Below are 461,373 nucleotides of genomic sequence, written 5' to 3'. Positions count from 1 at the left end.
CGAACCCGCATCAGTGGCCAGCACCCGCACCGCCTGGCCGGACTCAAGGTCCCGCAGGGCCTGCTTTGCCCGTAGCAACGGCAGCGGACACCGCAACTCGCGTGCATCAACTTCTTTCACCACCTTGACTCCCCTTTCCGGGCACCTCATCACGCATCCACCATCGTGAGGGAGCAATGAACCTGACGCCGCTCGAGCGGTCTGAGAGCGAAGAGGCCGACCAACCCCAACGAGCGGAAAATGGCCTCTGGCGCTCGCCGCCAGCGGAAGGCTACACTGTGCAACACTGATTGACCACCGGAGTCTGAAACGACGTGAAACATGCTGTTACCCTTGTCTTGAGTCTGTTGCTCACCACAAGCCCCGCGGCCAATGCCAACCGGGACCTGCAACTACCCGTGCTCGGGGATACCAGCTCGGCCATCAGTTCTCCCCGGGAAGAGGAGCGCCTGGGGCGCGAAGTATTGAGATTGTATCGCAGTCAGATGCCCACGTCCTCCGACTATCAGGTCATTCAGTACCTGGAAAGTCTGCTGGGCGAGCTCGCCAAGCACAGTGATCTCAGAGACCCCTCCCTGCAATTGGTGGTGATCGAAAACCCCAACATCAATGCCTTTGCCGCTCCCGGCGGTATTATCGGGGTCAATACCGGGCTGTTGAGTTACGCCGAAAACGAGCATCAGCTCGCCTCGGTGCTGGCCCACGAACTCGCCCACCTGAGCCAGCGGCATTACGCCCGTCAAAAACAAAACCAGCAGGAAATGAGTGTTCCCTACTATGCCGCCTTGATTGGCAGCATGATTCTGGCCGCAACGGCAGGATCGGACGCCGGAATCGCCGCCATGATGAGCACCCAGGCCGCCGCGCTGGATGCCCAGTTGCGCTTCAGCCGCCAGTTCGAGCAGGAAGCCGACCGCCTGGGCATGCAGACCATGGTCCGTGCGGGAATGGACCCGGCCGCGGCGGGCGACATTTTTGAGATCATGTTGCGCGCCACCCGATACTCCGAACGGCCACCGGAATTCCTGCTGACCCACCCCGTCACCGAACGCCGAATCGCCGACACCCGCAGTCGCACAATGAACCTGAAGGACCGCGAGTATGAGCAGAGCCTGGAATACCACCTCATGCGCTCGCGGGTTCGAGTGGAACACGCCAGTTCGCCCCAGGTCAGCGCTGAGCGCTTCCGGGATGCCCTCGAGGCGGAACGCGCCCCGGTGGCGGCCCAGCGCTACGGCCTGGCGTTCGCTCAGATAAAGGCCGGCCAATTCGACGCCGCCCAGGCCACCTTGGGCCCCCTGCTGGAGGCGGAGCCGGAACGGCTGACCTATCAGCTACTGCGGGCGGAACTCGACACCGAACGCGGCCAGCACGAGGCGTCGCTGAAGCGCCTGAGCGCCCTGCACCGGCAGCATCCCGATCACTACGCCGCCACCATGCGCTATGCACTGTCATTAATGAAAGCCAATCAGTTCGAGGAAAGCACCGCCGTGTTGCGCCGGTTTTCCCGCCAACGCCCCGATGACCCACAGGTCTGGTACTGGCTGGCGGAGGTGAGCGGCCTGGCGGGCGACATCCTGCAGGTACACGAAGCCCGGGCCGAGTACTTTATTCAGGTGGGCGCCTACAATCAGGCGCTACAGCAGTTGCAGAATGCCCTCAAACGCGCGGATGAAGATAGCACCCATACCCGGATAATACTGAGGGAGCGAATCAAGCAAGTGGAAGAGATGCGAAGAACGGCGGCGCGGCTTTTCTCCTAGCCGCCGGGGCGCCAATCAGGCACCGGACAGCAGCGAGCTGGTGGGCCGTTCCACCCATGACGTCGTCACCAACCACTTCGCCAGTTCGGCGGCCGGCATGGGCCGCCCGATATGGAAGCCCTGAGCCAGGTCACACCCCATTTCCTGCAACCGCAACAACAGAGCTTCCGACTCAACGCCCTCGGCCACCACATTGAGCCCGAGGTTATGAGCGAGGTGAATGGTGGAATTCACGATAATTTCATCCTGCTCGTCGTCCAGCATCTGCCGCACAAAGGAGAAATCGATCTTCAAGGTCTGCACGGGCAATCGCTTGAGATAGGCGAGCGATGAGTAACCGGTGCCGAAATCGTCGATGGAAAGGGACACTCCCAGCTCATGCAACCGCTCCAGGGTGGTCATGGCGCGGCGCGGATCGGTCATAATGGAGCTCTCGGTGATCTCCAGCTCCAGCGCCCAGTGCGGCAACCGGTAACGGCTCAGAAGCGTCTCGACCTGACGGGGCAATGTGTCATCCATCAGGTTGCGCGCCGAGAGGTTCACCGCCACACTCAAAGGCACCCCGGCCTCGTGCCAGCTACAGCAGGCCCGAATACTGTTTTCCAGCACCCACACGGTCATCGGGTGCACAAGATTGGTCGCTTCAGCGATCGGAATAAACTCTCCCGGGGAGATCATCCCCATAGTGGGGTGCTGCCACCGAAGCAACGCTTCCAGGCCATAACAGCGCCGGCTGGCCAATTCGATTTTAGGCTGAAAGTGCAGGCACAGCTGGTCGTCCCGAATCGCACGCCCCAATTCGTTCATCAGGGACAGGCGTTTGGGAGAGTGCGGATCTTTCTCGGCCTCGTACAGCGCCACCCCCATCATTTCCGCCTTGGCACAATACATGGCAATATCGGCGTAGCGCATCAGCGTACTGACATCCCGCGCCTGCTCCGGCGCCAGCGCAATACCGATACTGGCACTGATCTCAATGGCGTAACCTTCCAGGTCAAACTCATTGCGCAGGGCGTCCAACACGCGATGACCAAAGATCAACGCCTGTCGGTGGTGGCGAATGTCCGGGAGGAAAATCGCAAACTCGTCCCCTCCCAGGCGGGCAATCAACCCCGGGAGCTCCGTCAGTTCGCTTTGCAGACGCGGGCCAATCTGACTCAGTAACTTGTCGCCCACCTGGTGGCCAAGGGTGTCGTTGATTTCCTTGAACCGATCCAGGTCGATCAGCAAGAGCGCCGCCTGTCGGTCTCGCGGGTCTTCCAGCCAGGCGCTGACTTCCCGGTACAGACCACTGCGGTTCGGCAATTTGGTCAGCGCGTCATGGGTGGCCTGATGTTCCAGACGCTCTTCGTAACGTTTGCGGGCCGTAATATCACGGCTGGTGCCCCACACCCGTTGCAGAGCGCCATCTTCGACCTCCCCCACACAGGAAATCTGGAAATGGACCTCACGGCCCTGGTGATCCCGACGAACAATTTCGTGATCGATCAGCTCATAATGCTGTGCGACGAACGTGGAGACATCAAAGCGGTAATCTTGTGAGCCGGTCTCCACCAAGCCGCTACCCAGCAGATCTTCCACGGAGGGCGACCCCAGAATTTTCGCCAACACACGGTTGCCTTCGCCCAGCCGCGCCTGATTGACAATGGCCAGTTCCTGCTCCTTCCCCGACAGGTTGACCGGAACCGGAGGCTCCATATCGTACCGCCAGATAGCCTCGGAACTGTTGGCGATGAACGCACGATAGCGGGCTTCACTCTGGGCGAGGGTATGTTCGCGGCGCACGCTCTCGGTGATGTCGTTCATGACCACCAGCACGCCGTTGACATACCCTTGACTGTTTTTGGTGGGGATTTTGTCGACGGAAAACCAACGCTGAGCCCCATCGGCCTGTGCACTTTCAATGGAATCGAGCTGCGCTTTACCGGAGCGAATCACCTGCATCAGTTCACGTTGCCGTTCAGCGGGTGTGTCCCAATGGGGCGCGACCTCCAGAAAACTTTTGCCCTTCATGTCGGGCTGATCAAACCAGGAACGGGTCAGCTCATTAAAGTCCTTGACCAACCCCCAGCGATCGAAATACCACACGGCAGAGCGCATGGAGTCCAACAGCAGTCGCAGCTCCTGCTGCTGACTCTTCAGATGGTGCTCCACCGTCTTCTGACGGGAAATATCGGTCATGATCTGGCCGATACCGTTCATCTTCCCATCCGGTCCCTCAATGGGAAAACGCACGCAGACAAATGTATGAGATTGACCATCCAGACCCGGAATCACCTCCTCGGTTTCCGGCAGGTGTTCATCGGATTGGAGACTTCGCTCCTGGGCACGGAAACGTTCGGCCACGGCGGCGGGAAACAGATCCGCATCGGTCTTGCCGCACAGCTCCTCAGGGTCCCGGTCAAACCACTGGGCAAAACTCTGGTTTACCAGAAGATAACGTCCCTCCGCCGACTTTATGGAGACCAGGTTGTGAGAGTTGTTGATCAGTCTGTACAGCAGCTGGTCCCGATGCTTGAGTTCGCGGTGGGCCGACTGTTCACCACTGAGGTCCTGACACTGAACCAATACCCGGGTGACCTCGCCGTATCGATCCCGCATGGGCAGGAAGCTGACCTTTATGGGTACATGTTGATTAAGGTAGAGCTGGTTGCGATGCAGATTGGCCAGCGGGTAGTCCAGATCAAAGCAATGGATTTCACCACGCTGGAAGACGCGGCGAACCCGCTCGAGATGCTCGGGGTTCTTGCGCAGCGCTTGGTCCCGAAGAACCCGGTAGGCGCCGATGCCCGCCATCATTTGACGAGGAGTGAGGTGAAACAGCTGCTCAAGGGCCTGATTGTGCTCAAGCATCACCCCGTCCGGATCGGTCACGAAACTGGCGATGGGGCTCTCTGAAAAGAGCCGGGACAGGAGACTCTGTACGTATTCCGGCCCCGGGTTGGCAAGCCAGTGCTGAGCACTGATGACCGCTCCCACGAACTGGGGCGCCTCTCCCTCCGGCACCGAAGGGCGCCGACCGATAAAGCGCAACCGGGGCTGACTGGCCAGGCCGGCCAGGCATATTTCACAGGACGCGGGGCCGCTGGACTGTCGTTTTTCGGAGAAGGTTCTCTGAAACAGGTATTGGTCCGCCGGGGGCATGAGCGCGAGCAACTGCTCCTCGGAGTTGACCGGGCCGAGCTCCGGAACCCATTCATAAATGGACCCGGACAGGCCCAGATGGCCAGAACTCAGGTTCAGTCTCCACACTGCAATATCGGACGCATCCAGCGCCGAGCCGAGCAGTTCATAGTCGGAGAGCGAAGCATTGGTTGGTGTGACGCTGGACCGCCCGGTGGTTCCCTGCCTCATCGTTCTAGGAGTCTACTCATTGTTGGACCAAGGATGTCCCCAAGTGTAGACGATAATAGCCGCCAAAAGGTAAAAAAGCGGGTTTGGCGCCCGCTCGTGGACCCGTTGCCAGCCCCTGCTCCCTCAGCGACTTCCCCCCTAGTGACTCACCCTTGGCCACTCAGTAGTGTGGCGGCCTCTCGTCCAACGTATTGCCCACACCGTCGGGGCGCTCCTCCACGGCCTCCCGCAGGTCACGATACTTTCCCGCCAAGGCGTGCATCTGCTGCTCAAGCCGGGCGATCTGTTCGGCCTGACGGGCGATCACATCGTTGAGTTCGGTCAGCGTCTGCTCCTGGAAAGCCAGGCGCGACTGGATGTCTTCCCACTCCCGTTGTTCACTCATGGTGCGTCTCCCAATAGGTCGTAAAGGGCATCAATCAAACGTTGAGGCCGGGGATCAATCAACAGACTCTGGCCCATTCGGCCAGTCACATACCCAAAACCGATACCGTAGTCCGGGTCAGCGAATCCGAGGCAGCCCCCGGCACCGGGATGACCGAAGGCGCCGCGCCCTCGCCCGAACCGACAATCCGCCCGTTTCTGGGAGAGCATAAAGCCATGGCCGAAGCGCAGCGGCAAGCCGAGCACCTGGTCTTCCTCAAAGGTCAGCTCTTCACTGCACCGCGAGAGTGCTGCTTCGCTCAACAGGCTCTGCCCATTGAGCGCGGCACCGCCATTCGCCAGGGCACCGTATAACGTCGCAAGATCCAACGCACTGCTGTGACCATTGGCGGCGGGAATCTCCGCCGTGCGCCAGTCTTCACTGTTGCTCGCGGTCAGCAGGGTCATGGGATTACTGAATGCTTTGTTGGTCACCCCACGCGGATCCGCTTTCATGATTCGTCCGAGGGACTGACTGTCGGCCCCATTGCTGGCCCCACCCAACGGGCGTTTGAGCGGTCGGGACTGAGCCACCCGCACATCCCCGGGCCCGGCGCCAAAACCCAGCGACAGCCCCAGGGGACGGGCAATCCGCTCCCTCACACACTCGGAAAAGCGATCTGCACCGGCAACGCGCCGCACAAGTTCGCCCAAAGCCCACCCGAACAGAAACGGTGAGTAGCCTTGCTTTTCACCGGGTTCCCACCAGGGCTCCGCCGCCTCGACGCGTCGAACCATGGTCTCCCAATCAAAAATGTCTTTCTCCCCAACGCGCTCCTTGAGCGCCGAGAGGCCCGAGCGATGGCACAGCAAATCCCGCACGGTAATCGATGCCTTCCCGGCTGAGCCAAAACCCGGCCAGTAGTCCGCCACCGGGCAATCCAGCGTCAACTTACCCTCATCGACCATTTGCAACACCGCCAGCGCCACGATCCCTTTGCTGGCCGAGAACAGGTTCACCTGGGTGCGCTCTTCCCAGGGCCGTCCAGCCTCGGCCTCGCCCGCCCAGATACTGACGATCGGTGCTCCAGCGCGAAACACCGCCAGAGCCGCCGCCTCTTCCCCGGATTCAGCCATATTCTGCGCGAACGCATCCACCAGCGGCTGCCAACGCTTGCTCCAGTGGCCCTGGATCTCACTCATCGGCCTTCTCCGGCACACTGGCAAAGTAGGCACTGAGCGCCTCGATGGCTTGATCGTCCAGGTTGCGGGCAATGGAGCTCATCATGGGATTTTCCCGCTCGCCGCTGCGAAAGGCGTGTAGCTGCTCCGAAATATACTCTTGAGAGCGTCCGGCCAGCGTGGGATAGGACTCGACTCTGGAGCGCCCTTCCGGTCCGTGACATCCAAAACAACTACGAGCCTGGCGTCGACCGGTAGCGATCAGTTGTTCCTCGGGTGTTAGCGTCTCTTGCGGCGGCGCTTCACGACCGTCGCTGCAGCCGACGGTGATCAGGGAGGCTGTCAGGCCGAGAATGAGGGTTCGGAATACGGTCAGGTGTTTCAACGGCATTCTCCGTTTTTGAAATGTATGGACGTACCTAAAGGTGGGCGATTCTACCATCGAGGCTTGTTATCATGTGGCTTTTGTCCAGGCGGGAGTTGGCTGATGAGTAAAGAGAGCCGTTTGGTGTACTCGACGGAGACCGGGCGCGTCCGGCCACAGGAATCCAAACCGGAGGCGCCCCCCGAGGGTGACGGTATTGTTCGTCTGCATCGCGAGACGAAGGGCCGCGGGGGCAAGGCGGTGACGTTGATTACCGGGGTTCCGCTGGCCGGGGCGGAGTTGAAGACGCTGGCGAAGGATTTGAAGAAACTCTGCGGTGTCGGCGGCGCACTCAAGGATGGTGTGATTACGATTCAGGGGGATCAGCGGGAGAACCTGAAACCGGCGCTTGAGAAAAGGGGCTTCACGGTGAAAATTGCCGGCGGTTAACTGTTCCGTCGTTAAGGGTTAATATCGAGTCCGGCCGACCAGGGGGCATACCACTTGAAGACCCGCCGTAAACCCATCCATGGGGGCTTCTCATCGGCATCCATGCCTCAGAGAGTCTTCAAGTGGTATGCCCCCTGGCCGGCCTCAGTGCCACATTTCAACGTCCGTAGGCCGGATAAGCGCCAAGCGCATCCGGCACACTGGTCCAACTGCCACAAAGAAAGCGGTTGTTCCCGCCCTACACCACCCAAGTTCACGATCTTGCGATGGTAGGTGGCGCTACCGCTTACCTACCCTACGCTTCAAGCTGGTGATTGGCACTGAGGGCCGGAGTGGGGTGCACTGTTCCCGGACCGTGGAGCGGGGGACCCGCGATTCGAGCCCCCATGGATGGGTTTACGGCGTGTCCGGGAACAGTGCACCCCACTCCGGCCCGGACTCGACATTACCCATCAAACGAGCAACCACCAAACCTGGCGCTATTTTTGCAAAGACCGAAGACAAACACCCAAAACGTCAAGTTTCTGTCTTCGAGGACCGCCACCGTGGATACCGCAATCTTCATTGAATTGCTCGACACCTCCCTCAAAGTCGCCCTGGGCGCCATGATCGCCGGCCTGGCGGGCTGGTGGGTCATGCGCCGCAACGCCATTGTAGGCTCGCGCTCCCCCAAGGAAAACCGCCGCCTGAGCCACCTCGAGGACGTCTCCGCCCAAGTCGGGCGGCTCACCCACACCTTCGCCAAATATTCGTCGCTGGCCGCCGAATCCATCCAGTTTGGCGATCGCTGGCCCAAAGAACGCAAAAACGAGCTCGAAAGCATCAGCGCCGACCTCGTCAGCGAATTCAAAGGCCTGGCCGAAGCCGAATCCAAGCTGCTCATGCTGGGCGAGAAAAACCTCGAACGCAGCCTGCGGCTGTACGGCAGCCAAATCGCCCTCTTCCGCAAGCAGGTCTATGTCGGCCGGCCCGATATCAGCCTCGAGCAGGTGGCAGGGCTAAAGCAGGAAGTGAGCCGGGCACGGGAGAAGTTCTACGACCTGCTAAGCCGCAAATACGACCGTCTTCTCGCCAGCGCCTGAGCCCGCCTGGGCTTGGGGCGGCCCAACCAACGCCCATACCCTATTCTCTTATCCCTGCGCCGCAGGCCCGCTCTAAGATCGCCATTTCGATAGCGTCTTGCTATCAGAATCTCCTCCCTTTATAGACCCCATAAAAACTCTTAATTGGTGACTTCCTCTCAAGCACCCTAAGCTGATGCTTAACATCTTCATCAGTAACAAGCACGTATACCCGTGCCCAAGCAACCATTGAACGCAAGGGAGTCAATCATAATGAGCGACCAAAAGAAGCCGACGTTAACCACCACCGCCGGCGCCCCAATCGGGGACAACCAGAATAGCTTGACCGCCGGCCCACGCGGGCCGCTGCTGCTTCAGGATTACCAGCTCATTGAAAAGCTGGCCCACCAGAACCGCGAGCGCATTCCCGAACGGGCCGTTCACGCCAAGGGTTGGGGCGCCTACGGTACACTGACCATCACCAATGACATCAGCAAATACACCAAGGCCAAGCTTTTTTCCGAAGTGGGCAAGAAGACTGACATGCTCGCGCGCTTTTCCACTGTGGCCGGCGAGCAGGGCGCGGCCGACGCTGAGCGCGACGTGCGCGGCTTTGCGCTGAAGTTCTACACCGAAGAAGGCAACTGGGACATGGTGGGCAACAATACCCCCGTGTTTTTTGTGCGGGACCCTTACAAGTTCCCCGATTTCATCCACACCCAGAAGCGGCACCCGAGAACCAACCTGCGCTCGCCGACGGCCATGTGGGACTTCTGGTCACTGTCTCCCGAGTCATTGCACCAGGTCACCATCCTGATGTCCGATCGCGGTCTGCCCACCGATGTGCGTCACATCAACGGCTACGGCAGTCACACCTTCAGTTTCATCAATGATGACAACGAGCGGTTCTGGGTGAAGTTTCACTTCAAAACCATGCAGGGGCACAAGCACTGGACTGACGATGAAGCCGAGAAAGTCGTCGGTAAAACCCGTGAGTCTACCCAGGAAGACCTGTTCAACGCCCTGGAAAATGGGGACTATCCCAAGTGGCGCTTCTGCGTGCAGATCATGCCGGAAAAAGACGCGGAAAAAACGTCTTACAATCCGTTCGACCTGACCAAAGTCTGGCCTCACGCTGACTACCCGCTGATTGAAGTCGGCGTTATGGAATTGAACCGCAACGCGGACAACTACTTCTCGGAAATTGAACAAGCGGCCTTCTCTCCGTCCAACATCGTTCCGGGTATCGGTTTCTCGCCGGACAAGATGCTACAGGCGCGCGTGTTCGCCTACGCCGATGCCCACCGCCACCGCCTCGGTACCCATTACGAAGCGCTGCCGGTGAACGCGCCCAAGTGCCCGGTTCATCACTACCACAAAGATGGACAGATGCGGTTTACGCCCAATAATCCGAACCCGGATGCCTACTACGAGCCCAACTCATTCAGTGGCCCGGTGGAAAAACCCGATGTGGTGGAGCCGCCCCTGAAGATTGATGGCGATGCCGACCGCTACAATCACCGCGAAGGTAACGACGATTATGGCCAGCCGCGTGCGCTGTTCGAGTTGTTCGACGATGCTCAAAAGCAACGTTTGTTCAACAACATCGCCGGTGCCATGGCCGGCGTGCCGGACTTCATCGTCGAGCGCCAGCTGGGTCATTTTGAGAAAGTGCATCCAGACTATGCGGCAGGCGTCCGTGAGGCACTGAAAAACCAGGGCTGATTCCATAAGTTCTGAATCAGAGCGTCACCCACAAAAAAGCCGCTCCCGATAACCGGGAGCGGCTTTTTACGTTCAACGGCGAAGCTTACTTAATTCGCCGCACTGCAGGTCGGGGCGCTAAAGCTGCCCTCGTAATTACCCAGAACACCAAAGGCCGCACTTTGCCCCGGCTGAATCTGGCCATTCCAGCTCAGATTCGTTGCGGTGACCTCGTTACCGCTGGTGGTCAGCTCCGCACTCCAGTGACCGGACAGCTGGGGCGTATTCGCGTAGCTCAGAACAACACTCCAGCCGGACGTGGCTGAACTGCCGTTGTTGCTCACACTCACTTCCAGCTGATAACCACTGCCCCAGTTATTTACCACATTCACGGCGCAGGCAAGCTCCCCCGCAGGAACACTTGACGCGCTACTGGAGCTCACACTGGATGCCGCGCTGGAGACAGAACTGCTCACGGACGAACTCACCGATGAGGACAGGCTGGATGACACCGCGCTGGAAACGGAGGAGGAGACCGCAGAGCTCATGCTGGAGCTCGCACTTGAGCTGACGCTGGAACTCTCCGCCCAACTCACGCTGGAGCCCTGACTGGAGCTGATAGACGACGCCGCGCTGGAGGAACTGACGCCACCGGCCGGGTCGCCGTAGATAATGCCTCGACCGTTGGTTCCCAGATAAAAGCGACCGTAAATGCGTGGATCCCCGGTAATGGCATCCCCAAAATTGCCGTACTGATGCTGATCATCATTGATACGGACCCAGGCGTTACCTTCATCAGTGGAGCGGAAGACGCCGCGCACACCGTCCACCTGCGCAATGATGTACAGCGCCGGATAATCGGCACCCGGTGCCGCCTTACCGAAACCGACATTGTTGGCTTCTTCGACGTTGCTGAGCCGGGTGAAGGTTTCACCGCCATCCGTTGAACGCCAGAGGCCGTAAGCACCATCGGTACTGCCACCGGCAAACCAGAGGTGGCCTTCATAACCCGGAACCGCCTCGAACTTCTGAGTGCCGGTGGTAGGCAGGTTGGCCGCCGAGGTCTGGGAGAAGGTCGCGCCCTGATTGGTGCTGACATAGAGCCGGCCTTCGGACAACGCGTAAAACACACTGGGGTTAACCCGGTCGGACTTCACCAACGCACCGTCCGGAACGCCAGTCGCGGCTGTCCAGGAGCTGCCAAAGGTGGTGGAGTACTGCACGCCGGCCCCTTCGGTACTCCAGACAATCGAGCCGCCGTCTGCGGCAATGGCCACTGTGCCGCCGCCCGTGGCACCGCTGGGCAGTTGCCCCGCCCACCAACTGTCACCGGCCGAGGTTGTGATACCAATGGCCGCTTCGCCATCACCTTCACCGACGCGCACCATGGTGCTGGGGCTCAGTTCGGCAAAGTCGATACTGGTGTTGCCACTGACGGTGGGCGTGGTGAACATACTCTCGGGCACCTGATCCAGGTCGGTGTGTTTGAAACCGCCCACATCAAGCATGGTGGAGAACAGGTGGGCCCCCTCGGGCGGACTGGCCAAGTCGAGAATGGCGGTCTCTTCCAGCCCTTCCACCATGGGGCGAATCACGATGGTGCCGCCATTGTCCCAGGCGGTGAGATTGTCCGTGCCGTAAATCGTGGCACCGGTGCCGTACATCAAACGATCCGAATTGTGGGGATCAATCTCCACGGACTCGTTCATCCAACCCAGCTTGGGCGCGGTCTCGGGTGCAACCGGGTTGTCTATCCCGAAATCCAACCAGGGCACCTCACTGATGTCCATCTCGTATTTCATATTACGCTGGGGATAGGCGCCCCATTCCCAGATGGGGTTCCAGGTTTCCCCGGCGTCGGTTGAGCGATAGAAAATCGCGTCCGGCCACCAGGAAATCTGCGAGGCCACGATCAGCGTCTCGGGGTTCTGACGGTCGAGGGTCAGACCGCTATATCCGAAGTAGGCGTCATCACTAGTGGAGGACACAGGGCTGATGTCGGTCCAGGTCCCACTGGCAATGTCATAGCGCCAGACTTCCCCCAGTGCGCCGTCGTAGGGGCCGCCGGTATCGCTGGTAGCGACATAAAGACGGCCGTTGTCGTGGTCCACCACCGCTTTGTGGGGGATATAGCCGGTGGGAGCGCCGGGAATCGGCTCCCAGGTCTGGCCGCCGTCCAGGCTCTGGTACAGGGACTGCTCCAGATCCGCGACGCCGACGAAGATGCGGTCGCTACCCTGCCCCGGCGTGCCGCTGGCGCGGTCAAAGTCGACCCAGACCACGCCTTGTATCTGGTTCAGGTAGTTGTTCGGGTCATCGGGGTCCTGGGCGTAATCACCCGGATTGGGGAAGGCGGTGACTTCACTCCAGGTCTCACCGTAATCGGTACTGCGCCAGAGGCCGTTACCGCCCTCAGCGCCGAAATAGAGAGTGCTGTTGTCATTGGGGTCGATGGCCAGGCGCTCGCCCATGCCCCGCCCGGGCATGTTGCCACCGATGTGAAACGGCAGCTCGGTGGCTTCCCAGGTCTCCCCCCGGTCGGAGGAGCGCAGAATCGCGCCGTTGTTGGGGTCCCAGCCGTTGGTGTACATGCCCACCGCGGCATAGACGCGGTCAGGATTGACCGGGTCGGTGGCGACACTCAGCACGCCGTTCCAGCCCCAGTTGTCCCACCCGACCCAGTCGAGCAGGGGTTTCCAGGTTTGGGAGTCGGGCTGCCAGCGATAGACGCCACCGATGTCGGTGCGGGCATAGATCAAGCCCGGCTCGGTGCGGTTGAACACGATGCCGGGGACAAAGCCGCCGCCGTCGATACGGACGTTTTGCCAGTCGTAAGGTTCTGAGGGTACTGCCTGAACGCCTGCCGATGCCGCCAGCCAGAGGCCGGCCGCCGCCAGTGAGGCGATACACTGACGAGCGTAGTTTTTATGTGTCATACGTCGCTCCTTAAATACCGCGTTTAGCCATTGTTGTTTTACAGCTTAAGAGGAAAATAACGCCATTTGTCGTTAAATTTAACGTTAGTACTGCCAACGTCGGAGAAAGGGTAACGGAGGATAGCGAGGATTAACGTGATTTGGGGCGCATTACTTGTAAAAGTTTTATTACTAGTAAAAATTGTTGTGAGCAAGGGGTGGGGATATAGCGAGTTGAAATAACGAAGGGTTTGGAGTGAGCATCAAGCCCGGCTCGAGGTAGGGTATGCCGGTTGTAGACCCGCCGTGAACCCGTCCCTGGGGGCTTCTCATCGGCATCCATGCCTCAGAGAGTCTACAACCGGCATACCCTACCCCGAGCCTCAGTGCCAAAAATTACTTTGATAGCCGCGACTCGATTAACTGGGAAAATAAAGTAAGGCCCTTCAATCCAACCCATGCCTCTTGAGGGAGTTGTGGCACTGAGGTTCGGGCAGGTAGAGGCCTTTCAAGACCGTGGAGCGGGGGACCCGCGATTCGAGCCCCCAGGGATGGGTTCACGGCGTGTCTTGAAAGGCCTCTACCTGCCCGGACCGGACCGTTATGCCCTGCCAAAACCAAGTGAAAAACCGGGAAGAGTCAGGGATTCCCGTAACTCATCAGGCGCTCGTAGCGGCGCTCCAGGAGAGAGTCGATCGGCTCATCACTCAAGCGATCCAGCTGTGAACTCAGACGTTCCTTGAGCTTGCCAGCCATCGCATCGATATCGCGGTGGGCACCACCGAGGGGCTCCGGGATGGTCTCATCGACAATACCCAGCTCTTCCAGCACGGTGGAGGTCACACCCATGGCCTCGGCCGCCTGGGGCGCCTTGGCCACGGTTTTCCAGATGATGTTGGCGCAGCCTTCCGGGGAAATCACAAAATAGGTGGAATACTGCAGCATGTTCAGCTGGTCGCCCACGCCGATGGCCAGCGCGCCGCCGGAGGAACCTTCACCGATCACGGTGCAGATGATGGGCGTACGCAGGCGGGACATGACCGCCAGGTTCTGGGCGATGGATTCACTAATACCGCGCTCTTCCGAGTCGATACCGGGATAGGCCCCCGGGGTGTCGATCAGCGTCAGCACGGGCAGCTTGAAGCGTTCGGCCATTTCCATCAGGCGCATGGCCTTGCGGTAGCCTTCCGGCCGGGGCATACCGAAGTTGCGGTACACCTTGTCGTTGACACTGCGACCTTTTTCTTCGCCGATGACCATGACGGGCTTGTCATCAAGGCGGGCAATACCGCCGATAATGGCGTGATCGTCGCCGAAATGGCGATCGCCGTGCAGTTCATCCCAGTCGGTGAACAGGCGTTTGATGTAGTCCGAGGTGTAGGGCCGATGCGGGTGCCGCGCCACCTGGACGACTTGCCAGGCGGTCAGTTGGGCATAGATGCTTTCGGTGAGCTTGGTGCTCTTTTCCCGCAGCTTGGCGATTTCCTCGGTGATGTTGAGGTCGTTATCGCTGCCCACCAGTTGGAGTTCCTCGATTTTACCTTCGAGTTCGGCGATGGGCTGTTCGAATTCTAGATAGTTCAGGTTCATAATCGGCTTTCAGGCTCAGTGTCGTTTTTAAACGGTAAACACTCGTCGAAGGGCGCCTAAGATACGCGAAACGGCCAAATTAGTCGACCTCTATGGCCCTCACCTCATCGTGAATCGTGACCGAACCCCCTACTCCTAGTACTTCGCATTGGAGCGCTGCGGGCAGGCACACCACTGGGAGCAGGTCGAATCTTGTTTTGAGATAGGGCGTAAGGTAGGTCGTCGCCACCTACCAAATTAACGTCCGCGACCAGCAAGGGGGTTGCGAATCGGTTGTGATGAAAATGGTAGGTGGCGCTTCGCTTACCTACCCTACACACGTAATCCAAGTCGGGTTGTAATGTCCCAAAACGTTGGCACTCGCACTGAGGCCCGAGGTGGGGTAGACCGGTTGTAGACTCTCTGAGGCATGGATGCCGATGAGAAGCCCCCATGGATGGGTTCACGGCGGGTCTACAACCGGTATGCCCCATGGCGGGCCGGACTCGACTCAGCCACCAACCTTGCATTTTGTAAGCAGCGGTAATGGAGAGCATCAGGAATAAACCAGATGGACACTGTCAGAACCGTAAGTATCCCGTAGCCTTTGCAAGAGATCATCCTCCGGGCGGACATGCCAAGCTTGCCCTAGACGTAACTGGCCGCGGGCGCCCTGGCGGGTGTAATCAATCACAATCGGACAGCGGCCCTCCCGGTAAGGGTCCAGCAACTCACTCAACTGACGCGAAAAATTCTGCGACAACATCCCCGATTCTACCGCCAGGCACAACTCACGGGCGCGCTCCTGGCGCACATCCGACAACAGCCGCAACTGATCCGCCCGCATCTTCAGGGCGCCACTGTAATCATCGTGACTCACCTGCCCAGTAATCACCAACAGACTGTCCTTCAACAACAGATCCCGCGCCTCGGCAAAGGCATCACTGAACACCGCCACTTCAATGCGCCCGGTGCGATCATCCAGCGTCACAAACGCCATGGAATCGCCCCGCTTGGTTTTCATTACCCGCATCGCGACCACCAGACCCGCCACCGTCTGGTTTTCCTTCTGGGGTTTCAGGTCGGAGATGCGGGAACTGACCAGATGGTTCAGCTCACTCTCGTACTCATCAATCGGGTGGCCGGTCAGGTACAGGCCAAGGGTTTCTTTTTCCCCGTGCAGGCGTTCCTTCATGCTCCAACTGCGCACCTTGTGAAACTCCCCGTAGGCATCCGCTTCCGGGTCGCCGCCGGGAATCACCTCGCCGAACAAATCCACCATGCCCGCGCTCTGGTTGGCCGCCTGTTGCTCCGCAGTTTTGACCGCTTCATTGATGGCCGCGAACATGACCGCGCGATCGTAGTCCAGGTCGATGCCCGGACCCAGGCTGTCGGCCGCGCCGGAGCGGATCAGTGCTTCCAGCGCCCGTTTGTTGACCTTGCGCGGATCGACCCGGGCGCAGAAGTCGAACAGGTCTCTGAAGGGACCGTCTTTACGCGCGGCGATGATGCTCTCCACCGGGCCTTCACCCAGCCCTTTGATCGCACCCAGGCCGTAGATGATGTTATTGTCATCATCGACACTGAACTGGAATTCACCGGTGTTCACATCCGGCGGCAGCAGTTGCAGTTTCATCTGGCGACATTCTTCGATGAAGGTCACCACTTTATCGGTCTTGTCCATGTCCGAGGACATGGTGGCCGCCATGAAGTGCGCCGGGTAATGGGCCTTCAGCCAGGCGGTCTGATAGGACACCAGAGCGTAGGCGGCGGAGTGGGATTTGTTGAAACCGTAACCGGCAAACTTTTCCACCAGGTCAAAAATCTTCATGGCCAGGTCGGGGTCAACGCCCTGCCCTTTCGCGCCTTCTTCAAAGATTTTGCGCTGTTTGGCCATTTCCTCGGGTTTTTTCTTACCCATGGCCCGGCGCAACATGTCGGCGCCGCCGAGGCTGTAGCCGGCCAGCTCCTGGGCGATCTGCATGACCTGTTCCTGATACACGATCACGCCGTAGGTGGGCTTGAGAATGGGCTCCAAACGTTCGTGCTGGTATTGGGCGTCGGGATAGGCCACCTGGGCACGGCCGTGCTTACGGTTGATAAAGTCGTCCACCATCCCGGAGTCCAGCGGACCGGGACGAAACAGTGCTACCAGGGCGATCAATTCTTCCAGACTTTCGGGGATGATCTTTTTGATCAGGTCTTTCATGCCGCGGGATTCGAGCTGGAAAACCGCCGTGGTTTCCGCCCGTTTGAGCATATCGAAAGTGGGTTTGTCATCCAGGGGAATGGCCGTAATATCCAGCGGCTCCTCCCCGGTTTTTGCCCGCTGCCGATCGATCATCGTTTTGGCCCAATCGATGATGGTCAGCGTGCGCAGGCCCAGGAAGTCAAACTTCACCAGCCCCGCATCTTCGACGTCGTTCTTGTCGTACTGAGTTACCAGACCGCCACCGGCGTCATCGCAGTACAGCGGCGCGAAGTCTGTCAATTTGGTGGGGGCAATTACCACGCCACCGGCGTGCTTGCCGACGTTCCGCGCCAGGCCTTCCAGTTGCTTGGCCATTTCCCAGATTTCCTGGGCTTCTTCGTCGTTCTGGAGAAACTCCCGCAGAACGTCTTCCTGCTCCAGGGCGGCTTCAAGCGTCATGCCCGGCGTGGCGGGAATCATTTTCGAGAGTTTGTCGGCAAGGCCGTAAGATTTACCCTGCACCCGCGCCACATCGCGCACCACGGCCTTGGCGGCCATGGTACCGAAGGTGATAATCTGGCTGACCGCATCGCGACCATAGTTGTCGGCCACGTAATTGATAACCTGGTCGCGGTTGTCCATGCAGAAGTCGACGTCGAAGTCGGGCATCGAAACCCGTTCCGGGTTCAGAAAACGTTCGAACAGCAGGTCGTACTGCAGCGGGTCCAGGTCGGTAATTTTCAGTGAGTAGGCCACCAGTGAACCGGCACCGGAGCCCCGCCCCGGCCCGACGGGAATGTCCTGATCCTTGGCCCACTGGATAAAGTCCATCACGATCAGGAAGTAACCGGGAAACCCCATCTGGATAATAATATCCAGCTCGAACTGCAGCCGCTGTTCGTATTCTTTTTTGCGCTCGTCGTAGTCGGTCGCCTGGGGGTCGAGAATTTTATCCAATCGCTCGTACAGACCGTCGTAGGAAATTTTCTCGAAGAACTCGTTTTCGGTCATGCCTTCAGGAATGGGATATTCCGGCAAGTAGTATTTGCCCAGCTCGATATCCAGGCTACAACGTTTGGCGATTTCCACGGAGTTCTGCAAGGCTTCGGGAATATCGCTGAACAGCTCTGCCATTTCCTCGGGTGAGCGCAGGTACTGTTGGTCGCTGTAGCGGCGTTCGCGCCGCGGATCATCCAGCGTGCGGCTTTCACTGATACAGACGCGGGCTTCGTGCGCTTCGAATTCGTCCCGGTTCAGGAAGCGGACGTCATTGGTGGCCACCACGGGACATCCAGCTTCGCCCGCAAGATCAACAGCGGCGTGAAGGTAGTCTTCATCGTTCTCCCGTCCGGTCCGTTGCAGCTCCAGGTAGAACCGGTTGGGGAAGTCGGTCATCCAGCCGTTGAGCGCCTCGCGCGCCTGGCCTTTTCGCCCGCCGATCAGGGCGACGCCGACATCGCCGAATTTACCGCCGGACAGGGCGATCACGCCTTCGGTGAGTTCACTGATCCACTGACGCTGCACGTAGGGCAGCCCGTGGTGCTGGCCTTTTTGCCAGGCGCGGGAGATCAGTTCGATGATGTTTTTGTAGCCTTTGTTGTTCATCGCCAGGAGGGTGATGAGCGTGGGCTTGCCTTCGGGGTCGGCGTTGGCGACCATGAAGTCGCTTCCGGCGATGGGCTTGAGGCCTGCTCCCTGGGCGGCTTTGTAGAATTTGATGAGGCCGTAGAAGTTGGTCTGGTCGGTGACGGCGACGGCGGGCATGCCGAGTTCGGCCACTTTTTTGACCAGGGGTTTGATGCGAACCAAACTGTCCGACAGGGAGTATTCGGTGTGGAGTCTTAAATGTACGAATTGGTTGCTCATAATGTGTGCCGGGTCGTTTGTTGTCGAGCTTTTCTGCGTCGACTAATGCTGCTCAAGATTAGAGTCCGGCGGGAGTCGGGTATACCGTTCGGAGACCCGCCGTAAATACATCCCTGTAGGCTTCTCATCGGCATCCATGCCTCAGAGAGTCTCCGAACGGTATACCCGACTCCCGCCTCAGTGCCAATAGTTCCTTCGGGCGCACACCACACAACGGCAGTGGAGCGCTCGTAGGGTAGGTCGGTCCGACGCATCGGAGGCGTTAGCCGCCACCCACCAATCAAATTTGTGATTGGTATTTTTGGGCGCGACGCTTTGGTAGGTGGCGCTTCGCTTACCAACCCTACTCGCTACATAGTGCGGAGGGGATCGGGGTGAATACCCTTTGGAGACTCTCTGAGGCATGGATGCCGATGAGAAGCCCCCAGGGATGGGTTCACGGCGGGTCTCCAAAGGGTATTCACCCCGATCCCCGGACGTGACACCACTTACATCACTCCTGCTAAGAAAACAGGCTAAAACAGCGTTATCTGCTCAATACGCTCACGCACCGGTGCGTAAGAAGTGCGGTGGATGGGGGTTACCCCCAACTTGTCGAGCGCCGCCAAATGAGTTTTTGTAGGGTAACCCTTATGACCCGCAAAACCATAGCCCGGATACTGCTCATCAAAAGCCACCATCTCCCGATCCCGAGCCACCTTCGCCAGAATCGACGCCGCACTGATCGCCGGGTGACGACTGTCCCCCTTCACCACCGCCTCCGCCGAAAAGTCCCACTTTGGCAAGCGGTTACCATCCACCAGCACATGCTCCGGCACACGGGCCAACCCCTGCACCGCCCTCGTCATCGCCAACAGGCTCGCCTGTAGAATATTCAATTGATCAATTTCCGCCACCGAGGCGCGAGCAATGCACCAGGCCGCTGCCCGGGTCTGGATCTCGTCAAACAGCGCCTCGCGCCGTTTTTCAGTCAATTTTTTGGAGTCGTTCAGCCCCTCGATCGGGCGCTCCGGGTCCAGGATGACCGCCGCCGCAACGACATCCCCCGCCAGAGGGCCTCGGCCGACTTCGTCGACGCCGGCGAGCCAGGGGCCAGTATAGCTCGGCTCAAACGGACCCAGGATCGCTTTCATTGAGCCTTCTTCTCCAGTAGCTGGGCAATCGCCTCCGCCGCGCGGGCGCTGGCGTTGCGCGCCAAGTCTCGATGCATTTCCGTGAAGGTCTGGCGCAGGCTCTCGGTCTGCTCGGGATGGTCAATATAATCCAGTACCGCCGCGCTCAACGCCTTGGGCGTTGCCGCCTTCTGCAGTAGCTCGGGCACCAGCCGCCGGCCTGCCAACAGGTTCGGCAGAGAGACGTGTTCGGTTTTAACCAGCCGGGACAGGATGGCATAGGAGAGCGCGGCCATCTTGTAGGCGACCACCATGGGCGTTTTCAGCAACATGGCTTCCAGCGCCGTGGTCCCTGAGGAAATAAGCGCAACGTCTGCAGCCGCCATTGCTCTCTGGGACTGGCCTTGCACGAGGTGGACCGGCAAGTCCACGTATTCAGACAGCTGGTGATGTATCTGACGATAGCGCGCCGGATTGGCCGCGGGGATCACAAATTGCAGGTTGGGCCGTTGCTCCCGACACAGGCGGGCGGCTTTGAGAAACAGGTCGCCCAACTGTTCGACTTCCCCTTTCCGACTGCCGGGCAGTAGCGCCACCAGCGGGCCGGTATGGGAAATACCGAGGGCTTCCCGGGCAGCATCAGCGTCTACTTCCAGAGGGATTTCATCCGCCAGGTGGTGGCCGACGAACTCCACCGGGACTTGATGCTCGCGATAGAAGTCTGCCTCAAACGGCAGGAGCGTCAGCATCAGGTCCACGCTTCGGGCAATCCCCTTGATCCGCCCTTGGCGCCAGGCCCAGACAGAGGGGCTGACGTAGTGAACCGTGGGAACGCCCGCCTCTTCGCGCAGGTGCCGTTCGATATTGAGCGTAAAGTCCGGGGAGTCGACACCGATGAACACCGAGGGACGCTGCTCGCTAAAGTGCGCTTTCAGAAATTTACGGATCTTCAGCAGTTCCGGCAGCCGCTTGAGCGGGTCGACAAAGCCCATGACCGACAGACGGTCCATGGGGAAATAGGAGTGGAAGCCCTGGGCGAGCATACGCGGGCCGCCAATGCCGGAGAATTCGCAGTCAGGATAGTGCTGGCGAAGCGCGCGCATCAGCGCCGCCCCCAGGATATCACCGGAGGCTTCACCCACAACCATACCGATCTGCATACGGCCCGGCTTATCAGCCGAGGGAGAACTCTCCTGCGTTTGCATAACCATGGCTAGCGAACGATACCGCGGGAGGACCCTCTCACCGACTCCACCAGAGGCTCCAGCGCCTGGCACTCGGTGGCCATCTCGGTCAACTCTTTGAGGGCTTCCTCACGCGTCAATCCGCGCCGGTAAATGACTTTGTAGGCACGGTTGATCATCGAGATATCCTCTTTGGAAAAACCGCGCCGACGCAGCCCTTCGGCATTGATACTTTTGGCCGCCGCCGGGTTACCGTTGGCCATCACGTACGCGGGCAGATCCTTACCCAGAGCAGTACCCATGCCGGTGAAGCTGTGGGCGCCAATGTGACAATACTGATGCACCAGGGTAAAGCCACTCAGAATGGCCCAGTCTCCAATATGAACATGGCCCGCCAATGCGGTGTTGTTGACCAGAATACAGTGATCACCCAGAACGCTGTCGTGGCCGATGTGGACATAGGCCATCAACAGGTTGTGGTTGCCGATAGTGGTTTCACCGCGATCCTGCACGGTACCGCGGTGAATGGTCACGCCTTCGCGAATCACGTTGTGATCGCCAATCACCAGCCAGGTGGGCTCGCCCTGGTATTTCAGGTCCGGCGTGTCTTCACCCACGGTGGAAAACTGATAGATATGATTGTGGCTGCCAATACGGGTAGGGCCCTTGAGGACCACGTGAGACTCGATCACGGTGCCCGGCCCAACCTCGACGCCGGCGCCAATCACAGTCCAGGGGCCGACTTTGACGTCGGGCGCCAGGTGGGCCTCGGGATGAACAATCGCAGTCGGGTGAATCAAGGTCTCGCTCACTCTTTCCGGGGTGTTCTTTCATCAGTCTCCACACCAGCGGCGGAGACCGAAAATGCGGCCGGGGCCGCCCTTACACTTTACGATCAGCGCAAAGAATATTGGCCGAAGCGGCTAGTGCGCCATCCACAGTCGCCTTACATTCAAACTTCCAGATGCCTCGCTTGACCGATACCACGCGGGACTCCAGCGTCAGTCGGTCACCCGGGATCACCTGGCGCTTGAAGCGCACATCATCCACGCCGGCAAACAGGTAAATGGAGCCGTCTTCCGGCTTCTTGTTCATGGTTTTGAAACCGAGAATGCCCGAGGCCTGGGCGAGCGCTTCCAGGATCATGACCCCCGGGAATACCGGGCTCTGGGGAAAATGGCCGTTGAACACTTCCTCGTTCACCGAAATATTCTTGTAAGCGACTATTGACTCGCCTTCAACCAGCTCCACAACGCGATCGACCAATAGGAACGGATAGCGGTGGGGCAAGTATTCACGTATTTCTCGTACATCCATCATAGTCAACGACCCCTGGGTATTCATTATTGGCCGCCGCGCGGGCCGCCCTGTTAAGCTCCAGCGCCGCACGTGCGCCGCCGGTCTCTGTTCGATTGTGTCTTATGGATCGAGTTTTTTCAGGCGTGCAGCCAGCTCATCCAGTTTTTTAAAGCGCACCGCGTTCCGACGCCACTCGCGGGTGGGGGTCAACGGTGTGCCCGAAGAATAGGAGCCGGCCTCGCGAATGGAGTGGGTAACCAGACTCATGGCGGTAACGTGAACGCCATCGGCGATGGTCAGGTGCCCGATGATGCCGACCCCGCCAGCGATGGTGCAATTCTCTCCCAGTGTGGTACTCCCGGCAATACCCACCTGTCCGGCAATCGCGGTATTATTGCCGATTCTGACGTTATGAGCGACCTGCACCTGATTGTCTATTTTGACGCCATCCCCGATCCAGGTGTCGTCGAGAGCTCCCCTATCGATCGTGGTACCGGAACCGACTTCGACATTGTCGCCTAGAACAACACCTCCCAGCTGGTGAATTTTCAGCCAGCCTTCCGAGGTGGGCGCGAAGCCGAATCCGTCCGCACCAACGACCGCACCACTGTGAATCAGACAATTCCGACCAAGCCGTACGTTGTGATAGAGCACAACTCGCGCGGCCAAGCGAGACCCGGCCCCCAACACGCAGCCATCTCCGATGGTCGAGCCCGCGCCCACTTCAACGCCGGGCCCGAGGACGACATCGTCGCCGATCACCACGTTGGGACCTACGGCAACATCGTCCGCCAATTGGCAGCCGCCCCCGACCAAGGCGCTGGGATGAATACCCCGCGGCACCGGCGCCCGCTGATCAAACAGTGCGGTCAAACGGGCGTAAGCCTCATAGGGCTTGTCAGTCAGCAATTTGTTGCCGGAAAAATCGCCCGCCAGGGCGGGAGCGAGAATTACAGCGGAAGCCCGTGTGCGAGCAAGATACTTGCGGTACACGGGGTTGGCGATAAAGCTCACCTGGCCCGGCACTGCACTCTGCAGGGTGGCAAGAGCGACCAGGGCGCACTCCGGGTCGCCATCGTAATCAATGCCCAGATACTGGGCCAATGACGAAAGCGTATGAGTAGCGGTCACGCGCAGGCTTCTCCGGTTATTCGGCGCTGGCGTTCGCTTTGTTCAGCATTTCGGTCACTTTGGCGGTGATGTCATACTCATCAGAAGCATGAAACGCGCTTTGGCTGTTCAGCACCAGACCAATATTCTCCGCCTCGATCAACTGGGCCAGGATTTCCTGGGTTTTCCCGCCCATCTGCTGCATGACCGCCTGCATGACCCGCTGGCGCTCGCCCTGGAGCGTCTGACCGGTACGTTCGTATTCCTGGCGCAACTTCTGAGCTTCTTCCTGCTTCTGCTTCTTCTTTTCTTCTGACCAGGTCATGGCGTTCTTCTGAGCGTCCTCCTGAAAGGCCTGCAGATCCGCCGTCAGGCTTTCGAAGCGAGTGCGCAGGGCTGCATACTCCTCATTCTGCTCCAGGGCCTGGAGCCGCTGTTGAGCCGCGTCGGTGCTCAGTACGGCCGCCTGGAGGTCGAGGACCACGACTTTACCTTCCGCCAGCGCCAGGTTAGAACCCAGCAGTAACATCAAACCCAGGACGATCTTCTTTGCATTAGCCATCATGACGACATCTTCCTCTATATTATCAATGAGTTAGGAAACAAAACGGCCCTGAAACCAGGGCCGCTGAAACCTCACGTGGCGGTTGAAACCGCCGAGGGGTTTTCCCCGAACTGCCAGGGGCTTTCCCAAAACCGTCGGGAGCTTTCCCCTCAAAGGGGGCAATCATACCGCGTTAGAAGGAACCACCCAAAGAAAATTGGAAAAATTCCGGATCGTCGCCCTCATTTTCGGCAATCGGCCGAGACACCGCAAATGTCAGCGGACCAAAGCCGGTAATCCAGGTCAGGCCCAGACCGGCCGAGGCACTGATATGATCCAGATCCGGCTTGTAACAGTTCAACTGCGTCTCGCCACAGGAGGTGCTGAACACGTTACCACCTTCAATGAAGAAGCTGGACTGAAGCATGCGCTGGTCCTTGATAAAGGGCAGCGGGAAAAGAATCTCCGCCCCGGCTTCCACCAGAATATTCCCACCGAAGGCGGAATAACGGCTGTCGCGGTTAGCGGCCTGCTCCGGCGTGTACTGGTAGGTGGTAATCAGCTCGCCGGGTTTACATTTCTGGCTGGTGCCCTCAAACGCGGCAGGGTCCTCACAGAGTACATAGGCGAGGCTGGTCTCGTTGGAGTCCGGACTCACGCCAGCACCATCGCCGTTGGCATCATTCCAGGCCACAATATCGGTATACACTCTTTCCGGGTAGGTGGAACGCGGCCCGAGGCTGTTGCGCTCAAACCCGCGGACGGATCCAAAACCACCCGCGTAGTAGTTCTCGAAGAAGGGCAACTCACCGCTATCGCCATAACCATCGGCGTATCCGAGATGAGTGCGCAACTTCAACGTCAGCGCACGGGTCAACGGCTTGTAAGTCTCAGCACGATAGTCGAGCTTGTAGTATTCCAGATCGCCGCCGGGCATGGCCACTTCCGCAGAGAATACCTGTGATGTGCCACGGGTCGCCAGCATGCCGCGGTTAAGAGTGGACTGCTGATAATTAAAACCGACCAACACGTCCTGGAATTCAGAGCCGTTGGCATCCACGTAGCCCGGCTCGCCCAGCACAGATTCGGTGACGTCCATGGTGGGAATACCTTCCGGCCAATCCTGCCCCGAGGAGATTGACTCCTCAAAGGCCTCTTGAGCCGACTGGGTCACATAGGGCGCGCCCAGCGGAATTTTCGGCTGGCGGATGATCTCCCGGGGAGAGGCACTCGTGGTTTTCACCGTCAAATCCCGGGCTTCGAAGCTGAAACCAATTCTCTCAATTTCCGAAATCGGATAACCGAAGCTGAGCTTGGCACCATAGACATCGGTACTGTAACCGGACACGTTGTAGCTGGCGTAGTCACTCTGCGTGTAGTAAAGACTGATGCCGCGGCTGACGCCATTCGGTGTGAAGTAGGGGTCGTTGTAGCTGAAGTTGTAGGAGGTCCGAAACCGGCTATTACTCAGAGAGAAACCCACCTGCTTGCCCGAACCAAACCAGTTGTTCTGCTGAATGTTGGCCGAGAGCAGCAGACCGGAGTACTCCGCATAACCGATCTGCAGGCCCATGCTGCCCGAGGGCGATTCTTCAACGGTATACTCGACATCCACCTGGTTATCGACGCCGGGAACCTCGTTGGTTTCAACGGTTACTTCTTTAAAGAAGCCCAAGCGGTCGAGACGAACTTTCGAGTGTTCAATCTGGGCCGTCGATGCCGCCCCGCCTTCCATCTGACGCATCTCGCGGCGCAAGACTTCGTCGATGGTTTTGGTATTGCCCTTGAAGTTGATGCGGCGCACATAGGCACGCTGCCCCGGATCGACAAAGAAGGTAACCTTTACCGTCTTCTCCTCGTCGTTCTTCTCGGGGATACCTTCCACTTCCGCGAAGGTATAACCCTCGTTCCCCAGACGCTGGGTAATGTAGTCAGAAGAGTTGGTCATCAGAATCTGGGAAAAGGTATTGCCTTCGCGCAACAGGATCATGCGGCGTACAAGCTCTTCGGGGAGCTTGAGGTCCCCTGCCAGCTCTACTTCACTGACGGTGTAGATATCACCCTCGGTCACGTTGAGGGTGATATAGATCTTGGACTTGTCCGGGCTCAGTGCCACCTGGGTGGAGTCGATAGAGAAACTCAGGTAACCACGGTCCAGGTAAAAGGACTCCAGAGTTTCGATATCCCCCGTAAGTTTTTCCCGGGAATACTTGTCGTCACCCTTGATCCAGGACAGCCAGCCTGAAGACTTGAGCTCAAAGCCTTCGAGCAGTTCCTCATCGCTGAAGGTCTCATTACCCACGATATTGATGCCCTTGATACGGGCCGGTTTACCTTCGTTCACATCCACCGTCACCTTCACCTGGTTCCGGGGCAGGTCTTCCACCTTGATATCCACGGACGCGCCGTAGCGGCCTTGGCCGATATATTCACGCTCGAGCGCCTGGCTTATGCCCTCCAGGGTGGCCCGCTGGAAAATCTGGCCTTCAAACAGATCGTTCTCGCGAAGACTCTCCATCAAGTCCTCGGTTTTGATCACTTTGTTGCCTTCAATGGTAATCTCGTTGATCGCCGGGCGCTCTTCGACCCGAACGACCAGAACGTCGCCGTCACGTCCCATCGCGACGTCGGAAAAATAACCCACCTGAAACAGCTCACGAGTGGCCATGCGAATATCATCGCTGGTGACCTGATCCCCCACCCTCAGTGGGAGCGCGCTGAATACGGTACCGGCGGATACCCTCTGCAGACCTTCGACTCGAATATCGCTGATCTGGAAATTTTGAGCCTGTACCGCCACTGTAAACAACAGCGCGCCCATCAGGCTGATCACTCGCATCCACACTCGCATCATAGAAAAATTCTTTTCAGTTAAGGTCAATCGCATTTCGATGGTGACTGTGCCACTTCGGAGCTCAATATTTCAGCAACGGCCGCGATTCGTTTACAGCCGCATGATGTCGTTGTAAAGCGCAAGAAACATCAACCCTACAACCATGACCAGCCCTACCTGATAGCCGATCTGCTGAATTCGCTCCGAAACGGGACTGCCTTTCACCACTTCGATGAAGTAATACATCAGGTGGCCACCATCCAGTACCGGAATCGGCAGGAGGTTGAAAACGCCCAAGAAAATACTCAGTAGCGCCACAAACCCGACAAAACTCTTCCAGCCGCTCTCAGCGGAATCGCCGGCCACCTTAGCAATGGTGATGGGACCGCTCAAGTTTTTCGTCGAGATTTCCCCAACAATCAGCTTTTTCACGGAGAGCAGCACGAAACCAGCGGTCTCCCAGGTCCGGTCAACACCCGCCACAAACGACTCGACCGGCCCGTATCGATATTCCCGCACCCGGTCTTCCGGCCAGGACTGGGGCTGAAGACCCACACCCACCCGGCCAAACTGCTCACCGGCTTCCTCCACCATCTCAGGCGTCACCGATAGACTCCTTTCGGCGCCATCGCGTTCCACAATCAATTGAATTTCTTCGCCGGGTCGCTCACGCACATAGGCCACCCAAGTGGGCCAGTCCGGCATCGGCTGGCCATCGGCACTCAGCACTCGATCGCCGGTTTGCAGCCCCGCGCGCTCTGCCGGGCTCTCGGGAACCACTTGACCGATGACCGGCTTCAGTGTCGGGCGATCGAGCGTCAAGCCCAGTCCGGACACCGGGTCGGGCTCCTCAACGCCCTTCAGCCAGTCCTCGAGCTGCGCTTCGGACAGGTACTGCAAATCCGACTCCGGGTACTTCACCCGAAAAGAGATGGTGCCGCTTTCGCCCAAACGGCGAAGCAACTGCTGATGAAGCGCTTGCCAAGTGGGTGTGGGCTCACCGTCCACTGCCAGAATTTCCTGACCGGACTCCAGACCTGCCTGTGCCGCTACCGAGCCGGCCTCGACATCACCGACAATAGGAATGGGCTCTCGAGTGCCGGGGACCATCAGCAGCCAGAACAGCAGTATGGCCAGAATAAAATTCGCTACGGGCCCCGCAGCCACAATGGCAATCCGCTGCCAGACATTCTTGCGGTTGAACGCCCGATGCAGCTCCTCCTCGGGTACGTCGCCCTCACGCTCGTCGAGCATTTTCACATAACCGCCCAAGGGAATGGCGGCCAGAGCGTATTCCGTCCCCTGGCGGTCGCGACGGCGCCAGAGGATTTTTCCAAAACCAATGGAGAAACGCAGCACCTTGACCCCGCACCGGCGCGCCACATAGAAGTGACCGAACTCGTGCACGGCCACCAAAACCGCCAGAGCGACCAGAAACCAAATAACCGTCTGAATCAGTGCCACAAACAACCTCTCAGTGGAGTTCGACCAGGGCACTCGCCTGCTGGCGAGCCTCCCGATCCGCGCTTTGGACAGCGTCGAGACTGCCGGGTTCAGTGAACGCCACCCGGCCCATAACCGTTTCAATAATCCGTGGAATGTCGGTAAATCCGATCCGGCGGCGTAAAAAAGCCTCAACCGCGATCTCGTTGGCCGCATTCAGCACGGCAGGCGCCGTCCCCCCTGCCCGCGCCGCATCGGCGGCCAGACGTAAGCAGGGAAAACGGTCGGTATCGGGCGCGGCAAAATCCAGCCTCGCCGTGGCGATCATATCCAGACTGGCCACGCCGGACACCATTCGCTCGGGCCAGGCCAGAGCGTGAGCAATCGGTGTGCGCATATCCGGATTCCCCATTTGCGCCAACACTGAGCCGTCGACGTATTCCACCATGGAGTGAATGACACTCTGCGGATGGACCACGACCTCAATCTGATCCGGCCGGGCATGGAAGAGCCAACAGGCTTCGATCAGCTCCAGACCTTTATTCATCAAAGTGGCCGAGTCAACCGAGATCTTCTGCCCCATGCTCCAGTTCGGATGGGCACAGGCCTGCTCCGGGGTCACCGACGCCAAACGCTCTTCCGGGTAGTCCCGAAATGGGCCACCGGACGCGGTGAGCAGAATTTTGCGCACTCCGCTCCCCGCCAGGCCGCCCCCGAGACAATCGCGCGGATGACCCGGTAAACACTGGAAGATTGCATTGTGTTCGCTGTCGATGGGCAAAAGCGTCGCACCATGCTCCTCCACCGCGCGGGTAAACAGCCCACCGGCCATCACCAACGCTTCTTTATTGGCGAGCAGAATCTTCTTCCCGGCTCGAACCGCGGCCAGGGTCGGCACCAAGCCGGCACCGCCGACGATCGCCGCCATGACCGTGTCCACCTCGGGCGCCGACGCCACCTCACTCAACGCCTCGACCCCGGACAGTACCTGAGTGGCACTGCCGCGCGCCTTCAACCAGAGCGCCAGGGACTCCGCCCCGGGCTCTTCAACGACCACCGCGTAACGCGGGTGATGCAGGAGACAGAGCTCTCCGAGCTTTTGCCACTGGGTGTGCGCCGTCAATGCATACAGGGAATAGCGGTCGGGGTGCTGGGCGAGCACATTCAGAGTGCTATCACCTATGGAGCCGGAGGCGCCGAGGATCGTTACAGACTGCATAGAGGACCTCACCCGACGGGCCAGCCACCGGCCAGCAGGGCCAGGGCAAAAACCGGTGCCGCCGAGGTCAGACTGTCCACCCGATCCAGCACGCCTCCATGGCCCGGCAAGAGCGCGCTGCTGTCCTTGATGCCCCGCTCTCGCTTGACCATGCTCTCTAACAAATCACCCAGTACCGAGACCAGACTGGTGGGCACAATGATCGCCAGCCAAAACAGAAGACCGCCTTTCCAGAACAGGCCAATCAATACGGCCAGCAGAAGGTTCGCTACAACTCCACCCGCGAAGCCTTCCCAGGTTTTCCCGGGGCTCACGCTCGCCGCCAGTTTGCGGCGCCCCCAGCGGCGGCCGGTAAAGTAGCCGCCGATATCGGCACAGGCCACGACCGCCAACAATAGTACCAACAGCCAGGCCCCATTCTCCTGCACTCGCAGGAAAGAAAGGCCAGCCCAGGCCGGGATCAGGACCAGCACTCCCATGAGTGCCCGCATCCACCGGCTATGCCACAGCAACGCGCTGCTCGGATACCCCTGTACCCAAAGAAGTGCCACCGCCCACCAGAGGCAACCGGCCACCAGAATATTGCGAAATGCCAGACGTTGGCTTTCGTCCAGAGCGCCGCCCGCCTCGGGCAACGTGTGAATTTCCAGATAGTAAGCCGCACTCACCATCACAAATCCCGCCAACAGGACGTAAAGCGCCCGCTGCCAGGCACGAGTCCAGCCACTGAGGTTAGCCCACTCCCAGGCACCGATCAGGGTGACAGTGGCGGCAAACGCTGAAAACAGGGGGCCGGGCAGATAAATCAGGGCCAGGAGGAATACGGCGGCCAACACAATCGCCGTAAGCACACGCTGCTTAAGCATGGCGTGCCTCCCCGGAATGGGCGGAGGAGCGCTCCTCACTCTCGCCCGTCGAGACCTGGTCGCCAGTACGACCAAAACGACGCTGGCGACGGTGAAAATCATCAGCCGCCGCTTTGAGCTCATTGGCATCGAAGTCGGGCCACAGAGTCTGACTGAAATACAGCTCGGCGTAGGCACACTGCCAAAGCAGAAAGTTGCTGATCCGCACTTCCCCGCCGGTACGAATCAGAAGATCGGGATCGGGCAAGCCGGCAAGGCTGGTCTGCTCATGCAACAGATGCTCATCAATGTCGGCGCTGTCGAGCATTCCGGCTTGCACCCGTTGGGCCAGCCGCTGAGCAGCCTGGGCAATATCCCAACGGCCACCGTAATCAGCGGCGATCACGAGGGTGGTTTCCCCCTCGCGGGTGCGCTCTTCGGCATCGGTGATGGCTTTCTGCAAGGACGGGGTGAAACGTGACCGGTTACCGACCACTCGCAAGCGCACACCCTTTTTTTGGAGCTCTTTGGACTCCTGCTTCAGGTACCACTGGAATAGCGACATCAGCGCATCCACTTCTTTGCGCGGGCGCTTCCAGTTCTCACTACTGAAGGCGAACAGGGTGAGAACGTCAATCCCCAGGTCCTGGCATGCGGTCATGATATCGCGAATACGCTCGGCACCGACCTTGTGGCCCGAAATGCCGGACATGCCTCGCTGCTTGGCCCAGCGATTGTTGCCGTCCATGATAATAGCGATATGGCGCAGGGAATTGCTGGTCACAAAAAACTCCTGGAACAGTTGCCGCGCAAGGCCAACCAGCGCCGCCAGAGGGGGCGGCGCAGAAGGCTCAGATTTCCATCAAGTCCTCTTCCTTGGCACTAAGAGACTTATCGATCTGAGCGATGTATTTATCGGTTATTTTCTGAATCTCGTCCTGAGCGCGATGTTCATCGTCTTCTGTGATTTCCTTTTCCTTGAGCAGTGCTTTGACCTCGGAGAGCACGTCGCGACGGATACTGCGAATCGATACCCGGGCATGTTCAGCTTCTGATCGAGCCTGCTTGATGTAGTTTTTCCGGGTTTCTTCGGTCAGCGCCGGCATCGGAAGGCGGATGAGGCCACCGTTGGTCGAAGGATTAAGCCCCAGATCAGACTTCATGATGGCTTTTTCGATCTCCGGCACCAGGCTTTTTTCCCAGGGGCTGATGGTGAGCGTGCGAGCGTCTTCCATGCCAATGTTGGCCAGCTGGCTCAACGGGGTCTCAGCGCCGTAATAAGACACGTGTATGCCATCGAGAATACTCGGGTGAGCACGGCCCGTGCGAATTTTGTTGAAGTTGTTACCCAGCGCATCAAGCGCTTTTGCCATGCGGCTTTCCGCATCTTTTTTTAAGTCATTCAACATTGTTTTTGCCCTCTTCGATCAAGGTGCCTTCGCTGCTTCCTACAACAATGTTCAGCAAAGCCCCGGCTTTGTTCATACGAAAAACGCGTACCGGCATATCGTGTTCCCGGCAGAGGCAGATGGCGGTCAGGTCCATGACGCCCAGTTTGCGCTCCAGCACCTCATCATAAGTCAGGCGATCATATTTGGTGGCGCTGGGGTCCTGCATCGGATCGGCGGAGTAAACACCATCCACTTTTGTCGCCTTGAGCACGATGTCCGCTTCCACTTCAATCGCCCGCAAACAGGCGGCCGAATCCGTGGTAAAAAACGGGTTACCGGTTCCGGCGGAAAAAATCACCACTTCGCCCGAGGTCAGGGCACGATTGGCCTGGCGGCTATCGTAGTGCTCAACAATTCCACTCATGGGAATGGCCGACATCACACGCGAGGATATATTGGAGCGCTCCAGGGCATCCCGCATGGCAAGGGCATTCATCACGGTCGCCAGCATACCCATATGGTCGCCGGTCACCCGATTGAGTCCCGCACTGCTGAGCGCGGCACCGCGAAACAGATTGCCCCCGCCGACAACCAGGCCAACCTGAACGCCGATACCGACCAGCTGGCCAATTTCCAACGCCATTTTATCCAGGACCTTGGGATCAATCCCAAAGCCTTCCGAGCCCATCAGCTCTTCGCCGCTGAGCTTCAAAAGAATTCGTTTGTACTTTTTGTCGCGTGCGCTTGGCATACAGGGTTCTCCGCTAGGTGCTCATTGAAAGTCTGGTAATCACCGGGCGAGCTGACTCCAGCCCACCCGGTGCAAGCGCCGCGGAATTTAGCTCTTGGAAGAAGCCTTGACCTGTGCGGCCACTTCATCGGCGAAGTCCACATCTTCTTTCTCGATGCCTTCACCCACTTCAAAGCGTACAAAGCTCTGAATGGCGGCGCCGGCATTGGAGAGCAATTTGCCCACTTTGATTTCCGGGTCCTTGACGAATGGCTGCTCAACCAGGCTGCCCTCTTTCAAGAACTTGTTGATACGACCCATCATCATTTTCTCGACGATTTCGGCGGGCTTGCCTTCCATATCCGGCTGTGCCTTGATGATTTCCTTCTCTTTCGCCACGATCTCTTCCGGCATATCTTCCGGCTTGATGACCTGCGGGTTGACGGCGGCCACATGCATGGCCACATCGCGCGCCAGGTCGGCTTCGCCACCTTCCAGTTGCGTCATCACCGCAATGCGGTTGTTGGAGTGAACATAACCATCGATCACACCGCCTTCAACCACGGCAACACGGCGAACCGAGATATTTTCGCCGATTTTCTGAACCAGCGCTTCGCGCTCACCTTCCAGCTCGCCGTCCATCAGTGCTTTGATGTCGGTCTGCTTGTCGGCAAAGGCTTTGGCCAACACTTTCTCGACAAAAGCCAGGAAACCGGTGTCGCGGGCAACAAAGTCTGTCTCACTGTTCACTTCGATGATGACACCGTAGCTGTTGTCGTCGGACACCTTCAGAGACACCACACCATCGGCGGCGGTACGGCCGGCCTTTTTGGCGGCCTTCAGGCCACTGGCCTTACGCAGGTTTTCAATCGCCACTTCAACGTCGCCATCGGCTTCGTTCAGGGCTTTTTTACATTCCATCATGCCGAGCCCGGTGCGCTCGCGCAGCTCCTTAACCATAGACGCAGAAATCGCTGCCATGTCGCTATCCTCTTCAAATAGGTCTGAATCTTCATTCGAAAAAAGGGGGCCGCCGCTTGGCCTGCCCCCTTTAATTGGTACCGTCCGGCCCTTGCGGTGCCGGTCGGCCGGAACCCGGCTTACTCGGAGGCGGCTTCGCCTTCGGCGGGCACGTACTCGTCTTTGTTCGGCGCGGACTGAGCTTCTTTGGCGCCTTCCAGGCACGCATCGGCCATGGCGGAGACGTAAAGCTTGATCGCGCGAATAGCGTCATCGTTGCCGGGAATGACGTAGTCGATGTCGTCCGGGTTGCTGTTGGTATCAACCACACCGATGATGGGGATACCCAGCTTCTTGGCTTCCTGAACGGCAATGCGCTCGTGGTCCACATCAACGATGAACAGCGCGTCGGGCAGGCCGTTCATGTCTTTGATACCACCGATGGAGCGCTCCAGCTTGTCCATATCGCGAGTGCGAGACAGCGCTTCGCGCTTGGTCAGCTTGTCAAAGGTGCCGTCCTGACTCTGGGCTTCCAGGTCGCGGTAGCGACGAATGGAGGCGCGGATGGTTTTGTAGTTGGTCAGCATACCACCGAGCCAGCGATGGCTGACGTACGGCATGTTAGCGCGGTCGGCCTGCTCTTTGATGGTTTTCTGAGCGGCCCGTTTGGTACCGACGAACAGTACCTTTTTCTTCTGGGCAGCCATTTTTTTGACAATGTCCATCGCCTCAGAGAAGGCAGGGACGGTCTTTTCCAGGTTGATGATATGAATCTTGTTGCGAGCACCGAAGATAAAGCGGTTCATCTTCGGGTTCCAATAGCGGGTCTGGTGGCCAAAGTGGGCACCAGCCTGCAGCATATCGCGCATGCTTACTGTAGGCATTTTGTCATTCCTATCGGGTTGGGCCTCCATACACCCCAACAGCCAACCCGCTCAAGGCGGGCACCCAGGCTGAAGGTGCCGGTGTATGTGTGACGTTCATGGTTTCGTAGTATGTTGCCCAAATGGACAACCTCCTCGACCGACACCTGTGGCATTGGTCGCGGAGCCGCGCTTTATACCATAATCCACGCTACAGGGGAACCCAATCCGCTCCCCCGGCGCTGGGTCCAAGGCCTTGTGTCAGCCCTCGCCGGGCCGCTGGTTGGCAGCAGCGGGGATTGGCCGTATGCTGAGAAATCACCGCCAATCATCGGGAGGGCCGTCATACGTTTGACGAGCAGCTCTGGGGCTCGCGTCGCCTGTTCGCCCAGCTTTATCTTCATAGATTTAAAGGAAGCCTCTGATGCCTACCAGCAACACATTCGGCCCGGAGATAATAGACGATGTCGAAACGCTCGCTGACACTCTGATCGAACGGCTGGAAAAGCGGTTGATCGTGGGGCTGCCACTGGGGCTCGGCAAGGCGAACCACCTGATCAACACCCTCTTTCGGCGCGCCTGTGAAGACTCCAGCATTGATCTGACAATTTTTACCGCACTGACGCTGGAGGCGCCGACCGCCGGCAGCGACTTGCAGCAACGGTTTCTCGGACCGGTTTCCGAGCGGTTGTTCGACGACTACCCGGCACTCGACTACGCCAAGGCCCTGCGCCGTGGAGACCTTCCACCCAACATTACGGTGCGTGACTTCTACTTTCAGGCCGGCACCTGGCTGGGCAGCCCGCTGGCACAGCAGATTTATACATCGATCAACTACACCCAGGCGCTGGATGCCTTGCTGCGCGCCGGCGTCAACCTGATCCTGCAGCTGATCGCTCCCCCTGGCGCCGACAACGCAGGCCGCTACAGCTTGAGCTGCAACCCGGACATCAGCGCCGATTTGCTCGATCGCCGCCGGGCGGGTCAACTCGAGCTGATCAGCGTTGGCCAGATAAACAGCAGACTTCCATTTCTTGGAGGGGAGGCCGACCGGCCAGAGAGCGACTTCGACTACCTGTTAAAAGGCTCCGAGTACGAGTTCCCTTTGTTCAGCCCGCCGCACAAGCCAGTGTCGAATACCGACTACGCCATCGGCCTGCAGGTAGCCAGCCTTGTGCCCGACGGCGGCACACTCCAGATCGGCATCGGCTCCATTGGCGATGCCATTACCCAAGGCTTACTGCTGCGTCAGCAGCGCAATGACGAGTACCGCCAGCTGCTAAAGCCGTTACTAAAAGCTCACGACCCGGCGCAACTGGTGCAATGGGATCGTTTTGAACAAGGTCTCTATGGGGTCACCGAGATGCTGGTAGAGGGCTTTCTCGCACTGATCAAGGCCGACATCATCCGCCGACGCGTCGGAGGCGCCCTGGTGCATAGCGCGTTTTATGTCGGAAGCCCCGTATTCTATCAGTTGCTGGAAGAGCTTCCGCCCGCATCGCGGGCAGGCATCGCGACGATGCCGGTGTCTTTCACCAATGAACTGTACGACAGCACTCCCCTGCGACCCGACGATTCGATGCTGGGACTGGAGGCGGAAAAACGCTCCGCACGTACCGGAGCGCGTTTTATCAACAGTGCCATGATGGTCACTCTCACCGGCGCCGTCATTTCCGACGGCCTGGATGACGGGCGCGTGGTCAGTGGCGTGGGCGGCCAGTACAATTTTGTGGCCCAGGCTTTTGCCCTGCCCGACGCCCGGGCCGTCATCACACTACCCGCCACCCGGACCAAAGCGGGCAAGACCCAATCGAACATCGTCTGGCAATACGACCATACCACCCTGCCTCGCCACCTGCGCGACATCGTCGTGACCGAATACGGAATAGCGGATTTGCGCGATAAAAGCGACGCGGACGTAATTGCCGAGCTGCTAAAAATCGCCGACTCGCGCTTTCAGCCCGAACTGCTGCAGAAGGCGAAAGCTGCGGGCAAACTTCCTCAGAACTACAAGATCCCACCGGCTTGGCGAGACAATACGCCCGGGCGAATCCGCTCGAGCCTCGAGCATAGCGTCCGCGAGAAGCTCCTGCCCGCCTTCCCCCTGGGCAGCGGCCTGACCGAAACGGAGGAGGACCTGGCCCAGGCGCTGTCAAAGCTGGCCCCGCAGGTGGGCAGTTGGCCACGACTGCTGCGCTTGGCGCTCACCGGTCTGCGCCGCCCCGCCTCTGACTCCATGAAGGCCGGGCTCGAGCGTATGGGCCTGAGCCGCCCTCGCAGCGCCAAGGAGCACTTCTACCGCGCCCTGCTGAAGGCTACGCTCAACACCGAGTGAGTGGGGCTGGCGACAGTGGGCAGCCTCAGCAGAAGCCCGCCTCGTCGGGCAAGATCACTGTCAGACCCGGGACAGATCGTTTAGAATGGGGTTTTGTCCCCAGAATTAGCGAGAAGACATGTCTGTCAGCATCAAAAGCCCGGAAGATATCGAGAAAATGCGCATCGCCGGCCGAATGGCGGCGGAAGTGCTGGAAATGATCGAACCCCATGTTCAGCCCGGCGTCACTACCGGCGAGCTGGATCGCCTCTGCCACGAGTACATCGTCAACGAGCAGAAGGCCATTCCCGCCTGCCTGAATTACCGGGGCTTTCCCAAATCGATCTGCACCTCGGTCAACCATGTCGTCTGCCACGGAATTCCCACCGCAAAGAAAGCCCTGAAGAACGGCGACATCCTCAATATCGATGTCACCGTGATCGTCGACGGCTACCACGGGGATACCAGCAAAATGTACTTCGTGGGCAAGCGTCTGCCCCACGCCGAACGCCTGGTGGCAGTGACCCAGGAATGTCTCTATAAAGGCATCGAAATGGTCAAACCGGGGATCAAGCTCGGTGATATCGGCCACGCGATCCAGCAGCATGCTGAAGCCAACCATTACTCGGTGGTGCGCGAGTACTGCGGCCACGGTATCGGCACAGTTTTTCACGAGGAGCCCCAGGTACTGCACTATGGCCGCCCCGACACTGGGCTGGAGCTCAAAGAAGGCATGACCTTTACCATCGAGCCCATGATCAACGCCGGCAAACGCCATACCAAAACCAAACCCGACGGCTGGACGGTAGAAACCAAAGACGGGCGCCTGTCAGCCCAGTGGGAACATACCCTCGCTGTCACCAAAGATGGCGTTGAGGTCTTGACCGCCCGCCAAGAGGAAAGCTTTTAATTATGGATATGGCAGCGGTCCCCTACTTCGAACGGCCCCTGTTCTTTTTTGATCAGAACCGATTCAGACGGGCCCTTGAAGAGAAGCCGATCATCACCGTCTTCAAGGATGCAATCGCCGCTGCCAACCGTCAGTTCGACGCCCGCTTTCGCGAAGGTGAAGACATCCGGGCTCTCATTCACGAACGAGCCCTGTTCGTCGATTGCATGCTCCACTACGCCTGGCATCAGCATCGTTGGCCGTTGGGCATCAGCCTGGAGGCCGTAGGAGGGTATGGCCGCTGCGAACTGCATCCGCACTCGGACATCGACCTGCTACTGCTTACCGGCAACGACAACACCCTGAAACGCTGCCAGAGCCAGATCGAACAGCTTCTGACCTTCCTTTGGGATATCGGCCTGGAAATCGGCCACAGCGTGCGAACCCTGGAAGAATGTGTGGGCTATGCCCGCAACGATATCACCGTCGCCACCAACCTGATGGAATCCCGAACCATCGAAGGCGATGCCTCGCTGCGCATTCAGCTGATGCAGGAGACCGCACCGGACCACCTCTGGCCTGCCGATGACTTTTTCCGGGCCAAGTGGCAGGAACAAATCGATCGCCACCAGAAGTACAACGACACCGAATACAACCTCGAACCCAACATCAAAAACGCCCCCGGCGGGCTGCGCGATATTCAGATGATCAGTTGGGTGGCCAAGCGCTATTTCCAGGTTCGCACCCTGACGCAACTCGAAGGTAAAGGCTTTTTCACAGAAGAGGAGTTCTCGTTGCTGCGAAGCGGTGAAGAGTTTCTCTGGCGGGTCCGCTATGGGCTCCACCTGATTGCCGGACGAGCCGAAGAACGGCTTCTGTTTGACCATCAGCGCGAGCTGGCATCCATGTTCGGGTACCGCGACAACAGTGAAAACCTGGCGGTCGAGCAGTTCATGCACCGCTACTACCGTCTGGTGATGTCTCTTCGAGAATTGAACGACGTGCTTTTACAATTCCTGCACGAGGTGATTCTGCAGCGGGGCAAGAACAAGAACGTCACGGCCCTGAACGAGCGCTTCCAGCTGCGGGATCACTATATCGAGGCGGCCCACATCTATGTGTTCGAGGAGAACCCCTCGGCCCTTCTCGAAATTTTCGTGCTCATGGCCAAGCATCCGGAAATCGAGGGTGTCAGGGCCTCCACCATCCGGCTGCTACGCGAGAGCCGGCACCTGATCGACAATGACTACCGACGCAACCCGAACAATACGCAGCTGTTCCTGGAGCTGTTCAGCCACCCGGCCGGATTGGTAGAACAACTCAAACGCATGTCTCGCTACGGCATCCTGGGCCTGTACCTGCCCGAATTCGGTCAGGTTACCGGCCAGATGCAGCACGACCTTTTCCACATCTATACGGTGGACGCGCACACCCTGAAGGTCATGCAGAACATGTGTGACTTTCTGAAGCCGGGGGCCAAAGAGGACTTCCCCATCGCCGCTCACGTCATGAAGCGACTGCCCAAGCCGGAGCTGCTATACATTGCGGGCCTTTACCACGACATCGCCAAAGGTCGCGGTGGTGACCACTCCACCCTTGGCGCCGTGGATGCTGAAGATTTCTGTGTCCGCCACGGCTTGTCACCCCGGGAAACCCGGCTGGTGTGCTGGCTGGTCGAACAACACTTACTGATGTCCACCGTGGCACAGAAGCAGGACATTTCCGACCCCGACGTAATTCATGACTTCGCCCTGCGAATGGGTGACCAACAGCGCCTCGACTATCTGTACAACCTGACGGTGGCGGACATCAATGGTACCAACAAGGAGCTGTGGAACACCTGGCGCGCCAGTCTGATGCGTCAGCTGTACCTCGAAACCAAGCGCGCCCTGCGCCGGGGTCTGGAAAACAATATCGACAAACACGAGCTGATCGAGGAAACCCAGCAGTCCGCCCTGCGCAAGCTTGAGCGCAAGGGTATCGATGCTGCCACGGCCTGGAATCTATGGGCGGAGATGGGCGAAGAATATTTTATGCGCGAAACGGCGCTGGACATCGCCTGGCACAGCGAGGCGATGATCCAGCACCGCGCTGACACGCCCCTGATTCTGATCAAAAAGACCACCAACCGGGAGCTGGAAGGGGCCACGCAGATTTTTGTGCGCAGCAAGGGACGCAAGAACGTTTTCGCTGCGGTGGCGACGGCGCTGGATCAGTTGAACCTGAACATTCAGGATGCCCGAATCTATAATTCGGACAGTGGCTATACGGTGGATACGTTCTTTGTCCTGAATCAGGATGGTGAGCCACTGGGTGATGACCCGAAGGTGTTGAAGCGCATTCAGGATGCGCTGCTGGATGAGCTACGACTGGTGGATGATTACTCGGAGGTGATCAGCCGCCGGACACCGCGCCGGATGAAGCATTTTACGATGCCAACACGCACGAGTCTGAGCAATGACATGCTCAGCGGTTATACCGTGCTGGAGGTGATCAGTCCGGACCGGCCGGGGCTGCTGGCGTGTATTGGCCGGGTGTTTCTGCAGTTTGATGTGATGCTGCAAAATGCCAAAATTGCGACGCTGGGCGAGCGGGTTGAGGATGTGTTTTTCATTACGGACAACGATGGTGAGCCCTTGAGCGATCCAGAATTGTGTGAGGCGCTCCAACGGGAAATTTGCGAGCAGCTGGATAAGCGCGCGACCAAAACGTCTTCTTCCGTTGTGAACCTTTAAAGCTTGCGATCTGGTGGTCATGTTGTGGTCCGGTAGTTGGAGGGTATACCGTTAAGAGACCCGCCGTGAATACATCCCTGTAGGCTTCTCATCGGCATCCATGCCTCAGAGAGTCTCTTAACGGTATACCCTCCAACTACCTCAGTGCCAGCGAATGTCCGTGTGTATGTAGGTAGGGTGCGGTAAGGCCGAAGGCCGCCACCCACCATCTCATTCCGACTACTATTCGGGTAGAGCGTGTCGGGTGAAGCGTGGCACCGAGGCCGGCGATGGGGCATACCCCTTGGAGACTCTCTGAGGCATGGATGCCGATGAGAAGCCCCCAGGGATGGGTTCACGGCGGGTCTCCAAGGGGTATGCCCCATCGCCGGCCGGACTCAAACGCAACCACCAAAGCAGACCGGACTTTCAGAAACCACAAAACTCAATCAAGAACCAGATAACCAATGAATCCAGACCTGAACCTACTCCACCCCTACCCGTTCGAAAAACTGGCCCAATTGAAAGCCGGCATCGAACCGCCCGCGGGCCTGGCCCATATTGCACTCTCCATCGGAGAGCCCAAACACGAGCCGCCGCAGTTCGTGCTGGAGACTCTGAGCCGAAACCTCAACCGCGTCTCCAACTACCCGGCCACCAAAGGCCTGCCCGAGCTGCGCCAAGCCATCGCGCGATGGGCAACTGAACGCTTTCAATTGGCCGGGAATGAGCTAGACCCGGAAACCCAGGTTCTTCCCGTGAACGGCACCCGGGAGGCGCTGTTCGCGTTTGCGCAAGCGATTGTCGACCGCACCGCAGAGAGGCCTCTGGTAGTCAGCCCCAACCCCTTTTATCAAATATACGAGGGCGCCGCTTTACTGGCAGGCGCCGACATTGCCTTTTTGAACTGCACCGCCGAGAACGGCTACATCCCGAACTTCTCCGAGGTGGACCCGACCATTTGGCGCGACTGCCAGCTGCTGTACCTCTGCTCCCCCGGCAACCCCACCGGCGCCGTACTGACGTTGGAACACTGGCGGGTGCTTCTCGACCTGGCCGATCAATACGACTTCGTCATCGCCTCGGACGAGTGCTACTCGGAGCTCTATTTCGATGAAGCCGAACCGCCCATGGGCCTGCTACAGGCGTGCCGGGCGCTGGGGCGGAGGGATTTCAGCCGCTGTGTGGTCTTTCACAGCCTTTCCAAGCGCTCGAACCTGCCGGGCCTGCGCTCGGGCTTTGTGGCCGGGGATGCGGCGGTGTTGGCAGAGTTTCTGCGTTACCGCACCTACCACGGCTGCGCCATGCCGGTGCCTTCTCAGTTGGCAAGTATCGCGGCCTGGGAGGATGAGGTGCACGTGAGGGCGAACCGGACGTTATATCGGCAGAAGTTTGATGCGGTACTGAAAATCCTGGACGGTTGCCTGGAAGTTGAGAAGCCGGAGGCAGGGTTTTACCTTTGGCCGCGCACGCCAATGGATAGCGAGACCTTTGCCCGCGAACTTTTCGCCCAACAGAACATCACAGTGCTACCGGGCAATTACCTCGCCCGCGCCACTGACGTCGGCAATCCCGGGGAGCATCACGTCCGCATGGCTCTGGTGGCGTCTCTCGAAGAATGTATCGAGGCGGCCAAGCGTATTAGAGTGTTTATGGAACAGTTCTGAAAGTCCAGTGGTAGCTGGATGTCCGGTGATGCTGGTGGGAACACTGATCAAAGACCCGCCGTGAATACATCCCTGTAGGCTTCTCATCGGCATCCATGCCTCAGAGAGTCTTTGATCAGTGTTCCCACCAGCACCACCTCCGTGCCAATAGGTCGTTGTTCAGGACCACAAAGTGATTCGATGGCACGGAGGCGAGCGGAGGAGGGAATACCAGTTGGAGACTCTCTGAGGCATGGATGCCGATGAGAAGCCCCCATGGACGGGTTCACGGCGGGTCTCCAACTGGTATTCCCTCCTCCGCTCGCCGGACTCAACACTGACATAAACCCAAACATCGAAGCTTAAAAGACCTTCAAAGACAAGTACCAACCCATGACCGAACCGAAGAACCTCAAGAAAGCCGAAAGAGTCGAATTCATCCTGAACCGACTCCAGGAACTCTACCCCGAGCCGCCAATACCGCTCGACCACAAAGACCCCTACACCCTACTCGTCGCCGTACTACTATCGGCCCAATGCACCGACGAACGCGTCAACCAGGTTACCCCACACCTGTGGAAACTCGCCGACAACCCACACGACATGGCCAAAGTCCCCGTCGAAGATATTCAAGCCATCATCCGACCCTGCGGCCTCTCACCGCAAAAGGCCAGAGCCATCTCCAAGCTGTCACAGATACTCATTGACGACTACCAGGGCGAAGTCCCCGACGACATCAACGAACTGGAAAAGCTCCCCGGCGTTGGCCATAAAACCGCCAGCGTCGTCATGAGCCAGGCCTTCGGGCAGCCTGCCTTCCCGGTTGACACCCATATCCACCGACTCGCCCAGCGCTGGGGATTGACCAACGGCAAAAACGTCACCCAAACCGAAAAAGACCTCAAACGCCTCTTTCCCAAATCCGCGTGGAACGCCCTGCACCTGCAAATCATCTATTACGGCAGGGAGCACTGTTCCGCACGTCGCTGCGATGGTACCGTATGCGACATCTGCCGCACTTGCTACCCGGCCAGAAAGCGGCCCAAGCAAGTCCGTAAAGCGTGAGAATCCAGCAACCCTCACCATCACCCACAGCGCCAGGACCAAACCGATGATCGCCCTGCTCAAACACCTTCACATAACATTCGCTCTGCTGTCCTTTCTCGGGTTCTTCCTGCGGGGCATCTGGATGATCAAGGGCTCATCACTGCTGAAGCGCAAACCCGTCAAAGTGCTGCCCCACATCAACGACACCCTGCTGCTGGTAAGCGCCATCGCATTGGCGGTCGTGATCGGCTATTCGCCCATGCAGCACGGCTGGCTACTCACCAAGATTGTCGCCCTCTTTGTCTATATTGGCTTGGGGGTTCTGGCTTTTCGCCACCCGAAGCGACCTGTACGCATCGGCGCTTGGGTGACAGCGTTGGTCGTGTTTCTATACATTGTCAGTGTCGCTTTCAGTAAAGACCCACTGGGCTTCTTTTACCCGATCACCTAACGAGCACGTTACCTTGGCCCAAACCACGCCCAACTCGTCGAAAAGGCTGATTCTCTTCGGCATTCTCTTTGTGGTGCTGACCATCGCCGGACTCTACTCGGTCTACGGCCAATTTGCCGGCCGGGAAGTGCGGTTTGACACCCGGCTTGTGCAGCCTTGGGTTCTACTGGCTTTGGCGGCGTTACTCACGGTTTATTACGTTTCTGACGCCTTGCGGCTGGGGTATACCTTGCAGGCTCTGGGACATCGTCTGCCGTTTCGAAAACTCCTGTCACTGGTTTTCATCAATCTGTTTTTCTCCAACATAACGCCCATGGCAACCGGCGGCGGGTTTGCCCAGATCTGGTTCCTCCAACGCGAGGGCATTCCCATCGGGCACGCCACGGCCGCCACAACCATGCGCACGCTGCTGGCCGTTGCGTTTATCTTTTCCCTGACGCCGGTGGCGCTGATTGCCCTGCCCATGTTCAACGGTGACTGGTTACCGGGCAACCTTGCCATAGCGCTGGCGCTGTTCATTGCCGGCTACCTGGGGTTTTTCACCGTAGTGATCTTTCGAACCCGCTGGCTGATTGCACCCTTGAGCCGGTTGCTGCACTGTCTACACCGTTGGCACCTTCTCAGTGACCAGCGCCATCAGCGCTGGCAATACAAGGCGCGCAGAGAAATGCTGCGGTTCGCCCAGGCCTTTGGGGAATATTGGTCCGGGAGTCATCGGGCCGTTTTCCTGTCCGTGTTTTTTACCGCGGTTTTCCTATTGAGCCTGTTCAGCTTTCCCGCCTTGTTGCTGCTCGCGCTCGACTATTCCGTCAACTATCTCACCACCCTTGCGTTGCTCCTCATAACCACCTTCATCATGTACTTTTCCCCCACGCCAGGAGCTTCCGGTATCTCTGAAGGCGTGTTTGGTCACTTCTTTCGTAACCTGGTCAGTGGCCCCCACCTCCTGTTGGTGACCCTCGCCTGGCGATTACTGACCATTTACCTGGGTATGTTGATCGGGTTGATCATTTTCCGTCGAACCCTGGCCCGGGAGTTGTTGACTGAGCGCCCGAAAGGAAACGTGCCATGAGCCGAACGCCTCTACTCAAGTGGCTGTTTTATCTGAACCTGCTGATCATCGCGTTCCTGGTAGGCTATAAACTGTACCTGAACATTTCCAACCCGGAGTTCAGCAGCGTCCACGTCGAGCAACTGAGTGAGCTCCAGCAGCGTATCGACAACCCTGACGAGTATCAGTTTGCCGTTGTTGGCAATATCAACAACTCCGTGGGCGTGTTCGAAAACCGGATTATTCCCACTCTGAACCAATCGGGAGTGGACTTTCTGGTCTCCGCGGGCAATGCCATCAGCAGTGGTGGGGAAGACAAATACCGGGCGCTCTACGGTTCACTCAGCCACTTGGATATTCCCTTCCTCCTGACCTTCGGGGAACAAGAGTACGAAGACTTTGGCAGCTTTCGCTTCTACGAGCACTTTGGACCCTACTTTTACAACTTCAGCCTCGGGCAAAGTCAGTTCATTTTTCTCGACAGCACCGGTAAAACGCCCTGGCGCTGGCAAATAGAATGGTTGAAGGGGCTTTTGAGTGACACCCGACAGGGCCCGGTCTTCCTGTTCATCAATCATCCTCTCAAGAAAATTGAGCACGACCTGCTGTTTGACCGCGAGGACCATTACCTGCCGGATTCCCCTTTTCGGGATGCCTTGTTGACGCTGATAGAGCAGCATAATGTTACGGCGGTGTTTTCGGCCAACCTGCCGGTATTCTCCCGGCAACTCGATGACGACACTCTCTTTATCACCACCGGCGGCGCGGGTGGGCTGGTCCTGAACGACGACACCAGCTTTTACCACTACGTCAAAGTGACGGTAAACGGAGATCAGGTGCAGACCGAACTGGAGCCACTGGAGATTGGCCAACACCCGGCGTGGAGAACCCTGGAGAGCCTGTGGTTCTTCATCTACTCACTGTTCTATGTCGGCTACATCAATTTTATTATTCTGGTCAGCCTGTTTATGGTAGTCGGCATCAAGCTGCACCAGAAGGTTTTCGTCGGGCGGGATTACTACCCGAACTTCGACCTGGACCCCACGCCTTGGGAAAATCAACCGCTGAAAGTGGCGATGTTCACCAACAACTACCTGCCCTTCATCGGCGGAGTGCCCCTGTCCATCGAACGCCTGCGCCGCGGCTTACAAACACTCAAAGACTCGGTACTGATCGTCGCCCCCCGCTACAAAGAACAGGACCCGGAGGAGCAGCAGGTACTCCGGGTTCCCTCGCTCTTCGCCATGGGCGTTCGCGGCGAATTCCGGCTGGCCAACATTTTTCTTCGCCGCATTCGCCGGCGGGTTAAAGACTACCGGCCCGACATCATTCACCTCCACCACCCCATCTGGATGGGCTCGCTCGGCCTTTGGATTGCCCACCGGCTGCACATTCCGGCGGTCTATACCTATCACACCCGGCTGGAACACTACGCACACTTTGTACCACTACCTGGCGCGCTGTTCCGCAACCTGATTTCTCATGCCCTGATCAAGCACTTCGCCAACCGTTGCAGCGGCGTCATCGTGCCCACCAATTCGGCGGAAGACTACCTGCGCATGATCGGGGTCAAGACCTCCATCTTTGTGCAGCCCACCGGGATCGACTACGAGCGCTTTCAGAATCTCGACCCTGCCCGGCTGGAAGAGCGACGCACGCACTTCGCCCTGAGAGGAAAGCGAGTCCTGATCAGCGTTTCCCGGCTCTCCACGGAGAAGAACATCGACTTTTTGCTCGACGCCATGGCTGAACTGAAGGCTCGACAGGTGTCGCCTTTCCACTTGCTGATCATCGGCGATGGCCACGAACGCCACCGCCTCCAGCAGCGCATTGAACAGGAAGGCCTGAATGACTGCGTGACGCTGGTCGGGTCCGTTCCGCCGGATGAAATGCCGCTTTACTACCGTTTGGGAGACCTGTTTGTGTTCGCCTCGAAGTCGGAAACCCAGGGAATGGTCATTCTCGAAGCCATGGCGGCACAGTTGCCGGTCGTGGCGGTTCGCTCCAGCGGTATCGATGACGTCATCATCGAGGGAGAAAATGGCTACAAAACGCCGGAAAACCTGGATGTCTGGTGTCGCCAGGTAGCGACCATACTGGAGGATGAGCAACACCGGAAAACTCTGGCTGAACAGGCGCAGCAGTTTGCCCAGCACCATTCCACCGACGCCTTTGCCCAGAATGTTCACCGTATTTACAGCTGGCTGCTGGCGGCCCACCATCAGGAGGGTGAGTCTAACCAATGGTAGCAATCGATGCTTTTTACACCGAAACCTTCTAAGATTCAGAGAATTAGACCGTTTTCTAATAAAAGGCACCAGGTTGGCGCACGATTGTTGACCCTGTCGTGTAAATAATTTATACGTAGTATCAAGCAGTAAAAAAAATTCATAACAACCCACTGGCGCAGCTATGAAAAAGTTATTACTCCTTATCGGTTTAATGGTCTGCCTCCCGGCGACTGCTTGTGACGAAGACTGCAAGCGGCAAAAAGCAATGGAGGAGCATGACGTCCAATTCCCCAGTTACCTGACGGCAAACTACTGCCAGGATACCAGCGTAACTTTCCTGTTGAGGGCGCGCGAGAGCTTACAGACGTATCGGGATGGTCAGCTCTCAAGCGGGCATAAAGGGGGGATGCGCAACATCAGTAACTTCCTGAAGCAGCGCAAGCAGTGGTTGGTGGAGTGCGATGAGTACCTGGCGCTGACCGGCCAGGGCCGCGTCTTCCGCAACGAAGCCACCACCCAGGCCATAGTCGCGGCTATTGATTCAGCCATCCAGGAGCTCGACCGCCTGGTGGCCAGTGGCGGCGGCATTCATGTCGCAGAATCCCAGGCGGAAATTGCCGGCCAGCGGCTAGACCAGTTGTTTACTGCCGTCGACACCCACCGCACAGATCTGCAACTGCGCGGTCAGTTGGTCATCCGCTAGCTGGGCTTCTTTAAAGACAGCTTCGCTCTGGCCGGGCGGTCCTTGCGCTGCTCGGCAAACAGCTTCGCTCTTTCCTCCGCCTGTTTGGCCCGGCGATTGACCGTCGTCGGGCGCGCAGAGGCAGCCCGCCCGGCCCCAGACCCCGCCGCCGAAGCCAGCGCATTCATCCCCGACCGCAACAGGCGGGCCTGTTCAGCGAAACTCAATTCGGGGGGGTAGTTGGCGGGTGAAACCCCGGTCGGATTGCGGGCATCCCCCTCCACTTCCAGTTGAAAGCCACAGGGATGCTTGGCCCGACCAAGCCCGACATCGACGTCCCAATCATCAAAATTCAAAGGGTCCATGATTTTACGCTCCTGAGGGCCATCCCTCTCATTTCATGACGACTTGGCGGTAGCGCGGCGCTGACGCGCCGGCGGCTCAGCGCCAATATGCACTTCATTGCGCTGGCGGGCCAGTTCAATCTGTTTCTGACGTTCGGCAAAGCGGGCTTTCTGGTCCTGAGTCAGGTTGTGGTAGCACTTGGGACAGCTCACGCCTTTCATATACAGCGCCGAGGCCTTGTCTTCCTCGGTAATCGGGTGACGGCAACCATGACACTGGTCATAAGACCCGGGTTCCAAATTCTGGTTCACCGCTACGCGGTTGTCGAATACAAAACACTCCCCGCGCCACAGGCTTTGCTCCGCGGGCACCTCTTCCAGATATTTGAGAATGCCGCCCTGAAGGTGATACACCTCCTCAAAACCCTGCTCTCTCATATAGGCGGTCGCTTTTTCACAACGGATGCCGCCGGTACAGAACATGGCCACTTTTTTGTGTTTGCCGGGATCGAGGTGCTGGCGGACATAGTCGGGAAACTCTCTGAACGTTTCCGTCTCGGGATCCAACGCCCGCTCAAAGCTGCCGATGGCGTATTCGTAATGGTTTCGGGTATCTACCACCAACACGTCCGGGTCACTGATCAGGCGGTTCCAGTCTTTGGGGGCGACATAGGTCCCCACGGTATGGCGGGGGTCAATTCCATCCACGCCCATGGTCACAATCTCTTTCTTAAGCTTGACCTTCATCCGGTAGAACGGCTGCTCGTCTGCGGGCGATTCCTTGTGCTCAAGGCCTTCCAGGCGCTCGTCAGCTTGCAAATATGCCAACAGACCGTCAATGCCTTCACGTGAGCCGGCGACGGTACCGTTGATGCCCTCGTGAGCGAGCAGCAGGGTGCCCTTGAGCTCCAGCTCAACGCACTTGTCCTTCAGCGGACCACTGATCTCCCGATAATCCGGCAGGGACACAAACTTGTACAGGGCGGCAACAACGACACTCATAAAACGACCGGAACCTCGGCATGACGGGGAAAGCGCGCATTATAAACGCTTAAATTTTGTACAGCCACTATCAATTTGCCTCCCCTTTCCCGCCACCCAGGCAAGCTGGGGAACCGGGCACCGATTGGGGCCCCACCCACTCTTCCGGGCTGTAGGTATGCAACGCCAGGGCATGTACGGGTCCGGCCAACTCCGCAGAAAGGGCGCCATATACGGCCTGGTGGCGCTGCACCTGTCGCTTGCCGGTAAAGGCCCCGCACACCAACACCACCTTGAAGTGGCTTTCGGACCCGGGAGGCACATTGTGCTGATGGCTCTCGTTGTGCACCTCCAGGTGCGAGGGCTCAAAAGTTTCGGTCAACTTGGTCGTTATTGACGCTTCGATCGGTTTCATTACGTTACTCCAAAAAACTGTCGGCATTTTACCCGGGGCGGTCTACACTGTGTTGACCTAGCGCAAAAAAATCAAAACTGGCATCGCAATGCACCATCAACACCGAATTTTTGTCGACCGACGACGGGGGCGAGAACGGCGCCTTGAACGGGACCCCTGCGCCCAGATGCCGTTGGACCTGTACCATCGCAAACGCCGAAAATCCAGGGACAGGCGCGCCACCGGGCGATCGTTGGAGCAGGATTACTATGCCTATTTCGCGGAAAACACCCCCTATTCAAACCACTGAATCCAGAGCGCGCAAGACATCTGAGGTCACCGGGTACACGGGGTAGTGCCTGAAGAAGTCATCCAGGTCGAATTTTTCGAGTACCCGATCGCTGTAGTCCCGGTGCCGCGCTCGCGCGGCATCAAAACCACGGAACTGCAACTGCTGTAGGCATTCCGGGCAAACCCGCCAGGGCCAGGGGTCAGGCGGGGGCAATGCCGTGGCGACCATCACCCGAACATCGGGCGCCGCCCGGCGGACCGCCCGAAGGCTTCGGCAGTCCGCCAGATGGTAACAGGGCGCGGTCCATCCGGAGTCGGCGTCGCTCCCCCTGGCCACCTCAACCACGCTGGTCTCATCGATCCACAGCAACACCCGGCTGTTCTTGTACGCCAGGGTATAGTCGTGCAGGCAGCGCAACTGAGCCCAGCCCAGCCGCAGCCCCAAGGCCAGTTGCTCGCGCTCGGCGGCCGTCAGATGCAACTTGGGGTCGAAGAACTCGAACGCCCCGAGCTGATCCGCCCCCATCACCTCCCGCAACCGGTTGAAGGGCTCGAACTGGAGAAAATCCGGGAGTTTCAAAAGGACTCCTCTTTCAATAACCCCTCAATGCGCGACTCGGCGTCTGTACGCAACCGAAACTCCACCCGGCGCGAGCGCACAGGATCCTCGACGCCATTGTCTACCACCGGTTTGGACGAAGATAAGCCGTTGGCGGTCAAGTGGGCCTTGATCCAGCCTCGCTCGTCGCTCACCTCGGGCAGGGACAACAGATACGCCAGGGTGGTTCGGGTCCGGGCCTGGGACAGCGCCATGTTGCGGATGTAGGCTTCACGTTCCGGAAGCGTGCCCCAGTCACTGGACGTGTGGCCCTCGATTCGCACCTCAAGGATATCCTCCCGGTACTTCGGGGAGGTGATGATGTTCAGATAGCGGGGAAAGAAGTCCTCGAGAATCTCACGAAAAGCGGGCCTGAGGGTGTCCTCTCCCTGCGGGAAAAGCACTTCGGTATCGTAGAAACGCAAGCTCAGGTCCCGGTTAAGCTCCGCCCCCCAGCGCGGCAGGTCTTGTTCGAACTCCTCGTACAAGTCCTCGTAAAGCTGGGTCCGCAGTCGGTCATACAGCACCGCCACATCGCGGATTTTGCGGCTCTCAATCTCCAACTGGACCATGTACACCACGGCGATCAGGAGAAACACCATCATCAAGCCACCCATCAGGTCACTGACAGAGACCCAGTGCTCCTCGTGCTCTACCTCATGGTTGGCCCGGGGTGCGAGCGGATTCTGCTTGTCGGGCGTTTTTGTCATGAGTCTGTTCTTGATGCTTCCGACGCTTGCACAAGCGCGCGCAGGCGGTCGGTCAGAGGCGCATAGTCGTTGACAAATTTCTCGGACAGGGACGTCAGTTGATAACCGAACGTGGTGAGTGCTTTGGTCAGCTCATTTTCCAGAGCCTGGTCGAGCTGCTCGAGTTGTTCACCCGTGCGCTGAACCAGGGTTTCCACCTGCCGGTGCATCCCCTGCTGGGACTGCGACAGGCTGTCGGCCATGTTGCGGTGCACTTCGGCGGAGGTATCCCGCAACGCGCGCGAGGCTTCATCCAGCACCTGGCTGAGTTGTTGCTGATTGCGGGTGACACTCTCGGCCAACTGATCAGTCAGGGCATCCACGCGCCCCTCCAGCGATGGTAGTCCCGCCGCAGCCTTGTCAGCCACCGAGGCCAACTGGGAAAGATACTGATCGAGCCCCTGGGATTGAGCCTGCAAGGCTTCCATCAGCCCCCCCATCGATTCAGAGACCTGGTTGAACACCTCAGAGTGGGTCACCACTTTCTCATAGGCACGGCTGGCTCTATCAAGCAGCTCACCGTTGGATTGCTGGGTCACCAGCAGTTCCTGCAATTCGGTTTTGTAGTTTTGCTGCCAGAGCAGCATGTTGCCCACGGCTTCGTTGAGCTTTTTGAAATTCTCGCCGTACTGGACGTCAATCTGAGCATTGAAATCCGTCAGCACCGTTTCCAGAACCTGGGTCAGCGCCCGGGTATTGGCATCGGTCATGTCGCTCTGGTATTGCTCAAGCGAGCGTTTAAGCCCGGCCATTTCCTCATGTTGTTCCCGACGCAGGCCCTGAACCGCGCTGTGAAGCCCCCCCGCTTCCGGGTCCGAGAGAGAACGGTGGATATCCGATAGCAGGTTTGCCAAGTCATCCACCGTCGCCGCTTCGTAGCTGGACTGACGGCGGTGTTGACGCAGCGTGGTCCCCAGGTGCCGGAACTTGACCAGAAGCGCGCCGAGCAACCCGGCAATGGAAGTCCAGAACGCTGTTCGAAGCCCCCCGATCAGGCCGGGTACACTCGATTGGATGTCAGACGTATCAAACTCCAGCAACCCCATCGCCACCCCGATAAAGGTGCCGAAGATACCGGTACTGGTCAGGATCGTGGGGGCGTGAACCGCGCTCTGGGAGGAGTAACCCGGGCCGATGAAGTAAACCGTCATCAGGGCGATCAGCCCCATCAGCACCAGAGAGAGTGTGGAAAAGTCGTTCAGAAAGTCCATAGGGGCCTGAATCAGAATGCCGTTACGGCGTTATAAACGGCCCCGAGTGTAGCGTATTAAGCGCCGTCTAGCCACGCCAACCCTGCCTCAGCAAAGGCGCCATCACTGGCTTTGGCGGGAATCAAACGTGCCTTGCATCCGGTGCGCGCCGAGTACTCCGCTTCCACAGCAGCCTCTAGCGCCGGCAGATCTTCCTCGCGGGCGAGGGCAATGACGCAACCACCGAAGCCGCCTCCGGTCATGCGAACGCCCGCCTGGCCCCGCGCGGCTCGGGCGAGAATGGAAACCAGAGTATCAATGGCCGGTGTGGTGATATCGAAGTCGTCACGCATCGAGCGATGAGACTCCATCATCACCGTCGCCAGCGTCGCCATATCCCCGTCCCGCAGGGCGTCGGCGGCACGCAGCGTTCGTTCATTCTCACTGAGAACGTGGTGTGCCCTCTGGAACAAGACCGGCTCGAGTTTTCCGTGAGCGGATACCAGCTGCTCCAGGGTCACATCGCGCAGGCTCTCAGCGCCAAAGAAGGCGGCGGCCGACTCGCACTGTTCGCGGCGCAGATTGTATTCACTGTCTACCAGCCCCCGGCTTACGCCGCTTTCCACAATCAGCATCGCCCAGCCGTCAGGAATGGGGACCGAACGGGTCTCCAGGGACCGGCAGTCAATCAGAAGCGCATTGCCGGCCCGCCCTTGGGCACTGACCAGTTGATCCATGATGCCGCAGTTACAGCCAACGAACTGGTTCTCGGCCTGTTGCCCCAACTGGGCGGCCCGCTCCGAAGTAATCGGCTCTTCACTCAAGGCGGTCAACGCCCGAATCAGCGCCATCTCCAACGCGGCGGAGCTGCTCAAGCCTGCACCCGGGGGCACATTGCCATGTATGAGCAGGTCGGCCCCACAAAGCCGGTAGCCATCGGCCAGAAGTGCCTGGACCACACCACGCAGGTAGTCGGACCAGGGGGAGACCGGGTCGTTTTCCATGGGCTGATCCAGGGAGAAGCGGACAGATTGACCCTGAAAATCCAGAGCGGTGGCACAAATCAAACGGTCTTCCCGGGGCGCGGCAGCGACGGCGTTAACGTAATCAATGGCGGCGGGGAGGACAAAGCCGTCATTGTAATCCGTATGTTCACCAATCAGATTGACCCGCCCGGGGGCCCTGGCCAGGATGGACGCCGGGCGCTGATACTGCGCTTCAAATTGCTCTACCAGAATGTGGCTATCGATATCGGGCACTGCTCTGTCTCCGCCGACGGCAACCACCGGATAGCCCACACAGGGCCTGAAGTCGTGTCGAGAACCCACTGCACGACGCCGATCGTCAACCGTATTATTTATCAGATAATTAAACAGAGCCCAATTTACCCGAATCGAAAAGCCGACACAAGATCAAATCGCCAGATGGGGAGAGAACGTCAATGACTCAGCCGCTCCCACAGAAAAGACCCCCAGATAATCCCCAGAAGTATCAGACTGAGTAGAACCAGAGCAGAGCCCATATCTTTGGCGCGCCCGGCCAGCACATGGATTTCATCCCCGGTTCGGTCGATGGCCGCCTCAACCGCGGAGTTGGCCATCTCGGCCATCAGCACCCAGAAGAGGCTGGAGATCAACAAAAGCCGCTCGAGCATTCCCTCCCCCAACCAAAAAGCCAGGGGCATCAGAACCAGGGCCAGGAACACCTCCTGGCGAAAGGCGGCCTCAAACCGCCACGCCGCCGCGAAGCCGCGCATGGAGTAACCGAAGGCGTCTACGATCCGGCTGAGGCCGGTTTTACCGGGTTTGGGCATTGATGTCTCCAGAGGGTCTTCAAAACGCGCTTACGGTAGCGGATTGTCATGAGGATGAGAATGCCGTCTTTCACGCTGTCATATAAGATTCACAACGGAATGATATCAATAGACACGTCGAAGGCTAATGCCAATGTAAGGCGGTGTCCTATGAACAGTCTGTTTGAACGCGTCCATCGGCTCGATACGCTCGCTTTTCTCTGGCTGCACGTCACCAAGCGCTTTCCCTACCGCAAGTCGGTACGGTGGATCTCGCGAACCGGGGACGGCCACCTCTACGTTCTGGCGGCCATCGCCATCGCCCTGATGGAGCCCCAAAGCGGAACGGCTTTCGTGATGGCCGGGGCGATTGCTTATACCCTGGATGTCAGCCTGTACCTGGTGCTCAAAAATGCCATCAAGCGAGACCGGCCGGCGATGAAAATCGACTTCTACGAAGCCTGGATCACGCCGTCGGACCAGTTCAGTTTTCCTTCCGGCCACACGGCAGCGGCCTTTCTGTTCGCCGCATTGATCGCGAGCTTCTACCCGGCCTTCGCCCTACCCTGTTATCTCTGGGCCAGCCTTATCGGTGCCAGCCGCGTACTGCTCGGGGTGCACTACCCGAGCGATATCGCCGCCGGGGCACTGCTCGGTTCTGGCGCAGCCCTGGTCGGGCTCTACCTGGCGCCGCTGTTACGGTCCACTCCAGGAGTTTTATGAAAATTTTGTACGGCGTTCAGGGCACGGGCAACGGTCACACCACCCGCGCCCGGATTATGGCCAAAGCGCTGGCCGAACAAGGCGTAGAAGTGGATTGGGTATTTTCCGGGCGCGCCCCTGAAGACTACTTCGATATGGACATTTTCGGGGATTACCAGTGTTTTCGCGGGCTCACGTTCGTCACCACCCACGGTCGCGTGCGCTACGGGCAGACCCTGCTCAGCAGCCATTTACGCCGACTCTATCGCGACATCCGCTCGCTGGATGTCAGCCAATACGATTTACTCATCAACGATTTTGAGCCGGTCACCGCCTGGGCCGCCCGACGGGCGGGGCTCCCCAGTATCGGTCTGTCACACCAATGTGCTTTTCTTCACCCGATTCCCAAACGTGGGGAGAACCTGTTCGTGCGCTGGTTCATGCGTAACTTTGCGCCGGTGGAGAAAGCCATCGGCTTGCATTGGCATCACTTCAACCAGCCCATTCTACCGCCGTTGATCGAACCATCGAACTACCCCAACGAGTGTCGGACCAACCAGTGTCTGGTGTACCTTCCCTTCGCGCAGCCCGAGGATATCGTGCCGCAACTGCGGGCCTTTCCCAACACTCAGTTTTACGTCTACCAGCAAGTCCCGGAAGCAACGGACGAGGGACACATCCACATTCGTCCCTTTTCCCGCGAAGGGTTTCAGGCCGACCTGCATCGGTGCGAGAGCGTTATCTGCAGTGCCGGATTTGAACTACCGAGCGAAGCGATACAACTGGGGAAGAAACTGTTGGTTCAGCCCGTAGTGGGGCAAATGGAGCAGCAGTCCAATGCCTTTGCGTTGAGCCAACTGGGTTACGGCGCTGTAGCGCAGGTACTGACAGAACAGGCCATCGGGGACTGGCTGGCCATGCCGCGACCACGACCGGTGAACTACCCCGCTGTCGCCCAGGCGCTGGCGCAATGGCTCACCTCCGGCGAAGGGGAAGGTTTCGACACCTTAAGGGACAGACTGTGGCGTGAAGTACCTGAGCCGGAGTCCAGGCTGAACGTGGAAGCCACAGTCAGCGCTGGTTGACGACCGCCCTCACCAGCTGATTTTACCGCGCTTTTGCTTGATGGAGCCACGGTGGGTTTTGCGGTCCATTCGTCGTTGGCGGGCCGCCTTGGACGGGCGGGTCGAGCGACGCTTTTTGGGCTGGTGACTCGCCCTGGCCACCAACTCCGCCAGACGATCGAGCGCATCAGCCCGGTTTTTCTCCCAGGTCCGAAAGCGCTGAGCTTTGATCACTACCACCCCGTCGGTGGTCAGCCGCTGGTCGCTGGTCTGCAACAGGCGCTCTTTGACTTCATCGGGAAGCGAAGAGGCCCGCACATCAAAGCGCAAGTGGGTTGCACTGTTCACCTTATTGACATTCTGGCCACCGGCACCCTGGGCGCGGATGGCCGTCAATTCGATCTCGTGTTCGGGGATAGCGAGGTTGGCGGTTACTGACAGCATGGCACCGCCCTCAGGAAGGAAGCACAGTAACCGGCTGGCGGTCGTCCAGCAATACCGGCTGCAACCGGCGATCATGGCGGGTTTGGTGGGCCCGCCAGCGCACCAACGCACCACCGCCCAGCAAGCCCACCAGGGCACCCAGCGCGCTCAGCCCATCCGAAGCCCACCATTGCTGGGCCAGCCCGGCACCCAGGATCATGGCAAGCAACGGCACCAGGTAAACGAACAGCGAGCCCCGAACGACGACGGTTTCGGGCACCCCGATCTGAATTTCCTCGCCGAGGTGGTAGTCTTCTGAGTTGCGCCCTTCCAGCAGCACCCACAGGTAGCTGGTATGGCCCATCAGACGGGACATCAGGCTCTGACCACAACCTTTTTGCGCCGCACAGCTGCCACAGGTGGACTGCTGAATAGTTTCCACCCACAGACCGTCCTGCTCCACAGCGACAATACGCCCGGTTTCGGTGATCATAGAAAAGCCTCAAATCAATCGGTCAAGCCGCCCCGGTCGTTGCGGGGCTCACTCAGGGAGTCTCGGCAGCTTCGCTCGTCGATCGGCCGTGGTGGCCGATTGGCTGGATGCCTCGGGCCAGCTGTTCCGCAACGCCACCGGGGATTTCGCCCACCACGGTCACCCGGTAATAGGCGTCGCCGGCCTCCAGTTGCCCCATGAAAGCCGAAATGGCCCCGCGCTGAGCCCGCCCCTCCAGGTTCAAGGTTCGGCTGCCCAGCGGTTGTAGGAAAACGGAGAAGCTGGCAAGGCCATCAGTGTACATCAACATGCTGATGTTATCCGATAGCTGTCGCTCCCCGGAGTAGACAAACCCCGGCGGAAGCCAATTCAGAGCCCATCGGGCGGGTTCTTCGCGGGTTCCACCCGCGCAGTTTCCGATATCAGGCTCGGAGGTTTGCGCCTGCAGGGTCCACTGTTCCACGTTCGGGTCCAGGTCGAGTTCCACAAACTGGAAGCGCTCAAGTAGGCGCTGATGTTCATCAAACAGAAGGGATTTAAGTAGCAGACCGGTTTCCTGGTCGAGCCCCAACAGATAACCGTAACGGAGTTGGTCTCTCGGGCGGACTTCGACAATGGTGACGGAGCGCCCGGCGATGCGGTCTTCTCCCCGCACGGTTAGCTGGTAAAAGCGATCCAGCCTCGCCACATCGTCGGCCGACGTATCGGGGTGAAGCAGACGATACCCAGTGGTGTGGCACAGCAGTGGGTCGCCCAGCTGCCTTACCGCCCCCTCGGGCCCATTGAGATATTCCAGACGCTCGTGAACCTTGCCTCCTTCCACCCAGTGCTGCACTCGAAAGCTTTCCATCTCGCTTCGGTGCTCATAGGTAAAAGTGCCTTCGTAGTCCAGCGTCTGGCGGGCTTGCTCCATACGCTGCAACAACGCCAACGGATCGTCATTGCTGGCCCAAGTGTAACTGGAGGCCAGCAGCAACAGTACAACAACAGTGCAACTCGGCCTCAACAAAAATCACTCCTCTGCGTCAGTCGTAACCCGGGCATAGGGCAGCACGCCCTGATTACTGTTACGCACCGCATGGCCACTGTGCGCGCGCATCAACTCGTTGAGGTAGGCCCGAATTTCCTCGGAGGGCACCTGCCCAGAGTCGACGCGGACCGGAACGAATATCACCTCTCTGGAAGGATGGCTGGCCGGCTCATAACCACTCTCCTGACTGACCGTGCGGGCCAGCGGTAAGGAGGGCGGCTGGTACCCGGCCGGCAGGGAAATGGTCTGGCTGCGACCCACATCGTTGTCATCGGCTTGCGGCGCGGAGATATCGGCATCCGCCACCGCCGTTTGTTGGGTGTCACCGGGGTACTGCTGAACACCGATCAATACCGCACCGGCCACCGATGCGGCGACGGCCACCTGGCCGATTTTCTGCCACCAGTGACGCTGCGGGGCCTCCAGCACCGCCTCACTTTCAAGCGCCGCACTGATCCCCTCCGCAAACCCGGATGGAGCCATAGCGCCCAGTTCGCGGCGCATCGCCGCACCCGCCAGTTGATAGCGGCTCCAGCGTGCTTTCAGCTCCTCATCCTCTGCCTTCAGCAGCCGGCGAACCTCCAACTCGGAGGCTTCACCGTCAACCAGCGCCGACAGGGATTCGTAGAGGGAGTGATTGCTTTGTTCAGTCATCGCGCGTGTACCTTCAAGATGCGACTTCAATAATGCCCTCAAGCGCTTGTGCGTCTTTCGGACCTCCGACCTTTCATGGAATCAGACTGGTCTGTTCAGGAAAGGTTCAGCTAAAGACCAAAAAATCTTAACAAACATTTACGACTACGCCATCAGCGGCTGAATACAGCGATCGATGGCCTCCCGAGCCCGGAATATCCTCGACCGGACGGTCCCCACCGGGCAGTCCATGATCGCTGCAATGTCCTCATAGCTGAGACCTTCCATTTCCCGCAGAGTCACGGCAGTGCGTAAATCTTCGGGCAAATCGCGAATCGCCTTGTCCAGCACGGCCTGCAATTGGTCGCGCATGAGGCTGTGCTCCGGGGTGTCGATGTCTTTCAGAGCCTCGCTGCCGGTATAGAACTCGGCCTCGTCCACCTCGACATCGCTGGCCGGTGGACGACGGTTGCGCGCCACCAGGTGATTTTTGGCGGTGTTGATGGCAATCCGGTACAGCCAGGTGTAAAAAGCGCTGTCGCCCCGGAATTTGGCCAGTGCGCGATAGGCTTTGATAAAGGCTTCCTGGGCGACGTCCTGCACTTCCGCCTGATCGCGAATATAGCGTCCGATAATGGCGTAGATCTTATGCTGATACTTCACGACCAGCATGTCAAAGGCACGTTTATCGCCTTTCTGTACCCTTTCGACCAGTTGTTGATCGGTGTCCTGCGCGGAGTGCGCTGTCATCCCAAAACCCCCAAGCGGTCCGGCGCGTGAGCACCGGAGCCAAATCGTTAATCTCTTGTTGTTGGCACTTTACGTGTCGTTAGCGCTTCACATGCTTTACTCTGACTGGCCCCGTAACGCTTCCTCATGGGACGGCGCCGGTGCTCAGTTAGGCCGATTACTGACTAAAAGACTCACCAACTGAGCAAAAGTTCATAAGCGCAAGCGTCAATATTCCTCGATGATCTCTAAGACACTGACTGTGAGCCTTGCTATTATACGGGTTAATTCCGCCCAGCTCTAACCGCGGCGTTGGAAGACAATCCGCAAAACGGCAGACATCTTCCGGGATTGATCTCTCCGGGGCAAGCCGGCGTAACCGCGATCTCCCGTATCACTACAGGTAACGAGTGAATGAGTAAGCACTTCAGCAGCGACGTATTGGTCATTGGCTCCGGCGCGGCCGGGCTCACGCTTGCGCTGCAGCTCGCCCAGCACGGTCGGGTGCACGTTCTGAGCAAAAACGCCGTCAACCAGGGCTCCACCTGGTTTGCCCAGGGCGGTATCGCCGCCGTGCTCGACGATGAGGACTCAGTCGAGGCCCATGTCACCGACACGCTGAACGCCGGCGCCGGCCTGTGTCACGAGGATGCCGTGCGCTTCACCGTAGAGCGTAGCAAAGACGCCATCCGCTGGCTGATCGACCAGGGCGTGAGCTTTACCAAGGAGAGCGACAATGGCGCCTACCACCTGACCCAGGAAGGCGGACACAGCCATCGGCGCATTATTCACAGTGCAGATGCCACCGGCGAAGCCGTACACAGCACCCTGATCGACCGGATACAAGCCGAACCGAACGTCGAGGTCTTCGAGGACCATGTGGCCCTCAACCTGATCACCCAGGCGGATAAGGGCTCCTCCAGGCTGCGCTGCACCGGCGCCTACGCCCTGAGCCGAAAAGACGACCACGTTCATGTGTTTCAGGCTCGCGCCGTGGTGCTTGCCACCGGTGGGGCCAGCAAGGTGTACTTGTACACCAGCAACCCGGACAGCGCCAGCGGAGATGGCATCGCCATGGCCTGGCGCGCCGGTTGCCGGGTGGCCAACATGGAGTTCAATCAGTTCCACCCCACCTGTCTGTACCACCCCCGGGCCAAAACCTTCCTGATTACCGAAGCCCTTCGTGGTGAGGGTGCCTACTTACGGCTGCCCAGCGGCGAACGCTTTATGCCCAAGTTCGACACGCGGGAGGAGCTGGCTCCCCGGGACGTGGTCGCCCGGGCCATTGACCATGAGATGAAGCGCCTGGGGTGCGATTGCCTTTACCTGGACATCAGTCACAAACCGGCGGAATTTATCGCCGAGCATTTCCCCACCGTCAAGGCCCGGTGTCTGGAATTCGGCATCGACATTACCAAAGAGCCCATTCCTGTGGTACCGGCCGCCCATTACACCTGCGGCGGCGTCATGGTCGATCGACACGGTCAGACCGACCTGATGAATCTCTATGCCATTGGCGAGACCTCATTCACGGGCCTGCACGGCGCCAATCGTATGGCGAGCAACTCACTGCTGGAGTGCGTGGTATACGCCCAGTCGGCAGCGAACCATATCCGGGACCGTCTGCGGGAAATCGGCATACCGGAAACCGCGCCCCAGTGGGATGAATCCCGGGTTACCAACTCGGACGAGGACGTGATCATCTCCCACAATTGGGACGAGTTGCGGCGTTTTATGTGGGACTATGTCGGCATCGTGCGCACTCGCAAGCGCCTGGAGCGGGCGACCCATCGAATCAAATTGCTACAGAAGGAAATTGCCGAATACTACAGCAATTACAAAGTCAGCAGTGACCTGATCGAGTTGCGCAACCTCGCCATGGTGGCGGAGCTGATCATCCGCTCGGCCATGGTCCGCAAGGAAAGCCGCGGGCTGCACTTCTCCATGGACTACCCCGAACGCTCGCCCATCGCCAAGGACACGATTCTCGTACCCATGAACTATGCGGACCAGAATGTGATCGTCAATAAAGATTAGCCACGCCCCAAGCGCATCCACAGGCGCAACCGTCGCCGGTCATCACGGCTGGCGCAGTCGGGCAGAACGATCAGCCTGTGGCGCCTGGCGCTAGCCACCTCCCTGAGTCGGAGCACCTGCAACCAGGGCAAGACCACCTGCTCCCCCACTGCCTCAGCCGTTACTGAGCGGCTCCCCCACGACAGCGACCAACTGCCATCTTCTTCACAGGTAACCGCCTCGGGCGATGGGCTTGTCCGGGCGCGATGAAAACGCCAATACTCGGCCACCAGCAACCCCTCAAACGCCATCAGGGCAAACCAGTGAATGGCCGTGGGGCGACTGGAGATCAGCGCGAGCAGGGGTAGCAGACTCAAGGTAAGCAACACCGCACCATGGGCCAGGACCAGCCACCGAGACGGTCGCAATGGGACCCACAGGGTACTCCGTGGAGGGGTTTGATTATTGCGCGTTGATTCCAGTATTGGCTCGGACAATGTCGACAATCCTTTTCAGGTCCGGGTCCTCAGGGGCGTGGCGGTGGAGAAACCAGGCAAACAGATCCTGATCCTCAGCTTCCAGCAGTTTCCAATAGCGTTCTTTATCTTCCGGCTCCAACGTCGGGTAGACGTTTTCCAGAAAGGGCAACAGAATCAGGTCCAACTCCAGCATGCCACGGCGGCTGCCCCAAAATAGGCGGTTCTTTTCCACAAACACCTCCCCCGAAAAAGTCCGGCCAGTATAGCACCCGGCGAGCCCTCGCCTCTATACCGCCTCGAGCGCACGCCGTCCCTACCCCTCTACGGAAAGCTCCACACGATTCCGTCCGCCATCTTTGGCTCGGTAAAGCGCCGTATCGACCCGCCGAAACAGGGCATGATAATCCTCGCCTGACTGACGCACCCCCACCCCGATGCTGATGGTGACCGAATGCTCCGGCAGGGCTTCAAAACGCGTATCGGCAACCCGTTGGCGTAACTTCTCCGCCACCATTTGCGCCACCCCGCCATCGGACTCAGGCAATAGAAGCACAAACTCCTCGCCGCCCCAACGGGCCAGACGGTCACTCTGGCGCACACTGTCGGACAGGACCTCGCCCATTTGCCGCAAAATCCGGTCACCGATGTCGTGTCCGTGGGTGTCGTTGACGGACTTGAAGTGGTCGATATCGATCACCAACAGCGCTATCGTGTTTTCCGGCAGAGCGAAGAACTTTTCAATTTCCCGGGTGATTCCGTGGCGGTTCAGCAACCCGGTCAGTTGGTCGTGCTCAGACAATTCCCGATACTGCTGGCTTTCCTGGCGCAGCTCGCGATTGCGCTCCGCCACTTTCTCCGCGCGCCGTCGCTCAAGAAGCACACGCTGGCGAAGATCGTAGAGCCGATAGCTGCCAAACAGCGTCAGTACGACCACCCATGAAATGATAATGCCTGCGTACCAGCTGTCCCGGGATACCCAGTCCCCTACCAGTTCCGCGCCGTGTAACTGGGCGATATGCTCGCCGCTAGCAGCCGGGTAGGCCAGATCAATTCCAAAAGAGGTTACATGATCAAAACTGGGGCCGCTAATAGCCCGGGGAACGCTGAAGCCAGAGAGCCACCACTCCGCCACATAAAATTCATCGAGCCCGATAGAGAGCCCCTCGGGCAGAAACTCCACCGAAATCTGAGTCTGATTGAACTTGTGGGTTTCTGGGTCATCCCTTTCGGAAAAGCCGGGTTCGCGATTGCGCAGATAGTAGCGTAATGACCGACTGGCACCGGAGTAGCTTAAGTCGAGATTGAGACGATCATACTGACTGAAATCAACCCCCTGGGAATTATCTTCGCCCAGAACAATGTTGAATCCACAGAAGGCTTCGCCATGAGAATCCCTAATCTGACAGCGCCAGCGTAGCGCCTCCATATCCAGCCACTCGACGGAGTTCTTCGGATCGGCATATATGTAGGCATCGGCATCATCATTTACCAGCTGCAAGCGCTTCTCAGGCAGATACGGGTAGCCCAGCATCGCCACCACCGTGAGGACACAACCCACCAATAACCAGAAATAGGGAGACGCCACCACGGCACGGGTCACGCCTCTACGAACTATTTTGCGTCGCACAACAACTTCCACCTGCATCTGACTCAACACATCACCCGGAGCGGAACTCAGGGCGAAACAAACAGCAGTACTATCGGCCCGATCTGAATTAGTGGCCCACGTGTTTTTAAAGTTGCTTTCTTAGAATCACCATCAGCCGCTGTCGATAGACTGTTTCAATACGCTGTTGTACCTGACGCTTAGAGGACACCATCACTTGGAGCGGACGTGTTATCGTTCTATCATTCCGCTCAGCGATTTACGAATAATGGTTTAGTTTTAACACAAACCATGTGAAATTCAACCCGGAGCCCTTCATGTCAAGCAGTGCCCCATGGTTCAAACTCAACGACTGGACCGTCATGGCCGTCACCGGCCCCCAGGCCCTACCCTTTCTTCAGGGGCAGGTCACCTGCGATGTGCGCGACCTTCAGGACGGAAAATCCCGCCTTGGGGCGCATTGTACTCCCAAAGGCCGGATGCAATTCAGTTTCCGCATTCTCGCCCTGGACGAAGAGCACTTTTTACTGCGAGTTCCCACGTCCATGGTGGCCGCCGTCAAGGAGTCCCTGGGTAAATACATCCTATTCTCCAAAGCAGAGCTGACCGAGGAAGCCGGTCGCTATCAACTGCGAGGGCTCTATGGGGACGAGGCCCGCGCCACGCTTAGCGAACACCTGACCGAACCGCCGGACACCCCCGGGGACTGGCGCGCCACCCAAGACGGCTCCGTGATTCTGGCGCTGGGCGAGCAACGCTATGAATGCTGGCTCAGCGCCGAAGCCTCGCCAGGCCTTGAGCAGATTTTAGGCGCCCCGACAACCGGGGATGAATTCTGGCGGCTGCTGGACATCCGCGCGGGTATCGGTGAGGTGCTGCCGCAAACCCGGGAGCAGTTCACGCCACAAGCACTCAACTTCCCCCTGATCGGCGCGGTCAGCTTTCGCAAGGGTTGCTACACCGGCCAGGAAATCGTGGCGCGCCTGCACTACAAAGGCAAGCTCAAATCCCATATGCGCCGATTGCATGCTTCGGGCTCCCCCCCTGAGCAATGTCAGCCGGGCGTGCCCCTTCACCGGGAAGATGGCAAGAAGGCGGGGGAGCTGGTAACGGTGGCATCCGACGAACAAGGCGCTCTGGAATGCCTGGCCGTCTTGGACGACAGTGCGCTGGAGCAGACGCTATCGATTGGGGAGACTTTTTCCGCCCGTGTCGGTACATTGCCCTATACTGTCGAGTAAGCTCACCGGGAGGCTTGCCCCCCGGAAACAACACAATCGCTACCCGATCACAACAACCGAAACAGGAAGCCTCATGAGTCACGTTGTAGAGCGCGTTCGCCAAGAAATTGTGAATGCCATCAAAAACGACCAACTGGTTCTACCCACGCTGCCCGAAGTGGCCCTGAGGGTGCGGGAGGTGGCCGATGACCCCGACGCCGACCTGGACCAACTGGCCAAGGTCATCGGCAATGATGCGGCTCTGAGCGCCCGCATCGTGCGCGTGGCCAACAGCCCTCTGCTGCGTGCCAACCGCCAGATCGAGGACCTGAAAACCGCGTTGATGCGCCTGGGCATGGAATACACCTGCAACCTGGCCACCGGCCTGGCGATGGAGCAGATGTTCCAGGCCACGTCCGACCTGGTCGACCGGCGCCTTCGGGATGTCTGGATGCGCTCGAGCGAGGTGGCGGGTATCTGCCACGTGCTCTGCAAGCATTACACCAAACTGCGCCCGGATCAGGCCACGCTCGCGGGCCTGGTCCACAAGATCGGGGTACTTCCGATCCTGACCTACGCCGAAGACCATCCTTCGCTACTGGTCGACAGCCTGACCCTGGATCGTGTCATTGAGGAGCTACAGGGGCCAATAGGCGATATGATTCTGAAAGCCTGGGAGTTTCCGAAGGAGTTGATTAACGTCCCCAGTCAGCACCTGGAGTTCTCGCGCAAGGCGCCCACCGCCGACTATGCCGACATCGTGACCGTAGCGCTGCTCCAAAGCCATATGGGTGACGACTCCACGCTGGGGGAAATGGACTACGAGGAAGTGACGGCCTTCGAGCGTCTGGGCATGGACCCGGACATGCAGTCCGCAGAAGCCGAGGATCTGAGCGACGAGATGGCCGCCGCCATGATGGCTCTGCAATAGCCGGATTCACGACACCGCCGACTGGCGGGCCGCTGACGCCGGCCCGCTAGCGCCCCTCCCCATACAGCCGCCGCACCTCATCCGCGAGAATCTCCGCCCCACGTTCAATGCGCGCCGGGTCCTGACAATAAGTCACCCGCAAGCACTGGTGTTTGTGCGGCCAGTCATCCTCCAGCCCCGGAAAAAAATGTTCCCCCGGTACCACCAACACCCCACGGCGCTTCAACCGCTCGTACAGTGAGAGGCTGCTGATCGGCAGGTCCTGAAACCATAACCAGAGGAAAAAAGCGCCCTCCGGGCGATGGATCCGTACCGGCAGGCCCTGGAGTTGACGCTGGAATACGGCGAGCGCGGCCTCCATCCGGATTTTGTAAAAAGGCTGGATCACCTGCGGCCCCAACGTCGTCAATTGCCCGCGCACCAGCAACTGCTGCGCCAACGCCGGCCCGAGATTGCCGCAGGCGAGACTCATGACCGTATTGGCGTTGGTAAAGGCGTTAATCACTTCCGGGTTGGCCACGACGATGCCTGTTCTGGCCCCCGGCAGCCCCAGCTTGGAAAGGCTCATCACCAGAATGGTATTCTCATTCCAGAACGGTTGTACCGAACGGTAGGTAATATCGGGGAAAGGCGCCCCGTAAGCCACATCGAGAATGAGCGGGACCTGCGCATCGCGCGCGCGTTCATCCAGGCGTGCCAACTCCTCATCCGAGACAAGATTGCCGGTCGGGTTGGTGGGGCGTGACAGGCACAACGCCCCCACTTCCTGATCCAGTTGCAGACGGTCAAAATCAACGTGGTACTTGAAAAGGCCGTCGGGCAAATTCTCTATCGCCGGGCGGTTGGCACGGAAAAGGCCCGGGGCGAGACCGACATCGGAATACCCCAGGTACTCCGGGACCAGAGGCAATAGCACCCGACGGTTTTCTCCATCCCTACCCTGGCCGGCCAGCAGGTTGAACAGCACAAAGAACGCCGACTGACTGCCGTTGGAGAGCGCCAGGTTGGCGCGGGAAACCGGCCAGCCACAGTGGCGGCGCAACTCCTGCGCCAAGGTGTCGAGGAACTCGGGATCCCCCTGAGGTGGCTGGTAGACGCCGAGCATGGGCCGGCGCACCGCCGGGTCGTTCATCGCCCCCTGCAGGGCATCTTCCAGGGCCGCCTCCACCTCGGGGATGGCCGCCGGATTCCCGCCCCCCATGAAGATCATATCCGGGTTGACCCGCAGCGCATCCCCCAGATCTTCCATGAGGGTCACAATCCCCGCATTACTCGTCATCTTCTCGCCGAACATCGATAACCGCATGAGCCGCTAAACCTCCACCGATGAGCCAGAGGACTTGTCGCTTTTTTCTTTCGCTCCCGGGCTCTCTTCGCTTTCAAACAGCTCGGCGAAGGTCATATCCAACTGCTCATGAGAAAACCGTTCAATGCTTTCCAGCCGGCGGTATAGCACCGGATACCAGGGCAGCTTATCCAGCCCCCGTGAGGGTTCGGGCAACACGCGCGGCAAATCCAGCAGGGCCGCCAGCTCCGATACCCGGCGGTGGTGCAGATCCCGGCAGAGCACGAAATCGTCCTGATTGGTGACCGCGATCCAGTTCTTTTTCTGCAGCGCTTCGCGAATGCGCTGCCACTGATCGGTCGACAGCCCCAACGCCAACAACTCGCTGCTTTCCAGCCCCCGACCGTCCAAACTGCGGCGATAAAAATGCCAGAGCACCACCGTGGCCGCCACCAGGTCCGGATAACCGCGATCGCGCAGGGAGATCTGATAAATACCAATGGTGTGGACCAACACCGCCCCCGAGAGAATAACCAGCCAGGTCAGATTCACCCAAAGCAGGAACAGCGGCACGATGGCAAAGGCGCCGTAGATGGAGCTGAGAGCGGAGTTCGCCACAATCACCCCGAAGACCGCCTTCAGCACTTCGAACACAAACCCCGTCGTGACGCCTCCGATAATGGCATGCTTGAGAGGCACCTTGCAGTTGGGAACCGCCGCGAACAACAAGGTAAAAGTGGCCGAGGTCAACAACCAGGGGGTGAACTCGAATATCCAGGTAATCCAGCCCAGGACCTGATAGCCGTCCATCAGCAGCCGCAGTGACACCAGGTAGGTACTCATGGCCAGGCCAATACCGAGCAGCAGCGGCCCAAGGCTCAGCACCGCCCAGTACAGAAGAAACTTGGAAATGCCCCGGCGCCCTTTCACGATGCCCCAGACGGCGTTGAAGTTCTTTTCGATATTGGCGAGCATGAAGTAGGCAGACGCCACCAGGAAAATGACGCCCACAATGGTCAGCCGGCGCGCCTGCTGGGAGAAGTTCTGTAAATGCCCGAGCAACTCCTGACCGGTTTCGGGTACCATATTGGCGAAGATCAGCGCTTGCACCTCTTCGCCCAGACCCTGAAACGCGGGAATAGCGGAAAACATGGAGTAGGTGACGGTCATCAGTGGCACCAACGCGAACAAGGTTACGTAGGTCAACTGAGCCGCACTCTTCATGCAGTCAGTATCGCGCACCTGGCGTTGCATCATCTGGAGAAACTGCCAGAACAGCCGAGCATAATGGCGCCGGTTTTCCGCTTGAAACAAATCCCGCATAAACGACAATCCTGTGTGTCAGACCCCGACAATATTGAGGCCAATAATGACCACACTGTACCACAACACCCCCTGGGGACAGGCTCCAACCGAGGATGCTCGGCGCCGTTGTGGGTCCTGCGGCGAGGCAAGTATAGTGCACAGTGGCGGCGAGACCCGCCAGGCCGAAACGCTCACCACCGGGACCTGAACGCATGCCCTACATTCTGATTCTCTACTACAGCCGCACGGGCGCCACTCGCGCCATGGCGCAGCAGATCGCCCGCGGGGTAAACCGCGCCGGGGGCTTTGAAGCGCGATTGCGCACCGTCCCCCCGGTTTCCGCCGACACCGAGGCCAGCGCTGCGGCGGTACCCGACAGCGGTGCGCCCTACGTTACCCTGGAAGACCTCAAGCACTGCTCCGGCCTGTTGTTGGGCAGCCCCACCCGGTTCGGCAACATGGCAGCCCCGTTGAAGTATTTCCTCGACAGCACCAGCAGCCTCTGGGTCAACGGTGACCTGATCGACAAACCGGCAGCCGTTTTCACCTCGACCTCCAGCCTGCACGGCGGCCAGGAAGCCACACTGCTGTCAATGATGTTACCGCTGCTGCATCAGGGTATGATTCTGGTCGGCCAGCCTTACAGCGAACCGGCCCTGACCCAGACCCGTACCGGCGGAACCCCGTACGGCGCCTCTCACTGGGCCACCGGCCCCGAACCGGAAGCACTCAGCGATGACGAAATCACGCTGTGCCAGGCCCTCGGCGAACGTCTGGCCCGGTTGGCCGGAGAGATCCAACAAAGAAAAACCAACAACGATTAGAGGAGTTCCTCATGGGAATGGCCCCCCAGGCCCCACGAGACACTGAACAGGCCCGGCACGTCCGCCAAAAACTCTGGCTGGCGCGGACCACGGTTCTGACCTGTTTCAGTGCCCTGCTCATCCTGTTTACGGTACTGACGCTGATTCAGACCGAGCCTCAATGGAAGCTATGGCTGGTACAGGTCATCCCGTTGGCAATCTTTATTCCCGGCCTCTGGCGCGGGCACCATCGCACCTACAGCTGGCTGTGCTTTGTGATTCTGATCTATTTCACCTGGTCCGTGGCCAACACGATTTCACCCCTGTCCTACTGGCGCGACTATCTGGTGGTCACATTGAGCGTGATACTCTTTATCGGCGCCATGATGGCCAGCCGCTGGCGCCAACAATGGTGGCTATGGGAAACAACGGCAAGAGACTCCGGCTCTACAACAACCGACGCCTGAATGCTGAACGACGACTTTGACAACAAGGAATAGCACCGTGCGCTACGACGATACCCCCTACAACGACCACACCGAGCGCCCTCGCAAGCCGGGGCCGATCCGGCGTTTTTTCCGCTTTCTGGGGCGAGCCATCAATTGGCTGAGGGTCACACTCAGCAATCTGATTTTCCTGCTGATCCTGCTGTTCATCGTGTTCGCCCTGACCAGCTCCGAAGAACCCCTGGTTCTGCCGGATTCATTTGCCCTGACGCTTTCACCCAGCGGTTTTCTGGTGGATGAAGAGAGCTACGTCGCCCCCGTGGAAATGTTGATGAACGGCAGCAACGAGTCGTTTGAAACCCCCGTGCGCGACCTGGTCAAAGCCATCGACAGCGGCCGACAGGACCCACGGGTCTCCGCGCTGGTTCTGGAACTGGACGATATGCTCGGCGGGGGCATCAGCAAGCTCGAGGAAATCGGAGCGGCTCTGGGGCGGTTCAAGGAAACCGACAAACCCATCATCGCCACGGGCAGCCTGTATACCCAGGAACAGTACTACCTCGCCAGCTACGCCGATGAAATCTACATTGACCCGATGGGCTCCATCCTCCTCACCGGGTATTCCAACTACCGCACCTACTTCAAGGATGCGATCGACAAACTGGCGATCAACTTCCACGTCTTTCGCGTCGGCCAGTACAAGGATTTCGTCGAGCCCTACATCCGCAACTCCATGTCTCCGGCCTCTCGCGAGCACAACAGCGAGTGGCTCAACCAGCTCTGGGGCGTCTACACCAGCCGCGTGGAAGCGCAGCGACAACTGCCCAGCGGCGCCATTAACGACTACATCAGCCAAATGGACTCACTGCTCAAGGCGGTGGAGGGAGACAGCGCCCAACTGGCCCTGGACTCCAAGCTCGTGGACGGCATCCAGTCCCACCGGGAACGGGAGCAGATGCTGGTGGAGCGCTTCGGCCACAGCCAGCAGGGCGAAGGGTACAACGGCATCGGCTACCAGACGTTTCTCGCCGATACCGATCGCCGGCAAAGCAAAGAAGCCGACGGAAAAGTGGGCCTGATTCTCGCCACCGGCACCATTCAAACCGGCGAGCAGCCCGAGGGCAGCATCGGAAGTGAAACCTTCATCCAACGGCTACAACAGGTGCGGGAGGACCCGTCCATCAAAGCGGTCGTGATTCGTATCGACAGTGGTGGCGGCAGCGCCTACGCCTCAGAGGTGATCCGCAGCGAAATCGAAGCCCTGCGGGCGGAAGGGATGCCGGTACTGGTATCCATGGGGAGCATGGCCGCCTCCGGAGGGTACTGGATGGCCATGGGCGCCGATGAGGTCTGGGCCACGCCCACCACGCTGACCGGCTCCATCGGCGTGTTCGGCGCGATTCCCACCTTCGAGGAAAGTCTGGATAAGATTGGCATCAACGTCGATGGCGTCGGGACCACCCCGCTGGCGGGCGCCATGCGTCTGGACCGCACCCTGACCCCACAAGCGAAAGCCATTGTGCAACAGACCATCAATCACATTTACGACGAGTTCACCAGCATGGTGGCCGAAGCCCGCGGCCTGACGCAGGAGCGCGTCGACCAGTTGGCTCAGGGCCGGGTCTGGACCGGTGCTACCGCACACGAACTGGGGCTGGTCGATCAACTCGGCAGCCTCAAAGAAACCATCGCTGCCGCCGCGAGCCACGCGGAGATGGACGCTTACGAGGTGCGCGTGATTACCCGGCCGCTGTCGCCCTTCGAGCAACTGGCCCGGCAGATCAGCCGGAGCTCGGTCAGCGCCTTTTTGCCGCAAGTGCAACAAAGCCAGTGGCTCTCTCAAGACCTGAAACGGCAACTGGCGCCCCTACTCGAACCTCTGAGGGCATTGAGCGAACTGGACGATCCGCGCGCAGTTTACGCCCGGTGTATGGAATGTCTGGCGCCTTGAATTATTGACGTTTCAGGGGCGTAAGGCCGGGGCGAGTCAATCGCCCCGGACATACCGCTGGCTCAACCGGGTCAGCAACGTCGCCGCCACGCCCACCAGAAGCCATATGGGGTCGAGCAGGACGGCCAGAAAAAGACCGTCGACAATCCCCATACCGGCAATCATCCAGGGAATGACCGGGAAACCGAAACTCTTACCGCGGCTGTTTTCCCAACGGGCCACCACGGTCACCGACAGGGTATAGAGCGTCTGGATGCCACCGGCCAACCAGACCAGGGCCGGCACCTCCCCGATCAGCGCCACTGCGGTCACGGCGTAGACGCCCAGACGGGTCAACGCCATCAGAAAGACCGTGCTCCAGTGCTTTTTGTGCAGCCAGTCATACAGAAAAATAACCACCAGCAACGCCAGCCCCGCCAAAGGCGCGCGGTGATCCGGCGCAAAAAACAGACAAACAAAGCCCGCTGCAAACAGCCCAATCACAATGCTGAACACCTGCCGCGAGGTGACCCGCCCCGAGGGGATGGGCCGATAGGGCTGGTGCTGAGTATCCCAGTCCCGGTCACAATAATCGTTGAGGGCCATCCCGCCGGCATAGAAAAACGACAACGCCAGAAGAATCAGGCCGATGGTATAGGTGCCGCCCACCATCGCACTGACGATCACCGCGGTGGTCAGCACATTCATCCAGACGGTCGGCAGATTGCTGACCCGGCAGAGGGTCAGCAGAGTTTTTACAGAAGGCATGGCGCTCTCTTATTGTGGAAGAAAATCAATCAAACAAATGTTTCAACATCAAACCGCAAACGTCGGTGGCCGGCACGCTTTTCTGTGGAATCAGATCGGGCTCAGTGCTCATCAGCAGCGGCATGGACTCGGGCGAACCGTCGCTGACCCCGTGGGAGCCCTTCACCAGTTCCGGCGCCACCGCAATTACATCCATCACATAGCGGAATCCCAGCTTTTTCTGCGCCACTCGCCTGGCCGCCTTGAGCTTGGGAAACCGAAGCGTCGGATCAAAAAACAACTCGCAGGGGTCGAACCCCGGCTTGCGATGAATTTCAACCTGGTGGGCGTAATCCGGTTGGCGGGCATCGTCTTGCCAGAAATAATAGGTAAACCAGCTGTCGGGCTTGGCCAACAACACCAGCTCGCCACTGCGCTCATGGTCCAGGCCCAGCTCCGCCTGCTCGGTTTTATCCAGCACACGGTCGATGCCTTCGACCCCCTCAAAAACCTGGCGCACTGCCGGAACATTCGCCGCATCGTGAACATAGACGTGAGCAATCTGATGGTCCGCCACGGCAAACGCCCGACAGCTGAAATAATCCAGATACTCACGCCCCAGATCCACTTTCACAGACAGCATACCGGCCTCACGCAGCAACCGGTTGGGATGAATGGCCCGAGACACGTTCTGAATCCCGTACTCGGACAACACCATCACACGACAGCCACGCTTTTCAAAAAAATCGAGCAAGTCCCCCGCCAGGGCATCGATTTCTTCCAGATCCTTGGCGATATCGCCATCGGGCCCCTCTTTCTGGAGCACGTAGTCCATATGGGGCAAGTACACCAGCTGCAGGCTGGGCTGATGGGCTTCCTCAATGTACTTGGCTGCGTCCGCAATCCACTGGCTGGACTTGATATTGGTCATCGGCCCCCAGAAATTGAACAGGGGAAAGTTGCCGAACTTCTCGCTCAGGGTTTCCCGCAATTCCAGTGGGCAGGTATAGCAGTCCGGCTCTTTCCGTCCGTCCGCCAGATACAAGGGACGCGGCGTCAGGGTAAACTCCGCATCGGTGGCCATGGCGTACCACCAGAAGGTATTGCTACAGGTAAAGCTCGGGTCCCGCTCCTTTGCCATGTGCCAGACTTTGGGCCCCTGCACCAGCTTGTTACTCTGCCGCCACAACCAGACTTCGTTCATCTCCCGGAAGTACCAGCCATTGGCGACGATACCGTGATCCTTTGGCGGTTTCCCTGTCGTGTAAGTCGCTTGAGCGGTGCAAGTGACAGCAGGCCTAACCGGCTCAATATCCGTTGCTCTTTCTGACAAACGGTTCAAGTTGGGCGTGTGCTCACCCAGCAAAGCGCGAGTCAGCCCGACAATATTCAACACAACGGTTCTATGCATATTAAAACTCTAAAAATGGGCACAGTAATCGATGGAGAGAGCCGTTGGTCCGACAATTCGACCAAGACTCTCTGAGGCATGGATGCCGATGAGAAGCCCCCATGGATGGGTTCACGGCGGGTCTTGGTCGGATTGTCGGACCAACGGCGTCAACTTCTCAGTGCGTATTCAGTTATCGTCAAGTATCATTTTTACCCAAGACAACTCACGGGCGATACTTTCGCCCACCGAGTCAGCTTTTAAGTGTTCCGGTAAAACACCAAAACTATACGTTTCTACTTCGAGTGGAACATTTGGAGGAAGCAGCGGAAGCAGCCGTTTCAAGAACGGTTGGGTTGTTCCGCAATCACCCAAGTGCTCCAGAAAGATCGGCACATGAAAATGCACCCGACATTCTTCTGGAGCTAATCCGTTAGACAGCGCCGCTTCAAATGCTGGCAAATCACTGAATGCATGCAACCCTCCATCGGAAGTGCGCGCTACGGCTTGATGCAAGTAAACCGGTTCGTTAAAACGTAATAGCCGCCCTACTTCTTCCGTGGTATTCGCCTGCAATGCACTGGAGACCTGAACCTTTGCAATCGGGATTTCCGCTTCCGTCAGCCGCTGCAAGCACGCCTCGGGTTCTTCAAACTCCACCGCCTGGTGGCAGCAATCGAAACACACGCCCAGGTGCGCGTTCTGCTCCAGGGTCAGCCGGGGCCGTAGCCGTTCGAAAAACGCGAGGAGCTCGTCCGTGGTTTCCAGCACACAGGCGGGCTCGGGCTCGATGGCCAAGGTCACGTGGACGCCGGTGCTCTGTTTCAGGTTCGCAAAGTGCGCCAGGACCGATTGGATGTTGTCCAGCACGGCGGGCCAGTCGTTCTCGGAGAAGCCGTCTTTGAACGCCACGGGCACGGTGGAGATGGAAAGGGTTCGGGCATCGGGTTGCAGTTGCACCGCGATGTCCCCGAGGGACTGGGTATAACGCACTCGCTCCGCTTCGCGCCAATCCGGCAGGTAGACGTTTTCTTTCACCCGCTCGTTGTGAAAGGCACCGTAGGGGAAGCCGTTGATGGTCAGCAGGTAGGCGTCATGCTGGTGGCACCACTCCTGGAATTGTGCGACTGCCTTGGCATCGATTTCGGCAGCGGCCTGCCCGGCGATTCGCAACCCCAAAGGGAAGGGGCGCTGGGCCTGGTCGCCCAGGCGCTGTTTGACTTCCAGCGCGTGGGCGTTGAGGTTGTTCATCACGTCCACCCAGCCTTCGCCCGGGTGGATGTTGCTGCAGTAGGTCAGTGGCTGGGTCAGGCCGGCCATTTCGCCTCCAGTAACTGTTGGCGACAATCGTGCATCATGGCGAGGTCGATTTCACCCACCTCTTCCGCGTGCCCGGCTTCAGTGAGCAGAGTGATACAGAGTTTGCCACCGAGGTGCTCGCGAAAGCCCTGCAGGGCCGCGTCGATATCAAGCTTTTCCAGGGCCGGATGGCGGAGCGTAAAGCCGACGCCTTCCAGGGTGTCGCGAATCGCCAGTAAGGTTTCGGTGTCGATCATCCCTTGGGCATGGGAGTACAGGGAGTCCAGGGCGATACCGATCGCCACCGCTTCGCCATGGCGAAGCTCTGAGCCCGACAGCTCCTCCATCCGGTGAGCGCCCCAGTGACCAAAGTCCAGAGGCCGCGCGCTACCCTGCTCGAACGGATCGCCACTGGTGCGGATATGGTTCAGGTGCAGCTCCGCGCAGCGGGCGATCATGTGTTCCATCGCTTCCGGCTCAAACGCCGCCAGCCGCTCGCGGGCCTGATGCAACCAGTGGAAAAACTCGCCATCGCGTATCAGGGCGACCTTCACGGCTTCGGCCATGCCGCAAATGCGGTCTCGATCGGGCAGGCTGCTTAAAAAATCGTAATCATTGATGACGGCAAATGGCGTGGTGAAGGTGCCGAGGTAATTTTTCCGTCCGCGGTAGTTGATCGCGTTTTTCACGCCGATGCCGGCATCGTTTTGCGCGAGCACCGTAGTGGGCATGCGAATCAGGCGAATGCCCCGGTGCGCGGTCGCAGCGGCGTAGCCCATGGCATCGATGACGGCCCCGCCCCCGATCACCAGCGCAAAACTGTGCCGGTCGATGCGGTCGGTCTGGGTGCGCTGGTAAAACTCGTCCACTTCGACCGGCTCGGACTTACAGATTTCTCCCCCGCGGACCATAAGCGGGGGCTCAATCAACTCGATACGCTCACTGTGCGTGTCGGCGTAGGCTTTCAGCCGGTCGATCAGATCCGGATGCCCTTTCAACACCTCATCGTCAATAACCGGAAGGATCCGGTGACAACCTTTGCCCGCCAGAGCCACAATATCGGCCAGCAGCGTATTGTCCGGAGACAGGGTTCCCCGGTCGAAACAGACCGGGAACTCGTGCGTCATGGTAAACGCCTGGTGAATTTGCCACATGAATTGCTACCGCTTTTCTGCAATCAATTGGGAACCGGCTCATCAACGCGGGGCTGTTGGCCACGCAGCACGGTGTTGTCATTGTAGGACTGGCGCTGGTCGATCACCGCCGGTTTCGCCAGCTCCTCTTCGTCGATCTGGCCGGACTGAGCGTAAGCGGCCAGCGCATTGCCCCAGCAGCTCAGTTCAATGGCCTTTTCGTCGATGCCGCGCTCGCGCATCAGGTTGGCGGTTTTGGGCACAGACAAGGGGTCACTGACGCCCCAGTCGGCAGAGCTGTCGACAATAATGCGTTCGGGGCCGTACTTGCGCACCACTTCCACCATGCGCTCGGAACCCATTTTGGTGTTTGGATAGATGGTGAAGGCCGCCCAGGCCCCCGAATTCAGCACATCATCCACGGTCTCTTCGTTGTTGTGGTCGATCACCAGCTTGTTCATGGGCACGCCGGCCTCACGCGCCACGTCAATGGAGCGGATGATGCCGTTTTTCTTGTCCCGGTGGGGTGAGTGAACCATCACCACCATGTCGTGTTCGACGGCGAACTCCAACTGACGCTGGTAGACGTACTCTTCCGCCGGGGTGATTTCGTCGTAGCCGATCTCGCCGATGGCGACCACGCCCTCTTTGAGCGCGAAGTTGGGCAGAATCTCCAACGCTTCGCGCGCGAGCCCCTCGTTATTGGCCTCTTTCGAGTTGATGCCAATGGTGCAGTAGTGAGCGATTCCAAACTGGGAGGCCCGGAAGCGCTCCCACCCCACCAGACTGGCGAAGTAGTCGATAAAACTGCCCACGTTGGTCCGGGGCTGGCCCATCCAGAAGGCGGGTTCAATCACCGCGCGGATGCCCGCGGCGGCCATGTTCTGGTAGTCGTCGGTGGTGCGACTGCTCATGTGGATGTGCGGGTCGAAATACTGCATAGGCACGCCTCTTCTTATACAGGTCGTTATTGAGCGGAGTGATCATCAGCGAACAGAGGGGCGAATTGCGTTTGATCGCTGCGGCCCTCTTTCGCATTTTGCCAGTAGGGTAACACTTCCGGGTCCTGAGGCTCGACGGAAGCCAACCAAGCCTGCTGACCAGCGCGCTCGGCCGCCAATACCATGGCCGCGCGCTCGGTTTCGGAGGCTGAGGGCCAGTGGTCCGTAAGCAACCGTAGCACTCGCGCTTCATCGTGCGGCCCCAGACAGAGCCACAGCCCCAGATGGTAAGCACGACCAGCACTATGGCGCTCCTCGGCCCAATCCAGAGCCATGCGGGTCAGCTCCGGACTCAACCGCTGGTCCAGGCCGGAGACCCGGTACAGCGGGCAATCCAGGAACAGCGCCTTGATCACCAACTGGTTCCAGGCGGTATCGTCAAAGTGGGTCACCGGGTAGGGAGAGTCCAGGGCGATGGCCTCGAACACCGTCTGCATATTGGTACGACAGGCTTCGGTCGCGCGCCAGACAAAGCGCTCACCCTGCGGTAACAGCGGAATACTGCGGTAGAGGGCACAGGTTTCGCCCTCGTCCGCGAAACGGAATTGGGCTTCGAAATCCCGCTCAAAACTGTCGCCCGGTAAATCCGGACGGGCCAGGATGAGATTGACGCGCAGCAGTTCGAGCCGATTCCAGGCCCGGGGGCTCCACCCCGGCAAGGCCCCTTCGGCCGCGGCCAGCTCGGTTTCCGTCAGCCCCAGAGGCTGGCGCTTGGCGTATCGGCTCGCCAGCGCCAGCAGCTTGGCAAAGCCTTGCCCCTCGGCGCCCTCTTGGAGCTCAGATTGCGCTTTATTCCAGAAGATGCGCCCATTATCGCTCAGCCGCTCTTCCATCAATTCTGTCAGTAACTCGCGAACCACTGCCACTTACCTATAAATCATATAATTAGACGCGGGATTATACGCAACCCCCCCGGACGAATCGAGCCGGACGACACTGGCCCGGCCGGGCTCCGGCGGCGTATCACTCTACGGTGAAACCGGGAGTCAGGACAATGATACGCCCACACCCGCGTCGCGCACGAGTGATCTGGACACTTCTTTACGAGTTGAGCCTCGCGCCACTGAGGTTGTATGCCGCCGGTGCCGGCGGCTGAACGCCCCGCTGATATGGCCGAGCGCCTCAGTCCCTGACCGCCTGGGGCTCGTTCCAGACGGGCTCCAGGCGCCCTTCCAGGCAGGCCTGGACATCGTTATCCAGCTCGTTACCGGGTTTGATGCAGTCCTTCAGGGAGCGTTGATAGGCCGGCAATGCGGTGGCGGGCCGAACGCCCCGTCGCTCCGCCTCCCGAAAGGCGCGGCAGGCAGTGTCACGGTAGGACTGGTGAGTATCGGTGGGCTCACGGTTGTAGTAGGCCACCCAGTAGTTGCAGGTTTCCAATAATTTGTTGATAAGCCCGTCATCCGAGTCGGTATCCCGGGGTTTTTCGTAATCCGGACTGCTGTGCAGCGCGGTGCGACCACTGACCGAGGCAAGACCGGGGCCCCCGCCACCTCGACGACAGGCGTGGTACTGGTTGCGATATTCCCGTTGTTTGTCGCGCCAGCGATCCATCTGGCTCGCGCTGCCACCGGCGCGCCGTCGTTGACGAAGCTGTTCCACCTTTTCCTGAAAACGCTCGCAATCATCCGCGGCGATGGCCAACGGGGTCGCCAGAAACGAGGTCAATAGGAAGAGAGTCGCGGTAACCATAAAAAGGACGAGACGATCAAGCATATCCTTGCTCCTGTAGTGATCAATTCCATTGAAGCCCAAGGGTAGCGGCCCTGTGTCGGAATCTCAAGCCACTCTCGCCGCGCGCGTACGGATCCGTCGCTGGACGCCGCACAGTTGCAATTCGGGAGCCATTCGGTAAAAGTATCCGCTCTTCAAATACCGCTGATCAATTTTTAAACACTGATACCGAGTACCCATGGCCCGCAACAAACTGAACAAAGGCTCCTCCGGTCAGAACCGCAAAGCGAGCGACAACTACCTCGAAAAGTTTCGGCAAAAACCCGATGTGATCGAAACCGACACCGGCCTTCTATATCGCGTGGTGGAAGAAGGCGACGGCCTGAGCCCCACCATGGACGACAAAGTCGTGGTAAACCAGCGCATCCAATTGGTCAATGGCAAAGTCATCGCCGACACTTACCAGGATGGCATGCCCGACACCTTCTCCATGAAAGAGGCCATCCCCGGTATTCAGGAGGGGCTGCAGCTGGCAAAGCAAGGCGGTCGTTACGAGTTCGTGGTGCCGCCGGATTTGGCGTGGGGAAAAAAGGGGGTCGGCAATAAAATCGGACCGAATGCGGTGCTGATCTTTGATGTGCGACTGATGGACGTCGTGTTTGAGTGAACACTCGCGCCCCTGCGCTGTTAGATTTTTCGACGCAAAAGACGTGAAGCTGAGTGCCAATATTGTTCTGCAGAAGAGAAGAGGGGCCCCGCCGGAGCGGGAGCCCCTAAAGTACAACTTTTACTGGGTGCGACGGCGCGCGGCACCAAGGCCGAGCAAGCCAAGCCCCATCAGCAGGAGCGAGCCGGGTTCGGGCAGCTTGCCGACGGTGACATTGTCGATGCCCCAGCCGTCATTGACGGTAGAGTTATTGAAAGTCATCTGACCGCCGACGATATTGCGATCGCTGTGAAGCGTCACATACCGCAGGTTGCCGTTGGACAGCTCGAACGGGATGGTAGTGGATGCCATGCCCTCTCCGTCGGCAAAATTCAGCGTTAAGTCAGCCGACACATCGGCCGCATCCGCCAACTGGAAGCCAAAGGAATCAAAGGGACCAGAGCCCGCGAGCGAGCCATCCAGGTCCCACACGACCTCTTCGGCGTCATTGCTGTCCAACCAAAGATCGTCGTCGGCCAGCACACTGCGACCGAACTCACCAGTGGCGTTGCTTTCGATCATCAATTGATCGATATTTTCGTTGCCACTGCGTGGCTGGCCCGGATCGGTCAGGGTAAATGTGCCCACGTCGGTATCGTAGGCGTTGCTGCTGCCTTCCCAGGACTCGTGGGGGCCATCACCCATCACCCGGGTGCCCGCCAAATCGTTGAAATCCTCGATCACAGCTCCGCTTTTGAGTGTGCTTTCATAGTTGGTTCGTGCGGTTGCCGCGTCCTCATGAACGGTAATATTGATCGCGGCAGCCTGCGTGGCAAATGCGGCAGTAAAGCCGCCTATTAAACAAGTTTTCGCGAGAAACTTCATAACGTCATCCTTTGATCAAACTGGGTGAATTGAAAGCTATAACAATGGGCTTTCTCTTCTCGTTAGTCTCGCTTTTCTAAGCCTCACCCACAGGGGTGCAGAGGTCATGCCAGTTAGGTGAGATGCGCTTATGCCGGGCGCTATGGGGAATGAAATTTTGTGCGTCACAGCGATATTGTTAAACGGTTCGACGGCGCAAAAATCCCTTTGAAAACAATGAGTAAGGATTAAAACGCCAGAACGAATATAAGCGAAAATGTTTAAGCTGAATATCACGTTCTCAACACAGGCGTTTCAAGAAATTACCAAGGAAGTAGAAGCTCTACCCCAAGCAAATTGCGGCCAGGTTCTCTAAAATGATTAAAGCGCTGTCGACTTCACCACAGTAAAGAGCCTGTAATATGGAACGCCTTTGGTTTTCGATGACACTGGTATTACTGACGGCCTACTCAAGTGCCGAGCCCACTCAAGACACGTTTCAAAAAGAAGCAGAAGCATTTTGCCAAGTGCACTCTATTGACTACTGGAAAGGAAATGGTCGCCTGGAGCCCTTGAACGAACTGAGCCCTACGGAAAAGCAGAGTCGCCTAAACCGGGAAATTCGCTCTACGATTAACAGCAAAGAAATGGAAAGAGTCATCTATGAGGAGGCGCAAACGCTAAGCGCAGACGAGTTTTACCCCTATCTTCAGCGAGAAGTTCCCAAGCTCACAGGACGGCCGTTTAAGTGCCCGGCGATAAAGGCCTTTTATCTGGCTCGATAAGCGGCCTCAAAAAAATGGGGTCAGCGGCAATATTAGCGGAAGCCCAGCACAGAACGGGAAATATAGCAGGCATAAAAAAGCCCCGCTTCTTTCGAAGCAGGGCTTTCGTATATGGCGCACTCGGGAGGATTCGAACCTCCGACCGCTCGGTTCGTAGCCGAGTACTCTATCCAGCTGAGCTACGAGTGCGTCGTCAACGGGGGCGAATATTAGAGATCTGGAGCGGATTCGTCAAGTGGTTGATTGAAAAAGTTTTTTTGGCGGGTGGGATTGGTTGGATTCTGAACGATAAGTCGCTTTTTTGGGGAGTTTGGTAGAGGGGGAGAGCGTGGGAGGGATATACCGGGGCACGTCCATGTGCCCCGCCCTTCGGGCGCCTGCGTCGGTACTGATCGTTCCCGACGATCAGTCGAACCCAGCGAGGGTTCGGCACCCTCCCTCACCGCCACATACAAAAAAACCCGACACGAAGCCGGGTTTTTTTGTATGTGGCGGTGAGGGAGGGATTCGAACCCTCGAACGGTTGCCCGTTACACACTTTCCAGGCGTGCGCCTTCAGCCACTCGGCCACCTCACCGTAAAATCGAATTGTCTGTTCTTTATTGGCTCCGTGCCATTCTGGTGGAGGCGCCCGCTTGCGTGCGCGTTACCGCCCCTTCGGGCGTTGCCTTCGGCTCAGCCACTCGGCCACCTCACCGTAAAATCAAATTGTCTGCCCCGAGGCAGCACAGGTGCCGTCGCTCAGAGGTGGCGTAATGTACACAAGTAAGGGCGTAAACGCAACGCTATTGGGCCGGCCAGGGGTGAAAAAATGCCTCTGGATTCACGGACTTGGGCTCATGGGGCGGTTTGGCCGGTGTTCCCAGATAGAGGAAACCCACAACCTGTTCCAGTTGGCCCAGCCCAAGGCCCTCGGTGACGACCGGATGGTAGGCCATGGCGCCCGTGCGCCAGAAAGCACCGACGCCCTGAGCGAAAGCAGCGTTGAGCATGTTCTGGACGGCGGCTCCTGCGGACAATAATTGCTCCACATGAGGGATTTTGGGATGCTGGCGGCAGGCGGCGATGGCGACGAGAATCAACGGGGCGCGGTGGGGCTTGGTTTTCAGGGACTGCTGCTCTGCCTGGGAAAGCTCCGGATTGTCGTGCAGGGAGGCCTGAACAAACAACTCGCCCAGGCGATCCAGCCCTTCCCTCTCGATGACCAAAAAGCGCCATGGCTGCATCAAACCGTGGTCTGCCGCCCGAAGCGCCGATCGGTAGATGGCGTCACGCTGCTCCACCGTGGGGCCGGGGGCCGTCAGTTTGGGGGAGGATACGCGTTTGTGCAGTACCGTGATTGAGTCCATAGTTGCCCTTTAATTGCCGGAGTGTGAGCCCCAAATGATAACACGTCTCCTTCCGCGCCAGTGATTGCGATGTTACCCGCCAGTTGGCGTCAATCATGGACTTTTGGTGTAAAAAAACGTCTAATAGGCCCCTCAGGGACTGACTCGAGGCTCCAGGAACGACCTTGACGTTTCAACAATATGGGAGCGCCCTCTCGCCACCACGGCCGTCCGTGCTTTCGGTGGGAAGGCGCCGTGCAGGACAGTACCACCAAGGCTCTCGAGAACAATGACCACAAAGTCCAGCCCTCAAAAACCTGAAGAAGCGCAGACCGACTCGCCCCTTCACCAGTACTACTTTCGCTCGCTGATCTGTTTCGCGGCGGCGGGAACGCTGGCGTCGTATATAGAGTGGGGCGACGTGCAGCCCGTTTACTTGGGCACGATCATTTTCCTGCTGCTTTACACGTACCTCACCTACCATTTCACCCACCGGTTAGAACGCGACAAGCTGACGAAGGTCACCCGCTACCTGTCCTGGTCCGATGCGGCCCTGGTGGGCCTGGTCCTGAGCCTGACGGATTTCAGCTTGCTGCCCCTGACGCTGTTCCTGACCATGATCCAGTTCAACGCCCTACTGACAGGGGGACTGCGACGCTGGGTGGAAGACAACATCGCCTTCGGCATGGGGATTCTGGCCAGCCTGCTGGTGCACAAGCCCCAGTGGGTGTTCAGCAGCAATATCGAAATCAGCGCCGCCAGCCTGATCGGCATCATTACTTACTTCCTGGTTTACGCTCTGTACATGCACCAGCGCATGCGCAAGCTGACCATGAACCAGATCAAGCTCGAAAACGAACAGAAGTGGCACAAGATCCGCTCCTACAAGTTGTCCCGTTACCTGCCCCCGCCGGTGTGGCGCGCGATCAATCAGGGCAAGGATCATATGCTGCAGGCCGAGCGCAAGCGTATTACCGTATTCTTCTCCGACATCAAGAATTTCAGCCAACTGTCCGAGGAAATGGAAGCCGAGGCCCTGACTGAGCTGCTCAATCACTACCTGACCGAGATGTCGAAAATCATCACCCATTTCGGCGGCACCATCGACAAGTTTCTGGGCGACGGCATCATGGTCATGTTCGGAGACAGCAACAGCAAGGGCGTGAAGCAGGACTGCATGAATTGCGTCTCCATGTCGATTGCCATGAAAAAGCGCATGAAATCCCTACAGCAGGAATGGTACAACCAGGGCATCAAGAAGCCGCTGCAGATCCGCATGGGCATCAACACCGGCTATTGCACCGTCGGCACCTTCGGCACCTCCAGCCACCTGGACTATACCGTACTCGGCACCCACGTGAACCTGGCCAGCCGGCTGGAATCGGCCGCCTCCCCGGATGAGATTCTGATCTCCCATGAGACCTGGTCTCTGGTCAAAGAGGCCATCATGTGCCGGGACAAAGGCGAAATTAACGTGAAGGGCTTCAGCCAGCCGGTGAAGGTGTATCAGGTAGCGGACTTCCGAAAAGATCTGGGTCAGAACCAGAGCTACTTTGAGGACCGGGCCGAAGGTTTCTCCATGTATCTGGACCTGGAGAAGGTGCGCAACTACGAGAAGGCCAAGGTCATCAAAGCACTGCAGACCGCGGCCGAGAAGTTGAAAGACAAGGTGATCGTCTAGCGCGCTTCATGTTGGCCCGGCTTACTGCCGGACCAGCCGCTCAAACGCGGGGCCCTCCCCCGCCTGCGAACTGCGATACGGGTTAATATCGAGCCCACCCCGGCGGGTATAGCGCGCGTAAACGCTCAGCCGCTCTGGCTGACACCGCTCACTCAAATCCAGAAACATGCGCTCGACGCAGTGCTCGTGAAAATCCTGATGCTCGCGGAAAGACACTATGTAGCGCAACAACCCTTCCCGGTCGATCCGCGGGCCGCGATAACTCACTTCCACCGTGGCCCAGTCCGGTTGCCCCGTCACCGGGCAGTTGCTTTTGAGCAGATGGCTGTTGAGCGTTTCCTCAACCACGGCTTCCTCCACGAACAAACATTGAGGCGCGGGGTGATAGTGCTCAATCGCGACCGGTAGGTGATCGATGTTCTCTCCTTGCGCCCCATGCACCGGCTGCACCGCCGACTGGATTCGCTCCAGCTCGACTTGAACGGTGCTCCCGGTGGCCTTGCTCAGGTCGGCCACCAGCTGCTCTCGGACTTCATCCGGGCCCGGCATAACGGTCTGGTTGTAGGAGTTCAGGTACAGCTTGAACGACTTGGACTCCACCAGGTTGGGCGAGTCACAGGGAATTCGGAAACGGGCCAGGGCGACTTCGGGCTTGCCCTTCTCATCCAGCCAGGAGACCTCGTAGCCGGTCCACATATCCACCCCGAAGAACGGCAGGGCCTCACCGTCTTTTAAGCCCAGAGCGGCCCTGGTCTCGGCTCGGGCGATTGGGAACAGCAGCCCGGGATCATAATCCGAGGCATAAGCCGTCTCCTGGCCCAGCGGGCCGTGACTGAAACGCGTTCTGTCGGTCATTACACGGCTCTCCCGTTAATCAAGCGCGCAGGCGCTTGCCGTTTTTCAGCAGATGCAGCCCCACCGCAAACAACACGATGACGCAGAGCACCAGCCCTCCGAACGCCAACCCGATATTGACATCGGAGACCCCCAGCATGCCGTAGCGGAAGGCGTTCACCATGTAAAGGATGGGGTTCAACTGAGCCACGCCTTGCCAGAACTCTGAGAGCAGATCGATGGAAAAGAACACCCCGCCGAGATAGGTCAACGGCGTCAAAACAAAGGTCGGGACAATGGAAATATCGTCAAAGGTATTGGCGAACATGGCATTGATAAACCCGGCCAGGGCGAACAGCACGGCGGTTAGAATCACGATCGACACCGTAATAACCCAACTGTAGATCGGCAGGTCGGTAAAGAAGAGGGACAGTATGGTGACCGCCACCCCCACCGCCAAACCACGGGCGACGCCGCCCAGGCAATAACCAAGCAGAATGATGTAGTTGGGCGTGGGCGAGACCAATAACTCTTCAATGCTTTTCTGGAACTTGGCACTGAAAAACGACGAACTGACGTTTGAATAAGAGTTGGTCAACACCGCCATCATAATCAGGCCCGGGACCACGAACTGGATGTAGTCAAAGCCCCCCATATCGCCAATCCGGCTGCCGATCAACTTGCCGAAAATCACAAAATACAGGGCCATGGTTATGGCCGGGGGCAGCAGGGTCTGCACCCAGATACGGGTAAAGCGCCGAATCTCCTTGCGCAGCAGGGTCATAAAGGCGATCCACTGTTCTCTAAACTCCACGACGATTACCTCCAGTCGATGATTCGGCGGCGGGTGCCTCTTCGTTGTCTGTCTGGTCGTCAGCAGGCTGACCGTTGCCGGTCATGGCAACGAACAGTTCTTCAAGCCGGTTGGCCTTGTTGCGCATGCTGACGATGTTGAGCCCCTGCTCACTGAGCGCCTCAAAAACGCGATTGAGGGACTGGCCCTTCTGAACATCCACTTCAAAGCTGTGCTCGTCCAGCAGGTGGGTGGTAAACCCATCGATTTGAGGCGCCTCCCATACCGAATCGGCGCAGTCAAAAATAAACACTTCGCGGCTGAGCTCTTTGAGCAGACTGCGGATGGTGGTGTTCTTAACGATTCGGCCCTGATCGATAATCGCCACATGCCGGCACAGGCTCTCCGCTTCTTCCAGATAGTGAGTGGTCAGAATAATAGTGGTGCCAGCGGCATTGATTTCACGCAGAAACTCCCACATGGAACGGCGCAGCTCGATATCCACCCCCGCCGTGGGCTCATCCAGGATCAGAAGCTTGGGCTCATGCACCAGCGCGCGGGCGATCATCAGGCGGCGCTTCATGCCGCCGGACAGCATCCGCGCGGGGGTGTCCCGTTTGTCCCACAGACCGAGCTTCTTCAGGTATTTTTCTGTCTGAACGATCGCCGTGCGCTTGGGCAGGCCGTAAAAGCCGCCCTGCTGGAGCACGATGTCCTGCACTTTTTCAAACTGACTGAAGTTAAACTCCTGAGGCACGATGCCCACTTCTTTTTTCGCCTGGGAGAAGTGGGTGTCGATATTGTGGCCGAAGATTTCCACTTCGCCCTCGGTCTTGCGCACCAGGGAGCAGAGTATGCCGATGGTGGTGGATTTGCCCGCGCCGTTGGGACCAAGCAGCGCAAAAAAGTCACCGGGCTGGACTTCAAGCGAGATGCCCTTCAGAGCGTGGAAACCGCTCCCGTAGACCTTGGTAAGATTTCTAATCGATAGTGCAGCTGTCATAATGTCGGTTTCACTCATTCATTAAAGCGGTGGCGGCGGTGCTGCCACCGGGGAGCTTAGTGTGTCGACTCGACTGAATCATTACGCGGAAACCCAGCATCGGGACTACCATTTACGTCTGTTGCGCGATTTCATTCGCCATGCGCAACAACAGCCGCCCTTCGTCGAGGAGGATTGCCCGGCGGAGGATCTGGAGTTTCTCCAGCGGCTGGAGGCGCTACCCAACACTCATGAAGAGGAGTGGTTTCTCCATGAAGGCCAGCAGCTCATGGGGCGCGTGATCGCCGCCTACGGACACCTGATGCCGTTTTTGCATCGAGATTTGCTGTGGTTTTTCGGCGGAGACTGCCTCCATTACATGCCCGATGAGGAGATCGCCAATTTCCAGCTTCTGGACGAGCGCCGCCACGCGGCTCTGGCCGAGGGCCGGGAGTTTTCCTACGAGGACGAGCGTGCCAAGATTTTCGGGATGCATTGATCCGCGCAATCAAGCGCGACAGTTTAGCAGATATCTAAGGTGGGAGTGGCGTCACGTCCGGTCTGCAGTGCGGCACACCTCAGGGCCAACATTCAGACACAAAAAAAGCCGACCGAAGTCAGCTTCTCTTGAATATCTGGAGCGGGACAAATCGGCAGGATGCCGATTTGCACAGCGAAGCTGCCCCCGAAGGGGGCGAGGGCCTTGGATGGCCCGAGTGCAACGAGACTCGTTTTCCGGGCGAAGCGGACGCGCCCAAATTTCAGACACAAAAAAAGCCGGCCGCGAAGCCGACTTTTTAATGTTTGGAGCGGGAAACGAGATTCGAACTCGCGACCCTCGCCTTGGCAAGGCGATGCTCTACCACTGAGCTATTCCCGCAATGGCGTCCCCTAGGGGGTTCGAACCCCTGTTACTGCCGTGAAAGGGCAGTGTCCTAGGCCTCTAGACGAAGGGGACCCTGGACCTCCCTGAGCGCTTTGCCGTGTGGCGTTGCCCTCAAGAAGTGGTGCGCATTCTAGGGAGCGACCCGGCACCTGTCAACACTTTTTTAAAATTTTTTATCGGGGGGAAACAACAACTTAGCGCCCCACCCTTATCCGGCCGGAGGGCCATTAGTGCTATACTCACCGCTGACGCCTAAATCCATTCACAGCGCTAAAAAAGACCGGCGGCCTATGTCCTCCTTACTCATTGCCAGCATCATCTTCGCCCTGCTTGTCCTGCTGGTCGGGTACGCCTTTGTGTACCAGGCACTGGAGAAGCGACGCCAACGTCGTCAGCGCCTGCTGACGGCTCTGAAGCACCGGCAACGCAACTTCAAGTTCATGCTCTCCGGCTTCCCCGACGGCTTTCTCACGAAGGACCTGACGCTGATCATCTATCGAGCGCTGCTGGATGCCTGCGAGCAACTGAGCCGGCTGGAACCGAACGAGTCGGCACATATGCAGGACTTCACTCAGTATTCTGCAGAGCTCGAAGAGATCAAGCATCGACCTCAAGCGGAGCGCACCCGGCTGGACAAGCCCGAGCAGGCCGGGGAGATCCGAAAACTCCTACAGGAGCTGTACCGGTTTATCGCCCTGCAAGCCGAACGGGGCAATCTGGGGCAGGCTCAAGGTCAGACGTACCGGGAGCAAATCAAGCGTCTGGCTCTCCAGGTGTCAGTCGATGCCAATGCCATCCAGGCCCGCCAAGCTCAGTCGGCCGGCAAGCCACGCCTGGCGATTCACTTCTACAACCTGGCGCGCAAGCAGATCACGCAGGAAAAAGGCGGACAGGGCTACCAAAAACAGCTCGCGCAGATCAACGGCATCATTAAAAAGCTTGAAGCGCAGTTGGCCCAGGAGGAGCCCAACGGGCCCACAGCCGCCTCAGAGGGCGCCGCCCCCGAGGAGGAAAAGGAGTGGAAGGACTTCGAGCAGGAAACTGACTGGAAGAAAAAGCAGCTTTACGATTGAGTTTCGGCGCTCAAGGCTTCTCCAGACTGATCGAAGCGGAGTTGATGCAGTAGCGCAGCCCGGTCGGCTCGGGGCCGTCAGGAAAGACATGGCCCAAGTGGCAGCCGCATTTGCGGCACATGACTTCGGTGCGGCGCATCCCGTGGCTGCTGTCAAAGGCCTCCTCAATCACCTCTTCATCCTTGGGCGCATAGAAGCTGGGCCAACCGCAGCCGGCATCGTATTTGGTGTCTGACTCGAACAGCGGCTCGCCGCAACAACGGCACCGATAGGTCCCGTCTTCGAACACGTTCCAGTAGTCACCGGTAAAGGGCGGCTCGGTGCCCTTTTCCCGGCAGACGTGATACTCCTCTGGCGAGAGCTCCTGGCGCCACTCGGCTTCACTACGGTTTTTAGGATCGCTCATGGGATGCTCCTTGACAGAGGCTGTAGAGAGACGGGATGATTCAGATACTTTGTGGTGGCCTGCCCACCCTCTTTCAACCCGCCGTTTTGGACATAATACTGTAGATGCGCACCGTCAATAAATCCACCAAGCTCGAAGGCGTTTGCTATGACATCCGTGGCCCGGTCCTGGAGCACGCCAACCGCCTCGAGGAAGAAGGCCACCGAATCCTCAAGCTGAACATCGGCAACCCGGCACCGTTCGGCTTCGCGGCGCCGGATGAGATCATTCAGGACGTCATCTACAACCTGCCCAATGCGGAAGGCTACACCGAATCCCGCGGCCTCTTTGCGGCGCGCAAGGCGATCATGCAGGAAAGCCAGCGCATGGGCGTACCCGGGGTGGAGATCGACGATATCTTCCTGGGCAACGGGGTCAGCGAGATGATCGTCATGTCCATGCAGGCGCTGCTGAACAATGGCGACGAGGTGCTGGTGCCCTCCCCCGACTACCCCCTGTGGACCGCCGCTGTGAACCTGGCCGGGGGCAAGGCCGTGCACTACCTGTGCGACGAGCAGTCCGACTGGTTTCCCGACGTGGAAGATATCGCGAGCAAGATCACCGACCGTACCCGGGGCATCGTCGTCATCAACCCGAACAACCCCACCGGCTCCGTATACAGCCAGGATGTGTTGGAACAGATCGTCAAGCTGGCGCAGGAACACAACCTGATCATCTACGCCGATGAGATTTACAGCAAAATTCTGTACGACGACGCCGAGTTTGTCCCGATGGCCAAGCTGGCCGATGACGTGCTGTGTATCAGCTTTAACGGCCTGTCCAAGTGCTACCGCTTGGCGGGCTTCCGCTCGGGCTGGATGACCGTCAGCGGCGCCAAGCACAAAGCCAAGGGCTACATCGAGGGGCTGGAGATGCTGGCCTCCATGCGCCTGTGCGCCAACGTACCCGCCATGTACGCCGTGCAGACGGCACTGGGGGGCTACCAGAGCGTGAACGAGCTGATCGTGCCTGGCGGCCGCCTGCGGGACCAGCGCGACGCGGCCATGAAGGCCATTCAGGAAATACCGGGCGTCAGTTGCGTCAAGCCCAAGGGGGCGCTTTACCTGTTCCCGAAATTGGACCTGAACCGCTACAAGATCAAAGACGACCAACAGATGGTCTTGGACTTCCTGATTCAGGAGAAGGTGCTGCTGGTTCAGGGCACTGCCTTCAACTGGCCGGACAAGGACCATCTGCGCATTGTCTTTCTGCCCCGCGAGGATGACCTGACCAAGGCCATTCAGCGTTTTGGCCGCTTCCTGGAAAATTACTCCCAGTAGCCGGAGGCGTTATGGCGGCAGACATCCATATCGCGGATTTCTACAAAGACGCGGCGAGGATTCTGGTGCAGCTCTACAACCAGTTTCCGCGCCCGACGACGGTCTTTGTGGAAGACATCGCCGGGCCGGATACCCCGGACGAATTCGGCCTGCACAGCCCGCGCCACCAGGCCTGTCTGGCCACCATGCTCTGGCTGGCGCAATCCGGCTACCTCACCTACCAAAGCCTGATCCGCCAGGAGGCCATGGACCAGGCGGTGCTGACCCAACGGGGTTTCACGCTCTTGGCTTCCCCCTTACCGGTTCAGGACGTGGTGGGCATTGATGTGCCGCAGCCCGATGACGCCCTGGGCGAAGAAACGCCCGTGTTGGACGCTACCCAAGCGGCCGCAGAGGCACACAATGGCATTCAGTTAGTGCGGGATGTATTGAAGCACGGCTCCTCCACGGCGATCGAGCAGGTGGTGTTGGAGTTGTTTCGGCAGGCTCGGCACCATGTTTGAGAGTGGGCGGCGGATGCGCTTTCAGCTTATCCGCCCTACGGAACGCTCCTGGCTCGTGTAGGGCGGATAAGCTGAAAGCGCATCCGCCATGATAGCTACTGCACCCGAAACCCCAATGCCTCCAAGCGCGCTTGAGCGTCTTCTGAAACGTCCCCGGTGACTCGGTAGTTTCCACACTCCCGACGCTTGGGATACTCCTTGCGCAACCGGTCAAAGCCTTTGGCGAAATCCGCTTGTGCTTGCTCCGCGCGCTCAGCCAGCGCCCGCAGCTGATGATCATCCTCAGTAATATCGTAGACCTCGGGAATCAGCCGCTGAATGGCCGGCCAGGGTTCACCACCGGCCCAGCGCCGCTCGGGGTCCGCCACCGAAGGGCGCAGCGCGTTCAGGTCTTTTTCCGGTGAGCGCCCGAGGTGGCGGCACAGCGCCTCGTAAATCATGAAGGTGCCCTGCATTTTGCCATCATAGCTGTAGCCCGCGATGTGGGGGCTCCCCAGCGCCACCCTCTGCAGAAGCGGCCGAGAGATATCCGGCTCCGGCTCCCAGACATCCAACACCACCTTCAGGTCCGCCCCGCTTTCCAGGTGTTTCAGCAAAGCCTGATTGTCGATAACCGGCCCACGGCCGGCATTCAGCAGCACAGCGCCGGGCTTGAGCTTCCGCAATTGCGCCGCCCCCACCAAATGAAAACTCGGATGCGGGCCCGAGCGGGTCAGGGGCGTGTGCATACAGACGATATCGCTACCCAGTACGTCGGTCAGGGACGTCAGATCGGGAATCTGCTCCGTGGAGAGGAAGGGGTCGTAAACGCGGCATTCAACGCCCTGGGCCTTTAAGCGGCGATAGAGCCGGCCCCCGACATTGCCACAACCGATAATGCCGACCCGCTTGCCCGCCCAATCAGTGTTCAGGTGAGCCAAGGCGGCGTACACATATTCCACCACCGAGTTGGCGTTGCATCCGGGGGCGCTGGCCCAGGTAATGCCCTGATTCTCGAGGTAGGCGGTATCGAGGTGGTCAATGCCGATGGTGCAAGTGCCCACAAACCTCACCGGGGTGCTGCGAAGCAACTCGGCGTTGACCTGGGTGACGGAGCGCACCAACAGGGCGTCGGCGCCCCGGAGATCCTCGTTGGTCATTTCCCGCCCGGGCAGGCGGACGATCTCTCCCAGGTCGCCAAAGCACTCCTCGACCAGGGGGATGTTTTCATCAACTACGATTCGCATTCAATAACCCTCTAATACACGTCGAGCCCGACTGAGAAACCCCTCGCCGAAGCCCATTTCATCGGCGAACTCTTCCAGGGCCCACCAGTCCACCGGCCCGAACTTCAGGTCCGATAGTGTAACGCCCAGGGGAAGATCGTCCACAATCCGAGCCAGTTGCCGGGAGATCTCAACCTGTTCCCAGGCCACCTCCAGCTTCGCCGCCAACGTCTTCGCGCCGCGAATCGGCAAAGACGCCACACAGGGCAAATCCGCCCGCAGCGCGTCAATCGACCCAAAATGCTGCAGTAGCGCCGATGCCGTCTTGGGCCCGACGCCCGGCACCCCGGGAATATCGTCGATGCTGTCACCCACCAGGGCGAGATAATCCACCAGTTGCTCGGGCCTGACACCCAGCTTGGCCTCCACATCCGGCGCGTAGGCGCGCTGCCCGGCGGCGTGGTCCCAAAGGTAGTCCTGGGGGCGACAAAGGAGCTGCCCCAGATCCTTGTCCCGGGTCAGAATGGCCACCGGGCGGGGGCTGCGGCGCAGGGAGCGGGCCAGGGTACCGATCAGGTCATCCGCCTCATGGGTGGGGCTGGCAAAGCTGGCAATGCCAAGAATCTCCCCGAAGCGCCGGCAGGCCAACAGTTGAAATGCCAGGGCTTCATCGGGATGGGCGCGGCTGATCTTGTAGTTGGGGTACAGCTCATTGCGAAAGCACTGGCCCAGACTTTCGTCATAGCAGGCCGCCAGGTGGGAGGGGCGTGACTCCTCCAGCAGGCGCAGCAAGAAGGTGCTGTAGCCATAAACCGCGCCGGTGCTGTAGCCCTTCTCCCGGCTGAACCAGTTGTCCGGTAGCGAAAAGTAATAACGAAAGATGTAAATCGACGCGTCAATCAGGCAAATCGGTGGCTCGCTCATGCGACCTCATCCCAAGCAAAGCGGTTCTGGTCCAGAAGTGCGTCGACGCTCTCTACGGTACCGTAGAAGCCCACCAGGGCCGCCAGAAACGCCTGAACGCGTTCACTCACCCCCTCCTGACAAAACCGGAGCACCTGAGTATGAATCGCCTGCTTGAAGGACTCGCTCGGGCCCATATTGGCCGCCAGGTTGTCGGCACTGGGCCGAAAGTGCCGCCCTGCTGCCCGGGAAAACAGCCACTCCAACGCCTGGGGGCGCACCTCCACCCGCTCAAACAGAGCCTGCTCGGCGTCGGTACGCCCGTCCGGGGCATACCAGTAGCCGTAGTCTTCCTGCCGCCGCCGCTCGGGCCCGGCGACACACCAATGCGCGACTTCGTGTAAGGCACTGGCAAAGTAGTCTTGGGTGAACCAGATGCAGTGAACATCTCCAGCATCCTTGGCGGGCTGATAGAGGGGCTCCGCAGCGCCCCCACGCAACCGGGTCGAATGGCTTTTCAGGAAAGTTCGGTCAAATAACTGAATCAAATCCCGGCAATCATGCCGGCTTGTGTTGCCAATATCGGTCAACATGCCACTCCTCAAGGCCACACCCCCGCACCGGTAATGGTGTGTGTAAAGATTTTTAATACTAGGTGTTGTGCTTTTCTCTTATAACCTATACTTTAGAAACAGATGGCGGTGTAGTTTGTGCGTCCGGCGTTACGGGAACCCCACGCACCTCATCCGTGTCTCCTGGGCTAGCGTCGTTAGCCCCAGCCTCAGCCAGGAGGTGTATTATGAAGACCTCACAGTCAAGCCACAACAAGGACAATGTGGTCGATCTCTTCACGGGAAAATCTCTCTCCGAGCTGCATGATCAGCGCTTTGTCCGACTGGCACCCGAGCTGGACGGTCTGGAAATGCTGTATTCCAACGATACCAGCGACGATCGCCTGTTCAGCCTGAAAGTGCTTTGCTGGGGCCTGCGAGCCAACGGCGAGGTAGTGGGCCTGGTGCCCTGGCTCAACGATATTGTGGCCTGCCCCGATATCTGCGACCCGCTCAATGGCCAGTGGGAAGGTTACTACGACCCCGGCATCGATGAAGTCTTCTTTGATGCCCCCATGCACAAAGTGATCGAGCTGGAGACGGCCGCGGAATATTACGAGCTTCAGTGCGAGAACGAGGACGATGTGGTGCAGGAGCTTCCCGACACCATCGGAACCCACGCCGTGCTGGCCACCGAAGAGTCCAACAAACTGCATCTCGTTGAGGTGATCAGTTGGCGCTTACTGCACGATGGCAGTGTGTTCGGCATGCTGACGGATATGAACAAAATCGTCAGCACACCCGTGTTGCCGGGCGATGAGTGCCTCTACTCGGCGCAAAAGAGCGATCAGTTCCGTTACTTCTTCCAGCATCAGATTGCCAACAAGATCAAGGCGGAAGACCCTGAAGCGCTGGCCGCCATCTCGCTGCTGGTGGACGGCTACTAGAGCCTGCGGTACCCACTCAACCGCTTTCGGCGCCCGCCCGGCGGGCGCTGAATGTTCGCTCTACTCCCCAGCCTACTCACTTTTGCGGATGTAGTAGTGATACTCATCCTTCTCTCGGCGCTCTTCCACCAATTCATGTCCGAGGAACTGGCAAAACTTGGGGACATCCCGCGTGGTCGACGGGTCTGTGGCCAGCATTTCAATCACCTCTCCCGCTGCAACCTCACGCACCGCCCGGTGCAGAAGCATGACGGGCTCCGGGCAAACCAGGCCGCGCGCATCCAGTTGTTTGCCGATCTTCCAGGGCGTCGCTTCAGACTCTGACATCCGCTTGACTCTCACTCTTTTCGGGCATAGCCCACAAAAATATTCTGAAGTAATCGCCGGTAAAAGCCGTCACCCATTGCTAGACTGTTAATAGGGACGTCTTATGGCAGGAGCGCTGAACGGTCGTTATTTACAGGGGTTACCCTATGTCGTCGCCCAGTCGGTCCCATACCCACGCCGCCCTTACCCCGACGGCGTTGGTCATTACTTCCCACTTGTTGCGCCATGATAACCCGAACCTGGCCTCCGCCATACAGCATGCCCTGGAAGAGCTGAGTCACGAACCCCCGCCTCCGGCGAGCAAAGCCAGCGAAGCGCCGCCTATGAATTGTGCCCTGCTGGCCAGTCTACACGCCCAGACCGTGGGCGAAATCCTCGCAGCCCTCACCGCGCTGGGCCAGCGGGCGATCAACACACCGGACCGACACCCGGAACGGGTGGCCTTGCTGCACGAGTTGTTGGACGAGTGGGTCGCACTCGCGGAGTGGATACTGCAGCGCAATGATAGCCCGCCCCGACAGTGGCATTAGACGCGCTGGACAATCAACGCTAAAATGGCTCTTCTGCTTGAGTATGACAGTCATTACAACCGGAACGCTTCATGATCTACGTGCTCGTTGAACGCCGCATCGCCGATGGGATGGAAAGCACTTACGAAATCGCCGCTCGCAAAGCCCTGAAGTCGGCTTACGAAGCCGAGGGGTTTCTCACGGGGGAAACGCTTCGCGACCTGCAGCGCCCCAACCACCACTATCTTTTATCCAAGTGGCGCTCGCTGCATGACTGGAAGCGCTGGTATTACAGCGATGCTCGCTACGAGGTCATGAATCAGCTCAACCCCACCCTGGCGGATTTTGAGAAGATTACACTGCTGGACAAAAACCCGGTCGAGTAAGCCCCAGCGGGCAAAGCACGGGGCTAACGCACGCGCACGAGGTGGCCTGTCACCTCTTCGCGATCGTGGTAAAGCTGTTTGAATGCCAGCTCGACACTCAACCCCGCCTCTTCGCAGGTTTGTTCGATTCGCTCGCGCAACCTCACCACCTCGGCATAACGCTGTTTCATCGGCAGCTTGAGGTTGAACACCGCTTCCCGGCACCAGCCGCGGCTGGCCCAGGTTGCAATCAGGTTAGCCACCCGCGCCGGTTTATCGGCAATGTCACACACGAGCCAGTCTACCGGCTTCTTGGGTTCAAAGGTGAAGCCGTCTTCCCGACAGTGAGTGACCTGCCCCGACTCCATCAGCTCTTCCGCCATGGGGCCGTTGTCCACGGCCTCGACAAACATGCCGCGCTGCACAAGCTGCCAGGTCCAGCCACCCGGCGCCGCGCCCAGGTCGACCGCCTTCTGGCCGCCGCCCAGACGGGTTTCCCACTCGTGGGCCGGCACAAAGTGGTGCCAGGCTTCCTCCAATTTTAACGTCGCCCGGCTCGGGGCCCCTCTGGGCTGGCGCAAGCGAGGGATCCCCATCGGCCACGCCGCCCGGTTGTTCACTGGGCTGACCCCCAGGTACATGCATTGCCCGGAGAGCAGCATCAAATGCAGCTGCCACTGGCTGGAGGGGTCGATAAGCTGTTCTTTTTTTAACGCGGACAGAAGCGGCGGTGTCAGCTTTTTCCCGAGAGTGGACAACTCCTTCCCCTCGTTGGTATCCAGGGTTTCAATCACCAGGGAGCGCGAGGCCGGCAGCTCCCGGGCCAGGTCCATCAGCGGCCCCACCCGGTTCTCGGGGGGCAGATCGCTCCGGGGCGGCCCGGTAACGAACCACTGGCGAGTAAAGATCAGATCCATAAAGTACAGCCGCTGAACGAGATCCAGTGCGCCTTTGGGTTCGTGGGTCACATAGGTCACGTAAGCCTGATTGGCCTTGGCTTTGACAAAGCCATACACGCCGGCCGCGGTGGCAAGCTCCTGGATTTCCGCGGCGCATTCTTTCTCGAACCCGGGGCGACAGTGCAAAAACAGATGATTCATTCTTTTTCTCCCACAATTGTATGGATCCATCGTCCCACTTCATCGATGCTGCTTTGCCAGTGGTCGATCTGTCGATAGCCGGATTTCACCCGGGGTTTAAAGTCGTGATCGCCATCTTCCAGCCAGAGCCAGTCGAGCGCGGGGGGCAGGTCGTAGTCAGCCACCTCCTCTTTTCGGCCCAGAGGGTCACGGGTGCCCTGCACCACCAGCGCTGGCACGGTGAGGTTCTGGAGCGGTTCAAGCCGGGTCTTCTCCGGTTTGCCCGGCGAATGGAAGGGATACCCCAGGCAGACCAGACCGGTGACGGCCGGCGCCTGCGACGCCAGGCTGGCCATCCGCCCGCCCATGGACTTTCCGCCGATCAGCAGAGGCCGTTCTCCCTGTGCTTCGTCGATGGCGGTTTGCCAACACTCCAGGAGAACGGGTTGGCGATCCGGTGGCCGTTTTTTGCCCGTCCGGCGGCGCTCGGCCATGTAGGGAAACTCAAAACGCCAGACGTCGATATTCCGCTCACACAGCCCTTCTGCCATAGCGTTCATAAAATCGCTATCCATAGGCGCGCCGGCGCCGTGGGCGAGCAACAGTCGCGCGACGGGTTGCGCCGGAGTATTTTTCAGCCATTCAATCATTGCCGAGTTCCCGAGCCTCGCGTTTGGTCAACAGGCTGACGGACTCGGTGGCGGGGTCAAACACGATGACCACATCGCCGCGCTCGATCTGGCCGCGCACCTGCTCGACCATTCGCTCCAGGCTGGTTTCTACCCAACCGTAGTCGGTGCCCTCGCGGGTGATAAATTCTTCCATCAGGCCCCGCAGGGCGGAGTCGGAGAGTTGCTCGTGGGGAATAATCATGGTTTCTCTTTGACGGTTGTCGGTGCTTGAATCCGTGGGTGTTTGCTTTTGCCAGGGCTTGGGCCACAATAGCGACATAACACGTCTGAAATGGATGATAACAATGCAACACTATTTGATTCTGACGCTCATCAGCGACGACAAACCCGGTATTGTGGAGCGGCTGGCGCAGATTATCCAGAAACATGAGGGTAACTGGCTGGAAAGCCGCCTGTCGCATCTGGCCGGTAAGTTTGCCGGTATTGTACAGGTTGCGGTGCCCGAGGCGCAGCGCGAATCGTTAACTCGCGCGCTGGAGGCACTCGGCGGCCAGGGCCTGAAGATTGTGGTGGAGGCCGCCGAGGCGGCGGAGCGGCCGGCATTTCGCGCCTTTCGTTTTACGGTGGCCGGTCCGGACCGTTCGGGGATTGTGTATGAGATCGCTCAGGCGTTTGCCGAGCGGCAGATCAATATGGGGGAGCTTGAGACGGATTATTCGAGCATGCCCTGGTCCGGGGAGCCGATGTTTCAGGCCAATGGGGTCATTGAGGTGCCTGAGTCGGTGAATATGGATGAGTTGTACGATGAGATGGATTCGATTGCCGATGAGCTGGCGGTGGATATTCGGTTGGAGGAGGATGGGGAGTAGTTGGGTGTATATCCCTCCAGAAATTCCAGCGAAGGGAGTGGGGCGACCCTTCTCAAAACGCGATGCATACATCCCTGTAGCTCCCTCTCTTCATCCCTGAAGAGAGGGTTTGAGAAGGGGGCACCCACTCCCGCAGCTTCTTTGGAAGCATCACGTTTTTGTTTCTTTCTATTCCAGCACTTCTCTCCAGTAGATGATTCTGTCGTGGCCCCGGTAGGAGCCGAAGCCTACGTTGGCCGGGGGCATGTTGATGTCGTTGTTGTGGTCGCCGTCCTGGTTCCAGTCGAATATTAGCCAGGGACGCTCGGTGAGGTTTACGAGGATATCGAACGAGCCGGTGTTGCCTGCCCCCGGGGCGGTGAAGGTCTGGTCGCTGTAGCTGTTGCTAATGTTGACACCGACGGTGTCGAGGTTGTTGTATTTGCCGGTGGTGGTGCCGCCGCCAATGGGGACGGTGCGGTTGCCGTCGTCGGTGAGCGGGCCCGTGGGTTCGTAGGTGATGGCGCTGCGGGGAATCCGGGTGCAACTGTCGTCCGCATTGCGGATGAATTCGGTTCCGTCCCAGTATTCGATATAAAACGGGGCTGCGAGATCGACGACTTCGGGACCGAAGGCGTCTTCGAGCGTGAGCCGGCCGAAGCGAAACTCGAGCGTATCGCCCAGCGCTACGGCGTTGCAGTTGTCCGAAGCCGTGCAGTCTCCCGTGGTGTTGGCGTTCATGTCATAGCCCGTGAGCGGGCGGTTGTCGGGGTCGGACAAAGCGGTCAGGCCGATGCGCAGGGAGGGCCAGGGGCCGTCGGGTTGGCCTGTCCGCGCCAGCATGGCCGTGTTGGTGTCGAACTGACCGGTACCGTTGGTCCACTTGCCTTCAAAGGTGGCCAACACCCTTCCATCAAACACATCGCCATTGGCGCTATCGGCGTTTTCAGCCACATGGCCGCTCGATACCGGCGCGGCCACTTGCTGATAGCCGAGATCGGTATCGTAATTTGTGACGTTGTTGCCTCCACGATTGCGTGCCTCCAACGTTACGCCCAGCTCAAGCGCGTTCTGCTGGAGGTAACTGAACGCGCCTGTAATGCACGTATCCTCGCTCGAGCTGCCGGTAACCGCATGTTCCCACGGGTAAAAACGTCCAATGGGGTTGCTCGCGGTCAATTCGAAAAGGTCTCCCGCTGAGAGGTAGTCGTCTCCCAAGAGCCTGGGCGTGACAATGATTGCCCCAACATTGTCCCAGGTCACCGTATCGCTGGAGGAGTAACCACCTCCCTCCGGACTAAAGCTGCTTTCCCCTCCAAGAGAGCCCAAGTCACCACCCGTCGGATAACTGAGTGTGGTCAATTCCAGGCGGACATTCTCCGGTGAGTTTTCGTTTCCGAAGTTGGGCGTCACATTGTCCTGCGCGTTCAGGGCCTCGACAGTGACAGAGAATGGCTCACCCGCGGCCACAAAAGCGTCGTCGTCGGCTTGGGTATCAACGCTACTGTCGGTGCCGGGACTTTCTGCACCGGCCAGGGTTTGCACACTGGCCACCCTCAGACTATGGGGCTTCACCACAAATTCATTACTGCTGCCGACCAGCGTTTCGGCAGGCTGAGGAGGCTCCTCCGGGAGCGCGAGCTGGGCGTATAAGCGAACCTGCCCCACATCCGAATAGGTCAAAGGAATGGAAGCAAATCCTTCACTATCGAACAGTAAATCCACAGCGCTATAGGTTACCGGTTCCCCAATGTTGTTGGCCGCAATCGGCGTTCCTCCAACATCAAAGACCTGCCCGGTGACGCAGCTCCCGGGGTTCCGGCACTCGAAGGCAAGACCGACTGACCTGGTCTGTCCGCTCAGACGGGCGATACAGGCACCCTCTTTTTCATCACTGGCCTTAACGGCTCTAATTACCGGAGCGGGATCTTGCAAGCCCGCAACCTGGGTGGGTATGCTGCCGTTCCTGTCAGCGAGACTGTCATAGAACAACAGCCCTACATCGCTAAAATTGATTGGACCCGAACTGTTTTGAATCGTCCCATCGGTAACACTCAAGCTGACCTCGCCCTCGGCATCCCATTGAAGGTATTTGGTAACCGTGGACTCCAAGCCAGAGAACTGATAGGTGTTTTCTCCATTCGCCCAGGGGATCTCGGCCGTTGATGGCGTCGTCCCCAAGACAATCTCCGTTCCCGCTGGAGGCGCCACTGCATTGCCGGCAGAATCGACCGCGGTGATAACAACCTGCAACGCCTCGCAGGTCACCCCACTTCCGCTGTGAGCCAGAAGGTAGTTGGCCACTTGGCTCCCCGGGCAGTGGTAGAGCCCCTGCAGTGTCCCCGCATCATCGCCAGCGGGAATCGGGAAATAACTGCCGTTCGAGGGCGTTGACCAAAGCAGCTCGATTTGCGCTCTTCCACCGTTCTCATAAAATTCCAATCGAATGTCGTAGGCCTGCTCGGATTGCAGCTCGATCGGGCCGGTGGTATTGGTTTGCACCGAATGATCACCCCAATTGTTGATCACCCGCTGACCGTCAACCCAAAGCCGCACGCCATCGTCCGATAAGGTTCGGAAACGGTAGTTTCCGGTTTCCGTCACATAGAGCCGCCCCTCCCAGCGAATGGAAAAGTCGTTGGCACGCCCGCCGAGAACCGAAGGCCCCTCATTGTTCTCCCAACTGAACTGCACCGGCGCATCCACCCGTGTGGTCGCAGCCTCGCCGCTCAAGGTTTCGTTCTCGAAATACTCCCCGAGCAATCCGGGCACTGGTGTGGAGACCGGGCATATCACGCTGCTGCAGGGGTGGGTATCGGCATAGATTGCAGCAACTTCCGTGTCGGTCAAAATGCCGTCGTAAACCCGCACTTCGTCCAACTCCGCTTGAAGATACACCGGCGCTCCCCCCCCGGCGTTATCCACTCGACCGATGCTGGAGAAACCATTGCCAATACTCCCGGGACGACTGTTGCCCGATACGTCCAACGCACCGTCGACAAATATTTGATAATCACCGGAGTCGTGGTTGCGGGTAATAACAACGTGCTTCCAGCCCTGACCACTGATCACTTCCGAAGAGACGGCCGTGTTGTCGTTGCCCACCGCCAAACCGATTCGTCCCTGAGGGTTAAGCCAACCCCAAAAAATATCGTCCTCCCCCCCGTTCTCTTCCACTCCAGTGACCGCAGGCGAGAGCCACACACTGTTGCTACCAACGTCCTCTGTTTTAATCCAGAACGCCAAGCTGGCGGTCTGCGTCAGAGTATCCGACAGGTTGGGCACACTGATGTAATCATCAGCACCATCAAGCTGCCCATAGCCACAGGTGCCCGGATCGCCATCAATGGCGGGCGCGGCTGAAGCCGTTGAGGCTCCGTTTTGGGCCGTGCCGTGGTTACTGTTGCCACTGACATCCAGCACCTCGCCGGAAGTTCCGTCCCAGAGCGCTTCATCCATGCGCCAATAGCTCACTATGCTCGCGGGGCTATCGGTGCCGGGACCACACAAAGGGGCAAACTCCACGTCGTTCAATACGCCACTGGGATAGAGAATTTCGGAGTATTGCGCGAGGCTTACTGTGGAGCCTGCCACAGCGCCCGTGACTTGCGCACCATAACCGACAGCGACAGAACCCGAGGCATAAATGAACGCCGTTAACACCGCATTCTGTTCGATCGACACATCTCCCGACGCATAAATAAGTAGCTCACCCGCCTCAAAGTCAGACGTGAAAGCTTCATAGCCGATCGTAACGTCCCCGCTGACAAACAGACGCACCGGATCAGAACCCCCGCCCTGACGGTCAATTTGAGTTTCCTGTCCGAAGGTCACATCCCCGTCAACCCAATAATCTCCTGCTCGAAAACGAACTTCCGATTGATACTGGGTCGTCAAGCTTTGGGCATAATAAGTTCCATTCTCCGTATTGAATGTGGCGCGCTCATCTTGGTTGACGGTAATGCTTGTATAGTCCCCCTCGAGTATATTGGTATTACTATCTACCACCACCGCACCATCACCGCCCGTTCCGGCGAGCACCGTTACCGAGCCGAGAGCGCTAGGAGTTCCCAACGCCTGACATACGCTACCACTACAGGAAGCCTGGCCCGGCGGACTCTGTTGACTCAGAACAGGAGTGGAAAGGACATTGCTGCCACCGGAGATGGAAGGCTGGTAGCCAGCGGTAATGGAGCCTGAGGCGCTATGGCTTTGAGCACCGTTGGTAAATACGGCGTCGCAGGCAGCGGACCAAGCAGGAGACGCCAGAACGGTTAGCAAGGCGACAAGCAGCCAAAGCGCACCACTCGTCCCGGCTTGTCGATCAGTGATTGAGTTCATTGAACGAATTCCACAGCTATTTACGCATGGTCAGAACCGGGCCTGAACCTCCAGAGCCCGGACAGCTCGCGTAGCGCCCGCTCCGCAAGCACCGCTGGCCTCAATACGATACATACCCGGCTCCAACAACTCACAACTGACCTCCGCAGAGCAAAGGTTCAGCCCGAGTATACCGGAAAAGTCCAGAGACTGACTCAACCCCGAGCAGCGGTTGTCCACCGCGGGACGTGCCGCGGCACTGGGGTAAAACAACTCGCTCAAGCCGGACTGAACGCCACTTTCAGCCGCATACAGTGCCTGCACCGTCAAAAGCTCCTGCACGCTCGCCACGGAGCTCTGACTGGTGGTGCGCCAAAGAGCCAGGGCCGCGAGCCCCATCACCACGACAATGAACATAGCCACAGGCAGCAGGAAACCTCGCTGAGAGGCTGGCAGAGCCGAAGGCAAGCGATTCCGGTCAGGGCACATTGCGAATCAAAACCTCCTGTTCAAAGTCGAGCGATTCATCGCCCTCGGCAAAAGCGATGTTCATGCGCACCAATACATTGCGGCTGTCACTGGCCGAAGACAACGTAAAAGGCGCCCCCATTGGCTGGGCTCCTTGCGCCAACAGATCGTAACTCGAAGTGACATCTATTCCCGCCGCCGTTCGATCCTGATTCGGATAAAATCGCAGCTGACCACCAAACAGACAAAAACCCTGGGGCGCGTTCAGCAAAAAGAACCGCCTCCCAATTGAATTCCGTTGCCAATCACGGCTGGGGAACCCGACGGACGTCGCCGAGCGGCTCGATACCAGAGCCAAAGAAACGGGAGCGCCTCCGTAAAGTTCACCGCTATCCATGGCCCCAATACTTATAAAATCCGCCGATCCGAAATCGACACTGTGGGGCGCCGTGTCGATGGAAGCATGATCGGGAGCGTTATTGGCCTTATCGGGTACCGGGTTGCGGTAGAAGCCTCCACCGGCAACCGGCATAAACTCCACGCAGTTACCGCTGTTGGTAACACGCACGCTGTACGGCATGGCGCCACGCAACTGTCGGGTCATTCGCTCGAGTGCCATACGAGCCGTATTGACCAGCGCCGCCCGTGTTTGAGTTTTCTGATAACTTTCGGTGGCGCTCACGATAAAACCCGTGCCGACGGTTGCCAGGACCGCCAGAACCACGACGACGGTGATTAACTCGATCAACGAAAAGCCACTCTCTTTCGGGTTGGGCGCCATCAGAAGTTCGTCCGGTAGGCAGACAGGGTAACGGATTGACCATCCGGCGCGGTCGCGATAACGGTGATGCGCTTTGCCCAGGCGTTGTTGGGAAGGCCCAGCTCAGTACCGGCTAGCTCAACATTCACTTGCCGTTGATAGCTACTGTAGGGCGAATCGGAATAACCGTCGAAGCTACTGACACCGCCTGCATCGGCACAGGACGGTGGCGAAGGGCGCCCGGAGGGAACGGTGCTGCCACAGGCGGGAACGCCTCCAGCCGGTGTGTTGGCATCATAAGGCTGGGCAAGCACAACATCCAACTGAGACTGGGCCGCCTCGATAAGCCGGACCCGAACAACCGGGTCCACGCTGTTGACCACGGAGTACCGATAGACGCCCAATAGCGCCCCCAATGCCAGAGAGATCACGACGATAAAAACGATGAGCTCTATCAACGTCACCCCGCGCTGGAGAGCTGGCGGTAATCTAGGGCGTGTAGGCATAACCGGTCGCCTCCACGTTGATGGTGGCTGAGGTGGAGCCGCGTTCAATGATCAACTGGCCAGGCGAGGTTCGGCCCAGCTTGTCAAACTCATAGCTGCCCGTGCCACTGGTAATGGCGATGCCCTGCGGCAACGTAACAGGATACGCACTGCCTGTCGCAACGACAGAAGTGCCGCTTTCCGTCACGTTGAGACTGTTTGCGGTCACAGTGAGCTGGATAGGATTGGCATCGCTGGCGCGAGCCATGGCAAGTTGCTGAGCAGTGAAAAAAGCTGTTAAAGCTTGATCGCGAGCGGATTGAACAGCGGCAACGTCAGTATTATTAAAACGAGAAGCTGCAACAATGCTGATCACCCCCAGCACCAAGAGAACGGCAACTAACTCTATGAGGCTAAAACCTCGGTTGGCGCCACTCACTGATTTGGCTGTCTTTGCAGGCACCATTTCGTGACAACCCCTCAAACATCCAACCGGGCAATTTATAAGCTACGTTGGCCCAACACCATGAAGGACAAATGTAGCTCGCACTGAACCATCGCTTTCATCAATCACTTCACAGACAGCCGTCTGCCCACTGGTTAAGCTAGCAGGCTCGCCGGATCCAGGTTCAATTCGATACCCAGCTAGAGAACCAGAATCCAATAAGTTCTGAGCGCTTTGGCAGTTGAACACGGGAACTGGAGACGGAGAGTTCAGGTCAGTTCTAGCGACAATATCTGTTGCGTGATTTATTGCGCTGGCACTTCCCAGAGACCCCGCGATCGCTTGAGCAGAACTTTCTCTAGCAGAGTGAGATAAATCCACGAACCTCGGAATAGCCACTCCTGCCACAATCCCCAGGATCACAATGGCAGCAAGGAGCTCCAGTAATGTGAACCCTAGGGAGTGGTTTCTCATACAGAACCGTCTTTTCTACCGCACTAGCCTATTATTGAACACCGTAGGCCGTAAATGTATCCGTAACGCCATTCGGACCTGTCACGGTGCAGGTGGAAGAACCGCCTTCGGTCCCAATACCACCACCTTGAAGTGCGGTGCCTGCATCGGTGTTAAGGGTATAGCCATTCGGCATACCACCATCCAGCAAACCAGCCACATCATCGCAAGTGTCTACTGTTACAATTGGAGTGGTCGTATTCAAACCTGCGTCATTTGCAATGTTATTTGCGTGATTTAGCGAGGAAGCGCTCGCCAGGTTACCCGCTACCCCTTGCACGGCCGCTTGGCGAGCCGCCGCCGACAAATCCACAAACCGGGGCACGGCCACGGCGGCGATAATGCCCAGGATCACGATAACCGCGATCAGTTCGATCAAAGTAAAACCGGATTGTTGTTTCATAAGTACCAACTCCATCAGTGTGGTGAGTTTCTAGTCAAAAAGTGCTGCAAAGCCGCCGCCCCGATGAGGCTGAACTTGGCGCCTGATTACACCCAATATAGGTTAATTCAACATCCGTGCCAATACATTTTCCGATAATCTGCGTCATTACGGTGACGAATAGACAACTACCCTGCCATTACGAGGAAAGTAGTCAAAATACTGCCGACCTGACTCGTCAAGTAAATGACGGTAACGGCATGCCTTCTCGTCCTGGTCCGTCACCGCTGAAACCTCATAGTCGCCCGTCTCTGCCGACTCCTGTCCCTCGATCTCCACTTTTGGCGCCTGATATAAAAGCCCGTTCCACAACTGGGCGCATTCCCAGACCTCCAACGTCCGGTCCTGGGCCTGTGCTGCGGAGGCCGTATTGACCGGCCAGCCGCTTCGGTTAAGGTAAACCTCTACCGGAGACATCTCTTGCCCGTCTACCGGCGAACTGGGCAACTGGCCATATACAGTGACAGTGTAGTCAAGGTCTCCCTGACTTCGCTGGACATACCACTTCGCTCTGACCCCGGAGACCGCCGTTTCAAAGTTCTGCGCGGCGAGCTTGAAGCTCAGTTGGCGCACATCCTCAGCCATGCGGCTGTAAACTCCGACCGCAAGCGTAACGATCACGCTGATCACGAGGATCAGTAGCGTCCATTCAAACACACGCGCACTCCGTTCGGCCATAGGGTCACTGCTGAATGTTGTACATTTCCCACATGGGAAGAAAAATGCCCAGAGCCAGGATCAGCACGAAACTGGCCATGATCACAATCATGATCGGTTCAATGCGGTCGCTGAGGCGTTTCGTGTCGTAGTCCACCTCGCGCTCGTAAAACTCCGCCACTTCTGAGAGCAGCTGGTCCACCTGCCCGCTTTCCTCGCCCACGGCAATCATCTGTAGCACCAGGGGTGTGAACATGCCGCTGGTCATATGGGTCTGAAAGAGCCCTTCGCCCCGCTCGACCCCCGCGCGAATCTCCCGGATCTTGTCACCCAGGTAGGGGTTATCAATGGCTCGCGCGCACAAATCCAGCGCCCTGTTGACCGGCAGACCCGCTCTCAGCATCACGCTGAAAGAGCGGGCATACCGGGCCATGGAGGCACGTTCTATAATATCGCCAATCGCAATCAGACCCAATTTTTTCCGGCCCCACCACCGAGCGCCCTCTTCGGTGGAAACGTAATGTCGGAGCCCAAAGAAGACGCTAACCGTAATAAAGAGTAGGTAGGGCCAGAAGGCGACGAAAAAGTCGGAGACACCAATCAATATACGAGTCGGCAGCGGCAACTGGGCCCCGAACTGGGAAAACATGTTGGCAAACGCCGGTATCACCTTCACGTTGATGACCAGAATCGCGATCGCCAGAGCAATCAGGACAAAACTCGGGTACCGCAGGGCGGACTTGATATTTTTGATGGTTTCCTGGTCGCGCTCCAGGTACTCGCTCAACTGCTTGAACGCATCCTCCAGTGACCCGCTGTCCTCGCCCACGCTGACAATACTGACAAAGAGGTTGTTGAACACTTTCGGGTGGTGGCGCATGGCCACCGACAACTCCAGGCCGGACTCCAACCGGTCCGCAATATCCTCCAGCGTCTCGCGAAAGGTGACGTGCCGAAGGTTTGCCGCCAAACCCCGTATTCCACGCACCAGAGGGACGCCGGCCCGAGTGATGGTGTACATCTGCCGGCAGAACATGATGAGGTCAACCGTTTCCACCTTGCCGCTGTTGCGCCAGGCCTGCCAACGCTCTGAGAAACTGGGCTTGTACTCATAGGGCTCAATGGCCAGTGGCGTGACGCCCCGCCCCGACAGCTGTCCGGCGACGGCATCAGCAGTGGGCGCCTCCAATTGACCGGTTACCAACCGGCCTTCGGCGTTGCGTCCTCGAAACTGGTAGATCGCCATGGCCTTTAGATCAGCTCCGCTTCATCTTCGATTTGTGCCGAGACCTTCATCACCTCTTCCAGCGTCGACACCCCTTCGATCGCATAGTCCAGTGCGCCGTGACTCAGCGGCCGATAGTGCGGATTCTGTTGAGCCGCTCGGGTAAAGGCATTGAGGCTGCCTTCGCGCAAGGCTTCGGCCATGGCGCTGTTGATTTCCAGCAATTCAAATACCCCGATGCGGCCGCGATAGCCGGTATTGTGGCAATGGGGACAACCGGCGCCCCGCTTGAACTGTACCTGGTCCAGGTCGTGGCGATGCCCGATGGCCGCCAACAATTGCCGTTCGCTGGCGTCGGGGGTGTGGTCCTCTACGCAGCTTGAGCAGATCTTGCGCAACAGCCGCTGGGCCACAATGGCTTTCAGAGCGGTCGCCACCAGATAGGCATCGACTCCCATATCGATCAGGCGAAGCGGCGACGTCAGAGCGTCGTTGGTGTGCAGCGTCGAAAGCACCATGTGCCCGGTCATGGCCGCCCTCAGGGCGATTTCCGCGGACTCCGCATCGCGAATCTCGCCTACCAGCAGAATATCCGGATCCTGACGCAGAGAAGCACGAAGCACAGTACCGAAGGTCAGCCCAATGCGCTCGTGCAACTGCACCTGGTTAATACGGGGAAGACGGTACTCCACCGGGTCCTCCACCGTGATGATTTTCTTCTCCGGCTTGTTCAGCTCGGACAGGGCACCATAGAGCGTGGTGGTCTTACCGCTACCGGTAGGCCCGGTTACCAGCACCAGACCGTGGGGGCGGGTAATGATCCGGCGGAACCGGTCCACCAGATGGGAGGGCATACCCACTTTGCCCAACGGCAGCACCCCATCGGTATGATCCAGCAGACGCATGACCACCGACTCGCCGAATTGCACCGGCATGGTGGACAGTCGCACATCGATATTGCGGCCTTTGACCTTGAGGTTGAAACGACCGTCCTGGGGCTTACGCTTCTCGGAAATATCCAGCCCGGACATCAGTTTGAGGCGAACCACCACCGCGGGGGCAATCCGCTTTTCGTTCATCACCTGTTCGAGCAGCACGCCGTCGATCCGGTTGCGGATGCGCAGCACCGTTTCATCGGGCTCGATGTGAATATCCGACGCCTTCGCCGAGATGGCTTCCTCGAAAATTTTCTGCAGCAACTTGACCACCGGCGCGTCGCTGTCAGTCGCCTCGGCGGCAAAGTCCGTGAGGTCGATGGCGGAGCTTTCCAGCTCCTCATCCAATTCTTCCGCCAGGGAGGCGATTTCACTCGCCTGGCTGTAGGCGATGTCGAGCACATCCAACAGCTCGGACTCACGCACTACCGCGGGCTTTACCGGCTGCTTCAACTGGCGGGCCAGTTCATCAAGACAAAAAATATCCGTCGGGTCGGCCATGCCGATCAACAGGCCGTCGGGGTCCTCTCGCAAGGGAATGACCCGATAGCGACGGGCGCTGGTTTCCGGCAGGCGTTGGATCAGATCCCGATCAAAACGGAACTGCTTAAGCTCGACAAACGGAATATCCAGCTGTTCGGACAACAGGTTCAGCAGCGCATTCTCATCGACATAGCCGAGATCGACCAGGGTATTGCCCAGTTTACGGCCCGTCAGTTTCTGCTCTTGCAGCGCTCGCTGAAGCTGATCGTCGGTGATCATCTGCTGGCTGACCAGCAAGTCCCCGATACGAATACGTTTGCGCGGATTGGATTGCGGTTCCGGCATGTCAGGATTCCTGTGTCTGTTTTCGACGTGTCAGCGCATCGACCCGGCTTTGAAGGTACTCGCGCACCGCGGCATCTTCGCGATAGGCCCCGCTCGCCAATGCCTGCCTGAATGCGTTCAATGCTGCGGGGGCATCATTCTGCGCATCTTGCGCCAACCCCAGCCCCAGCCAGTAGGCCGGGCGGTTTCCCATGTCCGTCAGCAACGCGCGGTAGTGCGCTGCTGCCTCTTCGAACCGTTGCTGTTCATAGAAGAGTCGGGCCATAAGCGCCCGATACGCCTCGTTCTCTGCCGCGCTTTGCGCGCCGGCCTCCAACAGCGCCAGTGCCTCGCCGGTTTGTCCGTTGGCAAGAGCAAGCTGAGCGCGGCGATAGACTTTGGCATCTTCGGGCAGTCGGTCCTGCTCAAGCAATGCTCGCGCTCGCCCAAGCTCGCCCGCGTCCAGGTATAAATCAAAGAGCACACCAACAGTTCTTACCGGCTCCACGCTCTCAGACGACCACTCCTGCAGGGTGGTTTCCAGCAACGTACGAGCCTGCTCCGGGCTCCCCTGCGACCACAAGCGCTCTGCCCGGTCCGCGTGACGTCGATCTACCGACGAAGGATCGGGGCGAACGGACAATGACGACTCCTCCCCGCTCGTCTCACTCGCGGGCTCAGTACCAGACTCCACTCCAGTGGCAGAGGCCGTGACCTCAGCCAGTGTGGCCAGACGCGCTTCGCTGGCCTGAATATCTTCCGCCTCCGGGCGAACGGAGCGGGCGCGTTGCAAGAACTGTCGCGCCGCCGCCAACGCCTCTCGATCCATAGCGGCCTCGGCCAATTCCCGATATCGCTGGGCGATGGCCGCGAGTCCCGCCAGGGCCTCCGGTTCATCCGGCGCAATCGCCAGCACCTGCTGATAGTATTCGTAGGCGTTATCCCCCACCGGGCGGGTCAACCGATCCCGAGCGCGGGCGGTGAGAGCCGACTCCAGTAAGGTTTCGATCCGCTCCCGCTTTTCCGGATTCGTCTCGGCCTCTGCCACTACTGCCGGCTGCTCGGCGCCGCGCGGTTCATGGAGAGCCCGCTCAATCGCCTCGGCTTCAAATGGCTGCGGAGGCTTTGCAGTTTCCTGACCGGAGTTCCCAACCGTTCTTTCCTCGATCGACTTCACCGCTGTCTCGATGGGTGCCGACGCGGGTTTACTCGCTATTGCCCCGGTCGACGGTTTCGGGGCATCCGGCCACCACCAAAGCATAGCGGCAACCGCAAGAAGGACGATAAAACCACCGCTCAGAACCCAGGGGACGGCCGATCCCGTACGACGCGCGCGGTGATGATCCCCGAGCGTGTCGTCGCCACGACCGGCGCCGCGACGATCCAGATCCTTGAGCATATCGTTCATCAAGCTCATGGCTGTCCCATCATCCACCAACCGGCGGAAACACCGCCCAGGCCAAAGAAAATTATGAGGGGCGTGATCCACAGCCAGTGCTGGGATAGCCAGCGTCCGAAAGTGCGACTTTCAGTCGTATCTTTGACAGCACGGGCGACCTGAGCTCGCCCCACTTGCGACCCGCCCTGCCCGTAGCTCACCAGCAGCGACTTGTGCGCGAGAATATTGATCAAACGAGGGACCCCGCCGGAAGCGCGGTGAAGCAGACGGACCGCACCAGGCGAGAACAGCGAGCGGCCCCGATAGCCGGCGGACTGCAAACGATAATCCAGGTAGTCGCTCAACGTCCGTCGGTCTATGGTGCCCAGTGTTTCGGAAAACACAATGCGTTGTTTGAGCTGGCGCAGGTCGCTGCGGTTGAGCACCTCATCCAACTCGGGCTGACCGAGCAACACCACCTGCAACAACTTGTTTTTTTCCGTCTCCAGGTTGGTGAGCAGTCTCAGTGCTTCAATGGTTTCCCGGGGCATGGCCTGGGCTTCGTCCACCACCAGAACAACCCGCCGTTTCTGCGCCGCCAACGCCACCAGACGACGGTAGACTTCGTTGAGCAACTGATAGGCTGGCATATCGGGGGCTGGTTCGACACCGATTTCCTGGGCGAGAAAGCTTTTCAACTCATCCGGTGTCAGGTAGGGGTTGGGGATATAGGCGGTGATGAATTCGTCGCCCAGGCTAGCCAGCAGCTTGCGGCACAGAAGGGTTTTGCCCGTACCCACTTCCCCGACAATTTTGATGAAGCCTTCACTGTGCCGAAGCGCCAACAACACCGTATTGAGTACAGCCCGGTGGGCGGCACTGTCGAAAAAGAACTGTGTGTCGGGCGTGAGCGAAAAAGGCATCTCGCGCAGCCCGAAGTAGTGCTGGTACATGACCGGCCCCGCGTTATTGACCCCAGAGGTCGCGATAGCCTTCCCCCATGGATTGCATCCGCTCGCGGCTGCTTTCCAGTTCGCCGTTCCAGGTCTGGCCCTCGCTGTCGACCACCACCGGACGCAACAGAATCACCAACTCGGTTTTCTGCTGGCTGCGCCCCTCGGTTTTGAACAGCCCTTTCAGCAGAGGAATATCCCCCAGAAATGGCCGTTTGCCATTGCTGTCCCGCGTGTCTTCCTGCATCAGTCCGCCGAGGACCACCACTTGGCCGCTCTGAGCCCGGACAATACTGTCCGACTCGCGCACACCCCGCTGCGCCAACGGCAAGGCAAACTCTTCATCACCGATGGTAAAAACCTTCAACTGATCGTTGACCTCGCTCACCACCGGGTGAATATGCAGAATGACTTCGCCGTCTTCAGCGATCTGGGGCGTAACATCCAGCGCGATACCACTGAAAAACGAGGACAACTCAATATTGGGAGTGCTGGTCACCGACGCCACGTTGGACGTGGTGTTGTTGGAAATGCCAGTTACAAAGTATTCATCCGAACCGACGCGAATCAACGCTTTCTGATTGTTCACGGTAGACACACGGGGGCTGGAAAGCACCTGAACACTGCCCTGGGTTTCCAACAGAGACAACAGGTCTCGAATATCACCCACTTGCAATACGGAGGTAAAGAGTCCTTCACTGGCTTTCTGGAACGTATCCACAGTGGTTTGCGTGGCGGAGTCCAACCCGGACATGCTCCGATTGATCGTGACCTGATCGTTAAACGCATCCGATTCACCACGATTGTAGCCATACTGCAGTTGGCCCCCAATGGCGCCCCAATTGATGCCGGCCTGAAAGCCTTCGCTCAACCGGACTTCGAGAATTTTCGCTTCCAGAATCACCTGGCGCCGGACACTCAGCTCCGAGCGTTCCAGAAACTCCCGCACGGCATTGAGTTCATTGGGCATGGCTTTCACCACGATCATGCCCGCCTGGGGGCTGACCATCACCATACGATCGCCGGCATCTCCCCCGATGATGGCCGCCACCGAGTCCTCAAGCGAGCTCCAGAAATCCGTGCGATTACGAGTCTGCACCCGCGCCCCCGGTGACAGGCTCGCATCACCGCCGCCAGCGTCTTCGCCGCTGCCGAGCATACCCAGCAGGTTGGCCGCTTCCGAGTCGCTGCCACCGCCGCCGGAACGGTTGTTGCGATTATTGCTGCCCGAGGACTCGGCCTGTCCGATGGACAAGTTGGTATCCGAAACACCCACCCGCTGAACATCCAGATAATTGAGGTGAAAAACCTGTGTGCGCAACTCGTTCGGATACACCGTGTAGATGCTGCCCGAGCGATCGAATTCGTAACCGTAAATATCCCGGGTCACTTTCAGAACGTCTTCTACCGTCACACGATTGAGGTCCAGAGAAAGGGTGCCACTGACATCCGGGTGGACCACCACATTGGTGTCCGTGCCCTCAACCAATCCCAGGAAAAAGGCCTGTGCCGGAACGTTACGAACCGAGACGTCAAAGCGCTCCGCCGCGGGCTTCGCCGGCGTCGGGAGACGCTCGGGCTGAAGCGCCCGGTTGACTGCCTCTGGTACGGGTTCTTTTCCCACTCCCGGCTGGTTCTGCTGGGCCACCACCTGGTCCATTTCCTGTTCCGCCGCCAACTGGGAATCCCGGGGGCCAACGCAGGCCGCCAATGGACACAGAACGGCGGCAAAGGCCAACCACCGTAGTCCGGATACCAATACGTGCTTGCGCATAGACTCTTGCCTCAATACTCCGAGCGCCACTATCGACGCACCGATTCATTATTCAGTTTTAAACGCCACTGTCGGCCCGACTGGCCCACCACAACCGCGTCATCATTAATGCGCACAACGCGGATGCCACCGGAGTTGGCAATGGTTTCCCCTTCGCGAAGCCGCTGCCCGTTGATGACCGCCAGACGGCGCTCCCCGCCACGCAAAATGGCATTCAGGCTCAACTCAACCGTTGCCCGCGACACCCGGTAATCCAGCGGTCGCGTGGGGTCGTTTTGTAGCTCACTGCCCAGCGTTGTCATCGACAGGCCGGCAAGTAGAGCGAACAATAGGCTTCGCATTGCGACACTAAACACCAAGCAACCCCTCTTCCGCGCTCAAGGTGTATACCCGAAGCCGAATGTCCCCGGTGGGATAATCCACCACCTCATAGTCGAGCCGGTCCCAGTAGAATCGCCAGGGCAAACTTTCAAGCCGACGCAGAAACGCCAGGGTCTCGATATAATCGCCACTGACTTCCAGCTCAACACTGTGGCGATAGACACCGGTTGCCTGAACCTGGGCCTCCGAATCGGTTTCAGTGGCGGTCAGTGGTAGCTCCTCCACCGGCAGGGTTTTCACCCGTCGCACCTTCAGCTCGGTGGTGGAAACCAGCACTTCCTGCAGAATTTCCGGCAGTTGGTCGGCACTGATCAGCCCCTGAGACAGGCTCGCCAGGCTTTCATCAAGTGCCTCGCGCTCCACCTGTAAAGTGGCGAGCTCTTTGGTGGCACCGGTTTCTTGCCCGGAACTCATCAAGGCTTCCAACTGCGCCTGCTGCGCTTTCATATCGTTGGCCAATGCTTGACGCTGTTGCGTCAACTGCTCCCGGGTTTGCTCCTGCGGCAGCTCAAACAGCCACTGCCACAGCCCGACAATCACAGCCAGCACACACAGTAGGAGCAGCGCCCGCTCACGCAAAGAGTAAGCTTCCACACGCTCCGACCACTGCTGCCATTGTTGCTTCCAATCAGCCATCGTTCCGTCCTCCGCTGCGATTGCGGTCATTACGCTGTGCGGCCGCATCCGATTGAGCACGCTTGACGCTAAACTGAAGTCCCGGACCTTTGTCATCCGGCTCTCGGGCCACTTCCAGCACGCCCAGTCGCACATCGGCGAAACTGCGGTCACGTCTGAGGTTTTGCAGATACAGAGGGACTATTTCGGGTTGGCGTACCCGGCCAAAGAGTTCGACATACTGGCCACCGGACTGGAGGGAAAAGGCCGACAGGGCGAGATCCTCGGGAACATGGCGGGCGAGGCTGACAAGCTGTTCGGAAAAGCCGTCGGCATTTCCCAGATTCTGCTGGGTAATCAGGCGCAGAATCTGCTCCCGCCGCGCTACTTCCGCCCGCAACTGGGCGACCTGTTCTTCAATGTTCTTGCCGCGACGAGCGGGTAGCTCGGCGGCTAACGTCTGCACCCGGCTTTGAAGCACTTTCAGTTGTTCGCGCTCAGCTTCCAACGCCTCAGACAATTGTTCGGTTCGGGCGGCACTGAAAAAAATCATGGCGACGACCAACAATAGAACCACCCCCAAGGCGGCCCCCATTTGTGGAACATTGAGCCAGACTCGACGAGGTTGAAACTCCGGCAGATAGAGGTTGACTTGCTGCATCACTCAGCCTCCCCTTCTCTTAACCGCAGAGCGGCACCCACCGCTTCCAGGCAAAGCGACAATGTATGAGGCTGGGCTTTCTCACCGAGCGCCACCAGACTCTCAAGATCCAGCACGGAAAGCCCCATGGGCAGACTGTCCGACAGCCCGTCGGTGATTTTGTCCGGGGTGAGGTTCTCGCCCACCAGAACAATCTGCCCCGGCGGCGGCTGGCGCATCTGCCGCTCAAAGTAGTCCAGAGAACGCTGCACTTCCAGCACAAGAACATCTTCTGGCAGGTCTTCCAGTAAGCCGCCTTCATAAGGGAGGTTGAAACGCCGGGCAAGGTGCAGATCCGCACCCCGGACAATGTGAAGGCTTCCCGTGCCCTGCCCAACCCGCACCAATGCCACACCGCGCTCGGTCTCGCACAGCCGGTACACAATATTACGCAATGACAGCTCGGGGATATCGATGGCCTCCAACTCCAGGCGAGCATCGGCCACTTGGGCAATGCGCTCCTGAATACGCTCACGGCGCGCGACGGCCACGTAGGCCATTCGCTTGCCGGCGCGACCGCGATCTTCCGGCAGCATGAAGGCGTCAATCACGGCACTTTCCACCGGGAAGTCAATCAGATCCCGGATTCGCCAGCGAAGGGCTTCGCGCAACTCGTTTTGAGGGACTGAGGGGGCTTCAACCAGCAGCAGACTGTAATCGTCCCGGCCGAGCACCAGATGGCAGGTCTTGCGACGCAAACCGAGCCTGTCGACTCGATCCGCCAGCGCTTTGCTCTGGCGGCCCACATCGGGCTCCGGCAACCATTCGCTGACCGACACCTGCGGTCGGGCATCGTCGGCAACGAGCGCTTCCGGAAGGTTTACATAGGCGAGCGCGACCCCGTCAGCGTTGAATTGAACGCCAACCGCACCCTTATTGGAAGGTTTCTTTCGAAATAAGCTCAACGGCTTGCCACCTAGACTTCCCAGATTATTGTCAGTCCGTGAACTTCGACATTTTCACTATTCACCCTACCTATACTAGGCAATCTTTGCTCCTATTGTGCTGCTATTATGGAGCTTTTGCGGTTTTCATCACGTTTGCTCGAAAAACGCGCTGTCTCGGACGCTTGCTATAACAATTAGTTATATTAATATAGCCCAGACATCGTACTTCGTCACAATATTACATTAAATAGACCAAAAACCAATGTTTCATATCGTTTTATTTGAACCCGAGATTCCACCCAACACCGGTAACATCATTCGCCTCGCCGCCAATACCGGGTGCCAAGTGCACCTGATCGAACCCCTTGGCTTCGTATTGGATGACAAACGGCTGCGACGGGCCGGTCTGGACTATGGCGAGTGGCGAGACCTGAAAACTTACCCGGATTGGCCAACCTTTGTTGAGCGGTGCCAGCCCAAGCGCCTCTTTGGCCTCAGTACCAAAGGCCAAAAACACCACAGCGATATCCCGTTTCAGGCGGGGGACTATCTGCTGTTCGGCCCCGAAACCCGGGGTCTGCCCGCCGATCTGAGAGACGGCCTCGGACCGGACCATCTGCTGCGTATTCCCATGCAGGCCAACAGCCGGAGCATGAACCTTTCCAACGCCGTGTCCGTTGTGGTGTACGAGGCCTGGCGCCAACTGGGCTACCCAGGCAGCATTGGATGATCGTCTGGAGCCCCGCCCCACCTGACTGTTATGATATTGCTCCACGACGGGACCAACCCCGACGGCAAAGCCAATCCAACAACAAAGAGTGTTCATGAGTCAGATTCAGATTTTGGTAGGCAGCGTCACCGGCACAGCGGAAGCGGTGGCCGAAGAAGTGTCGGATCATTTGGAAGCAGCAGGGCACAGCGTCACCATCAATAGCATGGCTCAAGTGGAGGACCTCGTCCGCAACCCCGATGAGATTTTACTGGTTTGCACCTCCAACACCGGTGCGGGCGACCTGCCGGACAACCTTCAGCCGCTTTACGTACAGATGACCCGAGAATTTCCCGCCATTGCGGGGCGCCGCTACGGCATTATCAATATGGGCGACAGCAGTTACGCCACCTTTGGAGAAGCCGGCCAGGCCATTGACGAAGCGTTTGCCGACCTGGGCGCCCAGCGGGTGGGCGAGCCGCTGGTTCTGGACGCCAGCACCGGCGAAGATCCCGAGGCGCTGGCCTGCGCCTGGGTTGACCAATGGCAGCGCCTGCTGGCCCCTGAGGCAACCCCATGAGCCGAGCCCCCATTGGCCTGTTTTACGGCAGCTCCACGTGCTACACCGAAATGGCCGGCGAAAAAATCCGCGCCGTGCTGGGCACAAACCAGGTGGACCTGTTCAATATCGCCGATGAGCCCGTGATTACGGCCCAGTTTTACGATTACCTGATTTTCGGCATTCCCACCTGGGACTACGGCGAGCTTCAGGAAGATTGGGAAGAGATCTGGGAGGAGTTGGGCGAGCTGGACCTCAGGGGCAAGGCCGTCGCCCTGTACGGCCTGGGGGACCAGATCGGTTACCCGGAATGGTTTCTGGATGCCATGGGCTATCTCCATGCTCAACTGCTGGCTCGAGGTGCCCGGCCCTGTGGTTACTGGCCGATTGAAGGCTATGAGTTTGAGGCCTCCAAGGCCTTGACCGAAGAGGGCGACCAGTTTGTCGGCCTGGCGCTGGATGAGGAAAACGAGTTTGATCTGACCGAGGAGCGCATCGCCCGCTGGTGTCAGCAAATCACTGAGGAGTTCGGTTTGTGAGCGAGCCCGAAGGGCCGCACGATGAGATCACCTGTGCCTCTCTGAGCTGGGACGAAGAGGGGCAACCACTGTCTGATCACTTTGACGATGTCTATTTTTCCCGCCACAACGGTCTCGAGGAAACACGCTATGTGTTTCTGGCGCAGAACCACCTCGCCCAGCGTTTTTCCGCTCTTCTCGCCAAGCCGCCGGGAGCCCGGCATTTTGTCATCGGCGAGACCGGCTTCGGCTCCGGCCTGAATTTTCTTGCCGCCTGGCAGCTGTGGCGAGAGACAGCCCCACCCGATGCGCAGCTGCACTTTATCAGCGTCGACAAGTTTCCACTCGCCCGCTCTGACCTGAAGCGGGCCCTGGCGCTCTGGCCCGAACTCGCACCCTTGAGTCAAGCGCTACTGGCGCACTACCCCCCTACGATTGGGCCCGGTTTCCACCGACGCCATTTCGACGACGGACGTGTAAGCCTAACCCTGATTTTTGACGACGCCTCCCGCGGCTTGGGACAGTTGAGAGCGAGCGAGCATCCGGACTTTGTCGATGCCGGCCTCAAGGTGAACGCCTGGTTTCTGGACGGTTTCGCTCCGGCGAAAAATGCCGACATGTGGGCGCCCTCTCTGTTTTCAACAATCGCCCACCTGAGCGCACCGGGCACCACTGTGGCCACGTTTACCGCCGCCGGGGTGGTAAAGCGAGAGCTGCAACGCAATGGCTTTGAACTGAAGAAACTGCCTGGCTTTGGCCACAAACGGGAGATGTTGACGGCGCGCTACGTCGGCAACACCGACCGGGCTGAGCCGCCCCACCGTTTTCATGGCAAGCCTCCCCTGCCCTGGTCTGTGCCGAGCCCGAACAGCCAACGGTCAGCCTCAGCGCCGCACACCGCATTGGTGGTTGGCGCCGGGCTGGCCGGTTGCCACACCGCGCGCGCCTTGGCACAAAGAGGCTGGCAGGTCACTGTGCTCGATCGTCGTTCCGGACCGGCGCAGGAGGCATCGGGCAATCCGCAAGGTCTGCTCTATGCAAAACTGTCCCCCCAAAATTCACCTCTGGCCCGCTTTAACCTACTGAGTTTGTGCCATGCGCAGGAACACTATCGCGCCTACTGGCAAGCCGGTGTGGGCGAGTCCTGTGGCGTACTGCAACTCGCTACCGCAAATAAAGAAGAAAGCCTTCAACCGGCCATTGCCAGACGCTTTGCCGGCGCGCCCGAACTGGTCCGGCACCTGTCCCCCTTAGAGGCCAGCGATGTGGCGGGGATACCGCTTTACCACAGTGCTCTGTTTTTCCCGAAGGCGGGCTGGCTGGACCCCCGACGGCTCTGCGAGGCTCTGCTCGATCACCCATCAATCACTCTCCGGCCGGACAGCTCCGTCGATCGACTGGAGCAGGAAGAGAATCAATGGTGGGCTCTCGGCCCAGACGGAGCAGCGCTGGCCGGAGCCAGCGTTGCCGTGCTCGCCAACGCTCACGCCGCCCGTCACCTTTGCAGCGACCAGGCGTTGCCACTGAAGGCCATTCGCGGCCAGATCACTCAAATCCCCGCGAATGCCACCAGTCGGCGCTTGCGCGTGGCGCTATGTGGCGACGGCTATTTGGCACCGGCAGCGAGCGACTACCACTGCCTGGGAGCGACCTTTAATCTGGGGGACACCAACCCGGAGGTCACCGAACGAGATCATCGAGCCAATCTGGAGCAGCTGTCCCAGTTCGGACCGGAGGTCGGGGCGCTGTTCGGCAATGAACCCCCGGAGACGGCCGAAGGCCGGGTCGCTTTTCGTTGCGCCACCCCCGACTATTTGCCGCTGGTGGGGCCGGTTCCCGACGTCGACGCCTTCCTGCGGGACTATGCCCCCCTGCGCAAGGACGCCCGTTTGAATCTGCCGGTGGCGGGGCAGTACCGACCGGGGCTCTACCTGAACCTCGGACACGGCTCTCGCGGACTCTGTTACACCCCACTCAGTGCCGAGCTACTCGCCGCCCATGTAACCGGAGAGCCCATGCCCCTGGACAACGAACTGGTGCAGGCGCTGCACCCGGCGCGGTTTATGATCAGAGATCTGATGCGCAACAAGCGCTAATCTTTCACCGCCTCCGCGTCGGGTGGAGTTTCCGTTAGAATCTGGGAGCCGCTGCCACAGGCAATCACCGTGCGCATGGCCGCCTCCACACTGATATGGGGCAGCAGGTCGATGCAATCCTCCCCCAGATGGTAGACAAACCCCGAGGAGGGAATCGGAGCGGTAGGCACATACACGGTGCAGTCGCCATTGCCGTGGCGGGCCGTCACAATGGCCGTCACCGATACCGGGCTCTGGCGCCCCATAATGTAAGCGCGGCAAACCTGGCCACGCAGCAGAGAAGCGTTGTTCTCGCCGCCGACAAACTGCATGACCACCTCGCGAATGGTGCTGTAGCCCGGGGCAAAACGGCTCAGCCAGTCATCGACGCGATTGTGGACCCAGCGACCGATGCTGGTCTTTACGGCCAGACCCACCAGAAAGAAGGCCCCGAGCACCAGAAACACCCCCAACAAGGTTGCCACGTGCTCGCCCATGGGCGCCCAGCTCGCCAGCCATTGACTGATCGGAGCAATCAAGCCGGTAATCAGGCCCAACAACCACTGCAGCAGGAAGATAAAGATGGCGATCGGTAGCGCCACCATCAAGCCACCGAGCAACGTCAAACCGATATAGGACTGCCAGCGTTTCATTATTGCGTTCCTGTTGATTACTATAGGATGTCGCCCAGGAGGAAGGTATGGCCAAAGAACGACCCCGACGCATTCGCCCTCGAGTCATTGCAAGCGCCCTGAGCCCTTTGCTGCTGTTGATGCTCGGCCTGGGCAGCGCCCTGTTGAGCGCCTGCGCCAAGGACAGAGCCCCAGTGGACTATCGCTACGAGGTCGTGGAGGTGCGCCCTCACGACACTCGCTTGTTCACCCAGGGGCTGTTGATCCACAAAGGCCTATTCTACGAGAGTGGGGGGCGCTACCGCCAGTCGCGCCTGGTGGCCTACGATGAGCACGCGACGGACCCAGTTCGGGAACTCCGGCTCCCACCGCACTATTTTGCCGAAGGGCTGACCGAACTCGGCGGCCAACTCTACCTACTTACCTGGAAAGAAAATACCCTCCTGACCTTCGACAAGGACAGTTTCGAGCTTCTCGAAGAAACCCACTACCCGGGCGAAGGCTGGGGCCTGACCGACGACAACGAGCATCTGATCCGCTCCGACGGCTCCGATCAACTCTACTTTCACGAACCACAGGGGTTCGGCATCACCCGTACCCTATCGGTTCGGGAGAACGGTCAAGCCGTGGCACGATTGAACGAACTGGAGTTTATCGAGGGCACCCTGTGGGCCAATATCTGGCACAGCAACCGCGTGGTGCAGATCGACCCCTCCAGCGGACAGGTGATTGGCTCGATCGACCTGTCTGCCGTGGTGCGCCGGGAAAACCCCTCCGGCTCCGAAGCGGTGCTGAACGGGATCGCCTACGATGAAGAGCATCAGCATTTCTGGGTGACCGGCAAGAGCTGGCGCCATCTCTACCGGATCGAGTTGCAACCGGAACCTTGAGGGCATAAAAAAACCGCGCCGAAGCGCGGTTTTTGGAGCCGTGGAGGACCAGCCATTACAGCGCCACCACATTCTCCGCTTGAGGGCCTTTCTGCCCCGGCTTGACATCAAACTCCACTTGCTGGCCTTCAGCCAGCGTCTTGAAGCCGCTACCGGAGATGGCACTGTAATGAACAAACACGTCCTGTCCGCCTTCCTGCTCAATAAAGCCGAACCCTTTGGACTCGTTAAACCACTTAACAACACCTGTACTTCTGGACATAGTCACAAACCTTTACGTTTTGCTGAGTCGAATGGTACTCCCGCGCCGGGCACTGTCCGTCACCTAAACGGTTTGTGCGGCGACCTCCTTTACCAGGAGGGCAACGCGGACCAACTCGCTGGCACAGTCACTTACTTATGACCCACAAAACGCGGTGCTCAAGGCAGGCCCGCAGCGTGTGCAGGAACGCCTCACCACAACAACGGTGTAACCATAAATAATGCGGCATTTGGCCAGCTCTTTGACTATATACCTCTTGGAATGGCCAAGTAAAGGTCGTCCCACCGGGCCGCTTTACCCTGTCCGGTAAAGCTGCAACAATGGTCTTATAGCTTTATGGGACGGACCATGACTCAAACCACCGCACCGCAAAACAACTGCCGTCATGACACTCAAACGTCATGCGGAACCTGTCGTTTGAACACGCTATGTCTACCCCTGAGTCTGCACCTGGACGATGTCGAACAATTGAGCCGCATCGTCCAGCGGGGTCGGCCTTTGCAAAAAGGCGAGGCGCTGTACCGGGCAGAGGAGCGTTTCACCTCTCTGTTTGCCATCCGCTCGGGGGCGGTGAAAGCCTCCACGCTGAACGAACAGGGCGAGGAACAGGTGACCGGGTTCTACCTCCCCGGAGAGCTCGTCGGGCTCGACGGCATTGCGGGCAACCGCTACACCAATACCGTACTTGCGCTGGAAACCGCCTCGGTCTGTGAAATTCCGTTCGAGCAAGTGGAAGAACTGAGCCTGAAAATTCCTTCGCTCCAGCGCAATGTCTTCCAACTATTGAGCCGGGAAATCACCCAGGACCAGCAGTTGATCAGTCTACTCAGCAAAAGCAGCGCCGAGGAGCGGGTCGCCACGTTGTTATTGAGCCTGTCCAATCGACACCAGCGCCGCCAGTTATCACCCCATCGGTACAACCTACCCATGTCGCGCACGGATATCGGCAACTTCCTCGGCCTGACCATAGAAACCGTCAGCCGGGTATTCGGCCGACTGCAACAACAGGGCGTGATCGCCGTGAACCGCAAAGAGGTCACCATCCTGCAACTGGAGCGGTTGCGCACTCTCGCCAGCCAACGCTGACAGCCCCCAACACCGGTTCAAACACCACTATGACCAACGACAACCGCCTCGAACGGACCCTCGCCGCCTTTGACGCTGCCAACGCCGAAGACCCCAACCAGGAAATGGATCGAGGGCAAGCGCAACCCAAGGAGTGGCTCTACGGCCGCCGCATGAGTGAAACCCTGGCAACGTTCAAGCCGGATGCCTCTGAGCCGCTCCAACTGGCGGCGCGTTGCCAGCATATCCGACGCTGGGAAAGCCCGCGAAGCGACTACCCCGACGGCCGCGCCGGCTACAAGAAATGGCGCAGCCAGCTCGCCCTTTTTCACGGCACCGTCGCCGGCGAGATCATGGCCGAGCACGGCTACGATGACGCGACCATTGCCCGGGTCAAAGACATGCTGATCAAACGTCAGTTGAAACGGGATCCGGAGGTTCAAACCCTGGAAGATGTCATCTGCCTGGTGTTTCTGTCCTACTACCTCGATGACTTCGCCCAAAAGCACGACGAAGACAAGCTGATCGACATCATCCAGAAAACCTGGCGCAAGATGTCCGAAGAGGGCCATGAAGCCGCCCTGAAGCTCCCCCTGTCCGAACCCATGTCCCGGTTGGTCAAAAAAGCCCTGGGGGCCTAAGCGAGCGTCCCGGTTTTTTGCTATCATTACCGGTTTTGCGAAACCGGTAGGACCTCGTATGTCAGCCATTACCCTCTACGGCATCAAAAACTGCGATACCGTGAAAAAAGCCCGTCGCTGGCTGGATGATAACGGTATCCCCTATCATTTCCACGACGTGCGGACCGACGGGCTCGACGCCGCCCGCGTCGATGCCTGGCTGCAAGAGCTGGGGCTGGACCTGATCAACCGCCGCAGCACCAGTTGGAAGGCCCTGGACGAACAGACCCGCGACGCGTTGAACGTCGATAACGCGAGGGATGTGATTCTGGCCCAACCCACCCTGATCAAACGCCCGCTGCTGGATGCCGGTGGAGTGCGTCACGTCGGCTTCAAACCGGCCGAATACCAGGCCCTACTGAAGGCCTGATTCATTTTTTTCTTATCCGCAATGCAGTAAACAGGACTTGACCATGACTCAACTCTACAGCCTCGGCCTCGGTGTCGGGACCCAAAACCTGAAAAACGAGTGGCTGGAAGTATTCTATCCGCAACCCTTGCTCAACCCGGAAGCGGCCACCGCCGAGGCGGTAACCAAAATCTTGGACTATCAGGGTGGCAATCAGGTCATCGAGCTGGATGTGGACAACATGCAGGCACTGGCAGAGGCGCTGGAGCAGGCCGGTAACAGCGAGCAGGCCGCCATCGCCCGTTCGTTCATTCACAGCAAGCGCCCCCTGGTCGCAACGCTGCTGGCCGAGGATAGCGCCCCCCAGTCCGTGCCCGAGGGCTACCTGAAACTGCACCTGATCTCCCATCGACTGGTGAAGCCCCATGGTACGGATTTGACCGGCCTGTTCGGGTGCCTGCGCAACGTGGCCTGGACCAATCAGGGCGCGGTGGACCTGGAAGAGTTGCCCGAACGCCAGCTGCAGTCCCGTCTGGCCGGCGACCTGTTGGAAGTGGCCTGCGTGGACAAGTTCCCGAAAATGACCAACTATGTGGTGCCGCAAGGTGTGCGCATCGCGCATACCGCGCGAGTGCGCCTGGGCGCCTACCTGGGTGAAGGCACCACCATCATGCACGAAGGGTTCGTCAACTTTAACGCCGGCACCGCCGGACCGGGGATGATCGAAGGGCGTATTTCCGCCGGCGTATTTGTCGAGTCCGGCTCCGACCTGGGTGGCGGCAGCTCCACCATGGGCACGCTCTCCGGCGGTGGCAACATCGTGATCTCCATCGGTAAAGAATGCCTGCTGGGCGCCAATGCCGGCACGGGGATTCCACTGGGTGACCGCTGCACCATTGAATCAGGACTGTACATCACCTCGGGCACCAAAGTGGCCGTTCTCGATGACCAGGGCCAGGAAGTGAACACCGTGAAGGCGCGGGAGTTGGCGAACCAGTCGGGCCTGCTGTTCCGTCGGAATTCGCTGACGGGTCGGGTGGAGTGTGTCACCAACAAGACCTCTGTACAGTTGAATGAGGCGTTGCACAAAAACAACTGATGGCCGCGGCGGATGCGCTGCGCTCCGAAGCGTCGGACCAATCCGCCCTACGCGAGCGCATTTCGCCACCCTCTGAGTAATCTGTTTCACCAGGCATAGACTATGACCCCTACCCTTGAGCTCGCCCGGGATCTGATCAGCCGCCGTTCGGTCACACCCGAGGACGCCGGCTGCCAGGACTTGATGATTCAACGCCTGGAGGCCATCGGTTTTACCGTCGAGCGGCTGCGCTTTGCCGAGGTCGACAACTTCTGGGCGACTCGCGGCTCCAGTGGACCACTGCTCGCCTTCGCCGGTCACACCGACGTCGTGCCCACCGGCCCTGAAAGCCAGTGGCAGCACCCGCCGTTTGAACCCATCGTCAAGGATGGCATGCTTTACGGCCGCGGCGCGGCGGACATGAAAGGCTCGCTCGCGGCGATGCTGGTCGCGTGCGAAAACTTCGTTAGTACCCACCCCAACCACAAAGGCCGTATCGGTTTTCTGATTACCAGCGATGAAGAGGGCCCCTCGATCAACGGCACTGTGAAAGTCGTGGAATGGCTCGAAGCGAAAGGCGAGAAAGTCGATTGGTGCATTGTGGGGGAGCCGTCCAGCACAGAGCGTGTCGGTGATGTCATCAAAAACGGGCGGCGCGGCTCGCTCGGCGGCATTCTGACGGTCAAAGGGGTGCAGGGGCATGTGGCCTACCCTCACCTGGCGGACAACCCGATTCACCGGGCGGCGCCAGCACTCGCGGAGCTGACCGCTCACCAGTGGGATCAGGGCAATGACTTCTTCCCGGCCACCAGTTTTCAGATCTCCAACATCAACGGTGGCACCGGTGCCACCAATGTGATTCCGGGCTCGGTGGAGGTGGTTTTTAACTTCCGCTTCTCCACGGAAGTCACTGAGGCGGAGTTGCGCGAACGCACTGAAGCCATTTTTACAAGCCACGAGCTGGACTACCAGATCGACTGGAAGCTCAGCGGCCAACCGTTTTTGACCGCCGAGGGCGACCTGGTAGAGGCCGTTGTGCGCGCCGTGGAAAAAGAAACCGGCCGGAAGCCTGTCCTGTCCACCGCCGGCGGTACATCAGACGGCCGCTTTATTGCCCCCACCGGCGCTCAGGTAGTAGAGCTCGGCCCCGTCAACGACACCATTCACAAAGTGGACGAATGCGTCTGTGCCGAGGACCTCAACCGTCTCACTGAAATGTATCGGTCGACGTTGGAGAATCTGCTCGGCGCTTAACCCCAAGCCGCCGTACCCATAAAAAAACCCCGACGTGGATACCACGTCGGGGTTTTTTATAGTCGGTTTGGTTTAGCTCGGCATCCCTGCCTTAGTGTCGATTAAAAGCGTACGCGCACCCCGGCCGCCAGACGACGCTCCTGTGCCGCCACGGACTGGAACTGACTGTCAAACTGCGCGTAGTTACGGTTGCTGGTTTCCGTCAGGTTGGTGCCCTGCAGGTAGACGGTGAAACTGTCGTTGATGTCATAGTTCATCGAGGCGTCCAGGTAACCGGCCGATTCAGTCCAGTTGCCCATATCCAGCGCCACTTCACTGGTGAGCACCCCGACTTGGCCCTGGTAGATGTCGCTGCGCCAGTTGTAAGCCAGACGCGAGCTCAACTTCTCCCCTTGATACCACAACACCAGGTTGGTCTGATGCTCGGAGTTGGACGGCAGAGGGAAGCTCTCTCCCAGCAAGTCTTTGTCCCCGGAGTCGCTGTCGGAGTAGGTGTAGTTGAATTCAACACCGGTATCGGACAAAAAGCCCGGCAGGAACGTCATGGCCTGACGGTAGCCCAGTTCGATCCCTTTCAGATCGGAGGCCGCCAGGTTTTCGCTGACCCAGACGTTGACCGATCGACGTACGACGCCGTCTTCATCCGGGTATTCACGGTTTTCCTGAACTGTCTGAGTGGCGGTATCCACTTTGATCAGGAACGCGGCCGCTGACAGCAACCCGCCCTCATTGAAGTACCATTCGGTAGAGAGGTTATAGTTGCTGGCCTGCCAGGGCTCGAGATCCGGAGTGCCATAGTCATCCCCACCACCGACGCCCCAGAGGCGATCGAAGCGACCGTTGTCATCCTGCTCGCTGCCGGTCTCCGAATAGACCTTGTACTCCTGGAACCAGAGCGCTTCGGTTTCGCCGACGTTGGTCAGGTCATTGCGTGCCATGGTTTCGTTGTAGGACAGGCGGACAATCACTTCCTCATTCGGGTAGAAGTTGATGTTCGCCATCGGGAGCACGTGATCAAAGCTGGCTTCGTGGGTCTGGGTATCGAGCAGCTTGTACACCACCTGGTAGCCCTGAGGGCGCCCCAGAGTCGCTTCGTAATTGCCGCCGTAATAGTTGCCCGCTTCCGGCACAGCACTGACGTCGGTGACCGCGGTCACGACTTCACGCTCGGTGTTGACCACCCGCACGCCGATATTCCCGTCAAACGGCACACCGAAGAGGCCGGTGTCGTTGGTGAAGTTATACTGCGCGTAGGCGGACGTTTCGTCCTCGGTCACGGCGTATTGCCGACTCGGCTGATTGAAACGCTGGGTACCGTCATAGATCAGGTTCATAAAGCCGGCAACGTCGTCCATGCTCTCCGGATCGACAGCGCCAACCCCGTTTTCCCAACCCTTAAAGGGACCGAAGTCGTTGTAGGCGATCAGCTCAGCCTGGAGCGCCTCGAATTGCGGAACGCCCTGATCCGGATTGCCGAAGAAGCTGGTCCAGTCTGGATAGCGCTGCCAAACATAATCACCCTCAAGCAACTCACCGGAGGGGTTGCGGGCAGTCGGCGTCATGTAGATAAAGTTAGCGGTTTCCACATCACGGCTACTGAAGCGCACACCGAACTCAATGGAATTCAGCCCTTCGTTGTCCAGGTCGTAACGACCGTCGGCGCGGAAAGTGTTCAGCGTGGCTTCCTGATCAAAGCCGTCGGCAAACGCCTGGAATTGGGACAGATGGTCCGGATGGGACATATCGTCATCAAGTGTGAACACCGGGTATTCGGGGCGGTAATCCACCGAAATATTGAACGGCCCGCGGCGATCCAGAACGCCATCGCTCTCCCGGTCAATGGTGTCCCAATGTGGGGTGGCCTGCTGCAGACTCACCTGCTCGTACAAACGCTCAGCTTCCCCGCCGTTGTACTGAACAGAACCAGAAAACGCTGTCCCCGGCTCGAAAAACAGCTTGATACTGCCGTTGAGTGCCTCGGTGTGGTTCTGGTAACTGGCACTGGTTGCTTGAAAGTCTGGCGCCTCCACTTGGGCGAATTGCACTGTATTCAAAGTCCGCTCGGGCAGGTCGCCCGTTGCCGGCAACACGGTCACCGGCGTCGTTAGACTGCCCTCACGCAGTTGATCGTAACTGTTGTCATTGATGTACAGGAAGCGACCTTCCACGCCACGATCAATCTGGTCCATTTTGTTGTAGAACAGATCGGCGGTCAGGGTGAAAGCATCACCCATATCCATCTGGAAAGACGTGGCCACCCCGTCGCGCTCACGCTCCATAACGTAAGATTTCACCCCGAAGGCGCCAGGCACCAGATAGCGGTCATTCAGGTCGCCATTGCCATTGATGTCCAGCGGGTCCCCGCCTGAGGTCGTAAAAGCCAGCCGCGTGGTTTCATCCATACGGTAATTGGCGGAGTTGGTCAGGGTGTTGAACGCCGCCAGAGTGAAGCCCACGCTGCCAGTGTTAAAACCGACAAAGGCATTGACGTTGTGGTTCGGATCCTCGGTCATGGACCCTTCGGAGGTTTCCAGGCCCACACTGGTAGTCCAACCTTCCGGCATCGCCAGCGGACGACGTGTTTTGAGGTCAATAACCCCGGAGATACCGCCTGACAGGGTGGAGGCCGACTGCGACTTGATGACATCAACGGAAGACACCATACCCGCGGGAATGTCTGTGTAATTGGCCTGAACATCGGTGATGGACCAGGGGCTCAGAAACTGCTCGCCATTGAGCGTGGTCAGCACTTGTGGCATACCCCGCACGTTCAGGCTGGTACCTTCCCCGGCTTCGCGTTGAATCTGCACACCCGTCACCCGCTGAAGCGAGTCGGCAATGGTAACGTCCGGCAGTTTGCCGATGTCTTCCGCCACAATCGAGTCGACGATGTTGACCGAGTTTCTCTTGACGTCCACGGCGGCTTCCTGAGAGCCGCGGATGCCCACGACCACCACTTCTTCCAGTAAAGCCTGCCCGCCCGGCAGCATCTGCGCGCCCGCTACGGCAGGAAGAGCAGAGACAGACAGGGCGGCAATACAGTGGCTCAAACGACTTCGGGGTACTTGCTTGATGGTCATGACAGATCCTCTTAAACGACTATTCCAGGGAGCAAAACGAGTGTAATGGTCAAAAAGACAAAAACAGGCGCCATTCTTATATATTGTTATAAAGACTACAAGTCGACAATTCAGATTTGCTATAACAATTTGACGCAAGTCACAACATTTGCCACACAAACCGTTTTAAGCGCAGCCCGGACCGCCGGTTTATAGGAGGAACGCTTTCCTTTATAATTACACCTCCGCTTTTTGTAACGCCCATCCAACGCAGGCTCTTCCCATTGCGTAACTACGCCCGTTTCATCGTCCAATCCTGGCCACTATTGGCTTTTGGCTTCCTCAGTATTTTCTGGGGCAACTTCGGTCAATCCTTCTTTATCAGTTGGTACGGTGCGCCCATCCAGGAGTCTCTGGGCTTATCCGCCGGTCGCTACGGCTCGCTTTACTCCATTGCCACCCTGAGCAGTGGGTTACTCATCATGGCCTTCGGTGGTTGGATTGACCGGGTGCCGCTTCGGTTTTTTGCCGCCCTGGCCGCGCTGGGGCTGACCCTGGCCGGCATCGTCATGGCACTGGCCTACCACCCGTTGATGCTGCTGTTGGGGTTGTTCCTGATTCGTTTCTGTGGTCAGGGCTTGATGCCGCACACGGCGCAAACCACCATGACCCGCTATTTCGATTCGGACCGGGGCAAGGCCTTGAGCATCTCCGCCAGCGGGGTGCCGGTGGGGGAAGTGATTCTGCCGATCGCCGCCGTTGCGTTGATCACCGCCATCGGATGGCGGGGCAGCTGGGGCGTAATTGCCCTGAGCACGGTGGTGATTTATATCCCTTTCATGTTGTGGCTACTCGGGAAAGCCCCCGTGGATACCCGCAGCCGCCCGGTAACCGCCAATTCCGACAAGCTCAAGAAAAGCGCCGGGCGAATCGACATGTTGAAGGACTATCGCTTTTGGCTGGCGCTGCCCACGGTACTTGGCGGTCCTTTTATGGTCACCGGGATTTTCATTCACCAGGGCTTTATTCTCTCGGAGAAAGAGTGGACGGCGGCCTGGCTGGCCAGTTGCTTCATCATTTACGGGATCACTCACTGGCTGACGCAGATGGTTACCGGCGTGCTGATCGACCGATTCAGTGCGCAGACAGTCCTGCGGTGGGTACTGGTGCCCCTGATGACGGCCGTATTTGTGCTCGCCCACCTGCAGGGCAACTGGGTTGCCCCGTTGTTTATGATCCTGCTGGCCATGACCATCGGCTCGGGCAGTCCCACCGGGGGCGCGCTCTGGGCGGAAGTCTACGGCACCGCAAAACTGGGCTCGATCCGCTCGCTGATGAGTTCATTGATGATCATCTCTACCGCGATTTCCCCCTTTGTTCTGGGCGTGCTGATCGATCAGGACCTGGGCCTCAAGGAGATTTTCGGCACTATCGGCTGGGTCCTGCTGGCCGCCATCGTTCTGGTCCAGTTCTCCTACAAGCCGGAACGACTTCAACAGCCCTGAGGCTTCCCTGAGCCGTCAACTCTTGGCATGATGCGGGTTCCACGAACCGGGACTCGCTCATGCTCACACAGTACTTTCATCGTTTCGCCCTCTGGCCCCTGCTTCTGATCAGCCACTTTCTGGTGGCCAGCCTCCTGGCCTGGCATCTGCTGGCCAAAGTTGATTTCGGCTTTGCCTGGGCCTACCCGCTGATGGACATCCAGACTCATATTGAACGTTTCGGCCCCCAAAACCGTTACAAACCCGGCTTTGGGAAAACCGACAAAAGCGAACACCTGCGCCTGTTCGGGGAAATTACCGAAAGCATTCAGAACCGGGGAGAGGGGCTCGACGAGATCCGCTACACACTGCCCAACGGCCGGCAAACGCCGCTGATGCGGGAGGCCGAGGTGATTCACCTGGAAGATGTTTCTCGCCTTGTGACATTGTATTACGCGGCCGGGCTGGGCGCCGGGGGGCTCTTTCTGATTTTGGTGGCCTACGCCTATTGGCGGGCCCAGAGGCCACCCCGGGCGGGTCGTATTCTGGGGGTAACCGGAGTCAGTCTCTTGGCAGGAGCCGCCCTTTTAGCGCTGATCGGGCCAAAGAAGGTGTTCTACTGGCTGCACGAACACGCCTTCCCGGACGACCATGAATGGTTTTTCTACTACCAGGACTCGCTGATGACCACCCTGATGAAGGCCCCGGACCTGTTCGGATTTATCGGGGTGCTTCTGCTACTGCTGACGCTCCTGCTCTGGAGCGCCTCCGGCGCGCTGCTCTGGCGTTTGCTCAAGCGCGCGCCCGTTCGGTCTTGATCAGATCATAAGCCTTGCTGATTTCCTGGGAGCGTTCCGTCGCCTCTTTGACCATATCCTCCGGCACGCCCTGCCCCATCAGTTTGTCCGGGTGATACTGGCTCATCAACTTGCGATACGCCTTCTTGATCTCGGCATCGCTCGCCTCCGCAGAAACACCGAGGGCGTCATAGGCCTTCTGGAGCTGGTCCGCGCTCGATGGGCCGCCGGCGCCCCCTTGATACTGCCCACCGCCAAAGCTGTTCTGCGCCTGAATCATGCGCAGCAGCTGTTCAAACATTGCGGCTGAAATGCCCAGACCCTGAGCGATGCGGCGCAGGACGTCGGCTTCTTGCTTGTCCAGCTCGCCGTCGGCCAGAGCAATGTTGACCAGATAGATCAACAGCATCCGCACCAGGTTCGAGCGCCGGCCGCACACCTCACGAAAGCGGGCCACTTGCGCGTCTGCATCAAAATCGGCCTCCGCCCCCTCCTTGAACAGCGCTATGGCTTCCTTGCGATGCTCGGCGGTCAGCCCCATCTCCGCCATGTAGGCTTCGGTCTGCTGAACTTCGGACTCAGACACCCGGCCGTCCGCTTTGGCCAAATGGCCGAGCAGCCGAAACACGGTCTGAAAGAATGTCTGCTCAATTTCCCGGCGGCGCTCGGGTGACCCCTCCGCCTGAATCTGGGCGTAGCCCTTGTCAAACATATGACCGATAAAGAGCCCAATCAGCGCGGGAATAATGCCGCCGATATACCAGCCGAGCACGGCACCGATCAGTTTGCCGAAAATCATCATGGTGAGGTTTTATCCTTCTGAAAGCATATTGAGTGGGCTTAAGAACTGCAGGAAAGCATGGAGCAACCGGCCTTGTCCCGAGCCCACTCAGGGCGCCGGGCAAAGTAGTGTTGATTCTCCGGTTGCTCGTCATAAGGACGGCGCAGCAGCGCCTGGAGTCGGTGAATTTCGGAGAAATCCCCCTGTTCGGCCATATCGATGGCCTGCTGCGCCATATAGTTGCGCAACACGTACTTCGGATTGGTGCGGTTCATGCGAGCCCGTCGTTCGCCCGGCTCAGCGCCGTGGACGACCGTATCCCGCACCAGACGATCCCGGTAACGGCGCAGCCAATCGGCCATCAACTGTTCAGCGTCACTGGAAGGCGCCTGGTAATACGCATTGGTAATCACCGAGAGCAGGGTTTCATTACCCCGGGGATCCTCCTCCTGGTCGGTCAGAGGGTCGAAGTCCGCCAGGTTACGGAAGAAGATGGTCATATCGGTTTCCGCTTCCACCAGGGCCCGCTGCAGGTCATTGACCAACTGCCCATCGGCATCACCTTCCCAGTGCGCAAGGCCCAGCTTGTTGGCCATATCCCGCTCCCAGCAACGCTGGTACTCCTTGCGGTACAAGTCCATCACGGCCTGAAGCGGCTCGACCTGTTCCACCAGCGGATAGATCGCGTTGGCGAGCTGGGCGAGATTCCAGAGGGCCACCTGCGGCTGGGCGCCAAAGCGATAGCGACGGCCTTGGGCATCCGTGGTATTGGGGGTCCAGGTGGGGTCATACCCTTCCAGCCAACCATAAGGACCGTAATCAATGGTCAGCCCCAAGACCGACAGGTTGTCGGTGTTCATCACCCCATGGACGAAACCGACCCGCATCCAGTGCGCGACCATTTGTGCCGTGCGGGTCGCGACTTCTTCGAGCCAGCGGACGTAAGTCTCCGGCCCCGGCTCACCGAGATGGGGAAAGTCAGCCTCAATGGTGAAATCCAGTAACCGCTTTAACAACGCATGTTCTTCCCGAGCGGCATGCAGCTGGAAATTTCCGAAGCGGACAAAGGAAGGTGCCACCCGGCAGACCACGGCACCGGGCTCCTGCTGGGGGTTGCCGTCATAAAACATATCCCGCTCAACCGAATCGCCGGTCAACACCAGGCTCAGGGCACGGGTGGTCGGCACGCCCAGGTGATGCATGGCTTCACTGCAGAGGAACTCGCGAACCGAGGAGCGCAAGACGGCCAGGCCATCAGCGCCGCGAGAATACGGGGTCCGGCCGGCCCCCTTAAGCTGCAGGGTCCAGTGCTCACCCTCGGTGTTGAGCAGCTCACCGAGATTGATGGCCCGGCCGTCTCCCAACTGCCCGGCCCAATGGCCGAACTGGTGGCCGCCGTAAGCACTGGCGTGGGGCTCCATGCCCTCAAGCAACTGGTTGCCCGAGAAAACCTGGGCGAACGCCTCACTTTCACAGTCTTCGCGAGACAACCCAAGGCGCTCCGCCACCTCATGGGCGTAGGCCACGAGCGTGGGGTTGCTGGCCCGACGCGGGGTGACCCAACTGTAACTGGCACCGACGACCTGCCGCGGGACATTGTCCATCACCGGGTCGGCGGGCAGCGCACGCAGCCAGCGATTGTCGAAATGGGGGGCGGTATTGAAACGAGCGAAATCTGAGGTCATGGGGCCAGTATATCATCTGACCCCATGGCTAGCGCAGGGGGGGGGTATCAGGTGCGACGGCGTGCGGCCCAGAGGCCGAGCAATCCAATGGCAAACAGGGCCAGGGCGCCGGCTTCGCTTAAGTTCACCAAAGTATTTCGGTACTGAAGACCATCTATCGAGAATAGGCCTCCGTAGGGGTCAATCACCAGACGCGACACATTAGTGAACGGTGTTCCCACCCAAAGAGGCGAGGTTCCAATCGTCTTGTAGCCTGTGGTACCAATCACCTGGTTCGAACTATCGTACGCGGTCAATTTCACCCAGTAAGCACGCGAACGTAAATCCGGCGCCGCCAGGTAAAGCCCAAGAAGATCGAACGGATTGGTACGACTGATAACAAGATTGGAGGTCAGGCCGGCATTGTACAAAAACTGCACACCGCTGTTGGTAATGCCACTGAAGCCGGGCATGGAGGTGTGCCCCAGAGCCCAGCGTGCATCCCACTGAAACCCCTCATAACGCTGCTGAGCGACCGAGCCGTCTTCCGCATCGATATCGTCAAAACCGATCGTGCCAGCGCTCGCTACGGGGACCAGAAGAACCAAAGTTAGAGCCAAGCCCCAAAAACAAACGTCCAGAAAGTTACTCTTACCTTGCCTGATCATTTCGCCATCCAATTGAAGCCACTGTACGTAGGTGGTTTTAAGCGCCACCCGCTAGGCAAAGAAAAGCAATTTTAGCGCCAGCTTTATAAAACCCTATAAAAACAAAAGGTTACGTGACGCAGCTCACAAAACCTCCCCTAAAAGATGTTTTTTGCGCCACTCTATGTAAAAAGCCCCGACAAACAATCCTCCCCGGCCTTCCCTACACCCCGCACCACAGGCGGCTCCGTCGACCCAATTGACACCGCCTGTTCCGGCATCGGACGCACCCGTCTCTTGACGCTCCGATGGACTGCTCTTAACCTAGGCGCCCTTTGAGTTACTGGGCGTCCAACAATATGACCTATTGCCTGGCCATCAACGTCAACAACGGCTTGGTGTTCTGTTCGGATTCGCGCACCAATGCTGGCGTCGACCGGGTGAGCACTTACAGCAAGATGTACCGCTTTGGAGTGGAGAACGAACGCCAGTTTGTGGTGCTCTCCGCCGGTAACCTCGGGACCACGCAGGCCGTGGTCTCACGTCTCAAACGAGACATCAAGGATGAAGCTGAAACCAGCCTGCTCACCGTGGAGTCCATGAGCGATGCGGCGGAATACCTGGGCGAGATCAATCGGGCCCAGCAGGAGAAACACGCCGACAACACCAGCGGCGCCAACTTTGAGGCGAGCTTCATCATTGGCGGCCAGATACTCGGGGAAAAACCCCGGGTCATGATGGTCTACCCCGCCGGCAACCACATCACCACTTCCAAAGACACCCGCTACCTTCAGATTGGCGAAAGCAAATACGGCAAGCCCATTCTCGACCGTATTTTGACCGCCAAGACCGACCTGCACACCAGCGCCCTGTGCGCCCTGGTCTCGATGGACTCCACCATGCGCAGTAACCTGACGGTCGGCCCGCCGATTGAGCTGGTGCTGTACGAGAAGGACGCCTTCAGCGTGCAGCACAGCCGCTTCGACGAAGATGACGAGTATTTGAGGGAACTGAAAAAGGCGTGGGACGCCCGTTTGGTGGAAGCCTTCGTTCAGCTTCCCGCTATTGACTGGCGGCCTGAATCACCTGATGAATCATCCGAAGTTTAGTGACCACGGTGTCAGTCAGCACAAACGGATAGGCATCCGCCAGCCCCATACTGCGGTTCAGGGCGTTGAGTACCACTGTCAACTCCACCCACTGGTCCACCAGGGCCTGTAACGGAATATCCCTGGTCGAGGTAGGCACGTTGACCCGCAGGCCGAAGGCCGAGGCAGTCTCCAGCGTGTCCCGCATGTGCAGGTAGTGCGCCCAGGTTTCCGCCCAGTCCTCTGACGGGTGGGAGCTGGCATAGGAACTGATGAAGTGCTGCTGCCAGTCGTTGGTGCGCCCTTTGGCGTAGTGACGTCTGAGCGCCTGCTGGTAGTTGATGTCGGGGTCGCCGAACACCTCGACGAATGACGACTGCCAATCCGTGCCACGGACCAGAAGTTCATAGTAATAGTGGCCGCTCTCATGGCGAAAGTGGCCGAGAATGGTACGGTAGATCTCACCCAGCTGCTGGCGCGTCTTCTCGCGGTAGGCGTCGTCCGCCTCCGCCAGGTTCAGTGTAATCAGTCCTCGGGCGTGGCCGGTGGCCACAAAGGACTCCCGCACATTGGCGTTCGAGCGGCTATCCTCCAGAAACGCAAATTCCAGCCCCAACCCGCCGGTTTCCTGGGGCCCCTGCACCGGCAGGCCCAATTGGATCAGCGTGTACAGCAGGTGGCGCTTGGCCGACTCCAATTTGGACCAATGCCGGACATTGCCGGCGCGCTCCAGGTGGGGCACCACTTTATTGAGACGGCAGGAACGACAGTAAGGCTGGGGGTCGTCCTCCGACAACACCCAGTTGCAGGCGCGATACTGGGTCCGGTTGCGACAATCCCGAACACGGTGACCGGCTTCGTCAACCAGCCAGGCCTCGCCCTCGAGTGCCGAGCCGTCGTCGGCAGTGGTCAACGCCACCATGGCGTGTTGCTCCGGATCGAAACGCAATTGCCGGCCACAGGACAGGCACTCGGTGTTATCGAAATAGATTCTCTGCCCGCAGGTGCAGTAAAAGTCTTTCATAGGGCGCGATACTACTCGCTTTCGACCAACGGCGTTACCGGCAAAAACCAGGTTCCGGCAATTTGCCGGTGAACATCAGCGATTTCCAACTGCAGATGATCGATGTATTCCTGCAATCCATTTTGCAACAGCTCGGGAATATTCGCCGTGCGCACACGCCGCCGGACTCCGGTGACCGCACGCAACGCCTCATCGCTGTTGGGAAGCTTCTTCAGGAACGACTCCAACTCCCCCAGGCTGTGGGACACCGCCCGGGGAAAGAGCGCATCCTGCAGCAAAAAGGTCACCACGTCCTCCGCGTTGACCCGATCCTGTACGTGCTGGCGATACATCTGGTAGGCGCTGAGTGAGCGCAGGACGCTCATCCACAGAATGTTGTCGTAGGGCTCCAGCACATCCTCTTCACCCAACAGGTGCGGCAGCAGGTTGGCGGAACCGGCGTCGACGATACGGGTGGTCATATCCGCTCGTTCCAGATTGCGGCCAATACGGATAAAGTCATACGCGCTGTTGTGGCTCATGCAGCCCGCCAGCAGACCAGTGAACTGCTGAATGCTGGTGATCACGGTGTGCAAGGTGCGGTTGCGCTCACGTCGGGCCACGGATTTGGACAGGTTGTCCTTGACCTCGAGATAGAGGTTGTTGATCAACTCCCAGCCTTCCATGGGAATAATTTCCCGGGTAATACGTGCGTTTTCCCGGGCCCAGCTCAAGGTATTCAACAACGAGGAGGGGTTGTCCCGGTCGGAGAGCATAAAACGCACGACCGTGCGCTCATCCGCCTGGTCGGTATCCCCCCGATTAAAGTACTTCCCGGTGCCACTGATGTGAATCAGCGAGCCCCAGCCCACCCGGATGCCTTTGGGCAGGTCCATCAACAGGTGGGAATTGACATTGACCAGGCGCGCCATGTTTTCGCTGCGCTCCATGTAGCGGCCCATCCAGTAAATACGCTCGGCGACTCGTGAAAGCATCTTATTTATCCCCCTCTACCACGACCCAGGTGTCTTTGCTGCCACCGCCCTGGGAGGAGTTGACGACATAGGAGCCCTTGGTCATGGCGACCCGAGTCAAGCCACCCGGCGTGACGTGGTGCTCTCGCCCCTGGAGAATGAAAGGCCGCAAATCGATATGCCGCGGCTCGGCGTTGCGCGAGGTCACCACCGGCGAGGTGGACAGGGCCATCAACGGCTGAGCCATGTAGTTGCGGGGGTTCGCCTTGATTTTCTGAGCGAACGCTTCGCGCTCTTTCTTGCTGGCCTGGGGGCCCATCAGCATACCGTAGCCGCCGGACTCGTTCGCGGGCTTGACCACGAGCTTGTCCAGGTTGGCCAGTACATAGTCCCGGTCTTTCTTGTCGTTACACAGGTAGCTGGGCACATTGGGAAGGATCGGGTCCTCGTCCAGGTAGTATTTGATCATTTTGGGGACATAGGTGTAGACGAGTTTATCGTCCGCCACGCCGGCCCCCGGGGCATTCGCCAGGGCAACATTGCCCTTGAGCCAGGCGCGCATCAAGCCGGGCACGCCGAGTACCGAGTCCGGATTGAACATTTCCGGGTCCAGGAAAAGATCGTCGATCCGGCGGTAGATCACATCCACCCGCGCGAGCCCGTTAATGGTGCGCATGTAGACAGTATCGTCTTCTACCACCAGGTCGCAGCCTTCGACCAGCTCCACCCCCATCTGCTGGGCGAGGTAAGAATGTTCAAAGTACGCCGAGTTGTAGATGCCCGGCGTCAACACCACCACTTCGGGAAAATCCAGTGGACGAGGAGAAATCGCGGCCAGGGTATCGAACAGCTGGTTGGGGTACTCGGTCACCGGAAGAATGGCATGGTTTTCAAACAATTCGGGCAGGACCCGCTTGGTGACTTTGCGGTTCTCCAGCATATAGGACACGCCCGAGGGCACCCGCAGGTTGTCTTCCAGCACGAAAAACTGGCCCTTGTGATCGCGGATCAGGTCGGTGCCGCAGACATGCGCCCAGACGCCCAGCGCCGGCTTCATGCCGACACATTCGGAGCGGAAGTTTTTGGAGTCGGCCAGCAGCTCTTCGGGGAAGACGCCATCTTTGATGATTTTGCGGTCGTTGTAGATGTCGTCGATGAAGCAGTTGAGGGCCGTCAGGCGCTGGATCAGGCCGCGCTCGGTTTTTTCCCATTCTTTCTGGGAGATTACGCGGGGGATGATGTCGAAGGGCCAGTCCCGGTCGATGTTTCCGGCATCACTGTAGACGGTGAAGGTGATGCCCATGGTTTTGATGGCCAGCTCGGCGGAGAGCTTGCGCTCTTGCAGCTCGTCACTATTGAGTGAGGCGAGGTAGTTGGCCAGGTGGCGTGCCGCTTTGCGCGGGTTGCCGGGGGAGCTGATCAGTTCGTCGTAGAAGTCACCACACGCGTATTCACGCCAGTCAATCTGCATAGCCGGGTCCCTACTGCTGTGAATGGGGCGCGTCGCGGGCCAACGATGGGAAGGTATGCTGGCTTGTTACAGCGCCATGTCCTTTGACGATATCATCTCATTCCACAAACGCCAAGCTAAGCGGTGATCGAGACCGGTGAGGGGAAGGTGCAGGGGGTGGAGACCCGCCGTAAACCCATCCATGGGGGCTTCTCATCGGCATCCATGCCTCAGAGAGTCTCCACCCCCTGCACCTTCCCCTCACCTCAGTGCCATATTTGTACTTTCAGCGTAGGGTTGGTAAGCCTTTTGAAAAAAGGCGCACCTACCACATCATGCCCCACAAAACCTCTAACGGGCCGGGTCCGCCGCCCAGGTCGAGCTGTTGTTGACACGGAACCAGCCGGCGATGCTGTTTCGCTCTCTCTTGGCCGGCAGCACTTCATGGGGAAAGACTTCGCTGAGGAAAATCACAAGCTTGCCGTATTCAGGCAGTACTCGCTTGATTTCGCTCTCATCCTTTTCATCATAGATGACCAACTCGCCCCCGTCGCTCGGCTGCCACTGGGGGTTCAGGTAAAAGACGGTGGAGAGCACCCGGTTGGAGCGCCCCTTGAATGCGTCCACGTGTTTTTTGTAGAAAGCGCCGGCGGGGTAGCTGGCGTAGTGGGCTTCGTAGTCGAACAGCCCGAGGAACAACCGACGGTTGAGGCCTTCGCGCAGGGCGTCCATCCAGGCGAGGAAACCGGCGGCTGCGGGGCTTTCGCCGTTGAGCCAGCAGATTTCGTCGGAGCGCACGAAGCGGTTGACCTGGAAGTCGTCCTGACGGCCGATACCCGCCGGTTTGAAGTCCCAATCCCGCCGTTGTTTTAGTTCGATGAACAGAGCGTCGACGATCTCGGGGGGCAGGGCTTGGGGCATGAGGGCGTAACCTTGCTGTTCCAGTTGGTCGGCAACGGTGTCGAGGAGTTCCGCCTCGGCGGGGGCGAAGGAAGGGGCAGTCTGGGTGTTCAATCAGGGATCTCTCAAGTGAGGCTGTAAACAGCTCGCTATATACACCAAAACCCTCGGGTTACCTAGTTATTTTTTATCACTTTTCGCCGCGCACACTAGCCCGCAGATTCTGCGCCGACGTGTTGGCACGCATTGCAGCGGAATACGCAAAAATACCGCCAATTGGTGACTCAATTCACACTACGCCGAGTCTTCATCGAACTTTTTTACGAGCGTAACAACTGACCACTAGGCTCTGAAGTGAAGCGAGGCGTTCGTCTTTTGGTGATTGCGCCACTGCAACACCGGGAACGTTTCCCACTTCACGAGCTCGCCATAGGTACTGAAGGAGGGTCAAATGAAAGTGTTAATGGCTACACTGACGTTGCTGTTCATTTCAACGACGGCGCAGGCGTTGCCTGTGTACTATGACGGAGAAATCTCCACCTCGGGAGAGTACTCCGGAACGGTCGGAAACGGCGAGGAGTTGGGTTTCTGGGGATTAAACGTTTCCGCGGGGCAAACCCTGTCCGTGGCCTTCAACAGCTTTAGCGGCTGGATAGGTGCAGCCGGACTGTATGAGGGGGAAGCGGACGGTCTGGACGTGGTAGCCAGTTTCTTCGGTGACGAAGAGGCACTGGGGGCCACGACCTATCTGGGGGCCAGCCAGCAAACCGAGCTGGACAACTCCCTGCAGGGTTTCACCTTTGCCAACGATGGGTTCTATACCCTGGCGCTTGGTGGCATCGGCTGGGAGGACCGGCTGGACTACGCCATTGATGTCACATTGACGTCCACATCCGTACCGGAGGCCAGCTCTCTTCTGTTGCTCGCAACCGGTCTTCTGGGTGTGGTTGTGCTGCGCAGACGGCAAAAGCATACCGAGCAGACCGGAGCTCTGACCGCCGCCTAACGAACCGCATCAGCAGCAGGGACGCTGCATTCTACCCACTCCTCACGCCCCAATTTCCCGACCCACCCGTCCCGCGTTACAATTGCCCACTGAACGGTCCAACACCCACGAGCCAACAAGACGCGCTTGTATGAAACAAAGCTGGCGCCAGGCGCTGAAACACCACTACACCGGGACTTTGGAGCAAGGCTTTCGCCAGTTCCGCCAGGGAGTGTCATTCTTCTTTCTCGGACTGGTGGGTCTATACATCGCCCAGTCTATGCTCAAACCCTCCCTGACTCAGGAGTTGGTAGTGCTCGCCAGCCTTCTGGTAGGCGGCGCCGGCTTCATTTGGGCCATGATGGCCCACTTGCGGATGCTGATCGGTCGGCTGATTCGTTTCTTCTCCGGCTCTGACGACTAATACGCTCAGCGCTCTGTCACCGTTTGGTCACAGCCCGCTGGCAGACTGCGCACATTACCCGAAACAGGGAGTGCGCTCTTATGTTTGATCTCGGCTGGGCTGAGCTCAGTTTTCTTGCCGTTCTGGCATTGATCATTGTCGGCCCGAAAGACCTGCCAAAGCTGGCTCGCGGAGCGGGCAAGCTATGGAGCCGTATACAGCGACTCTACCGCCACTCGCTTCAGAGCATCACCCGCCTTGAGAACGAAATCGAGCTGGCCAGTGGTCCGGATCAACGCCGCGCGCCCTCCCACTACGATCTGTTGCCCGAACATGTCCGCCGCACCATGGAAACCACCGAGCCCAGTCGGGACCCGGAGCAGGCCCGGAAAGCCGACGAGATGTACCGCCAGGCCATGAATGAGCTGCGCGAGAAGCAACAGAAGGAGGCCGAAACCAATGAACAAGGAGAATGATCTGGACCTGAGCCGGGCTCCCCTTCTGGCGCACCTGGTCGAGCTTCGCAAGCGGCTGATGGGCTGCCTGCTGTTCTTTGCCCTGGTCTTCGGACTTTGCTACTGGCAAGCGGAAGCCATCTACAATTTTCTGATGCAACCCCTGGTGCAGGTCTTTGGTGACCTGACCGAACGCCGGATGATCTACACCGGCTTGCACGAGGCGTTTCTGACGCATCTGAAACTGTCTTTTTTTGCCGCGCTGTTTTTCACCCTGCCGCTGATTCTGATTCAGCTCTGGCGCTTTATCGCCCCCGGACTATACCGCCAGGAGCAACGCTGGATCTCCCTCCTGTTCTCCATGACCCCGGTGCTGTTTTTCGCTGGCGCGGCACTGGCGTATTACGTGGTGTTCCCCCTGGCATGGAATTTCTTCCTGAGCTTTGAATCCGGCGCAGGAGAAACCGCCATCCCGGTGCAACTCGAAGCGAGGGTGAGCGAGTATCTGGGGCTGGTCATTCGCCTGATTCTGGCCTTCGGACTGGCCTTTGAGCTCCCTGTAGTACTCCTTTTGCTGGCGAGGGTCGGCATCCTGGATGCCCGCACTCTGGCGGAGAATCGCCGCTATGCCATAGTCGCGGTGTTCGCCGTTGCCGCCGTGATGACACCTCCGGACCTGATCTCCCAGATCGCCTTGGGTTCCCCGGTTCTGCTGCTCTACGAAGCCTCTATCTGGTTGATTCGATTGACGGAAAAACGGGAAGCGCAGGAGGCTCAGCAGGCCGGTTAGGACCCCACCAAACTCCTCTCGGGAAAGCAACAAAAGTGTATTAAGCAAAGAGGGATAAAATTCTAAAAAGATCTAAACAAAGCCAAAATTTGACGTTCTTGTCATAAAAGCTTTCACGGGTTTTCACATTCGGAACGTAACCTCCCAAGTTGAGCGAAGCTCACTGCGACATGTTCAACACTCTAACTCAGGAGATTACCCGTGAATCATAGCCCTATTGAAAAGATCCGTACAACCGACACTCCGGTCGAGCCCATCGTCAACCGCCGCGAGTTCATGAAAGGTGGGGCCGCCGGCGCCGCCGCCATCTCGTTTGGTGCGCTGGCCAGCAACCACGCCAACGCCTTCAGCCAGGACTACGGCCCGGTTGCCCCCGTCGCTGACGACGTCACCGGCCTGCCCTTGCTGCAACTGCCCAAAGGCTTCAGCTATCGCTCCTACGGCTGGACCGGTCAGATGATGCAGGATGGCAACACTACGCCGGGCTCTCACGATGGCATGGCCGTTGTCGCCTCTCAGGGCAACACCGTGGTCATGGTTCGCAATCACGAAGTACGCGGCGGCGGCAGCGCCGTGCCCTCCCCGGCCATCTACAACCCGGCCGGCCTGGGCGGCTGCTCCAACCTGATGTTTGATGTCATGAAAGGCCAGTGGCTTGCCTCCTACATGAGCATCAGCGGCACTTCCACCAACTGTGCCGGCGGCCTGACGCCCTGGGGAACCTGGCTGACCTGTGAGGAAACCACCGCCAGCTATGGCGACATGACGCACGGCTGGGTGTTCGAGGTGCCCGGCTTCGGCATCGCCAACCCCACCCCCATCAAGGACATGGGCCGTCGCGCCCACGAAGCCACCGCCACTGACCCGGTCACCGGCTATGTCTACCTGACCGAAGATGCGGGCTCCAGCTCCGGCTTCTACCGCTACCGGCCCAACGAATACGGCAAACTGCTCTCTGGCGGCACCCTGGAAATGCTGAAAATCAAGGACATGGACAATGTCACCATGCAGAACAGCTACGCCGACGGCACCGCCTGGGACACCGAATGGGTCACCATCGACGATCCGGAATCCATCGAACCACGCAACTTCACCCAAGGCTTTGCCAAAGGTGCCGCCCGCTTCGCTCGGCTGGAAGGTTGCTGGTATGACACCGGTCTGGTGTTTTTCGCCTCCACCAGCGGAGGTGGTATCGCTCGCGGCCAGATCTTCGCTTACGACCCGCGCCGGGAAAAAGTCACCCTGGTGTTTGAAACCCGCAACGAAAACACCCATCCCGTTTCCCCGGACAACCTGGCCGTCAGCCCCCGCGGTGGCATTCTGGTGTGCGAAGACCGCAGTGGCCCGCTGTCACGCCTGCTCGGCCTGAACCAGATCGGTGATGTGTTCGAGTTCGCCCGCAACAACATCGATCTGAGCGCCTCGGACATCGCCATTGCCGATGCCCATTTCCCCGGGGTTGCTGATGCCATCGCTCCGCGCAGCTACACCGGCTCTGAGTGGTGCGGCGCGACTTTCCATGACCGCTGGTTGTTCGTCAACCTGCAAAGCCCCGGCATCACCTTTGCCATCACCGGCCCCTGGAACCAGGGCATCCTGTAACCCGACCGTTCATCACTCATCAAAGGAGTACCCGATGAAAACCTTAGTCACCGCATTTGCACTACTAATGTTTACCGGTGCCGCTCAGGCCCTGCCGGTTCATTACTACGGAGAGATCAATGGCAGTGGCGAGTACCAAGGTACCGTCACCAGCGCCAACGCCTGGGCCAATCCGCCTTTTGGGTTGAACCAGACCGGCCAACAGATCAACCTCTGGGGCCTGAACGCCAGCGCCGGTCAGACCCTGTCCCTGGCCGTGAATAGTCTTGACGGCCTGGTGGGCGGCTTCAGCCTCTACTATGGCGAAATCACCAACAACAATCTGCTGTTCGGTCAATTCGATAACGACGGCAGTGTGGGCGGAGCCACTTATCTGGGCGGCACCAGCACTTTCGGATGGGACAGTTCATTGAGCGATATTCTTCTGGGTGAAGACGGCTTCTATACGCTGGCCGTGGGTGGCAAGAGCTTCGGCTTCGGTAACGAGTATGACTACACCATGGATGTGGCGATGACCTCGGTACCGGAAGCCAGTTCACTGCTGCTGATGGCCACCGGCGTCATGGGTATCGTGGCCCTGCGTCGGCGCCAGAGTAAGCGAGAGCAGGCTGCACTGCGCGCGTAACCGAGTTCCCGCAAGGCCGGCAGGGACGCCGGCATCCTCTTTGGCACACCTCGCCTTGACTCCGATCGGAAAGGGATAGAACTAACGGGGGGCCTTGTCCTGCTCGGCATCACTCTGTTTCAGGTGGCCCGATGCGGGTTCTTCTTTGTCATCGCCGTCGTCCGCCACGCCTTTTTTGAAGCTTTTAATGCCGTCGGCGAGATCTCCCATCAACTGGGGAATTTTGCCGCGCCCGAACAACAGTAAAAACAGCACCGCCACCAGGGCGATCTGCCAGACACTCAATCCCATCACAAGCCTCCTCAAATGAAGCATTATCAAGGACTCAATTCTGACAGAGGTCTGTGACGCTGGTGTTTCAGAAAATCAACTGTCCGAACCCGGGCGGGGCATAAAGTTGCCATGGGGGAACTGGGCGACCTTGTCACCCTTGAACTCGCTGATTTTACCCGTGCCTTCTTTTTCCACCTCATCGATGCGCACAATCGAGTGCATCGGAATGTAGGAGCGTTTGACACCGGCAAACTCGTTTTTCAGCTTCTCTTCAGAGGGGTCCACGACCACCTGACTGCGCTCACCGAAAACGAACTCCTCGATTTCGATAAAGCCGTACATTTCACTCTGGTAGATGGCACAGGCGAAAATCTCATAGACCTGTCCCTGGTTGAGAAAAATGACTTTGTAGACGGGTTTGACAGCCATAGAACAACTCGGGTGATTCAGACAAAACGAAAGGGCGCGAAGAATAGCACAAAACCGCCCGGGAACAGACGGTTTACGGGTGAATTTTGAGCAACACCGCCTCACGGACCTGTGATTTGAGCGCTAAGATCGCTATAATGCGCGACCTTCATTATTGCACACTTTTTAACCAGGTTGTTGCCATGAGCACCGAAACCACAGCCCAGGCCTCCTCGCCCAAAAGCCAGCCGAAAAAGCTCTACATCAAGACCCACGGCTGTCAGATGAACGAGTACGACTCCGCCCGCATGCGGGATCTGCTGGGCGAGTCGCACCAGATGGTCTCCACCGAGAACCCGGAAGAGGCGGATGTCATCCTGATCAACACCTGCTCCATCCGGGAAAAGGCGCAGGAAAAGCTGTTCCACGAGCTCGGCCGCTGGAAGTCACTCAAAGACGCCAAACCGGACCTCAAGATCGGGGTCGGTGGCTGTGTGGCCAGCCAGGAGGGCGAAGCCATCTCCAAACGGGCGCCCTTTGTGGACATGATTTTCGGCCCCCAGACCCTGCACCGTCTGCCGGAGATGATCGAAACCCCGCGTGGCGACAGCGCCGTGGTGGATATCAGCTTCCCCGAAATCGAGAAGTTCGACCATCTGCCGCAACCCGACTCCGACGGTGTCAGCGCTTTTGTCTCCATTATGGAGGGGTGTTCCAAGTACTGCACCTTCTGCGTGGTGCCCTACACCCGCGGTGAGGAAGTCAGCCGCCCCGCCACCGACGTGCTCGCGGAAATCGTCCATCTGGCCGGTCAGGGCGTGCGCGAGATCAACCTCCTGGGGCAGAACGTCAATGCCTACCGGGGCGAGAACAGCGATGGCACCGTGGTCGATCTGGCCGAACTGATTACCTACGTCGCCGCCATCGAGGGCATCGACCGGATTCGCTTTACCACCTCCCACCCGGTGGAGTTCAGCGATTCACTGATCGACGTCTACAACGACGTCCCCGAGCTGGTGAGCCACATCCACCTACCGGTCCAGAGCGGCTCGGACCGGATTCTGATGGCCATGAAACGCGGCCACACCGCGCTGGAGTACAAATCCAAGTTGCGCCGCCTGAAGGCCAACCGGCCGAACATCAGCTTCTCCTCGGACTTCATCATCGGCTTCCCCGGCGAAACCGAGGCCGATTTCGAGGCCACTATGAAGCTGATTCACGATATTGGCTTCGACACCTCATTCAGTTTCATCTACAGCCCTCGCCCCGGTACCCCGGCCTCGGATTTGCCGGATGACACGCCCATGGCGGTCAAAAAGGAGCGGTTGAAGATTCTGCAGACGCGGATCACCCAGCAGGCTCAGGACATCAGCCGTAAGATGGTGGGCAATACCGAGCGGGTGTTGGTCAGCGGTTATTCCAAGAAGGACCCGGGGCAGTTGTCCGGGCGCACGGAGAACAACCGGGTGGTGAATTTCCGCTGCGATGATCCGGCGCTGATTGGCAAGTTTGCGGACATCCTGATCGAGGAAGCCCTACCCAACTCCCTGCGCGGCACCCTCCTGAGCTCCGAACTGGACCAGGATTGGGCGGCTTAACTTACGTTATTTTTGAAAGTGGGCAGGTTGAGTTAGCTTCGTAGGAGACCCGGTCGCGCTACCGGGTGAAGCCTTCTCAAAACGCGATGAATATGTCCCTATAGCTCCCTCACTTCGTCCCTGAAGTGAGGGTTTGAGAAGGCTTCACCCGGCATCACGCCCTCCGAGGTAGATTCACGGTTCAGAGCCACTGCCGGCCCTTCCTCCAATGGACTGATGGCACGGAGGTCCGGGAAGGGGAAGACCTTTCAAGACCGTGGAGCGTGGGATTCGCGATTCGAGCCCCCAGGGATGGGTTTACGGCGTGTCTTGAAAGGTCTTCCCCTTCTCGGACCGGACTCTATGACGAAGCCACCCGAATTAATTGGCACAACGCGCGCTCTTCATGGTTTATAACCCAAAGTTCATAAAAACCTTGGACTAAGAAACAAACAACCGAAAAATCGCCTTTTCGCCGCCGGTTGAATGGTTTAGGCTTTAAGTAACACCAGAGACAGGAGAACGACACCTCATTGAATAGTCACGCAGTAACCAGCCCAAAGACCGTCACCCAGCGTGTCACGCTGGAACCCGACGACAATCGCCGACTCGCCAGCCTCTGTGGTCAATTCGACGAGCACCTCAAGCAAATTGAATCGCGCCTCAACATCGAAATACAGAACCGGGGCAACCAGTTTGCGCTCACCGGCAACGCCAAAACCACCGAAACCGCCGCCGAGCTGCTCAGACACCTCTACCGCGAAACCGACCAGGCCGAGCTCACCCCCGACGAGATCCACCTCGCCCTGCAAACCTCTGGCATCGAGGCCCTTATGGACCAACTGAACGATCGCATCTCCGGCGAAGGCAACGCCGAATCCGGCACCGGTGGCGAGGGCGCGGCCAGCGGCATGACCCTGATCCGCACCAAAAAGTGCACCATCAAGCCCCGCGGTGGCAATCAGCAGCAATACGTCAAGGCGGTTCAGACCAACGACATCAACTTCGGCACCGGCCCGGCCGGCACCGGGAAAACCTACCTCGCCGTGGCCTGTGCGGTCGAAGCACTGCTCAAAGACGAGGTGGAGCGGATCCTACTGGTCCGTCCGGCGGTGGAAGCCGGCGAAAAATTGGGTTTCCTGCCCGGGGACCTGGCCCAGAAGGTCGACCCCTACCTGCGCCCCTTATACGACGCCCTGTTTGAAATGCTCGGCTTCGAGACCGTGGGCAAGCTGATCGAGCGCAACGTGATTGAAGTGGCGCCCCTGGCCTATATGCGTGGCCGAACCCTGAGCAACGCCTTTGTGATTCTGGACGAAAGCCAGAACACCACCCGGGAGCAGATGAAAATGTTCCTGACCCGAATCGGCTTTGGTTCCACGGCGGTCATCACCGGTGACCCGAGCCAGATCGACCTGCCCAAGGGCCAGAAATCCGGCCTGCGGCACGCGATTGATGTGCTCTCGAACGTCAACGGCATCGGCTTTACCCACTTCACCGCGAAAGACGTGGTACGCCACCCTCTGGTTCAGCGGATTGTCGAGGCGTACGACGCCTTCGACGAAAACAATCCGGACGACTGAGGCATGCAGGTTCATATCGATATCGCCGTCGCCACCGACGGCGGCGGCCTGCCGTCGCACGAGCAGATGGAACGATGGATCACGGCGGCGCTGGAAGCCGATGCAAGCCTTGATGAGGCCGAAATCAGCGTTCGCATCGTCGATGACGCCGAGAGTCAAGAGTTCAACCATCGCTACCGGGGCAAGGACAAACCCACCAACGTGCTCTCCTTCCCCGCCGACCTGCCGCCCGAGCTGAATCTGCCCCTACTGGGAGACTTGGTGGTGTGCGCGCCCGTGGTGGAAGTCGAAGCCGCTGAGCAAGGCAAAACGCTCGAAGCCCACTGGGCTCACATGCTTGTGCATGGCACATTGCATTTGCTAGGTTACGACCATATCGACCCGGCCGAAGCCGAGGTTATGGAAAGTCTGGAAACCCGCATTCTGACTCGGTTACACTACCCGGCTCCTTACGCCGATGATGGCTCTTAACAGGACAGATTGACCTCATGAGTGACGACCCGTCGAGTAGCAGCGTTTCGCGCAACTCCGATAAAAGCGACCGAAACGAAAAATCCGACAAAAGCGACCGATCCTGGCTGCACAAGCTGATGCAGGCCTTCAACGGTGAACCCCAATCCCGCGAAGAGCTGCTGGATATCATCAAGGAAGCGGCCAACAATAAGTTGTTGGACCAGGAGGCCCTGAATATCATTGAGGGCGCGATGGATGTTTCCTCCCTCCAGGCCCGGGAGCTGATGATTCCCCGCTCCCAGATCGTCGCTATCCGCAGCGACGAAAGCCCCAAAGAGTTTCTTCCCAAAATCATCGAGTCCGGCCACTCGCGCTTTCCGGTCATCGGCGAAAGCTTTGACGACATCAAAGGCATTCTGTTGGCCAAAGACCTGCTGCGCATGATGCTGGAGGAGAACACCGACTTCAGCCTGGAATCGATCCTGCGCCCGGCCAACATCATCCCCGAGAGCAAGCGGGTGAATGTCCTGCTGCGCGAATTCCGGGAAAAGCGCTATCACATGGCGCTGGTGATCGACGAATACGGTGGTATTGCCGGCCTGCTGACCATTGAAGACATTCTCGAGGAAATCGTCGGCGACATCGAAGACGAAACCGATGAGGAAGTCAGCGACGAATTCATCAAACGGGTGAGCGACAGCGACTACATCGTCAAAGCCCTGACCCCGATCGACGATTTCAACGACTACTTCGACGCCGGCCTGAGCGAAGAGGACTTTGATACCATCGGCGGCATCCTGATGCAGGAGTTCGGTCACCTGCCCAAGCGCAATGAAGTGGCCACCATCGACAACTTCCAGTTCCGGGTACTCTATGCGGACAACCGCCAGATTCACCTGGTCAGACTGACCCTCATCGACGAATGACCGCGCCGCTCTCTGTGCTGACGCGCCTGCCCGGTTGGGCCGCCCTACTGCTGTGCGCCCTTGCCGGCGCACTGATTCCCTTCAGTTTCGCGCCATTCAACCTCTGGCCCCTGGGCATGGCGGGGCTGCTTGCCTTTGTCCTTCTACTGCACGGACGTTCCGGCCGAAGCGCCTGGGCGCGCGCCTGGGCATTTGGCGTCGGCCTTTACGGTGTCGGCGTCTCCTGGATCTACATCAGTATCCACACCTACGGCAACGCCTCGGCACCCTTGGCTGCCACCATGATGGGGCTGTTCATCCTGTTCGTGGCGTTTGTATTCAGCCTGCCCTTCTACGTCTACGGCCGCTGGTTCAGTCGTCATCGCCTGGGCCCTCTATTGGCCTTTCCCTCCCTCTACCTGTTGGGCGAATGGCTCAGAGGCTGGCTGCTCACGGGGTTTCCCTGGCTCTACCTGGGCTACGGCCACATCGATACCTGGCTCGCGGGCTGGGCTCCGGTCCTCGGCGTTCTGGGCGTCAGCACGGTGGTGTTGCTCACAGTCGGCGCATTGGGTCACGGCCTGCTGACCGCCTCACCCCGGCACTGGAAACCCTGGTTACCACTGCTGGTCGCCGCTGCTTTGTGGCCCACAGGCCTGGCCCTTCAGCATGCGGAGTGGACCGAGCCAGTGGGCAAACCGATCTCGGTCGGCATGGTGCAACCCAATATTCCGCAGGAACTGAAATGGGACCCGAGCTTCGTCCAACCGACGCTGGAACGGCTGGACACATTGAGCGAAGGCCTGTGGGAGAACGACTGGCTGATCTGGCCCGAAGCGGCCATTCCCAAGGTCTACCACCAGATGCTGCCCTATCTGAACAAACTCAACGACCGGGCGGAAGAGACCAACACCGGCCTGATCACCGGTATCATTTTTGACGACGCTCAAAAGCGGGCCTACTACAACAGTATCGTGGGGCTGGGGCCAGCACTCGGCATCTATCACAAGCGCCGGCTGGTGCCCTTTGGCGAGTATGTACCGTTGGAAGCGCAACTGCGCGGCTTGATCGACTTTTTCGACCTGCCCACCTCCATCATCAACCAGGGGCCCTGGGATCAACGCGGTCTGCAGGTCGGTTCGGTGGGCATTTCCGCCCTTATCTGCTACGAGGTGGTGTACCCCGACCTGGTCGCCCACAGTGCCCGGGAGAACCAGGTGCTACTCACTATCAGCAACGACGCCTGGTTTGCCGACTCCATCGGCCCCCTCCAGCATATGCAGATGGCCCGCATGCGCGCCCTGGAAACCCGCCGGCCGATGATTCGGGCCACCAACAACGGCGTCAGCGCCTTCGTGGATCACCATGGGCACATTGAAAAGCGGGCGGAGCAATTTGTTCAGACCAACCTAGAAGGCGTCATACAGCCCCGCCGGGGCAACACCCCGTTTATGGTGTGGGGAAGTTGGCCGGTGGTGGTTTTTTGCGGGTTGCTGTTGATTCTGTTGTGCCTTTGGAGACGGCGTAGCGTGTAACGATGGCGGATGCGTTTATCCGGCCAACAACCCAGGGCAATAAATCGACTGCAACGTCTCAATCACCTTCAGAGCCTTCTCTCCCTCCAGGCGGTAATACACCGTCTGCGCCTGTTTACGCGTCGCCACCAAGCCCGCCCGACGCAGGTTGGCCAGGTGCTGAGACAAGGCCGACTGGCTCAACGGAATTCGCTCGTTAAGCTCCCCCACGGACATCTCCCCCGCCCCCAGGGTACACAGCACCATCAGGCGATGCTCGTTGCCCATCTGTTTCATCAATTCCGCCGCATCTCGGCTGTGGGCCTGCATCTGTTCAAGCCCAACCGTCAAATCACTCATCACTGGCCCCAATAGAAAAATACCTCTCCCAATACACCCGATTTCGCCCATAAAGTCAACGCCCCTAAATTAGATATACCTAATTTAGAAAAACAATCAATTTTCCCTTCGAAAGACGTGACAAGTGCCACCTTTTGCATTATTTTAGATTTATCTAAATTAATAGAATCTAATATGGAGCCGGCATGAACCACCCTCGACAAACGCCTTTGGTCCGATGGGCCATCACTCACCCCAGAACCGTGTTTTGGGGCTTGGGCGTTCTCACGGTCTTGTTTACCGCATTGTTACCACTGATACAGATCGACACCGATCCGGAAAACATGCTGCCCGAGGACAACCCGGAACGGGTGTTCCACAACCAGGTGCAAGAGCGCTTCTCCATGCACGACACCCTGGTGGTGGGCATGGTGCATCCGGATGGCATCTACCAGCCGCGTCTACTGGCCGATTTGCACAGCGTCACCCGCTACGCCGAGCAACTGGGCGGCGTTATCAGCCCCGATGTCATGTCCCTGGCCTCCGTGGATAACATCACCCAAAATGAGCAAAACACCTTGCGGTTCGAATGGATGATGCGCACCCCGCCGGAAACGGCGCAGGACGCCGAACGTATTCGCACCCAGGTCGAAGATCTGCCGCTGCTGTTCGACACCCTGGTCTCCGCCGACGGCAAAGCCGCTTCGGTTTACATCCCCATTGAAGACAAAAACCGGAGTTATGCGCTCAGTCGAAACATTCGCGCCCATATCGACACACTGGACTCCGATGCGCAATGGCATGTCACCGGCCTGCCGGTGGCCGAAGACCGTTTCGGGCACGAGATGTTTGTCCAGATGGGCATTTCCGCCCCACTCGCCGGGCTGACGATTTTCCTGTTGTTGTGGGTGTTCTTCCGCAATATTCCCTTTATTCTGTCGCCCATGATCGTCGCCATGGCGACCGTTTTGATCACCATGGGCGCGCTCATCGGTGCCGGCTTCACGGTACACATCATGTCCTCCATGATCGCGATTTTCCTGATGCCTATCGCGGTGGTCGACTCCGTGCACATTCTTTCGGAGTTTGCCGACCGCTATCGCCGCGGCGCCAACGCCAAGGTCGTGGTCACCGAAGTGATGTCACACCTGTTCAAGCCGATGCTGCTGACTTCCGTCACCTCGGCCGTGGGTTTCTTCTCCCTGATGTTGACCCCGATTCCGCCGGTTCAGATCTTCGGTTTCTTTGTGGGCATGGGCATCCTGCTCGCCTTCGCGATGACCATTGTGGTGGTCCCCGCCTACCTGACCAGCCTCAACCCAAGCACGCTGGACCGGATGGTCGACCGCCTGCCGGATGAAGACAAAACCAGGCTGGCGGGCGCCCTGACCGCCCTCGGCCGGGCCGCCCGCGCCCGGACCCGGCTGTGGGTGCTCGGTTTCTCCGCCCTCTTTGCCGTATCGGTGTGGGGCATCACTCAGATTCAGATCAATGACAACCCGGTCCGGTGGTTCAAGGCCGACCACGAGTTGCGCATCGCCGATCGCACGCTGAACGATCACTTCGCCGGCACCTACGATGCCTACCTGGTATTCGACTCCACAGTCTCGCCGGACGCGCAAGCGCGCGAACTTCTGGACGAGGCTATGGCGAAGGAGATCCTGAGCGAGAATCAACAGGCCTGGTTGAGCGCTCAGCGCGACGCCCTTACCGGCGAGCACGCCCTGTCCGATCTGATTCTGGCCCTGGACGACCGCCTGTTTGAAACCAGCGGGACCGACGCGCGGGTGTTTGAAACGTTGATGGAAGAACTTGAACAACTGCAGAGCCGGGGACAAACCTTTCTGCAGCCGACCATCCTGGCCTATCTTGATCGGCTCGAGTCCGCCCTGATCGACACCGGGCGAGTGGGCAAAAGTAACAGCCTGGTAGACGTGGTCAAAACCGTGAATCGCGAACTGCGCTCGGGGGAAGCAAAAGACTTCCAACTGCCGAGCAGCGCCGAGGCCGTCGCCCAAACACTGCTGCAGTACCAGTCCTCCCACCGCCCCCAGGACCTCTGGCATTTTGTCACGCCGGACTATCAGTCAAGCCTGATCTGGTTACAGCTGACCAGTGGCGACAACCAGCAGATGAGCGCGGTCGTGGACGCGGTAAACCGCTACATTCAAGACCACCCTTTACCAGAAGGGCTCAGCATGCAATGGGCCGGTAAAACCTACTTGAACGTGGTCTGGCAGAGCGAAATGGTCGAAGGCATGGCGACCAGTCTGGTCAGCGCCTTTGTGATCGTACTGGTCATGATGGTGCTTCTATTCCGCTCGCTCTGGTTTGGGCTGATCGCCATGCTGCCCTTGACCCTGACCATTACCGGCATTTACGGGCTGATCGGCTGGATCGGAAAAGACTACGACATGCCCATCGCCGTGCTCTCTGCATTGACGCTTGGCCTGTCTATCGATTTTGCCATTCACTTTGTCGAGCGCGCACGCGCCACCGCTCGCGCAACCGGCGACTGGTCTCAAACCCTCGATGTCATGTTCCGGGAACCGGCCCGCGCCATCGCGCGAAACGCCATCGTGATCGCCGTGGGTTTTACCCCGCTGCTACTGGCGCCGCTGGTGCCCTACATCACCGTGGGTGTCTTTCTGGCCTCCATCATGGCGCTCTCAGCGCTGGTCACCCTCGTGTTATTGCCGGTGGTCATCACGCTGCTACGCCGAATCTTGTTTGGCTTCCAGGACTCTCCCGAAAACGCTTCCACTCACACCGACAGGAGCCCGATCGAATGAATCGCTCAACGAACCGTGCAATGACCTGGTTAAACACCGTCACCGCCGCCGCTCTGATGCTTCTCACCGCCCTCGCTTATGGCGAGGAGCCAATGACCGATGCCCGCGCCATTGTCGAAAAGGCCGAACAGGTCGCGTTCTACTCCGGCCAGGATGGTCGAACCGAGGCTCGCATGCTGATCACCGACCGCCAGAACCGCCGCCAGGTACGACAGTTCACCCTGTTGCGCCGCACCCGTGAGGACAACAGCACCCAGGACATGATGGTGTTCTTCTCCCGCCCGGCGGATGTTCGCAACACCGTCTTTCGAGTGATCAAACGTGTCGGCACCGAAGACGATCGCTGGCTTTATCTACCCGGCCTCGACCTGGTCAAACGCATCTCTGCCGGGGACAAGCGTACCGCTTTCGTCGGCTCACACTTCTTTTACGAAGACGTTTCCGGGCGCAGCACGCAGCTGGATCACTACGAGCTTCTGGAAACCACCGAGGAAGTCTACCGCCTGAAAGGCACACCCAAAGACCCCGCGTCCGTGGAGTTCGATCATTACATCGTCGCTATCGACCGGAAGACCATGCTGCCCGTCTCCACGGATTACAAGAACGCCCAGGGCAAAACCTATCGGCAAATGGAAGTGCTCGAGATCCAAACCATCGAGGGTTACCCCACGGTCACGCACTCAGTCATGCGCGACCTGGAAACCGGCGGTCAGACGGAAATGCAGTTCCGCAACATTGCCTACGACCTCGGGCTGCCGGAATCGGTATTTTCCGAACGCAGCCTGCGCAACCCACCCACCGAATGGCTCAACTGATTCCGGGAGACCCACGTGAGACAAATGCTGTTGACGTTCGCCCTGCTCGCCGCCACCGCCCAAGCGGAGGATGGCTGGGACGATTGGGAAACCGGCGGGTGGGAGGCGGAAGCAGAGTCGGCGTTTCCCCTGTATGGCTTTGCCGAATTCGGCGTTGGTAGCCGGCTGGAGCCCAGCCCCTATCATGAGCGCATTAGCCTGAGCGACGCCCGCGTGCGGCTGGAAACTGACGGCCAGCTTTCCTCGATCCAGTACACCGCCAAAGGCGACCTGTTGTACGACGGAGTACTGGATGAGTGGGATGCCCAGGCCCGGGAACTGAGCCTGGGGTTCAGCCCCCGGTCCAACCTGGACGTCAAACTGGGTCGTCAGGTAATGACCTGGGGCACCGGGGATTACCTCTTTCTGAACGACCTCTTTGCGAAAGACTGGCAGGCCTTCTTCATCGGTCGGGACAACGAGTACCTCAAAGCCCCTCAGGATGCCGTTCGCCTTTCCGGTTACTTCGACTGGGCCAATGTTGAACTGGCGTGGACGCCGGAGTTTACCCCGGACAACTACCTGAGGGCCGAACGCCTTTCACTGTTCAACCCGGTCGCGGGGTCCCTGATTGGCGAAGCACAAGCGTTTACTGCGCTTGAGCCGGACGAGGACGAACTCGCGCTGCGCGTTTACCGCAACCTGGGGTCACTGGAGCTGGCTTTCTATGGGTACGACGGCTACACCAAAAGCCCCATGGCCCTGAGCGAACCAGACGCACCGACCGTAAACCCACAGCCCACCTTCGCGCCACTGCGAGTCTGGGGGGCATCCGCTCGCTCGCCAGTGGGCACGGGGCTGATCAACGCCGAGGTGGCCTACCACGACAGCACCGAGGACTCCGAAGGCAACAAACCGGGTCTACCCAACAGCCAATGGCGTGGCCTGCTGGGCTATGAGCGGGAACTGATGGCGCGACTGACTGCAAGTGTGCAACTCTATCTGGAACACACCCAAAACCACGCTGCCCTGCTCGCCCACAGCCCCAATCCCGAATGGGAGCCCGAGCAGAACCGCACTCTGGTGACCACGCACCTGAGCTGGCGCGACGCGCGGGACCGGCTCACGTTGTCACTGTTCGGTTTTTATTCCCCCAGCGACCGGGACGGTCACCTCCGTCCCGCGCTGGACTACCGGTTCGATGACCACCTGAGTCTGAGCGCCGGCTTAAACCTGTTCTTCGGCGAAGAAGCCCACACCTTCTTCGGACAACTCGAAGACAACCAAAACGCCTACCTGCGTATGCGTTATTCTTTCTAGAGGAGTTACCGTTATGAGTCTTGAAAAAGCCGTTACCGCCTTCGCCGGATTCATGGTCCTGCTATCCGTCGCTCTGACGGTCTGGGTCCACCCGGCCTTCATCTGGCTGACCGTATTCGTCGGCGCCAACCTGTTTCAGCAATCGTTCACGGGTTTTTGCCCAGCGGCAATCGTCATGCGGAAGGTCTTTAATCTGAAAACAGAAGCCGAACGGGCGAGGGCACAGTAGCCGAAATAGCGAGCGGACGAAGGGACGAAGACATCGCGCCTTCGCTTAAGGGGCCTTACACTCGCGGCGTTCTTGCCAATGCAATGGCAACAACGCCGCGGGCACTCTACTCGGTTAACGAATAGTCGATCACAAACGCATCTTCCAGGATGCCGAGCTCCTCCAGCAGCGCACCAAACTTCTTGTGCTCCGGATGCGGGAGGTAGGCGTCCCTCGCCTTCTCATCTTCGAAGGTAACCACGTAAACGTGCTTGAACCCCTTATTCAATCCCTCCGGGCTGTTATTGACGCCGTGCTCAAAGGAGACAACCCCGGGGATCTTATGCTGCAAAGCACGAAACGCGTCCGTTACTTGCTGAATCTGAGCGTCGGTCGCTCCGTCGGTATACTTAAAGGCAACAATGTGGCGCACTGGGTACTCCTCTGCGTGGGCCGTACTGATGACGGCCGATATAAACAACATAGTGAAAATGGCTAAAAATGCGTTCTTTATCATAAGATCAACCTTTGTAGGACTCAAAGCTCATCGGGGTCATAAATTACCACAGAGCGCCTCCCCGAGCGGCACAAACTCACTCCTGCGCCAACGATTTAGTCACCAGGTGGCGGACGCTAGCTCGGCAGCGAATGCAACGCCTTGAGCTGGGCCCGATGGTCCACCAATGAGTCCCCATGTTGCTGTTTGAGCACCTGAAAGCCAAGCGTACCCGAAGCGGCTGATGAGGCCACCGCATCGCTCGGCCCACCGGGCAGCCGTCCATAGCCCGCCAGCAGGCAGTACCAAGAGGCGGGCGTATAACTTTGGCGTGCGCCTTGCCGGACCAGCTCAGCCTGAAAGTCATCGCTGGAATGCCAGGCACGCAGGAGGGAATCAAGTGCCTCGGACGGTTGGCTATCATTGCGACAGGAACGCCAGTAGTCGGTATCGCTACGGCTGTTCATCATAAAGTGCGCCACAATATAGTCGCGAATGCCCTCGATAACATTATTGACGTTGGCATTGTAGGTCTCGCGCAAGGATTGATTAATATCGGGAGCCCGACTGAGAAACGAAATAATATTCTCGATACTCAACTGAACCGTCATCAGTGCCGTCGCCTCCAAGGGTTCTATAAACCCCTGAGACAGGCCTATCGCCACGCAATTGTGCTTCCAGTGGTTCTCGATACGCCCCACGGGCATAGACAAATGCCTAACCGCCACATCCGCCTCCAGCAACCCCAGATGCGCCCGAAATTCGGTTTCGGCGGCATCACGAGAAATGAAATCCGAGCTGTAGACGTAACCATTACCATAACGATTGAAAAGTGGAATATTCCAGACCCACCCGGCCGACAAGGCCTCAGAGCGGGTTTCTGGAGCGATGGGGGCGTTTGTATCCATTGGCGTCTGTACGGCCATCGCCGAGTCGTTAAACAGGTTGTTCTTAAAGGAAATCAGCCTCTCACCCAACGCCTCCTTGATCAGTAAACCGGAGAAACCGGTACAGTCAACATAAAGATCCGCGCTCAACGCTCCAGAGGCCCGTGTGGTTATCTGAGAGATGGCACCGTCTCTACCCCGTTCCACCACTTCCACATGATCACGTATATAGCGCAGCCCTTTTTTAACGGCCTGCTTGCGCAAAAACTCTCCCAGAAGGCCAGAATCAAAGTGGTAGCCGTAATCAATTTGATCTTTCAATTGCCCCAACCCGGGCCGGGGGGATAGCTTGTCATTGGCAAGTTGGGAAGTAAGGAAATAGGGGTCTGGATGAACACCAGAGGCTTGGTTGCACCGGTGTCGATCAGCATCAGATAAAAAGGTCCGGATGGGGTGCTCATCAAAGGTCGAAAAGAAGGGATGAAAGTAGGACTCATATCCGGGGCGGGAAGACCAGCCGATGAAACGAATACCTGCCTTGTAGGTGGCATTACAGGCCGGCATCCATTCCCGTTCCGGGATGCCGGCCATAGTAAAGAAGCGCTTCAACACCGGCGTGGAGCCTTCCCCCACTCCGATAATACCTACGTCCGGCGACTCGACCAGGGAGACCTGCACCCCCTGATCGGCCCAGGCGGCCAGCATCAGGTTCGCGGTCATCCAGCCAGCGGTGCCACCGCCCACAATCAGGACTTTTTGAGGGATATGCTTGCTCATATCGCTTTCCATTGAAACGGGGCCTGAATCGGCTTTTTATTTGTAGTATAAATCAATGATGGCACTCCTTCTTCTACTTCGCAAGCCTATATCTTTCCCGCCTAAAATGGCCACTGAACAAAGGAGCTATTAACAACGTGCCCGGGACCAGCGCCCCCTTCACGGCCCGGACAAACCGGAAATCCCTGGACAAAATCAGGGAAGCCCTAGCACATAGTTTGAAATCTGTGCCCTAGGGCACAGAAAGCAACCCTTTCCGCCGGTAGGATTTGCCGCTATTCTGGCAGGCCGACGATAACTCAAGGATAAACGCGCCTATCACCATGTATCACCAGTTCTTCGGACTCACCGAATCCGCCTTCGCCATTGCCGTCAACCCGCGCTACCTCTACATGAGCGAACAGCACCGGGAAGCCCTCGCGCACCTGCTGTTTGGCCTGCAGGGCGGTGGCTTCGTGCAGTTGACCGGTGAAGTCGGCACCGGCAAAACGACCATCATCCGCTGTCTGCTCGAGCAACTGCCGGAGAACACCGACATTGCCCTGGTGCTCAACCCCATGGCCTCGGTGCCCGAGTTGTTATCCACCATCTGCGACGAACTGGGAGCCAAATACATTGCCGACCGTCCCACTGTCAAAACCCTGACCGACGCGCTGTACAACCAGTTGCTCGACAATCACATGCAGGGGCGCAAAACCGTCCTGCTGATTGACGAAGCCCAGTCCCTGAGTGCCGAGGCCCTGGAGCAGATACGCCTGCTGACCAATCTCGAAACCCATACCGAGAAACTGCTGAACATCATCCTGGTGGGTCAACCCGAGCTGTGTGACCTGCTGGCACAGCCCTCCCTGCGTCAACTGGCGCAGCGCATTACTGCCCGTTTCCACTTGCGCCCCCTGACCCAGGAAGAAACCGCCGCCTACATTCGCCACCGGCTGCATGTGGCTGGCCTGGCGGAAGACCGACAGTTGATTCCCGAAAAAATCGAGCGAGAAGTTCACCGCTTCAGTGGCGGCATACCCCGGCTGATCAACATTCTGTGCGAACGCATGCTGCTCGGTGCTTACGGCCAGAACCGTACGGAAATCGACCAGTCCCTGTTTGAGCAGGCCCGCCGGGAAATTACCGGCGAACGGGCCGAGCCGGCGTCAAGCGCACCGGTCCAGCCACTGCCGCCGGCCGCCCAGCCGATAACGGCCAGCCCCCGTCCCTCGGCATCTCGCGGCACTGTCCAATCAGTTCCACGCCTCTGGTGGCAGTTGGGCGGCGGCATTGCGCTGCTGACCGGAGGCCTGGCTCTGGGATGGCTCTTTGGCGGCGCTCCGACCACTGTATCGCCCCAAACGGCCGCTCCCGAAGTCGTGGCTGCACCGGTACCCGTCGAAGCGCCCGTTGAGACGCCCGCCGTGCCGGAACCCAAGGCACCGACGCTGTTGGACCATAACTGGCCGCTGCGCCTGCCGGAGGCCCAGCGACAGCTCGCGACCGTCGTTGGTTTGCAGATACCCAACTCCGGCTCACCCTGCATCGAGGATGACGAGGCCGGTCACCACTGTGCCCAGACGCGGCTCGATACCTGGAATGACCTGATAGCTCTGGACCGGCCGGTTGTAATGACCCTGATCACCCCCGAGCGCAAGCTGGCCTACGTGCCACTGCTGGGTCTGGGGGATACGCGGGCTCTGACCTGGGCCGACGGTGAAGAGCAGTTCATCCAATGGTCCGAACTGGCGTCGATGTGGAATGGGGAAGTGCACTATTTCTGGTTCCGGCCCGCCGAATTCGACGGTAGTCTGGCTCCCAGCGAGCGCAACGCGGCGGTTCGCTGGTTGGCGGAACGTTTTGCCGAGTTGGATGGCGAGAGCACGCCCCTGACGAGCGACCGCTACAATGCCGCGCTGCGCAAGCGGGTGGAACTGTTCCAGCGCCAGTACGACTTGACCGCCGATGGCCTTTTTGGGGAAAACACCCTCCTACAGCTCTCCCGAGCCCTGGGGCTGGACCCCGGGTTGAAGCCGGTTCCGGAGGAGCGCTGACATGTCGATGATTCTGGACGCGCTGCAACGCGCCGACCGTGAGCGGCAAAAGCAGGACCAACCCCTGCCCTCGCTGGACACCCCCACCACCCCACCGCCGACCAACGTATCGGGGCCAAGGCTGGCCTGGTGGTTGGCAGGCGCAGGGACGGCACTGGCGCTCATCATCACCCTGTTTGTTGCGCTGAACCGGCCGCCATCCACACCCGCTCCCACGCCGCAGAGCGAGTCTCCCAGCCGGACCGCACAAGCACCAGTGGCGGCCTCTGGACCGACCTCGGTGCAGGCCGCGGAAACGCAAACGCCAACTGGCAAGCCTCCAGCCATTGCTGAGCTTTACCAATCCCCGCAAGTTGAGGACGAATCGATTACCGCTTTGTATCGCACGGCGAACAATAGCGTCGAAGCGACGCCTGAGACGTCCGCTCGGGCGATTGCGGGGGCCGACGGCCATACCCGGACTCTACCGGAGCGGCCCGAGCCCACGGCCGTGCGGTTATCGGAGGCGGAGCCAGCCCCAGAAGGGCTTCTCCCGCCCCCCCAAATCGCCAGCGTTCGCGATCTGCCCTGGAACCTCCAACAAACCATGCCGTCGATCAATTACCAGCAGCACGACTATCGCAACAATGCTGCAAGCCGCGTAATGATCAACGGCAAAGAATACCGCGCGGGCGAACAGGTCGCGCCGGACCTGACACTGGAAAGCATAGAGAAAGACGGGGCCGTGATGCGCTACCGGGGCTACGAATTCAAGTTGCGAGCGCTCAATAGCTGGGTCAACATGTAGCGTCTTGCCGGGCGAAACGCGGGGCCTCACCAGGCGCCGATCAAACCCACAAACGGGAGAATCGATAGCGCCAGAATCACGCCGATCGCCAGGATCATGGCAATGAAGCGTACCGGCGTTTGCAGGGCGCGTTTGACAAAGGTGGGCTGCTCACCGGTCGCTTCCCGCTCGGCTTTGAGGGACCGCTGGTGAGCCTGACGCTCGCTCTGATACTTTTTCAGCAACGCCTTTGCCTCGGGCAACTGCTCGGGGTCGGCCAGCCAGATGGCCGATACGCCCAAACCCCAAAAACCAGCATGCGTCTCGTAAGTCGGGACATCATTCGCTTCAAACAGCTGCCGAACCTCCTCGGCTTCGTCTTCCGGTACCTGGTTGAGTTTGAACAGCAATGCACCCACTGTCAGTTTGCCCCCGCGGCATCGTTGGAGATTTGATTGTCCATCACCAGATGAACGCGGTTTCTTCCCAGTCCTTTTGCCTTGTATAAGCCGGCATCAGCACGGGAGAGCAGCTGGTCAAAACGGTAATCGCTGTTGAAGACTTCCGTAACACCAGCACTGAAACTGGTTTTGAACACCTCAAAATCGTCTCCAAAAAATTCGGTGCTGGCAAACGCCTCGCGAATGGCTTCAATCAGGTCCCGCGCTTCCGGGCCGCGGGTATGGGGCAGGAGAATCAGGAACTCCTCCCCGCCGGAGCGCCCGGCAATATCATTGTGACGCAAACGGTTTTTCAAAGTGGCAGCAAAGGCCTTGAGCACTTCATCCCCCATCAAATGGCCATGGGTGTCGTTGATGGATTTGAACCAGTCCAGATCAATCTGCGCCAGGGAAAACACAACGCTGTGACGCCGGTACTCCTCCAGTAATTCCGCCAAGCGTTGTAGCAGAAAACGCCGGTTATACAAACCGGTGAGCTCATCGGTCACCGACAACTGCACCAACCGCTCCTCCAACCGTTTGCGGTGGGTAATGTCCACCACCACCCCGTACCAGGTCACCATGTCCTGGCCCTCCCAGTCCCGCTCGGGCGTCGCCATTCCTTCGAGCCAGATTTCGCTGTCATCAATCACCACGCGATACTCGCAGTTCCATTGATTCAGGGTTTCATAGGATTCAAGAATGGAGGCGTGAAGCTTCTCCAGATCATCCGGATGAACCACCTCAAACACCAGATTAGGGTTCTGGCGAATGCTTTCGGGGTCATGTCCGTAAAAGTCGCGCACGCCATCGCTGATATAGGGGAACTCGAACTGACCGTCCGCGTACATGCGAAAGGAATAGATCACCCCCGGAACGGTTTGCGCCAGCTTGCTCAGTAACTGAGCGTTAATATGCTGTTCACTGACATCGATGTGGGTACCCACCACCCACTCCGGGTCCCCCTCGGCGGTACGGCTGATCAGTCGGCCCCGGTCATGAATCCAGACCCAGTGGCCGGCTTTGTGACGCAAGCGCACCACACACTCGTAATAGGGCAGCTCACCGTCGAAATGCTTCTGGAAAACCTCGTTGGAACGCGCCAGATCATCGGGGTGGCACAGGCGGTGCCAGAGGGCAATGCTGATCGGCTCAAGCTCCCGGGGGGTGTAACCGAGCATTTCAGCCCAACGCTCGTTGATTCGCTGCTCGCCCGTATGAGCATTCCACTCCCAGGTGCCGGCGCGGGTACCTTCGAGAATGGCCTGTAGCCGGCGCAGTTGCTCGCTCTCATGGAGATGGGACACAGCTATCCTCTATTTGCCTCGAACACCGTTGAGACGGTGTATGTTGTGTTCAGTTCCGTCTAGCTGTGGCTATCTTCGCAAGCCCAGCCTGGGCTGGCAAGCGTTTACGCCTATCCCGGGGAAGGAAAATGCCGGGGCGGAAAACCCTCGCAAGAGGTACTTGCACCCGCCTTCGAGTTTGCTTACATTTATAGTCAGACACACATTTAGTGCTTCCCCCGCCATCTGTGGTGGGCAAACAATAGTCATAATAATCGCCGTGCGGCCGCGTTTGTAATCCGATCCCATAAACGTTGTCACACTGAAATCACCTCAACTATCGGCTTTATCATGAACAGACGCGACATTCTGAAAACCGCTGCCTGGCTCAGTGGCGCCGCCATTGCCACCCCTCTGGCAACCGCCGTATTGACCGGTTGCACCGAGTCCCCTCCCGAGACAAAGCCCCCTACCGCCCCCAATGGGCTGGCCGGGCACCATTTTTTCTCCCCGGACAGTTTCGCGCGAGTCACCTTGGTCGCGGACACCTTGCTGCCCGCGACCGACAGCCCGGCGGCCAGTGCCGTCGGCGTACCGGAGACGCTCGACAGTATGCTGGGACTGGTACTCAACACCGACTATGTCAATTCGTTTCGGCGAGTATGGGCCGATCTTGAGGCGTTTCTCGAGCGTCAGGGGTTTGCCGGACTGAACGCCGAGGAGCGCGAAGCGCTGCTGAGCGAGCTGGAAACCGCCGACGAGGCGAGCGTAGCGAGTGCCCGGGAGGCCCTGGTGATGCTCAAACAACAAGTGGTGATTTTTTACCTCACCTCCGAAACCATCGCGGAGGAGCACCTCAACTATCTCCCGATTCCCGGCCAGTACCAACCCTGTATTTCCGTCGATGACGTCAACAATACCGCTTGGGCGATCTGATTATGACTACCGATTTTGATGCAATTGTCATCGGCTCCGGTATCAGCGGCGGATTCGCCGCGATGGAGCTTTGCCAGAAAGGCTACAAAACCCTGATTCTGGAGCGTGGCCGCGACGTTCGCCACGGCGAATACCCCACGGCCCACGACGACATCTGGGATCTACCCCACCGGGACAAGGTTCCGCGGGCGGAAGTCGAAGAACACTACCCCAAACAGAGCCGGTTGGCCTGGTGGGTCACCCAGGCCAACAAACACTGGATCAACAAAGACGACGAATACCCGTATCTCGAAGATGAGCGGTTCGACTGGATCCGCGGCCATCACGTCGGGGGTCGCTCCATTATGTGGGGCCGTCATTGCTACCGCTGGAGCGATATCGACTTTGAAGCCAACAAAAAGGAAGGCATCGCCATCGACTGGCCCATTCGCTACCGGGATATCGAGCCCTGGTATGACTACGTCGAAACCTTCGTCGGCATTGCCGGCCAGGCCGAAGGGCTCAAACAGGTGCCCGATGGCAAGTTCCTGAAGCCCTTCCCCCTCAACTGCGCCGAACAGCACCTGCGCGAAACCGTGGCCGAACAGTTTCCCGAAAGGGTCGTAACGCCGGGGCGGGTGGCCAACCTGTCCGAGTACAACCCTGAGGTTCACAAAGGCACCCGTGGCCAGTGTCAGGCCCGGGACCGGTGCTGGCGGGGTTGCCCATTTGGCGCCTACTTTTCCAGCCAGTCCGCCACGCTGCCAGTGGCCGAGGCCACGGGTAACCTGACGGTTCGACCGTTCAGCATCGTCAAGGAAATTGTCTACGATGCCGACTCCGGCAAAGCCAGCGGCGTGCGTATTATCGACGCCAACACCAAAGAAGAAGAGCAGATCTCCGCCCGAATTATTTTCTGCAACGCCAGCACCGTTGGCACCACCGCCATCCTGCTCAACAGCCGCTCCGAGCAATTCCCGAATGGCCTGGGCAACCGCAGCGGTGAACTCGGTCACAACATGATGGACCACCACTACGGCATGGGCGCGGCGGGCTATCTGCCGGACTTGAAAGACACCTACTACTCCGGCCGCAAGCCGGTCGGTTTTTATATTCCCCGTTTCACCAATATTGACGAAGCCAGTCAAAAAGCCGATTACCGTCGTGGGTTCAGCTATCAGGGCGATGCCAAACGCATCGAAAACATTCCCGCCGGCGCGGTGGGAAAATCCTTGAAACAGGCGATTTTCAAGCCCGGCGCCTACCATGTGCGGATGACCTGTTTCGGCGAAATGTTGCCCTATCACGACAACCGTATGTATCTGGATTTCAGCCAAAAGGATCAATGGGGCATGCCGCTGATCACCTTCGACGCCAAGCTTCGTGACAACGAATTCAAGCTGCGCGAAGACGGGGTCAAAAGCGCCGTTCAGATGCTGGAGGCAGCCGGCTGCACCGATATTACCTGGAACAACGACGCCACCGCGCCCGGCGCCTGTATTCACGAGATGGGCACAGCACGTATGGGGCGGGATCCACAAACCAGTGTGCTCAACCAGTGGAACCAGATGCACGATGTACCCAACGTGTTCGTGACCGACGGCGCCTGCATGACCAGTTCCGGCACACAGAACCCGAGTATCACCTATATGGCACTCACCGCCCGGGCCGTGGATTACGCTCACCGGGAAGTACAGGCCGGTCGACTGTAGCCGAGCGCAGGACCCGCCAGCGGATGAAAACTTCGGCTTGACCTTCCAGTCACTGGAAGGTTTAGGATGGCTCCCTGTTCTTCAAGGAGATACCATTCAATGACCGACGCCAAAGACTTCAATCTGCACATCAGCGGCATGAGCTGCGGCTCCTGCGCCGCCAAGGTGGAAAAAGCCCTGAGTGAGGTGCCCGGGGTGTCCGAAGCCAGCGTAAACCTCGCCACCGAGGGAGCGCGGGTCTCGGTCACCAAAGACAGCGTCACCCTGGATACACTGATCAAAGCGGTGGAACACAGTGGCTACAGCGCTGAGCCGGCCCGCTCCAGCCGCCAGAGCAGCGATGCTCAACGCGAAGAACGCGAACGGGAACAACAAAGCCTGCAGCGCGCTTTCTGGTTAGCATTGGTGCTGACTCTACCCGTGTTTGTTCTTGAGATGGGCAGCCATGTCATCCCGGGGTTGCACGAGTCTCTGATGGACGCTCTGGGTCGACAGACGCTCTGGACGACCCAGTTCATCCTGAGCAGCGTGGTACTCTTCGGCCCCGGTCTGCGCTTTTTTCGACTGGGTATTCCCGCCCTCCGTCGCCTCGGCCCGGACATGAACTCGCTGGTCGCACTGGGCACGACCGCGGCTTGGGGTTACTCTGTCGTGGCCACCTTTGTACCCGGAGTCCTTCCGGAAAACGCCGTGAATGTCTATTACGAAGCGGCCGCCGTGATTGTCACCCTCATTCTGTTGGGCCGTCTGCTGGAGGCCAGAGCCAAAGGGCGGACCAACCAGGCGATCGCCCGCCTGGTCAGCCTTCAGGCCAAGAAAGCGCGAGTCCTGCGCGACGACGAGGAAGTGGAAGTCGCACCCGACGACGTGCAGCGTGGTGAGGTGGTCATCGTTCGCCCCGGGGAAAAAATTCCTCTGGATGGCGAAATCACTGAGGGTCACTCCTACATCGACGAATCCATGCTGACCGGCGAAGCGCTTCCCGCCGAAAAAGGCGAAGGCGATACCGTTGTCGGCGGCACCTTGAACAAAAGCGGCACCTTCTCGTTTACAGTCACCAAAGTGGGCGACGACACCATGCTGGCCCAGATCATCCAGATGGTGGAGAACGCCCAGGGTTCCAAACTCCCGATTCAGGCCCTGGTCAACAAAGTCACGCTCTGGTTTGTACCGGCGGTGATGGCCGCCGCCTTCTTGACGCTGGTGGTCTGGTTGGTCTTCGGCCCCGAGCCGGCCCTGACCTTCGCGCTGGTCAACGCGGTATCGGTACTGATCATCGCCTGCCCCTGCGCCATGGGCCTCGCCACCCCCACCTCCATCATGGTGGCCACCGGCCGCGCGGCCGAAATGGGCGTGCTGTTTCGCCACGGCGAAGCATTGCAGGCCCTGCGGGATATGGACACCATCGCGCTGGATAAAACCGGTACGCTCACCCGAGGAGAACCCGCTCTTACTGACCTGATCCCCGCCGAAGGGATGGAACGGCAACAGCTGCTGGCTTGGGCGGCGGCGCTGGAAAACCGCTCAGAACACCCGATCGCCGAAGCCATTCTCACGGCGGCCAAAGAGGAATCTCTGACAGTGCCGCAAGCCCGGGATTTCAATGCCTTGACCGGTTACGGCATTGAAGCCACCGTCGATGGGCGCTCCATGGCCATGGGAGCGAAACGGCTTCTGGAGCAGCGAGGGATAAACAATCCGCTTGAGGACCAGGCCGAAGCCCTCGCGGAGGCGGGAAAAACGCCGCTGTATCTGTTGGTGGATAACCAGGTCGCGGGGCTGCTTGCCGTCGCGGACACCGTGAAAGACTCCACTCCTCGGGCCATTCGCTACCTGCACAAAGAGGGGTTCAAGGTGGTGATGATGACCGGGGACAACGAGAAAACCGCTCGCGCCGTGGCGAAGGAGTTGGGCATCGACGACGTGGTGGCCGATGTGTTGCCTGACGGCAAGGTCGAGGCACTGAAAAAGCTTCAACAACAAGGACGAAAAGTCGCCTTCGTGGGTGACGGCATCAACGACGCACCCGCCCTCGCCCAGGCGGATATCGGCATCGCCATGGGCACCGGCACCGACGTCGCCATTGAAAGCGCCGATATTGTGCTGGTCAAAGGCGATGTGGCCGGTGCAGCACAAGCCATTGCGGTCTCCCGGGCGGCCATGCGTAATATCAAGCAGAACCTGTTCTGGGCCTTCGCCTACAACACCGCGCTGATCCCGTTGGCCGCGGGCTTGCTATACCCCGTGTTTGGCGTTTTGTTGTCGCCTATTTTCGCGGCGGGCGCCATGGCGCTGTCCAGTGTGTTCGTGCTCGGCAACGCGTTGCGCTTGAAACGGTTTAAAATTCAGATCTAGTCCCCATATCTAGTAACGGACTCGGATTTATCGAGCAGATTTGTCGAACGAGACTTCACAAAACCGGCTACCGGTAAGGAGAAAGCTCATGCAAGTTCGAAACATCATGTCAGGATCAAACCCCACTCAAGACCGCGTAGAGCGGGCCAGACAACTCATTGAAGAGAAGGGCTCCGACGTGGCCCACCAGTCTCGCAAACGGTTTCGTCGCGCAAGAAACTACGCCAAGGCGAACCCCACAACGTTGATCGCAGGCGCGGCTCTTGCGGCCGGGGCTGTATCAGCTCTGCTTTTCTGGAACAGGAAGTAGGTCGCTGTACTAGGAGCATGCGCCCCAAGCTGGGGCGCATGCTTGCCGCCCGCAGAAACCCCCCTTTGCCAGTGACACTGGCTTCCCTCCGCGAACGTTCGCCATCTCTTACCCGGAAGTTCGGCAATCGCCGCCACGCAAAGACTGTTAATTAACGTTAAGAGGCCCCTGCACCGTGCGTGCCTCCCATCCAGACGCTTGTTATGCTCGTAATCGCATACCAGAAACCCTAACGTTGTATTTCAAAAGGAGACACCCATGACAAAAGTACTGGTACTGTATTACAGCATGTATGGCCATATCGAAACCCTTGCCAAGGCCATCGCCGAAGGCGCCAAGGGCGTGGAAGGCATTGAAGTCACTCTCAAGCGGGTGCCCGAAACCATGCCCGAAGACGTTGCCAAAAACGCTGGCGCGAAGCTCGACCAGGAGGCACCGATCGCCAAGCCCGAGGAGCTGGAAAATTACGATGCCATCATTTTTGGCACGCCCACCCGCTTCGGCAATATGTGCGGTCAGATGCGCAACTTTCTGGACCAGACCGGTGGGCTCTGGGCCAAGGGCAAGCTGGTCGGTAAAGTCGGCAGCGTATTCACCTCCACCGCCAGTCAACACGGCGGACAGGAAACCACCATCACCTCATTTCACACCACACTGCTGCATCAGGGCATGATCATAGTCGGCGTTCCCTACTCGGTGCCGGCACTGACCAATATGGATGAAGTCAGCGGCGGTACGCCCTACGGCGCAAGTACTCTGGCAGGCCCCGATGGCAGCCGACAGCCGACTGAAAACGAGCTGACCATCGCGCGTTTTCAGGGTGAGCATGTGGCGAAAATTGCCATCAAGCAAAGCGCCTGATCAGGCCATTGGCAAACCTTTCCTGAACCTGCCGCGCAGCAAGGACGCGACGGCAAGCCCCGCCCCAATACAGGCTGTTCAGGTTGCCGCCCTTCCCGAATTGTGTAAGGGTGAGGCGGTTGATGTTCACTTTCAGCCGAAGGAATTGTGTTGATACCCTTGGACCCGGACAACTGGAGTTTGCTCGACAGCGTGCTGGTTTTCGCCGGTTGCGCGTTGCTCATTGCCCTGGCCGGCACGCGCATCGCGCGCGTGGTAGACCAGCTCGCCGACCGCACCGGTATTGGTGAAGCGGCGGCCGGGGCGGTGTTGTTAGGGGCCTCTACCTCTCTGGGCGGCTCGGTCCTGTCAGTGACCGCCGCCTGGAACGGCCACGCCGAACTCGCTGTCAGCAACGCCTTGGGCGGCATTGCCGTTCAGACGTTTTTTCTCGCCATCGCGGACATGGCGTATCGCCGCGCCAACCTTGAACACGCGGCCGCCTCGGCGCCCAACATGATGCAGAATGCGTTACTGATCTGTCTGCTCGCACTGATTCTGTTGGCCCCTTTTCTGCCCAGCGTCACCGTATGGGGTGTCCACCCCGTCACCCCCGTGCTGCTCGGCTTTTACCTCTATGGCCTCCACTTGGTCCGAGACGCCTCAGACCGCCCCATGTGGCACCCCATGCGCACGCGCGAGACCCGGGAGGACGTCCCCGACGACACCGCAAAAATGCCGTCGCTGTCGCGCTTGTGGGGAGAATTTCTGGTCTTGATGGCCATTCTCGGCGTCACGGGTTGGACCCTGGAGTCCGCCGCCACGGGGATCGCCACCAATGCGGGCCTGAGCCAGACCCTTGTCGGGGTACTGCTGACCGCCGTGAGCACCTCGATTCCCGAACTGGTCACCTCAGTCGCGGCGGTCCGACGCGGCGCGCTGACCATGGCCGTGAGCGGTATTATCGGTGGCAATGCCTTTGACACGCTGTTCACCGCAGCCTCAGACATCGCCTACCAGGACGGCTCCATTTACCACGCCATTCCCCAACAGGTTCACTTCTGGGTCGCGCTGACCCTGCTGATGTCGGGCATATTGATGATGGGCCTGATTCGCCGGGAACGGTACGGTCTGGGCCGCATCGGCGTTGAAAGCGTCGCCGTCATGATCCTGTATCTGATGGGCACCACTATGTTGCTGATTAATTAGGGGCGCAACGTCTCTGCCATTCAACAAGTTTCTGATCTGGCGCAAGTCCCGGCCCTTCCATAACGTCTAGACTGATAACAACAGCCTTTCGCAACACTCTTCGCAAACAGGTGCACCATGACGCAGTCAGACTCCATTTTGTGGTTTGAACAAATCACCCTGGACGACATTGGCCAAGTCGGGGGCAAAAACGCCAGCCTGGGCGAAATGACCCATTCGCTCCAATCGGCAGGGGTACCCGTTCCCCCCGGCTTTGCCATTACCGCTCAACTGTACCGGGACTTCATCGACGCCAACCACTTGGCGCAGCCGATGGCCGACCAACTGGCCGCACGGGAGGAGGGGCGGCAAAGCCTGGCGGACACCGGCGCCGCCATACGCGCCCTGATTCTCGATGGCGAGTTCACCGATGAACAGCGCAGCGCCATTGAGCAGGCGTACCGACAGCTGTGTGACCGCCTGGAGCAACCCGATTGCCCCGTGGCCGTGCGCAGCTCCGCCACCGCCGAAGATCTGCCGGAAGCCAGTTTCGCCGGCCAACAGGAAAGCTACCTGAATGTTCGGGGCCTGGAGGCCTTGCTGCGCACCAGTCGCGCCTGCCTGGCGTCGCTGTACACCGACCGCGCCATCGCCTATCGGGAACAGAACGGCTTTACCCACGACCAGGTCGCCCTGTCGATCGGCGTACAACAGATGGTGCGCTCAGACCTGGGGTGCGCCGGGGTCATGTTTACCCTGGATACCGAAAGCGGCTTCCCCGACATGGTGCTGATCAACGGTGCCTGGGGGCTGGGTGAATCCGTGGTCAAAGGCAGCGTCAATCCAGACCGTTACATGGTGTACAAGCCGCTGCTTGAACGCGACTTTCAGCCCATCGTCGAACGCACCTGCGGCAGCAAGGCCGAAAAAATGCTCTATGCCGAGGCGGGCACCGGTTCGGATAAAACCACCCGCACCGAAGCCACAACGGAGGCCGACCGAAATCGTCTGGTGCTGGACGATGAGGATATCCTCACCCTGGCACGCTGGGGCATACTGATCGAACAGCATTACCAACGGGCCATGGACATTGAGTGGGCCCGGGATGGTGAAACCGGCCAGCTTTATATCGTGCAGGCCCGCCCGGAAACCATCGAGTCTCAAAAAGACCGGGCGGTCTTCTCCAGCTACACTCTGAAGGAAAAAGGCCGGGTGCTGGTCGAAGGTGCCAGCGTGGGCAGCGCTATCGCCTCCGGTCCGGTGTGCAAACTCGACCGGCACGATCAGAGCGAACAGTTCCCGAAGGGTGGCATTCTGGTAACCGACCGGACCGACCCGGACTGGGTGCCGATCATGCGCCGCGCCGCCGGGGTTATTACCAACAGTGGCGGTGCCACCAGTCACGCCGCCATCGTCAGCCGGGAACTGAAGGTACCCGCCATTGTGGGCGCAGGCAACGCCACTGACTGTCTGACCGAAGGTGCAGAAGTGACACTGGATTGCTCCCAGGGCGCCGAAGGCAAAGTCTACGAAGGCAAACTCGCCTTTGACGTACAGCAAATCCGCGTGGACCAAGTGGCCCACACGCGCACCGACCTGATGATCAACGTCGCCATGCCCGACGGCGCACTCTACTGGTGGCAGCTTCCCACTCGCGGCATCGGTCTGGCCCGTATCGAGTTCATTATCTCCAGCCAGATCGGCGTGCATCCCATGGCCCTGCTTCACCCCGAGCGGGTGTCCCAGAAACAAACGCGGGACATCATCAACACACTGACCTACCGGTACCCGGATCCCGCCGAATTTTTCGTGGATAAACTGGCCACCGGTATCGGCAAAATTGCCGCCTCCTGCTATCCGCACCCGGCCATCGTGCGCTTTTCCGACCTCAAGTCGAACGAGTACCGGGGGCTGACCGGCGGTGAGGATTTCGAGCTGGATGAAGACAACCCCATGCTCGGCCTGCGCGGCGCTTCCCGCTATTACAACGAGCGCTACCGCGAAGCGTTTCAATTGGAGTGCCAGGCGTTAAAACGCGCCCGCGACGACATGGGCTTCGACAACGTCATTGCCATGATCCCTTTCTGCCGCACACCGGCGGAAGCGGACAAAGTGCTGGATGTAATGGCCGAAGCCGGACTCAAACGCGGTGAAAGAGGGCTGCAGGTTTATGTGATGTGTGAAATTCCCTCGAACATTATCCTGGCGGAACAGTTCGCCCAGCGCTTCGATGGTTTCTCCATTGGCAGCAATGACCTGACCCAACTGGTACTCGGTATTGACCGCGACTCCCAGGCGCTGCGTGCCCTGTTCGACGCCCGGGACGAAGCGGTAAAACGCCTTATCTCACAGGTGATAAACGTCGCTCACGAATACGGTCGCAAAGTCGGTATTTGCGGACAGGCCCCATCCGACCACCCCGACTTCGCCGAATTTCTGGTGGAGTGTGGGATCGACTCCATTTCCCTCAACCCGGACTCGATTATCCGGGCCAGTCAACACATCGCTCAGGCGGAAAAGCAATGAAAGTCGCTGTATTCAGCTGCAAACCCTACGATAAAGCGTTCCTGGATCAAGCCAACCAGGGCCGTCACGAACTGATTTTTCACGAAGCCGCACTCAAGCCCAACAGCGCGCTGCTGGCACAAGACTGTACCGCGGTCTGCTGTTTTGTGAACGACCAACTGGATGCCAAGGTGTTGAAGGCCTTGGCGGAGCAGGGCGTCAAACTGGTCGCACTGCGCTGCGCCGGATACAACCAGGTGGATCTGGAGACCGCCCGGGCGCTGGGTATAACCCTGGTCCGGGTTCCGGAATATTCGCCCCACGCCATCGCCGAGCACACCCTGGCACTGATTCTGATGCTCAACCGGCAACTACACCGATCGCACTACCGGGTTCGGGAAAACGACTACTCCCTCAATGGCCTGCTCGGGTTTGATCTTAACGGCAAAACCGTGGGCATTATCGGCACCGGTAAAATCGGCCGGACCTTCGCCCACATTATGCTCGGCCTGGGTTGTCGGGTCGTCGCCTACGACCCGTTTCCCGACGCGGCATTGCGGACCGAGGGCGTGGAGTATGTTGCACTGGAGGAGCTCTGGCCGCAGTCCGATATTATTTCCCTGCACTGTCCTCTGACGACCGATAACTACCACCTGATCAATGCCGACACCCTGATCCAGATGAAGCCCGGCGTAATGCTGATCAATACCGGTCGAGGCGGCCTGATCGACACCAAGGCGGTCATTACCGGCCTCAAGTCCAGCCAGGTCGGCTACCTAGGGCTTGATGTCTATGAGGAGGAAGGCGATCTGTTTTTCGAGGATCATTCCAGTCAATTACTGCAGGACGATGTCTTTGCCCGCTTACTGACCTTTCCCAATGTCATCATCACCGGGCACCAGGCGTTTTTTACCCGCGAGGCACTCACCGCCATCGCGGAGACCACACTGAACAATATTGATGGTTTTGAGCGAGGTGACCTGACTCAGGTCCACCAGATTGAGTGACCGCGCATGAAGGCAACGGACTCCAACGCAAGCGCCACACAAAGCGCCGCTCCGGGCTCTGCAGACCGGAGCGAACCGGCTCACGCTCTGACCGTCGAGGCGGCCCTGCGCCAATGGAACAGCAACACCACCGGTTTGACCGGGGCCGACGCTCAGCAGCGGCTGACACAATGGGGGCACAATACGCTGCCCACACAACCTCCCACTCCGGCCTGGAAACGTTGGTTGCGCCAGTTCCACAACCTGTTTATTTACGTGTTGTTGGTCAGTGGCCTTATCAGCCTGTTCCTCAATCATTGGGTGGACGCCGGCGTCATTACCGGCGTGGTACTGATCAACGCCACCATCGGTTTTCTGCAGGAAGGTAAAGCCGAACAGGCGCTGCGCGCCATCTTGTCCATGAGCCGAAGCCAGTGCCTGGTGCAGCGCGATGGCGCCACCATTACCTTGGACAGCGAACAGCTCGTCCCGGGGGATGTGGTGCTGTTGCAGGCGGGCGATAAGGTGCCGGCAGACGTTCGCCTGATGGAGAGCAAAAGCCTGCGCTGTGATGAAGCCCTGCTGACAGGAGAATCCCAGGGGGTGGACAAAATCACCGAGCCGGTGGCGACGGATGCGCCTTTGGCCGAGCGACTCAACATGGCCTACATGGGCACGCTGATCAGCTACGGCAGCGGCCGGGGCCTGGTTACCCATACCGGGACCGACACCGAGATTGGAACCATCAACCGGATGGTACAGGACGTCACCCTGCACCCGACGCCCCTTCAGCGCCAACTGCAAACCTTCGCCGGACAACTGACCCTAGTCATACTGTTGATCACCGCGGTCACCATCGCTCTGGGCGCACTGCTGCATGACCAGAGTCTGGCCACTTTGTTTCAAGGCGCCATTGGTATTGCCGTGGCGGCCATCCCCGAAGGGCTACCCGCGGTGGTTACCATTACCCTGGCCCTGGGCGTGGAGCGCATGGCCCGCAAACGCTCCCTGATGCGACGTCTGCCGGCCGTGGAAGTACTGGGTTCGGTGGATGTGATCTGTTCGGACAAAACCGGCACCCTGACCGCCAACGCCATGACCGCCCGTTCGCTGGTCACCAGCACTACCCGTTACACCATCAGCGGCGAAGGCTACGCCCCGGAAGGCGATATCAAAGCGGAGCAGCACGCGCCGGGCGATGACAGGGAGAGTGCGCCGCTGTCCGCCGCCTCCCGCATTGCTCTTCTGTGCAACGATGCCAACGTAACTGAAAAAGAAGGCGAATGGCAGTTGCACGGCGACCCCACCGAGGGCGCCCTGCTGGTGCTCGCGCTAAAGCAGGGTCTGGAGGCCGACGAATGCCGCCGGGACTGTCCGCGCATCGACAGCCTGCCGTTTGAAACCGAAAAACGTTACATGGCAGTGCTGCACGATCACCCGGACGGCGACCGGGAAATGGCCATCAAGGGTGCCCCGGACCGCCTGCTGGAACTCTGTCATGAGCAACTGGGACCAAACGGACCCGAAGCCCTCGACCGGGATTACTGGCAACAACAAATGGAACGACTCGCCTCTCAGGGTATGCGAGTCTTGGCGCTGGCACGCAAGCCAATGGACAGTGATCAGGACGAACTGCACCACCATCACATGGAAGCCGGCCTGATGATGGTGGCAATGGTGGGCATCAGCGATCCGCCACGCCCCGAAGCGGTCGACGCCATTGCCCAATGTCACGCCGCCGGCATTCGGGTATTGATGATCACCGGCGACAACCCGGTGACCGCCGCCGCCATCGGTCGCGAATTGGGGCTGAACAGCGAACGGGTCGTTACCGGCGCCGAGCTGGGTCGAATGAGCGACGCCGAACGAATTGCCGTGATCGAGCAGGTCGACCTGTTTGCCCGTACCAGCCCCGCCAACAAACTCCAATTGGTGAAATCACTGCAAGCCAAAGGCCACACTGTCGCCATGACCGGCGACGGTGTGAACGATGCCCCCGCGTTGCGCACCTCGGATATCGGAATCGCCATGGGCCAGAAAGGCACCGATGCCGCCAAGGAAGCGGCCGACTTTGTACTGACCGACGATAACTTCGCCACCATTACCCGGGCCGTCGCCGAAGGGCGCACGGTATACGACAATATCGTCAAGGCTATTGCATTCATTCTGCCCACCAACCTCGCCCAAGCCATTGTGATTGTGCTGGCCATTCTGTTCGGCTGGATTTTGCCCATTACCCCCGTGCAAATTCTGTGGGTCAACATGGTGACCGCGGTTACTCTCGCCCTGGCCATGGCGTTTGAGCAGAGTGAAGCCAATATCATGCAACGCCCGCCCCGCCCTCGCACGCAAGGGCTGATTACCGGCGCATTGCTGTATCGTATTCTGCTGGTGGGCGCCCTGGCGGCCGTCACGGTATTCGGTCTGTTTGAGTGGCAGCTGTCCGCCTCGGGCAATGAATCACTCGCCCGCTCCGTCGCGGTCAACGCAATGGTGTTGTTTGAAGTCTTTTATCTGTTGAGCGCCCGCACCCTGAACGATTCGCTATGGCACATCCGCTATTGGAAAGGGCTGCGCCCGGCGCTGATTGCGATTGCGTTGGTGCTGACACTACAGGGGTTGTTTACCTATTGGCCCCTCAGTCAGCGCATTTTTGACGTGAGCGCATTAAGCGTCAATCACTGGCTGGTCGTGCTGTTGATGACCAGCCCCATATTATTGATCGTCGAGTTGGAAAAAGTGCTGACCCGACGCCTGCGTGGACACTGACATGGCCCTATCCAACCGTCCTCTTCCCGAAGCACTCTCCATTTTGCGAGAGCTGTCGATGGATTTGTACTGGAGCTGGAATCACGATGGCGACCAACTCTGGCAGCAGCTCAACCCGGACGTGTGGGAACACACCCAGAACCCCGTCGAAGTACTGCAACTGACCAGCGGCGAACAACTCCAGAGCATTGCCGGTGACAAAACTTTTCTCGCCGCCCTGAACACATTGACTCAGGCGCGGGAAAAATACCTCACCGATACCAGCTGGTACCAAAAACATTACGCAGACTCGGCCATTAAGGGCATTGCCTACCTCAGCATGGAGTACGGCCTGTGCGACGCGCTCCCGTTGTATGCCGGAGGCCTGGGCATGCTCGCCGGAGATTACCTGAAAACCGCCAGTGATCTGGGGGTACCGCTCGTCGCCGTGGGCCTACTGTATCAACAGGGGTACTTCCATCAGAGCCTGGACGACACCGGCTGGCAGCGGGAAACCTATTTGTACAACGACCCGGGCAGTCTGCCGTTGCGCCGAGCACAAGCGGAAGATGGCAGTTGGCTGCACATCGACACCGAGTTTCTGTGCCGACGGGTGCGCTTTCGGGTGTGGCAGGTAACCGTTGGCCGGGTCACCCTGTACCTGCTCGACAGCAATGACCCACGCAATCAGGCTGGGGATCGGGGTATCACCAGTCAGCTTTACGGCGGTAACCGGGAACTGCGCCTGGTTCAGGAAATCGCTCTGGGCATTTGCGGGTGGCGCCTGATCGAAACGCTCGGCCATGGCGATTATGTGTGTCACCTGAACGAGGGCCACGCCGCCTTTGCCACCCTGGAGCGGCTGCGCCTCTACCGCGAACGCCATCAGGTCTCCTTTGACGAGGCGCTCTGGGCCACCCGCGGGGGCAATGTGTTCACCACTCACACACCGGTCGAGGCGGGTTTCGATCGCTACCCGACGCCGTTGCTGCGCCGCTATATTGACGAATTTACCCAGCAACTCGGCGTGCCCGCTGAACGGCTACTGGCACTGGGCAAGACCAACCCGGAGGACGAACGGGAATGGTTCAACATGGCCTGGCTGGCCACCCGCACCTGCGCCAGTGCCAACGGCGTCAGCGCCTTGCACGGAGCCGTCAGCCGCCGGATTTTCCAGCCTCTGTTCCCCCGCTGGCCCGAGCGCGAGGTACCCATCGGCCACGTCACCAACGGTGTGCACGTACCCACCTGGGACTCCGTGCGCGCCGATAACGAATGGCACCAACGTTTCGGCCCGGACCGTTGGCGCCAGGATCTGGAGCGTATGCCCACCGACGCTCTGGAGCAGTTGAACGACCACAGCCTGTGGCAAATGAAAGGTCAGGGGCGCGCGCAATTGGTGGACTATGTGCGTCGACGCCTGCAATACCAGTGGCGCCGGGAAAGCGATCCCGGCGAATGCGCCGTTTTTACCGACCAGCCACTGGACCCGAACATTCTGACACTGGGCTTCGCCCGCCGCTTTGCGGAATACAAACGTCCCAACCTGTTACTGCAGGACCCGGAGCGACTTGCCGCCCTGCTCACCCACCCGCGTCACCCAGTCCAGCTCATTGTCGCCGGCAAGGCGCATCCTGCCGATGATTGGGGCAAACAAGCGTTACAGGCCTGGTACCGGTTTGCCCGCCGTCCGGACGTCAAAGATCGGGTGGTCGTGCTGGAAGACTATGACATTGAGCTGGCTCAGCAACTGGTACAGGGCGTCGATGTCTGGCTGAACACGCCGCGTCGTCCCTGGGAGGCCTGCGGCACCAGCGGCATGAAAGTATTGGTGAACGGAGGCCTCAACCTATCCAGCCTGGACGGCTGGTGGGCGGAGGCCTGGCGCCCCGAGTTCGGCTGGGCCCTGGGCAACGGCGACGCTCGCCCCCGCGAAGCGGACCCCGAAGAAGCCGAAGCGCTGTACCGGATACTGGAGGCCGACATCACGCCCTCTTTCTACCGGCGAGATGCGAGCGATCTGCCAGCCGGCTGGCTGGAGCGGGTTCGGCACAGTATGGCCCACCTGACCGTGCCGTTCAGTAGCAACCGAATGATTCGCCAATATCTGGATGACTACTACGAACCCGCCGCTCGCGCGCTGGCTGAACGCCAACGCGAAAATGGCGCACTGGCCGCTGAGCTGTTCCAGTGGCACGCCACCGTGTCACTGCACTGGCATGAAATCCACTTGGGCGAGCTGCAGTTTGACGAGGACAATGGCCACCGCCGCGTCGGGCTGAACATCCAACTCGGTGGATTAAGTCCGGAGTACATCGCCGTGCAACTGATTGCGGACCCCAGCGAGACCGATGAGGCCATCCTCCTGGAACTAAGCCCTGCCGCGACCCTGCAGAAAGCGACCCACACCTATCGATACCAAGGCCTGTTGGACAGCCTCCGACCAGACTCGGATTTTACCGCCCGTGTCATTCCTCGACACCCCGCGGCAAACATTCCGGCAGAAAACCCGAGAATTCTCTGGCAGTCTTAATAAAAGCAACCGGCCACTCAGCGCTGCTCTACCCGGGAACCGGGGTGAATATCCTCCCCCGGGTGGAGGATGACCCGCTCCCCTACCGCCAATCCCTCTTGAATTTCGGAGAGCAGACCGCTGCGCCGCCCCGGGGTAACGGTACGGCGGACCGCTTCACCGTTTTCAACCACGTATACGGCCCAGGTTTCTTCTTCCCGAAACAGGGCACTGGCGGGCACCTGCAACACCTCCTCACCTTCCCAGAGAATAAAGCGTGCCTCCACCCGGTAGCCATCGCCCAGATCTTTCCAGTGCTCCCGATCGGACTCAAAGTCGACAATCACCCAGACCCGTTGTTCTTCCACTCCCAGAGCGGAAATGTGGGTGAAGCCCGCCGGCTCGACGCGACGCACCCGACCGGGCAGCACCCGGTCGCCGCCCCACCGCTCCAGTTCCACACGCATTCCCGGGTTCAGGCGCACCGCGTCCGGTGACAGCAGGTCCACTTCCACTTGCAGGCTGCGCAAATCACCGAGCGTCAGTATCGGCTCCCCTGGCTGCACCCGGCCGGCACTCTGTCGCTGACGGGTGAGCACCACCCCTTCGGTAGGCGCAGTGACCCGCAACGGCTCCGAGCGAACTTCTCCCCCGGCGATGGTCAGGGCCGCTTCGGCATTGGCGCGCTCGTGTCGAGCCACATCCACCTGAAACTGGGCGGTGCGCAAGCGCGCATTGGCGCTGCGGGCCTCGGCCATGGCTCGATCCAGCGCCTCCTGCGACTGATGTCCCTGGTCCACCAGTTTCCGAATACGCGCCAACTCCCGATCCGCCAGCTCGGCTTGGGCGCGCTGCGCCTCGACGGCGGATTGGGCCGCCGCCAACACCGACTCGGCGCGCGCCACAGAAGCGCGCGCCTGAGCGCCGGATCTTGCATCCAACGCATCAGCAGGCGCGGGATTGAGAGTAAACAGCGTATCGCCCTGAGCGACTGCATCCCCCGGTTCCAGAAGCACCCGATTAAGATAACCGGCAACGGGAGCGGAAACTTCAAACCGGTCCGGCAAGCGGGTGCGCCCCTCTTCCTCCACGGTCATCCGAAAAGGCCCGCGAGTCACCGCCGCCGAATCCACCAAAGCGGGCGGGTTGCGAAAACTGATGCCCAATACCACAAGCACCAGTAAGGCGATGGCGATAAAAATCAGGGTACGACGAGTAGGGCGTTTCATAGCCATAAGTTCTCGGTCTTTCCTCCGCGAGGAATTCACTTATTCAGCCGACTTGAGAGCCGACACCATATCCAATTTGGCCAGCGCCCGCCCCATCATCAGGGCAGACAACAGCGTTGCCACCAGCACCACCAGCGCCGCGCTGGCGTAGGTATCCGCAGTGAGTACCAAGGGCACCCGGTAAAGATCGGTTTGCATTCCCACTGTGAGTAGGTGGCACAAGCCGGCTCCCAATAAAAACCCCAGGGGCATGGCCAGCAGCGTCAAGAGCATTAACTCACCGAGCAAAATAAAAGCGATTTCCGGCCGAGTAAAACCCAACACTCGTAACGTTGCCAACTCCCGGCTACGCTCGGCGAAAGCGATGCGCGCGTTGTTGTACACCACCGCAAACGCAATGGAACCGGCCATAAACACACTGAAAAAAGTGAACACCAGCATGCTGTCGGACATCATATCGTCGAAGGCGCGAATCATGGTTTCCCGTTGGCTGACGCCGGCCACCCGGGGCATGGCCTCCAGGCGACGGTTGACCTCGGCCACCTGCTCCGGCTCCACCGCCAGAAAGGCGCCGCTGACCGTATCGCCCTCGCCCAACAGTCGCGCCAACGTTTCCCGACGCAGGTAGGCACCCACCCCAATGAATTCGGTCACCAGGCCCGCCACCGGTATGGCCAACTCGGGCTGCCGCCCTTCCTGCACCTTAACCTGCAAGGTGTCGCCCACACCAATGCCGAGCATCCGGGCCAAGTGGTCCGTCAGCAACACCCCCTCATCGGGAATCGCAATGGGCTGCAGTTGTTCATCCAGTACCTGTACCAGGCTGCGCGGATCCGAAAACCCCTGCAAGCCACCCCGGTAGGTACGATGCCCGTATTGCAAAATGGCGGACGCTGACCGAAACCCCTCCACGTACCGGACGCCGGGCAACGCACGCAGCTCGTGCAGCGCGCCGCGCTGGGTCGGTTCGATAAACGTCACTGTCATATCCTGCTTTTGGGCAAGACGAAACTGCACATCCATCATGTAATCAATCGAGCCCTTCTGAAAGCCGGTCAGCATCATCATCCCCACGGCCAGGCTGATGCCCAAAATGGACAGGCCGGCCTTTATTGGCTGTCGCTCCAGGTTGCGCAAAATAATCCGCGTGGGCTGACTCAACCCCCGAATCCCGAGGCGTTCAATGAGCGTGCGACGAAAATGCGTCGGCGGCTCGGGACGCATGGCCTCCGCCGGGGGCAGACGAAAAGCCCGATACACCGACGTCAACGTCCCGATGGCGGTTGCGCCCCCCGCGATCGCAATGGCGGTCAGCGCCACTGAGGGTTTCAGCCGGAACTCCAACCAGGGGAACCGAAAAAACTCCTGATACATCCCGGCCAAACCGCTGGCCAACCAGGTCCCCAGAAACACCCCCAATACCGAACCGAACAACACTATCACCAACACCAGCATCAGATAGTGCCCGGCCACCGCCACCCCGTCATACCCAAACGCTTTCAACACCGCGATCTGCTCACGCTGGGTGCGAATCAAACGGGCCGCCACCACGTTCAGTAAAAAGGCGGAAACGCCGATAAAAATCAGCGGTAGAAACACCGCCATGGCGGCAACCTGCTCCAACTCCTGTTCGATAAAACGATGAGAGAGCTGATCCTCCCGACCATAGGCACCCAACCCGCCCCAGGGCTCCAACAACTGATCCACCCGGTCGATCACCATTTGCTCGCTTGCACCGGTGTACAGTGTCAGCGCCACGTTATTGAAAGCCCCATCCATATCGAAGGCCGACTCCAACGCATCCCGGTTCATCCAGAGAATGGCGTAGCGGGAAAAATCCGGAAACAGATCGCCCGGGCGAATCTGGTAAATGTACTCCGGCGACAACGCTATACCACTGATCCACAACGCCTGATAGCGACCGTTGATCACCACGGACAGGCGATCACCGGGTTGCAGTTCATGCGCCTCGGCAAAGGCTTCACTCAACAGCACCTGATCATTGCGATTTGCCTCGGGCAGTTGCCCAGCGCGCAAATAGAGTTGATTGAGTTGCGGTTGACGACCGTCTGGAATGGACTGAGCCAGGCCAGTTACCGGCTGGTCGAACCCCGGTACCTGTAGCTTCACCGGAGCCTGCACACGGGTTTCCAACGTCGCCACGCCGGGTACTGCCCGCAAACGCTCTGCCAGGGATTCGGGCGCACGCTTGAGATTGGCGAACACCTCGGAAAAACGCTGGCTCTGGTACACGCTCTGCTGGCTGAGCCGCAATGCATCGAGAGCGGTAAATGACATCACAAACATCGCCACGCCCGTGGCAATCACCACCGCGATGGCAATGCCCTGGCCTTTCAACGTCCAGAGGTTACGCAGCAATTTGATATTGAGCGCGCGCATCAGCGGTTACCAGTGCAACTGATCGGGGTCGACGGGATGGGCGTTGTTGGTCACTTCACTCACCCGACCATCGCTCAGGCGAATCATCCGTTCGGCCATGTCGGCAATCACCGCGTTGTGGGTAATCACTGCTGTGGTGGTGCCCAGCTCACGGTTGATCCGGCGCAGCACCTCCAACACCTTGATGCCGGTTTTGGAGTCCAGCGCTCCGGTGGGTTCATCGCACAACAATACGTCGGGCTTTTTGGCAATGGCGCGGGCGATCGCCACCCGCTGCTGTTCACCACCGGACAACTGGGCCGGAAAATGATCCAGCCGTTGCTCAAGCCCGACGAGCGCCAACGCATCCGAAGGGTCCATCGGTTCACGTGCAATGTCCGTCACGATGGCAACGTTCTCGCGCGCGGTCAGGCTTGGGATCAGGTTGTAAAACTGAAACACAAACCCGACATGGTGACGACGAAAGTCCGTCAGTACCCGCTCGCTGGCGCGGCTCAGGTCGATGTCCTTGTACCACACCTCACCCTCGGTACCGCTGTCCAGCCCACCGAGAATATTGAGCAGAGTAGACTTGCCACTGCCCGAAGCGCCGAGCAGCACCACAAACTCTCCGGCGTAGAGCTCCATGTCCACGCCCCGCAGTGCGTGAATTTCGACTTCGCCCAACCGAAATACCCGGGTCAGAGCCCGCGTATGAAACACGCGCTCCCTGGGCGACGACGGAGTGACCATTTGCCGTTTAGCGCTATCGGTAGTCACGGTTTGGACGAGAGAATACCGACCTGATAGGCCCCCATTGATTCCCAGGCGGCCGGACTATGGTCGCGGCCGTAGCCTTTCGTCGTCATGCCCTCGGTGGCCTCGCGTCCGCACCAGGGCTCGATCACCATTGGTGGCGCGGGGTGTTTCGGGATGTAGTCGGTGAAGTTGTACACTTTGCCCCGAATCGCCATCCAACAGTCCTCCAGGGAATCGTGCCCGGCCACATCTTCAAGGCTGTACTCAGTCTCGCCTTCCGCCAACGTCACCGTTGGCGTCAGGGCAAAAAGGGCCAGCAAGGTCCCCACCGAGGACCAGAAGGCAATAAAAGCGGCAAATACGGTTTTCTTCATGGGAAGCTCCTGTTACAACCCCAATCACAACAACACAAACTCTTCGGTAACAATACGTTTTTGCGGAACACCCAGCGCCTGCAGCGCCGTGCTGGCCCTCTCGATCAGTGGCAGCGGACCACAAAGATAAGCAGACCTTCGGGCCGCGTCCGGGCAGGCGTGTTCAATAAACTCACCCCTCAAAGGGCCTTCGCGATAGAAAAAATGCAGCGTTACCCGGCTCTCGGGCAACTGGGCCATCAACTGTGCGAGCTCCTCCTCGAACAATACCCTCGTTTCATCCTGCACGCAGTAAATCAAATGTATTCTCAGAACCTGACCTCTCCGGGCGCAGTGGCGAAGACGGCTCAAGAAAGGGGTGATCCCGATCCCTCCGGCGATCCAGAGCTCCGGTTCCGGCGGCGCGTCCGGTGACGGAAAGAAACAGCCATAAGGGCCTTCAATCCGAACCTCACTGTCGAGCCTTACCGTCTGTAATGCTCGGCTGGCATCGCCCAGATTCTTTATAGCAATGCGCAATCCGGTCTCGTCTGGGGCGGAGGACACCGTATAGGGGTGTTCTTCTCCGCGACCGACAGGCAACTGTGTGTCATAGGGCGTCAGATAAACAAATTGCCCCGGCTCATAACAAAGCACTTGTGCCTGAGGCTCCAGGGCCAACTCAACCACGTTGCGCGCGGGCCGATCGATCGCAACCACGCGATACGGCAAACGCCCATGCCAACGGGAAAACCCCCAACGATAACCGATGGCGCCAATCGCCAGGGCCGCCCAAAGCCCCCAGACAGCCGGGCCCCACACCCCGGGAAGCGTTCGACTCAACAGCAGTGTGTGCACCAGCCCCAACACCACCGTGATACCTGCCAACCGGTGCAGATGCTTCCAGCGTTGATATTCGGGTTCGCCAAAGAACCGGAAACTCGGCGCCATGAAAATCATCAGCGCCAATAGTGCCACCCATCCCCAGATTACCGCCGGCCGGGCGGAGAACAGGGTGCCGACGGCGGCCGACAGCGACGTTCCCGCCGCCGAGAACGCCAGTAACAGTGGATGCGACAGCAACAACAGAAAAGCCACGGCGCCCAGACGGTGATGCAATTTCCAGAGTTTGGTCAAACCACCGAAAGGACGATCGAACCCAGGCACGCGACAGCACAGAGCGGCCGCTATCAGCAACAGTGCCATGCCCCAAATACCGGTCAACCGTCCCAAGGTGTTGAGCACGGCAGAGGGATTGTCAAAGTCCGGAGCACTGAGAAACCCAAACGCCATCACGCCGGGGAACAGGGCCAGGAGCCACACCACTGCTTGACTGCTATTCACTGTGAACCGCATCACCCCCCCTTTAAAAACTGAGCCGGTAACCCAGCGCGACCCAGGTCGCCCGATAATCCGGACTGCTTTGCCCCATCAACAACACATTGGGATGGGATCCGGGCGCGAGGTCATCCAGCGCAAAGTCATCGCTCCGGTAACGTTCCCGTTCCACTTCCAGGCGCAGCGAGGAACGGGGCGACAAGTGGTAGCGCGCTCCCAAGTGAATGCTGTCGAGCCGGGTAACCAGTTCCGGCAAAGGCGCGGCATCCAGCGCCGGCCCTGTTTCGGTCACAATCTCGCCGTTGGAGCGGGAATGGGTAAAAGAGAGCGACAAGTCCAGGCGCCGGCCGGCTTGCCCGTTCACCCAGCTTGGCTGAATGTCCTCCCAGTCCAAGCGGCCGCCCCAGACATCGAAATGATCCCTCGCCCGCGTGTTCCAGTTACGCTCAGCGTTCGCCGCATCCTCCGGCACCGATCCGCGAAAGGATCGACCCGCCTGATTCCGTTGATACCGATCACGATTCACAAAACCGGTGAGGCGCACCGCCTCTGCGGGCGTGTAGGTGATGTCGGCGGTGGCGGACACCATCTCCGAGTCCGTCAGCCCGAAGTAACCGGAAGGATAATCGTCCCGGTTGTGCGTAACGCTCGAACCGAGAGACACCGAGGGCGACAGGTACCAGTCCAGCCGCAGGCGCCATTGATCCCGATCCCTATCCGTCAGATAGTATTTGCGCAGCAAGGGATGATTTTCAAAGTCCTCTTCACCCACACTGCCTGGCACCCGGGTATCGATCAGCGGCCGGTTACCCACATAAGCGCTCGCGTGACGATCCAAGTGACGGTAGTTCATCGCCAACATGACCCGATCCCACCGGGTGCTGCGCACGCCCAGGGAAAAGCCGTGCTCTTCGGTGCGGGCCACCTCGGAGTAGTCCCTGTCGGTCTGGGTGTGCTCGTAGCCCGCTTCCAGACGCAGGCCTCGAGCCAACCGATAGGTAGCATCGGTCGAGGCCTCGCGCTCGGTCAAGCTGTAAGGGCGATTCAGTCGGGCCTCCATAAACGCCTGTTGTGGCGACGCATCACTGCGGACACGCTGATAAACATCAATGGGTGTTTGATTGTCCCGGTCGCGGTAGCCCAGGCGGGCGATCAGGTTCAGCCCTGAAGCGGGGCGGCTGGTCAAGCGAGCCTTTACGTGCGAGGTATTGACTCGCGCATCCAGAGAGTCCCGCGGCAAGGGTTCGACGATGTCAATTTGTGGATTGACAGTATATGGCAGAAACGCCTCATCCTGAGTCTGCCGACCCAAGGCGGCATCCATATGCAGACGGGTACTGCCGGCCAACGTCAGACTGCCATTGACACGCAGTTGATGCGCCTGGTTGTCCGGCTCCAGCGCCATTTGGTTTTGGCCGCCGGGGTAACCCGAGCCCGGCGCCCACTGGGGATGCGCCGCAAAGGGCGTAGGCCAACCAAGGGCACTGTCCCGGTTGTTGAAGAAAGACCCTTGGTAACCCAGGCTCCAGTGATAGCCGGTACCGGTATAGGCCAAAGCGAGCAAAGCGATCTGGGTTTCATAATCGAGGGGCGCCGGCAATAGCAGCGCCCGAACGTTGCCGCCCGTTGCGCCGGTTGCGCCCCCCAGCGCACGAGTCCCCTCCAGGGTATCCCGCCGAAAATCCGCGCTCAGGGTCCACTGGCGGTCCAGGTGATGCTGATATTCCACCCCCAAGCTGCGCCGCTGCTGCCAGAGGTTCACCTCCACAAGGCTTTCTTCCAAACGGGTCATCCCCCCGGTGGTGGCGTCGGTCGCCTCCCAACCGGGCGGTAATCTTTTGGAACCGGGCCCGCGCAGGGGCGTGAAGGCGTCATCGAACCGGTAACGGGGAACCTCGCGATAGCCCAGGCGCAAGCGCTGGCGGCCCTGCTCACCGGCCTCCAGCTCCACACGGCCGGTGTCCAGCCCCAAGCGTTCGACTTCAAGCCACCAGTAACCGGTCGCACCGCTGGCCGGCTCGGCGCCCGCGCCCAGTTCAACATTCAGCAGCGGCGTCAGCCCCTGTTCATTGACACCGGAGCGATTGCCATACTGATAGGCGTCGTCGCTTAAGTAACCAACACCTATTTCGACTTCACCACTCGAATCTTCAGCGTGAACGCTCCCAGTTCCGCAGATCTCCCCGGTGATCGGTAAAGCGCAAAACAGCCAGAAGTATCGGTTCATCGCCATCACTCCCTTTTCATCGAGTCAGTCCGGAACCCGAAGGGTGGTTGGAACCGTGCACCTGGGTGTGACAATTGCCGCAGTCCTTACCCATCAGGTTGCTTGAGGCGCCATTCGGCGGCAGCCCTAGACCACTTTCCGCATTGCTGGGGTGAAAGGGCGCCATGTGGCACTCCTGGCACAACCAGGGGGTACGGGCCTGCAGTAGGGCTCGGTGGTTTGAGCCGTGGGCTCGGTGGCACTGGGAACAGTCCTCCGCCACGGGGGCATGCTCCCACAGAAAAGGTCCGCGCTTCTCGGCGTGGCATTGATAGCACTGGTCATTGAGCGTGTGTTCGAACATCATGGCCGGGCCCGGCCCACCGTGAGGGTTATGACAATCCGTACACTGCATCTGCCCGGAGCGCAGGGGGTGGCTGAAAGCGTGCTGGATTTCCGCCCGCTGCTGGCGATGGCAAGTCAGGCACTGCTCGGTATTGCCGGCGCTGGCGTTCGTTCGATCCCGCCCCCCGTGGACCTTGTGACAACCGGTACAACTGACCCGGGTGAACTCGTGCAGGCTGCCCTCCCAGTGCGCTCCCGCCTCCCGGGTATGGCAGCTCAGGCAGGCGGCGTCCCGCTTCTCCACCGGGTGGCGCTCATCAAACACCAGGCCGGGCAAGGGCCGACGGCCCTCTTCGTTTCGCCCGAGGTGGGCGGCGCTCGGGCCGTGACAGGACTGGCAGCCGAGCTGGCCTTCGGCGAAAGGAGACGCCTCGTTGCCCACGAAACCGTGAACGCCGTGTATGACATCATCGGCGGGCATGCCGCTGCCGGGCCCATGGCACATCAGGCACACGCGGGGGTCATCCGCCAGGTAATCGGCGCTGTCACCCACCGGTGCCGGAGACAGCTTACCGGGAAATACCAATAAGAACCCGGCGACCAGAAGACAGACGAGCGACGACATTTTCATGAGCAAATCCCTCTTTGTCTGACCCCAAGGCGGCTCCCGCTCTTTGTTCAGACTTTGAGTATAGACCGGTATTCCGCCACCTCGACCTCGTAGCGGCTGTGCTCCTGTAAATACAGACGCATGGCATCGGCGGCATCCGGCTCCCCGTGTATCAACTGAATGGGAGTTTTCGGTGCCAATGCGGAGGCCTGCAGCCAATCGTGAAGCTCCCGGTAGTCAGCATGGCCGGACAAACCATCCAGCGCCGCAATCTGCGCTTTGCAGGGAATATAGGCGCCGTGGATCTTGACCGACTCCGCGCCCGACTGGAGGTGGGCACCGCGGGTACCACCCGCCTGATAACCGGTGAGCAAGAGGGTGTTTCGATGGTTGGGCATCAACCGTTTCATGTGGTGCAGAATGCGCCCGCCGGTCATCATGCCGCTGCCGGCAATAATAATATGTGGGTAGTTGATATCGGCCAGTGCCTTGGACTCTTCCACGCTGTGGGTGTACTTCACCACCTGCGTCATGCGCGCGCAATCCTGATCGGTGAGCCGATGTTGGTCGGCGTGGCGGTGATAAATCGCGGACACATCGATGGCCATGGGACTGTCGAGGAAAACCGGCACGCGGGGAATCCGTCCATCGTCCATCAGTTTCGCCAGCAGATACTGCATGGCCTGCGCCCGCCCCACCGCGAAACTGGGCACCATCAGCACGCCTCCCCGGTTGACCGTGTCGGTCACCACTGCCGCCAACTGCTCCCACACGTCCGCCTCGGGGTGCCGGCGGTCTCCATAGGTGCACTCCAGCAACAGCAGGTCCAGCTCGGGAAGCGGCTGAGGCGGGTACATCAGAACATCCTCACTGCGACCCACATCACCGGAAAAGCCCACTCGCTTGCCTTCGGCTTCAACAATGATACTGGCCGCTCCGAGAATATGTCCGGACGGCTGCAAGCGGAACCGGATGTTGCCGACATTAAATACTTCACCGAAGTCCACCGGTTCGAACAGCTCCAGGCAACGCTCCGCCGTCTGACGGTCATACAGAGGTTCGGGTTTTTCGTGTTTGCTCAGCTTGTGCCGTTCATAGAAGCGGGCGTCCTCTTCTTGTATGTGTCCGCTATCGGGCAGAAGAATGCCGCAAAGGTCACGGCTGGCCCGGTGGGTGTAAACCGGCCCACGGTAGCCCTGTTGATACAATCGGGGGATATAGCCGGAGTGATCCAGGTGCGCATGGGTGAGCACTACCGCATCCAACTGCTTGATATCCAACGGTAAAGACTGCCAGTTGCGCTTGCGCAGCCACTTGTACCCCTGAAACAGACCGCAATCGATCAGTACTTTGGTGTCACCACTTTCCAACAGAAACTTGGAACCGGTGACCGTTTCGGTACCACCGAGAAAGACAATATTCATAGGCGCTCCCGCACTCTGAAGCCCAGTTGACCGGGCATCCCAATACCTTTCATAGTAGTCCGGGAGATCGGCCCCTGTTTTGATCTGCATCAACGAGGCAACCGGCCTCGCACGGCGTCGGCCAAATAGGGACTCAGATCAATGCCATTGGAGGCGTGCGGGACCGAGTTCGTCGTAACAAGGGTTTCAACGCCATCTCGCGTCAGCCTTTCATCGACGCCTTCGGCAAAAATACCGTGGACCGCCACGCAGTCCACCTGTTTCATTCCCGCGGCGAACAGAGCGTCGAGGGTTTTGAGAATCGTGTGGCCACTGCTGATGACGTCGTCAACGATCACTGCACGGCGGTTTTTGTATTGGGACAGATCGGGGAGCGATACCACAACGTCCCGGTCTCCCCGCCGCTCCTTGCCCCCGACAACATAAGGCTGGCCAATTTCGCGCGCAATGGCCGACACCCACTGCTCACTTTCACTGTCTGGCCCCACCAGAAGCAAGGGGCCCTCTTGCCGAGCGAACCACCGCGCGAGCGCCGGCGCGCCGGGTACCACTGAGGTAGGAATCGAATAAATGTCATCAAGGCGACGGTAACGATGCAGGTGCGGGTCCACGGTGATCAACCAATCCACCTGCTCGGACAGCAGCCCGGCAAACACTCGAGAGGTCACCGCCTCTCCCGACTGGAAACGGGTGTCCTGACGCATATAGCTGAGGTAGGGAGCCACCAACCCCACCGACGCGGCGCCCAGCTCTTTTAATGTGGCTGCCAGAAAGGCCAGCGGTAAAAACTGGGCATCGGGCTCCACCAGGTTCACCAGCACCACACAATGCCTGTTGGTCACCGCAGAGACGACCCTCAAATAGGTCTCCCCATCAGGAAACCGTCGAGTCTGGAACGCGCCAGCGTCTGCTCCCAACGCGGTGCGCAGCGGGACCTGCAACGGCAACTCGGGGGTGAGAGAAAACAGTATAGGACGCATCGATTCAGGCCTCAGAGTAGCGGGACAGGCAGACGCTGCACTCAGTGGGACGCTTGCATGAGAAAGATGTCCCGATTGTCGCGATAGAACGCCAACGCATAGGCCAGTTCCCCACCGCTTTCAGCGTACAGGGTCGCCAGGGAGTCTCCAGCCTCGACCGTATCGCCCAGTTTGGCTCGCAGGCGCAGCCCGGAAACCGGCGCCTTTGGCGCGCCGGCGAGCTTGGCCAGTAGCGCCAGACGGCGGTTGTCCACACGAGCCAGAACGCCCGCCACAGTGGCATACAATTCCGTATGAAAGGGCGCGGAAGGTACCGCCTTGAGACCGCCCTGCGCACGGCAGATACGCTGAAACTGCTCCCAGGCGCGACCGGACGACAGCGCCTCGCGGGCCTGCGACAGACCGTGCTCGAGAGTCCCTCCCCCCGCCATGGCCAAAAGATGGGCGGAGAGAAAAACGGCACGTTCGAGCAAGTCCAGCGGTGCATCCGGTGAGTTTTTCAGAACCGCCAGCACATCCCGAGCTTCCTCGGCCGGGCCTATACCGTTGCCCACCGTTTGCCGTCCATCGGTAATCACACAACGCAAATGCAGTTTCAACGCGGCGGCCACGGTGTAGAACAGGTGGGACAAACGCTCGGCATGAGCACGGTCGCGAACCTTGGCCGTGGGGCCTACCGGAATATCAATCAACACATGGGTGGAGCCCGCCGCCACCTTTTTGGAGAGTACCGAGGCCACCAACTGCCCGTCACTGTCCAGGTCCAGGGCTTTCTCCACACGAATCAGCAAGTCGTCAGTGGGGCTGAGCTGCACTCGTCCACCCCAGATCAGGCAGGCGCCAGTCTCCTCCACGGTGGCCCGCATTTGCTCCAGATCGAGGTCAACCTCGGTTAGCACCTCCATGGTATCGGCGGTACCGGCGGGCGAGGTAATGGCCCGGGAGGAGGTCTTGGGTATCATCAGGCCGAGTGAGCTGACAATGGCAATCACTATCGGCGTGGTGCGATTGCCCGGCAGGCCGCCAACGCAATGCTTGTCGAATACCCGTTCCGCCTGCGGCCAGACCAGCTGTTTTCCCACCGCGACCATGGCACGGGTCAACGCCACTACCTCCGGTGCACTCAAGCGATCTCCCGCGCAGGCGGTGAGGAAACTGGCGATTTCGATATCCGAGTAACGGCGCTCGCTGATGTCCGCGATGATCGCCCCCAACTCGTCGCCATTGAGTTCATGGCCGTGAATTTTTTTGCGCATCACTCGCAAGGAAGCAACCACCGGAGCGTGCGCCACACTCACGGGTTGATCCTCTTCAAGCCCCAGGTAGCGCCAGGCGCTGAGGGAAAAACCAATACGGCCCGGCGCCAGGACCCGGCCCGTCACAATATTCAAAGTGGCGATGATTTTTCGCTCGCCCGCTCCTACTTCAAGCCGGGCGTTGGCCGAGAAGCCTTCCGACACGCAGACGTGGCAGTCACTGCGCATGTAAACCACCGGCTCCTCGTGGGTGTCGATACCCATATCCACCGCGAGCAGCCGGTCATCGTTTATACCGTTTTCTTTCATGGACAGCCTCAAGCCCTGCCCCATAAAGGGGAACTATCAAGGCATCAGCATAGCGCCAAATCACCCCTTAACCATTGACTTGAGTCAACCACCGGGTGGGTGGCTATTGCGACACCGGCACACGCAGCAACGCATCCACCGCCGGCTTCGGGCTGCCGTCGCGATTGAACAACAGCGGGTAGTTGGTCCGGTTCTCGATGGGATAGTTGTTCTTCCAGGACATATCGTCCTCCACACCCCAAAGCGTGACACGGTCGATCTTGTCCCGCTTGCGATAGAACAGCTCGAACAGCTCGCGCCAGCGCTCGGTCAGTTGCGCCTGCACGTCGTCCGGCAAACCGTTCGGATACGGGTTCAAGTACTCCACGAACTCTTCGTTCTGGTACTGGGGATGGAGCATGCCGGTGCCGATAATCTGCCCCTCACGGGTCAGCGGCAGCACGTCTATATCCAACTCGGTGATCATCACTTTCACGCCCAGCTCGGCGTAGGCGTCGATGGCCGCTTCAATGTATTCCATTTTCGGGTAGTTCAAACCCCAGTGCCCCTGAATACCGATGCCGTCAATCCGAATACCCGCTTCCTGCAGCATTTTGACCATCCGGACGATGCCGTCACGCTTCTCCGGACGCCACGCATTGAAGTCGTTGTAGTACAACTCCGTTTCCGGTGCATATTCCTCGGCGTACTGAAACGCCAGTTTGACCATCTCGTCACCGCTGCCAATGCCATTCACCCAGGTAGTGGGCCGATAGGAGCCGTCATCGGCGATGACTTCATTGACCACATCCCACGCATGCACCTCGCCGGCATAGCGGCCCGCTACCACTTTTATATGCTCGCGCATACGCTCTTTCTGTTGCTCTGGGGTATTGGGCTCGCCCTGTTCATTCTGGAAAAACCAGGCGGGGGTCTGGTTGTGCCACACCAGCGTGTGCCCCACGATAAACATGTCATTCTTCTGAGCAAACTCGACGAACTGGTCAGCGGGTGCGAAACGGTAGACACCGGGCTGCGGATTGACCTCTTCGGCCTTCATGACGTTCTCGACCGTCAGAGTATTGAAATGCCGGCGGACGATGTCCTGCGCCACGGCGTCCTCACCGGAGGTAATGGCTTCGTTCACAGCCGTCCCCACCAGAAAGGCGTCTTCATAGGCGGCTTTTAATGTCTCGGCCGGGGCGGTTCGTTCGGCAGCAGGATTGACCTGGCAGGCGCCGAGCGCGGCAACCAGGGCCAATAGCAGGAGTCGTGTCTTCATGGGTTACCTCTTCTTATATCGCAGAGCGCAGGCGGTGGACCGCATGCGTTATAGTCACTTAAACCATTTTGACAGTTTACGCCTCTGTGCAGCCCGGTGCAAAGCGGGGAGACCGCAGATCAAGTACCTACAGGCCCTCGGTGCCATATTGCACGAACCTGGTCGGAGAGGGTCATTGGGTCAAACGGCTTGGGAATTACGTCGAGGGCCCCACAGCTTTTCAGGTGGTCGATTTCGTTGGGCTGGACTTTCGCGGTCATAAAAATGACGGGGGTCTCGGCGGTCGCTGAACGGCGCCGCAAGGCGGCCAATGTGCGAGGGCCGTCCATACCGGGCATCATGACATCGAGAAGCAAAAGGTCCGGCTTGAATGAGTCCGCCGCCTTAATGGCTTCCTCCCCGGAAGAGCACACTTTCAATTCAAACCCGCCCAGACTCTCCAGGGCGATCTGGGCAATGGCCTGGATATCCGGCTCGTCCTCGACGTAAAGTATTCGCTGCAATGAATCCATAAAGCGGTTCCGTCAAAAACCAAACACAGTCGCTCGTCCGAGCGCTACATAACACGATCGCGACCGCTGTTTTTGGCGCGATAGAGAGCGGCGTCCGCCGCCGCGATCAGGTCTTCTTCCTTTTCACCGAGACTCGGGTCCAACACCCCTATGCCGGCGGAGAAAGTACAGTGAAACGTCTTTCCGGCACTGTCAAAATCGATTCGGGCAAAGAGCTTTCTGATATTGTCGAGGATGGTCTCCGCGAACTGCCGATCACAATTAGGAAGAACCACGACAAACTCCTCCCCGCCATACCGACCGACAATATCGGACGCCCTGACGCGCTGCTTAAGCAGGGTGGCCAGAGAGGAAATGACCAGATCACCGCCGGGGTGGCCGTAGGTATCATTCACGGACTTAAAGAAGTCAATATCAATCATCGCCACACTGAGGGGCTGACCATCACGCATCGCCCGGCTTGCCTCCTGCGCCACATGCTCTTTGATGCTGGCATGGCGCAGCAACCCGGTCAGGCTGTCTTTGGTGATCTGGTCCGCCAGTCGGCGCGCCCGTTCAATGCGGGCATGCACCGCCGCCACCAGTTGGGCATCCAGCACCGGTTTGCAGAGAAAGTCATCGGCGCCGAAGCGCATGGCCCGAATTTGTTCGGCCATGTCCGTCTCTGAGGAGAGGTAGACAATAGGCAGGCTTTCCCATTGATCGTACTGACGAATCACCGCAGCTAAATCAGTGCCGGAATACTCGGGCATGTGCAGGTCCATCAACACCAGCTCCGGGCGGAACTGTGTCAACTCATCCATAATGCGATCGGCTTGCCGGAGTACCTTCACCGTCATCCCTGCACCTTCAAGCACCAATTTGTAGTGCTCCGCCAAAGCATCATCGTCATCCACCACCATGACCCGCTCGGGCGGCGCTGACAGCCTCGCCAGGGCTTGATCAATACGGGCTGTCAACTTGGGCACACTGAGCGGCTTTACGAACAGTCCCACCGCCATTTTCTTGGCGGCGAAAACACGGAAGTCAAACCGATCCTCCTCCGCCAGAAACAGCACCTGAATCCTCTGCTCCTCAAGCCTCTGGCAGAAAGCTTCCAACGCCTGCCGTTGGCAAGCGTCATCGTAAAAAGAGGAAAGGTTGATGAGCACCAGTTGCGGCCCCTCGACCGTTCCTGCACTTACCGCCGACAGCGGGTGTTCAAAGTGTTGCAAGCGGTAGTTGAAAGGGCTCAGTTGACGCTCCAGAGACGCAAACTCCGAGGGCGCCGACTCCAACACCCCTATCAGGGACTTTTGCCCTTCCACGGGCACGCGAGCTGCCACAACGTCAACGCGCTTGCCGTCGGGCTCAACAATGACCGCCGAAAGGCGCGAAGACATGGGTTTGAGCCAGTCCAAATTCGCGTGCTGGAGCGTTTTCCCATCGTTAAGCAGAGCCTTGACCTTCTGCTCAAACTGGCGGGCTTCATCGCTGAGCGGCAATTGGCCGAGCGTCCCGGCACTGCCTACCATACGGTGTAACAGCATATAAATATTTTGAAGGCGATCCCGCCTATCATCTTCCTCTAACAGACGGCTGACCTCGTTTGACAGGTCCAGAAGCCGCTCGGGCAGCGAACACCAGAACTCCCATCGTTTTTTCGCCAGTTGTTCCTGAAAGAACTGCTCGTTTTTTGGAGGTGCCATGGTGTCCGCCTCTCGTGTTCTGCAATCAGTACGTTCGTCCTTCTTGTTTGTTTCCTTCAATGCCACTCTCACATCGATCTGCCTCTCGACAATCATCACTAACCGGCGCTACCGCCCCATCCAGTAGGTCTCGATCACTTTTAGCCGCTCCCGTATCGACAGATCAGGGGTTAGGCGCGGCGGCAGTCGCCTCTGGAGACGGAATATCGACATAGAAGAAGGCGCCTTCGCCCTCCCTGGACTGGTAATCCACCGTGCCCTTCATTTGTTCCACCAGTTCGCGGGTAATCGCCAGCCCGAGACCGGTGCCGCCCCGTTGGCGGCTGTCGGAGGCATCGACCTGGGCGAACTTCTGGAAGAGCCGAGGCCGGAAAGATTCGGGAATACCGGGGCCGCAATCCCGAACCCCCACTCTAACAACGTCACCCCGGGACTCGACCGATACGGTTACCGTCCCATGCTCTGGCGAATATTTGATGGCATTGGATAACAGATTCGCCATGATCTGCTCAAACCGTTGGGCATCAACATTGGCCGTCGGGTCCTCATCCGGAGCCAGCAGCGATAGCTGAACACGGTACTTATCCGCATACCCCTGAATGTTATCCATGCTTTGAGCCACCAACTCCCGCAAACGGCATGGCTTCACGTAAAGCTGCATATTTCCGGAAACCAGTTTTTCCATATCCAGAAGGTCGTTAATCAGATGCGTCAATCTCTGACTGTTCTTGTGAGCGATGGTCAGCATATTCTTGGTTGCCGCCGTCAATTCACCCAACCCCCCGTTGAGAGCCAAGCCGAGGGCGCCGGATATAGACGTAAGAGGCGTTCGCAGCTCATGACTCACCGTGGAGACAAACTCGTTCTTCAAGCGCTCGATGCGCTTGCGCTCGGAGATATCCTCGATAATCGACCAGATTAACCGTCGCCCGGCCGAGTCTTCCACCAGAGTGCCATTGAGCATGACCGGGTAACGTTCACCATCTTTTCGAATGTACTCCTTTTCATAAGGGCCGTATTGGCCTCGATCCCGCAGTGACTCAAGCTGTTCGAGCTCCTTCTTCTCATACTCTCTGGGCGTCAACGCCCAATAACTGAGCGCCAGAAACTCTGACCGCGAGTAGCCTGCTGATTGAGCCAGCGCATCATTCACTTCCAGAAACTCGCCGGTTTCAAAATCGTTCAAGGCGATACCGATTGGGGAGAGCTCAAACAGAGCCCGCAGCCGTGTTTCACTCTCCAGTAGAGCCTCTTGAGCCCGCTTCTGTTCGGAGATGTCGTGGATGGTTCCATGCCAGACAATGGAACCGTCGGCTAACCGTTCAGGGGTGGCGTTGCCCTCCACCCAACGATAACCTCCTCCCTCTCGATGCACCCGATACTGAACATGCCAGACCGACATGCTTTGCGCAGACGCCTCAATGGTCGCCTGAACGTGCGCCAGGTCGTCAGTATGTATTGCGTTAAATACCGCACTGGCGTCCTCTTCGATTTCTTCCGGGGTCAGCCCGTAGATATCTTTTACGCCGACGCTGCAGTAGGGAAAGCTCGTGCGCCCGTCTGGATGCCGTTGGAACTGATACATCATTCCGGGGAATTGCGTGGCCAGCTTCGCCAGCCGTTGCTTTCCCTCAAACCGATCAATCGCCGCACCTACCCAGCGTGCTAACAAGCGCACGAACATGCGGTCCGACTCACGAAACGGGGAGGTTTTTGCATGCGGCGAGGAAAAGTTCAGCGTCCCGTAGCGTCGCCCGCCCGCTTCAATAGCGGCACCGATGTAGGATTCCAGAGCAAAAGACTGATAACAGGGGTGCCCACGGTACGGGGAGTGCCCCATATCCTCGATCGCCAATACGTCTTGAGCCTCGAGAGTCAGGCTGCAGTAGGTTTGACCCAGGTCGAACGTCTGGTGTGCCTCCAGGCCAGCGCCAGAGGGCGCAGTGAACCAACCGATGCGGTAAATATCCTCAAAAATTTCACTGACAATACCCATTTCCAACCCCAAGAACCGTGTACCAAGCTCCAGAGCTTTCTCAACTTGCTCCGAGATGGATAGGGTGGGGTTGGCTGCGATATCGTTCAGGGTGGTCAGGGCCCGAATCTGATGCTCCCGCTCGCTCTGGGCCTCCATCTCCCGGGTGATGTCAGAGTGGGTGCCGTACATCATCAACGGTTCCCCAGCCCTGGTCCAGGTCATCACGCGTCCGCGGTCGTGGACCCAGATCCAATGACCGTCCTTGTGCCGCATCCGGCAACGGCAGTCATATTCGGGTAGCTCGCCCCGAAAGTGACGATCCAGCAAGTCGGCGGAGCCTTGCAGGTCGTCAGGGTGGGCCAGGTTCAACCAGGTGTTGATATCAACCGGCTCCAACTCTTCGAGACGGTAACCCACGATCTCCGCCCACCGCTCGTTGAAAACGGTGGCACCGGTTTGGATGTTCCACTCCCAGGTGCCTGTCCGCGTACCTTCCAGCACCCAGGCCAATCGGCCCTGGCTCTCCTCCAGCGCCTTGGCTCGCTTTCTCTCGGCGGTCACCTCTCCCATCAGCACCACAATCTCAAAGTCGCTGATTGGACGGACCCGCACTTCGTAAATGCCGACATTCGGCCCATTCGCCAGAACCACCTCCCGAGTGATGATGTCGTTACCATAAACAGCGCGGGTGACCATCTTCTGTATAGAAGCGGCCGCCTCGGGAGGTAAAATGGAAGCCAAAGAACGCCCGCCGATATCCACCCCGAACAGCGGGCGCTGTCCGCCTGAGGACAACACGGTTCCCCGCCGGTCGACGACAAAGGCCGTGTCTGGAAAAGCCTCTAGAACCGCGTCTCGCTCGTCAGTATGTCGGGCGACGTCTTCGCCCTCCAGCAACCGATTCAAAAAGCGCTGAAGCTCCTGCTCCACGGCGCCGGCCAGGTCACGAAGTGCATTGCGTTCTTCAGTCGATAGGGTTCGGGGCTCGCGATCGATGATGCACAGCGTTCCAACACGCACCCCCAAACCCACCCTAAGGGGTGCCCCCGCATAGAACCGGATATGAGGAGGGCCCACCACCAGCGGGTTGTCATGAAACCGGTCATCCTTCCGTGCATCCGACACTTCCAGGATGTCATCGGCGAGGATGGCATGACCACAGAACGAAATAGAGCGGCTGGTTTGGCAAGCATCCAGCCCCTGGCGTGACTTGAACCACTGGCGCTCCTCATCAATAAGGGAAACCAGAGCCATATCCACACCGAACATATATCTGGCGAGGCGGGTCAGTCGATCAAAGCGCTCTTCGTCCGGTGTGTCGAGGATGTTCAGGTCGTGCAGCGTTTTTAAGCGTTCTTTCTCATTCCAGGGAAGGTCTGGCTCTCTCATTGTCACTCTCGGTGCGAAAACAATCTGTCCTGCTAAGACTTTAGCAGGAATCACCGAGAAAGACAGAGAGAAAGGCGCTCGGGGAAAGCGCCAGACGTGATGGTTACGCTCGCACCGCCTCCGGGTGCTCGCCCCGAAGCTTGGTCACATCCGCCCGCGGCGGCGCGCCGAACATGCGGCTGTATTCCCGGCTGAAATGCGAAGGGCTTTCATAGCCGACCCGGAAACTGGCGGTCGCCGCTTCCATGCCCTCGCTCACCATCAGCCGACGCGCCTCATGCAGGCGCAGCCGTTTCTGAAATTGCAGGGGTGACATGCGTGTCACCTGTTTGAAGCTGTGAAAGAGCGCCGACTCACTCATGTTGGCCTGATCCGCCAGTTCACGGACCCGCAGTGGCTCGGTAAAGCGGTCTTTCAGCAGCGCAATGACCTTGGCGATACGATGCGCCTGGCTGTCGACGCTGGCGAACTTGCGCATGCGCGGACCGATTTCCCCCATCAGCGCGCGGTAGATAATTTCCCGGCGGATCAGCGGCGCGAGAATGCGGGCGTCCCGGGGGTTGTCCAGCAAGGCGACCAGCCGGGCGATCGCCTCGACCATTTCCGGCTCCGCGCGAGACCGACATAAACCGCAGTTCGCCTCACCGGAAGGACAATCGGAAAACTGGGCGTCTTCACCCATATCCAAAATGACACTGGTGACTTCCTTGGGCTCAATGCCAATGCGAACACCCAGGTAAGGCTGTTCGGGGGAGGCCTGTGTGACCTGCCCCAGAACGGGCAAGTGCACAGAAGACACCAGGCAATGCATCGAGCTGTATACCAGCTCCTTGTCCCCCAGCCAGATCGTCTTGCTGCCCTGGACGATGAGGTGCAGTGACGGGTCATAGACAGAAGACATGCACATGGTGGGCTTATCGGTGCGCACCACATCCAGGCCGGGAATGGCGGTGGTTTGAATGCCATTGCCCGGTGCCCATTTCAGCACATTCTTCGCCAACGCCTCGCGGGCCACGAGTATTTTACGATCCGGACTGGCGCCATCCAGCCCCAACTCTTCGATCAAACTTCGGTGCTCAGTCACGGTCAATACCTCCCGACAACATCAGTCCAGCAGTATACTCCGCCACCCGACCAATTATGTCGTCAAACCCCGCCATTGCAGAAATAGGCAATCAAGCTGGAGGAACCCGCAAGGCAACCTCGTTATAACACCTTCGCCAATTACACTTTATTACAACAGCAAACCCCACCCTGCAGGATCAGGCAATCCAGGCAGAGGAACCCGCTACCGCCCCAAGCCCTCCTCCCGCTATCGTAAACGTCACTCATCACGAACCTTACGAAACAGGGAGCATTTCCATGAAGGCCTCAATAGCGCATTCTCTATCCCGCTCTTTCAAACGCCTGAGTTACACCGCAATGGTGCTGGGGTTGGTCTCAGCCACCATCACCGGCTGCAGCGCCCGCGGTGACGATCCGGTCGCGCCGCCTCCTCCCAAAGTGGAGGTGGCCTCGGTACTGGAGCAGGACATCACACTCTGGGACGATTTCACCGGCCGCCTGGTCGCCCCCCAGACCGTGGAGCTTCGCCCCCGCGTCAACGGCTATATCGACAGCGTCAACTTTGAAGAGGGCGCCCTGGTCCACAAAGGCGACACGCTTTTTGTGATTGACCCAAGGCCCTATCAGGCCCGGGCCAATGCCGCCGAGGCCGAACGGCAGCAGCGCCAAAGCCAACTGACATTGGCGCGCAGCGAAGCCGAGCGCGCGGAACAACTACTGAAGAATCAGGCCATCTCCCGGGAAGAGTTCGATCAACGCCAGGCGCGACTGCAATCGGCCCAGGCCGCACTCAGCGCCGCCGACGCCGCATTGGAAAGCGCGATGCTGGAGCTGGAATACACCCAGGTGAAAGCGCCAGTGTCCGGTCGCGTGGGGCTGGCCCATATCACCGAGGGCAACCTGGCCGGCGCCAATGAGACCCTGCTGACCACCATCGTCTCGATCGACCCGATGTACGTGTACTTCGAAAGCGATGAAGAGACCGCCAGAGGCGTTCTTCAGAGCATACAGAACCGGGGCTTTCAGACCGTGCAGATTGGTCTGGCGGGCGACCCGGGTCACCCCCACCAAGGGCAGATCGACTTTGTCGACAACCACCTGAACCCCCAGACCGGCACGCTTCGACTTCGGGCTCGCCTTTCAAACCCGGACGGCCAATTGAAGCCCGGTCAGTTCGCGCGCGTGCTGATGCCCATCCAATACCTGACCGACGCCCTACTGGTGGATCAGAAAGCGGTATTGACCGATCAGGACCGTCGCTTTGTGTATGTGGTGACCGAAGACAATCGTACTGACCGGCGACAAGTGGTTACCGGTCGACGCTCGGGTGGCCTTTTGGTGATTGAAGAAGGGCTTCGCGCCGGCGAGCGGATCGTGATCAACGGTTTACAAAAGGTGCGGGCCTCGGGGGTCGAAATCACCCCACAGATCGTGGCCATGGACCGGGAAAGCGACGCCCTCGCTGCCACCCCTTAACCCCACCTGCTTCACCCTCTGTTCTACTTTTTAGCGGGCACCGAACCGGTGCCCAGGGAGCGTATTGTCATGAACTTTTCCCGTTTCTTTGTCGACCGGCCGATTTTTGCATCGGTGTTGTCGATCATTATTTTCGCCGTGGGGCTGATCAGCATTCCGTTGCTGCCCGTGGGCGAATACCCCGAGGTGGTCCCCCCGAGCGTACAGGTCACGGCCCGCTACCCCGGCGCCAACCCCACCACCATTTCCGAAACCGTCGCCACGCCCCTGGAGGAAGCCATCAACGGCGTGGAAAATATGATCTACATGAAATCCGTGGCGGGCAGCGACGGCACCCTGATGCTGAACGTGACTTTCGAACTGGGCACCGACCCGGACCAGGCCCAGGTGCAGGTCCAGAACCGCGTCACCCAGGCACTGCCGCGCCTGCCGGAAGACGTTCGCCGACAGGGCGTCACCACCCAGAAACAATCTCCCAACCTGATGATGGCCGTGCATCTGGTCAGCCCGGATGACCGTTTCGATGCGACCTACATTCGCAACTACGCCGTGCTGCATATTCGTGACGAACTGGCCCGCATTCCCGGCGTGGGTGAAGCCGGGCTGTTCGGCTCGGGCGATTACGCCATGCGCCTCTGGGTGGACCCACAACGCGCAGCGGCGTTGAATATTACCGCCTCGGATATCGCCCGGGCCGTACGGGAGCAGAACGTGCAAGTCTCCGCCGGCCAGTTGGGCGCGCCGCCCATGCCGGACGGCTCCGATTTTCTGATTTCCATTAACGCCCAGGGTCGGCTGGAGTCGCCGGAAGAGTTCAGTGATATTGTGTTGAAAACCGGCGACAACGGTGAAATCACCCGCCTGCGCGATGTCGCCCGCATTGAGTTGGCCTCCTCCCAGGATGCCTTGCGAGCCTTGCTCAACGGCAAACAGGCTGTGGCCCTTCCCATCTTCCAGGCACCCGGCTCCAACGCTCTGGAAGTTTCCGCCGCCGTGCGCGAAAAAATGGCCGAGCTGGACCAGCAATTCCCCGAGGGGCTGGAATGGGAAATCGCCTATGACCCGACGGTGTTTGTGCAAACCTCAATCAATGCCGTGATCACCACCCTGCTTGAAGCGGTGTTTCTCGTCGTTCTGGTTGTGGTGCTGTTTCTGCAAACCTGGCGCGCGTCCATTATTCCTCTGCTCGCCGTTCCGGTGTCGATTATTGGTTCCTTCTCCGTTTTATTGATGATGGGGTTCTCCATCAATACGCTCACGCTGTTTGGTCTGGTACTGGCCATCGGTATTGTCGTGGACGATGCCATCGTGGTGGTGGAAAACGTCGAGCGCAATATTGAAGAAGGGCTTACTCCGAAAGCGGCAGCACACCAAGCCATGCGTGAAGTGAGTGGCCCGATTATCGCCATCAGTCTGGTGCTCTGTGCGGTCTTTATCCCCATGGCCTTCCTGGAAGGCATTACCGGGCAGTTCTATCGTCAGTTCGCCATGTCCATCGCCATTGCGACGGTGATTTCCGCCATTAATTCACTGACCCTCTCGCCCGCCCTGGCAGCCACCCTGCTCAAGCCCAGAGACGCCGACAAGGACTTGCCCGCGCGCGTGATTGACCGTCTGTTCGGCTGGATTTTCCGGCCTTTCAACCGTTTCTTCCACCGCAACGCCGAACGTTACCAGGGCTTCGTGGGCCGCAGCCTGAACCATCGCGGCATTGTGTTTGCGGTGTACGCAGCACTGCTGGCGGTCACCGTATTGATGTTCAATCAGGTCCCCGGTGGTTTTATTCCGACCCAGGACAAAACCTATCTGGTCGGTAGCATCCGTTTGCCCGAAGGCGCCTCACTGGACCGCACCGAAGCGGTAGCCCGTGAAGTCAGCGACATGGCCCTGGCCACTGAAGGCGTGGCCCACGCCGCCGGGTTTGTCGGGTTCAACGCACTGCAACGCAGCAACACGCCCAACGTCGGGACCGTGTTTATTCTGTTTGATGACTTCAGTGAACGGGACCGAACCGCGCAGGAAATCGCCGCCGAGCTCAATGGCAAACTGGCGGGTATTCAGGAAGGGTTCGCGGTCACGTTTATGCCGCCTCCGGTGTTCGGGCTGGGTGCCGGCTCCGGTTACTCACTCTATGTGCAGGACCGCACGCGCCAGGGCTATGGCGAACTGCAACAGGCCACCGATCAATTGGCCGGTGCATTGAGCCAAACGCCAGGGCTCAGCTACCCGATCAGTTCCTACCAGGCCAACGTGCCGCAACTCGATGCGGACATCGACCGGCTGCAGGCGAAAACCCGTGGGGTGTCCATGGACGAACTGTTTACCACCTTGCAACTGTATTTTGGCTCGCTCTATCTGAATGACTTCAATCAGTTCGGGCGCACCTACCGGGTGATTGCCCAGGCCGATGCGTCTTTCCGCGATGAAGTCAGCGATCTCAACCACCTGTATGCGCGCAGCGACACCGGCGCCATGGTGCCCCTGCATACCATGGTGAGTCTGGAACAGAGCTTCGGGCCGGACCCGGTGATCCGTTACAACGGTTACCCCTCGGCCGACTTGATCGGACAGTCCAATCCCTCCGTGCTCTCGTCCACACAGACGTTGGACAAAGTGCGCGAAGTGGCGGAGCAGACTCTACCCAGCGGTATGACCGTGGAGTGGACCGACCTCAGTTTCCAACAGGTCACGCAAGGCAATGCCGCGATGGTGATTTTTCCGCTCGCGTTGCTGTTGGTGTTTGTGGTGCTCGCGGCGCTCTATGAGAGCTGGATACTGCCGCTGGCGGTGATTCTGATCGTGCCCATGTGTTTGCTCGCTGCCCTGTTCGGCGTCTGGCTCAGCGGGGGCGACAACAACATTTTCGTACAAGTCGGTCTGGTGGTGTTGATGGGCCTTGCCTGTAAGAACGCCATTCTGATTGTGGAGTTCGCCCGGGAGCTGGAGCTGCAGGGCAAAGGCATTGTCGAGGCGGCGATGGAAGCCTGCCGACTGCGGTTGCGTCCGATCATCATGACCTCGGTGGCCTTTATCGCTGGTGTCGTACCTTTGGTACTCGCGACCGGGGCCGGTAGTGAAGTACGCAGTGCCATGGGCATTACCGTGTTTACCGGCATGCTCGGCGTAACGCTTTTTGGTCTGGCACTGACGCCCGTGTTCTATGTCGCCTTGCGTTTGATCGCCTCCGATAAGCCCTCCACAGAAGAACACCCGCACGACGCCATTGAACTGACAGGAGAAACCGCTCATGCCTCATAACCGACTTCTGCCGGTCACCCTCGCACTGTTGATCAGCGGCTGCGTCGTGGGACCGGATTATCAAGCCCCGTCCCGGGACTCTCTCGGGGTGGACTTGCCCGAACACTTTCACGAAGGCGAACGCAGCAACGCCCGGGCGTATTCCGACCGGGCGTTCTGGGAAGGCTTTCAGGACCCGATACTGGCCGACCTTATTGACCGGGCGCTCGAGCAAAACCGCACACTGGAAGCCGGGGTGGCGCGTTATGAGCGTGCCGCCGCCCTGCTCGGTGCCGCCCGCAGCGAACGATGGCCGCAGTTGAACGCCCAGAGCAACGCAGCGGAACAGTACCCGGCCGATGTGGAACGCTTCGGCGTGGGCGCCGACCGGATCGAAACCTATCAAGTCGGTGCGGCCGCCACCTGGGAGCTGGATCTGTTCGGGCGCCTCAAACGCAACACCGAAGCCCGACAGGCACAGCTCGGAGAAACCCGGGCGGACTTGCAGGCCCTGCAAGTCGCCGCGGTGGGCGAGCTGGCCCGAAGCTACTTTGAATTGCGCGGCCTGCAGCAGCAACGCGCCGTCGCCCAGGAAAGTATTGCCAACCTGGAACAGTCCCTGGATATCGTCCGCGCCCGTCGGGACGCCGGGGAAGCCACCCTGTTCGATGACCTGCGGGCCCAGACTCAACTGGAAGCCACCCGCGCACTCCTTCCCGATATCGAAAGCGGCATTCACGCCCGCCTGCAACGGGTCGCCGTGCTCACCGGGCAGGCTTACGGTCCACTGCATGCACAGCTGACGAACAATGCCCCCTTACCCACCCAACTGCCGAATATTCCCGTGGGCACACCGGCGGACGTGCTGCTGCGCCGCCCCGATGTGCGTGCGGCGGAGCGTCGCCTGGCGGGCGCCACCGCCGAGATTGGTGTGAGCACCGCGGAGCTGTTTCCGCGCCTGAGCCTGAGGGGGTTTATCGGATCGGTGGCCGGAGACACCAGCGAGTTGTTTAACGCCGGTTCTGAATCCCGATCGGTATCGCTGGGTGTGGACTGGACGCTGCTGGATGTCGGTGGCAACCGGGCACGGGTTCGCGCCTCCAATGCGGAGGCCCGGGCGGCGCTGTCGGACTACGAACAGACACTGCTCGAGGCGCTGGCGGAAACCGAAACCTTGTTGGTCCGTTACGATCGCGGGCAGGAACGCACTCAGTCACTCAACGCGTCAACGGTCGCTGCCGACCGGGCAGCCGAGCTCGCGCGCTCCCGCTATGAATTGGGTTACCACAGTTACTTCGAAGTGCTGGATGCGGAACGGGCATTGATTGAAACCCGCGAGGCGTTGGTCCGGAGCCGGACCGATGAGGTGTTGACCATGGTGGGGCTTTACCGGGCGCTGGCCGGCGCCCCGGACGTCCCACAAGTTACGGAAGCAACCACGCAGTCACGATGATGACAAGGGCCAGCACCATCGCAATTCCTCCCAACTTCATAAACGCCGCATTGCGCCGGCGCACGGCGCCCATCCGGGCGGTCACCGACGCGGGGGAAGGCTCTTCAATATTGGTGCTGGCCGGGTCCGCCCCGGCGTAACGGGAGCCGCCCGGCGTGTCTTCATCACCGGGCAGAATGATCAACAGCGCCCCGGCATCGGCGAACGTCCGGCGCCAGTAGTCCGCATCGGATTTGGCCTCGACGGTTTTAAACTCCACCGGTTCGCCCACAAACAACGTGTCGCGAACCTCGTCGGGAGATTGCTTGAGCACGGAGGCCAGCCTGTCGATCACCTCATGGCGTTGAAAGCCCGTGACCACATCACCGGTAAACATCAATCGGTAGCTCGACATTGCTGGCTCCTCTGTTGGATCAATGGGGATCAATTAACTGGTACGGTAAAAGACCGCTTCATGATCACATAGATCCGCCGGGCTTGCACCCGGCGAGGGTTAGCGGAAGGTACGGGAGAGAATCAATCCACCCCAGAGCAGGTTTCGATCACCCGGGCCCCGGCGAATTTCTGAGCTGTGACCACGCAACACATAGCTGATGCGGTAGCCCTCGGAGAAAGCAACGGTATAGCCAAGCCACGCTTCTACCAGAACGGTACGCAATTCACTCCGGTCCAGGGTGACGTCGCTCTCCCGAAATTGGCCCTGCAAGAACGCATTGTAGGCCCGGGCCTTGAGCGAAATGCCGCCCCAGAAATAATGTTCATCCACCGAGAGACTGCTGTTGGTGTAGGAGGACTTCTCACCATAGCTGACCAACTCGGGGTTAAAGGAAGACCACGCCGTATGGTACTGGCCTCCACGCACCGACAGGCTCCAACTCGCTTCGGTCAAATAGCCCACCGAGCCCTGCACCGTGCTTTTGATTTCCAGATTGTTAAACAAGGTGGTGAGGTGCTGTTGGCGGGCAATGGTGTAGCGCGCCGTCGGCTCGCCACCATCGCTTACCTGGTGGGCCCAACCGCGGGCGGTATTGGCCCCAACCACGGAGTGGATTTCGTTCTGCGCATCGCCCACCAGATCCAACCCGAGGAAACCCACGGACAGTGTGCTCTTCCAGGCGACCCGGTGGCGAATGTCGAGCCGCTCACGGGAGTTGGACCAGTACACCAGGCTGGCGTAGGGGCGGTCCCCGGGCAGAGGCTCAGCCACATCAATGTCATCCGGGGTAAAACCGAACATACCCACTTCAATGCTGTGCTTGCTCACACCGACCGGAGAGAGATGGTCAAAGCCGAGCGCGGAATCAAGCCAGGCCAAGGGTTCATCCAGAGAGAACCACCCCTCTTTGGCGGCGCGGCCGGTGTAGGTGAAATTCAGGCCGTAGGTGTAATCCTGGTCCTTTCCGCCGAGCGCCAGGATGTCATTGTCCACCGCCAGCGCCCAACTGGAGCGCTGCGGCTCCGTATAGGGCAAGGAGCGGATGGGGGCGACCGGGCGCTTTTCATCCTCGATCAACCAGGCCACCTGAGTCACAGGGGGCTGGGCGGACGCTCGCACCGGCTCGGAGTTGAGCTCCCCGGAGGCGGCATGAGTGGACGCCAACAGGAGCAAAGCGCCTAAATAGGTGACCGGTCGTCTTTTAATAAAATGGTCCATTTCCACATACCTTTCTTCATGTAACGCTGTAATTTAACCAGAATTAGATGACCGGTCGTCTTTAAAGTATCACCAACTCCACCCCACACCGATCCCCGCTGGGGCCCGTCAAGCGGGTCCGCATTACGTGAGGGTCGGCTCGAGAATTATTGTGGTTATGGAGTCAGTGAGGTCTTCAACAGACCGGCCCTGGGATCAGGCGGCGTCCGCCTGCCCCACCACCGTGGGTAACAGGGCCAGGAACGCATCCAGGGGCTCGCGACACTTGGAGGCTTTCATGCGCATCACCGTGCCCTCCCAGGCGTTGAACAGGAACTCCGCCAACACCGCGGAAGACAGCGGGCTGGTCAGGCTGCCGTTAAGGCGGGCCTCCTCCAGCACATCCTCAATGGCCTGGGTGTTGTTGCGCAGCAGCTGGCGGACTTTCAGGCGAATCTGCTCGCTGGAATCCGACATCTCCTGGCACATGTTGCCGATAAAGCAGCCTCCGGTCACGCCGCTGTCGCAGGCGCCGGTGTAGTCCCGAAAGTACCGGCTCAGGCGCTCCAGCGGCGGAATGTCCCGGTTCTGCAACAGCGCGCGGCTCTCCTGCTCGCGTTCCTCGGTGGCGCGCTCCAGCGCCGCCAGCGCAAAGTCTTCCTTACTTTTGAAGTAGGTATAAAAAGACCCTTTCGGCACCTCGGCGGCGTCGACAATGTCCTTGATACTGGTGCCGTTGTAGCCGTGAGTGGCCATTACCGCCAGGCCAGTATCCAGGAGAAGGTCTTTTTTCTGTTCGCGCTTGTTCATCGCTGTCGGCTCACACTCGTTCATGACCACCAATATATGACCGGTCGTCTGGTTTTGCAAGGAAAGGGCTATGGTACTTTCTTATAAACCTCATAGCTTTGTTTATAAGCGGACCGCAGGAATCATAACCCCATTGCTGTTCGCCGGGCAAAAGCGCCTGATTCAGGCCCTTTTGCCCGGCGACTCACGCATCAGTCGACCGTGGTGAAAGTGACCGCTTGCACCTGCCGAGCGGAGATGCTGCCGCCGGCATAGGCCGAATCGAGCTGGCCAGCCCGTAACTTTACCAGCGTCAAGGTGGTGTCACAGGTGCCCAACAAACGTTCATCGTCAATCGCCCCGGCTTCAATCTGAAGGCTGCCGCTGTCGTCATCGACTGAGGTGCGGTATTGATAGTCGCTGTTGTTGGTGCAAGTGGTGGTCACATCCACTTCAATCGTCACCCCCTCCTCAACCGGCAACCACTCCAGTTGCACCGGGTCAGAAGAGCGGCTCAGCGTCTGATTCGCCAACGGCGAGAGCAGCTGAAAGGCCCGTGGCATGACCACAGTCGACTCCAACGCTTCGGCGGCCCCATCACGCAGAAGCGAGACGGTGTACCGAGCCCCGTCCGGGACGTTGTCCAGGTGACCGTTGTAATACACCCGCTCGGGCACCAAACCACTGAATATATAGGATCGACGATAGCGGTAATCCCCTTCCAACAACCGCTGCGAGTGCGTGAGCTCCGAGAGCGCTTCGAACCAATCGCTCCCCAAGACTTCTTCCCGAAGATTGACGCCTGTGGTGAACCAGAGATCATCCCCGTCCCCCAGTTCGACGTAATCGTCACCGTCATAATAATCATCGTCGCGGCTAGCGGGCGGCCTGAGCAGCTGCACGCTGGCGTGTGCTGAGCCTTGCTCGGGGTCCGCGTGCACCTCAATCGTGGCTTCTATTTCCCCGGTCGGGAGGGACTGTGAGGAAACCACCGAATCACTGCCACCACCACAGGCATAGAGCAATCCCGCTAACACCAAACATAGAGCGGCTTTTCCGGCACTGCGAATAAGTCCCAACATTATTTTTCTCCCTATTTATCCTAAAACGAAAACCGCAAGCCAACGGACAGTGCGGACACATCGCTACCCATCTGATCATTGAGATACAGGTAGCCTCCTTTCACAAACAGACCATCGACCACTTTCTTGGTCACCGCCAGCTCCAGGAAAGGCTCCCATTCGGTTTGCCGCCCAAGGGTACGCCCACCAAGCCGCGCCAGAGACTTGAGCTTGGTGGCGCCCAACCCCAGCTCCCAGTCCACAACCCGGGTCGGGAAGCGGCGCACCGCTTGCAGGTAGTAACCGCTCATTTCCACACTGGCCGCCGTAGGTGCGGATTCCAACTCAAACTCGCCCACGTCGAGGTACCCGGCCCGAGCCACCCAGTCCCCGATGACATAGCCAAGCGACGCGTTGGCAAACCGATCCGATTCGTACCCGGAGGCGGACGGAAAAGACCCGCCCACAGACCCATCCAACTCCACTTGAGCCGTGGCGGGCACCGCCATCAGCATCCAGAGAGCGGTTGAGAGGAAAATGAAGTATTTCGACATTGTATTGTCCTTTACTGTTTGGGTTTATTGTTTGATCTTGCTCACTAGCGGGCAAACACCACCGTCTTGCTGCCATTGAGCAACACCCGGTGCTCGGCGTGCCAGCGCACGGCGCGGTTGAGCACCACGGCTTCGATATCCCGGCCAATCTCGGCCAGGGCATCCGGCAGGTTCACGTGGGAAACGCGCTCCACCGATTGCTCGATAATCGGCCCCTCGTCCAGGTCCGCCGTCACATAATGAGCGGTGGCGCCGATCAGCTTCACACCCCGGTCGTAGGCCTGATGGTACGGCTTGGCGCCCTTGAAGCCGGGCAGGAAGGAATGGTGAATGTTAATGGCGCGGCCGTTGAGCTTGCGGCACAGGTCATCGGAGAGGATCTGCATGTAGCGGGCCAGCACCAGGCAGTCCGCGTCCTCTTCCTCAATCATCTTCCAGATTTGCGCCTCCTGCTCGGCCTTGGTGTCCGGCGTGACCGGCAGGTAGTGAAACGGCAATTGGTACCACTCGGTCAGGTCCCGCATCACTTCGTGGTTGGAGACCACGCCGACGATATCGATGGGCAGGGAGCCGTTCTTCCAGTTGTTCAGCAGGCTGTTCAGGCAATGCCCCCACTGGGATACCGCAATCAGCACCCGGGGCTTGCAGTCCACATCAAAAATGTCCCAGTCCATGGCGTACTGATCCGCCACGGGTTTGAACAGCTCATTGATGGCCGCCAGCTCGTAACCTTGCGGGCACTCGAACACCGTGCGCATAAAAAAGCGGCGTTGGGTTACGTCTTCAAACTGGGAGGATTCGCGGATGTTGAAGCCGCGCTGGGCGAAGAGGCTGGCCACCGCCGCGACAATGCCCTGGGCATCCTGACAACTGAAAGTGAGTACTATCTCCCGCACACCGGCCATGGGTCCATTCCTGCTTGTAAGTGATTACTATGAATAGAAAAGGCTGCAAGCCTACTGGATTCGGGACAAACGGCTCAAGTGTTTTATGGGCTGGCCAGTGGCAGTACCAGCACCAACACAATCGGCAGCACCAAAAAGGCCAGCAACGTGGACATCAGCACCATGGCCGCCACCTCCTGGGGCGCCCGGTCGTAGCGCAGCGCCAGCAGGTAATTGAAAATGGCCACCGGCATGGCCCCCTGCAGCACCGCCACGCCCAGCGCCTCGCCTTCCAGCCCCAAGAGCAACGCCGCCAGGTACCCCAGGCCCAAACCGCCCAGCACCCGAATGGAGCTGAACAACAGGCTGCGCCTCCAGGCCACCAGTTTGAGCCGGGCCAGGGAAACCCCCAGGGTCATCAGCATCAGGGGAATGGCAAAGCCGCCCATCAGGTCCACGGTGTTGCCCAGCCAACGCGGCAGGTCGGTATCGGTGACCAGCAGCGCCACCGCCACCACCATGGCGTAGAGCACCGGCTGGCGTACCAGGGCTCCCAACCGGGCGCCAAGCCCTTCCGCCCGGGAGACCAGCATAATGCCCAGAGTAAAGGTGCTCAGCATCATCACCATAAAGGAGGCCATCGCCAGGGCCAGGCCGGTTTCCCCGAAAGCGAACAGACACAGGGGCAGGCCCAGATTGCCGTTATTGGGGAACAACAGCGAAGGCAGATAACGGATGGGGTCGAGCTTCAGCCAGCGGATTAGCCCGTAGCCGAGCACCAGCATGCTCACGATGACGAACCCGGCCGCCAGGGCGACACCGCCCATGATGCGCGGCTCCACTTCGACCCGCGCCATCACCGAGACGATCAGGCAGGGGGTGGCAATGTTCATCACCGCGCGGGAAACGAACTCAGAGGGGTAGTCCGTCCCCGAGCGTACCCAGACGTAGCCGATCGCCGTGCCGATAAACAGCGGCGCCATAATGGCAATGAGTTCAGCGAACATGTCGCTCCTTTGACCTAACAGGGACCCAGTTGGGACCTGGCGGGGACCCAGTTGGGACGTAACGGGCCCAAACCGGACCCAACCAACAAGAGGGGACCATTGTACGATAACTGGCCCCTCTTAATATGGTATGTGATCTTTGGCGATAACAGAAAAGTTCGGTAGAATAAAAAAATCTATTCAGTCGCTCGACTGGTTCACAACCCGGCGCCAAGCCTCAGGCTCGCTCAATACGCGGCCCACAGGATAGTGGTCACTGACCTACCGATTTACGCACATTTTATCCACAGGCATTCCCCGTTTTTGTCCGCTTGCATTCCCATCAAAAGCGCATTATCTTGTATCGCAATCAAACGGCACCCCTATATATAGGGTTTTGGGACGGCCTTGCCCCAAGGCTTTTACTGTCCGCCGACGACCTTGCCACCCCCCTCTTGGTGGCCGCTCACAGTAACGGAATTCAGTTCGCTCTCGGAGACGTCCATGTACACAGAAACCGATCGTAACCCCAGCTCCCAGGCCAAGCCTGAGGGTCAGGCCCCTTCACAGGAACGCAGCGCGGCCAGCCTCTCGGCCACCGCCCCGGGCCAATTGCGTGTGATCAAGCGCAACGGCACCGTGGTCACCTACGATCCGAGCAAAATCGCTGTCGCCATGACCAAAGGCTTCCTGGCCGTGGAAGGCGGCACTGCGGCGGCCTCGCGCCGCGTGCGCGAAACGGTCGAGAACCTCACCAGCCAGATCACCGCCACCTTCAAGCGGCGCATGCCCTCCGGCGGCACCATCCACATTGAAGAGATTCAGGACCAGGTCGAACTGGTGCTGATGCGCTCCGGCGAACACAAAATCGCGCGGGACTACGTCCTCTACCGCGAAGAGCATGCCCGCCTGCGCGCCGAGAAGCAGCCCGGCGCCGCCGCCGGCCCGGTGGAAGACCCGGAATACCCCAGCATCGAAGTCACGCTGGATGACGGCACCAAAGCCGCCCTGGACACCCAGCGCCTGCGCACCATCGTGAACGAAGCCTGCGCCGGCCTGAAGGACGTGAGCGAAAAGGCCATTCTCGACGAAGCCATGCGCAACCTGTATGACGGCGTGCGGCTGAGCGATGTAAACACCTCTCTGGTGATCACCGCCCGCACTCTGGTGGAAAAAGAGCCCAACTACACCTACGCCACCGCCCGCCTGCTGATGGACAAACTGCGCGCCGAGGCTCTGAGCTTCCTGGGCGTGGCCGAGACCGCCACCCAGGCAGAGATGGAAACCTACTACGCCCAGGCCCTGCCCGCCTATATACAGAAAGGGGTAGACCTGGAGCTGCTGGCCCCGGAACTGCTGAGCTTTGACCTGGAAAAACTGGGCAAGGCCATCATCGCCGAGCGCGACCTGCAGTTCACCTACCTGGGCCTGCAGACCCTGTATGACCGCTACTTCATTCACAGCAACGATGTGCGCATCGAGCTGCCCCAGGTGTTCTTCATGCGCGTGGCCATGGGCCTGGCCGTGGAAGAAGACAACCGCGAAGAGCGCGCCATCGAGTTCTACAAGCTGCTCAGCTCGTTCGACTACATGAGCTCCACCCCGACCCTGTTCAACGCCGGCACCCTGCGCCCGCAGCTGTCCTCCTGCTACCTGACCACGGTACCGGACGACCTGCACGGCATTTACGGCGCGATTCAGGACAACGCCATGCTGAGCAAATTCGCCGGCGGCCTGGGCAATGACTGGACCCCGGTACGCTCGCTGGGCGCCTACATCAAAGGCACCAACGGCCGCTCCCAGGGCGTGGTGCCCTTCCTGAAAGTCGCCAATGACACCGCCGTGGCGGTGAACCAGGGCGGCAAGCGCAAAGGCGCCGTCTGTGCCTACCTGGAAACCTGGCACCTGGACATCGAAGAATTCGTGGAGCTGCGTAAAAACACCGGTGACGACCGTCGCCGCACCCACGACATGAACACCGCCAACTGGGTCCCGGACCTGTTCATGAAGCGCGTGTTCGACGATGAAGAGTGGACCCTGTTCTCCCCGAACGACGTGCCGGACCTGCACGACCTGTACGGCGAAGCTTTTGAGGAGCGCTACCGTGAATACGAGCGCATGTGCGAAACCGGCGAAATGAAGCTGTACAAGAAAGTCCAGGCCGTAGACCTCTGGCGCAAAATGCTGGGCATGCTGTTTGAAACCGGCCACCCCTGGATTACCTTCAAGGACGCCTGCAACCTGCGCAGCCCGCAGCAGCACGCCGGCGTGGTGCACTCCTCCAACCTGTGCACCGAGATCACCCTGAACACCAAGGCCAATGAAGAAATCGCCGTGTGTAACCTGGGCTCCGTGAACCTGGCCCAGCACATCGTGGATGGCAAGCTCGACCACGACAAGCTTGAGAAGACCGTTAAAACCGCGATTCGCATGCTCGATAACGTCATCGACATCAACTACTACTCGGTGCCAGCGGCGCGCAATTCCAACCTGCGCCACCGCCCCATCGGCCTGGGCCTGATGGGCTTCCAGGACGCGCTCTACCGCCAGCGCCTGGCCTACGGCTCCGACGAAGCGGTGCAGTTTGCCGACCTGTCCATGGAAGCGATCAGCTACCACGCCATCAAGGCCTCCAGCGAGCTGGCCAGAGAGCGCGGCCGCTACGCCAGCTTTGAAGGCTCACTGTGGAGCCAGGGCGTACTGCCGCTCGACTCCATCCAGAACCTGGCCAAGGCCCGCGGCGACAAGTACATCGAGATGGACACCAGCCAGACCCTGGACTGGGACACCCTGCGCGAGCAGGTCAAAACCGTCGGCATGCGCAACTCCAACGTCATGGCCATCGCCCCGACCGCGACCATCGCCAACATTACCGGCGTGAGCCAGTCCATCGAGCCCACGTACCAGAACCTGTACGTGAAGTCGAACCTCTCGGGCGAATTCACCGTGGTGAACCCCTACCTGGTACACGACCTGAAAGATCGCGGCCTGTGGGACAACGTCATGGTCAACGACCTCAAATACTACGAAGGCACCGTGCAGCCCATCGACCGCGTACCGGACGATCTGAAAGCCCTGTACGCCACCGCCTTTGAAGTGGAGCCCAAGTGGATTGTGGACGCCGCCAGCCGCCGCCAGAAGTGGATCGACCAGGCCCAGAGCCTGAACCTCTACATCGCCGGCGCCAACGGCAAAAAGCTGGACATCACCTACCGCATGGCATGGTTCCGTGGCCTGAAAACCACTTACTACCTGCGTGCCCTGGCCGCCAGCAGCACTGAAAAGTCCACCGTCACCACCGGCACCCACAACGCCGTATCCGCCAACGGTGGCGGCGGCGTCGCAGCCGCAAGCGCCTCGGGAACCAGCGCCGCCAGCAGCAATGGCGAAGCCGCGCCCGTCCCCGCCGCCTGCTCCCTGGACGACCCAGACTGCGAGGCCTGCCAGTAAATACTGAAGGGTGATGTGGCTCCGCAAACCCCGGAGCCACAACACAACCAAAACGGAAACGTAGGGTAGGTAAGCGAAGCGCCACCTACCAATTAAACACCCAAATTCACCCCCCAAACACAGGACAAAAGCGCTATGTTGAGTTGGGACGATTTCGACGCAGCCGAAGAAACGCAACAACAATCCAAACCGGCCCCCCAAGCTCCCCCCAAACCGGAGCCCAAAGCCGCCGTGAAGGAACCCGCTGCCAGCTACGACAGCGCCCCGGCCGAAGCCGCCGCCAAAAGCGACCACGCCAATACCAGCACCGGCAAAGAGTCTGACGCCGTGGCCGAAGCCCGCGAATCCCTGGAGCACCTGGACGTCGCCCCCGGCCTGGAAGAGCTGGAAATGGGTGCCTCGCGCATCGAGGTCGACGACAAGCGCATGATCAACTGCCGCGCTGACCTCAACCAGCTCGTACCCTTCAAATACGACTGGGCCTGGCAGAAATACCTGGACGGCTGCGCCAACCATTGGATGCCCCAGGAAGTGAACATGACCGCGGACATCGCCCTGTGGAAAAGCCGCGACGGCCTGACCGAAGACGAGCGTCGCATCGTCAAGCGCAGCCTGGGCTACTTCTCCACCGCCGACTCCCTGGTGGCGAACAACCTGGTGCTGGCCATCTACCGCCTGATCACCAACCCGGAGTGCCGCCAGTACATCCTGCGCCAGGCGTTTGAAGAAGCCATCCACACCCATGCGTACCAGTACTGCATCGAGTCCCTGAGCATGGACGAGGCGGAAATCTTCAACATGTACCGCGAGCTGCCCTCAGTCGCCGCCAAAGCCGCCTGGAGCCTCAAGCACACCCAGACCCTGGGCGACCCGACCTTCAACACCGGCACCCCGGAAACCGACCAGGAACTGCTGCGCAACCTGGTCGCCTTCTACGCCGTCACCGAAGGCATCTTCTTCTACTGCGGCTTCAGCCAGATCCTGTCCATGGGCCGTCGCAACAAAATGACCGGCGTGGCCGAGCAGTTCCAGTACATCCTGCGCGATGAGTCCATGCACCTGAACTTCGGCATCGACGTCATCAACCAGATCAAACTGGAAAACCCGAACCTCTGGACCCCCGAATTCCAGAAAGAAGTGACCCAGATGGTTCTGGAAGGCACCGAACTGGAAATCGCCTACGCCCGCGACAGCATGCCCCGCGGCGTACTGGGCATGAACGCCGGCATGATGGAAGAGTACCTGCACTTCATCGCCAACCGCCGCCTCGCGCAGCTCGGCCTGAAAGAACAGTACCCCGGCGCCCAGAACCCCTTCCCCTGGATGAGCGAAATCATGGACCTGCGTAAGGAGAAGAACTTCTTTGAGACGCGCGTGACGGAATATCAGGTCGGTGGTGCGTTGAGCTGGGATTGATTCCCGTCTCCCGAAAGACAGACATGGCCTGGGCCAAGGAGCGGCCCGACCTACCCCACTACATCCAACCAAAGCCTTGACCATGGCTTTCAGGTAACGATGGCCACCGCAAACACACATCGTGGCGCCCTTCCCGAGTGAGCATCCGCTCGCAGTACTCCATAGCACTGGACGCCCCTCTCTTCGCAAGCTGAGGACAGGTAACAGGAAGATGAACGCGATAGACTCCGAATACCTTGTGAACAACAAACTCTTGGCGGAAGAAGAGCCCGGGGGAACTAGCTGGTCAGCACAAGCGTGCCACCGAAGGGTTTCCATATTGGCCGGGGATATACGTCAAGCCGACGCACTTAAACACGTCAAACCGACGTATTTAAACGCGTCACTTTGACGTTGAATACACTGTTATATGAATAGGAGAAGTAGTCATCGACAATAGATGGACCGTCATTTCAGCAATTGCTGCGTCTGCGATAGCAGCGCTAGCAGCGATATCCACGACGCTTTTTTCGAACTGGAATAGTGTAGAGCTCGAGAAAATGAAAATGCGTGTGGGGCAGGTCGAGGCGCGGCAGTCATATTTTTACAAACGTTGCGATTCAATGAATCAGTTGTTGAAGGAAATGACGCTCAATTTGCAAAATTTGTATTACGGAAACGAAGACGGAAAGATCGATAAAACTCTAGAGCGCATGTCTATATTAAGAAGCAATGCTACATTAGCGAAGAGTTACCTGAGTGAAGAGTCTTTAGATCTGTACATAAAAGGTAATAGCCAGATAGAAAAGCAGAAAGCGAACGGTGAAACGGTTAATCCAAGCAAACCCATTGTGGTATCGATTGCTGCACTGGCCAACGAGCTAAAAAGTTGCAATAGTCCGGGTGTTTTCCCGGCCCTGGGCGAATGAACGCCATATAACCAGTCGGTCAACCGGACGCCAAAAGCGTTTCGCTTTTGGTTCCCTCCGCTGCGCTCCGGCGCCGGTTACCATCAGCGTTAGCGTATTCGTAACATAGGAAAATCACGTATGTCGTGGATTGAATTAAAATATTCAAAGAAGGCAGTTCGGCGCGCTGGCGACTATCTGATTAGCGATGAACTTGATATCGATAAATTTTTTGAAGCTTATGAGATTCTTGATAATTGGCGATCATCACACGAATATCCAATCCAGTCTATGCTTGGGTATTTTAGAAAAAAAGCCTTCGATGTTGACCCAGAATCTGTCGTCGCTAGGAGATTAAAGCGAACACCCTCTATTCTCGCTAAGTTGCGCAGAGAAAATGGGATGAAGCTTGATAGAATGGAAGACATAGGTGGTTGCAGAATCGTGGTCGCGAACAAAAATCAGGTTTACGAGACTCGTGATGCGATCGTAGATGGAAGGACTAGAAATACCCTGCGCCGGCAGAGAGACTATATTAAGCAACCAAAAAAATCTGGTTACAGAGGCATCCACTTAATATATCGCTACAACGGACAGAAGACTCAGTATTCTGCGCATTCCATCGAGCTTCAGATTCGCAGTAAAGTTCAGCATTCCTGGGCAACTGCAGTAGAGGTCGTAGGCACATTTACTCGGCAGGGCCTCAAAGCAAGTCAAGGACACGATGCATGGCTAAATTTCTTCAAATATGCCAGTCTCGCGTTCGAGGACATAGAGAATAAGGCTTTGGCCAAAAATGCAAATTCTCCAGAGAGACTGGAGCTGATAAAGTATATTGAAAGACTTGGTGTTCTGCATAAGTTGAGGGCGTTTGCCGTATCTACACGACATTTGGGCAGAGATAGAAAAAACAAAAATGACTATTTTCTGCTAGTTTTAGACGTAAGTAAGTCGAATATCGGAGTCAGGAGATACTCCAGGGACCATGTTGATTCAGCAACGAAAAGGTATGCTGAGCTTGAAAGGGAATATAAAGAAAACAATGACAAAGATGTTGTACTGGTTTCGGCTGAATCAGTGCATGGTCTGAAAAAGGCGTATCCGAACTACTTTGCGGATACAACGGAGTTCTCAAAAAATATAGAGCGAATAATTGATGCTAACAAGCATTACAGCGGATAAACCGCTGAATGCAGCATTAGCGATATATGGAAAATCTAGCATCTGACTTAGTTCAAATTTTACGGTATTTGTTGCCGGGGTTTCTTGCCGCCTGGGTATTTTATGGCTTTACGTCTTTTGTAAAGCCGAGTCAGTTTGAGCGTGTTGTACAAGCCCTAATATTTACGCTTATTGTTCAGGTGGTTGTGTACATTTACAGGGCTACAGTCATTTCTATATCGGAATACTGGACGTTTGGTTCATGGGATAGGGATATAGAGCTTGTTGTTTCGGTTGCGATCGCAGCGATTCTTGGTTTTACATTTTCCTATTTTTCAAATAACGACAAGTTTCACTCGGTTGTCCGCAAAATAGGCGCTTCGAAAGAGACATCTTATCCATCAGAGTGGTACGGTGAGTTCTCGAATAGGGTGACCTATATTGTGTTGCACTTAGACGGAGAGAGGCGCCTATATGGTTGGCCCAAAGAGTGGCCCTCAAATTCTGAAAAAGGCCATTTCTCTATAGAGCAAGCCTCCTGGCTCGTGGATGGAGAAGAAATTCCTATCACCGGCGTAGAAACTATTCTGATACCTGCAAAAGATGTGCGTATGGTAGAGTTCATGGAAAAAACATGGGAGTAAAGTATGTCAAAAAAATCGTCCAACCCACCACCTCCGGCGCCCCGACCACCAATTCATCGAGGAGTAAATGATGGGTGCAACTCTAATCCGCCACCACCTACAAATGTTCGGCCGTCACCACCTCCAGCACCGCCGCCCAAGCGCTAAAAAACCAGGCAGCGGGACATTTTTTACTCCGCTGCGCTCAAAGCGCAAAATATGCCCCTGCTTGGGACGTTCGGCAATTAGCTCACCTCGAAAAAGTCCAAGGAGTTGTAAAAATGCTACTGAAATCAGCCAAAGTCACTGAATATAAATCAATATGGGATTCAGGTGAGTTCGAGGTTTCTGACATAACCTGTCTCGTTGGTAAAAATGAGGCAGGAAAAACTGCAATTCTTGAAGCCCTCTACAAAGTAAACCCCATAATTCGAAGTGACTCCGGGTTTGATGTGACTGACGATTATCCTCGCGCCTACGTTTCAGATTATGAGGAAGAAGTCAAATACAAAGAACGAGATCCCGCTCAAGTCGTCGAAGCGCACTTTGAGTTTGAGGAAACAGATCGAAAGGGTGCGGAAGAAGTATTCGGACCTAACATTTTTCAGAATTACAAACTCGTTGAATTAGCTTACTATCCAAATCCGAATGACGAGGACCATTTCGAGAAGAAATTTAGAATTTCCTTGAATGATGAAGAAGCTTACTCTTACTTGATTGAGAATTCGGACTTATCGACCAATCTTGCCGATTCTTTAAAGAAAAAGGGGGCCAATCCTTCGCTGATTCTTGCAGAACTAAAAGAGTCCGAAGAGACGGAAGAGACGAAACGGCTTATCCAGATTTTCACTAAAATCACGAGCAGCAATCTCAGGAAATACGTTTACAATCAGTTTATATCCAGTCGAGTACCAAAGTTCTTATACTTTGATGAGTACTATCAGATGGAAGGGCGAGCGAACATAGAAGCGCTTCAGCAACGTGTTGCGGATGATGAGCTCTTGTCCTCTGATTATCCGATGCTAGGATTAATTGGTTTAGCAGGTATTGATCTTGCCGCTATGGCCGACTCCAATCGTACACAAGAGCTAAAGAATAAATTGGAGGGGGCTGGAAACAGATTAAGCAGAAAAGTGCTTAAGTACTGGTCACAGAATAAGCATGTCCGAATGAAAATAGACGTTCGTCCAGCCCAGTCGGGTGACCCGGAGGGGATGCAAAAAGGAACAAATATTTGGGCAGACATTTACGATTCTCGCCATGAAGTTTCAACAAATTTAGGAACACGCTCAAAGGGCTTTGTCTGGTTTTTCTCATTCTTAGCATGGTATTCCCGAGTTCAAAAGGAACATAAGGGTGAAGATATAATCCTATTGCTTGATGAACCTGGATTATTTCTTCATGGGCGCGCCCAAGAAGATCTTCTCCGATACTTTGATGAAGAGCTACAGGGAAAGCATCAAGTAATCTACACCACGCACTCTCCATTCATGGTGGACGCCAGTAAATTTCAGAGAATTCGGATTGTTCAAGACAAGGGAATTGAGACTGATGCCCCATTGGATCGAAGCGAAGATGGCACGAAGGTGGTCACGGATGTTCTAGAAGCTAGCGATGACAGTCTTTTTCCACTTCAGGGAGCACTAGGTTATCAAATATACCAAACGCTATTTGTCGGCAAAAACTGTCTAGTGGTCGAAGGGGTGTCAGATCTCCTATATCTGCAGGTCGTTTCTAGTGTTCTTGATAGGGCAGGCCGTGACGCACTTTCTGAAGAATGGACCATAACTCCTGTTGGCGGTATCGATAAGGTGTCTACGTTTGTGGCTCTTCTGGGTAGTCAGACAAGGCTAAGGATCGCTACTCTCCTCGACTACCAGAGCAAAGACCGACAAACTATTGAAAATCTGTACAAACGGAGCATTCTCTCCAAAAAAGATGTTAGTACGTATGCTGATTTTACCGACGGTAAAGAGGCCGATGTCGAAGACATGTTTGGTCTTAATTTCTACCTTGAGCTAGTGAACGGTGAGTTCGAGAAAGAAGTCTGGACTCCAATAAAACCGGCAGATGTCAAAGGAAAGCAACCACGGGTAGTTCCTAAGGTGGAGGGGCACATCAAGAGTAGCCTCAATCACTTTCGACCTGCTAGATACTTAGTGGAGAACATTGATACACTTGAAGCGAATATTCCAAGCGACGCGCTTGATCGATTTGAAAAAGCTTTTCAGAAGTTAAATAAACTACTCGGCCAATGATGCTAGAAAAAGCTCATCGTGAAGTGGGTCAGTTAAAATCTGCTGAACACGTCGCGTCATCAAACGGATGGCCTTTACGTCGCTTCGCCCTGTAAAGGCCACCGGTGCGCTATGCGTTAAGCACTAAGAGAAAGTATGAACGAAGATCAGAGAATTTTGGAAGAAGAGTTCGAAGGGGATTCCGACAGAGCCGCTGCTATAGTTGGGGCGTCGTATCTCGACGAGCTTCTAAGAGAAATACTTCTCGAATACTTAGTCGAAGACACAACCAAGAACAATAAAGAGCTGTTCTCGGGAAATGGCCCATTAAGCTCTTTTAGCTCTAGAATCAATTTATCGTATAGATTTGGAGTGATATCCGAAATCGAGAGGAAGCTTCTGCACGGTATCCGAGGAATCAGGAACGAGTTCGCCCACAAGCTTTCTGGCGCCTCTTTCAACGACAAAAGCATCAGACAAAGAGCACTAAACCTCTCGGTCCCTCATGAAATGCTTATTCCAAAATATATACCTATACCTAGAAATCCTGAAGAAAAGGTTCCACTGCCAACCATTTTCAAAGCTAATGAGAATGATGCTCGTGCAATCTATCAAGAAGCTGTTACCCACGTGGCATTGCTACTTCGAGGAAGGCAAGCTCACTGTACGTTAAACAAAATTGAAAAGATGGAAGACTACAGAACCGCAACTGAGCCCGGAAGACAACTTCAGAAGGTTCACGAGACTCTGCTTGAGAGATACGAGGAATTACGCCGGAAAGCAGAGGAGCTCGGTCATGAGATGGGGCAACAAGACTCAGAAGCTCAACACAGGCAGGAGGTGCTGTTCCGAGCTAACAAATACTGCCTGGATCAGACGGATAAAGCTCACTCTGAGAAAAACTATGATTAACCAGATGCTCAAAGGCGATGCGACAAATGCGCGCACGCTTTAGCGCGGCGGTAGTTTCCCAAGAAAAGTAGACACCTAATCCCCACTTAACGGAGGGTGTCATTATGACCAAGAAGACGAAAAACAAGTACAATCACTACACCGAGGATTTTCGGCGTGAGGCGGTCAATCGGGACTCATGACTTTAAGCCGTTCCCGCACCACCGTCTCCGCCCTCTCACGCATAGGCGTCGGCATATAACTGTTCTGGATCAAGGCGGCCGCCTCGTCCTCCAGGTTGACTAGTTTGCTGGCAAAGTTTTTAATCGCTCGCTCCGGAATCTTCAGTCGGCGTCCCAGCTCAAGGAAATCCTCCAGGGTATAAAAGCCCAGACGCTCGTAGCTTTCCGTAAAGTCGTCGTTGGCCAGCAGGTCCAGCGCCAGAAAGCTATCTTGGCTCGGACGCTCGAAGCCGTCACAGAACAGAACGTCGTAGTTTGGGGTTAGCAGATCGTAATAGCTGTAGAGTGCATCAGCGGTTGCGCGACGCAGGCTCAGGTTTTTCAGGTGCAGGTCGTCGTTGCCCATCACATAGGCGAGCATCACTCGTTTGATCATGTCCAGAACGGGCGCCGGTTTGCCATTGGTGGCTTTTGAGATGATGCGGCCCGCCTCTTCGTAGCTGAGCCGGTACTTGTCCTCGGATGGGAGCCCCGCTGCTTGCAGTAAATCCTCCTGGGGTGCCTTGTTGCCTTTGGCATCCCGGTCAAACCGGCGGCACACATAGGCGAGCTCCCCGTCTTTAAAGGGGATCAGGCCGCATAGCGCGGTCTCGATGCCAACCAGGCGGCTCAACGCCATGCCCGCGTGTTCGTTCTCGGCGGCGTGAGGATAGGCCTCGGGGCTTGGCTTGAGAATGTAAAGCCCTCCCTCGTCCACCGGAACCAGCTCACCGGCGCGTATCCCCAACGGGAGCTTCTCTTGAACACCGGAGATGGACATCCCTTTGGTGTATCGGCCTCCGGCCTGGAAGAATTCGGCCCGGGTAAACGGCAATACCGGTTTTACCTTCAAACGGCCAAACAGACGCTTGTACTCGGCATCCCGGTAGCCTGGGTGGGCCTCCTTGCCCGTCAGAGGCTTGAGGCTGATGTGACAATACTCGCTCATCGTTCATTACTCGGCTTGATGCTGACCGCGCCCACCAAGTCACGGCCATTGGCCAGAAGAAGCCCAAATCGATCCTCTTCGGCAATTCGTTGGGTTTGCGATTGGGTTCGTCGTAGCCAGCCTTCGGACACCAGATTGTCGAAATACCCGGGGAAGTGATCGAATTCATAGACCGTTTGGCCCAGCGGAAACTGGACCCCTATCGGGCGGCCGCCGTTGACCGGGTAGTCCGGGTCATAGGTGAACCGGTACCCGGAGTCGGTTTCCTCCAGGGTTCCGGCGAACACCCCCAGAAAATACACCTCGGCCTTTCGTTTGTCGGCACTGGCCATACTAGTCTCCGATGTACAGTCTCAGCCCCAGGGCGCCCGCGAGCCGCTTCAGTGTATCGAGCTGCACCGATAGCTGCCCGTTTTCCACATTGACCACGGAGGTAACGCCAACGCCCGCCAGTTCCTGGAGGTCGACCTGCTTGAGCCCCTGACGTTGCCGGGCCTCACGAATCACTTTTCCGGCGTGTTCAATGGGTACCGGTGGCGCCGACCCCTTGGACCGGTACTGGGCCAACTCCTGCTCTTGGGCCTTTGCCAATTCAACCAGCTGCTCCAGCTGCTGGCTTAACCGCTTATGTTCCATAGAAAATCACCAGAAAACTATAAATATGTTGTTGTTCGCATTATACTCTACAAAAAAGCGGCAATTCTATAGGATAGAACCGGTTATATGAAACTTTTCGCGACACATTCCAAAAAATACCGGAAATCAATAACCGGTTATACTTTGGGATCCCGTGCCCAACCGCCGGGAACCAGCCTGCTTCCGGGAACCTCGCTGGACGCCAGTTAATGCGACCGGATATCATCTGATACAGCGTGTCGCACGAGGATATAATCTTGAAAATTAGCCAGTTTTTGTTAGCCATCCTGGCTGCACTCGCCATCGCTTCGTATTACTTTGGCTTTACCCCCATCGCGCTGAGTCTACTATTGATTGTTTTCAGTCTGATCACCTACGGCTTGTACGCCAAAGACAAAGCAGCGGCCCAGAAGAACGAATGGCGAGTATCAGAGAGGACATTGCATATAGCGGCGCTACTGGGTGGCTGGCCTGGGGCGCTTTTGGCACAGAGCCGCCTGCGACACAAAACCCGGAAAACCCGTTTCCGCGTCGTATTCTGGCTGACGGTGTTGATCAATTTCGGGGGCCTCGCCTGGCTGCACACCCCACAAGGCAACACGCAACTCAGGGCAGGCATTTATCAGGTCGAAGACGCGGCAATTGCTCATATCCGGCAGGATACGGGTTTACGAGTGGTGCTCTTCTTAACCAAACTCCGGCCTGATCAGTATGACCTACGATGAATACAACCAGTTTTGCGGCGCCCTGCCCGCCACGTCCCATGTCGTTCAGTGGGGCGGCGCCCACGTGTGGAAGGTGGGCGGGAAAGTATTCGCCATTGGCGGCTGGTCGAAGGCCGGAAAACCGGCATTTTCGTTTAAAGTGTCGGATCTGCACTACGACATTCTGCAAGAAGAGCCAGGGTATCGGCCAGCGCCCTATCTGGCCTCCCGCGGCATGAAGTGGATACAGCAATACGACGTGCCTCCCGGCCGGGATGAAGAGCTCCAGTACTACTTGAAGGAGTCTCACCGCATTGTCTCTCTGGGGCTGACCAAGAAAAAGCAGAAGGAGCTTGGCCTTTCCTGAAACGGCGACTTGGGTCTAACTGGTATTCCGGGCTGCAGCGATATGGATTCATTGTCTTGGCCGACTCCTAGCGCCCGGAGATTTCACGTCTTTGACAAACGCGGTATACAATGGTTAAAGCATGAGAGCGCCCTACGCAATGAGCTTGAAGAAGAAACAGTCGATGCACTGGTCTCAGAAGCTCGCCAAGGCATTCCAAAGATGAACGATCCCAGGCCCTGGCATTTGATCACGGCGGCTAAAACTGCATAACACTTGTTCTTTGCCCTTTGTCCGTAAAGACAGGAAGAGCTAAATAGCACTATGGATATACGCCTAACAACAACCGAAGATGCTGAGCGTTTAAAATCGTACTTTTCTGAAAACCGGGATCATTTTCAACAATGGGAACCTGCTCGCGACCCTGACTATTATAGCCAGGAGGAGATCACCCAGAAATTGGCTGATTGTGAGCAGCAGCATGTAACTGGAAGCGCCGCCCACTTCATTGGACTCATAAACGGTGAGGTGGTCTCACACTGCTCCCTCACCAATATAATATATGGACCCTTACAAGGGTGTTTTATGGGGTATGGGGTGTCGAAAAAGCACGAAGGCACCGGGGTGATGACAGAGGTCTGCCTGGAGGCCATAAATTACGCGTTCAAGAATCTTGGACTCAACCGTATAATGGCGAATCATATGCCCCGCAATACCAGATCAGCACGCCTTTTGAAGAAGTTGGGCTTTACCGAAGAGGGGTTGGCGAAAAAGTATCTGAGAATCAACGGCAAGTGGGAAGATCATGTGCTTACCTCAAAGCTCAACCCAGACTGGGTGGAATATGGTTAAGTCTTCCGAGGGGTCTAACAGTTCACCGAACAAACCGGCTACAGGAGATTCAGAAACCCCGTGTGGCACATGCAGCACTAACGGTCAGACTATGATCTTTCAACGAGTGAACTTCGCTGAAGATATGGATCTTTGAGTGCGGTTCAGACAGGATTCTTTCGAGATTAGCTTTCCCGACACAGACACATGGAAAACGCACTGGAACGAAGAGGACTATCGCGCATGGCTTGTTGATCATGCCACGAGATTCCCGGACGGAGTGCTTCACGTCATTCACGACGGAACTATTATCGGGCAGCTAGAGTTCTCTTACCCCGGTGATATTGCGCACGTGAACCTGTTTTACCTCAAGCCGACTATGCGAGGGTTGGGGCTTGGATTTGCGCTGCAAGAGCATGTGACATCCACTCTCCGCTCTAAGGGGTGTTGCGCCGCCACGCTTCGAGTTAGCCCGACCAACCAAAGTGCGGTCAAGTTCTATACCAAGCACGGCTGGAAGAACCTTGGACCAGACCCAAAGTACCCTCAAGTCCATGTTTACAGAATTGAGCTATAAAGCCTGCCCGGTTGTACTACGATATCGAGATAACAGGCTGGAAATACTGACCTTCAGGCACCCATTGGCGGGTATTCAACTGGTTAAGGGCACGATAGAGCCGGGAGAGTCCAGCTTGGACGCGTCACAGCGGGAGCTTTTGGAGGAAGCCGGGATAATATTGAAGGCCGAATATCTGCTGCCTGAGTGGCAGAGGCGTCCTGATGAACCTATATGGAGTCTCTGCCTAATGGAACCCGGGGATCACCTGCCTGACCACTGGGAGCATTACTGCGAAGATGACGGCGGCCACCTATTCCGGTTTTTTTGGCATCCGTTGTCGTTACCTCCGAGTTCGGAGTGGCATCCGGTATTTTCCGACGCCCTCGCTGTTATTCGCAATCGCGTATCGCACTGAACCGGAGGAGATCTCACATATTCAGTGCCTTTGCACAAACACTGTCAATCTAGATACAGGGACATACTATGAAAACCTTCTTACTTCCATTTCTCATCATCTCTTCCGCCGCCTTGTGGTCTTGCAGCGGGGATGATGCGCCGCGCAGCCCTCAGACAACCACCCAGCGTGATTTAAGCGATGCGGTCTCCCTCAATGAGCTGGTGGCCCGACGTATGGAAAACGACGCCAGCATGGATGGCGCCACCGTTTTAATTGAGGATAGATTGGAGGCTTTTTTCGATCAGAGCCAAGGGTGTGCCGCAGACCCTGCGCCCTGCCTGGAAGAGGACTATGAGACCGAGACCAGCGACCCGATATACCAGGGGTCGGGGGTCGGGCCCTGCTCCGGCGATGGATTAGCCTTACGGTCGGGGAATTGGTCGGAAGAGGTGCTTGTCGATTTGAATGAGCACACGCAGTTCTATGTGCTGACGGAAGAGCAAACGATTACCGCCAATTTCTATGCCACCGTCCGGTTTGTGGAGCGCCAGGCTTGGTGCAGCGGCCAAATAAACTATGGTCTGGAAATCACCCTGAAAGACGGCGAAGAAGACTACCTATTGGATCAGTTTCTGGAGGATCAAGAACGTCGTTAAGGCTGGGCGGGTAACGTATACTCTACAAGCAGCCTAAAAAGGCGGTCAAGACTGTCGCATAAGACAACGACAGCAGTCTAAAGAACACCAAAGGCGTAAAAATCGTTGATTTCGCGACACCTGATTGATAGAGCATCAATGTCGGAAAAGAACCAAAGCGGCACCTATTAACAAAACCACTAAGGAGGCCACATGGATTGGCTTACATTTATCTCCCTAGTAATAGATTCGGTTGCATGGCCTTTTGCACTTGTTGCAACTATCATTCTGCTTCGAAAGGAGCTCGTCGAAGCAATTGGCAGAGTTCAGAGCATCAAACACAACGAAACTCAGATTGAGTTCAGTAATCGCATTCACGAGGCAAGCCGGGAAGCTGAAATCTCTCTACCAGAAACAGCCACACCCGACACAAAGACGTTTGCCCGGCGTATAAAGCTGGCCGAGCTTTCTCCTAGAGGTGCGATTCTTGAGTCTTGGCTGGATGTCGAGACCGCCCTGGAAGAAATGGGGTCTCGTTATGGGATTAGCGCAGAGTATATAAAGAGGTCGAGCATCCATAGGCTTCAGGTCCAGCTGGGGGATTACAATAGCCTGGGAAAAGGGGCCTTCAACTTACTCCAGCGATTGAAGGAAACCCGTAACGAGGCGGTTCACCTTACCGATAAGGAAGTTAAAACGGACGCCGCTAAAGAGTATATTTCCATGGCCAACCGCATGGTTACGTTACTCGACGAGGCTTGACCAGCCAACGTCACCAGGGAATTTCAAATGAATCCTAGAGACCATTTTGAGGCGCTTGGGTATACCATTTTGAGAGGACTGTTCAACAGAACCGAGATCTCTTTCATAGATAAGCACGTCGACCCTGTTTATCGGAAATGGGCTCATGGCAACAATACCGAAATCTATAGAAACAGGCTGGTCAATATGCACTCGTTGACACTTCCTGAGCACTTCCAAGACAACCCCGATCAACGAGTAGAGTTCTTCGAAGCAATTGCTCCCGCAAAGCTTACCGAAGCGATTGAGGATATTTTCGGTCCGGGTATCCATTTTCACAACACTCAGCTGTTTTTCAACCCTACAAACGCTGAGCGGCTCCCCTACTGGCATAGAGACATGCAGTACAGCCCTATCGAGGATGACGTGCAGCGTGACGAACTCAGAAGGATGCTGAGCCTTCATATCCGCATACCCCTAGTGGAGGAAAGGGGCGTTGAACTGGTCCCAGGGACGCATAGACGATGGGATACTGAGCTGGAGCGGAATGTGAGGTTTGAGCTAAATGACTCCAAGAATAGCGATCCACTTCCAAATTCCGAGTTAATTGACCTCGCTCCCGGGGATGTTCTGATATTTCACGCTCAGATGATACACAAAGGCAACTATGAGATGAACTCAACAAGGAAGGCTCTTGACCTCTGTGTGGGCAAATATCACCCTTTGACTTCCAGCTTCCTGGATGAGCATGTACTCCCCACAAAGGCTGAACTGGCTGCCATTGAAAACAGTCAATGGTATGATTTGGCGATAGACATAGCGTCTCGTAATAGACGCGGAAGCCCATAACGACATGAACAAAGCTTGTCCCGTGGTATTGCGAACCCGAGCAACCCAATTTGAAATTCTCGTCTTTAGGCACCCATTGGCAGGCATTCAACTGGTAAAGGGCACCATTGAACCCAGCGAATCCTACCTGTCGGCGTCAGAGCGAGAATTGAAGGAAGAAGCTGGAATCACGTTAAAAGCAGAGTATCCACTGCTAGAGTGGCAGCGACGCCTTGATGAGCCCGTATGGAGCATTTGTATGATGGCAGCAGGGGATCACCTGCCCGACCACTGGGATCATTACTGTAAAGATGACGGAGGCCACGTGTTTCAGTATTTTTGGCATCCGTTATCGCTACCACCGGGTTCAGAATGGCACCCGGTATTTATCGATGCCCTCACCGTCATTCGCAAAACTCTAGTCGGCATGCAACATCGGTGAACGGAAAGAACTCAAACTGAACCTAGCGCTGAACACAAGGAACGATCGAATGAAAGATAACGATCTTTTTAGCCTTACGCCAACAAATCAAGAAGAATCGATTTTAACGACCTCCCAGCAAGCAGAATCCATCAACGTAAAAGGTTCGGTATTAGAGCATCAGCTTTCTCTTGAGAATGGCTGGTACCTTGTCCTGACGACAGCGAATTCACCCTACGATGAGGCTCTCTACGCCACTCTGATCGACCAGGATTTTAAGGTTGCGGATCAAGTCGAGATTTCCAACGACCTGACACCAGGCGTTCTGAAAGATATTCAAATCAGGGACAAAGATTGTTTGGAGTTTTCCTTCAATAAACCGGACCCGTACATTCTCGATGTTGACACGAAAGGTTTCATAATCCCAAAACCAAGTGATAAGGGAAAAAGACCTTTTCACACGATCTTCAAGAAGAAGCACTTGCACATTCACTAAGAAGAGATCCAATGGCGGACGAACAACAACTCACAACGGGCCTGGAGATTAACCTGAAAGACGCCGAAGAATACTATCTGCTGGATATCAGTGCCTGGAGGGTCAAGAACGACGATAAGGCCCAGCGGTTACCGTATACCGCAGAATGACGAATTATATGCCGTTCAATACAAGATCGGCACGCCTTCTGGGGAAGCTGGATTTTACCGAAAAGGGGCTGGCAGAAAAGTATCTGAGGATCAACGGCATACGGGAAGATCATGTCCCAAGTCAAAGCTCGATCGCCCACATTGATTTCATTTGGGAAGTGCTTCAATATTATAGCGAACAACCGTTTTCTCCAGTTGTTTTATCGAGTATGCTCAACAGTGTTTTTTGGGAGATTCAGCCGGGTTTTCCGGCCACTGATGACACACAAAATATGGAAGGATAGTGTTTTGACGAAAAAAAACTTCCCGGCAATCGTTATTCTGACGATTGTATACATGATCCCTCTTCAGGCCTGTAGTTCTGACTTTCAGTCCCAGCCAATCAACAATGAAGGAAAAGGCGCCAAAATGGAGTGTTCGGAAGAAGACGTTTCTCTAAAGGCTTTACCGGCGAATGTATTAGTCGTAACGGATATAGAGAGTATAGATGCCTTCTCCGAGACCGACGCCAAGCCAGGTAAATATTACTCAGAGATGGGCGGCGCCGAAATCGTTGTTTCGGTTGAGGCAGACGAGAACGCTTACCGCGTAACTCGGACATTTTCCGAGCCTACGCTACCCTCTGAGTCCGAAACGTTCACTCTAAGCTGTCTAAAAGACGGTACCGCTTATGGAAGTGATGTGGTGGCTCGTTTTGTGGAGGGAGGCATACTTTGGCTGGAGACGAACCCAACCAATGAATCTTTGCCATCAGATTTGTGGATTTATTTGAAGCTAACACCATAATAGTCCTCTATAGGGAGATTTTACAATGCCTAGTCCAACACTACGCGTATCCAAGCGCGGGGAAGCCGTTTCCGACCTCCAAAAGATCTTGAACAATGTTGTCGAGGTGGATCCCCGGTTAGTTGAAGATGGTATTTTTGGCCTTGCTACTGAGAAGGCGGTAAGGAAGTTTCAGAGAGATTCGGGGCTTCCTGTCGATGGAATTGTCGGACCCATTACATGGCGTGCCATCACTGCTATGTCAGAAAGGCTAAACGGAGCAAGTAGCCGTATTTTTTCGCCTCAGTCTGAGTTGGCTGATATAGCGCGCAGGTATATCGGGACCACAGAAACAGATGACAACAAAGCGGGCAATAGCCAGGCTCTGTTAAACATCTTCAAAGCGGACGACCTGGTCACAGCTGGAGGAACAGACGGTTATCCATGGTGCGCTTCGTTTGTTTCATTCTGCGTTCAAGAACTATGCCGAAGATCGCCTTTTTTTGGTTCCCTAAACCCACCTAGAGAGGCCTCCGTGAGCAGGTTTTTGTCCGAGTGGGCCCAGAGTACAAATTGCTTAATATTTGATAATTCATCAAGGACCTTTAAGCCCAGAAAAGGAGACATTGTTGTTTTTGTTTTTTCCCATATCGGAATTGTAGATGCAGTGAGCGGAACAACCCTCACTACCATTGAGGGCAACACCAATGAAGCAGGAGGTCGAGAGGGAACATCGGTAGCGACAAAGAATAGAGCTTCGAGCCTTATACGGAAGTTTATCCGCATTCCAGTAACGACTGGTCATTTGAATTCCCAGCTTAGAGAGGTTAGCCGGCTCTGCTGAATCATTTTTCGTAGAGTGCCGCAGGTCTGACCATCAGAGCGCCGCGAGAACCTCCCACCGCTACACTAGCCTATGGCGCCCCTTTTCTGATCCAAATGAAGAGAATATGCTGGCGAGCCCACACCCTATAGAGAAGTACCTTATGAAAGCCCAGTCCCGCCTGCTCGATAAGCTGTGCCAAGACCTTCCACAGGGACGGCTCGAATGGATCGGCCTGCGCAGTGAACGGCGCGGCACTGTATTGGTGGCGGAGACCGCCCTGGCGGTCGAGGGTCAGGGGCTTGAAGGCGACCACCGCATGACCAAGACCCCCGGTTCGGCCCGGCAGGTGACGTTAATCAGCCGCGAATTTATCGAGGCGATAGGCCGGCATACCGGCCATTCCAGCATCGACCCGGCGCTGTTGCGGCGCAATCTCGTCATTTCTGGCATGAATATGAACCTCCTGCGCCATCAGCGCTTGCAGGTTGGCGAAGCGGTGCTGGAAACCACCGCCCTCTGTCACCCCTGTTCCCGTATGAACGAAGCGCTGGGCCCCGGCGGTGCAGCGGCGATGTATGGCTATGGGGGCCTGTGCGCCCGGATCATTCAAAGTGGCCGTATGACGGTGGGAGACCCGGTGGTGCGCCTGGCAGCAGCGAGCGATCAATGAAAGGGGACGGAGGGAATAGACTGTTTCGTCTGAGACGCAGGAACAAGGCTGGACACCCATACATCGACCCGGCTTTCACCGGTCCGGACCGGCCAGAAAGAGGCGAATTTAACCAGGATCGGCTACTGAGGAGGTAACACTAAGCCGCTGGTCGGAAATTCGTCACATTTAACGAGCAAAATTCCCCAGTTTCCAGTATATTCGCTGCCTATTTTCACCCCCCGTGTTCAACCCAGCTTTAGAGAGCGCTATGACTGATCTATCCCTTTACCGCAACATCGGCATCTTCGCCCACGTAGACGCCGGCAAAACCACTACCACGGAGCGTATCCTTAAGCTGACGGGTAAAATTCACAAGCTCGGCGAAGTGCACGAGGGTGAATCCACCACCGACTTCATGGACCAGGAAGCCGAGCGCGGCATCACCATCCAGTCGGCCGCCGTCAGCTGTTTCTGGAAGGGCTACCGTTTCAACGTCATTGACACCCCCGGGCACGTTGACTTCACCGTGGAGGTGTACCGTTCGTTGAAGGTACTCGACGGCGGTATCGGCGTGTTCTGCGGCTCTGGCGGCGTGGAGCCCCAGTCCGAGACCAACTGGCGTTATGCGAACGACTCCAAGGTCTCGCGCCTGATTTTCGTCAACAAGCTGGACCGCGTCGGTGCGGACTTCCTGCGCGTCACCGATCAGGTGAAAAAGGTTCTGGGCGCCAAGCCGCTGATCATGACCCTGCCCATCGGCCGTGAAGACACCTTCTCGGGCGTAGTGGACCTGCTGACCCGCAAGGCCTACGTCTGGGATGCGACCGGCCTGCCGGAAAACTACACCATCACCGATGTACCGGCCGATATGGTTGACGACGTCGAGATGTACCGCGACCAGTTGGTGGAAAACGCCGTCGAGATGGACGACGACCTGATGATGGCCTACATGGAAGGCGAGGAAGTCAGCGACGACGATATTAAGCGCTGCATCCGCAAGGGCACCCTGGAGCTGGCTTTCTTCCCCACCTACTGTGGTTCGGCCTTCAAAAACAAGGGCATGCAGCTGCTGCTGGACGCCGTTGTCGACTACCTGCCTGCGCCCCAGGAAGTGAACCCGCAGCCGCTGACCGACGAAGAAGGCAACCCGACCGGCAAACACGCCATCGTGTCTCCCGACGAGCCCTTCCGCGCCCTGGCGTTCAAAATTATGGACGACCGTTTCGGCGCCCTGACCTTCGTACGCATCTACTCGGGCAAGCTCAACAAAGGCGACACCATCCTCAACTCCTTCACCGGCAAAACCGAGCGTGTGGGCCGGATGGTTGAGATGCAGGCCGACGAGCGTAATGAGCTGTCTTTCGCCACCGCGGGCGACATTATCGCCATCGTGGGTATGAAAAACGTGCAGACCGGCCATACCCTGTGTGATCCCAAGCACCCCTGCACCCTGGAAGCCATGGTGTTCCCGGAGCCGGTAATCTCCATCTCGGTGTTCCCGAAAGACAAGGGCGCCACCGAGAAGATGGGTATCGCCATCGGCAAGATGGTCGCCGAGGACCCCACCTTCCGCGTTGAGACCGATGTCGACTCGGGTGAGACCATTCTCAAAGGCATGGGCGAGCTGCACCTGGATATTAAAGTGGATATCCTCAAGCGCACCTACGGGGTGGAGCTGACCGTCGGCCAGCCGCAGGTGGCCTACCGCGAAACCATCACTAAGGAAATCGAAGACAGCTACACCCACAAGAAGCAGTCCGGTGGTTCCGGTCAGTACGGTAAGATCGACTACACCATCAAGCCGGGCGAGCCGAACACGGGGTTCACCTTCAGCTCATCGGTTGTGGGCGGCAACGTTCCCAAGGAATTCTTCCCCGCCATCGAAAAGGGCTTCAAGTCCCTGATGGGTTCTGGCCCTCTGGCCGGCTTCCCGGTGTTGGACGTGGTTGTCGAGCTGACAGACGGTGCTTACCACGCCGTTGACTCTTCGGCCGTTGCGTTCGAAATTGCCGCCAAGGGCGCCTTCCGTCAGTCCATGCCCAAGGCCGGCCCGCAGTTGCTCGAGCCAATCATGAAGGTGGACGTGTACAGCCCGGAAGATCACGTGGGTGATGTTATTGGTGACCTGAACCGTCGTCGCGGCATGATCTCCGGTCAGGAGCCAGGCGCTACCGGCGTTCGCATTAAAGCCGATGTACCGCTTTCAGAAATGTTTGGTTACATCAGCACCCTGCGTACCATGACCTCTGGCCGCGGTCAGTTCTCCATGGAGTTCTCGCACTACGCGGCTTGCCCGGCCAACGTGGCCGAGACCGTGATCGCCAAAGAAAAAGAGAAGAACGCCGCCGAAAAGTAACCGCGGATTGGTGTCACTCGGAGCCCCGCCAGCGAAAGCTGGTGGGGCTTTTTTTTGAGGTACCAGAAATATTAAAGGGGAAGGTCATGGCCCGCTGTAGTGGCTCGAGGCGAGCATCACCCGCGTGGCTTTCTCTCACTTTGGCTGCCAAGCCAAATGTAATGACGTGCCCCTTTGCCTTTGCGGTGGGGGCGAACTATCTGCTCTTCTACTTTGAAACCGGCGTGCTTCATTCGTGCCTTGAACATCTGGTCGGGTCCCGCTGACCAGACGGCCAAGACTCCCTGAGGGCGCAGCGCGCGTCGGGCCGCTTCGAGTCCGGGGATTGTGTATAGCCAATCGTTCTCACGGCGGATCATTGCTTCCGGGCCGTTATCGACGTCCAACAGTATGGCATCGAAGGCGCCTGATTCTGCCCTTATCAAATCCGCTACGTCGCCCACATAGACATTGGCGCGAGGATCAGTCAAGGGGTGCCCGGAGGCTGCGCCCATCAACTCGCGATTCCACGTCACGACTTCAGGCACCAGTTCGGCGACAACCACCTCAGCATCGGGGCCTGCGGCGGCTAAGGCGGCGGCCAGGGTGAACCCCATGCCCAAACCTCCCACAAGCACACGGGGCTGCTTCGTGGCGCCCATACGCTCACAAGCCAGATCGGCCAACGCTTTCTCGGAACCGTGTACGCGGGTATTCATAAGCTCCCCACGGCCGGGAATCTTTATCGAAAATTCTCCGTCGTGGGTGTAGAGCTTCAATTCAGTCTTGGTGTCAGGAATTTGGGCAGAGCCCAGTAAAACGGTGGGTTTCATGAGGCCTCGGGGGCGGGAATAGGTAGCATCGGCTTCGGTTCGCACGCGCGAATGGGCTGTGCGTTCAAGCTAATGTCTGTTTTATGGCGCACCCGGAGAGATTCGAACTCCCGACCAAGTGGTTCGAAGCCACCTACTCTATCCAGCTGAGCTACGGGTGCGAAACTGCTTGTAGCAATGGGGTCATTCAAGCAGGGCTGCATCATACTCGGGCGCGGGAATTCCATCAATGGGAGAGTAACCCCTAATAGTCATCCTGACTCGCATGACTCCCACGTCTGGTTTATAGTGACAACCTACCTATTTCCGTACTCAGCCTGCACCCAATAAAAACAGGCGAGCCATAAACTCCCGTAGCCAATGTGATGTACCCCATGACTGTGACGACCCCTCGTATTTTCGCTGCTTTCGCCCTGGTGCTCCTGGGCGCCTTTATCGCTTCCTGTTCTGAATCCGACCCGGGGGCCGGGACACCGTCCACCTCGGAGCAGGGGGATCAACTGACCTCTGTATTGATTTTCTCCAAGTCCCCCGAGTGGCAGCACGAGTCGATCCCGGCGGGGGTCGAGGCCGTGACCACTCTGGTGGAGCAGAGAGGCCTGACGCCGGTCGCGACGGCAGATGCCAGCGTGTTCACCGATGAGCAGCTGCAGACCATGGCTGCGGTGGTGTTTGTGAACACCCGTGGGGATGTCCTCAATGAACAGCAGCAGTTGGCGTTTGAGCGCTATATCCAGGCCGGTGGCGGCTTTGTGGGCATTCACTCGGCGACGGACACCGAGGGCGACTGGCACTGGTATCGGCGCCTCGTGGGCGCGGCCTTCCAGTCCCACCCGAGTGATCCTGCGGGCGTGCAGGCAGCCACGCTCAATGTGGTGGGCCCAGATCACCCCGCGACCGAGGCGCTGCCGGAACAGTTTCGCATGGTCGACGAATGGTATGACTTCACGTCCCTGTCAGACCGGCGCCATGACCTCTTGACCCTTGACGAGCGCAGCTATCAAGGCGGCCAGCACGGCGCCTACCACCCCATTGCCTGGTACCACGCGTTTGATGGCGGCCGCGCCTTCTATACGGGCCTTGGCCACACCACCGAGATGTTCCACAACCCCCTGTTTCTGAAGCATCTGGACGGCGGGCTCGAGTACGCCCTGGCAGAGCGCCAGCCACTGGATTACGCCACGGTGAAGCCCGACCCGCGCCGCTTCAAGCGCAACATCCTGGTGGACGACCTGAACGAGCCGGTGAGCTTTGATGTGACCCAGGATTACAGCGCCGCCATGATTGCCCAGCGCCAGGGCAAGCTCCTCTGGTTAGATGTGGCCACTGAAGAGACGTCTGTGATGGCGGAGTTTGATGTGTTCGCGCCGGCCAAGAATATCGAGTTTGGGCTGATTGCGGTCGCGTTTGACCCGGATTTTGCCGAGAACCGGCTCATCTACGCCATGTACAACCTTCCGGATGAGAGCGGCGAGCACGATCTGCTGCAGCGCCTGGCGCAGTTCAAGGTGACCGGGAAAACGGTGGATATGGCCTCTGCGCAGGTGTTGATGGATATCCCCAACGATAACACCTGCTGCCACACCGGCGGCAACCTGGAATTTGACCGCCACGGCAACCTGTTCATCGCGCTGGGGGATAACAGCAACCCCTTCGAATCCAACGGCTCCGGCCCGATCAACAACACCGCCGAGGGGAAGCACCACGACGCTCTGCGCAGCGCCGGCAACACCCAGGACCTGCGCGGCAAGATCTTGCGCATCCACCCGGACAAGAACGGCGGCTACTCCATTCCCGAAGGCAATCTGTTCGACTCGGCTGAACAGGGCCGCCCCGAAATCTATGTAATGGGCACCCGCAACCCCTATACCATCGCGGTGGACGACAACACCGACACACTCTATTACGGCGATATCGGCCCTGACGCCAAAGAAGAGACGGCCGACTTCGGCCCGCGCGGTTACGACGAAATCAACAAAGTGACCGAAGCCGGGAATTTCGGCTGGCCCACCATGGTGGGCAACAATATCCCCTACCGCATGTACGACTATCAGGCCGGCACCAGTGGCAAGCTGTTCAACCCCCTGGCCCCGGAGAATTTCTCGCCGCGCAATAACGGGCTGAAGGTGCTGCCCCCGGCCCAACCGGCGATGATCTGGTACCCCTATAACAACTCCGGGCGCTTCCCCGAGTTGGGTCAGGGCGGCCGCAATGCCCTGGTGGCTGGCGTGTATCCGGAGTCCGGTGACCTGGCCTACCCCGAGTACTACCAGGGCAAGCTGATTATCGGCGACTTTATGCGCAGTTGGATCAAGGTGGTCACGATCGATGAGTACGACGATGTGGTCAAGATCAAGGACCTCGCCCCCGCCGTCGAGTTTGCCGGGCCGCTCGACCTTAAGATCACCGACGATGGCCGCCTGTGGGTGCTTGAGTACGGCTCCCAGTGGTGGGCCGGCGGCAAAGAGGCCAAGCTGAGCGTGATTGAATACGACGCGGATGCTGAACTGCCAGAACCTACCGAAGGCGACACACCAGCCGCCGCAACGGCCGGGGGCATGGGACATGAGGCTCAACTGGAGATTGCCGAGGGTAAAGCGGCCGCCAAAGAGACCAGCTGTGTTGCCTGCCACCAGGAACGCGAAGCCTCGGTGGGCCCAAGCTTTCTGCAGATCCAGCAGAAGTACAGCGACCTGGACGACCCCAAGGGCTACATCGCCAATGCCATCGCCGAGGGCAGCACCGGCAAGTGGGGCGAGCACGCCATGCCCGCCCACAGCTTCCTGGACCAGGAGACCCGGGAAAAGCTGGCGGCCTACATCTTGTCCATCCCCCCGGAAGGCGAAGAGTAAAGGCAGGCTGACTGGCGTCGTCTGGGGCACCCAGGGATGGGACGCCTACGCATTGAAAATACCCGCACTGACCCTGGAGAGCTGCTAAGGTATATTGGTGTCATAGCCCATCAGGCTTCGTTTTGCGACCGAACAACGCACCAACACAATGAGGAACAAGCCATGCCCTTTTCACAAGACCACCTCAGCGAACTCAACTTGCTCGCCCTGTTTGACTCATCCTCATCAATGGAGGGTCTTAAAGTCCATCAAAGCTCCGCCGACCCAGCACTGGTGGCCGCCGCAGAGCGACTGCACGCCAAGGGCCTCATTACTCAAAAAGATGGCGGGTATCTCACCCCCTTGGGCAGTGAAATCTCGGAGCATGTGCAGAAACTACTGGCGGTGGTTAGTAGCAGCGCTCAATAGAAAGATTTGTGGCGTCGCCTGATAAAGTCACATTCCCAGGCTTTTCCGGTATCGCTCTCAGCCATTTCTTCAAGTGCTGGATAAAACTCTTCTTTGGGAAAGTTGGCCCAGTGCCCCAACTGTCTGGTAAGTTCCGGCAATTCTTCATTCAGCCTGTTTGCCAATCTCTGAAAGGTTGCCGGTCCCGGAGAAGCCTTGCCAGCCAGCTCCTCCTGATAAATTGAGCAAAGCTGATCGTAAGGGTTGTTGTCTGTCACCGGAGGTTCAGCACTACTAGTGGCTGCTAATAAAACGGAGCATAGGGCAATAACTCTAAAAGACGTTCTTTCTGCGAAGCTCACTAAACAACCTCTTGTTATGAAGCAAATGCTCTTACCCTTGCCCACATGAACACTCTAATAAAACCCTAAATAGAATGATCCCCACAACCCCAAAAATATCATTAAATTTCCAGACACTATCAGCATGAAAGCCAGCCAGCGATCTTGAGGTAGCACGTAGGATCGAACTAGAGATGCATCAATGAGCCGGGCGTGAATTCGTTTCGCCCAATTTGAGGGCAGTACAATCGCATAAGCGTATAGAACGACTCTGCCCCCGGGACCGTCCCAAGGGCAAGGGCGAGGCTTTCCCTCCGCCTTCAGTTGCTTTTCGATCCTCGCCATCGTTAGGCGCGCGAACCCTAGCCAGCTGATAAACATTAAGGCTAACACTGGAAGACAAACCCAAAAGAACACCCACTCGGTACTCATAATATCTTTGGCCTCACCGGCTCCATAATAGATCTGCAAGCCACTTCCCGAAACTATCCATTTTTGACCCAGTCGAAAATCCAACGGCGATACCCGCCCCTATCACCACGACCCATCCAAGGGGCGTGACACCGAGACCTATCATTGTTAGAGCTCCGACGGTAGCTTGACCTGCCAACATACCGCTAGCGCCTCCAATGCCGAATCCAGTCGCCTCCCGCGACAGCTCCCGCTGCCAGTTTTCATTGCGTTGGTAGCTCTCATATACCCCGGTTAAACGTGCGCCCACATCTAACACAACGGCTCCGTTTCCCGCAAAACGGATGCTACGAGCCAGCCGGTTTAATCGTTCTACTTCGGCGACATTGTCGATTGAAAGTTTCGACGCCCGGTGGTGCTTGGCGAGAGTAATACCACGATCGGCGTTATTCAGAATATGTCCACGATTCGTATTGCGAAACGCCGGATTGCCTATGCTGTTTAACTCTACCCGGTACCGTTGCGCCATAGTGGCATATTTACGCCTAGCCATAGCCTCCAGCTCTACTTTACTCGCCATGCTAGCGCGACCACCGCGCTTGTGCTCATTGAGCTTTATAAGCGCGTCCTGATAATCGACCATAGTGCGTTGAAAGGCGGTTAGCCGGGCCCCGTTGGCAGTGGCACCGGCACCAACTAGGCCGTTAGTAGCCTCGAGATTGAGGTTTGTCAGGTGCCGATCATAGAATTCAGCAATAACATGTGTTTGCTCACCGAATTCATCAATGGTGCAGGACAATTGGCGTCTGTGGGAGTTCGGGAGCTGTTGAAGGCTGCTCAGGATCAACGGGTCCTGAGCCGAGGTAAATTCCGAGCAATAGGGGCTTTGGGCATTAAGGCCGTTGCGACATTCGGCATTTTGCTGGAGGAAGCGGTCAATAGCTTCCTTATCTCCGGCGGCGAACAAGTCTTTGGCGGGGATATGCTGGTGGGGGAGAAAGAATTCCGACATGGTAACGACTCCTTGTTGAGATACTCACCTTAATGGGTTTGCGGTAATGACATCGACAGAAATCGAATTTACCGAAACCTGTAAACGAAGTAAACAGGCAACCGCCACAACTTATGCATGTGTGATATTCATCACAACGAAAGGTCACCATCGCCACGCTCTTCTGCGGGGAGAGCCTCCACCCAACATGGTCACACCGCCTCTTCTGGGTTAGCATGAGGCCTACGGATTACCTCAGACACCCAGCCCGAGGAGTGATTGCCCCCCATGAGAGAGCCGCATCCCCAGCACCCCCGAGAGAAAGCCCTGAAAGTGAACCTTGAGGATAGCCGCTACGGCTCCTTTGCCGAAATCGGCGCGGGCCAGGAGGTGGTGCGCTGGTTTTTTCAGGCCGGTGGCGCGGCGGGCACCGTGGCCAAGAGCATCTCCGCCTACGATATGGCAGTGAGCGACGCAATCTACGGTAAATGTGACCGCTACGTCTGCCGCGAGCGGTTGGAGGCCATGCTCAACTACGAGTACGACCTCACCCTGGAGCGGCTGGCGCTAGACCGGGGCGAGCGCACGGCGTTCTTTTCCTTTGCCAATACGGTCTCCGCCCGCAACTATCAGGGCACCAATGAGTGCCACGGCTGGCTGGGTGTGCGCTTCCAGGCTGAGCCGGGCGCCCAGGCCAGTGAGATCATTATTCACGTGCGCATGCTCGACAGCGAAAACGCGCTCCAGCAGGAAGCCCTGGGGGTAGTAGGCGTTAACCTCGTCTACGGCGCCTGTTTTTTGAGCGATGACCCCGACCTTCTGGTGCAATCATTACTCGACGGGCTGAGCGTTAACCGTCTGGAAGTAGACATGGTGGACTTCTCCGGCGCGGCGTTCGAACGGGTGGACAACCGTATTCTCAGCCTGCGTCTGGTGCAGCTGGGCCTGAGCGATGCGGCCATGTTTGCCGCCGACGGCCGCGTGCTTCAGCCCTCGGAACACCTGCGTAAAAAGTCGGTTCTGGTGGAGCGAGGGCGCTTTCGCCCGGTGACCCATGTGAATATCGATATGCTCGACTCCGCCTTGACCACGATGGAAGCCGAGGCGGACGCAGAGCCCGGCGAGACGGTGGCCATTATGGAGATGGCCCTGAAGAACCTGAATACCGGGGGCGATGTAGATCTGGACGATTTCATCGCCCGCGCCGAGGTGCTGGAGGCGGCGGGCCACACGGTGCTGATTTCCGATTACCCGGAGTACCATCGCCTGGCCTCTTACCTGAGCCGCAACACCAGCGGCCGCATCGGGGTGACCATGGGCGCTCACAGCCTGGCTGAACTGTTCGATGAAAGCTATTACCAGGACTTGGCGGGCGGACTCTTGGAAGGCTTCGGGCGGCTGTTCAAAAACAAGGTCAAACTCTACATCTACCCCTACCGCGATCCGGCCACGGGCCAGTTGGTCAGAGCCGACAACCTTGAGGTGCCCACTCAGCTACGCCACCTTTACCAGCACCTAATGGACAATGGCTATATCGTTCAACTGGAGCGGTTCAACGAGGACTATCTGGGTATTTTCTCGCCGAATGTGCTTCAGCAAATCAGTGAGGGTAACGCGAGCTGGGAAGACCAGGTTCCGGATGTCGTGGCGGAAAAAATCAAACGCCAAAAGTTATTTGGTTACGCCTGATCAGCGCAGTCAGGGGCGATCAGCGGCCTGTTGACCGCTGATCGCAAATAGCGCTCTATGAGTGAATTGGGAAAGGGAGCAACCTACGATGTTACCGCCACCAGGCTCGCACTGGTGTCTGCATCCACCTGCATGCGCATGGAGCGTTCAGGAACGAGGGTGTAATCGCTTTCCTTGATGGAGCTCACAAACTCCCAGCGGGCGTCGATTCGCTCGTGGGTAATGTCGAGCGTCATAAAGCCGCGGTCGCCAGTGTTCATATATTTAAGCCCTTCCACCAGGCTGACGATGCCGGCTTCGGTTTGCGCGTAGGCTTGCGGTGACACTCCCAGGTACTGCTCAAGGCCCGGCGAGCTGACCGAAGAGGTCGCAAGCTCAACTCCCACCGGTGTGCCCTCGGCGTCTGTCAATTCACTGGCCCAGGCGTTGTGGGTGTCGCCAGCGACCACCACGAGCTTGGCATTGGCTTGCCGCGCCAACTGAAGCACTTTCTCGCGAGCGGCGCCGTAGCCATCCCACGCATCCAGGTTGTAGGGGATACCGGGCGCTTGAAGCAGGGCCACCACTTCGGGGGTGAGCTTTCCCTGGTTGGCTTGAAGGTAGGCCAGTTCCTCCTCGGTCAGCGTCGGGTCGTTTTGCTGGGCGCGGGCGGCCAGCAACGCCAGGGGCGCGAGTTCGGCGTAGTCGGGAATGCTCATTTGCTGGGTGGCGATGGCAAAGGGCAAGTACATGCGCCCCATCAACACCTGCTGCCCCAGCATTTGCCAGGTGGCGGTCGATGTGGCCAGCGCCGAGCCCAACCAGTCGAGTTGCCGGGGACCGAGCAGCTCCCGGGACGAATCGTTGATATCGCCAAACAGACCTTCAAAGTCAAAAGCGCCAGTGGTCGAGTCAAAATAATCGGGAATGGCCAATGGTTTTGCCCGGGATTCATTCCGGGTGTCCAGCATCAGAATATTAACCAGATCTCCCCACTGGAACTGCCGGAAGATGCTGGACGGCATGACCAGGTCGTCATTGGTGGCGGCGGACTCGGGGCGAATCGGTAGCCATTCGAAGTAGGCGCGCATCGCGGCCAATTTGCGCTCATCGAACTCGCCCTCTCCGTCATTATGGTTTTCCGCACCGCCGTTGTAGGTGTCATTGGCGATTTCGTGATCGTCCCACACGACGAGGAACGGGTGCGCCGCGTGCGCTTTCTGAAGGTCGGGGTCCGAGCGGTACTGAGCGTAGCGGGTACGGTAGTCGTCCAGCGTGAACAGTTCTCCAGCCGGAAGTGATTGTCGGCCCAATTGTTCCGCCTCCTCGGAGGCGTAGCCATCGATGCCGTACTCGTAGATGTAATCACCCAGGTGCAGAACCAGATCAAGCTCCTTATCAGCGATCGCGTCGTACACGTGGAAAAACCCGGAGGGATAGTTGGAGCAGGAGACCACCGCCAGCTGCAGGCGCTCGCTCGTGTTTTGCGGAAGGGTCCGGGTACGGCCTATGGGAGAGGATTCTGTCGCGGTATTGAAACGGTAGTAATAGTGCGTATCCGGACTCAAGTCGCGAATATCCACCTTGACGGTAAAGTCGCGCGAAATGTGCGCGTCGCCCGAGCCCTCGGTGACGATATCACTGAATGCCTGGTCCCGGGCAACCTCCCAACTTACGCGCACTGACTCGTCGCCGCTGTTAGCGGGGGTCACGCGAGTCCAGAGGATGACGCTCTCAGCCAGTGGATCACCAGATGCAACGCCATGCGCAAAACGACCCAGGCCCAGCTCTGGGCCGTCATCGTCACTACCGCCACAACCGGTCAGGGCGGACGACACGTAAATGCCACCAAGGCCGAACATGCCGGCACGAATAAAACGACGTCTGGATACATTGGGCATGGAAAACTCCTCAAAACATCAAATGCCGTGAGTATCGAGGAGCCAGGTGACAGCAATATGACTGAGGCGATAGCGTGAACCCCAAATCACTCACCAAACGACAGCTATGGGAAAGAGGCTCTAGGTCGTTCGCTATTTTTTCTCGCCCATGAGGGCCTTGAGATCGGCAAAGGGGTTGTGGGTGGCGGCGGGGCGTTCGGTTTCCGTCGTGCTACCGTAGCGAATGAAGTTGGAGAACTTTTCGTGCTCCTCGTCATGGCAGTAGATGCAGAGTAGCTCCCAGTTGCTGCCGTCCGAGGGGTTGTAGTCATGGTCGTGATTCACATGGTGCACGGTCAGCTCGCGCAGGTTGGCACGGGTGAACTCCCGGGCGCAGCGCCCGCAGATCCAGGGGTACATTTTGAGCGCCTGCTCCCGATAGCCCCGCTCGCGCTTGGCGATATATTCACGTTGCTCGGCCAGAACCCGGTCGAGTTTGCTGCTTGTTGGTTTATCGGTTGCCATGTTTCGGTTACCGTTTGCGGTGGTTTAGCCCCTCATCTCACCCCAGTTTTGCCTGAGAATCAAGCCTTTCGACGATATCCTTATTGCGCCACCTTTGAGGGCTGCATTGGTTGCCCGGCTGCCATCTTCTTGGGGGAAGGTGGCAGCCGGGCAACGAACCTTCTGAACGAGGGTTATTCAGCCACCGCGCCCTCTGGAATGGTAATGTCGGCTTCCGGATCGGTGTTTACCGTGTCGCCGTTTTGGGTCATTTTCACCATATACCAGTAGGTTTTACCCGGCTCGAGGTTCTCGTCAACCAGGGTCCCCTTCATTGCGGCACCGGCAAGAAGACGTTCGCGCCCCAACAGGGCGTTCTCATCATTGCGGTAAATGGCAATGTAGGTGATCTCTGGCTCGAAGTATTGAAGGTCCCAGGACACTTCAACGGAGGTGCCGTTGACGATGGTGGTGGTCAAGTTGGTCACCGGCACTTCGCTGACAAAAGGCTTTCTGATTTCGCCTTCGGCTTCGGCGTTGGTGGTGACTCCACCATGGACCACTTTGAACATGTACCAGTAGGTGTTTCCTTCTTCGGCGGTTTCATCCACAAAAGTACCACTGGTGGCCGCACCGGCGACGATACGTTCACGGCCGTCAAAATTCGCCTGGGTATTGCGGTAAATTTCGACATAGGTGATCTCGCCACTGAAGTTCTCAAGGGACCAGTCCAACACGATGTTGGTGCCATCCAACTGCGTTGTCAGGTTCGTCATGACTTCGCCCAGACCTTCGCTGTTGTTGAATACCGCTTCGTAGGTGCTGGCGGCAGCGCCGGTATTGAATTCATAGATGAAGTCCGTTGACACTTCGGCCCGATCAGCTCCGAGCCATTGGGTAAACTCATCGCCTTCATTGGCCAGTGCTTTAAGGGTCATCGGGGTGCCTTCGGGGTACTCAAAAGCCTTGGAAAAGGTGCCGGCCTCCGGCGTCGGTGAAGAGACGCTCATCGCAAAGGTGGGCTTGAGGGCGCCGACGAGCGGTGCAACGGCGTTTATGCCGCTCAGCTCTTCGACGCCTTCGGCCACCAGGCGAGCCATTTCAACCGCACCCTGCTTTTGAAAGTGCACGGTATCCGCTGCGGCGGTCGCATTGCCGTATTGATTGGCCCCAAAGCCCATGTAGTAAAACTCGTTGGCGTAGTCTTCACCCACCATTTCGAGCAGCGCTTTGTTTTTTGCGTTGAGGTCGACCAATGGAACACCCAGATCAGCGGCGAGCTCACGAGTGACCACGGGATGCTCATGATAGGCGTCGTACGGAGCGCCATCCCGCCACTGGTTGCGGCGGACCGTGGTGACGAAGATCGGGGTGGCTCCCAATTCCCGGGTCTCTTCGACGAAGTCGGTCATGTAGCCTTCAAACACGCCACCTGTGGGCGCGCTTCGCTCTTCGTCCTGCGCTCTGTCGTTGATGCCAAACTGAATGAAGACAAAGTCGCCTTCCTGGACGTTGGCTTTTACGTCCTCCCAGTGGTTTTCGTAGTAACTTTTTGAACTACGACCGCCCAGGGCGCGGTTGTCGATCGTGATTTTCGAGTCATCAAAGTAGTGCTGGAAGCCCTGGCCCCAGCCGGTTTGCGGGTAGTAGCCCTCGGCATAGTCGGCCACGGTGGAGTCGCCAATCAGATAAGCGGTGGCGGCATCGACGTTGAACTCGGGGACCACCCCATTAAACGCCGCTACCATGGTCAATGTGCCCGCCGGCATTGTGGTTCTGTAGAGGTTGGTCTCACTTGCTACTTGGCCTGCTGAGTACCAGGCGTCGAAGGTGTCACTGTCGCCGGCACGCACCTTGAGGGTTAGTGGTGTATCGGCAGGATAAGCGTTGCCTTGGGTGTAGAGACTGTCATTCGCGCCCTCTTGCGTTACCGTCAAGGTATATCGTGGCGCGATGCCGTCCAAGAGTGTAGTCAGGGCTTCGTCTGCGTTGAGCTCCTCCAGGCCTTCTACCACGAGGCGAGCCATTTCAATGGCACCGGACTCCTGAAAGTGTGTGCCATCATTGCTGCCATCCGGGTAATTCTCATATTCACCGGCGTCCAGAATCAGATACAGGTAATGCGAGGCCTGCTCCTGACCAAGGGAGTTGACCAGCGCCCAGGATTTGGCATTCAAGTCTACATAGGAAACATCCATATCGGCGGCAACGCTTGCCATTGAACCCGCATAATCATTACCTTCTTCGGTAAACACATTGCGCAGCGCTCCGTCACGATAGGCGTTCATGACCATGGGGCTGACCAGAATGGGCGTCGCCGATTTCGCTCGGGTCTCTTCGACGTATTCGGTCAGGTACACTTCATAGTCTTCCGGGGAGGTGTAGCGTTCGTCTTTGGTCCAGTCCCGGTCATTGTGACCAAACTGGATCATGACATAGTCACCCTCCCCCACTTCGGTGAGGACTTCATCCCAAATGCCATCGACTTTGTAGCTTTTGGTGCTGCGGCCGCCTCGCGCTCTGTTGAGGACTTCGACTTCATCTTCTTCGAAGTAGTATTGGAGCACCTGCCCCCAGCCCGCCTGCGGGTATGACGAGGCGTTGTAGCTGGCCACGGTGGAGTCACCCACCACAAACACCTGGACGTCAGTGTCGGCGGTGTCGGTTGGGGGCACTACTTCTGGTTCTTCCTCGTTTGGTTCCTGCTCCTCCTGCTCTTCCTCCTCTTCCTCAGGGGCGGTTGGCGTTACAGGGGTTTCGGGGTCATTGGGGACGTCATCGGAGCCAGGGTTATCACTTCCACCACACCCGGCAAGGGCGACGGACATTAGTATCAGCCAGATATATTTATTCATATTATCTCTCTTACGTTTTTATGTTATGTCGTAACGGCCTGAAAAGGGACAGGCCCACGCACACTATTATTCCATTTTCACCCAAAATCAAGCATACACACTCAAATAAATTCACGTAATGGCCTTATGGTCACATTGAATGGATTGGTAATGCGTCATTATTATCGAATTTGATTGAAAAGAGAGGGGGTTTCCGCCCCGACAGAAACCCTGACTCCCCGGCGACGGAAGACTGGTTCGTAAAAACTTAAAAACGCGCTTTAACGTCTATATTGAGAGTTGCCGTTCGACTACCGAGCGGGACTGACACAAGCGATGGTAGCCGTACCTGGGGGGTATCGCGGTTGTCAGCCCCATGAATACACCACTTCGTGAGGAAAAGCTGATGGCTGAGACCCTTCTTCTGGGTACCCGCAAGGGCACCGTTATCATTGATCGACAGGCGGCGGGCTGGCGAGCGCGCCCCATTCTTCACGCCGGCGTACCGGTCTGTTACGCGACCCGAGACCCACGCGACGGCACCCTCTGGGCGTCTCTGGACCATGGTCATTGGGGGCCAAAGCTGTCACGTTCCCGGGACGGGGGTAAGACCTGGGAGGACATTTCCTCACTGAAGTATCCTCAGGGGGCGCGGCATATCGCCCAGGTTCTGCCCACGCCGGATTTCGACCCCGAGGCACCGGTCGGGGAGCCGGAATACGCCAACGCCACGGTGTACAAAATCTGGCATCTCGCCTTTGGAGGGGAGGAACAGCCCGGGCGAATGTACGCCGGCACCATTCCCGGGGGATTGTTTGTCAGCGACGACGGCGGTGATACCTGGACCCTTAACCGGCCGCTGTGGGACCACGAGAGTCGCGGTGGTGATCTGTTTACCGGTGGCGCCACCTCCGAAAACCACTGGGGCGGCACTCCGGCCAGCATTGACTATGGGGTATTCGAGCCCGGCATCCACTCCATTATCGTGGACCCACGGGACCCGGATCACCTGCATGTGGCGGTTTCCTCCGCCGGGGTGCTGGAAAGTACCGATGGGGGCCAGAGCTGGACCGGGCGCAATCGCGGCATGCTGATGGACTACCTGCCCAACCCGGAAGCGGATTGGGGCCACGACCCGCACTTTGTGACCCACTGCCCCGGCCAGCCGGATCACCTCTGGCAACAGAACCATTGCGGCGTGTTCTACAGTGATGACGGCGCCCGGAACTGGAAGAAAGTCAGTGACCCGGACATGGGAGTAAACTTTGGCTTTCCCGTGGCCGTGGATGACCGCGACGGCCGAACCGCCTGGGTGGTGCCGGGCCGCAGCGACGCCCAACGCATGACCATTGACGGAGGCCTGTTTGTCGCGCGCACCGAGGACGGCGGCCAGTCCTGGCAGGCACTGCGCAAGGGCCTTCCACAGGAAGATGCCCACGATATTGTGCTCCGACACGCCCTGGATGCCGCCGGCGACCTTCTCTGCTTCGGCAGCACCACCGGCAATGCCTACCTGTCGGAAGACCGGGGGGAGACCTGGCAGTGCCTGGGCAATAACTTCCCTCCCATCTACTCCGTGCGCTTTGGTTGAGTGTTATGCCGACGATTAAGATGACATCGCACCTGTACCGGTTTTTCCCTCACCTGAAGAACCGTACCCTCAGTACCCCGCCCGGTTCGGTCGCCGAGGTTCTGTCTGCCATTAACGATCAGGCACCCGGCTTTACCGATTACATCCTGGATGAACAAGGGGCGCTGCGCCGGCATGTGAAGGTCTGCATCAACGACACGATCGTGATCGACCGGAAAGGCCTTAGCGACCTTGTTCAAGATGGCGATACGGTGTTTATATTCCAGGCGTTGAGCGGCGGTTAGACGACCGCTGTATCGCAGAAAGTGAGAAGGACTTCACTGTGAGGGACTGAAGAGTCCAGTAATGTCTCCCTCTTTGTCGTGGGCGATTGATGCATCCACCCTGTGATGGTTGGTGCGCCACATTACGCGATGCAAACAAGGCATGGATGGGTATGAAAGCGGTCCTGTTCAATATTCATGACGTCGCACTCATCGTTACGGTGGTGGCTTGCGCGTTGCTGGGGTCGCGACATATTGTCGGCTGGAGTCGCCCCCAGCCGTCGGGGTATTTGTTTGGCCTGTTTCTCGCTGTCACGGCTCTTGTCGCCATCAATACCCTGATCCTTTGGGCGGAGCCCATCCGTCACCCCGTTTTCACGGTGGTGCCCTATCTGTACCTCTTTCTCGGAGTGGTCGCTTTTTTGCTGGGCCCCTTTCTTTACTGGCAACTCCAGGCCCATGTGAACCCCCAATTCCGCTTTGGGCCCAAGCAGTGCATCCACCTTCTACCAGCGCTCGTTGCGCTGGTTTATCTGTATGTGGAGTGCTTTCGCTTCCCCCATGCCGTACAGCGGGACTTGCTTCTCAACCTGCAGCTCTATCAAAAACCGAATGCTTTTTACGGCGATTTTGTCACGCTGAAGAAGTTGCTTCCGGTGGTTTACGGTGCCCTGTGTCTACGAATAATTCTGCGCCAACCTGGAACTGACACCGAGCGCTCGATTGGCAGAGCCATACAGCAAGACCAGCTGTCCATCGTGGGGGGATTTACGGCCGTTTGGCTGTGGGCTGCCATGACTCACTTTTTCGGCACCTTTCGGCCCGGTGACATCAGCGATGTTATGGGTATTGTGGGGAATTATTTCAATTTGGGGCTGATTGCCTTTCTGCTGTATCGGGGGTCACCCAAAGCTACCAGGCCGGTCGGCTCTGCTGGGCGAGAGAAAAAGGCGTCATTGGACGAGGCGCTCGTTGTCAGAATAAAACAGGCGATGACAACGCAGGAGGCGTATTTGAACCCACAACTCACCCTGGAGCGATTTGCAGCGATGGCTCAATGCACCCCCCGCGAGGTGTCGATGGTCATCAACAGCTGTTTTCAACAGAACTTCCATGAGTTTGTGAGCCACTATCGAATGGAGGACGTAAAGCGTCGCCTACGCGACCCCCAATACAATCAGTGGAGCATCGCCGACATCGCCCAGGCTTGCGGATTCAATAGCAAGGCGACCTTCCACCGATTATTCAAAAAAACGCAGAGCACCACCCCTAGTTCATACCGACTGAACCATCAAACGCCGGGGCGGGCCACACCGACCGCGTCGCAAACCGCCTGCTCGTAGAACATTGACGCCCTCGACTGTGTCTCAATACAGGCAAAACGTGTATTGAGACTGTCCTTCGCCCCTCCTGGCCACCAAAATGATGCTGTCGATGCCGCCACCCCGGTCGGAACAGCGGCGCATTTAAGCCGCGGTTTCATCAGCGGCGGTGGCAGCGATCTTCATTCTTATAATTTTACAGGAGTTCGTCATGTACTCGTCTTTACAGCGACTCGCACGAGCCATTCCCGCTTGTGCGTTATTAGTGGTAGCGCCACTGCTGGCTGACGCCAAACCTTACAAATCGGCAGAAATATTTACCCAAGATTCTGAACTCTACGGCAAGTATGTCATGCGCATGCGCGCCGGCGAAGGCAGTGGCCTGATTTCAGCCTTCTTCCTCTGGAAGGAGGGGTCTGAAATGGACGATGTGTTCTGGGAGGAGGTCGATATCGAGGTTCTCGGTAAAAACGGCGCCAACTCCTGGCAAACCAACATCATCACCGGGCTCGGCGAAAAAATCACCACTGAGCAGGTACACCCGGTCTCCGAGTCGCTGGCCCGGAGTTACCATACCTTCACGCTGGAATGGAAACCTGACCAGGTTCGTTGGCTCATTGACGGGGAGCTGGTTCGGGAGATCAACGGTAACCAGGCCAGCGCGCTGACAAGCCCCGCCCAGGCACGCTTCAATTTCTGGCCCGCCAACATCGAAGAGTGGGTTGGCCCCTTCGATGATTCAATTCTACCGGTTCACATGTATATCAACTGGTTTGAATACCACCGCTGGGATGGCCAGAACTTCGAGCTGAGCTGGCGCGATGACTTCAATTCGCTGGATTCCTCTCGCTGGGGCACGGCTGACTGGACTTTCGCGGAAAACATGGCGGACTTCACGCCCGCCAACGTCAACACACAGAACGGATATCTTGTGTTGAGCATGACGCCAGAAGGACAAGAGGGCTTTAACGGTACGCCCCCGGAAGACACCGGCGGCACACCGGACCCGGAACCCGAGCCGGAGCCGGAGCCTGAACCGGAGCCCGAGCCCGAGCCCGAGCCCGAACCGACCCCGGGCGCCGAGTGTAACTGGTACGGCACCACGACTCCGCTTTGCACCACGACCAGCAACGGCTGGGGCTGGGAAAACAACCAAAGCTGCGTGTCGGAAAACACTTGCCGCTCTCAGCCCGCTCCATATGGCGTCATCGGTGAGGAACCGGCACCTGAGCCGGAGCCCGAACCCGAACCCGAACCCGAACCCGAACCCAACCCTGGCACCGGTGATGTCAACTGTGAGGTCAGCGGAATCAACCAGTGGAATTCCGGTTACCAGATGGACGTGACCGTTGCGAACGACGGTTCAAGCGCCATTAACGGGTGGGCGATTGAGCTGGACTTCGCCGGTGATCCGCAAGTCACGAGCAGCTGGAGCGCCAATGTCGACACCCAAGGTGGGAACGTGGTGGCAAGCAACTTGAGCTGGAACGGCAACTTGGCGCCGGGCGGTTCCGCCACCTTCGGTCTGCAAGGCAACTCCAACGGCGATCTCACAACGCCGAACTGCACAGTGACCGCCCCCTAAAGAGCGGTCAACCAAGGATGACACCACTATTGGCTCAGGGATGAGCCTTCTCTCCCGTTAAAAACCCGTTTACGTCGAGCCAATGCATAAAGGCCTGGAACCAGGTATTGCTGGTACGATCGGGGTTACCCAAACCGAAGCCATGACCACCGTTCTGGTAGAGGTGGAACTCGACCGGCACACCGGCCTCGTACCAAGACTGAATCAGACCGAACTCGCCATTGAACAGGAAGTCATCCGCGGCAATCGCTGCGAACATGGGAGGTGCGTCTTTCGGCACATCCACCGCGTTCATTCCTCCATAGATCGGCCCGATAAACGCCAGGTCCACCTTCTCTGACTCCAGCGTCGTCGCCATGGTCAGGCCAGCGCCAGCGGAGAAACCGATCATGCCAATTCTATCGGGGTTTACGCCCCACTCATCCTTGCGCTTGAGCATCAGGGCATAAGCGGCCTCGACGTCCTCGATCTGGTTGGAAAGGTCCCACCGGGGCCGTTCCGGGGCCTCCCCCTCATCAGCGGGAGCATTCTCAGCCTCTTCAAAGCGCCGGTTCATCTGCTTTTCAAAGCCTTCCAGCGTAGGCGCTGTGGGTTGCAGACGGTATTTGAGCACAAACGCGTTGATGCCCTGCTCGGCCAGAGCTTCGGCCACTTCCCAACCTTCATTGCCCATGGACAGCCACATAAAACCGCCCCCCGGTGCGACAATAACCGAGGTGCCGTTGGCCTTGTCGGGGTCCGCCAACACCGGCGTCAACGTCGCCTTGGAGATATTGCGGGCCATGGGGTCGCCCCACTGACGGAACCAGGTTTCCGGCTCGCTTTGCTGTTCCACATCGCCGGTCTCAAGCGGTATGGCGTTGGGCTCTTTCGGAGCGTCCATGGGGGTCATTTTGCCGTCCTGGGCAAGCGCCATGGTGCTGAACACCATCAACACCGCAACCAGGCCTTTGCGGCAACCCTGGAAAGGTAAGCTTTTCATCGTCATGTTCCACCTCTGGTTATTGTTAATTACGCTCAAGGATTTGGATCGTTTTTATTCAACCCGATAAAAGTCAAAGTCAGCACGGCCTCCCGGTGCTTGCGTTGCATAACTGAACAGCGCAAACCGGTAGCCCATAAAGTGTGGCAGGGTGTATTCCATGTTCAGAGGGTCGCCAATGCTCTTCCAGTTTTCGCCATTCAGGCTGTACCAGAAAGTGGCGGTATCGTTCAAATCCTTGAAGTCAGCCCGAATCTGGAGATAAACCACCGATTGGGGCAACGCGATTCGCTCTTCAACCGCCTCCCTAACCGTCGAGTCTTCGGATTGGCCGGATACCATCACCAAGGAAGCGCCAGAGGCCGTTTGCTCGACGCCCACAAACCCGTAACGGGCCTGGAGGGCGGCAAGCCCGGCGACATCTCCCGCCCGCAACTCCGAGGTGTCGAGCGCAACGGTGGCCCGGGATTCGGGGCCAAACATACGCTGGGTAAGGGTGTTGCGCGTATCCAGCAACCCTTTGTCGGTGCGTCGATGGGTCAGACTCAGGTAGCCGGGCCGCTCGGCAACCGACCAACCCCGATCATCGGGGTTGTGATTCCACTGCCAGGCCAGCTTGAGGGGACTGGAAGGGTTTTGGGGGGACCTCACCGGCCCATAATCAAAGTTGTCTGAAGCAACGATGTTGCCCAACCCCGGCTGGCGCGAGGGAATACGCAGAGTCTCGGGGACCGTCCCATTGACGCCGTATACCGGCCAGCCATTCTCCCAGTGGACCGGCACCAAATAGGGGATGCGTCCTACCGCACCGGAGTCCCGGAACAGGAAGGCGAACCAGTCACCGTCGGGCGTGTCGATCAGGCCGCCTTGAGCGATGCCCCGGTCCTCCAGCACCACGCGCCCTTCGTAGGGCCCAGTCAGGTGTTCCGAGCGATAAACCAGTTGGGTGCGCATACCGTTGGCCGGCCAACTGATCAGGTTAATGTAATAGTAGCCGTTGGTTTTGCTGACCTGGGCTCCCTCCGCGGGCACCCAGAATTCCTCTCCCGCGATCGACGAGGCGTTTTCAATCACCGTCGTGCGCAGCCCGCCTGGCTTCACCGCCGTGGCATCGGCCGTGAGCTCCACTAAATGAATATCGTCATTGCCATAGAGGAGAAAAGCGCGCCCCTCATCAAACACCAGCGAGGCGTCGTGGAACAGCTCATCGATTTCAGCACGCTCCCACCGGCCGCTTTCAATGTTGTCGGTAGAAAAGATATAGGTCTTGCCCGTGTGATTGGCAAAGGTGCTGACATAAAAACGCCCCTTGTGGTAGCGCAGGCTGCTCGCCCAGGAACCTTGACCGTAGGCGTGCTGGCCATTGCTCAGGGTCGATGCATCACCATCCGAGAGCGTGTCATAGGCGTAACCGATCAGCTCCCAGTCCACCAGGTTGGGGGACTTCATCAGCGGCAGCCCCGGATTCATGTGCATGGTGGTGCTACTCATGTAGTAGACGTCATCCACGCGAATGACCGCCGGATCGGGGACATCCGCCCAGATCAGCGGGTTGCGTGCCAGAGCCTGGTCTTCTGTCTGGTTCTGTACCCCAACACCGGTGCTGCAGGCCAACAATGTGAGTAATGCCGCGCTGAGTCCCACACGCTGAATCATATTTATCCCTACCATTACTGCCTTTTGATTGCTGAACACGCCCTGGTGCAGGCGCGATCGCCACCTGCTGAATAGCCAAAAATACCGCTACGAAATAATGCCGCGGCAGGTTTGAGTGTGGCGCCAAGAATAGTTATAGTTATAGTTACAATATGTGATTATCATAATATATTGAGAAAACCCTCGAAGCAAATTTTATGAGAACGTTGAGGATCCGAAGAATGAAAAAAATGACTGCGTTGTCGGCTATGGCGCTTCTGGCCATTGTGACCGGCTGTGACTCGTCCAGCGATGCCCCCCACACCCAAGAAGCCCCGTCATCTCAAAGCGCGACCTCACCCCAGGAGGCTTCCACCGGGAAAACCGCCAGGTTCACGGAGTTTTCCTATCAAGGTGAGTCTCAGGAAGAAGTCACTGTGGGCGAAGGCGAGTTCCGTAACCCCGTTATTTCCGGCTACGCGCCCGATCCGACGGTGGCGCGGGTTGGAGACGACTACTATGTGGTCACCTCCTCCTTTACCCACTTCCCCGGTTTGCCCATCTACCACTCAAAAGACCTGGTCAACTGGACGCAGATCGACAACGCCATCGATCGACCGGGCCAGTTCGATTTCTCCGGTCTGGAGGTCTCCCGAGGAATTTTCGCCCCGGATCTTTCCTTCCACGAGGGAACCTACTATTTGGCGTCCACGTGCGTGGATTGCGGCGGCAACTTTGTGATGACAGCCGACAAACCCACTGGCCCCTGGTCGGATCCGCACTGGCTGGGCTTTGAGGGGATTGATCCTTCCATCCACTGGGATGACAGCGGCAAGGCCTACATCCTCAATAACGGCGCACCCAATGAAGAGCCACGGTACGACGGTCACCGGGCGATCTGGATTCAGGAGTTTGACTGGAAGAACCTCACCATGACCGGCGAGCGCAAGCAGTTGATTAACGGTGGGGTGGATATTTCCGAGAAACCGGTGTGGATTGAAGGCCCCCACATCATCCAGCGCAACGGTTACTACTACATTACCGCCGCCGAGGGCGGCACCAGTGTGCATCACTCACAGACCATCTTCCGCTCTGACAACGTCTGGGGCCCCTACAAGCCCGCCGACCACAACCCGATACTGACCCAGCGCGATCTCGACGCCGACCGGGAGGACCCGATCATCGCTGCCGGCCACGCCAAGTTTGTGCAGATTCCCAATGGCGACTGGTGGGCGACCTTTCTCGCCATCCGCCCCTACGACAATGACATGTTCAACATCGGCCGGGAGACATTCCTGCTGCCGGTTCGCTGGGAAAACGATTGGCCTTACATACTGCCCCGGGGCGAGCGTATTCCCTTCGCGCTGCAAAAACCCGAATTGCCAGAGCAGCCCGAAACCACACCGGCCAACGCCGGAAATTTCAGCTACACCGACCACTTCGACGGTGATGAGCTCGCGCTGAACTGGATGGGCATTCGCGACCCCGATGCGCCGTTTTATCACCTCGAGGATGGTGCTCTTAACCTGAAGTGCCACGGCGGTCTGGGTGATCTCGAAGCGGTGCCTACTTTCCTTGGCCGACGTCAACAACACCACATTGCAACCGTCTCCACCACGGTTTCCTTCGACCCGAGTGCCGAGGGCGAAAAGGCGGGCATTGCGGCCATTCAGAATGACGAGCACCTGATATTCTTGGGTATCACCCGTCTGGACGGCGAGCGGAAGATTGCCCTTTACCGCCGTGAAGGTTCCGAGGAGGACAGGCTGATCAGCTCTGCAACGCTGCCGGACTCCCAGGAGGTCACCCTTTCGATGGCGTTCAACGGTGGTGAAATGAAAGCCCACTACACCGTTAATGGCGAGCAACACACTCTCGCCGAGGACGTGGACGCGACCAACCTCAGTACCAACGTGGCCGGTGGCTTCGTCGGCACTTTGATCGGCCCTTACTGCACCGCTCCTTAATCCTACCCCGCCTCCCGACAAGTGCTCCTTTTCTTGCCGGGAGGTGGCCTGCTTGGCTTTCCCTGCGTTTTTTACGTGACGCTGCCAATGACTGACGCCGTCACTCGCTCCCCCGTGGAAGACCTAAGGCTCGCTGAATACATCATTCGAGGTATCGGCGGCATACTCGAGAATGTCCCCCGGCTGACACTCCAGAACCTCACAGATACGCTCAAGCGTTGCAAAGCGCACGCCCTTGACCTTGCCGGTGCGCAGCAGCGACAGGTTTTGCTCGGTAATACCGACGGCGGTGGCCAAATCCTTACCGCGGACTTTCCGCTTGGCCAACATAACATCCAGATTTACAACAATAGGCATGGCGAGCTCTTAGATAAACTGCTTGTTTTCGGTTTCCAACTGACTGGCTTTTACCAGAAGATCACTCATGACCCACAGTATCATGGCCAATACGATCACCTTGATCTCGCCACTGCCCAGTGAGACAGAGAGCATCTTTTGTCCCGCCGGATGGTTCCAGGACAACAGCACACTGGATAGCGCCATATGCAAAGGCTTGGCCAACGCCTGTGCAAACAGGAAGATCGAAAAACGCCTCAAGTTACGGCTGTTATTTCGATTGAACAGCTCCCCTCTGGCAAAGCCCGCAAACGCGCGACGCAGAAAGTAGAGACCTCCCAGGCCCACAGCCAGATACAGCGCGGTCAGTAACCATAAGCCATACCACTGGCCGGTGGTGACGCTCCGCCATTGTATCGGCAACTCCAGAGTACGTTTTGCCAAAGTGGCAAAAGCCTCAATATCGATGAGAAAGAAAAGGAGGGCCGCAGGCCCCAGAGCAAGAACGGCCAGGCAACCCCAGGCGATGACCTGGGAAAAACGTCGGGTCATGGTAGCTCCGCTTGACATGATTGATTAAAGGCAATAAATTATCGTTTTACAGTAATTATGTCAAGAGAGGACGCCCAATGATCAGCCGTTTATTAATCCCAGCCATTCTGGGAACACTCTTCCTGCACTCCACTGGCGCGTCCGCCCTAACGGTGGAGCAGTTCTCCAACATTTGCGACTCCGCCCCTGGCGAGTGCAGCGATCATCCCACCCTGCAAGCGTATGTGGGCGGAGCGCTGGATCTGATCGCCACGCTCGACGAGGAGACAAAATACCTCGATACTCTGTACTGTAGGGATCCCCAAACGCTGTTCGACGTACCGACCATCATCCGTTTTATGCAGGAGCACCGTGAAGGGTACACCGAGCGTAATGCCATGCTGCTGGTTGTCCGATACTTTGAGGCAAACGGTGGGTGCCAATCCGATGAATAAGCTATTGATTCTGATCGTGTTATTGGGGCTTTCGTCCTGCAGCAACAGAGGAATCTATGAAAACCTGCGCATACAGCAGCGGAACGATTGCCTGAAGGAACCTCCGGCTCGCTATGACGAGTGCGTCGAGCGCGCCGACAAATCCTACGAGGAATACCGACGCGAGCGTGAAGAAGCGCTGGAAGAGCCGTCAAACGGATCATAGTCAGGAGCCAGTGCCAAAAACCGGAGAAGGGAAAATGAAAGAATCGAAAGAGTTTTGGGACAAAGGCGCGCATCGCTATGCTAAAAGCCGGATTCGGGACGAGGCGTCCTACCAGAAGAAGCTGGCGATCACTCAGGAATACTTTCAACCGGATTGGTCCGTACTGGAATTCGGTTGTGGCACCGGAAGCACTGCCCTTATCCATGCCCCCCACGTCAAACAGATAGTCGCAACGGACCTCTCGGGAAAAATGTTGGAGATAGCTCAACGGAAAGCTCGGGACGCGAATGTGAAAAACGTCAGCTTTCAGCAAGGGACATTGGATAGCCTCGATTTTGAAGCGGAAAGCTTTAATGCCGTTCTGGGGCTCAACGTGCTCCACCTTATCGAAAACGTGGATGCCACTCTTTCAAGCGTCCACGGACTTTTGAAACCAGGAGGTATTTTCGTCTCCAGCACCGCACTGGTGGGTGAACTCAGTGTCATCTGGCGATTGTTGATACCGCTTATGCAACTGATCGGCTTGGCACCTTACGTGAACCGCTTTGGGAAAGAACAGCTCGTCTCCAAATTGACCAACGCCGGGTTTAGCATCGACCGAGAATGGCAGCCAGGCAAGGCGTCCGTTTTTATTGTGGCAAAAAAGCAACCGGAATTAACGCCATGATTGTCTTATACGTCGCTCTCGCCCTGATCACGGTCGTCGTTACCGCACTGGTCCTGCTCCGGCTTCTGGACTGGCGTGCGGACCGGGCTGAGTGGACCCGACTGGCGGCGCTGCAACCGGCGGATCCGCCGCTCTACGCCCCGTCCATGGTCGCCGACTTGCCAGAGCCCGCACGCCGGTTTTTCAACTTTGCCATTAACCCCGGCACACCACTTTACCGGGTGGCCGCTCTGCGCATGGGCGGTCAGTTCAGTTTGGGCTCGAAGGAGGCCCCCAATTATCAGCCCATGAACGCCGAACAGATTCTGGCAGCACCAGAGGGGTTCGTCTGGCGTATGCGACTGAAAAACGCATTGGGGGTATCCGGCTCGGACGCTGGACGCTGGACCCGTTTTCGTATCTTGGGGCTGGTTCCTGTGGCCCGGCTGGGAGGCAACCCGGACCACACTCGCTCCGCCTTCGGCCGCTATGTGGCCGAAGCGGTGTTCTGGACGCCGGCAGCTGTGCTGCCGGGAATCGGTGTTCAATGGGAGCCGGTAGATGTCGATACGGCGCGAGTGACGGTTTCGTCCGGGGAGTTGTCCCAAGCGGTGGAGGTTCGGGTTGATCCAGAGGGCCGCCCTACGCAGGTGTCGTTTATGCGTTGGAGCAACGCCAATCCCGACAAGACATTTCGCCTTCAGCCCTTTGGCGGCATACTCTCGGACTTTCGGAAGGTGGAAGGTTTCCACCTGCCCTTTCGGGTGGACGCCGGGAACGGGTTTGGGACGGATGATTATTTTGTTTTTTTTAAAGCCGAAATCAATGAGATTCGCTACATTCAAGGGGTCCGGTAGAAACCATTCGGTAACCAATGCTTCACTCTCTACTCCCGATTGCGCACTTTTGAGCCGTCGAGTAATGTAAGAAAATCGTCTTCGATAAGGAAGACCTACAGGAATAGCGCGATGGAATCGATCGGAACAATCATCATGTCCGAGTTTTCGGACTTCAATGACCTGAGTGAGTTTGTCATCGTCGTCACGCGGTTGTTGCTTGCCGCCCTTTTGGGAGGGTTGCTCGGGTTTGAACGGGAGCAGCGCGGCAAGGCTGCGGGAATACGAACCCACATGTTGGTTTGCATGGGTGCCACTCTGTTCGTCCTCGTCCCTCAGCAAGCGGGTATTTCCGATGATGGAATGAGCCGCGTTATCCAGGGCGTTGTAGCCGGCATCGGCTTTTTGTGCGCCGGTACCATTATCACCCGCGCCAGCGATCAAGAGGCTACCGGGCTAACCACGGCGGCCGGCATCTGGTTCACGACGGCGATCGGCATAGCCGTTGGCCTGGGGCGGGAACAGACGGCGGTTCTGTGTACTGTTCTGGCGTGGCTGGTGCTCTATGTCGTGCCTTTCTTTTCACGCTCGATATCCAGGAAAAACCAATGACGTTCCGGATCCTTTATGAGCAAACGCCCTGTTTCCGGCCCGCCACTGTGTACCGAAAGACAGGCCGAAAAACACGGTCGGCGTCTTTCCTGTTTTCAATTTCGGTCAACAGAACAACAAACTCATCCCCGCCGTAACGGCTGACCGTGTCCGTGGCGCGAACACAGGATATAATATTGGTTGCCACATCCTTCAGGAAACGATCACCCACAGTATGGTCGAAGGTGTCATTAATTTCTTTGAAATGATCCAGATCCAGAAACAGCAATGCGACTTGCTTTCGGTGGCGCCATCGATGACGAAAAAAAATTCCCTCAACCTTTCTACCGAGCGCGTCGTCGCTTTACCAGCCCATCAGATTCTCGGCCATTTTGATGCATAAAACGACCCATCAACGGTTTGACACTGACGCCGTGGACCAGGATGGAAAGTGTCACCACGATCAACGTCAGGCCGACCAGCTCCAAGGCAAGCTCTTCGGGCAGGCCGTGCTGGATAGCAAACATCAGGTAATAGAGAGAGCCGATACCGCGAACGCCAAACCACCCCACCATGGCCCGCAAGGGCCAGGAGGCGCGCGTACCGACCAACCCCAAAAAAACACTGAGCGGCCGCGCGACCACGAAAAGAAACAGCGCCAGCCCTACCGCACGTACACTCCAGGAGTCCAGAAACAGAGTGCCACCAATGAGCAGAACAAGCATCATTTCGGAGAGGCGCTCGAGATGTTCCTTGAAAACCAACGAGCCTCCACTAACCGATGGAGAGGTATTATCATTCAGACCGATATTTTCCGAATCCAGTCCAACCCGGACCAGCGCTGGCCGAGACGCCCCTTCAGGCTCGGTACCCACCGCTTTGAGTTCAGTTTGACGCAAGCTTACCGCCGCGAAAAACACCGCCAGAAAACCCCAGGCGTCCACCAGCAGGCTCAAACCGTAGACCACACCAATCAGACCAAGGCCTAGAAAGTTATCCATAATTTGGTGGCCGGCCTGAGAGCCCCGTAGCATTCGCGCCAGGTGAGCAAGCCCGACTCCGGCCGCCACCCCAATTCCAACACCGGCGGCCGTTGCCCAAAGTACATCGACCAGAATCCAACGCAAACTGAACTCACCTAGCTCGTGCAACCCCAAAATACCCAGGCCCAACATCACAAAGGGAAAGGCACTACCGTCATTCATGCCGGCTTCGCAGGTCAGGGTAAACCTCAACGGATCGCGGTCCCCCGGATGACGGGTCTGAACATCGGTGGCCAGCACCGGATCCGTGGGGGCGAGGATTGCGCCCAGAAGGATACCGGCGCCCAAGGGCAACCCAAGTACAACGTATGCAAAGGCGGCGACCATTGCGACGGTGAGCGCCATGGAGACCGTGGCCAGCAGCAGTGGCGTGCGCCAGCGGGAAAAGAAGATGGGCGCAGGCATTTTGACACCGGCGGAGAACAGGGAAATCAACACGACGATTTCGGTTAACACCCTGAGCAGCCCGGACTCCTCCAGCGGATTGAAGTGAAACACATTCAATAACGTAGGGCCCAGCAGCAACCCGAGAGTCAAGTAGAATATAGCCGGAGTAATGGGCGAGCGTTGGAGCAGGCTGTGGGTTAGTCCCCGCGCGAGCAACAGTCCGCCTACGATCAGGAACCATAGTGCGTCATGCATGCTCCATTCTCCACGTTGAGCGTTTGATTCCGGGCACCGCGCTCCGTTAAACCGTCCGGGTCGTGCCGATTTTCGACAACCGGTCCGTTTCCCGCTTCACCACCCCATAGCACTCGCAGCTCAGTTTTTCCAGCCGGGGGCGGTCGATCACTTCGATGTGGCCACGGTGGTACTCGATCACACCGAGCTTCTGCAGCCGCCCCGCCGCTTCCGTCACGCCTTCCCGGCGCACACCGAGCATGTTGGCGATAAGCTCCTGCGTCATAATCAGATGATTCGAAGGCAGTCGATCCAAGGAGAGCAGCAGCCAGCGGCACAACTGCTGGTCAATGGAGTGGTGGCGATTACATACGGCCGTTTGGGCCATTTGGGTGATCAGCGCCTGGGTATAACGCAGCACCGAAGACATTAACTCTCCGTGTCGATTGAACTCATCAACCAGCCGTTGGCCCGGCAGCCGGTAACCGGCACCACCGCTCTGGACCACGGCGCGGCTGGACGTGCTTTCGCCCCCCATAAACAACGAAATACCCACCAGGCCCTCGTTACCCACGACGGAAATTTCCGCCGAGGCGCCACTCTCCATCACGTACAACAGAGACACAATGCAGTCGGTGGGGAAATACACATACCGCATTTTGTCACCGGGTTCATAGAGCACCTTGCCCAAAGGCATGGTTATTTCGTCAAGATAGGGGAAAATCCGTTGCTGAACGTCTGGCTCCAACGCGGCAAGAATCAGGTTTTTCGTTGGGTGTAGAACCTGGGACATCGTTGACATCTCTCTGCTGGAATGTCTTTTTCTGCTTACATACTACATCATCTTCCGTGTCATATGTACGATGCAATGCATAATGCATTTCACAGTAGAGCGGGCAATGGGCTATCAGTTTCCCGGACGCGCCATAAAACCGTACCTGGTCGTCCGTCAGTATTTCTTTATCATCCCTATCCTCCCTGTAGGCTCGTCGTGGGTCATCCCTAGGAACAACGGCCCGAGAAACTGATAGCCCATCGCTCCGATAGTCATCATTATCGAGGATGTTAGCTTGTAAACCGAGAGGCTTCTGTACGATATCGAACATAGGGGTCAATTAAGGCCCAGGGGCAGACGACCAGGAGTGAATATTGGCATAATTTCTAACACTTTCGGTATAGCACTCGCAGGATGAAGCCTCAAGCCTCACTCGGTCGAGAATGGATACCCGTCCGCGACGGTAACCAATGATGCCCTCCCGTTGCAGGTGACTCGCGGCGATGGTGACGGCGCCGCGCCGGACACCCAACATTTCGGCGAGGCACTGATGAGTCAGGTGCAATGAGCCTGCCCTGTTCTGGTCATGAGCCAACAAAAGCACCCGGGCCAGACGCTTTACCACCTCATGAAAGTGCATACAGCCTGCGGCTTGGGTCAATTCCGAGAGGAGGAAGGACAGATAACGTTGCAGCGTATGAAGCAATGCCGGATGATTTTGTATAACTTCCCCCATTGTCGTGGCCTTCATGCGTAGCGCCAGGCAGGGTATTTGAACGACACCGCGCTGAATAGCTTGATCAACATTGAGAATCAGGACCGCTCCCAGCATTCCCTCGCGGCCGACTCTTCCGGTTTCCAGAGGCCTATGCCCGGGGAAACCGCTCATCAAGGAAATGCTACCGGCAATAGGGAAGTAGGCATACTTCAGACGCTTTCCAACGTCGCAAAGCACCGTACCGGACGCCAGCTCAACGCGTTCACATTGAGCCAGCACACCGTTGCGTTGTCCGGAAGGCAAACTGTCAATCAGACGATTCCCGCTAGAAGCGGTATCGACGGGCTCGCCTTTTCCTTTCAAGGACACTGCGTTCTCCCGAAAAACGAATCAGATCTTCCCCGTCAGAAACAAGATTAAGAGAACCAGCACCACAACGCTCAACACCCCGCTGGGCATATACCCCCACCCCCGACTGTGGGGCCACGCGGGGATCGCTCCCACGAGGATTAGCACCAGGATAATTAAAATAATTGTCGTCACACTCATGGTATTTTTCCCACTGTTGTATTGTCTGGCAAACGTTAGGTCAAATAAAGCCTTCCGTCGGTGCGTTGGCGTACAGATTCAATGCCTCAAACGTTTTAGAGTTAGTGTCGGAAAGAATCCAGAAAAGAACATTCCGGGCATGTCCAGGTTTAGCTCTGCTTGGCGGTAAACGTTCTGATTCAGGCAATCCCATATTACCCACACAGTTTTCGAGAACGCCGAACTCGCTATTCATGAGGAACACCAAAATGCACCAATTCATAAACAACCGTCCAGGCGGGCGCGTTCGCGGCGCCTTGTGTCTATCTGCGGCAATCATTCTGTTAAGCGCATGCACTTCGGCGCCTTTGGCGCCCACTGCCGCGCTGAACGAAGCACGAGACGCCATCGCCAGCGCCGAGCAAAGCGGCGCGCGGCAGCATTCAGGCGCCGAACTGGATGAAGCTCAGCAGAAACTGATACTGGCGGAGCGCCTGGTCCGCAGCGAACAGATGGTTGAAGCCGAGCGTCTCGCTCAGGAAGCCATGATTGTCGCGCAGCTCGCCTCGGCGCGGACCGAGTCCGCGAAAGCGTTGGAAATCAACAAGGAAATGGGCCGCAGCGCCGACGCCCTTAACGAAGAAATGCAGCGTAAAGGAGAACAGCAATGAAAATTCTGACAACTCAACCGGCAAAACGCCGTACCCTTTTTATGGCGCTGGCGTTCTCTTCATTGATGATCACTTCCTGCGCCGTAACGCCGGACAGCCCTCAGGGCGCCACCCAAGTACGCAGCAAACTGACGGCGCTGCAGAGCAATCCAAACCTGGCCGATCGGGCCCGGGTCGAGCTCAGGGAAGCGGAAGCTGCCGTTCGCGTAGCCGAGCAGCCGTTGTCCGGAGATGATGCCGCTCTGGGTGAGCACCGGGTCTACATGGCGGATCGAAAAGTGGCGATTGCCGAAGCCAAGGCAACCGCCCGCTATGCCGAAGACCAACGAGCCCAACTGGGTGAGGAGCGCAACGAAGCCCGGTTGGAAGCACGCACCCGGGAAGTCGGGCGGGCTCGTGACGAAGCCGACAGAGCACGCCTCTCAGAAGAACAGAGCGCGGAGGCAGCGTCGCAACAAGCGGCGGAGTATCAACGCCAGATCGACGCTCTGCAGGCCGAAGTCACCGATCGCGGTTTAGTACTGACTCTCGGGGATGTTCTATTTGCCACCGGCAGTGCGGCGCTGCAAGGGAATGCCAACCGCAACCTCGACGAACTGGTAGCTTTCCTGAATCAGTATCCCGAACGGCGGGTCCAGATAGAGGGCCATACCGACAATGTCGGCAGCGCCGAGTACAATCAGGCCCTGTCGCTACGGCGTGCAGAAGCCGTTAGCCAATATCTGGCACAGCAGGGCATTGTCTCACAGCGACTGTCTGCCGCAGGTATCGGTATGGGACAACCGATAGCGAACAACGACAGCGAGATGGGGCGCCAACAGAACCGACGTGTCGAGATTATCATCGAAAACCCGTCGTAGCCCTACTCCCATTGAAAAAGCCGCCTCGGGAAATCGAAGCGGCTTTTTTTATCCATTTCATTGTCAACGGGCCTCCCTGCCCTTCTATCAGCGTTTACTGCTTCTGATAGCGATACAGTTCAATCATGCCATCGCTCTGGCTGGTGCAGTAGAAACCATCGGCTTCGGGCGCCATGATGCCGCACTCGAAGTCTTCGGCCTCATCGGTGGTTTCAGACCACTCACCATCACAGGCTTCGCGCTCGCGCTCAACACTGGTGGATTCCGACAGTTGACGGCCGTTCAGGGTCCAGGTGAACTCACTCTGGTAAGTCTCACACTCACCGGTGTCGGTTTCGCTGGCGAAGCTGCCCGAGCCGTCGGCGTTCAGAGTCTCGGTGCCCAGGGGGTACCACTGGCAGTCGGTATTATCGAGCATGGTCAGCTCGTAGGTACCGGCCACCGTGCTCGCCTCAAGCGGCTCGATCACGTCCATCTCCATTGCCAGATTACCGGCCCAGCCCTGGTCATTGAGTTGTTCGCTGTAAACCAGAGAAAGCGGAGTCTGGGTCAGTGCCAACATGCCCGCGTACATCTCGGCGCAACCACTGTTGGCGGACTGAGCGGCCATGGGTTCGACCAATTCGAAGAGCTTCATCGGCTCGCGCAGGTTCAGAGCCAGGGCGGTGGTGCCGTTGATCTCCAGTGCTTCCTCGGCCAGCTTGTCCGCAGCGGCCTTGGCGGCCTCACCACGATAGGCCACCAGATGCTTGCCTTTGATGGCCAGGTAGTTGCCCCCCAGACCCAACGGGTCGGGGATTTCCACCGGGGTGCCATCGGCCGGGATTTTCATACCGGCAAATTGCGGCAGGTACGAGGTCAGCATGGAGGCCAGCGTGGCGGGGTTTTCAGCACTGACGCTGATCAACACCGAACCGTCCAGCCCCATGGGAGTTTTGTCGCTCGGCTCAAGGTTGTAAACCGCAACGCCGGCGCCGCGCACCGAATCAAACATGGCAGTGCCCATGGCGAGCATGGCCGGGTTGTAGGACTGGGCCTGTTGCTGCATCTGCTGCAACTGCTCACAGGCAAAGGTGGCCTCGGTGAACTGGGTCCACAGCTCGGTCAGAACCGGCACCAGCTCGCTGACGTTCACGCCCAGGGCGTAAGCGCCGAGTTTGTCATCGACTTTGGTGGCGTAGCCCGGAATAAACCCCTGCAGTTTCTGCAGTGAGGTCAGCACCGGCTTGTTTTCAATTTTCCAAAGGAAGCCGAGGGTCTGCTGGATCAGCTCGGAGGAGACGCTGTACTCTTCCGCGCCCATGGTAATGCGCGGCATGTGACCGGCCAGGGCCACGTAATCATTGCGGCAGGCATCGCTCAGGTCAGCACCGATTTTGCCCTCGAGTTCGGGGAACCACTGGCGCAGTTCGCGCCCGGTGCTGTTCTGTTCCGGCAGCAACAGGGCCTGGGCGATGCCGTGAATGTCGATAAAGCCCATGAACTGATCAGCTTCGGCGTATTCCGCACGCAGCTCTTTGAGGCGCTCGGAGCCGGCCAACGGTTGGGGCGCCGGCTGACGGGCAAAACGCAGCATCTGGCTTTCGGGGGTATCGGAGCCGGTCAGCACGGAGAGGGTCAGGGAGGTTTCATCCAGTACCAGGCCCAGTTCCAGCTCGGGCTTGTCTTCATTCAGGCCCCAGGCATACAGGGTGGCGCTACCCAGGGTGCCTTCACGAGCGCTCACGCCGGTTTCCGCCGCCGCTTCCGCCAACACCGCTTTCATGGGCTCGGGGCTGGTCAGGGAGAAACGGATGACCGGGGCGGCTCCATTGACATAGAAGCCGTAGGGCTGGGCGAAGCTGATGCCGTAGCGCTCGGAAACGGCCTCATAACCACCGGAGACGGCCGTCTGCACGTAGTCATCGAGCAACCACTTGATCAGGCGAGGGCCGGTGCCTTCTTCACTCTCTTCGAGTAAATCAAAAATCGGTTGCAGGTCGTTGGGGTTCATATTGCGCAGCATGGCATCGGAGGCGGCCATGTTGGCTTCGTCCGTTTGCCCGGCCATTACCAGTGGGCTGTCCACCGGTATGTAAGTGAGAAAGTCATCTAGCCCGTTGGACGCTGGCTTCGTGGTAAAGACGCCGGCAGCGATGGCTGCCACGACTGCGCCGACCACGATCACGACAGCGACCGAAATTTTGGTCATGGTTTTCATAGTGGAGAGTTTCCTTGTTGTTACGTGTTCAACATCCTAAAGAAGGCTGAGCGTTACGCTTTCAAGCGCGCGCTTATTTTGCCAGAAGGTGCCCGCGGGAGCCATGACCAAGTTCACGTCGTCGAAATCTTCATTCTGTTGTTGATAGCCACAAAAAGGGCCATCGCCCTGGTGGCGGTCAGCGTAGGATCGGATTCAGAGCCGGGCGTCGTCTGGCAGCCAAGAAAGCGCCGCTCCCAGTGCGGCGAAAGCCACACCAAAGACTGTGCGTTGCGTCATGGTTGATTTCTCTCAGTACATTATGATTTATTGATCAGCGAAATCATGTCACGATCGCTAAGTGAGGGTCAACGCATTGCGTCGACCCTCCACATCCGGAGCGGCAGGCTCATCTGTTACGCTGCGACACCATTTGTTGTTATTCGCTGTTTTAGCCCATTGGAGTCCGTATGGTTTGGGGTTACTGGTTGTTCGCGGGCGCCGTCGCCTGGAGTCTCACCACACCGGCACTGGCCAACACAAAGGCCGACACCGAGGTAAGTACCAAAGAGAGCTTTCCCACCTGTGTTGAACGCTTCCAGAAGACTGCCGAGTCCGAGGGACTCACTTCTGCCGTGGTGCAGTCCAGCATTGCCAACCTGAAATGGTCAGAGCGGGTGATCGAGCTGGACCGTCGCCAGCCGGAATTCACCACGCCTTTTGCGGATTACCTAAACCGACGCGTCACCCACCAGCGGGTGGAAGACGGCCGACGCCTGCTGCGTGAGCACCGGGAACTGCTCGCCCGCGTCGAGCGGGAGTATGGCGTGCCCGCCCCTTATCTGGTGGCCTTCTGGGGCCTGGAAACCAACTTCGGCAGCTACTTCGGCAAAATGTCCGTGCTCGACTCTCTGGCCACTCTGGCTTGCGATCAGCGCCGAAGCCAATACTTCACCCGCGAACTCATGTCCGCCCTGCGCATTGTCGACGAGGGGGCTATCAGTGCCGAGCGTATGGAAGGGTCCTGGGCCGGTGCTATGGGGCATGTACAGTTTATGCCCTCGGTATTCTTGCGCCACGCCGTGGATTACGACAAAGACGGCAAGCGCGACCTGTGGAACAGCTTGCCAGATGCCATGGCCTCGGCTGCCAATTTTCTGGACAGCATGGGGTGGGATCAAGACTATCGGTGGGGCCGTGAGGTCATTTTGCCGGAGGACTTCGACTACCTGAAAGCGGGGCTGAAACAGAAACGCCCTCTGTCCGAGTGGCGTGAGATGGGCATCCGCCAAACCAGCGGCGCGGCGCTCCCCGATGAAACCATCCAGGCCGCCCTGCTGGTGCCCTCTGGCCACGAGGGACCCGCTTTTCTGGTGTATGACAACTTCAAGGTCATCATGGGTTGGAACCAGTCCGAATACTACGCCTTAGCGGTCGGGTACCTGGCCGACCGGGTTGCCGGCGCGGGCAAACTGCACAACCCGCCGCCGGAAGACAGTCCCCGCCTGAACCGCGACCAGGTGATCGCCCTGCAGGAAACCCTTAAAGCCAAAGGCTTTGAGGTGGGTGAAGTGGACGGTATCTGGGGCCCAGCCACGCGCAAGGCGCTCAGCCAGTTCCAGAGTAAAAAGGACATGGTCCCCGATGGTTTTCCAAACCAGGCCGTGTTGGACGCCCTGGGTATTAACACTGAGGCACCGTAACGCTTAAAAAAAGAGGGCCAGGGATGGCCTTTCCGGCCCGTCGGTTTTCCGACACATTCTCATTCTCCATCCTCGCCCAACGCCGCACCGTCAAGGCTTTTACCCCTTCCGGCTCCTTATAACCGTTTCTTGACCGATTGATAACTTTTTCGCTGTTTATTCCTTATCTCAATAACAAAATGTTCTTTTTAGAACCTTTTTAACCTCCTGTCCGTGTGGGAGAATGCGCCAAGTGATCAGGATGTGCAGTCGGTCACAACTCTAGTCAGTCATTTTCCTTCGGCGCGGTGGCATTCGCTCAACCGGGCCGAGCATCAACTTTAGGTGTATTTGTCATGAAGAAGTTTTTGTTTGCAGTGTGCGCATCGGCCCTGTTCAGCGTTTCCGCCCTGGCCTGTACCGAGCCAACCGCTCGTCCCGCCATTCCGGACCCGGCCACTGCCGTGACCGCTCAGATGGTAAAGACCAACAACGAAGTGAAGTCATACGTGCAGGCACAACAGGATTACCTGAGCTGCTCCAACATGAGCAGCCGCAAGAAGCAGGAAGCACTGGAAGAATTGAAAGCTTACGCCGACACCTTTAACCAAGCCGTGCGTGAGTTCAAGCTGGCCTCTAACTAAGACGCCGCTTTAGTATTACCTGAGTTATTGCAAGACCGGAGCTTCGGCTCCAATCCGCTTTTCTTGTGTAAGCCCCCAACTTGGGGGCTTTTTTTATGTCAGGTTAAAACTGCACGGCGTCGGAATCTTCACCGAAGAAGTGGGGGCGCTCGGCCCCGACCGGCATATATTCCACCGAAAAGCCGGAAAAGCCTCCGCCCTGAAAGTAAGCCATTTCAAAACGGTGTTCGCCTTCGCTGAGCTCGACCATACAGGTTTGCTTGCGGTAGGGGCGGTCGGTATTGAACCGGCAGATCTCCTCGCCATCAATTTTGGCTACAAAACCATCGTCACTGCCGATCAGGAAACGGTATTCACCACCTTCGAGCACTTCGAAAGTGTGGTCAATATCGATAAAGAAGTTGTCGGTATACCCGATCTGACCCAGTTTGGTATGGCGCAGTTGGTTCTTGTGAAACAGATCGAGCCGATCCACCCAGACCCGACGCTGGTAATCCGGCTCCCGCTCCTGATCAATACGGCTGATCGGGGCTTTGTTTTTCACAATTTTCAACTCCACCACATCCGACACGAACGGCGGAGTGATACGCAGAAGAATGGCCGCAGCCACGCCAACCAGCAGCAGGGTGAGTACGGTATTTTTATTCCACCAGGCTCGCATTGTTATCGCACCACGTTCATTTGCCAGAGTTCAAACCAGTTACGGGCCTCGAACTGATCCTCGTTGATGGGCAGCCCATAGGAGAAGGGCGAGAACCAGGCGAATACCCCGATAACCAACAGCACGAACAACCCGAGGTTGATCATGGTGTGCCGGCGGTTGGCAATCACGTCATCGCGAAAGATGTAGGTGAATACCATGGCGAGATTGAGCATGCCGAATACCAAGGGCACCAGGTAGTGGTAAAGGTACATCACCCGGTCGATCTGCAGGATCGCCGTCATGTAACTGACGTAGAGGGTGGTAAAGGCAAGCACCCAGTAAAACTGCCGGTTGTCCTTGACCGGATTGCCGTAGACAAACCGACTGAGAATCAGCCCAATCGATAGCACGATGCCTGCCGCCACCGAAAACCAGACGATGGGGTTGGCAATGATCTGAATGTAACGAACTTTGACTTCACCATTGACGGTGTTTTTATCCCAGCGGTAATTAATGCTCTTATTACCCAGGGGCCAGCCGATGGCGTAGCTGCCGTTTTCCCCCGGTTTGCAGATATCCAGCCGGGCGACACCATCCGAGTACTCGAGCATGTAGCGGATGTTGTCGAGAGAGCCGTGGTAAAACGCTCTCAGGCTGTGACTGCGATCCGCCCGCACCTCTTCGAGGTATTCTTCGGAGGCCTTGTAGGTCTTGTTGCCCACAATGTTTTCTCCCAGGGCAATGTGCACGTATAGGAGGCTGGCAAACACGGCGATGATCGGCAGCACCGCGGCGGGCACCGTGGTGGCCAGACGCTGTAGCATGGCTTTCCAGCGCCAGGCTTTGATATTGTCCCACTGGTCCACGCCCCAGACCATGACGAACAGCAGCAGCAGGACCGCGCCGTTGAGCTTGACCGACACCACCAGGCCAACCAGCACCCCCAACCACGCATACTGGGGCAAGCGCAGGGGTTTTCCGCGTGTGAGAATGTGCACGAAGTAGTAAAGCGCGGCGAGGATAAAGAACAGCTGAATGCCTTCGAGCATGGCCGCCCTTGAGTGAACCACCAGGGCGTTGTCGAAAATCAGCAGCGCGCTGAAACCCGCCGCCACCCAGGTGCGCCGGGTAATCCGCCAGACGATGCCATAGAAAAACAGCACCGACGTAGCCATCAGGAAGGTAGATGCAAAGCGGAAGCCGGTAAAACTCATGCCCTCTGGCACATCGGAGCCGTCGAGATAATCGGTACGATTGAAGGCCCGCTTGTCGAGATCCTCATTGCCGCCGAACAGCGCTTCACCGGCGCCAATCAGCAACTTGCCGAGCGGAGGGTGCAGCTCCATGAACAGGGTACCGTCAATGTACTTCTGCCCGGAGGTGATGTGGTAGTTTTCGTCCCAGAACATCGATTTGGGAGAGCCATAATTCACACCGTACACGAGCAATGAGACAAGCAGTACGAGCGCGGGCACCCAAAAACGTCGGGTTTGAGCAATGGATTGCAACATGATCTTCGTATTATGGTTATTGAGCCCAGACGGAGAGCGCGCAGTCTAGGCTCCAGAGGTTCGCAGGTCTGCGAACATTATCACAATCCGGTGGGAAACTGGAGCCACGCGGCGTTTAGGGCCCTTTCTTGCCCATCTGTTGCTGCGCCTCCCACTCTTCCCGGGGCACAAAATCCAGGGCCAGAGAGTTGATGCAGTAACGCAGGCCCGTGGGGTCGGGGCCGTCTTCAAAGACGTGGCCCAGGTGCTCGCCACAGGAAGACACCACTTCCACCCGGCGGACACCGTACCAGGTGTAGTCGTCCTCCAGGCGAATATTGTCCTTGTCGAGTACGTCCCAGAAGCTCGGCCACCCCGTGCCGGATTTGTACTTGTGGCGGGAATCAAAGACCGGGATACGACAACCGACCGTGACGTACACGCCGTCGCGTTTGTTATCCAGCAGCTCCCCGGTAAACGCCCGTTCGGTGCCTTTTTCCCAGAGAATGTCGAATTCATCCTCGGTCAGCAGCTCGCGCCAGGTGTCTTTTTCAATACGATCGAGGTGTTTACCTGCCTCGATCCAGGCCTTGGCCTGTGCCACATCGGACTGGCCCACAGCGGGTAAGGCCCAGAGCAGCAAAAGCCCCAGCGTCAGCGGCAGGCCGCTCAAAAACCAGGGAAAATATCGCATATCAAGGTTCCTCCGACGGGTCGGATGATTCCGACGACTCACGGTTCGTTAGACCCGCGCCACCTTCAAACATTCGATCAAACTTGATAACTGGATCATCCCAGTCCCCTTCAATGGTGTAGCTGATGCTCGTCGCCTGGTCCACCTGCTTCTCAAACAGCTTGCTGACCAGGAACACCCCGGCAGCGGCGGGGAGCCCTGCGGCAACGGCGGTGAGAAAGGTCAAGTTGCCCGCGACCGGCAGCGTCGCCACCAGCCGGGTATCCACGGTTTCATCAATCAGGTCAGCACTGCCGGAGAGCTGCAGCCGGCTGGAGGGGCTGCGCACGAGCACCGGCTCGCTGAACACGACTTGCCCCTGATCCAGAGTCATCTGCCCCCGGATACTGTCGTAGGCCAGCCCGCTTTGGTAAAGGTCGGAAAAATCCAGGCGCAGCCGGCGCGCCAGAGAGTCGAAATTAAGCACGGCGAACAGCCGCAACAACCCGTCACTGCCGGAGGCCGGGTTCCGTTTGAAGCGGCCGGAAAGCACTTCGAAGTCCACGGTGCCGGAGACGGTTTTCCAGTCCACAGCCTGAGGGGGGCCGGGCCAGCGTAAGTTGAGCTGGTGATCGGCCGACTGGCTTTCGAGCACATCGGTCTGGCCGAAACGCTGCAGCACCTGCGACAGATCGCCAGCCGATACTCTGGCCTGCAGGCGCGTATGCTCCTCGGCGCCCTCTCCGAAATACCATTGCAGGCGACCGCCGCGATCTCCACTGCCGGTGACGGTCAAGCCCCGGATCTCCCCCTCAAGAGCGGCAATACGAATGTTGTTGGACTCGGGACGTAGCTCAAAACGCCAGCGGCCATAATCGCGTCCTCCCACGGTGAGGCGGGCGATCGACACGTCGGTCGCGGGCAATTGAGAGGGGTCGAACTCCTCGGCGGGCTCAGCCGTGGCACTCGGCTCGGCCGTCACGAAAACCGATTCCGGCAGAGAGACTCGCGCCAACGTCAGATCCAGAGGCTGCTCTGGCACCCACTCGATCAGGCCCGAAAGCTGTTCATTATCAAAACCGAGCCGCCACCCTCTTTCCATGGAGGTAAGGTTCAGCTGCAGGTTTTCCAGCAACAACGGGCCCACTTGATGCCGGGCCAACCGAATATCCGCTTGCACCGGCAAGCCGGCGAGCGCGTTCAGGGCGTCTGTCCCCGCCCCCGCCGCCGGAGGGGTCATCGACCGGTAGCGCTCTATTGCCTCTCTCCAGGCCGGGACGTCCAACTGTTGGAGTGTTCCGACGAGGCGAACGCCGGGTTCATCAGGCAGTTCCGGCCTTACTCCCACCCCGACACTGAGCCGTTGCAGATCAAGCTGCTGGTCCAACTGCGCCAACGCCTTCAGTCTTTCCCCGTAATGCACTTCGGTCAGGGCCGTTTGACGTCCGAGAATCAGATTAAACCGAAGGGATTCGCGCTCAGAGGCGCTTTTTCCCAGCGGTTCAGGCAGATTCAAGGCCATTCCCTCAAGATCACTCTCCAGAGCCAGGCTCGCCAGACGCTGATCCCGGTCGGGTTCGGGATTGATGTGATGGGTCAGTGAGAGTTGGCTGGTAAATCCGGTGGTGCCTTCGAGCAGTCGCAGGGCCGGTTTTGCCGTCCACTCCGCCAGGCGCTCACCGGAAACCCGACCGGAGAAGGCGATCTCGGTCATGGGCAGGCCCTGCTCGGTCCGACTGGCCACGCTCAACTGCAGGGGCTCGCCGAATAGCTGGCCTTCAATACCCGGGCTACTGAGCCCCGAGCCGGAACGGTAATACAGGGGGCCAGTCAGGTCCCGCAACGTCAGTCCGAGGTTGCCAAAGGTCAGGCGCGGCAGGTTCAGCTCCATGGCCACATCCTGTCGCGCACCCGGCGCGCCGTCCTCGAGGGGAATCGCCAGGTCCAGGTTGGCCTTTACGGTGCCCTGGGCGCTCCATTTGTCCATACTGTCGTTAACGTAGCGACGCAGGTAGCCCTCGCGCAGCAGCCGTAACCCATCACTGGCCGGGGCCTCGACGGTTCCATCGATGGTCAACAGCAAGCCCTGCCCTGCAGGGTTTTCCCCGACGTGAATGCGGGTACCGGAAATCTGGCTGTTGTACAGCCGAGCCTGACTAATGCGTGCATTGACTTCGTTGTCATTGAGCACCAACTGGCCGCTGAGGTCACTGAGGGCGGGCCAGTCCGGGTGGTAGCGCAGATCGGCCCCGACCATGTCCAGCGCCAATTGGTAGCTGCGGGACAAGGGCTCGCCGGGGCGGTTGAGAGTGCCGCGAAAGACAAAGTGCGCATTCGCGGCCCGGCCGGGGTTGTTTTCCCCCAGACTGCGGTCCAACCATTGGCGCAGCGAGTCGGGCACGCCTTTGGGGAGATACTTACGGTAGGCACCGACATTGAACTCCTCGCCGTGGATATCCAGATACAGGTCGATATCGCCCGTATGTCGCTTCCACGGCAGTGACAACCACATGGAGCCCCGGGCCTGCTCACCCGCGCCACGCAGCTGCAGCGGGCCACTGTTGACGTAAATCTGATTCTGCTCTGGCAAGAGGTGCCAGGCCACCTGGCCGCGGGCGGACTGATAATTCATGGGCTCGGCGTAGGCCTTCGCAAAGTACATGCTGAAGCCGTTTCGACTGTCCAGATCCACATGGCCGCCGGCTGCGCTCGCCTGGACGTAGCCATTGACACCGGTCAGCCCGGGTACGCCTTGCCAGGGGTCAACGGCGACTTCTTCCAGTTCGGCGCGCAATTGCCAGTCACCCGGCTCACCCTGAGGTGCACTCAGTTGAACCCGGCGCAAATGCCCCTGGGGGTTCAGCGTGGAGAGCACCTCCCTGAGTTTCCCATCCCCCAGCAGGCCCAACTGGCCGGCAAGCGAACTCCAGTACGGCAGATTGATATGATCGACCAGCAATTCGACGGGGGCCCCGGTGGCATCGGCGGACAGCGCCACTTGCAGGGGCTCCAGGGCCCGATCCCGCCACTCCGCGCTCAGATCAATGAGATTCAGGCGCCACTGCCCCGAGCGGGCCCACTCGCCGCTGACACCGGCGCTGACCCGGTCCAGGGTCAACGATTCCAGTGGCAGTGCCACCTCGTCCAGGGACAGCTGCCCAACCCAGCTGTAGCCGCCGTCCTCCTGACTGGAAAACCACAGGCGGGCGTTCATCTGCCCTTCCCGATACCACTCCCGGTGTTCGCTCTCACCAAAGAGAATGCCACCAATGGCGGTCAGCGGCTCCAGCGTCGGGAATTCACGCAGTTGCAGGTATCCCTCGGTATGAAAAGTATCCGGGTCGCGAGGGTCGCCCTTGCCTTCCAGCACGGCTACCAGGGCACGATCGCGGTTTTCAATGTCGATTTGAAGGGACAGACGATGGAAATCGTTCTGGTGTTCCAGCAACAGGTAGGGGGCCACAAACTGCTGTTGATGACCATTGGCAAAGGTCAGTTGAATGCGGGCATCGAGCATTTCCACCCGCGTGCCCAGTTGAAACAGGGTCAGCAGGTCATCCGGCGCGAGCGGCTCTTCGGCCAGTTCCTGGTCGGTCAAATCCGGCAGGCCCCAGTAACCGTCGGGCCCCTGGTTGAGGGACAGGCGCGGCCCCTGAAGCTCGACCTTATCCCACGCCAGGCGCCCGTCGGCCACACTGCTGAGCAGGTTGAGTCGCAGCAGCAGGCTTTCGGCCTGGAGCAGACGGTGCCCTTCAGCGTCGTCCACGACCAACTGGTGCAGCCGCAGGGTCGGCGTCAGGTCCTCCCAGTGCGCTTCCAGCCGGCCAACGGCCACCGATAGCCCCAGTTGCTCGGACAGATAGTCTGCCAGCTCCTGGTCGTAGCGCTCGAGCAGAGGGAAAAGGCTTCGGCCAGACTGAACCACCACCGCGAGTGCAATCAGCACGATGGCACACAGAATGTAGAATTTCTTCAAAAGGTACGCTAATACCGAAACCATAACCTGAGGGATTCCTCATACCGGCTGCGCAAACACCCGGGAATACCGGGTATCCCCGCGCAGACCCGGATATCAGACCAGCACAATGTCGTACTGTTCCTGGGTAAAGAGGCTTTCTACCTGGAACTCGATGGTGCGGCCAATAAACGCCTCGAGGTCTGCCACGTAGGCGGCATCCTCATCCAACAGGCGGTCTACGACCAGCTGTGAGGCCAACACCAGAAATTTGTCGTTATCGTAAGCGCGCGCCTCTCTGAGAATCTCCCGAAAGATCTCGTAGCACACCGTTTCCGCCGATTTCACCTGGCCCCGTCCGGAGCAGAGCGGACAGGGCTCGCACAACATCTGGCCGAGGGACTCGCGGGTGCGCTTGCGGGTCATCTCCACCAGGCCCAGGTCGGATACGCCGGTGATGTTGGTTTTGGCGTGGTCTTTCTCCAACGCTTTTTCCAATGTCCGCAGTACCTGGCGCTCGTGCTCGGGATCCTTCATATCGATAAAATCGAGGATAATGATCCCACCGAGGTTGCGCAGGCGCAATTGTCGCACAATGGCACTGGCCGCCTCCATATTGGTTTTGAAAATCGTCTCTTCCAGATTGCGCCGGCCCACGAACGCGCCGGTATTGACGTCGACGGTGGTCATGGCCTCGGTCTGTTCAATAATCAGGTAACCGTTGGATTTGAGTGGTACGCGGGTATCCAGAGCGCGGGCAATTTCGTCCTCCACACCGTACAGATCGAGCAAGGGACGTTCGCCACTGTAGCATTCGATCAGGCTCTGCAGCTCAGGGTAATAGCCGGCGGCAAATTCGCGCATCTGCGACCAGCTCTGGCGCGAGTCCACCCGGATTTTCTCAATCGGCGCCCGGGCCATGTCGCGCAGGGCGCGCAAGAACAGAGGCATATCGGTGTGGATAGCGCTGGGCACCGCGGCCTGGGTCGAGCGCTCTTCAAAGTCGGTCCAGAGTTTCTGCAGAAAGTCGATATCGTTGCGCAGCTCATCCGCTCCGACGCTCTCAGCCACGGTCCGCAGGATAAAGCCCCCGCCGACACCGGCCTCGTGCGCGAGCGACTCCACCAGCTCGCGTAGACGCTGGCGCTCGGCGTCATCATCGATGCGGGTGGAGACGCCGATATGAGCGCTGTTGGGCATGTAGACCAGGTAGCGCGAAGAGAGGCTGAGGTTGGTGGTCAGGCGAGCGCCCTTGGTGCCGATCGGGTCCTTGCTGACCTGCACCAGAACCGTCTGCCCCTCACGCACCAGGGTGCGGATGTCCGGTGCCTCCCCCCGGCGCCCTTCCTCTTCTACCGAATCGGTCATATCCGAGGCGTGAATGAAGGCCGTGCGCGCCAGGCCGATTTCCACAAAGGCGGCCTGCATGCCTGGCAGGACCCGGACCACTTTGCCTTTGTAGATATTACCGACATAACCTTTGTTGTGACTGCGCTCGATGTGCAGCTCCTGGAGTACGCCGTTTTCGACCAGCGCCACTCGGGTTTCCACCGGGGAAACATTGACCAGTAATTCTTCGCTCATTCATCCGCCCCTGAAGTCTGGTGCCGTTGCGTCTGGTGCGAGTCGACGCGGTGCCCCCACCAGGGAATCTCGAACTGATTCAACAGCTCGGCGGTCTGCGCCAACGGCAGGCCCACCACGGCGCTGTAGCTGCCCTCAATACGCTCGACGAACACGCCGCCCAGCCCTTGAATGCCGTAACCTCCGGCCTTGTCCTGCGGCTCTCCGCTGGCCCAATAGGCGTTCATTTCAGCCTCGTCCAGGGCACGGAAAAACACCCGGGTGCGCACCAGAGCGCTGCGTTCCCGTTCGCCGTCACAGAGCGCCACAGCCGTCAGTACCTCATGGGCCCGCCCGGACATGAGCCGCCACATGGTCAGGGCATGGTCCCGGTCGAGGGGTTTTTCCAACACTTTGCCAAGGCAGACCCCGATGGTATCCGAGCCCAGAACCGGGGCCGGGGCCAAACCCTGCTCGCGGGCATGGGCCCAACCAGATCGAGCCTTGTCCAAGGCGAGCCGGCTGACGTAAGCCTCGGGAGACTCATCGGGGGCGCGCTCTTCGGGAACCGAGAGCGTCAGGCAGTCAAAATTCACGCCGAGCTGCGCCAGTAACTCGCGCCGGCGCGGCGACTGTGAAGCCAGGTACAGATCCGTCATGCCAGAATCCCGTTTATTGAATGCGGTAACGGTGGCGAAGCGCCTCAAAACCGAGGAAGCAAAGGGGCCACAGTATGGCACTGGTCAGCGCCGGGTAGAGAAACTGCAGGCCGGAGATGTCGCCTCCGGCCAGGCTGTGAACCCAGTTACCGGTCAGTTGGGCGATACCCACCAATAAAAAAATCCAGCAGGCCTGTTGCCAGAGCGCGTAGTTGCCAACCCGACGGTAGGACTGCAGAGCAATGTAGGTGACCACCACCAAGGCCAGGGCGTTCTGGCCCAGCGGGACCCCTTCCACCAGATCCTGCGCCAGACCGAGCAGCCATACCAGCGTCAGGCTGGTGTGATCGGGCAAGGTGAAGACCCAGTAAAGAACGACCAGTACCACGAACTCGGGGCGCCACCAGCGCCAGTCCAACGGCAGAGGATAAACTGCGAGGGTCAGAGCCACGATCAGAGCCAGCAGTATCAGCCAGCGGTTGTGGCCGCCGAAGAGCTCAATCATCGGCCGGTTCCCCGACGGCTCCATCCTCCGGGACCAGCTCGCTCTGGGCTTCACCCGCGGGCTCGCGCCGGCCTTCGCCCCGGTCCTTCCCGAACACCAGCAGTAAGTGCCGGCTTCGGTCAAGCCGAGCCATGGGGCGGGCGATCACCGTGGAAAAAGCCTGACCCGGATCCCGCACGACTTTTTCGACTTCCGCCACCGGGTAGCCCACAGGGAAACGATCTCCAAGGCCGGAGCTGACCAGCAGGTCCCCTTCGCGAATGTCCGTGGTGTTGGAGACATGGCGCAAACGCAAGCGGTTGATGTGACCGGTGCCTTCGGCAATGGCCCGCACCCCGTTACGATTGACCTGGACCGGAAGCGCGTGATTGCTGTCGGTAATGAGCAGAACCCGGCTGCTGCCGGGCGTGACCTCAACCACTTGGCCCATCAGGCCGAATGCATCGAGCACGGGCTGACCGTTGTAGACGCCGTCCGAGAGGCCTTTGTTGATGACCACCGAATGACTCAGTGGATTGGGAGATACGCCTACCAGCTCCGCCACCAGGACATTGTCCTGCAGCATGTCGCTGGAGCCCAACAGCCGTCTGAGACGGACGTTTTCCGCCGCCAGAGCGGCCATTTGCTGGAGTTTGCGCTGGAGAATCAGCAGTTCGGACTTGAGCGCTTCGTTCTCTTCCTGAAGTGCCTGCCGAGAGCTGAAGGTATCGTCACTCCAGTCCCCGATACGCTCGGGAATATTGGTGACCCAGTAGAACGGCTCAGCGATGACCCCGAGCTTGGAGCGCACCGGGTCCAGCCAATCCGTATAGAGGCTGACAAGAATAAGCCCGACGGCGGCGATGCTGAAAAACAACGCGCGTGAGGCGACCGCCGGGCCTTTGGTAAACAGCGTTTTGATAACACTCTCTCCCGCTCAGTGTAGCTCGCTCACTCTGAGCGCCCCTTCAGGAAGACAGCAAGTCGATATTCCGTTTATCCATCATTTCCATCGCCAGACCACCGCCCCGCGCAACACAGGTCAGCGGGTCTTCCGCCACGATAAAGGGCAGGCCGGTCTCATTGGACAACAGCCGATCGATATCGCGCAGCAGGGCGCCGCCACCGGTGAGCACCACGCCGCTTTCGGCGATGTCCGCCGCCAGTTCCGGCGGGGACTGCTCCAGCGCGCTCTTGACCGCCTGCACGATACCGGCCAGAGGTTCCTGCAGGGCTTCCAGAATTTCATCGCTGTTCAGGGTAAAGCTGCGCGGAACCCCTTCGGCAAGGTTGCGACCGCGCACATCGATTTCCCGCACTTCGCTGCCCGCGAACGCACAGCCCACTTCCTGCTTGATACGCTCGGCAGTGGCATCGCCAATAACACTGCCGTAATGGCGGCGGACGTAGTTGACAATGGCTTCATCAAAGCGATCACCGCCAATACGCACAGAGTCGGAGTAAACCACGCCGTTAAGGGAGATCACGGCAATTTCAGTGGTACCGCCACCGATATCCACCACCATGGAGCCGCTGGCTTCGGAGACCTTCAGGCCCGCGCCGATGGCGGCGGCCATGGGTTCTTCGATCAGCCGGACTTCGCGGGCACCGGCGCCCATGGCCGACTCACGGATTGCGCGCTTTTCCACTTCGGTCGACAGGCAGGGCACACTGATCAGCACCCGGGGGCTGGGCTGGAACCAGCTCGCTTCGTGCACCTTCCTGATAAAGTGCTGGAGCATTTTCTCGGTGACCTGGAAATCGGCAATGACCCCATCTTTCAGGGGGCGAATGGCGGTGATGTTGCCCGGCGTGCGGCCCAGCATTCGCTTGGCTTCGGTGCCCACGGCTTCCACGATCTTGTGGCCATTGTGGTGACGAATCGCCACCACCGAGGGTTCGTTCAGCACAATGCCCCGACCGCGCACGTAGATCAGCGTATTGGCGGTGCCAAGGTCGATGGACAGGTCGTTGGAAAAGGCTCCACGGAGGTGTTTTAACATTGATTCACGCAACCTTAGGTATACATATTGTTCTGTCTTGCACGGCACCATGGAAGCGCCATGCCTCAAAATTCTGTGTGCGGCCCCAATGAGCCGCCATTTTTCGCTGTCATCCCGGCGATCGACACGGCGCTCAGGCGAGTGACAGCGACACCCGAAGCGGCGGATTGGACCGGCACCCCGGCGAGGAATTCACTATTGGCCTGAAATCAAGGCTTCCAGACAGTTTACACGAGGTGGAACCGCTTTACCCGACACGGCTGCTTGCCTTTTCTCACAGTAACTTCGACCGTTACCTGAGGCGACTGGGCAGGCGCTTGTTCCCCTGCCGCTGTAGGCATTTATTGCCCAACCGCTGTAGGCTCTATTTTGCCCAGCCGCTGTAGGCACTTCTCCCCGTGCAGACCCGAAGCGTCGGCGCAGATGCTGGCACTCTATCAACGGCGGGGATTTTGGGCAAGGCGCAAATGTGGTAACTTTGCCATCTTGTTGCATAAACGCGAACTTTTGGACCTTTTTTGAGCACCGGTTGTGCACGTTTTGAACCGGAGCCATTACCGAGCTGGAGCACCCTGATGGCTATTGCCTCTTCCGACATCGCCAAGCTGGCGCATTTGGCGCGCATTGCTGTTTCTGACGATGAAGTCGGTCAAGTGACTGAACGCATCTCTGACGTACTGGCCCTCGTGGACCAGTTGCAGGCCGTCGATACCGCGGGCGTCAAGCCCATGGCCCACCCGCTGGACGCCACCCAGCGCCTGCGCGCTGACCAGGTCACCGAGCCCAATGAGCGCGAACACTTCCAGGCGATTGCGCCGGCAACGGAAGACGGCCTCTACCTGGTACCCCGCGTCATTGAGTAATTCGCCCGGATACCCGCGCACCATCCGCCCATGCCACCGACTTTGATTTGAGGATAGCAACCGCAATGCATCAACACACCATTGCCCAACTGGTTCAAGGGCTCCGAGACCGGGAATACTCCAGCGTCGAGCTGACACGCCACTACCTGGACCGGATCAAGCGCCTGGACGGCACCTACAACAGCTTTATCACCGTCACCGAAGAGCGGGCCCTGGCTCAGGCGGCAAGAGCCGATGAACGCCTGGCCCAAGGCAAGGCCCCGGCCCTGTGCGGCGTGCCCATCGCCCACAAGGACATCTTCTGTACCCTGGGCGTGCGCACCAGCTGCGCCTCCAAGATGCTGGACAACTTTATTGCCCCCTACAACGCCACCATCGTGGAGAACTACGAAGCGGCCGGCGCGGTCATGCTGGGCAAAACCAATATGGACGAGTTCGCCATGGGCTCCTCCAACGAAACCAGCTTCTACGGCCCGGTGAAAAACCCCTGGGACACCGGCTGCGTGCCCGGCGGCTCCTCCGGTGGCTCGGCGGCGTCTGTCGCCGCCCACCTGGCACCGGCAGCCACCGCGAGCGACACCGGCGGCTCCATCCGCCAACCGGCCGCGCTGTGTGGCCTGACCGGCCTCAAGCCCACCTACGGGCGCGTCAGCCGCTGGGGCATGATCGCCTTCGCCTCCAGCCTGGACCAGGCCGGCACCCTGACCCGCACCGCCGCCGACTCGGCCCTGATGCTCAACGCCATGGCCAGCTTCGACCCGAAAGACTCCACCTGCGTGGACCAGCCGCTCGAAGACTACACGGCGCACCTTGATCAGCCCTTAGACGGCCTGAAAATCGGCATCCCCAAGGAATACTTCGGTGACGGCCTCAACGCCGAGACCGCTGCGCGGGTACAGGACGCCATCAAAATCTACGAAAGCCTGGGCGCCACCACCCACGACATCAGCCTGCCGCACACCCATCTGGCGGTACCGGCCTACTACGTCATCGCCCCGGCCGAATGCTCCGCGAACCTCTCCCGCTTCGACGGCGTGCGCTACGGCCACCGGTGCGACAACCCGACCGACCTGCACGACCTCTACGAACGCTCAAGAAGCGAAGGCTTCGGCGAAGAAGTCAAACGCCGCATCCTCGTGGGCACCTACGCCCTGTCCGCCGGTTACTACGACGCCTACTACAACAAAGCCCAACAGGTACGCCGGCTGATCAAACAGGACTTCGTCGATGCCTTCGACAAAGTCGACGTCATCCTCGGCCCCACCTCCCCGTCCCCGGCCTTCGCCTTCGGCGCCAAGAGCCAGGACCCGGTGGCCATGTACCTGGAAGACATTTACACCATCGCCACCAACCTCGCCGGCCTGCCGGGCCTGTCAATTCCGTGTGGGTTGGTGGACAGCAAACCAGTCGGGCTGCAATTGATCGGCAATTATTTTGCCGAGGGGCGGTTGTTGAACGTCGCGCATCAATTTCAGTTAGCGACCGACTTCCACGAGAAGTGTGCGCCGGGGATTGATTAAGTCCGCGAGATTCACGTAGGGCGGATAAGCCGGAGGCACATCCGCCGTTGCCAAGAGTGATGTTTTATCGCGGCATAACGTGTATTTACGGCGGATGCGCAAGCTTATCCGCCCTACGCAAACCGGATGAGTGGCACTGAGGCTTTGGGTGGGGCATACCGGTTGAAGACTCTCTGAGGCATGGATGCCGATGAGAAGCCTATAGGGATATATTCACGGCGGGTCTTCAACCGGTATGCCCCACCCAAAGCCGGACTCAAATACAAGATACCCAAGACGAACCGAATTAAAGGTTATTTGAGATGGAATGGGAAACAGTTATTGGCCTGGAAGTTCACGTACAACTTTCAACCAACACCAAATTATTCTCCGGCGCCAGCACCGCCTTCGGCGCTGACCCCAACACCCAAGCGTGCGCCGTCGACCTGGCCATGCCCGGCACCCTGCCCGTGGCCAACGAACAAGCGTTCCACAACGCCGTCAAATTCGGCCTCGCCGTCAACGCAGAGATCGGAAAACGCTCCGTGTTCGAACGGAAAAACTACTTCTACCCCGACCTGCCCAAAGGCTACCAGACCACCCAACTGGCCGAACCCATCGTCGGCCCCGGGTACGTCGACCTGCAACTCGAAGGCGGCCGGACCAAACGCGTGCGCATCCACCACGCCCACCTCGAAGAAGACGCCGGCAAATCCCTGCACGAAGACTACCACGGCATGACCGGCATCGACCTCAACCGCGCCGGCACCCCGCTGATCGAAGTCGTCACCGAACCGGACATGCGCAGCGCCGAAGAAGCCGTCGCCTTTGCCAGACAACTGCACAACATCGTCACCTCGCTCGAAATCTGCGACGGCGACATGTCACAGGGCTCCATGCGCTTTGACGTCAACATCTCCGTGCGCCTGAAGGGCGAGGAAGAATTCGGCACCCGCACCGAAACCAAAAACCTCAACTCCTTCCGCTTTATGGAAGAGTGTATTGCCCTGGAGGTAGAGCGACAGATCGACGTACTCGAAGACGGCGGCAAAATCGTGCAGGAAACCCGTCTGTACAACGGCGAGACCAAAACCGCCCGCTCCATGCGCACCAAAGAAGACTCCAACGATTACCGCTACTTCCCCTGCCCCGACCTGCTGCCGGTCATTATCGATGACGATTTCATCGAGACCGTGCGCCAGGACATGCCGGAACTGCCGGAAGCCCGACGCGAACGGTTTATCAAAGACTACGACCTGCCCGACTACGACGCCAGCCAACTGGCGGGCGACCGGGCCACGGCGGACTACTTTGAGGCGACCGTAAAAGCCTGCGGCGAAGCCAAACTCGCCGGCAACTGGGTCATGGCCGACCTGGCGGCTTACCTGAACAAAGAAGAAATCGGCATCGCCCAATCACCGGTTACACCGGTCATGCTGGGCGGTCTGATCGCTCGTATCAAAGACGGCACCATCTCCAGCAAGATTGCCAAGAAAGTCTTTGAAGCCATGACCAAGGGTGAAGGCGATGCCGACGCCATCATTGAGAAACAGGGCCTGAAGCAGGTCTCCGACACCGGCGAACTGGAAAAAATGGTCGACGACGTGATCGCCAACAACCAGGCGCAGGTGGACAACTACCGCAACGCCGACCCGGCCAAGCGCCCGAAAATGCTGGGCTTCTTTGTGGGCCAGATCATGAAAGCCAGCAAAGGCCAGGCGAACCCACAGGCCGTCAACGAAATCCTGATCAAGAAACTGGAAGGTTAACGAGACAAGACATTATGAGCGAACTGAAAAAAGACAAAAAAAAGGTCGTCGGCGAACACTTCGATGACGAGCGCATCAAAAGCTTCTTCCAGTACCCCGCCCCCGAGGGTATTAATCACGATTACCACCTTCTGGAAAAAGCCTATCGCGGCATGCGTGAAGAAAATTTCGCGACGTTCGTGCAGTTCTTCTCCGAACGCAACCATGACATTAACGCCCCCGGCCCGGACGGCAAGACCTTTCTTCAAGCCATCAAGGACCACCGCATGGCCGACGAATACATCGCCGCCCTGAAAAAAGCCGGAGCCCAGTAACCGGCCCATGCCCTTTCTCCGACTGACACCCAGCCTGTGGCTCACCATTGCGCTGGGTGTGTTGATGATCCTCCTCGGCGCGTTCCAGAGCGTCACGGAAACCGCTCTTGAGTACAGCCGCAGCGCCATCAGCGACGGTCAGCTTTGGCGGTTCATCACCGCGCATTTTATTCACTACGGCCCCTACCACTTGGCGATGAACCTCGGCGCACTGATGCTCTGCGGCTGGATTCTTTTCCAGGAGGTGAGCCTCAGACACTACGGGCTTTTAGTGCTGACCTGTTTGGTCGGCGTGAGCACGGGTCTGTATGGCTTCAGCCCGGAGCTGGATTACTACGCGGGTCTGTCCGGTGCGCTGCACGGGTTGTTGGTGGCGGGGGTGTTGATCACGTTGCGGCAGACGCCGTGGATGAACAGCCTGGCGCTGGCGGTGGTGGTTTTCAAGATTGTTCAGGAGCAACTGCCGGGGTATGACACGTCTCACTCGCTGTTGCCTGTGCCGGTCGCGGTGGATGCACATTTGTATGGGGCGCTGACGGGGTTGGCGTGGGGACTTGGGGTGCTTGGGCGGGGTTTTAGGGCGAGGCCACCTCTATCCAAGTGAAATAGTGTAGAAGTAGCTTCACGTCCGGGCCGAAGCGGGGTACACCCTTCCAAGACACGCCGTAAATACATGACGTGAAGGGATTCACTAATGCCGCGATGGCATGGATGCCAAGGAGCGGCCCATGGGGGCTCGAATCGCGAGTCCCTCGCTCCACGGTCTTGAAACGGTACACCCCGCTCCGGCCCTCAGTACTTTTAGCTCGTTCAGTGCGTCGATTATTCCACACGTAGGGTTGGTAAGGCGGTAGCCGCCACCTACGAAACAAAGATGGCGCCAAAGAGATTGTTGGAAAACGGTAGGTGGCGGCTACCGCCTTACCTACCCTACACCTGTCTGTAAGTGTTTTATCTCCATGAACGCCGGCACTGGCACTGAGGCCCGCGGTGGGGTAGACCACTTGGAGACTCTCTGACGCCTACATGGATGTAGGTGTTAGGGCGACGCAGGAAGCCAAAGCCGAGGCATGGATGCCGATGAGAAGCCTCCAGGGAAGGATTTACGGCGGGTCTCCAAGTGGTCTACCCCACCGCGGGCCGGGCTCTAGAGAAAGCACCAAACCCAAAAAACTAAGAATTACGAGGCCGACGGCGTCCGCCGCCGGAGCGACCGCCACTACCACCGCCCGATGAACGACGGCGCGGGGTGCCCGGCTTCATCGGGGGCGTCTCTTCAAGCAGAGAATCCGGCGGCTGCTCGCACTTGATCGGCTCACCCAACAACTCCTCGATGGGCTGCAGACGAAACGCATCATCCTCACAGGCGAAACTCACCGAGGTGCCAAACTTGCCCGCCCGACCGGTGCGGCCGATGCGGTGCACATAATCCTCCGGCTCCTCCGGCAACGTGAAATTCACCACATGGCTGATGCCACTGATATGAATTCCCCGGCCCGCCACATCCGTGGCCACCAGCACCTTCAGATTGCCTTCCTTGAAATCGTTCAGCGTCTTCACCCGCTTGTTCTGCGGGATCTCGCCGGACAAGAGACCGGCGCTGATATCGTGGCGCTGGAGCTTGTCGTGCAGGTCGCGACACTCGTCACGGCGGTTGGCGAACACGATCAGGCTCTCTACATCCTCCTGCTTGATCAGGTTGTAGAGCATGGGGTACTTCTCTTCGGTCGCCGCCAGGTATACATGCTGATCCACGGTATCCGTGGCCACACTTTCGGGCTGAATCTCGATGGTCGTGGGCTCGAAGGTCCACTGCTCTACCAGGCGATTCACCTCCTCGGTGAAGGTGGCCGAGAAGAACAGCGTCTGGCGGTCTTCCCGCTTGGGCGTCTGGCGCACGATCTGGCGAACCTGGGGGATGAAGCCCATATCGAGCATCCGATCGGCTTCGTCGATGACCAGAATTTCCAGCTGATCCAGGAACACGTCCTGCTGACGGCAGAAATCCAGCAATCGGCCGGGGGTTGCCACGAGAATGTCCACCAGATTGTTGTGCAGGCGGTTCTTCTGCTTGCCGTAATCCATGCCGCCAACGAGCGTGTGAATCTCGAGGTCGGTATATTTGCACAGGAGTTTGGCGTCATCGGCGATCTGCATGACCAGCTCGCGCGTAGGCGCGATTACCAATGCCCGGGCTTCACCGGCATAGCGTTGCTCCTTGATGGGATGCTTGAGCAGGTCATCAATAACGGTGGCCAGGAAGGCGGCGGTTTTACCGGTGCCGGTCTGGGCCTTGCCCACCACATCTTTGCCCTGGAGCGCCAGGGGCAGTGACTGGGCCTGGATCGGTGAGCAGTACTCAAAGCCGAGGTCGGCGATGGCGTGCATCAGGTCGTTTTCGAGCCCAAAGTCGTGGAAGCGGAGCTTGCCTTCGACGGGGGGCACGGGAAATTGGGAGATGTCCCAGGGTTGTTTGGCCATAGGTTTATTGTTGCTCTTGTGTTGGCCGCCTCGGCGGCGGTTGCTGTTTCGATTACGGCGCCGTTTCCCCGAGGGTTTGGGGCTCTGGTTGCCGTTTTGGTTGTTCTGGGACGGACCCTGGCCGTTGTCCGGGGCTTTGTGGTTTTGCCCCTGAGCGCTACTCTGGCCCTGCGCCTGGCGCCGTCCGTTGTTTTGACCCTGAGCATTACCTCTGCCCTGGGCACGCCGGGGCTTGCGGCGGCGATTGCTGTTCCGGTTGGGGTTACCACCGTCACCGTTGCTGTAGCCACTGCGGTTGTTCTGGGTTCGATTTTGTTGGGGGCGCCCCTTGCGGGCTTCGGAGTCACTAGCGGCCTTACGATCACCGGCCAGTTTCTGGAAGAGCTTACCAATCAAAACGATCACCTGTTGCACAAACTGTGCGCGGAGTATACACGAAAACCCCCTGCCTCTCCCACCGTCCCTCTGTCACAAACCGCTCTTGGGCCAAGCACTATGGGCAACCTCAAGTCCGGCGTGCAGAGGGGCATACCCCTTCGAGACCCGCCGTAAATCCATCCATGGAGGCTTCTCATCGGCATCCATGCCTCAGAGAGTCTCGAAGGGGTATGCCCCTCTGCACGCCTCAGTGCCGATAATGACCTTTTGGTGAACAATTGTCCTGTGTTTTACCCTCGCATGATCGCCAGTATCCCTTCCCAAAAACTGGCTATTGGCACTGAGGTCCGCTGTCGGGTGCACTATTCCCGGACCGTGGAGCGGGGGACCCGCGATTCGAGCCCCCAGGGATGGGTTTACGGCGTGTCCGGGAATAGTGCACCCGACAGCGGACCGGACCCTAACGATCCTCGTAAATTGGGGTTTGGTTTGAAACAAAGAGCCTTCTAGAATAAAGAGCCAACGATGGACACCGCCAAGGAGACCCGCAGCATGCCCCGTATTCATAGCTTTCACCACGTTCCCTTCGAAGGCCTGGGACACTTTGAAGACATCTTCACCCGCAACAACTGGCCCGTCCGCCAAACCCACTGGTACCAAGGCGACTCCGCCCCCGAAATCGAAAGCTTCGACGCCCTTATCGTCATGGGCGGGCCCATGAACATCGACGAACACGACCGCTACCCCTGGCTCACGCAGGAAAAACAGACCATCAAAACCGCCATCGACGCCGGCAAAACCGTCATCGGCATCTGCCTCGGCGCGCAGCTCATCGCCGCCGCCCTGGGCGCCGCCGTTAAACCGGGAAATCACCGGGAAATCGGCTGGTTCGACCTGAACCGTATGCCCGGCGCCGACCAGTCGCCCCTTTCAGACCTCCTGCCCGAGCGCTTCCAGGCCTTCCACTGGCACAGCGACACTTTTGATCTGCCCGAAGGCGCTCAACGCCTCGCCAGCAGCGAAGCCTGCGACAACCAGATATTCAGCATCGGTGACAAAGTCCTCGGCCTGCAATGCCACCTGGAAACCACTCCCCGCACCGCCACCGCCCTGATCGAAAATTGCGGAGATGAGCTGGACGGCTCCCATTACGTGCAGTCTGCTGAAGACATGTTGGCGGAGCGGGAGCGGTTTACCGCCATCAATGCGATGGCAGAGCGGGTGATTGGGAGGATGATTGGGCAGGCGTAGATTTAGAGAGAAAAACGGCAGGTGGCGGCCTCCGGCCTTACCATGCCCTACGCATCAGTTAGGTTGATTATCCAACGCCAACGAAGGGTGGCACTGAGGTCCGGAGGCGGATAGAGGTATGGAAGACTCTCTGACGCCTACATGGATGTAGGTGTTAGGGCGACGCAGGAAGCCAAAGCCGAGGCAGGGATGCCGATGAGAAGCCCCCAAGGGCCGCTCCTTGGCATCCATGCCATCGCGGCATTAGTGAATCCCTTCACGTCATGGGTTTACGGCGTGTCCGACAACCATGCACCCCAACCCGGTGCCGGACGTGATGCACCACCAAACTACTTATCGGTGACGGCCCCCTCGGACGCGGAGCTCACCACCTTGGCGTACTTGGCCAATACCCCGCGCTGATACCGTGGGGCGGGCGCCTGCCAGCGCTGGCGGCGTTTCTCCAGCTCCGCCTCATCCACACCCAGCGTGATCGTATCCGCCTCCGCATCAATCACAATCTCATCGCCATCCTCCACCAACGCAATCGGACCGCCGTCCTGCGCCTCCGGCGTCACATGACCGACCACAAAACCGTGACTGCCCCCGGAAAAACGGCCATCGGTGATCAATGCCACCGAATCCCCCAGGCCCTTACCCATAATGGCCGAGGTCGGCGTCAACATCTCCCGCATTCCGGGGCCACCCTTCGGGCCTTCGTAGCGAATCACCACCACATCGCCGGACACCACCGTGCCGTCCATCACCCCGGCCGTCGCATCTTCCTCGGACGCGAACACCCGCGCCTTGCCCGAGAACCAGGTGCCTTCTTTGCCGGTAATCTTCGCGACCGCACCGGTGGGCGCCAGATTGCCGCGCAGAATGCGCAGATGACTGTCCGCCTTCACCGGCTGCTCCAGGGCGTGAATAATGGTCTGATCGTCCGGATAGGGATCGACAGTGGACAGGTTCTCCGCCAGAGTCTGACCGGTGACCGTCATGCAGTCGCCGTGCAGCAAACCGGCCTCCAGGAGGGTTTTCATCAGGGGCTGGATACCGCCGATCGCCACCAGTTCGCTCATCATGAAATGGCCACTGGGGCGCAGATCCGCCAACACCGGCACGCGCCGGCCGATGCGGGTGAAGTCCTCCAGGGTCAGCTCGACACCAGCGGTATGGGCCAACGCCAGCAAATGCAGCACCGCGTTGGTGGAGCCACCCAGGGCAATCACCACCGTAATAGCGTTTTCAAAGGCCTCCCGGGTCATGATGTCACGGGGCTTGAGATCCTTTTCCAGCAAGGTCAACACCGCGGCGCCCGCGGCCCGACAATCGGCCAGTTTGTCGTTATCTTCAGCATTCTGGGCAGAGCTGCCGGGTAGGCTCATGCCCATGGCCTCAATGGCCGAGGCCATGGTGTTGGCCGTGTACATGCCCCCGCAGGAGCCAGCCCCCGGAATGGCGGTTTCCTCGATCTGTTTGACTTCGATGAGCGACTTGTCGCCCTTGGCGTGGGCACCCACTGCCTCAAAAACCGAGACAATGTCGGTATGGCCCTTGCCCGGTTTGATGGTGCCGCCGTAGACAAACACCGACGGGCGGTTGAGGCGGGCCAGCCCCATCAGGCAGCCGGGCATGTTCTTGTCGCACCCACCAATGGCCACCAGGCCATCAAAGCCTTCACAGCCGGCCACGGTTTCGATGGAATCGGCAATCACCTCACGGGAGACCAACGAGTACTTCATGCCCTCGGTGCCATTGGCAATACCATCGGAGACGGTGATGGTATTGAAAATCAGGCTCTTGCCACCGGCACCGTCGGCACCATCGGCCGCTTCCCGGGCCAGACCGTCAATATGCATATTGCAGGGAGTCAGATTGCTCCAGGTCGAGGCTATGCCCACCTGGGGTTTTGAGAAATCCTCATCGGTAAAGCCGGTCGCACGCAACATGGCCCGACTGGCCGATTTGCCCACGCCGTCTACAACGGGGCTTGAATAGCGCCGACGATGATCTTCGCTCATGCGGGTTCGCTCCTCTTCTGTCAGAATACACAACTTGCCATTCACGGCGTCTTGGCCCATATAGTGGGTGAGCCGGCCTTATTTGGCAACCGACCCCGTGATCCACGCCGGGCACACCATAGTAAGCTACATAAAGAGAAGTTCCCGGTCACCGGGACGCAATGAGAGATTTTATGATTCAGAGCAACATCAACGTCATTCTTCTGGGCTTCGGCGCCAGCATCATTGCCAGTTTCGGAACCACAATGGGGGCCGCCGCCATTGTGTTCGTCCGTAAGATTTCCAACCGGGCTCAGGATATGTTGCTGGCATCCGCCGCGGGGGTGATGTTGGCAGCGTCAGTGTACTCCCTACTGATTCCGGGCACCGAGCAGGCCGAAGCCATGGGCTACAGCCATGAGGCGGCGGTGATTGTGGTGGTGGCAGGCATGCTTCTGGGCGCGGTCATTCTGGCGCTGATTCACCATTACACACCCCATGAAAACTTTCTCAAAGGCAGAGACCATTGGGAGAAAAAGCGAATGAGTGGCATTTCACTGTTCGTGATTGCCATCACTTTGCACAATTTTCCGGAAGGCATGGCGGTGGGAGTGGGCTTCGCCGAAGGCAATCTGTCCAACGGGATTCCTCTGGCCACCGGGATTTTTCTACAGAATATTCCCGAAGGCCTGGCCATCGCCGTGTCGATTCTGACGATTGGCTATTCCCGCCTGGTCGCTTTTACCGTGGCCGTGCTGACAGGGCTGGTGGAGCCATTAGGCGGCCTTTTTGGGGCCACGCTGGTGTCTGTCGCCATTCCCATGCTGCCCTGGATCTTGGGGGGCGCCGCGGGGGCAATGCTGTTTATCATCAGCAATGAAATCATTCCCGCCACTCACCGGGACGGGCATGAAAACGCGGCCACCTTTTCCCTGATGACCGGCTTCGGTCTGATGGTGATTCTGGACGGTGTATTAGCCTGATCAGTGACTGATCATCCAGGGTCGCGTTCCGGGGAACATTTTTTTGCCATCGGCAGTGTACATCAGCTTGGAGGAGCGCTTCTGGTGATCACCGCAGCAGCGCTTTCCGTGTTTGTGGGCAAACGCCCGCTTGTCGGCTTCTTCGGCCCTCACCTCCTTGTTTGAAAACGCCGGTTGATGCCGGCTCTTTTCGTTGTGCTCGTGCGCCCGATGGTTTTCCTCACCCATGGCCTTCAACTGCGGTGGCAACACGATGACTCGTGGCGCTGGTTGCTGGCAGGTCGGGCAGGCGCGCGGTTGCGCGCTCTGCTCGAAGGTCGCCAGCTCGTGGAAGAGTCCGTGCTCGGCGCATTTGTAGTCGTAAACCGGCATCTGCGTTACTCCTTGTCTTTGGAGAGTGGAACGTCCATCCCGCTGGTGACCTTAGCTTCCGGACCGGCCGCCCCCGGGTTGATGTCGATATCGAAGATATCCGTGGGTAGCCAAAGCGTCGCGCATGCATTGGGAATATCGACCACCCCGCTGATATGACCCTGAACTGGCGCACAGCCGAGAATGGCGTAGGCCTGAGCTTTGGTGTAGCCAAACTTGGTGAGATACTCGATGGCATTCAGACACGCCTGGCGATAGGCCACATGCACATCCAGATAGTGCTGTTTGCCATACTCGTCCACCGAAATACCTTCGAAAATCAGGTAGTCGTCATACTTGGGGGCCATCGGGCTGGGTTTGAAGATGGGGTTCTTGATGGCGTATTTGGCCATACCATCTTTCACCAGGTTAACCCGTAGGTGAATCCAACCCGCCATCTCGATAGCGCCGCAAAAGGTAATCTCGCCATCGCCCTGACTGAAGTGCAGATCGCCCACGGAGAGGCCACCGCCCTTAACGTAAACCGGAAAATAGATTTTCGAACCGCGGGATAGATCTTTGATATCGCAGTTGCCGCCGTGCTCGCGCGGTGGCACGGTTCGCGCGGCCTCACCGGCGGCCCCCTCAAAGGCCTCTTTGGACATACTGCCCATATGAGCGGTGTCGGCGTAGGGCAATGTCGCCAGGGCCGGCACCCGATCGGGCTCGGTGTCGTACAGGGCCTTCTCGCGGGTATTCCACTCATCCAACATTGCTTTGGAGGGTAGACAGCCAATAAGCCCCGGATGAATCAGGCCGGCAAACTCCACGCCCGGAATATGGCGGGATTTGGTGAACATTCCGTGGAAATCCCAAATGGACTTCTGAGCCTCCGGAAAATGTTCGGTCAGAAAACCGCCACCGTTCTGTTTGGAGAAAAAGCCGTTAAAGCCCCACTGGCTTTCCTCAAACGTGCCGATATCGAGAATGTCGACTTCCAGCAGATCGCCGGGTTCTGCGCCCTCAACGGCCACCGGGCCGGACAGAAAGTGAACTTGCGTCAGGTCGACATCGCGCACGTCGTCAGCATTGTCGTTGTTGGCAATCTGGCCACCGGTCCAGTCGTAGCATTCGATAATAAAATCGTCGCCCGGTTTGACCGTGGCCGCCATGGGAATGTCCGGATGCCAGCGGTTGTGAACCTTATCGTTCTCGTAAGGCGTCTGTTTCAGATCAATTTTGATAATGGTTTCAGTCATGGCAGGGCTCCTGACAGAGTGGCTGGGCGTGAAAACTGAAGGGGCGGAGCGAAGGGTGAGAACGCGCCGCCTGTGAGTGGCATTATCAAATCCAGAAGCCACTAACGCCTATACGACAAATGGCCCGGCGACTGCGTTATTTGACGTAGTTCTATCTGGCGCGGTTTTGCAATTGACGGCAGTGGACACGCCCGTCCACCCAGTCACAGTGCAACCCTCTGGGCTCGGTTATCGTTTCGTCCGTCGGCTGCTCATCGGTAGACAACAGAAAGCGGGCCACCGGCACCTCCACCCACGCCCGAAAACCCCGGCGCAACGAGCGTGCACCGTATTGGCGGTCAAACGTCTCCTGCTGAAGCTTGCGGATCAATGTTGGGGAGAGAGAGAGGGACCAGCCTTTGGAGGCCAACCGACGGTTAAACTGCGCCAGGCGGGAGGCAATGACATCGGGCAAAATATCGGCTGAAAGAGGCGCATACACCAGAAGACGATCGATCCGGTTTATAAATTCCGGATCCAACTTTTTCTGCAGTGCTTCGTGAACAATGTTATCAATCACCCTTCGCTGACTGGCGGCCGAACCCCGCCCGCCAAACCAGGACCGGGACCAACGCTGAAGCTGCGCGGCCACCTCCCGAGCGCCGAGATTACTGGTCATAAAAATCAGGCTATTGCGAAAATCCAGGGTCTTTTGTCCCGAGGTCAACCGAAGTCGGCCACTGTCTAGAGCACCGAGCAGGCCTCGAAGAACCTCAGGCCCAGCCTTTTCCAGTTCATCGAAAAGCACAATGCCCGGCCGGCTGAAGCTGCCGCGCACGGCCTCTTCATCAATGACACTGTGTCCTTCCTTGCTCCCCACGTAACCCGGCGGGGCACCGGTAATAGCCGCCGTGTAGTGATCCTGCGCAAGCGTGTTCATATCCACCCGACAGAAACTGTCGGATCGGCCGTGAATAGCCTCGGCGAGAACTCTCACCGTTTCGGTTTTGCCAACGCCTGTGGGGCCGGCCAGCAGAAACACCGCCAAGGGCGCATCCGGGTCGGCAATGTCCGCTTTGACGCGGACCAACTCGTCGATGATCTCGCCAATCGCCGCGCTCTGCCCCCGTATTCGGTTGTGCAACTCCGCGCCCACCGCTTCGGGTTCGAAGAGAAAGCGCGAGTGCTTCAGACGGGATCCGGCCACGGAAGGGGCGAGCTCATGGGCGCTAGGGTCGAATGCATCGCTCAACGCCTGGTCAGCCAAACGATCATTGATAAACGGCATCCGCTCCAACCGTCAACCGAGCGTTTTCTCACGGCCGGGGTGAGGAAGCTCGCCCACCGGACACTCCGCCACCCCAATGGTGGATCGGGTCATTGCCTCCACCTGATCTCGGGCCTTCTCGGCGTCCATCACCCAAGTACGATAGAACTCAAACGGACACTCGGCCACACCGCGATCGCCGTCTCCCGAGTTATACACCCCGGAGTAACCGCGGTGGAGCAGCTTGAACAAATGGTTCTGGGATTGATCGTTGGCGCGCGCATCGCGAATCTGGCTGACCGACAACTGGGCGTATTGAATGCCCATATCCTCCTCGCCACATTCACCAAGCGTGCGACCATCAAAACCGATCAGGGCGGAATGCCCGAAATAGGAATAGACCCCATCAAAGCCACTGGCATTGGCCACGGCCACGTAGCAGTTGTTGGCCCACGCCATGGACTTGGCCATCATGACCTGTTGGTCCTTCGCCGGGTACATATACCCCTGGCAGCGGACAATCAGCTCTGCGCCCTTCATAGCGCAGTCCCGCCAGATTTCCGGGTAGTTGCCGTCGTCGCAGATGATCAGGCTGACCTTGAGCCCCTTGGGCCCTTTGGTCACATAAGTGCGGTCTCCGGGGTACCAGCCCTCAATCGGGCACCAGGGAATGCACTTGCGGTATTTCTGGACAATGTCGCCTTTGTTGTTGATCAACACGAGGGTATTGTAGGGCGCTTTGTGTGGGTGGTCTTCGTGACGCTCGCCAGTGAGCGAAAAGACCCCCCAGGTATTCGCCTTGCGGCAGGCCTCGGAAAAGATCTGGGTTTCTTCTCCGGGAATGGTGGCCGCGGTGGCCATCATTTCTTCCTGGTCGTACATGATACCCATGGTGCTGTATTCCGGGAAGATGACCAGGTCCATTCCCGGAAGACCTTTTTTCATTCCGATGATCATTTCGGCTATGGCGTGAGCGTTGTCGAGCACCTCCGCCTTGCTGTGCAGACGCGGCATCTTATAATTGACGACCGCGACCCCCACCGTATCATCGCTACTGGAAATGTCACCGTGTCGCATGAAAACCTCCTGACTGAATCAATTCAAGTAAACCGAGAGACTGAACTACACCGAGAGATACGAGGCGACTTTTTGAGCGTCGACCGTCGCTCTGGCCTCTTCGTGCACCACCTGACCCTTCTCCACCACCAGAATCCGGTCGGCCACATCCAAAGCAAAGCTCAAAACCTGCTCGGTCACCACAATGGTCAACCCGCGATGGTCCCGAATGTCCTTCAACGTCTGGGCAATCTCTTTGATGATGGAGGGTTGGATACCCTCAGTGGGTTCATCAAGCATCAGTAATTTGGGGTCGCTGGCCAACGCCCGGGCGATCGCCAGTTGCTGCTGCTGGCCACCCGACAGGTTACCGCCGCGGCGGTTGCGCATATCGAGCAGCACCGGGAACAGGTCGTAGAGGTCTTTGGGCACGGTGCGCCGCCCAGTTGTGGTCAAGCCGGTTTCGATATTCTCGCGCACGGTCATACTGGAGAAGATCATCCGCCCTTGGGGTACATAACTCATGCCCTGCTCCACCCTCTGGTAACTTTTCAACGGGGTAACATTCTTGCCGTCGAGCGAGATCTGCCCGCCGGAGCTGGGAATCACGCCAATGAGAGATTTCATCAACGTGGTCTTGCCCATGCCATTGCGGCCCATGACGGCCACGATCTCATTGGGTTTAACGGAGAAATTGAGTCCGTGAACGATTTCACTTTGGCCATAACTGACCCGATAATCCGATACATTCAGCATTGCTTGCGTCTCCGGAACTTAGTGACCGAGATAGACTTCCACGACCTTGGGGTCATTCTTGACGGTGTCGATGGGCCCCTCGGTAAGGATTTTCCCCTGGTGCAGAACGGTAACCTTGTCCGCAATTTCCGCCACGAACTGCATGTCATGCTCAATCACGATAACCGAGCGATTCTCGGAGATCCGCCGCAACAATTTGGCGGTCTCGTGTCGCTCGGTCACCGACATTCCCGCTACTGGCTCGTCCAGCATCAACAGTTCGGGATCTTGAATCAGCAGCATGCCGATTTCCAGCCACTGCTTTTGTCCGTGACTGAGCAGACCGGCCGAGTCGTACAACTGATCCTTGAGCAGGATCATCTCCGCCACTTCCTCACACTTGCGAACGATGGTCTCGTCGCGGCGAAAAAATAACGAACCGAACACATTTCGCCCTTTCGGGTAAGAGATCTCAAGATTTTCATAAACCGTCAATTCGGTATACACCGACGGCGTCTGGAATTTTCGCCCCACTCCCGACTTGACGATGTCGGACTCGGTCATCTTCGTGAGCTCCCGGTTGCGAAAGCGAATCGACCCCTGAGTGGACCGCGTGCGGCCACAGATCAAGTCCAGCACCGTTGTCTTTCCCGCGCCATTGGGGCCGATAATGACCCGGATTTCTCCTTCGTCCACGTAGAGGTTGAGATCATCCACCGCTTTAAAGCCATCGAAGGAGACCGTCAGGTTTTCTACGGCGAGCACAAAGTCAGTGTTACTGGCGTTCATGAGCGACTCCTTTAACCGACGCAGTCCGAGTGGATGATTTCAGGGTGAGGAGCCACTTATCGAGCTGGCGTTCAACATGACGACGACCGTATTGGTTATAAAGCCCGGCCAATCCGTCGGGAAACGCCAGTACCACCGCGATGAATAATGCCCCCATGGCGAACAGCCACAACTCCGGGAAACTCTCGGAAAACGCGGTTCTCGCCCAACTGACCAACAAGGCCCCGTAGACAGAACCATAGATGGACAACCGGCCACCCACCGCGCAAAAGATGACCATTTCAATGGAGGGCACAATGCCGATGAACGAGGGAGACATAAAACCCACCTGAAGCGTGAACATGGCACCGCCGATGGCGGAGAATGCCGCCCCCAGACAAAAGACAAACGTTTTGAAGTTGGCCACGTCGTAACCCGAGAAGCGAACCCTGTCCTCAGCACCGCGCATCGCCACCAGTATTCGGCCCAATTTGCTGCGAGAGACGAACTGGGAAATCACAATGCAAAGCAGCAATAGCCCCACGCAGACAAAGTAGAACACGTAGCGGGCAAAGTCCGAGCGAATATTCCAACCCAGAAGCGTCCGCAGATCGGTAATCCCGTTAACTCCTCCGGTGTATCCCTGTTGACCGATAATCAGAATGGTCAGAATGGCGGCAATGGCCTGGGTAATGATGGCAAAGTAAACCCCACTGACCCTCCGCTTGAACATGGCTACGCCAATCAGGTACGCGAACGCGGTCGGCACCACCAGCACTGCCGCCAAGGTGAACGGAAAGCTATAGAACGGTTCCCAGAACCAGGGCAGCTCGGTAATCTGGTTCCAATCCATAAAGTCCGGGATACCGGGAGTAGTCTGAATAGCCGTACTCTCCGGATCGGACGACTCAAGCTTCAGGAACATGGCCAGCATATAACCGCCCAAACCGAAAAATACGCCCTGCCCAAGGCTCAACACTCCGCCATAACCCCAACAAAGGGCTAAACCCAGTGCGACGAACGCGTAGGTCATGTACTTGCCCATCAGGCTCAGCCGAAAGATATCCAGAGACAGTGGCAGCACCACCAAAAGAATAAGCGCCAATACCACAAAGCTTAGGGTATCGTGCCGGGAAAACAGAGAGCCCCAAAAACCCGATGATTTCATAATGCACCTCCTACCGGCGTACCTTGAGGGTGAACAGACCTTGGGGTCGAATCATTAATACCCCGACCACGAACAACAGCGTCAACACCTTCGCCATGGAGCCACTGAGAAAGAACTCCATCGTCGACTGGGCCTGGGATATCGTGAACGCCGAGGCAACTGTACCCAGCAGACTGGCGGCACCGCCAAAAACCACGACCAAAAAGGTATCAACAATATAGAGTTGCCCGGAGGTCGGCCCAATGGACCCGATCATGGTAAAGGCACTGCCAGCAATACCGGCGATGCCGCAACCCAGACCAAACGTCATTCGGTCGACTTTCTGGGTGTTGATACCCACCGCTCCCGCCATGGTTCGGTTTTGAACGACCGCTCGTACTTGTATCCCCCAACGAGAGCGATACATCAGCGCCGCGATCACACAGGTGGTGCCAATGGCGAGACACATGACGAAAATCCCGTTGATAGGCACTTCCACCAGATCGGTCAATGGATAGGAACCCATCATCCAGTCCGGCATGGAGACTCCAACCTCACGCGCGCCAAATACCGAGCGGTAGGTCTGCTGGAGTATGAGGCTTACGCCCCAAGTCGCCAGCAGCGTATCGAGCGGACGATGATAGAGGTGGCGAATTATCAACCACTCCACCAGCATTCCGAGAAGGCCCGCGGCAATAAAGGCAAAAATCATCGCCACAAAAAAGTAGGAGCCATACAGACCTGGCAACCACTGGGAAAAAATATTCGAAGTCAGGTAGGTAATGTAAGCGCCCAGAATCATAAACTCGCCGTGGGCCATGTTGATGACGCCCATCTGGCCAAAGATGATGGCCAGGCCCAATGCCATCAACACGAATACTGAAAATAACGTCAAGCCGGCAAACCCTTGCATGGCAAAGATCGACATCAGCTCCGATGTGGAATAGTCAGAAAACATTTGTCTCGCCTCCGCGCGCCCAGACAACCGAACACAATTTCACTGCTGGCTTAGAGAAGCCCGCCCAGAAGGCGGACTTCCACACTGATGGGAGCGTCTACTTACTGGTAACCTTCGGGGAAAGGGTCCGGCTCAATCAGCTCTTCGGTTTCAAAGACCACTTTGTACTGGCCATCGGGCTGCGCCTCGCCGATACGGGTGCGGGACCAGAGGTGATGGTTTTTGTGAATCTTCACATAGCCTTCAGGTGCAGTGGTCAATTCTATGCCGGGGGAGGCTTCGCGCACCTTGTCGACATCAAACGACCCTGCCTTTTCTACAGCTGCTTTCCACAACCAGGGGCCGAGATACGCGGCCTGGGTGACGTCGCCGATCACAATGTCGTCACCCCAGCGCTCTTTGAAGGCTTTCACAAATGCCTGGTTGTTCTCATTGGGCAGGCTCTGGAAGTACTTCATTGAGGCATAGGCACCTTCAACGTTTTCACCACCGATGCCCAGGATTTCATCTTCAGTGACCGAGATCGTCAGAACCAGAGGCTTCTCTTTGGTCATGTCAATGCCGGCGGCTTTGAGCTGCTTGTAGAATGCGACATTGGAGCCACCCACCACAGAGGCAAAGATCACATCGGGCTTACGCAACTTGATTTTGTTGATGACCGAGTTGAACTGCGTGTGCCCCAGAGGGTAGTACTCCTCGCCCACCACTTTCAGTCCCAACTTGTCGATGTGCTTGCGCGCGATTTTATTGGACGTCCGGGGCCAGATATAGTCAGAGCCCAGCAGGTAGAAGGTTTCGGCATCCTTGGCATCGACCACCCAATCAATGCCCGCAAGAATCTGCTGGGTCGCCTCCTGACCGGTGTAAATTACGTTGGGGGATTGCTCAAGCCCCTCGTAAAAGGTGGGGTAGTACAGCATGCCGTTGTACTGCTCGAAAACCGGAAGCACCGCCTTGCGCGAGGCCGAGGTCCAGCAGCCAAACACGGCTGCCACCTTGTCCTGCGTCAGCAGCTTTCGGGACTTTTCGGCAAAGGTCGGCCAGTCGCTGGCGCCATCCTCCTGGATGTACTCGATCTTCCGACCCAGCACGCCCCCCATGGCATTGATCTGCTCGATCGCCAATTTCTCAGCCTGAACCGAACCGGTTTCACTGATCGCCATGGTCCCTGTGATTGAATGAAGAATCCCCACAGTCACTGTGTCATCAGTAACGGCAAGGTCTGTGGTGTTGACGTCCTGGGCGCTCACGGTGGCGCTAAACGCTAGCGCCGCCGTTACTCCCATCAGCCGTTTCAGCAAACGGCGAGGCTGTCCCGAACGCTTGGTGCGAGTGTCAGTAACCATGGTATTTCCTCGTATCGTGGTCTTTGAACGGAAGTAGTACAGAACGACTGGCCCACCGGAAAAGCCAACCGGCCGGGACAGAGCCCATGAGAGCCATTGTGCTCTGACGTCATGACTGCGCCCATTCGACAAATACCGCAGGGCACTACGTCAATTGACCCATATCGAACGAAAGAGCCAGAGGATTAAATAGAGAAACAACTCAAGAAAAGGATGCCCAATGGGTTATGCCCGAATCAGGTCAAACGCGTGGCCAGTCGAACCCAGCCAGAACGAGGCAGAGCTTACAGTTGGCACAAAGATTGAAGCGACTTCGGGGTCGAGGTGAGTTAGATAGAGGAGTTTTCAGTAAACGGTCCGGAGTGACGCCCTCATCAGCACCAAAATGATTCATTGTGATAACCACTCGGCCCTATTTCGTTGCACCGGCGTTGCGCGAAACCGGCTGCGGAAAACGCTTATCGTTTTGCCGCCGCCCACTGGCATGGACACCGACGGGCCCCTTGCAGGCATCCAGGGTGATTTGCTCCATGACAGCCAGACAGAGTATTTTTCGTGTGCGTCGCCGCTACAACCAGTGGGTCGCCAACCAGACACTTGAAGATTACGCACTGCGTTTCACCGCCAAACGCGCCCGTCGCTGGTCGCCCGCCCGAGTTGCCAACACGGCCTTGGGAGCCATCTCATTTCTGGCGCTGGAGGCAATCGGCGGCGCCATTACCCTACACTACGGGTTCGACAATGCGTTGTCCGCCATTGTGGCGGTCAGCCTCATGATCTTTCTGACCGCATTGCCCATCAGTTACTACGCGGCCAAGTATGGCGTCGACATTGATCTTCTCACCCGGGGCGCCGGTTTCGGCTATATCGGTTCTACCATCACCTCCCTGATTTACGCGTCTTTCACTTTTATTTTCTTCGCACTGGAAGCGGCGATCATGGCCATGGCCCTGGAGCTGCTGTTTGGAATTCCCATCGCCTGGGGTTATGTCTTGTGTGCGCTGGTGGTAATTCCCCTGGTGACTCACGGGATTACCTTTATCAGTCGCTTCCAGCTGTGGACGCAACCGCTGTGGGTGCTATTGCAGGCCCTGCCCTTTGTGTTCATTCTCATGGCCGACGACACCGCCGTTTCCGACTGGACCCAGTATGTGGGAGATTCCGGCAACGGATTCAATATCATTCTGTTCGGCGCCGCCTCAGCCGTTATCTTTTCCCTGATTGCCCAGATTGGCGAGCAGGTGGACTTCCTGCGCTTTATCCCCGAGCCGGGCCCGACACGCCGGTCAAAAGTCCGTTGGTGGCTGGCCTTCTGCGCAGGCGGACCGGGCTGGATCATTATTGGCGCCGTCAAGATGCTCGCCGGCTCCTTTCTGGCGGTACTGGCACTGACACACGGCGTAGCCCCCGAGGAAGCGGTGGACCCGACTCACATGTATCAGGTCGCCTTCGGCTACGTCACGCAATCACCGCAGGTTTCGCTCGCGATTGCGGGCCTGTTCGTGATCCTTTCCCAGCTCAAGATCAACGTCACCAACGCCTACGCCGGTTCCATTGCCTGGTCCAATTTCTTCTCACGCCTGACCCATAGCCATCCCGGCCGGGTCGTTTGGCTGGTATTCAATGTCACTATCGCACTGCTGGTAATGGAGCTGGGTGTGTACCGGGCGTTCGAGAATACGCTGGGCTTTTACGCGCTGATTGCCATCGCCTGGGTGGGAACGCTGGTGGCGGACCTGGTGATCAACAAGCCTCTCGGTTTGAGCCCGGCCCACATTGAGTTCAAACGGGCGCACCTGTTTGATATCAACCCGGTGGGCGTTGGGGCGATGCTACTCTCCACATTGATTGGCATGGTGAGTTACCTTGGTTTTCTCGGGGAAATCGCTCAGGCACTGGCTCACTTCATCACCCTGTTCAGCGCCCTGGTGATCGCCCCGGTGATTGCCTGGCGAACCGGCGGGCGATATTACATCGCCCGGGCCCCGGTCATTCTGAGCCCGGTAGCGGGACAGGGCCGTTGCTGTATTTGTGAACACAACTTCGATAAAGAGGACCTTACGCACTGCCCCGCCTACGATGGGCTGATCTGCTCCCTGTGTTGCTCTCTGGACGCGCGCTGTAACGACTACTGCAAACCCGGCGCGGGCTATACCCAGCAGATTCGTACCTGGACCCGGGAGATACTGCCGGCCTGGATGATTCCCGACATCAACTCGCGGTTGGGACACTTCCTGCTTTTGGTGGTCGGGATCAACGGTTTCTCTGGGCTGCTGTTGTCGTTGATTTACTACCAGACCCCCTTTCCCGACTCGGTGGCCGCAAGCATGTTGGCGGCCCTGCTGTGGAAGGTGTTTTTTATTCTGGTGATCATCACCGGGGTGGTCAGCTGGTTGTTCGTTCTCGCCCACGAGAGTCGCGTGGTCGCCCAGGAGGAGTCCCAACGTCAGACCCGTCTGTTGATGGAAGAGATTGCAGCCCACGAACGCACCGACCAGGCGTTGCAGAACGCCAAGGAGAAAGCCGACGCGGCCAACCAGGCCAAAAGCCGCTACTTGACCGGCATTAGCCACGAGCTGCGCTCGCCGCTGAACGCGGTCTTGGGCTACGCCCAACTGTTGGAGCGGGACCCGGACATTCCCGAGCATCGCCGCGACGCCTTGGGCGTCATCCGGCGCAGCGGTGAACACTGGGCCGACCTTATCGAGGGGCTACTGGATATTTCCAAAATCGAGGCAGGCCGTCTCGACCTGCACCGGGACCAGGTCCGGATCGGTCCGCTGCTGGAACAACTCGTGCACATGTTCCGCCTGCAGGCGGAGGCCCGGGGCTTGAGTTTCGAGTACCACTGTCTTGACCGGTTGCCGACATTAGTGAGCACCGATGAAAAGCGCCTGCGCCAGATTCTCATCAACCTGCTCTCCAACGCCATCAAGTATACCAACGAAGGCAGCGTAACCTTGACGGTCAAATACCGCAGTGAGGTGGCGGAATTCTCCGTGCAGGATACCGGCGAGGGCATCTCCGAGGCCGACTGCGCCCGAATTTTCAGACCCTTCGAGCGCATTCGTCGGCCCGGCGCTCAAGTTTCGGGAACCGGTTTGGGTTTGACCATTACCCAGTTGCTGACGGAAATCATGGGGGGTGAGATTCGAGTCACCAGTGAACCGGGGGTGGGCAGCACCTTTCAGGTGATGCTGATGCTGTCCAGCCTACGGGTCCCAAGCGAGATGCCTGAAGCTGAGTTTCAGGGGGTACGAGGTTACCGGGGAGCGCGGCGACGGATTATGGTCGTGGATGATGAAGTCTCCCATCGTCAGTTAGTACACGCCATGCTGACGCCGCTGGGTTTCGAGGTGGTGGAAGTGGACAACTCCTTGACCGTGTTGGACCGGGCGCGCCAGGAAAAACCGGATCTGGTGCTGCTGGATGTGTCAATGCCGGGGCTCAATGGCTGGGAGTTGGTGGGCCAGCTGCGCAGCACAGGTTACCGCCAACCGGTGGTCATGATCTCCGCCGACGCCAGCGAAGGCAAAGCCCAGGGCGACGCCCTGCACGACGCCTATATCGTCAAACCGGTGCGTCTGAACATGTTGCTGGAAACGCTCGCCAACCAGCTCAACCTTGCTTGGCATACCAACCCGATCGAGGCTCCGTCAGCGCACTCAACCACCGCTATTGCAGCGGTGACCTTACCGGATGAAACGCACCTTCAGGCGCTGCGAAAACTGGCGTTGATTGGCCACAAAAGTGGATTGCTGCAGGCACTGAATCAACTACAAGAACAGGGCGAAACAACGCCCCACTTCACACAAACCATCGGCAAGCTGGCAAGCCAGTTTCAATTTGACACCATTATCCGACTGCTACAGGTGACCGACGATGTCCAACGAGAACCGCTCTAACCCGGTCGTCCTGGTGGTGGACGACGCCGTTGAAAGCATTCATATGCTGAGCGATGCGCTGGAAGACGAACACATGACCGTATTGGTGGCGCTGGAGGGACACCAGGCGCTGACCATTACCCAGAACATCACCCCCGACATCATACTGCTCGACGCCCTCATGCCACAGATGAACGGTTTTGAAACCTGCAAACGGCTCAAGCAGAACCCACGGCTGACCAACGTCCCTGTGATCTTCATGACGGGGCTGAGCGATACCGAACACGTCGTCCAGGGTCTGAACGCCGGCGGAGTGGATTACATTACCAAACCGATCAAACCCGACGAGCTGATCGCGCGCATGCGAGTCCACCTCACCAACGCCAGACTGACCCAGAGTGCGCACAGCGCCCTCGACGCCGCCGGGCAATATCTCTTTGCGGTCGATCGCAGCGGTACGCTGTTGTGGACCACGCCCCAGGTACAGGAGCGGCTCAACAAGGCCGGGCTCGACAATCCCGATACCCAACCGATACTGGCCCAACAGCTGCGGGAATGGCTGAGCCACAATCCCACCACCGGCCACAAATTGCCACTGCGGGACCTGGCGCAAGCCATCACCCTGGAGTTCCTGGCACCGCTGGATGAACAGGACATCCTGCTCCGGTTGCTGGAAACCCCTACCGCCGGCTCAGAAACCCACTGCCTGCGGGAAGCGTTCGGGGTCACTGGCCGGGAAGCGGACGTTTTGCTGTGGATCGCTCATGGCAAGACCAACCGGGAGATCGGTCAGATACTGTCCATGAGCCCGCGCACGGTCAACAAGCACCTCGAGCAGGTTTTCCGCAAGCTGGACGTAGACAATCGCACCTCCGCCGCTGCCGCCGCCATTCGCTGTATGGCCCGCCCCTGAACCGCCCGGTCGCCCGCCTGATCCGCTCCCATTGCCCCGTGACGGGGCAATGGCCGGTCAGCTTTTCCCGTAGCTGGCACAAGTGTTGCTCGCTAATCAGCGATGAAGGTCATCATGAAGCACACTTCCACGTGCTTCGGGCTTATTGACGCAAACCGGGATACTCAACGCACCATGACAGCGCAGACCCAAGCCAATTCCGCCCCAGAAGCAGGCATCGATCGCGCCCCATTCACGCGCTTTGCCGAGGATTATCGTTCACGCCAGGACGCCTTGAGCCTTATCCGGCAATTGGTCCAGATGATCAAGGGCTCCCAGCGCCATCGCGGCATGAGCATCGCCATGCTTGGGGGCAATAAAGCGTTCGAACCGGAGTTTGACCGACTGCAGCATACCCTTGAGAGGCGGTTGCTGGCGCTCCAGGCGTTTACTCAGGGAACGGCACTGCTGTCGGAACGCGAACGGGAAAACCTGCACACCGCCTGGCTGACCATCAGCCGGGACTGGCACAGTGACAGTGTGATTGACAACTACGAGTTGCACTGCCACTTGGTGGAACAACTTCTGGCCATGCTGATCAGCCTGTCCCGCCCCCTGGAAACGCCAATGTCGGAGCCGCAGGGCGAGGCCATGGAGGCGCCAACCCGAGTGCAGACCCTTGAACTGCTGCATTTCTGCACCCGGATGATGCCCTCTGTGGTGGAACAGATTGGTCGCATCCGTGCTCTTTCCAGTTATGCCGCCGCCGTCGGGCATTGCGATCCGCACCACGACAACAAGTTGCGATATGTCATCCAGAACACCAAGGTCAACAACGAAAAACTCCGCCACCAGATTCGTCGGCTCGAGCAGGTTCTGGGGCCGGAATTCGCTCAGCTCGGGGAGCTCAAGCGCTACGAACTGAAGCTGATGTTTCTGCTGAACATGGTCGAAAGCGATGTGCTCGGGGGCGGCCCTATTACCGCCGACAGCGGCCGCCTGTTTCAGGTCGCCACTGACATTATCGACGTCTATTTGCAGGTCGTGGAAAATGGCATCGCACTACTCACTCTCTGGTTGGAGCAGGATCGGGAGCGCTGGTTGCTGAAGCAGCCGGAGTAAACCACTTTCCACCGCTTTTTCTTTCCCCCACGCGTCAAAGCCATTAGCCGCTGTCAATTTCCTGTATCCTTGGGCTCTTGTTGATCAGTGGCCCGGAGAGTCTGGATGTTTACGCCCCACCGTACCGTCGCGACGCTGACGTTGCTTTTTGCGACATTTGCCGCGAACGCGCAGGAAACCGCTTCCGACGAGCAATCATCCCTGCCCGACGATCTGATGAACCAATGCCTCAAAATCGCGGTGACCGGCGCGGGAAAAGAAATGTCCGTTGGCGCTCTGCGTGAGGTCTGCAACGGTCTGGCCCAGAGCGAAGCGGGGCAACAGTCCTCCGTGCGCGGGGCTCTGGAAGCGCTGGACCAGGAGGACACTTCGGAGACGCAAAGCGACCCCACTGGCAACAGCCGATTACTGGACCGCCGCCTGAGCATGGAAGCGCTTAACCGCGCCAACCGCTTCCTGCTCACCCCTCACAAGCGGAACTACTTACTGCCAGTCAGTTATCAGGAAGATCGCAACACCGCCCCTTACGAGGCGGCCAACAGCCCCCTGGCGGCCCCCCAAAGCACAGAGGTGGAGTTCCAGCTCAGTGTTAAAATACTGATCCGCGAAGGAATTTTTGGCGACAACGGCCACCTCTACATGGGTTATACCAACCACTCCCTCTGGCAGGCCTATAATCGCGACATTTCCCGCCCTTTTCGGGAAACCAATCACCAGCCGGAGCTGATTCTCAGTTTTATCAATGACTGGGAGGTATTCGGTTTTCGTAACGTGGTTAACGAAGCGATCATCGCCCATCAGTCCAATGGCCAAAGCGGTGACCTCTCCCGCAGTTGGGACCGGATCATGTTCAACAGCGTGTTTGAACGCGGCCCCTTTGCGTTCGCCATCAACCCCTGGTACCGCATTCCGGAAGACGAAGGGGATGGCCCGGATGACCCCACAGGTGACGACAACCCGGATATTGAAAAATACATGGGCAATTTTGAACTGTCGGCGGCCTACCAACGTAAAGACAATATAATCAGCCTGATGGTGCGCAACAACCTGAGTTCCAACAATCGCGGTGCGCTTGAACTCGGCTGGAGCTTTCCCGTCTCCTCGACCGTACGGGGCTACCTGAAAGTGTTCAACGGTTACGGCCACAGTCTGATTGATTACAACCACCACACTACAGCGGTGGGCCTGGGGATCACCTTCACAGACCTGTTCTAGAAGGGATGGTCCGCACAGCCCCCGGATAACCAGGAGGCCCCTATGCGTGCCCTTTTTCTCAGTCTGTTGCTGACCCTGGGAGCCTGTTCTTCCACCGAGGTGCAGGAATACCAAGGCAATGAACCGACACTGACCCTAGAGGACTTCTTTCAGGGCACTCTGACCGCCCATGGTGTGCTCAAGAACCGGAGCGGAAAAGTCACCCGCTACTTCAACGCCACCATTGAAGCGAGCTGGGACGAGGATGGCGTGGGCCGCCTGGCTGAGCGTTTTGAATTCAACGATGGCGAGATTCAACATCGCAACTGGCGGCTGGAGCCCACCGGTGATGGCCGCTACCGGGCGACTGCCGGCGATGTGGTCGGCCCCGGGGAAGCCATTGTCAGCGGTAATGCCATGAAAATGAATTACGTCCTTGAAGTCGACTATAAGGACCGGAAGCTGGAAGTAGCGGTAGAGGACTGGATGTGGCGGGTTGACGACGACACCATCATCAACCAGTCCATTTTGCGCAAATGGGGTTTTCGGGTCGGTACCATTCAGCTGACCATTCTGCGTCAGGGCGATTGAATCGAAACCCAAGGCAATGCTATAAGGGGCTCCAACAAAACCGACCCGGACCCGAGCCATGACCAAATCCACGCCCGAGCCCCTTAAACTCGACTGCCCGACCTGCGGCAACAAAGTCTTGTGGACTGACGACTTCCCCTACCGCCCCTTTTGCAGTGAGCGCTGCAAGATGATCGATCTGGGCGAATGGGCCAGTGAGAATCACAAGATCCCGGGTGAACCCGTGGATATCAACGACGAAGACCTGGAACGCTAACACCAGCGGCAGAACCTTCGCCAGCTAGTGACTCGGCCCCCAGGCAAAGCCAATTCCCGCGATTCCCTGCCCCCCGTTGGCCAAAGCCTGGGCTCGATGCTCTTCAGTGACGCCTCCCAAGGCATAGACCGGCATGGGAGCGGCAGCCACCCAGTCGGCGAACCGGGCCCAGCCCAAGGGCTCTGCCTCGGGATGGGTATGGGTCGGCATGACCGGTGACAGCGTCACATAATCCACACCCAGCCGGGCCGCCTGACGCAGCTCTTCCGGTGAATGGCAGGACGCACCCCACCACACCGTGGCTGGCACCGGGCGTTCGCGGCAAGCCTTAAGCGCCTCACTATTGAAGTGCACACCGTCCAGATCGGCCCGAAGGCGCGAAGCGCTACCGTGCGCCAGCACCTTCACACCTTTGGGCCGACACAGGGCTAAGGCCCGGTCCAGGCGATCCTGATAATCCGGTTCAGAAAGCGACGGTGCCCGAACCTGGACCCAGGAGACACCCCGCGCGAGCGCATGCGCAAGGCAACGCTCCCATTCCTCCGGGGAGTCGGCGTCTCCGGTGATCAGCAGGCTCTGGGGCAAGCGGATGGCGTTGACGATCGGCCGATTGGCGGCGGGAAAGGCGAAATTCGGCAAAGCCTCAGGGAGGACCCACCGTACCGGTTGCCCTTCGGCTCCAAGCGGCTCGCCCTCGAACTCGGTGACGCGGCACACCTGAAGCAACACGGACTTATCGGGGTAGTCGTGGCGAATTTCGATCAGCGGCTCACTGGCGAGCACGTCGATTGCCAGTTCTTCGCGCAACTCGCGGGCGAGTGCCTCGGTCAGGGTTTCCCCGGGGTCCACTTTGCCGCCGGGGAACTCCCAGAGTCCGCCCTGGTGGGCGTCATCCGCCCGCCGGGCGATCAGAATGCGACCCTCCGGCCCCTGAACAACACCCACAGCCACTCGCACGACCCGGCCCACGCTCAACCTCTAACTGCGGTAGTCAGCATTGATGCGAACGTACTCGTGGGACAGGTCGGTCGTCCAGAGCGTCTCTGCGGACGAGCCACGACCCAGATCAATCCGGATGGTAATCTCCGCCTGGTCCATCACCGCCTGGCCCTGTTCTTCGGTATAGCTGTCGGCCCGACCGCCGTTTTCAACAATCAAGGTGTCGTTGAGGTGAATCCGGACCGCATTGGCATCCAGCCCCGCCACGCCGGCATAACCCACAGCGGCCACAATCCGTCCCCAGTTGGGGTCAGAGGCGAAAAAGGCGGTTTTGATCAAAGGTGAGTGAGCGACCGCGTACCCCACCTGCAGGCACTCATCGCCCGTGGCGCCACCGGAAACTTCCAGGGTGACAAACTTGGTAGCGCCTTCCCCGTCGGCCACGATGCACTTGGCGAGGTATTCATGGGCCCGAATGATCAGCTCCCGAACTTTTTCGTACAGGGTACCTTCGGCCTCATTGATCCCCGGGGCACCGGCTTTACCGGTGGCCATCAGGATGCAGGAGTCGTTGGTGGAGGTATCGCCGTCGATGGTAATCCGATTGAAGGAACGGTTGGCGGCTTCCTTGCACAGGTCATCCAGCACGGGTTGGGCGATGTCGGCATCGGTGGCGATGTAGGCCAGCATGGTGCCCATGTTGGGCTTGATCATGCCCGCGCCCTTGGCGATGCCGTTGACGGTGATGGTGTGACCGTCATGCTGAACCTGGCCGGTAAACCCTTTGGGGCGGGTGTCGGTGGTCATGATGGCTCTGGCGGCCGACTCCCAACCGCTTTCGCTCAGGCTTTCGTGGGCCTGGGGCAAGACGGCGGTGATTTTCTGCACGGGCAACGGTTCGCCAATCACGCCGGTGGAGAACGGCAATACCTGAGCGGCCTGAACGCCACCCAGTTGGGCGACGGCTTCGCTGGTGGCGATGGCGTCCTGTCGCCCGCGCAGGCCGGTGCAGGCGTTGGCGTTACCGGAGTTGATCACCAGGTAGCGGGTGCTGGCGGCTTTGAGGTATTCGCGGCACAGGGTGACCGGTGCAGCGCAGAAGGCGTTGAGGGTAAACACGCCGGCGGCGCGGCTGCCTTCGGCCAGTTCGATCAGCACAACGTCCTGCCGCCCGGGCTTTTTGATGCCGGCACTGGCGGTCGCCAGTTTGACACCGGCCACGGGGGGCATGGATGGAAAGGGGTATTCGCCAACGGCCATCGAAAAACTCCGGTTGTTTTTGGGTCAATGACAGATTGTTGTTGATGCAGTTTTCGTTTCTGTTGTCGAGACCGGCTCAGGGGGCGAGCACCCATGTAAGACCCGCCGTGAATACATCCCTGTAGGCTTCTCATCGGCATCCATGCCTCAGAGAGTCTTACATGGGTGCTCGCCCCCTGAGCCTCAGTGCCATTCTTACCGCTCTGCTTGTCAATTGTAGGGTTGGTAAGCGCAGCGCCACCTACCTTCATTGGCCATGTATGAGACAGCCGAAATAAATTGGTAGGTGGCGCTGCGCTTACCTACCCTACGCACTCAGGAGGGCGCTACTGGCACTGAGGTTCGAGGAGAGGGTATAGCGGTTGGAGACTCTCTGAGGCATGGATGCCGATGAGAAGCCCCCATGGAGGGGTTCACGGCGGGTCTCCAACCGCTATACCCTCTCCTCGAACCGGACCAAACGTCACACCAATAAAATCAGCCCAGCTTACCGTGGCACTGCTTGTATTTCTTGCCGGAACCACACGGGCACGGATCGTTGCGGCCCACTTTGCGGCCCTCGCGGACGAACGGCTGGCCGCCCGGTTCGCCTTCCCCCGCGGGCTGCTCGGCCGCCTGCTGACGACCTTCCAGCGCCGAAACCTCATCGTGCTGAAGCTTCATCTGCTGCTTCTCCCGCTCTTCGCGCCGCTTGCGCTCCATCTCCTCCATCTGCTCGCGGCTCACCGGCTCCACTCGGGCAAGTAGGTGGATGACCTCGTGCTTCACCTTATCCAACATTCCCTGGAACAGATAAAACGCCTCGCGCTTGTATTCCTGTTTCGGGTTTTTCTGCGCGTAGGAACGCAGGTTGATGCCCTGACGCAAGTGATCCATGTTCGATAACTGCTCTTTCCAGGCATTGTCCAACACCTGCAGCATTACCTGCTTTTCGATTTCGGTCATCACCGGCCCAATGCGGGCGCACTTGGCGTCGTAGGCACCCTGCACTTCGGTCTGCAGCTTCTCGCGCAGATTTTCCTCGTGAAGCGAGTCATCTTCCTCTAACCACTGAGCCACCGGCAAACGCAGTCCGAACTCCTGTTCCAGCCGTTTTTCCAGACCGGGGACGTCCCACATCTCTTCCAGGCTCTGGGGCGGAATGTGTTCGCTGACAATTTCGTCTACCACATCGTGGCGCACGGAGTTGATGGTGTCGCTGATGCTTTCCGCTTCCAGCAATTCGTTGCGCTGCTGGTAAATGATCTGACGCTGGTCGTTAGCGACGTTATCGAACTCCAGCAGCTGCTTGCGGATGTCGAAGTTGCGGCCTTCCACCTTGCGCTGGGCTTTTTCGATGGCGTTGTTCACCATGCGGTGCTCGATGGCTTCGCCTTTTTCCATGCCCAACGCCTGCATGAAGCTGCGGATGCGGTCCGAGGCGAAGATGCGCATGAGGCTGTCTTCCATGGACAGGTAGAAACGGGTCACACCCGGGTCACCCTGACGGCCGGACCGGCCACGCAGCTGGTTGTCGATCCGGCGGGACTCGTGCCGCTCGGTGCCCACCACGTGCAGACCACCCGCTTCGATCACCTGTTCGTGACGCTTGCGCCAATCGGCCTTGAGCGCTTCGATCTGCTCGTCCGTGGGGTTCTCCAGCTTGGCCACTTCCGCTTCCCAATTACCGCCGAGCACGATGTCGGTGCCGCGACCGGCCATATTGGTGGCGATGGTCACCGCTCCGGGGCGACCCGCCTGGGCGATGATTTCCGCTTCTCGCTCGTGGTACTTGGCGTTCAGCACCTCGTGCTGAATATTGGATTGCTTGAGGCGCCTGGACATTTCTTCAGAGGTTTCAATGGAGGCCGTGCCCACCAGAACCGGGGCTTTTTTGTCCTGCAGTTTCTTGATGTCCTCGACAATAGCGTCGTACTTCTCTTCCACCGTCAGGTAGACGACGTCGTTCAAGTCAATCCGCTGCTTGGGCTGGTTGGTGGGTATCACTACCACATCCAGGCCATAGATTTCGCGGAATTCGAAGGCTTCGGTGTCCGCGGTCCCGGTCATGCCGGACAGCGTCGGGTAAAGACGGAAATAGTTCTGGAAGGTCGTCGAGGCCAGGGTTTGGCTCTCGCTCTGGATCGGCACGCCCTCTTTGGCTTCGATGGCCTGATGCAACCCCTCGGAAAGCCGACGTCCCGCCATGGTCCGACCGGTATGCTCGTCAATCAGTATCACCTGGTTGTTCTGCACGATGTACTCGACATCGCGGCGGAACAGCGCGTGCGCCCGCAGGGCGGAGTTGACGTGGTGTAACAGGTTCAGGTTGGTGGCGGCGTAGAGGCTTTCCCCCTCCGGCAGCAAGCTCGATTGAGCCAGCAGGTCTTCCACTTTCTGGTGGCCCTGCTCGCTCAATTCGACCTGGCGGCTCTTCTCATCAACGGTGTAGTCCCCCTCCTCACTGCCTTCCGGCACTGGTTGGAGGTTCTGGATCAGTTTACACATGCGCTGGTACAGCTCTGAGCTGTTTTCCGCCGCACCGGAGATGATCAGCGGCGTGCGAGCTTCGTCGATCAGGATGGAGTCGACCTCATCCACCACCGCGAAGTTGAGCTTGCGCTGAACCTTGTCTTTCAGACTAAGCGCCATGTTATCGCGCAGGTAATCAAAACCGAATTCGTTGTTGGTGCCGTAGGTGATGTCCGCGGCATAGGCGTCGCGCTTCTCGGCGGAGGGTTGCATTGAACGAATGACCCCCACGCTCAGGCCCAGGCGCTGATAAACCCGGCCCATCCAGGCCGCGTCGCGGCTGGCCAGGTAATCATTCACCGTCACCACATGGACGCCACTGCCGGTAATCGCGTGCAAATAACAAGGCAAGGTCGAGACCAGGGTTTTCCCTTCACCGGTACGCATCTCGGCGATTTTGCCTTCGTGCAACGCCATCCCGCCGATCATCTGGACATCGAAATGGCGAAGTCCCAGTGAGCGCTTACTCGCTTCACGCACGGCAGCAAAAGCCTCTGGGAGTAACTGCTCCAGGGTTTCGCCCTGCTCGTGGCGCTGCTTGAACTCCGCGGTTTTGGCGGTCAGCTCCTCATCGCTCAGCTTTTCGAACTCCGCCTCCATGTCATTGATTTTGGCGACGACTTTACGCATCCGCTTCAGCTCGCGGTCATTTTTGGAGCCGAAGATGGATTTCGCTAATTTACCGATCATTGTTATTCCCGTAATTGAGTCTTTTGCAGATGAACGACTAACACCTCGTCGGAAAACCGACGAGTAAACCGAAAGTGGCTCGCGAAAGCAAGCGAAGTGGCGGGAAATTAACGGCTGGCGCGGTGTATATAGGTGGCGGGATCGACCGCACGGCCGTTTTTGTACACTTCAAAGTGTACGTGGGGGCCAGTGGAACGGCCGCTGGAGCCCATGAGGGCGATGATTTGACCTTTTTTGACCACATCACCCACCTTCACAAGGTTTTCCTTGTTGTGGGCGTAACGCGTGGTGAAACCGCCGCCATGGTTGATCTCAACCATTTGGCCATAGCCGTGGCGGTCCTGGGACCAGGTCACGACGCCAGCGGCAACGGAGATGATTTCGGAGCCGTCTTTACCGGCGAAATCGACGCCCCCGTGCCAGGCAACCTGGCCAGTGAAGGGGTCGGTGCGACGCCCAAAGCGGGAGGACATCCAACCTTTCTTGATCGGGCGTCCGGCAATGAAGATATCGTCTTGAATTTTTCGCTTGGCCAGCAGCGCGTCGAGTGTGGCGAGCTGCTGCTCACGGTTCTCAATCTGGCTCGAGAGCTGATCAATAACGTCGATAAAGTCCGGGGGGTTGTAGGGGTCGCCGATGGTGGCCGTTTCAGGCCCACCCAACGCGGGGGGTTGGCTGAAGTCGAACTCACCCTCGTCGAGGTTGGCGATTCCGGTCAGGTGCTCGCCCAGGGCGTCGAGCCGCATCAGGCGGGCCTGCAGTTCGGCCACGCGCAAAGTCAGCGCGGCGACTTGGGTTCTCGCCTGCTCACGGGTCTGTTCCACCTGCGCCTGCTGTTCGGCAAGCGTTGCCTCCCAGGCACGTCGGGATTCCGAGGTAAACAGTTCATTATCGCCGTTCTGGGCGTTCAGCCACTGCACGCCCAGAACACCGGCGGCAGTCACCGGCATCCCCAGCAGACAGATGGACAGAAGCGCACGCGTCCACCCACCGAGAGTGATGCTGCGTGTCTGCCCGTGCTGTTTACTGACGATAATGATCTTCATGAACCGGATGTTACCCGTTTTTGTTGCCGAATTGCACAGTACTGGTCGTCATTTTATGACGTTTGTTTATATCAATACCGACTAATTCCGACCAATTTATAACCATTTGCAATAACGAACGCACTGAAATGAATAAAACGCTTTAGAAATCAAGGTGTTATCGTTATCGGGGCCACTGTAAGGGTCAAACCGCGCAGCGACCAAAAACAACAGGTGCAAATATGGCATATAAAACCCTGAATTACCAACCTTCAGGCTATGTAAGCGACCGTTTGGTCCGTCACTTTAATAAAAAAGGCCGCCCTGTTTCCAGAGCGGCCCCTTCCAATCGGCCAATCGTGATGGTTATCTAGACCGCCAACAGAGGTTTCATGTAAGAAATCGGCGCGGCACTTTCGTCATCAAAGGTCACCACTTCCCAGGCATCGCGCTGAGCAATCAATTGGCGCAACGATTTGTTGTTAAGGCCGTGACCGGACTTGTGCGCCTTGAACTCGCCAATCAGGCTATTGCCCAGCAGGTAGAGGTCACCGATGGCGTCCAGAACCTTGTGCTTGACGAACTCGTCCTCGTAGCGCAAACCGTCTTCGTTCAGAATCCGGTAGTCGTCCACCACGATGGCGTTATCCACGCTACCGCCCTTGGCCAGTCCCTTGGAGCGAAGATACTCAATTTCGTGCATAAAGCCGAAAGTACGGGCTCGACTTACTTCTTTCACGAAAGACGTGCTGGAGAAGTCCACGGAGGTTTGCAGGTTGCGACCTTCAAACACCGGGTGGTTAAACTCGATGGAGAAGCTCACTTTAAAGCCATTGAAGGGCAGGAAACTGGCGGTTTTATCGCCATCTTCGACCGTTACCGGCTTCTTGATCCGGATAAACTTCTTGGCAACGGCCTGTTCCTGGATACCCGCCGACTGAATCAGAAATACGAAGGGGCCGGCGCTGCCGTCCATAATCGGCACTTCCGGGGCACTGACTTCAACAATCGCATTATCAATGCCAAGGCCGGCCATTGCCGACAGCAAGTGCTCAACGGTGGAAACTCGGACATCACCCTTCACCAGGGTGGTAGACAAAGTGGTATCGCCGACATTTTCGGCCTTCGCTTCGATCTCAACGACCGGATCCAGATCGACCCGGCGGAACACGATTCCGGCATCCGCAGGTGCCGGCAGGAGGGTCAGATACACTTTCTGACCGGTATGCAAACCCACACCGGTGGCCCGGATGGCATTTTTTAGCGTGCGTTGTCTGATCATTACCCTTAGTAGCCCACCTTTGGCTGACGCTGGAGCCGGGTACACGGGGCTTCAGCGGATTGTAAAAAGGATGCAATTGTACCAAATTTTCATTTCAGCAACTACTGAAACCCGGCTAAAACGCACCAATTTGGTGACATTTACGCAGATTTACGCTTCCGGGTCGTAGAACTTGGCCTCATTGAGAAGCCGTTCACGCCCGTGCACCCGAAGCGTCTGCAGCATCTTCCATGGGGCCCAACCTCTCTGGGTTTACCCCAAACGAAACGGTCAAGAGTATGACAACAGCCATCCCAAAGGTTCTATATAAAGTTCACAATCCCTGTGATTGCTTGAGCCTATAAGACACAGGCCTTCCATTTAGAAGGCCTGGCAGGCGGATTAATCCGCCTGACGCCGCAAGAAAGCGGGAATATCCAGGTATTCCATTTCCTTGTCGGTGGCCGGCGCCGTCGCCGCCGCCGACTGACCACCGGAGGCCTGAGCGCTCTGACGCATCACTGTGGGACGATCGTAGCTGCTGTAGTCCACTTCCCCGGTATTTTTGCGGCGGGTGTTGTCGACTACCACCTTGGTCTTGCCGGCGGGTTTCTCTTCCTCTTTGGCCGCTCCGAGACCGGTGGCCACCACGGTGACCCGCAGTTCGTCGGACATTTCCGGATCGATCACCGTACCCACCACCACAGTGGCGTCGGTGGAGGCAAACTCTTCAATGGTGTTACCCACTTCCGAGTACTCGCCCAGAGAAAGATCGATACCGGCGGTGATGTTCACCAGAATACCGCGCGCGCCCTGGAGGTTCACATCTTCCAGCAGCGGACTGCGAATGGCGGCCTCGGCAGCCTCGCGGGCGCGATTTTCGCCGGTGGCGTGGCCGGTGCCCATCATGGCCATCCCCATTTCCGACATGACAGTGCGAACATCGGCAAAGTCGACGTTGATCATACCCGGACGAATGATCAGATCGGCGATGCCCTGGACCGCGCCCAGCAGTACGTTGTTGGCCGCTTTGAAGGCGTCCAGCAGGCTGGTGGATTTGCCCAGTACCGAGAGCAGTTTTTCGTTCGGGATGGTGATCAGCGAGTCCACCCGCTCCTGCAGCTCTTTAATGCCGGCGTCTGCAATAACCATGCGCTTGCGCCCCTCAAACGGGAACGGCTTGGTCACGACGGCGACCGTCAGAATGCCCAGGTCGCGCGCCACTTCCGCCACGATCGGAGCACCACCGGTGCCGGTGCCGCCGCCCATACCGGCGGCGATAAAGACCATGTCGGCCCCGCGCAGGACTTCGGCAATACGCTCGCGATCCTCCATGGCGGCCTGACGACCCACTTCGGGGTTGGCGCCGGCGCCCAGGCCCTTGGTCATGCTGTGACCGAGTTGCAGTACCGTGCGCGAGTCGATGTCCTTCAGCGCCTGGGCATCGGTATTGGCGCAGATGAACTCGACCCCTTCGATATTGCTGTCGATCATGTGTTTGACGGCATTGCCGCCACCGCCACCGACACCAATCACTTTTATTACGGCGTTTTGCGGGATGTTGTCTACGAGCTCAAACATAGTGTGTCCCCTTTTCCTTTACCAAATTAAAATCAACAAAAACAAAATTGCAAATGAATTAAAAATGACTCTGAAACAGTTTTTTCAAGCGAGCGAACCAGGATTCGTCGTTATCTCTGACATGGGTAATCGACCTCCCCTCTTGCTGTTGCTTAATGGCGTACTGCAAAAGGCCAACGCCAGTGGAATAAATCGGATTGTTGACAATGTCTCTCAGTCCGCGTGTGTTTTGCGGGGCGCCGAGGCGCACCGGCATGTGAAAAATTTCCTCCGCCAGCTCCACGACCCCTTCCATTTTTGACGTGCCGCCAGTCAACACAATCCCGGCGGCAATCAGGTCCTCAAAACCGCTGCGGCGCAATTCCGCCTGCACCAGTGTGAACAGCTCGTCGTAGCGCGGCTCCACCACTTCGGCCAGGGCCTGGCGGGACAGATCGCGCGGTTCGCGATCCCCCACGCTGGGCACCTTGATGGTTTCATCCGGGCCGGTGAGTTTGGCCAGCGCGCAGGCGTACTTGATTTTGATCTCTTCCGCGTGCGGCGTCGGTGTTCTGAATGCCATGGCAATGTCGTTGGTCACCTGGTCACCGGCAATCGGTATGACGCCGGTGTGACGGATCGCCCCTTCCTTAAACACGGCAATGTCCGTGGTACCGCCACCGATATCCACCACGCACACACCCAGCTCTTTTTCGTCCTCGGTAAGCACGGAGAAGCTGGAGGCGAGCTGTTCAAGAATGATGTCTTCCACTTCCAGGCCACAGCGGCGAATGCATTTCTCGATGTTCTGCGCCGCGTTCACCGCACAGGTCACCAGATGTACTTTGGCTTCCAGGCGCACACCAGACATACCCAAGGGTTCCTTCACGCCCTCCTGGTCGTCGATCAGAAACTCCTGCGGCAGTATGTGCAGGATTTTCTGATCCGCCGGGATCGCGACGGCCTGTGCGGCATCGATGACCCGTTCCAGATCCTGCGGGTACACCTCCCGATCCTTGATGGCCACAATACCGTGGGAGTTGAGACTGCGAATGTGACTGCCGGCAATTCCCGCGTAGACCGAGTGAATCTGACAGCCGGCCATCAGCTCGGCCTCTTCCACCGCGCGCTGGATCGACTGCACCGTAGACTCAATATTGACCACCACGCCTTTCTTCAGACCACTGGAGCGATGAGAGCCAATACCCACCACTTCCAGTTCGCCTTCGGGCGTGATCGCACCAACAATGGCCACGACCTTGGATGTGCCAATATCCAGTCCAACAATCATCTTGTTGTCCGTTACATAGGCCATTGCATGAACCTCTTTTGCATGTCACTGTTTTCCATCGTTGCGGTTACTGTTCCGCGTCCTGTTGTTCTTTCCAGTCGACCGCCACCCCGTTGTGGTAGCGCAGATCAACCCGTTCAACCTTGTTCCAGTGCTCGCTCAACCGTTGATCAAACACAGTCGCGAACCGTTGCATTTTTTCGACGACCTGGTCCCGTCCGAGCACCAGGGTTACGCCATCGGCCAACGTCAGTTGCCAGGCGTTTTTCTTGTCGCTACGCAAAGAGCGAATGGTCAGCCCCCGGTAGCGCAGCAGCTGCGCCAGATCCTGATAGCGCTCCATCATCTGTCCCGCATCCCGGTCGGCGCCCTCAAGCAGTGGCAGCGACGCCAACTTTGACGGGTCAGCCACCGTAATGATCTGGCCGCTGCGGTTGAGAAAGCCATCTTGCCCCCAGCGGGCAATCGGCTCCTCTTCATAAATCCGGACGTGAAGCTGGTCCGGCCAACGGCGGCTCAACGCCGCTCGCTCTACCCAGGGGTTTGCTTCCACCGCCGACTTGATCGCGGCCAGGTCCATCTGCAAGAACCCCTCTCCCAATTGCTCACTCAGCAGGCTTTCAGCCTGTTCGCGGTCGAGATAGCGAAAAGCGCCCTCGACACTGACTTCCGCCACGGGCTTGTTGAGCCACCCAACGATCGGGTCGGCGGCGTATACCACTGCGACTCCTATCCCCGCCAGCACTCCCAGCGGTAGTAGCCAGCGGCGTACGCCTGCCATTCGCTCCGCCCAGGAGCGCCGCGGCGAGTTCTTCCGTGTCGCCCCTCGAGGTGTGACCCGAGGCTCCCCCGGAATCCGCTTGACCGGACCCGACTTCATGACTCCGTCTGACAGGCTCGCGCGATTCGCAGCACCAGCTCGGGGAATGTCATGCCCGCCGCTTTCGCTGCCATGGGCACCAGGCTGTGGCTGGTCATTCCCGGGACCGTGTTCACTTCCAGCAGATAAAAGTGGCCGTGCTGATCTGCCATCACATCCACCCGACCCCAGCCGCGACAGCCGAGGCTTTCAAACGACTGCAGGGCCAACGCCTTGAGCGCCTCTTCGCGCTCGGGCTCCAGACCACAGGGACACAGGTAGCGAGTGTCCTCCGCCAGGTATTTGGCGTCGTAGTCGTAGAACCGGTGGTCGGTTTCCAACTTGATCGGGGGCAGCGCCTCGCCATCCAGAATCGCGACCGTGTACTCCGCGCCTTTCACCAGTCGCTCTACCAGAACGCTGCCGTCATAGCGCGCGGCGTCGGCATAGGCCTGCGCCAATTCATCGCCGCTCTGAACCCGCGCCATGCCAATACTGGACCCTTCGTGCGCCGGTTTGACGATGGCATCGCCTCCGAGGTTTTTAATGATCTGGTGCCAGTCACTGCCGGCGTTCAGCACGGCGAACTCCGGTGTGGACAGGCCGATACCCACCCACAGCTGTTTGCTGCGCAACTTATCCATCGCCAGGGCAGAGGCGGTGACATCACTGCCGGTGTAGGGAATGCCCATGAATTCCAGCAACGCCTGGATTCGACCGTCCTCCCCCCCGGGACCGTGCAACGCGACAAACGCCACATCCATTTGCGTTGCCTGAAGCTGCGCAATGGCGTTTTTGCCAATGTCTAACCCCACGGCGTCAACACCGGCCTCTTTGAACGCTTTCAGCACCGCCTCGCCGGTCTGCAGCGAGATCGGACGCTCGGCTGAGGTACCGCCATACAGAACGCCAACCCGCCCCAGCGCACGGGCGGTATTGGCATTCATGGTTTTACGTTTTTCCTGACTCACTGTTGCTTTACCTTTCATTGGCCATTCGCAGAACGTGCGCCGCGTTAACGGAGCTTGCGCCGCGCCAGTTCGCCCGCGAGCGCACCCACGTTACCGGCGCCCTGGGTAATCACGATATCGCCGGGTTTGACGATGTCCCGGACCACGTCGGGGACATCGTCCACCGATTCCACAAAAATGGGTTCCACCGCGCCGCGTACCCGCAGGCTTCGGCTCAGATGCCGACCGTCGGCACCGGGAATGGGATCCTCGCCGGCGCTGTAGACTTCGAGCAGCACCAGCACATCCACGCTCGAGAGCACTTCCACAAAATCTTCATACAGGTCGCGCGTTCGGGTATAACGGTGCGGCTGGTACACCATCACCAACCGGCGCTCGGGCCAACCATCGCGAATGGCGGCAATGGTGGCGGCCACTTCTCTCGGGTGGTGACCGTAGTCATCCACCAGCATCGCCTCGCCCTCGGCGATCTGATAGTGGCCGTAGACCTGAAAGCGACGACCCACACCGGCAAAATGTTTCAGGCCGTCCTGAATCGCCTGGTCACTCAGCCCTTCATCGGTCGCAACGGCCACCACGGAAGTCGCGTTGAGCACATTGTGCAGACCGGGAATATTGAGCTCGATCGACAAGGGCTCCTCGCGATCAGGTCGAAGCACTTCGAAGCGGGTCTGCATTTTATCCTTGCTGACGTTAATCGCGCGAAAATCACAGTGCTCGCCAAAGCCGTAGGTCAGCGTCGGACGAGAGAGCCGGGGAATAATGTCCATGATCACCGGGTCGTCCCCGCACAGCACCGCCAGCCCGTAAAATGGCAAGTTGTGAATAAACTCGATAAATGTTTTCTTCAGCTGGTTAAAGTCCCCGCCATACGTATCCATATGATCGGCGTCAATATTGGTGACCACGGCCACCATCGGCTGCAGATGCAAAAACGAGGCATCGCTCTCGTCCGCCTCCGCCACCAGGTAGCGGCTCGCTCCCAGTTGAGCGTTGCTGCCGGCACTGTTGACCAGTCCACCGATAATGAAGGTCGGGTGACGCCCACCGGCCGCCAGCACCGAGGCCATCAGGCTGGTGGTTGTGGTTTTACCGTGCGTGCCCGCAACGGCCACGCCGTGGCGGTAGCGCATCAGCTCACCCAACATCTCGGCACGCCGCACAATGGGGATACGCCGTTCCCGCGCACTGATCATTTCCGGGTTGTCCGCCTTCACCGCGCTGGAGTTCACCACCACGTGGGCGTCCGCCACGTTCTCGGGCCGATGGCCGATAAAAACCGTCGCACCCATCACCTCGAGACGACGCGTACTGGCGGACTCTTTCAGGTCGGAACCGGTAATGTCGTAGCCCTGGTTGAGCAGCACCTCGGCGATACCACTCATACCGGCACCGCCGATGCCGATAAAGTGGATGCGACGGATGCGGCGCATCTCCGGGACTTCGTAATACTGGATGGTCTTATCCACGTGATACCTCTATACAATGTTCGGCAACCACCCCGGCGGCCTCGGGCCGGGCGAGACGACGACCCTTTTCCGCCATCGACTGCAAACGCGGGCGATCCGAAAACTCTTCCCGTACCAACGCCGCCAACTTCTCCGCATCCAGGTCGCGCTGGGACACTGCCAGCGCCGCTCCTGCATCCACAAGAACCGCCGCATTGTGCGTCTGGTGATCATCAATCGCGTGAGGATAGGGAATCATCAAAGCCGCCAGTCCCACGGACATCAGTTCCGAGACGGTCAACGCCCCGGCCCGGCAGATGACCCAATCCGCCCAGGCGTAGGCCGCCGCCATATCCTCAATAAACGGTTCGACCCTGGCGTCGACACCAGATAGCCGGTAATGCTCTGTCGTCGCCTCCGAGTGAGCGGCTCCGCACTGGTGCCAGACGTCCGGGCGCTCATTTGCCTCGAGGCGAGAAAGCGCTTCGGGCACCTGTTCATTGATTGCCCGCGCCCCCAGACTTCCACCCAGCACCAACAACCGCAACGGCTGACCGTCTCGGGCGCTGAATCGCGCTGAAGGCTCAGGCAACGTCGCCACTTCGCGTCGCACCGGATTCCCCACTTCAACGGCGTTTTTCAGCCCGGTGGGAAAGGCCGTCAGAACGCACGACGCCAGTGACGCCAGATAGCGATTGGTGGTTCCGGGAATCGCGTTCTGTTCGTGAATGACCAATGGCCGCCCGGTCAACCGGGCAGCGATCCCACCGGGACCGGAGGCAAAGCCACCGAACCCGACCACCACATCCGGTTTGAAACGCCGCACCACATTCAATGCCTGAATCACCGCCAGCAACACCAAAAACGGCGCTTTCAAAAGGCCGGTTGCACCGCGCCCGCGCACGCCCTGCACGGACAGAAAATGCAGGGGAATATCCGCCGCTGGCACCAGTCTCGCTTCAATTCCCTTCGCCGTACCCAGCCAGGCCAGCGCCAGGCCCCGGGCCTGCAGCTCTCGGGCCACGGCCAGTGCAGGGAACACGTGGCCACCAGTGCCACCAGCCATGATCAATGCCTTGCGTTGACGTTCCGCCATCACGCCGCCTCCTTCCACTGGGCACGCACGGAGACGGGTTTGACCCGACGCCGGGTGCGAGAGGAAGCCACTGGCGCCGCCTGGCGCTGTTCCCAATCCACGCGGATCACAAACGCCACCAGCGCACAGCCCACCAACAGACTGCTGCCGCCGTAGCTGACAAAAGGCAGTGTCAGCCCTTTGGTGGGCAGCAACCCGGCCGCCACACCAATATTGATGAATACCTGGAACGTCAACAGAATCGCAATGCCGTAGGTGGCAAACGCGGCAAACAACCGATTCGCGGTCAGACTGGCCCGGGCAATACGGAATATTTTTACGATCAGCGCGCCATACACCGACAGCAGCGCCACCAGACCGACCAGACCAAATTCCTCGGCGGTGATCGCCGCAATAAAGTCCGTGTGCGCTTCCGGCAGATAAAACAATTTCTGCAGGCTATTGCCCAAGCCCAGGCCGAACCACTCGCCCCGGCCAAAGGCAATCAATGACTGGGTCAATTGATAGCCCGAACCGAACTGGGTGGCCCAGGGGTCCAGAAAGGTGACCAAGCGGCTCATGCGGTAAGGCTCGAACACCGCCAGCGCTGCCAGCGCCGCCAAGGCCAACATAGCCAGCAAACCGAAATGCCAGAGTTTGACGCCAGCAATAAACATCATGGCCAGGACAACGCTGGCCAGCACCACCGCGCTGCCAAAGTCCGGCTGAAGTAACAACAACAGACACATCAGGCCGAGCACCATCACCGGCTTCACAAACCCCTGCCAGCCGGTATAGAGCTCCTGATGGCGACGGGCGAAAAAGCTTGCAAAAAACAGAATGGCGGCCAGCTTCGCCACTTCGGAGATCTGTACGGAAATCACGCCCAGATCGAGCCAACGACGCGCGCCGTTCACTTCCCGGCCGATGCCCGGAATCAACACCGCGCACAGTAAAACCAGCGTGGCCAGCATCAACCAACCGGCGTGCTGCTGGGCCAGGCGCACCGGTACGGCCACGACCAAGGCGGCCAGCGCCACTCCAAGCACCAGATAGACGCTGTGCCGCTTGGCGAAGAACCAGGGGTCACCGTACTCTTCCGCCGCAAAAGCGATGGAGGCGGACGAAATCATGATCAGCCCGATACTCAGGAGCGCAAGCCACAACATGACAAGCACCGGATCAACGCCGCCGCGAAAGACACCTACCGATTCATCCCAGCGCTGCTTCAACCACGCGATCATGCCACCCCCTCCACAGCCCGACGGAACTGGTTGCCACGATCCTGATAGTTTTCGAACATATCGAAACTGGCGCAGGCGGGGGACAGTAGCACCACATCACCGGGCTCTGCCGCCTCTCGGGCCTGATGCACTGCCTCTTTCATGTCGGAGGCGCGTTTCACCTCGGCCAGGTCCCCGAGGGTTTCCGCCATGGCGTCGGCCGCTGTGCCAATCAACACCAGCGAGCGCACACAGCGCTCGACCGACTTACGCATATCATTGAAGGTGGCGCCTTTGGGGTCACCCCCGGCGATCAACACCACCCGGCCGGCCGCCGGCTTCAGCCCTTCAATCGCGGCGATGGCGGCCCCCACATTGGTGCCTTTTGAGTCGTTGTAAAACACGACGCCGTTTTTCTCCGCCACCCACTCGCAACGGTGCGGCAATCCGCTGAACCGGCGCAGGGTATCGAGCATGCTCTCGGTCGACAGGCCGACGGCCCGGCCCAAGGCCAGAGCAGCCAGGGCGTTGTCGATGTTGTGACGGCCCTTGATTTTCATTTCAGAGGCGGGCATCAGCGGCTGCAGCTGCCAGTAGAGCCAGTCTTCGCCCTCGTGTTCCGCTACCCCGAAACGGTGAAACTCGGGGCGCCCGCCAAAGGTCAACGGCACGGCGTTCACGCTCATCGGCGGTTGGGTCAGTACGCTCTGGCTGTTGTACACCACTTGTTCGGCCCCGAAATACACCCGCAGCTTCGCCTGATGGTAAGCCGGCATGTCGGGGTAGCGGTCCATGTGATCGGCACTGAGGTTCAACACCGTCGCCACTTTGGCGCCGAGTTTGCTGACCGTTTCCAATTGGAAACTGGACAGCTCAAGCACATACAGCTCGACGTTATCGTCGAGCAGATCCAGTGCCGGGGTACCCAGATTGCCGCCCACGGCCACGTTCAATCCGGCCTCTTCGGCCATCTGTCCCACCAGAGTGGTGACGGTACTTTTGGCGTTCGAGCCGGTGATCGCCACGAAAGGGGCTTTCGCGTAGCGGGTGAACAATTCGATGTCGCCCACCAGGCGGGCACCGGCGTTACGGGCCTGTTGCAACTCCGGTATGCTCAAGGCCAACCCCGGGCTGACAACCACCTCTTCCATTTTTCCAAGCGCGAGCGCATCAAGCGGGCCGAAGTGCACACGGGAGGCGCCGAACTCGCGCTCGATGTCTGCCCGCTTCGGATGGTCCGCGCGAGTATCGTGCAACGTAAACGCTTTGCCTTGGCGCACCAGAAAACGCGCGACGGAGACGCCGGATACTCCGGCGCCCACGATGGCGGTCTGGCAACTGCTAGCAATCAGCTGAGGCACGATGTCGAATACTCCTTAACGCAATTTCAATGTCGCCAGCCCGAAGGAAACGAGCATGACGGTAATGATCCAGAACCGGACGATGACCCGAGGTTCCGGCCAGCCTTTCAATTCATAGTGATGATGCAGTGGTGCCATCCGGAAGATCCGGCGCCCGGTCAACTTGAACGACGCCACCTGCAGAATCACCGAGACGGTTTCCATCACAAAGATGCCACCCATGATGAACAACACAATCTCATGACGGACGATAACGGCAATCACGCCGAGTGCCGCACCCAGAGCCAACGCGCCCACATCTCCCATAAATACCTGGGCCGGGTAGGTGTTAAACCACAGAAACCCGAGACCGGCACCGGCGAGCGCACCGCAGAAAATCACCAGTTCCCCGGCACCGGGTATATGGGCGATATGCAGGTAGCTGGCGAACTCCACATGGCCCGACAGGTAGGCGATCACGCCCAGCGCGGCACCGACCATGACCGATGGCATGATCGCCAGACCGTCGAGGCCGTCGGTCAGATTGACCGCGTTGCTTGAGCCCACAATCACAAAATAGGTGATCACCAGATAAAACAGGCCCAGATCCAGAGCGACGTTTTTGAAAAAGGGCACAAACAGTTGGGTTTCCGCTGGGGTCACGGCGCTGTAGTACAGAAAAACCGCTGCCCCCAGTCCGGCCACGGATTGCCAAAAATATTTCCAGCGCGCAGGCAAACCACGAGAGTTGGATTGCACGACTTTGCGATAGTCATCGACCCAACCCACAGCACCGAAAATGCCGGTGACCACTAACACCACCCAGACGTAACGATTGCTCAGGTCCGTCCACAATAAGGTGCTGATAAAAATCGCGGCCAAAATCAGGGTGCCACCCATGGTGGGCGTGCCCGATTTGCTCAAATGGCTTTGCGGGCCGTCGTCCCGCACGGCCTGGCCGATCTGCAGGTAGTTCAGCCGGCGGATCATCCAGGGGCCGAGCAGCAGCGAGAGCACCAACGCGGTGAGCACTCCCAGAATCGCGCGCAGCGTGAGGTACTGAAAGACGGACATGCCGCTCAGGTATTGTTCTAGGTATTCGGCGAGCCACAGTAGCATCAGTCTTGGTCTCCGGTTTCGCTCAAGCCGCGCACAACCCGGTCCATGCCGGCGCTGCGAGAACCTTTAATTAACACTCGGGCATCCCCATCCAATTCGCCCTTGAGCGCTTCGATCACTGCTTCGTGGGTCTGGTAATTGGAACCACCCTCGCCAAAGGCGGCGGCGGTATTGGCACTCAACGGGCCCAGAGTCACCACCCGGTCCAAACCGCGGTTGCGAGCTCGCTCGCCCAGTTCCCGGTGGAGCTCGGCGCTGTGTTCTCCCAGCTCACCCATGTCGCCCAAGACCAGAATGCGCCGGCCTTCGTGGGCAGCCAGCACTTCGATGGCGGCTTTGACCGAACCTGGGTTGGCGTTGTAGCTGTCGTCGATAATCAGCGCGCCGGCCCAGCCGCGACGAGCCGACATACGCCCCGCCACGGGTTCAAAACTCTCCAATCCCCGGGCAATGGCCTGAGCCGACAGCCCCAGCGCAAAGGCACAGGCCGCCGCCGCCAGAGCGTTGCGAACGCTGTGCTCGCCCGGCGCGGAAAGGGCGACACGAGCGGTATCCGCGCCGACCACCAAGATGAAATTGACCCCCTCGGGCCGATGCTCGATATCGCGGGCGTGGCACTGGACGTGCGTTTGATGCAGTGAAAAGTCAATGACCCGCTGCCCGTCTAAGCCGTCCAGCCACTGATTGGAAAAGGCGTCATCGCGGTTGATCACCGCGATGCCGTTTTTACCGAGCGCCTGGTAGATTTCCCCTTTGGCCCGGGCAACGCCCTCCACCGAGCCGAACCCCTCGATATGCGCCGGCATCACGTTGTTGACCAGAGCCACATCCGGGCGAGCCCAACGGCAGTAGGAGGCGATTTCTCCGGGGCCACTCGCGCCCATTTCAATCACGGCATACTCGTGCCGTGCTTCCAGCTCCAGCAGGGTCAGGGGCACGCCGATGTGATTGTTCAGGTTGCCCCGGGTCGCGAGCACGCCACCGGCTCGCACCAGAATGCCGGCGAGCATGGTCTTGACCGTGGTCTTGCCACTGCTACCGGTGATTGCCACCAGGGGGCCGGTGAAACGATCACGGTTGGCCGCAGCAATCTGACCGAGTGCGGTGAGCGTATCCGGCACACGCCACTGGGGCAGGGTCAACGGGTCTGGAGCGGTTTCCACGACCAGACCGGCCACCTCACGGTGAGCCGCCGTTTCCAGAAAGTCATGACCGTCGAAGCGTTCGCCTCGCAGCGCCAGAAAGAGATCGCCCTTTTGCAGTGTGCGGGTATCGGTACTCAGCCGGGAAAACTCGGCATCGCCGTGCACAAGCTCACCGCCGAAGCGACGCGCCAATTCTGACAGGGTCATAGAACCGATCATGCGCTGCCCTCCCCGTCCTGCTGCTTGGCCAAACGCCGGGCCAGGGAATGTCTGACCTGGTCCCGGTCGCTGAAATCAATGGTCTGGTTCGCGAACAACTGATAATCCTCGTGGCCCTTGCCGGCAACCAGAACCGTGTCGCCGGCGCGTGCCTGTTGAATGGCCAGGTCAATGGCCTGTGCCCGATCGGCGATCACCAGGCACTGGCGGTCGTTGTCCATGCCTTTCAAAATGTCGGCAGCAATCTGCGCGGGGTCTTCCGAGCGCGGGTTGTCATTGGTCACTACCACGTAGTCGCTATAGCGCTCAGCAAGGCGGCCCATCAGGGGGCGCTTGCCACGGTCGCGATCGCCACCGCAACCGAACACGCACCAAAGGCGTCCGGTGTTGTGATGGCAGAGTGCCTTGAGGGTGTTCTCAAGGGCATCCGGCGTGTGGGCATAATCCACCACCACTTGCAGGTCCTGAAGAGCCGGATCGATCACGACCGGCTCCATGCGACCCGGCGCAGGAATCAAGTCGGGCACTGCGGCCAATACCGACTCGAGCGATTGCCCCGAGGCACATAACAGAGACACTACCCCCAACAAATTGCTCAAATTGAAATCCCCCAGCAACGGGGTATGCAGTTCGCCCCGACCCCAGGGCGTGACGATCAGCGCGCTCATGCCCGCGCGCTGATCTACTCGATCGGTCACATAAACATCCGCCTGAGCGTCGTCCAGCGAGTAAGTGATGGCGCGAACTCCCGGAGGGCATTGTCCGAGCAGACCGAAGGCCCAGGGATCATCGCGATTGAGCACCGCTACCGACAGCCCCGGCTGGAGCAACAATCGGGCCTTGGCCGCTCCGTACTGGGTCAGGTCACCGTGATAGTCCAGGTGGTCATGGGTAAGGTTGGTAAACAACGCCGCGCGCATGGTGACGGCGGCCACCCGCCCCTGAACCAGGCTGTGGGAGGAGACTTCCATGGCCAGCGCTTCGGCACCCGCGTCTTTCAACTCCCGAATGACCCGCTGCACACTCAAGGCGTCGGGTGTGGTCAATCCCGTGTGAGTCAGGGCCGCCAGTTGTGTCTTCACATCCACCGTGTCATTCAGGCAGCCGTAGCCGAGTGTGCCCAGGACCCCGGAGCACCCCTGCAGCCGGGCGAGCAACTGGGCCATCAGCAGCGCGCAGGTGGTTTTGCCATTGGTGCCCGTGATGCCAAAGACTGTCAGTTCAGTACTGGGGCGGTGGTAAAACCGATCCCCGAGTTCGCTGAGTTTGTGCGCCAGTCCGTGCACCGCAACCACGGGGACCGTCACCGAGGTGGCCGGCGCTTCGGCATCCACAAGAATCGCCACGGCACCCTGATCAACGGCCTGTCCGATAAAGTCACGCCCGTCGTTTTGAGCGCCCTTCAGGGCCACGAAGGCCGAGCCCTGCCCCACTTGTCGGCTGTCCAGCGTCAGGCCGGTGATCTCCGGCTGACGCTGGCGATCCAGAGACTCTTCCGGCAGCAGGTCGGCAAGATTGAGAGAGGCCGTCAGAGTCATGACCAGGGCTCCTCTTTCTTGGGCTCACCTTTGACCAATACACCATTGGTTGTAGCGGTAGGCGGTACCTGAAGCAGGCGCAACGCCCCTTCAATGACTTTGGAGAACACTGGTGCGGCCACCTGCCCGCCGAAGTAACGCTGGTCCGAAGGCTCGTCGATAATGACCGCCGCCACCAGACGGGGGTTATTCGTAGGCGCCATTCCCACAAATGAAGACATATAGCGGTTATCCACGTAACCGCCGACACCAACCTTGTGGACCGTGCCGGTTTTTCCGGCGACCGGATAGGCAGGGATCTGGGCCAGGGTACCGGTCCCTTCCTGAGTCACCACGTGCGAGAGAATATCCACCATCTTACGTGCCAGCGGTTCGGCCACCACGCGCTCACCAGCGGGCACCTCGTCCACTCGAAGCAGAGAGGGGGTGCGCTTGATGCCGCCACTGGCAATCACGCTGTAGGCGTTCACCAACTGCGTGGCGGTAAGATTCAGTCCGTAACCAAACGCATAAGTCGCTCTCTGAATCGGGCTCCATCTCCGGTGATTGGGCAGGCTGCCGACCGCTTCACCGGGAAAACCGGTTCCGACGCTCTGACCGAGGCCAAGGTGGTAATACATATCTCGTACTGTTTGGGGGTCCATCTGCAGCGCCAGCTTGGTCATCCCCACCTGGCTGGATTTGGTGATGATACCGGTCACATCCAACACCCCGTAGTTCACCGGGTCCAACAGGGTCTTGGTGCCAACCTGGATGTAACCGGGACTGGTGTCAAAACGCGTTTGCGCCGAGAAACGACCGGTTTCCAGCGCCGCCATCACCGTGAGAGGCTTCATGGGCGAGCCGGGTTCGAACAAATCGGTAAGGGCTCGGTTGCGCATGGCACCAGGCTCCATGCGCGAACGGTCGTTCGGGTTATACGCGGGCTGATTGGTCATGGCCAAGACTTCGCCGGTGCGCACATCCATAATGACCATCGAGCCGCCCTTTGCCCCATAGCGCTGGACGGCGGCTTTGAGCTCCCGATGGGCCAGGTACTGCAGACGCAGATCGATACTGAGCGTCAGGTTGCGACCCGGACGGGCGGATTTGGTCAACTGCAGTTCTTTGACCGTGCGCCCACGTAAATCTTTTAGCACCTCTTTGGCACCACTTTCACCGGATAGCCAGGCATCATAGGCCAGCTCCATACCTTCCTGACCCCGGTCGTCAATGTCGGTGAAGCCCACAAGATGAGCGGTCACCTCGCCCGCGGGGTAATAGCGGCGGAATTCCCGCTGGCTGTAAACCCCGGGGACATCCAGCTTCAACACTTCTTCCGCCGCCTGAGGGGGCAAGTGCCGCTCCAGGTACATGAACTCCTTGCCGCTGTACCGCGATAGCCGCGCCTCCAGCTCCGATTCGGATATACCCAAACCGCGAGCCAGTTCATTCCAGCGCTCAGGCACGCGCAACAAAATGGAGGGATCCGCCCAGAGCGTTTCCACGGGGGTACTGACCGCCAGAGGCTCGCCATTGCGGTCAGTAATGACACCCCGGTAGGCGCTGATGGGTTCGGTGCGCAGGGTGCGGGCCTGGCCCTGCCCCTGCAGGAATTGATAGCCCTGGGCCATGTCCGGCACCACCTGCAGAGACGCCAGGCGAGCGAGCAGCGCGCATCCGAGCACGAGTACCGCCAAGGCCACCAGCCAGACGCGCCAGCGGGCGATTGTCAGGGTCTGCCCCTTACTCATGAACCACCATCACTATGTCGTCATCCTCCGGCAAGTGCATGTTCAACTCTTCACGCGCCAACCGTTCCACCCGGCCGTAGGCGGCCCAGGTACTTTGCTCAAGCATGTACTGCCCCCACACCACCTGAAGCTCCGAGGCCTCCCGGCGGAGTGTTTCCAACCGGCTGACCCGCTCCCGGGTCTGATGCGTGGAGGCAACCACGGCGAGCGCCGAGACCACCACCAACACCCAGGCGAGCGCCACCGCCAGGATCAAACCCCGGCGGTCGCTGTGTGCACTGGTGCTGTTAGCGGGAGAACTCATTGACGCTCGCTCCTTACAATTTTTCCGCGACGCGCATAATGGCGCTGCGGGACCGAACATTACCGCCCACTTCCACATCGCTCGCCCGAACCGCTTTGCCCAGGCTGCGCATGGTCCGCTCCAACTGTTCGTCCCTGACTGGCAGGCCGGCCGGCAGCGGCTGGCCCTTCTCCTGGCGACGGATGAACCGTTTCACCAGCCGGTCTTCCAGCGAGTGGAAACTGATGACCACCAAACGCCCTCCGGGTGCCAGCACCGACAGGGACTGCGCCAGTATGGCTTCGAGGTCCGCCAATTCATTGTTGATGTGAATGCGGATGCCCTGAAAGGCGCGGGTCGCCGGATGCTTACCCTTTTCCCAGGCGGGATTGGCGGCTTTCACGATTTCCGCCAACTCGCTGGTGCGCGTGATCGGTTTCTCTGACCGGGCGTTGACCAGTGCCCGGGCCATACGTTTGCCAAACCGCTCTTCGCCGTACTCTTTGAGGACTCGGGCGATTTCACCTTCCGAGGCGCGCGCCACCCAATCGGCGGCGCTTTCCCCGCGGGTTCGATCCATTCGCATATCCAGCGGGCCGTCCTGCAGGAAGCTGAAGCCACGCTCTGCTTCATCCAACTGGGGCGATGACACGCCCAAATCCAACAACAGCCCGCTGACCTTGCCGGTCAGCCCGCGCTCGGCAACCAGAGTTTGCAGAGCCGAGAACGACCCCTGGGCCATCTCGAACCGTTGGTCGTCTGCAAACCGCTCACTGGCCACGGCCACGGCTTCCATATCCTTGTCGATCGCGAGCAGACGCCCGCGCTCGCTCAGACGAGCCAGCACCTGGGCGCTGTGCCCACCTCGGCCAAAGGTGCCATCCACATAGAAGCCGTCGACGTCCTGGATCAGGGCATCAACCGCTTCGTGCAGCAGGACCGTCTGGTGGGGCGAATCGCTCATGGCTTACCTTGTTATTACGGGCCCGGGGTGACCGGGCGGCTAGAATGTCAGCGATTGCAACTCGGGTGAAATCTCGGTCTGAACCGGCTCTTCCAGGAGCTGGTGCCAGCTGTCTTCATTCCAAAGTTCCATTTTGTCGCCCAGGCCGACCAACATCAGTTTCTTGTCGAGACTGGCAAAACTGCGCAGTGTTGGCGGCACCAGAATACGGCCGTTGCCATCCATTTCCACCGGGGTCGCGTAACCGATCCACAGGCGTTGGATCCGCCGGGCCGCCGGGTCCAATGTGGGCAAGGCCTGAATCGTGGGCAGTTTTTCCTGCCAGTCAGGTTCCGGGTACACCAACAGGCAGCGCTCCTGGGTGTGAGCCGTCAATACCAGGCGGCCATCACAGGACGCGACCAGCGACTCGCGTATGCGAGTCGGGATCGCCATGCGACCTTTCGCGTCCATATTGATGGAGTGACTGCCTGTAAGCACGATTCACCTTGCCGTTGCGTATTGGAGCTGGGCATTGGGCGGTTTAGCCACTCTTGCCCACCAAATACCTGGGTTTTCCACAAAAAACCACTAATAACCACTTTTTACCACTAATGGCACACTATAAATCCGGGCAAAGCAAAGTCAAGCAATAGAGAAGGAAAATGCAGCGAAGTAAACGCGATCTGACGAGAAAACTGTAGGGATAGACAGGAAACAGCGAAGAGGGAAAAGCACCAGAAGATCGGGTTCACTTACACATCAGCACATTGGCTCACAAACTTAATGTAATACATTAAGTTCATGAACTTTTTAGCGCTAAAAAGGGAATTGGATAGAAGCTGGAGCTCTAAAAAGCGATAAGTCGGAGTCGGCCTGTAAGCCGGGTTCTGTCGAGGACAGTCATTCATCTGGGATGCGCGTCGCCGCGCACCTCGAGCGACCTACCCGAACCCAGCGCGGGCCGCGCCATTGGGTTCCTATTTGGTCTTGCTCCGAGCGGGGTTTACCATCGCCGCAGACTGTTGCCAGCTGCGCGGTGCGCTCTTACCGCACCATTTCACCCTTACCGGCGGCTGAGCCGCTTAGGCGGTTTACTTTCTGCTGCACTTTCCGTGGGCTCACGCCCCCCAGGCGTTACCTGGCGCTCTGCCCTATGGAGCCCGGACTTTCCTCCCCGGCGCAAGCGCCGGAGCGACTGTCGGGCCGACTCCGAAGCGTAAGAGTAACGGCAGATACAAATGTGCGCAAGCTCACATTACCGGGATAAAGCCATCCCGCCCCATGCTTTTTTTGGGCGTGACCATTTACAGGCGTATTTTAGTCTATGATATTAGCGTCCCACTGCGAGCGCTCCGGCGGGAGTGATTCGCCCATGGATACAGCACCGTATAAAAAAGGAGACATTCTCGTGAAAACTCACAACCTGACAGCGCTCGCACTGGCTATCTCCGTTGCCGCTTCCTCCCAAACTCTGGCGCAAACCCAGGACGTCGAAGAAATCCGGCTTGAGGAAATTGTGGTGACGTCGCAGAAGCGCGAAGAAAACCTCATGGACGTGCCCATCTCCGTCAACGCCATGGCGGGGGAGAAAATTGAGGACACCGGCATTACCGGCATTGAGCGCATGGCGGACTATATTCCCAGCCTCAACATGACCCAGACCGGCATCGGCACCACCATTTCCATCCGCGGCATCAGTTCCGGCGTCAACCAGGGTTTTGAGCAGTCAGCGGCCCAGTATGTGGACGGCGTACACTTTGGCCGGGCACAGCTCAGCCGCGCCCCTTTTCTTGATATCGAACGCGTTGAAGTCCTGCGAGGCCCCCAGAGCATTCTTTTCGGCAAGAACAGCACCGCCGGGGCCATCAGCATCACCACCGCCCGACCGACCGACGAATTCGAAGCAAAAGTCTCCGGGCTCTACGAGCCGGAACACGGCGAGCAGGACCTTCGGGCAGTCGTCTCCGGCCCTCTGACCGACGAACTGAGCGGTCGGCTGGCCGTTCTGGACCGCAGTATCGACGGCCACTTTCACAACACCACCCTCAACCGCGACGAAACCCGGGAAGAGGACCAGGTGATTCGCGGGACGCTCCTGTGGCAACCGAACAGCCAGTGGGACGTCACGCTCAAGCTCGAAGACGGCTCCTTTGACCAGGAGGGGCGCAACCTGGAAGTGGTGAATCCTGTGCAGATTGATCTGCCCGGCCGGCCGACACTGCCCTACTCCGCCGTGCTCGCCGGCGTGACCGGTGCCCTCAGCGGCGGACAGAACATCTATCAGCTGGACACCACTCAGGATTACCAACGTCAGTCCAACGGCGATTTCAGCTACAACAACACCCAGAACGGCATGCTCGAAGTGGAAACCGAGCTGGGCGAGCTAAGCTTCACGTCGGTAACCGGCTATACCGCCTATGACTATGAAGAGCTGTGCGATTGCGACTTTGTGGGTGTGCCGCTGTTCAATATTCTGTCCATGGAGGACTACAGCCAGTGGAGTCAAGAATTCCGCATTGCGTCGCCCCAATCAGGCCCCTTCAGCTACCTGGGCGGCCTGTTCTATCAAACCAGCGACCTGGACTTCGACGATGCCATCCGCGTACCGAGCGACTCGGTGCTTCTGCCGGCACTGGAACAGGGTGGCGTTGCCGGCGCCACCAACTTCTTTGGCACCGCCAGCCGCCGGAACTTTGACCAGGAAAGCGACATCGCGGCGGTCTTCTTTCAGGGCACCTGGGAGCTGACTCCGGATCTGCGCGTGATCGCCGGTGGCCGGTACACCGACGAAGAAAAAACCGCGAGTCGGCGTCAGTACCACACCGCACCCGACGGCTCAGGCGGCTATACCGAGGTTCCGGTAGGCACGCCGGGTGACCCCATCAACGTTTTCTACGGGCTGTTTAATATCGAGCCCTACGAGACGCTGAGCGAAACGCGCTCCGAGTCCAACTTTACCCCCTCGCTGACGTTTCAGTACGACCTGAACAGCACGGATATGATTTACGCCAGCTATACCACCGGTTTTAAGTCCGGCGGTTTTGATGTGCGCTCCAACTCTCACCCGAACCCGATGGTCAACAACGCAGTCAACGCTTCTGTCGACCCGAGCAACCCGCAACCGATCGTCGGGGTATTCGAATTTGAGGACGAGGAGGTCAAAAACTACGAGCTGGGGGGCAAGTTCGTACTGGCAGGTGGACGGGCGGAGCTGAATGCCGCGCTTTTCCATACGGACTTTCAGGACCTGCAGACCAGTCAGTTCGACGGGGCTTTCAGTTTCAACGTGACCAATGCCGCCGAGGCGACGATTCAGGGGCTGGAGGTCGATGGCCGTTGGATGTTGAGCGATAGCCTGCTGCTGAGCGGGGGCTTTGCGTATCTCGATTTCGAGTACGACGACTTCCCGACTGCCCAGTGTTATTTCGGCCAGGCGCCGGGGCAGACTCAGTGTGATGCCAGCGGTAAGAGCCGGGAGTTTACCCCGGAGCTGCAGGGCAACCTGAGCGCGAATCACACCGCTGAGCTGGGTCGGGGGCTGACGCTGAGCAGTACGCTGGATCTGATTTACAGTGATGAGTATCTGACCACGCCCACTCTGGACCCGAGGATGGTGCAGGACAGTTATGTGAAGGTGAATGCTCGCGTGGCGCTTTCCGGTCGGGATGATCGTTGGGAGTTGGCGCTGATTGGTAAGAACCTGACCGATGAGGATATCGTCAGCTATGCCAACGGTTTGCCGGTGGCGACGGTTCTGACCCAGGGTACCGGCACGGGGTATTACGCGTTTTATGAGCGGCCCCGGAGTATTGCGTTGCAGGGTACGCTGCGGTTCTAAATCGGGGGTTGATCGCTTACCAAGCTCCGTCCCGAGGTGGAGTGAACCTCTTCAAGACACGCCGTAAACCCATCCCTGGGGGCTCGAATCGCGGGTCCCCCGCTCCACGGTCTTGAAGAGGTTCACTCCACCTCGGGACTCTTGCCATCGAATTGGCTTTAATGGCCTCAAGAACCAAAAGGTTGGCACTGAGGGGCGGTGCGGGATATACCCTTCCAAGACCGTGGAGCGCGGGATTCGCGATTCGAGCCTACAGGGATGTATTCACGGCGTGTCTTGGAAGGGTATATCCCGCATCGCACCGGACGTGAAAAAACCCACCATTCTCTACTTCTGATCTAAAGCCCACTGATATAGCGAATTCTTCTTGACGCCAGTGATTTGAGAAGCAAGCGCGGCAGCTTGCTTGACCGGAAGCTCGTTGAGCAAAATCCCCATCACCCGTTCGCTCTCATCATCCAGACCCGACGCACTCTTCTGTAGTGCACCGGCCACCATCAGGACAATCTCCCCTCGCTGCTGGTTCGAATCACCGGCCACGAACTCCGCCAGCTCAGCGAGCGGCGCCAGGCGAATGGTCTCGAAGGTTTTGGTCAGCTCCCGGGCCAACACCCCCTCGCGCTCCGGCCCAAACACCTCCGCCATTTCCTGCAGACATGCCAGCACACGATGGGGTGCCTCATAAAAAATCAACGTGCGGGTCTCCTTCGCCAAGCGCTCCAGCCACAGGCGACGGGCGTTGACTTTGGGCGGAGGGAACCCCTCGAAAGAAAAGCGATCTGAAGGCAGGCCCGAAGCGCTGAGAGCGGCCACCAAGGCGCAGGCGCCCGGGATCGGCACCACCGGAACGGCGCGAAGTCGGGCTTCGCGTACCAGGCGATAGCCCGGGTCTGACACCAGAGGTGTGCCCGCATCGGAAATCAGCGCCACTGACTCTCCCTGGGCCAACCGGCCCAGCAACTCCTCCGTTCGGCGGTCGTCGCTGTGGTCGTGGTAAGCCACGCAGGGGGTTTCGATAGAGAAGTGTGACAGAAGTCGCGCACTGTGCCGGGTATCTTCCGCCGCAATCACCGCAACTGATTGTAGAATTTCCACCGCACGGGGTACCATATCGCCCAAATTGCCGATGGGCGTGGCGACAACGTACAAGCAGCCGGTATCGGCGCTGTTCTGGGTCATGGGTCGTGCCTCATTGTTTTGTTGCAGTACGGGAGAAACATTCATGCATTACCGGGGACGCTCTAGCACCCTTTTGGCAAGCACCCTGCTGGCCCTGACAGTGTGCCTTCTGGCAAGCTGCGGCACTACGCCACCCGAACCCACGACCGACACCGAGCCGGAAGTGCTGTCTCAGGAGGCCATCGAGAGGCGCGTCAAATCGCTGGTGGACCAGGCGCGCAACAGCCAATCACCCGAGCGCGAAGGCTACCTGCTGCAGGCGGCGGAGCTTCTGGTGGAGCAGAACGAATTTGACTGGGCTCGCAACCTGCTGACCTCCATAAACACCCGACAACTGGGCGAAACCGACTTTCTGCTTCACGCCGAGCTGCTCGGCGCTGTGTCCCTGAACGAAGGGGCCTACTATTTGGCCCAGCGCATTCTAACCAACCCCCGGCTCGAACGACAGTGGGCTTCGATGAGCCCCGAACGGGAGATTGCGTTGCGCGAGCAGCGCGCCCGCCTGTTTGAGCTGACCGGTTCGCCCATCGTCAGCGTGGAAGAGCGTATTCGCCTGGACAGTCTGTTGACTGATCTGCCCGCGGCCGAACAGAACCGCGAGCAACTGTGGCAGACCATGATGAACCTGTCTCAGGATGAATTGGCACAAAGAGCCGAGGAGGCGGAAAGCCGAACCTTGCGCGGCTGGCTCACCCTGGCCTCCATCAGCAAAGACAATCAGGCCAACCTGGAGCGGCAACAGGCCCAGCTTGATCAATGGCAAAGCGAGTGGCCCAACCATCCGGCCAGCCAGAACCTGCCGAACGACCTGCAACTGCTGCGCAAACTGATCGAACAGCAACCGCGTCAGATCGCCCTGTTGCTGCCCCAGCAAGGCAACCTGGCGCGGGCCGCCGACGCGGTGCGAGACGGCTTTCTCGCCGCTTACTACGAGGCAGAGGGGACCCAGAGCAAACTGCCCCAAATTCGCCAATACGACACCAGCGAGGCCACCGAGATCATCGAGCTGTACGAACAGGCGATGGCGGAAGGGGCCGATCTGGTCATCGGCCCACTGGACAAGGAGCGCGTCAGCGCCCTGCACAAGCTGCCCCTTCTGCCGATTCCAGTGCTCACCCTCAACTACATCGAAGCACCGCTCGACACCGACACCCGTGAGTCGCCCGAAGGCCTGTATCAATTCGGGCTCGCCGCCGAGGACGAGGCTCGCCAAGTGGCTAGACGGGCCTTTCGCGAAGGCCACCGCAACGCCATGATCCTGGCGCCCAATCGCAACTGGAGCGAGCGTGGCGCCCAGGCGTTTACCCAAGAGTGGCGTGATCTGGGCGGGGAAGTCTCGATCGACAGCCAATTCCCGGGCTCGGGAAACTATTCGAACATCATCCAACAGGCCCTGCTGATCGATCAGAGCCAGGCTCGCCGACAGACCCTGACACGACTGTTGGGCACTCACCTGGAATTTGAGCCCAGACGCCGGCAGGACCTGGACATGATTTTCCTGATGGCCGACCCGGAACAGGGCCGTCAGATCCGCCCGACACTGGCCTTCCACTACGCCGGGGACCTGCCGGTATTCGCCACCAGCCATATATACACCGGCGAACCGGACCCCAAGAGCAACCGGGACCTGAACGGTGTCCGGTTCAACACCTTGCCCTGGTTACTCAACGGCGAGTTTCCTGAGAAAGCCGTGCTGGATGAGCACACCCGGGAAGGCGCCATTTACAGCCGACTACACGCCCTGGGCGTCGATGCCTATCGGCTTTACCCACGCTTGCCCCAGTTGCAACAGATCGAGGAGGCTCGGCTCTACGGCGCCACCGGAGCGCTGCGAATGTTGCCCGGAGGGCGCATTGAGCGCGAACAGGTGTGGGCCCAATTTCAGAATGGACGGGCGCGGCCGATGGCGAGCGCCATCAGCGACGCGGATCAGGAGGAACAACGCAATGACCTACAACCCACCCCCGAAGCCTACTGACACCGGGGAGCAGGCCGAACGGGCCGCCGAGCAATTTTTACAGGCCCGAGGGTTACGTACCCGGCAACGCAACTACCGTTGCAAGGCCGGAGAAATCGACCTGGTCATGAGCGAGGCCGATACCCTGGTGTTTGTCGAGGTCCGGTTGCGCCGCCACACCCGCTTCGCCTCAGCGGCGGAAACGGTGGACTACCGCAAGCAACAGAAACTGATCCGGGCCGCCCAGCACTACCTGCAGCGCACCGGCTTGACCGACCGGGTAGCCTGCCGGTTCGACGTGGTCGCATTTGACCCAAAGCGCGTCGACCGGGACGCGGTGAGTTGGGTACAGAATGCCTTCTCCACCTTCTAACTTTTAACCAGAACGGAACCCCCTATGGAGCAAAGGGTCATTACCCTGTTTCACGAGAGCATCGAAGCCACCATGCAAACGGGCGAGGCGCTCGCGCCCCAGATCGTCCAGGCAAGCGAGGTCATGGTGGAAGCGCTGCTCAACGGCCACAAGATTCTGACCTGCGGCAACGGCATTTCCGCCGCCCAGGCCCAGATTCTGACCAGCTGCCTGCTCCATCGCTTTGAACAGGAACGGCCCAGCCTGCCGGCCCTGAACCTCGGCTCGGACATGACCACCCAGACCGCCATCGCCAGCGAGGGGGGCGGCAATGACATTTACTCCAAGCCCCTGCGGGCCATTGGTCAAGAAGGGGACGTGCTCGTTCTGGTCACCAGCTCGGGCAATGCCGGCAGCCTGCTACAGGCGATCAGCGCTGCGCACGACCGGGACATTCGGGTGATCGCGCTGACCGGAGGAGACGGCGGAGACGCCGCCTCCTTGCTGGACCATCGAGACATCGAACTGAGAGCGACCCTGTCCGCCCCGGTGCGGATACACGAGGTTCACCTCTTGACGATTTTCTGCCTGTGCGATTTGATTGATCAGCATCTATTCGGAGGTTTTCACTGATGGCCCGTCGTCATCTGCTTGCTCTGTTTCCCGCACTATTGCTGTGGCTGCTCGTCGGTTCCGGCTGCACCACCATTGTGGGTGCCACCACCAGCGAGCCGATCGAGCTCAACCCGGGCAAGCGCTCGCTCGGGATGCGCATCGACGACGAGCAGTTGGAGACCATTGCCTCGGTCAATATCGACAAGGTGAATGAGCGCCTCGCCGAAGCCCCCGTGGAAGTTTACAGTTTCAACGCCGTGGTTCTGCTGGTCGGCCAGGTCCCCACCGCCGAGCTGCGCAGTCTGGCGGGCAACACGGTCAATGACCTTCACACCGTCCGTCAGGTCCACAATGAACTGGAGGTGGACGCCCCCATCTCGTTTATGACCCGTACCCACGACACCTGGCTGGCCACCAAGGTCAAGACCAAGCTCTACGCCAACGGCGACGTTGAAGGGGGACGGGTCAAAGTCATCGCGGAAAATGGCAGTGTCTACCTGATGGGCTTGGTATCTCGGGCAGAGGCGGATAGAATCACCGATATTGTCCGCCACACTGGCGGCGTCAAGCGAGTCGTCAGGGTGTTCGAGTACATCGACTAGCCACGTCCCGACGCCGTACGCGGTCATTACCAATAATTCCAACTGGCTGCCCCAATTCGCTGCAAAAGGACTCACGCTATGGATCTGTCTACCCTCATCATCCTCGTTGTCATCGGCGCGCTGGTGTTTTACCTGATCAGCATCTACAACCGCCTGGTCGCGCTGAAAAACCGGTTCCAGAACGCCTTCGCGCAGATCGAAGTACAGCTCAAACGGCGCTATGACCTAATCCCCAACCTGGTGGAGACCGCCAAGGCCTACCTTACCCATGAGCGCGAAACGCTGGAGGCGGTCACCCAGGCACGCAACCAGGCCCTGGCCGGTCTGAACGCGGCGCACAACGCGCCGGGCGACCCTCAGGCCATGGCCCAGTTGAGCGGAGCCGAGAACTCGCTGATGGGCGCCCTGGGCCGCCTGAACATGGTGATGGAGGCCTACCCGGACCTGAAAGCCTCGCAGAATATGATGCAGCTGACCGAAGAACTGACCAGCACCGAAAACAAAATCGCGTTCGCCCGGCAGGCATTCAACGATGCCGTCATGACCTACAACACCTACAAACAGAGCTTCCCCCCTGTGGCGCTCGCCGGCATACTCGGCCACCGCGAAGACGCGGCCCTGCTCGAGTTCGACGATGCCGAAGCGATCAAGGAAGCGCCCAAAGTGTCGTTCAACTAAGTTCGGCGCCCCCCTATGGACTTTTTCGAGCACCAGGAACTGGCCCGCCGGAACACCCGGCGCCTGGTCATTTTGATGACCTTCGCCGTGCTGTCACTGATTGTGCTCACCACCTTGCTGTTCGCGCTCACGACCGCCGGGATCCACTCACAGACCGTTCAAGCTGGCTCGGGCTTCTGGAGCGGACTCCTGAACCGGATCGGCTGGCAGACCGTGGCATGGATCGCGCTGTTGGTCGGCGCCATGGTACTGATCGGGAGCCTGTTCAAGTGGTTTCAGCTGCGATCGGGCGGCCAGGCGGTGGCCGAAGCGCTCGGCGGCCAGTTGATTCCGGCAAACACCGGCGACTTTGCCCAGCGCCGACTGCTCAATATTGTCGAGGAAATGGCCATCGCCTCGGGCACGCCTGTTCCCCCCGTCTACCAACTCTCAGACGAATCCATCAACGCCTTCGCCGCCGGTCACGGCCCGCACGATGCCGTAATCGGGATCACCCGCGGTTGCATGGAACAACTCAACCGGGAGGAATTGCAGGGCGTTATTGCACACGAATTCAGCCACATTCTGCACGGCGATATGCGCCTTAACCTTCGGTTGGTAGCGGTGCTGAACGGCATTCTTCTGATTGGGCTACTGGGGCATGTGCTCTTGCGCGGCGGTGCTCATCGAGTGGGGCATAGACGAGGCCGCAACCAGGGCAATATTGCCCTGATCGGACTGGGCCTGATCGTGCTCGGCGCTATGGGCACCTTTTTCGGCAACTGGATCAAGGCTGCCGTCAGCCGCCAGAGGGAGTTTCTCGCCGACGCCTCTGCGGTGCAATACACCCGCAACCCGCAGGGCATCGGCGGAGCCCTGATGAAAATCGGCGGATTACCCTCGGGCTCCCGGTTGAGCGCTTCCGATGCCAACGAGTTCAGCCATATGTATTTCGAAGAGGGGGTCGCCCACCGGTTCACGCGAATGATGGCCACTCACCCACCCCTGGAAGAGCGCGTTCGTCGGGTGATGCCACAGTGGGACGGCGCTTTTCCGGCGCCCGGCGCCCCCTCGGAGCTCGCCCCGGACACCACGGGTGAGCCCCGGAACGCAGCCACTGAAGCCGCCAGCGGATTCGCTGCCGCCGGCGAACCGGTAACCCCAAGCAAACCCGACGAGCCGGCGGCCAGAGAGCCCGATTCCGAAGCGCTCGACCATGCCCGGACCCTGCTTTCCGCTCTGCCCCAGAGCGTGCAAAAGTCGGCCCGGGAGCCATTCAGTGCCCGCGCTGTGCTTCTGGGGCTGGCTTTACCCCAAGGACAACAGAAGGACCAATGGCAGGCGCTGAACGAGAGTTTACCGAGGGAACAACTCAAGCAACTCACACCACTGATTCGCGAGTCTGCCGCTTTACCCGAGTCGGCACGCCTACCCACAATCGAACTGGCATTACCGAGCCTGCGGCAGTTATCGGCGCCCCAGAAGACCGAGTTTCTGGAAACGCTCGACCGGATGATACGGGCCGACGGCCAGATCCACCTGCGGGAGTGGGTCGTCTATCGTCTGGTGCAAACCCACTTGTCCGCCAAACCGAGCCAACCGCAACGCCTGAAACTGCGCTTCTGCCAAAAAGAATCGGAGCTGATTTTAGCCTTGGCCGCCCTGAGCGGCTCGCGCAGCGACGCGCAAGCCCAAGCCGCTTTCGCCGCCGGTGCCCGTGAGCTTGGCGCGCCCCTGCAGTGGCCGGAACGCGAGCGACTCACCTTCACCCAGATGGATCGGGCTCTGGAGCGGTTGCGCCAGCTGCTCCCGCTTGAGAAGCCCGTTCTGCTCAAGGCTCTGCGCCGCTGCCTGCAGAACGACAACGCTATTACCCCAACAGAGGCGGAGCTTTATCGCGCGCTTGCCGACACCCTCGACTGCCCCACTCCGCCGCTGCGGACGGTGACCGCTCAGGCGCGCTTGAGCGAACCCGGTTAAATCTTGCCCCACCAACCGGTATAATGCGGTTTTCGCCCACCAACCATTGAGGTAAACACCTTGCAACTGGATCAAGCGACACAGGAACAACTGCGCCAGTGGGAATCCGAGCTGGCCGACGAATACGAAGCCATCGTCAAACAGAACCTCAAGCTCGACCTGACCCGTGGAAAACCCTCAGCGGATCAGTTGGATCTGTCGGATGCGCTGGACGGCATCCTCAAGGGCGATTACAAAGCCGCCGATGGCACCGATACCCGCAACTACGGCGGACTGGACGGCCTGCCCGAGGCCAAAGAACTGGGCGCCAACCTGATGGGCGTCAGTGCCGACAAGGTGCTGGTGGGCGGTAACAGCAGCCTCACGCTCATGTTTCAGATGATGCTGACGGCGCACCAGTTCGGGCTCACCGGCCCCGACAGCGCCTGGAAAAACGACGGCGATGTGAAGTTCCTCTGCCCGGTACCCGGCTACGACCGCCACCACACCGTGTGCGAACAGCTGGGCATCACCATGGTGCCGGTACCCATGACCGATACCGGTCCGGACATGGATAAAGTGGAAGAGCTGATCAAAGACGATCCGCGCATCAAAGGTATGTGGTGTGTTCCCAAGTACTCCAACCCTACCGGCGTCGTCTACAGCGATGAGACCGTAGAACGTATTGCAGCGCTCGGCAAAATCGCCGGCCCCAACTTCCGCGTCTTCTGGGACAACGCCTATGCCGTCCACGACCTGGTGGACAACCCACCGGAGCTGGCCTGCATAATGAAAGCGTGTGAAACGTTCGGCACTGAAGACTCGGTACTTCAGTTCGCGTCCACCTCCAAGATTACCTTTGCCGGTTCCGGTGTGGCCTTTGTCAACGCCAGCCAGGCCAACCTGAAAGGCTTCAAAGAGTTTCTCGGAACCTGCACTATCGGCCCGGACAAGGTCAACCAGATCCGTCACAGCCGTTTCCTGCCGGATCGCGCGGCATTGATGGCTCACATGAAAAAACACGCCGAACTACTCAAGCCACGCTTTGCGGCGGTGCTCGACGCGCTTGATAAAGCCTTTGGCGATACCGACCTGGGCCAATGGCAGGAGCCCAAGGGCGGCTACTTCGTGTCGTTCGACACCCGCGCCGGTTGCGCCAAGGAAACGGTTAGACTCGCCTCCGAAGCCGGTGTGAAACTGACTCCGGCTGGCGCCACCTTCCCCTACGGCGAAGACCCGGAAGATCGCAATATTCGTATTGCGCCTTCGGTCCCCAGTGTCGATGAAGTGAAAGGGGCCATGAAAGTGTTTGTTGTCTGCGTCAAGCTGGCCTCTGTTCGCGCCCAACTCGGCGACCAGTAGCCGGTGGTTTGAGAGTCTCAAGCCGAGCCGCCCTGTGGCGGCTTGGCTGGGCCTGACAGACACCCATAAAAAAACCACCGGCAAGCCGGTGGTTTTTTTATGCGCTAGAACCCAGCGAACTTATTGGGCGCGGGTCGCTTCCGGTAGCGGTACCAGAACCACGCTCGGCGCGTTTGCCGCTCTGGCGGCATCGGCCACTGCTACATAAGTCTTGGCATCGGCCCGCTCATGGGTGCGGATGATCACGGTAGCCTCAGGCAGTTCGGCGCGCATACGCTCAATGTTAGAGCGAATAGCGCGGGCGTCCACACGGCGCTGCTCGATCCAGACCTGGTTATCCTGACGGATATCCACCACGATATTGGGATCGGCATCCGGCGGTGGCGGCTGATCGTTTTCTTCCGGCACGTTGGTGTCCAGACCGACTTCTTTGACGAACGAGGCCGTCACGATGAAGAAAATCAGCATGATGAACACGACGTCCAGCATGGGGGTCAAATCGATATCGTTACTGTCTTCGCTGTTACGGCTTTTCTTTCTTCTCACCGCACTTACTCCCGTTGTTATCTGAAATCACTGGGTATCTGAAATCACTGGGCGCCGCGGGGACAACCCAAAAACAGACCCGAATACTAACAGCTTTTGCCACTGAATGACCAATGCTTTCTTGGTCTGGCGATGCCGAAAAAGCAATTTATGCCGCCAACTCGCCCCTCAGAACCACCCAAAACGTTCGAAACAGCCTCAAGAGAAGAGATCAAGCTGGTAAAAGGCCTGATCTTCCCTCAAATCCACAAATCGAACCCCCAACCCCAGCAACCGTACCGGACGACCGCCCCGCTCAAACGCTTCCCGGCAGAGCTGACTGTAGCCGGCCAGCCCCACTTCGGCCCCGGACCGTTCGAGCGTGGTAGCGGTGAAATCGTCAAACTTGAGTTTGACGAAAGCCTTTACCACCCGGTAATCCCCTTCCACCCGGCGCAGTCGCCGCCCGAGTGACTGCAACAGCCCGGGCAACTGCCCCAGGCACCGATCCAGGTCGGGCAGATCCTGAGGGAAGGTATGCTCGACGCTCAGCGACTTTCGTCGTCGGCTGACGGTGACCGACCGCTCATCCCGTCCGTGGCTGAGCTCATGCAAACGCACACCAAAGGCGCCAAACCGCTCGCTCAACTCAAAGACGTCGTAGCGCTGAAGATCACCACAGCTGGCTATGCCCCATTGCGAGAGACGATTCGCTGTAGCCCGACCCACGCCCGGAACCCGCTCCACGGGAAGGCCCCGGACAAAGTCCGAAACCTGCTCCGGGGTGATGACAAAAAGCCCATCCGGTTTGCGCCAGTCACTGGCGACTTTGGCCAGAAATTTGTTCGGCGCCACACCGGCCGAGATGGTAATACCCAGAGTATCCCGAACCCTTTCCCGAATCGCTTCGGCAATGCGGGTCGCACTTCCCCGGCAATGTTCGCTGGCGGTCACATCCAGATAGGCCTCGTCCAGTGACAAAGGTTCCACCCGTTCGGAAAAATCGTAGAAGATATGGCGCATGGCCAACGAGGCTTCCCGGTAGGCATCCATACGATGGGGAACAATCAACAGATCCGGGCACAGACGTTTGGCATAGGCCGAGGCCATCGCCGAACGCACGCCATAGCGGCGGGCTTCGTAATTGCATGTGGATATCACCCCACGGCGATCCGACGAACCACCAACCGCCATTGGCCGATTGCGCAGCGCCGGGTCGTCGCGCATCTCGATTGCCGCAAAAAAGCAGTCGGCATCACAGTGAATAATCTTACGCACGAAGCGTACCTTTGAATCGCCAAACAACTGTGATTATATACAGAAAACACCTTTTTCCGCCACGCCCCAAAATCAGAACCCATCGAGCTCAATTCACCCCGCCGATTTGAATTTCTACTTACAACGGGAAAAACCTTTGTCCAAAAACGCTCTTTTTGTGCGAAAAGCGGTTTTTTTGGGGCATTTTGCAATAAAAAACTTGAATTTTTATCACAAAGTTTTAACTTAGGACCTGTTTGTTATTCGCTACTCCCTTAAACCCTTTTTTTCTTCCAAAAAAATAAAGGAAGCAAACCATGGCTGCACGCAAAACCAACGCCGTTGATTCGGTCGCGCAATTGGAAAAAGAGCTGGCACAAGTTAAAGCTCAACTGGCAAAAGCGCGCGCGCAACAAGAACTCGAAGCCCAAAAAATCGTGACTGCCCTGAACAAGGAAGCCACCAAAGCCTCAACCCAAGCCAAATCCGCTCGCACCAAACTCGCAGCGGCCCGGAAAAAGAAAACCGCAGCGGCTGCTCGCCAAGCTGAAAGCGCCAAGGCGACCCTGGAAACCGCCAAGGCGGCTCAGGATGTTGCAAAAGCTGAGTTGGCGACCGCCAAGCAAAAGCTGGCCGAAATCAAGGCAGCCAACAAGTTGGCCTCAGAGCATGACAAGGCCGTAGCGAAAGCTGAAGCCGCCATGGCCAAGGTCCAGCAGGCCGCTGCTCGCAGAGAAGCCGCCAAGGCCAAGGCCGCCGCCAAGAAAGCCGCCGCGAAAGCCAAAGCCAAGGCCAAAAAAGAAGCCGCTCGCGCTCGCGCAGCAGCCAAGAAAGCGGCCATTCGCCAGAAAGCCGCCGCCAAGAAGGCTGCCGCCAAAGCAAAGGCGAAGGCCAAAAAAGCCGCTGCCAAAGCCAAAGCCGCAACCAAAAAGAAAGCTCCCGCCCGCAAAAAGGCAACCACCAAAAAAGCGGCCACCAAGAAAACCACAGCCCGCAAGACGACCGCCAAGAAGACAGCGGCCAAGAAAAGCACGGCTAAAAAAGGTACCGCCAAAAAGGCCACCACCAAGAAGCGTGCCAGTAAAAAAGCCGCTGCCAAGAAAACCGGTACCCGACGCGGACGTCCGCCGAAGAAGGCGCCAGTCAGTGCCTAAACCGGACTCAGCAGTCTAGAGCCCGACCCACAAAAAAGGCCCCTTCCTCGGGGCCTTTTTTGTGGGTCAACGGTCTGGGTCGCTGCCCTGATCCCTTCTCGGCCCAATATCCAACACGACCTCCTCTCCATCGCGTTGACACAATACTCGGTAGCGAAGGGCCTCGCCAAAGTAGCTTTCGGCGTTGAAGTCGATGGTAAAGGTCAATGCCGGGTGAGTCTCCAGTGCAGGCTCCTGAGCCAATTCCGGCTCCGGCATGGTTTCGGTCAACCACTCCAACGCCTGCATGCCCCCCACTCGGGCCTTCAGCTTTTCAACGCACTGCTGCCACAGAGCTTCTCTGCGGCGGTGCTCCTCTTCCCACCACTTTAGCCATTGTTCTCTTTCCCGCTCAGCCTCCTGACGCTGCTGTTGCAACTGGGCGAGCTCGCGCTCTTTACGCTCTCGCTCTCTCTCGCGCTCCTGAGCCTGCTCATACTCCTTGCGCAATTGCTCAAAAGAGACCAGACCACCGGGGCGAGTATCGTCGACTTTTTTCAGGCTTGGGCCATCGACCATCAGGCTGAATGTCCTTCCCTCCTCATTGCGGCACTTGAAGGTGAACACCGGGTGCTCCATGGTGGTCCGCCCCAGGTGTGTGGTCCCTTCCACGAGCTCTACGCAGCTCGGGGACTGCTCGACTCGCTGTGCCGCATCGTAAAGTCGGGGAAGGTGGCGCAGGTAGGATTTGGGCACCCAGAGCTGCTCCATGTCCACGGCCCCCAGAGGGGGGCTGAACAGCAGCGTGACCCAAACCAGGCCAGCAGCACTAAAGGGAAGGAAGCTGTTCTTGGGCGAGCTGGGCATAGACATAAGCGGCCAAAGTCAGACGTTGAGTGTCATCAGTGTCGGCAAACTCCATGCCGTAAACGACGGGCATCTTCTGTTTCAGCTCCTGGGTGCTGCGTTCCACACGCGAACGTATAACCGCTTCCAGTCGCAGGTCGCGATGCAAGCCCGCCACGTCCACCTGCCCCGTGAGCGTCACTTTATCACCGATTTCACCCAGCAACCGGTCCAGCTCGAGTCGGGCGCCGGACAGGCTGATATCCACAATGCGGGCGGGTAATTCGTTGGTTTCAAGGCTGCTCTGGTTGAGCGCGATCACGGGAAGATCCACCTCTACCCTGGCCGATTGCCGAATCCCTTTAAACCCCACCTCCTCCGGGTAGTCCAGGTGCAGCAGCGGATAGGGATCCGTCGCCTGAGTTTCGACCGTGCAGGTAAACACCCCCACCCCACTGGATACCATCATCCGGGCCACAACCTGCTGGCCCGGCCGCAAACGCAGAAAGCGGCCATTGATACGGGGAACGGTGATCATCAACGCACGGCCAGGCACCGCTCCGATGAAACGGGAAGGGTATCGGTCAGACATACCCGAATCGGTCTGCACCTGCAGTTGCAGTGGATAACCGGGGCGAAGCTTCAAATCTTCAAAATTCATAATAGGCCAGGGACGCGTGACGGCGATGGTAACGGTCCAGCGAGAGACTTGGCTTGGTGGCGCTCGCCGGACCCCTTGTTGGGATTCCGCTTATCATAGCAAATTTGGTGCCCTGGTCCGCGGCCAGCCTTGCAACAAGTGCTAGCGCCCCGACGCACCAAACTCGCCATTCCACTCCAGCAACAGCCGGGCCAGCGCCTGAGCCTGAGCATGGAGCGCCGCCAATTCTTCTCTAGTGTCTTTGGGCCCCGTATAGAGCTTCACCTGCCGGTGGCGGTTGGCGAAGCTGTGCTGGGGGTTCTGTGACCGATACACCTCCAGCTTCCAGCGCAGGCTGTGCACCGTATTGCGATAATAGGCGAGTTTTGTGGCCAGGCTGATCGGTCGGGAGGACTCCAGATCGGAAAACCGGGAAAAATCGGAAGCCAACACGACCACCTGCCGGCAATGGGGGGCGGCGCGCAGTGTCGCGGTGCGCTCATGGCCAATCAGCATCGCCAGATCCCCGAACACTTCTCCCGGGGTGATCTGGTTGATGGGTGCCCCCTCGCCGAGCTCGTCAGGGTAGACGTCGAGCTGACCTTTCAGCAGAAAATACAACCATTGGTCTTTTTCTCCCCGCTGCAGGACACGCTCTCCCGGTTCGAAGTAAGCAATATGCGCCTGCTCGAGCAGTATTTCGAACTGCCAGTCATCCTGCTGTTTGACGGTTTTATAAAACGGAACGGTGAGCAGCCAGCGCTCAACAGCCTCCCGAGGAAATTTATGCAGCGGTTTTATTTCCATAGTGACGGTAATGGTAGCCCCGACAGCGTTCAGTCGCCATTTATTATCATCATTGCGTGCGGCAGTCGCCGACGTTGACACGAGTCGGCATCATAGCCTCGTCGACAAACCTCTGACAACCGTCGAAATGGCCTGTTGAGAGTTATCTCAGGATGTGGCATAAATGAGGTTGGAACCGATTTACCCGACGAACCAACTCAGAGCCTCAGCCCGCCCAACGAGCGAGCCTTTTGTTGTATGATGGGCCAACAATCGCCCGACGAAGTGCGGCATCACGGGACGCACATAATAAAATGCCTTGTGGGATTAGCTTATGTTGAAAGCCTCGTTATCTTCTGTTTGGGTCGCTGTCGTCTCGCTGCTTCTGGCCGCCAGCGCTCATGCCACCTCGACACTTAACGGTCTTGCCTCGCATCAGGAGCTGGGTAACGAACAGTTTATCGGTGCCCTGTTTCTGGAGTCCTCTCAGGACAGCGCCAGCGGCGTGCTGAGCAGCGACGGCGGCAAGCGGATGGAAATGCGCATTACCTCCAGCGACGGCATTGCGGCTCGCCGCTTCAGCCGCATGTGGATTGAGGGCGTTTCGATCAACAACAGCGGCAGCGTTCTGACGGCGCAAGCGGACAATATGGTGAAGTTCTCCAACCTGTTCCGCGGTCGCCTACGGCAGAATGACATTGTGAGGATCACCCAGGAACCCGGCACCGGTGTGACCATTGGGCTCAATGGGGTGGAACTCGGCGTCATCGAAGACGAAGCTTTTTTCGACTTGCTGGTCAAAGCGTGGATCGGGAACGTTCCCCTGTCCTCCACTTTCCGCAACAGCCTGCTCTCGCCCTCAGACATTTCCCCGGACCTGCGCTCACGCTTCAATTCGATCGAGCCCTCAGAGGCCCGGATTGCCACTATTGAACAGTGGACTCAACCGGAAGAAGACGAGGAAGAGGCAGAAGAAGTCGCCGAAGCCGGGGCAGGCTCTCAACCGCGTCCCTCCGCGGCCGCGGCCGTCGCAACGGCGACCGCCCCCCGAGTTTCCCTCGCCGACATGCCTCGGGCCTCTCTGGACGAACCCGAACCGGAACCCGCTCCCGAGCCTGAACCCACTCCTGAGCCACAACCTGAACCGGAGCCTGAGCCCGAACCTCAGCGCACGGCGGCAGTCACACCCGAGCCAGAACCTGAGGAAGAAGAGGAGGACAGCGGTCCGCTGCTGACCGCCGAATCCCTGCGGGCACAACAGCTGTACTTCTCGGACTTGATGCGGACCATTTTGAAGAACACCGCCTACCCGCGGCGGGCTCTACAACGGGGGCAGGAAGGTGAAATTCGCGTTGCGGTGGTGATTGACCGCAACGGTGAGATTGCCGGTATGGAAATGCTGGAAGAGTCCTCACACGCGCTGCTTAACCGTGAGGCAGAGCGAGCCATCAGAGAAGCGGCGCCCTTCCCGAAGGTGCCCGATGCGATTCGCGGGGAGATCTACGAGTTCTCAGTCCCATTTACTTTTGTGCTTCCGGACTGAGACCAGGGACACATACCATGAAAAACGGCGCCCTCTGGCGCCGTTTTTTTTGCATCAACCGGAACGCCCCAGCCTCAGTGTTCGCGCGTCGCTCTCAGCTCAACGTCCGGATAGCGCTCCTCCGTCAATGACAGGTTGACCCGTGTGGGGGCGAGATAGGTCAAGTAGCCACCGCCGTCCAACGCCAGGTTGGTAGAACACTTGCGCCGGAACTCGTCCAGCTTTTTCGGATCGTCGCATTCCGCCCAGCGCGCCGTAGCGACATTGACCGGCTCGTAGATGGCCTCGACCTTGTATTCGTCTTTCAGTCGATAGGCCACCACCTCAAACTGCAACACCCCCACCGCGCCAACAACAATGTCATTGCTGTCGAGCGGAAAGAACACCTGGGTCGACCCCTCTTCGGATAGCTGCTGCAGCCCTTTTTGCAATTGCTTGGTTTTCAACGGGTCTTTCAGGCGGATGCGACGGAACAATTCCGGGGCGAAGTGCGGAATACCGGTAAATTTCAGCGGTTCCCCTTCGGTGAAAGTGTCGCCAATCTGAATGGTGCCGTGATTGTGAAGCCCGATGATATCACCCGCCAGGGCCTCGTCCACCGCACTGCGGTCGCCCGCCATGAAGGTGACCGCATCGGCGATTTTGACGTCCTTGCCCAGGCGAACATGCCGCATTTTCATGCCCTGGTGATATGTCCCGGAGCAGATGCGCATAAAGGCGATGCGGTCCCGGTGTTTGGGGTCCATATTGGCCTGGATCTTAAACACAAAGCCGGAAAGCTTTTCCTCGTCGGGCTTAACGACACGGTCATTGGCTTCCCGTGGCTGGGGTTTCGGAGACCAGTCGACGAAGTCGTCCAGCATTTCCCGCACCCCGAAATTGCCCAGGGCCGTGCCGAAAAAGACCGGCGTCATCCGTCCAGCCAGGTACTCTTCCGCCTCGAACGGCGGCGTCGCGCCACGCACGAACTCGATTTGCTCCAGGATATCGTCGTAATCATCACCCAGTAGCTCCTTTGCCTCAGCACTCTCCAGCCCCTGGATCTGGACGTCTTCCGGAATGGTATGACCTTGCCCTTTTCGATACACGTGAATCGTGTCGGTATAGAGGTTGTACACCCCCCGGAAATCCATTCCCATGCCCAGAGGCCAATTGATCGGCGCGGCGGTAATGTTGAGTACGGACTCAATTTCATCCAGCAGATCCACCGGGTCCCGGGCTTCGCGGTCCAGCTTGTTGATGAAAGAGAAAATCGGAGTGTCACGCAGCCGGCAAACGTCCATCAGCTTGATGGTGCGGTCCTCCACGCCCTTGGCGCCGTCCAGCACCATCAGGACCGAGTCCACAGCCGTCAGCGTCCGGTAGGTATCTTCGGAGAAGTCCTCGTGCCCCGGGGTGTCCAGCAGGTTGACCACCCGTTCCTTGTAGGGGAACTGCATCACGGAGGAGGTCACGGAGATGCCGCGTTCCTGCTCCATGGTCATCCAGTCGGATTTGGCATGAGGCCCACGCTTGCCCTTGACCGAACCGGCCAACTGAATGGCACTGCCAAACAACAACAGCTTTTCGGTAATGGTGGTTTTACCCGCATCCGGGTGCGAGATAATGGCAAACGTCCGTCTGCGCTGGATCTTGTCGGCAAAGGTGCCAGATGACATAGTCGATCGACCTCGGGCTTGCGCAAAAACGCGCATCATACCTGAATTCGCCCACACTGGCAGCCAACACGCTCTGTCCGCCCTTCATCTGAACACTAAAATGGCGAGTGTTTTTTGAGCTTACGCTGCAGAGTACGCCGATGCATTCCCAAAGCCCGCGCAGTGAGAGAAATGTTGCCGTCATGCTCAAGCAACACCCGCTGGATGTGCTCCCACTCGAGTTCCGCCGGAGTAACTCGGCGAGCCGACTCGCTTGAGGGAGAGGCCGTTCGCGCCTCGTCCTTGAGAACCGACAGGAGTTGGCTGAGGGCCACCGGCTTGGCCAGATAGTTGGTCGCACCCCGCTTCATGGCTTCCACGGTCGTAGCAATGCTCGCGTAACCGGTCAGCACCACCAGTTGGGCTGGCTGGAACCGTCGGTTCAAGTGCTCAATGGCGCCCAGGCTGGATTCGGCACCCAGCATCAGATCCAGCAGTACCACGTTCACCGGCTCACCCTCGAAGGCGTCGGCAGCCTCCACCGAGGCGAAGGCGAGGACCCGAAACCCCTCACGCTCCAGGCGTCGGCTCATCAACTCCCGAAACACCTCGTCATCATCAATCATCACCAAAGTGCTCACGAGCCACCCTCCGCGATCGGTAACGTCAGGCGGGTACGCGTTCCGGCGTTGTCGGCGGACCAGAGCACCCGACCTCCAAACCGCTCCAGGGTGGCGTGACTGACCCGAGCCCCAACCCCAAAGCCCGACTCACTGGGCACGAACTCCGCGCCAAGCCGGGCTTGCAATTCGGGGCTGAGGGGACCGTCGTTGTCGATCTCCAGCAGCCAGTGCCCCGACTCGACACGACTGCAGACCCGCACCTCGCCTCCCGCATCCAGGGCGTTGTGCAACAAGCTCAACACGGCGGGCATGAGCGTTCGGTCCGCCCGCAACTGAAGCCCCTCAAGCGGCTGCGGCTGCGACCAGTGAATCCGGTCCCCGGGGCGGGTAATGGCCAGGGTTTTCTGCAGCGAAGCCTGCAACTCTTCCAGCGTCAGAAGCGTCAGCCGTCGCTCGCGCACATCCTCCGCGATCATCCGCCAGTCCTCCAGCAGCCCCTCTATACGCTCAAGCTGCTGGGACATCATGGTTCGCGCCCGACGGGCCTGCTCCGAGGCGACCTCTGCGGGCGCCGCGTCCAACTCCTCCAGCAGCAGACGAACCGACTGCACGGGTGTCGCCATTTCATGAGTCAATTGGGCCGCCGCCGTGCCCACGGCCAAAAGTTGCTCATCACGCAATTGCGCTTCCCGCAACCGCTGCAAGTCGGCCTCGCGCTGGCGCAGTTGACGACGTAAATATAGGAGCGTCATGGCGAGAAGCACGGCCGCGATCACGAACCCCACGACCATGGCCTCGAAGTGGCCGCTCATGCCCGCATGGCCCTCGCTCATGTCGGACATGGCGTTCAGCTGCGCGAGTTGGCAAAGAATACTGACAACCAGCAGGCCAGCGGCCAAGATCGGCGGCAACGTCAGAAACGCCAGCGCCAAGGGAATCAACAGCAACGCCGAGAAGGGGTTGGAGGCTCCGCCGGTCAGCCAGACCACCGCGTTCCACAAAAGGATATCCAGCAACAGGTGCAGTGTCAGGCGGTGTTGCTCCCGGTGGGGCCAAGGCATGAAGGACAGCAACTGCACTCCCAAAGCGCCCGCCCAGAGCCACAACCAGGGCCCGTCCAACGGCAGACCTCGACGGACAACCGGCACCAGAAGCACGGCCAACAACAGCCAGCGTACCCACTGAAGGTATTGCTCCGGGCTGCGCTCAGTGGGCCTCATGGCTTACCCCTACCGGCGGAGGATGACTCTCCATACCCTTTTCCATCTGGACGGTGCGAATATAGCGTCGGAGCCAACTCCAGGCCCAAAGTCCCACAAGGACATTGGCCATCGCGGAAGCCACGAAAATGCCTTCCAGACCAAACAACCACTGCCCGGCAAAGGCCAGGGGCAGAAACACATACACCACCCGCCCAGCCGACAACACCATCGCAGGCATGGGCTTGCCCAGCCCGTTAAAGGCGGCATTGACCGACATGACAATGCCATAGGCACCGTAGCTGAAGGGCACCACCGCCAAGTAAAAAGCCGCCACACTCAGCACGTCGGCATGATCACTGAACAGCCCCGCGAGGAACTGGCCAAATGCCCATAGCAGAATGGCCAGGAGCAACCCCAAACCGAGACAGAAGAGCGTCAACACCCGCAGCGCCTCGGTCAACCGCTGGGTTTTCCGGGCGCCCAGGTTCTGGCCGAAGAAGGGGCCGATCACGCCCGAGAGGGCGTAGAACGCGATCAGCATCAACGGCTCGATCCGCATAGCCACCCCAAGCCCGGCCACCGCATCCGCCCCGTAACGGGCCACCATCATGGTAATCACCGCGCTCGCCAGAGGCACAATGACGTTGGCCACCATCGCCGGTAACCCCACATGCACAATGGTCTGCCAGGAGCGGCGCAGCGCTGACCAGGCCACCCAGGGGTAAGTCAGTAAGCGTACCCGGAAGGCGAGAATGTAAAACGCCACCAGGAAGGTCAGAATCCGGGTGACCAGGGTTGCCAGCGCCGCGCCCTGCAGCTCCATGGCGGGGAAGATCCAGAGTCCGAAAATGAGCACCGGGTCCAGCAGCGCGTTAAACAGCGCCGCCGCGCTCATCAGGTATCCCTGGATATGGCTCATACCCAGGGCGCGCAGCGCCGACAGACACACCATCGGCACCATCAGAAACGGCGCGCTGATAAACCAGATGGACATGTAGTCGCGGATCAAGGGGCGCAACTCGGCGGAGGCCCCGAGGAGAGTAAAGAGCGGGTCCATCAACAGCCAGCCCAACAGGCACATACCGCCGGAGACCAGAAACGTCAGGCTGATGGCGTCGGTGGCCAGGCGACGGGCATGGCCAGCACTGCCCTCGCCGATGGCACGGGAAATGGCCGAAGAACTGCCCGCCCCCAGACCGATACCAAGGCTGGTGATCACCATGACAACCGGGAAGGTGAAGCTCATCGCCGCCAGCGGCTGATTGCCCAACTGGGCCACATAGAAGGTGTCCACCACGTTGAACGACATGGTGGCCATCAGGCCCCAGACCATGGGCAGGGCGAGCGCGCGCAACTGCCCGGCGACAGGCCCCTCGGTCAGTGTTGCGGTCAGCGGTCGCGCCATAAAACCCCGTGTGCCGGCCCGCCCGGCGGGCGGGTGCCTAAAAGCCGGACAGTATAACCGATTGGCCCGACGCTATAACTGGCGCGCCAGAATCAGCGCATCCTCGCGACCCCGCGCGCTGGGATAGTAATTGGGGCGCTGCCCCACTTCAAAAAATTGCTCCCGTTCGTAGAACTGAATGGCATTGCGGTTGGACAGGCGCACCTCCAGGAACATCATGCTTGCGTGAGGTCTGACCAACTCGAACGCCAGGGCCAGCAATCGCTCACCCACGCCCTGACGCTGGCGTTGCGATGCCACGGCGATGTTCAGCAGTTCGCCATCTCCGCCGGCCCAGGCCACCACCACAAAGCCCACCAGCTCCCCGCTGGCTTCCGCCAGCCAGCAATGGTGTCGACCCGCAAGGCAGTCCTCATAGCTGGAGCGACGCCAGGGGTGACTCTGCAGTTGCGACTCCAAAGCCATCACCGGCGCAATGTCGGCGGCTTCCAGGGGACGAAAGCTCAGGGCGAGGCCCGAGCGCGTCTGCGTAGGTGCCGGTGAAAATGTGTCGGTCGGTATCATCGCGTCAACAGCAGCGTTATCAGGAGGTCATGGGAAGCCAGGGCTGAAGCGATTGCCACAACGGCCGCTTGCGTGTCGGGTCCCGAAGCAGTTCGATCAGGCTGGGGGCCACCAGCGCGGAGACATTGAACCGGGGCAAATCCTGCACTTGCCCGAGCACCTCCGAATAGGACTGCCCTTCCGGCAGGAAGTAACGGGCGGCATTCTCACCCATCAGCAGGATGTGACGCACCGAGCCATTGGACAGTTCCGCCTCAAGCCAGGTGTGTAGTTCGGCGCGAGCGTCCTCCGCGGTCAGCTTTACCGCCGGGTTGTTCACCAACGGCCAGGGCAACACTTCTTCGGTGACCCGTTGGCCGTCGTGGGGGCCGAGGGCGTTGAGCAGATTGCGGAGCAGGCGGTCCGTGGGGAATGCCGACCGGGGTTCCCTGGCGTCGAGAACCAGCACCGGCAAGGGGGACCGCCAGATGCTGAGGGTAAAGGGCCTCACCCGCTCAACCGGCTCCGGCGCCGCACTGGCCGGTTCGGACGTCGGTTTCTCGGCCGTGCGCCGCCTGCTGGGCTCCTGCCGCATACCGTCCAGCACCTCGGACACCGGTGTCGGTGCCGCTGCGGGCGCTGTCACGGCTTTTTCCGGGGCTGGCCGTTCGGCCCGAGGCTCGCGCGCGACTTCCGCCGGTAGCTCGCAGGCGAAGGGCTCGGGCGCCACGCTCAGCAGCCAGCGCGGAACATACTGCTCCACGCCGAGGGCGTCCAGATAAGCCTGCCGCTGGTATTCGTTCATAGTGGCCCGTGTAGATGAAATAACCCCGGCATTCTAACAAAGACCGACCCCACCGTATGCAGCTACGAACCGTTTCCGCTCCCGGTCGGACTCCAGGGCCGTTTCCGGTATACTCGCCCCATCGACGGACCGGCGCCACGGCCGCCCCTTATTTCAATGACGGAGCACTCGGTATCGCTATGACTGCCATTCCTTTTCAAGACATTATCAAAGCCGCTCAAGAAGCCGGCGACGCCATCATGACCGTATACGCGCGGGATTTTGAGGTCTATCAAAAAAAAGATGACAGCCCGCTGACCGAAGCCGACCTGGCGGCCCACCGTGTCATTGTGAAGGCGCTGGAACAACTGACGCCGAACCTGCCCATCCTCTCGGAAGAAAGTGAAAATGCTCCCTGGGAAGAACGCCAGACCTGGGAGCGCTACTGGCTGGTGGACCCCCTGGATGGCACCAAGGAGTTTGTGAAAAAGAACGGCGAGTTTACCGTTAATATCGCGCTGATCGACCAAGGCGAGCCGGTCTGGGGCGTGGTCCACGCCCCCGCCCTGGGCAGCACCTACCACGGTGGCACCGCCACCGACGGCGCCTGGAAAACCAGCGACGGCAAAGAGGCTGCCATTACCGCCAGCCCCGCTCCCGAGGGCAAAGCCGGCTGGCGCCTGGTGGGCAGCCGCTCGCACCAAAGCGAGGACTTCAAGAACTTCGTGGCCCAGTTCGACAACCCGGAAATCAAAAGCGTTGGCAGTTCCCTGAAGATCTGCCTGGTCGCCGAAGGCGAAGCCGACCTTTACCCGCGCCTGGGCCCCACCAGCGAATGGGACACCGGCGCCGCCCACGCCGTCCTGCTCGGCGCCAAAGGCCAACTGAACGTGGCCGAAACCGGCGAGCCGTTGCGCTACAACCAGGAAGACTCGGTGCTCAACCCCTTCTTTATTGCCAAAGGGCAATAAAACGGTGAGCGCCGAACACTCCGAGTGGCAGAAAATGCTCGCGGGCGAGCGGTACAACCCCATGGACCCCGAGCTCATGAAGGCACGCCGGGACGCGCGCCTTCTGACCGAAAGCCTGAACGCCAGCCGCGACAATGAGACCAAAAAGCGCCGGAAGATCCTGCGAGAACTGATCCCCAACGGCGGCGGCAGCGTCTGGATGCAACCGCCCTTCTACTGCGACTACGGGCGCAACATCACCCTCGGCGAAAACGTCTTCTTCAACTTCAACTGCGTCATTCTGGACGTGGCGGAAGTGCGCATCGGCGCCCGCACCTTATTCGGACCGGCCGCCCAGGTTTACACCGCCACCCACCCCATGGATGCCAGGGAACGCGCCAGCGGCCTGGAGCTGGGTTTTCCCATCACCATTGGCGAGGACGTATGGGTCGGCGGCGGTGCGATCATCTGCCCTGGCGTCACAATTGGGGATAGAAGCGTGATCGGAGCCGGGAGCGTGGTCACAAAGGACATTCCTGCTGATGTGTTCGCGGCGGGAAACCCCTGCAAAGTGGTGCGCGAGCTTGCTAACGTGCCAGAAGCGCGCATTGCCACCGAGCGTCCCAAACGGCACTCTGACTAGTGCCGTCTGCGTTACAAGAAGGAGCTGGCTCCTTCACTTAACTGACTTGTACCGACCACCATCCAGGCTTAGACTGAACTTTCAGGACACGATTACACAACGCCGGGTACCCATCTATGTCAAACACTCGGGATATGTTAAGACAGCGGCTGAGCACCGACTTTTCCGCATTGGAGATTGGCGTTCTGATTGGCAGTCGCGCTCGCGGGCAGGCGCACGCGGACAGTGATTGGGATTTTGCCATTCAATGGTCGCGGGAAATTTCAGACCCGTGGGAACGGCTGAAAAAGACCGAAGCGCTGCGACAGCAGCTTGCTAAATGGCTTGGCACCTCGCCTGACCAGATTGACCTGGTGGACATCCCCTCAGCCCGGCTAGCCATAAGAGCCGCTATTGCCGAAGAGGGTATCCCTCTAAAAGGGGACGACGACCTCCCCTGGTTCCACTTCCTGAGCCGTACCTGGCGGGAACTGGAGGAATATTACTGGGACGATATTTATGCGGCTTGAGCTCTACTTACAGGAAACGGCAACCCAAGCCGAAAAGCACCGGCGTCTGTTGAAGAGTGCGGCAACGCGCCTGGAAAACGGCTCGCTGTCCGAACTGGAACAGCAGGGCGTACTCCACAGCCTACAGGTGATTATCGAAAATGCCATCGGCAAGGCGAGGCATCTGCTTAAAGCGAACAACCAGACGGTACCCGTGTCCGCCTACGATGTCATAACCGCAGCGACGGAAAACAACATACTACCAAAAGACCAAAGCTCCGAATGGGCTGCGGTTATTGGCCTCAGAAACCGGATCGTTCATGACTACCTCAACGTCGACTTTGCCGTTATCGAGGGCCTGATGAAGGAAAAGCGATACTCCCTGGTATTAGACTTTTTAACCAAGAAAGAAACGGCCTGAAAACAATAATAGGCAATAACGATTGCCCCCAGCAGAAAGCCGATACCCAATATCCAAACCACTATTTCCATCATAAGAGTGATTTCTCAACTTCCAACCTGTATAGGCCCGATGTGGGCATAGAATCGGTCATACATGGGCTTGATGCCAGGTGTGCAGCGAATCTCTTTACCGGCATGTTGCCCGGCAATCAAGTTATTCTGGAGTGCTTCCTACAACCTGATGGTAAGCTCGCTCCAAAGCGTCAAACACTTCACTGGGCACCACGTATTGATACTGTTTGCGACGATTTTTGGAAAGGCGACCGCGCTGGTCCATACAAAAGAGCACCAGCTTTGCCAGATCGCTATTGGGAATATCATAGGCGCGGTCAATATACCGGTATATTTCGTCATAACGGATTAAGAACAGTGTCTCTTCCTTTAGGTGCTGTTCAATCGCCTGGTCGGCCGCCTGAGCCATGAATTCAGCACCGCGAGTGCCGTCCCAATAGCGATAAACGGCTTCATGGCCTTTGAATTCAAACTGGTACTGGTCCTCGTCAATAAACGTCACCTCCCATAAACGCCTGACCGGCTCAGAAAATACTTGCAAGCTGGCCAGATACTCCGCCTCGTTCTGTCGCAGCACCATAGAGACCGGCAGCACCAAACCGTTTTCCAGTGAGCCCTGCTGGCAAAGTACCTGATGAAACAAGAATCGGGACAGACGACCATTGCCGTCCATAAACGGATGAATGAACACAAACCCAAACGAAACGATAGCAGCCAGCACCAGTGGGTCTACCCCCTCTGGCGGTCCGTTGGCCAGTGCCATAAGGTCATCCATCAGCTCTCGTCCCAGCACTGGAGGCGGAGGCAAATAGGTGACACCCAGCGCACCACGAAGCCCATTGCTGAGATAATTCTGCTGAGTCCTAAAGGAAGCCGCCTGACCGTAAACGTTACTGATCGTGGCATTTTGCAGCTCAACTAGGTAATCCTCGTCCAACTTCCTGGGGTTATGGGCCTGGCGCAACAAATTAACAAAGCGGGTGGCCTTGTTTTCGCTTGGGGCTTCGTTCTCTATGGCGTAGGAATCCCGGGTTTCGTGCAAGTAGGCCCAGGCCAAGGTACGGTTTAGCACCGCCTTGGGCAAAGACGCGGTAAATTCCGTGGCCTTTTGTAGCAGCCGCTTATTCAGCAGCGCCTGTAGCTCGGGCGTTCGACGCACCGTAACGCAGTAGTCCAGGGTGCCCAAACCGTTAAAGGTCACCCGCCACCGGGCATTGCGGGCGGTCCGCACACTGGTTGATGCCGTGACATACAGCGCCGGGTCAAACAGCGGCACATAAGCTTGGCGAATAGCCTCGCATTGACGATGGACGACTCGGCCACTGAAGTACTCCCAGAGATAGCAGGCCCTTCGCAAATACTGGCTACTGGGAGAAGCGTCAAAAGCGGCGCGCAATTCAGGCTCCGGCACCTTGGGTAAGGCCTGGGCCAGAATGGACAAGTTAACCCCTTCGTGCTTGAGCCCGAACAGGATATGACCCAAGATATCCTGTTCGCCCGGTGCCAGCTTGGCGGGTACCGCCATAATAGGGCCAATGACCTCCTTGCGCGTCACCGAGCGCACCTCAGCCATTGTCTCCGGCATAATCGCCTGAATGTCGCTTAGTTGCGCCAAGTATGTATAGCCGACGGGCTTCATCCGCTTTCCCTTCAACGATCGAGTTAACCAAAAAATCTACACTATAATCACTTTTTTTACACTTTTTAAGGTTTCGAGAACTTTTTTTATGCAGCTCCGCCACCACTAAAGTTCTAGACCAAGGGGCCGACCTACACAGTAACCCTTTCAGCAAATCACCAGGAACAGCGCCATGGATATCAGCGCTCTGGGGCGGACCGTCGCCCACACTGCCAATGGGCAGGCCAACCGCACGGAACTGAAAGCCGAGCCAATTCGCTCGATTTCCGCCCCGCCGCCCCTATCCGCCGAGAAAGATCAAACCTCGGGGGAGCAATACGACCCTGTCACTCTGCTGGAGCGGCCCGCGCCGGTCCAACGCGTCACGCAGGTTGAGCCGGCCTCCGGTAACAGCCAATGGGACATGCTCCTCCAACAGGCGCTGGAATCCGTGCCCGAACCCGCCGGGTGGGGTGCCGCGAGCCAGGGTCTGGGGCAACTCAGCGGCCACCGGCAATTCAGCCAACGCGCCGAAACCCAGCTGATGCCCCGGACCGAAACCCCGGATAAAGTCAGCGATCGCATCATTTCGCCTCTGGGCCGAATGAATTTTACCGCCACCCTCAAGAACGGTACAGAAGTCACCTTCGAGGTTCAGGCCGAGGCCGGTCACGGCCGCGTGGGTGGTGCCTCTGCCGCCTTTCGAGCCATTGACGTCAGCTATTCCGCCAGTGAAGAACTGACAGAGGAACAGCGAGAGGAACTCGACGCCTTCAGCCGTAAACTGGGAGAATTTGCCCGGGATTTCGCCGCTGACGGGAGCCCCGACTTAAGCCGGCTCGACCTGGGCGAGCTTAAAGAAATTCAATCGCTCGACCTGCGCATGAAAGTCTCTGACGAGCGCCTCATGGCGCTCCACTACAGCAGGGAGCCGGAATCCGGTGACCAGGCGCTGCAGATGAAGTGGAATGAACGCTCTCTGGAGCTGCTGATCGATGGCAGCACGTCAACCGGCGGTTCGCCCCAAGGCGACCTGTCACTGCTTCGCGCCACACTGATGGAAAACCTTGAGAATGCCAAAGCCAGCAAAGACGACAAACAGGCCATTCTTCAAGCCTTGACGCTGTTTGACCTGGACATGGAGGCCGGTTCCAAGAGCCTCCCCACGGGAAGCGATGCCCTGCTGACCGGCCTGCCGGATTACCACCTGAGCTTCAAGGGCAGAATCGCCTACCCGATGCCCAACACCGAACACCGGGACAAATTCATCGGTATACGAGAGCTAACCCTCAGCCAAGTGACGACAATCACCGAGCAAAATGCCCAGCGCACCATCAACCAGACCCAAACCGTTCATTTGGACGCGGCGTACTTCACGTCGCTCCCCCACCTGGAAAATCCGGGTTATGCACGGGAAAACTTCAACTGGCACGTGATCAACGAGTCCCATCAGTTAAGCAGCCAGCAAACCTGGAATGGCGCCACCCTGGAAGCGGCGACGCTCACCCGCTCGAGCCTTATCAACAATCTGCGGGAAACCTGGAGTGAGGGTGTGCTGGTAGACGAACGCCGGGATAAGCGCCAGAGCCATCGCGAGGATGACGTCACGGCTTTGATGCAGACCGCCACCGAAATGACAACGGCCGATACCCCAGAGGGCACGGCGGCTAAAGCTCAACTACAGCGTTTGCTGAGCCCAATGTAACCCTTCATTGCTCAGGCTAGAGCATGGGCCAAGCCAAGCACAGTCACAGCTACGTAAACGACTATTGACGTGTCATGGGCTCAAACACATCCGAAAGCGTCTCGGCATCCAACACCCGGTCGCCCCAGGCTTCAATCTGCTCCACTGGTGCGTTCTGCACCTGCAGACGAGTGGCTTCATCAATGTCGCCAAACCGCTTGGCCAGAAATCGCAGCAACATGGCGGCGGCTTCTTGCTGCCGACCCTCTTGCCGACCTTCTTGCCGACCCTTCTCCAGACCTTCACGCTTCCACTGTGCGGTCCAATCATCTAATTTCTCGGCCAACATGGCATCCACCTCATTCAGGTTTTGAAGCTCCGGGATTGCTTCATCTCTAAATCTTACTCGCAATAGCCGATTAAGCCAAACGGCGACCGAGCGCTGTAATGGCTGGCTGTGCGGCGCGTTCAACAAGGCCTTTAGCTGCTTGACCCGGTGGTGCATCTCATCGGTAGTTTGGCTGAACCCCAGCCCAATAATATGTCCGAGCACATTTTCTGGATAGGCCTCGCTGAAGCGCTCGGGAATATCCCGCTCATCCACCAGACAATAACTCAAATCCGGCACAAATCTCGCCAGGGCAGGATGGGGCCGATGCACCAGGTCCGCGATGTTGACCGGCCCGGTCCAGTCTCGAGTGCCGGAATAAAGCACAATCGGCAACACCGGCGGCAGCTTCCGGCCCTTGCGCAACGGCTCATGGCGAATCAGATCCTGATAGAGCAAGCCCATATAAGTCATGATCCGACACGCCATAAAATAATCATCGGATGACTGAAACTCGATCAGTAGATACAAATACAGCCAATCTGGCCCCATTTTTACCCGCCAGATACTGTCATCATGGCGCTCGCGTAAATCATCCGTGGTGAAGCTGGCTTTGAAGGGTTCCAGAGTGGAGAAGTCCAACTCGTCAATCCACTCCGGCTTGACGAAGCCCTCCAGCAGGTCCTGAACCATCCTGGGGTTGCTGAATAACAGTTTATACCCCGCATCATACGGGGTGGAATCCTTGCTATGTGGCATCTTGCCTCCTGAAACACTGGTTGGATAAACAGTATTTCAGGAGGGTCAACTTGTCAACGCTGTATGATGCGCCAAGGTTCAACGACTCCGACCCTTTGACGCGCTTTGACGTTCGGCAATTACCGGGATAACACAGCGACTGGGATTTCTCTATACCGTGTGACGGTGTATCGGCACCGCCTGGAGGTTAACTCCCAACGCGCCCAATACCTTTCTCAAAGTCTCAAAACGCGGAGCCGCACCGGGCCGCAGAGCCTTATACAAGCTTTCTCGGCCCAACCCTGAAGTCTTGGCCAGCTCACTCATGCCTCGCGCCCGAGCCACTTCACTAATCGCTTCGAGCAATTCATCCAAATCCCCATCGGCCAAAATCTCCGACAGATACGTGGCAATCATTTCCTCGTTGTCGAGGTAATCCGCCACATCAAAATCAGTAATCTCAAGCTGTTTGGTCGCATTGGCGTTCATTACTTTTCACCTCTTAATATCAGTGGCCATTTCACAGGCGGCATCAATATCCGCTTGCTGACTGGACTTATCACCACCCGACAACAATAAGTAAACTCGCTTACCGGTCTGCATGTAATACACTCTATAGCCTGGGCCGGTAGGGATTCGCATTTCGAAGACACCCTTGCCTACGGCTTTAACGTCCCCAACGTTTCCTTTTTTCGCTCGTTTTATGCGTCGTAGAATGGCCGTTCGACCTTGATGGTCCTTTACACGGCTCAACCAACGGCGAAATACACCCGTTTGTTGTACTTCGTACATTCCCAAAATCCCCAACCCATAAGCACAACTGTATCCAGTTAGATACACCCTGTCAAGTAAAGTTCCTCTCCCTGTAGCGTGGAAATCCGCGCAATCAGCTTAGCGCCCCAAGCTTCAACCTCTTCCACTGACGCGCTCCGCACCCGCCAGGTACTGTCGTCCTGAAGCTACTGAACAACGGTTTATTCCCCGCATCATACGGGGCGGAATCCTTGCTATGTGGCATCTTGCCTCCTGAAATACTGGTTGGATAAACAGTATTTCAGGAAGGTCTATTTGTCAACGCGGCATGGTGCGCCAAGGTTCAACGACTCCGACCCTTTGACTCTGATGACGTCACGGCTCTACTGCGGAGCGCGACCAAAAGGTCAGACTCCAGCAATCCCGAGAGCATGATCGCAACAAACCAGTTGCGAGAGCCCCTGCGCCTTATGTAATCATCTGAAGGGGTTTTTCCCCGAAATTGCCTTTGACAGGAATACGACACCCACGACCAGTGGAACAACCAGGGCAAAGAAAAGCAGCCAGGATTCATATGTGAGGCCGAAATACGCAGCAATCACCACGGCTGGAACGACCAAAAGCTGGCCGGCAACCTCTCCGATGCTCCAGCGCAATGATCCAAAGAACCCCGGCTTCCCCCTCTTTTTGTTCTCATTCTCCATCTCAGCCGCAGACCTCTTCCAGATTCTGGTTCTCTGGCCGAGCACAGAACTCACTAATAGGAACAGGGCCTGAACTCGTATCGTTGAAGTAATCAACTGCCACGACCTGGGCGAGAAGGGCCTCTCCAGAGATTTTCGAGTCAACATTAGGAGGCGACGGGAAAAACCCAACCCCGCCAGACCGATCGCCACCAACTCCAGGGCCCGGCACGCTCAGCAACTTGCCTCGGTTACTCCCGCTGATCTGAGAAAAATTTGCGCATTTCACCAGTTACACGCCCTTGGTTCAGTTGCCAGAAACCCAGCGGACCACGGAGCAACTCAAAGTCATAATGCCCGCGTTGAGCCGGGCGCACCCAAAACTCTTCGAAGCCGATGAATACAAGCGGTGGATAGCTCTCACCCACCGACTCGTACTCCCCCGGCGCTACCGACTGGTAGATGACCACTTCCGCTTGACCGCCGGATGCGCGTTGACCCTCATAGCCGCCGGCCAACATGCAACTTCAATAGAGGGACCGGACAGAAGCGTCACAGACAATCGCTCAAGGCGCATCGCGCCCTTCCCCAAGCCCGCGCAAGTCAAAATCAGGCCTGATTTTGTCACTATCCACCCACCGGGTTGAATCCAGGCACCTCACTGGGCCGGTGCTCGAGTGCAGCCGGATTTGGCGAAGCCAGGGCTTTTTAGCACCGGGGTTGAGGTTTCCCTTGTACCAACTCTCTCCAGCGCACTCCAGGGCAGAAACCAGGAAGGCTTAATCAACGACGCCAAAGGCAGAGAATTATTGGAACGAATGCCGCAGGCATCCACCACCAAGCTAACTTGCCTGGCGACATAGAACGCCGAAAACCAAGTACCCAAGCTCAGTATAAGCAAGCTGAAAAGCGGCATGCCTATATCGATCATCAACCGATTTACGTCCTCTGCCTCAGCAATTAGTAACCCCATTGCCACATCAATAATATGATAATGGCAACCGGCATTAACAGCGGGCGTGCACCTTGGTCTCTGTGAAGGGGGTTACTCGACCAGCATAGCGGACATTGGGTTAGGACGTGGAAGCCATAGTGCTAAAGTATATACATATGGTTGGTCATTAGAAGTAAGCGTGAACGGCACGCTGGTAACTATCAGCTGGTTCGCGGAGCCCCAACAAATAGACAGAATACGGGCTTTATCGAAGAACACAGGGCTGGACGAAGCAGAAGGCTTGGAATGCTGTCAGTCCTTGAACAACGAATAGCACGGGAACAACAACCCCAACTTTACAGAAATGTAGACGCCCCCCCCAAACAAAAACCCCCGCCGAAGCGAGGGTCTTTTCGAGAAGAGAGGGGGTAATAGGCGATCTACCCCCCCTTCTACTTTTTTCACCTTAAATTAACGACGTGGGACAAACTTCTGTTCCATTGTGCCCTTAGAGAAGTCCCAGACTACACCACCGGTGGTACTTGCTGTTGGGGTAGCAAGGTAAGTCTTCCCAGCGATCTCAGCGGGAACACCGTTAGCTTCCGTATCCATGGTTACTGTCAGCACGCCGTTCGCACCAATACCAACGCTGGCGACATTGCCGAGCGCATGATCGGTCGCCGTGCAAGATACACCAGAGAAACCTGACAGTGCCGTGCAATCAGCTGGAAGCTTTGCGTATCGAGCTGCGTACTCGCCAACCTCCAACTGAATTGGGCGCAGCGCCGCCAGACTGTTGCTGGATTCTGTTCGAGTCACATAATCCCGGTATTGCGGAATAGCAACTGCAGCCAAAATACCAATAATCGCAATAACGATCATCAATTCAATCAAGGTAAAACCTTTTTGATTTTGATTTGTTTGTTTCATGTTTCTCAATCTCCACGTGGGGAAAAATTAGGGGCACAATGCACAATGCAGGTCTCATGCCAACTTTAAAAAATTCGGTAGAGTCCAGCTCAGGCACGTATTTCAAAGGATCCAGTGCTCACCTACCGCCGCCTCACCAAATCCAATATGCGCCATAGGCGTCAATCACCGCTCAAAAGTGACAATTTACGTCAGCGGCATTCAGCCCACTCTTGAAGAATTCTGACAGGACATGAATATGCTTCCTTTTCAGCCACCTTCTGGTCAGAGCTCCTTAACAGCTGCATAATGTTCGCGAGGTTCGTCCCCACCTGAATCAGGGCCTTCACCAAAATTGTAGATATACCATGCACTTATCATATACAGTTAAGATTCTGCTTTGACTCGCGCGCCGTCCGCCTATCAGAATTCGGGACCAAGAGTCGAACTACAGAATAAAAGTTCTTGGGAATCAGTTAGTTATGAACACTTCCACACCTGCATTGAGTGGCTTAGCCCGGCGACTGGTCCAGGACGGCTTGCTGGGGACTGAGCTCGCGGCAAAGGCTCAAACCCAGGCTTCCAAAGACCGAATCCCGTTTGTTCAGCATGTCGTCAGCCAGAAGATCCTGGAAGCCGCCATCGTCGCCCGAGTAGCCGCTGACGAATTTGGCACTCCGGTCTTCGATCTTGATAGTCTCACGCTATCATCGATCCCCAGTCAATTAGTTGACCAGAAACTGATTCAGAAGCATCACACCTTACCCTTGATGAGGCGGGGCAACCGCCTATTCCTGGCTGTCGCCGACCCGACCAACCTCCACGCTCTGGACGAAATCAAGTTCAATACCGGTTTGAACACCGACCCCATTCTGGTTGAAGCTGACAAGCTCGCAGTAGCCATTGACCGCTATATAAATGCTCAAGAGGAATCCATTGGAGATGCCCTGGGTGGGCTTGATGATGAAGCGCTGGACAGCTTGGAGACCGAAGGGGGCGAAACCGAAGGGCCCAAAGACGAGCCAGGCAAAGAAGAGGATGAAGCCCCTGTCGTTCGCTTTATCAACAAAATTTTGCTGGATGCCATTAAAGGCGGAGCCTCGGATATTCACTTTGAGCCTTATGAGAAGGCCTACCGGGTCCGGTTTCGAACCGACGGCATACTACAGGAAATAGCCAAGCCCCCCATCACGCTGGGGACCCGTCTGGCGGCCCGCTTGAAAGTCATGTCTCAAATGGACATTTCAGAGAGGCGGGTACCGCAAGACGGGCGTATTAAGATGAAGATTTCCAAAAACCGGGCCATCGATTTCCGGGTCAACACTTTGCCAACCCTGTTCGGTGAGAAGGTCGTACTGCGTATTCTCGACCCGAGCTCAGCGAAAATGGGCATTGACGCGTTGGGCTACGAGGATTACCAAAAAAAGCTGTATTTGGATGCGTTAATGCAACCTCAAGGCATGATTCTGGTGACCGGCCCTACCGGTTCCGGTAAAACCGTTTCGCTGTATACCGGCCTGAATATACTAAACACAAGTGAGCGCAATATTTCCACGGCGGAAGATCCCGTAGAAATTAACCTGGAAGGAGTTAATCAAGTACAGGTGAACACTCGAGTGGGACTGACCTTCGCCGAGTCTCTCCGTTCCTTCCTCCGTCAGGACCCGGACATCGTCATGGTGGGGGAGATCCGGGACCTGGAAACGGCCGAAATTTCCATTAAAGCCGCCCAAACGGGGCACTTGGTGCTATCGACCCTTCATACCAACAGCGCCCCGGAAACGCTGACTCGCCTGCTCAATATGGGCGTCCCAGCGTTTAACGTGGCCACCAGTGTGAGTCTGATTATCGCCCAGCGCCTGGCTCGGCGCCTGTGCAAGAACTGTAAGAAGCCGGCAACGGACATCCCGGATGCCGTTCTGACCGAGGAGGGCTTCGACGAGATCGGTATCCCTCGGAACGAACTAGAGCTCTACCACCCCGTCGGCTGCGCTCAGTGTACCAATGGTTATAAGGGGCGTGTGGGTGTCTATGAAGTAGTTCGCATCACACCGACCATTTCCAGCCTTATAATGGAAGGTGGCAACTCGATACAGATTGCCAAAGCCGCCCGCGAAGCGGGCTTTAATAACCTGCGTGTTTCCGCCCTGCGCAAAGTAGCGCAAGGCCTGACCAGCCTTGAAGAAGCCAACCGAGTCACCAAGGATTAACGCTTATGGCCACTACCGCACAAGCTCGAAAAACGCGTCCTGCGGCACCCAGCAAAAAGAAAGTTGTCGCCAGTGGACCCACGTCGGCCACTTACATCTATAAGGGATTGGACAAGAAAGGCAATAGAGCTGAAGGAGAGATAGAGGGTTCCAGCCCCGCTATCGTGAAAGCTCGGTTGCTGAAGCAGGGAATTCGTACCAAGACGGTCAAAAAAAAGCCGAAACCCCTTTTCGGGGAGGGGGGAAAGAAAGTCAAGCCTGCAGATATTGCCATTTTTTCTCGTCAAATGGCCACTATGATGAAAGCGGGGGTTCCTTTAGTACAATCTTTCGACATCGTAGCAGAAGGCCTAGACAATCCGAATGTACGAAAGCTAATCCACGAAATTCGCGATGATGTCGCCGCTGGCGGCGGCTTTGGGCAGGCATTGCGTAAACACCCCAAATATTTTGATGACCTTTTTTGCAGCCTAGTGGAATCCGGCGAACAGTCAGGCGCACTCGAAACCATGCTGGATAGAGTGGCCACCTACAAGGAAAAAACAGAGGCACTAAAGGCCAAAATCAAAAAGGCTATGACCTACCCTATAGCTGTTGTTGTGGTCGCATTTATCGTAACCGCCATCTTGTTGATCAAAGTCGTGCCAACGTTTGCCGAAACGTTCGCAGGTTTCGGGGCTGAACTGCCAGCGTTCACGCTATTTGTTATGAACATATCAGACTTCATGGTCGCATATTGGTTCCATACACTGCTAGGTTTAGCAGCCTTTGCGTTCGGGTTTAAGGAGTTGAAGAAGCGATCGAATGCGGTTGCCTACGCCGTTGATAAGTATATTTTAAAGTTACCGGTGATCGGTGAGATCATCTACTTGTCAATTATGGCTCGTTTCTCCCGCACACTAGCAACCACTTTTGCCGCCGGTGTTCCGTTAATTGATGCGCTGACATCTGTGGCTGGAGCCGCCGGCAATCAGCTGTACAGCAACGCCATCATCAAAGTCCGTGACGACGTCTCTACAGGTATCCAGCTTAATACCGCCATCAGAGCACAAAAGATGTTTCCCACGCTGTTAATTCAAATGTCTTCTATCGGTGAGGAGTCCGGCGCGCTGGATGAAATGCTGGAAAAGGTTGCGATCTACTACGAAGACGAAGTCGATAACCGGGTGGACAGCCTGACCTCGCTCCTGGAGCCTATCATCATGTCCGTTTTGGGTGTCCTGGTCGGCGGCCTGTTGATCGCCATGTACCTGCCAATTTTCCAAATGGGGTCGGTTATTTAAGTGTATTCATTCTCCGAGGTCTTTGTTTTGTACCCTTCCGTGGCGCTTATCAGCGCCACAGTTTTAGGGCTGCTGGTCGGCAGTTTCCTGAATGTGGTCATCTACCGGCTCCCCAAGATGCTCCAGGCCGGTTGGCGGGAACAGTGCTGTGAGCTGTTGGAGCAGGAGCCGCCCGAGCCCAAGCGGTTTAACCTGATCACTCCCAATTCCACCTGCCCGCACTGCGGCCATGGCATCAAACCCTGGGAGAATATTCCGGTCATCAGCTACCTGATTCAGCGGGGTAAGTGTACCGCCTGCAAGGGGACGATTTCCGCTCGTTACCCGATTATCGAGCTGGTCACCGGCCTGCTGAGCCTGTTTATCATTTATCGGTTTGGGGTCACGTGGGAAGGCGGCGCGGCGCTGGTACTGACCTGGTCTCTGATTGCTCTGACCGTGATCGATTTCGACACTCAGTTGCTGCCGGATGCGATCACCCTACCGCTGTTGTGGCTTGGCTTGATTGTGAACCACCTGGGGGGCTTTGTTTCCCTTGAGGACGCTTTGTGGGGCGCCATTGCCGGCTACCTGTCGCTTTGGCTCATTTACTGGGGTTTCAAGTTGCTGACCGGCAAGGAGGGCATGGGCTATGGCGACTTCAAACTCCTGGGCGCGCTCGGTGCCTGGCTGGGCTGGCAGATGCTGCCGGTGGTGGTGCTGCTCTCCTCTTTTGTGGGCGCGGCCATTGGCATCGGGATGATGCTGATCCTCGGTCGGGATAAAAACATTCCCATGCCTTTCGGGCCCTACCTCGCGATCGCCGGCTGGCTGGCCTTTATCTGGGGCGACCAAATGATCCAGCAATACCTGCAATTTTTCGCCTTGTAGTTGTTATGGCAAATCTGATTGTTGGTGTCACAGGCGGCATTGGCAGTGGCAAGTCCGCGGTGATGCAGGCTTTTGAGTGGCTCGGCATCGTCGCGGAGGATGCCGATGTCATGGCCCGGGTAGTGGTTGAGCCAGGCAAACCCGCCCTGAAAGCGATTGTGGAGCATTTCGGCCCCGACGTGCTCGCTCCCGACGGTTCTCTCAACCGCCCCGCCCTTCGTCAGGTTATTTTTTCCGATGCCAACGCCAAGCTATGGTTGGAGAATCTGCTCCACCCGTTGATCAATCAGGAGTTGGAAAAGCGACTCGCGGCAGCGCAGAGTCCCTACGCTCTGCTCGTATCCCCGTTATTGTTTGAAACCGGCCAGAACCGTCTGGTGGACCGGGTATTGGTGGTGGATGTGCCGGAAGCCCTTCAACTGGAGCGCGCCAGTAAAAGAGATGGCGTGGACGTAGGGCAGATTCAGCGAATTATGGCCAGCCAGATGGACCGCCAGGAACGGCTCGCCCGGGCGAACGAGGTGCTGGATAACAGCGGAGATTTGGCGTCAATGCAACAGCAGGTGGAGCGGTTGCATCGGGAGTATTTGAGCATGAGCAGCGCGGCCAGGTAGGGAGCGGACGCGCAGGGTTTGGCGGCTGATTATACGAAAGGTCGCGAATTTATGGCGGAACCGCTTACCCGGGAGGGCTATGCGAGGAAAGATTTACTTTCCATTGTATCTAACAGAGAGACATTCCGCCTCACTATCTACGTAAACCAAACGCTTGTAGAAAAACCAAGTGTACGAACGTGGTTGGCAAATCTCATAACCCTTTTCTAAAAGAAAATGGTTCGCGGGAAAATGAATCGCTTGAGGCAACACTATAAGACTTGCAAACCCTACAGTAAAACCAATATTTGTCACTGTTTTCAGTTTACCCGTTACCGGCCTTTTCAGCATAGCAAAAAACACCAGAGCGTAAGTCATCATTGCCGACAAAATGCCGAGGCCAAATAAATACAAAAAGCCTTTGTTAATACTGACTGTGCTGCCCAAGTCCGTCACCCCCCGAACAATGGCAACCACTTCAGCAATGAACACTATTAAAGCAGCAATCGCTGAGCCGCCAAACAGCGCGAGGCAGAAAATCTGGGCGACCACTGACCCTTGGGGTTCTTGCTTCATAGAAAACCCAAAGAGGTAAATTTTTGAAATGAAGGACGTGAAAAATCAACCAAATGATCATTCATCAGATTTGCATTGTGGTCTTTAGAAAGGGCTCACCAGGTCGGAGGAAAACACCAGGCCCTCCAGGCCGGCTGACTCGACGTGCTGGCGAAATGACGCTGTGCAATAGGTCGCCCGGCAGCCGTCAAAGTCTGTTTTGAAGACCTGCTCGCCTCTGATCGCGGCCTCATCAAAGGAGACCGAGAGGACATCAATAACGGCCCCATTCTCCACCAGCCGGTCGCTTTGCTCCTGGTTCGGGGCCACCACGGACCGGCAATTGAAAGCCCAATAGGTGCCTGCCGGCGTCTCCAGAGACAACAACTCCCCTTTATCCTGTAGGTACGCCTCCAGCGCATTCTTTGCCCGCTGCGACAGGACCAGCACGCCCGGAATCCAGATGGTGATGTCAGGGGTGACGTCGGACTCGGTAACGCCTTTCACAGGCTCAAATTTGGCCGTGACACCGCTCCACACCTCCCTCACAGACAGGTTGTAGGCGTTAAAATGCATGATTTCCTTGGGGCTCAAATGCCGACGGAACCGCATGATCAGATCGGTCGTGGGCAGCATAAAGGCCTGGTAGTGACGGTAATCTGGCTTGATTTGATAAACAGTCACAGTGTGGGCCTCCAGTGCACATCCTTGGGTGCCGTTACCTGTCTGGGCTGCTGACCATCTCGCAGCAGGACCCGAAGTCTGGTCAGCACGGCGCGAACGGCGTGCTCGTCGATTTGGGGATCAACTAAGGTGTTGACCCAGGTTTCATAGTTGTACGTGTGTATTTCTGAATGGGCAGGTGCGTTAGGCATCGACCAATGCCCACGATCAGCCTTGGTCCGGGGCATCCAGGTTCCGTTGCCCGGATCGTTGATTCGGACGCCGGCCAGGTGGATATTCAGTCTCGCGCGCACCGTATTGGGGTGCCGGCCCTTGCCAGCGACAATGTGGTGCGGAGAGTGGCGTCTGGAGGGTTGCGGGCGCCCATCGGCGCGCATATTACGCGCCAGCACTGTCGTAGGGTGATGGGGCTCGTCCATCAACGCCACAGGGTCTTTCTCGGCCTGCTGGCGGCCCCAGCCCTGATATTCTGCAAGGCGCGCCTGAATCTGGGCGAGACAAGCCACTTTCAGCCGCTCATTCTTCAGGTGTTTCAGTGCAGAGTTGAGCTCGCTTTCCCGTTTTTGGCGAGCCTTGGGGCTCTCCGGAACCGGCCCGGCAACTTTCGCATGGTAAGCCTTGGCTTCTACCTCAAATTGGGCTATGGCTGCTTCCAGAGGTGACATCTCATGGCGCAGCGGCGTAATGCGGTAGCCCTCCCGGTACTCCATACTCAATATACGATCAGTTTCCATTGTGCGTCCTTCCTCCTTCTGGAAAATAAGAGTGAAATTATACCACGCAAGCTCTCCTCAAACTGAGACCTTATTGGTATTTGCGGTGGCGCGCTTCGCGCTCCGACACATCGGACCGACGTTGCCCTACACGCCTCATCACCAGAACGTGAAATGAATCTCAAGGCGAACGGCCAGTTTAGTCTTCTTCCAAAAAACGATATTTCCCACCCCTCAGGTCGGCAGTCCGTCAGAAGATCTCATGTGTTCCCGCAGGTTGGAGAGGACTCTCTTTCTTCATAGTTGACCCCTACAGAGAGCAGGCGCACGGTAAGGGGTGGCTGATCCATGAGGAGCGAATGGAACTCGCAACTGATTGACTATTCGCAGGCAGACCGCTGAAACAGTATTCTCGTTTTGCAGCCTACTGAACCGATGGGAGGAATCCTTTTTGCTTCAAGGAATACCGCTTATGTATTGTCGCTACCTGCTCGTTGCTTTGACCGTTTTGTTCTCCTCGGCTTGCACCTCATCAGAGCCCACCAGCCAATTTGATGGCCTTTGTAAAATTAGCGATGAAAGCATTTTTTAGTGAACTGCAGTCATCAAAGTAAAAAATCCAGTAAATTCAATGGGTTATTGTTATTCTCGCAGACATTTCCCTTTGGGTGGATGACGGCATCCATCCTTTCAAATGCGGCCGAACGCTGCCCCCTCGATTTAATCATGATGGCAGGTGGCGCGCTTCGCGCTTACCTGCCCTACGCCAATAGCCTTTTACCTCGGCCGCAGAGCACCTGCCTGTAAAGACAGTTAACATAGGTTAAGGAATGCCCGCAATACTGGCACAGGGGGCCGGATTCAGTGTATAACTGCGTTTGCCGGTCTTTGGCTGGCCTTCGGTACGACGTCGATAATGACCTGGATACGGGATAGCCGTGATGCCGCACCATGATCAACCACAGACAGCGAACCCGGGTAGCGCGAGCCTGATGCGCGTGCGTCAGCTGTCGTCGATGGCGGGACGCGACCTCGTTGGACGGCCGACCCACCCCATAAACGTCAAACGTCGTCCCTTCTTTACCGATCCTCCCGCGCCTCTCCAATAACCGTCTACACTGTTCAAAAAATGACCTCACCCCCGGCCTGTCGTCGAGCCGGGTGAGATGGACGACTCCCCTAAGGTGTGAGAGACCTTATGACTTTGTTACTGATTGTTTTACTGCCCCTGTTCGGGGCGCTGGTGCCGCTGGCTACAGAGCGCTACGGCCGCAACATCTGCGCCTGGTCCGCCTGCATTGCGCCCCTCATTTCATTGGGGTTGCTGATCAGCCACCTGCCGCGGGTGCTGGCGGGGGAAACGCTGCGTTACCACCGGGAATGGCTGCCGAGCCTGGGGCTGGACCTGAGCCTTCGCCTGGACGGGCTCGGGTTGATGTTTGCCCTGCTGATTACCGGCATCGGCCTGCTGGTGTTGCTGTACGCCCGCTATTACCTCTCCAGTAAGGATTCCCTGGGCAAGCTCTACGCGCTGCTTCAGATCTTTATGCTGGCGATGCTCGGCATTGTTCTGTCCGACAATATCCTGCTGATGTTGGTGTTCTGGGAGTTGACCAGCCTGAGCTCGTTCCTGCTGATCGGCTACTGGTCTCACCAGAGCGCGGCGCGCAAGGGCGCCCGAATGGCGTTGGCCATTACCGGCGCCGGCGGTCTCTGTCTGCTCGCGGGCGCCCTGCTGCTGGGCCATATCGTGGGCAGCTTCAACCTGGGCGATATTCTCGCCGCCGGTGATCAGATCCGTGCCCACAGCCTCTACCCGATCACCCTGATTCTGGTGTTGCTGGGGGCGTTTACCAAGTCCGCCCAGTTCCCGTTCCATTTCTGGCTGCCCCACGCCATGTCCGCGCCCACGCCGGTCTCCGCTTACCTGCACTCGGCCACCATGGTGAAGGCCGGGGTTTTCCTACTCGCGCGGCTGTACCCGGCGCTGGCGGGCACCGAGATGTGGTTCTTCCTGGTCAGCTTTACCGGGCTGGCGACCATGGTCTATGCCGCCTACACCGCGCTGTTCAAACACGACCTCAAGGGGCTGCTGGCCTATTCCACCATCAGTCACCTGGGGCTGATCACGCTGCTGTTCGGCTTCAGCACCGAGCTGGCCGCGGCGGCGGCGGTGTTCCATATCATCAACCACGCCACTTTCAAGGCCTCGCTGTTCATGGCGGCCGGGATTATCGACCACGAGACCGGCACCCGGGACATGCGCAAGCTCAACGGCCTCTGGAAGTACATGCCCTATACGGCGTTATTGGCCATGGTGGCATCGGCGGCCATGGCGGGGGTACCACTGCTGAATGGCTTCCTCAGCAAAGAGATGTTCTTCGCCGAAAGCCTGCATCTGGAATACATGGGCGCTTGGGGCTGGGTTATGCCGGTGCTGGCCACCCTCGGGGCGCTGTTCTCCGTCGCCTACTCCTGGCGTTTTATTCACGACGTGTTCTTTAATGGCGAACCGGTGGACCTGCCCAAGTACCCACCCCACGAACCGCCGCGCTTTATGAAAGTGCCGGTGGAAATGCTGGTGGTGCTGTGCCTGCTGGTGGGCATTTTCCCGCACTTTACCGTGGAACCGTTTATGCACGCGGCGGCGAGCGCCGTGCTGGGCCACGAAATGCCGGAATACCATCTGGCGCTCTGGCACGGGTTCAACCTGCCGCTGTTGATGAGCGGCATCGCCCTGGCGGGCGGCCTGCTGCTGTACAGCCAGCGCAAGGGGCTGTTCGCTTTTTACGAGAGGAAGTTTCGCAGCGACGAGAAGTTGGTGTTCGAAGCGCGGGTTCAGCGCAGCGTACGCCTCGCCCAGTGGGTCACCGACCGGCTGGAGAACGGCTCCCTGCAACGCTACATGGCCCTGTTCGTGGGGTCGGCGCTGGTGGTCGGCACCGTCGGTATGTGGCCTTTGGCCGAGTGGACCGGCTCCCGGGCACTGACTCCCGTGGACCCGGTCAGTCTGATCGCCGCCGGGCTGCTGATTGTCGGCTCCTTCGGCACGGTGCTGATTCACCACAACCGGTTCGCGGCACTATTGCTGCTGAGTGTGGTGGGGCTGGTGGTCTCGCTCACCTTTATCCGGTTCTCGGCCCCCGATCTGGCACTGACCCAGATCTCCGTGGAGGCAGTGACCATTGTGCTGCTGATGCTGGCGCTCTACTTCCTGCCCCAGCTCACACCCAACGAGTCGGGCCCCAAGCGGGTGGTTCGGGATGTGGCCCTGTCGGGTGCAGCCGGCGCCGGGGTGGGCCTGCTTTGCTGGACGGTGTTGACCCGCCCGTTTACGTCCATCTCCGACTACTTCCTGGAGAATAGCGTCAGCGGAGGCGGTGGCTCCAACGTGGTGAACGTGATTCTGGTGGACTTCCGCGGCTTTGATACCCTGGGTGAAATCACGGTCCTGGCGCTGGCCGCGGTCGGCATCTATGCCATGCTCCACGGTCTGAAACTGCCTCTGCCTAACGCCGATGGCGAAGGCCGGCGCTGGGCCCAAGACCCGCATCCGCCTATCCTTTCGGTCATGACCCGTATTCTGCTGCCCTTGGCGATTATGGTCTCCCTCTACATATTCCTGCGCGGTCACAATATGCCCGGCGGCGGCTTTATCGCCGGCCTGATCACCAGTGTGGCATTGATTCTGCAATACATCTCCACCGGCACCGAGTGGATGCAGCAGCGCCTGCGCTGGAACTACCGCAAAGTGGCGGCTTCGGGGGTGATGATCGCCACCCTCACCGGGCTGGCCAGCTGGCTGTTCGGCTACCCCTTCCTGACGTCCACTTTCACGCACGTGCACTGGCCCGTGGTGGGAGACTTCGAACTGGCCTCCGCCATGGCGTTTGATGTCGGGGTGTACGTCACGGTGGTCGGTGCCACCATGCTGATTCTGGCGCATCTGGGCCGTCTGGCCCAGAGCACCCACGAGCCGCCCGCGACCAACGAAAAAGGGGAGAAGATTTAATGGAGCTGTTAATTTCCATCATGATCGCGGTCATGACCGCCTGCGGGATCTACCTGATGCTCCGCGGCCGCACCTTTCCCGTGATTGTCGGACTCACATTATTTACCTATGCGGTCAACCTGTTCATCTTCGTCATGGGACGGCTCAAGGCAGGCGCGCCGCCGATCATCGGCACCGGCGAGAGCTATACCGACCCACTGCCCCAGGCTCTGGTGCTGACGGCCATCGTGATCAGTTTCGCCATGACCGCCTTCGTGCTGGTACTGGCGCTGCGTGCCCGGGCGGAACTGGGGAACGACCATGTCGACGGCGCCCCCGTGAATGAGCGGGAGGACAGCCGCATATGATGCACCTGATTGCGTTACCGGTATTGCTGCCACTGATTACCGGGCTTTTGCTGCTGCTGATGGCCGGCCGGAAAAACTTCGCCCTTAACCGCGCCATCAGCCTGATCGGCGCCGGGCTATTGGTGCTGGTGGCCGTGCTGCTGTTCTACACCGCCAGCAGCGGCGTCATTCAAGTTTACGCCATGGGGGACTGGGCGCCGCCGTTCGGCATTGTGCTGGTGCTGGATCGCTTGAGCGCCTTTATGGTGCTGGTCACCAGTGTGCTGGCGTTCTTCAGCATCTGGTACGCCGCCAGCACCATGGACCACCCCGCTTACAACCTCAACGGCCTGATGCACTTGCTGCTGATGGGGATCAACGGCGCGTTTCTGACCGGCGACCTGTTCAACCTGTTTGTCTGCTTCGAGGTGCTGCTGCTCGCCTCATACGCGCTGTTGATTCAGGGAGACGGGCCCGACCGCGCCAAGGCCGCCCTGCACTACGTGGTGCTGAACCTGGCCGGCTCCAGCCTGTTCCTGATTGCCGTGGCAACCCTGTACGGGATCACCGGAACGCTCAACATGGCGGACATGGCGGTCAAGGTAGCCCAGCTGTCCGAAGAGGAGGCCCCCATCGTCGGAGCGGCCGCCTTGCTGTTCCTGGTGGTGTTCGGCCTCAAAGCGGCGGCGGTGCCGCTGTACTTCTGGCTCCCCCGGGCCTACAGCGCTGCCAGCGCACCGGTGGCCGCAATGTTCGCGATCATGACCAAAATCGGTGTCTACGCCATCGCCCGCATGTATACGCTGATCTTTGGTGATCAGGCCGGGCACCTGGCCAATCTGGTTCAGCCCTGGCTCTGGCCATTGGCACTGGTCACCCTGACTCTGGGCTTTATCGGGGTGCTGGCCGGTCGAACGTTACGCATGCAGGTGTCCTACCTGGTGATCGTTTCCGTGGGCACGCTGCTGGCCGGTCTCGCGATTGATACCGAAGCCTCGCTAAGTGCCACTTTCTACTACCTGGCTCACTCCACCTGGGTGTGTGGCGCACTGTACCTGATCGTGGACCTGATCCGTCGCCAGCGTGAGGACGGCAGTGACGAGCTCAAGAGCGGGCCGGCCCTGCCACAGGCCACCACTCTGGGCATCCTGTTTTTCGTGGCCGCCCTGAGCGTGGCGGGCATGCCGCCCCTGAGCGGCTTTGTCGGCAAGGTACTGCTGCTGAATGCGGTAGGGACCGGCTACGAGGCCATCTGGCTCTGGAGCCTGGTTCTGCTCAGCGGGCTCGCCGCCATTACAGCCCTGAGTCGCAGTGGCAGCACCTTTTTCTGGCGCACCTCCGGGGGCATGGCCCACACCGCCAAAGCTCGAGCCTGGCCTTTGGCAGCCGCCATTGGACTTCTGACCACCACTCCGGCACTGGCCCTGTGGGGAGAGCCCATTATTGCTTACACCGACGCCATGGCTGAGCAGTTACTCAACCCAGAGCATTACATTCAAAGCGTCCTGCGGCACACGACGGTAGGAGGTTAGACCATGAATACCACTACAACTCCCCGGCGCCCCAGACGACTGCTGCCGCACCCGGTCCTCAGCCTCTTTATGCTGGCGCTCTGGCTGCTTCTGGCCAACCAGATCAGCGGCGGTCATTTGGTGCTGGGCGCCCTGCTGGCCTGGTTTATCCCCTTTGTCACCCAGTCCTTCTGGCCCCAGGAAATGACTCTGGGACGCCCCTGGGTCGCCCTGAAGTTTGTCTTCCTGGTGCTGTGGGATATCGTCATCGCCAATGTCATTGTCGCGAAATGGATTCTCGGTTCCCCGAAAAAACTCAAGCCGGCGTTTATGAAAATCCCCCTGGACCTGGAGCAGGACTTTTCCATCACCGTCCTGGCCAGCACCATTTCCCTGACGCCGGGCACGGTCTCAGCGGATTTGAGCCCGGATAGCCGGTATTTGCTGGTCCATACACTGCATACCGAGGACCCCGCCGAAACCGTGGCCACCATCAAGCAGCGCTACGAAGCCCCGCTGAAGGAGATTTTCGAATGCTCGACATCGTAACTCAGGTCGCCATGCTGATGGTCAGCCTCGCGCTGGTACTGAACCTCTGGCGGCTGCTGCGCGGCCCATCACTGCCCGACCGCATCCTCGCGCTGGACACCATGTACATCAACTCCATTGCCCTGCTGGTGCTCTATGGGCTGTCACAGGCATCAATGCTGTATTTTGAAGCTGCGCTACTGATTGCACTGATGGGCTTTGTGGGCACCGTGGCGCTGTCGAAGTACCTGTTGCGCGGCGACATCATCGAATAGGAGTGAGACCGTGGAAGAAACCAGTTGGTTGGAATGGCTTATTAGCGCACTGCTTCTCATCGGGGCGGCGTTCGCATTGATCGGCTCCTTGGGGCTGGCGCGCCTGCCGGACTTTTTTATGCGCCTGCATGGCCCCACCAAGGCGACCACGCTGGGCGTGGGCAGCATTATCGTCGCCTCCATGGTCTTTTTCAGTACCCGGGGGGAGGGCCTGAGCCTGCACGAGCTGCTGATTGCGCTGTTTCTGTTCATTACCGCGCCGGTCAGCGCCCATATCGTGGCCAAGGCGGCTCTGCATGTGCGCCTGCCCTACCGGAAAGACACCCAAAACTGGGATCGGGACAGTTGACATATGGGCGCAAATCGGCATAATGTCGCGTCCTTGATTCCGGCTTCCGAGAGATGAGCGGCCGGACGACCGAATTTCAGTCTGATTACGTAACAGGAGCTCCACGGTGGCAAATACACCTCAATCCAAAAAGCGCGCTCGCCAGAACGAAAAGGCCCGCAAGCACAACGCCAGCCTGCGCTCCATGACGCGCACCTACATCAAAAATGTGGTCAAGGCTATTGACAGCGGTAATCAGGAAGCGGCCAAGACCGCTTACGTCGCCGCCGTTCCGGTCATTGACCGTATGGCCGATAAAGGCCTGCTGCACAAGAACAAGGCCGCTCGCCATAAGAGCCGCCTGAATGGCCGCATCAAGGCCATGGCGTCTTAATCGACGAAAACGTGCTACCTCCCGAGGCCAGTTGAACGGCCTCCGCAAAAAGACCGGCCTCGACGCCGGTTTTTTGTGTCTCGCTTGCACTCCTTCACCTGTCTTTAAAACACCATCGAATTGACACAATTCTGCCAGAATCATCGTATACGGTGGCAGTGTGTTAATTCAGGTGTGAAGGAGAGGGAGAGCAACCATGTTACCTCGTGAACATTATCTCAAGCAGCCGTTTCAAGACCGGGAGCACTTTCCCGCGGGCTTTGAGCACGCTGGCCGGCTATCGAGCAGCCAGGCCCGGCTGATCCGCAAGCACGGCGCCCTGATCATCGCTCTGGGCCGAGGCGAGGTGTCCGACCCCACCGACGAGGATCGCCACCTGCTGAAAGTGATCGCCAGGCAGGCTGCCCCGAAAAACCCCATCGAGCAAGCCTGGCTCAAGTACCTCGCGCTCACCGAAAAAATGGCCGAACTGCGCAAAAGCGCCTAAAGATAATCCGTGGATTGACGCAGCGCGACCTCAAACCCCAGGTCGCGCCGTTTTTGCTCAGGCGCTGTGCCCGACAGCGCCGCCACCACCATCTCCGCCGCCAACACCCCCATCTCATACCGGGGTACCGAGACACTGCTCAGGGAGGGGTTGGTAAAGGCGGACACCTCAAAGTCATTGAAGCCGCAGAGACCCAACTCCGAAGGTACGGAAATGCCCATGCGCTGACTTTCAAACAGGGCGCCAAGGGCAAGATCGTCATTACAGCAAAAAACCGCATCCAGCACTTCGCCCGACTGCTCCATAAGCTTCCTGAAGAGGGTTCCACCCAGCTCGATCGAGGAGGGATGGTCCGTGGTCATCACAAAATTCTTCCAGAAGCGCCCGCGCTCTTCCAGTACGGACTGAAAACCGGCCAGGCGCTGCTTCACGCGCGTGTCCATTCTCGCCCCGATAAACCCGAGCTGACCGTAACCAGCGCCCAGCAAACGCTCCGCCACCGCCTGGCCGGCCTGATAGTGGGAAATCCCCACGTTCATATCCAGCGGCTCTTCCAGCAGGTCCATCATCTGGACAATGGGCATTTTGGCTTTCAACAACAGGCGTTCGCAGGCACGGGTCTGCTCGCCGCCGGTGAGTATCATGGCCTCGGGGGCCTGGCTGAGAAGGGTACGCACCATGCGCTCTTCCTCCAGCGGAGAATAGTGGGTGTCCACCATCACCACTTTGTAGCCCGAGGTGCCGGCCACATCATAGATGCCGCGCAACACGTCGGTGTAAACCACGTTCGAGAGCGAGGGGATCGCCACACCGATGACCTTCGAGCGGGCGGATGCCAGGGAACTGGCGGACTGGTTGGGAATGTATCCGAGCATATCAATTGCCTCCTGCACGGCCTGTCGCGTCGTCGGCGACACTTTATTAGGATGATTTATGACCCTGGAAACGGTGATACCACTGACGCCCGCCGCCCTGGCCACGTCGGTCAGCGTGACGTTGTCATGGTGTTTTTTGCGAGCCCGGGTAGTCACCGTAATACTCCTTTCGAAAAACGTGGAGATTATCACAGCCTTTATGTTTGCGCTAACATTATAAAGGCGTTAGGCTTGCAGCCTGATTCTGCATAGACTGGCGGTATGATTGTCACGGCACCCGCCAGCCGTCGCGTTGCACAGGAGCATTCACCGTGTCCAAGCTGTTTATTCTGATGGGCGTTTCAGGCGCCGGAAAGTCCACGGTGGCCGCCGCTCTGGCCGAACATTTTGGCTATCGGTACCTGGATGCCGACGATTTCCACAGCGATTCGGCCAAGGCCCATATGGCCGCGGGCCACCCGCTGACCGACGACATGCGCGCTCCCTGGATCGAACGCATGTGTACCCACCTCAGAGGCCGCGCGGCGCGGGGGGAGGATTGTGTTCTGGCCTTTTCCGGCCTAAAACGCCACCACCGCGAGCCCCTGCGCCATTGCGACATGGATACCCACTTTCTCTTTCTCGATGGCAATGCGGAGACCATCGCCCAGCGCATGAGCAGCCGCGAAGGCCACTTTATGCCGCCCTCCCTGCTCGACAGCCAGTTCAATGCCCTGGAACGCCCGGGCGCCGACGAGCCCGATGTCGTCCCCATCGATATTCGACCGCCGGTCAGAGACGTTCTGGAGCGGGCTTACCGCGCCGTGCGCGCCATTGAGGGAGCCAACCGCTAGCGCACCCCCACTTCCGCAAACCCCCAGCGACAGGAGATAATAAAAAATGTCTGCCACCTACCTGCTCTCCATCACCGTAATCAGTATCGCGGTGCTGCTGTTTTTGATCATGGCGCTGCGCCTGCAGGCGTTCATCGCCCTGCTGCTGGTCAGCATGGGGGTTGCCATCGCGGCGGGCATACCGCTGCCAGAGGTGGCGGGGGTTATCCAGGAGGGGATGGGCGGCACCCTGGGCTATATCGCCATCGTTATCGGGCTGGGCACCATGATCGGGGAAATTCTCCAGGTCTCGGGCGGCGCCCGCCAAATCGCCAATACCCTGACCCGAAAGGCCGGCCCGGAACGCGCGCCCTGGGCGCTGATGACCCTGGGGCTGATCGTGGCCATCCCCGTGTTCTTCGAAGTGGCGCTGATCCTGTTTATTCCGCTGGTCTACAGCCTGGCCAAACGCACCGGCAAATCCCTATTGTTCTATGGCCTGCCCCTGGTAGCGGGCATCGCCGTGGCCCACTCCTTCATTCCGCCCACGCCCGGACCGGTGGCGGTCGCCTCGCTCCTGGGCGCCGACCTCGGCTGGGTCATACTGGTGGGCCTGATCGCCGGCATTCCCGCCGCCATCCTCGGCGGCATCGTCTTCGGCCGCTACATCGGCAACCGCATTCACACGGTCATGCCCGATACCGCCCACGTCAAAGAAGACGCCGACAGCGACCGTCCCCTGCCCGGCTTCGCACTGGTGATCAGCATCATCCTGGTGCCGTTGATCATGATCCTGCTCAACACCGCCACCAAAACCTGGCTACCGGAAGGCCACGGCTTCGCCCAGTTGATGGCATTCGTCGGCCACCCCTTCACTGCCCTGCTGGTCGCCTGCCTGCTCTCTTTCTACTTCCTCGGCACTCGCATGGGCTTCAGCCGCGATGAGATCCAGCGGGTCGCCACCCGCTCCATGGAGCCGGTGGGGATGATCATCCTGCTCACCGGCGCCGGCGGCGTGTTCGGCAAGGTCCTGATCACCGCCGGCGTGGGCGACGCCCTGGTGGACGCCATGGCCGCCTCCAACCTGCCGGTGGTGCTGTTCGCATTCCTGATCGCCACGGTGGTACGCGTTTCCCAAGGCTCCGCCACGGTATCCATGGTCACCAGCGCCGGCCTGGTCGCTCCTATCGTGGAGGCGGGCAGCTATTCGGATGGCGTCGTGGCCTGCGTCACCATTGCCATCGCCTGCGGCGCGACGGTTCTCTCTCACGTAAACGATTCGGGCTTCTGGCTGGTCAAGCAGTTTATGGGGCTCACCGAACGCCAAACCCTCGCCTCCTGGACAGTCCTGGAAACCATCCTCGGCGTCGTTGGGCTGATCGTTGTGATGGTATTGAGCACTCTGCTGTAGCTTCGAATAATGCTTGGGGAGGGGCGTAGGGTAGACCGGTTGGAAACCCGCCGTGAATACATCCCTGTAGGCTTCTCATCGGCATCCATGCCTCAGAGAGTTTCCAACCGGTCTACCCTACGCCCTGTCACGCTCACTGGAACATAGAAAGCAGCGCGAGAAGTGGAATTACTACGCCCGATCGATGGATTGCGGTTGTCGTTTGGCACTGAGGGCCTCGACGGTGTATACCTGTCGGGGACTCTCTGAGGCATGGATGCCGATGAGAAGCCCCCATGGATGGGTTCACGGCGGGTCCCCGACAGGTATACACCGTCGAGGCCCGGACCCGGATCACAATGCACCTCAACCTTACCGGTATAAATCTTGCAACAGCTACATTAGTAAAGAGAGCCCGCACCCATACCGAAGAGAGAGCCCAGTCTATGACCACCGACTTCCTGTCACTGCCCGAACTCAAAAACAAACTCGGCGCTCTGCTCAACTACCTCTACCCCCACGACAACACCGAAACACTCACCGAACAGTGCCTCGAAGCCATAGGCCCGCGCCTCAACCGCGCCATCGTTCCCCCCGAACAACTCTGGTCCGAACAGGATAGCCTGCTCATCACCTACGGCAACTCCATCCGGACCCCCAACCAAAAACCCCTGGACACCCTGGAGCAATTCCTCCACAAACGCCTCCAGGACACCTTCAGCGCCGTACACATACTGCCCTTCTTCCCCCACAGCTCCGACGGCGGCTTCTCCGTCATCGACTACACCCAGGTTGATGCCGAACTCGGAGAGTGGGAAGACATCGAAGCGCTTGCGCAAGATTTCAAATTCATGGGTGACCTGGTCATCAACCACGTCTCCAGCCACAGCAACTGGTTCAAAAACTACCAGTACGGCAAAGACCCGGGCCGGGACTATTTCGTCGAAGCCAGCCCCCACTACGATCTCTCCATGGTCGTGCGACCCCGCACCAGCCCGCTGCTCCGAACCGTGGAAACCAACGAAGGGCTGAAACACGTCTGGTGTACCTTCAGTCACGACCAGGTCGATGTGGACTTTCGCAACCCCAAAGTGTTGCTGGAATACCTGCGTATCATTGGCCTGTATCTGGATAAGGGAATCCAGTGGCTGCGCCTGGACGCGGTCGCGTTTCTGTGGAAAGAAATCGGCACCTCCTGCATCCACTTGCCGCAGACCCACGAGGTCATCAAACTCGTGCGGCTGTTGATGGAATACAAAAATGCCCACGCGATTCTGATCAGCGAAACCAATGTGCCCAACCGGGAAAACCTGACTTACTTCGGCAACAGCAACGAAGCGCACATGATCTACAATTTCAGCTTCCCGCCGCTGGTCATTCACGCCCTGCTTTCCGGAACCTGCCATTACCTCAAGGGCTGGCTGATGAGCATGCCGCCTTCGCCCATGGGCTGTGCCTATCTGAATTTCATTGCCTCTCACGACGGTATCGGGTTACGTCCGGCCGAGGGACTGCTATCGGACGAGGAACTCACCACCTTCCTGAGCACACTGCAATCGTTCGGCGGACGTATTTCCAGCCGCACGGACCAGGAGGGCAACAGCAAACCCTACGAAGCCAACATCAGTCTGTTCGACGCGTTCAAAGGAACCTATCAGGGAACGGATCGTTGGCAGGAAGCGCGGTTGCTGTGCTCGCAGATCATCATGCTGGCTCTGGAGGGAATTCCTGCGTTTTACCTTCATACCTTGTTTGCCACCCCGAATGACCTGGACAAACTGGAGGCCACTCAGCATAACCGCTCCATCAATCGGAAAAACTGGCATTTGGGGGAATTGGAAGAATTGCTGGACGATCCGGAAACGCCGCAATATCGAATTTTCCGGGAGCTGAAGCGGTTGATCAGTCTGCGCTGCGCGCAACCGGCGTTCCATCCGAACGCCACGCAGTTTACGTTGCATCTGCAAGAGGAAGTGTTTGGTTTCTGGCGGCAGAGCCTGCGCCGGACCCAGAGCATTTTCTGCCTGAACAACCTGAGCGACCGGCCCCAGGACGTGAGCCTGACCAGCATCAATCTGATCAGCACGGATAACTGGCGGGACCTGATCAGTGGCGAGCCCGTCACGGAGTTGTACGGGACTATGACCTTGGCGCCGTATCAGTGTGTTTGGCTGACCAATTATGAGAAGAAGCTTTAAAGGCGGGTTTGGTGGATGGCGGCCTTCGACCCGATTACCGATCGGGGGCCGGAGGGCCATCGCGTCATTTGTCGGGTGGCGCTTCGCTTACCCGACCTACGCGTTATTCGCCTGGTTCGCCCATAGCAAAGCTTGTGCGTAGGTCGGGTAAGCGCCAGCGCCACCCGACATAATTGTTTCTACTTACCGCTGTCTTTTTCCACGGCATCCAATAGTCGCTCGTAAACATCCGGCGCCGCGCTGACCACTCTCGACCAATTGGCCATAAACGGCCGTTCGGTCGGGTCACTCAAAAACTGCTCGCCTGCGCGCATGATGCACTTGGTGAATAGCTCCACGGTGTTTTCCTCCTGGTTGCGATCCAGCGTCATGCCATTGATGACTGCATCGTTGTGGTAGCGATCGATCAGATCCAGCGCCAAGCGATAGTAGCTCGCCTTTATGGTCCGAAACGCCTCCGGCGTGAACACCGTGCCCTTGATCGCCAACTTGCGAAAAAGTGACTTGGAAATGTCGGTACTCATCTTGGACAGCCCACCCTCGGGGTTGTCTTTCGACAGGTCCTGATGTTTGTGATCGTAGGCATCGGCAATGTCCACCTGACAGACGCGCTCGTCCGAGTAGCGCCGGTTCACCTCCGACAAAACCCCAATTTCCAACCCCCAGTCACTGGGAATCCGGATGGAACTGACCACGTCCATGATCATGGAAAATTCGCCCGCCAGCGGGTAGCGGAAGCTGTCGATGAACTCCAGGTAATCATCCCGGCCGAACACTTTTTCCAGCGCACGCACGAGCGGTGAGACCAGCAAACGGCTGACGCGACCGTTTAGCTTGCCGTTCGCCGCCCGGTAATAAAAACCCTTGCAGAAGGCATAGTTGAAGGTCGGGTGCACCACCGGATAAAACAGCTTGGCCACAATGTCCCGCTTGTAGGTCAGAATATCGCAGTCGTGCAGCGCCACCGCTTTGGCCCGGCCCGAGGCCAGCGCATAACCCAGGCAGTACCAGACGTTGCGGCCCTTGCCCAACTCATTGGGCGCCAAACCGTATTCATCCAGCATCTGGTCGATCGCTTTGAGCCGCGGCCCGTCGTTCCACAGAATGTGATGCCGCTGAGGGAGACGAGAGAAGAACTGCTTGGCGTGCTCGAACTCTTCTTCGGTCGCCCGATCCAGACCGATGATGATTTCATCCAGGTAGGTGACTTTACTCAACTCCTGGATAATGTTCTCCAGGGCGGGGCCCTGCAATTCCGAATACAGGCAGGGCAGCACCAGGCACATGGGTTTTTTGTCCCGCCATTCGTTCAGCTCGGCCTCCATGGCTTCCAGTGGACGATCGCCCAGGTTGTGCAACGTCGCAATACGGCCGTTCTGAAAAAAATCACTCATAGTCGTTGTCCTCGTTATCCGGTATCGCCTTTTATCAGCGGTCGATGAGTGTGAGGACCGCCTCGTTCCAGCCGGCGGCGCCCTCTTTTGGTGCAATGTGTGCCTTATTTAGTGCAGGATCCTCCAGGTGTGAGCCATCGCTGTGCGGAATAATCGCCGCTGCATCCACTTGTTTGAGCATGTCCAGGTCATTGGGGCTATCTCCCAGCGCAATACTGAACGGCGCTGCGCCGAAGTGGTGCTGATATCGATTCTGCAAGGAGCGTACCGCATCGCCCTTATCGCACTGTCCCATCACATGATAAAAACGCCCTCCTTTAACAATGCGCAGCTTGTGTTGCTTCAACTGATCCTGAAACGCCGTAAACGCCTCGGGGGTATCGCGCCAGACAACAGGCTCCGACGCCTTGCGCTCTCCGGCGAGCGCGGCCGCCTCCGGGCTCAGGCCGGTGTATTGCGCCACCTCATCCACGGTCATCCAGGCAAAGCCGGTAAAACGGTAGTCGGGCTTGAGCTCGTTGAGCACCGTGAGAATCTGCTCGCGCGGCAGCCCGCGGTAGTCGTAGTAGTACTGATCACTAATGGAACGCGGGTCCGCCTCAATGCCAAGGGAGGCCAACAACGGCTCGGGAATCAGGATCAGACTGCCGTTCTCGCACACCAACGGGTCGGTGTTGCCCAGCTCCCTCCGCAACGCCAGCATTTCCACATCGGTCTTGCTGGAGACCAACATCAGGGGAATTTTTCGTTCCCGCAGCGTCGCCAGAGCCGGTTTGGCGGCCGACCAGTCATAGTCGTGGTGGTTCAGGAGCGTGCCGTCCAGGTCGGTAAACACGATGATGGGTCGCTTCATAACTTGGTTCCTCTCAGGACGGAAATCCGCTCGACCCGGTGCGCCGGGTTCAGGGAAAGCACCAGATCGGCCCGTTCCGGCATTTCCGCGAGTATCCATCGGGTCAGACGTTCATAGTGGTCGATAAAGCGTCGTAACTGGGCCGAGGCCATGAGACCGGAGGTGTCCTCACCCTTGGCCTTCATTTTCCGGGCCAGCGCCTCCTCCTGCTCCGAGCGCCACTGATAAACCTGTTCAAAGGAAGGCGCCTTGAGCATCAGCAGATGGTCCATCTGGGAAAACAGCGCCTCATACCCTTTCAGCTGTTCGTTCACATAACGGCGCCAGCGCCCGTCTGGGTCTTCCGTGCGCTCCAGGTCGTTCATGGGCTCGGTCAGGGCCGTGTCCGGCTGGGCGCGCGCGCCCACGCACCAACCCTCGAATACCACCAAGTGGGGACGCCCCTGCCAGGGTTCCCACTGCTCCGGGGGGCGACGGTCGTCCCGCGCCTTGTCGAATCGGGGAATACTCAACTGGGTGGCCGAACCGGCTTCCGCCAGGTCCGACAGCAACTGCAGGCCGAGTTTCACATCGTGGGTGCCGGGCACACCTCGGGTCGCCAACAAGGGGTGGACCTCACCCGCCAGCTCCGCCCGTTCCTCCCGGGTCAGATAGAGGTCGTCTATGGACAGGCGACACACGCTGAACCCGCGTAACTCAAGCATATGGGCGATGACTTCGGCGGCCGTGGATTTGCCCGTGCCCTGGGCGCCGTTGATGCCCAGCACCATTGGTTGCTCGAGGGTCGGCAGCCGGCGCGCCAGCCGTTCAGTCAGGGGCCCATAGACACTGGCAAGGTGCCCGGTAATGTCTTCAGGCAATGACAGCTCAAGCGCCAGGGCCGGCAGGTCCACCGGCGCCTCTCGGCCGAATACGCCCCAATCCTCCAGCAGTGCCGTGGGCCACAGAGAGGGATCAGGAGACAGTTCATTCATGGTGAAAGTCCTTATTGGGTTGATCGCTTGCATGAGTCTTTCAACTCAGAGACTACTCTCAGTTCAGACACTAGCCTGAGCATAGCAGTGCAGGAATCAGGCCACCGTATCGAAAGCGGATATTGACCAATACCTGAGATTACTGTAATTTCAGTAATTACTGAAATTTCTGGAGTACCTCTCATGGTCGAACCGCTAACCCCTATGATCCAGTCCTGCGTGTTGCACTTTGGCGAAATGGGCAGCCGCTGGGGCATCAACCGCACGGTGGGCCAGATGTACGCCCTGCTGGTGCTGAGCGAGGAGCCCCTGTGCGCCGACCAGATTGCCGGGGCTCTGAGCTTCTCCCGTTCCAATGTCAGTATGGGACTCAAGGAACTACAATCCTGGGAGTTGGTCCGGCTGCAACATATACCGGGTGAGCGCAAAGAGTTCTATTCGGCGCCCGATGACGTCTGGGAGATCGCCAAGACCCTGATTGAGCAGCGTCGCAAGCGGGAAATCGACCCGACCCTGTCCACGCTGCGCGGGCTCTTGCTGGAGCAGCCCGCCAACCGCAAAGAGGAGTACGCCCAGGCGCGGATGCGCGACATGCATGAAATGATCGAAATGCTTACCCAGTGGACCGTGGAAATCCAGCGGCTCAACCAGAGCAACCTGAAGAGCCTGTTAAAGCTCGGCGGGAGTCTGGGTAAGGTATTGGATATGAAGGATCGGTTTTTGAAGTAGGTATTAGTGGCTTCGCACCAACGACCAGTTACGGCGGATACGCTGCGCTTATCCGCCGCCACCTGAACCAACGAGGTACCAACAATGGAAACCCTGTTGTTATCGCGCATCCAATTCGCCGCGAATATCAGCTTTCACATTCTGTTTCCCACCATCACCATCGCCCTGGCGTGGTTTCTGTTTTATTTCAAGGTTCAGCACAACCGCACCGGCGAGGAAGTCTGGATGCGGGCCTACCGGTTCTGGGTAAAGGTCTTTGCCTTGAGCTTCGCCCTGGGTGTGGTCAGCGGCATTACCATGTCGTTCCAGTTCGGGACCAATTGGCCCGGCTACATGGGCACCGTGGGCAACATCGCCGGACCGCTATTGGGGTACGAGGTGCTGACCGCCTTTTTTATGGAGGCGACGTTTCTCGGCATCATGCTGTTCGGGATCAACCGGGTGTCCAACCGGGTACACACCATCGCGACCTTTCTGGTGGCGGTCGGCACCAGTCTGTCGGCTTTTTGGATCCTGTCCCTGAACTCCTGGATGCACACCCCGACCGGCTTTGAAATGCGCGACGGCGTCGCTTTCCCCGTGGATTGGCTGGCCATCATTTTCAACCCCTCCATGCCTTACCGTCTCCTGCACATGATGGTGGCTTCCGGCCTGACTGCGGCCTTTCTGATGGCGGGGCTGTCGGCGTACCGGCTGCTCAAGGGAGACCACAAACCCGCCCCCCGGCTTACATTGAAAACCGCGGTTTACGCCGCGGCGCTGCTGATCCCGCTCCAGATCCTGCTGGGGGATCTCCACGGCCTGAACACATTAAAGCATCAGCCGGCAAAAGTGGCCGCCATGGAGGCACTCTGGGAGACCGAGAAAGGGGCGCCGCTGGTGTTGTTCGGCATTCCCGACGAGGAGCAGAAGCGCAACCACTTCGCCCTGGAAATTCCCGGCGGCGCCAGCTTTATCCTGACCCATGATTGGCAGGGAGAGGTGAAAGGCCTGAACGAATTCAAGGGGGAGCATCCACCGGTCGCGCCGGTATTCTGGGGGTTTCGCATCATGGTGGGGCTCGGCATGCTGATGCTGGCGGTGGCCTGGGTGGCCGGAACCATTCTCTGGCGGCATAACGCTTTACCGAACTGGATGCTGCGCGTTTTGGTCGGCATGAGTTTTTCCGGCTGGGTCGCCACCCTTGCCGGTTGGTACGTCACCGAAATCGGCCGACAACCTTACCTCGTGACGGGGCTACTGACCACCGAGGAGGCCGTCACTGCCGTGCCCCCGGGCAACGTCGGCATATCACTCGCCATTTACCTTACGCTGTACGCAGTGTTGCTGGTCGCCTACATCGCCACCTTGTTCCTGATAGCCCGCAAAGCGGTACAGGTTGATCGCAATGAAGAAGTGGAAACCCTGCAGGACCGCTACAACCCCATGAACACTAACGAAGGAGGAGCCTACTGATGGTGACCGGAGAAGCCTATTGGCTACCCTTTACTTTCTTGGCTTTGATGGGACTGGCGTTTTTGATCTACGCCATTCTCGATGGCTACGATCTCGGCGTTGGCATCCTGTTACCACGCGATTCCGAGGCGCAACGCGATACCATGATTGCCTCCATCGGCCCCTTCTGGGACGCGAATGAAACCTGGTTGGTGCTCGGGGTCGGCATCATTCTGATCGCCTTTCCCATGGCCCACAATGTGATTCTGTACCAGCTGTATATCCCCGTTACCTTCATGCTCGCTGGATTAATCCTGCGCGGGGTCGCGTTCGACTTTCGAGCCAAAGCGCCGGTGGACCACAAAGGCCGGTGGGACCTGGCGTTCTGGAGCGGCTCGCTTCTGGCGACGCTCTCCCAGGGCTATATGCTCGGGTTGTACGTCATGGGCTTTGAGGAATCAGTCGCGGCCTACGCCTTCGCCATTCTGAGCGCGGTGTGCGTGACCGCCGGCTACAGCCTCATCGGGGCCGCCTGGCTGGTGATGAAAACCGAGGGTGAGCTTCAGGCCCGCGCCGCGGTGTGGGCTCGCCGCTGCGCCTGGCTGATGGGACTCGGACTGGTGGCGGTGTCAGTGGTCAACCCGCTGATCAGCGAGCGGGTTTTCGACAAGTGGCTGGGCGGCGGTACGGCGCTGTTTCTGCTACTGATCCCAGCCCTGTGTTTTGTGCTGTTCCTGGTCAACGACCGATACCTGGCAAACTTTCCCTATGAAAATGACTTCGGGTGCTGGATTCCCTTCGCCAGCACCATCGGGCTCTTTGTATTGGCCTATTCCGCACTGGCCTACAGCTTCTTTCCCTACGTGGTACCGGAACAGCTGACGTTCTGGGAGGCCGCCAGCGCCCCCGAATCCCTCTGGTTTATCCTGATCGGGGTCATCATCGTTCTGCCGGCGATTATCCTCTATACCCTCTTTGCCTACCGGGTGTTCTGGGGCAAGGCCAGGGAGCTGAACTACTATTGAACCCACCCGCGGTTCCGTTCAGCGGGCGTAGCGCTTGACGTTACGCCCGCCGCTTTTTATTGTTGGCAGGCTGATAACACCTCATAAAAAACGAAAGGAAGAGAAACGGATGCAAGACGCACACGACCTCAAGTTGATGCTGGACTCGCGGGTACCGCTGGTGGTGATAGAAACCCACGAGGAAAACAAAACCATTACGCTGCTCCAAAGCGTCGCTCGCGATAAAAACCGGACGCTCTATCGCTGGTCGGTGACCGACGGGCTCACTCAACTGGGGTTCGGCCCGCAGTTGGTGCCCAACAAACGGGAGCATCAGGACCCGAGCGAAGTGCTTGAGCACATCAAGCAGGCGCAGACCCCGGGCATCTACCTCTTGTGTGATCTGCATCCCTATCTGACCGATCAACCCCACAACGTCCGCCTGCTGAAGGATATTGCACTGAACCACGGCCAGGTATCTCATGCCGTGATTCTGCTCAGCCACCGTCTGAACCTGCCCCCGGAAATCCGTCGGTACAGCGCCTCCTTCCGGCTGTCGCTGCCCAGCGACGAGCGCATTCTGGCGATCATCCGCGAGGAGGCCCGCCACTACGCCGAGCAGAACGGACAAAAGCGCATCAAAACCGACAACAAGACCCTGCGCCGCTTGATGGCCAACCTTCAGGGGCTGTCCACCAGCGACGTCCGCCGGTTGGTGCGCATCGCCATCTGGCAGGACGGCGCCATCACCGAGGAAGACCTTCCGGTGGTCAATGAAGCCAAGTTTGCCCTGCTGGATATGGGCGGGGTCATGAGTTACGAATACGAAACGGCGGACTTCTCCCAGGTGGCCGGGCTCGACAACCTGAAGCAGTGGCTGAACGCCCGGGCCAAAGCGTTCCACAGTCGCGACCCCGGGGTGGAACAACCGCGTGGCATTCTGTTACTGGGCGTTCAAGGTGGGGGCAAAAGTCTCGCCGCCAAAGCCGTGGCCGGCACCTGGAATTTGCCCCTGCTGCGCCTGGATGTGGGGGCGCTGTACAACAAATACCATGGGGAAACCGAGCGCAATTTGCGTGAGGCTCTGGCCATGGCCGACGCCATGGCACCCTGCGTGCTTTGGCTGGATGAAATCGAGAAAGGAATGGCTCAGGGCAACAGCGATGATGGCACCTCGCGGCGAATGCTGGGCACATTGCTGACCTGGATGGCGGAGCGGAAAAACTCGGTGTTTTTCACCGCCACCAGCAACGACATCAGTCAACTGCCACCGGAGCTGATCCGCAAAGGTCGGGTGGATGAAATCTTCTTTGTCGACCTGCCTGACAAGACGGTTCGCCAGGCAATTTTCGAGATCCACCTGCGCAAGCGCGAGCTGGACCCTGGCCTGTTTGAGCTGGCGCAATTAAGCGAGGCAAGCGAAGGGTTTTCCGGGGCGGAAATCGAGCAGGCCATTGTGGCGGCCCGCTACGGATCCGGTCGAGACGGCATCACGACCGAGTGTATTCTGAGGGAAATCGCCAACACCAGCCCTTTATCGGTGGTGATGGCGGAGAAGTTACAGCACCTGCGTCAGTGGGCGGCGGAGCGAACCATTCCGGCCTAACTCCCTGCGCCCGGCTGCTCACGCTTGTGAGGTTTCGCCCGGACGTAGAGCGTCCGGTGCACCCGGGCGACCAGCAGCCCGTGCTCGTCGACCACGTCAATCGCAAAATTTGGCAGGTATTTTTTGCCGTCGACCGTATGGGCGCGAATGCGCTCAAGCGTCGCCTCTTCGAGCACAAACACGGCTTTTACCGCGCCACGACCGGGCGCAATAAAATCGATGTGGGCGCTCTTGTCCCAGACGAAGTAATCCCGCCCCAGGTTGTACACCAGCATCAACATGTACCAGGGATCGGTCATCGCAAACAGACTCCCGCCGAATTGCGTGCCGACAAAATTTTTGTTGTAAAAGCGCAACTTCAAAGAGACTTCAATACGGCGAAAATCCGGACTGATATGCGTCGCCTTGATGCCGGTAAAAAACAGCGGCGGCCAGAAATTAACCAGCCGACGAACCCACTTCCAACTCATCATGGGCGCTCCCTCAGCTGTCCATCAAGACCAGGTTGTCCCGGTGCACCAGCTCGTCATCGTCTTTGTAGCCCAGCAGGTTGAGAATATCACTGCTGGGCCGGCCAATGATTTTCCGGGCTTCCTCGGCGTTGTAATTCACCAGCCCACGGGCCACTTCCTCGCCGGAGGCGGTGGTGCAGACCACCATATCGCCTCGGGTAAATTTACCTTTCACGGCCTTCACGCCCACGGGCAAGAGACTTTTGCCGCTGTTTCGAAGCACGTGCACGGCGCCCTCGTCCAGCACCAGCGTGCCACGGGTCTGAAGCTGGCCTGCAAGCCAGCGCTTGCGTGCTGCCTGGGGTTCCTGGGCCGCATGCAGTAATGTCCCCAGGGGCTCACCGGTTCGGGCCCGCACCAGCGCCCGTTCCGTGCGGCCTCCGAGAATCAGCGTGTCCGCGCCCGAACGGGCTGCCACCCGGGCCGCACGCACTTTGGTCAACATGCCGCCACGGCCCAGGGCGCCTCCACCTCCGGCCATGGCCTCCAGGGAAGGATCGTCCGCAGAGAGTTCGGGCAACAGCCTGGCGTTGGGGTTGGAGCGCGGATCACTGTCAAACATGCCCGCCTGGTCGGTCAGAATGACCAACAACTCGGCCTCAATCAGGTTGGCGACCAGCGCCCCCAGGGTGTCGTTGTCGCCGAAGCGGATTTCGTCGGTCACCACGGTATCGTTCTCATTCACCACCGGCACCACGCCCAGATCGAGCAGCGTACGCAGGGTCGAGCGGGCGTTGAGGTAGCGCTGGCGGGAAGACAGGTCGTCGTGGTCCAGCAATACCTGGGCGGTGTGCAGATTGAACGCCTGAAAGGCGGTTTCGTACGTTTGCACCAGCACCATTTGGCCCACGGCGGCGGCGGCCTGCAGCTGATGCACGGCGGTGGGCCGGCGATGCCAGCCCAGACGGGTCAGCCCGGCGGCCACCGCGCCAGAGGAAACCAGCACCAGCTCAATGCCTTCCTTGCGCAGCTCGGCCATCTGCGCGACCCAGTCATTAATGGCCGTCACATCCAGGCCACGCCCGTCGTTGGTCAGCAGGGAACTGCCAATTTTGACGACCCAACGCCGCGTGGTGGTTACCGAACTTCTGTCTGTCATGCTGAGCTGTTCCGCTGGTTGTGTTTGCTGGCCACAGAGTTACCGGACGTATTCTACTTCGACATCGTAATCGTCGTCATCGAAGTCGTCATCGTCATCCTCCCCCTTGCGCTCCGAGCGACGCCGCAGGCGAAGCTCCTCAATGCGCTCGCGCACTTCCGCCGCCATATCTGCCTGGAACTTGGATTCGCGCTCCCGGGCTTCGTCGCTATCGGCTTCGGTTTCCCAGATGTTTTCCAGGTGCGTCATGATCTGACCGCACAGCGGTTCGGTACCGGTCCGCTGCAGGGCAGAAATGCGGTATACAGGTCCGTCCCACTCGAGCTTGTCGACCAACGCCTGACAGTGCTCTTCGGCTTCGGCCGCCGGCAGAAGGTCGATCTTATTGAGCAGCAACCAGCGCTCTCGCGTGGCGAGAGTCGGACTGAAGCTCTCCAGCTCTTTGGTGATGGTACGTATTTGCTCGGCCGGATCGGAACCGTCCGGTGGTGCCATGTCGACGATGTGAAGCAGCAGTCGACAGCGGGTCAGGTGCTTGAGAAAGCGAATCCCCAGACCCGCTCCATCGGCGGCGCCTTCGATCAGCCCCGGAATGTCGGCGACCACAAAGCTGCGATGCTTCTGCACCTTGACCACACCGAGGTTGGGCACCAGGGTGGTAAAGGGATAATCGGCTACCTTGGGCTTGGCGGCGCTGATGGCGCGAATAAAGCTGGATTTACCGGCGTTGGGCATGCCCAGCAGACCTACGTCGGCCAGAACTTTGAGCTCCAGCTTGAGGTTGCGCATTTCGCCTTCGGAGCCGTCGCTGGTCTGCCGGGGGGCGCGGTTGACGCTGGATTTGAACCGGGTATTACCCAAGCCGTGGAAGCCACCCTGGGCGACTTTGAGCCGCTGGCCCACTTCGGTCAGGTCGCCGAGCTGTTCGCTAGTGTCGCTGTCGATGACGGTGGTGCCGACGGGCACGGGGAGCAGTAGATCTTCGCCTTTGCTACCCGTGCAGTTTTTGCTCCCGCCTTTTTCCCCGTTCTGTGCCCGGTAGCGGGGCTGGAAGCGGTAGTCAATGAGGGTGTTCAGGCTTTCGTCGGCGACGAGGTATACACTACCGCCATCGCCGCCATCGCCCCCGTCGGGGCCGCCTTTGGCAATAAACTTTTCCCGCCGGAAGCTCAGGCAGCCGTTGCCACCTTTGCCCGCTTCGACGTGAATGGGCGCTTCATCTACAAATTTCACTTCACTACTCCCGACAGAATCTATCTAACGAACAACAAAAAAGCCCCATCGACAGTGCGACAGGGCTTTTCCGAAGTGTGTTTCCGCCCGAAGGGCGGAAAACCGCTTAGCAAACCGTCTTAGGCGCTTTCGACGCTGACGTACCGGCGGTTCTTCTCACCTTTGACCTCAAATTTCACCCGGCCTTCGGCCTTGGCGAACAGAGTGTGGTCCTTGCCAATACCCACGTTCACACCGGGGTGGAACTGAGTGCCGCGCTGACGAACAATAATGCCGCCAGCCGGGATGGCCTGGCCACCAAAGACTTTAACGCCGAGGCGTTTACTTTCGGAATCGCGCCCGTTGCGCGTACTACCACCCGCTTTTTTGTGAGCCATTGTCTAAACTCCTCTTAACCTTTGATTCCAGTGATTTTCACTTCAGTGAACCACTGACGGTGCCCCTGGCGCTTCATAGAGTGCTTGCGGCGACGGAATTTGATGATTTTCACTTTATCACCACGGCCATGATTAATGACCTCGGCGGTGACTTTGGCGCCATCGACAATGGGCGCACCCACTTTAACGTCGTCACCATTGGCAACCAGGTAGACCTTATCGAATTCGATGGTGTCACCGGTGGCCACTTCGATTTTTTCCAGCTTCAGGGTTTCCCCTTCCACGACGCGGTGCTGTTTGCCACCACTTTCAAAGATTGCGTACATAATTGCTCCAAAGACTCTGTTTGGACGACACGAAGCAGCGTCGGGCGCTTTCCGGGGCTTGCGTCGTAGGTTTTCTCCGGGGCCCACAGCGTGGGAGGGCCTCAAGGGGCGGCGATTGTAAGCGAAACAGCCCCCGATGGCAAGCGCCTAAGGGCGCTTTCCCCGGCGCGGCGCGCGCTCATTTCAAATCCGGCCCAAAGGGCACTTATTTCAAATACCGGGCCAACGCCAACCCCTGACGTTTGACGTTTTCCACAAACAGGCCGGCTACGCGCATGGCGCCCGCCCGCTGAAGGTGGGTGTTGTCGTCCTTTCCTTCCGGCAGGTTGGCGTAGTCCCCGGGGGCGATCTGCATATAGATGTCGGCTGAACCGTCCACGCCAGCGTCCACCAACATCTGCCGGGTCATGATGTTCATATCCACCAAAGGCACGTTGTGCTCGTACGCCACGGCGCGGGTCGCATCCGGATACTGCCCCAGGGTCGCCTCAGGCTGACCGTTCTCATCAAAGGCCCGGCGGCGGATGGAGGTGACCAGAATGGGATGCCCACCCTGGGCCCGGACTTCCTCCACCATTCGCTCCAGATTGCGGCGGTAGTCAGTCCAGGCGGCGGCATAACGGGTTTCGTCGTAGTCTTTCTGGTCATTGTGGCCGAAGCCGATGACGACGAAATCTCCAGCTTCCAACGAGTCCAGCACCGCCTGCCAACGCCCTTCGTCGATAAAACTCTTGGTGCTGCGACCATTTTTGGCATGGTTTTCAACTTCAATGCCAGCGGTCAGGTACTCGGGCAGCATCTGGCCCCAGCCGTGCTCCGGGTACTTGTCCTGAGGCTGATCCGCCATGGTGGAGTCCCCCACAAGAAACAAGGTCGGCGTACTCTGGGGTTCGGTCTCAGGCTGGGTCGCACAACCGATCAGGAAAGCGGCAATAGCGCCCAGAGCGGCGCCTCGCTTGCAAAGGGTCATCAACGTGTTCGACAACATCATAAATTTCTCTCAGGTCAATCCGGTTACTTTAGAGGGCGATCACTCGCCAGCGTTCAAAAAGTCGTTAAAACGAAGCCAGTCCGCCGCCGCTTCGGGCCAGTTGGACGCGGTACCCTGGTCCGGCAACAAACCGAAGCCGTGGCGGTCGGTCTGGTAGATATGTAATTCCGACTTGGGGCTGTGGGGCAACGCCGCCTGATACAGCATCAGGCTATTTTGCACCGGTACGCTGCCGTCCTCATTGCCATGAACCAGGAACAGCGGCGGTAGGCCCGGTTCCGCCTGATGTTCCAGCGAGTGCTCGCGCCGCTGCTCGTCGGTCGGGTTTTCCCCCAACAGCGCATGAACCGAACCCTCGTGGGCGTAGGGTTTTTCCAGAGTGGCGACCGGATAGAGCAGCATCGCGAAATCCGGCCGTGCGCTCACCCGCCCCCAAGGATCGTCAGACAGCGAGTCATGGGTAAAATCAGAGCGCAGCGCCACACTGCCGGCCAGGTGTCCCCCGGCGGAGAACCCGAGCACGCCGATCCGTTTAGGGTCCAGGCCCCAGGTGGCGGCATGGGTGCGCACGTAACGCACCGCCCGCAGACCGTCGAGCAAGGGCGCCGGATGGCCGTACTCCTGCAGGCGATATTTGACCACAAAAGCAGCTACCCCCAACTCGTTCAGCCACTTCACTGCCTGCATGCCTTCCTTGTCGTAAGCGAGACGGACATAGCCACCGCCGGGGTAGATCACCACGGCGGCGCCGTTGGGGTTATCGGGCCAATAAGGGGTCAGGCTCGGGTTATCCACCTGGACCACGCGGCCGTTTTCAACGCGCTCCCGATCCGGCGATACCGGCGCCTGCTCCGGCCAGAGCCGGAGGGATTCTGTCGGGCGTTCGCTCTCGGCCGCGCCGGCCATCACTGAGAACATCACCAATGCGGCCATCCACACGAGGCGAATTGGCCTACCGGCGCTTTTTATCATTGCTTTTTCTCTCATCACTCTCTCCCTCTGACTATTGGTTTTTCTGTTTGGGAGCAGTGAGGATACCATATTGACCATGGCCCCCCGCAGACGCGCACTGCTAGCGGGCGATTGAGGGGGCACACTGGTCAATTTGGTGCAACCGCGGCCGGCGAGCGTTTTGCCCCAGGTCATCCCACAAGACCGGACCGCGACTGTTGTCGCCTTATCATAAAAACGTGAAAAATTAATAGGTCCACGTCTTTAAAAGTGGCGCGTGTGAGTTCCTCCTCAAAAACCTAAAAAAAATGGGGTTTATCCCCACTTTGCCAACCACTCCGCCCCCTCCTTGTGAACCGGTTCCATCAAACACCCCACACCTTTATATACGATGGCGCCACTTGGGAGAGCGCCAACATGATGACGCTCAAGGAGTTTCGGTGGAAACTGACTCATAGATTGTCAATTTTTCAACACCACCCGGTCACCTACCCCACAGAGTTTTCTGCGCGCTACGTTGCCCACCCGCGGTGCAAGTCGCTTGGGTAAACCGCGGGTGCGCTGGCGGTCCGCATTCAAGCCCGCGTATCGCCCAGCCACAGAAAAGCAATCACCAAAGAACATAAAAGCCTGTTGGTTTCACAAGGCGAAACACACTGTCTTTCACGAGACTAAGCGGAAGGAACTATGGCCAGTTTGCAGCACGCGTCATTGTCAGCCACAAAAATACTGTCAAAACCCATTCTCACCATTGCCCTTGTTCTGGGCTTGGCGGCTTGCGGCGGAGGTGATCCCGAGTTCAACGATCAACCCACTGAGACGAACTCGGATGACGGAGCCCAAAGCTCTGCAACGCAGTCCAGCGCTCCTGGTGGCGAAAACCCACCGACCGATAATCCTCAAACGCCCACTACCCCGGGCGGTTCCGGGAACCAGTCTTCCAGTGAGCCAGCCACCCCCCCGGTCGCCGGGCCCACCTTTGATGTGCAGGAGGCCGAACACCTGTACCAGGCCCAGTGCGCGAGCTGTCACGGTGACGCCGGCGCGGGCGGACTCGGCGGGCAATTAAAAACCTGCAGCACCTGCGACAACACCACCATGCTGACTCGCCGCATCGCGGATACCATGCCGTTGAGCGAGCCAGCCCTGTGCGGCAATGACTGCGCGACGTTGCTCGCCAGTTACATTCAAAGTGATTTCCCCAAGCCCGGCAGCGGCGGCGGGCAGTCCAGTGAGGCCAGCAGCACGGAATCCTCTACCGCTGCTTCCTCTCAAAGCAGCGGCGACATTATTGTGCCTCCGCCTCAGCAGTCTTCCAGTGCCAGCACACCGACGACACCCCCGACCAGCTCTTCGAGCTCCGAGACTCAGTCCTCCAGTGCGCCTCCGCCCCAAAACTCCAGCAGTGCCGACACCGCCAGCAGCTCTCAGGGCAACAGCAGCTCCGAAGGGTTACAACAGTCTTCGGACAATTCGCAATCCTCAAGCAGCGGGGCGAGCGCCTCAAGCTCAGCCCCAACGGGCAACGTGCTGGCTGGCAAAACCCACTACACCAATAATTGCACGAGCTGTCATGGCGCCAGCGGCAATGGTTTCTTTTTTCTGGACGCGACCAAAAACGAATACTGGCACTCCTCCGGCGAACAGCCACAACCGCTGGCCCAATACATCGCCGCCTGGATGCCCGAAGGCGGCGCAGGCGCCTGTACCGGCAGCTGCGCCGATGACGTTGCCGCCTATATTCGCAGTTGGAATGCAAGCAGCAGCGCCTCGTCTTCGAGCAGCCCCAGCGCCCCGAATGGCTCGAGTTCAAGCGCCGTTTCAAACAGCTCAAGCGCTACCAATAGCTCCTCTTCCGCCTCTCAAAGCAGTGCGGGCAACCAGTCCAGCGCGCAAGGCAACAGCAGCTCATCCAGCAGCCAACCCTCCCCGGGTATTCCGGGCGACTGCGATGTAGCCTATGGCCCTCGCGCCATCCGTGTTCTCACGCAGAAAGAGTACGTCAACTCCGTGCGAGACCTCACCGGCGTCGACGTACTGGCCGATCTCGGTCGCAGCGTTTACGACGCCTTGCCCGCAGACAACAAGGTCAACGGCTTTTCCAATAATGTGATGGCCAGTATCGAGAGCGGCTCACTGCAATCCTATAGTCTGGTGGCTTCCCGCATTGCTGACTTCCTCGCCGAGCAAAATTTCGAGGGTGTGATTGACTGCGCCGGTATGGAAGCCGAACAGTGCGGCGCCAACCTGGTGGATGACTTCGGCTTCCGCGTCTTCCGGCGGCCACTGACCGATAGCGAACGCATTGCCTTCCAGGAAATGTTCACCGCTGAATACACCGGTGGTGACGTGAAAGAGGGGTTGAAGCTGGCTATTCGCACCATGCTGACCTCGCCCCACTTCCTGTACCGCAGCGAGACCGGCATTTCCGTGGATGAGCTCGAAAACGGTACCTCCGAGCCCCAATACGAGCCCGACGGTCAGGTCACCACCTTTATCGACAACACCGCGCCGGAGACCATTGCCATCTATGGGCAAAGCGGCCACGGCATTCAATATACCGGCGATAACCTGATCGAAGTGGTGGTACGCGGTACGCAGGGCGACCAAGGACTCTGGCCAACCATGCGTGTCGGCACCAACGATCAGGAAATCGCCACGGTGCTGGTGGACCACAGCTACAACAAAACCTACCGCTTCCGGGTGGAAGAACTCACGGGTCAGCACTACACCGCCGTGGCCAACCAACAAGTGGGGGCAGACCGAGAGTACGAGGGCGGTCACGACCTGATTGTCAGCCGCTTCCAGGTCTCGGGCGTTCGCCTGGTGGAACCGGAACTGCCGGCGGCGCCATTGGATTCCGATGCTTACGTGTTGACGCCTTACGAATTGGCTTCATTTCTCGCCTTTACGTTTACTGGCAGCACACCAGACCTGGAATTGCTGCAAGCCGCCCGCAGCGGCGAGCTTTCCAATCGCGCACAGATCGAAGTGCAAGTGGATCGGCTGCTCGATACGCCGCAAGCGCGGGTGAAGTTTGGCGATTTCGCCGCGCAGTGGCTGCGCACCGACCGGGTGATTGACCAGATTAAAGACCCGGAACTCTACCCGCAATTCACCACCGACGTGCGCGAAGCCATGGCCCAAGAGGTGAGGGCCGTCTTCAACCACGTGGTTCTTGATGAGGGCGAACCCTTCACCGCTCTGTACGACGGGGATTTCACGTTCGTGAACAACGCCCTGGCCAGCTTCTACGGCTTAAGTGGCGTCAGCGGTACCCAACTGCAGAAAGTCACGGGTGTAGTCAGCCGCGCAGGCCTGGTCACCTCCGGCGCCTTCCTGACGGTCAACGCCCATGAGCAGGAGACCGCTCCGATTTTGCGCTCCACCTACGCCCGGCGCGCCTTCCTTTGCCACGATGTCCCGGCGCCACCGACCGGCATTTCCCTGAGTGGTGAAGACGTGGACGCGGTGCGCGAGGAACAGATCGCGGCCTGGGAAGCCTACCTTGAGGCCAACGGCGGACTCGCCACCAGCCGCAAGAAGTATGAATTCCAGACCTCGGCGCCGCTGTGCCAGACCTGCCACGAGGAAATGATCAACCCCCTCGGCGGCGGCTTTGAAGACTTCGACGCGGTGGGGATGCCGCAGACCGTCGACTACAACAATCTGATTGTCGAATTCGACGGGGTGCTACACGGCGTGACCAGCGTCAACGACGGCCAACAGATTTCCTTCGAAGGGGCCAAGGACTTTGCGCACGCCATTGCCGGGCTGGACGTTACTCGCCAGTGCTTTATCGACAATATGTTCCGCCTTGCCCTGGGCACCGGCGCCAAGCATTTCGACTACGCCATTCCGAGTATCACGCTCTCGGACGAGGAGCGTTCCAGCTACAGCTGCGAAGCCCAGCAACTCGACCAGATCATGACCGAGAGTGACAACAGCACTCGCGCACTCCTCAAGGCCATCGGCGGCATGGACAGCGTGCGCTACCGCAAGAACGTCAACCGATAGCGAGCCGACTGAATCAGAGAGGAATTACCATGGAATACGAGAAACAGTACGCACTACACAGCCGTCGGCGCTTTCTGAAATTTCTGGGCACGACCGGTATTTCACTGTCCGCGCTGCAGGCCACCTCACTCGGGGCCGGGCTGCTGCTCGGCCGACAGGCACAGGCCCAAGGGGCAGAGACGCGCCGGGTGATTTTCGTCTACATTCCCGACGGCACGCCGGGGGGCGCCTCTCAGTCGTTCCTTCCCAGTGACGACTTGACGCTGCAGCGCTGCTCCACGCCATTTGAGTCGGTTAAAGACCAATGCATCTTTTTCCGCGATACCGAAATTGTCGGCGGCGGCGGCCACGGCCTGACCCAACGCGTGCTCGGCGCCTTCGCCCCCGGCGTCAAGGGCACGCTCGATCTCGCGCTCGAAGGCGTGGTGGGCGCGACATCACCGGTGGCCTCGCTACGCCTGGGCATTCGTTCCCGGGGCGTGGACCCGATTTCCGCCCGAGGCTACGCCGGTGTCACCGACTTTCAGGACAACCCGCGCTCGGCGTTCGACCGGCTGTTCGGCGGCACGGTGGACACCAGCCCGATTGGGGAGCGCCGGGAAAAGAAACTGCTGGAGATTAACCGGCTGGCCCTTCAAAGCATTCAGAGCCGGCTCGGCCAGTATGAGCGCGAACGACTGGAACAACACCAGGAGGGCATTGCCAAGCTGAACGCCGATATCGAAAACGCCGCCAACGGCGCCGCGCCACCCGGATGCCTGAACCCGACGTTCAACCCGGACGGATTGTCGGAAGTCATGACCGATGACGCCTTCACCGAACAGTTTGCCCTGCAAACCGAAAATGTGGTGCTGGCGATGAGCTGCAACATCACCCGCGTCGCCACCATGCAGATGGGAACGCACCAGGCGGATTTCAGCGTGAACAATATCGATGGCGATTACCACGGCTCCATTCACAGCGGCAACGCGGCCTGGTACGAAGAGTATCGTACCTACTTCTCCCAGCGCGTCAGCCATTTGATTCAGCGCCTCGCCGAAACCGACGCGCCCGAAGGCGGCAAACTGATCGACAGCACGCTTGTGGTTCAGATAACAGACATGGGCAATGGCGACGCCCACACCGGCACCGACGCGCCCTACATGATGGCGGGCGGCGGCTCCGCCGTCAGACGCGGTCGGGTGGTCACCGCCGGCAACCACCATCAGTTGCTCGATACCGCGGCGGAATACATGGGCGTCTACGGGGTGATCCCCGCTTACAGCGACAGCCCGGCCGAAGGCATTCTCAGCTGATTACGACAACAACGACTCACAAGGAAACGACAATGAAACGATTTTCTCTATCACTGACCGCCCTGGTCCTTGGACTTTTCCTGGCCACCTCGGCACACGCATTGGAACCGGGCAGCGAAGCCCCGGGCTTCTCCCTCCCCGGTATCGACAACACCACCGAGGGCGCCGCCATCGCGCTGGATCAATACCAGGGCAAAGTGGTGTATGTGGACTTCTGGGCCTCCTGGTGCGGCCCCTGCCGTCGGTCTTTTCCCAAACTGGAAGCACTGCATCAGCAGTACGGCGATCAGGGCTTCGAAGTGATTGCCATCAACCTCGACGAACAGGAAGCCGACGCCCACGAGTTCCTCGACAAACACCCCGTGTCTTTTCCAATCGCTTGGGACCCGGAAGGCAAGGTGGCCGGAGAGTACAAACTCAAAGGCATGCCAAGCGCCTATCTGCTCGATCGCGATGGCAAGGTGCATCACGTCGTGGTCGGCTTTGACGAGAAAAAAGACGCGGCGGCCATTGAAGCGGCGATCAACCAGTTGACCGGGGAGTAACCACTGTGAAGTTACTAGGACGAATTGTGGTGTTGTTGGCAGCGCTTCAGCTGTTGGCCTGCACCCAGGTTCAACCCTGGGAGCGGGGCCACCTGGCTCGCCCGGAAATGGCCCTGACCACCGACCCAATGGCCAATACCTTGCGCAGTCATATCCATCACAGTAAGGAAGCGTCGTCTTCGGTGGCCTCGGGCTCCGGCGGCGGCTGCGGCTGCAATTGAGGTGTCTGATGAACGATAAGAAATCTTCAACACTGCTGGCGTTGACCGCCGCGGCGCTGGCACTTCCCATGGCGAGTGAACCGGCGAAGGCCGACCCACCCGATCAGAAATTCACTCTGGGGTTCAAGCAATCGAACTATAAGGAAGCGCCCATCGCGGCCGACCAATTGGGGTTGGGCAGCCCGGAGCGCTATACCATCGACGTCAGTCACCTGAAGTTCAAGGCCCCGGTCTCGACCGACACGGAACTCACCACGTCGGTCATTCGGGAAACCATGAGCGGCGCCTCACCCTGGTATGTGGCGCCCGGCGCCGATGGCGAACCGCTGCAGGTCATGAGTGGTGCCACCATTTCCGAAGAACGCACGGAACTCGGCGTAGACTTTCGCAGCTACAACAGCAACTCGGAAGTCACACTCTCGGGTGGTTACTCCTCCGAGAATGACTATGAGTCGGTCAGCTTTGGTTTCTCTGGTGCGTGGCGGCTGAACCAGAACCTCACCACCCTCAGCTACGGTGCCAACACGTCGTTCGACTACATTGACCCGAGCGATGCAGAGTCATTTGATCGCCCCGTGCACGAAACCAAAAAGCGGGCGGGCGCCATGGTGGGCATCACCCAAGTGGCCACCAAAACGACGCTGCTCAGCGCTACGCTCGGCTTCTCGGTTCTCGACGGCTACCTGTCCGATCCCTACAAGCGGGCGTTTGTGGAAGGCAATACCGTTCGCGACTCCCGCCCCGGCCAACAGGAACAGATCAATCTGAACCTGTCGTTGCGACAGTTCTTTGAAGGGCCAGGCGGTGCGCTGCACGCCGATTACCGGTACTACACCAATAACTGGGAAATCGACTCACACACCCTGGAGTTGAGCTGGTACCAAAACCTGGGCTCGGACTGGCAATTGATTCCCTCGGTGCGCTACTACGACCAGAGCGCCGCTGTGTTTTACCGGCCTTTTTACGAGACCACGCGAACCGACGGTTTCTACTCCAGCGACTATCGCCTGTCGGACTTCTCCGCCGTCAGCGGGCAGCTGAAGCTGTCAAAAACCTTTACCGCATTTCGGTTCGACCTGGCCTATGAAACCTACAGCGCTTCGGGGGATCACCCCGGGTTACTCGAATACGATCTGATCTCGCTCGGACTCGGTTATGCCTTCGAGTAACGCCACACCGCAACTCCACAGCGCCGCCTTTAACGCCATGGGCAGTCGCTGTGAAATTCAGCTGTACGGCCCCAAGGCCACCGCGAAAGCGGTGGCCGCCCGTGCGGTCGAGTGCGTTCGTGCGCTTGAGGCCAAGTACAGCCGTTACCGCGCCGACAGCGTCACCGCCCGGATCAATGCCGCCGCCGGCTCGGGCCATGCGATTGAGGTAGACCCGGAAACCGCCGCACTGCTGGACTATGCGGACACATTGCACGAACAGAGCGACGGTCTGTTTGATATCACCTCGGGCGTGCTACGCAAAGCCTGGGATTTCAAAGCGGAGCGACTGCCAACCGACGAGCAAATCGCCACGCTGCTGCCTCTGATCGGTTGGTCCAAGGTGGACTGGCAAGCGCCTTTCGTCCACTTGCCGGAAGCGGGAATGGAGCTGGACTTTGGCGGCTATGTGAAAGAGTACACCGCCGACTGCGTCGCGGACCTTTGCCGCGCCTCGGGCATCGAACACGGACTGGTGAATTTGGGTGGGGACATTCATGTTATCGGGCCCCACCCCGACGGCTCGCCCTGGCAGGTGGGCATTCAACACCCCCGCCAACCGAACGCCGCCATTGCTCGCATCCCCCTCGCTCAGGGGGCGATCGCCACCAGTGGTGACTACGAGCGTTACATGATGGTGGACGGGACCCGCTATTGCCATTTGCTCCACCCGGCCACCGGCCACAGCCTGCACCCGGCCTTCGCCTCCATCAGCGTGGTGGCGGCCCGCTGCCTGATCGCCGGCTCCTTTACCACCATTGCCCTATTGAAGAGCCCGGAGGAGCCCCAGTGGTTGTCCGAGCAAGGGCTGCCTTACTTGACCACCGACCAACAGTTGCGGCTCGGCGGCTCATTGGAGACCGGCGTCCGCGCCTCAAATACCCCAACACCCATGCCTTCGGCCTCAGTACAGTAACGGATTCACACTATGACGCTTCACACCCGCCTCCCATTGATGGCCCGCCTGTTGACGCTGGTGACCTTATTGCTCGCTTGCGCCACGGCCCAAATGGCCCAAAGCGATGACTTTCTGGAAGTGACCGAGGCATTCCAGCTCGACACACAAGTCAGTGACGACCAGCTTATTCTGCGCTGGGCCATTGCACCGGAGTACTATCTTTACCAGGAGCGGTTTCGGGTAAAGGTCAACGGTGAGCCCCTCACGCCGCAATTCAGCGAGGGCGAAACCAAGTACGACGATTACTTCGAGAAAGACATGGTGGTGCACTACGGCAACGCCACCTTAATGGCCGCCTTACCCGCCAAGGCCACCGCCTTCAACCTGGCGGTCACCTCCCAGGGATGTGCCGACGCCGGGCTCTGCTACCCGCCCCACACCGAGCACTTTACCGTCGACCCCACCAGCGGCCTGGTGACCCCCGGCTCCGGAGCGGAACCCGCCACCACCGCCGAAGCCATCACTCAACCGGAGGCACCCACCTCCAGCCTCTGGCTACTGCAGGCGGTGGGCTTCGCACTATTGGGGGGGATGATCCTGAACCTCATGCCCTGCGTCTTTCCCGTGCTATCGATCAAGGTAATGAGCCTTGCGCAGGCAGACCGCTCGCACATGGCACGTCATGGCTGGGCCTACACGGCGGGCATCATGGTCTGCTTCCTGGCCTTCTCCGGCATTCTGATGCTTGCCCGGGCGGGTGGCGAAGCCATCGGCTGGGGCTTCCAGTTGCAATCGCCGCTACTGGTCGCCGCCCTGGCCTATCTGTTTTTCATCATGGGCCTGAGCCTGTCCGGCTTGATCAACATCGGCACCGGCATGATGGGCGCCGGACAGTCACTGACCCAGCGCTCCGGGCTTTCGGGCTCCTTTTTTACCGGCGTGTTGGCGGCGGTGGTCGCCAGCCCCTGCACGGCGCCCTTTATGGGAGCGGCGCTGGGGTTTGCGTTGACCCAGCCGGGGCTGGTGGGCCTGACGGTGTTCGCCGCGTTGGGGCTGGGTATGGCGCTACCGCTATTGCTGCTGTGTCACATGCCGGCGCTTGCCCGCCGGTTGCCCCGACCGGGCGCATGGATGGAGACCCTCAAAGAGCTGTTGGCCTTTCCGCTGTACATCACCGCTCTCTGGCTGGTCTGGGTGCTGGGTCGCCAGGTCGGGCTGAACGCCGCCATGGTGCTGTGCCTGGGTGGGGTGGCCATTGCATTCGCCCTCTGGCTGATGAACCGACCGGCCGGTGGCTGGGCCCAATACCTGCGCCGCGCCGGCATCGCCGCCGCCTGGGTAGCCGCCATCGTGGTGCCCTGGCAGATGCTGACCAGCACGCCGGAGCATGACCGCTGGCAACCCTACAGCGCCGAAACCCTGGCTGAACTGCGCGCGCAGGGCACCCCGGTATTCGTCAACCTGACCGCCGACTGGTGCATCACCTGTATGGCCAATGAAAAAGTGGCGCTGGGAACCGAGCAGGTCAACAACGCCTTTGAGGAACTCGGCGTAGTCACCCTCAAGGGTGACTGGACCAACCGGGACCCCGAAATCACCGCCCTGCTCGACGCCTACGGTCGCAGCGGCGTGCCGCTGTACCTCTGGTTTCCGTCCGGCCATACCGGTGACGGGAAAATGCTGCCCCAGTTGCTCACGGCGGATATTGTTGAGGGTGCTCTGCGCTCGAATGAGGCGCTGGCCAACCGCTGACCGAACCCCCTATTTTCCGATGCACTCCCCCGCTTTCCCGACCCGCTGACTGTGCCCGCGGGCCGGGATTTTTTTGGCCGGGCTTTAATCTGGCCTTTTCGGCGGCGCTCGCCCTTCGCTTTATAGGCGTCAAGGCTCTATAATTGCGCCTTTTACTTCGCAGACAGAAACAGGCCCCAACCCCCAATGGAAGAGCAATACCATCCCGCGCACGTCGAAGCCCAGGCGCAAGCCTACTGGGACGAGCACCAGACCTTTGCCGTCACCGAAGACAAGAGCCGCGAAAAGTTTTACTGCCTATCCATGTTCCCTTACCCCAGCGGCAAGCTGCATATGGGCCATGTGCGCAACTACACCATTTCCGATGTGATTGCGCGCTATCAGCGCATGCAGGGCAAGAACGTGCTGCATCCCATGGGCTGGGACGCGTTTGGTCTGCCGGCGGAAAATGCCGCCATCAAGAACAAAACCGCGCCTGCCAAGTGGACCTACGCCAACACCGACGCCATGCGTCAACAGCTCAAAGAGCTGGGCTTTGGTTTTGACTGGTCGCGGGAACTGGCCACCTGCCAGCCCGATTACTACCGCTGGGAGCAGTGGTTCTTTACCCGCCTGTACGAGAAGGGCCTGGTATACAAGAAGAATTCCGCCGTCAACTGGTGCCCGGAAGACCAGACCGTGCTCGCCAACGAGCAGGTCGAGGAAGGCTGCTGCTGGCGCTGCGGCACCCAGGTCGAGCGCCGCGAACTGGCCCAGTGGTTCATCAAGATCACCGACTACGCCGACCAGCTGCTGGCCGACCTGGACAAGCTGCCCCACTGGCCCGAACAGGTCAAAACCATGCAGCGCAACTGGATCGGTAAGAGCCGGGGCGTCGAAATGCGTTTCGACCTGGCCCAGCCGGTGGGCGAGCACAACAGCTTCGAGGTCTACACCACACGTCCGGACACTCTGATGGGTGTCACCTACGTCAGCCTCGCCGCCGAGCACCCGGTCACTCAAGCCCTGGCAAAATCCAACCCGGAACTGGCCGCCTTTGCTGAGGCCTGCAAAAAGCAGTCGGTGGCCGAGGCCGACATGGCCAATATGGAAAAGAAAGGGATGGACACCGGTATCGAGGCGCTCCACCCGATCACCGGTGAGCCGGTGCCGGTCTGGGTGGGCAACTACGTGCTGATGGACTACGGCTCGGGCGCGGTCATGGCCGTTCCCGCCCACGACCAGCGCGACTACGAGTTCGCCCACAAATACCAGCTTCCGATCAAACAGGTCATCGCGCCGAAAAACGGCGAAGAGTGCGACCTGAGCAAAGAGGCCTTTACCGAGAAGGGCGTGCTGGTCAACTCGGGCGAGTACGACGGCCTGGATTTTGACGCGGCCTTTGAAGTTATCGCCCAGGCCCTGAAAGCAGCCAAGCAGGGCAAGGTCACCGAAAACTATCGCCTGCGCGACTGGGGCGTTTCCCGTCAGCGCTACTGGGGTGCACCCATCCCCATGTACAACCTGCCCGATGGTGGTGAGATTCCGGTGCCAGCCCACAAGCTGCCGGTGCTGCTCCCCGAAGATGTGGTCATGGACGGTGTCCAGTCGCCCCTCAAGGCCGACCCCGATTGGCGCAAAGCAGAGCTGAACGGCCAGACGGTAGAGAAGGAAACCGACACCTTCGATACCTTTATGGAATCCTCCTGGTACTACGCCCGTTACACCTGCCCCCACTACGACCAGGGCATGCTGGACCCGGAGGCCACGGCCTACTGGTTGCCGGTGGACCAGTATGTGGGCGGCATTGAACATGCCATTCTGCATCTGCTCTACGCGCGCTTCTTCCACAAGCTGATGCGCGACGAAGGGCTGGTCAGTTGTGACGAGCCTTTCGAGCGCCTGCTCTGCCAGGGCATGGTGCTCAAAGACGGCGCCAAGATGAGCAAATCCAAGGGCAACACCGTGGACCCGGGTGTGTTGATCGAGCAGTATGGCGCGGACACCGTGCGGCTGTTCTCCATGTTTGCCGCGCCCCCGGAGCAGAGCATGGAGTGGAGCGACTCCGGCGTGGAGGGCGCGCACCGCTTCCTCCGGCGCCTGTGGAAAACCGTGCACGCTCATGTGCAGGCGGGCACCCCCGGGGCGCTGAAGCCCGATGCTCTGCCCGACGCCCAGAAGGACCTGCGCCGCAAGACCCACGAAACCATTGCCAAAGTGAGTGATGACTACGGCCGTCGCCAGACCTTCAACACGGCGATTGCCGCCGTCATGGAACTGATGAACGACGTCGGCAAACTCGCGGACCGCGCCAACCCCGAAGGCCTGGCCGTCGAACGCGAAGCGCTGGAAGCCGCGATTCTGTTGCTGGCCCCCATTGTCCCGCACGCGACCCAGGCGCTATGGAGCGCGCTTGGTCACAAGGACATCCCGCTGGAGGCCCGGTGGCCGAGCCTTGATGAGTCCGCCCTGACCCGCTCCAGCATCGAGGTGGTGGTACAGGTGAACGGCAAGGTGCGGGACAAAATCCAGGCCCCGGTCGACGCTCCGCGGGATACCATGGAACAGTTGGCCCAGGAGTTGCCCAACGTCCAGCGGTTCCTCGGTGGGGTCACTGTGCGCAAAATCATTGTCGTGCCCAACAAACTGGTCAATATTGTCGCCAACTAGAACCGGGCGGCCTTGCCGCCGGCTCTGCGCGTTTTAGGAGAGAGTCCTGATGCCCTATCGACTGCCCGTCATTCTGCTCGTCATTCTGAGTCTGGTGGCGGCCTGCGGCTGGCAGTTGCGGGGCACGGTGGCTCTGTCGAGCCTGACTGACACCCTCCATATCACCGGCCAGGACACCTACGGGCCGTTGCTCACCGAGCTACGCAACCGCCTACAGGCCGACGATATTACCCTGACCGACACGCCGTCCGAGGCGCGCTATACCCTCGACATTGTTCAGGAACAGACCGAAAAGCGGGTAGCCGCCCTCGGTAGCGATGCCCTGGCCGGCGCCTATGAACTGACCCTGACCGCCCAATTCAATGTGCTGGACAGCCGGGGCATACCGATTGCCTCACGCCTGACCAGCCAGATTACGCGCTCCTACAATGCCAGCGCCGCAAGCGCTGGCAGCAGCTCTCAAGAGGAAATGCTGCTTTTAAGCGAGATGCGCGAAGAGCTGGCGCAACAGATTTTGCGCCAGCTCCAGGCAGCCATCAACGCCGCCCAGGCTCGGGGAATGGGTTCGGAGCCCGAGCCACAACAGCCCCCCGCCCCAGGAACCGATAGCTCACCCGCCAAAGAAGAGGCCAGCCATGGCGAAGCTGCGCCCTGAGCAACTGGCCGAGTCGCTGAAAAAGCGCCTCTCCCCCATCTACCTGGTAACCGGTGATGAACCGCTGCTGGTGCAGGAGGCCTGCGACCAGATCCGCGCCGCCGCGCGCGAACAGGGTTTTGGCGAACGGGAGCTCTACCACGCCTCGGATCCGGGCTTTGACTGGAACCAGTTGCTCAGCAGTGCCAACAGTCTGTCGCTGTTTGCCGAGCGCAAGATTCTGGAAGTCCGCCTGCCCAACGCCAAACCGGGCGACAAAGGCGGCAAGGTGCTGCAGGAGTACGCCCAATCGCCTTCTGAAGACAATTTACTGTTGGTGGTCACGGGCAAACTCGATCGCAATGTCCAGCGCGCCAAGTGGCTGAAAACCCTGGAAGACGCTGGCGTTCACCTCCAGGTCTGGCCGATCGGCCCCGCTCAACTACCCCGCTGGATCGCCCAGCGGCTGAAAGCCGCCGGTCTCACGGCCGACTCCGCCGCCATTGATCTGCTGGCCTCTCGGGTGGAAGGCAACTTGTTGGCCGCGGCTCAGGAAGTGGAAAAGCTGAAATTGCTGACCACGGAGAAGGAAATCAGCACCGAATTGATGGCCTCGGTGGTCGCCGACAGCGCCCGCTACGACGTCTTCGGAATGGTGGACAAAGCCCTTCACGGGGACGCCCGCGGCGCGGTGAAGTCCCTGCAGGGGCTGAAAGTCGAGGGCACCGAGCCGATCGCCCTGCTTTGGGCCCTCGCCCGGGATATTCGCGCGCTGGTACAGATCTCCCAGGCCTCGGCCCAGGGAATCGCTTTTGACCGCGCCGCCCAGGCCGCCGGCATCTGGAACAAACGCCAACCCCTTATCCAGACGGCCCTGCGTCGGCTCAAACCCGGCCAGCTGCAACAATTACTGCGCAAGGCCAACGGCATTGACCGGGCCATCAAGGGCATGCGCCAGGCGGACCCCTGGGATGAACTGCTGGATCTGACATTGAACCTGGCCGGAGTGCAAAGCCTGCAACCGGCCAATGAACGCCTGGCGCTCAAGCTCTGACTCGGCAACAGACAACACAACACATAAAGAACAATACATAAAACAGGGATGAACGGGTATACAACGCTAACTCCAACACTCGAAGAACATACCAGAGGAGCCACCCATGTCCTGGCAAACATCCATCCTATCTATTGTGGCGTTGAGCGCTGCCCTGGTCGGCTGTGCACCCGACGAAAGCCCCGCGCCCACCTCCAGCTCCGTGCCCGCGAGCAGTTCAACGGCCGAGGAGAGCGCAGCGCCCGCCTCCGAGCGCCCCGAAGCCATCACCCCCTCCCCCCGCACCAAAGAATACGAGTGGATGACCATCGAACGGTGGAACACCATGCACCGGGAGGACGTCGAAATCGCCAGCACTGGCAACGTGGACGTTCTGTTTATTGGCGACTCCATCACCGAAGGTTGGCCCCAGAACGTCTGGGAGGAGTATTTCGGGGACTACAAGGCGGTCAATTTCGGCATCGGCGGCGATAAAACCGAAAATCTGCTCTGGCGCCTGAATAACGGTTCAGTGGGCCGACTGGATCCGCAGGTGGTGGTACTGCTGATCGGCATTAACAACTTCGGCCTGAGCAACCATGAACCCGACGACGTTGCCCAAGGGGTGACCGCCGTGGTTCGTACCCTGAAAGGCGCCTTTCCCAACGCCGAAATCCTGCTCAACGGAATTTTCCCCACTAAACAATCGGCCGAAGACCCCATGCGTGACAAGGTCGCCCAAGTGAATGAGCAAATCGCTCAACTGGAAGACGACCGGGTGCACTACCTCTACATCGGCGATCAGCTGGTGGAGGAAAATGGCGACATCAGCGCCGAAATCATGCCCGACTACCTGCATCTGAGCGAAAAAGGCTACCGGATCTGGGCTGAGAACCTTCAGCCGATCCTGGCCGACTGGCTGGAGGAATAATCCATGCCGCTCAAATACGTTCGGCGCCTCCTTTGGGGACTGGCGCCGCTCACGCTTATTGCCTGTCAAACCGCATCAAACAGCGCTGCCAATACGATGAACCACCGTTTTATACCTGCCGACAGCGACCGCTTCGCCCTGGAAGGGCGAGCCCAGCCGCTGGACTCCGGCGCCCTTCACATCGGCTACCCCGGCGTCACCCTGCACACCGACTTTGAGGGGCGATACCTGGCACTTCGCGCTCACAGCTCGGGACAGCAGAGCTACCTCGGGGTCACCATTGCGGGCCAGCCGCCCCGTGTGCTGAAACTGAAACCGACATCGCAGGAGTGGGTGCTGATCGACTCCGACAAAAAGGTCAGTCGCCGCGTCGAAATCACCCACCGGGGGGAAACCTGGCTGAGCCAGGTCACGCTCGAGGGCGTCACCATCAACGCAAACGCCGCCCTGGAGCCCGTAAAACTCCCTTCGCGCAAAATGCTCCTCGTGGGGGACTCGGTCACCTGCAGCTATGGCGCCGGCGACCGGGAGACACCCCTGAATACTGCCCCTTGGTGGGACCCGAAGGCCTCCTACGGCATGAAGGTCGCCGAGGCGCTGGACGCTCAGGTACACCTGGTCTGCTACGGGGGTCGGGGACTGACTCGCAGCTGGAATGGCAACCGTGACGAAGGCAATGCCCCCGAATTCTTCGAGTGGGCCATCGCGAACAAGGCCTCACCGGTGGAGTGGGAGCATACCCGGTACCAACCGGACCTGATTCTGGTGTCACTGGGCACCAACGATTTCAGCTTGGGAATCGGCCCCCTCCCCGAACGGGAGGGCTTTGTTGGCGCCTATGTCGACTTTCTTGTGCGTCTGAGAGCCGTACACCCGGGCGCCACCATCGCGCTCACCGAAGGGGCCATCGTCAACGATGAGGAAGACCCGGAGCGGCCCCAAAAAACCGTTCTGCGTCAATATATTACGGACGCCATTGAACGTTTCGGTCAGCCTGACGTTCATTTTATCCCCGCCACTCACTACCCGGGCGATGAGCGAGACGGTCACCCTACCGGCCCCCAGCATGCCGCAATGGCCGAAGATTTGAGCCGCCAATTAGGCAAACTGATGGACTGGTAGTCTCACTACAACCCCCGCCCAAGGGGGCTTTTGCCCCCGCTTCAACTCCCACTCCCCCCAGAACCCGTCATAGCCCCCTCCCGTCCCCCTGGGGTGTCGTCATTTTCAAATAAAAATTTATGCGACTTATGGTCAATTAGAACATTTGTGTGCTATGTTATTCCCTATGCAGCCATCTTGAGCCATCCATAGGCCCCAAACCCGGCGGAAACTCAAGTGTGGCCCGCAAGCAAAATGGCGGAAAGCCAGCCGAGTTCGGTCAACTTACGCTGAAGACTAGAATAATAGAGGGTTTACATATGTTACAAAAACTGCTCATCGCGCTCTGCACAATCTTTGTGCTTTCTGCCTGTGGCGGAGATCTCGACTTGGAGCCGAACCAGACACCTCCCCCGGGTGACGGTGACGGCGATGGTGGCGACGGCGGAGACGACGGGGACGACTTCGAACCCGGCGAGCCGCGCATCTACACCTACATTCCTTTCGATGATGAAGCTGACACAGAAGGCTGGGGTCATCGTTGCGTTGAAACCTGCGATGCCACCGCCACCCTGAACTGGAACAGTATCGAAGAAGTCCTCGCGGCCGAACCCATGTGGGCCAGCGACAGCGACCGACTGGATATTTTTGGCACGGTCGACGAAGTCGATGACATGGCCGGCTCCGCCGCCAGTATCTGGGTCTTCGTCACCGAAGAGTACGTGACCGATGGCAACATGAGCATGCACCTGCTGCTCGGCAACGCTGAGGGCCTGAAAGGCGTCAGCCGTGCCTATGCACCGGAACTGGGCTGGAACCGCATCGAAATGTGGGAATTGGCCGCCGGCACGGGCGAGACCGAGGTCGTCGACGGTGAAGAGACCACCGATTACGGCACCTTCCTGTGGCACGACGATGGTTTCACGCTGCGTGACATCAACGAAATCGGTGTCCGTTTCGTGGCCAATGGCAAAGCGCCCGAGGTCGATGGTCAACTCTGGTTCGACAACGTCACCATGACCCCCGCCTCTGGCACCGGCCCGCTAATCGTCGAAGCTGACGATGAAGCCTGGACGGTTATGGACGCCACTGAAGGCGTCACTGTTCAGCGCGATGGCGAAGGTGGGGTTTACTACGAGCCCACCGCCGCCGACCAGAAACTGGTGTACCTGCTGGAAGGCCCGGTTGATCTTGTTGGCCGCAGCTTTGACATGACCTTCACTGTAGACCAGGCGTTCAAAGACTCCGGCGCCGACGTGCAGCCCATCATTCAGCAGAACTTCGGCAGCTACACCGGCGAGTTCGGCTGCTATGTGGGCAACGGAGCGCTGACGGCAGGCGAACCCTATGAAGTCACTTGCGCCACTGAAAACGAAGCGTTTGTGGCAGAAGAAGGGGAAAACATCCGTGTCGGCCTGCAGGTCAAAAATGAAGTAGCCGGTCGCGTGACTATCAACAGCATGCAGATCAATATCAATGCTGGTGGCCCCAGTGGCCCTGAAACCATCGAAGCTTCAATCACCGAAGGATGGCGTGTGAGCGCTGACTCTCTGAATCTGGAGTACGTAGAGGAAGGCGTAGCCTACTCTCCCAACCCGGACGCTGAGTACAAGCAGTTGGTGTACGATATTGCAGGTCCTCAGGACCTCAGTGGGGCAACGTATGAAGTGGTATTCTCCGTCGACCAGGACTTTAAAGATGGCGGCAAAGCGGTACAGCCGTTCATCCAACGGACCGACGACTACGGTATTGCAGACTACAACTGCTATGTCGGCAACGGGAGTCTGACCGCCGGTGAGGACTACACAGCGACCTGCCCCGCGCTCAACGATCAGTTCAACCTCGAAACTGCAGAGGCTGGCGTACAGATTGGCATCCAGACAGCCGGTGACGGCACGGATCAGGGAACCATTACCGTCAAGAGCCTGACGGTCACGTTAGACTAACCCGCTACCCTCCTAGAGGCCAAATAAAGGGAGTGGTGACGCCAGTCGCCACTCCCTTTTTTTGTTTAACGTCCAATCTAAATCGACTAGAAACTGGCGCCTCAATAGCGAAAAATTATTGAGGCGACTTATAGTCTTAACGAACATTTGTGTGCTATCTTACAGAAACCAGGCTGCACAATACTGAGCGCCCCTATTCGCTCTACAGCAGCCTCGGACCCGCTGGTAGGACATTAGCGGTATTGCCCTCGCTAACTGCCCTAACAATAAAAGACAGAGGAAAAGATCATGTTACAGAAGAAGCTTGTCATTGCGATGTGCGCGATTTTCGCCCTCTCCGCCTGCGGCGGGGACGATAACGATGATCAAAGCAGAATCGTCCTGAATCCACCAGAAGACCTCAACCCTCCCACTGAAGAAGAACCGGAAGAGGAGGAGCCTGGGGAAGACGACTCGGTTGAGTGGCTGAACGCTACTTTCGACGAAGAGACCAGCGTCAACAGCTGGGAGGTCGCGTGTGTGAGCTCCGAGTGCAACGCCACCGCAACATTGGCCTACAATGCCGATGCTCAGGCAATGGACGTAACCCCCGACTTCCTCTCTGCTAGTGATCAAATCGAGATTTCTACCGCTATCGAGCCCGAAATCGCTGACCTGGCAGGTGGCAACGCCCACCTGAACCTGTACGTGCCAGAGGCTTACGCTGGCATGGTCGCCCAGATTTTCTTCCAGGATGCGTCAGATCGTAAAGGCTACATCGGCTACACCAACACCACCGCTGGCTGGAACACATTTAGTGTCGAAGCGCTGGAAGCCGGCACCGGTGTTGATGATGACTTCGGTAGCTTCGGTTTCCACTCCGAAGGCTTCGACCTGACCCTGATCAACCGTATGGGCGTTCAGATCCAAAGCGCTGAGGGCTTCCCCGATTTGGAAGGAACTCTGCATATCGATGATGCCATCGTTTCCCCTGAAGCCATCGAAGTGGCCGATAAGGTTGTTGAAGAAGAGCCATCCGGTGAAGAGCCTATTGCCGGAGCTCCAGAGGAACCCGCTGCGGGAGACATCAGCGATCACTTCACTGACGACATCGAAGGTTGGCACCTCAACGGCACCGGTAACACCACAACCGCCGAAACTGCTCAAATCGCCCTGACCCACGACGCTGTCAATGGCGCTCTCAAAATTACTCCCAAATCCTGGGAGGCAAACGCCTCTGAAAGCTACCGCTATGAATCTCGCATCGCCTTGGCTGCTGCTACCGATCTGACAAACGCGCTGGTTCGAATGGTCGTATACATTCCGGAAGCCTACATTACTGATGGCAGCTTGCAGCTGCAGCTCGTTGCGGGTGGCTCCTATGGTGACTACATCCCAAACTTAACGGCGGGCTTCAACACGCTTGATATCGACCTTTCCCAGCGCACCGACGACCTCACGGCCGTAGAGACACTGGGCCTGCAGATCTCGGCAGCACCCACAGATACCAGCATCCTAGAGCCGATTCTCGTAAGCAGCTTTGACGTGTACTTGGACGGCACTGTGCCTGCTACCGAAATCAGCGTGGACATGACTACCGGGTGGCGAGTAAACCCTACCGGGTTGATGATGAGTTATACAGCCGACGGGGTAAGCTATCAGCCCACAGCTGCAAGTGATCAGTTGGTGTTTGATCCGGCTGGCCCGCTGAACATGGCCGGCGGCTCAATCGACTTTGTTTATGAAGTAGACCAAACTTTTATCGATAGCGGCGCCAACTTGCAGCCTTTCTTCCAGTTAAAAGAATACGCCGATTACGACTATCACTTTTGCTGGATTGGCAACGCTGATTTGGCGACCGGAGAACAGAGCTTTACCTGTGAGGTGCCAGAAACTCTGGAAAATGGTACTGCGGCCCAGATCCCCGACGGACAAACAGCTCAAGTCGGTGTTCAAACCAACGGAGGCGGCGCAGGAACAGTCACTATCAAGAGCGTGACCATTCACCCTGCGGAGTAACGTTCTCGCTCCTAGCCATCAAAAAACCCGGCCTTGCGCCGGGTTTTTTGTGTCCGCTTCTTAATCTCCTTTCCTCTAATCCCGCTCCTTCCCGAACGGCTTGGTCAACAACACCAGCTTGGGTAGCAGTGTCAGCGACCCGAGGATCGCGGCAAACATCGCCAGGGCGGTCAGCAACCCGAAGTAGATGGAGGGGATAAACTCCGATAACGCCAGTATCGAAAAGCCCACAATAATAATGATCGCGGTGTAGTACATCGCGCGCCCAATGGACGCATGGGAGGCGTGCATGGACTCCAGGTAGCGCCCTCGGTCCGCGAACTCGTTACGGAATCGGTACAGGTAGTGAATCGCGTGGTCCACGCCCACTCCGACGGTAATCGCGGCGATGGTGATGGTCATCATATCCAGGGGAATACCGGCCAGCCCCATTCCTCCAAGCACCACACCGGCGGCTAACATATTGGGCAGGATGGCAATGATCGCAATGGTGATTGAGCGGAACAGCACCAGGAACATCAACATGATCCCGACGAATACCGCTCCCAAGGTCACGATTTGTGAGTTGAACAGACTGCGCAACATATTGTTGTACAGCACCAGCATACCGGTGAACTGCAGATTATCCGCCTCAAAATCCAGTTCATTGACCGCATGATCGCGGATCTTTTCCACCAACGCCATTCGATTCAACTCGGGGCTGGTTTCCTGTACGCGAAGCGTGATGCGGGTTTGACGATGCTCATCGGACAGATAAGGCTTGATCAATACTTCCCTGATGTTATCCGGCAAGGACTTGCGCATAACCCCCAGCTCAAAGTTGTTGAGTCGCCCCCCATTGATATCCGACGCCACTTCGTAGGCGATGGCCAGGGAGTTCACTTTTCCGACTTCCGGCAGTGATTCGAGATACTGATGCAATGACTGAATCTGCTCCAGCCCGGCACGGGTAAACCAGACACTGTCCGGTTTGCTCTCCTCACCGCTGTCGGTCGCGAAAGGATCGTCACTTTCCGGGGTCGCAAACGGATCTTCCTGGGCGGACCCGGGCTCCGCGAAGGGGTCTTCTTCCGCGTTGGTAGTCTGTTCCTGCGGGTCAGCCGTTACAATAATGTCGAGGCTGATAGTGCCACCCAGCTTTTTGTCGATCAGCGACATGCCCTGATAGATTTCCGTGTCCTCATGGAAATAGTCGATGAACTTGTTCTCCACCTTGAGCAGGCTACTACCGTAGGCACTGACCAGCGCCGCCACCAATGCCACGCCGATCACCACCGCCCCGTGGCGCTCCGCAAAACGGGAGAAGATCAGAGTGATGGCCCCGGACTGGTCCCCCTTGTCCTTGGGCTCACCTTTGCGCCAGAGCATCAGCCCGGCCGGAATGACCACAAAGGCCAGCACAAAAGCGACACTCAACCCGATAGTCATCATCCAACCGAAATCGATTACCGGGCGGATGTTACTGACCACCAGGGAGACAAAGGCGACAATGGTGGTGAGCGCCGTATAAAGACAGGGGCGCGACATGAAGCGCACGGTGGTCAGAACCAGCTCTTCCTTGGAAGCCTCAGGCTGCTGGGCATGCAGCTCCCGGAAGCGGACGATCAGGTGAATCGTCAGGGCCAGGGTCATAATGAGCAGCAGGGCCACGAAGTTGGAAGAGATCACCGTCATCCGCCAGTCAATCCAACTGAGCCACCCCAGCATCAGGATCACCGACAGCAGGCATGTCGACAGCGGCAGGATCACAAACCGCCACTGGCGGAAAATTAACGCCAGCATCGCGATAATGAACACCACAATGGCGCTGCCAAAGACCACCAGATCACTCTTGATAAAAGCAATCATATCCGCCGTGATCATGCTCACGCCGCCGAGGAAAAGATCGGCCTTGTCCTCGTACTTCGACAGAATCTGTCGAACGTCTTCCACACGTTGATGGCTTTTGGTGGTGGCCTTGGTTCGGTAGGCACGAAACTCCTGACTGACCTGCTCGAGTTCCTGTTGCTCCTCGGGGCTCAGTTCTCCCTCGGCCGCCTTCTCGCGCAGCGCGTCGCGCTTGCGCGCCAGGTTAATATAGCGGTTGTCCACTTCCAGGTTGAGCTGAAGCGCCGTGGTTTTTCCGTCCGGGCTCAACAACGTGTCACGGTAGATGGGGCTGGTGAGGAACTCCTCCTTGGCGGCCTGTCGGTCCACCCCCTCGGTCAACAGCGTCCGCGTGGACTCCTGCTGCTCGGCGAGCGAGCGAAGCGGTGTGTACAACAGAGGCACATCGATGATGGAGTTGATGTTGGCAACGCCACTCACCTCGCTCAGGTCCTGGTGAAGCGCCTTTAGCGTCTCCAGGGACTCATCGGAGAACATCGGGGCTTCCGGGGTATAGGTTACGACCAGAAAGTCGCCACTCTGGTAGCGTTGGTTTATTTTCCGGAAGAAATCGATGGAGCGATCATTTTCCAGCGTCAGGGAGTCAGCGGAGGCGTCCAGCTTCAGGTTGGGCAGGCCGGCCGCCGCCAGCACGGCCAATAGCAGCACCACTCCCAGGGCAATGGCCGGGTGGCGCAAAACCGTTGCCCGATAAAGGGCATCAAGCATCTTCAGCATAGTGTGACCTTACAATCCATTTGGCTCAGGAGGGGCATCAGTGTACCCGAAACCGGGCGGTTTCGCGGTGGCCTCGACAATCTCACGCATAGTACCGTTTTCAGGCAATGGTTATGGTAAAGTTTGGAAAACACCCGATATAATCGGGGAATCAACCGGATTTGCCCGAGAATGGATGAGGTTATGCTCAAGCTCCAGTTCAAGGACCAGCGCCAACCCCCCTTCTGGGTCGTGGAGAAGCTTTACAGTATTGGCAGCGATGCCGATAACCACCTGGTCCTTCCCGACGAAGGCATTGCCCCCCTGCAAGCTCGCCTCATCGCCACCGCCGACAAGATTTTCCTCAAGGATAACAACAGCGAAAGCGGCTGTTTCGTCAATGGTCAGCGCATTACCCAGAAGGAGCTCCTGCCCGGCGATGAAATTCAGCTCGGCCCGGTGCAACTGGAGGTCCTGGACCCCGGCGATGATACCCACCCCGGCAGCCATCATCCGACAGACCCCTGGCGCCTGGTGGCCAGCGGCAGCTGGCTGGCCGGTCAAAGCTACGTTATTCCGAATGAAGGCAGCGTGGTGCTGGGGCGATCCAACCAGTGTGACATTGTGATTCCCGGCACCCACCTGTCCCGGCGCCATGTCGAGCTGCGGGTGCAGGGAGGTAGCCTACGGGTGAAAGACCTGGATTCAGTCAACGGCACCTACCTTAACGACCGACCGGTGACCGACGCCCTGGCCCACGGGGGCGACCAACTACGCCTGGATGTGTACACCTTCAAGGTGGTCAGCCCGGTCGGCGACCGCCAACGGACCCGCGTACGCGCGACCAGCACCGTCAACAGCGCCCCGCCAGTACGAGCACCCCGAGTGCCCACCGAAGACAAACCCCGCCGCTGGAAGCTGCGCCCCACCTCCCCCGGCAATCGCCAGGAGCCCACGTATCGCGAGCAGCGCCAGGAGCGGTGGCTCTGGTTGGTGGTGCTGGCTGCAGCCGCCCTTCTGATCGGTGCCTTTTATTGGCTTTAGACGAATGACCGAGGGGGCCGTCTCCGCTCTCCTGTGGTAAAATCCCGCCGATTTTTTCACCCACTGATTTTAGGAACTTCAACCTATGAGCTTTGACAAGGTAGCTTCCGGCAAAAATGTGCCCGATGACGTAAATGTCATTATCGAGATCCCGATGAATGGCGAGCCCATCAAATACGAAGTGGACAAAGACAGTGGCGCGATTTTTGTAGACCGTCTGCTCGGCACCGCCATGCACTACCCCTGTAACTACGGCTATGTGCCCCACACGCTGTGCGGCGACGGCGATCCGGTCGATGTGCTGGTGGTATTCCCACACGCCCTGCCGGCAGGCTCTGTGATCCGCTGCCGCCCCATCGGCGTGCTGAAGATGACCGACGAATCCGGGGAAGACGCCAAGGTACTGGCCGTACCCATCGACAAAGTGACCCCGCTGTACAGCCAGATCAAGTCCGCCAAGGACCTGCCCGAACTGACGCTGTCCCAGATCACCCATTTCTTTGAGCACTACAAGGATCTGGAGAAAGGCAAGTGGGTCAAGGTTGAAGGCTGGGAAGACGCCGAAGCGGCCCGTCAGGAGATTCTGGCTTCCGTTGAGCTCTACCAGAAGGAAGGTTAAGCACAACGACGTTTAGAGCCAGCGGGCGCCGCCACGGCGCCTTTGAAGGGGCTCTCTTAACCCCCGGCTTAAACCATTGAACCGTCAGGGTTTGGGCTCTTCGAGAGTCAACCCACTGATATCAGGCGCCACTGGCGCCTGATTCTTTTTCAGCTCTCCCATCTCCGAGCCTACCGGCGCCACATCGAACTCCGGCACCGCCACGGGTGGGGGCTCCGGCGCTCGCTCCGACGCAGACAAAAGATCACTGCCCGCCTCCGCCAGGCCCCAGTCCTCAGGGTCCACCGAAGCCAATGGCAGGCTGTCACGCTCACTGCCCTCCAGTAAATCCGCCCCGACCTCGGCCAGCACAAAATCCGGAATCGCCACCGGCATCGGCTCCTCGGGGCGCCGCTCGGTGCGATCCAGCAGGTCCCCCTCGGGGGGTCTGAGGCTGAGGCCACTGGTATCCACGGAGACCGGGGTCAACCTCGCCCGCTCCGAAGGCTTAAGCAACAGCCCCCCGACCGGTGCCAAACTCAGTCCTCGCGTCGGTGCCGCCTCAGCTTTCGCCTGACGAGCCTGACTGGGCACCATTTCCACCTGAGCCCCCGCCTTGTGCAGCACCTGCTGGTATTTCTTCGCGGTCGCGGCGTCCAACTGTCGTTTCAGCGCCACCGGGCGCCCAGTGAACAACTGCTCGATTTTCGCTTCATCCGCCTTGAACAGCTGCTGAAGCCGCTGTTTGACGCTCGCCAGAGGTTGCCCCAGGACTATGTCACCCCGAAACACCAGGTCAAATCGCTCGTCGGCCATACCCAAATTCCTGTCATTCCCGATCCAGTGATCTTAGCCACCCCTATGCGGGGCCGCAATATCAATTCCCCGTACTAGTGCCAAAACAGTCTGTCAGCTCACTGGCAGAACCGGATATTTGCACCAATACTTAACGTCCATCACCCAAAAACCGGTGCAACCGTGCCCAGCACAGCAAGCAATGGAGGGGGACACCATGAACGCTTATTCCAATGCGCGACTGGTACAAGGCAGCCAACTGAACGATTCTGAAAATGTTCGCCGTAAAGTGGAGCAGGACATCGCTTTTCTGACCGACCGCATTGCCTCGCTGGAAGCGCACCATCGCCCCAACCAACCGGTGATTGATACCTATCGCTCAATGCTGGAAAGCCGGCGCTCGGTACTGAACTGGCTCAACCACGGCCGAATGGACGGCGACAACCACTCAGGCCCGGTGCCCCGCTCCCAGGCCGGGTAACCGGCGCCGGTCACTCCGAGCCGTTGAAACCCTGGTCCATATCCCGGGCCGGCACCTCACCCTTCGGATGACCCACCACCGTTGCCGGCACCCCGGCCACGGTGGTGTGCGCCGGCACCGAATCGAGCACCACACTCCCGGCACCGATTTTGGCGCAATCGCCAATCTGGATATTGCCCAGCAACTTGGCGCCCGTGCTGATCAGCACGCCCCGGCCCACTTTCGGGTGTCTGTCCCCCGAGCTGCGCCCGGCGCCGCCGAGCGTGACCGAGTGCAACATGGATACATCGTCACCGATGACTGCCGTCTCGCCGATCACCACGCCCGTGGCGTGATCGATCATGATGCCACGGCCAATGCGTGCGCCGGGGTGAATATCCACACCAAAGGCTTCCGAGATCTGATTCTGCAGATACAGCGCGAGCGCCCGCCGACCCCGCTGCCACAGGTGATGGGCAAAGCGGTGGGCCTGGAGGGCATGAAAACCCTTGAAGAACAAAAATGGCGTGGAAAACTTCTCGCAGGCCGGGTCCCGCTCGCAGTGGGCGTAGATGTCCGCCCGCATCGCCGCCTCAATATCCGCATCCCGCGCCATGGCGAGCTCAAACACCTCGCGGATCATCATCGCCGGCACGGCCTGACTGTCCAGCTTGTTCGCCAGGTGAAAGCTCATCGCACTGGCGAAGCTGTCGTGGTTGAGAATGGTCGCGTGGTAAAAACTGGCCAGAGCCGGCTCTTCCTCACTGGCGGCCTGAGCCTCTGTGCGAATGGATGACCAAAGTTCATCGGCCAGGGCAGTAAAAGCCAAAGGAGTGTCTCCCGATCAGAATCTATTAAAGGTTATTGTCGCACAGGCAGAAAGCGCTCGCGAAACCGGGTCAGAAATTCGGGCTGACGCCAGAACACCCAAAGGCACAGCACGGCGTGCAGGGCCATGACCACCAGAAACAGCTGCGGAATGCTCCACCCCAGAAGCCCCAACACCCCCAGCCCCACCAGGGAGGCGGCCACCATAAACAACGCGTTGATCACATTACCCGCGCCAATCACCTGGGCCCGATGGGCCGGCCGACTCCGACTTTGAATGAGCGCCGACAGCGGCACCACATAGACGCCGCCGGCCACGCCCAACATCAGAACATCCGCCATCACCCGCCAGGCGCTGGGCCACCCCAACATAGCAAGGAGCGGATGCAGCTGATCGGCCCCAGGCGGCGGGTGCGCCTGGGCAAATGCCTGCCCGGCCCAGGCGAGGTCCAGGCCGAAAATCAGCACCAGCAAGGCCCCCAAGGGCACCAGGGCGGGCTCAACCGCCCCACGGCTCAACCGCGCACAGAGCAACGCACCGAGACAGATACCCACCAGAAACAGAATCAATAACAGACTGACAACGGCAGAGGCCCCGGAGAGCACCGCGCGGGTAAAATTGGGCAACTGCGTGAGGTACACCGACCCCAGAAACCAGTACCAGGAGGAGGCGATAATGCACCAGAAGACCATGGCGTTCTCCCGTGCGCAGCCAATACTGCGCAGGGTCTGCCGGTAGGGGTTGCGCTCCAGGCGCAGCTCCGGGTCCATCGGCGGCGCCACGGGAATTTTCACACTGGCCCGCCACCCCAACCAGGCGATCAGCAGCGCGCCGAAGGCTACCCACCAGATGCCTCCCGCCACACTCAACGCCACCGTGCCGGCGATCATGCCCAGAAAGATGGCCACGGACGTGCCGGTATGCAGCAGGCCATTGCCGCCGGTCAGCTCTTTCTCCGACAAGTGCTGAGGCAGGATGGCGTATTTCAGCGGACTGAAGCAGGCGGACTGGGTCCCCGTCAGGAACAACACAAACACCAGCAGTGCGGCACTGTGAAGCCAGAGCGCCAACGCGCCCAACCCCATGATGGCGATTTCCGCCACCTTGATGGCGCGAATAAAGCGGGCTTTTTCAAACTTGTCGGCGTACTGGCTCGCCACCGGTGCGAACAACAGAAAAGGCACGATCAGCGTGGCCGCCACCAGGTTATTGATGACATCAATGCTCAATCCCCAGCGCTCTATGCCACCGTAGGTGAAGAGCATCAGGAGCGCGCTCTTGTAGAAGTTGTCGTTGAACGCGCCGCCCAGTTGGGTAAGAAACAACGGCATAAACCGTTCCCGGCGCAACAGTCCGAACTGGGATACCGGTGCGGCGGCGGACTCTGTTTTCATCGGGGAGGCTCTCCCTCAGGTGATTCGGGCCCCGGGGGGACGCGGACATAACGTTCAAACAATGCCGTCAGGTGCTCCTCAATGGTTGCCTGCAACGGCAGCGGATGCTCGCGCAGGTGATTGGAGAGTCGCTCTACCGTCAGGGCCCGGGCATAGGCATTGGCGATCGGCGCGAAGCTCAAGTGCCAGGGCTCCGGCGCCACGCCGCCGCGGTCCACATCGTAAGGGCGGTAAAAGCCGGGGTTGGCGTCACTGGCAAGAAAATCCGTCAGCCACTGATGGAACCGGTACAGCGGGCCGCCAGCGTCGCATTCCTCACGGGTCAATTGCAGTGTGCTGCCCCGAGGCAGTGCCGAGGCATCGTAAACATCCATGTCGGTTCCCCAGTGGTGGCGGGATGAACCCGGCAACGCCGACCAGCGAAGAATGGCGAGTACCAACTCCAGCTCGTTCAATCGTTCAATGTCGAGTGGCCGCCCGCGCTCATCCAGCACCGGTCGCTCCCCCGAAGTTTTGGCGGTCCAGATGGCTTTTTGGCGCTCAAAACTACGGTAGCCACTGGCCACACACAGCGAAAACCCCGCGTCTTCGGCCGCCGCCGTCAGTCGTTCCAGAGGCGCGACCACCCCCCGGTGCACATGGGTCTGGTCGAGCGCCACCAGTGCCGACTCATCCTCACCCACGAGCGCCTTGATTGAGGGGATCGACAAACGACTTTCCTCAACATTGTCGCCTTTTTTGTGCGACTGGTCCGCAAAATTCATCAGTAACCGATCCCATAGTTTTGGTTTAGACGCCAACGCGCAGAAATGTTTTGCGCTCGCGCCGGAAAGCGGTACTATTACATTTATTAACCATTTTGAGCCTCTATTCAAAAAGGTTAATGAGGACGATATCACAACCATAATCATAATGAAGAATGGAGCATAATCCGTATGACAGCCAGTCATAGTGAGCTACTCCAGCTGAAAAACCTGGGTATGGCTACCGTCAATATTCTGCAGGCCATTGGCATCAACAACTACAACGAACTCCGGGAAATCGGATCGGTTGAAGCCTACCGTCGCATCAAAGCCCGGGACATCAATGTCTCCAAAGTCATGCTCTATGCCCTGGAAGGGGCATTGATGGACGTGCACTGGAACGACCTGCCGCCCGACCTCAAACAACAGTTGGTTGCCGACGCCGAACAGGATACGCTTAGCGAAGCTTAACCGGCGGTTGAAAACGCCCGGCGCTGCCGCTAATGATGATCCTGGAGGCTTTCTATGCATTTACCTCACAAACAGTCGGATACCATTTCCGACTGTGCCGCTCACCTGCGCGAAGCCGGTGCCGAACTGGTATCCGCTCTGACGCCCACTGGCGAGAAGCAAACGTTCAGCGTCAGCCATGACCTGCTTGCCCATAGCGCAAAAGATCAGATCTGGGTGATTACCGAAGGCGAGGCCTTTTACCGGGTGGGCGGCAAACAGGTTACGCGACATGGCGCGGGAGACCTCATTGGCCTGGAGCCCGATCTGCCGATCGAGGTGGGCGTTTATGGCTGCACCGAACCGTTGACGATGGAGCCCTATCGTCGCGCCGAGGTGGTGAACCACGCGCAGTTCGCCAGCTACCTGATGTGCGCCAATGCCTTTTACCGCGCCGCCCTGGCACAGGAAATCCGGGCGGAATTCCAGCCCTCCGCCGGGTTCATGCATTTCATGGCGGGCGAAACCATCATTCACCAGGGGGCAGAAGCCGACCAGGTGTACACCCTCCTCGAAGGCGACGCTCACGCCCTGCGCGACGGCGTCAAGGTCGGTGAGATTCATGCGGATGAGATTTTCGGTGCCCTTGCAGTGTTTACCCGCCAAAAACGCATGGCGTCGGTGGTCGCCGTCAATGACTGCACCGTGCTCGCGGTGCGCAAAGAAGAGTTTGCCGATCTGGTGGAAATGCAGCCACAGATCTGTCTGGGCCTAGTGGAGGAGTTGGCAGAGAAGATCAACCAACTCAACGGCCAACTGCTCGCATCACAGGCCAAAGGATAAAAACGTCCGGGTGTCCTTGAAAAGTTGTTGACATCGATAATGATAATAATTACTATTTACAAACCGTCGGGCAGTCAGCATCTCCCCCTGCTCGACGGGGTGAAGGTAAGCGGCCTGTGCACTCCGCAGTCACATTCCCGCTTGCCGGATCTTCTCCTTGAGGCCCAAACCTTCTTTGGGTAGCCGGCCTCTGGCTAATCACGGTTGCTTGGGCCACCCTTCGGGGTGGCCACTTTTCTGCCTCCGCCCATCGTTCAGCCGTCTTAACCAGTATTTACGCTTTCCCTATATTGAAATTTCCCCGGTCGCACGTATATTACCGTCACTACAGGCGCCCTTGTCCGATGGCCACGGGCACACTGTCAGCTCTTGACCTCTTTGGGAGATAACCGCCGTGATGCGCATTGGTCTGTTCCTGCTAACCAACTTTGCCGTTCTGATTCTGGCCGGCTTTACGCTGTCCTTGTTGGGGGTCGATCATTACCTGCAACAAAACGGCGACCTGAACCTTACCAGCCTACTGATTTTCTGTGCCGTTTTCGGTTTCGGCGGCTCGTTCGTGTCTCTGTTCCTGTCAAAGTTCATTGCCAAGAAAACCACCGGCACCCAGATTATTGAGTCCCCCCGCACGGCGGACGAACAATGGCTGGTCAGCACCGTGAAGCAACTGTCCCAGCAGGCCGGCATCAAGACGCCGGAAATCGGAATTTTCCCCGCTCAACAGGCCAACGCCTTTGCCACCGGTTGGAACAAAAACGCCTCATTGGTGGCGGTCAGTCAGGGTCTGTTGCAACGCTTTGACCGGGACGAGGTCAAAGCCGTGCTGGCGCACGAAATCGGGCACGTGGCCAACGGCGACATGGTGACCCTCAGCCTGCTTCAGGGGGTCATCAACACCTTCGTGATGTTTTTTGCCCGGATTATTGGCCACACCGTCGACCGGGTCATTTTCAAGACCGAGCGGGGCCACGGCATCGGCTTCTACATTGTGACCTTTGTGACGGAAATGATTCTGGCATTGCTGGCCTCAATGATCGTATTTGCCTTCTCCCGCTACCGGGAATACCGGGCCGATGCAGCCGGTGCGCAACTGGCCGGCCGCGGCGCCATGATTCGTGCGCTGCAACGACTACAGGCGGAAGTCCAGGCCGGCGTCGAAAGCCCCATGCCCGACAGCATGAAGGCCTTCGGTATCAGCGGTGGTTACAAGCAGAAGCTGGGTAAGCTTTTCGCCAGCCATCCGCCGCTGGACGCTCGCATTGCCGCGCTCAGCCGCGGCCAGTAAACGCTACACCCATATCAAAGGAGGCTTCATGCCCTGGCGCTGGCTTACATTCGTTGCTCTGTTGGCACTGCCCCTGGCGCACCCCCTCGCCCAGGGGTTCGCCACGGACGATGAACGCAATACCATTGAAGTGTTCGAGTACGCCAGCCCGAGCGTGGTCTACGTCACCAACCAGCAGGTGGTTCGGGATCCACGCTCGTTTGACCTGCTGACCGTCCCGCGCGGTGCCGGCACCGGCTTTGTGTGGAGTGAGCAAGGCTACATCGTCACCAATTTCCATGTGATCGAAAACGCGCGAAAGGTGATGATCACCCTGCAGGACCAGAGCAACTGGCCGGCGGAAGTGGTCGGCATTGCGCCTGAAAAAGATCTGGCGGTGCTCAAGGTCGAGGCACCGGAAAAACACCTGAAGCCCTTGCGCCGGGGCGACTCCGGCGACCTGGTGGTCGGCCACAAGGTTCTGGCCATCGGCAACCCCTTTGGGCTGGATGCCACTCTCACCACCGGCGTTGTCAGTGCGTTGGGGCGGGAAATCGAATCCCCCAACCAGCGCAAAATCCGCAACGTCATCCAGACCGACGCCGCCATCAATCCGGGCAACTCCGGCGGCCCTCTGCTCAACTCGCAAGGCGAGCTGATCGGGGTCAACACCATGATCTACAGCCCCAGTGGGGCGAGTGCCGGCATTGGGTTCGCCATCCCGGTCAACACCGTGGAAAGCATCGTACCGCAGCTGATTGAGCACGGGCGCATCATCCGTCCGGTCATCGGCATTGATATCGCGCCGGACCAGTGGGCCCGGCAGTCGGGGGTTCGGGGAGTTGCCATACTGCGTGTCGCGCAGGGCTCTCCGGCCGACCGTGCAGGACTGGAAGGCGCCCAGCGCAGCCGTTGGGGCAGTATTGTTCTGGGGGATATCATCACCGCCATCGACCAGCACCCCACCCGCAATTACGACGAGCTGATGACCGCACTGGAGAAGTACGAACCGGGCAACGAGGTCGTGCTGAGCGTTCAACGCCGGGGAGAGGCCCGGCGCCTGCGGCTGAGACTGGCGGCGCCTGATGGCCTCTAACGGCGAGAGCCGTCCCTATTCTCCTACTCGACAGCGCTGACCGGTAGCGGCGTCTCCAGGCGAATACTGGCCTGCTCGGGATTGATATCGGCCCGGTAGGCGTACACCTCCACGCCCGCTGCCACGGCCTGTCGGAACGTGTCTCCGTAGGCCGGGTCAATCTCATCGGCGGGAGCCACCTGCTCCACGCCCGAGTGCTGCACACAGAACAGCAGCACGGCCCGGTCGCCCTGGCGGACAATCTCCATCAGCTCGCGCAAATGCTTTCGCCCGCGCTCACTGACGGCGTCCGGAAACAGTCCCTGGCCGGGAGCCTCCATCAAAGTCACGCTTTTCACCTCGACATAGCACCGGCCGTCATCCGACTCCAACAGGAAGTCAATGCGTGAGTTTTCCTGTCCGTAGCGCACCTCCGCCCGAATCCGCTCGTAGCCCTGCAGCTCCTCGATCACACCCGACTCAATGCCCTCGCGCACCAGCGGGTTGGCGCGCGCCGTGTTGATACCGGCCCAGTGACCCGTGGGCGTAGTGGCCAGCTCCCAGGTATGCCGATACTTGCGCTTGGGGTTACCGGAATCGGAGAACCAACAGGGGCTTTCCGGCACCACACAATGGCGCATGGAGCCGGTGTTCGGGCAGTGGATGGTGATTTCCGAGCCATCGGCAAGGCGCACATCCGCCAGAAACCGCTTGTAGCGTCGCAACAGCACGCCGGATTGCCATTTTTGATTCAAGAGAGGCTCCTAATAGAACAAGACAATCAAATAATCCTCTATTGTTACAGCTGACGGGAACCGGCTCAATCAAGGGCCAAAATAGCTCGAATCAGTCGCAAAAAAGGCTGGCGAAGCCGGGGGATATCTGGTAGCTTGCCAACCCTTCAAAATTCGCTGCTTCTCCAGTAGCGAAGAAGGTGTAAAAGCGACGGACGGCGCGGAATTCCCGGGTTCACCCCACCCGCCCGTCCATCGAGTCGGCCAGCTAAATGGGAAGTCATACGAGGCGCGAAACCATGCCGAAGAGTTCATCGACCGCAGAGAGCTACACACTGAGTAACTTCACCCCTTACAAGGAAAAAAAGGGCGAGGAGTACATGAACGAAAACCAGCTCGAGCACTTTCGTCAGTTGCTGCTCGCCTGGCGTCGCGAGTTAATGGAAGAGGTGGACCGCACCATGAGCCACCTGAAGGACGAAGCTGCCAACTTCCCCGACCCCGCCGATCGCGCCAGCCAGGAAGAGGAATTCAGCCTGGAACTGCGCACGCGCGACCGCGAACGCAAGTTGATCAAGAAAATCGACAGCACTTTGGAGCTGATCGAGAATGAAGATTATGGCTTCTGCCACGCCTGTGGTGTGGAAATTGGCATTCGTCGCCTTGAAGCCCGTCCGACCGCCACCCTGTGTGTGGACTGCAAAACCCTGGATGAAATCAAGGAAAAGCAGGTCGGAGGCTAAGCCGGCAACGGAGCCCCGCCCCAAGCGGGCTCCGTTTTTCCGCTAACCGCTGTATGCCCGCAACCTCATCCAACCCCCAATCCGATACGCCTCAGGGAGACAGGGCGCCCTACATTGGACGCTTCGCCCCCTCTCCCTCCGGCCCCCTGCATTTCGGTTCCCTGGTCAGCGCTCTGGCCAGCTACCTGCACGCCCGAGCCGCTGGCGGTCATTGGTTGGTGCGCATGGAAGACCTCGACCCCCCACGGGAGGAAGCGGGGGCAAAGGACGCGATTCTGAACGCCCTGGACGCTCATCAACTGCACTGGGAGGGTGGGGTGATGTTTCAAAGCGACCGCCAGAGCGCCTATGAGCAAACGCTCGAGCGTTTGCTCGCCGAGGGACTGGCGTACCGGTGCCGCTGCACCCGCAAAGATATCCACGCTCTGGGAGGCGTGTATGACGGCCGCTGCCGGGACCGGGCCGTCTCCCCGGACGAACCCCACGCCTGGCGCTTGAAACTGTTCGATGTGCCCGGTGGCCACACCGAGCCCGCCGATCCTTATCGCTGGACCGATCTGTTTCAGGGGCCACAGGCGCAAAGCCTGCGCCAGGAAGTGGGGGACCCGATCATCAAGCGCAAAGATGGCCTGTTCGCCTATCAGCTCGCGGTGATCGTGGATGACATCCATCAGGGCATTACGCACATAATACGCGGCGTGGACCTGCTCCCGGTCAGCGCCGGGCAGCTTGCCGCCTTCGCCCTTCTCGGCGGGCAGCCGCCGGCACTGGGCCACGTACCGGTGGCCAACAACGAGTTCGGGCAAAAACTGAGCAAACAGCATCACGCGCCACCACTGGAACCAAAAAAAGCGGGAACCAACCTCTGGTACGCGTTAGACTTTTTGCAACAGCGGCCACCCCCCAACCTGAGAGGCGCCGCTCCGGAAGCCGTTCTGGAGTGGGCCCTCGGGAACTGGCGGCCCGAACGGATCCGCGGGCGGGAAGGCCCCGCCCCGGACGCCATGCTGACGCCCCCTGACGCCGACAAATCGGAGAAGGATAGATCGTGAACAATCAGCGCCTGGTCATCCTCTTGCTACTGGTGGCCTATATATTCTCACCCACCCTCTTTACCTGGATCATCAACCCCGAGGGGGCCTGGTTCCGGCCCTACATCATCTGGGTGGCGGTCATCATCATCGCCTACATCGTACAAAGCCGTAAAAAGAGACCCCATGACCTTTGAGTTGAGCCATGTGGCATTGCTCGGCGTCAGCTATTTGCTGGCGCTCTTTGGCATTGCCTGGATAACCGAACGCGGCTGGATTCCCGAATCCGTCACCCAGCACCCCCTGACCTATATTCTGTCGTTGGGGATTTTCGCCAGTGCCTGGGCGTTCTATGGGGTCATCGACCTGGCCTTCCAGTTCGGCTACGGTGCCCTCGCCTATTACCTGGGCACCGGGGCGCTGTTTCTGTTCGCGCCGGTGGCGCTGGCGCCGCTGGCCGACCTGGCACGCCGCCATCAGGTGCACTCGCTCGCCGACCTGCTGGTGTTCCGCTACCACAGTCACGGTGTGGGCGCCGTGACCACCCTGTGCATGCTGCTGGGCATCCTGCCATTGATGGCGCTGCAGATTCAGGCCATCGCAGACACCATGTACATCCTCACCGTGAGCAGCAACCCCAGCCTGCCCGCCATGGGCACCGGCTTTACCTTCAAGGATCTGATGGCCCTGGGCTACTGCGCACTGCTGACCGTCTTCACGATTCTGTTCGGCTCCAGCAAGGACCAGCACCGGGGCCTGTTCACCGCCATGGCGTTCGAATCCCTACTCAAGGTGTTCGCCCTTTGCGCCATCGGCCTGCTGGCGGTCTACGGCGTCTTTGACGGCTTCACCGGCCTGGACCAGTGGCTGGAACAGAACCCCGAAAATCTGGCCCTGCTGCACGCCCCGGTTCAGGATGGGGCCGCCCATACCCTGCTGCTGGTGTTTGTGGCTACCGCCATCACCATGCCCCATATTTTCCATATGGGCGTGACCGAAAACCTGTTGATGCGCAACACCCACACCATTACCTGGGCATTTCCGCTGTTCCTGCTGTTAATGGCGCTGCCGATCTTCCCGATTCTCTGGGCGGGGTTTGAACTTTCCGTGCCGCTGCCGGCCCAGTACTTCACGCTTGGCGTGCCGATTCTTGCGGAATCGCCGGGGCTGACGGTGTTGGCGTTTATCGGTGGCCTCTCGGCCGCGACCGGCGCCATGGTGGTCATGATTCTTGCCCTCACCACCATGGTGATGAACCACTGGATTCTGCCGGCACTGAGCCTGCGCAACCGGGACGACCTCTACCGCCAGCTGCTGTGGCTGCGCCGGGTGCTGATCGCCACCCTGTTTTTTGCCAGCTACTTTGTCTATTGGTTGCTGGATAACCGCCACAGCCTGACCAACCTGGCCCTGCTCACCTTTATCGAAACCCTTCAGTTCCTGCCGGGCATGTTCGCCATTGTGTTCTGGCCCCGAGGCAACCGGCGAGGCCTGCTGGCCGGGCTGAGCACAGGCACCCTGATCTGGGCCATCGCTTTGCTGATTCCGGTCATTACCGGCTTCTCCGGCCTGCCTGTGCCCAGCACCGACATCGTCATTCCACTGGGCATGGGGCACTGGAGTGCAGTGGCTCTGCTCTCGCTGGGGGCCAATACCGCCATTTTCGTCGGCCTGTCACTGCTCACCCGCCAGAATGAAGAAGAGCAATACAGCGCCGAGCTCTGTGCTGCCGACGAGCTGAGCCAACCGGTACGCCAGGCACTGGATGTCCACAGCGCAGCGGAATTCAAAACCCGCCTGGCCCGTTCACTGGGCAAGGTGACCGCCAGCCGGGAAGTGGATGTCGCCCTGAGCGAGCTTGGGCTGCGCATTACCGAGCGCCGACCCTATGCCCTGCGTCGGCTGCGCGATCAGATCGAGGCGAACCTGTCGGGGCTGATGGGTATTCACGTCGCCGGCGAAATCATGGACCGCCACCTGCCCTACAAACTGGCCGAGCGGCGTGACACCCTGGACATCAACCTGATCGAGAATCGCCTGGCCCAGTATCGGGACCACCTCACCGGCATGGCCGCCGAACTCAACAACCTGCGCCTGTACCACCGAAAAACCCTGGAAGAACTGCCCATGGCGGTCTGCTCTCTGGGCCTGGATGGGGAAATCCTGATGTGGAACCGGGCCATGGAGCTGCTGACCCAGACCCCGAGCGACGACGTCACGGGTTCACGGCTGGAGGACCTGGCGGAGCCCTGGAAGGCCCTGCTGACCGATTTCAGCCAGAGCAGCGAGCCCCACTACTACCGCCAGGAAATCGACCTGAACGGGCGTCCGCACTGGATCAGCCTGCACAAGGCCAATATCGAGGGCAGTATCCACAGCGGAGAATATGACCAGGTCATCCTGCTCGAGGATGTGACCGAAACCCAGCTGTTGGAGCAGGAGCTGATCCATAGCGAGCGCCTGGCCTCCGTCGGGCGACTGGCGGCGGGCGTGGCCCACGAAATCGGCAACCCGATCACCGGCATCTCCAGCCTGGCCCAGAATCTGCGCTACGAATCCGACGCACCCGAGGTGCTGGAGACCGCCGAACACATCCTCAGCCAGACCGACCGGGTCACCCGTATCGTGCAGTCGCTGGTGAGCTTCTCCCACAGCGGCCAGAACAAGAAAAGCGAGTTCGAGGCCGTGGATTTACGTGCCTGCGCCAATGAGGCCATCCAACTGCTGTCGCTCCAGAAAGACAAGAATGAGGTGGAATACGTCAACAATATCGCCCGAAACGCGATCATTGCCGGCGACAGCCAACACCTGATTCAGGTCTTCATCAACCTGCTCTCCAACGCCCGGGACGCCAGCCCACCCGGCAGCCGTGTTATGCTGGACAGCGACGAGGACGAATACAGCATCATTTTCTCGGTAACCGACCAGGGCAGCGGCATACCGCAGGACAAGCTGGATCAGATTCTCGAACCCTTCTTTACGACCAAGGACCCGGGCGAGGGAACCGGACTGGGGCTGGCGATGGTCTATAGCATTGTGGAAGATCACGGCGGCAAGCTCGACATCAAGAGCCCGGCCGATCAAGTGCACCAAACTGGTGCGCAGTTTACGATCAAATTGCCGCGCCATATTGATTCCATGGTGACGGGATGATATTTTCCGCCATCTATCCGGCTGTGGAAAACCACGCAGATGGGCTTTCCGCGGCCTGTACTCAGGCTCGCTGGAGCTCCGGCCCCTGCTGTTCATTGGCGGCGCCGAAGCTTGAGCACCCTGCCCGACCATAGGCGAAGTGAGCACTATGAGTAAGATCCTGATCGTTGAAGACGAACCCATCATCCGCACCGCGTTGCGCCGCCTGCTTGAGCGCAACAAGTACGAGGTGAACGAAGCGCCCTCGGTCAAAGAGGCCACGGGCAAGTTCACCCTGACCGACTTCGACCTGATTATCAGCGATCTCCGCCTCCCCGGGGCGCCCGGCACCGATCTGATCAAACTGGCCGAGCAGGTGCCGGTGCTGATCATGACCAGCTACGCCAGTCTGCGCTCGGCGGTGGACTCCATGCGCATGGGCGCGGTGGACTATATCGCCAAACCCTTCGATCACGAAGAAATGGTCACCGCCGTCAAGCGGGTGATCGGCAAGGCCAACGCCGCCAACCAGCACAAGCACAACTCCGCCACGGCGAGCCACGCCATTGCCGGTATGATCGGCTCCAGCGACGTCATGCAGGACCTGTACAACCGCATTCACAAGGTCGCTCCCACCAAGGCCACCGTACTGGTTCACGGTGAGACCGGCACCGGTAAAGAACTGGTGGCCCGTGCGCTGCACGAAGAGAGCCCGCGCCGGGAAAAGACCATGATTTCGGTCAACTGCGCCGCCATTCCTGAGACTCTGATCGAATCCGAACTGTTCGGCCATGAGAAAGGCGCCTTTACCGGCGCCGCCAGCACCCGTGATGGGCTGGTCGCCGCCGCTGACGGCAGCACCTTGTTCCTCGATGAAATCGGCGAACTGCCACTGGAGGCTCAGGCCCGCCTGTTGAGGGTGTTGCAGGAAGGCGAAGTACGGCCCATCGGTTCGGTAGAGTCCCGCAAGGTGGACGTCAGGCTGGTGGCCGCGACCCACCGGGACCTGCGCAAACTGGCTCAGGAGAAGCAATTCCGGGAGGATCTGTATTTCCGGATCAACGTCGTGCAGTTGGAGCTGCCCCCGTTGCGCGACCGCGGCAAAGACATCATTTCCCTCGCCGAGTCACTGTTGCAGCGCTTCTGCCACGAGATGGGCAAGCCCAACCTCAAGCTCTCCCCCGAAGCGGTGCAGGCCATTACCACCTACACTTGGCCGGGTAACGTACGCGAGCTGGAGAACGCCATACAGCGGGCTGTGATCCTGTGTGAGGACACTCAGGAAATCAGCCACGAACTGCTGGATATTGACCTGGATCTGGTGCGCTTCGAGGAAGACGATGAAGATGACACCCACCGCTCGCCGGAACGCATTCAGCCCCGGGGAAGGGCGCCCCAGGACCCGAGCGAAGATCTGTCACTGGAAGACTACTTCCAGCGCTTCGTTCTCGAACATCAAGACACCATGAGTGAAACCGAACTGGCCCGGAAGCTGGGCGTCAGCCGCAAATGCCTGTGGGAGCGTCGTCAACGCTTTGGCATTCCGCGCAACAAGGCCGCCACGGCCAAATAGCCTTCTGCGCTCGTGCCGGGGCTATCGGGCCCCGGCCGCTATCCTGTTCCGCTTCCTGCGCCCAATCAGCCTATCGCGACAGCCCGGCCTCTTCACGGCGCCCAGCCACTCCCAACCGACACAGCAAACGCCCCCCTCCGTAACACCGAAATACCATAAGCGACGCCAAAAAAAGGGGTTAAACGCCACAGACGTTACCGCTGGTTACCTTCTAAAGACGCTGTTACCAATGGGGGATTTGTTACCTGGCACGGGAGTCGTAACAAACTGTTCCCGTATTTGTAACCGTTAGAAATAACTAAACTTAATAAGTGATCATACAAATAAACTAAGTTATTGTTTTTAAAGGACTTTCCATTTCTGGCACGCGACGTGCTCTCTATACGGGCACATAACAACAACAACTAATAAAAAAAGCGCCACATAATAAGAACAACAAACAATAAGAAATGAAAAGCCATAATTAAAACAATAGACAATAAGAAAAGAAGAAGTTCAAAAATAACAACAACAAACAATAAAAAAAGCGACAACGACATAATAATGACAAGAAACAATAAAAACAGACTGCATAATAAAAATGAACAACAATAAGAAAAGCGAAAGCCTTAGTGCTTTACGCATATAAAAACATAACGATAAGACACAAGAAAAAGCGGAAAGACTGACTAGACACTGGAGCGGGATTGCAAGCACGCACACTTGATACGAGGGCATGGACGCGCCGATTTGCAGACCACAGGATCACTGGTAACTCAATCCCACGGGAAAGCCTCGGCTTTCCCGTTTTGCTTTCTGACCCCGGAAAAGCCTCCGCTACCGCCACCCCCGGCGTTTGCACCACTCCCCGCCCGTGCTAAACTGCCCGGCTTTCAGACGACCGTCCGGCGTGCCAGCCGACGCGAGAACCCACTGACAGTAACCCATTGCCCATGCTGAAACGGCTTATCGACAAATTCCGCCCCCGCGCTCGCCACCCGGACCGCCCCCTGATCATCCCCCGAGACCAACACAATGTCTCCCGCCGAGACATCAGTCAGGCGGCGATCAAGATCATGAAACGCCTGGAAGAAGGCGGCTTTCAGGGGTTCCTGGTGGGTGGCGGCGTGCGCGATCTGCTCCTGGGGGGCCACCCCAAAGACTTCGACATCGCCACCGACGCCAAGCCCGAGCAGATCAAGCGCCTGTTCCGCGGCGCCCGCATCATCGGTCGGCGCTTCCAGATCGTGCATGTGCGCATGGGGCGGGAAATCATTGAGGTCACCACCTTTCGCGGGCATCACGATCAGTCCGGCAATGAAGACGGAATGCTCCTGCGGGACAACGTCTACGGGACCCTGGAAACCGACGCCGTTCGGCGTGACTTTACCGTCAACGCGCTCTATTACACCCTCAATGACTTTGCCATTCACGACTACACTGGCGGGCTGAAGGACCTGGAGAAGCGCACTCTGCGCATCATCGGTGACCCACACACCCGCTACAAGGAAGACCCGGTGCGCATGCTGCGCGCGATCCGCTTCGCCGGCAAACTCGGCTTCCAGATCGATCCGGGTACCGCCGACCCCATCCTGGAGTTGGGAGAGTTGCTGCGCAACGTGCCCCCCGCCCGGCTGTTCGAAGAGGTGCTGAAACTCTTTATGGCCGGCTCGGCGACCGCCACCTTTACCCTGATGCGCGAGTACGGGCTGCTGGCCCACCTGTTCCCGGCCACCGAGGCGGCACTGGAAGCAGGCGATGAGACTGGCCTGACGCTGATCGAAGAAACCATGGCCAACACCGACAAGCGCGTGCGTGCCGAGAAGCCGGTAACCCCGGCGTTTATCTACGCCGCCATGCTCTGGCCCCCCATGGCCGCCCGCGCCGACCACCTGAGCAAAAGCATGCCGCCCCAACAGGCTTACCAACAGGCGGCCACTGAAGTGATCGGTCACCAACTGGGACACACGTCCATTCCCAAGCGCTTCCTCATTCCCATGCGGGAAATGTGGGACATGCAGCACCGCCTAGTGCAGAAGCGCCACCCACAACGGTTGCTGGAGCACTCCCGCTTCCGGGCCGCCTACGACTTCCTGTTGCTGCGCGAAGCCTCCGGCGAGCACCTGGACGGCGCCGGCAACTGGTGGACCCGCTTCCAGGACGTGGACGAGGCCGAACAACAGAAGATGATTGCCGAGTCCCGTCAGGGCGCCAAACCCAAGAGTGGCCGCCGCCGCAGTCGCAAACGCCGCCCCTCCTCCGGTGATTCGCCCAACCCCGCGCCGCAGGAATGAGTCGGGTTCACAGTTACATCGGCCTGGGCAGTAACCTCGACGCCCCAAGAGAGCAAGTCGAACGGGCCTTTGATGAACTGGCCCGACTGCCCCACAGTCGCCTTCTGGCACGCTCGCCGCTGTACCGCAGCGCGCCGGTCGGCCCGCCACAGCCCGATTACATCAACGCCGTGGCCCAACTGGAAACAACGCTTCCCCCGCTCGAACTGCTGGATGAGCTACAACGGCTGGAGCAGGCCCATCAGAGGGTACGCCGGGAGCATTGGGGCCCCAGGACCCTCGACCTGGACCTGCTGCTGTACGGTGAGCAAACCATCGACCATCCCCGCCTACAGGTGCCCCACCCCGAAATGCCTCGCCGGGCTTTTGTTCTTTACCCTTTGGCCGATATTACCCCTGAACTGACGCTTCCCTCGAACACCCCTCTTGAGTCATTATTGGCACAGTGCCCGTTCGAGGGGCTGGAGCGACTCACCTCTGACAGTCAACACCGGGAGCCTTAAGTCGTGTCGACCATGTTTGACGATCACCAATGGGACCTGTCCCACGCCGAGCTTCCCCGCTATATTGCCGTGGAAGGACCGATTGGCGTGGGCAAAACCACGCTCGCCAAAAACATCGCGCAACTGTTCAACTACGATGTGCTGCTCGAGCAGCCCGAAGAAAACCCTTTTCTGGAGCGCTTTTACCGCTCCCCTCGCACCGTAGCCCTGCAGACCCAGCTGTACTTCCTGTTTCAACGGACCAACCAGCTTCAGGAACTGCGCCAGAACGACCTGTTCGAACCGGTGCGCGTGGCGGATTTTCTGATGGAAAAAGACCAGCTGTTCGCCCAGGTTACCCTGGATGACGACGAGCTGAACATTTACCAACAGGTCTACGACCGTCTCACCCTGGACGCCCCGGTACCGGATCTGGTGATCTACCTGCAGGCCCCCTCCAAGGTGCTGAACGAGCGCATCCGCCAGCGAGGGGTCGCCAGCGAGCAGAACATCAGCCCGGAGTACCTGGAGGCCCTGAACGAGGCCTACACCCAGTTTTTCCACTATTACGACAGCTCGCCGCTGCTGATCGTCAACGCCCAGGACCTGGACCTGGCCAACAACCGCCAGCACTTCCAGCAGTTGATCGAAACCCTACTCACCATCAAAAGCGGGCGCCACTACTACAACCCCACACCGGCGCTCTAAGCCCGACCCGGAGAGATGTTATGCCTTACGGATCGAACACCGACACCGCCCTGAACAAAACGGTCACCATCAAGACCCTGCAGAAGCTCAAGGATCAGAACGAAAAGTTCGTGATGGTTTCGCTGTACGACGCCCCCATGGCGGCGATGGCGGAAAAGTGCGGCGTGGAAACGGTGCTGATCGGCGATTCCCTGGGCATGACCGTTCTGGGCTACAAGAGCACCATTCCCGTGACAATGGAACAGATGACGTACCACGTCGAAGCCGTGGCGCGTGGTAATCACAAGTCCCTGATTGTCGCCGACCTGCCGTTTATGACCTACGCCACCCTGGAAGACGCGCTGAAGAACTCAACGCGCCTGATGCAGGCGGGCGCGCAGATGATCAAAATCGAAGGCGGGCGCTGGCTCGCGGACACGGTGCGGCGCCTGAGTGAGTGCGGCATTCCGGTCTGCGCACACCTGGGCCTGACGCCCCAGTCAGTGAACAAATTCGGCGGCTTCCGGGTCCAGGGTCGCTCCCCGGAGCAGGCGGAGGAAATTGCCGAAGATGCGAAGATCCTGTCCGACGCCGGCGCCGACCTGCTGGTGCTTGAGTGCGTGCCGTCGGAGCTGGCGGCCCGCATCACCCGCGAGATTGCCATTCCCACCGTGGGCATTGGCGCAGGTCGCGATACCGACGCCCAGGTACTGGTGATCAATGACATTCTGGGCCTGACCGAACAGCCCCCCAAGTTTTCGAAAAACTTCCTGACCGAAGCCGGCGACATTCCCGGCGCCATGAAGAAATACGTGGCAGACGTGAAGGCTGGAACCTTCCCCAGCGACGATCATATATTTTTATAACGACAGGGACTCCGGGCAAGCGCTGTTACATCAACCCCTATCAAAGCGTCCCCCGGTTCATCCCACCACCCACAACAACGAGAGAGTGAGAGAGACTATGCGTTGCCATCAACTGCGGTGGGCCCTGCTGGGCGCTGCCTTGACCCTATTCGGCTGCGAAACCCCGACGCCCGAACCGAAACACACCATCAATGTGCCCACGTCCGCCTGGGAAGATTACCAGGCCCGCTCACAGCACTGGCGCTCAGTCGACCGCGATCAGATACAGGCCGAAATGGCCGCCGAAGGCCTGGACGAACCCAAGCCCGCCCCCAAAGCACACCGCAATGGCTTTGACCCGGACCAGCCCATCACGTGGTATGCCAGCGAGGAAGGCCAGCGCATCGCCGACATCATTCTGAGCTTTCAGACCCCCTCCGGCGGCTGGTCCAAAGGCACGGACATGACCAAGCGCCCGCGCCAGCCGGCCCAGGCCTTTGGTGTAGAACGCAAGTACGTCCCCACATTCGACAACAACGCCACCAGCACCCAAATCCGTGCGCTGGCCAAAGCCTACAGCGCCACCGGCGAGCCCCGCTACCGGGAAGGCTACGTAAAGGGCGTCGAGCTGATTCTGGAAGCGCAATACCCCAACGGCGGCTGGCCCCAGACCTTTCCCCTGCGCGGCGGGTACCACGACTACATCACCTTCAACGACGATGCCATGATCAACCTGATGGCCGTGCTTTCCGACATCGCCAAGGCTGAACCTCCGTTCGAACAGGCGCCGGAAGACCTCCGCGTGCAGGCCGCCCGAAGTATGGCCCGAGGGCTGGACCTGATTGTGGCCGCTCAGGTCGTCGTGGACGGCAAGCCGACGCTCTGGGGCGCCCAACACGATCCGCGCACACTGGAACCCCGCAAGGCCCGGGCCTATGAAATGGTTTCCCTCGCCACCGCCGAAAGCGCTGACCTGCTGGAGTTTCTAATGCAGCTGGAAAACCCGCCGGCCGATATTCAGGCCGCTGTTCACCACGCGGTGGACTGGTACCGGAGCAATCCGCTGAAAGGCGTCCGCTGGGACCGGGAGGCCTACCGCCTGGTCAAAGACAAAGACGCGTCGCCCCTCTGGTCCCGCTTTGCGGAAATCGGCACCAACCGCCCCCTCTTCGGGGACCGGGATAATTCGGTTCATTACGACATTGATGAAATCTCCCAGGAACGCCGGGAAGGCTACGCCTGGTACACGAACGACCCGAGCGATGTTCTGGAGCAGTACCAACAGTGGCGCCAACGCTACCCCCGCTAGCACCCCACAAAAAAGGGCGGATTCTCATCCGCCCTTAATGTGAGCCGGCAAGCCCGGCTCTGATCCGTTGTTTTTTTTCAGCCCTCAGTTACAGACTTCACCACCGTCGCCATACTGATCATTGCAGGTGGTGGTGCCGATGCAGCTCTGGGAGTTTTCCCAGCCCCAACCACTTTCCTGATTGTCACAGGAAGGGTAGAGGGTGCCGTACCAGTTGCACTGACAACTACTGCCACCAGTATTGCCACCGGTATTTCCACCGTTATCGCCTCCGGTGTTACCACCACTGTCACCACCGGTATTGCCCCCGGAATCTCCACCGGTGTTTCCACCGCTGCAATTACCACTGAAACAATCGCCGGTTTCACCGAAGCCGATCACGCCATTACAGTGCATGGTCTCAGCGTAAGAGCCGCCACCACACTCACCGTCATAGGTCGCGGTGTTGTATTCCATATCTTCGGCCTGACGGGTTTCACCATTGACGTAAACATTATCCAGAATCACGTCCCGGTCGCCACCGTCATTATCGAACTGCACCTGAATATCGCCCGAGGCGCTGCCGCTGTAGGTATAGTTCGCAAAGTTGGTGGTCAGGTTCCAATCGGCCACGACGCTGCCACCGATCAGCAGATTGATATGCTCGCCACCGGCCGTGCCGCGTGCGCGAACCACAATGTCGCTGCCAGAGGGCGAGCCGTCGCCGTTATCACCACCGGTGTCACCACCGGTGTCACCGCCCGTGTCGCCACCGGTATCGCCACCCGTGCCTTCGCTCACGGTAATGTCAGAGCTGCCCGAGCTTTGGTAGCCCTCGGTAGCCAGCACCATGTAATCGTGGTTGCCCAGGTTCAGGCCCGCTTCGGCCCAGGCATCAAAGTGGTTGCCCACGGTAATGGTGCCGCTGATCTGCCCGAACCCTTTTTTGGGCTGACGCACACTGAAGTACTGATAGAAAGTGGCGTTGCCTTCAATGGACGGCTTGTTCACGCGCTGACAGCGAACAATTTCATAGGTCGCGCCATCACTTTGAAAAGTGCCATAGGTCTGGCGACCTGTCGAACAGGAGGACGGGTTATAGGAACCGTAGCTCTCGATCACGTAGTACTCGACCAACGGATTGCGGGTCCAGCCGTACAAGGCGAGGTAAGAGTTCTGCGAATTATCCACGTTATACGAACCGGAGTAATTCACCACTTTGCGACCACCGGGGTTCCAACCCTTGCCGCCGACCCAGTTGTTGGTGGCATTGCTCCACTGCGAGCGGTATCGCCCGCCGGGCAGAAGTTCGAAAGACGCATCACCATTGTCTTTCCAGAACGAGTAATAAAACCCGTCGTGGGTTCCCGTAGCGTTTTGCGTCAGCGTTTGGGCGTAAGCGCCCGACGCACAGAGTGCAGCGGCACACACCAGCGCTTTGGTCGCGCAAGCGCCGCTTTTCGCGAGTTGCTTAAGTGTTGTCAAGCTCATAGGAAAGTACCCTTCTTAATTTATTTTAATGAAGAGCCAGGCCGGACCTAACAAGCGAAGGTTCTCCAACCCAATGCTTCTGACACGCGCCGTTTATTGCTTGACTCGCAGGACAGAGAACCTTTTTCCGCTGTTTACCGTTCAGGCTCGGGCAAAGATATAGCAACCGGAAATCTTATTGTCAACAAGACAATAAATATTGGCATCTCAACCTTTGTTATTGAAATAACGCCCGCCAATGATTATTTATTTTGTGAAAAACTTCCGTCGATATTCTTTTTTAAATTAATTTTTAGCCGTAAAAAAAGGCGGGTAAAAACCCGCCTTACATCAGATATTGCTATGAGAATTTATTGGTTTTATCGCTTGCGGTGCTAATGACCGTTCAGTTGCAGACTTCGCCACCATCACCGTACTGGTCGTTACACGTCGTGGAGCCGATACAGCTTTCGGCGTTCTCCCAGCCCCAACCACTGTCTTGATTGTCACAGGAAGGATACAGGGTGCCATACCAGTTACACTGGCACTGACTGCCGGTATTACCACCGGTGTCGCCGCCAGTATCACCTCCTGTGTCACCCCCGGTATCGCCACCGTCGTTTCCACCGGTGCCACCGCCGGCGCTGCCGGGCGCCACGGCGCGACCACTGGCCGGATCAATACGGCCGGCACACAGTCCTTTCGCTCGCAGGTTTGCGGCAATTTGTGGAATAGCGGCATTGGTATTGGTGTAGCTGCCGTCGTGCATCAAAATCACTTGTCCATCCTGCAGTTGGTTGGCGGCATTAGCGATTTGCGAGGCGCTGGCGCCGTCCCAATCCCGAGAGTCCACATCCCAGGTAATATAGGTCAGCCCCTGGTCTTGCGCTGCCTGACGAATGGTAGAGGTGTTATCACCGTAAGGGGGACGATAGAGTGTGGGAGCCGGGGCGCCGGCATTCTGAATCGCATCAGTGGTGCGACTGATTTCATCCACCACCTGCTGATAGCTGTAACCGGTCATGGAGGGGTGCGAGTAACTGTGGTTCTGCACTTCACCGACGTCGAGCATTTGGGAAATCATTCCCGGGTTGCTATCCACGTACTGACCTTGCGCGAACCAGGTCACCGGCGTGAGGTCGTTCTGCTGCAGCAAACTGATCAGAGTGCTTGTGTTACCCGTCGGGCCATCATCAAACGTCAGGCCGACATAACCACTGCAGCTGGTATCGCCCGAGTTTCCGCCCGTATCACCGCCGGTGTCGCCACCGGTATCGCCGCCCGTGTTACCACCGCTGCAACTACCGCTGAAGCAATCCGAGGTTTCACCGAAACCGATCACGCCGTTGCAGTGCATGGTTTCCGAAAGAGAGCCTCCACCGCACTCGCCATCATAGGTCGCGGTGTTGTATTCCATATTTTCCGCTTGACGGGTTTCGCCATTGACGTAGACGCTGTCGAGAATCACATCCCGGTCGCCGCCGTCGTTATCAAACTCCACCTGCACATCACCCGTGGCACCACCGGTATAGGTGTAGTCCGCGAAATTGGTGGAAAGATTCCAGCCGGCCACGACGCTCCCGCCGACCAACAAATTGATATGCTCGCCACCGGCGGTGCCGCGCGCGCGAACCACAATATCGCCACCAGAACCACCGCTGCCGGTATCGCCCCCGGTGTCTCCTCCGGTATCACCGCCCGTGTCGCCACCGGTATCACCACCCGTGCCTTCGCTCACGGTAATGTCAGAGCTGCCCGAGCTTTGGTAGCCCTCGGTAGCCAGCACCATGTAATCATGGTTGCCCAGGTTCAGGCCCGCTTCGGCCCAGGCATCAAAGTGGTTGCCCACGGTAATGGTGCCGCTGATCTGCCCGAACCCTTTTTTGGGCTGACGCACACTGAAGTACTGATAGAAAGTGGCGTTGCCTTCAATGGAGGGTTTGTTCACCCGCTGGCAACGGACAATCTCATAGGTCGCACCATCGCTCTGAAAGGTGCCATAGGTTTGGCGACCTGTCGTACAGGAAGACGGATTATAGGAGCCGTAACTTTCGATCACGTAGTACTCGACCAACGGATTGCGGGTCCAGCCGTACAAGGCGAGGTAGGAGTTCTGCGAATTATCCACGTTATACGAACCGGAATAATTCACCACTTTGCGACCGCCGGGGTTCCAGCCTTTGCCACCGACCCAGTTGTTGGTGGCATTGCTCCACTGCGAGCGATATCGCCCACCGGGCAGAAGTTCGAAAGACGCATCGCCGTTGTCTTTCCAGAACGAGTAATAAAACCCGTCGTGGGTTCCCGTATCGTTTTGCGTCAGTGTTTGGGCGTGAACGCCCGACGCACAAAGTGCAGCGGCACAGACAAGCGCTTTGGTCGCGCTTGCGCCGCCTTTCGCGAGTTGCTTAAATGATATCAAGCTCATAGGACAGTACCCTTAATCACTTATTTTAATGGGAAGCCAAGCTGTTAATTCCGAATCACCCCGTTTACCAACCGACGGCGATTCACTTCAACCGCCACAGCCCGACGCTCGGCGCACAGCTATAGCAACGCCGCACCTTATTGTCAACGAGACAATAATAGTTGGCATATTACTCTTCAGGAATGAGATAACATCCGCCAGGGATGTCTGTTTTTGTGAAAACCGTCAGGTTTCTCCAAAGGCGGGATTGTCGAACGCTAGAAACAGCGCTCCGGGATAACAGGAGCGCTCGGCAGGAAAATCATGAAAGGGAGCGGGGGAGCCGATAGACCGACATCTAAAGGAACCCATTTTGTTTCTTAACGGGCAGCCTCATAAACCTTCAGAATCAACTCAGTCGTCAGCCTCGAAGAGCCAGCGCCGGCCAGCGGCTCCCGCTTCTCCTTAACCGCCGACTCAAAGTCGTTGATGATCGCTTCATGGGCGGTGGTATCCGTCACCGCCGCGCTGGTGGCGCCATCGTGCTGATAGGCCTCACCCGGTTGGGACGGGTTATCAACGCCCTCAACGGCCCACTGGGTGACCACATCATCGGTCAGGGTAAAACTGCCCTTTTCCGTGTGCACCTCCATGCGAGCGGCAAACCCCGGTTTGGCAGCGGTGGAAGCCACCACGGAGCCGATCATGCCATTGGCGTGACGCATCAATGCTGCGCCGTGATCTTCCGATTCGATGTTGTGGGCAAAGGTCCCCAACATGCTCATCACCTGCTTGGGGAGGCCAAATAGCCACGTATAAATATCCAGGTTATGACAGGCCTGCTGCATAAACGGGCCGCCGCCGTCCAACGAATAGCCGCCCCGATAATCGCCACTGTCGTAATAGGCCTGGTCCCGATAGAACTTAGCGGCCAGATCCACCGCATAAACCCGACCAAAGGCGCCGGCATCCATCAATCGCTTGATCGCGATATTGTCCGGCCGCGTGCGCCGCTGGTAACACACCGCCAAGGTCACACCCGCCTTCTTACAAGCTTCGGTCATCCGGTCCATTGCCTCGATGGCAATATCCAGGGGTTTCTCGGTCAGCACATGTTTGCCGAGCGCCGCCGCTTCAATAGCGCCCTCATGATGTAAGCCGTTGGGCGTAGCGAGAATGACCGCATCGAAGGCCTGATCCACCGCATCGAGTGATGACCATATGGGCAGTTCCGGGGCTGAAGGCAGGGCGCGCCCCGAGCGGGAGACTGCGCCAACCAGCTCGCAATTCGGAAGTTTGCCCAACGCGGACACATAGGTATTGCTGATATTGCCGGTACCGACAATGACATAACGCATGGGGGTTCTCTCCCTCTCTCTCCAGGGTGATACGTCGTGCTTTATGGTGGATTCTTATTGGAATAACACTGTCGCAAACCAACGAAAAAGGCCCCGTTTCAATACCGACAACGGGGCAAAAAAGGGCAATGGCTAGCTAAGCAGACTGACGGCATCGATGTTCAGTGCATTGGCGATCCGCTCCAGAGTGCTGAGGGTGACGTTTTTTTCACCCCGTTCCAGCATTCCGATATAGGTGCGGTGAACATCCGCCAGGTCGGCCAGCGCCTCCTGGGACAAATTACGGGCGTGCCGCTCCCGACGAACATTTTCCGCAAACCGGCGCACCAACTGACAGGACTTTTCTGAATTCGACATACCATCAATGTGCCCGCCTGCATACTATAAATCTACACACTATAGTTATCAACCCCGAAAATCAGAGCCTGCCATCACAACACCCCCTCGGGCACCGCGCTTGAAGCGGAGAGCCTCGCGACCTGCGAGCTGGCAAGGCTCTCGCGCACCAGCCACTCCGCTAGGCGCCGATCCGCCGGCGCCAATCGGTATTCGAGAATCCCCGCCGGAGAGACCCATGCCAGCTCATCATGCACCGCCCGGCGCACACGCCCGGCTATAATATCCGCCCGCATCGCGATCAAGCGTATAACACCCCCGGGGTAGCGCCGGCTCAAACGCGTCAGCACGCCCGAAGCCCGCGTCCAGATACGCAGCTCCTCAAAGAGCTCCCGCTCCAGACACTCCTGGAGGGACTCGCCCGGTTGACACTTACCGCCGGGAAACTCCCAGAAACCCGCCCAGTTCTGCCCCGCCGGGCGCTTACCGATCAGAACCTGTCCGTGCTTGAGAATCAGCCCGGCGCAGACATGCTTGGTGTGTGACATTGAATTCCCGCTCCCTTGTTGAGGATGAACAAGTACTGGAATTCAGGTTACCGGGCGGTGAAGGGGGCGGGTATCGGAGATTCGGATAGTCTTTTGGCTGGGCACCATAACGGCAGAGGCGCCTTTGGCCTACAGTGGCCGGATCAGTGAAACCACAAAAAATAGAAACCACATAACGCGGCAAAGAACAAAATAAAACCCGAGCCATACTCCGCCAATGGCGGGTATTCGGGGTTATGAGTTCTCGGGTGAGCTTTCGTGATCGCTACCAGCAAAAGCGCGGTTAATAGTATCGTGGCAAAGATTTTCGCGCTAATAATGAGAAATCCCATGCATCACTCCCTTGTCATTTTGGCTGGCTAGAGCTTCTCAATGGCATTTCTGGCTTCCTTGTTCGACTTGGCGGTCAGGCGTCTGAGCACATAGCGAATCAGCCCTTCCGTCAGCGCCGCCTTGCTCTCCGGCGTGCGCATGCCAAGAGCCTGCATGATCTTGCGCATCAGGCGCTCCACCCAGAAACTGACGGTTTCGGCCATGCTGATCCCAGTCGCGAGAATATAAGCAATTTTATCCGCAACGGTGAAAAAGCTGATGAAAGCTCCCTGTAAACCCACCAAGGCTGCCATAGCCACCTTCTTTACGACGTAGATCAACGCCGAATCGACCCAGCGCCAGAATGTCGGTGATGAGCTGTCCACAGGGGTTTTCGATTCAAGCCAGGCTTCAATGGCGCTTTCGAGCGTGTACGGAGGCTCAGGGGCTCCCGAAAGTGCCTCCCAGGACTTATCCTTCACGGATCTTGTGTAGTTGGTCATTCGGTGGGCTTCACCGGATAGGAGGGGCTGACTGGAATGCACGTAATGGCCGGGGGCGTTGTAGGGCGCGTGCATAAAGGGGTACAGCGGAGCCATGGTGACCGGGTCGGTTTTATGGTAGACCCGGTGCATATTGCGCCCTCCCACCGTGGAGGTCGTGCTTTTAACGAACCAGTCAGTACCGACGCGAGGCGCCCCGAAGGTATAGAGGTGAGTTGAATGCTTTAAATTTCTGGCGACCCAATCGGCCGCGAGGGCTGCCACCGCACCGCCAAGGCTATGACCAATACAATGAACGGCAGTGACATTACCATTGAGTGATGAGAAAAACTTCTTTATCTCTGGCACCATACTGCTGAAGCAGTGGTTGAACCCAATATGGACCGGCAAGCCGGATTGGTTGTTGGTTATTCCAATTCTGGCGTCTGTTAAAAAATCTGCCTTCTTATTTGCCGTGGTAGTGCCTCTAAAAACCAAAAACACTTCGTTGACGTGTTGGTCACCGCCTTTTGAGCATATTCCGAATCCGTCCTTGTGATTCAATACCAGCCGCCCACCCACTTCGGCTTTTAGATGAGAAAATTCAGGAGCGACTTTCACGTTCCTTCTGGAAAATACTGGATGGGACATAAACAGTTGAACTTGACTGTCTGTCTGGACCCGGTAGATGTCAGAAGCCAACTCTGCGGCAACCGTAGGGCTTGGAGTGTTCATAAAAATTCCTTGTATGTCAGATTTCCCAGTTACACCTCGTTCCCATAAGAACTTCATCAGTCCTGATGGTGTTCAGGTCTTCCGCTAGTTCACAGATTAAATTCTTGGGCTCCCCGCCAAATTCGACATTCAACCGTCCGTCAGTCTTACTTAGCGTCCATATCAGGTGGCTCTCTCCCTTATACTCTACGGTAATTTCCTGAGTGATGACGAGCTGAGCGAGAGGACTGTCTTTATACAGATCCGTTTTTTTGGGTATGGAAAAATAGCCCTTTTCATCCGTTTTGTAATGAAAACTTTCTCCCTTTGTATCCTTCCATTTAATCCAGAGCTTTATATCGGCGTTGGAAACGGGCTCGCCCTTATAAAGAAGACGGCCATCCAAAGGGGAAAAAATCACAATCTCGGATTTATCACCTCCAAAAAATAGCGACATAGCAACTCCTTCACTTATGGAGAATAGTGACCAGACAACAACAATGGTAATGCTAAAATGTTTCAAAACATCGGCTTCCCATCAAATCAGCGTAGGCTGGTAGTACGTTACCGATTATCAGAGAGGACGGGCAGGGAGTATGGTTTAGCCCTTACACAAGGGGACGCAGGGAAGGGGAGCCAATTAAACTGTTCACGGTGTCCCTGATAATCCCTGTGCCAACCTGACACGACCTCTTTTCGAGAACCAGCTCACAATTTTGTCGAGATTTCCGGCGACAAACGGTGTTCCTATTCGGTTTTCGCAATAGCCACTTAACGTACCACCAGGGCTTGTCGTTTGGCAATCGTTCTGTCAGCCAAGTTGTTCCAAAGATGAATTCGCTTGCGCCCACCTCCTAGCGAGCTGCAGCCCGCCGGTAGAGGTGTATCGACAAAGTGGGGGAATCGCGCGGTGAGCGGATGATATGAGGCCAATATCAACACCTGGGGAGGGCCAGACTCTGACCCTGATTTGGGCGGTCTATAAGGGCGTATCGCTGTATGAGCGACACAACTACGGCAGATTGAGGAGTAAAAACGAAAAAACCCCCGAAATTCTCTAGGAAAATCAGGGGCTTAGTCTTGAATTAGTGGTCGGAGCGAGAGGATTCGAATACGTCCCCACCCTACCTCAATAGCTCGCTTTGTACCACTGTGCCTTCAAAATCAGTCAGTTAGCAAAGTCAGGCGATCACAGTAAACCACTGTATAGCACATCATTTTCGACAGACTTTCGACACTTCTGGAATATCTATGTGACCCTGATATATGGCCTACTTAGCCTTCTATCTCAATAAGTATCAAAAGGATATGAGTCCATCTAGAGCTGCCACAAAAACCCACTACCCACAAATATTTATTTAATGTCAATAAGTTAGGCTGTCAAAAAATTCACTAGTACTCATAATTGACAACAGCATTCGGACAATTTCAAAAACGCCAGCCTCGTTTTCCTTGTAGACATCCCTTGACTGGTTAACTTTTAACCATGTAGTATTGTATATGCATACAGACTACTGCTGTTACTTGCCCGACGTTTTTTTTGGCTTGGATTATTGGCTCTCCAGCAGCGTCTACGCAAGGAGCTTGAAATACCGCGATCAACACAGCTGGGCAGATATGCAGGTTGTGGACCATTTAAAAAAACTGGAATAACTCAATGGTATTATCTATCAAGTATTATGCGATGATTAATCCAGCCAACTAAATATTCGGATATAGTTTACATATACAGAGATAGCTCTATGGCCTCCAAAGCGTGGAAACCCTCTCCCTCACTGCTCGATTCACTCGAAATGGCGGGTGTTGACTCAGACATACTTAACAGTCTGCTAGAATCAACCCTAGAACCAGAATCAAAGGCTCATCAAGCTGTTGCCCCCCTAGAGTTCGTTAGCACAGTGATCACCGAACATATCGCATGGGGCATATCACTCGATGAACAACCACTCGGGGAAACCGAAGGAATACCTCCAAAGACCATTTTAAAAAAGAGCTGGAAACCCAAAGAACATACAATAAGGCTTCTCGTTGAAGAACTAAATCAAGACAGAACAGAGATCGGCTTCTTAAGGGAAGAGTTCAAAAAGCTAAACGCTGGGGCACTGTTTAGATACTGGGATTGTTTGTTCATTCAGTTTGCTATTAACAACATGGTGTTAGAAACAAAGGGAAATAGAGCTAGCACACAAGCAACAGACATACCCAATAAAAATGAGTTTGAAATATCAGATCTGCAACGATTTAAGAATATTTATTATATAAACAGTATCGTATCCGATCTACTTAAAAATAAATATGTATCTAATTACTTCAGAAACCCACTCGACAGCAACTGGACCCCATCCCCATGGGCCGTAAGGAAGATATCGAGAATTAATATAAAAGGAAGATTTATAAATGTTAATTTTATTTACCAAAATCACATTTTAAAGCCCTTTATTTCTTACTACCAACAAAAAGGTGGCCTATTCGATAACTATAACGTTCTCTATTACTACTGGATTTTAGAAAGATTCCATAAAAACTATAGATTGTTAGAGCTCCAAAGAATAAATGCTGAACGGGAAACAGAAAACACAAAAATCCCATAAAGGATGAGACATAGAATGAATTTTACCTTTTCATCAAGAGGCCCCTCATGGGCTAACGCATGCGTCGGAAACAATGGTGACCCTGGATATTACGAGTATTCGAAGGGGTACTCTATGTCAGCAAAACTGATACTTGAAAAGGTATTAGAAGATCATGGGGTGGACTCAGAATTTCACATATACCCAGCGTGCTTCTGCATTAGACACTCTGTTGAACTTAGACTTAAGCACTCGATAGAAAAAATCTCTAAAATATACAAAATAAAATCTACAACGATTAGCTTTGATTATTCAAGATCACACGACATAAAATCAATATGGGAATTTTTCAAGGAGGCATCCAACAAATTAGACGACAGGTACAAAGATGAGATAAGTAGTATCGAAAACGTCATTCTAGATATAGCCGATATAGACCCAACCGGACAAACTTTCAGATACCCAAAAAACCTAAACAGTAAAAAACATCTACGGGAAACAGGAGGACTAATTAACTGCCTTAATTTATTTAGGGTATTTTCAGATCTTGAAAGTCGATTGGACCACCTCGACAGACTGAATAGTTACCTTATTGATGAATACGGAATGGAATCGTTCACGAAAAACCTATCAAGAAAAAAAATTTTCGAGATAGCAGAACTTTTACCTAAAAAGGACCACTGGAACCTTGACACATTCTCAGAATCAAAAAAAGAAATAGCTAAAAAGTACCAAATCAGCAATCGCGAGCTTTCAAAAGCAATAGACATAATAAAAAATCACTTTGAAATGGCTCCATGCGCCCACATCAAACTAGAACCACTTGGAGTTAACGAACAAAATATCATTGAAATACTCGATTTCTGGGTACAACTTTATCCAGATCACAAAAAATCAGGTTTTAAAAGTTACTCCGTGACTGATGACGCACAAGAGGTTCTAGATAGGATCTTCGATAGAAATCAAAAAATGAAAGAGATAAATGAAACCTTAGAAAACTCTTTTACGAAAGATGCGACCGCTGGAATATCAGCACTTTTTCACTTTGGTTATAGTCCAGTTTTTTCTGAAAGTTATATTCACGAGTATAAATCTAAAATTAGAGAAATATCTGCAAACAAAAACAATGGGGACTTCATAAGGTCAGAGATTGAACACATTTTAAACAAAACCAACTTTCTAAAAAACATATTGAAAAGCATAAAGTTTCTAGGTTTTAATGAGTTAGCACGAAAAATAATTTTGAGGTACGATTATAATCAGGACCAAGAAAGGAGCATAGGAGACTCAGATGAGGACGTCGATAGATGGCTAGACGATGCCATAGTAAATGCCGGAAGAACTAGTGGCCAAGGATAACATTGGGATCTACCCCAGATAAGTCACCTCCTCGTATAAAAGGAGAATAGAGTATGTGTAAGAGTGATCCAAAGAGCAAGTTAATGCATGCCAAAATAGACTTAAGGACGTTGATAGAGGCGGGCGACGAAAGCGGGAAGAGCGAAAAAAGCCTTCACGAAATTGCAGACCATGTGAAGGAAGAGCTCTCTGAGCTCCACCACACCGACGCGTGGGACACTTGGTTTAATTGCGATGGCGTTTCTGAAGACTATATGCAAAGCAGGGACCAGCCTAACTATGTAGAAGCCGGAAGAACTCAAGGCTGTGAAGATAGCTACTGGGTAGAGATCGTGAAGGATCGACTCAACAACCCCGGAGAGTATATCAAGGTTGATATGTAGTAGTCCAGACTTGATCTGACAGTTACCGGTTTTTCCGATGGTGTCTGTCAGGTCAAGTTCAGCCTACGAACTTTTCCTTCCAGATTCGCTTGCCATCTTCCAGGGTTTCCATTGGCGTCCTGCCGCAGCACATTTTCCCCTGGTGAGTACGGTGATGATTGTACTCATGCAGCCAGTCGTCCAAGTCCGACTGAAGTGCCTCCAGCGTATCGTAGATCTTACGCCGTAGCGTGGCCTGATAAAACTCCTGCAGCACTGTCTTATGGAATCGCTCACAGATGCCATTGGTCTGCGGGTGTCGAGCCTTGGTTTTGGTGTGTTCTATC

419 protein-coding genes, 5 tRNA genes, 1 other RNA gene and 2 pseudogenes (1 of these 427 only partly in view) are annotated in these 461,373 nt (G+C 58.4%); 196 read left to right on the top strand and 231 right to left on the bottom strand.

Features of this window, described 5'->3' with window-relative positions:
- Nucleotides 1-123, bottom strand: the 5' portion of a protein-coding gene (locus G547_RS0105130; protein ID WP_027328917.1) for a sulfurtransferase TusA family protein. 99 nt of this gene lie to the left of the window's left edge; 123 of the gene's 222 nt are visible here — the first part of the coding sequence; the start codon lies at nt 121-123; its stop codon lies beyond the left edge, outside the window.
- Nucleotides 124-314: 191 nt separating this feature from the next.
- Here G547_RS0105130 and G547_RS20225 point away from each other — a divergent pair, with 191 nt between their 5' ends.
- Nucleotides 315-1,763 (top strand): M48 family metalloprotease, encoded by a 1,449-nt coding sequence (locus G547_RS20225; RefSeq protein WP_036187088.1) that lies wholly within the window; start codon nt 315-317, stop codon nt 1,761-1,763.
- 15 nt (nt 1,764-1,778) lie between these two features.
- On the opposite strand, the gene G547_RS22955 is transcribed toward G547_RS20225, so the two are convergent.
- The 4 genes from G547_RS22955 to G547_RS20215 form a co-directional block, all read right to left on the bottom strand.
- The gene (locus G547_RS22955) at nt 1,779-5,117 is read right to left on the bottom strand and encodes a bifunctional diguanylate cyclase/phosphodiesterase (RefSeq protein WP_084645689.1); all 3,339 of its coding nucleotides are present in this window, start codon (nt 5,115-5,117) and stop codon (nt 1,779-1,781) included.
- A gap of 160 nt (nt 5,118-5,277) precedes the next feature.
- Entirely contained in the window at nt 5,278-5,502 is a 225-nt protein-coding gene (locus tag G547_RS0105110) for a SlyX family protein (protein WP_027328916.1), read from the bottom strand.
- On the bottom strand, nt 5,499-6,683 hold the full coding sequence (locus tag G547_RS0105105; RefSeq protein ID WP_036187085.1) for an EstA family serine hydrolase: 1,185 nt from the start codon (nt 6,681-6,683) through the stop codon (nt 5,499-5,501). The genes G547_RS0105110 and G547_RS0105105 overlap by 4 nt, the downstream gene beginning before the upstream one ends.
- Nucleotides 6,676-7,047, bottom strand: coding sequence for a c-type cytochrome (locus G547_RS20215; protein ID WP_169449427.1), 372 nt, complete (start codon nt 7,045-7,047; stop codon nt 6,676-6,678). The genes G547_RS0105105 and G547_RS20215 overlap by 8 nt, the downstream gene beginning before the upstream one ends.
- Nucleotides 7,048-7,149: 102 nt before the next feature.
- On the opposite strand from G547_RS20215, the gene yciH reads away from it, so the two are divergent.
- The 3 genes from yciH (at nt 7,150) to G547_RS0105085 (ending at nt 10,262) form a co-directional block, all read left to right on the top strand.
- Nucleotides 7,150-7,476 (top strand): stress response translation initiation inhibitor YciH, encoded by a 327-nt coding sequence (gene yciH, locus G547_RS0105095; RefSeq protein WP_027328914.1) that lies wholly within the window; start codon nt 7,150-7,152, stop codon nt 7,474-7,476.
- Nucleotides 7,477-8,021: 545 nt separating this feature from the next.
- On the top strand, nt 8,022-8,558 hold the full coding sequence (locus tag G547_RS0105090; RefSeq protein ID WP_027328913.1) for a hypothetical protein: 537 nt from the start codon (nt 8,022-8,024) through the stop codon (nt 8,556-8,558).
- A 252-nt stretch (nt 8,559-8,810) separates the two neighbouring features.
- The gene (locus G547_RS0105085) at nt 8,811-10,262 is read left to right on the top strand and encodes a catalase (protein ID WP_027328912.1); all 1,452 of its coding nucleotides are present in this window, start codon (nt 8,811-8,813) and stop codon (nt 10,260-10,262) included.
- Nucleotides 10,263-10,351: 89 nt separating this feature from the next.
- On the opposite strand, the gene G547_RS0105080 is transcribed toward G547_RS0105085, so the two are convergent.
- The 18 genes from G547_RS0105080 to rpsB form a co-directional block, all read right to left on the bottom strand.
- The gene (locus tag G547_RS0105080) at nt 10,352-13,177 is read right to left on the bottom strand and encodes a cellulose binding domain-containing protein (RefSeq protein ID WP_027328911.1); all 2,826 of its coding nucleotides are present in this window, start codon (nt 13,175-13,177) and stop codon (nt 10,352-10,354) included.
- A 618-nt stretch (nt 13,178-13,795) separates the two neighbouring features.
- Nucleotides 13,796-14,746: an acetyl-CoA carboxylase carboxyltransferase subunit alpha gene (locus tag G547_RS0105075; protein ID WP_027328910.1), complete on the bottom strand. Its 951-nt coding sequence runs from the start codon at nt 14,744-14,746 to the stop codon at nt 13,796-13,798.
- Between the two features lie 535 nt (nt 14,747-15,281).
- The gene (gene dnaE, locus G547_RS0105070) at nt 15,282-18,782 is read right to left on the bottom strand and encodes a DNA polymerase III subunit alpha (RefSeq protein ID WP_027328909.1); all 3,501 of its coding nucleotides are present in this window, start codon (nt 18,780-18,782) and stop codon (nt 15,282-15,284) included.
- Nucleotides 18,783-19,297: 515 nt separating this feature from the next.
- Entirely contained in the window at nt 19,298-19,915 is a 618-nt protein-coding gene (gene rnhB / locus G547_RS0105065) for a ribonuclease HII (protein ID WP_036187082.1), read from the bottom strand.
- On the bottom strand, nt 19,912-21,054 hold the full coding sequence (gene lpxB / locus G547_RS0105060) for a lipid-A-disaccharide synthase (protein WP_027328907.1): 1,143 nt from the start codon (nt 21,052-21,054) through the stop codon (nt 19,912-19,914). The genes rnhB and lpxB overlap by 4 nt, the downstream gene beginning before the upstream one ends.
- 53 nt (nt 21,055-21,107) lie before the next feature.
- A complete protein-coding gene (gene lpxA / locus G547_RS0105055; protein WP_027328906.1) occupies nt 21,108-21,878 on the bottom strand; it encodes an acyl-ACP--UDP-N-acetylglucosamine O-acyltransferase in 771 nt (256 codons plus the stop codon).
- A gap of 82 nt (nt 21,879-21,960) precedes the next feature.
- Nucleotides 21,961-22,398, bottom strand: a complete 438-nt coding sequence (fabZ, locus tag G547_RS0105050; protein WP_027328905.1) for a 3-hydroxyacyl-ACP dehydratase FabZ — start codon at nt 22,396-22,398, stop codon at nt 21,961-21,963.
- Between the two features lie 99 nt (nt 22,399-22,497).
- On the bottom strand, nt 22,498-23,508 hold the full coding sequence (lpxD, locus tag G547_RS0105045; RefSeq protein ID WP_027328904.1) for a UDP-3-O-(3-hydroxymyristoyl)glucosamine N-acyltransferase: 1,011 nt from the start codon (nt 23,506-23,508) through the stop codon (nt 22,498-22,500).
- A 16-nt stretch (nt 23,509-23,524) separates the two neighbouring features.
- Entirely contained in the window at nt 23,525-24,052 is a 528-nt protein-coding gene (locus G547_RS0105040) for an OmpH/Skp family outer membrane protein (RefSeq protein ID WP_027328903.1), read from the bottom strand.
- Between the two features lie 172 nt (nt 24,053-24,224).
- The gene (gene bamA, locus G547_RS0105035) at nt 24,225-26,885 is read right to left on the bottom strand and encodes an outer membrane protein assembly factor BamA (protein ID WP_027328902.1); all 2,661 of its coding nucleotides are present in this window, start codon (nt 26,883-26,885) and stop codon (nt 24,225-24,227) included.
- Nucleotides 26,886-26,975: 90 nt separating this feature from the next.
- Nucleotides 26,976-28,328 (bottom strand): sigma E protease regulator RseP, encoded by a 1,353-nt coding sequence (rseP, locus tag G547_RS0105030; protein WP_027328901.1) that lies wholly within the window; start codon nt 28,326-28,328, stop codon nt 26,976-26,978.
- Between the two features lie 10 nt (nt 28,329-28,338).
- On the bottom strand, nt 28,339-29,526 hold the full coding sequence (gene ispC / locus G547_RS0105025) for a 1-deoxy-D-xylulose-5-phosphate reductoisomerase (RefSeq protein WP_036187079.1): 1,188 nt from the start codon (nt 29,524-29,526) through the stop codon (nt 28,339-28,341).
- A gap of 8 nt (nt 29,527-29,534) precedes the next feature.
- A complete protein-coding gene (locus tag G547_RS0105020; protein ID WP_051234839.1) occupies nt 29,535-30,392 on the bottom strand; it encodes a phosphatidate cytidylyltransferase in 858 nt (285 codons plus the stop codon).
- The gene (gene uppS, locus G547_RS20210; RefSeq protein WP_084645685.1) at nt 30,385-31,155 is read right to left on the bottom strand and encodes a polyprenyl diphosphate synthase; all 771 of its coding nucleotides are present in this window, start codon (nt 31,153-31,155) and stop codon (nt 30,385-30,387) included. Before uppS ends, G547_RS0105020 begins: the two co-directional genes overlap by 8 nt.
- 67 nt (nt 31,156-31,222) lie before the next feature.
- On the bottom strand, nt 31,223-31,780 hold the full coding sequence (frr, locus tag G547_RS0105010) for a ribosome recycling factor (protein ID WP_027328898.1): 558 nt from the start codon (nt 31,778-31,780) through the stop codon (nt 31,223-31,225).
- Nucleotides 31,770-32,513, bottom strand: coding sequence for a UMP kinase (pyrH, locus tag G547_RS0105005; protein ID WP_027328897.1), 744 nt, complete (start codon nt 32,511-32,513; stop codon nt 31,770-31,772). Before pyrH ends, frr begins: the two co-directional genes overlap by 11 nt.
- Before the next feature lie 87 nt (nt 32,514-32,600).
- Nucleotides 32,601-33,473 (bottom strand): translation elongation factor Ts, encoded by an 873-nt coding sequence (tsf, locus tag G547_RS0105000; RefSeq protein WP_027328896.1) that lies wholly within the window; start codon nt 33,471-33,473, stop codon nt 32,601-32,603.
- Nucleotides 33,474-33,592: 119 nt separating this feature from the next.
- On the bottom strand, nt 33,593-34,336 hold the full coding sequence (gene rpsB, locus G547_RS0104995; RefSeq protein ID WP_027328895.1) for a 30S ribosomal protein S2: 744 nt from the start codon (nt 34,334-34,336) through the stop codon (nt 33,593-33,595).
- Nucleotides 34,337-34,739: 403 nt separating this feature from the next.
- On the opposite strand from rpsB, the gene G547_RS0104990 reads away from it, so the two are divergent.
- The 9 genes from G547_RS0104990 (at nt 34,740) to G547_RS23335 (ending at nt 47,361) form a co-directional block, all read left to right on the top strand.
- Nucleotides 34,740-36,650 carry an acetyl-CoA hydrolase/transferase C-terminal domain-containing protein gene (locus G547_RS0104990; RefSeq protein ID WP_051234836.1) on the top strand — a complete coding sequence of 637 codons (1,911 nt, stop codon included), beginning with the start codon at nt 34,740-34,742 and terminating at the stop codon, nt 36,648-36,650.
- A 118-nt stretch (nt 36,651-36,768) separates the two neighbouring features.
- Nucleotides 36,769-37,539 carry a type I methionyl aminopeptidase gene (gene map, locus G547_RS0104985; RefSeq protein ID WP_027328893.1) on the top strand — a complete coding sequence of 257 codons (771 nt, stop codon included), beginning with the start codon at nt 36,769-36,771 and terminating at the stop codon, nt 37,537-37,539.
- A 2-nt stretch (nt 37,540-37,541) separates the two neighbouring features.
- On the top strand, nt 37,542-40,253 hold the full coding sequence (locus G547_RS20205; protein ID WP_036187077.1) for a [protein-PII] uridylyltransferase: 2,712 nt from the start codon (nt 37,542-37,544) through the stop codon (nt 40,251-40,253).
- Between the two features lie 446 nt (nt 40,254-40,699).
- A complete protein-coding gene (dapC, locus tag G547_RS0104975; RefSeq protein WP_027328892.1) occupies nt 40,700-41,899 on the top strand; it encodes a succinyldiaminopimelate transaminase in 1,200 nt (399 codons plus the stop codon).
- A gap of 372 nt (nt 41,900-42,271) precedes the next feature.
- Nucleotides 42,272-42,943: an endonuclease III gene (gene nth / locus G547_RS0104970; RefSeq protein WP_027328891.1), complete on the top strand. Its 672-nt coding sequence runs from the start codon at nt 42,272-42,274 to the stop codon at nt 42,941-42,943.
- Between the two features lie 46 nt (nt 42,944-42,989).
- The gene (locus G547_RS0104965; RefSeq protein ID WP_027328890.1) at nt 42,990-43,376 is read left to right on the top strand and encodes a SirB2 family protein; all 387 of its coding nucleotides are present in this window, start codon (nt 42,990-42,992) and stop codon (nt 43,374-43,376) included.
- 13 nt (nt 43,377-43,389) lie between these two features.
- A complete protein-coding gene (locus G547_RS0104960; RefSeq protein ID WP_027328889.1) occupies nt 43,390-44,448 on the top strand; it encodes a lysylphosphatidylglycerol synthase transmembrane domain-containing protein in 1,059 nt (352 codons plus the stop codon).
- On the top strand, nt 44,445-46,676 hold the full coding sequence (locus G547_RS0104955; RefSeq protein WP_027328888.1) for a glycosyltransferase: 2,232 nt from the start codon (nt 44,445-44,447) through the stop codon (nt 46,674-46,676). Before G547_RS0104960 ends, G547_RS0104955 begins: the two co-directional genes overlap by 4 nt.
- A gap of 163 nt (nt 46,677-46,839) precedes the next feature.
- Complete coding sequence (locus tag G547_RS23335; RefSeq protein ID WP_027328887.1) at nt 46,840-47,361, top strand: hypothetical protein; 522 nt, start codon at nt 46,840-46,842, stop codon at nt 47,359-47,361.
- On the opposite strand, the gene G547_RS22515 is transcribed toward G547_RS23335, so the two are convergent.
- The 3 genes from G547_RS22515 to G547_RS0104935 form a co-directional block, all read right to left on the bottom strand.
- Nucleotides 47,358-47,705: a hypothetical protein gene (locus G547_RS22515; RefSeq protein WP_051234832.1), complete on the bottom strand. Its 348-nt coding sequence runs from the start codon at nt 47,703-47,705 to the stop codon at nt 47,358-47,360. The genes G547_RS23335 and G547_RS22515 overlap by 4 nt on opposite strands.
- Nucleotides 47,706-47,738: 33 nt before the next feature.
- Complete coding sequence (gene trhO / locus G547_RS0104940; RefSeq protein ID WP_027328886.1) at nt 47,739-48,686, bottom strand: oxygen-dependent tRNA uridine(34) hydroxylase TrhO; 948 nt, start codon at nt 48,684-48,686, stop codon at nt 47,739-47,741.
- 70 nt (nt 48,687-48,756) lie between these two features.
- Nucleotides 48,757-49,080, bottom strand: a complete 324-nt coding sequence (locus tag G547_RS0104935; protein ID WP_027328885.1) for a BolA/IbaG family iron-sulfur metabolism protein — start codon at nt 49,078-49,080, stop codon at nt 48,757-48,759.
- Nucleotides 49,081-49,168: 88 nt separating this feature from the next.
- Between G547_RS0104935 and G547_RS23330 the strand changes: the two genes are divergently transcribed.
- A complete protein-coding gene (locus G547_RS23330) occupies nt 49,169-49,369 on the top strand; it encodes a hypothetical protein (protein WP_157209788.1) in 201 nt (66 codons plus the stop codon).
- Here the strand turns inward: G547_RS23330 and G547_RS0104930 are convergent.
- The 5 genes from G547_RS0104930 to G547_RS0104910 all read right to left on the bottom strand — a co-directional run bounded on the left by G547_RS0104930 (nt 49,358) and on the right by G547_RS0104910 (nt 53,700).
- Complete coding sequence (locus tag G547_RS0104930) at nt 49,358-49,930, bottom strand: hypothetical protein (RefSeq protein WP_027328884.1); 573 nt, start codon at nt 49,928-49,930, stop codon at nt 49,358-49,360. The two genes, G547_RS23330 and G547_RS0104930, sit on opposite strands and share 12 nt — an antisense overlap.
- A complete protein-coding gene (locus tag G547_RS20195; RefSeq protein WP_051234830.1) occupies nt 49,927-50,658 on the bottom strand; it encodes an OmpA family protein in 732 nt (243 codons plus the stop codon). Before G547_RS20195 ends, G547_RS0104930 begins: the two co-directional genes overlap by 4 nt.
- Complete coding sequence (locus G547_RS0104920) at nt 50,655-51,908, bottom strand: hypothetical protein (protein WP_027328883.1); 1,254 nt, start codon at nt 51,906-51,908, stop codon at nt 50,655-50,657. The genes G547_RS20195 and G547_RS0104920 overlap by 4 nt, the downstream gene beginning before the upstream one ends.
- Before the next feature lie 56 nt (nt 51,909-51,964).
- Nucleotides 51,965-53,146, bottom strand: a complete 1,182-nt coding sequence (galK, locus tag G547_RS0104915) for a galactokinase (RefSeq protein WP_245573354.1) — start codon at nt 53,144-53,146, stop codon at nt 51,965-51,967.
- A 179-nt stretch (nt 53,147-53,325) separates the two neighbouring features.
- Nucleotides 53,326-53,700, bottom strand: coding sequence for a diacylglycerol kinase (locus tag G547_RS0104910; RefSeq protein ID WP_027328881.1), 375 nt, complete (start codon nt 53,698-53,700; stop codon nt 53,326-53,328).
- A 150-nt stretch (nt 53,701-53,850) separates the two neighbouring features.
- Between G547_RS0104910 and G547_RS0104905 the strand changes: the two genes are divergently transcribed.
- Both G547_RS0104905 and G547_RS0104900 read left to right on the top strand, forming a co-directional pair.
- Nucleotides 53,851-54,402, top strand: coding sequence for a phosphatase PAP2 family protein (locus G547_RS0104905; protein WP_051234829.1), 552 nt, complete (start codon nt 53,851-53,853; stop codon nt 54,400-54,402).
- Complete coding sequence (locus G547_RS0104900) at nt 54,399-55,466, top strand: MJ1255/VC2487 family glycosyltransferase (RefSeq protein WP_027328879.1); 1,068 nt, start codon at nt 54,399-54,401, stop codon at nt 55,464-55,466. The genes G547_RS0104905 and G547_RS0104900 overlap by 4 nt, the downstream gene beginning before the upstream one ends.
- Before the next feature lie 9 nt (nt 55,467-55,475).
- On the opposite strand, the gene arfB is transcribed toward G547_RS0104900, so the two are convergent.
- The 5 genes from arfB to rpoE form a co-directional block, all read right to left on the bottom strand.
- On the bottom strand, nt 55,476-55,889 hold the full coding sequence (arfB, locus tag G547_RS0104895) for an alternative ribosome rescue aminoacyl-tRNA hydrolase ArfB (protein WP_027328878.1): 414 nt from the start codon (nt 55,887-55,889) through the stop codon (nt 55,476-55,478).
- Between the two features lie 10 nt (nt 55,890-55,899).
- Nucleotides 55,900-56,361, bottom strand: coding sequence for a SoxR reducing system RseC family protein (locus G547_RS0104890; RefSeq protein ID WP_027328877.1), 462 nt, complete (start codon nt 56,359-56,361; stop codon nt 55,900-55,902).
- 52 nt (nt 56,362-56,413) lie between these two features.
- Nucleotides 56,414-57,370, bottom strand: coding sequence for a MucB/RseB C-terminal domain-containing protein (locus G547_RS20190; RefSeq protein ID WP_157209787.1), 957 nt, complete (start codon nt 57,368-57,370; stop codon nt 56,414-56,416).
- Between the two features lie 3 nt (nt 57,371-57,373).
- The gene (locus tag G547_RS0104880; RefSeq protein ID WP_027328876.1) at nt 57,374-58,045 is read right to left on the bottom strand and encodes a sigma-E factor negative regulatory protein; all 672 of its coding nucleotides are present in this window, start codon (nt 58,043-58,045) and stop codon (nt 57,374-57,376) included.
- A gap of 144 nt (nt 58,046-58,189) precedes the next feature.
- Nucleotides 58,190-58,774 carry an RNA polymerase sigma factor RpoE gene (gene rpoE / locus G547_RS0104875; protein WP_027328875.1) on the bottom strand — a complete coding sequence of 195 codons (585 nt, stop codon included), beginning with the start codon at nt 58,772-58,774 and terminating at the stop codon, nt 58,190-58,192.
- 393 nt (nt 58,775-59,167) lie between these two features.
- Here rpoE and nadB point away from each other — a divergent pair, with 393 nt between their 5' ends.
- Nucleotides 59,168-60,790 carry an L-aspartate oxidase gene (gene nadB / locus G547_RS0104870; RefSeq protein ID WP_027328874.1) on the top strand — a complete coding sequence of 541 codons (1,623 nt, stop codon included), beginning with the start codon at nt 59,168-59,170 and terminating at the stop codon, nt 60,788-60,790.
- On the opposite strand, the gene G547_RS0104865 is transcribed toward nadB, so the two are convergent.
- The 3 genes from G547_RS0104865 to G547_RS0104855 all read right to left on the bottom strand — a co-directional run bounded on the left by G547_RS0104865 (nt 60,787) and on the right by G547_RS0104855 (nt 62,875).
- Nucleotides 60,787-61,197, bottom strand: a complete 411-nt coding sequence (locus tag G547_RS0104865; RefSeq protein ID WP_027328873.1) for a protein YgfX — start codon at nt 61,195-61,197, stop codon at nt 60,787-60,789. The genes nadB and G547_RS0104865 overlap by 4 nt on opposite strands.
- 34 nt (nt 61,198-61,231) lie before the next feature.
- Nucleotides 61,232-61,480: an FAD assembly factor SdhE gene (locus tag G547_RS0104860; RefSeq protein ID WP_027328872.1), complete on the bottom strand. Its 249-nt coding sequence runs from the start codon at nt 61,478-61,480 to the stop codon at nt 61,232-61,234.
- Nucleotides 61,481-61,561: 81 nt separating this feature from the next.
- Complete coding sequence (locus G547_RS0104855; RefSeq protein ID WP_169449426.1) at nt 61,562-62,875, bottom strand: GGDEF domain-containing protein; 1,314 nt, start codon at nt 62,873-62,875, stop codon at nt 61,562-61,564.
- 296 nt (nt 62,876-63,171) lie between these two features.
- Between G547_RS0104855 and ygfZ the strand changes: the two genes are divergently transcribed.
- Nucleotides 63,172-64,095: a CAF17-like 4Fe-4S cluster assembly/insertion protein YgfZ gene (ygfZ, locus tag G547_RS0104850; protein ID WP_027328870.1), complete on the top strand. Its 924-nt coding sequence runs from the start codon at nt 63,172-63,174 to the stop codon at nt 64,093-64,095.
- 73 nt (nt 64,096-64,168) lie between these two features.
- Complete coding sequence (locus G547_RS0104845) at nt 64,169-65,005, top strand: HDOD domain-containing protein (protein ID WP_027328869.1); 837 nt, start codon at nt 64,169-64,171, stop codon at nt 65,003-65,005.
- 46 nt (nt 65,006-65,051) lie between these two features.
- Here G547_RS0104845 and G547_RS0104840 read toward each other — a convergent pair whose 3' ends face one another.
- Nucleotides 65,052-66,311 carry a valine--pyruvate transaminase gene (locus tag G547_RS0104840; protein WP_027328868.1) on the bottom strand — a complete coding sequence of 420 codons (1,260 nt, stop codon included), beginning with the start codon at nt 66,309-66,311 and terminating at the stop codon, nt 65,052-65,054.
- Between the two features lie 6 nt (nt 66,312-66,317).
- Nucleotides 66,318-67,613, bottom strand: coding sequence for a YihY family inner membrane protein (locus G547_RS20185; protein WP_051234827.1), 1,296 nt, complete (start codon nt 67,611-67,613; stop codon nt 66,318-66,320).
- Between the two features lie 194 nt (nt 67,614-67,807).
- Here G547_RS20185 and wrbA (G547_RS0104830) point away from each other — a divergent pair, with 194 nt between their 5' ends.
- The 3 genes from wrbA (G547_RS0104830) to sppA are packed head-to-tail and all read left to right on the top strand — an operon-like array spanning nt 67,808 to nt 70,795.
- Nucleotides 67,808-68,419 carry an NAD(P)H:quinone oxidoreductase gene (gene wrbA, locus G547_RS0104830; RefSeq protein ID WP_027328867.1) on the top strand — a complete coding sequence of 204 codons (612 nt, stop codon included), beginning with the start codon at nt 67,808-67,810 and terminating at the stop codon, nt 68,417-68,419.
- Between the two features lie 11 nt (nt 68,420-68,430).
- Entirely contained in the window at nt 68,431-68,865 is a 435-nt protein-coding gene (locus G547_RS22510) for a DUF2069 domain-containing protein (RefSeq protein WP_051234825.1), read from the top strand.
- A 37-nt stretch (nt 68,866-68,902) separates the two neighbouring features.
- The gene (gene sppA / locus G547_RS20175) at nt 68,903-70,795 is read left to right on the top strand and encodes a signal peptide peptidase SppA (protein ID WP_051234823.1); all 1,893 of its coding nucleotides are present in this window, start codon (nt 68,903-68,905) and stop codon (nt 70,793-70,795) included.
- A gap of 36 nt (nt 70,796-70,831) precedes the next feature.
- Here the strand turns inward: sppA and G547_RS20170 are convergent, their stop codons facing one another.
- The 7 genes from G547_RS20170 to G547_RS0104785 form a co-directional block, all read right to left on the bottom strand.
- The gene (locus G547_RS20170; protein ID WP_051234821.1) at nt 70,832-71,542 is read right to left on the bottom strand and encodes a UbiA family prenyltransferase; all 711 of its coding nucleotides are present in this window, start codon (nt 71,540-71,542) and stop codon (nt 70,832-70,834) included.
- Nucleotides 71,543-71,567: 25 nt separating this feature from the next.
- Entirely contained in the window at nt 71,568-72,932 is a 1,365-nt protein-coding gene (locus G547_RS0104810) for an alkaline phosphatase family protein (RefSeq protein WP_027328866.1), read from the bottom strand.
- Between the two features lie 168 nt (nt 72,933-73,100).
- Nucleotides 73,101-74,231 (bottom strand): metabolite traffic protein EboE, encoded by a 1,131-nt coding sequence (gene eboE, locus G547_RS0104805; protein WP_027328865.1) that lies wholly within the window; start codon nt 74,229-74,231, stop codon nt 73,101-73,103.
- Nucleotides 74,219-75,364: a 3-dehydroquinate synthase gene (locus G547_RS0104800; RefSeq protein ID WP_027328864.1), complete on the bottom strand. Its 1,146-nt coding sequence runs from the start codon at nt 75,362-75,364 to the stop codon at nt 74,219-74,221. The genes eboE and G547_RS0104800 overlap by 13 nt, the downstream gene beginning before the upstream one ends.
- Before the next feature lie 23 nt (nt 75,365-75,387).
- Nucleotides 75,388-76,284: a TatD family hydrolase gene (locus G547_RS0104795; RefSeq protein ID WP_036187072.1), complete on the bottom strand. Its 897-nt coding sequence runs from the start codon at nt 76,282-76,284 to the stop codon at nt 75,388-75,390.
- Nucleotides 76,285-76,310: 26 nt separating this feature from the next.
- The gene (locus G547_RS22505; RefSeq protein WP_157209784.1) at nt 76,311-77,204 is read right to left on the bottom strand and encodes an EboA domain-containing protein; all 894 of its coding nucleotides are present in this window, start codon (nt 77,202-77,204) and stop codon (nt 76,311-76,313) included.
- A 262-nt stretch (nt 77,205-77,466) separates the two neighbouring features.
- Nucleotides 77,467-78,060, bottom strand: a complete 594-nt coding sequence (locus G547_RS0104785) for a hypothetical protein (RefSeq protein ID WP_027328862.1) — start codon at nt 78,058-78,060, stop codon at nt 77,467-77,469.
- A 196-nt stretch (nt 78,061-78,256) separates the two neighbouring features.
- Here G547_RS0104785 and G547_RS0104780 point away from each other — a divergent pair, with 196 nt between their 5' ends.
- On the top strand, nt 78,257-78,685 hold the full coding sequence (locus tag G547_RS0104780) for an FKBP-type peptidyl-prolyl cis-trans isomerase (RefSeq protein WP_027328861.1): 429 nt from the start codon (nt 78,257-78,259) through the stop codon (nt 78,683-78,685).
- A 120-nt stretch (nt 78,686-78,805) separates the two neighbouring features.
- Here the strand turns inward: G547_RS0104780 and G547_RS0104775 are convergent, their stop codons facing one another.
- Nucleotides 78,806-79,549: a PEP-CTERM sorting domain-containing protein gene (locus G547_RS0104775; RefSeq protein WP_027328860.1), complete on the bottom strand. Its 744-nt coding sequence runs from the start codon at nt 79,547-79,549 to the stop codon at nt 78,806-78,808.
- 401 nt (nt 79,550-79,950) lie between these two features.
- On the opposite strand from G547_RS0104775, the gene G547_RS0104770 reads away from it, so the two are divergent.
- Nucleotides 79,951-80,313, top strand: coding sequence for a hypothetical protein (locus G547_RS0104770; protein WP_027328859.1), 363 nt, complete (start codon nt 79,951-79,953; stop codon nt 80,311-80,313).
- Nucleotides 80,314-80,425: 112 nt separating this feature from the next.
- Here G547_RS0104770 and G547_RS0104765 read toward each other — a convergent pair.
- The 3 genes from G547_RS0104765 to G547_RS0104755 all read right to left on the bottom strand — a co-directional run bounded on the left by G547_RS0104765 (nt 80,426) and on the right by G547_RS0104755 (nt 81,662).
- Nucleotides 80,426-80,502, bottom strand: a tRNA-Arg gene (locus G547_RS0104765).
- Nucleotides 80,503-80,802: 300 nt separating this feature from the next.
- A tRNA-Ser gene (locus G547_RS0104760) sits at nt 80,803-80,890 on the bottom strand.
- 208 nt (nt 80,891-81,098) lie between these two features.
- Complete coding sequence (locus G547_RS0104755; RefSeq protein WP_027328858.1) at nt 81,099-81,662, bottom strand: nitroreductase family protein; 564 nt, start codon at nt 81,660-81,662, stop codon at nt 81,099-81,101.
- A gap of 268 nt (nt 81,663-81,930) precedes the next feature.
- Here G547_RS0104755 and G547_RS0104750 point away from each other — a divergent pair, with 268 nt between their 5' ends.
- Nucleotides 81,931-83,322 (top strand): adenylate/guanylate cyclase domain-containing protein, encoded by a 1,392-nt coding sequence (locus G547_RS0104750; RefSeq protein ID WP_027328857.1) that lies wholly within the window; start codon nt 81,931-81,933, stop codon nt 83,320-83,322.
- A gap of 21 nt (nt 83,323-83,343) precedes the next feature.
- Here G547_RS0104750 and queF read toward each other — a convergent pair whose 3' ends face one another.
- From queF to G547_RS20160, 3 genes are read right to left on the bottom strand one after another with little or no spacing between them, the layout of a single operon-like run.
- Nucleotides 83,344-84,177 carry an NADPH-dependent 7-cyano-7-deazaguanine reductase QueF gene (gene queF / locus G547_RS0104745; protein ID WP_027328856.1) on the bottom strand — a complete coding sequence of 278 codons (834 nt, stop codon included), beginning with the start codon at nt 84,175-84,177 and terminating at the stop codon, nt 83,344-83,346.
- A 19-nt stretch (nt 84,178-84,196) separates the two neighbouring features.
- Entirely contained in the window at nt 84,197-84,940 is a 744-nt protein-coding gene (locus G547_RS0104740; RefSeq protein ID WP_036187269.1) for an ABC transporter permease, read from the bottom strand.
- A gap of 19 nt (nt 84,941-84,959) precedes the next feature.
- Nucleotides 84,960-85,952 carry an ABC transporter ATP-binding protein gene (locus tag G547_RS20160; protein WP_157209783.1) on the bottom strand — a complete coding sequence of 331 codons (993 nt, stop codon included), beginning with the start codon at nt 85,950-85,952 and terminating at the stop codon, nt 84,960-84,962.
- Between the two features lie 61 nt (nt 85,953-86,013).
- Here G547_RS20160 and G547_RS0104730 point away from each other — a divergent pair, with 61 nt between their 5' ends.
- Nucleotides 86,014-86,430 carry a PA2817 family protein gene (locus G547_RS0104730; RefSeq protein WP_245573353.1) on the top strand — a complete coding sequence of 139 codons (417 nt, stop codon included), beginning with the start codon at nt 86,014-86,016 and terminating at the stop codon, nt 86,428-86,430.
- A gap of 306 nt (nt 86,431-86,736) precedes the next feature.
- Here G547_RS0104730 and G547_RS0104725 read toward each other — a convergent pair.
- Both G547_RS0104725 and G547_RS0104720 read right to left on the bottom strand, forming a co-directional pair.
- Nucleotides 86,737-86,811: transfer RNA gene (locus tag G547_RS0104725), tRNA-Gly, on the bottom strand.
- Nucleotides 86,812-86,813: 2 nt separating this feature from the next.
- Nucleotides 86,814-86,889: transfer RNA gene (locus G547_RS0104720), tRNA-Glu, on the bottom strand.
- A gap of 218 nt (nt 86,890-87,107) precedes the next feature.
- Between G547_RS0104720 and G547_RS0104715 the strand changes: the two genes are divergently transcribed.
- Complete coding sequence (locus G547_RS0104715; RefSeq protein ID WP_027328853.1) at nt 87,108-87,890, top strand: hypothetical protein; 783 nt, start codon at nt 87,108-87,110, stop codon at nt 87,888-87,890.
- 10 nt (nt 87,891-87,900) lie between these two features.
- On the opposite strand, the gene msrB (G547_RS0104710) is transcribed toward G547_RS0104715, so the two are convergent.
- Nucleotides 87,901-88,296, bottom strand: a complete 396-nt coding sequence (gene msrB, locus G547_RS0104710) for a peptide-methionine (R)-S-oxide reductase MsrB (protein WP_027328852.1) — start codon at nt 88,294-88,296, stop codon at nt 87,901-87,903.
- 104 nt (nt 88,297-88,400) lie between these two features.
- Here msrB (G547_RS0104710) and G547_RS0104705 point away from each other — a divergent pair, with 104 nt between their 5' ends.
- Both G547_RS0104705 and G547_RS0104700 read left to right on the top strand, forming a co-directional pair.
- Complete coding sequence (locus G547_RS0104705; protein ID WP_027328851.1) at nt 88,401-89,615, top strand: pyridoxal phosphate-dependent aminotransferase; 1,215 nt, start codon at nt 88,401-88,403, stop codon at nt 89,613-89,615.
- An 11-nt stretch (nt 89,616-89,626) separates the two neighbouring features.
- Nucleotides 89,627-90,118: a hypothetical protein gene (locus G547_RS0104700; RefSeq protein WP_027328850.1), complete on the top strand. Its 492-nt coding sequence runs from the start codon at nt 89,627-89,629 to the stop codon at nt 90,116-90,118.
- Between the two features lie 95 nt (nt 90,119-90,213).
- Here G547_RS0104700 and G547_RS0104695 read toward each other — a convergent pair whose 3' ends face one another.
- Genes G547_RS0104695 through G547_RS0104685 form a run of 3 tightly spaced genes read right to left on the bottom strand, consistent with a single transcriptional unit; the run spans nt 90,214 to nt 92,819 of the window.
- The gene (locus tag G547_RS0104695) at nt 90,214-91,344 is read right to left on the bottom strand and encodes a 4-phosphoerythronate dehydrogenase (protein WP_027328849.1); all 1,131 of its coding nucleotides are present in this window, start codon (nt 91,342-91,344) and stop codon (nt 90,214-90,216) included.
- Entirely contained in the window at nt 91,345-92,247 is a 903-nt protein-coding gene (locus tag G547_RS0104690) for a 5'-3' exonuclease (RefSeq protein ID WP_027328848.1), read from the bottom strand.
- Nucleotides 92,244-92,819 (bottom strand): elongation factor P hydroxylase, encoded by a 576-nt coding sequence (locus G547_RS0104685; protein WP_027328847.1) that lies wholly within the window; start codon nt 92,817-92,819, stop codon nt 92,244-92,246. Before G547_RS0104685 ends, G547_RS0104690 begins: the two co-directional genes overlap by 4 nt.
- A 206-nt stretch (nt 92,820-93,025) precedes the next feature.
- Here G547_RS0104685 and G547_RS0104680 point away from each other — a divergent pair, with 206 nt between their 5' ends.
- Nucleotides 93,026-93,724 (top strand): hypothetical protein, encoded by a 699-nt coding sequence (locus G547_RS0104680; RefSeq protein WP_027328846.1) that lies wholly within the window; start codon nt 93,026-93,028, stop codon nt 93,722-93,724.
- A gap of 72 nt (nt 93,725-93,796) precedes the next feature.
- On the opposite strand, the gene tusA is transcribed toward G547_RS0104680, so the two are convergent.
- A complete protein-coding gene (gene tusA, locus G547_RS0104675) occupies nt 93,797-94,051 on the bottom strand; it encodes a sulfurtransferase TusA (protein ID WP_036187067.1) in 255 nt (84 codons plus the stop codon).
- Between the two features lie 146 nt (nt 94,052-94,197).
- On the opposite strand from tusA, the gene G547_RS0104670 reads away from it, so the two are divergent.
- The gene (locus G547_RS0104670) at nt 94,198-94,581 is read left to right on the top strand and encodes a hypothetical protein (RefSeq protein WP_027328844.1); all 384 of its coding nucleotides are present in this window, start codon (nt 94,198-94,200) and stop codon (nt 94,579-94,581) included.
- A gap of 71 nt (nt 94,582-94,652) precedes the next feature.
- A complete protein-coding gene (locus G547_RS0104665) occupies nt 94,653-94,946 on the top strand; it encodes an antibiotic biosynthesis monooxygenase family protein (protein ID WP_027328843.1) in 294 nt (97 codons plus the stop codon).
- A 23-nt stretch (nt 94,947-94,969) separates the two neighbouring features.
- On the opposite strand, the gene rlmM is transcribed toward G547_RS0104665, so the two are convergent.
- The 3 genes from rlmM to G547_RS0104650 are packed head-to-tail and all read right to left on the bottom strand — an operon-like array spanning nt 94,970 to nt 96,955.
- Nucleotides 94,970-96,025, bottom strand: coding sequence for a 23S rRNA (cytidine(2498)-2'-O)-methyltransferase RlmM (gene rlmM / locus G547_RS0104660; protein ID WP_027328842.1), 1,056 nt, complete (start codon nt 96,023-96,025; stop codon nt 94,970-94,972).
- The gene (locus G547_RS0104655; protein ID WP_027328841.1) at nt 96,022-96,654 is read right to left on the bottom strand and encodes an alpha/beta family hydrolase; all 633 of its coding nucleotides are present in this window, start codon (nt 96,652-96,654) and stop codon (nt 96,022-96,024) included. Before G547_RS0104655 ends, rlmM begins: the two co-directional genes overlap by 4 nt.
- The gene (locus G547_RS0104650) at nt 96,647-96,955 is read right to left on the bottom strand and encodes a YheU family protein (protein ID WP_342664678.1); all 309 of its coding nucleotides are present in this window, start codon (nt 96,953-96,955) and stop codon (nt 96,647-96,649) included. The genes G547_RS0104655 and G547_RS0104650 overlap by 8 nt, the downstream gene beginning before the upstream one ends.
- Nucleotides 96,956-96,980: 25 nt before the next feature.
- Between G547_RS0104650 and G547_RS0104645 the strand changes: the two genes are divergently transcribed.
- The gene (locus G547_RS0104645) at nt 96,981-97,505 is read left to right on the top strand and encodes a glycine cleavage system transcriptional repressor (protein WP_027328839.1); all 525 of its coding nucleotides are present in this window, start codon (nt 96,981-96,983) and stop codon (nt 97,503-97,505) included.
- 168 nt (nt 97,506-97,673) lie between these two features.
- Here G547_RS0104645 and G547_RS0104640 read toward each other — a convergent pair whose 3' ends face one another.
- The 17 genes from G547_RS0104640 to G547_RS20135 all read right to left on the bottom strand — a co-directional run bounded on the left by G547_RS0104640 (nt 97,674) and on the right by G547_RS20135 (nt 115,247).
- Nucleotides 97,674-101,825, bottom strand: coding sequence for a DUF6701 domain-containing protein (locus tag G547_RS0104640; protein WP_084645681.1), 4,152 nt, complete (start codon nt 101,823-101,825; stop codon nt 97,674-97,676).
- Between the two features lie 30 nt (nt 101,826-101,855).
- The gene (locus G547_RS20155; RefSeq protein WP_245573361.1) at nt 101,856-102,221 is read right to left on the bottom strand and encodes an MSHA biogenesis protein MshP; all 366 of its coding nucleotides are present in this window, start codon (nt 102,219-102,221) and stop codon (nt 101,856-101,858) included.
- Nucleotides 102,222-102,282: 61 nt separating this feature from the next.
- Complete coding sequence (locus G547_RS0104630) at nt 102,283-103,053, bottom strand: PilW family protein (RefSeq protein WP_036187063.1); 771 nt, start codon at nt 103,051-103,053, stop codon at nt 102,283-102,285.
- A complete protein-coding gene (locus G547_RS0104625) occupies nt 103,053-103,538 on the bottom strand; it encodes a prepilin-type N-terminal cleavage/methylation domain-containing protein (protein WP_027328836.1) in 486 nt (161 codons plus the stop codon). The genes G547_RS0104630 and G547_RS0104625 overlap by 1 nt, the downstream gene beginning before the upstream one ends.
- Entirely contained in the window at nt 103,522-103,983 is a 462-nt protein-coding gene (locus G547_RS0104620; protein WP_084645679.1) for a prepilin-type N-terminal cleavage/methylation domain-containing protein, read from the bottom strand. Before G547_RS0104620 ends, G547_RS0104625 begins: the two co-directional genes overlap by 17 nt.
- 42 nt (nt 103,984-104,025) lie before the next feature.
- On the bottom strand, nt 104,026-104,436 hold the full coding sequence (locus G547_RS22950; protein ID WP_084645677.1) for a type II secretion system protein: 411 nt from the start codon (nt 104,434-104,436) through the stop codon (nt 104,026-104,028).
- A gap of 31 nt (nt 104,437-104,467) precedes the next feature.
- Nucleotides 104,468-104,878, bottom strand: a complete 411-nt coding sequence (locus tag G547_RS23935) for a type II secretion system protein (RefSeq protein ID WP_036187058.1) — start codon at nt 104,876-104,878, stop codon at nt 104,468-104,470.
- 147 nt (nt 104,879-105,025) lie between these two features.
- A complete protein-coding gene (locus G547_RS0104610; RefSeq protein ID WP_027328834.1) occupies nt 105,026-105,574 on the bottom strand; it encodes a hypothetical protein in 549 nt (182 codons plus the stop codon).
- A gap of 25 nt (nt 105,575-105,599) precedes the next feature.
- Complete coding sequence (locus tag G547_RS0104605; protein WP_027328833.1) at nt 105,600-106,820, bottom strand: type II secretion system F family protein; 1,221 nt, start codon at nt 106,818-106,820, stop codon at nt 105,600-105,602.
- A gap of 5 nt (nt 106,821-106,825) precedes the next feature.
- Nucleotides 106,826-108,562, bottom strand: a complete 1,737-nt coding sequence (locus tag G547_RS0104600) for a GspE/PulE family protein (RefSeq protein ID WP_027328832.1) — start codon at nt 108,560-108,562, stop codon at nt 106,826-106,828.
- A 1-nt stretch (nt 108,563) separates the two neighbouring features.
- Nucleotides 108,564-109,958: a tetratricopeptide repeat protein gene (locus G547_RS0104595; RefSeq protein ID WP_157209782.1), complete on the bottom strand. Its 1,395-nt coding sequence runs from the start codon at nt 109,956-109,958 to the stop codon at nt 108,564-108,566.
- The gene (locus tag G547_RS0104590; protein ID WP_027328830.1) at nt 109,955-110,872 is read right to left on the bottom strand and encodes an ExeA family protein; all 918 of its coding nucleotides are present in this window, start codon (nt 110,870-110,872) and stop codon (nt 109,955-109,957) included. Before G547_RS0104590 ends, G547_RS0104595 begins: the two co-directional genes overlap by 4 nt.
- 13 nt (nt 110,873-110,885) lie before the next feature.
- Entirely contained in the window at nt 110,886-112,646 is a 1,761-nt protein-coding gene (gene mshL / locus G547_RS0104585) for a pilus (MSHA type) biogenesis protein MshL (protein WP_051234814.1), read from the bottom strand.
- A 29-nt stretch (nt 112,647-112,675) separates the two neighbouring features.
- The gene (locus G547_RS20140) at nt 112,676-112,987 is read right to left on the bottom strand and encodes a general secretion pathway protein GspB (protein WP_036187041.1); all 312 of its coding nucleotides are present in this window, start codon (nt 112,985-112,987) and stop codon (nt 112,676-112,678) included.
- Nucleotides 112,988-112,994: 7 nt separating this feature from the next.
- Nucleotides 112,995-113,663 carry a hypothetical protein gene (locus tag G547_RS0104575; protein ID WP_027328828.1) on the bottom strand — a complete coding sequence of 223 codons (669 nt, stop codon included), beginning with the start codon at nt 113,661-113,663 and terminating at the stop codon, nt 112,995-112,997.
- On the bottom strand, nt 113,656-114,306 hold the full coding sequence (locus G547_RS0104570) for a hypothetical protein (protein WP_157209781.1): 651 nt from the start codon (nt 114,304-114,306) through the stop codon (nt 113,656-113,658). Before G547_RS0104570 ends, G547_RS0104575 begins: the two co-directional genes overlap by 8 nt.
- Nucleotides 114,303-115,247 (bottom strand): type IV pilus biogenesis protein PilM, encoded by a 945-nt coding sequence (locus G547_RS20135; protein WP_051234812.1) that lies wholly within the window; start codon nt 115,245-115,247, stop codon nt 114,303-114,305. The genes G547_RS0104570 and G547_RS20135 overlap by 4 nt, the downstream gene beginning before the upstream one ends.
- A gap of 244 nt (nt 115,248-115,491) precedes the next feature.
- Between G547_RS20135 and trmL the strand changes: the two genes are divergently transcribed.
- The 4 genes from trmL (at nt 115,492) to mnmC (ending at nt 119,111) form a co-directional block, all read left to right on the top strand.
- Nucleotides 115,492-115,959, top strand: a complete 468-nt coding sequence (trmL, locus tag G547_RS0104560; RefSeq protein WP_027328826.1) for a tRNA (uridine(34)/cytosine(34)/5-carboxymethylaminomethyluridine(34)-2'-O)-methyltransferase TrmL — start codon at nt 115,492-115,494, stop codon at nt 115,957-115,959.
- A 94-nt stretch (nt 115,960-116,053) separates the two neighbouring features.
- Nucleotides 116,054-116,518, top strand: coding sequence for a flavodoxin domain-containing protein (locus G547_RS0104555; RefSeq protein ID WP_027328825.1), 465 nt, complete (start codon nt 116,054-116,056; stop codon nt 116,516-116,518).
- Complete coding sequence (gene fldB, locus G547_RS0104550) at nt 116,515-117,036, top strand: flavodoxin FldB (RefSeq protein ID WP_027328824.1); 522 nt, start codon at nt 116,515-116,517, stop codon at nt 117,034-117,036. Before G547_RS0104555 ends, fldB begins: the two co-directional genes overlap by 4 nt.
- Nucleotides 117,033-119,111, top strand: a complete 2,079-nt coding sequence (gene mnmC / locus G547_RS0104545; RefSeq protein ID WP_051234810.1) for a bifunctional tRNA (5-methylaminomethyl-2-thiouridine)(34)-methyltransferase MnmC2/FAD-dependent 5-carboxymethylaminomethyl-2-thiouridine(34) oxidoreductase MnmC1 — start codon at nt 117,033-117,035, stop codon at nt 119,109-119,111. Before fldB ends, mnmC begins: the two co-directional genes overlap by 4 nt.
- Here the strand turns inward: mnmC and G547_RS0104540 are convergent.
- On the bottom strand, nt 119,108-119,743 hold the full coding sequence (locus G547_RS0104540) for a DUF502 domain-containing protein (RefSeq protein WP_027328822.1): 636 nt from the start codon (nt 119,741-119,743) through the stop codon (nt 119,108-119,110). The two genes, mnmC and G547_RS0104540, sit on opposite strands and share 4 nt — an antisense overlap.
- Nucleotides 119,744-119,790: 47 nt before the next feature.
- Here G547_RS0104540 and G547_RS0104535 point away from each other — a divergent pair, with 47 nt between their 5' ends.
- The gene (locus tag G547_RS0104535) at nt 119,791-120,612 is read left to right on the top strand and encodes a glutaminyl-peptide cyclotransferase (RefSeq protein WP_051234807.1); all 822 of its coding nucleotides are present in this window, start codon (nt 119,791-119,793) and stop codon (nt 120,610-120,612) included.
- A 55-nt stretch (nt 120,613-120,667) separates the two neighbouring features.
- Here the strand turns inward: G547_RS0104535 and G547_RS0104530 are convergent, their stop codons facing one another.
- Nucleotides 120,668-120,874 carry a cold-shock protein gene (locus G547_RS0104530; protein WP_027328820.1) on the bottom strand — a complete coding sequence of 69 codons (207 nt, stop codon included), beginning with the start codon at nt 120,872-120,874 and terminating at the stop codon, nt 120,668-120,670.
- 348 nt (nt 120,875-121,222) lie between these two features.
- Here G547_RS0104530 and fnr point away from each other — a divergent pair, with 348 nt between their 5' ends.
- The 5 genes from fnr (at nt 121,223) to dapE (ending at nt 125,300) form a co-directional block, all read left to right on the top strand.
- Nucleotides 121,223-121,960 (top strand): fumarate/nitrate reduction transcriptional regulator Fnr, encoded by a 738-nt coding sequence (fnr, locus tag G547_RS0104525; RefSeq protein WP_027328819.1) that lies wholly within the window; start codon nt 121,223-121,225, stop codon nt 121,958-121,960.
- A gap of 29 nt (nt 121,961-121,989) precedes the next feature.
- Entirely contained in the window at nt 121,990-122,580 is a 591-nt protein-coding gene (locus tag G547_RS0104520) for a DUF4202 domain-containing protein (RefSeq protein WP_027328818.1), read from the top strand.
- A 58-nt stretch (nt 122,581-122,638) separates the two neighbouring features.
- Nucleotides 122,639-122,989 (top strand): ArsC family reductase, encoded by a 351-nt coding sequence (locus G547_RS0104515; RefSeq protein ID WP_027328817.1) that lies wholly within the window; start codon nt 122,639-122,641, stop codon nt 122,987-122,989.
- 43 nt (nt 122,990-123,032) lie between these two features.
- Nucleotides 123,033-124,067: a 2,3,4,5-tetrahydropyridine-2,6-dicarboxylate N-succinyltransferase gene (dapD, locus tag G547_RS0104510; protein WP_027328816.1), complete on the top strand. Its 1,035-nt coding sequence runs from the start codon at nt 123,033-123,035 to the stop codon at nt 124,065-124,067.
- 102 nt (nt 124,068-124,169) lie between these two features.
- Nucleotides 124,170-125,300, top strand: a complete 1,131-nt coding sequence (gene dapE / locus G547_RS0104505) for a succinyl-diaminopimelate desuccinylase (protein WP_027328815.1) — start codon at nt 124,170-124,172, stop codon at nt 125,298-125,300.
- A gap of 101 nt (nt 125,301-125,401) precedes the next feature.
- On the opposite strand, the gene G547_RS0104500 is transcribed toward dapE, so the two are convergent.
- Nucleotides 125,402-128,380 carry a TonB-dependent receptor gene (locus G547_RS0104500; RefSeq protein WP_027328814.1) on the bottom strand — a complete coding sequence of 993 codons (2,979 nt, stop codon included), beginning with the start codon at nt 128,378-128,380 and terminating at the stop codon, nt 125,402-125,404.
- A 263-nt stretch (nt 128,381-128,643) separates the two neighbouring features.
- Here G547_RS0104500 and G547_RS0104495 point away from each other — a divergent pair, with 263 nt between their 5' ends.
- Nucleotides 128,644-129,864 (top strand): MFS transporter, encoded by a 1,221-nt coding sequence (locus G547_RS0104495; protein WP_051234805.1) that lies wholly within the window; start codon nt 128,644-128,646, stop codon nt 129,862-129,864.
- A 59-nt stretch (nt 129,865-129,923) separates the two neighbouring features.
- On the top strand, nt 129,924-130,661 hold the full coding sequence (locus G547_RS0104490; protein ID WP_036187036.1) for a lipoprotein intramolecular transacylase Lit: 738 nt from the start codon (nt 129,924-129,926) through the stop codon (nt 130,659-130,661).
- Here the strand turns inward: G547_RS0104490 and djlA are convergent.
- Genes djlA through G547_RS0104475 form a run of 3 tightly spaced genes read right to left on the bottom strand, consistent with a single transcriptional unit; the run spans nt 130,636 to nt 133,705 of the window.
- Nucleotides 130,636-131,439: a co-chaperone DjlA gene (gene djlA / locus G547_RS0104485; protein WP_036187254.1), complete on the bottom strand. Its 804-nt coding sequence runs from the start codon at nt 131,437-131,439 to the stop codon at nt 130,636-130,638. The genes G547_RS0104490 and djlA overlap by 26 nt on opposite strands.
- Nucleotides 131,440-131,480: 41 nt before the next feature.
- Entirely contained in the window at nt 131,481-133,106 is a 1,626-nt protein-coding gene (locus G547_RS0104480; protein ID WP_027328810.1) for a protein adenylyltransferase SelO, read from the bottom strand.
- A gap of 47 nt (nt 133,107-133,153) precedes the next feature.
- The gene (locus G547_RS0104475) at nt 133,154-133,705 is read right to left on the bottom strand and encodes a hypothetical protein (protein WP_211224499.1); all 552 of its coding nucleotides are present in this window, start codon (nt 133,703-133,705) and stop codon (nt 133,154-133,156) included.
- 362 nt (nt 133,706-134,067) lie between these two features.
- Here G547_RS0104475 and G547_RS0104470 point away from each other — a divergent pair, with 362 nt between their 5' ends.
- Nucleotides 134,068-134,841, top strand: a complete 774-nt coding sequence (locus G547_RS0104470; RefSeq protein WP_245573352.1) for a proteasome-type protease — start codon at nt 134,068-134,070, stop codon at nt 134,839-134,841.
- Here the strand turns inward: G547_RS0104470 and G547_RS0104465 are convergent.
- From G547_RS0104465 to G547_RS0104450, 4 genes are all read right to left on the bottom strand, one after another.
- Complete coding sequence (locus G547_RS0104465; protein ID WP_027328807.1) at nt 134,795-135,844, bottom strand: zinc-binding metallopeptidase family protein; 1,050 nt, start codon at nt 135,842-135,844, stop codon at nt 134,795-134,797. The genes G547_RS0104470 and G547_RS0104465 overlap by 47 nt on opposite strands.
- Before the next feature lie 11 nt (nt 135,845-135,855).
- Nucleotides 135,856-136,818, bottom strand: coding sequence for an alpha-E domain-containing protein (locus G547_RS0104460; RefSeq protein ID WP_027328806.1), 963 nt, complete (start codon nt 136,816-136,818; stop codon nt 135,856-135,858).
- A gap of 1 nt (nt 136,819) precedes the next feature.
- Entirely contained in the window at nt 136,820-138,268 is a 1,449-nt protein-coding gene (locus G547_RS0104455; RefSeq protein WP_027328805.1) for a circularly permuted type 2 ATP-grasp protein, read from the bottom strand.
- Between the two features lie 330 nt (nt 138,269-138,598).
- Nucleotides 138,599-139,261 (bottom strand): 2OG-Fe(II) oxygenase, encoded by a 663-nt coding sequence (locus G547_RS0104450; RefSeq protein ID WP_027328804.1) that lies wholly within the window; start codon nt 139,259-139,261, stop codon nt 138,599-138,601.
- A 337-nt stretch (nt 139,262-139,598) separates the two neighbouring features.
- Here G547_RS0104450 and G547_RS0104445 point away from each other — a divergent pair, with 337 nt between their 5' ends.
- The 6 genes from G547_RS0104445 (at nt 139,599) to G547_RS0104420 (ending at nt 144,007) form a co-directional block, all read left to right on the top strand.
- Nucleotides 139,599-140,153 (top strand): PEP-CTERM sorting domain-containing protein, encoded by a 555-nt coding sequence (locus G547_RS0104445; protein ID WP_027328803.1) that lies wholly within the window; start codon nt 139,599-139,601, stop codon nt 140,151-140,153.
- A 130-nt stretch (nt 140,154-140,283) separates the two neighbouring features.
- Nucleotides 140,284-140,556 (top strand): hypothetical protein, encoded by a 273-nt coding sequence (locus tag G547_RS0104440; RefSeq protein ID WP_245573351.1) that lies wholly within the window; start codon nt 140,284-140,286, stop codon nt 140,554-140,556.
- A gap of 80 nt (nt 140,557-140,636) precedes the next feature.
- The gene (locus tag G547_RS22500) at nt 140,637-141,011 is read left to right on the top strand and encodes a Sec-independent protein translocase subunit TatA/TatB (protein ID WP_051234803.1); all 375 of its coding nucleotides are present in this window, start codon (nt 140,637-140,639) and stop codon (nt 141,009-141,011) included.
- On the top strand, nt 140,995-141,780 hold the full coding sequence (gene tatC / locus G547_RS0104430; protein WP_027328801.1) for a twin-arginine translocase subunit TatC: 786 nt from the start codon (nt 140,995-140,997) through the stop codon (nt 141,778-141,780). The genes G547_RS22500 and tatC overlap by 17 nt, the downstream gene beginning before the upstream one ends.
- Nucleotides 141,781-141,981: 201 nt before the next feature.
- A complete protein-coding gene (locus tag G547_RS0104425) occupies nt 141,982-143,382 on the top strand; it encodes an alkaline phosphatase PhoX (RefSeq protein ID WP_051234799.1) in 1,401 nt (466 codons plus the stop codon).
- Nucleotides 143,383-143,416: 34 nt separating this feature from the next.
- On the top strand, nt 143,417-144,007 hold the full coding sequence (locus G547_RS0104420; RefSeq protein WP_027328799.1) for a PEP-CTERM sorting domain-containing protein: 591 nt from the start codon (nt 143,417-143,419) through the stop codon (nt 144,005-144,007).
- A gap of 81 nt (nt 144,008-144,088) precedes the next feature.
- On the opposite strand, the gene tatA is transcribed toward G547_RS0104420, so the two are convergent.
- Both tatA and G547_RS0104410 read right to left on the bottom strand, forming a co-directional pair.
- Nucleotides 144,089-144,298, bottom strand: coding sequence for a twin-arginine translocase TatA/TatE family subunit (gene tatA, locus G547_RS20125; protein WP_036187034.1), 210 nt, complete (start codon nt 144,296-144,298; stop codon nt 144,089-144,091).
- A 75-nt stretch (nt 144,299-144,373) separates the two neighbouring features.
- Nucleotides 144,374-144,709: a DUF1820 family protein gene (locus G547_RS0104410; protein ID WP_027328798.1), complete on the bottom strand. Its 336-nt coding sequence runs from the start codon at nt 144,707-144,709 to the stop codon at nt 144,374-144,376.
- A 182-nt stretch (nt 144,710-144,891) separates the two neighbouring features.
- On the opposite strand from G547_RS0104410, the gene miaB reads away from it, so the two are divergent.
- The 5 genes from miaB to lnt all read left to right on the top strand — a co-directional run bounded on the left by miaB (nt 144,892) and on the right by lnt (nt 150,741).
- On the top strand, nt 144,892-146,286 hold the full coding sequence (gene miaB, locus G547_RS0104405) for a tRNA (N6-isopentenyl adenosine(37)-C2)-methylthiotransferase MiaB (protein ID WP_051234874.1): 1,395 nt from the start codon (nt 144,892-144,894) through the stop codon (nt 146,284-146,286).
- A 512-nt stretch (nt 146,287-146,798) separates the two neighbouring features.
- Nucleotides 146,799-147,848, top strand: coding sequence for a PhoH family protein (locus G547_RS0104400; protein ID WP_051234798.1), 1,050 nt, complete (start codon nt 146,799-146,801; stop codon nt 147,846-147,848).
- 3 nt (nt 147,849-147,851) lie between these two features.
- On the top strand, nt 147,852-148,319 hold the full coding sequence (ybeY, locus tag G547_RS0104395) for an rRNA maturation RNase YbeY (protein WP_027328795.1): 468 nt from the start codon (nt 147,852-147,854) through the stop codon (nt 148,317-148,319).
- A gap of 17 nt (nt 148,320-148,336) precedes the next feature.
- On the top strand, nt 148,337-149,227 hold the full coding sequence (locus G547_RS0104390) for a CorC family transporter (RefSeq protein ID WP_027328794.1): 891 nt from the start codon (nt 148,337-148,339) through the stop codon (nt 149,225-149,227).
- Nucleotides 149,224-150,741, top strand: coding sequence for an apolipoprotein N-acyltransferase (gene lnt, locus G547_RS0104385; RefSeq protein ID WP_036187031.1), 1,518 nt, complete (start codon nt 149,224-149,226; stop codon nt 150,739-150,741). Before G547_RS0104390 ends, lnt begins: the two co-directional genes overlap by 4 nt.
- A gap of 15 nt (nt 150,742-150,756) precedes the next feature.
- On the opposite strand, the gene G547_RS0104380 is transcribed toward lnt, so the two are convergent.
- On the bottom strand, nt 150,757-151,080 hold the full coding sequence (locus G547_RS0104380) for an ArsR/SmtB family transcription factor (RefSeq protein WP_211224497.1): 324 nt from the start codon (nt 151,078-151,080) through the stop codon (nt 150,757-150,759).
- Nucleotides 151,081-151,265: 185 nt separating this feature from the next.
- Here G547_RS0104380 and G547_RS0104375 point away from each other — a divergent pair, with 185 nt between their 5' ends.
- Genes G547_RS0104375 through G547_RS0104360 form a run of 4 tightly spaced genes read left to right on the top strand, consistent with a single transcriptional unit; the run spans nt 151,266 to nt 156,194 of the window.
- Nucleotides 151,266-153,851, top strand: a complete 2,586-nt coding sequence (locus G547_RS0104375) for an efflux RND transporter permease subunit (RefSeq protein ID WP_036187028.1) — start codon at nt 151,266-151,268, stop codon at nt 153,849-153,851.
- Nucleotides 153,848-154,666, top strand: coding sequence for an outer membrane lipoprotein-sorting protein (locus G547_RS0104370; RefSeq protein WP_211224496.1), 819 nt, complete (start codon nt 153,848-153,850; stop codon nt 154,664-154,666). Before G547_RS0104375 ends, G547_RS0104370 begins: the two co-directional genes overlap by 4 nt.
- A gap of 15 nt (nt 154,667-154,681) precedes the next feature.
- Nucleotides 154,682-155,965, top strand: a complete 1,284-nt coding sequence (locus tag G547_RS0104365) for a hypothetical protein (protein ID WP_027328789.1) — start codon at nt 154,682-154,684, stop codon at nt 155,963-155,965.
- 13 nt (nt 155,966-155,978) lie between these two features.
- Nucleotides 155,979-156,194 carry a YgaP family membrane protein gene (locus G547_RS0104360; RefSeq protein WP_027328788.1) on the top strand — a complete coding sequence of 72 codons (216 nt, stop codon included), beginning with the start codon at nt 155,979-155,981 and terminating at the stop codon, nt 156,192-156,194.
- Between the two features lie 106 nt (nt 156,195-156,300).
- Here G547_RS0104360 and G547_RS0104355 read toward each other — a convergent pair whose 3' ends face one another.
- Entirely contained in the window at nt 156,301-156,606 is a 306-nt protein-coding gene (locus tag G547_RS0104355) for a Dabb family protein (protein WP_211224495.1), read from the bottom strand.
- 200 nt (nt 156,607-156,806) lie between these two features.
- On the bottom strand, nt 156,807-158,333 hold the full coding sequence (locus G547_RS20120) for a tryptophan halogenase family protein (protein ID WP_051234797.1): 1,527 nt from the start codon (nt 158,331-158,333) through the stop codon (nt 156,807-156,809).
- A gap of 323 nt (nt 158,334-158,656) precedes the next feature.
- Between G547_RS20120 and G547_RS0104345 the strand changes: the two genes are divergently transcribed.
- A complete protein-coding gene (locus G547_RS0104345) occupies nt 158,657-160,369 on the top strand; it encodes an ExeA family protein (protein WP_027328786.1) in 1,713 nt (570 codons plus the stop codon).
- Between the two features lies 1 nt (nt 160,370).
- The gene (locus G547_RS0104340; RefSeq protein ID WP_027328785.1) at nt 160,371-161,156 is read left to right on the top strand and encodes a general secretion pathway protein GspB; all 786 of its coding nucleotides are present in this window, start codon (nt 160,371-160,373) and stop codon (nt 161,154-161,156) included.
- A 26-nt stretch (nt 161,157-161,182) separates the two neighbouring features.
- Here the strand turns inward: G547_RS0104340 and G547_RS0104335 are convergent, their stop codons facing one another.
- Nucleotides 161,183-161,554: a DUF6164 family protein gene (locus tag G547_RS0104335; protein WP_036187021.1), complete on the bottom strand. Its 372-nt coding sequence runs from the start codon at nt 161,552-161,554 to the stop codon at nt 161,183-161,185.
- Nucleotides 161,555-161,556: 2 nt separating this feature from the next.
- On the bottom strand, nt 161,557-162,882 hold the full coding sequence (locus G547_RS20115) for a sensor domain-containing diguanylate cyclase (RefSeq protein ID WP_051234796.1): 1,326 nt from the start codon (nt 162,880-162,882) through the stop codon (nt 161,557-161,559).
- A gap of 330 nt (nt 162,883-163,212) precedes the next feature.
- On the opposite strand from G547_RS20115, the gene G547_RS0104325 reads away from it, so the two are divergent.
- The 9 genes from G547_RS0104325 to glgP all read left to right on the top strand — a co-directional run bounded on the left by G547_RS0104325 (nt 163,213) and on the right by glgP (nt 178,953).
- Nucleotides 163,213-163,797: a gluconate 2-dehydrogenase subunit 3 family protein gene (locus tag G547_RS0104325; RefSeq protein WP_027328783.1), complete on the top strand. Its 585-nt coding sequence runs from the start codon at nt 163,213-163,215 to the stop codon at nt 163,795-163,797.
- A gap of 2 nt (nt 163,798-163,799) precedes the next feature.
- Nucleotides 163,800-165,488, top strand: coding sequence for a GMC oxidoreductase (locus G547_RS0104320; RefSeq protein ID WP_036187018.1), 1,689 nt, complete (start codon nt 163,800-163,802; stop codon nt 165,486-165,488).
- 99 nt (nt 165,489-165,587) lie between these two features.
- Nucleotides 165,588-167,843 carry a heavy metal translocating P-type ATPase gene (locus tag G547_RS20110; RefSeq protein WP_051234795.1) on the top strand — a complete coding sequence of 752 codons (2,256 nt, stop codon included), beginning with the start codon at nt 165,588-165,590 and terminating at the stop codon, nt 167,841-167,843.
- A gap of 568 nt (nt 167,844-168,411) precedes the next feature.
- Nucleotides 168,412-169,014, top strand: coding sequence for an NAD(P)H:quinone oxidoreductase (gene wrbA, locus G547_RS0104305; RefSeq protein WP_027328780.1), 603 nt, complete (start codon nt 168,412-168,414; stop codon nt 169,012-169,014).
- 147 nt (nt 169,015-169,161) lie between these two features.
- Nucleotides 169,162-170,202, top strand: coding sequence for a sodium:calcium antiporter (locus tag G547_RS0104300; RefSeq protein WP_211224494.1), 1,041 nt, complete (start codon nt 169,162-169,164; stop codon nt 170,200-170,202).
- Nucleotides 170,203-170,319: 117 nt separating this feature from the next.
- A complete protein-coding gene (gene ppsA / locus G547_RS0104295) occupies nt 170,320-172,707 on the top strand; it encodes a phosphoenolpyruvate synthase (protein WP_027328778.1) in 2,388 nt (795 codons plus the stop codon).
- A complete protein-coding gene (locus G547_RS0104290) occupies nt 172,704-173,693 on the top strand; it encodes a 2-hydroxyacid dehydrogenase (protein WP_027328777.1) in 990 nt (329 codons plus the stop codon). The genes ppsA and G547_RS0104290 overlap by 4 nt, the downstream gene beginning before the upstream one ends.
- A gap of 6 nt (nt 173,694-173,699) precedes the next feature.
- On the top strand, nt 173,700-176,441 hold the full coding sequence (locus G547_RS20105; RefSeq protein ID WP_051234793.1) for a cation-translocating P-type ATPase: 2,742 nt from the start codon (nt 173,700-173,702) through the stop codon (nt 176,439-176,441).
- A 1-nt stretch (nt 176,442) separates the two neighbouring features.
- Complete coding sequence (gene glgP / locus G547_RS0104280; RefSeq protein ID WP_027328776.1) at nt 176,443-178,953, top strand: alpha-glucan family phosphorylase; 2,511 nt, start codon at nt 176,443-176,445, stop codon at nt 178,951-178,953.
- A gap of 17 nt (nt 178,954-178,970) precedes the next feature.
- Here the strand turns inward: glgP and G547_RS0104275 are convergent, their stop codons facing one another.
- The 15 genes from G547_RS0104275 to G547_RS0104205 form a co-directional block, all read right to left on the bottom strand.
- Nucleotides 178,971-180,161 carry an efflux RND transporter periplasmic adaptor subunit gene (locus tag G547_RS0104275; RefSeq protein WP_211224493.1) on the bottom strand — a complete coding sequence of 397 codons (1,191 nt, stop codon included), beginning with the start codon at nt 180,159-180,161 and terminating at the stop codon, nt 178,971-178,973.
- A 39-nt stretch (nt 180,162-180,200) separates the two neighbouring features.
- Complete coding sequence (locus G547_RS0104270) at nt 180,201-182,561, bottom strand: ABC transporter permease (protein WP_027328774.1); 2,361 nt, start codon at nt 182,559-182,561, stop codon at nt 180,201-180,203.
- A 6-nt stretch (nt 182,562-182,567) separates the two neighbouring features.
- Nucleotides 182,568-183,263 (bottom strand): ABC transporter ATP-binding protein, encoded by a 696-nt coding sequence (locus tag G547_RS0104265; RefSeq protein WP_211224492.1) that lies wholly within the window; start codon nt 183,261-183,263, stop codon nt 182,568-182,570.
- A gap of 53 nt (nt 183,264-183,316) precedes the next feature.
- Nucleotides 183,317-183,673 carry a cytochrome b5 domain-containing protein gene (locus tag G547_RS0104260; protein WP_027328772.1) on the bottom strand — a complete coding sequence of 119 codons (357 nt, stop codon included), beginning with the start codon at nt 183,671-183,673 and terminating at the stop codon, nt 183,317-183,319.
- Between the two features lie 24 nt (nt 183,674-183,697).
- Complete coding sequence (locus G547_RS0104255) at nt 183,698-184,996, bottom strand: ferredoxin reductase family protein (protein WP_169449425.1); 1,299 nt, start codon at nt 184,994-184,996, stop codon at nt 183,698-183,700.
- Between the two features lie 22 nt (nt 184,997-185,018).
- Nucleotides 185,019-187,217, bottom strand: coding sequence for an MtrB/PioB family decaheme-associated outer membrane protein (locus G547_RS0104250; RefSeq protein WP_027328770.1), 2,199 nt, complete (start codon nt 187,215-187,217; stop codon nt 185,019-185,021).
- A gap of 16 nt (nt 187,218-187,233) precedes the next feature.
- Nucleotides 187,234-188,172 (bottom strand): DmsE family decaheme c-type cytochrome, encoded by a 939-nt coding sequence (locus G547_RS0104245; RefSeq protein ID WP_051234791.1) that lies wholly within the window; start codon nt 188,170-188,172, stop codon nt 187,234-187,236.
- 47 nt (nt 188,173-188,219) lie between these two features.
- Entirely contained in the window at nt 188,220-189,575 is a 1,356-nt protein-coding gene (locus tag G547_RS0104240; protein ID WP_027328768.1) for an MBL fold metallo-hydrolase RNA specificity domain-containing protein, read from the bottom strand.
- 89 nt (nt 189,576-189,664) lie between these two features.
- Nucleotides 189,665-190,555, bottom strand: a complete 891-nt coding sequence (locus tag G547_RS0104235; RefSeq protein ID WP_027328767.1) for a ribose-phosphate diphosphokinase — start codon at nt 190,553-190,555, stop codon at nt 189,665-189,667.
- A gap of 41 nt (nt 190,556-190,596) precedes the next feature.
- A complete protein-coding gene (locus tag G547_RS0104230) occupies nt 190,597-192,120 on the bottom strand; it encodes a thymidine phosphorylase family protein (protein WP_027328766.1) in 1,524 nt (507 codons plus the stop codon).
- A 103-nt stretch (nt 192,121-192,223) separates the two neighbouring features.
- On the bottom strand, nt 192,224-193,381 hold the full coding sequence (locus G547_RS0104225) for an endo-1,4-beta-xylanase (RefSeq protein ID WP_027328765.1): 1,158 nt from the start codon (nt 193,379-193,381) through the stop codon (nt 192,224-192,226).
- Between the two features lie 119 nt (nt 193,382-193,500).
- A complete protein-coding gene (locus G547_RS0104220; RefSeq protein WP_027328764.1) occupies nt 193,501-193,893 on the bottom strand; it encodes a response regulator in 393 nt (130 codons plus the stop codon).
- A gap of 44 nt (nt 193,894-193,937) precedes the next feature.
- Nucleotides 193,938-195,581, bottom strand: coding sequence for a diguanylate cyclase (locus G547_RS0104215; RefSeq protein ID WP_027328763.1), 1,644 nt, complete (start codon nt 195,579-195,581; stop codon nt 193,938-193,940).
- Between the two features lie 163 nt (nt 195,582-195,744).
- Nucleotides 195,745-198,948, bottom strand: a complete 3,204-nt coding sequence (locus G547_RS23585) for a PAS domain S-box protein (protein WP_051234789.1) — start codon at nt 198,946-198,948, stop codon at nt 195,745-195,747.
- Between the two features lie 103 nt (nt 198,949-199,051).
- Nucleotides 199,052-200,032, bottom strand: coding sequence for an AraC family transcriptional regulator (locus G547_RS0104205; protein ID WP_245573349.1), 981 nt, complete (start codon nt 200,030-200,032; stop codon nt 199,052-199,054).
- Nucleotides 200,033-200,310: 278 nt separating this feature from the next.
- Here G547_RS0104205 and G547_RS0104200 point away from each other — a divergent pair, with 278 nt between their 5' ends.
- From G547_RS0104200 to G547_RS0104190, 3 genes are all read left to right on the top strand, one after another.
- Nucleotides 200,311-201,489, top strand: a complete 1,179-nt coding sequence (locus tag G547_RS0104200; RefSeq protein ID WP_027328761.1) for an efflux RND transporter periplasmic adaptor subunit — start codon at nt 200,311-200,313, stop codon at nt 201,487-201,489.
- A 69-nt stretch (nt 201,490-201,558) separates the two neighbouring features.
- Complete coding sequence (locus tag G547_RS0104195) at nt 201,559-204,747, top strand: efflux RND transporter permease subunit (RefSeq protein ID WP_027328760.1); 3,189 nt, start codon at nt 201,559-201,561, stop codon at nt 204,745-204,747.
- A complete protein-coding gene (locus G547_RS0104190) occupies nt 204,737-206,179 on the top strand; it encodes an efflux transporter outer membrane subunit (protein ID WP_027328759.1) in 1,443 nt (480 codons plus the stop codon). Before G547_RS0104195 ends, G547_RS0104190 begins: the two co-directional genes overlap by 11 nt.
- Here the strand turns inward: G547_RS0104190 and G547_RS0104185 are convergent.
- The 7 genes from G547_RS0104185 to G547_RS0104155 form a co-directional block, all read right to left on the bottom strand.
- A complete protein-coding gene (locus G547_RS0104185) occupies nt 206,151-206,573 on the bottom strand; it encodes a hypothetical protein (protein WP_027328758.1) in 423 nt (140 codons plus the stop codon). The genes G547_RS0104190 and G547_RS0104185 overlap by 29 nt on opposite strands.
- 99 nt (nt 206,574-206,672) lie before the next feature.
- Complete coding sequence (locus tag G547_RS0104180; RefSeq protein ID WP_036187014.1) at nt 206,673-207,833, bottom strand: lipid A deacylase LpxR family protein; 1,161 nt, start codon at nt 207,831-207,833, stop codon at nt 206,673-206,675.
- Nucleotides 207,834-208,028: 195 nt separating this feature from the next.
- A complete protein-coding gene (locus G547_RS0104175; RefSeq protein ID WP_027328756.1) occupies nt 208,029-208,622 on the bottom strand; it encodes a TetR/AcrR family transcriptional regulator in 594 nt (197 codons plus the stop codon).
- A 191-nt stretch (nt 208,623-208,813) separates the two neighbouring features.
- Complete coding sequence (locus tag G547_RS0104170) at nt 208,814-209,683, bottom strand: hypothetical protein (RefSeq protein WP_027328755.1); 870 nt, start codon at nt 209,681-209,683, stop codon at nt 208,814-208,816.
- 20 nt (nt 209,684-209,703) lie between these two features.
- Entirely contained in the window at nt 209,704-210,216 is a 513-nt protein-coding gene (locus tag G547_RS0104165) for a hypothetical protein (RefSeq protein ID WP_027328754.1), read from the bottom strand.
- 44 nt (nt 210,217-210,260) lie between these two features.
- The gene (gene purU, locus G547_RS0104160) at nt 210,261-211,121 is read right to left on the bottom strand and encodes a formyltetrahydrofolate deformylase (RefSeq protein ID WP_027328753.1); all 861 of its coding nucleotides are present in this window, start codon (nt 211,119-211,121) and stop codon (nt 210,261-210,263) included.
- A gap of 83 nt (nt 211,122-211,204) precedes the next feature.
- Nucleotides 211,205-212,107: an AEC family transporter gene (locus G547_RS0104155; protein WP_027328752.1), complete on the bottom strand. Its 903-nt coding sequence runs from the start codon at nt 212,105-212,107 to the stop codon at nt 211,205-211,207.
- A 483-nt stretch (nt 212,108-212,590) separates the two neighbouring features.
- On the opposite strand from G547_RS0104155, the gene G547_RS0104150 reads away from it, so the two are divergent.
- The 7 genes from G547_RS0104150 to G547_RS22495 all read left to right on the top strand — a co-directional run bounded on the left by G547_RS0104150 (nt 212,591) and on the right by G547_RS22495 (nt 222,772).
- Nucleotides 212,591-215,536, top strand: a complete 2,946-nt coding sequence (locus tag G547_RS0104150) for a ribonucleoside-diphosphate reductase subunit alpha (RefSeq protein ID WP_027328751.1) — start codon at nt 212,591-212,593, stop codon at nt 215,534-215,536.
- Nucleotides 215,537-215,671: 135 nt separating this feature from the next.
- Nucleotides 215,672-216,952 (top strand): ribonucleotide-diphosphate reductase subunit beta, encoded by a 1,281-nt coding sequence (locus G547_RS0104145; protein WP_027328750.1) that lies wholly within the window; start codon nt 215,672-215,674, stop codon nt 216,950-216,952.
- Between the two features lie 539 nt (nt 216,953-217,491).
- On the top strand, nt 217,492-217,860 hold the full coding sequence (locus G547_RS0104140) for a hypothetical protein (RefSeq protein WP_027328749.1): 369 nt from the start codon (nt 217,492-217,494) through the stop codon (nt 217,858-217,860).
- 120 nt (nt 217,861-217,980) lie between these two features.
- On the top strand, nt 217,981-219,021 hold the full coding sequence (locus tag G547_RS0104135) for a RelA/SpoT domain-containing protein (RefSeq protein WP_027328748.1): 1,041 nt from the start codon (nt 217,981-217,983) through the stop codon (nt 219,019-219,021).
- A 26-nt stretch (nt 219,022-219,047) separates the two neighbouring features.
- Complete coding sequence (locus tag G547_RS0104130) at nt 219,048-219,644, top strand: DUF6338 family protein (RefSeq protein ID WP_027328747.1); 597 nt, start codon at nt 219,048-219,050, stop codon at nt 219,642-219,644.
- 260 nt (nt 219,645-219,904) lie between these two features.
- A complete protein-coding gene (locus G547_RS0104125) occupies nt 219,905-221,881 on the top strand; it encodes an AAA family ATPase (protein ID WP_027328746.1) in 1,977 nt (658 codons plus the stop codon).
- A gap of 135 nt (nt 221,882-222,016) precedes the next feature.
- Nucleotides 222,017-222,772: a hypothetical protein gene (locus tag G547_RS22495; RefSeq protein ID WP_051234787.1), complete on the top strand. Its 756-nt coding sequence runs from the start codon at nt 222,017-222,019 to the stop codon at nt 222,770-222,772.
- A gap of 165 nt (nt 222,773-222,937) precedes the next feature.
- Here G547_RS22495 and G547_RS22490 read toward each other — a convergent pair whose 3' ends face one another.
- Genes G547_RS22490 through G547_RS20085 form a run of 3 tightly spaced genes read right to left on the bottom strand, consistent with a single transcriptional unit; the run spans nt 222,938 to nt 224,557 of the window.
- A complete protein-coding gene (locus tag G547_RS22490; RefSeq protein WP_051234785.1) occupies nt 222,938-223,921 on the bottom strand; it encodes a HipA domain-containing protein in 984 nt (327 codons plus the stop codon).
- Entirely contained in the window at nt 223,918-224,253 is a 336-nt protein-coding gene (locus tag G547_RS0104110; protein ID WP_027328745.1) for a HipA N-terminal domain-containing protein, read from the bottom strand. The genes G547_RS22490 and G547_RS0104110 overlap by 4 nt, the downstream gene beginning before the upstream one ends.
- 1 nt (nt 224,254) lies before the next feature.
- Nucleotides 224,255-224,557: a helix-turn-helix domain-containing protein gene (locus G547_RS20085; protein ID WP_036187010.1), complete on the bottom strand. Its 303-nt coding sequence runs from the start codon at nt 224,555-224,557 to the stop codon at nt 224,255-224,257.
- A 257-nt stretch (nt 224,558-224,814) separates the two neighbouring features.
- Here G547_RS20085 and G547_RS0104100 point away from each other — a divergent pair, with 257 nt between their 5' ends.
- The 16 genes from G547_RS0104100 (at nt 224,815) to fusA (ending at nt 235,263) form a co-directional block, all read left to right on the top strand.
- Nucleotides 224,815-225,282 carry a DUF1294 domain-containing protein gene (locus tag G547_RS0104100; protein ID WP_027328744.1) on the top strand — a complete coding sequence of 156 codons (468 nt, stop codon included), beginning with the start codon at nt 224,815-224,817 and terminating at the stop codon, nt 225,280-225,282.
- Nucleotides 225,269-225,628, top strand: a complete 360-nt coding sequence (locus tag G547_RS0104095; protein ID WP_027328743.1) for an MmcQ/YjbR family DNA-binding protein — start codon at nt 225,269-225,271, stop codon at nt 225,626-225,628. The genes G547_RS0104100 and G547_RS0104095 overlap by 14 nt, the downstream gene beginning before the upstream one ends.
- A gap of 303 nt (nt 225,629-225,931) precedes the next feature.
- Nucleotides 225,932-226,459 (top strand): GNAT family N-acetyltransferase, encoded by a 528-nt coding sequence (locus tag G547_RS0104090; RefSeq protein WP_027328742.1) that lies wholly within the window; start codon nt 225,932-225,934, stop codon nt 226,457-226,459.
- 136 nt (nt 226,460-226,595) lie between these two features.
- Complete coding sequence (locus G547_RS24025) at nt 226,596-227,015, top strand: GNAT family N-acetyltransferase (protein WP_027328741.1); 420 nt, start codon at nt 226,596-226,598, stop codon at nt 227,013-227,015.
- Nucleotides 226,993-227,412, top strand: coding sequence for an NUDIX hydrolase (locus G547_RS24020; RefSeq protein WP_027328740.1), 420 nt, complete (start codon nt 226,993-226,995; stop codon nt 227,410-227,412). The genes G547_RS24025 and G547_RS24020 overlap by 23 nt, the downstream gene beginning before the upstream one ends.
- 68 nt (nt 227,413-227,480) lie before the next feature.
- Complete coding sequence (locus G547_RS0104075) at nt 227,481-228,050, top strand: hypothetical protein (RefSeq protein WP_027328739.1); 570 nt, start codon at nt 227,481-227,483, stop codon at nt 228,048-228,050.
- Nucleotides 228,051-228,242: 192 nt separating this feature from the next.
- Nucleotides 228,243-228,791, top strand: a complete 549-nt coding sequence (locus G547_RS0104070; protein ID WP_027328738.1) for a hypothetical protein — start codon at nt 228,243-228,245, stop codon at nt 228,789-228,791.
- Between the two features lie 27 nt (nt 228,792-228,818).
- On the top strand, nt 228,819-229,619 hold the full coding sequence (locus G547_RS0104065) for a phytanoyl-CoA dioxygenase family protein (protein WP_027328737.1): 801 nt from the start codon (nt 228,819-228,821) through the stop codon (nt 229,617-229,619).
- 4 nt (nt 229,620-229,623) lie between these two features.
- A complete protein-coding gene (locus G547_RS0104060; protein ID WP_036187007.1) occupies nt 229,624-230,040 on the top strand; it encodes an NUDIX domain-containing protein in 417 nt (138 codons plus the stop codon).
- A 49-nt stretch (nt 230,041-230,089) separates the two neighbouring features.
- Nucleotides 230,090-230,515, top strand: coding sequence for a hypothetical protein (locus G547_RS0104055; protein ID WP_027328735.1), 426 nt, complete (start codon nt 230,090-230,092; stop codon nt 230,513-230,515).
- Between the two features lie 11 nt (nt 230,516-230,526).
- A complete protein-coding gene (locus tag G547_RS23310; protein WP_157209779.1) occupies nt 230,527-230,664 on the top strand; it encodes a hypothetical protein in 138 nt (45 codons plus the stop codon).
- Nucleotides 230,665-230,672: 8 nt separating this feature from the next.
- Nucleotides 230,673-230,948 carry a hypothetical protein gene (locus G547_RS0104045; RefSeq protein WP_027328734.1) on the top strand — a complete coding sequence of 92 codons (276 nt, stop codon included), beginning with the start codon at nt 230,673-230,675 and terminating at the stop codon, nt 230,946-230,948.
- Between the two features lie 4 nt (nt 230,949-230,952).
- Entirely contained in the window at nt 230,953-231,450 is a 498-nt protein-coding gene (locus G547_RS0104040) for a hypothetical protein (RefSeq protein ID WP_027328733.1), read from the top strand.
- A gap of 25 nt (nt 231,451-231,475) precedes the next feature.
- The gene (locus G547_RS22945) at nt 231,476-232,273 is read left to right on the top strand and encodes a peptidoglycan-binding protein (protein WP_084645660.1); all 798 of its coding nucleotides are present in this window, start codon (nt 231,476-231,478) and stop codon (nt 232,271-232,273) included.
- Nucleotides 232,274-232,415: 142 nt separating this feature from the next.
- On the top strand, nt 232,416-232,925 hold the full coding sequence (locus tag G547_RS0104030; protein ID WP_027328732.1) for an MOSC domain-containing protein: 510 nt from the start codon (nt 232,416-232,418) through the stop codon (nt 232,923-232,925).
- A 250-nt stretch (nt 232,926-233,175) separates the two neighbouring features.
- On the top strand, nt 233,176-235,263 hold the full coding sequence (gene fusA / locus G547_RS0104025) for an elongation factor G (RefSeq protein ID WP_027328731.1): 2,088 nt from the start codon (nt 233,176-233,178) through the stop codon (nt 235,261-235,263).
- A gap of 116 nt (nt 235,264-235,379) precedes the next feature.
- Here fusA and G547_RS0104020 read toward each other — a convergent pair whose 3' ends face one another.
- Both G547_RS0104020 and G547_RS0104015 read right to left on the bottom strand, forming a co-directional pair.
- The gene (locus tag G547_RS0104020; protein WP_027328730.1) at nt 235,380-236,075 is read right to left on the bottom strand and encodes a spermidine synthase; all 696 of its coding nucleotides are present in this window, start codon (nt 236,073-236,075) and stop codon (nt 235,380-235,382) included.
- Nucleotides 236,076-236,159: 84 nt separating this feature from the next.
- Nucleotides 236,160-236,236: transfer RNA gene (locus G547_RS0104015), tRNA-Arg, on the bottom strand.
- Nucleotides 236,237-236,449: 213 nt separating this feature from the next.
- Here G547_RS0104015 and G547_RS20075 point away from each other — a divergent pair.
- Together G547_RS20075 and G547_RS0104005 are read left to right on the top strand one after the other, a co-directional pair.
- Nucleotides 236,450-238,927, top strand: coding sequence for a ThuA domain-containing protein (locus G547_RS20075; protein ID WP_084645658.1), 2,478 nt, complete (start codon nt 236,450-236,452; stop codon nt 238,925-238,927).
- A 162-nt stretch (nt 238,928-239,089) separates the two neighbouring features.
- Nucleotides 239,090-239,335, top strand: a complete 246-nt coding sequence (locus tag G547_RS0104005; RefSeq protein ID WP_027328729.1) for a TIGR02647 family protein — start codon at nt 239,090-239,092, stop codon at nt 239,333-239,335.
- On the opposite strand, the gene G547_RS0104000 is transcribed toward G547_RS0104005, so the two are convergent.
- Together G547_RS0104000 and G547_RS0103990 are read right to left on the bottom strand one after the other, a co-directional pair.
- Nucleotides 239,329-239,676: a hypothetical protein gene (locus tag G547_RS0104000; RefSeq protein WP_157209778.1), complete on the bottom strand. Its 348-nt coding sequence runs from the start codon at nt 239,674-239,676 to the stop codon at nt 239,329-239,331. The genes G547_RS0104005 and G547_RS0104000 overlap by 7 nt on opposite strands.
- Nucleotides 239,677-240,100: 424 nt before the next feature.
- Nucleotides 240,101-241,078, bottom strand: coding sequence for a hypothetical protein (locus G547_RS0103990; RefSeq protein WP_027328726.1), 978 nt, complete (start codon nt 241,076-241,078; stop codon nt 240,101-240,103).
- A 267-nt stretch (nt 241,079-241,345) separates the two neighbouring features.
- On the opposite strand from G547_RS0103990, the gene G547_RS0103985 reads away from it, so the two are divergent.
- Nucleotides 241,346-242,746, top strand: a complete 1,401-nt coding sequence (locus tag G547_RS0103985; RefSeq protein WP_027328725.1) for a hypothetical protein — start codon at nt 241,346-241,348, stop codon at nt 242,744-242,746.
- Nucleotides 242,747-242,829: 83 nt separating this feature from the next.
- On the opposite strand, the gene G547_RS0103980 is transcribed toward G547_RS0103985, so the two are convergent.
- From G547_RS0103980 to G547_RS22480, 3 genes are all read right to left on the bottom strand, one after another.
- Entirely contained in the window at nt 242,830-244,626 is a 1,797-nt protein-coding gene (locus tag G547_RS0103980) for an alkaline phosphatase D family protein (RefSeq protein WP_084645656.1), read from the bottom strand.
- A 132-nt stretch (nt 244,627-244,758) separates the two neighbouring features.
- Entirely contained in the window at nt 244,759-245,130 is a 372-nt protein-coding gene (locus tag G547_RS0103975) for a YajD family HNH nuclease (protein ID WP_027328723.1), read from the bottom strand.
- Nucleotides 245,131-245,303: 173 nt separating this feature from the next.
- A complete protein-coding gene (locus G547_RS22480) occupies nt 245,304-247,964 on the bottom strand; it encodes a GDSL-type esterase/lipase family protein (protein ID WP_051234784.1) in 2,661 nt (886 codons plus the stop codon).
- 385 nt (nt 247,965-248,349) lie between these two features.
- Between G547_RS22480 and G547_RS0103965 the strand changes: the two genes are divergently transcribed.
- From G547_RS0103965 to G547_RS20060, 4 genes are all read left to right on the top strand, one after another.
- On the top strand, nt 248,350-249,534 hold the full coding sequence (locus tag G547_RS0103965; RefSeq protein ID WP_027328722.1) for a WD40/YVTN/BNR-like repeat-containing protein: 1,185 nt from the start codon (nt 248,350-248,352) through the stop codon (nt 249,532-249,534).
- 5 nt (nt 249,535-249,539) lie between these two features.
- Nucleotides 249,540-249,818: a MoaD/ThiS family protein gene (locus G547_RS0103960; protein WP_027328721.1), complete on the top strand. Its 279-nt coding sequence runs from the start codon at nt 249,540-249,542 to the stop codon at nt 249,816-249,818.
- Nucleotides 249,819-249,970: 152 nt separating this feature from the next.
- Nucleotides 249,971-251,140 carry a helix-turn-helix domain-containing protein gene (locus tag G547_RS20065; RefSeq protein WP_051234782.1) on the top strand — a complete coding sequence of 390 codons (1,170 nt, stop codon included), beginning with the start codon at nt 249,971-249,973 and terminating at the stop codon, nt 251,138-251,140.
- A gap of 190 nt (nt 251,141-251,330) precedes the next feature.
- Complete coding sequence (locus G547_RS20060) at nt 251,331-252,704, top strand: family 16 glycosylhydrolase (RefSeq protein ID WP_084645652.1); 1,374 nt, start codon at nt 251,331-251,333, stop codon at nt 252,702-252,704.
- A 34-nt stretch (nt 252,705-252,738) separates the two neighbouring features.
- Here the strand turns inward: G547_RS20060 and G547_RS0103945 are convergent, their stop codons facing one another.
- Together G547_RS0103945 and G547_RS0103940 are read right to left on the bottom strand one after the other, a co-directional pair.
- Nucleotides 252,739-253,692, bottom strand: coding sequence for an alpha/beta hydrolase (locus tag G547_RS0103945; RefSeq protein ID WP_027328720.1), 954 nt, complete (start codon nt 253,690-253,692; stop codon nt 252,739-252,741).
- Between the two features lie 48 nt (nt 253,693-253,740).
- Nucleotides 253,741-255,342, bottom strand: a complete 1,602-nt coding sequence (locus G547_RS0103940; protein ID WP_036187004.1) for a glycoside hydrolase family 43 protein — start codon at nt 255,340-255,342, stop codon at nt 253,741-253,743.
- Nucleotides 255,343-255,563: 221 nt separating this feature from the next.
- Here G547_RS0103940 and G547_RS0103935 point away from each other — a divergent pair, with 221 nt between their 5' ends.
- Nucleotides 255,564-257,288: a glycoside hydrolase family 43 protein gene (locus tag G547_RS0103935; RefSeq protein ID WP_027328718.1), complete on the top strand. Its 1,725-nt coding sequence runs from the start codon at nt 255,564-255,566 to the stop codon at nt 257,286-257,288.
- A gap of 123 nt (nt 257,289-257,411) precedes the next feature.
- On the opposite strand, the gene G547_RS0103930 is transcribed toward G547_RS0103935, so the two are convergent.
- Nucleotides 257,412-257,645, bottom strand: coding sequence for a helix-turn-helix domain-containing protein (locus G547_RS0103930; RefSeq protein ID WP_027328717.1), 234 nt, complete (start codon nt 257,643-257,645; stop codon nt 257,412-257,414).
- Nucleotides 257,646-257,654: 9 nt separating this feature from the next.
- Nucleotides 257,655-258,176, bottom strand: a complete 522-nt coding sequence (locus G547_RS0103925) for a DUF2975 domain-containing protein (RefSeq protein WP_027328716.1) — start codon at nt 258,174-258,176, stop codon at nt 257,655-257,657.
- Between the two features lie 77 nt (nt 258,177-258,253).
- Here G547_RS0103925 and G547_RS0103920 point away from each other — a divergent pair, with 77 nt between their 5' ends.
- The 5 genes from G547_RS0103920 (at nt 258,254) to G547_RS0103900 (ending at nt 260,909) form a co-directional block, all read left to right on the top strand.
- Nucleotides 258,254-258,610, top strand: coding sequence for a hypothetical protein (locus G547_RS0103920; RefSeq protein ID WP_027328715.1), 357 nt, complete (start codon nt 258,254-258,256; stop codon nt 258,608-258,610).
- Complete coding sequence (locus G547_RS0103915) at nt 258,603-258,815, top strand: hypothetical protein (protein ID WP_036187002.1); 213 nt, start codon at nt 258,603-258,605, stop codon at nt 258,813-258,815. The genes G547_RS0103920 and G547_RS0103915 overlap by 8 nt, the downstream gene beginning before the upstream one ends.
- 34 nt (nt 258,816-258,849) lie before the next feature.
- A complete protein-coding gene (locus G547_RS0103910; protein WP_027328713.1) occupies nt 258,850-259,482 on the top strand; it encodes a class I SAM-dependent methyltransferase in 633 nt (210 codons plus the stop codon).
- On the top strand, nt 259,479-260,318 hold the full coding sequence (locus tag G547_RS0103905) for a DUF6544 family protein (protein ID WP_027328712.1): 840 nt from the start codon (nt 259,479-259,481) through the stop codon (nt 260,316-260,318). Before G547_RS0103910 ends, G547_RS0103905 begins: the two co-directional genes overlap by 4 nt.
- A gap of 111 nt (nt 260,319-260,429) precedes the next feature.
- Nucleotides 260,430-260,909 (top strand): MgtC/SapB family protein, encoded by a 480-nt coding sequence (locus G547_RS0103900; RefSeq protein WP_027328711.1) that lies wholly within the window; start codon nt 260,430-260,432, stop codon nt 260,907-260,909.
- A 13-nt stretch (nt 260,910-260,922) separates the two neighbouring features.
- Here G547_RS0103900 and G547_RS23930 read toward each other — a convergent pair whose 3' ends face one another.
- From G547_RS23930 to G547_RS23305, 6 genes are all read right to left on the bottom strand, one after another.
- Nucleotides 260,923-261,219, bottom strand: a complete 297-nt coding sequence (locus G547_RS23930; RefSeq protein ID WP_084645648.1) for a diguanylate cyclase — start codon at nt 261,217-261,219, stop codon at nt 260,923-260,925.
- A 13-nt stretch (nt 261,220-261,232) separates the two neighbouring features.
- Nucleotides 261,233-262,573: a cation:proton antiporter gene (locus G547_RS20055; protein ID WP_036187000.1), complete on the bottom strand. Its 1,341-nt coding sequence runs from the start codon at nt 262,571-262,573 to the stop codon at nt 261,233-261,235.
- 46 nt (nt 262,574-262,619) lie between these two features.
- A complete protein-coding gene (locus tag G547_RS0103885; RefSeq protein ID WP_036186991.1) occupies nt 262,620-263,345 on the bottom strand; it encodes a Crp/Fnr family transcriptional regulator in 726 nt (241 codons plus the stop codon).
- A 322-nt stretch (nt 263,346-263,667) separates the two neighbouring features.
- Nucleotides 263,668-264,414, bottom strand: a complete 747-nt coding sequence (locus G547_RS0103875) for a Crp/Fnr family transcriptional regulator (protein ID WP_051234776.1) — start codon at nt 264,412-264,414, stop codon at nt 263,668-263,670.
- A 21-nt stretch (nt 264,415-264,435) separates the two neighbouring features.
- Complete coding sequence (locus tag G547_RS22940) at nt 264,436-264,594, bottom strand: DUF3309 family protein (RefSeq protein ID WP_036186989.1); 159 nt, start codon at nt 264,592-264,594, stop codon at nt 264,436-264,438.
- 40 nt (nt 264,595-264,634) lie between these two features.
- On the bottom strand, nt 264,635-264,829 hold the full coding sequence (locus tag G547_RS23305; protein ID WP_157209777.1) for a hypothetical protein: 195 nt from the start codon (nt 264,827-264,829) through the stop codon (nt 264,635-264,637).
- A gap of 13 nt (nt 264,830-264,842) precedes the next feature.
- Between G547_RS23305 and G547_RS0103865 the strand changes: the two genes are divergently transcribed.
- Both G547_RS0103865 and G547_RS0103860 read left to right on the top strand, forming a co-directional pair.
- The gene (locus G547_RS0103865; protein ID WP_051234774.1) at nt 264,843-265,244 is read left to right on the top strand and encodes a DUF4398 domain-containing protein; all 402 of its coding nucleotides are present in this window, start codon (nt 264,843-264,845) and stop codon (nt 265,242-265,244) included.
- On the top strand, nt 265,241-266,104 hold the full coding sequence (locus tag G547_RS0103860) for an OmpA family protein (RefSeq protein ID WP_027328706.1): 864 nt from the start codon (nt 265,241-265,243) through the stop codon (nt 266,102-266,104). Before G547_RS0103865 ends, G547_RS0103860 begins: the two co-directional genes overlap by 4 nt.
- A gap of 94 nt (nt 266,105-266,198) precedes the next feature.
- Here G547_RS0103860 and G547_RS0103855 read toward each other — a convergent pair whose 3' ends face one another.
- Nucleotides 266,199-268,304: a hypothetical protein gene (locus tag G547_RS0103855; protein ID WP_027328705.1), complete on the bottom strand. Its 2,106-nt coding sequence runs from the start codon at nt 268,302-268,304 to the stop codon at nt 266,199-266,201.
- Between the two features lie 449 nt (nt 268,305-268,753).
- Here G547_RS0103855 and G547_RS0103845 point away from each other — a divergent pair, with 449 nt between their 5' ends.
- Nucleotides 268,754-269,986 carry a lytic murein transglycosylase gene (locus G547_RS0103845; protein ID WP_051234772.1) on the top strand — a complete coding sequence of 411 codons (1,233 nt, stop codon included), beginning with the start codon at nt 268,754-268,756 and terminating at the stop codon, nt 269,984-269,986.
- 335 nt (nt 269,987-270,321) lie between these two features.
- On the top strand, nt 270,322-270,609 hold the full coding sequence (locus G547_RS0103840) for a hypothetical protein (RefSeq protein WP_027328702.1): 288 nt from the start codon (nt 270,322-270,324) through the stop codon (nt 270,607-270,609).
- Nucleotides 270,610-270,712: 103 nt separating this feature from the next.
- On the opposite strand, the gene G547_RS0103835 is transcribed toward G547_RS0103840, so the two are convergent.
- The 9 genes from G547_RS0103835 to G547_RS0103795 all read right to left on the bottom strand — a co-directional run bounded on the left by G547_RS0103835 (nt 270,713) and on the right by G547_RS0103795 (nt 282,079).
- Entirely contained in the window at nt 270,713-271,270 is a 558-nt protein-coding gene (locus tag G547_RS0103835) for a PA14 domain-containing protein (RefSeq protein ID WP_027328701.1), read from the bottom strand.
- Between the two features lie 2 nt (nt 271,271-271,272).
- Nucleotides 271,273-272,763: a phospholipid carrier-dependent glycosyltransferase gene (locus G547_RS0103830; RefSeq protein WP_027328700.1), complete on the bottom strand. Its 1,491-nt coding sequence runs from the start codon at nt 272,761-272,763 to the stop codon at nt 271,273-271,275.
- A 115-nt stretch (nt 272,764-272,878) separates the two neighbouring features.
- Nucleotides 272,879-273,436, bottom strand: coding sequence for a peptide-methionine (R)-S-oxide reductase MsrB (gene msrB / locus G547_RS20045; protein ID WP_084645644.1), 558 nt, complete (start codon nt 273,434-273,436; stop codon nt 272,879-272,881).
- A 1-nt stretch (nt 273,437) separates the two neighbouring features.
- Nucleotides 273,438-277,415, bottom strand: a complete 3,978-nt coding sequence (locus G547_RS20040; protein WP_051234770.1) for a YhdP family protein — start codon at nt 277,413-277,415, stop codon at nt 273,438-273,440.
- Between the two features lie 72 nt (nt 277,416-277,487).
- Nucleotides 277,488-278,954 carry a ribonuclease G gene (gene rng, locus G547_RS0103815; RefSeq protein WP_027328699.1) on the bottom strand — a complete coding sequence of 489 codons (1,467 nt, stop codon included), beginning with the start codon at nt 278,952-278,954 and terminating at the stop codon, nt 277,488-277,490.
- Nucleotides 278,951-279,592, bottom strand: coding sequence for a Maf family protein (locus G547_RS20035; protein WP_051234768.1), 642 nt, complete (start codon nt 279,590-279,592; stop codon nt 278,951-278,953). The genes rng and G547_RS20035 overlap by 4 nt, the downstream gene beginning before the upstream one ends.
- Before the next feature lie 13 nt (nt 279,593-279,605).
- Entirely contained in the window at nt 279,606-280,097 is a 492-nt protein-coding gene (gene mreD / locus G547_RS0103805) for a rod shape-determining protein MreD (protein ID WP_027328698.1), read from the bottom strand.
- Entirely contained in the window at nt 280,090-280,989 is a 900-nt protein-coding gene (mreC, locus tag G547_RS20030) for a rod shape-determining protein MreC (protein ID WP_051234766.1), read from the bottom strand. Before mreC ends, mreD begins: the two co-directional genes overlap by 8 nt.
- Nucleotides 280,990-281,044: 55 nt before the next feature.
- Nucleotides 281,045-282,079 (bottom strand): rod shape-determining protein, encoded by a 1,035-nt coding sequence (locus G547_RS0103795; RefSeq protein WP_027328697.1) that lies wholly within the window; start codon nt 282,077-282,079, stop codon nt 281,045-281,047.
- 575 nt (nt 282,080-282,654) lie between these two features.
- Here G547_RS0103795 and gatC point away from each other — a divergent pair.
- The 5 genes from gatC to rrtA all read left to right on the top strand — a co-directional run bounded on the left by gatC (nt 282,655) and on the right by rrtA (nt 287,128).
- Nucleotides 282,655-282,942 carry an Asp-tRNA(Asn)/Glu-tRNA(Gln) amidotransferase subunit GatC gene (gene gatC, locus G547_RS0103790; protein WP_027328696.1) on the top strand — a complete coding sequence of 96 codons (288 nt, stop codon included), beginning with the start codon at nt 282,655-282,657 and terminating at the stop codon, nt 282,940-282,942.
- A 65-nt stretch (nt 282,943-283,007) separates the two neighbouring features.
- Nucleotides 283,008-284,462, top strand: coding sequence for an Asp-tRNA(Asn)/Glu-tRNA(Gln) amidotransferase subunit GatA (gene gatA, locus G547_RS0103785; RefSeq protein ID WP_027328695.1), 1,455 nt, complete (start codon nt 283,008-283,010; stop codon nt 284,460-284,462).
- Nucleotides 284,463-284,764: 302 nt separating this feature from the next.
- A complete protein-coding gene (gene gatB, locus G547_RS0103780) occupies nt 284,765-286,210 on the top strand; it encodes an Asp-tRNA(Asn)/Glu-tRNA(Gln) amidotransferase subunit GatB (protein ID WP_027328694.1) in 1,446 nt (481 codons plus the stop codon).
- A gap of 14 nt (nt 286,211-286,224) precedes the next feature.
- Complete coding sequence (locus G547_RS0103775) at nt 286,225-286,524, top strand: PA4642 family protein (RefSeq protein WP_027328693.1); 300 nt, start codon at nt 286,225-286,227, stop codon at nt 286,522-286,524.
- Between the two features lie 7 nt (nt 286,525-286,531).
- Nucleotides 286,532-287,128, top strand: a complete 597-nt coding sequence (gene rrtA, locus G547_RS0103770; RefSeq protein WP_027328692.1) for a rhombosortase — start codon at nt 286,532-286,534, stop codon at nt 287,126-287,128.
- Nucleotides 287,129-287,697: 569 nt separating this feature from the next.
- Here rrtA and rhlB read toward each other — a convergent pair.
- The gene (gene rhlB / locus G547_RS20025; protein WP_245573345.1) at nt 287,698-289,401 is read right to left on the bottom strand and encodes an ATP-dependent RNA helicase RhlB; all 1,704 of its coding nucleotides are present in this window, start codon (nt 289,399-289,401) and stop codon (nt 287,698-287,700) included.
- Nucleotides 289,402-289,935: 534 nt separating this feature from the next.
- Here rhlB and G547_RS0103760 point away from each other — a divergent pair.
- Nucleotides 289,936-290,634: a type 1 glutamine amidotransferase gene (locus G547_RS0103760; RefSeq protein ID WP_036187181.1), complete on the top strand. Its 699-nt coding sequence runs from the start codon at nt 289,936-289,938 to the stop codon at nt 290,632-290,634.
- A gap of 329 nt (nt 290,635-290,963) precedes the next feature.
- Here the strand turns inward: G547_RS0103760 and ilvD are convergent, their stop codons facing one another.
- Nucleotides 290,964-292,637, bottom strand: coding sequence for a dihydroxy-acid dehydratase (gene ilvD, locus G547_RS0103755; RefSeq protein ID WP_027328689.1), 1,674 nt, complete (start codon nt 292,635-292,637; stop codon nt 290,964-290,966).
- A gap of 173 nt (nt 292,638-292,810) precedes the next feature.
- Here ilvD and G547_RS0103750 point away from each other — a divergent pair, with 173 nt between their 5' ends.
- Nucleotides 292,811-293,599 carry a ZIP family metal transporter gene (locus G547_RS0103750; RefSeq protein ID WP_245573344.1) on the top strand — a complete coding sequence of 263 codons (789 nt, stop codon included), beginning with the start codon at nt 292,811-292,813 and terminating at the stop codon, nt 293,597-293,599.
- Here the strand turns inward: G547_RS0103750 and G547_RS0103745 are convergent, their stop codons facing one another.
- The 9 genes from G547_RS0103745 to urtA all read right to left on the bottom strand — a co-directional run bounded on the left by G547_RS0103745 (nt 293,600) and on the right by urtA (nt 302,405).
- Nucleotides 293,600-293,971, bottom strand: coding sequence for an FmdB family zinc ribbon protein (locus tag G547_RS0103745; RefSeq protein ID WP_027328687.1), 372 nt, complete (start codon nt 293,969-293,971; stop codon nt 293,600-293,602).
- 5 nt (nt 293,972-293,976) lie between these two features.
- Nucleotides 293,977-295,209 (bottom strand): formamidase, encoded by a 1,233-nt coding sequence (fmdA, locus tag G547_RS0103740; RefSeq protein ID WP_027328686.1) that lies wholly within the window; start codon nt 295,207-295,209, stop codon nt 293,977-293,979.
- 151 nt (nt 295,210-295,360) lie between these two features.
- Nucleotides 295,361-296,476, bottom strand: coding sequence for an AAA family ATPase (locus G547_RS20020; RefSeq protein ID WP_051234764.1), 1,116 nt, complete (start codon nt 296,474-296,476; stop codon nt 295,361-295,363).
- A gap of 12 nt (nt 296,477-296,488) precedes the next feature.
- Nucleotides 296,489-297,532: an aliphatic amidase gene (locus tag G547_RS0103730; protein ID WP_027328685.1), complete on the bottom strand. Its 1,044-nt coding sequence runs from the start codon at nt 297,530-297,532 to the stop codon at nt 296,489-296,491.
- A 45-nt stretch (nt 297,533-297,577) separates the two neighbouring features.
- Nucleotides 297,578-298,267 (bottom strand): urea ABC transporter ATP-binding subunit UrtE, encoded by a 690-nt coding sequence (gene urtE, locus G547_RS0103725; protein ID WP_027328684.1) that lies wholly within the window; start codon nt 298,265-298,267, stop codon nt 297,578-297,580.
- An 18-nt stretch (nt 298,268-298,285) separates the two neighbouring features.
- Complete coding sequence (gene urtD / locus G547_RS0103720; protein WP_027328683.1) at nt 298,286-299,035, bottom strand: urea ABC transporter ATP-binding protein UrtD; 750 nt, start codon at nt 299,033-299,035, stop codon at nt 298,286-298,288.
- Nucleotides 299,022-300,182, bottom strand: coding sequence for an urea ABC transporter permease subunit UrtC (gene urtC, locus G547_RS0103715; RefSeq protein WP_051234762.1), 1,161 nt, complete (start codon nt 300,180-300,182; stop codon nt 299,022-299,024). The genes urtD and urtC overlap by 14 nt, the downstream gene beginning before the upstream one ends.
- A 10-nt stretch (nt 300,183-300,192) precedes the next feature.
- The gene (gene urtB / locus G547_RS0103710; RefSeq protein WP_027328681.1) at nt 300,193-301,119 is read right to left on the bottom strand and encodes an urea ABC transporter permease subunit UrtB; all 927 of its coding nucleotides are present in this window, start codon (nt 301,117-301,119) and stop codon (nt 300,193-300,195) included.
- A 101-nt stretch (nt 301,120-301,220) separates the two neighbouring features.
- Entirely contained in the window at nt 301,221-302,405 is a 1,185-nt protein-coding gene (gene urtA / locus G547_RS0103705) for an urea ABC transporter substrate-binding protein (protein WP_245573359.1), read from the bottom strand.
- A gap of 590 nt (nt 302,406-302,995) precedes the next feature.
- On the opposite strand from urtA, the gene G547_RS0103700 reads away from it, so the two are divergent.
- The 6 genes from G547_RS0103700 to yacG all read left to right on the top strand — a co-directional run bounded on the left by G547_RS0103700 (nt 302,996) and on the right by yacG (nt 310,404).
- The gene (locus G547_RS0103700) at nt 302,996-306,370 is read left to right on the top strand and encodes a hybrid sensor histidine kinase/response regulator (RefSeq protein WP_027328679.1); all 3,375 of its coding nucleotides are present in this window, start codon (nt 302,996-302,998) and stop codon (nt 306,368-306,370) included.
- Nucleotides 306,348-307,262: a response regulator transcription factor gene (locus tag G547_RS0103695; RefSeq protein ID WP_027328678.1), complete on the top strand. Its 915-nt coding sequence runs from the start codon at nt 306,348-306,350 to the stop codon at nt 307,260-307,262. Before G547_RS0103700 ends, G547_RS0103695 begins: the two co-directional genes overlap by 23 nt.
- Nucleotides 307,263-307,376: 114 nt before the next feature.
- Nucleotides 307,377-308,363, top strand: coding sequence for a hypothetical protein (locus G547_RS0103690; protein ID WP_157209776.1), 987 nt, complete (start codon nt 307,377-307,379; stop codon nt 308,361-308,363).
- 105 nt (nt 308,364-308,468) lie between these two features.
- Complete coding sequence (locus G547_RS0103685; protein WP_051234760.1) at nt 308,469-309,578, top strand: phospholipase A; 1,110 nt, start codon at nt 308,469-308,471, stop codon at nt 309,576-309,578.
- Between the two features lie 42 nt (nt 309,579-309,620).
- Complete coding sequence (locus G547_RS0103680; RefSeq protein ID WP_027328675.1) at nt 309,621-310,148, top strand: DUF3833 domain-containing protein; 528 nt, start codon at nt 309,621-309,623, stop codon at nt 310,146-310,148.
- 58 nt (nt 310,149-310,206) lie between these two features.
- The gene (gene yacG / locus G547_RS0103675) at nt 310,207-310,404 is read left to right on the top strand and encodes a DNA gyrase inhibitor YacG (RefSeq protein ID WP_027328674.1); all 198 of its coding nucleotides are present in this window, start codon (nt 310,207-310,209) and stop codon (nt 310,402-310,404) included.
- A gap of 24 nt (nt 310,405-310,428) precedes the next feature.
- Here the strand turns inward: yacG and G547_RS0103670 are convergent, their stop codons facing one another.
- The 21 genes from G547_RS0103670 to rnpB all read right to left on the bottom strand — a co-directional run bounded on the left by G547_RS0103670 (nt 310,429) and on the right by rnpB (nt 336,051).
- Nucleotides 310,429-311,373, bottom strand: a complete 945-nt coding sequence (locus G547_RS0103670; RefSeq protein WP_036186984.1) for a Nudix family hydrolase — start codon at nt 311,371-311,373, stop codon at nt 310,429-310,431.
- Between the two features lie 9 nt (nt 311,374-311,382).
- The gene (gene argJ / locus G547_RS0103665; RefSeq protein WP_027328672.1) at nt 311,383-312,603 is read right to left on the bottom strand and encodes a bifunctional glutamate N-acetyltransferase/amino-acid acetyltransferase ArgJ; all 1,221 of its coding nucleotides are present in this window, start codon (nt 312,601-312,603) and stop codon (nt 311,383-311,385) included.
- A 477-nt stretch (nt 312,604-313,080) separates the two neighbouring features.
- Nucleotides 313,081-315,804 (bottom strand): preprotein translocase subunit SecA, encoded by a 2,724-nt coding sequence (gene secA, locus G547_RS0103660; protein ID WP_027328671.1) that lies wholly within the window; start codon nt 315,802-315,804, stop codon nt 313,081-313,083.
- Between the two features lie 107 nt (nt 315,805-315,911).
- On the bottom strand, nt 315,912-316,850 hold the full coding sequence (locus G547_RS0103655) for a M23 family metallopeptidase (protein ID WP_027328670.1): 939 nt from the start codon (nt 316,848-316,850) through the stop codon (nt 315,912-315,914).
- A 349-nt stretch (nt 316,851-317,199) separates the two neighbouring features.
- The gene (lpxC, locus tag G547_RS0103650) at nt 317,200-318,111 is read right to left on the bottom strand and encodes a UDP-3-O-acyl-N-acetylglucosamine deacetylase (protein WP_027328669.1); all 912 of its coding nucleotides are present in this window, start codon (nt 318,109-318,111) and stop codon (nt 317,200-317,202) included.
- A gap of 381 nt (nt 318,112-318,492) precedes the next feature.
- Nucleotides 318,493-319,671, bottom strand: a complete 1,179-nt coding sequence (ftsZ, locus tag G547_RS0103645) for a cell division protein FtsZ (RefSeq protein WP_027328668.1) — start codon at nt 319,669-319,671, stop codon at nt 318,493-318,495.
- Nucleotides 319,672-319,729: 58 nt separating this feature from the next.
- The gene (ftsA, locus tag G547_RS0103640) at nt 319,730-320,965 is read right to left on the bottom strand and encodes a cell division protein FtsA (protein WP_027328667.1); all 1,236 of its coding nucleotides are present in this window, start codon (nt 320,963-320,965) and stop codon (nt 319,730-319,732) included.
- 43 nt (nt 320,966-321,008) lie between these two features.
- Complete coding sequence (locus G547_RS20015; protein WP_169449424.1) at nt 321,009-321,722, bottom strand: cell division protein FtsQ/DivIB; 714 nt, start codon at nt 321,720-321,722, stop codon at nt 321,009-321,011.
- A gap of 95 nt (nt 321,723-321,817) precedes the next feature.
- A complete protein-coding gene (locus tag G547_RS0103630; RefSeq protein WP_027328666.1) occupies nt 321,818-322,747 on the bottom strand; it encodes a D-alanine--D-alanine ligase in 930 nt (309 codons plus the stop codon).
- A 68-nt stretch (nt 322,748-322,815) separates the two neighbouring features.
- Entirely contained in the window at nt 322,816-324,204 is a 1,389-nt protein-coding gene (gene murC / locus G547_RS0103625; protein WP_036187172.1) for a UDP-N-acetylmuramate--L-alanine ligase, read from the bottom strand.
- 28 nt (nt 324,205-324,232) lie between these two features.
- Nucleotides 324,233-325,315 carry an undecaprenyldiphospho-muramoylpentapeptide beta-N-acetylglucosaminyltransferase gene (gene murG / locus G547_RS0103620; protein WP_027328664.1) on the bottom strand — a complete coding sequence of 361 codons (1,083 nt, stop codon included), beginning with the start codon at nt 325,313-325,315 and terminating at the stop codon, nt 324,233-324,235.
- Nucleotides 325,315-326,538: a putative lipid II flippase FtsW gene (gene ftsW / locus G547_RS20010; RefSeq protein ID WP_051234756.1), complete on the bottom strand. Its 1,224-nt coding sequence runs from the start codon at nt 326,536-326,538 to the stop codon at nt 325,315-325,317. The genes murG and ftsW overlap by 1 nt, the downstream gene beginning before the upstream one ends.
- The gene (gene murD, locus G547_RS0103610; protein ID WP_211224489.1) at nt 326,535-327,878 is read right to left on the bottom strand and encodes a UDP-N-acetylmuramoyl-L-alanine--D-glutamate ligase; all 1,344 of its coding nucleotides are present in this window, start codon (nt 327,876-327,878) and stop codon (nt 326,535-326,537) included. Before murD ends, ftsW begins: the two co-directional genes overlap by 4 nt.
- A gap of 15 nt (nt 327,879-327,893) precedes the next feature.
- Complete coding sequence (gene mraY / locus G547_RS0103605) at nt 327,894-328,976, bottom strand: phospho-N-acetylmuramoyl-pentapeptide-transferase (RefSeq protein ID WP_027328662.1); 1,083 nt, start codon at nt 328,974-328,976, stop codon at nt 327,894-327,896.
- A complete protein-coding gene (locus G547_RS0103600) occupies nt 328,976-330,328 on the bottom strand; it encodes a UDP-N-acetylmuramoyl-tripeptide--D-alanyl-D-alanine ligase (protein ID WP_245573342.1) in 1,353 nt (450 codons plus the stop codon). The genes mraY and G547_RS0103600 overlap by 1 nt, the downstream gene beginning before the upstream one ends.
- A gap of 8 nt (nt 330,329-330,336) precedes the next feature.
- Nucleotides 330,337-331,878, bottom strand: coding sequence for a UDP-N-acetylmuramoyl-L-alanyl-D-glutamate--2,6-diaminopimelate ligase (locus G547_RS0103595; protein WP_036186981.1), 1,542 nt, complete (start codon nt 331,876-331,878; stop codon nt 330,337-330,339).
- Nucleotides 331,875-333,611: a peptidoglycan D,D-transpeptidase FtsI family protein gene (locus tag G547_RS20005; protein WP_036186979.1), complete on the bottom strand. Its 1,737-nt coding sequence runs from the start codon at nt 333,609-333,611 to the stop codon at nt 331,875-331,877. The genes G547_RS0103595 and G547_RS20005 overlap by 4 nt, the downstream gene beginning before the upstream one ends.
- Nucleotides 333,604-333,915 carry a cell division protein FtsL gene (ftsL, locus tag G547_RS0103585; protein ID WP_027328659.1) on the bottom strand — a complete coding sequence of 104 codons (312 nt, stop codon included), beginning with the start codon at nt 333,913-333,915 and terminating at the stop codon, nt 333,604-333,606. The genes G547_RS20005 and ftsL overlap by 8 nt, the downstream gene beginning before the upstream one ends.
- Nucleotides 333,916-333,928: 13 nt before the next feature.
- Complete coding sequence (gene rsmH, locus G547_RS0103580) at nt 333,929-334,858, bottom strand: 16S rRNA (cytosine(1402)-N(4))-methyltransferase RsmH (RefSeq protein WP_027328658.1); 930 nt, start codon at nt 334,856-334,858, stop codon at nt 333,929-333,931.
- A 39-nt stretch (nt 334,859-334,897) separates the two neighbouring features.
- The gene (gene mraZ, locus G547_RS0103575) at nt 334,898-335,338 is read right to left on the bottom strand and encodes a division/cell wall cluster transcriptional repressor MraZ (protein ID WP_027328657.1); all 441 of its coding nucleotides are present in this window, start codon (nt 335,336-335,338) and stop codon (nt 334,898-334,900) included.
- Between the two features lie 362 nt (nt 335,339-335,700).
- Nucleotides 335,701-336,051, bottom strand: an RNA gene (gene rnpB / locus G547_RS22525) — RNase P RNA component class A.
- 197 nt (nt 336,052-336,248) lie between these two features.
- Between rnpB and G547_RS0103570 the strand changes: the two genes are divergently transcribed.
- Nucleotides 336,249-338,678, top strand: coding sequence for a TonB-dependent receptor (locus tag G547_RS0103570; protein WP_245573340.1), 2,430 nt, complete (start codon nt 336,249-336,251; stop codon nt 338,676-338,678).
- Nucleotides 338,679-339,005: 327 nt separating this feature from the next.
- On the opposite strand, the gene rsmI is transcribed toward G547_RS0103570, so the two are convergent.
- The gene (rsmI, locus tag G547_RS0103565; protein ID WP_027328655.1) at nt 339,006-339,857 is read right to left on the bottom strand and encodes a 16S rRNA (cytidine(1402)-2'-O)-methyltransferase; all 852 of its coding nucleotides are present in this window, start codon (nt 339,855-339,857) and stop codon (nt 339,006-339,008) included.
- A gap of 43 nt (nt 339,858-339,900) precedes the next feature.
- Here rsmI and G547_RS0103560 point away from each other — a divergent pair, with 43 nt between their 5' ends.
- From G547_RS0103560 to G547_RS0103530, 7 genes are all read left to right on the top strand, one after another.
- Nucleotides 339,901-341,835: a penicillin-binding protein activator gene (locus G547_RS0103560; protein ID WP_027328654.1), complete on the top strand. Its 1,935-nt coding sequence runs from the start codon at nt 339,901-339,903 to the stop codon at nt 341,833-341,835.
- Complete coding sequence (locus G547_RS0103555; RefSeq protein ID WP_027328653.1) at nt 341,804-342,187, top strand: YraN family protein; 384 nt, start codon at nt 341,804-341,806, stop codon at nt 342,185-342,187. The genes G547_RS0103560 and G547_RS0103555 overlap by 32 nt, the downstream gene beginning before the upstream one ends.
- A 24-nt stretch (nt 342,188-342,211) precedes the next feature.
- Entirely contained in the window at nt 342,212-342,799 is a 588-nt protein-coding gene (locus G547_RS0103550) for an SIS domain-containing protein (RefSeq protein ID WP_027328652.1), read from the top strand.
- A complete protein-coding gene (locus G547_RS0103545) occupies nt 342,799-343,383 on the top strand; it encodes a BON domain-containing protein (RefSeq protein WP_051234752.1) in 585 nt (194 codons plus the stop codon). The genes G547_RS0103550 and G547_RS0103545 overlap by 1 nt, the downstream gene beginning before the upstream one ends.
- 78 nt (nt 343,384-343,461) lie before the next feature.
- Nucleotides 343,462-344,061, top strand: coding sequence for a LemA family protein (locus tag G547_RS0103540; RefSeq protein ID WP_027328650.1), 600 nt, complete (start codon nt 343,462-343,464; stop codon nt 344,059-344,061).
- A 15-nt stretch (nt 344,062-344,076) separates the two neighbouring features.
- Nucleotides 344,077-346,020, top strand: a complete 1,944-nt coding sequence (locus G547_RS0103535) for a M48 family metallopeptidase (RefSeq protein WP_027328649.1) — start codon at nt 344,077-344,079, stop codon at nt 346,018-346,020.
- A 60-nt stretch (nt 346,021-346,080) separates the two neighbouring features.
- Entirely contained in the window at nt 346,081-347,361 is a 1,281-nt protein-coding gene (locus tag G547_RS0103530; RefSeq protein ID WP_027328648.1) for an aspartate aminotransferase type Ic, read from the top strand.
- A gap of 120 nt (nt 347,362-347,481) precedes the next feature.
- Here the strand turns inward: G547_RS0103530 and G547_RS0103525 are convergent, their stop codons facing one another.
- Both G547_RS0103525 and dinB read right to left on the bottom strand, forming a co-directional pair.
- A complete protein-coding gene (locus G547_RS0103525) occupies nt 347,482-347,850 on the bottom strand; it encodes an ExbD/TolR family protein (RefSeq protein WP_051234863.1) in 369 nt (122 codons plus the stop codon).
- Between the two features lie 255 nt (nt 347,851-348,105).
- Nucleotides 348,106-349,164 carry a DNA polymerase IV gene (gene dinB / locus G547_RS0103520; protein WP_027328646.1) on the bottom strand — a complete coding sequence of 353 codons (1,059 nt, stop codon included), beginning with the start codon at nt 349,162-349,164 and terminating at the stop codon, nt 348,106-348,108.
- A 296-nt stretch (nt 349,165-349,460) separates the two neighbouring features.
- Between dinB and G547_RS0103515 the strand changes: the two genes are divergently transcribed.
- Complete coding sequence (locus G547_RS0103515; RefSeq protein ID WP_027328645.1) at nt 349,461-350,297, top strand: hypothetical protein; 837 nt, start codon at nt 349,461-349,463, stop codon at nt 350,295-350,297.
- 66 nt (nt 350,298-350,363) lie between these two features.
- Here the strand turns inward: G547_RS0103515 and G547_RS0103510 are convergent, their stop codons facing one another.
- The 3 genes from G547_RS0103510 to G547_RS20000 form a co-directional block, all read right to left on the bottom strand.
- Entirely contained in the window at nt 350,364-351,143 is a 780-nt protein-coding gene (locus tag G547_RS0103510; protein WP_027328644.1) for a hypothetical protein, read from the bottom strand.
- Nucleotides 351,106-351,783, bottom strand: a complete 678-nt coding sequence (locus tag G547_RS0103505; RefSeq protein WP_027328643.1) for a flagellar brake protein — start codon at nt 351,781-351,783, stop codon at nt 351,106-351,108. Before G547_RS0103505 ends, G547_RS0103510 begins: the two co-directional genes overlap by 38 nt.
- A gap of 141 nt (nt 351,784-351,924) precedes the next feature.
- Complete coding sequence (locus G547_RS20000) at nt 351,925-352,650, bottom strand: cyclic nucleotide-binding domain-containing protein (protein ID WP_245573338.1); 726 nt, start codon at nt 352,648-352,650, stop codon at nt 351,925-351,927.
- 232 nt (nt 352,651-352,882) lie between these two features.
- Here G547_RS20000 and G547_RS0103495 point away from each other — a divergent pair, with 232 nt between their 5' ends.
- A complete protein-coding gene (locus G547_RS0103495) occupies nt 352,883-354,091 on the top strand; it encodes a TonB family protein (protein WP_051234750.1) in 1,209 nt (402 codons plus the stop codon).
- Nucleotides 354,092-354,165: 74 nt separating this feature from the next.
- On the opposite strand, the gene G547_RS0103490 is transcribed toward G547_RS0103495, so the two are convergent.
- The 6 genes from G547_RS0103490 to G547_RS0103465 form a co-directional block, all read right to left on the bottom strand.
- On the bottom strand, nt 354,166-355,749 hold the full coding sequence (locus G547_RS0103490) for a peptide chain release factor 3 (RefSeq protein WP_027328641.1): 1,584 nt from the start codon (nt 355,747-355,749) through the stop codon (nt 354,166-354,168).
- A 95-nt stretch (nt 355,750-355,844) separates the two neighbouring features.
- A complete protein-coding gene (locus tag G547_RS0103485; protein WP_027328640.1) occupies nt 355,845-356,369 on the bottom strand; it encodes a response regulator transcription factor in 525 nt (174 codons plus the stop codon).
- Nucleotides 356,366-357,571, bottom strand: coding sequence for a sensor histidine kinase (locus G547_RS0103480; protein WP_051234748.1), 1,206 nt, complete (start codon nt 357,569-357,571; stop codon nt 356,366-356,368). Before G547_RS0103480 ends, G547_RS0103485 begins: the two co-directional genes overlap by 4 nt.
- Nucleotides 357,558-358,958 carry an MATE family efflux transporter gene (locus G547_RS0103475; RefSeq protein ID WP_027328638.1) on the bottom strand — a complete coding sequence of 467 codons (1,401 nt, stop codon included), beginning with the start codon at nt 358,956-358,958 and terminating at the stop codon, nt 357,558-357,560. Before G547_RS0103475 ends, G547_RS0103480 begins: the two co-directional genes overlap by 14 nt.
- A 72-nt stretch (nt 358,959-359,030) precedes the next feature.
- Entirely contained in the window at nt 359,031-359,522 is a 492-nt protein-coding gene (rimI, locus tag G547_RS0103470; RefSeq protein ID WP_051234746.1) for a ribosomal protein S18-alanine N-acetyltransferase, read from the bottom strand.
- 19 nt (nt 359,523-359,541) lie between these two features.
- Entirely contained in the window at nt 359,542-360,306 is a 765-nt protein-coding gene (locus G547_RS0103465) for a uracil-DNA glycosylase family protein (RefSeq protein WP_027328636.1), read from the bottom strand.
- 179 nt (nt 360,307-360,485) lie between these two features.
- Between G547_RS0103465 and cysQ the strand changes: the two genes are divergently transcribed.
- The 4 genes from cysQ (at nt 360,486) to hepT (ending at nt 362,787) form a co-directional block, all read left to right on the top strand.
- On the top strand, nt 360,486-361,256 hold the full coding sequence (cysQ, locus tag G547_RS0103460; RefSeq protein WP_027328635.1) for a 3'(2'),5'-bisphosphate nucleotidase CysQ: 771 nt from the start codon (nt 360,486-360,488) through the stop codon (nt 361,254-361,256).
- A 4-nt stretch (nt 361,257-361,260) separates the two neighbouring features.
- Nucleotides 361,261-361,878: a sugar O-acetyltransferase gene (locus G547_RS19995; RefSeq protein WP_281167744.1), complete on the top strand. Its 618-nt coding sequence runs from the start codon at nt 361,261-361,263 to the stop codon at nt 361,876-361,878.
- A 116-nt stretch (nt 361,879-361,994) separates the two neighbouring features.
- Nucleotides 361,995-362,387, top strand: a complete 393-nt coding sequence (gene mntA / locus G547_RS0103450; RefSeq protein ID WP_211224488.1) for a type VII toxin-antitoxin system MntA family adenylyltransferase antitoxin — start codon at nt 361,995-361,997, stop codon at nt 362,385-362,387.
- Nucleotides 362,377-362,787, top strand: coding sequence for a type VII toxin-antitoxin system HepT family RNase toxin (gene hepT, locus G547_RS0103445; RefSeq protein ID WP_027328633.1), 411 nt, complete (start codon nt 362,377-362,379; stop codon nt 362,785-362,787). The genes mntA and hepT overlap by 11 nt, the downstream gene beginning before the upstream one ends.
- 195 nt (nt 362,788-362,982) lie before the next feature.
- On the opposite strand, the gene G547_RS0103440 is transcribed toward hepT, so the two are convergent.
- Nucleotides 362,983-364,479 carry a Fic family protein gene (locus tag G547_RS0103440; RefSeq protein WP_027328632.1) on the bottom strand — a complete coding sequence of 499 codons (1,497 nt, stop codon included), beginning with the start codon at nt 364,477-364,479 and terminating at the stop codon, nt 362,983-362,985.
- Between the two features lie 172 nt (nt 364,480-364,651).
- On the opposite strand from G547_RS0103440, the gene G547_RS0103435 reads away from it, so the two are divergent.
- Nucleotides 364,652-366,163 (top strand): hypothetical protein, encoded by a 1,512-nt coding sequence (locus tag G547_RS0103435; RefSeq protein WP_027328631.1) that lies wholly within the window; start codon nt 364,652-364,654, stop codon nt 366,161-366,163.
- 61 nt (nt 366,164-366,224) lie between these two features.
- Here the strand turns inward: G547_RS0103435 and G547_RS0103430 are convergent, their stop codons facing one another.
- From G547_RS0103430 to G547_RS19990, 6 genes are all read right to left on the bottom strand, one after another.
- Nucleotides 366,225-367,229 carry an Rpn family recombination-promoting nuclease/putative transposase gene (locus tag G547_RS0103430; protein ID WP_027328630.1) on the bottom strand — a complete coding sequence of 335 codons (1,005 nt, stop codon included), beginning with the start codon at nt 367,227-367,229 and terminating at the stop codon, nt 366,225-366,227.
- 150 nt (nt 367,230-367,379) lie between these two features.
- The gene (locus G547_RS0103425) at nt 367,380-367,697 is read right to left on the bottom strand and encodes an addiction module antidote protein (protein ID WP_027328629.1); all 318 of its coding nucleotides are present in this window, start codon (nt 367,695-367,697) and stop codon (nt 367,380-367,382) included.
- 6 nt (nt 367,698-367,703) lie between these two features.
- A complete protein-coding gene (locus G547_RS0103420; protein WP_027328628.1) occupies nt 367,704-368,000 on the bottom strand; it encodes a type II toxin-antitoxin system RelE/ParE family toxin in 297 nt (98 codons plus the stop codon).
- 437 nt (nt 368,001-368,437) lie between these two features.
- A complete protein-coding gene (locus tag G547_RS0103415) occupies nt 368,438-368,761 on the bottom strand; it encodes a hypothetical protein (protein ID WP_157209774.1) in 324 nt (107 codons plus the stop codon).
- 134 nt (nt 368,762-368,895) lie between these two features.
- On the bottom strand, nt 368,896-369,165 hold the full coding sequence (locus G547_RS0103410; protein WP_027328626.1) for a hypothetical protein: 270 nt from the start codon (nt 369,163-369,165) through the stop codon (nt 368,896-368,898).
- Between the two features lie 884 nt (nt 369,166-370,049).
- On the bottom strand, nt 370,050-370,508 hold the full coding sequence (locus tag G547_RS19990) for a pilin (RefSeq protein ID WP_036186969.1): 459 nt from the start codon (nt 370,506-370,508) through the stop codon (nt 370,050-370,052).
- A 461-nt stretch (nt 370,509-370,969) separates the two neighbouring features.
- Between G547_RS19990 and pilB the strand changes: the two genes are divergently transcribed.
- The 4 genes from pilB to coaE are packed head-to-tail and all read left to right on the top strand — an operon-like array spanning nt 370,970 to nt 375,464.
- Nucleotides 370,970-372,697, top strand: coding sequence for a type IV-A pilus assembly ATPase PilB (gene pilB, locus G547_RS0103395; protein WP_027328624.1), 1,728 nt, complete (start codon nt 370,970-370,972; stop codon nt 372,695-372,697).
- A 5-nt stretch (nt 372,698-372,702) separates the two neighbouring features.
- Entirely contained in the window at nt 372,703-373,980 is a 1,278-nt protein-coding gene (locus G547_RS0103390; RefSeq protein ID WP_084645636.1) for a type II secretion system F family protein, read from the top strand.
- 27 nt (nt 373,981-374,007) lie between these two features.
- Entirely contained in the window at nt 374,008-374,850 is an 843-nt protein-coding gene (locus tag G547_RS0103385; protein ID WP_027328622.1) for a prepilin peptidase, read from the top strand.
- Between the two features lie 5 nt (nt 374,851-374,855).
- The gene (gene coaE / locus G547_RS0103380) at nt 374,856-375,464 is read left to right on the top strand and encodes a dephospho-CoA kinase (protein WP_027328621.1); all 609 of its coding nucleotides are present in this window, start codon (nt 374,856-374,858) and stop codon (nt 375,462-375,464) included.
- Between the two features lie 93 nt (nt 375,465-375,557).
- Here coaE and G547_RS0103375 read toward each other — a convergent pair whose 3' ends face one another.
- The 3 genes from G547_RS0103375 to G547_RS0103365 all read right to left on the bottom strand — a co-directional run bounded on the left by G547_RS0103375 (nt 375,558) and on the right by G547_RS0103365 (nt 377,416).
- Nucleotides 375,558-376,019 carry a hypothetical protein gene (locus G547_RS0103375; RefSeq protein ID WP_027328620.1) on the bottom strand — a complete coding sequence of 154 codons (462 nt, stop codon included), beginning with the start codon at nt 376,017-376,019 and terminating at the stop codon, nt 375,558-375,560.
- Nucleotides 376,020-376,103: 84 nt separating this feature from the next.
- Nucleotides 376,104-376,682, bottom strand: coding sequence for a hypothetical protein (locus G547_RS0103370; RefSeq protein WP_027328619.1), 579 nt, complete (start codon nt 376,680-376,682; stop codon nt 376,104-376,106).
- Entirely contained in the window at nt 376,679-377,416 is a 738-nt protein-coding gene (locus G547_RS0103365; RefSeq protein WP_051234745.1) for an AHH domain-containing protein, read from the bottom strand. Before G547_RS0103365 ends, G547_RS0103370 begins: the two co-directional genes overlap by 4 nt.
- 1,177 nt (nt 377,417-378,593) lie before the next feature.
- Here G547_RS0103365 and G547_RS0103360 point away from each other — a divergent pair.
- From G547_RS0103360 to maoP, 8 genes are all read left to right on the top strand, one after another.
- On the top strand, nt 378,594-381,407 hold the full coding sequence (locus G547_RS0103360) for a monovalent cation/H+ antiporter subunit A (RefSeq protein ID WP_027328617.1): 2,814 nt from the start codon (nt 378,594-378,596) through the stop codon (nt 381,405-381,407).
- Nucleotides 381,407-381,754 (top strand): Na+/H+ antiporter subunit C, encoded by a 348-nt coding sequence (locus G547_RS0103355; RefSeq protein ID WP_027328616.1) that lies wholly within the window; start codon nt 381,407-381,409, stop codon nt 381,752-381,754. The genes G547_RS0103360 and G547_RS0103355 overlap by 1 nt, the downstream gene beginning before the upstream one ends.
- Nucleotides 381,751-383,265 (top strand): monovalent cation/H+ antiporter subunit D, encoded by a 1,515-nt coding sequence (locus G547_RS0103350; RefSeq protein ID WP_027328615.1) that lies wholly within the window; start codon nt 381,751-381,753, stop codon nt 383,263-383,265. Before G547_RS0103355 ends, G547_RS0103350 begins: the two co-directional genes overlap by 4 nt.
- Before the next feature lie 3 nt (nt 383,266-383,268).
- The gene (locus tag G547_RS0103345; RefSeq protein ID WP_027328614.1) at nt 383,269-383,793 is read left to right on the top strand and encodes a Na+/H+ antiporter subunit E; all 525 of its coding nucleotides are present in this window, start codon (nt 383,269-383,271) and stop codon (nt 383,791-383,793) included.
- Nucleotides 383,778-384,047, top strand: a complete 270-nt coding sequence (locus G547_RS0103340; RefSeq protein ID WP_027328613.1) for a K+/H+ antiporter subunit F — start codon at nt 383,778-383,780, stop codon at nt 384,045-384,047. The genes G547_RS0103345 and G547_RS0103340 overlap by 16 nt, the downstream gene beginning before the upstream one ends.
- Nucleotides 384,048-384,057: 10 nt before the next feature.
- Nucleotides 384,058-384,396, top strand: a complete 339-nt coding sequence (locus G547_RS0103335; RefSeq protein WP_036186964.1) for a Na+/H+ antiporter subunit G — start codon at nt 384,058-384,060, stop codon at nt 384,394-384,396.
- A 106-nt stretch (nt 384,397-384,502) separates the two neighbouring features.
- The gene (rpsT, locus tag G547_RS0103330; RefSeq protein ID WP_027328611.1) at nt 384,503-384,769 is read left to right on the top strand and encodes a 30S ribosomal protein S20; all 267 of its coding nucleotides are present in this window, start codon (nt 384,503-384,505) and stop codon (nt 384,767-384,769) included.
- Nucleotides 384,770-384,965: 196 nt separating this feature from the next.
- A complete protein-coding gene (maoP, locus tag G547_RS19985) occupies nt 384,966-385,256 on the top strand; it encodes a DUF413 domain-containing protein (RefSeq protein ID WP_084645631.1) in 291 nt (96 codons plus the stop codon).
- Here maoP and G547_RS0103320 read toward each other — a convergent pair.
- A complete protein-coding gene (locus tag G547_RS0103320) occupies nt 385,253-386,287 on the bottom strand; it encodes a LacI family DNA-binding transcriptional regulator (RefSeq protein WP_036186961.1) in 1,035 nt (344 codons plus the stop codon). The two genes, maoP and G547_RS0103320, sit on opposite strands and share 4 nt — an antisense overlap.
- Before the next feature lie 155 nt (nt 386,288-386,442).
- Between G547_RS0103320 and G547_RS0103315 the strand changes: the two genes are divergently transcribed.
- The 3 genes from G547_RS0103315 (at nt 386,443) to G547_RS0103305 (ending at nt 390,531) form a co-directional block, all read left to right on the top strand.
- Complete coding sequence (locus G547_RS0103315) at nt 386,443-386,964, top strand: gluconokinase (protein WP_027328609.1); 522 nt, start codon at nt 386,443-386,445, stop codon at nt 386,962-386,964.
- 46 nt (nt 386,965-387,010) lie between these two features.
- Nucleotides 387,011-388,354, top strand: a complete 1,344-nt coding sequence (locus G547_RS0103310; protein WP_027328608.1) for a GntP family permease — start codon at nt 387,011-387,013, stop codon at nt 388,352-388,354.
- A gap of 425 nt (nt 388,355-388,779) precedes the next feature.
- Nucleotides 388,780-390,531 (top strand): alpha-amylase family glycosyl hydrolase, encoded by a 1,752-nt coding sequence (locus G547_RS0103305; protein ID WP_211224487.1) that lies wholly within the window; start codon nt 388,780-388,782, stop codon nt 390,529-390,531.
- A gap of 179 nt (nt 390,532-390,710) precedes the next feature.
- On the opposite strand, the gene G547_RS0103300 is transcribed toward G547_RS0103305, so the two are convergent.
- From G547_RS0103300 to G547_RS19980, 3 genes are read right to left on the bottom strand one after another with little or no spacing between them, the layout of a single operon-like run.
- Nucleotides 390,711-391,925 carry a glycosyltransferase family protein gene (locus G547_RS0103300; RefSeq protein WP_027328606.1) on the bottom strand — a complete coding sequence of 405 codons (1,215 nt, stop codon included), beginning with the start codon at nt 391,923-391,925 and terminating at the stop codon, nt 390,711-390,713.
- Nucleotides 391,926-391,959: 34 nt separating this feature from the next.
- Entirely contained in the window at nt 391,960-392,778 is an 819-nt protein-coding gene (locus G547_RS0103295) for an HAD-IIB family hydrolase (RefSeq protein WP_027328605.1), read from the bottom strand.
- Nucleotides 392,775-393,752, bottom strand: a complete 978-nt coding sequence (locus tag G547_RS19980; protein ID WP_211224486.1) for a phosphoribulokinase — start codon at nt 393,750-393,752, stop codon at nt 392,775-392,777. The genes G547_RS0103295 and G547_RS19980 overlap by 4 nt, the downstream gene beginning before the upstream one ends.
- 183 nt (nt 393,753-393,935) lie before the next feature.
- Between G547_RS19980 and G547_RS0103285 the strand changes: the two genes are divergently transcribed.
- From G547_RS0103285 to G547_RS0103270, 4 genes are all read left to right on the top strand, one after another.
- Nucleotides 393,936-394,481, top strand: a complete 546-nt coding sequence (locus G547_RS0103285; RefSeq protein ID WP_027328604.1) for a GbsR/MarR family transcriptional regulator — start codon at nt 393,936-393,938, stop codon at nt 394,479-394,481.
- Between the two features lie 84 nt (nt 394,482-394,565).
- Nucleotides 394,566-395,936 carry a cytochrome ubiquinol oxidase subunit I gene (locus tag G547_RS0103280; RefSeq protein WP_036186957.1) on the top strand — a complete coding sequence of 457 codons (1,371 nt, stop codon included), beginning with the start codon at nt 394,566-394,568 and terminating at the stop codon, nt 395,934-395,936.
- On the top strand, nt 395,936-396,940 hold the full coding sequence (locus tag G547_RS0103275) for a cytochrome d ubiquinol oxidase subunit II (protein WP_027328602.1): 1,005 nt from the start codon (nt 395,936-395,938) through the stop codon (nt 396,938-396,940). The genes G547_RS0103280 and G547_RS0103275 overlap by 1 nt, the downstream gene beginning before the upstream one ends.
- Nucleotides 396,941-397,049: 109 nt before the next feature.
- Nucleotides 397,050-398,525 carry an AAA family ATPase gene (locus G547_RS0103270; RefSeq protein ID WP_027328601.1) on the top strand — a complete coding sequence of 492 codons (1,476 nt, stop codon included), beginning with the start codon at nt 397,050-397,052 and terminating at the stop codon, nt 398,523-398,525.
- Here G547_RS0103270 and G547_RS0103265 read toward each other — a convergent pair.
- The 7 genes from G547_RS0103265 to G547_RS0103235 all read right to left on the bottom strand — a co-directional run bounded on the left by G547_RS0103265 (nt 398,522) and on the right by G547_RS0103235 (nt 404,050).
- Nucleotides 398,522-398,998 (bottom strand): DUF4442 domain-containing protein, encoded by a 477-nt coding sequence (locus G547_RS0103265; RefSeq protein ID WP_157209773.1) that lies wholly within the window; start codon nt 398,996-398,998, stop codon nt 398,522-398,524. The genes G547_RS0103270 and G547_RS0103265 overlap by 4 nt on opposite strands.
- 10 nt (nt 398,999-399,008) lie before the next feature.
- Entirely contained in the window at nt 399,009-400,136 is a 1,128-nt protein-coding gene (gene proB / locus G547_RS0103260) for a glutamate 5-kinase (protein WP_027328599.1), read from the bottom strand.
- Nucleotides 400,137-400,175: 39 nt separating this feature from the next.
- Nucleotides 400,176-401,369, bottom strand: coding sequence for an Obg family GTPase CgtA (cgtA, locus tag G547_RS0103255; protein ID WP_027328598.1), 1,194 nt, complete (start codon nt 401,367-401,369; stop codon nt 400,176-400,178).
- 119 nt (nt 401,370-401,488) lie between these two features.
- Nucleotides 401,489-401,746 carry a 50S ribosomal protein L27 gene (rpmA, locus tag G547_RS0103250; protein WP_027328597.1) on the bottom strand — a complete coding sequence of 86 codons (258 nt, stop codon included), beginning with the start codon at nt 401,744-401,746 and terminating at the stop codon, nt 401,489-401,491.
- Between the two features lie 14 nt (nt 401,747-401,760).
- Nucleotides 401,761-402,072, bottom strand: a complete 312-nt coding sequence (rplU, locus tag G547_RS0103245) for a 50S ribosomal protein L21 (RefSeq protein WP_027328596.1) — start codon at nt 402,070-402,072, stop codon at nt 401,761-401,763.
- 205 nt (nt 402,073-402,277) lie between these two features.
- Complete coding sequence (locus G547_RS0103240; protein ID WP_211224485.1) at nt 402,278-403,063, bottom strand: rhamnogalacturonan acetylesterase; 786 nt, start codon at nt 403,061-403,063, stop codon at nt 402,278-402,280.
- Between the two features lie 39 nt (nt 403,064-403,102).
- Nucleotides 403,103-404,050 carry an alpha/beta hydrolase gene (locus G547_RS0103235; RefSeq protein WP_169449423.1) on the bottom strand — a complete coding sequence of 316 codons (948 nt, stop codon included), beginning with the start codon at nt 404,048-404,050 and terminating at the stop codon, nt 403,103-403,105.
- A 651-nt stretch (nt 404,051-404,701) separates the two neighbouring features.
- Here G547_RS0103235 and G547_RS19975 point away from each other — a divergent pair.
- The 14 genes from G547_RS19975 to G547_RS0103165 all read left to right on the top strand — a co-directional run bounded on the left by G547_RS19975 (nt 404,702) and on the right by G547_RS0103165 (nt 424,242).
- Entirely contained in the window at nt 404,702-408,031 is a 3,330-nt protein-coding gene (locus tag G547_RS19975) for a DUF1592 domain-containing protein (RefSeq protein ID WP_051234743.1), read from the top strand.
- Between the two features lie 29 nt (nt 408,032-408,060).
- On the top strand, nt 408,061-409,326 hold the full coding sequence (locus tag G547_RS0103225; protein WP_027328592.1) for a DUF1552 domain-containing protein: 1,266 nt from the start codon (nt 408,061-408,063) through the stop codon (nt 409,324-409,326).
- 32 nt (nt 409,327-409,358) lie between these two features.
- Nucleotides 409,359-409,871 carry a TlpA family protein disulfide reductase gene (locus G547_RS0103220; RefSeq protein WP_027328591.1) on the top strand — a complete coding sequence of 171 codons (513 nt, stop codon included), beginning with the start codon at nt 409,359-409,361 and terminating at the stop codon, nt 409,869-409,871.
- Nucleotides 409,872-409,876: 5 nt separating this feature from the next.
- Entirely contained in the window at nt 409,877-410,092 is a 216-nt protein-coding gene (locus G547_RS0103215) for a DUF4266 domain-containing protein (RefSeq protein ID WP_027328590.1), read from the top strand.
- A gap of 8 nt (nt 410,093-410,100) precedes the next feature.
- Nucleotides 410,101-411,261 (top strand): DUF3570 domain-containing protein, encoded by a 1,161-nt coding sequence (locus G547_RS0103210; RefSeq protein WP_027328589.1) that lies wholly within the window; start codon nt 410,101-410,103, stop codon nt 411,259-411,261.
- Nucleotides 411,248-412,216, top strand: a complete 969-nt coding sequence (locus G547_RS19970; RefSeq protein WP_051234741.1) for an FAD:protein FMN transferase — start codon at nt 411,248-411,250, stop codon at nt 412,214-412,216. The genes G547_RS0103210 and G547_RS19970 overlap by 14 nt, the downstream gene beginning before the upstream one ends.
- Nucleotides 412,217-412,228: 12 nt before the next feature.
- Entirely contained in the window at nt 412,229-413,950 is a 1,722-nt protein-coding gene (locus G547_RS19965) for a protein-disulfide reductase DsbD family protein (RefSeq protein WP_051234739.1), read from the top strand.
- 186 nt (nt 413,951-414,136) lie between these two features.
- Nucleotides 414,137-416,599, top strand: a complete 2,463-nt coding sequence (gene leuS, locus G547_RS0103195; RefSeq protein WP_027328588.1) for a leucine--tRNA ligase — start codon at nt 414,137-414,139, stop codon at nt 416,597-416,599.
- 49 nt (nt 416,600-416,648) lie between these two features.
- The gene (locus tag G547_RS0103190; protein ID WP_027328587.1) at nt 416,649-417,254 is read left to right on the top strand and encodes an LPS-assembly lipoprotein LptE; all 606 of its coding nucleotides are present in this window, start codon (nt 416,649-416,651) and stop codon (nt 417,252-417,254) included.
- Nucleotides 417,235-418,287: a DNA polymerase III subunit delta gene (holA, locus tag G547_RS0103185; RefSeq protein WP_027328586.1), complete on the top strand. Its 1,053-nt coding sequence runs from the start codon at nt 417,235-417,237 to the stop codon at nt 418,285-418,287. Before G547_RS0103190 ends, holA begins: the two co-directional genes overlap by 20 nt.
- Nucleotides 418,288-418,393: 106 nt before the next feature.
- Nucleotides 418,394-419,197: a GDSL-type esterase/lipase family protein gene (locus G547_RS0103180; protein WP_051234737.1), complete on the top strand. Its 804-nt coding sequence runs from the start codon at nt 418,394-418,396 to the stop codon at nt 419,195-419,197.
- Nucleotides 419,198-419,200: 3 nt separating this feature from the next.
- Nucleotides 419,201-420,319 (top strand): GDSL-type esterase/lipase family protein, encoded by a 1,119-nt coding sequence (locus G547_RS0103175; RefSeq protein WP_027328584.1) that lies wholly within the window; start codon nt 419,201-419,203, stop codon nt 420,317-420,319.
- Nucleotides 420,320-420,618: 299 nt separating this feature from the next.
- The gene (locus G547_RS0103170) at nt 420,619-422,244 is read left to right on the top strand and encodes a family 15 carbohydrate-binding domain-containing protein (RefSeq protein WP_027328583.1); all 1,626 of its coding nucleotides are present in this window, start codon (nt 420,619-420,621) and stop codon (nt 422,242-422,244) included.
- Nucleotides 422,245-422,532: 288 nt separating this feature from the next.
- The gene (locus G547_RS0103165; RefSeq protein ID WP_027328582.1) at nt 422,533-424,242 is read left to right on the top strand and encodes a family 15 carbohydrate-binding domain-containing protein; all 1,710 of its coding nucleotides are present in this window, start codon (nt 422,533-422,535) and stop codon (nt 424,240-424,242) included.
- 75 nt (nt 424,243-424,317) lie between these two features.
- On the opposite strand, the gene G547_RS0103160 is transcribed toward G547_RS0103165, so the two are convergent.
- Nucleotides 424,318-426,846, bottom strand: coding sequence for an efflux RND transporter permease subunit (locus tag G547_RS0103160; protein ID WP_036186951.1), 2,529 nt, complete (start codon nt 426,844-426,846; stop codon nt 424,318-424,320).
- A 183-nt stretch (nt 426,847-427,029) separates the two neighbouring features.
- Here G547_RS0103160 and G547_RS0103155 point away from each other — a divergent pair, with 183 nt between their 5' ends.
- Together G547_RS0103155 and ppa are read left to right on the top strand one after the other, a co-directional pair.
- Nucleotides 427,030-427,869, top strand: coding sequence for an FHA domain-containing protein (locus G547_RS0103155; protein WP_027328580.1), 840 nt, complete (start codon nt 427,030-427,032; stop codon nt 427,867-427,869).
- Nucleotides 427,870-427,954: 85 nt separating this feature from the next.
- Nucleotides 427,955-428,488: an inorganic diphosphatase gene (gene ppa / locus G547_RS0103150; RefSeq protein WP_027328579.1), complete on the top strand. Its 534-nt coding sequence runs from the start codon at nt 427,955-427,957 to the stop codon at nt 428,486-428,488.
- 84 nt (nt 428,489-428,572) lie between these two features.
- On the opposite strand, the gene G547_RS0103145 is transcribed toward ppa, so the two are convergent.
- On the bottom strand, nt 428,573-429,283 hold the full coding sequence (locus G547_RS0103145; RefSeq protein WP_027328578.1) for a hypothetical protein: 711 nt from the start codon (nt 429,281-429,283) through the stop codon (nt 428,573-428,575).
- Between the two features lie 196 nt (nt 429,284-429,479).
- Between G547_RS0103145 and G547_RS19960 the strand changes: the two genes are divergently transcribed.
- Entirely contained in the window at nt 429,480-429,743 is a 264-nt protein-coding gene (locus G547_RS19960; RefSeq protein ID WP_211224484.1) for a hypothetical protein, read from the top strand.
- A 10-nt stretch (nt 429,744-429,753) separates the two neighbouring features.
- Here the strand turns inward: G547_RS19960 and cysE are convergent, their stop codons facing one another.
- The 3 genes from cysE to G547_RS19955 are packed head-to-tail and all read right to left on the bottom strand — an operon-like array spanning nt 429,754 to nt 432,709.
- The gene (cysE, locus tag G547_RS0103135) at nt 429,754-430,551 is read right to left on the bottom strand and encodes a serine O-acetyltransferase (protein ID WP_157209771.1); all 798 of its coding nucleotides are present in this window, start codon (nt 430,549-430,551) and stop codon (nt 429,754-429,756) included.
- 32 nt (nt 430,552-430,583) lie between these two features.
- On the bottom strand, nt 430,584-431,945 hold the full coding sequence (locus tag G547_RS0103130) for an MFS transporter (protein WP_027328576.1): 1,362 nt from the start codon (nt 431,943-431,945) through the stop codon (nt 430,584-430,586).
- Nucleotides 431,942-432,709, bottom strand: coding sequence for a M15 family metallopeptidase (locus G547_RS19955; protein WP_084645627.1), 768 nt, complete (start codon nt 432,707-432,709; stop codon nt 431,942-431,944). The genes G547_RS0103130 and G547_RS19955 overlap by 4 nt, the downstream gene beginning before the upstream one ends.
- 171 nt (nt 432,710-432,880) lie before the next feature.
- Between G547_RS19955 and G547_RS0103120 the strand changes: the two genes are divergently transcribed.
- From G547_RS0103120 to G547_RS0103105, 4 genes are all read left to right on the top strand, one after another.
- Nucleotides 432,881-433,159 (top strand): TfoX/Sxy family protein, encoded by a 279-nt coding sequence (locus tag G547_RS0103120; protein WP_027328575.1) that lies wholly within the window; start codon nt 432,881-432,883, stop codon nt 433,157-433,159.
- Between the two features lie 54 nt (nt 433,160-433,213).
- Nucleotides 433,214-433,981, top strand: a complete 768-nt coding sequence (locus tag G547_RS19950) for a Crp/Fnr family transcriptional regulator (protein ID WP_036186947.1) — start codon at nt 433,214-433,216, stop codon at nt 433,979-433,981.
- Between the two features lie 394 nt (nt 433,982-434,375).
- A complete protein-coding gene (htpX, locus tag G547_RS0103110; RefSeq protein ID WP_027328574.1) occupies nt 434,376-435,266 on the top strand; it encodes a protease HtpX in 891 nt (296 codons plus the stop codon).
- A gap of 28 nt (nt 435,267-435,294) precedes the next feature.
- The gene (locus G547_RS0103105; protein WP_051234733.1) at nt 435,295-436,341 is read left to right on the top strand and encodes a S1C family serine protease; all 1,047 of its coding nucleotides are present in this window, start codon (nt 435,295-435,297) and stop codon (nt 436,339-436,341) included.
- A gap of 23 nt (nt 436,342-436,364) precedes the next feature.
- Here the strand turns inward: G547_RS0103105 and sfsA are convergent, their stop codons facing one another.
- On the bottom strand, nt 436,365-437,075 hold the full coding sequence (gene sfsA, locus G547_RS0103100; RefSeq protein ID WP_027328572.1) for a DNA/RNA nuclease SfsA: 711 nt from the start codon (nt 437,073-437,075) through the stop codon (nt 436,365-436,367).
- Between the two features lie 278 nt (nt 437,076-437,353).
- Between sfsA and dksA the strand changes: the two genes are divergently transcribed.
- The 10 genes from dksA to pelA all read left to right on the top strand — a co-directional run bounded on the left by dksA (nt 437,354) and on the right by pelA (nt 449,129).
- Nucleotides 437,354-437,797, top strand: a complete 444-nt coding sequence (gene dksA, locus G547_RS0103095; RefSeq protein ID WP_027328571.1) for an RNA polymerase-binding protein DksA — start codon at nt 437,354-437,356, stop codon at nt 437,795-437,797.
- A gap of 53 nt (nt 437,798-437,850) precedes the next feature.
- Complete coding sequence (gluQRS, locus tag G547_RS19945; RefSeq protein WP_084645625.1) at nt 437,851-438,849, top strand: tRNA glutamyl-Q(34) synthetase GluQRS; 999 nt, start codon at nt 437,851-437,853, stop codon at nt 438,847-438,849.
- Nucleotides 438,846-439,025, top strand: a complete 180-nt coding sequence (locus G547_RS0103085) for a hypothetical protein (protein ID WP_027328570.1) — start codon at nt 438,846-438,848, stop codon at nt 439,023-439,025. Before gluQRS ends, G547_RS0103085 begins: the two co-directional genes overlap by 4 nt.
- Nucleotides 439,015-441,981, top strand: a complete 2,967-nt coding sequence (locus tag G547_RS0103080) for an ATP-binding protein (RefSeq protein ID WP_027328569.1) — start codon at nt 439,015-439,017, stop codon at nt 441,979-441,981. The genes G547_RS0103085 and G547_RS0103080 overlap by 11 nt, the downstream gene beginning before the upstream one ends.
- Before the next feature lie 148 nt (nt 441,982-442,129).
- Nucleotides 442,130-443,533 (top strand): sigma-54-dependent transcriptional regulator, encoded by a 1,404-nt coding sequence (locus G547_RS0103075; protein ID WP_027328568.1) that lies wholly within the window; start codon nt 442,130-442,132, stop codon nt 443,531-443,533.
- Nucleotides 443,534-444,465: 932 nt separating this feature from the next.
- Entirely contained in the window at nt 444,466-445,806 is a 1,341-nt protein-coding gene (pcnB, locus tag G547_RS0103070; protein WP_027328567.1) for a polynucleotide adenylyltransferase PcnB, read from the top strand.
- Complete coding sequence (gene folK / locus G547_RS0103065) at nt 445,803-446,309, top strand: 2-amino-4-hydroxy-6-hydroxymethyldihydropteridine diphosphokinase (protein ID WP_027328566.1); 507 nt, start codon at nt 445,803-445,805, stop codon at nt 446,307-446,309. The genes pcnB and folK overlap by 4 nt, the downstream gene beginning before the upstream one ends.
- Nucleotides 446,310-446,321: 12 nt before the next feature.
- Entirely contained in the window at nt 446,322-446,996 is a 675-nt protein-coding gene (locus G547_RS0103060) for a deoxynucleoside kinase (protein ID WP_051234730.1), read from the top strand.
- A 20-nt stretch (nt 446,997-447,016) separates the two neighbouring features.
- Nucleotides 447,017-447,841 carry a 3-methyl-2-oxobutanoate hydroxymethyltransferase gene (panB, locus tag G547_RS0103055; protein ID WP_027328564.1) on the top strand — a complete coding sequence of 275 codons (825 nt, stop codon included), beginning with the start codon at nt 447,017-447,019 and terminating at the stop codon, nt 447,839-447,841.
- A 97-nt stretch (nt 447,842-447,938) separates the two neighbouring features.
- Entirely contained in the window at nt 447,939-449,129 is a 1,191-nt protein-coding gene (gene pelA / locus G547_RS19940; protein ID WP_051234728.1) for a pectate lyase, read from the top strand.
- An 84-nt stretch (nt 449,130-449,213) separates the two neighbouring features.
- On the opposite strand, the pseudogene G547_RS23755 reads toward pelA, so the two are convergent.
- The 8 genes and pseudogenes from G547_RS23755 to G547_RS0103010 all read right to left on the bottom strand — a co-directional run.
- Nucleotides 449,214-449,339, bottom strand: a pseudogene (locus G547_RS23755) (carbohydrate-binding domain-containing protein); the annotation flags it as partial.
- Nucleotides 449,340-449,465: 126 nt separating this feature from the next.
- Nucleotides 449,466-450,599, bottom strand: a pseudogene (locus G547_RS19935) (glycoside hydrolase family 11 protein); the annotation flags it as partial.
- Nucleotides 450,600-450,984: 385 nt separating this feature from the next.
- Nucleotides 450,985-453,006 (bottom strand): glycoside hydrolase family 11 protein, encoded by a 2,022-nt coding sequence (locus G547_RS19930; protein WP_051234727.1) that lies wholly within the window; start codon nt 453,004-453,006, stop codon nt 450,985-450,987.
- A 359-nt stretch (nt 453,007-453,365) separates the two neighbouring features.
- On the bottom strand, nt 453,366-454,343 hold the full coding sequence (locus tag G547_RS19925; RefSeq protein ID WP_051234726.1) for a Gfo/Idh/MocA family protein: 978 nt from the start codon (nt 454,341-454,343) through the stop codon (nt 453,366-453,368).
- A gap of 132 nt (nt 454,344-454,475) precedes the next feature.
- A complete protein-coding gene (locus G547_RS0103030; RefSeq protein WP_027328563.1) occupies nt 454,476-454,700 on the bottom strand; it encodes a helix-turn-helix domain-containing protein in 225 nt (74 codons plus the stop codon).
- Between the two features lie 74 nt (nt 454,701-454,774).
- A complete protein-coding gene (locus G547_RS19920) occupies nt 454,775-455,227 on the bottom strand; it encodes a (deoxy)nucleoside triphosphate pyrophosphohydrolase (RefSeq protein ID WP_051234724.1) in 453 nt (150 codons plus the stop codon).
- Between the two features lie 359 nt (nt 455,228-455,586).
- Complete coding sequence (locus G547_RS0103015) at nt 455,587-456,756, bottom strand: lipase family protein (protein WP_027328561.1); 1,170 nt, start codon at nt 456,754-456,756, stop codon at nt 455,587-455,589.
- A 16-nt stretch (nt 456,757-456,772) separates the two neighbouring features.
- Nucleotides 456,773-457,192: a DUF6795 domain-containing protein gene (locus G547_RS0103010; protein ID WP_027328560.1), complete on the bottom strand. Its 420-nt coding sequence runs from the start codon at nt 457,190-457,192 to the stop codon at nt 456,773-456,775.
- A 1,285-nt stretch (nt 457,193-458,477) separates the two neighbouring features.
- Between G547_RS0103010 and G547_RS0103005 the strand changes: the two genes are divergently transcribed.
- From G547_RS0103005 to G547_RS0102995, 3 genes are read left to right on the top strand one after another with little or no spacing between them, the layout of a single operon-like run.
- Nucleotides 458,478-459,326 (top strand): hypothetical protein, encoded by an 849-nt coding sequence (locus G547_RS0103005; RefSeq protein ID WP_027328559.1) that lies wholly within the window; start codon nt 458,478-458,480, stop codon nt 459,324-459,326.
- Nucleotides 459,327-459,341: 15 nt separating this feature from the next.
- On the top strand, nt 459,342-460,664 hold the full coding sequence (locus tag G547_RS19915; protein ID WP_157209770.1) for a hypothetical protein: 1,323 nt from the start codon (nt 459,342-459,344) through the stop codon (nt 460,662-460,664).
- Between the two features lie 53 nt (nt 460,665-460,717).
- Nucleotides 460,718-461,047, top strand: coding sequence for an AbrB/MazE/SpoVT family DNA-binding domain-containing protein (locus G547_RS0102995; RefSeq protein ID WP_027328558.1), 330 nt, complete (start codon nt 460,718-460,720; stop codon nt 461,045-461,047).
- Between the two features lie 58 nt (nt 461,048-461,105).
- Here G547_RS0102995 and G547_RS19910 read toward each other — a convergent pair.
- Nucleotides 461,106-461,373 (bottom strand): integrase core domain-containing protein (locus tag G547_RS19910; RefSeq protein ID WP_036186942.1); only part of this gene is annotated, 268 nt, incomplete at its 5' end.

The organism is Marinimicrobium agarilyticum DSM 16975 (assembly GCF_000423345.1).
In the GTDB taxonomy this organism is placed as follows: Bacteria; Pseudomonadota; Gammaproteobacteria; order Pseudomonadales; family Cellvibrionaceae; genus Marinimicrobium; species Marinimicrobium agarilyticum.
Note: the sequence above shows the minus strand (reverse complement) of the source record. Positions and strands in the feature narration are given on the sequence as shown.

Bases quoted from the DNA above. Each gene is read 5' to 3' on its own strand.
- G547_RS0103005 (WP_027328559.1), top strand. From the start codon at position 458,478: ATGGCCTCCAAAGCGTGGAAACCCTCTCCCTCACTGCTCGATTCACTC.
- G547_RS0103930 (WP_027328717.1), bottom strand. From the start codon at position 257,645: ATGCCTATTGTTGTAAATCTGGATGTTATGTTGGCCAAGCGGAAAGTC.
- G547_RS0103525 (WP_051234863.1), bottom strand. From the start codon at position 347,850: ATGCTGGACGTCGTGTTCATCATGCTGATTTTCTTCATCGTGACGGCC.
- G547_RS0104320 (WP_036187018.1), top strand. From the start codon at position 163,800: ATGACTACCGATTTTGATGCAATTGTCATCGGCTCCGGTATCAGCGGC.
- G547_RS0103435 (WP_027328631.1), top strand. From the start codon at position 364,652: ATGGATATCAGCGCTCTGGGGCGGACCGTCGCCCACACTGCCAATGGG.
- G547_RS0103165 (WP_027328582.1), top strand. From the start codon at position 422,533: ATGTTACAGAAGAAGCTTGTCATTGCGATGTGCGCGATTTTCGCCCTC.
- mreD (WP_027328698.1), bottom strand. From the start codon at position 280,097: ATGATTGAGCTCTTCGGCGGCCACAACCGCTGGCTGATACTGCTGGCT.
- G547_RS0103345 (WP_027328614.1), top strand. From the start codon at position 383,269: ATGAATACCACTACAACTCCCCGGCGCCCCAGACGACTGCTGCCGCAC.
- yciH (WP_027328914.1), top strand. From the start codon at position 7,150: ATGAGTAAAGAGAGCCGTTTGGTGTACTCGACGGAGACCGGGCGCGTC.
- G547_RS19965 (WP_051234739.1), top strand. From the start codon at position 412,229: ATGACGCTTCACACCCGCCTCCCATTGATGGCCCGCCTGTTGACGCTG.
- G547_RS0103860 (WP_027328706.1), top strand. From the start codon at position 265,241: ATGAAAATTCTGACAACTCAACCGGCAAAACGCCGTACCCTTTTTATG.
- urtC (WP_051234762.1), bottom strand. From the start codon at position 300,182: ATGAAATCATCGGGTTTTTGGGGCTCTCTGTTTTCCCGGCACGATACC.
- fusA (WP_027328731.1), top strand. From the start codon at position 233,176: ATGACTGATCTATCCCTTTACCGCAACATCGGCATCTTCGCCCACGTA.
- G547_RS0104360 (WP_027328788.1), top strand. From the start codon at position 155,979: ATGAGTCTTGAAAAAGCCGTTACCGCCTTCGCCGGATTCATGGTCCTG.
- G547_RS0104260 (WP_027328772.1), bottom strand. From the start codon at position 183,673: ATGAAGAAAACCGTATTTGCCGCTTTTATTGCCTTCTGGTCCTCGGTG.
- G547_RS0103990 (WP_027328726.1), bottom strand. From the start codon at position 241,078: ATGTCGGAATTCTTTCTCCCCCACCAGCATATCCCCGCCAAAGACTTG.
- gluQRS (WP_084645625.1), top strand. From the start codon at position 437,851: ATGCCCGCAACCTCATCCAACCCCCAATCCGATACGCCTCAGGGAGAC.
- ftsZ (WP_027328668.1), bottom strand. From the start codon at position 319,671: ATGTTTGAGCTCGTAGACAACATCCCGCAAAACGCCGTAATAAAAGTG.
- G547_RS0104185 (WP_027328758.1), bottom strand. From the start codon at position 206,573: ATGTCGAGCTACCGATTGATGTTTACCGGTGATGTGGTCACGGGCTTT.
- G547_RS0103285 (WP_027328604.1), top strand. From the start codon at position 393,936: ATGGTCGAACCGCTAACCCCTATGATCCAGTCCTGCGTGTTGCACTTT.
- urtD (WP_027328683.1), bottom strand. From the start codon at position 299,035: ATGAACGCCAGTAACACTGACTTTGTGCTCGCCGTAGAAAACCTGACG.
- urtA (WP_245573359.1), bottom strand. From the start codon at position 302,405: ATGGGAGTAACGGCGGCGCTAGCGTTTAGCGCCACCGTGAGCGCCCAG.
- G547_RS20110 (WP_051234795.1), top strand. From the start codon at position 165,588: ATGACCGACGCCAAAGACTTCAATCTGCACATCAGCGGCATGAGCTGC.
- G547_RS0104705 (WP_027328851.1), top strand. From the start codon at position 88,401: ATGCGCACCGTCAATAAATCCACCAAGCTCGAAGGCGTTTGCTATGAC.
- G547_RS0104095 (WP_027328743.1), top strand. From the start codon at position 225,269: ATGACCTACGATGAATACAACCAGTTTTGCGGCGCCCTGCCCGCCACG.
- G547_RS0103540 (WP_027328650.1), top strand. From the start codon at position 343,462: ATGGATCTGTCTACCCTCATCATCCTCGTTGTCATCGGCGCGCTGGTG.
- G547_RS0103465 (WP_027328636.1), bottom strand. From the start codon at position 360,306: ATGAACGAATACCAGCGGCAGGCTTATCTGGACGCCCTCGGCGTGGAG.
- tatC (WP_027328801.1), top strand. From the start codon at position 140,995: ATGAACAAGGAGAATGATCTGGACCTGAGCCGGGCTCCCCTTCTGGCG.
- djlA (WP_036187254.1), bottom strand. From the start codon at position 131,439: ATGATTTTCGGCAAACTGATCGGTGCCGTGCTCGGCTGGTATATCGGC.
- G547_RS23310 (WP_157209779.1), top strand. From the start codon at position 230,527: ATGGCGGACGAACAACAACTCACAACGGGCCTGGAGATTAACCTGAAA.
- G547_RS0104125 (WP_027328746.1), top strand. From the start codon at position 219,905: ATGCTACTGAAATCAGCCAAAGTCACTGAATATAAATCAATATGGGAT.
- G547_RS0103265 (WP_157209773.1), bottom strand. From the start codon at position 398,998: ATGATGAGTTGGAAGTGGGTTCGTCGGCTGGTTAATTTCTGGCCGCCG.
- G547_RS0104770 (WP_027328859.1), top strand. From the start codon at position 79,951: ATGGAACGCCTTTGGTTTTCGATGACACTGGTATTACTGACGGCCTAC.
- G547_RS0103120 (WP_027328575.1), top strand. From the start codon at position 432,881: ATGACAGCCAGTCATAGTGAGCTACTCCAGCTGAAAAACCTGGGTATG.
- G547_RS0104460 (WP_027328806.1), bottom strand. From the start codon at position 136,818: ATGCTTTCACGAGTCGCCGAGCGTATTTACTGGATGGGCCGCTACATG.
- G547_RS20040 (WP_051234770.1), bottom strand. From the start codon at position 277,415: ATGGTTTCGGTATTAGCGTACCTTTTGAAGAAATTCTACATTCTGTGT.
- fnr (WP_027328819.1), top strand. From the start codon at position 121,223: ATGACTCAAACCACCGCACCGCAAAACAACTGCCGTCATGACACTCAA.
- G547_RS0104740 (WP_036187269.1), bottom strand. From the start codon at position 84,940: ATGACCCTGCTGCGCAAGGAGATTCGGCGCTTTACCCGTATCTGGGTG.
- G547_RS19915 (WP_157209770.1), top strand. From the start codon at position 459,342: ATGAATTTTACCTTTTCATCAAGAGGCCCCTCATGGGCTAACGCATGC.
- G547_RS0103845 (WP_051234772.1), top strand. From the start codon at position 268,754: ATGGTTTGGGGTTACTGGTTGTTCGCGGGCGCCGTCGCCTGGAGTCTC.
- G547_RS20035 (WP_051234768.1), bottom strand. From the start codon at position 279,592: ATGACGGATCTGTACCTGGCTTCACAGTCGCCGCGCCGGCGCGAGTTA.
- rng (WP_027328699.1), bottom strand. From the start codon at position 278,954: ATGAGCGAAGAATTACTGGTCAATGTTTCCCCGGTGGAAACCCGAGTG.
- G547_RS0104655 (WP_027328841.1), bottom strand. From the start codon at position 96,654: ATGATTGAATGGCTGAAAAATACTCCGGCGCAACCCGTCGCGCGACTG.
- G547_RS20075 (WP_084645658.1), top strand. From the start codon at position 236,450: ATGACTGTGACGACCCCTCGTATTTTCGCTGCTTTCGCCCTGGTGCTC.
- G547_RS0103750 (WP_245573344.1), top strand. From the start codon at position 292,811: ATGATTCAGAGCAACATCAACGTCATTCTTCTGGGCTTCGGCGCCAGC.
- G547_RS0104590 (WP_027328830.1), bottom strand. From the start codon at position 110,872: ATGTACCAGCACTACTTCGGGCTGCGCGAGATGCCTTTTTCGCTCACG.
- ybeY (WP_027328795.1), top strand. From the start codon at position 147,852: ATGCAGGTTCATATCGATATCGCCGTCGCCACCGACGGCGGCGGCCTG.
- G547_RS20195 (WP_051234830.1), bottom strand. From the start codon at position 50,658: ATGACAAAAACGCCCGACAAGCAGAATCCGCTCGCACCCCGGGCCAAC.
- pyrH (WP_027328897.1), bottom strand. From the start codon at position 32,513: ATGCCAAGCGCACGCGACAAAAAGTACAAACGAATTCTTTTGAAGCTC.
- G547_RS0103410 (WP_027328626.1), bottom strand. From the start codon at position 369,165: ATGTTGGCCGGCGGCTATGAGGGTCAACGCGCATCCGGCGGTCAAGCG.
- G547_RS0104900 (WP_027328879.1), top strand. From the start codon at position 54,399: ATGAAAATTTTGTACGGCGTTCAGGGCACGGGCAACGGTCACACCACC.
- mraY (WP_027328662.1), bottom strand. From the start codon at position 328,976: ATGCTACTGTGGCTCGCCGAATACCTAGAACAATACCTGAGCGGCATG.
- hepT (WP_027328633.1), top strand. From the start codon at position 362,377: ATGCGGCTTGAGCTCTACTTACAGGAAACGGCAACCCAAGCCGAAAAG.
- G547_RS0104880 (WP_027328876.1), bottom strand. From the start codon at position 58,045: ATGACTGAACAAAGCAATCACTCCCTCTACGAATCCCTGTCGGCGCTG.
- tsf (WP_027328896.1), bottom strand. From the start codon at position 33,473: ATGGCAGCGATTTCTGCGTCTATGGTTAAGGAGCTGCGCGAGCGCACC.
- rnhB (WP_036187082.1), bottom strand. From the start codon at position 19,915: ATGAAAGCGATCCTGGGTCCGTTTGAGCCGAGCTATACTGGCCCCTGG.
- G547_RS0104070 (WP_027328738.1), top strand. From the start codon at position 228,243: ATGGATTGGCTTACATTTATCTCCCTAGTAATAGATTCGGTTGCATGG.
- G547_RS0104965 (WP_027328890.1), top strand. From the start codon at position 42,990: ATGATCGCCCTGCTCAAACACCTTCACATAACATTCGCTCTGCTGTCC.
- dnaE (WP_027328909.1), bottom strand. From the start codon at position 18,782: ATGAGCAACCAATTCGTACATTTAAGACTCCACACCGAATACTCCCTG.
- G547_RS0103915 (WP_036187002.1), top strand. From the start codon at position 258,603: ATGAATAAGCTATTGATTCTGATCGTGTTATTGGGGCTTTCGTCCTGC.
- G547_RS0103595 (WP_036186981.1), bottom strand. From the start codon at position 331,878: ATGACTCTGACGGCCTCTCTCAATCTTGCCGACCTGCTGCCGGAAGAG.
- G547_RS0104695 (WP_027328849.1), bottom strand. From the start codon at position 91,344: ATGCGAATCGTAGTTGATGAAAACATCCCCCTGGTCGAGGAGTGCTTT.
- G547_RS0103795 (WP_027328697.1), bottom strand. From the start codon at position 282,079: ATGTTAAAACACCTCCGTGGAGCCTTTTCCAACGACCTGTCCATCGAC.
- G547_RS0103365 (WP_051234745.1), bottom strand. From the start codon at position 377,416: ATGGAAACTGATCGTATATTGAGTATGGAGTACCGGGAGGGCTACCGC.
- G547_RS0104230 (WP_027328766.1), bottom strand. From the start codon at position 192,120: ATGAAAGAAAACGGTATAAACGATGACCGGCTGCTCGCGGTGGATATG.
- G547_RS0103155 (WP_027328580.1), top strand. From the start codon at position 427,030: ATGCTCAAGCTCCAGTTCAAGGACCAGCGCCAACCCCCCTTCTGGGTC.
- G547_RS0104380 (WP_211224497.1), bottom strand. From the start codon at position 151,080: ATGAGTGATTTGACGGTTGGGCTTGAACAGATGCAGGCCCACAGCCGA.
- G547_RS0103935 (WP_027328718.1), top strand. From the start codon at position 255,564: ATGAAAAAAATGACTGCGTTGTCGGCTATGGCGCTTCTGGCCATTGTG.
- G547_RS0103655 (WP_027328670.1), bottom strand. From the start codon at position 316,850: ATGAAGATCATTATCGTCAGTAAACAGCACGGGCAGACACGCAGCATC.
- ftsW (WP_051234756.1), bottom strand. From the start codon at position 326,538: ATGATCGCGTGGTTGAAGCAGCGCTGGGATGAATCGGTAGGTGTCTTT.
- G547_RS0103490 (WP_027328641.1), bottom strand. From the start codon at position 355,749: ATGTCATCTGGCACCTTTGCCGACAAGATCCAGCGCAGACGGACGTTT.
- G547_RS0104065 (WP_027328737.1), top strand. From the start codon at position 228,819: ATGAATCCTAGAGACCATTTTGAGGCGCTTGGGTATACCATTTTGAGA.
- G547_RS20020 (WP_051234764.1), bottom strand. From the start codon at position 296,476: ATGCCGTTTATCAATGATCGTTTGGCTGACCAGGCGTTGAGCGATGCA.
- G547_RS0103270 (WP_027328601.1), top strand. From the start codon at position 397,050: ATGCAAGACGCACACGACCTCAAGTTGATGCTGGACTCGCGGGTACCG.
- rpsB (WP_027328895.1), bottom strand. From the start codon at position 34,336: ATGCCTACAGTAAGCATGCGCGATATGCTGCAGGCTGGTGCCCACTTT.
- G547_RS0104140 (WP_027328749.1), top strand. From the start codon at position 217,492: ATGAAAATGCGTGTGGGGCAGGTCGAGGCGCGGCAGTCATATTTTTAC.
- G547_RS0103280 (WP_036186957.1), top strand. From the start codon at position 394,566: ATGGAAACCCTGTTGTTATCGCGCATCCAATTCGCCGCGAATATCAGC.
- G547_RS0104530 (WP_027328820.1), bottom strand. From the start codon at position 120,874: ATGTCCAGAAGTACAGGTGTTGTTAAGTGGTTTAACGAGTCCAAAGGG.
- G547_RS0103695 (WP_027328678.1), top strand. From the start codon at position 306,348: ATGTCCAACGAGAACCGCTCTAACCCGGTCGTCCTGGTGGTGGACGAC.
- argJ (WP_027328672.1), bottom strand. From the start codon at position 312,603: ATGGCCGTTGGCGAATACCCCTTTCCATCCATGCCCCCCGTGGCCGGT.
- rplU (WP_027328596.1), bottom strand. From the start codon at position 402,072: ATGTACGCAATCTTTGAAAGTGGTGGCAAACAGCACCGCGTCGTGGAA.
- G547_RS20055 (WP_036187000.1), bottom strand. From the start codon at position 262,573: ATGCATGACGCACTATGGTTCCTGATCGTAGGCGGACTGTTGCTCGCG.
- G547_RS0104340 (WP_027328785.1), top strand. From the start codon at position 160,371: ATGTCGATGATTCTGGACGCGCTGCAACGCGCCGACCGTGAGCGGCAA.
- G547_RS24020 (WP_027328740.1), top strand. From the start codon at position 226,993: ATGTTTACAGAATTGAGCTATAAAGCCTGCCCGGTTGTACTACGATAT.
- G547_RS0104130 (WP_027328747.1), top strand. From the start codon at position 219,048: ATGGAAAATCTAGCATCTGACTTAGTTCAAATTTTACGGTATTTGTTG.
- G547_RS0104650 (WP_342664678.1), bottom strand. From the start codon at position 96,955: ATGTCGCTATTGTGGCCCAAGCCCTGGCAAAAGCAAACACCCACGGAT.
- G547_RS23935 (WP_036187058.1), bottom strand. From the start codon at position 104,878: ATGAAACAACAATCCGGTTTTACTTTGATCGAACTGATCGCGGTTATC.
- G547_RS22515 (WP_051234832.1), bottom strand. From the start codon at position 47,705: ATGGACCCTTTGAATTTTGATGATTGGGACGTCGATGTCGGGCTTGGT.
- G547_RS0103830 (WP_027328700.1), bottom strand. From the start codon at position 272,763: ATGTTGCAATCCATTGCTCAAACCCGACGTTTTTGGGTGCCCGCGCTC.
- G547_RS0103105 (WP_051234733.1), top strand. From the start codon at position 435,295: ATGCCCTGGCGCTGGCTTACATTCGTTGCTCTGTTGGCACTGCCCCTG.
- G547_RS0104370 (WP_211224496.1), top strand. From the start codon at position 153,848: ATGAATCGCTCAACGAACCGTGCAATGACCTGGTTAAACACCGTCACC.
- G547_RS0103480 (WP_051234748.1), bottom strand. From the start codon at position 357,571: ATGAGGCCCACTGAGCGCAGCCCGGAGCAATACCTTCAGTGGGTACGC.
- G547_RS0104685 (WP_027328847.1), bottom strand. From the start codon at position 92,819: ATGTTGACCGATATTGGCAACACAAGCCGGCATGATTGCCGGGATTTG.
- G547_RS0103220 (WP_027328591.1), top strand. From the start codon at position 409,359: ATGAAACGATTTTCTCTATCACTGACCGCCCTGGTCCTTGGACTTTTC.
- G547_RS0103145 (WP_027328578.1), bottom strand. From the start codon at position 429,283: ATGGCCGACGAGCGATTTGACCTGGTGTTTCGGGGTGACATAGTCCTG.
- G547_RS0103920 (WP_027328715.1), top strand. From the start codon at position 258,254: ATGATCAGCCGTTTATTAATCCCAGCCATTCTGGGAACACTCTTCCTG.
- G547_RS0104700 (WP_027328850.1), top strand. From the start codon at position 89,627: ATGGCGGCAGACATCCATATCGCGGATTTCTACAAAGACGCGGCGAGG.
- G547_RS0104215 (WP_027328763.1), bottom strand. From the start codon at position 195,581: ATGGCACCTCCAAAAAACGAGCAGTTCTTTCAGGAACAACTGGCGAAA.
- G547_RS0103235 (WP_169449423.1), bottom strand. From the start codon at position 404,050: ATGAGAGAAAAAGCAATGATAAAAAGCGCCGGTAGGCCAATTCGCCTC.
- G547_RS0104920 (WP_027328883.1), bottom strand. From the start codon at position 51,908: ATGGACTTTCTGAACGACTTTTCCACACTCTCTCTGGTGCTGATGGGG.
- dapE (WP_027328815.1), top strand. From the start codon at position 124,170: ATGACCCCTACCCTTGAGCTCGCCCGGGATCTGATCAGCCGCCGTTCG.
- G547_RS22495 (WP_051234787.1), top strand. From the start codon at position 222,017: ATGAACGAAGATCAGAGAATTTTGGAAGAAGAGTTCGAAGGGGATTCC.
- G547_RS0103515 (WP_027328645.1), top strand. From the start codon at position 349,461: ATGGCTGCACGCAAAACCAACGCCGTTGATTCGGTCGCGCAATTGGAA.
- G547_RS0103010 (WP_027328560.1), bottom strand. From the start codon at position 457,192: ATGTCGCTATTTTTTGGAGGTGATAAATCCGAGATTGTGATTTTTTCC.
- G547_RS0103375 (WP_027328620.1), bottom strand. From the start codon at position 376,019: ATGAAGCAAGAACCCCAAGGGTCAGTGGTCGCCCAGATTTTCTGCCTC.
- G547_RS23585 (WP_051234789.1), bottom strand. From the start codon at position 198,948: ATGAGAGAGCCAGACCTTCCCTGGAATGAGAAAGAACGCTTAAAAACG.
- G547_RS0103840 (WP_027328702.1), top strand. From the start codon at position 270,322: ATGAAGAAGTTTTTGTTTGCAGTGTGCGCATCGGCCCTGTTCAGCGTT.
- G547_RS0103945 (WP_027328720.1), bottom strand. From the start codon at position 253,692: ATGACGATGAAAAGCTTACCTTTCCAGGGTTGCCGCAAAGGCCTGGTT.
- miaB (WP_051234874.1), top strand. From the start codon at position 144,892: ATGAGCACCGAAACCACAGCCCAGGCCTCCTCGCCCAAAAGCCAGCCG.
- G547_RS19955 (WP_084645627.1), bottom strand. From the start codon at position 432,709: ATGAATTTTGCGGACCAGTCGCACAAAAAAGGCGACAATGTTGAGGAA.
- G547_RS0105075 (WP_027328910.1), bottom strand. From the start codon at position 14,746: ATGAACCTGAACTATCTAGAATTCGAACAGCCCATCGCCGAACTCGAA.
- G547_RS0103865 (WP_051234774.1), top strand. From the start codon at position 264,843: ATGCACCAATTCATAAACAACCGTCCAGGCGGGCGCGTTCGCGGCGCC.
- G547_RS20085 (WP_036187010.1), bottom strand. From the start codon at position 224,557: ATGGAACATAAGCGGTTAAGCCAGCAGCTGGAGCAGCTGGTTGAATTG.
- G547_RS22945 (WP_084645660.1), top strand. From the start codon at position 231,476: ATGCCTAGTCCAACACTACGCGTATCCAAGCGCGGGGAAGCCGTTTCC.
- G547_RS20205 (WP_036187077.1), top strand. From the start codon at position 37,542: ATGGATATGGCAGCGGTCCCCTACTTCGAACGGCCCCTGTTCTTTTTT.
- cysQ (WP_027328635.1), top strand. From the start codon at position 360,486: ATGACTGCCATTCCTTTTCAAGACATTATCAAAGCCGCTCAAGAAGCC.
- G547_RS0104165 (WP_027328754.1), bottom strand. From the start codon at position 210,216: ATGTCGAAATACTTCATTTTCCTCTCAACCGCTCTCTGGATGCTGATG.
- glgP (WP_027328776.1), top strand. From the start codon at position 176,443: ATGGCCCTATCCAACCGTCCTCTTCCCGAAGCACTCTCCATTTTGCGA.
- dksA (WP_027328571.1), top strand. From the start codon at position 437,354: ATGCCGAAGAGTTCATCGACCGCAGAGAGCTACACACTGAGTAACTTC.
- G547_RS0103175 (WP_027328584.1), top strand. From the start codon at position 419,201: ATGCCGCTCAAATACGTTCGGCGCCTCCTTTGGGGACTGGCGCCGCTC.
- G547_RS0103690 (WP_157209776.1), top strand. From the start codon at position 307,377: ATGAAGCACACTTCCACGTGCTTCGGGCTTATTGACGCAAACCGGGAT.
- G547_RS0104785 (WP_027328862.1), bottom strand. From the start codon at position 78,060: ATGCTTGATCGTCTCGTCCTTTTTATGGTTACCGCGACTCTCTTCCTA.
- G547_RS22500 (WP_051234803.1), top strand. From the start codon at position 140,637: ATGTTTGATCTCGGCTGGGCTGAGCTCAGTTTTCTTGCCGTTCTGGCA.
- G547_RS0104020 (WP_027328730.1), bottom strand. From the start codon at position 236,075: ATGAAACCCACCGTTTTACTGGGCTCTGCCCAAATTCCTGACACCAAG.
- G547_RS23335 (WP_027328887.1), top strand. From the start codon at position 46,840: ATGAAAAAGTTATTACTCCTTATCGGTTTAATGGTCTGCCTCCCGGCG.
- G547_RS0104420 (WP_027328799.1), top strand. From the start codon at position 143,417: ATGAAAACCTTAGTCACCGCATTTGCACTACTAATGTTTACCGGTGCC.
- G547_RS0104110 (WP_027328745.1), bottom strand. From the start codon at position 224,253: ATGGCCAGTGCCGACAAACGAAAGGCCGAGGTGTATTTTCTGGGGGTG.
- G547_RS20185 (WP_051234827.1), bottom strand. From the start codon at position 67,613: ATGCGGGATTTGTTTCAAGCGGAAAACCGGCGCCATTATGCTCGGCTG.
- pcnB (WP_027328567.1), top strand. From the start codon at position 444,466: ATGCTGAAACGGCTTATCGACAAATTCCGCCCCCGCGCTCGCCACCCG.
- G547_RS0104195 (WP_027328760.1), top strand. From the start codon at position 201,559: ATGAACTTTTCCCGTTTCTTTGTCGACCGGCCGATTTTTGCATCGGTG.
- bamA (WP_027328902.1), bottom strand. From the start codon at position 26,885: ATGATGCGAGTGTGGATGCGAGTGATCAGCCTGATGGGCGCGCTGTTG.
- gatC (WP_027328696.1), top strand. From the start codon at position 282,655: ATGGCTATTGCCTCTTCCGACATCGCCAAGCTGGCGCATTTGGCGCGC.
- trhO (WP_027328886.1), bottom strand. From the start codon at position 48,686: ATGAGTGTCGTTGTTGCCGCCCTGTACAAGTTTGTGTCCCTGCCGGAT.
- G547_RS0104410 (WP_027328798.1), bottom strand. From the start codon at position 144,709: ATGGCTGTCAAACCCGTCTACAAAGTCATTTTTCTCAACCAGGGACAG.
- G547_RS0103300 (WP_027328606.1), bottom strand. From the start codon at position 391,925: ATGAGTGATTTTTTTCAGAACGGCCGTATTGCGACGTTGCACAACCTG.
- ygfZ (WP_027328870.1), top strand. From the start codon at position 63,172: ATGTCAAGCAGTGCCCCATGGTTCAAACTCAACGACTGGACCGTCATG.
- G547_RS0103355 (WP_027328616.1), top strand. From the start codon at position 381,407: ATGGAGCTGTTAATTTCCATCATGATCGCGGTCATGACCGCCTGCGGG.
- G547_RS0104520 (WP_027328818.1), top strand. From the start codon at position 121,990: ATGACCAACGACAACCGCCTCGAACGGACCCTCGCCGCCTTTGACGCT.
- G547_RS0104540 (WP_027328822.1), bottom strand. From the start codon at position 119,743: ATGAAACGCTGGCAGTCCTATATCGGTTTGACGTTGCTCGGTGGCTTG.
- G547_RS0103225 (WP_027328592.1), top strand. From the start codon at position 408,061: ATGGAATACGAGAAACAGTACGCACTACACAGCCGTCGGCGCTTTCTG.
- panB (WP_027328564.1), top strand. From the start codon at position 447,017: ATGCCTTACGGATCGAACACCGACACCGCCCTGAACAAAACGGTCACC.
- yacG (WP_027328674.1), top strand. From the start codon at position 310,207: ATGACCAAATCCACGCCCGAGCCCCTTAAACTCGACTGCCCGACCTGC.
- G547_RS0104275 (WP_211224493.1), bottom strand. From the start codon at position 180,161: ATGAAACGCCCTACTCGTCGTACCCTGATTTTTATCGCCATCGCCTTA.
- G547_RS0103430 (WP_027328630.1), bottom strand. From the start codon at position 367,229: ATGCCACATAGCAAGGATTCCACCCCGTATGATGCGGGGTATAAACTG.
- G547_RS0103080 (WP_027328569.1), top strand. From the start codon at position 439,015: ATGACCTTTGAGTTGAGCCATGTGGCATTGCTCGGCGTCAGCTATTTG.
- G547_RS0104605 (WP_027328833.1), bottom strand. From the start codon at position 106,820: ATGGCGATCTACCAGTTTCGAGGACGCAACGCCGAAGGCCGGTTGGTA.
- G547_RS0104500 (WP_027328814.1), bottom strand. From the start codon at position 128,380: ATGACCATCAAGCAAGTACCCCGAAGTCGTTTGAGCCACTGTATTGCC.
- ppa (WP_027328579.1), top strand. From the start codon at position 427,955: ATGAGCTTTGACAAGGTAGCTTCCGGCAAAAATGTGCCCGATGACGTA.
- G547_RS0104640 (WP_084645681.1), bottom strand. From the start codon at position 101,825: ATGAACTCAATCACTGATCGACAAGCCGGGACGAGTGGTGCGCTTTGG.
- G547_RS0103905 (WP_027328712.1), top strand. From the start codon at position 259,479: ATGATTGTCTTATACGTCGCTCTCGCCCTGATCACGGTCGTCGTTACC.
- G547_RS0103910 (WP_027328713.1), top strand. From the start codon at position 258,850: ATGAAAGAATCGAAAGAGTTTTGGGACAAAGGCGCGCATCGCTATGCT.
- G547_RS0103855 (WP_027328705.1), bottom strand. From the start codon at position 268,304: ATGAAAACCATGACCAAAATTTCGGTCGCTGTCGTGATCGTGGTCGGC.
- G547_RS0103475 (WP_027328638.1), bottom strand. From the start codon at position 358,958: ATGGCGCGACCGCTGACCGCAACACTGACCGAGGGGCCTGTCGCCGGG.
- G547_RS0104465 (WP_027328807.1), bottom strand. From the start codon at position 135,844: ATGAAAGACTTTTACTGCACCTGCGGGCAGAGAATCTATTTCGATAAC.
- G547_RS0104250 (WP_027328770.1), bottom strand. From the start codon at position 187,217: ATGAACCGATACTTCTGGCTGTTTTGCGCTTTACCGATCACCGGGGAG.
- dapC (WP_027328892.1), top strand. From the start codon at position 40,700: ATGAATCCAGACCTGAACCTACTCCACCCCTACCCGTTCGAAAAACTG.
- G547_RS0104445 (WP_027328803.1), top strand. From the start codon at position 139,599: ATGAAAGTGTTAATGGCTACACTGACGTTGCTGTTCATTTCAACGACG.
- rpoE (WP_027328875.1), bottom strand. From the start codon at position 58,774: ATGACAGCGCACTCCGCGCAGGACACCGATCAACAACTGGTCGAAAGG.
- rsmI (WP_027328655.1), bottom strand. From the start codon at position 339,857: ATGACCCAGAACAGCGCCGATACCGGCTGCTTGTACGTTGTCGCCACG.
- ftsA (WP_027328667.1), bottom strand. From the start codon at position 320,965: ATGGCCTATGTAACGGACAACAAGATGATTGTTGGACTGGATATTGGC.
- G547_RS0104170 (WP_027328755.1), bottom strand. From the start codon at position 209,683: ATGTTGGGACTTATTCGCAGTGCCGGAAAAGCCGCTCTATGTTTGGTG.
- G547_RS0104670 (WP_027328844.1), top strand. From the start codon at position 94,198: ATGTCGTCGCCCAGTCGGTCCCATACCCACGCCGCCCTTACCCCGACG.
- G547_RS0105020 (WP_051234839.1), bottom strand. From the start codon at position 30,392: ATGCTTAAGCAGCGTGTGCTTACGGCGATTGTGTTGGCCGCCGTATTC.
- G547_RS0103980 (WP_084645656.1), bottom strand. From the start codon at position 244,626: ATGCCCAATGTATCCAGACGTCGTTTTATTCGTGCCGGCATGTTCGGC.
- G547_RS0103925 (WP_027328716.1), bottom strand. From the start codon at position 258,176: ATGACCCGACGTTTTTCCCAGGTCATCGCCTGGGGTTGCCTGGCCGTT.
- G547_RS20140 (WP_036187041.1), bottom strand. From the start codon at position 112,987: ATGCGAAGCCTATTGTTCGCTCTACTTGCCGGCCTGTCGATGACAACG.
- G547_RS0103900 (WP_027328711.1), top strand. From the start codon at position 260,430: ATGGAATCGATCGGAACAATCATCATGTCCGAGTTTTCGGACTTCAAT.
- G547_RS22940 (WP_036186989.1), bottom strand. From the start codon at position 264,594: ATGAGTGTGACGACAATTATTTTAATTATCCTGGTGCTAATCCTCGTG.
- G547_RS0104645 (WP_027328839.1), top strand. From the start codon at position 96,981: ATGCAACACTATTTGATTCTGACGCTCATCAGCGACGACAAACCCGGT.
- G547_RS0104270 (WP_027328774.1), bottom strand. From the start codon at position 182,561: ATGCGCGCGCTCAATATCAAATTGCTGCGTAACCTCTGGACGTTGAAA.
- G547_RS0103760 (WP_036187181.1), top strand. From the start codon at position 289,936: ATGCCCCGTATTCATAGCTTTCACCACGTTCCCTTCGAAGGCCTGGGA.
- coaE (WP_027328621.1), top strand. From the start codon at position 374,856: ATGGCAAATCTGATTGTTGGTGTCACAGGCGGCATTGGCAGTGGCAAG.
- G547_RS0103440 (WP_027328632.1), bottom strand. From the start codon at position 364,479: ATGAAGCCCGTCGGCTATACATACTTGGCGCAACTAAGCGACATTCAG.
- G547_RS22950 (WP_084645677.1), bottom strand. From the start codon at position 104,436: ATGAGAAACCACTCCCTAGGGTTCACATTACTGGAGCTCCTTGCTGCC.
- nadB (WP_027328874.1), top strand. From the start codon at position 59,168: ATGAGTAAGCACTTCAGCAGCGACGTATTGGTCATTGGCTCCGGCGCG.
- G547_RS0104620 (WP_084645679.1), bottom strand. From the start codon at position 103,983: ATGGTGCCTGCAAAGACAGCCAAATCAGTGAGTGGCGCCAACCGAGGT.
- G547_RS20170 (WP_051234821.1), bottom strand. From the start codon at position 71,542: ATGCCTTCTGTAAAAACTCTGCTGACCCTCTGCCGGGTCAGCAATCTG.
- G547_RS0105040 (WP_027328903.1), bottom strand. From the start codon at position 24,052: ATGATGGCTAATGCAAAGAAGATCGTCCTGGGTTTGATGTTACTGCTG.
- G547_RS0104755 (WP_027328858.1), bottom strand. From the start codon at position 81,662: ATGGACTCAATCACGGTACTGCACAAACGCGTATCCTCCCCCAAACTG.
- G547_RS0103550 (WP_027328652.1), top strand. From the start codon at position 342,212: ATGGAGCAAAGGGTCATTACCCTGTTTCACGAGAGCATCGAAGCCACC.
- ilvD (WP_027328689.1), bottom strand. From the start codon at position 292,637: ATGAGCGAAGATCATCGTCGGCGCTATTCAAGCCCCGTTGTAGACGGC.
- G547_RS0103975 (WP_027328723.1), bottom strand. From the start codon at position 245,130: ATGGCAACCGATAAACCAACAAGCAGCAAACTCGACCGGGTTCTGGCC.
- G547_RS19950 (WP_036186947.1), top strand. From the start codon at position 433,214: ATGCATTTACCTCACAAACAGTCGGATACCATTTCCGACTGTGCCGCT.
- rrtA (WP_027328692.1), top strand. From the start codon at position 286,532: ATGCCCTTTCTCCGACTGACACCCAGCCTGTGGCTCACCATTGCGCTG.
- G547_RS0104910 (WP_027328881.1), bottom strand. From the start codon at position 53,700: ATGCCCAAACCCGGTAAAACCGGCCTCAGCCGGATCGTAGACGCCTTC.
- G547_RS0103340 (WP_027328613.1), top strand. From the start codon at position 383,778: ATGCTCGACATCGTAACTCAGGTCGCCATGCTGATGGTCAGCCTCGCG.
- G547_RS20155 (WP_245573361.1), bottom strand. From the start codon at position 102,221: ATGTTCATTGTCGTGGTGATGGGGCTCGCGGCCCTGGCTCTTTGGCGC.
- lpxB (WP_027328907.1), bottom strand. From the start codon at position 21,054: ATGCAGATCGGTATGGTTGTGGGTGAAGCCTCCGGTGATATCCTGGGG.
- G547_RS0104375 (WP_036187028.1), top strand. From the start codon at position 151,266: ATGAACCACCCTCGACAAACGCCTTTGGTCCGATGGGCCATCACTCAC.
- G547_RS0103680 (WP_027328675.1), top strand. From the start codon at position 309,621: ATGCGTGCCCTTTTTCTCAGTCTGTTGCTGACCCTGGGAGCCTGTTCT.
- G547_RS0103425 (WP_027328629.1), bottom strand. From the start codon at position 367,697: ATGAACGCCAATGCGACCAAACAGCTTGAGATTACTGATTTTGATGTG.
- G547_RS0105085 (WP_027328912.1), top strand. From the start codon at position 8,811: ATGAGCGACCAAAAGAAGCCGACGTTAACCACCACCGCCGGCGCCCCA.
- rsmH (WP_027328658.1), bottom strand. From the start codon at position 334,858: ATGAGCGATTCGCCCCACCAGACGGTCCTGCTGCACGAAGCGGTTGAT.
- msrB (WP_084645644.1), bottom strand. From the start codon at position 273,436: ATGCGATATTTTCCCTGGTTTTTGAGCGGCCTGCCGCTGACGCTGGGG.
- G547_RS0104345 (WP_027328786.1), top strand. From the start codon at position 158,657: ATGTATCACCAGTTCTTCGGACTCACCGAATCCGCCTTCGCCATTGCC.
- G547_RS22955 (WP_084645689.1), bottom strand. From the start codon at position 5,117: ATGAGGCAGGGAACCACCGGGCGGTCCAGCGTCACACCAACCAATGCT.
- G547_RS0103060 (WP_051234730.1), top strand. From the start codon at position 446,322: ATGTTTGACGATCACCAATGGGACCTGTCCCACGCCGAGCTTCCCCGC.
- G547_RS0104055 (WP_027328735.1), top strand. From the start codon at position 230,090: ATGAAAGATAACGATCTTTTTAGCCTTACGCCAACAAATCAAGAAGAA.
- G547_RS0103210 (WP_027328589.1), top strand. From the start codon at position 410,101: ATGAACGATAAGAAATCTTCAACACTGCTGGCGTTGACCGCCGCGGCG.
- maoP (WP_084645631.1), top strand. From the start codon at position 384,966: ATGTTACCTCGTGAACATTATCTCAAGCAGCCGTTTCAAGACCGGGAG.
- G547_RS0103545 (WP_051234752.1), top strand. From the start codon at position 342,799: ATGGCCCGTCGTCATCTGCTTGCTCTGTTTCCCGCACTATTGCTGTGG.
- G547_RS0104180 (WP_036187014.1), bottom strand. From the start codon at position 207,833: ATGGACCATTTTATTAAAAGACGACCGGTCACCTATTTAGGCGCTTTG.
- wrbA (WP_027328867.1), top strand. From the start codon at position 67,808: ATGCCCTACATTCTGATTCTCTACTACAGCCGCACGGGCGCCACTCGC.
- G547_RS0104440 (WP_245573351.1), top strand. From the start codon at position 140,284: ATGAAACAAAGCTGGCGCCAGGCGCTGAAACACCACTACACCGGGACT.
- G547_RS0103360 (WP_027328617.1), top strand. From the start codon at position 378,594: ATGACTTTGTTACTGATTGTTTTACTGCCCCTGTTCGGGGCGCTGGTG.
- G547_RS0103180 (WP_051234737.1), top strand. From the start codon at position 418,394: ATGTCCTGGCAAACATCCATCCTATCTATTGTGGCGTTGAGCGCTGCC.
- G547_RS20105 (WP_051234793.1), top strand. From the start codon at position 173,700: ATGAAGGCAACGGACTCCAACGCAAGCGCCACACAAAGCGCCGCTCCG.
- pelA (WP_051234728.1), top strand. From the start codon at position 447,939: ATGCGTTGCCATCAACTGCGGTGGGCCCTGCTGGGCGCTGCCTTGACC.
- urtB (WP_027328681.1), bottom strand. From the start codon at position 301,119: ATGTTTTCTGACTATTCCACATCGGAGCTGATGTCGATCTTTGCCATG.
- G547_RS0104325 (WP_027328783.1), top strand. From the start codon at position 163,213: ATGAACAGACGCGACATTCTGAAAACCGCTGCCTGGCTCAGTGGCGCC.
- G547_RS0105105 (WP_036187085.1), bottom strand. From the start codon at position 6,683: ATGAGTGAGATCCAGGGCCACTGGAGCAAGCGTTGGCAGCCGCTGGTG.
- G547_RS0103295 (WP_027328605.1), bottom strand. From the start codon at position 392,778: ATGAAGCGACCCATCATCGTGTTTACCGACCTGGACGGCACGCTCCTG.
- tusA (WP_036187067.1), bottom strand. From the start codon at position 94,051: ATGTCAGAGTCTGAAGCGACGCCCTGGAAGATCGGCAAACAACTGGAT.
- G547_RS23305 (WP_157209777.1), bottom strand. From the start codon at position 264,829: ATGAATAGCGAGTTCGGCGTTCTCGAAAACTGTGTGGGTAATATGGGA.
- G547_RS0103160 (WP_036186951.1), bottom strand. From the start codon at position 426,846: ATGCTGAAGATGCTTGATGCCCTTTATCGGGCAACGGTTTTGCGCCAC.
- G547_RS0104060 (WP_036187007.1), top strand. From the start codon at position 229,624: ATGAACAAAGCTTGTCCCGTGGTATTGCGAACCCGAGCAACCCAATTT.
- G547_RS0103555 (WP_027328653.1), top strand. From the start codon at position 341,804: ATGACCTACAACCCACCCCCGAAGCCTACTGACACCGGGGAGCAGGCC.
- G547_RS0104150 (WP_027328751.1), top strand. From the start codon at position 212,591: ATGTACACAGAAACCGATCGTAACCCCAGCTCCCAGGCCAAGCCTGAG.
- G547_RS0103075 (WP_027328568.1), top strand. From the start codon at position 442,130: ATGAGTAAGATCCTGATCGTTGAAGACGAACCCATCATCCGCACCGCG.
- G547_RS0104990 (WP_051234836.1), top strand. From the start codon at position 34,740: ATGCCTACCAGCAACACATTCGGCCCGGAGATAATAGACGATGTCGAA.
- proB (WP_027328599.1), bottom strand. From the start codon at position 400,136: ATGACAGACAGAAGTTCGGTAACCACCACGCGGCGTTGGGTCGTCAAA.
- rlmM (WP_027328842.1), bottom strand. From the start codon at position 96,025: ATGAATCATCTGTTTTTGCACTGTCGCCCCGGGTTCGAGAAAGAATGC.
- ispC (WP_036187079.1), bottom strand. From the start codon at position 29,526: ATGCAGTCTGTAACGATCCTCGGCGCCTCCGGCTCCATAGGTGATAGC.
- G547_RS19980 (WP_211224486.1), bottom strand. From the start codon at position 393,752: ATGAATGAACTGTCTCCTGATCCCTCTCTGTGGCCCACGGCACTGCTG.
- murG (WP_027328664.1), bottom strand. From the start codon at position 325,315: ATGGCGGAACGTCAACGCAAGGCATTGATCATGGCTGGTGGCACTGGT.
- G547_RS0103835 (WP_027328701.1), bottom strand. From the start codon at position 271,270: ATGCGAGCCTGGTGGAATAAAAATACCGTACTCACCCTGCTGCTGGTT.
- G547_RS0104030 (WP_027328732.1), top strand. From the start codon at position 232,416: ATGAAAGCCCAGTCCCGCCTGCTCGATAAGCTGTGCCAAGACCTTCCA.
- G547_RS0103730 (WP_027328685.1), bottom strand. From the start codon at position 297,532: ATGCGACACGGTGACATTTCCAGTAGCGATGATACGGTGGGGGTCGCG.
- holA (WP_027328586.1), top strand. From the start codon at position 417,235: ATGGCGAAGCTGCGCCCTGAGCAACTGGCCGAGTCGCTGAAAAAGCGC.
- G547_RS0104775 (WP_027328860.1), bottom strand. From the start codon at position 79,549: ATGAAGTTTCTCGCGAAAACTTGTTTAATAGGCGGCTTTACTGCCGCA.
- G547_RS0104190 (WP_027328759.1), top strand. From the start codon at position 204,737: ATGCCTCATAACCGACTTCTGCCGGTCACCCTCGCACTGTTGATCAGC.
- G547_RS0103630 (WP_027328666.1), bottom strand. From the start codon at position 322,747: ATGAATGCCAATACCGCCCGTGCGCTGGGGCGGGTTGGCGTTCTGTAT.
- G547_RS0103510 (WP_027328644.1), bottom strand. From the start codon at position 351,143: ATGCCCAGCTCGCCCAAGAACAGCTTCCTTCCCTTTAGTGCTGCTGGC.
- G547_RS0103600 (WP_245573342.1), bottom strand. From the start codon at position 330,328: ATGACCCTGTCAGAATTGGCGCGTCGCTTCGGCGGTGAGCTTGTGCAC.
- G547_RS19975 (WP_051234743.1), top strand. From the start codon at position 404,702: ATGGCCAGTTTGCAGCACGCGTCATTGTCAGCCACAAAAATACTGTCA.
- G547_RS0104625 (WP_027328836.1), bottom strand. From the start codon at position 103,538: ATGCCTACACGCCCTAGATTACCGCCAGCTCTCCAGCGCGGGGTGACG.
- mntA (WP_211224488.1), top strand. From the start codon at position 361,995: ATGTCAAACACTCGGGATATGTTAAGACAGCGGCTGAGCACCGACTTT.
- G547_RS0103420 (WP_027328628.1), bottom strand. From the start codon at position 368,000: ATGTACGAAGTACAACAAACGGGTGTATTTCGCCGTTGGTTGAGCCGT.
- G547_RS20060 (WP_084645652.1), top strand. From the start codon at position 251,331: ATGTACTCGTCTTTACAGCGACTCGCACGAGCCATTCCCGCTTGTGCG.
- G547_RS0103030 (WP_027328563.1), bottom strand. From the start codon at position 454,700: ATGTCGAATTCAGAAAAGTCCTGTCAGTTGGTGCGCCGGTTTGCGGAA.
- G547_RS0103495 (WP_051234750.1), top strand. From the start codon at position 352,883: ATGTTGAAAGCCTCGTTATCTTCTGTTTGGGTCGCTGTCGTCTCGCTG.
- G547_RS0104575 (WP_027328828.1), bottom strand. From the start codon at position 113,663: ATGGCTGATTGGAAGCAACAATGGCAGCAGTGGTCGGAGCGTGTGGAA.
- G547_RS0103390 (WP_084645636.1), top strand. From the start codon at position 372,703: ATGGCCACTACCGCACAAGCTCGAAAAACGCGTCCTGCGGCACCCAGC.
- G547_RS0104935 (WP_027328885.1), bottom strand. From the start codon at position 49,080: ATGAAACCGATCGAAGCGTCAATAACGACCAAGTTGACCGAAACTTTT.
- G547_RS20120 (WP_051234797.1), bottom strand. From the start codon at position 158,333: ATGAGCAAGCATATCCCTCAAAAAGTCCTGATTGTGGGCGGTGGCACC.
- G547_RS19930 (WP_051234727.1), bottom strand. From the start codon at position 453,006: ATGAGCTTGATATCATTTAAGCAACTCGCGAAAGGCGGCGCAAGCGCG.
- gatB (WP_027328694.1), top strand. From the start codon at position 284,765: ATGGAATGGGAAACAGTTATTGGCCTGGAAGTTCACGTACAACTTTCA.
- G547_RS0104515 (WP_027328817.1), top strand. From the start codon at position 122,639: ATGTCAGCCATTACCCTCTACGGCATCAAAAACTGCGATACCGTGAAA.
- G547_RS0103745 (WP_027328687.1), bottom strand. From the start codon at position 293,971: ATGCCGGTTTACGACTACAAATGCGCCGAGCACGGACTCTTCCACGAG.
- frr (WP_027328898.1), bottom strand. From the start codon at position 31,780: ATGTTGAATGACTTAAAAAAAGATGCGGAAAGCCGCATGGCAAAAGCG.
- ftsL (WP_027328659.1), bottom strand. From the start codon at position 333,915: ATGAGTTCTCCCGCTAACAGCACCAGTGCACACAGCGACCGCCGGGGT.
- G547_RS0103130 (WP_027328576.1), bottom strand. From the start codon at position 431,945: ATGAAAACAGAGTCCGCCGCCGCACCGGTATCCCAGTTCGGACTGTTG.
- dapD (WP_027328816.1), top strand. From the start codon at position 123,033: ATGACTCAACTCTACAGCCTCGGCCTCGGTGTCGGGACCCAAAACCTG.
- G547_RS20015 (WP_169449424.1), bottom strand. From the start codon at position 321,722: ATGGCAGGCGTACGCCGCTGGCTACTACCGCTGGGAGTGCTGGCGGGG.
- G547_RS0105080 (WP_027328911.1), bottom strand. From the start codon at position 13,177: ATGACACATAAAAACTACGCTCGTCAGTGTATCGCCTCACTGGCGGCG.
- G547_RS0103015 (WP_027328561.1), bottom strand. From the start codon at position 456,756: ATGAACACTCCAAGCCCTACGGTTGCCGCAGAGTTGGCTTCTGACATC.
- G547_RS0103775 (WP_027328693.1), top strand. From the start codon at position 286,225: ATGAGCGAACTGAAAAAAGACAAAAAAAAGGTCGTCGGCGAACACTTC.
- rpmA (WP_027328597.1), bottom strand. From the start codon at position 401,746: ATGGCTCACAAAAAAGCGGGTGGTAGTACGCGCAACGGGCGCGATTCC.
- G547_RS0104595 (WP_157209782.1), bottom strand. From the start codon at position 109,958: ATGAGCTTGATGAACGATATGCTCAAGGATCTGGATCGTCGCGGCGCC.
- G547_RS0104630 (WP_036187063.1), bottom strand. From the start codon at position 103,053: ATGGCGCCCAACCCGAAAGAGAGTGGCTTTTCGTTGATCGAGTTAATC.
- map (WP_027328893.1), top strand. From the start codon at position 36,769: ATGTCTGTCAGCATCAAAAGCCCGGAAGATATCGAGAAAATGCGCATC.
- G547_RS0104145 (WP_027328750.1), top strand. From the start codon at position 215,672: ATGTTGAGTTGGGACGATTTCGACGCAGCCGAAGAAACGCAACAACAA.
- G547_RS0104845 (WP_027328869.1), top strand. From the start codon at position 64,169: ATGAGTCACGTTGTAGAGCGCGTTCGCCAAGAAATTGTGAATGCCATC.
- G547_RS0104390 (WP_027328794.1), top strand. From the start codon at position 148,337: ATGAGTGACGACCCGTCGAGTAGCAGCGTTTCGCGCAACTCCGATAAA.
- G547_RS0104690 (WP_027328848.1), bottom strand. From the start codon at position 92,247: ATGAGCGAGCCACCGATTTGCCTGATTGACGCGTCGATTTACATCTTT.
- G547_RS0103305 (WP_211224487.1), top strand. From the start codon at position 388,780: ATGACCACCGACTTCCTGTCACTGCCCGAACTCAAAAACAAACTCGGC.
- G547_RS0103505 (WP_027328643.1), bottom strand. From the start codon at position 351,783: ATGAATTTTGAAGATTTGAAGCTTCGCCCCGGTTATCCACTGCAACTG.
- leuS (WP_027328588.1), top strand. From the start codon at position 414,137: ATGGAAGAGCAATACCATCCCGCGCACGTCGAAGCCCAGGCGCAAGCC.
- G547_RS0104455 (WP_027328805.1), bottom strand. From the start codon at position 138,268: ATGCAGATTGACTGGCGTGAATACGCGTGTGGTGACTTCTACGACGAA.
- G547_RS0104535 (WP_051234807.1), top strand. From the start codon at position 119,791: ATGGCCAAAGAACGACCCCGACGCATTCGCCCTCGAGTCATTGCAAGC.
- G547_RS0104555 (WP_027328825.1), top strand. From the start codon at position 116,054: ATGAGTCAGATTCAGATTTTGGTAGGCAGCGTCACCGGCACAGCGGAA.
- trmL (WP_027328826.1), top strand. From the start codon at position 115,492: ATGTTTCATATCGTTTTATTTGAACCCGAGATTCCACCCAACACCGGT.
- pilB (WP_027328624.1), top strand. From the start codon at position 370,970: ATGAACACTTCCACACCTGCATTGAGTGGCTTAGCCCGGCGACTGGTC.
- G547_RS0104045 (WP_027328734.1), top strand. From the start codon at position 230,673: ATGCCGTTCAATACAAGATCGGCACGCCTTCTGGGGAAGCTGGATTTT.
- murC (WP_036187172.1), bottom strand. From the start codon at position 324,204: ATGCGCCGCATCCGTCGCATCCACTTTATCGGCATCGGCGGTGCCGGT.
- G547_RS0103685 (WP_051234760.1), top strand. From the start codon at position 308,469: ATGTTTACGCCCCACCGTACCGTCGCGACGCTGACGTTGCTTTTTGCG.
- G547_RS0104135 (WP_027328748.1), top strand. From the start codon at position 217,981: ATGTCGTGGATTGAATTAAAATATTCAAAGAAGGCAGTTCGGCGCGCT.
- G547_RS22510 (WP_051234825.1), top strand. From the start codon at position 68,431: ATGGGAATGGCCCCCCAGGCCCCACGAGACACTGAACAGGCCCGGCAC.
- G547_RS0104200 (WP_027328761.1), top strand. From the start codon at position 200,311: ATGAAGGCCTCAATAGCGCATTCTCTATCCCGCTCTTTCAAACGCCTG.
- G547_RS0103190 (WP_027328587.1), top strand. From the start codon at position 416,649: ATGCCCTATCGACTGCCCGTCATTCTGCTCGTCATTCTGAGTCTGGTG.
- eboE (WP_027328865.1), bottom strand. From the start codon at position 74,231: ATGGCCGGCCTGACCCAGCCACTGACCTACTGCAGCAACATCCACCCG.
- G547_RS0104890 (WP_027328877.1), bottom strand. From the start codon at position 56,361: ATGATCACCGAAACCGGGCGTATTGTCGCTGTGGAGCAGGACGGTCTG.
- ppsA (WP_027328778.1), top strand. From the start codon at position 170,320: ATGACGCAGTCAGACTCCATTTTGTGGTTTGAACAAATCACCCTGGAC.
- lpxC (WP_027328669.1), bottom strand. From the start codon at position 318,111: ATGATCAGACAACGCACGCTAAAAAATGCCATCCGGGCCACCGGTGTG.
- purU (WP_027328753.1), bottom strand. From the start codon at position 211,121: ATGGCCGGTGTGCGGGAGATAGTACTCACTTTCAGTTGTCAGGATGCC.
- arfB (WP_027328878.1), bottom strand. From the start codon at position 55,889: ATGCTGTCAGTAACCGCCAACCTCGCTATCCCCGAACACGAGATCGAA.
- folK (WP_027328566.1), top strand. From the start codon at position 445,803: ATGAGTCGGGTTCACAGTTACATCGGCCTGGGCAGTAACCTCGACGCC.
- G547_RS0103940 (WP_036187004.1), bottom strand. From the start codon at position 255,342: ATGATTCAGCGTGTGGGACTCAGCGCGGCATTACTCACATTGTTGGCC.
- queF (WP_027328856.1), bottom strand. From the start codon at position 84,177: ATGACCGACAGAACGCGTTTCAGTCACGGCCCGCTGGGCCAGGAGACG.
- G547_RS0104005 (WP_027328729.1), top strand. From the start codon at position 239,090: ATGCCCTTTTCACAAGACCACCTCAGCGAACTCAACTTGCTCGCCCTG.
- G547_RS0104480 (WP_027328810.1), bottom strand. From the start codon at position 133,106: ATGACCTCAGATTTCGCTCGTTTCAATACCGCCCCCCATTTCGACAAT.
- G547_RS19990 (WP_036186969.1), bottom strand. From the start codon at position 370,508: ATGAAACAAACAAATCAAAATCAAAAAGGTTTTACCTTGATTGAATTG.
- G547_RS0104225 (WP_027328765.1), bottom strand. From the start codon at position 193,381: ATGAAGACACGACTCCTGCTATTGGCCCTGGTTGCCGCGCTCGGCGCC.
- G547_RS19920 (WP_051234724.1), bottom strand. From the start codon at position 455,227: ATGTCACACACCAAGCATGTCTGCGCCGGGCTGATTCTCAAGCACGGA.
- G547_RS0103700 (WP_027328679.1), top strand. From the start codon at position 302,996: ATGACAGCCAGACAGAGTATTTTTCGTGTGCGTCGCCGCTACAACCAG.
- G547_RS0104090 (WP_027328742.1), top strand. From the start codon at position 225,932: ATGGATATACGCCTAACAACAACCGAAGATGCTGAGCGTTTAAAATCG.
- G547_RS0103560 (WP_027328654.1), top strand. From the start codon at position 339,901: ATGCATTACCGGGGACGCTCTAGCACCCTTTTGGCAAGCACCCTGCTG.
- G547_RS0104810 (WP_027328866.1), bottom strand. From the start codon at position 72,932: ATGCATAGAACCGTTGTGTTGAATATTGTCGGGCTGACTCGCGCTTTG.
- fabZ (WP_027328905.1), bottom strand. From the start codon at position 22,398: ATGATGGATGTACGAGAAATACGTGAATACTTGCCCCACCGCTATCCG.
- tatA (WP_036187034.1), bottom strand. From the start codon at position 144,298: ATGGGATTGAGTGTCTGGCAGATCGCCCTGGTGGCGGTGCTGTTTTTA.
- G547_RS0103965 (WP_027328722.1), top strand. From the start codon at position 248,350: ATGGCTGAGACCCTTCTTCTGGGTACCCGCAAGGGCACCGTTATCATT.
- secA (WP_027328671.1), bottom strand. From the start codon at position 315,804: ATGATCGGTAAATTAGCGAAATCCATCTTCGGCTCCAAAAATGACCGC.
- G547_RS0104235 (WP_027328767.1), bottom strand. From the start codon at position 190,555: ATGCGTCCTATACTGTTTTCTCTCACCCCCGAGTTGCCGTTGCAGGTC.
- G547_RS0104175 (WP_027328756.1), bottom strand. From the start codon at position 208,622: ATGAACAAGCGCGAACAGAAAAAAGACCTTCTCCTGGATACTGGCCTG.
- gatA (WP_027328695.1), top strand. From the start codon at position 283,008: ATGCATCAACACACCATTGCCCAACTGGTTCAAGGGCTCCGAGACCGG.
- G547_RS0104075 (WP_027328739.1), top strand. From the start codon at position 227,481: ATGAAAACCTTCTTACTTCCATTTCTCATCATCTCTTCCGCCGCCTTG.
- urtE (WP_027328684.1), bottom strand. From the start codon at position 298,267: ATGCTGAATGTATCGGATTATCGGGTCAGTTATGGCCAAAGTGAAATC.
- G547_RS0104750 (WP_027328857.1), top strand. From the start codon at position 81,931: ATGACCACAAAGTCCAGCCCTCAAAAACCTGAAGAAGCGCAGACCGAC.
- G547_RS0104905 (WP_051234829.1), top strand. From the start codon at position 53,851: ATGAACAGTCTGTTTGAACGCGTCCATCGGCTCGATACGCTCGCTTTT.
- nth (WP_027328891.1), top strand. From the start codon at position 42,272: ATGACCGAACCGAAGAACCTCAAGAAAGCCGAAAGAGTCGAATTCATC.
- G547_RS0104490 (WP_036187036.1), top strand. From the start codon at position 129,924: ATGCTCACACAGTACTTTCATCGTTTCGCCCTCTGGCCCCTGCTTCTG.
- G547_RS19960 (WP_211224484.1), top strand. From the start codon at position 429,480: ATGAACGCTTATTCCAATGCGCGACTGGTACAAGGCAGCCAACTGAAC.
- G547_RS19970 (WP_051234741.1), top strand. From the start codon at position 411,248: ATGCCTTCGAGTAACGCCACACCGCAACTCCACAGCGCCGCCTTTAAC.
- G547_RS0104800 (WP_027328864.1), bottom strand. From the start codon at position 75,364: ATGTGGCAAATTCACCAGGCGTTTACCATGACGCACGAGTTCCCGGTC.
- G547_RS0104665 (WP_027328843.1), top strand. From the start codon at position 94,653: ATGATCTACGTGCTCGTTGAACGCCGCATCGCCGATGGGATGGAAAGC.
- mshL (WP_051234814.1), bottom strand. From the start codon at position 112,646: ATGCGCAAGCACGTATTGGTATCCGGACTACGGTGGTTGGCCTTTGCC.
- lnt (WP_036187031.1), top strand. From the start codon at position 149,224: ATGACCGCGCCGCTCTCTGTGCTGACGCGCCTGCCCGGTTGGGCCGCC.
- G547_RS0104240 (WP_027328768.1), bottom strand. From the start codon at position 189,575: ATGAATATTGTCTTTCTCGGTGGTACCGAAACGGTCACCGGTTCCAAG.
- G547_RS0104245 (WP_051234791.1), bottom strand. From the start codon at position 188,172: ATGAAAATGTCGTCGCTCGTCTGTCTTCTGGTCGCCGGGTTCTTATTG.
- G547_RS0104220 (WP_027328764.1), bottom strand. From the start codon at position 193,893: ATGGATTCATTGCAGCGAATACTTTACGTCGAGGACGAGCCGGATATC.
- G547_RS0103960 (WP_027328721.1), top strand. From the start codon at position 249,540: ATGCCGACGATTAAGATGACATCGCACCTGTACCGGTTTTTCCCTCAC.
- G547_RS0104955 (WP_027328888.1), top strand. From the start codon at position 44,445: ATGAGCCGAACGCCTCTACTCAAGTGGCTGTTTTATCTGAACCTGCTG.
- G547_RS0104155 (WP_027328752.1), bottom strand. From the start codon at position 212,107: ATGTTCGCTGAACTCATTGCCATTATGGCGCCGCTGTTTATCGGCACG.
- rimI (WP_051234746.1), bottom strand. From the start codon at position 359,522: ATGATACCGACCGACACATTTTCACCGGCACCTACGCAGACGCGCTCG.
- msrB (WP_027328852.1), bottom strand. From the start codon at position 88,296: ATGAGCGATCCTAAAAACCGTAGTGAAGCCGAGTGGCGCCAGGAGCTC.
- G547_RS0103170 (WP_027328583.1), top strand. From the start codon at position 420,619: ATGTTACAAAAACTGCTCATCGCGCTCTGCACAATCTTTGTGCTTTCT.
- G547_RS0104600 (WP_027328832.1), bottom strand. From the start codon at position 108,562: ATGCCGGAACCGCAATCCAATCCGCGCAAACGTATTCGTATCGGGGAC.
- fldB (WP_027328824.1), top strand. From the start codon at position 116,515: ATGAGCCGAGCCCCCATTGGCCTGTTTTACGGCAGCTCCACGTGCTAC.
- G547_RS20065 (WP_051234782.1), top strand. From the start codon at position 249,971: ATGAAAGCGGTCCTGTTCAATATTCATGACGTCGCACTCATCGTTACG.
- G547_RS0104780 (WP_027328861.1), top strand. From the start codon at position 78,257: ATGGCCCGCAACAAACTGAACAAAGGCTCCTCCGGTCAGAACCGCAAA.
- G547_RS0103275 (WP_027328602.1), top strand. From the start codon at position 395,936: ATGGTGACCGGAGAAGCCTATTGGCTACCCTTTACTTTCTTGGCTTTG.
- G547_RS20005 (WP_036186979.1), bottom strand. From the start codon at position 333,611: ATGAGTAAGGGGCAGACCCTGACAATCGCCCGCTGGCGCGTCTGGCTG.
- G547_RS19925 (WP_051234726.1), bottom strand. From the start codon at position 454,343: ATGCGTTATGTCATTGTCGGTACCGGCAATATCAGCAATACCTATGTG.
- G547_RS22480 (WP_051234784.1), bottom strand. From the start codon at position 247,964: ATGAATAAATATATCTGGCTGATACTAATGTCCGTCGCCCTTGCCGGG.
- G547_RS0104715 (WP_027328853.1), top strand. From the start codon at position 87,108: ATGTCCTCCTTACTCATTGCCAGCATCATCTTCGCCCTGCTTGTCCTG.
- G547_RS22490 (WP_051234785.1), bottom strand. From the start codon at position 223,921: ATGAGCGAGTATTGTCACATCAGCCTCAAGCCTCTGACGGGCAAGGAG.
- wrbA (WP_027328780.1), top strand. From the start codon at position 168,412: ATGACAAAAGTACTGGTACTGTATTACAGCATGTATGGCCATATCGAA.
- G547_RS0103350 (WP_027328615.1), top strand. From the start codon at position 381,751: ATGATGCACCTGATTGCGTTACCGGTATTGCTGCCACTGATTACCGGG.
- G547_RS0104680 (WP_027328846.1), top strand. From the start codon at position 93,026: ATGAAGACCTCACAGTCAAGCCACAACAAGGACAATGTGGTCGATCTC.
- G547_RS0103240 (WP_211224485.1), bottom strand. From the start codon at position 403,063: ATGATGTTGTCGAACACGTTGATGACCCTTTGCAAGCGAGGCGCCGCT.
- G547_RS23330 (WP_157209788.1), top strand. From the start codon at position 49,169: ATGCACCATCAACACCGAATTTTTGTCGACCGACGACGGGGGCGAGAA.
- G547_RS0103535 (WP_027328649.1), top strand. From the start codon at position 344,077: ATGGACTTTTTCGAGCACCAGGAACTGGCCCGCCGGAACACCCGGCGC.
- G547_RS0105110 (WP_027328916.1), bottom strand. From the start codon at position 5,502: ATGAGTGAACAACGGGAGTGGGAAGACATCCAGTCGCGCCTGGCTTTC.
- G547_RS0104795 (WP_036187072.1), bottom strand. From the start codon at position 76,284: ATGCAGTATTTCGACCCGCACATCCACATGAGCAGTCGCACCACCGAC.
- G547_RS0103985 (WP_027328725.1), top strand. From the start codon at position 241,346: ATGAGAGAGCCGCATCCCCAGCACCCCCGAGAGAAAGCCCTGAAAGTG.
- G547_RS20160 (WP_157209783.1), bottom strand. From the start codon at position 85,952: ATGACAGCTGCACTATCGATTAGAAATCTTACCAAGGTCTACGGGAGC.
- G547_RS0104290 (WP_027328777.1), top strand. From the start codon at position 172,704: ATGAAAGTCGCTGTATTCAGCTGCAAACCCTACGATAAAGCGTTCCTG.
- G547_RS0103885 (WP_036186991.1), bottom strand. From the start codon at position 263,345: ATGTCCCAGGTTCTACACCCAACGAAAAACCTGATTCTTGCCGCGTTG.
- fmdA (WP_027328686.1), bottom strand. From the start codon at position 295,209: ATGACTGAAACCATTATCAAAATTGATCTGAAACAGACGCCTTACGAG.
- G547_RS0104840 (WP_027328868.1), bottom strand. From the start codon at position 66,311: ATGCGGTTATCGATGTTCGGCGAGAAGATGACGAGTAATGCGGGGATT.
- G547_RS0103310 (WP_027328608.1), top strand. From the start codon at position 387,011: ATGTCTGCCACCTACCTGCTCTCCATCACCGTAATCAGTATCGCGGTG.
- G547_RS0102995 (WP_027328558.1), top strand. From the start codon at position 460,718: ATGTGTAAGAGTGATCCAAAGAGCAAGTTAATGCATGCCAAAATAGAC.